The sequence below is a fragment of the Amorphus sp. MBR-141 genome (assembly GCF_053628695.1).
In genome coordinates, this window is record NZ_JBRJGW010000001.1 from 56,030 (window position 1) to 506,338 (window position 450,309).

A 450,309-nucleotide genomic window follows, 5' to 3' on the forward strand; every position below is an offset into this window, starting at 1 on the left:
GCCCTCCCCGATCGGGCCGGAATGATCGAGCAGGGAGCCCAGTTCGCCGACCGAAATGGAGAGGTCGGATCGGAACAGCTCCTCGCCGAAGAACTGGAAGAAGGCGCGACCGGCGATATGCTTCAGGAACGCGGTCCCGCCGGTGTGGCCAGGCGTGTGCCAGGAATATTCGTAGACACCGGCGAACTTCGTCAGCGCCTTGAACATCGGCGGAAGAACCGTTTGCCGGTAGCGGTCGATGGCGGCGACGATGCGCCCGCCGATGAACTCCGGCGTGTCTTCAAGCAGCCAGATGAAATCGTCGGCCTTGCCGAGCACGCTCACCGGCAGGTCCGACGCGGCCTCGCGCGAGGTGACCAGAAAGATGGGCAGATCGGCGTGGCGGGCGCGGATCTTCGTCAGAAGCGCTTCGGCCTGGGGTGTGCCATCTTCGCCGGCGATGTCCCAATCAAGCAGCACGCACTGGATCGCGGCATCGGAGACGATCAGCGCGTTGGCGTCCTCCGCCGAGGTCGCCTCGATGATGTCGACGTTGCGCTGGACAAGGTCTTCCGCGAGGGCACGGGCAGCGCGTCCCGCCGCGCTTGAAATCTCCAGATCGCCATGCGCGAACATGGCCCGCTTGCCGAGCCGTTCTTCCAGTGTCGGTCCCATACCCGCCTCCTGCTCGCTGCCGACACACCGCCCGGCAAGGGCTTAGACGACGGCGTTCCGGAGCGACCATGAGGCGGCGAATCAAAGGCCGCATTGATGCCGCGCAAAAGGCAGCTGGTGCGTTTGTTGGGTGCTGCGCGGCAGGAGGTGTTTGAGATATAAGCCTTTTCGCGCCTACCGCTCCGCCAGCGCCAGCTTCGCGCCCAGCCCGACGAAGGCGGCGGCGAAGGTGCGGCGCATCCAGGTCATGACGCGCGGGCGGGCGATGACGTGGGTGCGGAGTGCGGCGGCGAAGACGCCGTAGACGACGAACACCGCAAACGTCAGCCCCATGAAGACGCCGCTCATCTCCAGCATGCGGGCGAGCGCGTGCGGCTCGCCGGGCGTCACGAACTGGGGCAGGAAGGCGAAGAAGAAGATCGACAGCTTCGGGTTCAGCACGTTGATCAGGATCGCCTGCAGCACCGTGCGCCGGGCCGAGCGCGGCGCGACCTCGGTCTCGACCCTGAGTGCGCCGGTTTCCTTCAGCGTCTGCCACGCCATGAAAAGCAGATAGGCGACGCCGAGATATTTCAGCGTCTGGAAGGCGAGTGCGCTGGTGTGGAGGAGGGCGGCAAGTCCCGTGATCGCCGCCGCCATGTGGGGGAGGATTCCCAGCGTGCAGCCGAAGGCCGCGACGATGCTGGCCTTCGTGCCGCGCGACAGGCCGGCGGCGAGGGTGAACAGCACTCCGGTTCCGGGCGCGACGACGACGATCAGGGTGGTGATCAGGAAATCGAGGCTCATGGACCGGGCTCCGCATGCCTTCGGGAGGCGATCGGCCTCCCTGTCCCCGGATCATTCCACCCAGGGTCGCAGCCGTCCAGTGGCGCCGGAGCCTCTACCGATCGGGTGGAACCACCTGATCGACCGGGAATGGCCCCAACCGCACTATCTTGAGCAATTCCTTCCCGTCAGATCGCTTCGATCTGAACGGGAAATGCTCTCAGACGCAAAGCGGCGCCCCGGTGGAGGCCGGAGCGCCGCCTTGTCAGTGTACGAGATCCCGGTGGCCGGATCGGCGCGGGTTTCTTATCCCGCAACTCCGGACGGAAAGCCGGTTCTCCCTTTTCCCCGATTGCTCAGAGCTTCACGCAGACGTTCCGGAGTTCGGTGTAGAATTCCAGCGAGTGGACGCCGCCCTCGCGGCCGATGCCGGAGCTCTTGGAGCCGCCAAAGGCCGTGCGCAGGTCGCGCAGGAACCAGCAGTTCACCCAGGTGATGCCGGCGTCGACCTGCTTGGCGACCCGGTGGGCGCGCGACAGGTCCTGGGTCCAGATCGAGGTGGCCAGCCCGTAGGGGCTGGCGTTGGCGAGCGCGATCGCCTCCTCCTCGGTGTCGAACGGGGTCAGGTGGGCGCACGGGCCGAAGATCTCGTCGGTGATCACGGCGGAGGTCTCCGGCAGGCCGGTCCACACGGTCGGCTCGACCCAGTAGCCCTTCTCGAAGCCCGGAACGGTCGGCGCGCCGCCGCCGGCGAGCACCGTGGCGCCCTCGGCCCTGGCCTTCTCGTAGTAGGACAGCACCTTGCGCTGGTGCTCGGCCGAGATGGTCGGGCCCATGTTGGTGGTCTTGGCGAACGGATCGCCGAACGCGTAGCCCCTGGCCGTCTCGGCCAGCGCCTCGGCGACCCGGTCGAAGATGCCGCGCTGGACGTAGACACGCTCGGTGCCGAGGCAGACTTGGCCGGTGTTGGCGAAGCAGGAGCGGCCCAGGCCCTCGATGGTCTTGGCCAGGTCGGCGTCGTCGAAGACGAGGGCGGGGTTCTTGCCGCCGAGTTCCAGCGACACCGGGCGCACGCCCTTCGAGGCGGCCGCCATGATCGCCTCGCCGGTGCGCGTCTCGCCGGTGAAGGTGATGGCGTCGACGTCCGGATGGGTGGTCAGGAACTCGCCGGCGCTGCCCGGGCCGAAGCCGTGCACGACGTTGTAGACGCCTTCCGGAATGCCCACGGCGTTCATGACTTCGCCCAGAAGCGTGGCGGTCGACGGCGTTTCCTCCGACGGCTTCACCACTACCGTGTTGCCGCAGGCGAGCGCCGGGGCGACCTTCCAGGTCATCAGCAGCAGTGGCAGGTTCCACGGGCAGACGACGCCGATGACACCGCGCGGCAGGCGGATCGCGTAGTTGAGCGCGCCGGCGCCGTCGGGCGTCGACATCTCGAAGGTCTCGGTGCCGATGGTGGTGATCTGGTCGGCGAACACGGCGAAGTTGGCGGCGCCGCGCGGGATGTCCACGTGGCTCGCCAGCGAGGCCGGCTTGCCGGTGTCGCGGATCTCGGCGGCGAGGAACTCGTCGAAGCGGGCGGTGATGCCGTCGACGAGCTTGCGCAGCAGCGCCACGCGCTCCGGCACGCTCATGCGGCCCCAGGGCCCGTTGAGGGCCTTGCGGGCGGCGGTGACGGCGCGGTCGACGTCGTCGGCGGAGGCCTCGGTCACCAGCGAGACCACCTCGTCGCTGGCCGGATAGCGGTTCTCGTAGGTGCTCCCGCGGCCTTTGACGAACTGGCCGCCGATGAAGTTGGGCACGCGGGGCAGGCTGGCGGTCGCGGTTCCGGCGGCGGGGCGGGTCGCGTCGTTCATCAGATCAGCTCCGGGTCGGCGAAGGTGAGATGGTCCCACATGCGTTCGAAGATCAGGCCGGCCTTGGTGGCGCGGGCCTTGGCGGCCTCAAGCGTGATGGTGGGGGCGGTGTCGGCGAGCCCGGCCTTCAGGGCCTCCAGCTCGACGCGGCAGCAGTCTTCCAGGTACCAGGCGAGCACCACGGCCTCGATCAGGCTCTCGCCCGCGGTGACGGCGCCGTTGCCGCGCATCAGCACGCCGGCATTGGTGCCCATCGTCTCGACGACGCCCTTGGCCTTCTCGTCGTCGCGGATGAGCTGGATGTCGTTCCACAGCGGCGCCTCGGGCGCGAAGTAGGTGCCGAAGCCGTGCCTGGGCTTGGGCGAGCGGGCCAATGCCGCCAGCGCCATCACGTTCGGCCCCATGAAGCGCACGACGCCGCCGGCGTCCGGCCGGTTGCGGTAGATGTGCTGATGGATGCGCACCTCGCCGAGCACGCCGTCGGGCAGCGGGCCGTCGACCGGCACGCGGGTGCAGGCCTCGCCGACCTCGACGAGGCCCATCGGCCGGGCCGGGCAGACGAGGAAGCTGTCGGCGTCGAGCCGGGCCGAGCAGTGGCCGTAGGCGTGGACGAGGCCGTGCCGGCCCAGCGCGCGGGAAGCGACGCGGACGAGCCGGGCCGCTTCGGTTTCGGTTGTCATCGTGTGCTGTCTCACCTGTCGTTCGAAAATCAGTCGCCGAAGGCGGCGATGCGCGGCCTGGCGCCCCACTGGCAGAAGCCGACGGGCTCGAAGGCGAACTGCCGGTCGCGCCACATGGGCTCGTCGTGGATCTCGCAGACGCCGGTGGAATATTCGAAGGTCATGCCGTCCGGGCCGGAGAAGTAGAGGAACTGGGCCGACGAGGTCGGGTGCCGTCCGGGGCCGAAGGTGATGTTGATCTGGCGGTCGCGCAGCAGATTGAGCGAGCGCTGGATGTCGTCGGTCGCCTCGACCTGGTGGTTGATGTGCTGGATGCCCGGCTTGTGGAACGGGAACAGCGCGATCGAATGGTGGATCGCGCCCAGCCGCATCAGCGGCGCGTCGCCGATCCGGTCGGAGACGCGGGCGTTGCAGACGGTGGTCCAGAATTTCTCGTCGCGGGCGGCGTCGGTGGTGCACAGCCCGACGTGGCTGAAGCCGGTGATGCCGGCGTCGCGGGTGCCGTGATAGCGCTGGGCCGACTGGTCCGGGCGCACCACCAGCTCGATCCCGTTGCCGGTGGGATCGGTGAAGCGGATGAACGCGCGGACGTGGCGGACCGCGCATTCCTCCGGCGTGCCGGCATGCACCGGATGCCCGAGCCGCTCCAGCGTGGCGGCGGCGGCCTGCAGCTCCGACGTGCCCGCCACTTCGAAGGCGGTGACCTGCTCGTCGGGATCGCCGTCGAAGTAGCAGAGCGTATGGGAGCGGCTGTCCGACTTGAAGTGGACCGACCCGCGCTGGCGTTCGGCCACTTCGAGGCCGAGGATGTTCACGGCAAACCACTCCGCACCTTCGAGGTCGCGGGTGCCGAGGCGGCAGTAGACGACGTCCTTGAGCTCGATCATCGGAAATCCTCCTTGGATCTCTGCATCGGCCGCGCCCTCGGGGCTGCGGTTCGATCGGTTGCTTGCGTCCGGCGCTCCGCCGATGGCGGAGCCGTCCGGGCGGCGGACTTAAAGGTTGTCTCCCAGAAACTCCGGCTGGGTGGTCGGGGATCCCCAGGCGCAGTGCGAGGAGGGGGCGGCGGGAAACTGCCGGGGGACACGCCCGTCCAGCTCTGCGCCGCGATCCATCTCGGTTGAATATGAGAACAGAAGCCCGCGCGGGCCACGGGTGGTGACGAACTTCTTGCCCGAGGTCGGCTGGCGGCCGGGACCGTGGACGATCGGCAGCTGCAGGCCCTGGAGGAAGTAGAAGTTCTGCATGACGTTGTTCATGCCCTCCACGGCGAAGTCGACGCCGAGGAGGCCGTCCGTGCTGGACGGGTAGAGGACGATGCGGTGGTGGGCGTCGTCGAGGCGCAGGAACGCCGCGTCGCCGGCCCAGTCGGAGACGGCAAGCCCGACGGCGCCGGTCCAGAACGCCTCGTCGGCGGCGATGTCGCGGCAGGCGAGGGACACCGACGACAGCTCGACGATGCCGGCGTCGCGCGGACCGTGGTAGCGCCAGCCGGAGGTCAACGGCCGCCGCACGAACTCGACGACGAGCCCGTTCGGGGCGCGGGTGGCGATGCCGCGCTTGGTCTTGCGGGCGGCGCAGTCGGTGTCGTCGAGCGCCTGCACCGGGAAACCGGCGGCCTCGAGGCGTCCGGCGACGGCCGCAAGGTCTGCCTCGGCGGCAACGGTCAGGGCGATGGCGTCTTCGTCGCCGGCCTCGGTGAAGCAGACGGAGTAGCCGCGGGCATCGGAGCGGAAGTAGGCCCGGCCGTTGTCGGCGCCCGCCGGCTCGAGGCCGAGGGTATCGCGCGCGAAGGCGGCCGGCGCGGCCAGCCCGTCGACCGCGACGCGGACATAGCGCAGGTCCCGAAAAGTCACCGTCTCCGACATCCCTGTCCTCCCGAGGTTCCTTGGTGGTGGGCGGCCGCGCCGGATGCGCGACCGCCGGTTGCCGATCAGTTCTTGATCTTGTCCGCTTCCGCCTCGAGCTCGACGAGCATCGGCGACTTCTCGCGCCACGTCGCGTACCACTCGTCGATGGCCGGGCCGAAGAAGGCGCGGTCGACGGTGATCACCGGCACGTCGGTGCCCTTCAGCTTGGCCAGGTAATCCGCATCGATGCCTTCGTAAGAGGCGACCAGCTCGTCGAGGTAGGTGTCGAAGGCGGCTTCGATCTTGGCACGGTCACCGGCCTCGATCTGCTGCCAGCTGCGGCCCGAGGCCACTGCGATCATCGGGAACATCATGTGGTTGGATTCGATGATGGTACCAGCGTGATCGTAGTACTTGGAGTTCCAGGTGCCCTCGAAGTCGATCTGCATGCCGTCCACCTGGCCGTTGGCGAAGGCATCGTAGAGCGCCGGCAGCGGCATCGGCGTCGGCGCGGCGCCGATCTTCTTCCAGAAGTCGAGCTCGGGCGCGAACGGGATGGTGCGGATCTTCTTGCCGGCCAGGTCGTCGACCGTCTCGACCTTGTCGGCCATGACGATTTCGCGCATGCCGGCCATGCCGTAGCCGAGACCCACCAGGCCGAACTGGTCGACCTGGTCGAGGAGCTTGTTGGCGGTCTCGCCCTGCAGCAGCTTCCGCGCACCGGCGACGTCGTCGACGATGTAGGGCGCGAGGAAGATGCCGTAGTTCGGGTCGCGGTTGGCGAACTCGCCGAGCGTCAGGAAGGCGAAGTCGAGGGCGCCGGTCTGCATCTGCTGCAGCATCTGCGCCTCGTTGCCGAGCTGTCCGCTCGGGAAGATCAGGATGTTGACGCGGCCGTCGGTCTCTTCGTTGAGAGCCTTCGACATCTCCGTCGCGGTGATCGTCCACTGGTGCGACGGCGGGGTGATCAGGCCGAGGCGATAGTCCTTGGCGGCGGCCGGGCCGCCGGCGACCAGGAGCGCCGCCGCGGCTGCGACGACGGGCGCGAGGGTCAGACGTTTCATGAGGTTCCTCCAGCTGTGCAGGATCGCGAAGACGGATCCTTGTTGGTTTTCAGGCAGTCGATGAGGTCGAGCATGACGCGGTCGCGCTCGGCGCCGATGTCGGCGGGGCTGCGACCCGCGGCGACGTCCGCCATTCCCTCGATCAGGATCGCGCGGGTGCGGGCGTCGAGGCTGGGCGTGCCGAGGCTCGCCCACCAGCGCTCCACGTCGTCGCCCAGGTCGTCGAGAAATTTCGGCAGGCCGGCGGGACCGCCGGCGAGGTGGAAGATCGTTGTGGGGCCGACCACGGCCCAGCGCGCGCCGAGGCCCGCCGTGACTGCGCGTTCGACGTCCTCGACCGAGGCGATGCCCTCGCTGGCGATGTGGACGGCCTCGCGCCACAGCGCCGCCTGCAGCCGGTTGACGAGATGTCCGGGCGCCTCGCGGCGGACGGTGAGCACCACCTTGCCGAGGCTGTCGTAGAAGGCGGCGACCGCCGAAAGCACGTCCGGGCCGGTTCGATCGCCGGCGCAGATCTCCACCGTCGGCATCAGATAGGGCGGGTTGCAGGGGTGGCCGAGCACCATGCGCTCAGGATGGGCCATGCCCTGCTGAAGCTCGGAGACCGACAGGCCGGAGGAACTGGTGGCGATGATGGTGTCGGCCCCGATGCAGGCTTCCAGGTCGGCCAGGGCGGTGCGCTTGAGCGCGATCCGTTCCGGCAGCGCCTCCTGCACGAAGTCGGGCACAAACGGCAGCTCGGCGCAGGCCGCGACCCGGCTGGGCGCGGCGGAACCGGCGGCGTGCTGTCCGAGGCGGTCGAGCACCGGCAGGGCCGTGGTCCATGTCTCCGCGAGCCGCTCGGTCACCGCCGGGTCGGGATCGACCACCACGGTCCGGTGGCCGGCGGCCGCGAACAGCACGGCCCACCCGCAGCCGATGGTGCCGCCGCCGAGGACGGCGATGGAGCGGGTGCCGGTCATCCGAGCAGGGCCTTCAGCCCGATGGTGAGCGGGGGAAACAGCGACAGCAGGACGATGACGACCGCGGAGGCGAGGAAGAACGGGATGATCAGCCAGGCGATCCGTTCCGCCCGCACCCCGCCCATCAGCGCCGCGGTGAACAGCCCGGTGCCGACCGGCGGCGTCAGCAGCCCGAGGGTGAGGTTGAGGCAGACGATGACGCCGAACTGGAACGGGTCGATGCCGTAGGTGTCGATGGCGACCGGCAGCAGCACCGGCACCACCAGGATGATCGCCGGGATCGGGTCGGTGATCATGCCGAGCAGCAGCAGCAGCACGTTGAGGAGCAGCAGGAAGACCAGCGGCGACTGGGTGAGAGAGGCCAGCCAGGCGGCGACCAGCGCCGGCAGGTTCTCGAACGTGATGACCCAGGAGAACACCTGGGCGGCGGCGATCAGGAACAGCACGATCGCCGAACTGCGGGCGGCGCGTACGAAGCTCGGGAACAGGTCCTTCACGCTCATGTCGCGGTAGATGAACAGCCCGATCAGCATCGCCATCAGTGTGGCGATCGCGGCCGCCTCGGTGGGCGTCGCGATGCCGCCGAGGATGGTGCCGATGATGATTCCCGGGATCAGCAGCGCCGGAAGCGCGTCGCGCAGCGCCAGCACGCGCCCCTTCAGGCTCATGGCCTCGGTGGTCGGGAACGCGTGCTTGTGGCCGAGCCAGGCGATGACGACGATGAAGGCGCCGAACAGCAGGAAGCCCGGCACCACGCCGGCGATGAACAGGTCGCCGATCGGGATCTGGGCGATCACCCCGAAGATGATGAACATCATCGACGGCGGGATGATCGGCGCGAGCACGCTGCTGGCGGCGGTGATGGCGACCGAGACGTCGCGCGGGTAGCCGGCGCGCTCCATCTCCGGCACCGCCATCTTCGACATGATGGTGATCTGGGCGACGGCGGAGCCGAGAATCGACGCCATGAACATGTTGGCGACGAGGTTCACGTAGGCGAGGCCGCCCTTGATCCGGCCGAGGAGCGCCAGCGACAGCGCCATCAGTCGCCGGCCGATACCGCCCGAGTTCATGATCTCGCCGAGCAGGATGAACAGCGGCAGCGCCAGCAGGCCATAGTTCTCCAGCCCGCCGAACATCTGCTGGGCGTAGGACTGCAGCAGCACCGTGTTGCCGCTGGCCATGATGTAGATCATCGCGGTGGCGGCGAGCGCGAAGGCGATGGGGAAACCGATGCCGATGAGGGCGACGAAGGAGCCGGCGACGAACATCAGGCGGTCTCCTGCAGGACGGTGATGCTGTTGGCGAGGTTGCGCGCCGCGTGGATGAACAGCGTCACGCAGGCGTACGGCATCACCAGCCAGAACCAGACCTTGCGCATGCCGATCGTCGTCGTCGGCTCGGTGTAGATGAAGTTGAAGGTCGCCTTGGAGAAGTCGCGCAGCGTTTCCGACGCCATCACGGTCAGCGGGTCGAACCAGCGCCAGACGATGAAGCCGAGGGCGGCGACGAACACCAGCACCAGCGCATCCACGACGATCTGGAGGATGGCGCGGCGCCTTGGCGGGAGCGCATCCGGCAACAGGGTGACGGCGATGTGCTCGCGCCGCGGAAGCCCCGCCGAACTGCCGAGGAAGGCCGCCCAGATCATCGCGTAGATGGCGAGTTCGTCGATCCAGATCACCGGCGTGCCGAAGGCGCGGGTGCCGGCGTTGACGATCAGCAGGCAGAAGATCGCCGCGACCAGCAGGCCGGCCAGCCAGGAATCGATCGTGGCGATGGCGTCGCTGACCCGCGTGAGCCAGCCGGTCCGCACCGGCGCAAGCGTGGTCTTGTGGCCGGCGTCGATATCGCTCACAGCCGTCGCCATGCCGCCGCCCGCGCTGTCGTCGCGATCCCCATGCCGCATCCTCCCCGGTTCGTCTTGGCGTTCTTGTCGGCGGTTCTTCGTGAAAAATATCAAAATTTTCTGGATGTCAATTCGATTATCGAGATTGCAGGGGATCGAAGCTCTCTCTAGAAATGGCGTAGAATGCGAAGGCCCGCGCACGCCTGCTGCCCATTCCGGAGGCCAGGCACCGGGAGCTCCATTGCCGAGAGGCGGTTCCTGCAGGTGGCCGGACGGGTGGCGAGAACGGACGCAGAATGATCGACACGCTGGCCAACGGCCGCTACGACGGGCCTGAAAAGACGCTGGCCGAGCGGGCCTATCGGCGCATTCGCGAAGACATCGTGGCCGGCGACCTGCAGCCCGGCCTGAAGCTCAAGATCCAGATGCTGCAGGAGCGCTACGGCCTCGGCGCCGGCCCGTTGCGCGAAGCCCTGGCGAAGCTGTCGAGCGATCAGCTGGTCGAGCTGGAAGGCCAGCGCGGCTGCCGGGTCGCGATGATGTCGGTGAAGGACGCGCGCGAGATCGGCGACCTCCGGAAGGTGCTGGAGGCCCAGGCGCTGGCGCTGTCCATTCCGGCCGGCAACGAGGCGTGGGAAACCAACCTGATCACCGCCTACCACCGGCTCGAGCAGATCGAGCGCCGGCTGAACCAGGGCATCGACGAGCTTCCCGAATGGGAACTGCGGAACAACCAGTTCCACACCGCGCTGGTCGGGGCGTGCGACTCACGCTGGCTGCAATGGATGCGCCAGCTGATGTTCGACCAGCACGAGCGCTACCGGCGTCTGTCGCGGATGAAGACGATGATGACCCGGGACATCAACGAGGAGCACAAGGCGCTCTTCGAGGCGGCGATGGACCGGAACGTGGACACGGCGGTGGCGGTGATCGGCGTCCATGTCCAGCGCACCACCGACGCGGTCCTGAGGGCGCTGGCGGATCAGCCCGGGTGAGGGGAAGACCAGGTCGCCTCAGTCGAGGCAGCCTGTCCCTCGTGCACCATCCGGTTCGCTGCATCCGGCATGGCGCATTGGATGCGGTCAGACCGAGTGCAGGTCGACGGTTGCGTTCGCGTCCTGGCGCACGCCGAAGAGATCAGCGTCGATCTCCTCCTGGGTGATTTCGATCGTGATGTTGCCGAGTTCGGCCATCGCATTGCTGAAGGACGTGATCGCGTTCTTCACATGGGCGACGACGCCGCCTGTCAGGATCATGCCGGCCGTGTTGAGCAGCGACTTGTTGTCGAGCTTGGTGACGAACGCACCGCTCTTGACGAGAGCCATGGTCGACGCGCTCACGGCGTTCTTGGTCTCCTGGCCTCGGATCTTCATGCGCCAGCTCGAGAAGGACGGGTAGACACCGATCGGGATGTCGACGAGCGAGCCGAGGATGATGCTGTTCGATGTGCCGTTGGACTTTTCCTGGTTGCCCCAGATCTCCTCGAAGCCGGTCGAGATGTTCTTCTTGTAGCCTTCCGCCGGGCAGATGATGTTGACGTTGCCGGTGTCGGAGACGGCGTGAAACTCGAACGCGGTATCAAGCTTCGCCTGGCCGGCCGGAACGGCGGGAACCGCCGAGTTTGCATCGATCAGCTTGCCGGACTGAAGGTAAACACTCTTCGCCGTCACGCTGAGCGTCGACGCGGCCTCCATCGAGAACGCGCCGGCCTTGACGGCGATGTCGACGCTCTTGTCCGTCTCCACGTAGCCGTCCTTGGCAGAGGCGAGCGTGAAACCGCCGGTGGTCGTCATCAGCACGCCGTCGCTCTTCGTCTTGTCGCCGGTGAAGTTGCCCGGGAAGACCGTCTCGTCGGAAACGTAGGATCCAAGTCGAAGATAGCCCGCGGGCTTTCCCTGGCTGGCGGCAGCGCCGACGCGAAGCGTCTTACCCATTTTTCAATCCTCCCGGACGAGGCGCACGGGGCGTCCGTCGTCGTTGCCGCCTTGCACATTCCTGTCCAGCGCCCAGCGATCTGAACGGGGAAGAGGTGCGCAAGGCATCGAGTTCGAAGCCGTTTCCGGTCAGCACGTGATGCCACCGGGCCGGAGACGGCGCTACGCCACGTTCGAGACGCCCATGTTGGACGACACCGTGCTGGATTTCACGCCGGCCATGCGCAAGGCGAGCGACGAGCCCTTCGTTTTGTTGCCCAGGACCTTCTGCTTGCTCTTGGCCAGACTTTTCTTCTGGGCAGCCACACCGACGAACGCGGTGCAGCCAAGGAGAAAGGCCACCATCCCCTGGTTCTCACTCTTGTATCCGATGAACTCGTTCTTGCCGAGACAGTAGGAGAAGTCGTTTCCGGAGATCTTGCAGTCCAGTGGGCGGATCTGGATCCGTATCCCGACCATCGCCGACATGTAGAGTCCGGCAACGATCTTCGCCTGCATGCCGAACACGATCGAGTTGACGAAACCGAGGTTGAACTGGAGCGTGTTCGAGCCGTAGGTCGACTCGCTCTTGTTCTTGACCGACACGTTCACGCCGGCGGTGAATTTGCTCATGCCGTCCGAGTTGATGATGATCTTGTCCGCGGCATTGAGCATCAGCTTGCCGGCGGTGGCCGCCGCGGCGGTCGACGCGTCGGTGACGGCATTCAGCGCGACGCCCGACCCCTTGAGGGTGCCGGATTCGCCACTGTAGCTGGTCGACGAGTGGGAATAGCCATTCGCATCGGTGTAGGTGCTGGTCGTCGCATTTCCCTCAAGCACATCGATCTTCAGGTACTTGTCGGTGTCGGTGCTGAAATTGCCGATGTGAACGGTTGCGTCGCCTTGTATTTCGATGTCGATCGCTTTGTCGGTCTGCAGATACCAGTCGCCGGTCGTCGCCATGAGTACGCCGTCCGACTGGTTGAAGGTGCCGGCATATTGCGACGGCTTCAGCGCGTCTTCGTCGGGGAGGTACGTGCCGAGACGCAGATAGTTGGTCCTGTCGCTGCCGTCTGCGGTCCACTTGCGCATGCTGGTCATGATCGGTCTCCGTGCGGACGCGTCGGGCGGTCAGTTGGACGAGATGGGCGAGGATTCCACCGACACGACGTTGTTCTCGCTGACCACCCCGCTCTGGGAGGAACTCAGCACCGCCTGGTCGTTGGCCACCAGGTCCTCAGAGTTGTCGGCGACGACCGCTTCTGCCTCGGCGCCGCTGAACGGCAGCAGAAGCCCGGTCAGGAAGGCGCGCAGTCCGTAGTTCTCGGTTTTGTAGACTTCGCCAGTGCCCTTCACCAGCACCGCCGAAAAGTCGCCGAGGGCAAATTTCCAGTCGTAGATGCGCGGCTCCCAGCGCAGGAACCCGCTGATATCGGTGTTGTTGACCACGTAGAGACCCGTCTTGCCGCCCATAGTGAAGATGGTCTGGGTCGCGTAGTTGGATTCGGCCTTCGCCTCGGTGCTGATCTTGAGGTTCTGGTTCACGACGTAGACGAAGCGCTGGCAGGTCACCTCGATCCCGGTGCCCGCCTGCAGCGTCACGTCGCCGTTGGCGGCAAGGGTGATGTTGGTGTCGCCGGTCTGTGGCGACTTCGATGCGGCGATCCCGACGGTCATCGCGCGCAGGCTGGTCTCTCCGGCATCGGTGATGGTGATGGTCTTGCCGCCCTTCACCGACATCCCGTTGCCGGCTTCGATGTAGATCGCGCCCGCGACGTCGGTCACGTAGTTGGCCGACGTGGTCAGGTAGATCCCGTGGCCGGCCGCAAACGAGGTCACCTTCGCGCTGGCCTCGGCCGCCTGATAGGCGCCGAGACGAAGATAGCCGAGGCTTTTCGTCTCGGAGCCGGCCACGTTTGCGATGTAGGCAGGATCCGTCATCGGGTCATTCCCGTGGTCGTTGGGGGCGTCGGTTCCGGTCGCATCAGGTCACCGATTCCGGCGTACGGAAGGCCGTCTGCACGAGATGGGCGTCGTGCAGGTCCGTTCCGACGAGCCGGGCGAGCGAGAAGTCCGCCTGGTAGGCGTTGGCATTGCCCAGGCAGGCAAACGACAGGTTCGCCTTGCGGAACTGGGCCCCCATCAGGTTCGCGCCGGAAAAGTCGCTCTCGCGGAAGTCGGCGCGCATGAGCAGCGAGTCGCGCAGCGAGGCGAGCCGGAAATCGCTGTGCCGGACGTTGGACATCATGAAGTTGCAGGCATGCAGCTCGGCGCGCAGGAAGCAGCTGCGGAAGAGGTCGGCGGTCATCCAGCTCGACTTGGAGGCGTGGACGCCGAAGAAGCTGGCGTGCCGCATCGAGGGCTCGCCGATGAAGCCGCTCTGGCGGATCGTCGCCTTGTCGAAGACCGCCTCGTCGAGGGGCAGTTTGATGAAGCCGACCTTCTCCAGGTGGGCGCCCTTGAAGCGGACGCCGACGGCGCTGCCTTCCAGGAAGGCGGTCTTGAACAGGTGCGCCTTCTTGAAACGCGCCTTGTCGAAGATGCAGCGCATGAAGGTGCATTCGGACAGGTGGGCGCCGTTGAACGAGACGCCCGCAAAGCTCTGGTTGGCGACGGTCCAGCGGACGAGCGTGGCGCCTTCCAGGTCGACGTCGTCGAGCGTCGCCAGCATGAGGTTCGGGCGTTCGATCCGGGCTTTGGCAAAGTTGGCTCCGGTCATCCTGGCCGAGGCCAGATTCGCCTCGATCAGTTCGGCGCCATGGAAGTTCGCGCCCTTCAGGTTGGCGCCGGTGAACGCCGTGCGATGCGCCTTCACGCGGGCGAGCTTGGCGCCCTCGAGGTTGGCGGCATCGAGCATGGTTCCGGTGAGATCGGCACCGGAGAGGTCGGCACCAGACAGGTCGGCGCCTGCCAGATCGCGCCCGGCGAGGTTGTTGATGCCGATTTCGCCGAGGATCAGCCGCCCGAGGCGCTTGGCGCTGCGGGCATCGAGCGGGGGCTGCGGCTCGACCGGTTCCAGCGAGATCAGGCGCGCCTTGCGGTTCCCGTCGATGACCAGAGGCTCCATCAGATCGAACATCGCGGTGAACTCGCGCACCATCGCCTGCGGGTCGGCGGGCGCGCGCGCGGCGGCGTGTCCGGCGATGTCCGCCAGAAGCGCGTCGAAGCCTTCCCCCGGAACGTCGGACTTGAGGATTGGCAGAAGTTCGGCGAGCTTTGCTTCCGACGAGGCGAGCTGCCCGCGCGCAGCGCTCACCGTGGCGGGATCGATCCCCTCGTCCTCCATCCGGGCAAGCATCTCGGAAATCTTGTCGGGCGCGATGATGTCCCGGACTTCCGACAGCATCTCCGACAGGCCGGCGGTCTCCAGCCGTTCGGCGGCCTCGCCGATCTGTCGGCGCGCCTCGAAGAACGGCCTGGCCTCCGGCAGGTCGAGCGCCCGGGCCCGGGCCCGGGCAAACCGGTCCTCGGGAGGCCCGGCAAGCGCATCGGGATCGTCGAAGATCTTGCCGGTGATGAGGTCCTTGGCGGATGCCACCGCAGCATGGACTTCGGCCTGCTGCTCGGGGGACCGATCGGCCAGGGTCGGCATCTGCTCGATGAGCGCGTCGAGCTGTGCCATCGCCTCGGAGCGGTCGACCTCCTCGATGTGGATTTGGCCGAGCGCGCCCGCATAGGCCGGATCGGCCTTGATGTGCGGCGCGATGTCGGCGAGCGAGGGCAGGGCGTCGAGGGCCGCCATCCCGCTCTTGGCGATCATGTCGCGGCGGAGCTGTTCCATCTCCACCATCACCGTGTCGGCGAACTTCTTCTGCTCGGCGAGATCGTCGAGCAGCTCGGCGAAATCGGCCTCGCCCCGCTCGATCTCCTCCTTGGTCGGGACAGCGATCGGCGGGATCTTCGGCATCGGGATCGTCGGAAGCAGGGCCGTCGGCAGGCCGTGCTGCTCGTACTGCTTGCGGATCTGGAAGGCCTGGGCGTCGGAGAAAGCCTGCATCCGCCGCTCGAAGTCCTCCAGCTTTCGTTGCCGGCGGGCCTCCTTCACGGCCGGGTCGATCACCGGTGAAAGCTGGAAGTCCGAAAGAAGATGGGCTGCCTTGGTCTTGGGGTCGCGGCGCAGCGCATAGACTTCCGAGTAGTGCTCGGGGTCGCGCGGCGGATCGGTCATGCGCTCGTAGGCGATCATCACGTCGGCGACGTCGTCGCCTTCGATGTCCTCGACCTGGCAGGAGCCGCGGAAGGCGACGAGCCCCTTGTTCACCGACCCGAAGATCCACACCGTGTCGAGCTTCATCGGGAGCTCGTGCAGGCCGGCCGGCTCGGAGGTTCGCCGGATGAACGCGCGGGCGCGGATGCCGGGCAGCCGCGACTTCACCTTCGGATGGCTGGACGACATGCCCGAGACCCGGATCGGTTCGTCGCCCCGGAAATAGCCGTCGAGCTGCTGGTCCGCCGGTGCGGTCAAAAAATAGCGGGTGTCGAAGTCGGCCGGATATCCCGGGAAGTGCGTCTTCATGTACGCGCGGTTGTAGGTGCCGAGATACTTCTTCCGCCACGGGGCATCCGGCGGGTAGGGGCCGAACCAGGCCGGCGGAGGTGCGTCGTCGATGTCCAGGATCGGCCGCGCGGGGTCCTCCAGATTGGGCAGCGAGGCCTTGTGGCCGGCTTCGTAGAGCTGGCGCCCGCCCGCCCCGCGGCCGACCGGGTTCGCCTCGATGCCCTGGCCGCCGAAGGCCAGCTGCGGCACCAGGGGAATGGAATTGAACTTCAGCGGATCGCTGAACACGGGACCGTGGTCGCCGCGCACCCAGGCCCGGTTGCCGATCGCCATGATCGTCTTGCTGATCGGGCCGACGCTGACGCGGACCAGGAGCTTCTCGACCGGGTGCCCGCCCGGCGGAATGGCGCTGCCGCCGACGATGAGCTCGCCGTTCGGCTTGGGCGTTCCGAGATCGAGGACCGAGCCGGGCGGCAGCTGCTCGGCCGCGGTCGGCCAGAGGCCCATCTCCATCAGGAGATAGTCCGGTGCCAGGAGGTCGAAAAAGCCCAGGGCGGTGACCGTGAAGATCGCGCCGCCCTCATGGGGGGTGCACTTGGTCAGGATGCCGAGGCGCATCGGCTTGATGATGCCGGGCATCGTCTCAGGCCCGCGGCGCGGGAGCAAACGTCCGCCGTGCTGCCGGTGTGATCCGGAAGCCCGGCCGTTTCGCCTGATCCATTGTCGTGGCCCCTGATCGAAATTGCTTAGCCATGCCCCTATTCATAGTAGGTCGTGATCGGCGACAAACGAATGACATCGGACGCCGAAGATCACGGTTCCCGCGGGGTCGCAGGCCGCGATCGATCCGATCGGCGCCGCCGTCGCTCCCGCATGGGCGGGCGACTGTCGTCATTCCGAAGCAAGCGTCCTGCTAGAGAGCGCTGGGCGGGGCGATCGTGATGGTTCCGGCTCACGAACCCGGCGGCGGTCGTTGCGACCATTCGTTGAGCTTGTGTTCATCAATTTCACGTTTCAGCATTGATGGCTCTCGCATTGGCTCATGCGACGCCCTAGGACTGGGCCGAGGCTGGGAGGGAATGGATCAATGCACGTCTTGTACCCACGCGCAGCTGCCGGCCGCGCCCTTGCCGGCGTGGCCGCGATCGGTGCGGTGCTCCTGTCGGCGACGCCGTCGCTTGCCGACTGGTCGCTGGCTTCCGACGGCAACGGCGGCTATACGCTGACCGGGTCGGCCGAGCGTGCCGACAGCGTGCAGGCCCAGTGCGGGCCGGGCGGCAAGCTGTCCTTCTCCTATATCCAGCCTGGCAACTGGGAAGCCGTGCTCGGCACGATCCCGATGACGCTGTGGACGAGCACCGACAGCGGGCCGAAGCACACGATGAGCGTGACGGCGCGGCAGTTCGGCGAAAAGGGCGTCGCCTACACCAACGACAGCGACGTCGCGGCGATCTACGTGGCGCTCCAGGACATGCGCAACGCGCTCGTCACCATCCATCTGGGCGTCGATGCGCAGAGCTACGGGGTGTCCTGGACCGACACGGCGTCGGCCAAGGATTCCACCGTGACCACCCGGACGTTCGCCCGCAAATGCGGGATCGACATCGACAAGCCGCCCGCCGCGCCCAGTGCCGCGGCGCCGGCAGTATCCACTCCGGCCGGACCGAAGTTGCCGGCCCCGGATCTGTCGCCTGCAAACTTGCGCTGATGGTTTCGTAAATGAAAAGTTGCGCGTTCGATGCGTTTTCGAAGGTTACATTTCGCTAATTTGTCACGCCAGTCAGATTTAACGATACTTGTGTCGTACGGAGCTGCCGCCGGACCGGCTGGGCGGCAAGCTTGTTGGGGGAGCTGATCGTGTCTGCCTGGCGCGACCAATTTCAGGACCCGCGCGCCGCGATCGGCGGTGCGGCGATATCCGCCGACGCTCCTGCCGGAGCGCCGGTGCGGGGCGGGGATTCCTTTGCCACGCTCGAGGACGAGTTCCGCAAGCTGGAGACCGAGGGGCCGTCCGCGGTGCATTGGCCGGCGGTGCGCGACCGCGGGCTGGCGATCCTGCGCGAGCAGGGCAAGGATCTCCTGCCGGCCTGCTGGCTCGCCTACGCGCTCTTTCGCACCGAAGGGTTTTCCGGACTGGCGACGGGGCTCCTGATCCTCGACGGGATGTGCACGTCCTACTGGGACGAGATGCAGCCGCCACCGGCCCGTGCCCGTGGGCGCGCCGGCGTGTTCGACTGGCTGTCGGAACGCTTGGGACCGCTCGTCGAGAAGGAGACCCCCGGCCCGTCGGACGATCTCGCGGTGGTGACGGCGTTCGAGGCGGCGGAATCCGTCGCGGCGACGCTCGACGAGAAGCTCGACCTGGAGACGACGATCGCGGTTCTCGTCCGGTCGTTGCGCACGCCGGCAACGACGGCGCGCGGCAGGCTTGAGGCCGCTGCGGCCGAACGGGATCGCGCGATTGCGGCCGCCGAGCAGGCCGCCAGCGGCGACGCGCCCGGCGAAGGCGGCGCTGGCGCCGATGCGCTGCAGGGCGGGCAGCCCGACGGCAGCCAGTCCGGCCCGGCCGGCCAGCCGACGGCACCATCGTCGACGGCACAGCCGCAGGGCTCGGCCGCGCCGTCGAGCGCCGGCGGTGTCGCGATGCCATCCGTCGACCTCTCCTCCGGTGATGTCGGGCGCGCCGTCTCGCAGCTGGCCGATGCCATGCGTCAGGTCGCGCGGATGCTGCGCCAGGCCAATATCGCCGACGCGCGGTCCTATTCGCTGGCGCGCACCGCGATCTGGAGCCGGGTGTCGGAACTGCCCGAGATCGACAACGGCCGCACGGCGTTGCCGGCGCCCGACGGCGACACGATCGCCTTTCTCGAGCAGAGCTTCGCCGCCGGAGCCTATGCCGCCGTGGTGGAACAGGCCGAGGAGATGCAGGCCGACAGCCCGTTCTGGCTGACGGCAAGCCGCTGGTCGGCCAGCGCGCTGCGCAAGCTCGGTCCCGACCACGAGGCGGCCGCGGCGGCGGTGGAGGGGCAGACTGCGGTCTTCATGAGCCGGTTCGCCGATCTGTCTTCCATGAGTTTTGCCGACGGAACGCCGTTTGCGGACGCCGAGACGCTGAACTGGCTGCAGGCCACCCGGTCGGGCGGCGGCGGCGGCGCCGGCGATCCCACGGCCGAGGCCGCGGCGCGGGCGCGGGCGCTGCTCGCCGGCGGCAAGGGCGGCGAGGCGATGAGCCTCCTGGCGGGCGAGGCCAGCAAGGCCCCCTCCGGCCGAGACCGCTTCTCCTGGCAGCTCGCCCAGGCGACGCTGTGCCTGGACGCCGGGCGCATTGCGGATGCGGTCGCACTGACCGATCATCTGATCTCGCGGTCGCGCTCGGTGGATCTCGCCGACTGGGATCCGCGGCTGGTGGCGATGGCGGCCGAAACGCGCCTCAGGGCGCTTCAGCACGAGTCCGCCACGACGATCTTCGCCGAAGACGACCTCGCCCGGCGGAGGGGGCAGGCGCGCATCGATCTCGTTCAGGTCGATGCGGCCAGGGCTTTCGGGGTCGGAGTTTGAATTCGCCAGGACTTGAAGCAGGATAGCAGGATAGACAGACCGGGGAGCCGTGGCGCCCGGGCGAACAGGGGAAGCTCAGAATGTCTAAGGAATCTTCGGTTGCACCAAAGGAACGGGTCAACATCCGCTACAAGCCGGCGACCGGCAACGCCCGGGAGGAGGTCGAGCTGCCGCTCAAGCTCCTCATGCTCGGCGACTACACGCTGAAGGCTGACGAGACGGCGATCGAAGATCGCAAGCTGTCCGACATCAACAAGGACAACTTCAACGACGTCATGCGCAGCCATGACCTGAACATCGATATGAACGTCGACAACAAGCTCGAGGACGCCGCCGAGGGCGCCGAGCCGGAGCAGATGTCGGTCTCGCTCAAGTTCGAGACGCTGAAGGACTTCGAGCCCGAGAACGTCGCCCGCCAGGTGCCGGAGCTCAACCGCCTTTTGGAGCTGCGCGAGGCGCTGGTCGCGCTCAAGGGGCCGCTCGGAAACGTGCCGGCCTTCCGCAAGATGATCCAGGGCATGCTCGACGATTCCGACCAGCGCGAGAAGCTTCTGTCCGAGCTCACCGCGGTGACCGAGGCGAAGCGCGCGGACGGCGAGCCGCAGGCCTGAGTCCGCCGACCCGAGCGGCAGGTTCCGTGACCTGCCGCCCCGCCTGCCACGACGCGTCGCCGGCTGCTTGATGCCGGCTTGTGACTGATCGGACCCACGGTCCGCGACAAGAACCATCGCCCCGATGGGCGTAACCAGGTAATCGAGGGCTTCAAGCCATGGCCGAATCCGAACTCCAGAAGTCGCAGGGTGCGACAACCGAAGAGACGACCGATGGGTCCCTGCTGGATCAGATCCTGCAGGAAACGCGTATGGCGCCCGAGGACGACGGCTATGACGTCGCCAAGCAGGGCGTTGCGGCGCTCATCGCCGAGTTGATGAAGCCGAGCCGGGCCGACGAGAAGGTCAACAACTCCGCCGTCGACCAGATGATTGCGGAAATCGACCGCAAGATGTCCGCGCAGCTGAACGCCATCATGCATCAGGAGCACTTCCAGAAGCTGGAATCGGCCTGGCGCGGGCTGAAGTTCGTCGTCGACCGGACCGACTTCCGGCAGAACATCCGGATCGAGATGCTGAATGCCTCGAAGGACGATCTCCTCACCGACTTCGAGGATGCGCCCGAGACGGTGAAGGCCGGCCTCTACAAGCATGTCTACACCGCCGAATACGGCCAGTTCGGTGGCCAGCCGTTCGGCGCGGTCATCACCAACTACGATTTCGGTCCTGGTCCGCAGGACGTGAAGCTGATGCAGTACACCGCGGCCGTCGGCGCCATGGCGCATGCCCCGGTGATCGGCGCGGTGGCGCCGGAGATGTTCGGGGTCGAGAAGTTCGAGGAACTGCCGAACCTGAAGGACCTGGAATCGATCTTCGAGGGTCCGAAATACGCCAAGTGGAAGAGCTTCCGCGAATCCGAGGACTCGCGCTATTTCGGCCTGACCCTGCCGCGCTTCCTGCTGCGTCTTCCCTACGGCCGCGAGACGGTTCCGGTGAAGAGCTTCGACTTCGAGGAGGATCCGGCCGGCGAGACCGAGAACTACCTGTGGGGCAACACGTCCTACGCGTTCGCGACGCGCCTCACGGACTCCTTCGGCAAGTACCGCTGGTGCCCGAACATCATCGGCCCGCAGTCCGGTGGTGCCGTCGAGGATCTGCCGCTGCACAACTTCGAATCCATGGGGCAGCTGCAGACCAAGATCCCGACCGAGGTGCTGGTCTCCGACCGGCGTGAATACGAGCTCGCCGAGCAGGGCTTCATCTCGCTCACCATGCGCAAGGGCAGCGACAACGCCGCCTTCTTCTCCGCCAACTCGGTGCAGAAGCCGAAATATTTCGGCACCACGTCGGAGGGCCGCGATGCGGAGACCAACTACAAGCTCGGCACGCAGCTCCCCTACATGTTCGTCGTGTCGCGCCTTGCCCATTACGTGAAGGTGCTCCAGCGCGAGAACATCGGCAGCTGGAAGGACCGCAACGAACTGCAGCAGGAACTGTCGACGTGGCTCCGCCAGTACGTGTCGGACCAGGAAAATCCGTCGGCCGAAGTCCGCTCGCGGCGCCCGCTGAAGAAGGCGGACATCGTGGTCGAGGACGTCGAGGGCGAGCCCGGCTGGTACCGGGTGAACATGGCGATCCAGCCGCATTTCAAGTACATGGGCGCCGACTTCACCCTCTCGCTGCACGGCAAGCTCGACAAGAGCTGACCGATCGCCGGATCGGTCCGGAAGACGGCCTTGCCAGGCGCGTCTTCCGGGTCGACCCGGCGCATGACACCAGCGCCGTCGGGATGCCCCGGCGGCGCGCTTCGCCGGACGGGTCAGGGTAATGCGTTACGAACTCACCCTTCTTGAACGTTTGGACGCCGCCCAGGCAGGGCGGCCGGTCGCGCGCGGCAATCCCGACCCGTCGGGGGTGGCCGAAAGCGTGATGACGAACCTGCTGCGCGTGCTGAATGCCCGCGAGGGGTGCTGCGAGATCCGGCCGGACTACGGGGTTCCGGATTTCAACTCGTTCATCGGGCTCTATCCGGACGCGCTTCCCGCCATTGCGCGCACCGTGCGCGAGCAGATCGAGATGTTCGAACCGCGCCTGACCGACGTGGACGTCAATTTCGTGCCGAACCCGGATCAGCCGCTGGCGTTGAATTTCCACATCGAGGCACAGCTCGTCGTCGACGGTGCGCGGCGAAAGGTGTCGTTCGAAACGGTGTTCTCCGACGACGGCCGGGTGATGGTGCGCCGATGAGCTGGAGCCGCGTCCGATGAGCATCAATCGCTACTATGAGGACGAGCTGAGCTATCTGCGCGAGCTCGGGGAGCAGTTCGCGCGCGCCAACCCGAAGCTGGCGTCCTTCCTCGGCCGGGAATCCGACGATCCGGACGTCGAGCGGATGCTGGAGGCGTTCGCCTTCCTGACCGGGCGGCTGCGCCAGCGGCTCGACGACGAACTGCCGGAGCTCGCGACCAACCTGCTGCAGCTCGTCAATCCGCAGCTGCTCAAGCCGATCCCGCCGATGACGATGATCAGCTTCCGGGCCAAGGCCGGGGCCGGGACGGAGCGTCTCGAGGTGCCGCGCAACACGACGATCGCCTCCCAGTCGGTCAAGGGCAGCGAATGCCTGTTCACCACGCGCTATCCAGTATCGGTGGTGCCGCTGGAGGTGGAGGACGTCGCGCTGGAGAACCGGACCACGTCGGCGCGCCTGTCCGCGACGCTGCGGCTCACCGATGCGATCCCGGCCGAGGAGCTGGCCAGGGTGCCGCTGCGGCTGCATTTCGCCAGCGAGCGCGAGCCGATCGTCGGGCGCACGCTGCTTCTGTGGATGCTGCGCTATCTGCGCGAGGTCCGGGTGCAGGTCGGCAGCGGGGCGTCGGTGAAGCTGTCGCCGGACGTCGTGCGGCCGGTCGGGTTCGGGCAGGGCGATGATGTCATCCCCTATTCGCTGAACACCTTCTGGGGTTTCCGGGTGCTGCAGGAATATCTCCTGTTCCCCTCCAAGTTCCTGTTCGTCGACCTGGACTGGGCCGAGGCGCTGCCGGCGGCCTTCGCCGAAGGCACGGACCAGAAGATCAGCATCGTCTTCTCGTTCGCGCGTCCGCTGCCCGACCAGGTGCGGGTGAGCACCCGGCACATCGAGCTCAACGCCACCCCGGCGGTGAACCTCTTCCGCACCGATGCGATGCCGATCCTCGTCGATCCGCGGCGCACCGAGTACCGCGTGCGCGCCCCCCGTCCCGACCAGTCCGTCCACGGCATCTGCCAGGTGTCGGGCTATGTGCAGGGACAGAGCGGCCGGGTCACCTACTACCCCTTCGAGAGCTTTCGCCACGACCACGGCAACCGCGACGACTCCCGCTTCTACTACCGGGCGTTTCCGCAGCCCTCGACGCTTTCCAACGGGATCGATCTCAGCGTGTCGTTCGTCAACGGACGCGAAGAGTTCGTCAGTCCGAAGGCCGAGACCATCACGCTGCGCATCGACGCGACCAACGGCGGCGTCGCCCATCTCCTGCCGATCGGCTCCGTCACCCAGGCGACCGCCGATACGCCGGGCAGCGTCAGCTTCCGCAACATCTCCACCGTCACCCACGAGGTCGCGCCGCCGCTGACCGACGGCATCCAGTGGCGCCTGGTGTCCTCGCTCGCGCGCAACTTCGGGTCGCTGCTTTCGGTGGAAGCGCTGCGGGCGGTGATCGATGCCTACGATTTTCGCGCCGCCTACGACGTGGCGGAGCGCCAGCAACTCGACAACCTCCTCTCCGCCATCTCGGCGGTCGAAGTCGAACCGTTCGACCTGTTCCTCGACGGACGTCCGGTGCGCAGCCGGCGGATCGTTCTGAAGATCAGCGAGAACGCCATCGGCGGAGAAGGGGAACTGTTCCTGTTCGGATCGGTGATGAACGTGCTGTTCGCGGCCTACTCGGCGGTCAACAGCCATCACCTGCTCCGGATTGTCGGCATAGACAGCAACGCGGTGTACGAATGGGCGCCCAGGATCGGGGAAGCGAGTCCGCAGTGAGCGGCGCCGCTCTCGCGGCGCTGGCCAACTACGGGTTCAACAATGCTGTGTCCCGGCTGCAGTCGCAGCTGGACGTGGAAGGCATCGGCGGCGTCGCGCAGCGGCCCGACGCCGAGCGGTTGCGGTTCCGCGCCGCGCGCTCGCTCGGCTTTCCCGCCCGCGAGGTCGCGGAGGTGCGCGAGGCGCCCGATGGCAGCGGCCTCGTCGAGCTGCGGGTGAATTTCCTCGGCCTCTACGGGCCGTCGTCGCCGCTGCCGCCCATCTACACCGAGCGGATCCTGCAGTCCGACGTCGACGATTCGGTGCTGGAGGATTTCCTCGACTTCTTCAACCATCGCCTGATCTCGCTGTACCGCCGGATCTGGGCGCGCTGGCGCTATCATCTGCGCTATCGGCACGGTGGCGACGATCCGATCTCGGCGCGGCTGCTCAGCCTCTACGGCGCCCCCTCGGCGAAGGGCCAGCGCCGCGCGGATCCGGAATCCGCCCTGTTGCTGCCGCAGATCGGGCTGCTGGCGCTCTACAGCCGGTCGTCCGACGTTGTCGCGAGCATCCTGACGCATCATTTCAACGTGCCCATCGAGGTGCGCGAGTTTGCGACGCGCGAGGTGCGGATTTCCCCGGCTGACCGCGGCCGGCTTGGAGGATCCATGACGCTTGGCCGGAACATGATCATCGGCTCGTCCGTGCACGACAGCCTCGGCAAGTTCCGCGTGCGCGTCGGCCCGCTTTCGATGCCGCTGTTCAAGCAGTTCCTGCCGAGCGGCGAGAACCACGCGCGTCTGCGCCGTCTGATCGAGCTCACCCTCAAGGATCCGCTGGAGTGGGACGTCGAGCTCCTGCTCGAAGACAACCAGGCGTCCGGCTCCAGGCTCGGGCGCGCGCAGCTCGGATGGACCGGGTGGCTTGGCAGCGTCGAGGGGGCCCCCGAGCCCATTCGGGTGGCCGGCGAACATCGCCCGCTGGTGGCCGAAGAGCCCTCGCCCGGGACCGCCGCATCGCAGACCGGGAGGCAAGCCGCATGAAACTGACGCTCTCCATCCGGTCCGGCCAGGTCGGCGGTCTGAAGCGGGGTCTCGAACACACCTTCGACGAATCCGGCGGCGTGATCGGCCGCAACGCCTCGTGCGACTGGCAGATCGAGGATACGACCCGGACGCTGTCGGGCCGGCATGCGACGATCACCTTCCGCGACGGCCATTTCTACATCACCGACACGAGCACCAACGGGGTGTTCGTCGGGGGATCGTCCGAGCCGCTCGGGCGGGGCCGCTCGGCCGAGATCAGCCAGGGCATGCGCTTGAGCTTCGGCGACTACGGGGTGGTCGCCGCCCTGCAGGAAAGCGAGCGGTTCGCGGACACCCGCGCGGCGCCGCGCATGTCGATCGCACCGGAGGCGCCGTCGCGCGGCCTCAGTACGGATCCGCTCGACATGCTGGGCGCGGGAACCGACCACGAGGCGCTTTCGGTCGTGCCCGAACGCGCCCGCCCGGCGGCGCCCCAGCCGGCCCAGAGGCGATCGGGCGAGGGCGGCCGCAAGGGCAGGGACGACACGCTCGGCGCCTTCTTCGGATCGACGGCACCGCAGCGCAAGGACGATCCGTTCTCCGATCTCGGCACGTCGTCGACCAGCCTGCCGCGCGGCTCCGACGGCGGTCGGGTCGGGACGGATTGGCTGTCTGCGGACCCCGGCTACGGCGACGGCAACGCCACCACCCATGCGCCGCAGATCCCGCCCGAGGCCGCGCCGGTTCCCGTCAGGCCGACCGACCTCGGCACCCGCCTCAGCGACGCGCTGGCGACCGAACTCGGCGAGCCGTTCGCCGAGCCCGTTCGCCCGTCGGTCCGCCAGATCCCGCGCGATGCGACCGAGATCACCTCCTACGGCACCCAGACGACGTCGCGGTCTCCCGACGACGGCGGCGGCGGGGAGGCGGCGCTTCCCCACGACCTGTCCTGGGAGGACCTTCTCGGCGCAGGCGGTTCTGCCGCGGCGGCGCCCGGCAGCTTCATCGCCCCGATGAGCCCGCCCGCGTCCGGACAGGCGGCGGTCCCGCCGCTGCCGCCGATGGAGGAACTGCTCGGCGCCCCTCCGGCGCCCGGCGCGGCGACGTCGGTTCCGCCTCAGCCGGCGGGCCGCGATGCGACCTCGGTTTCGGCGACCGCCCGGACGGACGTGCCGCCGGCGCAGGACGCCAACCCGGCCCGGCGCCCGCGGCGCGCGCCGGGCAACAATCTGCTGTCCGACCTGGTGACGCCGGCGACCGGCGGCGGCGCCCGGCGCGAGACGCCGGCCGGCAACTCCCTCGACCCCGTGTCCGTCCTGCGCGAGCGGGCCAGCCACAGGGCGGCCGCCACCCAGTACGCCGCGGAAGCCCAGGCGCCTGCACCCGCCGCTTCGCCGATGCCTGCGCCGGCGGTGGCCGCGGTCGGCGGCGTCTCCTATGATACGGTGCTGACGGCGGCGGGGATCGATCCGGCAACGGTTCCGGAGGCCGATCGCGAGGCCGTGGCCTGCGAGATCGGCCGGACCGCGAAGGCGGCTGCCGCGGGGCTCGTCGACGTGCTGGCCGCCCGGCGCCTCTTCAAGGAGGAATTCAGGCTCGACCGCACCCGCATCCGTCCGGAGAAGAACAACCCGTTCAAGTTCTACAAGACGGGTGCCGAGGCGCTCAGAAAGGCCGTCGCCGGAAAGGCCGGCGACGATACCGAGACCGGGTTCCTTTCGGTCAGCGCGGGCATGAAGGAAGGGTTCAACGAGCTGAAGGCGCATGAGCTGGCGTCTGTCACGGCGATGCAGGAAGCGATCGCTACGGTGCTGGCGAAGCTCGACCCGGCATCGATCCAGGCCGAGGACGCCGCCGGCGGGTTCTTTGGACGCGGTGACGGAAAAGCGCTCTGGGAGCGTTATAAGGATCTTCACGCGGGCTTGGCCCAGGATCCGGAGGCCACGTCGCGCAAGATCGTTTCGGAGCAGTTCCTGCGCGCCTACGAAAAGACACTCGCCACCCTCCGAGCCAAGGATCGGCCCTGATGACTGAGACGTTTCGAGCCCGTTTTCGCCATTTCCCCTTCGCGGCGCTTGCCCTGGCGCTCGTCGTTGCGGGCTGCGGCGGAGGCGGTCTCTTCAAGAAGGCTCCGACCGCGCTCGACATTACGGTTTCCGCCAATGCGTCGCTCAATCCGAACGCCGACGACGAGTCCTCGCCGGTCGTCGTGCGGATCTACGAGCTGAAGGCGGTTTCGGGCTTCAACCAGGCGGAATTCTTCCAGCTCTACGACGACGACACCAAGACGATCGGTGCCGATCTCGTCGCCAAGGAGGAATATGAGATCGCGCCGGGCACGACCAAGAAGATCAAGAAGACAACGCCCGACGAAACCGCCTACATCGCCGTGCTGGCCGGGTTCCGCGACATCGATTCCGCGACCTGGCGCGCATCGGCGCCGCTGGTCAAGAACAAGGAAAACATCGTCACCATTGAGCTCACCAGCCTTGCCGTCACGCTGACGGCCAAGGAGAAGAAGGCGCTGGGCGTGTTCTGATGACCATGCGACCGCGCCCCTGGACGTCTGTGCCGGCTGTCCGCCGGGGCCGGCGTGTGCACCCACAAACCGTCGTACCCGACGAGGCATGCTGTTAGATGTCACTGACGAGCAGAACGCTTTGGTTCGAGGGGATGTTCATGTCCCCGCAGCACTTCCAGCAGCACGACCGCTGGGTGGAGCGGCTGGTGGACGAGCGCGCCTCCGGGCTCTCGCCCGCGGCCTGGGGCCTCCGCAGCATCGCGATCGACAAGCAGGCCCTCGCCATGGGCCGCATCGTCGTGACCAGCCTGCGGGCGATCCTGCCGGACGGCACCGCCCTGCGCGCGCCGGAAGACGTGGCGCTCCCGCCGGCCAAGAAGGTCTCGACGGGCGATGCGGGCATGCCGGTGAAGCTGGTGCTGCCGCTGCGCGCCGGTGACGGCGTCGAGCTCGGCCGATCGACCGAGTTCGAGCGGATGGTCGCGAGCGAGATCGAGACGCGTGATGCGACCGGTCCGGACCGTCCGGCGGTCCGCATCACCGTCGGTGTGCCCAACGTGCGGATCGCCATCGGCAGCGCCGCGGTGGAAGACTGCTGCGAGCTACCGGTGGGGCGCATCCACAGCGTCGAGCCCGGCGGGGCGGTCGAACTCGACCGGTCGTTCATGGGGCCGTGCCTCGACATCCATGCCGTGCCGGCGATCCTGGAGGTGACGCGCGAGACCCATCGCCTGCTGAGCCAGCGCGGAACCTATCTGGCGGAACGGGCCGGCCCGACGCAGAGCGACAGCGACACCGCCGGACTGCTCGACATCATCCTGCTGAGCGTGATCAACCGGCAGGAACTGCTGTTCCAGCATCTGTCGCAGATGCCGGGAACGCATCCCGAGGCGCTCTACCGCGCGATGATCGCGGTGGTGGCCGAGCTGACGGCCTTCCTGGGCCAGGTGCGGCGGCCGGACGAGATCCCGCCCTATATCCACGAAACGCCGGAGGCGGTGTTTCCGCCGCTCCTCGTCCGGGTGCAGCAGCTGCTCGCCAGCGTGACGGAACGCAAGGCGATCCGCATCCCGCTGGAGCAGAAGAATTACGGCATTTGGATCGGCCAGATCGCCGATCGGACGATCTTCACCGGCTGCCGGCTCATTCTCGTCGCCACGGCCAGCGTGCAGAGCGAGAACATGAGCCGGGAATTCCCGGTTCGCACCAAGGTCGGCCCGGTCGAGCAGATCCGCGACCTCGTCAACCTGCAGCTTCCGGGCATCTCGCTGCGGCCGGTCAACGTGGTCCCGCGCGAACTGCCGGTGCTGCGCAACGGCTTCTATTTCGAGCTCGACCAGTCCGCCGAACTCTGGGGCCGGCTGAAGAATTCGGCCGCTTTCGCCTTTCACGTGAGCGGCGACTATCCTGATCTGCACATGGAATTCTGGGCGGTGAGAACATCCTAGGGCCGATCCCCACCGGGAAATGGCACCAGAAACAATGCGTTGAGCACTTCCTTCCGGTCCGGATCGGGTCGATCTGAACAAGGGATGCTCTGGGACGGCGAGACGGAACGGGCGACGTACGAGGGGGGCGGCCGCGGCCTGACCCGGAAGGGAGAAGCCGCCAGGTTGCGGGAGCGATGACAGACACAAGCGACGACGATCCGACGATCCTCCAGCCGGGCGCCCGGGGCAGCGCGAAGGTGAGCCCGCGTGCGCGCACCAGCCTGAAGGACCTGGTCGACGGCGACGATGACGACGACGCGACGCTGCGCAGCGACCGCGCGGGCGACGAGTCGACCGTTGCCATGCCGCGTCCGCGCGAAACCGGTGCCGACGTGTCGTCCGGCACCGACGGATCGTCCGATGGCGCCGGCTACGACATGCTCCTTCGGCGCCAGCCGCAGCGCAGCGACGAGATCCTGCTCGTCTGCGCCGAACCGCTGCTGGTGCTGGCCGCCGAACTGAGGAACGCCGTCGAGTTCGCCGACATCGACGCCTTGCGGCGCCGCATCTCGGTGGAGATCACGCGGTTCGAGGAGCGCTCCGCCAAGGCCGGCGCCTCGGCGGGCGAGATCACCGCGGGGCGCTACGTCCTCTGTTCGCTGCTCGACGAAACGGTGCTGACCACGCCGTGGGGAAGCCGCTCGACCTGGAGCAAGCAGAGCCTGCTCAGCGAGTATCACGGCGAGACGTGGGGCGGCGAGAAGGTGTTCCAGCTGCTGGAGCGCATCCTCGATCAGCCGAAGAAGTACATTGCGGTGCTGCGCCTGATCGATGCCTGCCTGCTGCTCGGCTTCGAGGGGCGCTACCGGGTCATCGAAGGCGGCCGCGATCAGCTCGAGAACGTCCGCACCCGGCTCGGCCGGCAGTTGCGCGAGTACCTTCCGGCTCCGCCGTCCGAACTGGCGGCGACGGTGGAGGGGAAGAAGAAGAAGCGCTCGATCCGCTCGTTCGTGCCGCTCTGGGTCGCCTTCACGGCGAGCGGAGTGCTGCTCGTCATTCTCTATGTGTTTTTCCAGCTCCGCCTGCACGAGGATCTCGATCCGACGCTCAGTGCGATCCAGGCTTTGCAGAATTCGGTGAGGTAGGCTGCGATGCTGGGTGCGCTGGTACGCGAACTTTTCAAGCTGCGAACGCTCGTGTTCCTCTTCGGGCTGGTGGCGCTCGCGCTGGTCATCTGGTTCTTCGGGCCGGAATTCTCCCTGATGGGGGGCAATCCCCTTGCCTCGGCGAGCGCGCGCATCGGCCTGATCGTCGGGCTGATCGTCGTCCTGCTGCTGATCGCCTTCGTCCGGTTCCTGCTGATCCGCCGCGCCAATTCGCGGCTGATCAAGAACCTCATCGAGTCCGATGAACTGGCCTCGCTCGCCACCTCCGACCGCGATGAGGAACTGGAGATCATCCGCGAGCGCTTCCAGCACGCCCTTGAGGTGCTGAAGGAATCGACGATCGGCCGTCACAAGGGCGGCAGCTTCCTCTACGAACTGCCCTGGTACGTGCTGGTCGGCGCGCCGGGGACCGGCAAGACTACGATCCTGAGCAATTCCGGGCTGGAGTTCCCGCTGTCCGACCGGTTCGGATCGGAAGCGGTGCAGGGGTTCGGCGGCACCCGCCACTGCGACTGGTGGTTCACCGACAAGGCGGTGCTGATCGACACGGCCGGCCGCTACACCACCCAGGACGTCAACCGCGACACCGACCGGGCGGCCTGGCTCGGCTTTCTCGACATCCTCCGCTCGCACCGCCGCCGCCGGCCCATCAACGGCGCGCTGCTCCTGGTGAGCGCGGCCGACCTGCTCAACCGCAGCGACACCGACCGGCGGATGTTTGCCGACACCCTGCGGCGCCGCCTGCAGGAACTGGTCAAGGCGTTCGAGGTCAGCGTCCCCGTCTACCTGCTGATCACCAAGGCCGACTTGATCTCGGGCTTCACCGAGTTCTTCGAGGATTTCCGCGAGGACGAGCGCGAGCAGGTGTTCGGCGTGACGCTGCCGGCCGACACCTCGCCGGTTCAGGTGCCGCTGGAGATCGACCACCGCCTGAGCGAGCTGTTCGCCCGGGTGGAAGCGCTGGCGCCGGACCGGCTGCATTCCGAACGCGACGTGGAACGGCGCGCGCGGATCTTCCTGTTTCCGCGCGAACTGGCGGCATTCCAGGGCCTGATGACGTCGTTCGTGCGCGACGTCTTCCGCACCAGCCGGTACGAGAAGACCCCGCTTCTGCGCGGCGTCTACCTCACGAGCGGCACCCAGGAGGGCACGCCGATCGACCGGCTGCTCGGCGCCTTCAGCCGCCGCTTCGGCCTCGCGCCTGGCCAGATCGTTCCCTATTCCGGGCGCGGCAAGGCGTTCTTCATCCACCGCCTCCTGACCGACATCGTCTTTCAGGAGTCCGACCTGATCGGCACCAACCGCCGGCTCGAGACGTCGCTCGCCCTGCGCTACGGGTTCGGCTATGCCGCTGCGATCCTGCTGTTCGTCCTGTTCGCCGGCCTCTGGGCCAAGGTGGTGGACCACAGCAACGATCAGATCGCCGCGGTCGCCAACGAGCTGCAGACGACGGAGGCGGTGATCAAGGGGGTCGGGCCGAAGCCCACCTATGATCAGATCCTGCCCACGTTGAATTCGATCTCGCGGCTGGAGGACGCCGCGGAAGAGCCCGGTGCGCTGCCGATCGTCGGCGGCTTCGGCCTCGACGCGAATGCCACGCTCGGACCGGCCACCAGCCAGCTCTACGACACGGTTCTGTCCAAGTTTCTGCTCCCGGTGGTCGCCGACCGCCTGGCGGCGCGCGTCGCCATCCTGACCCAGAGCGAGAACGAGGCCGACATGCCGGCGCTGCGGCAGTCGCTGCAGGCCTACATGATGCTCAACGACCCGAAGCGGTTCGACGCGACCTACCTGATGGATACGCTGAAGACGGAGTCCCAGCGCCTCTATCCGCTGCAGCCCGACCAGCAGGCGGCGCTCAACGCGCAGTTCTCGGCGCTGGTGGCGGAGCTCCCGCAGCCGGTCACCTTCAACCAGGGCATCGTCAGCGCGGCCCAGCGCCGCCTCGCCACGGTGCCGCAGACCGACGAGATCTACGCCGCGCTGCTGCGCAAGGCGGATGCCGATCCGACGCTGCAGCCGGTGGTGCTCACCAGCATCATCGGCACCTCGGCATTGACGACGGACCCGGCCAGGATCAGGGCCAAGCAGCCGATCCTGCAGATCCCGGGGCTCTACACCCGCGACGGCTTCTACAAGTTCTTCCTCGCCCAGGCGCCGAACATCGTCAACGACTCGCTCAGCCAGGACTGGATCGCCGGCCGGGCGCAGCCCCAGAGCCCCACCTACCAGTCGGTGATGCAGAACCTGGTGAAGCAGTACGTCGCCAACTACATCTCGATCTGGCAGGACGCCATCGACCAGGTGGCCGTCGTCGACTTCGATTCCGTCCAGCGGGCCCAGCAGGTCCTGAAGGTGCTGGCGGCGCCGGATACGCCGCTCATCGCGCTGGCCAAGGCGGTGCAGACCAACACCCAGCTGCCGATCCCCGGGAGCTCCTCCAGTTCCGATAGCGCCGCGGGTGGCGCGGCCGGCGGAGGAGCGGCAGGCGCGGCGGGGGCTGCTGCCGGCGGGGCTGGCGGTGCGGGTGGTGCGGGTGGCGGGAATGCCGTCGCATCGGCCGCCAAGGGCGTCGCCGGCAAGGCGATCGGCGCGGCGGCGCAGCAGGCGTTCGGCAACATGGCCTGGCCCGGCGACCAGATCGCGTTGCCGTTCCAGCCGGTGGTGGCGCTGCTCGGCGCCCCCTCCGCAAGCGGTGCCCCGCCGGCCGCGCCGGCGGGCGGGACGACGCTTCCCCAGGTGCAGCAGCTCATCGGCTCGGTGTTCGGCGACATCGATTCCATTGCCGCGGCGCCGGACCCGGGTGCGGCCGCGCTTCAGTACGTGTCGAAGCGGGCGAGCAGCCCCTCCCAGGATGCGCTCAGCCAGCTCCGGACCACGTCGGCGACGCTGCCGTCGCCGTTCGGCTCGATCATGTCCGACATTTCGATCCACTCGTGGCGCGTGCTGATCGGGCTCGCCTATCAGAACGTCAACGCGAACTGGCAGCAGCAGGTGATCCCGTCCTGCAATTCGCTCCTCGACAACCTCTTCCCGATGACCAATTCGACGAACGAGGTCACCCTGGCCGACTTCACCGAGATGTTCCGGCAGGGCGGCACGATCGACCAGTTCTTCACCAAATACGTGCAGCCGTTCGTGAAGCAGCAGGGCACCCAGCTCGTCGCGGCGAGCTTCGACGGCCAGACGATGGGCTTCTCCGATCAGACGCTCAACATGTTCCAGCGCGCCGAGCAGATCCGGAACGCCTTCTTCAGCGGCGGAGCGACCCTCGGGGTGAAGTTCTCCATCACCCCGTCCTTCCTGTCCCCGGACACCCTGCGTTCGGTGTTCACCCTCGACGGCACCTCGGTCACCTACCGGCACGGACCACCCCGCACGACCGACCTGACCTGGCCGAACCGCGGAGACGCCAGCACCGCCTCGGTGATCATCACGCTGGTCGAAGGCGGCACGGTGAAGGAGGAGCGCTCGGGCGCCTGGGCGCTGTTCCGGCTGCTCTACACGACCGGCATGCAGCGCACCGGGTCGTCCGGCCAGTACACGTTCTCCGTCGCCAACAAGTCCGGCGCGCGGGCCGACTACACGGTTCAGGCGAGTTCGGTGGTCAATCCGCTCGCGCCGGGCGTCATTCAGGGGTTCCAGTGCCCGGGCCAACTATGACCGGCGGTATCTACGGAAAGATTCCGTCCGCCGCCGACTTCTGCCGTCAACGGCTGCCGAACACCTTCGTCGAGCCGTGGGACAAGTGGCTGCAGCAGTGTCTCGCCGGGTCGCGCGACAAGCTGGGCGACGCCTGGGCGCGGACCTATCTGTCGAGCCCGGTGTGGTGTTTCGCCATCGATCCCGGTGTCATCTCGGAAGTGGGCTGGACCGGCGTCATCGCCACGTCGGTGGATTCCACCGGGCGCTACTACCCGCTGACGCTGGCCGTCGCTGTCGAGCAGCTTCTGCCCTGCCAGACGCTGGCGCTGCATCTGCAGGTGCCGTTGCGCGAACTGGAGGCGACGGCGCTGTCGCTGATCGAGGGCGAGGCGTCGATCAACGATGCGGTGATGCTGATCGACCGGATCGCCGCCGGGCTCGCCGCGATCGACACGCTCGGGGAGGAGCCATCGGTGTTCCTGAACAGCTATGGCGGCGAACTCGGCACCATGCAGTCCAACCCGCTGTTCCCGCCGGTGAGCGAGCTGCGAAGGTCCGGCTTCAGCGGCTATTCGCCGGCGCCGCGCCCCGCCAATGCGAGCGTCTGGTGGCACTACGGATGGCCCGGCCGCCAGCCCGAGGCCGTCAAGGCACGGGGGTTGCCGTCGGCAGCCATGTTCGGCTCCTTCCTCGACGGGCGCTGGAAAGACCATGGCTGGAGCCGCTGACGCGTCCCCGGTACCGGTCCTGGCCGTCGCCGCGGCCAGCCGCTGTGGCGCGCGGAGCGACGTCAACGAGGATGCCTACCTCGTGCTGGCCGAGCGCGGCCTGTTCTGTGTCGCCGACGGCATGGGCGGCCATGCGGACGGTCAGCTGGCGAGCCTGTCCGTGGCCCGCATCCTCGAGCGGATGGTCGCGGCCGGATCGCTGGAGGACCGGGTGGCGACGGTCGAACGCAGCCTCCACCGCATCAACACGGCCTTGCGCAGCGAGGCCGCGAAAGGCGGCCTGGCGGCGATCATCGGCGCCACCGTCGTCGCCCTGGTGCTCGATGCGGACTACGCCGTCTGCGTGTGGGCGGGGGACTCGCGATGCTATCTCGTGCGCGACGGACACCTGTTCCAGATGACCCGCGACCACGGCGCGGCGCAGGCGCCGGATCAGCGGCGCACCAACGTGGTGACCCGGGCCATCGGCAGCGGCGAGACCCTCGAGCTGGACCGGGTGGTCGTCGAGGTCGAAGCCGGCGACAGCTTCCTGTTGTGTTCGGACGGGGTAAGCGACTATCTCAGCGCGGAAGACATCCTCGCCCACCTGGCGGGTTCGTTCCAGACCGCGGCGGACGACCTCGTCGCGGCGGCCGCCGCGGCAGGGTCGCGCGACGACGTGACGGCGGTGCTGGTGCGGGTGGACGGGGCGGTGTGATCGGATGGGGAAGTATGGCGGTCGACGATCCACGGCAGGGTGCCCGGGCGGCGCAGGCGAACGCCGGCCGCGATGACGCCGCGCGCGACGGCCTCGGGCAGACCAACGCGGCCCGTCGTCCGGGATGAGCGAACCGGTCCCCACCGCCAAGCCGCTGCCGCTGCCGCTCGGAACGATGCTGCGCGGGCGCTATGAGCTGATCTCCGTGCTCGGCCGTGGCGGCATGAGCACCGTCTACAGCGCGCTCGACCACTTCCGCCTGCGCGCCGCCTCCCAGGTGCCGCTGGTGGCCATCAAGCTCCTCAACGAGGATCCGACGATCAACGCGGAGATGCGCGAGCTGATGCACCGCGAGGCGCGGCGCATGCAGGAGTTCGTGCATCCGGCCATCGCCAGGGTCTACGACTGGGATGAGGACGCCGGCCGGTCGTTCATCATCATGGAGCAGCTCGAGGGCCAGACGCTCAGCCGCATGCTGCGCAAGCGCGGCACCGATCCGGTCTCCCGGGTGACCCGCAACCGCATCATCGCCGACATCGGCTCGGCGCTCGACTATGCCCATGAGCACGGCGTGGTCCACACCGACGTGAAGCCCGGCAACATCTTCGTGACGACCTCGGGGGCGGCAAAGCTCCTCGATTTCGGCGTGTCCTATGCCAACGAGGCGGTGGATCTCAGCGACGAGGACGATCGGCCGACCATCGCCTATTTCGGCCATGTCGGCGCGCTCACGCCGTCCTATGCATCGCTGGAGATGCTGCTGGGGATGGTGCCGGCCCCCGCCGACGATGTCTATTCGCTGGCCGTGGTCGCCTACATGCTGGTCGCGGGAAAGCACCCGTTCGACCACAAGTCGGTGCGCTGGGCGATCGCCAACGGCAAGGTCCCCGAGCGGCCAGCCGGCCTCGGCGCCGGGCCATGGCGGGCGCTCAGCCAGGCGCTGGCCTTCGAGCGCAACGAGCGGACGCCGGAGGTGCGGGAGTTCGTCGATGCGTTCACCGCCGTGAGTTGGTGGGAGAGGCTGCGCGGCTAACTGCGGCGTTTCGATCGGTTGCCTGAGGGGGCGCCGAGGCGGCTGACGGGTGTCTGGTCATCGGTGCCGCCATCGGGTCGATGCGGCGGGGGCGGAAAGTGCACGGGATGGGGTCGGCGATTGATCGCGGCTGTTTTCGCTGCTGTCATCCAAAACCGGTTACACTGCCGGACGATCGGGCCGGCCCGTGGCGAGGACAGCGAGAGACATGACGGACCTTACGGAGAGTCTCGGGCGGTTGCGGGAGCTCTCCCAGAAGGTCGCCCATGGCGACTACGACGTTTTTGAGGATATCGCTGCGCTGACGACGGCGGAGGCCGCGCCTGCGGTCCACGAACTCGCCGAAGCCTTCGGCATGATGGTGGTGCGCATCGAGGCGCGCGAGTTTCATCTGTCGGGCGTGATCGACGACCTGACCGAAGCGCGGCGGCGGCTCGAGGACGCCCGCCAGCGGCTGGAGCGGGAGAACGGCACGCTGCGGGCGGAAGTGAGCGAACTGCGGATCCACGTCGACCGCGACAAGAAGGATCGCGAAGTCGAAACCATCGCCGAAAGCGACTATTTCAAGGACCTCCAGAAGCGGGCGCGGTCGATGCGGGCCCGGCATTCGGACGTCTGACACCACCCGGGTTGCCGCATCCGGCCGCCGGCATGCGGCCGTCGGATGCGGGCCGCGCAGGGACCACAGGGGACAACGCAGACCGTGCACACGCGGACAGTCTCGATCCACTCCTATCGGGGTGGCACCGGAAAATCCAACATCACCGCCAACATCGCCGCCGGACTGGCGCGCCGTGGAAAGCGCGTCTGCATCGTCGACACCGACATCCAGTCGCCCGGCATCCATGCCCTCTTCAACGTCGACCCAAGGAACCTGCGCTACACCCTGAACGACTATCTCTGGGGGCGCTGCAAGGTCGAGGAGGCGGCGGTCGACGTCACCGACGCGATCAACGAGGAGGCCGAGATCGGCGGCCGGCCGCCGGTCTCCGGATCGGTCTATCTCATTCCCTCCAGCCTACGGGCCGGCGAGATCGCCCGCATCATCCGCGAGGGCTACGACGTCAATGCGCTGAACGACGGCTTCCGCGACATCTGCGGCGCGCTCGAGCTCGACTATCTGCTGATCGACACCCATCCGGGGGTGAACGAGGAGACGCTGCTCTCCATCGCGATTTCCGATTGCCTGTTCGTCGTGCTGCGGCCCGACGTGCAGGACTATCAGGGCACCGCGGTCGCCCTCGAACTGGCGCGCCGGCTGGAGGTGCCGCAGCTCTTCCTGGTGGTCAACAAGGCGATCTCGTCGCTCGATTTCACCGAAGTCGCGAACCGGGTGTTCGCGACCTACAAGTCCCCGGTGGCGGCCGTCCTGCCCCTGTCGGAGGATCTGATCCTGCTCGGCAGCGACGGCATCGTCTGCGAACGACACTCGCAGAGCGCGTTCTCGAAGGGGGTCGAAAGGATCGTCGACCGGATCGAGGAAATGGAGGCCGTCCGTTAGGGCCGGTCGCGGGCAGGGCGCCTCAGCGCCGGAACCAGCCGCGGCTGCCGCCGTCGAGGCGGTCGACGAAGTCCGGCACCGTCGCGATCCGCTCGGTCGGCTCGAAGGAGAGCGCCCGCAGGATCGTGTCCATCACCCGGCGTTCGACGTTGGGTATCGGCTGCGGCGTGCGGCCCTGGTCGCGCATGTCGAGCGCGGTGCCGTCATCGAAGGGATGGCTGCCGGCAAGCGCCTCGTAGAGCACGCAGGCCATCGAGAAGACGTCCGCCGAGGTCGAGCGGAGCAGCCGCTCCATCACTTCCGGGGCGGCATAGCGCCCCGTGAACGACGACAGCTGGTCGACGTCGAAGATCGGCAGGGTCGAGGCCGAGGCGATCCCGAAGTCCAGCAGCTTGGTGGTGCCGTCTTCGGTGACGAAGATGTTCGACGGTTTCACGTCGCAATGCAGGATGCTCTTCTCGTGGGCGAAGGCGAGCGCCGTGAACGCCCCGTCAAGCACCTTGCGGGCTTCCGGAAAGGCCATCGGGACCGGCCGGTCGCCGATCACCGCATCGAGGGCGCGGCCGCGCAACAGCTCCATGACGATGAAGGCGTCGGCCCCGTCGCGGTCGAAGTCGTGCACCTGGACGATGTTCGGATGGGCGAGTGTCTGTGCCTTCCGTGCCTCCGCCTCCAGGGTGCGGAACGCCCGGGAGTCCTGGCTGAAGCTGCGGTCCAGCACCTTGATGGCGACGTAGGGGCGTCCTTCGCCGGCTTCCAGGCGGCGGCGGTCGACGGCGGCGTAGACGGTGCCCATGGCGCCGCCGCCGATCTCGCGGTCCAGCACGAAGCGGTCCTTGAGAAGCGTGCCGACGACCGCACGGGCGCCGGCCGTGGTCGGAAACCTGCTGCCCCGGCCGGCGGGTTTGCCCCCGGTTTCGGACGCATAGGCCGTCCGGCGCATGCGCGCGCCGACGAAGGCGGACATGAAGTGATCGAGATCGGTGTCGTCCTTGCGCTTCTCCGAGGGGCCGCTTCCGCGCAGCGACTTGTATTCCTCGACGAGGGCCTGCAGGACGACGTCGTCCACCCTGTCGTCGATGGCGGTGCGCCCACCGGGCTGGCCGCGGACCAGCGTGTCGCGGCGCACCGTGCTCTCTTCGTCGCCGTCTTCCGCCTCGTCCCGATCCGCGGAACCGCCCTGGTTCGCGACCTCGTTCATGATCATCGAGACGAGGTCGTTGGGCAGGCGGCCGACGGCCTGATACTCGCCCAGCACGGCGCCGAGCGATGTCTGGTCGGCCTCCCCCGCCGCGATCGCCGACCGCAGGCCCGACACCAGGCGCGCGTAGGGAAGGCGTCCGGCGATGAAGGCGTCGACGTGCGTGCGATGCGAGCCGTCTTTTGCCTCGGTCATGTCCCTGCCGAACCCCGCCCGGTCGATGCCGGCACGATCGTGCCGCCCGTATAGATAGGCGTTTAGAAGGGCGAAGTCAGCTCGGCCTTCTGCGTCTCCTTGACGTAGATGCAAATCATCCGGTCGGTGCCGGCCTCGGCGGTGAGCGTGACGATCGCCGCCCCGTAGCTCTCCGATCCGAACGGATTGACCTCCACCGAGACCTCGCCGGCATCCTGGACGAGGGCGGTGCAGGCCTCGGAGACGTCGTTGCGGAACGTCTCCCAAGCATCGTCGCTCGATGCGAAGGCGGGCACCGCAGCGGTTGCGAGCGGAGCGATGGCGAGGAGGGCGATCAGGGTGCGCATGCGGGGTCTCCTGGTGTGTGACCGCCGGAGCCTGTCCCTCAGGGTGATCCACCCACCCGGAGGATACCCGTCTCCGGCATCATCCGGATGACCAACTCCCGTCCGTCCCGATCGGTTCGATCCGGAAACGGGGTTACGACCGCCCGCCGCCGGCGAAACGGCGCTTGAGCGCCATCACCCGCCCGTACGACGCCGCGATGGACTGCCGGAACGCCGGATCGTTCGCCGCTTCGGCCGCCACGGCCGCGGCGACCTTCTGCGGGAAGTCGGGACCGGTGGAGGAATCGCCGGACACGACGATCAGGTCGTTGTCGGCTCTGAGCGCGGCGATGACGGCGTCGCTCGCCGACATGCGGTTGCGGATCGCCTGCATGATCAGGTCGTCGGTCATCACCACGCCGTCGAAGCAGAGCTCCGACCGCAGCATCCCGTCGACGATCTCGGGCGAGATCGAGGCGGGCAGCGCGCTGCCGGTGCCGTGCCGGTCGAGGCGCAGGTGGCCGACCATGATGATGTCGACCAGCCCGGCGTCGATCAGCTCGCGGTAGGGGACGAGTTCGGCCTCGCTCCAGGTGCGCGTGATGTCGACCGCCCCGTCGTGGCTGTCGCCGGCCGACGAGCCGTGGCCGGGGAAATGCTTGAGGGTGGGGGCGACGCCGGCGGCGCGATGGGCGGTCACGAACGCCTTGTCGAACGCCGCGACCACCTGCGGATCGGAGGAATAGGCACGCCCCGCCTTGGCGATCACCGGGTTGTTCGGATTGACGGCCACGTCGGCGATCGGCGCCAGGTTGACGTTGAAGCCCCAGGCCTTCAGCCCTTGCGCCATCTTCGCGTAGATCGCCCGGGCCGCCTCGGGGCTGTTGGCGCGGGCGACCGCTTCGGCCGAGGGCGTCGCGGGAAAGCCGATCTTGGCGGTGAGCCGCGAGACGAGCCCGCCTTCCTGGTCGATCATCAGGAGTGGCGGCGGGGTGCCTGCCGCGGCGAAACCGGCTGTCAGGGCCTTCACGTCGGCGGCGGAGCCGATGTTGTGGCGCAGGAACAGCACGCCGCCCACCCGGCCTTCGGCGATCTCCTTGCGGACGGCCGTGGCCGATGCGCTGGAAGGCGTCTTGCCGGTGAAGCCGACCACCAGCAGCTGGCCGACCATCTCTTCGACCGAGACGCCTGCCGGCGCCGGCGTGACCTGGGGCGCGCAGCTCCGGGACGCGCCGCCGGCTGCCTGGACGGGGGCCGGCTCGCCGCTCGCGGCGACGCAGGCTGCGGTGGCAAGCGCGAACAGGCTCACGCAGGCGGAACGGAAAAACGGCATGAAGGCTCCCTGGCGAACGGGTCGGACCCAACGGAATCAACGCGTCCGCAGAGCAGGCGCTGCCCGTTCCTGCCCGTTTCGCCGGGCGGGATCAACTCGGTCCGGTCGCGACGACGACGGTCGGCCCCCGGCTCTGCGTCCGCATTCCGCGCTCGGATAGGCGTGCGGTCACGGTCGCCGGCTCCAGGTCGTCCGGAGCTGACGTCGGCGTGAGCCGGCACGGACGGCGACGGGATGTCCGCCGCCGGGTGTCCGGTCGCGCGCCCTATTCGGCCGCCTGCCGCTTCTCGGTCGTGTAGTCGTGCTTCGGCCGGGCCTTCAGCTTCAGTTCCTTCAATTCCTCGCGTTTGCGCTGCGCATTGCGCAGGTCCGCCTCGTAGCCGGGGAAATATTGCGGCGGGCAGAAGGTGCCGGTGAAGCCGTAGTCCGCCGACGCCTGCATGGCGATGGACGGATGGGTGAGGTGCGGGCGGCCAATGGCCACCAGGTCGGCGCGTCCGGCCGCCAGGATCGTGTTCACCTGGTCGGCCGAGGTGATGTTGCCGACGGCGATGGTCTTCACCTTCGCCTCGTTGCGGATCTGCTCGGCGAACGGCGTCTGGAACATGCGGCCGAAGATCGGCTTGGCGTCCGGCACCGTCTGGCCGGTGGAGACGTCCATCAGGTCGGCACCGTGCTCGCTGAAGGCCCGGGCGATCTCGACGGCATCGTCGCCGGTGATGCCGCCTTCCTTCCAGTCGGTGGCCGACAGGCGCACCGACATGGGCTTTTCGGCCGGCCAGACCTCGCGCACGGCGTCGAACACTTCCAGCGGATAGCGCAGCCGGTTTTCCAGCGAGCCGCCGTACTCGTCGGTGCGCGTGTTGGTCAGCGGCGACAGGAAGGTCGCCAGCAGGTAGCCGTGGGCGCAGTGCAGCTCCAGCATGTCGAAGCCGGCGCGGCTGACCCGTTCGGCCGCCGCCACGAACTGCGCCTTGATCGCGTCCATGTCGTCCCGCGTCATCTCGCGCGGGACGGGGCTGTGCTTGAAATAGGGAATCGCGGAGGGGGCGATGACGTCCCATCCGCCGTGTTCCAGCGGCTGGTCCATGCCTTCCCACATCAGCCGGGTCGAGCCCTTGCGGCCCGAGTGGCCGATCTGCATGGCGATCTTCGAGCCGGAGTTCTTGTGCACGAAGTCGACGATGCGGGCCCAGGCGGCCTCCTGCTCGTCGGTGTAGATGCCGGCGCACCCCGGCGTGATCCGGCCGGTGTCCGACACGCAGGTCATCTCGGTGTAGACGAGGCCGGCACCCCCCATGGCGCGCGCGCCGTAGTGGACCAGGTGGAAGTCCTGCGGCATGCCGTCGACGGCGGAGTAGGTGTCCATCGGCGAGACCACCAGCCGGTTCGGGACGACCATGTCGCGCACCTTGAGCGGGTGGAACATCGGGGCCGGCGGGTTGTCGAGGTCGACATCGAACCCTTCCGCCGCCACCTGTCCCGCGAACATCTTGTCGACGGCCCGGACGAACGCTTCCTCGCGCAGTTCCAGGTTGTCGTAGGTGATCGCCTTCGACCGCGTCATCAGTCCGAACGCGAACTGCACGGGGTCCATGTCCCAGAAGCGCTCCAGGTGCTCGAACCAGACGAGCGACACGTCGGCGGAGTGCTGGATCTTCTCGACGGCTTCGCGACGCCCGGTCTCGAACGCGGCGAGCGCCGCATCCACCGAGGTGTTCGCGCGGAACGCCTCGTAGAGCGCGACGGCATCCTCCATGGCGAGCTTGGTGCCCGAGCCGATGGAGAAGTGCGCGGTCGACTTGGCGTCGCCGACCAGGACGACGTTGTCCTTGGTCCACCGCTTGTTGCGGATCATCGGGAAGTTGCGCCACATGGAGCGGTTGATGATCAGCGGGTGCCCGTCCAGCGCCTTGGCGAACACGCCCTCCAGGAAGCGGGCCGACTGGGTTTCGTCCATCTTGTCGAGACCGGCGCGCACGAAGGTCTCCGGATCGGTCTCCATCACCCAGGTCGAGAGGCCCGGCTCGTACTGGTAGGCGTGGGCGATGAAGATGCCGGCGTCGGTCTCCTCGAAGAAGAAGGTGAACGCGTCGAGCGGCTTGGTGGACCCCATCCACGAGAACTTGTTCGGCCTGAGGTCGACCTCGGGCTGGAAGTGGTCGCGCCATTTCTCGCGGACGATCGAGTTGATGCCGTCGGCGGCGACCACCAGGTCCGACTCGCGCATCAGCGCCTCGAAGTCGGTCACCTCGGTCTGGAACAGGATCTCGACACCGAGTTCCTGGGCGCGTTCGTGCAGCAGCATCAGCAGCTGCTTGCGCGAACAGCCGCAGAAGCCGTTGCCGCCGATGGTGAACACCGTGCCCTTGAAGTGGGTCTCGATGTCGTCCCAGTAGGCGAAATGATCGGTGATCGAGCGGTAGCTCTCGAAATCGTATTTCTGGAAGGTCTGCAGCGTTTCGTCAGAAAAGACGACGCCGAAGCCGAACGTGTCGTCCGGCCTGTTGCGCTCGAAGACGGTGATCTGCGTCGACGGATCGGCCTTCTTCATCAGGATCGAAAAATAAAGGCCGGCGGGACCGCCGCCCATCACTGAAATCTTCATGTCTCAACTCCCGGACAGGGGTGGCGGGGGGCGCCCGACGCGTCCCTTGTGCGTCTCTGGGAGATATTTTAAGCTTGAAACAAATACCGCTGCAAGCGATGAAAACGACGCAGTCTCCTTGGCATTCCGGCCGCCGCACGGGCGGGTGGCGACAGACGGGCTGCGGAGAAAAGGACGAGGGCAGAGCGTGGACGAGGCTTCAGGCGGGCGGCACGTCATGATCACCGGCGGCGGGACGGGCATCGGCGCGGCCATCGCGTCGCTGCTGAAGGCCGAGGGTGCCCGCATCTCGTTGCTCGGCCGCCGTCGCGACGCGCTGGACGGGACCGCGGAGGCCATCGGCGGCGCCACCGTCGTTCCGGCGGACGTCACCGACCCGGATGCCGTGGACGCCGCCTTCGCCGCCGCGGCCGCGGCGAACGGCCCGGTCGACATCCTCGTCAATTCCGCCGGCATCGCCACGACGGCGCCCTTCCTGAAGACGGATCTCGACGTCCTGCGCAAGGTCTGGCGGGTCAACGTCGAGGGCGTCTTCACCTGCACGAAGGCGGCGCTTCCCGGCATGCTGGAGGCCGGCTTCGGCCGCATCGTCAACGTCGCCTCGACGGCCGGCCTCAAGGGCTATGCCTACACCTCCGCCTACACCATGTCGAAGCACGCGGTGATCGGGATGACCCGCTCGCTGGCGCTGGAGACGGCCGGCCGCGGCGTCACCGTCAACGCCGTGTGCCCGGGCTTCACCGACACCGACCTGACCTCCGAGAGTGTCGACAAGATCATGGCGAAGACCGGCCGCAGCGCCGACGAGGCGCGCGCCGCGCTGTCGAAAACCAATCCGCTGAAGCGGCTGATCCGCCCGGAGGAGGTCGCCGATGCCGTCCGCTGGCTGGTCGGGCCGGCGGCCAGCGCCATCACCGGCCAGTCCATCGTCGTCGCCGGCGGAGAGATCATGTGATGCCGGAGGGATCGACCATCGCCCTCGACGCCGAGACGCGCGCGCTGGAGCGCCCGCGCGACCACACCCGCGAGCTGCGGCTGTGGCTGCGCCTGCTCACCTGCACCAACATGATCGAGAGCGAGATCCGCCGCCGGCTGCGCGAGCGCTTCGACGTCACCCTGCCGCGCTTCGACCTGATGGCGCAGCTCGACAAGGCGCCCGACGGCCTCAGCCTCGGCGAGATCTCGCGCCGCATGATGGTCTCCAACGGCAACGTCACCGGTCTGGTCGAGCGCCTCGCCGAGGACGGTCTCGTCGAGCGCCGCGCCTCCGACACTGACCGCCGCTCGACGTTCGTCCGGCTGACCGACGCCGGCCACGCCGCCTTCGCGGAGATGGCCGCCGAACACGCCGAATGGATCGGCGACCTCTTCACCGACCTGTCGCCGGAGCACATCGAAGGGCTCCTGGACCACCTCGCCAGGACCAAGGCTTCGGTCGACAGCCATTCCAACAAGGGAGAGCCCAGCCGGTGAGCGACCGCTTCCAGATCACCCTGCCGCTGTCGGAGTTCACGCCGCAGCATTTCCTGCTGTCGGTGGCCGGGCCCGTCGCCACCATCACGCTCAACCGTCCGGAGCGGAAGAACCCGCTCACCTTCGAGAGCTACGCGGAGCTGCGCGACACCTTCCGCGCGCTCGCCCACGAGACCCAGGTGAAGACCGTCGTCGTCACCGGCGCCGGCGGCAACTTCTGCTCGGGCGGCGACGTGTTCGAGATCATCGAGCCGCTGCTCGCGCGCGACATGGTGGGCCTGCTCGACTTCACCCAGATGACCGGCGATCTGGTCAAGGCGATGCGCGCCTGTCCGCAGCCGATCGTGGCCGCGGTCGACGGCGTCTGCGTCGGCGCCGGCGCCATCATCGCCATGGCCTCCGACGTGCGCTTCGGCACCGAGGGCTCGAAGGTGGCGTTCCTGTTCACCAAGGTGGGGCTCGCCGGCTGCGACATGGGCGCATGCGGGATCCTGCCGCGCATCATCGGCTTCGGCCGCGCCGCCGAGCTGCTCTACACCGGCCGCGTCATGCGCGGGCCGGAGGGCGAGCGCTGGGGCTTCTTCAACCGCCTGGTCGCCTCCGAGGAGGTGCTCTCCGAGGCCCAGGCGTTCGCCGCCGAGCTCACCCGCGGCCCGACCTTCGCCCACGGCATCACCAAGAAGATGATGCACATGGAGTGGGACATGTCGGTCGACCAGGCGATCGATTCCGAGGCGATGGCCCAGGCCGTCTGCATGCAGACCGAGGACTACCGGCGCGCCTTCGAGGCCTTCGCGGCCAAGAAGACGCCCGTCTTCGAGGGGAACTAGCCGGTGGCCGACACCTCCTTTCTCGACTGGCCGTTCTTCGAGGATGCCCACCGCGCCTTCGCCGCCGAGCTCGACCGCTGGGCCGGCCAGCACGTCTCCGGTCTCGTCGACCACCACGACGTCGACGGCTCCTGCCAGCGGCTGGTGAAGGCGCTGGGCGAGGCGGGCTTCCTGCGCCACGTCATCGTCGCCCCCCATGGCGGGGCCGCCGACAGGATCGACGTCCGCACGCTCTGCATCGCCCGCGAGACCCTCGGCCGCCACCACGCGCTGGCCGATTTCGCCTTCGCCATGCAGGGGCTCGGCACCGGCTCGATCAGCCTGTTCGGCACCGAGGAGCAGAAGGCGCGCTTCCTGCCGAAGGTCGGCGCCGGCGAAGCCATCGCCGCCTTCGCGCTGACCGAGCCCGAGGCCGGCTCCGACGTGGCGTCGCTCGCCACCGTCGCCGAGCCGGACGGGGAGGGCAACTTCCGCCTGTCCGGCGAGAAGACCTGGATCTCCAACGGCGGCATCGCCGACCAGTACGTGGTGTTCGCCCGCACCGGCGAGGCGCCCGGCGCCCGCGGCCTGTCGGCCTTCGTGGTCGAGGCGGACCGGCCGGGCTTCTCCGTCGCCGAACGGATCGACGTGATCGCGCCGCATCCGCTCGGCCGTCTCGCCTTCGACAACGTCGTCGTGCCGGCCTCGCACCGGCTGGGCGCCGGCGGCGAGGGCTTCAAGATCGCCATGGCGACGCTGGACGTGTTCCGCTCCACCGTCGGCGCGGCCGCGCTCGGCTTCGCCCGCGCCGCCCTGGACGAAGGGCTGGACCGGGCCCGCAAGCGCCACCTGTTCGGGGCGCCGCTGTCGGAGCTGCAGATGACCCAGGGCGCGCTCGCCGACATGGCGCTCGACGTCGATGCCGCGGCGCTGCTCGTCTACCGGGCCGCCTGGACCAAGGACCGGGGGGCCGCGCGCATCACCCGCGAGGCGTCGATGGCGAAGCTCTACGCCACCGAGGCCGCCCAGCGGGTGATCGACGCCTCCGTGCAGATCCACGGCGGCGACGGCGTCCGGGTCGGCACGCGGGTCGAGGAGCTCTACCGCGACATCCGCGCGCTGCGCATCTACGAGGGCGCCAGCGAAGTCCAGAAAGTGATCATCGCCCGCCAGGCGCTGGCGGCCCGCGAGGCCGAGGAGGCCGCGGGCCTCGCCTGACGCCGGTCGGCCGGCACGTTTCAAGAGCGGCTGCAGATCGCTCGGATCAACAGGGAAACCAAGACCTTCAGACACAGAGGACTTGATCGATGGGTACCGAAACCGCGCACGTGGACACGTTTGCCGCCGACAATCTCCCGCCGCGCGACCTCTGGCCGGAGTTCCCGAACCTCGAGAATCTCGGCTATCCGGACCGGATGAACTGCGCCGTCGAGCTGATCGACCGGCACGTCACCGAGGGCCGGGGCGACCGCGTCGCCCTGATCGGCTCGGGCGTGACCTGGACCTACGCCGAGCTGCAGAAGGTGGTCGACAGGATCGCCCACGTGCTCGTCGACCGCTACGGCCTGGTGCCGGGCAACCGGGTGCTGCTGCGCTCGGCCAACAATCCGATGATGACCGCAGTCTATTTCGCGATCATCAAGGCCGGCGGCATCGTCGTCGCCTCCATGCCGCTGCTGCGCGCCAAGGAGCTCTCCTATCTGGTCGAGAAGCCGGAGCTGAGCCTGGCGATCTGCGACCGCAAGCTCTCCGACGAGATGGAGAAGACGCGCACGCTGGCGCCGCGCCTCACCGACATCGTCTATTTCGGCACCGACGCGCCGGATGGGCTGGAAGCGCAGATGGCCGCCTACGACGCACCGTTCGAGGCCTGCGACACCTCCACCGACGACGTCTGCCTGATCGGCTTCACCTCCGGCACGACGGGGCAGCCCAAGGGCACCATGCACTTCCACCGCGACATGCTCGCGATCTGCGACTGCTACTCGCGCGAGGTGCTGCGGCCGGAGCCGGACGATCGCTTCGTCGGGTCGCCGCCGCTCGCCTTCACCTTCGGCCTCGGCGGTCTGGTGCTGTTTCCGTTCCGCGTCGGGGCGGCGGCCATCCTGCTGGAGCGTGCCGGTCCCGACGACCTGCTGGAAGCGATCGCCAAGCACCGGGCGACCATCGTCTTCACCGCGCCGACCGCCTACCGGGTGATGCTGTCGAAGCTCGACGACGCCGACATCTCCAGCCTGCGCAAGTGCGTGTCGGCCGGCGAGGCGCTGCCGAAGCCGACCTGGGACGCCTGGTACGAGAAGACCGGCATCAAGATCCTCGACGGCATCGGCGGCACCGAGATGCTGCACATCTTCATCGCCGCCCGCGAGGAGGACATCCGTCCGGGCGCCACCGGCAAGCCGGTTCCGCTGTACGAAGCGATGGTCATCGACGATGCCGGCAACCCGTGTCCTCCGGGCGTCTCCGGCCGCCTGGCGGTGCGCGGCCCGACCGGCTGCCGCTACCTCGCCGACGACCGCCAGACCGTCTACGTCCAGAACGGCTGGAACATCACCGGCGATACCTACGAGGTCGATGAGGACGGTTACTTCTGGTACAAGGCGCGCTCCGACGACATGATCATCTCGGCCGGCTACAACATCGCCGGTCCCGAGGTGGAGAGCACGCTGCTCGCCCATCCGGCGGTCGCCGAATGCGGCGTGGTGGGCGCTCCGGATCCGGACCGCGGCCGCATCGTCAAGGCCTACGTGGTGCTGGCGCCCGGCGTCACCGGCGACGCCGCGCTGGTCAAGGAACTGCAGGACTACGTCAAGGCCGAGAACGCTCCCTACAAATATCCGAGGGCGATCGAATTCGTCGCCACCCTGCCGCGGACCGAAACGGGCAAGCTGCAGCGCTTCCAGCTGCGGCAGATCGCCGAAGCCGCTCCCACGTCCGCGACCACCTGAAGAGACGGAGGTTTTCCGTGAGTCATATCGATGTCGACGGCGACCGGCCGAAGACGCCGCCCGCCCGTCTGCCGTCGCCGCTTTCCGCCGTCCAGCCGCAGGGGTGGGCCGAGCCGCGCGGCTATGCCAACGGCATGGTCGGCGAGGGCAGGGTGCTGTTCGTCGGCGGTCAGATCGGCTGGGATCTGGACGGCAGCTTCCCGGAGGACTTCCTGGGGCAGGTTCGCCAGGCGCTGGCGAACATCGTCGCGGTGCTGGAGGCGGCCGGCGGAGGCCCGGAGCACGTCGGCCGGCTCACCTGGTACGTCACCGACATCGAGGCCTATCGCGCGTCGCTGAAGGAGCTCGGGCCGGTGTATCGTTCGGTCATGGGCAAGCACTTCCCGGCGATGGCCCTGGTGCAGGTGCTGTCGCTGGTCGAGGAGAAGGCCATGGTCGAGATCGAGGCCACCGCCATTCTCCCCACGGCACCCTGAGGCCGCCTGCGGGCCGGAGCGGCCACCCGATCGGGCGATCGCGGTGGTCGGGCGCATCCCCGGATCGCCGGGGTCGTCTGCCCGGACGGCCATCCTTCCGGGGCGCCGCACAAAAAAAGACCGCCCCCTCGGGGGCGGCTTGAAGGTGTCAGACTTGGAGGCGTCAAAAAACTAAGTGGTCGAGATCACTGTAACCCAGCGGACTGGATGTCGTTAGTTATCGTTTGTTAACCTTAACATAGCGTTAACGACACGCAACGTGTCAATCGCAACGGCGGGGGGAAGCCTTGGCAACCTATGTTCTGATCCATGGAGCCTGGCATACGGGCGATCTGTTCGAAGACATCGCGGCACCGATCCGAGCGGCGGGGCATGACGTCCACACGCCGACGATCGCCGGCAACCGTCCGGGCGACAGCAAGACCATCGGGCTTTCCGAGGCGATCGGCTCGATCGTCGCGTATCTGACCGAAAACGACCTGACGGACGTGATTCTCCTGGGCCATTCCTATGGCGGCATGGTCATCACCGGCGTCGCCGATGCGGTGCCGGAGCGCCTGCGCCGGCTGGTCTACTGGAACGCGTTCGTGCCCAACGACGGCGAGTGCCTCAACGACCTGGTGCCGCCCCACTACGTGGCGCTGTTCGATGCCGTCAGCGCCCAGAGCCCGGACAACAGCGTCATGCTGCCGTTCCCGATCTGGCGGGAGGCGTTCATCAACGATGCCGATGAGGCGCTGGCGAAGTCGTCCTATGCGCAGCTCAACCCGCATCCCTACGCGACCTTCACTGATCCGATCGCCCTGAAGACCAATCCGGCCGAGATGCAGGTGGCGAAGTCCTACATCAACTGCCTGGAGGACACCGCGCTTCCCCAGAGCCTCGGCTGGCATCCGCGCCTGTCGGAGAAGCTCGGCCTGTTCCGGCTGGTGCTGTCGCCGGGCAGCCACGAGCTGTGCTTCACCAACCCGGCGCTGCTGGCCGAGAAGATCATGATCGCCGGCCGCGACTGACCGGCCGCGTGCGCCGTTCGGCTCGCGTGGGCCGCCCGCCGGGAAAGCGGGCGAACGCCGGCCGGCGGCGGCGCTCAGCTCTTGAACAGGCTGTCGGCGGCCGCCCGGGTGGCGGTCTTGGCGGCGACCACCCGATCGATCCGCGCGATCTCCTCCTCCAGCGCCGCGCGCCGCTCGGCCAGGTCTTCCAGCGACTGGGCGGACAGATCCTCGCCCACCACGATGAGGGTGCTCGGCGTCAGGCGGTCGTCCTCGCTGCGGATTGCCATGGTTCGCCCCTTTCTGCGTCGGCGCCCAGCGGCGCCGGCGTGCCGCGCGACGTTCCGCGGCGGCCGGCGTCCTGCGGTCGGGCTGTGTCCCATCCGCGCGCAGGCTAGATCAAAATGATCGGTGGGGAAATCCTGCGCCTAGAAAACCGTGGCCGCACAAGGCGATGACGGTCCCTGGCATCCGGGCCCCGCGCGCCGCTGCAGGCGGGGCGCGGCCGCAGGCGCGTTGTCAGTGCCCCGCCCGAAGCGTATGGAACGGCGGTCCGCTGGCGCAACGGAGTCGAGCATGAGCATGAACGTTCCCGAGAGAATGACGGCGATCGCGATCCCGGAGCCGGGCGGGCCGGAGGTGCTGGTCCCCGAGATCGTTCCGGTGGTCGGGCCTGCCTCCGACGAGGTGCTGATCCGCGTCGAAGCCGCCGGCGTCAATCGGCCCGACGTGTTCCAGCGCATGGGCAACTACCCGCCGCCGAAGGGCGTGACCCCCATCCCGGGCCTCGAGGTCGCCGGCACCATCGCCGCGGTCGGACCGGAGGTGACCGGCCATGCGGTCGGCGACCGCGTCATGGCGCTGGTGCCCGGCGGCGGCTACGCCGAGTACTGTCTCGCCGCCGCCCCCAACGTCCTGCCGATCCCGGTGGGGCTGTCGATGGTCGAGGCCGGTGCCATTCCGGAAACCTACTTCACCGTCTGGTCGAACGTCTTCGACCGCGGCCGGCTGAAGTCCGGCGAACGCTTTCTCGTCCACGGCGGCACGTCCGGCATCGGCACCACGGCGATCCAGCTCGCCAAGGCCTTCGGCGCGTTCGTCATCACCACCGCCGGCTCCGACGAGAAGCTGGCAGCCTGTCGCGCGCTCGGCGCCGACGCGACGATCAACTACCGGACCACCGACTTCGTCACCGTCGTCAAGGAAGTCACCGACGGCCACGGCGTCGATCTCATCCTCGACATGGTCGGCGGCAGCTACGTGGAGCGCAACTGGGCGGCGGCGGCCGTCGAGGGCCGGATCGTCCAGATCGCGGTGCTGGAGGGGGCGAGCGAGCAGGTCGATTTCCGCCGCCTGATGATGAAGCGGCTCACCCACACCGGATCGACGCTGCGGGCCCGCGACGTGGCCTTCAAGGCCGACGTGGCGGCGTCGCTGCGGGCCAACGTCTGGCCGCTGCTGTCGGAGGGCAAGGCCAGGCCGGTGATCGATTCCACCTTCCCGCTGGCGGAGGCCTCCGCTGCGCATCGCCGGATGGAAAGCTCGGGCCATGTGGGCAAGATCGTGCTCACCGTCGGCGACGCCCACGCCGCGTAGGCGCCGCGCCACCGGAGGCACCGTCGGGCCGCATCCGTCCGCAGCCCGCCCACACGCACGGTTTGCGTTGGGCGGTCTTGCGGTCTATATCTCCGGATACACTCCCCTACATTCGGTGGAAGAGGGCTTTCGCGGCGCAGGCCGGGGGAGCGAACAGGAGGATATTATATGGCGTTCGGGCAAAATGCTCCGCTCATGCCCAAGGCGACCGCGGTCTGGCTGGTCGACAACACGTCGCTGTCCTTCGAGCAGATCGCCACATTCTGCAAGCTGCACCCGCTTGAAGTGAAGGCGATCGCCGACGGCGATGCGGCGCAGGGCATCAAGGGCCTCGATCCGGTCCAGACCGGCCAGCTCACGCGCGACGAGATCGAGCGCGCGGAGAAGGATCCGTCGCACAAGCTGGATCTCGCCATTTCGAAGGTGCGCGTCCCGGAGACGAAGAAGCGCGCGCCGCGCTACACGCCGGTGTCGAAGCGCCAGGATCGGCCGAACGCCATCCTCTGGCTGCTGCGCAACCATCCGGAAGTGAAGGATGCCCAGATCATCCGGCTGGTCGGCACGACCAAGTCGACCATCCAGGCGATTCGCGACCGCTCCCACTGGAATTCGCCGAACCTGCAGCCGGCCGATCCGGTGACGCTGGGCCTGTGCAGCCAGATCGAGCTGGACCTGGAAGTCGACAAGGCCTCCGTCGGGCTCGCGCCCGCGGCCGTCGACCAGGCCGAGCCGGCGACGCTGCTGTCGGTCGACGATTCGCTCGCCTCGTCGCCTTACGAGGCGGAACGCGCCGAGCGCGCCGAGAACGCCAGGGTCGACCCGGAATCGCTGTTCGCCGGTCTGCGTGCCTGGAAGAAGGGCGAGCGTCACGACGAAGACGAGGACGACGCGGTGCCGCCGGCCCCGCCGGCCGCCGAGCCGGTCCCGGAGACCGCCGCCGCCGAGGACACGCCGATCGTGGACGAGATCTTCGAGGACGTGCCCGAGGATGCGTCGGAGGACGACGATGCCCTCGATGCCTCCGATGAGGCCTCTGACGAGGCGACCGACGACGCCGACGAGACCGACGAAGACGCCGACAAGCGCTGAGCCCTCAGGCGCTGAGCCTTGAAGCCCTCTCCGGCCAGATGCACGCATCTGGCCGGAGAAGAAGTGCCGCCTGGCTCACCGTCTCGGGCGGCCGGGCTGCTTCGGTCTGACCGGTAAATGCCCCAGTGCGGCCGCGCTGGTCGCGCCGACAGCGGCCTCGGGCCGGGCCGCCCCCATTTCCATCCGCGATGTCAGAACGGGACGGGTCTAGTCGAACAGGCTGGAGACCGATTCCTCAAGCGCCGTCCGGCTGATCGCCTCGCCGATCAGCGGGGCGATCGACACGGCGCGGATGTTGCCGGCCGCCTTCACCGCCTCGGTCGGCTCGATGGAGTCGCTGATCACCAGTTCCTTCAGCTGCGATGCGGCGATCCGGGCCACGGCGCCCCCCGACAGCACGCCATGGGTGATGTAGGCGGCGACGCTGGTCGCGCCCTGGGCGAGCAGCGCATCGGCGGCGTTGCACAGCGTGCCGCCGGAATCGACGATGTCGTCGACGAGGATGCAGTCGCGCCCCTCCGGCGAGCCGATGACGTTCATCACCTCCGATTCGCCCGGCCGCTCGCGGCGCTTGTCGACGATGGCCAGCGGCGCGTCGATGCGCTTGGCCAGCGCGCGGGCGCGCACCACGCCGCCCACGTCCGGCGACACCACCATGATGTTGCCGAGCTCGTAGCGCTCCTTGATGTCGCGGGTCATCACCGGCGCGGCGAACAGGTTGTCCGTCGGAATGTCGAAGAAGCCCTGGATCTGCCCGGCGTGCAGGTCGAGGGTCAGAACCCGGTCGGCGCCGGCGTGGACGATCATGTTGGCGACCAGCTTGGCGGAGATCGGGGTGCGCGGCCCGGCCTTCCGGTCCTGGCGGGCATAGCCGTAATAGGGCAGCACCGCGGTGATCCGCCGGGCCGAGGCGCGGCGCAGCGCGTCGGTGAGGATCAGCAGTTCCATCAGATGGTCGTTGGCGGGATAGCTCGTCGACTGGATGACGAACACGTCCTCGCCCCGGACGTTTTCCTGGATCTCTACGAAGACTTCCTGATCGGCGAAGCGGCGGACCAGGCACTTGGTGAGGGGAACATCGAGGTAAACGCCTATCTGCTCGGCGAGCGAGCGATTCGAGTTCCCCGTCACGAGCTTCATGATGCCTGGCCCTTGTTGCGGTCGAGAATGCCGCCGGGTGTCTTGGTCGTCCGGCCCGCCGATCGATGGACTAACTAGCAATGCGGCCGGCGTGCGGCAACACGCCCGCGGCAGAGTTCGGTGCGTCGCTCACCGGTGGCGCATGAAGTGCGCCCCGTTTGCAACAGAAGGTGCGCGGGCGCCGTCCGGCCGGGCGGCCGGCGAGGCTCCGCTACTGGCCGCCGCCGCCCAGCCACACGTCCAGCTGGTAGATCACGTCGGTGGCGATCTGCGTCAGCTGCGCCGTGGCGATGCCCGACCACGGATCGCCGGAGGACACGCCCGCCTGGCGTTCGCCGGAGATGCGGTGCAGCCGCTTGCCCGACGCGTTGAAGACGTCGAACACGTAGACGACGTTGGCGCCGTTGTCGGAGCTGACGGCGGACAGGAAGCCCTTGACGCGATAGGTCGCCGGCGCGCCGACGCGCTGCACCAGCTTGATCCCGTTGACTTCGGCCTGGGTCGCAATCTCCTGGGCGAGGGCATCGGCGATGTTGCCGGGCATGCCGGTGAACGGCTCGAAGGCGACGGTGATGTCTGCCTTGGAAACCGGGGCGAGGCCGGTCTTGTTGGCACCGCCGAGATTGGCCACGCCGGACAGGCCCGAGGATCCGCAGGCCGCCAGCGCCAGGCCCAGCGCGGCGATCGCGCAGAACGTCAGCAGGCGAAAGCCTTTCGGGTGGGCGCGCGCGGGGTCTGCCATGGCCTGGGGCTCCTCGGTCGGCGGGGGCGTTGCCTGGAGCCGTCCCGGCCCGGATGGCGGGGGCGGCTCGGGGGATCTGACTGGCGCCCGTTCCCATAGCCGGATGAAGCGATCCGGCCGGGAAGGGTGCTCGGGTTGTCTAGCCGTGGTGTCGGCGGAGGTCCAGCGCCACGGCGCGGGTCGTGGGGCCGGGCCGCCCGGCGGCGGCCGGCGCCGCTATTTCGAGATCAGTTCGATGGGCATCTTGGAGAGGGGCTCGGGTGAGTCGTCGGTGGTGATGTAGCTGCGGCCCAGCGTCATCGCGGTGCCGGTCTCGCTGTCCATCAGGATCATGTGGGCGAACAGCACCATGTTGGGCCGGATGGCGGTCATGTTGCCGCGATAGAACATCGGCGGATCCATCCACGACGGCGCGAACTTGGCACCCAGCGAATAGCCGCAGGCGTTCATGCGCGCCGCCTGCAGGCCGGCGCCGTCGAGCACCTTGGCATGGGCGTCGAACACGTCGCTGAAGGTGCTGCCGGGCTGCATCGCGCCTTCCACCCGGGCCAGCGCCGCGGACGCCGCCTCGTAGAGCTCCCGGTGCCGGTCGGTGGGCGCGCCGATGGTCACGGTCGCCATCATCGCCGCGTGGTAGTGGCGGTAGGCGCCGGCGAATTCCAGCGTCAGCTGGTCGTGGTCGGAGAGCGTCCGGCGGCCGGACTTGTAGCGGCACAGCAGCGCGTCCTCGGCGGATCCGATGACGAAGCCGTTGCCCGGATAGTCGCCGCCGCCTTCCAGCACCGCCGACTGCATCGCCGCCAGGATCCGGCCCTCGTCGGCGCCGGGGCGGATCTCCGCCAGCCCCGCCTCCCAGGCGGCATCGGCGAGCTTCGCGGCGGTCCGCACATAGGCGATTTCGGCCGGGCTCTTCACCGAGCGCAGGGTCGGCACCAGGTCGGACACGTCCTGGGCCGAGGCGAACGACTGCAGCGCCTCGTCCAGCAGCTTGCCGTGGGCGGCGGTCAGGCCGTGGGTGTTGGTCTCCACGCCGATCTTCGAGCCCAGCAGGTCGAGGTCGAACAGGATCTCCTTCATCCGCTTGGTCCGGTTCACGCCGCTCTCGTCGGCCCAGACCCGGATGTCCTCGATCAGCGAGGTGTGCTGCGCCTGGCGCATGTCCGGCAGCCGCGTCAGCAGCACGAAGTCGCCGCCCTTGGTCAGCACGAGGCACTGGAAGAAGCAGAAGCCGAAGGTGTCGTAGCCCGTCAGCCAGTAGTGGCTCTCCGGCGCGAACAGCAGCAGCGCATCGAGGCCGCGCTGCTTCATCTCGGCGAGCACGCTGTCCTTGCGCCGGGCGTACTCTTCGCGGTCGAAGGCCAATGCCATGGGGTCTGTCCGTCGTTGTGGCGGGAAGGGTGGCAAACTCAGCGCGGAGCGATCGCGATGGCGGAAATCAGCCGGCCGTAGTCCGGCTCGTTGTGGTGCTGCGAGCGCCGGTACGAGTAGAAGCGCCGCGGGTCGCGATAGGTGCAGTGATCGAGCCGCGCCGCCGTCCCGACGCCGGCCGCCGCGAGGCGCTCCTCAATGTAGCGGGGAAGATCGAACATTGCATGTCCCGGCGTCGCCGACGGCTCGAAGTAGGTCCGGTTGTCGAGGTTGTCGTCGAGGAAACGCTCCACGAAGTCCGGCCCGACCTCGTAGGAGCGCTGCGAAATCGTCGGGCCGACGACGGCAACGATGCCGCCGCGCCGCGCGCCGAGCGCCTCCATGGCGTCCAGCGTCGCCTCCAGCACGCCGCCGAAGGCGCCCCGCCAGCCGGCATGGGTCGCGCCGATCACCTGCGCCTCCGGGTCGGCCAGCAGCACCGGTCCGCAGTCCGCCGTGGCGACGCCGATGGCCAGCCCCGGGGTGGCGGTGACCACCGCATCGCCCTTCGGACGCTGGTCCTCCGTCCACGGCGCGTCGACGGTCAGCGCCGTCGCCGAATGGATCTGGTAGGGCGTCACCAGCCGGTCGGCGTCGACGCCGAGCAGGTCCGCGACGCGCCTGCGGTTCTCCACCACGGCCGCGCGGTCGTCACGCGAGCCCAGGCCGACATTGAGGCCCGCATAGATGCCTTCCGACACGCCGCCCTCGCGGGTGAAGAAGCCGTGGCGGATGCCCTCGAGGTCTGCGAGTTCGCGCGCGGTGATCATGGGTGGCGGCTGTCCTCGGTGTGTCGCCCGGCCTCGGCGCGTCGCGCCGGAGCTCGCGGGCCGGGGGGCGATTTCGCAGCATATGCGGGGCCGCGTAAAGAGGCTTTGCGGTCGGCCGGGTCACGCGGAACCGAACGGCGGCGGCAGCAGCCCCGGCGGGGTAACCGCCAGCACCTTGAAGAGCGCGCCCATCTGGTCGACGCCGGCGAGTCGTGCGACGTCGGCCTCGATCGACCGGAACGCCGCCGCGTCCTTGCCCTCGGCCAGCCGGTGCGCCCGTTCGACGAGGCCGAGGCCGAGCAGGAAGGCGCCCTGGGTGATCGGTCCGTGGACCGCCGCGCCCGCCCGTCCGGCCGCCGCCGCAAGCGCGGAAAAGTTGACGTGGGCGGTCAGGTCCGCCGCCCCTGGCGCGGCGAGCACGTCGGCGAAGGCGTGGGCCCGCATCGCCTGCAGCGTGTCGCCGGTGCCCGGGCCGGCGTAGCCGTAGTCGATCGCCAGCAGCGCGCCGCCGTCCCGCGCGATGCGGCCGGCAAGGGTCGTCATGATCGCATCGCTGGCCGGTTGCACCTCCACGATGGTCCCATCCGGAACCGCCGGCAGGCCGGCGGCGGCCGCCGCCGGCAGCGCCCCGGGCCCGATGCCGAAGGCGAGGCTGCCGTCGGCGTCGAGGCCGACCATCCGCTCGCGCCAGCCCTCGCGGGTCCGCACGAACTGGCGGACCGGCAGGGCGTCGAAGAACTCGTTGGCGACGACCAGCATCGGCCCGTCCGGAATGCTGTCCACCCGGTCGTGCCAGGCGAGCGGGCAGGGGGCGCCGGCCAGCCGCTCGGCCTGCGCCGCGCGCAGCGCCGGGCTGGTCTCGACCAGGTCCACGCGGATCGCCGACAGGAACGCCGGCCGGAGCGCCGCGACCCTCAGGATGTCGGCCATCAGCGTGCCGCGACCCGGGCCGAGTTCGACGAGCCGCACCGGTTCGGGGGCGCCGGCCGCATCCCAGACCGCGAGCAGCCACGCCCCGATCAGCTCGCCGAAGATCTGCGAGACCTCGGGCGCGGTGACGAAATCGCCGGCGGCGCCGAACGGGATGCGGGTCGTATAGTAGCCGTCGTGCGGGTCGCCCAGGCAGCGCGCCATGTAGTCGGCCACCGTGATCGGGCCCGTTTCGGCGATCTCGGCGGCCAGCCGGGCGGCAAGCGGCGTGGTCATCGCGCCGTCGTGGGCGGCGCGTCGCCGAGGCGCGGCCGGGAGAGGGCCCGCCAGATCGCCCACGCGCCGACCAGGATCATCGGGATCGACAGCGCCATGCCCATGGTCAGGCCGCCGGGCAGGAAGCCGATCTGGGCATCGGGCATGCGGAACTGCTCGCCGACGGTGCGGGCGATGCCGTAGCCCACCGCGAACAGGCCGGCGTTGAGGCCCGGCCGCCGGAGCGAGCGGAACATCCAGGTCGCCACCAGCAGCACCAGGAACAGGACGATGCCCTCCAGGCACGCCTCGTAGAGCTGGCTCGGGTGGCGCGGTTCGGGGCCGGCGTTCGGAAACACCATGGCCCACGCCACGTCGGACGGGCGCCCCCACAGCTCGCCGTTGATGAAGTTGGCGATGCGGCCGAAGAACAGGCCGATCGGCGTGGCCGCGGCGACCACGTCGAACAGCGTCCAGATGGCAAGGCCGCGGCGCCACGCGAACAGCAGCATGGCGGCGACCACGCCGAGGAAGCCGCCGTGGAACGACATGCCGCCCTGCCAGATCTCGAAGATCTCGGCCGGGTGCGCGGCATAATAGGGGAAGTTGTAGAACAGCACGAAGCCGAGCCGGCCGCCCAGCACGATGCCGATCGTCGCCCACAGCACGAAGTCGTCGATGTCGACGGTCGTCGGCCGCGGCAGGGTCCCCCACAGCCGGTCGGCGGTTACCAGCCGCCGGATGTACCACCAGCCCAGCAGGATGCCGGCGATGTAGGCGAGCGCATACCAGCGCAGCGCGAACGGCCCGAACTCGATGAGGACCGGATCGATCGCCGGATACGGGATCACGAAGACGGGCATGACGGTCGTCCGTGTCGAGGGGCGTGAGGGGCGGGCGGCCGATCGGGCGCCGCCGGGGTCCGGGCGGACCTTGGCCAGAGGGCCGCGCGCGCGTCAAGACGGCGCTCCGACCTTGTTCCTTTTCGGTCCCGTCCCCATAGTCAGGGGACTCCAGACGCGTTTCAGGCAACAAGGTGCGCCATGACCCAGGGATCCAATCGGTTCTTCGACGACTTCTCCAAGCTGGCCACCGATGCGGGCGCCGTCGCCCAGTCCTTCCGGCGCGAAGCGGAAACCGCCGTGCGGGCCCAGGCGGAGCGGTTCCTCTCCGACATGGACATCGTCCAGCGTGACGAGCACGAGGCGGTGAAGCACATGGCGGCGGCGGCGCGCGACGAGGTCGACGCGCTGCACACGAAGATCGCGGCGCTGGAAGCCCGCATCGCCACGCTCGAGGCCAGATCCGGGTCCGCGGCGGCCACCACCGGGACCGGCGAGACCAATCCCTCCACACCTGACGCGTGAGCGGGTCGCCGCGCGGCGATTGCGTCGATATACTCGACTGCGAAAGAGATTCGCGTGTCGCGCGCTTGCGCCTGCAACGACGCGAGCTGACCGCACCGCCGCCGACGAACCCTGTTTGCGCCCCAGATCGGGAGGCTGCATCTGCCTTCGTCTCCCCCGCCACGGCACCCGCGAGGATCGGTCATGACGTTCATGGACATTGAGTTGGAGCGCGCAAGCAATCCGGTCGACCAGATCGAGCACATCGCCGTCTCCAACGACTGGCTGTTCGATCGCTCCGGCGACGACGAAATCACCATCTCCATCGCCGGTCACTGGTGCGACTACCACGTCTCCTTCACCTGGATGGACGAGTTCGAGGCGCTGCATCTCGCCGCCGCCTTCGACCTCAAGGTCAACGAGCCGCGCTACACCGAGGTCGTCCGGCTCCTGGCGCTGGTCAACGAGCGCATGTGGATGGGGCACTTCGACCTGTGGAGCAAGGAAGGCGTGGTGATCTTCCGCCACGCCCAGCTCTTGGCCGGCGACGCCATGCCGACGTCCGCCCAGATCGAGGGCCTGCTCGCCCACGCCATCGAGATGTGCGAGCGCCACTACCAGGCCTTCCAGTTCGTGGTGTGGGCCGGCAAGTCGGCCGGCGAAGCCCTCGACACGGCCCTGTTCGAGACCGCGGGCGAGGCATGACCGATCCTGAGGTGCGGCCGATCGTTCTGGTCGGCGCGGGCAAGATGGGCGGCGCGATGCTCGCCGGCTGGGCCCGCACGCCGCCTGCCGCCCCGGTCATCGTCATCGATCCGGCGGTCTCCGACGAGGTCGCCGCCATCACCGCCCAGATGGGCGCGACGCTTGCGTCGACGCCGCCGGCCGACACCCGCGCCGGCGTGCTCATCGTCGCGGTCAAGCCGCAGATGATGGGCGACGTCCTGCCCGCTCTGGCCGCCATGCGCGACGGCGACACCGCCGTCGTGTCGGTGGCTGCCGGCATCACCGTCGCGACGCTCGAAGCCGCCCTCGGCGCGGGCCCGGTGGTGCGCACCATCCCCAACACCCCCGCCCAGATCGGCCGCGGCGTCACCGTCGCGGTCGCCAATCCGTCCGTCACCGAAGCCCAGAAACAGGCGGCGACCGAGCTGCTCGGCGCCATCGGCATGGTCGAATGGGTCGACGACGAGGCGCTCATCGACGCCGCCACGGCGGTGTCCGGATCGGGACCGGCCTACGTCTTCCACGTGGTGGAGTGCATGGCGGAGGCCGGGCGCCGGGCTGGCCTGCCCGAGGATCTGGCGATGCGGATCGCCCGCGGCACCGTGGCGGGCGCCGGCGCGCTCCTCGATTCCACCGAGACCGACGCCGCCACCCTGCGGCAGAACGTCACCTCGCCGGGCGGCACCACGGCGGCGGCGCTCGGCGTGCTGATGGACGACGACGCCATGCAGACGCTGTTCGCAAATGCCATCGCGGCGGCCGCGAAACGCGCCCGGGAATTGGGGAGCTGAAGCGGGATGAGGAAAAGTGGGCACCGGTTTTCCGCCCGCATCCCGCGTCTGGACCCAGCGGGATGAGGAAAAGTGGATACCGGTTTTCCGCCCGCATCCCGCAGCCGGAGCACGGCCCTCTGCGCCGGTCCGCCTGAGGCCGGTTTGGAATTTCCGGCGGGCTCGCTTATGTCAGGAGAAGCGGCGCAACCCGTGCGCAGGCGTGTGCACCCGTCCCGTCGCCGCGATTGATCGGAGCCGTCTCATGGTCACCAAGCGCCAGCGTCAGTCCGTCATTTCCGCCTTCCTCGGCCTCCTGTCGGAAAAGAGTTTCGCCGAGATCGGCCTCGACGAGATCGCCACGCGCGCGTCGATGTCGCTCGCCGAGCTGCGGGCCGCGTTCGACAGCAAGCTCGCCATCTACGAGGCGTTCGTGCGCGACATCGACGAGGCGGTGCTCGCCGCCGACGTGTCGGACATGTCCGAGGAGCCGCCGCGCGAGCGCCTGTTCGACGTGCTGATGCGCCGGCTCGACGCGCTGGCCCCCCACCGCGCCGCGCTCCGCGGCATTGCCCGGTCGGCCCGCCAGGATCCGCTGTTCGCCGCCAGCCTCAACCGCACCGCGCTGATCTCCCAGCGCTGGATGCTGACCGCCGCCGGCATCCGCTTCGAGGGGCTGCTCGGCGCCGCCGTCACCCAGGGGCTGGTGGTCTCGTTCGCCCGGGTGCTGCGCGTCTTCCTCGACGAGGAAGACCCGGGCATGCCGCGCACCATGGCGGCGCTCGACCGCGAGCTGCGCCGCGCCCAGAGCTCGTTCGAGCGGCTGGAGCGCGTCGGCCGGCTGTTCCGCCGCCCGGCCCGCCGCGCTCCCGCGGAGCCGCGCGCGCCGGCCGATCCCGCCGGCGCCGCCGGGGAGGCGGCCTGACCCATCCCGGCCCCGTCGCCGGAACGATCGACCCACCGGAGGACTGCATGAGTGCTGCTGACGCCCCGGCCGAGACCATCGGCTTCGAGGATTTCCTGAAGGTCGACATCCGCGTCGGCACCATCGTCGAGGCCGGGCCGTTTCCCGAGGCGCGCAAGCCGGCGCTGAAGCTGATGATCGATTTCGGCGCCGAGATCGGCATCAGGAAGTCGTCGGCCCAGATCACCGAGCACTACGCGCCCGCCGACCTGGTCGGCCGGCAGGTGATGGCGGTGGTGAACTTCCCGCCCCGCCAGATCGGGCCGCTGCGCTCGGAGGTGCTGACGCTCGGCTTCCCCGATGAGGCGGGCTACGTGGTGCTCGCCGCCGTCGACAAGACCGTCCCCAACGGCAGCCGGCTGTTCTGACCCGCCCGCCGGCGCTCAGGCCGGCAGGTGCACGCGCGCCCGGAGCCCGCCCAGCGGCGCCTGGGTGAGCAGCAGGTCGCCGCCGTGGCCGCGGATGGCGTCGCGGGCGATCGACAGCCCCAGCCCGGTGCCGCCTAGGTCCTGGTTGCGCGCCGTGTCGAGGCGGAAGAACGGCCGGAACACCTCTTCGCGCGATTCGGGCGGGATGCCCGGCCCGTCGTCGTCGATGGTGATCGTTACCCAGCCTTCGTTGTTGCGGGTGGAGATCTCCACGGTCTTGCCGTAGCGCGCCGCGTTGACGATGAGGTTGTGCAGGCCGCGCCGCAGCGTGTTGGGCTTCGCCTCGATCTCCGGGTCGCCCTTGAAGGTGACGTCGGTGGCGGCGCCGCGGCGGCGGGCCTCGCCGGCCAGGTCCTCCATCAGGCGGGCGAGGTCGATGGTCTCCGACGCCTCCTCGATGTCGGTGCGGGCGAACGCCATGTAGTCCTCCAGCATCGCCTGCATCGCGTCGACGTCCTTCTTCAGCGCCTCGGTCTCCGGTCCCTCGTCGAAGAAGGCGAGTTCCAGCTTGAAGCGCGTGAGGATCGTGCGGAGGTCGTGGGAGACGCCGGCGAGCATCGCCGTGCGCTGCTCCATCTGCCGCTCGATGCGCCGCCGCATCTCGATGAAGGCGCGCGAGGCCTGCCGCACCTCCGTCGCCCCGCGCGGCCGGAAGCCCTCGATCGGCCGGCCGCGGCCGAAGCTCTCCGCGGCCTCGGCCAGCCGCTGGATCGGCCGGATCTGGTTGCGCAGGAACAGCGCCGCGATGGACAGCAGCACCACCGAGGTGCCGCCCATCCACACCAGCGTGATGTGGGAGTTGGTGGCGTAGGCCTGGCTGCGGCGCACGATCGCCTTGAACACGCCGGCGCTCAGCTTGATCTGGATCTCGACGAACTTCTCCTGGTCGACGATGTCGATGGCGAACGGCTTGCCGACCCGGTCGCGGATGGCGCTGGAGAGGGTGCGGTCGAGCAGCGAGAAGAACGGCTTCGGCATCGGCGGCGGCAGCTTGCCGTCGGGGTCGAGGGTGGCGGAGACGAACAGCGAGCGGGCGGCGGTCGCGACGATCGACTGGGCGTCGGCCGGCGTCGGGGCCCGGTCGATCAGCTGGACGATGGTGGCCACCTCCGCGGCGGTCGTTTCCGACAGCCGGTTCGTCACGTTCTGCCAGTGCCGGTCCATGAACACGAACGCCACCACCGACTGCAGCAGCACCATCGGGATGATGATGATCAGCAGCGAGCGCGGAAACAGCCGGCGCGGCATCTGGCGGCGCAGCCAGCGGCCGACCGGCGGCGGCAGGCCTCCGGATCGGATCACCTTCTGCCAGAGCGGGCGCTCCGGCGCCGGTGCGGTCTCGTCGAGGGTGGCCATGTCGGCGGTTCGGGGCTCCATGCGATCGACCTGCATCATGCGCAGCTAAAGTGGGCAAATTCAAAGCGCCGGCGGCGGCCCGGCAGGGCGGTCAGTCGCGGGGGTCCGCCATCAGCCGGTAGCCGATGCCGCGGATGGTCTGCAGGTAGCGCGGGTTGGCCGGGTCTTCCTCGATCTTGCGGCGCAGCCGGTTGATCTGCACGTCGACGGTGCGCTCGCTCATCTTGGTCTCGTCGGTGATCAGCAGGTGGCGGGCGATGGTCTCGCCGGGCTGTTCGGAAAACGTCTTGAGCAGCGTGCGTTCGCGGTCGGTGAGGCGCACCACGGCCGGCCCGTTGCGCAGCTCCTCGCGCTCGATGTCGAACACGAAGGTCCCGAACGAGACCGCCGAATGCCACTGGGTCTGGGTGCTGCCGCGCCGCTTCAGCGCCCGGGCGATGCGCAGCGCCAGCTCGCGCGGCTCGAACGGCTTGGTCAGATAGTCGTCGGCCCCGAGCTCGAAGCCGTTGATGCGGTCGTCGCTCTCGCCCCGCGCCGTCAGCATGATCACCGGCAGCTCGGTGGCGCCCAGCGTCGTGCGCATCAGGTCGAAGCCGGTCTCGCCCGGCATCATCACGTCCAGGATGACGAGGTCGAAGGCGAAGGTCTGCAGCTTGCGGCGCGCCTCGGCCGCGTCGGCCGCCTCGCTCACCCGGTAGCCTTCGCCGGCCAGGTAGCGGTGCAGCAGGCTGCGGATCCGGTTGTCGTCGTCGACGATCAGCAGATGCGCGGCGTCGTCCTTGGGCGTCACCTGGGTGCTCATCGGTCGCCTCTTTCCCCCGTCAGGCGCGCCACGGCGCTGCGCTCGTCGGCGTCGACGAGCCCGGTCAGGAACCGCCGGGCCAGGTCGGCGCCGTCGGGGCCCAGCTCCGCCAGCGCGCCGCGGATGCGCTGGCTCTGGAGCTCCGCCAGCCGGGTGGCGAGCGCCTGGCCCTTCTCGGTCGTGTAGAGCAGCCGCTGGCGCTTGTCGGCCGAGCCCTGGCGCTGCTCGATGAAGTCCTTGTCCACCAGCTCCTTCAGCACGCGCCCCAGGCTCTGCTTGGTGATCTTCAGGATGGCGAGCAGCTCGGCGACGCGGATGCCGGGATTGCGATCGACGAAGTGGACCACCCGGTGATGGGCGCGCCAGAAGCCGAACTCGGCCAGCACCGAGTCGGCCTCGCCCACGAAGTCGCGGTAGGCGAAGAACAGCAGCTCGATCAGCTCGTAGCGGATCTCGTCGGAGACGGGCGGGTCGTCGGCCGGAGCGGCCGCCCGGCCGGAGCGATCGAAGGGATGCGAAATTATGTCAGCCATATTGACATATCGGGTTTGCGATTGTTACGAGAAGAGGTGCCTTGACGAAACAATCCTTCGCACGTGCCGTCATTGCGGATGGACGCGCGAAGGCGTTCAATCCCGCCTGAGTGGCGGCGACCATAGCGAGGTTCGCTTCGTCAGGCAAAACCGACACATCTCGGCCCCTTTGTGGGCGAAGATACCGTGCCGGATGGCAAAAGAACCAGAAGCAAGAAGGAGATATCCGTCATGGCCGGCATCGCATTCGATCAGCGCGACGGACTCATCTGGTACAACGGCGAATTCATTCCTTGGGCCGACGCGAAGGTCCACGTGCTCACCCACGGCCTCCATTACGCCAGCTGCGTGTTCGAGGGCGTGCGCGCCTATGGCGGCGAGATCTTCCGGCTTGAGGACCACACGAACCGGCTGATCAAGTCGGGCGAGATGCTCGGCTTCACGATCCCCTATTCGGCCGAGCAGCTCAACGAGGCCCAGCGCGACATCCTCCGCCGGGAGAACCTCGTCGACGGCTATCTTCGGCCCGTCGCCTGGCGCGGCAGCGAGATGATGGGCGTGTCGGCCCAGTCCAACTCCATCAACGTGGCGATCGCCGCCTGGGAGTGGCCGAGCTACTTCGACCCGGCCGAGCGCCTGCGCGGCATCCGCCTCGACCACGCCATCTACCGCCGGCCCGATCCGCGGACGGCCCCGTCGAAGGCGAAGGCCGCCGGCCTCTACATGATCTGCACGCTGTCCAAGCACGCCGCCGAGGCCAAGGGCTACGCCGACGCGCTGATGCTCGACTGGCGCGGCCACGTCGCCGAGACGACCGGCGCCAACGTGTTCTTCGTCAAGGACGGCGTCATCCACACGCCGGATCCGGACTGCTTCCTTGCCGGCATCACCCGCGACACCGTCATCGGGCTTGCGAAGAAGCGCGGCATCGAGGTGGTGGAGCGGACGATCATGCCGGAGGAGCTGGACGGCTTCGAGCAGTGCTTCCTCACCGGCACGGCGGCCGAGGTGACCCCGGTCTCCGAGATCGGCGAGCACCGCTTCGTGGTCGGCGACATCACCCGCCAGCTGATGAACGATTATCTCGCCGAGGTGCAGCCGAAGGCCGCCGCGGCGCCGCTTGCCGCCGCCGGCTGATCATCGTGGGGTCGGCTGGCCTTGCCAGCCTCTGAAACACCAAAGCCCGCGGCCTTCCGGTCGCGGGCTTTTTCATGCGCTAGGCACCGGTCGTGTAGCTGATCGCCCGGTAGTACTGCTTGGCGTAGGTCGCGACGAGATCGGCGCGCTCAGTTCGATTGATGATCCGTCGGGCATCGCGCCAGTCGGCCTTGGTGGCGTTGAAATAGTCGGCCAGCTTCTTTCCGGTGAAGCTCCCCTCGCGCATTCCACGGAACATGATCTCCAGGGCGACCGACAGCTCCATGGCCCGCTCTGGATGCCCGACGAGATCGATGCCGGTCGCCTGCGCCATCCTCGCGTAGTTGCTCTTGTGGGTGATCTGGACGAAGCCGCGGCCGAGCCAGCTCTTGCCGTCCTCGTCGTAGTCCCAATAGGGACGCTTGACCCACGTAAGCTGGCCTTTCTGAAAACTCCTGTTCAGGATCTTGATGGCGCTGTCGTCGGAGCCGGCGAAGGTCTCGCGAACCGGCTGCATCGTCCGGCCGGTTTCATGGTGCGCGGTTCCCAGCATGTAGGCGAGCCAGCGGTCGTCTCCGGCGGCGCTTTCGGTTTCCCATTTGTCCAGGATGGCTTCGAGGCCCGTCACCTGGGAAGCCCTCAGCGATCCGTCGTAGAGATCTACCCGGACAGCATCGAAGAAGAACGTTCGGTTGATCGTCATGCCAGCCATCTCCCCAGAGCCGCAACATGGGGAAGATACACGCATAACGGGTTTTATGAAATGAATTAACTTATAACGCGCATCTGTCTGCAGCCTCAATCACCGGGCCGGCCGCGAAGGCGGCAGCAAAACAGGGGAGCCTGACGGAGGCTGGACAGAAAAAAGCCCGCGGCCATGCGGCGCGGGCTTTTGCGGCGGTGAACGGGATCGGGCTCTCGCCCGGATCGCCTGCGGCGTGTCAGCCCGCGATCACCGGCGGCTTGCCGGTGTCGAGGCGGCGAATGCCCGCCTTCGCCGATTCCATTCCCGGCTCGATGGTCAGCGCCCGGCTGAAGGCGGCGCGCGCCTTGTTGCGGTCGCCCTTGGCTTCCAGGGCAAGGCCCCGGTTGGACCACGCCTCGGCATAGTTGCGGTTGAGGGCAAGCGCCTGGTTGAAGTCGTCCAGCGCGGAGTCGACGTCGTTGACGGCGAGATAGGAGACGCCGCGGCCGTTGTAGGGTTCGGGGTTGTTGGGCCCCAGGCCGATGGCGGTGGCGAAGTCCTCGATGGCGCGCTGGTGCTGGCCCTGGGCCTGGTAGATCAGGCCGCGGTTGTGGAAGGCTCGGGCATCGGAGCTGTCGACGCGGATCGCGGTGTTGAAGTCCTGCAGCGCCCGGCCGTAGTTGCCGTTCTGGCGGAACAGGTTGCCGCGCCCGATCAGGGCGACGTCGTAGTTCGGTTCGATCGCCAGGGCGGAATCGTAGTCGGCCAGCGCGTTGTTCAGCTCGCCCATCCGCCGGTAGACCAGCGCCCGGTTGGCATAGGCCTGATAATAGCGCGGGTTCAGCTGGATCGCGGCGTTGAAGTCCTCCAGCGCGGCGCGGTTGTCGCCGGCCTGGCCGTGGGCGGTGCCGCGGATGTTGTAGGCGGTCGGGTCCTGCGGATTGGACTCGACGACCGTCGTCAGCGACTGGATGTTGACGGCCGATCCGGCGCGCGGATCGATGACGCCCGTCGAGCTGCCGCCGGCCGACTGGCAAGCCGCCAGTCCGAGGGTCGCGCCGGCCAGGATCAGTCCCCTCCGGGCGAGGTCGACACTCCTAAGAGTGCTCCTCAGAGTGGATGAGGCGGTACCGCGTCTCGTCCATCCCATTGCCGAACTGCCTTGTCACGTGAGAGGGCGGAGGCTGCCTCCGCCAGGTCCGGCCGTCGCTGAACAGCCGGGGGTCCCGAAAGGACTATCGCTTCGCGCCGGGAAGCAGGCCTTCGCGCTGGGCCTGCTTGCGGGCCAGCTTGCGGGAGCGGCGGATGGCTTCGGCCTTCTCGCGCGCACGTTTTTCCGACGGCTTTTCGTAGTGATCGCGCATCTTCATCTCGCGGAAGATGCCCTCGCGCTGCATCTTCTTCTTGAGAACCTTGAGCGCCTGTTCGACGTTGTTGTCACGAACGATAATCTGCACGTATCTGCCCTGTTTCCGTCTACGCTGACCGTCCCGCGTGGCCGTTCAGGCTGCTTGCGGGCGAGGTGATCGTCTTCCAAATACGTGAGCAACGGCCGCGCTGGAGCACGGATCTTGCTCTCGGGTCGGACGCATAGGCCCGTCCGCGGCCGCGTGCCCCGTTGCCAGGGCACAAAAAACAAGATCGCGAGCCCCGGATCGGAATCGCGACCGACGTCGGCGTCCAGCCGACAGGATGGGTTTGGTATCAGATCGGGGAACGGCTGTCCACGCTCACGGGTTGCCGCGAGACCCCTTTGGAGGGGCCTTCAGCCGGTTGACGTGACCCATTTTCCGGCCCGGCCGCACCTCGTGCTTCCCGTAGAGATGGAGCCGGGCACCGGGCTCGGCGAGAATGTCCGCCCAGCGGTCGGCATCGGCGCCGATCAGGTTCTCCATCTCCACGTCGGCGTGGCGGTGGGGCTCGGCAACCGGCCAGCCGGCGACGGCGCGCACGTGGTTGTCGAACTGCGAGGCGGCGGTGGCGTCCTCGCTCCAGTGGCCGGAATTGTGCACCCGCGGCGCGATCTCGTTGGCGATCAGCGTCTCGTCGGCGCCGTCGCCGACGACGAACAGCTCCACCGTCAGCACGCCGATATGATCGAGGGCCTCGGCGACGCGCAGCCCCAGCGCCCGGGCCGCCTCGGCGGTGGCGGCGGAAATCCCGGCCGGCACCCGGCTGAACTTCAGGATGTGGTTCTCGTGGGCGTTCTCGGCGATGTCGTAGGTCACCGCGTCGCCGGCCGCGCCGCGGGCGACGATCACCGAGCACTCGATGCGGAACGGCACCCGCGCCTCCAGCACCGCCGGGGCGCCGCCGATCTCCCGCCAGGCCCGCGCCGCGTCGCCGGCGTCGGCCACCGTGGTCTGGCCCTTGCCGTCGTAGCCGAAGCGGCGGGTCTTCAGGATCGCCGGGGCGCCGAGCTCGGCCAGCGCCGGCGCGATGTCGGCCTCCGCATCGATCCGGCGGAAGTCGGCGATCGGCACGCCCGCCTCGGCCAGGAACGTCTTCTCGCTCAGCCGGTCCTGGGAGACCGACAGCGACCGCGCCCCCGGCCGGATCGGCGCCAGCGGGGCCAGCACCGCCAGCGTCTCGGCCGGCACGTTCTCGAACTCGTAGGTGACCACGTCGACCGCCGCGCCGAACGCCTTCAGGGCTTCCGCGTCGGCGTAGTCGGCGATGGTCGCGGCCTTCGCCACCCGGAACGCCGGGCTGTCGGGGTCGGGGCAGAAGATGTGGCAGTCGAGGCCGAAGCGGGCGGCGGCGAGCGCGATCATCCGGCCGAGCTGACCGCCGCCCAGGATGCCGATGGTGTCGCCGGGGGCGAGGGTGCGCGCCGCGTTCGCCTCACTCATCGCGGGTCGGGACCTCGGCGACGGCGGCGCTCTGCCGGGCGCGCCAGTCTTCCAGGCGCGCGTCCAGCTCGGGGTCCGACAGCGCCAGCACCGAGGCGGCGAGCAGGGCGGCGTTGACCGCGCCCGCCCGGCCGATCGCCAGCGTGCCGACGGGAACGCCCGCCGGCATCTGCACGATCGACAGCAGGCTGTCCTCGCCCGACAGCGCCCGGCTTTCCACCGGCACGCCGAACACCGGCAGGGTGGTCAGCGCCGCCGTCATGCCCGGCAGATGCGCCGCGCCGCCGGCGCCGGCGATGATCACCTTCACGCCGCGTCCCTTGGCGTCGCGGGCGAACGCGAACATCCGCTCCGGCGTGCGGTGGGCGGAAACGATGCGCGCGTCGTAGTCGACGCCCAGCGCTTCCAGCGTCTCGACGCAATGGCGCATCGTGGCCCAGTCGGACTGACTGCCCATGATGATCGCGATCGGCGGCGTTGCGGGTGCCATGGAGGACGGGCTCCTCTGGTGTGGTCGAGCGGGCGGCGGAGGCGCCGTCACGAAAGCGCGCAGGCGCGGCATGCGCTGCGGGAAGCGCGCGATGTAACGAAGCCGGGCGTCATAAGCAAGGTTTTGGGGAGGCGGGTCGCGACGGACCGGCGGCGTGGCGCGCCGGGCCGGGTCGCCCCGGCCTCAGGCGATGATGTCGGGGTAGAGCATGTCTTCCAGCTGGTAGATCCGGTCCTTCAGCTGCAGCTTGCGCTTCTTCAGGCGCTGGGTCTGGATCTGGTCGCCGATGCCCTGCACGTTCATGGCCGCGATGGCCGCGTCGAGATCCTGATGCTCGACCTTCAGGAGCAGCAGTTCCTGACGCGCGGCCTCGGCCTCCTCGTCACTCATGGTCGACAAACTCCCGCCGACGGCCCTCACATCCAAACGCCCGTGCGGCAGAGGCCGCGCGGGCGTTGGCCCGCTTGTACCACGAAAATCCCCCGCCTTGGGAGCCGTCGCGTCGGCCGGCGGGAGGATCCATGTCAGAACGGAACGATTTCTTCTCCGGCTACCCTTTCATCGCCCCATTTGGTGCCCACCTCTAGGAGACAGGCTCGACATGCCTGTGTCACACTCCGACGGTCGACAACGCTCTTTCGGGAGGCAGACGATGACGATGGAATCGCATGTGGCCGAACTCGAACGCCGCCATGCCGCGCTGGAAGCCGAACTGCACACCGCAATGACGCAGCCCGCCACCGACGACCTCACCGTCGCATCCATCAAGCGTCGAAAACTCGCTCTCAAGGACGAGATCAACCGGCTCCGAGCGGGAGACGGTGCCGTCTACGCCCAGGCGTAGGCCGCCGCCCGTCCGGCCCGGGCGGGATCTTTGATCGCGCTCCCCGGGCCCGGTCGATCCGGTTCACCCATCATGACGCTGCGCGCAGCGGTGTCGCCGTCGATGGCGGCGGCATCGCCTTTCGTGCATGGCCCTTCGGGCGTGGGCGCGGCCTGCCGCGTGCGGTCAGGTCAGCCCGGTGATGCCGTCGGCCATCAGCTTCAGCCCGACCAGGAACACCACCACGTACAGGATGCGGTAGAACAGCTCCTGGGGCACGATCTTCACCAGCCAGACGCCGAGCAGCGTCGCCAGCACGGCCACCGGCAGCAGCGCCGCCGAGGTCGACAGGTTCGCCGCCGAGAACTGCCCGAGCAGGAAATAGGGCACCAGCTTCACGGTGTTGAGCGTGAAGAAGAAGATCACCCCGGTGCCCGCGAAGATGCGTTTTTCCAGCTGCAGCGGGATCGTGTACATCTGGTAGGGCGGCCCGCCGGCGTGGCTGATGAAGCTGGTGAAGCCGGCCACGAGCCCCCACACCGATCCCTTGGCGAAGCTGTGCCGCGCCTCCGCCGGCGGGGTGCGGGTCAGGTAGCGCTTGCGCCAGTGGTCGAGCGAGAACGCCACCGCCACCACGCCGATGATCAGCAGCACCAGCGCCTCGTCGACGCTGGTCGCCATCAGGTAGCCGAGCGCGAGCCCCGCCAGCGCCCCCGGCAGCGTCATCAGCAGCACCTTGCGGTCGTAGACGCCCCAGTAGGAGGCGACCGCGATCAGGTCCATCAGGATCAGGATCGGCAGCATGATCCCGGCCGCCTGGATCGGCGAGATCACCAGCGCCATCAGCGGCACGCCGAGGATGGCGATCGAGCCGCCGAAGCCGCCCTTCGAGATCCCGACCATGATGACGGCCGGGATCGCAGCGAGATAGAAGACGGGATCGGTGATCATCGGGCCTGGAACGCGGCGTGAGGGGACGGCGGGCCGGAAACGCCGCCGCGTTTGATCTGGGGCAAGGCGGACCGGCGGCGAACCGTGCCACCGGCATCTGGGGCGATCCGGAGCAACCGGCCATCGTCCGGAAGTCCTTGTCAGCGGGACAAGGTCTAACCCATTCTCGCAGGTCGCGGAAAGTTCCGGGGAGGAAAGCCATGACAAAAAGCGGCTATCGCGACGTCTATGCGGCCTGGCGCGCCGATCCGGACGGGTTCTGGCTGCGCGCCGCCGATGCCATCGACTGGATCCGGCCGCCCGAAACCGCCTTCGACGCGGCGCTCGGCACCTACGGCCGCTGGTTCCCCGACGGCACCTGCAACACCTGCTACAACTGCGTCGACCGCCACGTCACCCGCGGCCGTCCCGGCCAGGCGGCGATCATCCACGATTCCCCGGTCACCGGCACCAGGCAGACCATCACCTACGCCGAGTTGCTGCGCGCCGTCGAGGCGACCGCCGCCGTCCTGATGGACCAGGGCGTGGAGAAGGGCGACCGGGTCATCATCTACATGCCGATGATCCCGGAGGCGGTGGTGGCGATGCTCGCCTGCGCCCGCCTCGGCGCGGTCCATTCGGTGGTGTTCGGCGGCTTCGCCGCCCACGAGCTCGCCACCCGCATCGACGACTGCACGCCGAAGCTGATCGTCTGCGCCTCCTGCGGCCTCGAGCCGGGCCGGGTCATCGCCTACAAGCCGCTGGTCGACGCGGCGATCGCCGAGGCGCGCCACAAGCCCGAGCGCGTCCTCGTCCACCAGCGCGAGACCCATCGCGCCGACCTCGACCAGCCGTACGACCTCGACCTCACCGCGCTGGTCGAGGCGGCGGAAACCGCCGGGCGCACCGTCCCGTGCGTGCCGGTCGCCGCCACCGATCCGCTCTACATCCTCTACACCTCCGGCACCACCGGCCAGCCGAAGGGCGTCGTCCGCGACACCGGCGGCCACATGGTGGCGCTCGCCTGGTCGATGAAGCACATCTACGGCGTCGAGCCGGGCGAGGTGTACTGGGCCGCCTCCGACGTCGGCTGGGTGGTCGGCCATTCCTACATCGTCTACGCGCCGCTGCTGTACGGCTGCACCACGGTGATCTACGAGGGCAAGCCGGTCGGCACCCCGGATGCCGGCGCCTTCTGGCGGGTCGTCGCCGACCACCGGGTGGCGGTGCTGTTCACCGCGCCCACCGCGCTCAGGGCCATCAAGAAGGAGGACCCGGAGGCGAAGCTGGTGGCCGACTACGACCTGTCGGGCTTCCGCACCCTGTTCCTCGCCGGCGAGCGCGCCGACCCGGACACCATCGAGTGGGCCGCCCAGGCGCTCGGCGTGCCCGTCATCGACCACTGGTGGCAGACGGAAACCGGCTGGCCGGTGGCGGCCAATCCGATGGGCATCGAGCCGCTGCCGGTGAAGCTCGGCTCGCCGACGGTGGCGATGCCCGGCTACGAGGTGACCGTGGTCGACAGCGACGGCCAGCCGGTGCCGGCCGGCACCCTCGGCAACATCGTCGTCACGCTGCCGCTGCCGCCCGGCTGCCTGGTGGGGCTGTGGGGCGACGAGGCGCGCTTCCGGCGCGCCTATTTCGAGGCGTTCCCGGGCTTCTACCAGACCTCGGATGCCGGCTACGTCGACGCGGACGGCTACGTCTTCATCATGTCGCGCACCGACGACATCATCAACGTCGCCGGCCACCGCCTGTCGACGGGGGCGATGGAGGAGGTGCTGTCCGGCCATCCCGCCGTCGCCGAGTGCGCGGTCATCGGCGTCACCGACAGCCTGAAGGGCCAGGTGCCCTGCGGCTTCGTCGTGCTGAAGTCCGGGATCGACCAGGACCATGCCGAGATCGAGCGCGAGCTCGTCCAGCGGGTGCGCGACCGGATCGGCCCGGTCGCGGCCCTGAAGCTGGTCATCACGGTGGAGCGGCTGCCGAAAACGCGCTCGGGCAAGATCCTGCGCGCCACCATGCGCTCGCTCGCCGAGGGCGCCGACTACAAGCTGCCTGCCACCATCGACGATCCCGCCATCCTCGACGAGATCGAGGCGGCGATCCGCGGCCGCGGCGTCGGCGGGGTGCGCGGCGGCTGAGGCGCGGTCGGTCGGCCATTGAACCGGCCGCGGGCATCGGGCACCGTGCCGGTTCGATCGGCCACCCGGCGGAGGGAACCCGCGACGGGGCTGCCGGCTTGTTGCAATCGACCGGCTCGCCTGGTCGGCGCCGGATGTCCGGCGCCGGTGCGCCGGTCCTGCGCCAGCGCCATGTCCGGTCGGTCGTCTCCGGCCGACGCGACCGGCACCGGCCTCAACGGGGACGGCTCCAGCCATGCTGCTTGAGAAGAAGGTCGCGATCGTCACCGGCGGTGCCCGGGGGATCGGCTATGCCATCGTGCGCCGCTTTCTCGCCGAGGGCGCCCGGGTCGTCATCGCCGACGTCGACGACGCGGCGGCCGATGCCGCCGCCGCCGACCTCAAATCCCTGGGCGAGGTGCTGGCGGTCGCCTGCGACGTCGGCGAGCGCCTCGACGTGCGCAACCTCGTCGCCGAGACCCTCGACGCCTTCGGCCGGATCGACGTGCTGGTGAACAACGCCGGCGTGGTCTTCGGCGGCGATTTCCTGGAGATCGAGGAGGACGACTTCGACCGCGTGCTGCGCGTCAACCTGAAGGGCTCGTTCCTGGTCGCCCAGGCGGTGGCGCGGCAGATGGTCGAGCAGATCGAGGCGGGCGGCCCGCCGGGCGCGATCGTCAACATGTCGAGCATCAACGCCGTCGTCGCGCTGCCCGACCAGGTCCCCTATTCGATCTCCAAGGGCGGCATCAACCAGCTCACCAAGGTGGCCGCGCTGGCGCTGGCGCCCTACGGCATCCGCGTCAACGCCGTCGGTCCGGGCTCGATCATGACCGACATGCTGGAGAAGGTCGTCGACCAGGACGACGCCCGCGACCGCATCCTGTCGCGCACGCCGCTGGGACGCATCGGCGATCCGTCGGAGATCGCCGCCGTGGTCGCTTTCCTCGCCTCCGACCAGGCGAGCTACATGACCGGCCAGACCGTTTACGCCGACGGCGGCCGCCTCCCGCTCGCCTACACGGTGCCGACGGAGGACTGAACCGCCAGCCCGCTCCTCCGCCGGCCCGATTCTCCACCGGTTTGAGCTGATCGGGTCCCCCCCGCGCGGGCCCAGGTCTCCGCCGGGAACAGCTGATCGGGTACCACCGCGTGGGCCCATGTCTCTGCCGGGACCAGCTGATTGGGCACCACCGCGTGGGCCCAAATCCTCCGCTCATTCCGGCGGAGGCCGGAATCCAGTTGCGGCCCGTCCGCCCGCCCGCAGCGGGAGGATACGCGCCGCCGGTCCGAGCATTCCCCTGTGTTTCTGACCCCAGCCACCGATCGTGCGGAGGAATCTGCACCCCCGCATCCATCCGCCGGCACCTTGTCAGCCGATCCTCGGCAACTGGATTCCGGCCTCCGCCGGAATGAGTGGAGTGAAATTGTCACCGGGACCTATTGGTTCAGCGTCTCGTAGAGGTCCTCCCATTCGGGGTTCGCCTCTTCAATCAGCCGCAGCTTCCAGCCGCGGTGCCAGGTCTTCATCTGACGCTCCCGGGTGAAGGCCGCCTCCCGACTGTCATGCTGTTCGTACCAGACCAGGCGGTCCACGCCGTAGGCGGCCGAGAAGTCGCTTCGCGTCTTGACGCGGTGTTCGTGCACGCGCCTCGCGAGGTCGTCGGTCATGCCGAGATACAGGGTGCCGTTCCGGCCGCTCGCCAGAAGATAGACGCTGAACGCCATGGTGCCGGGCATTGCTCCCTGTCGTCCCAAGGATGCGCCAGGATAGGCCGGTCGCGCCGCCATCGCCACATCCTCCGCTCATTCCGGCGGAGGCCGGAATCCAGTTGCGGCCCGTCCGCCCGCCCGGAACGGGAGGACACGCGCCGCCGGTCCGAGCATTCCCCTATGTTTCTGACCCCAGCCACCGATCGTGCGGAGGAATCTGCACCCCCGCATCCATCCGCCGGCACCTTGTCAGCCGATCCTCGGCAACTGGATTCCGGCCTCCGCCGGAATGAGCGGAGTGAAATTGTCACCGGGACCTATTGGTTCAGCATCTCGTAGAGATCCTCCCATTCGGGGTTCGCCTCTTCGGCCCGCCGTCCCGCCTACTTCTTGTCGAGGTCGTGGATGCCGGTCCAGCCGGCGGGGGCGGGGTGCCCGCCATACTCGGCGAGCCGGCTGCGGTAGATCGCGGCGAGGGTGGCGAACGTGCCGGAGGCGTCGGCCGCCTCCAGGTCGGCCAGCGCCGCGGCCGCGTCGGCGAACGCGCCCGCCCGGTAGGCGTCCGTCAGCCGGTCGGCCGCCGCCTTCAGGCGTTGAAAGTCTGGCGCCCCCGCCGTCTCCGCGTCGCCGAGCAGCGCGAACAGGCTGAGCGGCACGGTCTTGCCCTTCACCCGCACCCGGTCGAACTCGATCAGCGCGAAATCGGGGACCGCGGCCGCCGTTCGCTCGCCGACGATGATCGGCACGCCGTAGGCCTTGGTCTGGCCCTCCAGCCGCGAGGCGACGTTCACGTCGTCGCCGATCACCGAATAGTCGAACCGTCGCTCCGAGCCGAGATTGCCGACGCAGCAGAGGCCGGTGTTGAGGCCGATGCCGATCGCCACCGGCGGATAGCCGTGATCCGCGGCGTTGAAGCCCTCGATCGCCTTCAGCATGGCCAGCGCCGCCCGGCAGGCGTGACGCGCGTGGTCGGCGTCGTCCAGCGGCGCGTTCCAGAACGCCATCACCGCATCGCCGATGTACTTATCGATGGTGCCCCGGTTGGCGAGGATGGTGTCGGTGAGCGGCGTCAGGAAGGCGTTGACGAACGCCGTCAGCCGCTCCGCGTCCATCCCCTCCGACACGGTGGTGAAGCCGCGCATGTCGGTGAACAGGATGGTCATGTCCTTGATCTCGCCGCCGAGCCGCAGCCGGCCGGGGTCGCGGGCGAGCTCCTCCACCAGGCCCGGCGCCACGTAGCGGCCGAAGGCCGAGCGGATCTCGCGGCGGCCGCGCTCCTCGCGGAAGGCGACATAGCCGACGGTGGCAAACAGCACCGCCGCCGCCGAGATCGCCGGGAAGGTCGGGTCGAGCAGCAGTCCGTCGCCGCGGAACGCCAGCCAGCTCGCGCCGCACCAGCCGGCGATCCCCAGCACGCCGATCGCCGAACTCGCCCGGACCGGCAGGTAGGCCGCCGACAGCGCGATGACGACCGCGAGCACCACGAACGCCACCGTCTCCAGCCCGCCCGCCCAGTCGGGCCGCTGCAGCAGCGTGCCGGACAGCATGTGCTCCAGCAGCTGGGCGTGGACCTCCACGCCGGGCACGGCCGCGTCGAGGGGCGTCGCGCGCAGGTCGAGCAGGCCGGGCGCGGTGGCGCCGACCAGCACGATGCGCCCCGCCACGGCTTCCGGATCGAAGCGGCCGTCGGCGATGGCCGCGGCCGACAGGTAGCGCGCCTCGGTCGACGGCGCATAGTGGATGCGGACCGCGCCGCCCGCGTCGGTGGGGACGGTGAGGGCGCCGATGCGCACCGCGTTGACGCCGGTCGCCTCGCCGAACGCCGTCTCGCCGCTGGCGTTGGAGGCGCGCACCACGTAGGTCGAGGCGCCCTGCGCCACCCGGAGCGCCTCGGCCGCCAGCCCCGGCACGACGGTCTCGCCCACCACGAACAGCAGCGGCACCGAGCGGATGATCTGGTCGCGGTCGGGGATCCAGTTCATCGCGCCGAGGCCGGGGGCGCTCGCCGCCAGCGCCGGCAGCGGCGCGGTGACGCCCGAAAAGTGCGGCAGGAACGGCTTCGGGTCGTCGCCGGCGCTGGCGAAGCCGCTCTTCGCCGGCACGCCGCCGTCGTCCGCGGCGCCATGGGTGAGGATGAGCCCCAGCACCGCCGGCACCCCGGCGAGCGTCTCCGCCAGCACCCGGTCGCTGTCGCCCTCGGCCGGCAGGCCCTGCAGCAGCCGGTCGCGCTCGGGGCTTGCCGGCATCTGCCGCAGCACCGTCGCGGCGCTGGTCCGGTCCGGCTCCGACAGCGCCAGGTCGAAGGCCACCGCCGCGGCGCCGGCCTCGGTCAGCCGCGCGGCGATCTCGGCCAGGCGCGCGCGCGGCCACGGCCACTGGCCGAGGGCGTCGAGCGATGCCTCGTCGATGGCGACGATGCGCACCGGCAGCGCCGGGTCGTAGAGGCGCGGCGCCAGCCGCTGGTATTCGTCGAAGGCGAGGTTGCGCAAATGGGAGAGCAGCGACGGGTCGGCGGCGCGCACCGCGAGCGCCCCCGCCACGATCGCCAGCGCCACCAGCGCGACCGCGATCCGCGCCCGCCGGTCGGTGCGCCTGAGCCGCCTGCGCCGGGGCGCCCCGTCCATGCGCTAGAACCGCCCGACCAGCCGGCCCATCACCAGGTGCGCATCGAACTCCCGTGCCGCGTCGTTGGACGTCTGCATCTGGTAGACGTAGTCGACCTGCAGGTCGACGCTGTCGGTCAGCAGGTTGGAGAAGGCGATGTTGGCGCCGGGCGCGAAGTAGGTGTCCTCGCGGTCGCTGCCGCCGGCCGTCGGCGCGTCGGCGAACCAGCGCTGGTACAGCCCCATGCCGATGCCCGCGGTTGCCCAGTCGGCCAGCGCCACCCGGTAGTCGATGCGGCCGCCGATCTCCCAGTAGCGGCCGGCCTCGAACTGGGTCGGCAGGAACGGCGTCGGCACCGAGCCGACATCCGACCAGCGCAGCCGCGGCCGCACGAACAGCGCGTCGGAGCCGAACAGCAGGGCCGGGAACGAGAAGCGGCCCTCCAGGTCCACCACCGGGCCGGTGTCCGACGACCAGTCCTCGCCGTAGTCGCGGTAGACGGCGGCCAGCCGGAGCGCCTGCACGGCGCCCTGGAATCGGCCCTCGATCTCCACGCCGCCGCCGATCTCGCCGTAGAGGTCGGTGCCGTCGAGCCAGCGGTAGCCGGCGATGGCGATCGGCCGCGCGGCGAAGCGCCCGGCCACCGGGATCAGCGGGCCGACGGAGCCCAGCACGTAGCCGGTGTTCATCGAGCTGGTGCGGTCGTAGAGCACGCCGCCGGCGGCGAATTCCGAGCGCCAGCGCCACCAGCCGAGCGGCCGCTCGTCGCGGAAGCGGGCGTCGATCAGGCCGAACACGCTGTCGGGCCGGGTCGCGGTGTCGGGCCGCTGCAGCGGGTTGGAATTATAGCCGACGCCCGTCGAAACGGTGACGTTGGTCCAGGACGGCTCGATCGCCCGGCGGATGCGGGAGAGCCCGTCGCGGGCCTCGCGGTTGCCGGGATCGTTCAGCAGCACGCGCTCGTAGGTGGCCAGCGCCTTGCGCTTCTCGCCGCGCCGTTCGGCGGCGCGCGCATAGGCGAGGTTGGCGTCGGTGTCGGTGGGGTCGGCGAGGATCTGCCGGAACAGCGCGCCCATCTCGTCGGCCGGCGCGTCCGCCAGCGCCGGCCCGGCGCCGAAGACCGCCAGCGCCAAAGCAACGCGGCCGACTATCTCACCAAATCGACGCTGCATCGGCGCTTCTGTTCCTCAATGACGAGACCGGCAAGATCGTCGTGTTTACGGAACGCGTTGAACGGCGCGAGATTACTGACTTTCGCGCGGCGGCACACCCCGCGATGACGCCGGCCGGGCAAAAAAAGACTCCGGGCGTGACGATAATCACACGACTTTCGCAGGCGCCGTGGCAATATTGGATGGATCGAGGCCGGTCGGGGCCGATGGCGACGGCGCGTGCGCGCATCCGTCCGGCCGGGACCCCGCCAGGACGAGGAGCGCCGCCGCGATGCCAGATCCCCGCCGACTGTCGGGACGGATGCCCGGATGCGCGCCGGCGCTGGCGGCATCGCTCGCCGCGGTGCTGGCGCTGGCGGGCCCGCCGGCGCGCGCCCAGGACGGCATCGGCGTCACCTCCACCGTGGTGCGCGAGGTCAGCGGCAACGCCGGCGGCCGCACCCGCACGCTGGCGGTGGGCGACGGCGTGTTCCGCGACGAGACCATCACCACGGGCACCAGGTCCAACACCCAGGTGCTGTTTCTCGACGAGACCAGCCTCAACATCGGCCCGGCATCGGCGGTCGTCCTCGACCGCTTCGTCTATGCCGGCGGCGGGCGGGCCAGCGAGGTCACCGTCGAGATCGCCCGCGGCGCGCTGCGCTTCGTCTCCGGCTCGTCGCGGCCGCAGTCCTATACGATCAAGACCCCCGTCGCGACGATCGGCGTGCGCGGCACCATCCTCGACATCTTCGTGCGGCCGCGCACCGTCGTGGTGCTGCTGGAAGAAGGCGCCAGCGACGTCTGTTCGGCGCGCGGCTGCGTCGGCATCGTGCGGCCGGGCACCTATCTGCTGATCCAGGCGGGCGGGCGCATCGACGGGCCGAAGCGCTGGGACGGCAGCCTGCGCCGCATCATCGGGCCGGTGTCGTTCCCGCTCTACGGCTGGCACCTGCAGCTCGACGACCTGCCGCGCTACGTCCGGGACCCGTCGCGCGACGACGTCGACCAGCTCAACCGGCGCGATCAGATCGAGGGCTACGAGCCGCCGCCGCCGCCCGCGCCCGAACCGGTGCCGCAGCCGACCCCCGAACCCACCCCGGAGCCGACCCCCGAGCCGGCCCCGACGCCGCCACCGGTGATCGACGTCCAGCCGGTGCCGGCCCCGACGCCCGAGCCCACGGTGCCGGAGGTGCCGCAAACGCCGAACACCCCGGGCACGGCGCCGAACTCGTTGGACACCGCGCCGCCGTCCAACGGCATCTGACGGACGGACCGGCCGCCGGTCCCGGCGTCCGCGCATCCGCGCATCCGCGCCGACCGGACGGATTGCTCTTTCGGCATCGCGGCGCCATGTTCTTGTCCGAACCTGCGCGCGCGCCGCGCTTCGCCGCATCGGCCGGACCGGTCGGGGCGGCGGCCGCGCGCGGAGATCGCAGACGCCGGCCCGCCCGGGCATGGCCGCAAAGTGAACAGGGAGCACCGCCATCCGGTCCGGGTCGGTCCGGCGGCAAAGGCTCGAGGAGCGTCGTACATGTGTTCAGCAATCGTGGGCTGGGCCCACTCGAAATTCGGCAGGCTCGAGGGCGAGACCGTCGAGAGCCTGGTGGTCCAGGTCGCCACCCAGGCGATGGCCGATGCCGGGGTCGAGCCCCGTGACGTCGACGAGATCGTGCTCGGCCACTTCAACGCCGGCTTCTCGCCCCAGGACTTCACCGCCTCGCTGGTGCTGCAGGCCCATCCCGACCTGCGCTTCAAGCCGACCACCCGCGTGGAAAACGCCTGCGCCACCGGCTCGGGCGCCGTCCACCAGGGGCTGAAGTCGATCGCCGCCAAGTCGGCGCGCATCGTCCTCGTCGTCGGCGTCGAGCAGATGACGAAGACGCCCGGCCCGGAGATCGGCCAGAACCTGCTGAAGGCCTCCTACCTGCCCGAGGACGGCGACACGCCGGCCGGCTTCGCCGGCGTCTTCGGCAAGATCGCCGACCTCTATTTCCAGCGCCACGGCGACCAGTCCGACGCGCTGGCGAAGATCGCCTCGAAGAACCACAAGAACGGCGTCGCCAACCCCTTCGCCCAGATGCGCAAGGACCTCGGCTACGACTTCTGCCGCGCCGAGAGCGAGAAGAACCCGTTCGTCGCCGGCCCCCTCAAGCGCACCGACTGCTCGCTGGTCTCCGACGGCGCGGCGGCGCTGGTGCTCGCCGACACCACCACGGCGCTCGGCATGCGGAAGGCCGTCGCCTTCCGCGGCGGCGCCCACGTGCAGGATTTCCTGCCGATGTCGAAGCGCGACATCGTCCGGTTCGAGGGCTGCGCGGAGGCCTGGAAGCGGGCGCTCGCCGGCGCCAACCTCTCCCTCGACGACCTCTCCTTCGTGGAGACCCACGACTGCTTCACCATCGCCGAGCTGATCGAGTACGAGGCGATGGGGCTGGCGCCGGAAGGCCAGGGCGCCCGCGTGCTGGAAGAGGGCACCACCTACATGGACGGCCGGCTGCCGGTGAACCCGTCGGGCGGCCTCAAGGCGAAGGGCCACCCGATCGGCGCCACCGGCGTGTCGATGCACGTGGTCTCCGCCATGCAGCTCGCCGGCGAGGCGGGCGACATGCAGGTGAAGGGCGCCGAGACCGCCGGCATCTTCAACATGGGCGGCGCCGCCGTCGCCAACTACGTGTCTATCCTTCAGGCCCTGAAGTAGGCGCCTCGGGCGCCTCGGGCTCCGTGGCCTCCGGGACCTCCGGGGGCCCGGCGGGGGCGGTCAGCCCCCGCGCCCGGTAGGCCTCCGGCAGCCGCGCCGCCAGCTCGGTGCGCGTCAGCGCGTGGTCGAGGCGCTGGCGCCAGTTCGGCCACTCCCGGTCGGTGCCGGGCACGTTGACCGGGTCGACCTCGGTGGCCAGATCGGTGGTCTGCAGCAGCACCAGGTCCGACGGGGACTGCGCCAGGAACGCATGCACCGCCGCCACCAGCGCCGCCAGCGTCGGCGCGTCCGGGTGGGCGTCGTCGGCGCCTGGCAGCTCCGCCGTGGCGATGCCGGCGTCGGCGAGCGCCGCCAGCAGCTGCTCCCGTTCGCCGTGCCGCCCGGCCCGCGCCGCCTCCGGGTCGGCGGTCCGGCCGAGCCGGGCGGCGATGTCGATGTCGCCGCCGCTCCACCAGCCGGCGATGGTCGGCAGGTCGTGGGTCGCCGCACAGGTCGCCGCCCGCGCCTTGTAGGTGGCAGGCGGGCTGAAGCCGCCGCCCATTTCGCGCTCGAAGAACACCACCCGCGTCGACAGCACGTCGGCTTCCGCCAGGCGCTCGCCCAGGCCCTCCTGCACCGTGCCCAGGTCTTCGCCGACGACGCCGCAGCGGTGCCGGTGGCTGGCCAGCGACAGCGCCGCCAGCTGCTCGTCGAGCGGGTAGCTCACATAGGTGCCGTCGGCGGCGGGGGCCCCCTCCGGCACGCAGTAGAGCCGCGACAACCCCATCACGTGGTCGAGGCGCAGCAGCCCGGCGTGCCGCATGTTCGCCGACAGCAGCGCCGAGAACGGCCGGTGGCCGATGTCGCGCATCCGGTAGGGGATCGGCGGCCGCGCCGCCCAGACCTGCCCCTCGGCAGCGAACGGATCCGGCGGCGCGCCGATCGACACCCGGTCGGCGAAATGGTCCTGCTCGGCCCAGGTCTCGGCGCCGTCGGGGGCGCTGCCGACGGCGAGGTCCCGGTAGATGCCGATGGAAAGCCCGGCGTCGGCCGCGTGCCGCGCGGCCGCCTCGAACTGCCGCTCCGCCTGCCACTGCAGCCAGCAGTGGAACAGCACACGGCCCGGATTGTGCGACTGGACCTCGCCGATGCCGGCGGCGTTGGGCCGGCGCAGGTGCGATGGCCAGCGCATCCACGGCACGCCGGGCCGGTCCTCGGCGATCACCTGGTAGGTGGCGAAGGCGATCAGCGGCCGGCCCCGCCGGGTCAGGAACGCTTCGAAGGCGCGCCGCGCGTCGTCGTCCGTCGGGCGGTGGCGGAAGCGGTCGAAGGCCGCCTCCAGCGCCGTGCGCTTGGCCTCCCAAACGGCCTTGTAGTCAATCAGCCGGGTCGCCGGGTGGCCGGGCCGTGCCGCCGCCGGCAGGTCGGCGAGGGCGTCGATGTCCAGGTAGATCGGGTCGAGGAACCGCCGGTCGGAGGGGTGGTAGGGGCTCGCCCGCTCGCGGTCGCCCGGGAACAGCATGTGCAGCGGATTGATGCCCACGGCCGCCGCCCCCAGCGCCCCGGCATCGGCGCCGAGCTGGGCCAGCGTGGCGAAGTCGCCGAGGCCCTGGTCGCTGTCGCGGCGCAGGCTGTAGAGGTTGGCCTGCAGCCCGAACCGGCGGCCTTCTTCCAGGGCCGGCGGCCGGTAGCAGGCGCGCGGCGTCACGATCAGCCGCGCGGTCGCTTCCCGCTCCTCGCGCTCGTCGAGGCGGATCCGGTGGTCGCCGAACGGCAGCTTCGGCAGCCGCACCAGCGTCCGCCGCACGGTGCCGCCGTCGGGCGCGGTGATCTCGTCCTGGGCGGCGTCGAGCGGAATCGGCACGATCTCCTCGGCGCCGTCCTCCAGCCGCAGGTGCAGCGCGCGCGGCGGCCGGCCGTTCGGCTCGCGCGGGATCGCGACGATCGCCCGCGTCCCCGGCTCGGCCACCACCAGCGGCGGCAGCGGGCGCCTCGCACCGGCCCGCGACAGCACGGCGAGGCTCGCGTGCGCCGCCTCGTTGGTCGTGGCCGGCAGGCCCATGGCCTCCAGCAGCGCCAGGCGCGTGTCCGGGTTGACCGGGTGGCGGTCGCCCAGCACGCCGACCCATTCCGGCGCGATGCCGGCGGCCTGCGACAGCCGGTCGAGCACCCGCGGTTCTGCCGCCCGGGCGCCGGAGGAGAGCGTGCGTCCGCCGCGTTCGGGGACTTCCGCGACGATCGCCGCGCTGCGGGCGCCGAGCGTGAGGGTGACGCCGTCGAGGTCGCGGCCGGCGATCCGGTCGGCGGCGAAGGTGTCGACCACGACGCGCCAGCCGTGGCCGTCGCGGGGCGGCGGCAGGGTCGCGGTCAGCGCTTCCGCGCCGGCGTTGAAGGCAACGGCGACCCGGTCGCCGCCGCTCGCGCCGCCGGTGGCCGCATAGACGATCGCCACCAGGCTGCGCGTCGCCGGATCGTCCCAGTCGGCCGCTTCCATGGCGTGTCCGGCGACGGTGCGCCACTCGATGTCGGGCAGGCCGCGCTCGTCGACCGCGTGGCCGGTGAGATAGGCGTCGGCGCGCAGCGCCGGATGCCGCCGGCGAAGGTCGGAGAGCCTGCCGACCAGGGCGATCCGCGCCGGGTCGGCGCTGGCCCAGTCGATCCAGGCGGTGGCGTTGTCCTGGGCGTAGACGTTGTTGTTGCCGCGCTGGGTCCGGCCCAGCTCGTCGCCCATCGACAGCATCGGCAGCCCGCGCGAGACGAACAGCGTCACCAGCAGATTGGCCACGTCCCGGTCGCGCGCCGCGATCACCTCCGGGTCGTCGCTCGGTCCCTCGATGCCGTGGTTCCACGAGTGGTTGGCGCCGTGGCCGTCCCGGTTGTTCTCGCCGTTGGCGTGGTTGTGGGTGTGCACATAGGAGACGATGTCGGCGACCGGAAAGCCGTCGTGGGCGGCGATGAAGTTGACGCTCGATGACGGTGGCCGCCGGGCACCGGCGAAGATGTCGGCCGACCCGGTCAGACGGGTCGCAAGGTCTCCCACCATGCCGTCGTCGCCGCGCCAGAAGCGGCGGATGGTGTCGCGGTAGCGGTCGTTCCACTCCGACCAGCGCGGCGGCATCGCACCGAGCCGATGGCCGTCCGGGCCGACGTCCCAGGGTTCCGCGATCATCTTCAGGCCGCGCAGGATCGGATCCTGCTCGATCGCCTGGAACAGCGGCGCCTCGGGGTCGTAGCCGCCGGCGCGGCGGCCGAGCGTGGTGGCAAGGTCGAAGCGGAAGCCGTCGACGCCCGCCGCGATCGCCCAGTAGCGCATGGCGTCCATGGCGAGCCTGAGCGTGTGCGGCCGGTCCAGCGCCACGGTGTTGCCGCACCCGGTGTCGTTGACGTAGAGCGCCCGGTCGTGCGGATCGAGCCGGTAGAAGCCGGCGTTGTCGAGGCCGCGGAACGACAGCGTCGCGCCCAGCTCGTCGCTCTCGCCGGTGTGGTTCAGCACGATGTCGAGGATCACCTCGATGCCGGCGCCGTGCAGCGCCGCCACCGCCTTGCGCACGTCGTCGATGCCGCCGGGCGCGATGCGCGGGTCCGGCGCCATGAACGCCATGGTGTTGTAGCCCCAGTAGTCGGTGAGCCCGAGCGCCGGCAGGTGGCGCTCGTCGATCCACGCCATGATCGGCATCAGCTCGACGGCGGTGACGCCGAGCCCGCTCAGGTGGTCGATCGCTGCTGGGTGGGCCAGCGCCGCGACGGTGCCGCGCAGCGCCTCCGGGATCGCCGGATGGGTCTGGCTGAAGCCCTTCACGTGCAGTTCGTAGACCAGCGGCGGCCGTTCCAGCCGGTTCACCGCGAACGGCCGCGGCGTGGCGCGGATCGGCGCGGTGGCGATCGCCTTCGGCACCAGGTCGGCGGTGTCGCGCAGGTCGCGGCTGCCGTCCTCGGCCGTGCCGCACAGCGACGGGTCGTGCACGAACGGCCGGTCGAGGGCGCGCGCGTAGGGGTCGACCAGCAGCTTTGCCGGATTGAAGCGCAGGCCCTGCTCGGGGGCGTACGGACCATAGGCCCTCAGACCGTAGCGGGTGCCGGCGCCGGGGCCCTTCAGGAAGCCGTGGTGGATGCCGGCCCGCCGCGCCGGCAGGATCGCCGAGCCCGTCTGCACCTGGCCGTCGGCGTCGAACAGCACGATCTCGATCGCCTCGGCGTCGGGCGCGACGACGGCGACGTTCAGCCCGCCGGGTTCGACGGTGACGCCGAGCGGCTCGGGCTTGCCGGGATGGACGGTGAAGGAAGCGGTCATGTGGATCGGGCTGCCGGGGAGGAAATGAGGGAGCGATAGAGGTCGGCATAGGCGCGTGCCGGCGCGCTCCAGCCCACATCGGTGCGGATGGCGTTCGACTGCATCCTGCGCCAGACCTGGGGCAGGCGGAACAGATCGCAAGTGCGCGCCAGCGCCTGCTCGAAGGTTTCGCGGCCGACCGGCGAGAACAGCACGCCGGTGCCGATGCCGGCCTGGCGCGCCATTTCGTTGGTGTCGATGATGGTGTCGCTCAGGCCGCCGACCCGCGCCGCCACCGGGATGGCGCCGTAGCGCAGCGCGCACAGCTGCGTCAGCCCGCATGGCTCGAAGCGCGAGGGGATCAGCAGCGCGTCGGCGCCGCCCTGGATCTCGTGGGCCAGCGCCTCGTCGTAGCCGAGCTGCACGCCGATGCGGTCGGGATGGCGGTCGGCCGCGGCGCGGAACGCCTGCTCGAGCGCCGGCTCGCCGGAGCCCAGCACGACGAGATCGGCGTCGAGCGCCAGCAGCGTCGGCAGCGCCTCGGCGAGCAGGTCGAGGCCCTTCTGCCAGGTCAGGCGGCTGACCACGCCGAACAGCGGCCGCCGGCTCGCCGGGTCGAGGCCGAAGCGCGCCAGCAGCGCCGGCTTGTTCGCCGCCCGCCGGCCCAGCGTCGTCCTGCCGAAGGGCGCGGCGAGGGCGGCGTCGGTGGACGGGTCCCACACCGTCAGGTCGATGCCGTTGAGGATGCCGGTGACGTCCCGGCCGCGCGCCTGGATCAGCCCTTCCAGCCCCATGCCGAACTCCGCCGTGCGGATCTCGCGGGCGTAGGTCGGCGACACCGTGGTGACCCGGTCGGCGAGCCGCACGGCCGACTTCAGGTAGCCGATCGACCCGTAGTACTCGACGCCCTCCACCGCGTAGGCCTCGGCCGGCAGCGCCAGCGCGCCGAGGATCTCGCGCGGCATCTGGCCCTGGAAGGCGATGTTGTGGATCGTCGCGACCGACGGCGGCGACGGTTGGTCGGAGAAGTGCAGGTAGGCCGGCACCAGCCCCGCCTGCCAGTCGTGGCAGTGGACGACGTCGGGCCGGTATCCGTCGATGGCGCCGTGGGCGATCAGCGCCGCCGCGCGGGCGAGCGCCCCGAAGCGCACGCCGTTGTCGGGCCAGTCGCCGCCGCCGGGCTGGCCGTAGGGGCCGCCGGGCCGGTCGAAGAATTGCGGCGCGTCGAGCACGAACAGGTCGAGGCCGGCGGCGGTGGCGGCAAGGACCCGGGCGCCCCCGCCGAACGTGGCGGAGAGATCCAGCACCTGCTCGGCCCCGCCGAGCGCCACCATCACGGCCGGGTAGCCGGGCACCAGGGTGCGCGTGGCGACGTGCTCCTGCTGCAGCGCGGCGGGCAGGGCGCCGACCACGTCGGCGAGCCCGCCGGTCTTCACCAGCGGAAAGATCTCCGAGGCCACCGCCAGCAGCCGCAGCGGCGGGCCGGCGGGGGCGTCCGGACGCGCGGCATCCGTGCCCGCGGCTGCCGGCGGCGCGGAGCGGCGGCGGGGTGCGGGCGGGCCCGGGCGGGGTGCCTTAGCTGCCAAGGGCGTCGATCATCGGCTGGGTGATCAGGCAGATGCCGCGCTCGGTGCGGCGGAAGCGACGGGCGTCGTCTTCCGGGTTCTCGCCGACGACGAGCCCCGCGGGGATCTTCACGCCGCGGTCGATGACGCAGCGGTCGATGCGGGCGCCCTGGCCGATGTCGACCTCCGGCAGCGCCACCGAGAACGACACGCTGGCGAACGAGTGGACGTGGCAGTGCGACGACAGCAGCGAGCGCTGCACCGAGCCGCCGGAGACGATGCAGCCGCCGGCCACCAGCGACGAGATCGCGTAGCCGCGCCGTTCGCCGGCGTCGTGCACGAACTTCGCCGGCGCGGTCAGCTCCGAATAGGTCCAGATCGGCCAGTCGCGGTCGAACAGGTCGAGCTCCGGGACGATCTCGGTCAGGTCGATGTTGGCTTCCCAGTAGGCGTCGATGGTGCCCACGTCGCGCCAGTAGGCGGAGCGCTCGGCGCCGGAGCGCACGCAGCTCGCCTCGAAGCGGTGCGCCCAGGTGTTGCCGTCGGCGACGAGCTTGGGGATGATGTCCTTGCCGAAGTCGTGGCCGGAGGTCGGGTCGGCCGCATCCGCCCGGAGCTGCTCGAACAGGAACTCGCGGCTGAACACGTAGATGCCCATCGAGGCCAGCGACCGGCCCGGCTGGCCGGGGATCTCCGGCGGGCTGGCCGGCTTCTCCACGAACGACACCACCCGGTCGCGGTCGTTCACGTGCATGATGCCGAACGCCGAGCCCTCCGAGCTCGGGATCTCGACGCAGCCGACGGTCACGTCGGCGCCGAGGTCGACGTGCTGGGCGAGCATCAGCTCGTAGTCCATCTTGTAGACGTGGTCGCCGGCCAGGATGATCAGGTAGTCCGGCTCGTAGGATTCGATGATGTCGAGGTTCTGGTAGACCGCGTCGGCGGTGCCGGCATACCAGCGGTCCTCGGCGACGCGCTGGCTGGCCGGCAGGATGTCGAAGCCCTCGTTACGCTCGGGCCGGAAGAAGTTCCAGCCGCGGTTCATGTGGCGGATCAGGCTGTGGGCCTTGTACTGGGTGGCCACCGCGATGCGGCGCACGCCGGAGTTCACCGCGTTCGACAGCGCAAAGTCGATGATCCGCGTCTTGCCGCCGAAATAGACCGCCGGCTTGGCCCGCCGGTCGGTGAGTTCCAGGAGGCGGCTGCCGCGGCCGCCGGCCAGCACGTATGCCATTGCCGAACGGGCGAGGGGCGCATTGTCGCGCTGAGAGGCCATGGTCCGGTCCTTCAAGACTGGCCGTCCGCAGGTCCGGCGCGGGCGGCGCGATTCGCGTGCATCCTCGCGCCGGCGGCGCGTCCCCGAAAGTAAAAATGATGGCAGCCCGGCAGCTTGCCGGCAATCGGCAGCCCGGGACCGGATCAAACCGGCCGGATGTGTCGTCGCGGTGACAGTGCGGGCCGCGCCGGCCGGCTCATTCGGGGACGACGGGCTTGGCGTTCCAGATCTCGCTGGCGTACTCGCGGATGGTGCGGTCGGCCGAGAACCAGGCCATGTGCGCGGTGTTCAGCACCGACTTGCGCCACCACAGCGCCGGGTCCTTCCACTCGTTGCCGACGTGCACCTGCATCGCCCGGTACGCCTCGAAGTCGGCGGTGACCATGAAGTAGTCGTGATGGGTCAGCGCGTTGACGAGGTCGCGGTAGCGGTCCGGCTGGTCGGGCGAGAACACCCCCATGGTGATCTGGTCGAGGGCCTCCGACAGGTGGCGCGAGGCGGCGATGGTCTCCACCATGCTCAGCCCCTGGGCGCGGCGCTCGGCCACTTCGTCGGCGGTCATGCCGAAGATGTAGATGTTCTCCGGCCCGACGCGGTCGCGGATCTCCACGTTGGCGCCGTCCAGCGTGCCGATGGTCAGCGCGCCGTTGAGGGCGAACTTCATGTTGCCGGTGCCCGACGCCTCCATGCCCGCCGTGGAGATCTGCTCGGAGAGGTCGGTGGCCGGGATGATCGTCTCCGCCAGGCTGACGTTGTAGTTCTCCAGGAACACGATCTTCAGCTTGCCGCGCACCGTCGGGTCGGCGTTGACCATCTTGGCGACGTCGCAGGCGAGCTTGATGATCAGCTTGGCGACGTCGTAGCTGGCCGCCGCCTTGCCGGCGAAGATCTTCACCCGCGGCCGCCAGTCGTGCATCGGGTTGGAGCGGATCGCGTCGTAGAGCGCCACCGCGTCGAGGATGTTCATCAGCTGGCGCTTGTATTCGTGGATGCGCTTGATGTGCACGTCGAACAGCGCGTCCGGGTCGAGGGTGATGCCGACGCGCTCCTTCACCAGCGCCGACAGCGCCACCTTGTTCTGCCGGCGAATGCGCGCCGCCTCCTCGCGGAAGCCGGCGTCGTCGGCGAACGGCGCCAGCTCGATCAGCGCCTCGTGGTCGTCGAGGAAGCGGTCGCCGATGGCGTCGCGGATCAGCCGGGTCAGCCCCGGGTTCGACTGGAACAGCCAGCGGCGGAAGGTGATGCCGTTGGTCTTGTTGACGATGCGGTCCGGATAGAGCCGGTTGAGGCCGCTGAAGATGGTCTTGCCGACCAGGTCGGTGTGCAGCGCCGACACGCCGTTGATCTTGTGGGAGCCGACGAAGGCGAGGTTGCCCATCCGCACGGCGCGCCCGTTGGCCTCGGAAATCAGCGACGCTTCGCCCAGCAGCGCGCCGTCGTCGCCGAAGGTCGCCCGGATGTGGTCGAGCTCGAAGGCGTTGATCAGGTAGATGATCTGCATGTGCCGCGGCAGCATGCGCTCCATCAGCGGCACCGGCCAGGTCTCCAGCGCCTCCGGCAGCAGCGTGTGGTTGGTGTAGGAGAGCGTCGCCCGTGTGACGTCCCAGGCCTTCGCCCACGGCACCTCGTGGACGTCGACCAGCAGCCGCATCAACTCCACCACGGCGATCGCCGGATGGGTGTCGTTCATCTGGATGGCGGCGTGGTCGGCCAGCTTCTCCAGCGGCAGGCCCTGCTGGACGTGGCGGCGGATGAGGTCCTGCAGCGAGGCGGAGGTGAAGAAGAACTCCTGGCGCAGCCGGAGCTCCTGGCCGGCCGGATTGGAGTCGGAGGGGTAGAGCACCTTGGAGATCGATTCGGCCTTGGCGCGCGCCGACAGGGCGCCCACGTGGTCGCCGCGGTTGAATTCCTCCAGGCTGATCGGGTCGACCGAGCGGGCTGCCCAAAGGCGCAGCGTGGCCACGTAGTCACCGCGCCAGCCGACGATCGGGTTGTCGTAGGCCACCGCGCGCACCGTCTCCCCGGGCTTCCAGGTGCGGGCGCCCAGATGGTGGGCGTCGTGGGGCGCCTCGACGGTGCCGCCGAAGCCGATCTCGTAGGCGACCTCGGGCCGCTTGAACTCCCACGGCGTGCCGTTGGCCAGCCAGTCCTCCGGCAGCTCGCGCTGGAAGCCGTCGGGAAGCGCCTGGCGGAACAGGCCGTGGTCGTAGCGGATGCCGTAGCCGAAGCCGGCGATGCCCAGCGACGCCATGCTTTCCACGAAGCAGGCGGCGAGGCGGCCGAGGCCGCCGTTGCCCAGCGCCGCGTCGGGTTCCAGCTTGCGGACGGTGTCGAGGTTGGTCCCCAGCGTCTCCAGCGCGCCGGCGATCGCGTCGGCGTAGCCGAGATTGTAGGCCGCCTCGTAGAGCTGCCGGCCGATCAGGAATTCCAGCGACAGGTAGTAGACCCGCTTCGCCGACTGCTTGTAGGTCGCCCGCGTCGCCGGGATCCAGCTGTCGACGATGCGGTCGCGCACGGCCAGCGCGGTGGCCATGTACCAGTCGTGCGGCTCGGCATGTTCCGGGTCCTTGCCGACCTGGTAGACGAGCTTGGCGATGATGCGGATCTGCCAGAACTCGGGGCGATGCGGGTCGTCGCCGGCGCGGCGCTGCGGCTGCGCTTCGGTCTCGTCACCCGGAGTGACGGGCTGGGCGGTCTCGGTCGAATGGTCTGTCATGGGGACTCGAATGATTGCGGCCGCGGGGGCGGCGTCTTCGAAGGTCAGGTCGGACGTGGCGGATTTCTGGCCCGTGCGTCGCGAAAGGGCAAGCCGCTCGCCCCCCCGCGAGCGGGTCTGTTTCGAAGGAATCCATTGTGGCCCCAAGCGGCGGAGGATGCTAGTTCGCCGGCTCGATTTCCGGGGGAGATGCATCCGGAATGGTACAGACCGCCAATCCGCCCGGCCGGCCGGTGCGTACCGTGGGCAGCCCGCGGTCCGGCACCGCGATGCCCCGCACCCCCGGCAAGGAGGATGATCATGAGCTTGCGCCCCTTCGCCCTGGCCTGCGCCATCCTCGTCGCGGTCACGGCCGCCGCCGCCGCCGCCGACGAGGCATGGACGGCCCTGCGCGACGGTGGGGTCGCGGTGATGCGCCATGCGCGGGCTCCGGGAACGGGTGATCCGCAGGACTTCCGGCTCGGCGACTGCGCGACCCAGCGCAATCTCTCCGCCGAGGGGCGCGCCCAGGCGGTGGCCATCGGCGCCCGCTTCCGGGCCGAGAACGTGGAGGTCGGCCAGGTCCTGCATTCGCGCTGGTGCCGGGCCCGCGACACCGCGCAGCTCGCCTTCCCGGATCTGGCCGAGCCGGAGCCGGCGCTCGATTCCTTCTTCCAGGACCGCGCCTCGCGGGATGCCCAGACCGCGGCGGTGCGCGAGATCGTGCGGCGATGGCGCGGCCCGGGCGCGCTGGTGCTGGTGTCGCACCAGGTGAACGTGACGGCGCTCACCGGCGTCTTCCCCCGCGAGGGCGAGGCCGTGGTGCTGAAGCCGGGTCCCGGCGGCGGCGAGGTGGTCGGCCGGCTCCGGCTGTGAAGCGCGTCCCACCACGGCTGGAGCTGGACCATCGGCGACAACATCGAGCTCACCGGCGCGCTCGTCGCCGGCCGCTTTATTGCGTTTGGCGGCGGCTGAGGGCGGAACGAATCGAAGGATCGCGATTTTAACGATCGGCGGTCGTGTTTTTGCCCGAAGCGCGCATTACCTGTTCGTAAGACGAACGTGGAGCTCGACACCGACGGGCCGCGACGGGACGCGGTCTGAACCCTTCAGGGAGGGACGTCATGGTGGACCATCTGCAGCAGGAAGCATCCGTCGGCGCCAGGGCGACCAACGCCTGGCCGGTAAAGGCAAGCTACCTTCGCGCGCTCACCGACCTCGGAATGTCGGACGTTCAGATCGCCCGTTACTTCAAGGTCTCGCCGGCGGCTGTGTCGACCCTTCGCTCTTCCGTGCAGGACGGATCCTGATCCCGGCGGTTTTCGGCCGTGTCCGGTTGTGGCTCGATCCGCTTCGGCCGGCGCGGGCGCGCCGGTGCTCGAATCTGTTCCGATCGGGCGGGCCCAGGGATCGATGCGAAATGGCGCCGGATTCAGTTCGGTCGCGCCGTTCCCTTTCCTCGGATCAGTTCGATCCGAACCGGAAATGGGACGGTGCTGAGAATCTGACGCCGGGTGCACGCATGGTCTGGGCGGGGGCGGCCTCGTGGTGGACAGGTCTCGACTCCGCGGGCAAGTTCGGAAGCTGCCGTTCTTTGCTGCATCCACGAACGCGGCTCGGATGAGCCCGCCCGGAGGTCTTGTGACGACCGAATTTCCCCATGGTACCGTCCACGAGGCAGGTGCGGACCTGCAGGCAGCCGTGCGATCGGATCCGAAGGTCCTGACGCTCTGGGAAAACCTGACTCCGCTCGGACGGAATGAGTTCATCTGCTGGGTCGATGACGCGAAACAGGCAAAGACGCGTCAACGTCGCATTGAGCGGACCCGTGAAGAGCTCCTGGAGGGAAAGAAGCGACCTTGCTGTTGGGCGGGCTGCATCCATCGCACCGACAAGGCGCCGGGCCGATGGCAGCAGGCAGTCCTGATCGACAAGCAGGGAAAGGCCCGCTCCTAGAGCCTTTTCCGATCAGGTGGACTTACCTGATCGATAAGAAACGGCTCCAGATTCGATCCCTTGAGCAGTTCCTTTTCGTCCGGATCGCTTCGATCTGAACGGGAAATGCTCTGGACGGCCCTGCACGTAAACGTCGCCGGTTCAGCTCACCCGCAACAGTCACCGCATCCCACCCGGGATGCGCTCTTCCATGCGGGCCAGGGCGTCGGATTCTGCCGCCAGGAAGCGCCGGCCTCTTGAACCTGATGCCATCGACCGGCGTCCGATATTTCGGCTTGATTTGGAAGTGTTCATTTCCTAATTGAGCGTCATGCACGTTGCTTCCACCCCCCACGCCCGCCGCGGTCCAGGCCGTCCCCGCGCGTTCGATGTCGACGCCGCGCTCGATGCCGCGCTGCTGGTCTTCCGCGAGCGCGGCTATCACGGCGCCTCGCTCGCCGAACTCGGCGAGGCGATGAAGCTCACGCCGGGCAGCATCTACAAGGCGTTCGCCGACAAGCGGGCGGTCTTCCTGGCCGCGTTCGACCGCTACAAGGCGGTGCGCGACGGCCAGATCCGCGCGGCGATTGCGGCGGAGGGGTCCGGATTTGCGAAAGTGCGGGGGCTGTTGCGCTCCTATGCCGACCTCTCCCACGACGAGGAAGGGCGGCGCGGCTGCCTGGTGACGGGCAGTGCCGTGGAGATTGCCGCGTTCGATCCGCAGATGGCCGAAAAGGTCGCTGCCGCCCTGGCGCGGATCGAGACGCTTCTGAGGGAACTCATCCGGGAAGGGGTCGCCGACGGGTCGATCGATCCTACCGTCGACGTGGACGCCGCCGCCGCACACCTTCTGTGCGTGCTGCAGGGGTTCCGGGTCGTCGGCAAGGTCGGCCGGGACCGCTCGTACATGATGGACGCGGCGGACCAGGCGTTGAAGGCGCTGCCCCGGCCCTGATCTGGCCGGCGGCGCGGTGCGCCGCGCCGGCTTCGTTCGCACCGTCTTCCCGAGACCGGAAGGCCGCCGCCTTCCGACTGGAGCTTCCCTTGGCACACGTCACGCGTTCGCCTGCCGATGTCCCGGACACCGCCGAGCTGCCGGGCTGGCTCATCGGCCTCCTTGCCGCCACCTGCGGGCTGGTCGCCGCCAACATCTACTATTCCCAGCCGCTGGTCGGCGTCATCAGCGCGTCGCTCGATCTGCCGCCGGCGCTGGCCGGCCTGATCGTGTCGCTCACCCAGATCGGCTACGGCGTCGGCCTGTTCTTCGTCGTGCCGCTGGCCGACCTGTTGGAAAACCGGCGGCTGGTGGTGACGCTGCTTTTGGCCGCCATCGTCGCCCTTCTCGCCGCCGCCCTGTCGACGGCCGCGGCCCCCTTCCTGGTCTCCGCGCTGCTGATCGGCATCGCCTCGGTCTCCGTTCAGGTGCTGGTGCCCTATGCCGCCCATCTGGCGCCGAAGGCCCAGCACGGGCGGGTCGTCGGCACGATCATGAGCGGGCTGATGTTCGGCATCATGCTCGCCCGGCCGGTCGCCAGCTTCATCACCAGCCTGATCTCCTGGCACGCGGTCTTCCTGTTCTCCGCGATCGTTCTGAGCATCCTCGTCGTCGTGCTGCGGATCGTCCTGCCGCCGCGCCACCCCCAGGCGAAGCTGGGCTACGGCCAGCTGCTGGCCTCCATGGGCGGCCTGATCCTGAGGACGCCCGATCTGCAGCGCCGGGCCTTCTACCAGGCCTGCATGTTCGGGGCGTTCAGCCTGTTCTGGACGACGGTGCCGCTGCTTTTGACCGATGTCTTTCACCTGACCCAGGCGGGCATCGCGCTGTTCGCGCTGGCTGGCGTCGCCGGCGTCTTCGCGGCGCCGATCGCCGGCCGGGTGGCCGACCACGGTCTCGTCCGGGGCGCCACCTGCGTGGCGCTGGTGCTCGGCGCGGCCGCCGCCGTCCTCGCCTATCTGGGCGCCACCCCCACGGCCGCCGGGCTTGCCGTGCTGGTCGCCGCCGCGATCCTCATCGATTTCGGCATGGCGGCGACCATGGTGCTCGGCCAGCGGGTGATCTTCTCGCTGCAGCCGGAGATCCGCGGACGCCTCAACGGGCTCTACATGACCGCCTTCTTCCTCAGCGGCGCCGTCTTCGCGGGGCTGGGGGCGTGGACCTATGCGGTCGGCGGCTGGGGGCTCGCCATGCTCGTCGCCGGCACCCTGCCGGTCGTCGCGCTGGCCGGACTGGCGCTGCTCGAAGGCCGGCCCGGCAGGGCGGCCGCCGATGTGACGGAGGCCTGCTGACCGGCTCCGCGCCCGCCGTCAGGCGCTACCGATCAGGATGCCGACCGCAAACACCAGCGCGCCGCCCAGCACGATCTGCATGGCGGCGCGCATGAACGGCGTCTCCATGAACTTCCAGCGGATCCAGGCGATCGCCCACAGCTCGAAGAACACCACGACGATGGCGATCGCCGTGGCGGTCCAGAAGTGGGGGATCAGATAGGGCAGGGCGTGACCCAGGCCGCCGAGGGTGGTCATCAGCCCGCAGGCGATGCCGCGCTTCAGCGGTGCGCCGCGCCCGGTGATCACCCCGTCGTCCGACAGCGCCTCGGTCAGCCCCATCGAGATCCCGGAGCCGAGCGCGGCGGCGAGGCCGACGAGGAAGGTCGAGTACGAACTCTGCGTCGCGAACGCCGCCGCGAACACCGGCGCCAGCGTCGACACCGAGCCGTCCATCAGCCCGGCCAGGCCCGGCTGCACGTAGGTCAGCACGAAGCGGCGATGCGAGACGGCGTCCTCGGCGTTGCGGGCCGACGGGGTGAGGTTCTTCTCCGCCAGCTGGCCGGCCCGGCTGACGTGCTCGGTCTCGGCGGCGGCAAGCTCGCTCAACAGCGCCTTCACGGCCGGGTCGGTGGCCCGCCCGGCGGCGGCCACGTAGAAGTTGCCGGCGTCCACCTCCATGATCTCGGCTTCGGCCCGCACCCGCTCCAGGCCGAGATTCTCGACCAGCCAGATCGGGCGCCGGGAATAGTAGCCGGCGACGTCGGAGCGGCGGATCGGCAGGATCACCTCGCCGAAGCGCCTGTGGTAGAGCTCGACGAGGCGCCGGTGGTGCTCCTTTTCCTCCTCCGCCATGCCGTCGAACACTGCGGCGGAGGCCGGAAATTCGCCGCGCAGGTGCTCGGCGAAGGTCTGGTAGATCTCCCGGTCCTCCACCTCGGAGGAAATGGCCAGCGCAAGGATCTCGCGCTCGGACAGCTCGCTGAAGCGGCGGCGGGTTGAAAAGCCGGGGATCATGGGCGCATCGGTCCTGTCTGGTGGTGAAACGGCGGGCCGTCAGACGCGCGTCCTCTGAGCCTGCCGGTCGGCGGGCGACAGCGGATCGGCGGGCCGACCGGGCAGCCCTCGGCGCTTCCGCCAATGTCCGCCCGCCGGATCGTGCCGGCGCCGAACGCGAAGACGACCCAGTCTGGAATAGTTCTTGATTATGAAGGTAGCGCAACGGCGGCCCCGCACAAGGCCCCGGCGGGCCCGGGCCGGCCGCGTCGTCGGGCCGCCGATGCGGGTCTAGCGCCGGGCGAGCGTGGTCGGGCGGTCGCGCCAGGGCGGCGACACGCGGTGGCCGAGCCACAGGATGGCGCAGTCGCCAGCCTTTTCCACCAGCCCGGATCCGGACACGATCGTATTGCCGTAGAAGCGGGCCTGGGCGTCCATGAAGTCGGTGGGCGAATAGGCGACCTTGGGCGTCGTCCCGCAGTAGCCGCCGATGAAGAAGCCGCTGTCCGATCCGGTGACCACGGCCTCGCAGCTGTCCTCGAACTGCCGGCACTCGGCCTGGGCGGCGGCGCGCGCCTCCGCCTCGGAGCGCGCCGCGATGATCCAGCTCCGCCCCTTCGGTCCGACGGCCATGGCGGCGTAGCCCCACGGCGCATCGTTCTGCACCTGATCGGGGGAGCCGGACGGGTACATGCCCCTTGGTTCGCTCAGCGCCGGATTCATCGAGTACTGCGCCGAGACGGTGTTCAACCCGCTGCCGAGGAGAAGGGCCGCGCCGACCATCGCCAATCGCTTCATGAGAAGTCCCCCAGTCTTTGCCGCCCCAAGGTCGGGACCGCCCTCTTGTTCGCGCGCCCCGTCCCGCGCGTCCGATCAGGGCTCGCGGGCGGCGAATATTAGCGATCCCTTAGCCGGCTCGGCAAGGAATCGTTAACGATTGCGGCCGGGGACGGGCGGTGGGGCCGACAGCTGCGCGCAGGCTGCGCACCAGAGCGCAGAAGAGGTGTGCTTTGGCTGCGCTTTCGGCGGAATCGCGCAGTTTGGTGCAGGTTTGGTGCGCTTTGGTGCGCAGCTGCGCACGCGCCTCACCTGTGCGCAGAAATCGTCGTTCTTTTCAGGTGCTTGCGCAGCGGAGCCAGCACCATGACCAGGCTCAGCAGCAGGATCCCGACGCAGATCGGCCGTTCCAGCAGGATCATCGGGCTGCCGTCGCCGAGGCTGAGCGTCTCGCGCAGCCGGTTCTCGATGATCGGGCCGATGACGACGCCCATCACCAGCGCCACCAGCGGCCAGCCGAGCCGCAGCAGCACGTAGCCGACCACGCCCGCCGCCAGCGCCACGCCGCAGTCGAAGAAGCGCGTGTTGACGGCGTAGATGCCGACCATGGAGAGGGCGATGACCCCCACCGCGATGATCTCCTTCGGCACCTTCACGATGAGGGCGAACGGCCTCAGCCAGATCGCCAGCACGGCGAAAGAAACGATGTTGATCAACAACATGGACCAGTAGAGGGTCGAGATCAGCACCGGTTCCTTGATGAGGAGGAGCGGGCCCGGGTAGATGCCGTTGAGGGTGAAGACGCCGAGCAGCAGGGCGCTCAGGGCCTCGCCGGGGATGCCGAGCGTCAGCAGCGGGATAAGGGCGCCGGCGGGCACGGCGTTGTTGCCGGCCTCCGCGGCGATGCAGCCCTCCGGCGTGCCCCGGCCGAACTCCTCCGGGTGCGGCGAGCGGCGCTTGGCGACGTCGTAGGCGACGAACGAGGCGAGCACCGAGCCGGGGCCCGGCAACAGGCCGATGAAGGTGCCGATCACCCCGGAGCGGATCAGCGTCCGCCAGTAGCGCAGAACCTTGATGATCTGGCTGAAGTCGAGGCTGCCGCGGCTGAGGTTGAGCCGGTCGGTCTTGAGGATGCCCTGTTCCAGCAGCAGCAGCGCCTGACCGATGCCGAACAGGCCGAGGACGACGGCGACGAGGTCGAGGCCGTTCTGCATCTCCCAGATGCCGAAGGTGAAGCGCGGGCTGAGGGTCGGGCCGTCGATGCCGACCGTCGACAGCCAGAAGCCCAGCCCGATCAGCAGCACCGCCTGGCCGAGCTTTTCCCGGAACGAGACGGCGACCAGCAGGATGCCGAACACGGCGACGGCCAGGAATTCCGGCGGGCCGAAGCTCGCCGCCACCTGGGACAGCAGCGGCGCCAGCGCCACCAGGATCACGATCGAGACCAGCCCGCCGCCCAGCGAGCCGACGAGGGCGGCGGACAGGGCGGTCTGCGCCTCGCCGCGCTCGGTCAGCGGGAAGCCGTCGAAACTGGTGACGATGGACGAGGGGACGCCGGGCACCCGGATCAGCACGGCCGGCACCGCGCCGCCGAAATAGCCGCCGCAGAACACGCCGAGCAGCAGCGACAGCGCCACGTCAGGGGCGAGCTGGAAGGTGAACGGCAGCAGCACCACCATGCCGACCAGCGGGCCGAGGCCGGGCAGCACGCCGACGATGATGCCGATGACCGAGCCGATCACCAGCGCGACGAGGTTGTCCGGCGTGAAGGCCGCCAGGAAGCCTGCGGAAATGATGTCCACGCCTCAGCCTCCGGCGATCGCCGACCACAGGGCCGGGGTCGGGAACCAGATGTCGAGGGCGGTCACGAAGGCGAGGTGGAGGACGACGGTCGTCCCGATCGCCGTGGCGACGGCGCGCAGCGGGCGCCTGGGATTGGTGACGAGCAGCCCCGCCAGCATGAACCCCAGCGTCGCCGCGTCGAGGCCGGCCCAGGCGATCGCCGGGGCGTAGAGGCAGGCGAGCGCGAACAGCGCGATGGCCCGCCCGGGCACGCCGCGGCCGTCGACGTGCCAGCTGCGCCCGTGGTCGGTGACGAGGCGGATCATCGCGGGCAGCGCGCCGGCGATGGCAATGGCCAGCGCGATCAGCGGAAAGATCAGCGGCCCCTTGTAGAACGGGTCGGGCCCCGAGCTGTCGACGAGGGAGGGGGCGGCCAGCAGCACCCCCGCCGCCGCAACGCCCACGGCAGCGGCAACCGCGTCGGAGGTGCGGGAGGGGCGCTCACGCGCCGCGTCCGCGTCCGTGTCGGCACTGTCGGTCATGGCTGCCGGTCTCGTGCGCTACTGGATGATGCCGAGGGTCTTCATGATCGCGCCGAACTCGGTGAGTTCCTGGTCCATGCGTGCGCGGGCCTCGTCCGGTCCGGTCTTGATCGGCACGACGCCGACGTTCTCGATCACCGTCTGCACCTCGGGGTTCTCCATGGCGGAGAAGAAGGCGTCGGAGAGCCTGGCGACGATCTCGGGGTCGGTCCCCTTCGGCACGAAGGCGCCGAACCAGATCGCGTAGGCGTCGCCGTAGCCCTGTTCGGCCACCGTCGGCACGTCCGGGTAGGCTGGGACGCGGTTCGGCAGCATGGCCGCCAGCAGCTTCATCTTGTCGGCCTCCACGTAATCGGTGAGGCCCGGCGTGGAGAAGGTGATGACGTCGGCGTCGCCCTGCACGACCAGCAGCGGGTTGAGCTTGTCGTAGGCCGTTTCCTTCCACTTGAAGCCGCCCACGTCGGCCGCCTTCATGGCGATCAGCGTCGGCACGGCACCGAGGCCCCAGTGGGCGAGGCGGACGTCGTGGTCCTTGGCGTATTCCGACAGCTCCTGGAGGTTGTCGTAGGGGGCGTCGGCGCGCGCGGCGAGGGTGAACGGGCTCGCCCAGACCAGGCCGAGGGGCTGCAGGTCCTGGTTCTTGTAGGGCGTCTTGCCGCGAATGACCTGGGTGATCATCGGGCCGATGGAGATGAGGCCGATGGTGTAGCCGTCGGGCCGCGAGCGGGCGAGTTCGGCGGTCGCCAGCACGGCGCCGCCGCCCGGCTTGTTGACGACTTTCACCGGCACGCCGAGCTCCTCCGACATCACCGGGGCGATGGCGGTGGCGACCAGCGTCGACGGGTCGTTCGGCGCCGGCCACGGGATCATGATCTGGATCGGTTTGTCGGGCCATTCGGCGGCGGCCGCGCCGGTCATCAGGGCAAGGGCGGCAAGCGCGCCCAGGACTGTTCTGGCTTTCATCGTCGGTTTCCTCCCGGTTGTCAGACGCCCGTCTTCGAGGGCTTTCGCTTTGCTGCCGTCGTGTCGCCGGCCTCGACGTCGGCGCGCTGCACCATGTGCGGCTGCAGCTTGTCGAGGAGGCGGATGAAGGTCTCGGTCTCGGCGGCGGACAGGGCGGCGAGGATCCGGTCGTTGCCCCTGAGCGCCTTGGCCAGCAGCACGCCGTGCAGGTCTCGTCCGGCCGGGGTGAGGCTGAGCCGGCTCACCCGCTGGTCGCCGGTGTCGACCCGGTTCTGCACGAAGCGGCGATCGACGAGGGCCTTCACGAGGCGGCTGAGCTGTCCCTTGTCGAGCTGCAGCTCGTGCACCACGTCGCCGAACTTCACCGGCTCGAGCGCGGCGATGATGCCGAGAACGCGCCATTCGCGCAGGCTCACCCCGTGCTCGGCCTTCATCCAGCTCTGGCCCACCCGGTCGTTGGCGGCGGCCAGCATGGCGACGCGGAAGGCGACGAGATCGCGGATGTCCGCGATCTCGGGATGTTTCCCCCCCGGCCGGGCCGGGCCCTTTGCGGCGGCGGCGTCCAACGCTATTCCTCTCCCGTCCCGAGGCTTCGAGGCACTCGCTTGTTGCAGCCATGCTTGACGAGCTTGTTGTCTTTGTCAACTAATCGGGAGAGATCGCCCTTTCCAGGAGGATGCATGACCGGTCGACGCAACGTGCTGTGGATCATGTGTGACCAGCTGCGCCACGACTACCTGGGCTGCGCCGGCCACCCGACCATCAAGACGCCCAACATCGACGCGCTGGCGGCGCGCGGGGTGCGGTTCGCCAACACCTTCGTGCAGTCGCCGATCTGCGGGCCGTCGCGGATGAGCTTCTACACCGGGCGCTACGTCCACTCGCACGGCGCGACCTGGAACGGCGTCCCGCTCAGGGCCGGCGAGCCGACGCTCGGCGATCACCTGCGCGCCGAGGGCGTGCGGACCGTGCTGGTCGGCAAGACCCACATGAAGGCCGACATCGAGGGGATGATGCGGCTCGGCATCGATCCAGAAACCGAGATCGGCGTGCGGATCTCCGAGTGCGGCTTCGAGCCCTACGAGCGCGACGACGGGCTGCACCCGTACGGCGGCTACGACAGCGGACCGCGCTACGACGATCATTTGCGGGAGAAGGGCTACGAGGGCGAGAACCCCTGGGAGGACTGGGCGAACTCGGCGGAAGACGCCGACGGCTCGATCCTGTCGGGCTGGCTGCTCTCCCATGCGGACAAGCCGGCGCGCATCGAGGAGCCGGATTCCGAGACGCCCTACATGACCGATCGGGCGATGGAGTTCATCCGCGACGCGAAGGCCGACGACCGGCCGTGGTGCCTGCACCTTTCCTACATCAAGCCGCACTGGCCCTACATCGCGCCGGCGCCCTACCACGACATGTACGGAGCCGATGACGTGGTGCCGCCGATCCGTTCGGAGGAGGAGCGCCGGGACCCGCATCCGGTCTACGGCTCGTACATGCAGGAGCGGGTGAGCAAGGCGTTTTCCCGCGACGAGGTCCGCGCGCGCGTCATCCCCGCCTACATGGGCCTGATCACCCAGATCGACGACCACGTCGGCCGGCTGATGGCCTTCCTTGACGAGGAGGGGCTGGCCGACGACACGCTGATCGTCTTCACCGCCGATCACGGCGACTATCTCGGCGACCACTGGCTCGGCGAGAAGGAGCTCTTCCACGACATGTCGGTGAAGATCCCGCTGATAGTGGTCGATCCGGCCGCCGAGGCGGATGCGACCCGGGGCACCGTCAGCGAGGCGATCGTCGAGGCCATCGACCTGGCGCCGACCTTCCTGGAGGTCTTCGGCGGCAAGCCGAAGCCGCACGTGCTCGAAGGCCGGTCGCTGCTGCCGCTCCTGCATGGCGAGACGCCTGCCTGGCGCAGCCACGCGATCAGCGAATGCGACTACGCGATGCGAAAGGCCCGGACCGACCACGGCCAGTCGGTCGCCGATTCGCGCATGTTCATGGTGTTCGATGGGCGCTGGAAATACGTCCATGCCGAAAACCTGCGTCCAATGCTGCACGACCTTGCGACGGACCCGGACGAGTTCGTCGACCTGGGCGCCGATCCGGCGTTCCAGGCCGAGCGGGACCGGCTGGAAGACGCCCTGGGCAAGTGGAGCCGGCGGCTGCACGGCCGCATCACGATGTCGGACGAGGCCATTGCCGCGCGCACGGGCGGCGAGCTCAGGGCCGGCATCCTGATCGGCTACTGGGACGAGGAAGAGGTGGCGGCCGCCCGGCACGAGCAGGGCGACGGGCCGCCGATGAGCTGAGCGGGGCGCTCAGAGCCTTTTCCGATCAGGTGGTGACACCTGATCGACAAGAAATGGCTCCAGATTCAATCCCTTGAGCAATTCCTTGTCGTTCAGATCGTTTCGATCTGAACGGGAAATGCTCAGTCGGGCCCGACCTTGCCCGAGCGCAGCTTCTTGACGGCGCCGCGCTTGGTCTTGGTGTCGACCCGGCGCCGTTTCGCGGCCTTCGACGGCTTGGTCTTCACCCGGAACGCCTGGCGCACCGAGGCTTCGCGCAGGAGCTCGACCAGCCGATCCACGGCATCGGCGCGGTTCAGCTCCTGGGTGCGGTGGCGCATGGCCTGGATGACGATGACGCCGTCCTTGGTGAGGCGGCTGCCGGCCAGCCGTTCGGCCTTCGCCCGCACATAGTCCGGCAGCGATGGCGAGTGGCGGATGTCGAAGCGCAGCTGGACGGCGCTCGACACCTTGTTGACGTTTTGGCCGCCGGGGCCAGCCGCGCGCACGAAGGCCACCTCGATTTCCGCCGGGTCGATGGCGATGTGGTCGGTGATGGCGATCATCGTGCCGATACGCTGTTGCGGGGGCGCTCGCCGCCGCGCGCGGCGAATGGCTTTCCAACGGCTATCAGCCCGGCGGCCGGGGTCAAGATACGCCAGTGCCGTTCGACGGACCGAGTGGTCCTGGTCCGAACGGTCGGACCGCCGACGGCGCGCCAGAATCCGGGCGAAACGCGAAAAAAAAGACCCGCCGGGGCAGTCCCCGGCGGGTCGCGTCGTCTGTCCGATCGTTCGTGTCTTATTCGGCGGCGCGGCTGTCCGGCAGGTCGCCGTCGCCGTCCGGAGCATCCGGACCGCGCGCCGGGTCGAGGAAGTCCGCGCCGATCGGACCGGCATCGTGCGCGTCGGTCCCGTCGGGCTCGGCCAGGCCGCTGTCCGCCAGGCTGGAGCCGGCGAGGCCGGAGTCGATCAGACCGGCATCCGCCGGCAACGCGGCCGGGACACCAAAAGTGATGACGAAGCCGGAGTCGGGCCCGACATCGATCGCCATGTGGTCGAGGTTCTCCTCGTCGGTCATCCGGTTGAGGATTTCCGTGGCGATCGCCGGCCTGAGCGTGCGGTTGATGATGTGGTCGATGTTGCGGGCGCCGGTCTCCACCTCGGTGCAGCGGGCGGCGATCAGGTTGGCCACCGCGTCGGTGTAGCTGAGGTCGATCTTCTGGCTCTCGCGCAGCTGGCGCACCAGCTTGTTGAGCTTGAGCCGGACGATGCCGACCAGCGGCGAGCCGACGAGCGGATAGAACGGCACGATCTGCATGCGGGCGAGCAGCGCCGGCTTGAAGTGGCGCGACAGCTCCGGCCGGATCGCCTCCACCAGTTCGTCCACCGAGGGCTTCACCTCCTCCAGGCCCATCTGGGTGAGGGTGTCGGTCGCCAGGTTCGAGGTCAGGATGACGATGGTGTTCTTGAAGTCGATGATGCGGCCTTCGCCGTCCGACAGGGTGCCCTTGTCGAACACCTGGTAGAACAGGTTCATCACCTCCAGATCCGCCTTCTCGACCTCGTCGAGGAGGACCACCGAGTACGGGCGCTGGCGCACCGCCTCGGTGAGGATGCCGCCTTCGCCGTAGCCGACGTAGCCGGGGGGCGAGCCGACCAGCTTCGACAGCGTGTGCTTCTCCTGGAACTCCGACATGTTGATGGAGGTGAGGAAGCGCTCGCCGCCGAACAGCACGTCGGCAACCGCGGTGGCGAGCTCGGTCTTGCCGACGCCCGACGGGCCGACCAGCAGGAACACGCCCATCGGCTGGCCGGGGTTGTTGAGGCCGGCCTTGGCGGCGCGGACGCCCTCGTCGATGGCGCCGATCGCCTGGTCCTGGCCGATGACGCGCTCCTTGAGGCGGTCGGCGAGGGTGAGGATCGCGGCGGACTCGTCGCGCACCATCCGGCCGACCGGGATGCCCGTCCAGTCGGAGATGACCTGGCCGACGACGTCCGGGGAGACCTCGTAGGTGAGCAGCGGGTCGTGGCCCTGGACGGCGGCGAGGTCGGCGATCCGCGCCTTCAGGCGCTCGATGTGCTCGCGGCGCTCGTCGGCGGTGAGCGGCGCGTCGGCGTCGTCCGGGGCGGCGGCGTCGGGCGCGGCCTCCGGCGGGGTGTCGCCGGTCGCCTCGGCCTTTGTCTCTTCCAGCAGCTTCTTCTCGGCCTCCTCGACGGAGCCGCCGATGCCGAGCGATTCGCGCAGCGACAGGATCTCCTCGATGAGGCCGCGCTCCTTGTCCCAGCGCTCGGTCAGCGCGGCCGCCTCGTCGCGCAAGCGCGCGATGTCGGCCTCGAGCTCGGGGATCAGGTCGGCGTCGGTGCCGATGTAGGAGGCCTCGTCGCGCTGCACGGCGGAAAGCGCGCGCGCCAGCTCCTCGATGCGCCGCTCGGTGCCGTCGAGGCGGGCGGGCTTGGAGGAGATCGACAGCTTCACCCGGGCCGACGCGGTGTCGAGCACGTCGACGGCCTTGTCGGGCAGCTGGCGGCCGGAGAGGTAGCGCGCCGACAGCCGGGCGGCGGCGACGACGGCGTCGTCGCGCACGTACACGCCGTGGCTCTTCTCGTAGATGTTGCGCAGGCCGCGGATGATGGTGACGGCCTGGTCGGGGGTCGGCTCGTCGAGCTTGACCAGCTGGAAGCGGCGGGCGAGGGCCGCGTCCTTCTCGAAGTATTTCTTGTACTCGCTCCAGGTGGTGGCGGCGATCGTCTTCAGCTCGCCGCGGGCCAGCGCCGGCTTCAGCAGGTTGGCCGCGTCGGAACCGCCGGCCGAGCCGCCGGCGCCGATCATCATGTGCGCCTCGTCGATGAACAGCACGATCGGCTTGGTGGAGGCCTTCACCTCGTCGATGATGCCCTTCAGGCGGTTCTCGAACTCGCCCTTCACGCCGGCGCCGGCCTGCAGCATGCCGAGGTCGAGGCCGACCAGCTCGACGTCCTTCAGGAAGGCGGGGACGTCGCCGTTGGCGATCTTCAGGGCGAGGCCCTCGACGACGGCGGTCTTGCCGACGCCGGGCTCGCCGACGCAGATCGGGTTGTTCTTCCGGCGGCGGCCGAGGATGTCGATCATCTGCTGGATCTCGCGATCGCGGCAGAAGACCGGGTCGATGCGGCCGGCGCGGGCCTGGTCGGTGAAGTTGATGGCGAAGCGGCCGAGGGCGCTGTCCTCGGAGATGCCGGATTTCGCGGCGGCGGCGGCGCTGGCCGGGGTGCTGCCGGGGGCGGAGGCCTGGGTCGACAGGCTGCCGGCGGTTTCCTCCGAGCCGTCGGTCAGCTCGTGGAAGCGGCGCTTGGCCTCGCGGGCGGCGATCGGCTCGATCAGCGGATACCAATCGGCGCCGCCGTAGCGGCCAGGGGTCTGCAGCAGCGCAATCAGCAGCGCGCCGGAGCGGATCTCACCCAGATTGAGCTCGACGGAGGACACCAGCCAGCCGTCGGTGAGCAGTTCGATCAGCAACGGCGCGAACACCGGGCGGCCAGAATTGCCGCTGCGCAGCTGTTCGACCGAGCGCTGCAGGGCGCGGCGCAGGGTGGCGGGATCGATGTCGAAGCCGCGCAGCATCGCCTGCACGTCGCGGTTCTGGTCGTCCACCATCACCAGCAACAGGTGATCGATGGTGACTTCGTAGTGGGAACTCGAAACGCACAGGCCGGAGGCCGTCTCGAGGCTGCGCTTCGTGTACGGGTTGAGCCGCGCGAAAAGCGCTTTCAGGTCGAGCTGCATCGTGATGGTCCTCCCCCGAAGGTCCGAAAGCCTAACATGAAAAACGCCCGCGCGATGACTCGCGCGGGCGGAATATCGTTTCGGTCACGTATGACCTCCAGAACCCGGGATCAGGAGCCCTGGTTCTTGTTGACGCTCGCCTGGACCGAGGACTTCAGGGCCTCGTGGTCGGCGGACTCGAAGGTGAACTGGATCACCATGATTTCCTGGACTTCACGCTGCATGCCCGGGGTCGTGCCGGTCATCAGGTCTTCCGGCGTGGAGCCGAACATGGACTTGAAGCCGGTGATGACGCCATTCTTGTAGGTGTGCTTGTAGTGGTTGTCCTTGCCGCCTTCCTTCTTGAGGCGGTAACGCTCGATGGTCACTTCGCTGAGCTGCTCGCCCGTGTCGAAGAGATCGCGGACCGAGGATTCCAGGGCGGTACCGCCGAGGACCGCGACTTCCACCGGGATGTAGACCGGGGTACCGGTCACCTGGCCCGACGTGCCACGCTCGATCTGGGCCTCTTCCTTGTACCACAGGACTGTCGCCTTGCCCTTGTAGGCATCGACGGCATGCGTCTCGTCGCTGTCCGAGGTGTTGGCCTTGCTCGTGACATCCCCCTTGGAGGAGCCCTTCATCGTCATGAAGAAATTCTGTTGCATTTTAGTTCTCCATTCCAACCATGATCGCCAGCAGGTGATCGTCACTTAGTATAGGAGATCGACTGTGACAACGCGCCAACAGCGCTTCAGATTCTTAAATTTTCGCAATGAACCTTCCTTAGAAGTGAACCTCATTACATAACCGTGTGCCGGGGCTGGCGCGGTGGGTGCTTTCGAACTCTCTAATGCACGCCGTATTCGTCCGGTTTTTCTGGCTCTTGCGACGTCGCGCGGGGGCAATTCGCAGGTAAGGAGGGGGCGATGAAATACGCCGTCACGGAAATGCAGCTCGACGTCAAAGGTCAGGAGCTCGCGGATCTTGAGATCTTATCTTTCACGGGCATGGAAAAGATTTCCGCGCCGTTCGAGTACACCATCCGCTTCCTGACAAGCACGGATACCATCAGCCAGACACTGGCCGGTAAGCAGGTGAGCTTCCAGTATGGCGTGGAGGGGCTGCTGCCCCGCATGGAGCTGGCCTACGTGCACGGCTTCATCAGCACGCACAACGTGCTCGGGCTCTCGCTGTCGCGCAAATACATCACCCAGATCGTTGTCGTTCCTCGGCTTTCGCGCCTCGGCTACAGCGGCCAGCGCCAGGTGTCGGGCACGACGGCGCCGATCAAGATGCACGAGCTCGCCAAGGCGATGCTCGATCCGGCGACCTTCAAGAAGGACACCTCGACCGCCGCCCAGTTCGCCGACGAGCAGCCGATCGATTGCGACGTGCCCGGTGACATCGTGTCGACGCAGCGCAACTTCGTGCTCCAGTATTACGAGAGCGACCTCGATTTTTTCCGCCGTATCCTGGAGCAGGAAGGCATCTTCTTCTTCATTACCAACGACGAGACGAAAGAGACGGTCAATTTCGGCGACAAAAACCAAGTCTTCAAGAAGATCGACGGCAAGATAAGCTACGTCCCGGACAACGTGGCCAACGCGCCGCAGACCGAGCACATCCGCAGCGTGACGACGATGTCCAGCTTCGTCGAGAAGGAGACGTACGCTCGCGACTACAACTACGACAAGGCGGACCAGAGCGCCCAGTTCCTGCGCAGTCACGCCGTCAATTCGAACGGAGGCGGGGCGACCGTCACCTACGATGATCACTTCGAGTCGACATCAGACGGCGACCGCTATGCGCAAATCCACGCCGAGAAGCTGCTGACCTATCAGATGCAGTACAATTGCTCGACGAACTCGACCCGGCTCCGGCCTGGCATGCTGTTCGACCTCGACACCGACGAGCGCAAGCTGTCCTCGCTCAACCAGCGCTACCTCGTGCTGAAGTCCAGCACGAACTTCTCGCAGGCCTCGGATGACGTGCCGGGTTCCTCGGCGGCGCCGTTCTCCAATGCGATCATCTGCGTCGCGCTGCCGGCCGACGCGACGACGTTCCGCCCCTACCCGTCGCAGCAGAAGCCGCGGGTGCAGGGCGTGCTGAATGCGATCATCGACAACGATACGAGCGGGACCGAGGCCAAGGTCGAGAGCAACGGCACCTACCGGATCCGGCTGATCGAGGAGGAAAGCACGACCACGCGCCTGCCCGCCGGCAAGGCGAGTGCCGACGTGCGACAGGCCCAGCCCTTCGGTGGCGCCGGCGGGACCGGTCTCCAGTTCCCGCTCTACAAGAGCACCGAAGTGCTGCTCGCGTTCATCGAGGGAGATCCCGACAGGCCGGTGATCGTCGGCACGGTCGCCAACTCCGAGAACAAGTCGGTGCTCGGGAGCATCGACAGTTCCCTGAGCATCAACAAGACCAACGTGATCCGCACGAGCTCCGGGATCTCGATCGAACTGATCGACGGATAGGCGGTATGCATTCCGGACGGGCCTGATCCCAGGCCCGTCCAGATGCGCCGCTCGGCCGGAGATCGGGCATCGCGCCGGATCCCGTCCGTCGAGACATGGTTTCGGGTCGGTTCGGTCCGGACCGAAATTCCTCTATCGTTACGGCCTTCCCCGTCCGGCAGGACGTCGCGGGGGAGAAAGCCGCAAGCAGGAAAGATCCGCCGATGGTGCAGTCCGTCTGGCATCCGCCGGAACACGAAACCGACGCGTTCACCGCGGCCGTCCTCGACGCCGTCCGCTACCGCCTTCCGCACCATTTCGCCGCGCGTTCGACCGAGGCGATCCAGCTTGGCGAGGACCGCAGCACGCTGCCGGACGGAACCCCGGTGGTGGTGCGGGCTGCGGCGCAATACTCCCAGGGCGACGAATGGCATGGCCGTCCGACGCTCCGCTACGAGATCGGCGGGAACGCGGCCCGGCGCGAGACGGCACGGGCCTTCACCGGACACGCCATCGTGGATGTGGAAACGCAGGCGTTTCTGGAGCTCACCATCCAGTTCATTTCCACCGGCGACGTGCGCCGGTAGGACGGGTGCGGCCGCAAGGCCGGTCCCCACGGCGGTCATTCCGCCCGTGAGCTTGCCACCGGACGAGGCTCCCAAGTGGCGCCGTCAGCCCGCTTCTGCTGGGCCGTCGGCGAGGGCTTCCACGGCCTCGGAGAGGGCCGCCTCGACGCGCTCCACGCACGCCTCCCACGGCGTGCCGGGCTCGCGTTCGACGGGACGGACCGATTTGTACCAGACGGCGGCGCCGGCCTCGTCGGTGCGCCAGTACCAGAGCTGCCGTTTCGGAACCACCGCGACCCCGGGCTTGCCGAGGGCGCCCGCCACATGGATCGGCAGTCCGTCGATGCCGATCACCGCGTCGAGCGCCGAGACCGCCGCGATGAGATCGTCGAGGCTCTGGATGTGCAGGCCGGCGTCGATCGCCTCGGGCATCAGCGACAGCTGCACACGGTTCTGATCCCAGACGAGCGAGACGGCGGTGCCGCCCGTCCGGCCGAGCAGGGCGCGCATATCCTCCACCCGGGGGCCTGGCTTGTAGGGCGCCCAGGCGAACCCGATCCAGGGCTTCGGCATCTCCGCGAGCGCCTGCCGCCACATGGCCACCTTGTCGTCCGACGGCACGAGGTAGGGCGATCCGTCGAGGAGTTCGGCGTCGGAAAGCCCGCACCGCGCCGGCAGCGACAGGAGCGGCACCTTCTCGGCCGCCTCAAGCCACGCCTTGCTGTCCAGTTGCGGCTCCGTGGCCTCGGTGTCGGTGCCGGTGGGATAGGCCACGCAGGAGGCCAGGGGAGCGAGGAAGGAGGGCGCCATCACGCGGATCGTCGCGCCGCGGGCGCGCCCGAGCGCGATGGCGCGCATCAGCGTCACCGCTTCCAGGACCGGCAGCGCATCGTTGAGCTGAACGAGAATGCGGGCCCCCGCGACGGCGGTCGCGTCGACGGGCGGCCAGACCTCGGCGTGGCGGCCGAGCATCATCAGGGCGTGCCGCTCGATCCGCGTGCCCTGGGGCGCGCCGGGCTGCGCGCGCAGGAATTCCCGGGCGGCCGCCAGGGCCTGCTCGGGCCGGCCGGCCCGGTGCAGGAGCTGGGTCATGGTCTCGAGAAGGGCGGGATCCTCGCGCCGGTCCTTCAGCAGGCGGGCGATACCGGCGAGGGCCTGATTGGCGGCTCCGCCGGCAAGCTCCAGCGAGGCGAGGCGGCAGCGCAGCACCACCATGTGCGGATGCATGACCAGGGCCCGGTTGACCAGGCTGAGGGCGCGCGCCGTCTCGCCGGTCTCCTCCAGAGCGCCGGCGAGCACGGCGACGAAGCCCGGATTGAGCGGCTCGGCGAGCAGCGCCCGCTCGGCGTGCTCCAGCGCCTCCTTCGGTCGCCCCGTGGTGCCGTAGAGCGTGGCGAGGTTTGCGTGGGCCTCAGGGGCCTCCGGCGCCAGCTCCACCGCGCGGTGATAGCAGGAGATCGCCTTCGGGAGATCGCCGCGCAGGGTCTGCAAACCGCCCAGCGCAACCAGCACGGCGACCGAGTCGGGCGCTATGCCGTGGGCCTTCTCGATCAGCGGCACGCTCTCTTCGTGCCGACCAAGCGCGATCAGCGTCTCGCCCATCGCAACGAGCGTGTCGACGCTGTCCGGCTCCAGCGTAAGCGCCGCTTCCAGGCAGGTGAGGGCGTTGGCCGGCTCTTCGCGGGCCCTGTAGACCACCGAGAGGTTGCGGTAGGGATCGGCGTTCTTCGGGTCGAGCGTCGTCGCCCGGCCGAGGATCTCGTAGGCTTCGTCGTACTGCCCGCGCAGGAGCAGCACCGCCCCAAGGCCGGCCATGGCCTTGGCATCGCGGGGGTCCTGCTGCAGCACGTCCCGATAGATCGACTCGGCCTCGTTCGGCCGGTTCTGGACGAGATGGCGGCTTGCGGCTGCGAGCCTTTCGTCGACCGTCGGCATCATGATGGTTCTTCCCGCCGCGGGCGATTCCCGATTGCGTGGTGCGGCTGACCGCGCGGCTCACTGAGTGTCTGAGGTGAGTGTCCCAGATCACGATGTAATCCGGTCAAAGCGACCTGATTCCAAAACCGTGATCAATTCTAATATCTTAGAGCGGGATGGGGGCGGAAAGGCGGTTTCCCCTGTTCCCCATCCCGCTCAAGGACGGCGTCCGGGGCAGGCAGAGGGTTGGGCTCCGCCCTATCCGACCGTCACGCGCTTGCCGTCCATGCGCAGGTCTTCCTCGGCGACCAGCACCGTGGTGTAGGACGACTGGGTGAGCACGCCGGTGACCTTCAGTGACATGGTGCCGACGAACTGGTTGTCGGTGTTGTCGATGATCTCGATCCGTTCGAGCGCCTTTGTGACGATGCGCTCGGCCATGGTTTCCTGGGAGCGCGTGTTGGTCTGGGTGCGGCCGTAGACCTGGCGCAGCGTCTCGCCGGTCATCGTCAGCGTCCCGGCCATGATGTCTGCGGTGGCCGACTGGATCGCGACGCTGCCGGCGGATACGGCATAGGGGCCGGGCGTTTCCACCGCGACGCTCTGGCCGCGCAGGCGCAGCGCGCCGTCGGGGTTCGACACCAGCACGTCGCGCGTCGCACCCTCGGCCCGCGACAGGATGTGCAGGATGGTGCCCCGGCCGTCTTCCTCGACGAGATAGAGCACCCGGTCGCCGGCCTGGGGCTCGACCAGGCAGCTCACCGCGCGCCTGGCGAGGATCGGCCCGCGGTCGGTCTCCAGCCGGAAGCGGGCCGTATGAACCTCGCCGACCTCGCCGTGCGCCATCACAGCCTCGCCGCGGGCCGCCTGGATTTCTGCCGTCGCTTCGCTGACTTCGGCGACGAGGGTGGTGCCGGGGCTGCTGGTCTGCATGTCTGTCTTCCTGAAGCCTGTGCCGTGTTCGCTCAAGTGCGCGTGACCCGCCTTATCGCGAATGCGTGACGGTGCGGCGTCTGCCGCCGGTGCCGTCCTACTCGGTGTTGATTTGCGGAGCAGCGTTGATCTCGTTCGCAACGCCGGTGAGATCCGACATGATGTCCTCCTCGGTGATGTCGATGGAGATGTTGCTGAAGTCGATGGCGAACGTGTCGGTGATGAGATTGCCGACGCGGGTCTTCAAGGCGCTCGCGCCCGTCTTGATGCCGTGCAGCTTCGTCTTGATCTGGTGCATCTCGAGCTCGGTGCCCGTCGAACTCGACGAGATGACCGCCGCCGTCGAGGCGTTTCCCGTAAAAACGGTCAGCGATCCCCGTATAAAGCAGTAATAGCTGTCATAGTTGAAGTTTAAGATCATCGGAATCTCGATGGTCTCCAGCGTCTTGATCGCCATTTCGGTCTGGCTTTCTTCTTTCTCGTCTCCATAGATCTCGTGCCAGCCGCCACGCATCGTGCACGAATAACCACCTTCTTCACAGTAGATCTTCACATCCGCGCCGTAAGAGTGGACCTGTACGTCGGCCGTCGTCGTCATCGTCGCGCCGGCGGATTCGACGTCCGGGACATCGGAGTTCGCGGTCACCGGCGAACCGGCCTGCAGGAAGAGCGAGTGCGAGGTGAGGGTGAAGTTGTTGGTCGCCTCCACGGTCAGGTTGCCGGAGGAGACGTTGATGTCCACCGTCTTCTGCGCCTGGGCGAACAACGGCTTGCCGGAGACGAGCGCGAACTCACCCTTGGTGGTCATCAGGACGCCGGTCGAGGTCGTCTTGTCGCCCGTATAGTTCAACGGAAACCCGTCGTCGCCGGACATGTAGGACCCCAGGCGCAGTTCCGCCTGCTGGGAAGCGGTCTGCCCCGGAACCGTCATGCGATAGGTGCTGGCCATTGCGCGTCTCCGATGACGATGGTGTCCGCGATCGCGGGCGACTACATGGTGTTGCTGACGCCGACGTTGGACGCGACCGAATTGGACTGGACGCCGACCATCTTGTTGACGAGCTTGCCGCCGGTGACGCCGTTTCGCAGGCTTTCCTGTTTGACCTCGGCGAGCTCCTCCTCCTGCATCAGGACGCCAATCAGACCGAACACGTTCTTCATGTACGCCCCGAAGCCCTTGTTCTCGTTCGCGGCAAAGGCGATTTCGTTCGTCATCAGGCTGTATCCGGTTTTCAGGATGGACGTTTCGGAGGTGTAGATCGCGACCGAAGACCTGATGCCGACCATCACGAAGATGTCGAAGCCCGCCGTGATGTCCAGGGACATGTACAGGACGATCGACTGGGACATGCCGTGGGTGATGGTCTTGCTCTGGGTCTGTGTGGTCGATTCCGTCTCGTTCGAGATGTAGACGTCGCCATCCGATTCAAACCTGGTGTCGCCACCGGAATAGATGGTGACCATCTCGCCGGCATAGAGCATGAGCTCTCCGTCGACCGGGGCCTGCGCCTCGTCCGCCTTCGCGACCGCGTTCAGGGCGACGCCCGCCCCCTTGAACGTCGCGTAGGCGCCGCTGCCGGTCACATCCATCTTGAGGTTGACGTCGGTGTCCTTGTCGAACGCGCCGATGACGATGGCCGCCGCGTCCTTCGGCTCGATCTGGATGGCCTGATCGGCGTTCAGATAGTGGTCGCCGGTCGTCGTCATGAAGAAGCCGGCCGAGGAGGAGAACGACCCCGGATACTGGGACGGCTTGAGCCCGGCCTCGGGCGGCTCATAGGCACCGAGCCGCAGGTGCGCGACGAGTTTGCCGTCGGTGTCGTAGGTTGTTGCGTTCCAGCTCGACATGGTGGCACCCGTCCTTCGCAGAATCCTCTGCAGCGGCTCCGGTCAAAAACTGCAGCTCATCGCGCGGGCACGGACCCGGACGGCGTTGGCGCGATTGACGGCGCCGTCCTCGTTGGCGTTGATGTCGGTATCGCTTGCGACGACGACCGCGTTCTGGTTCGAGGTCGCCTGCACGTTCGCCTTCGCCTCGGAGAACGGGACGAGGAGGCCGACGAGGAATGCGCGGATGCCGTGGTTCTCGTTCTTGAACAGCTCCCCCGTGAACTCGATGCCTGTGGCCTCGATGGAGAAGACCGCAAAGGTGTGGTCCGCGACGAGCGGCTCCAGCCCGACCGTTGCGATGTTGATGTCGGCCATCGCATTGATCTCGACGGTGCCGTGCATGATCAGGCTGATCTCGCCCTGGGCGATTTCGACGCCACCTTTTTCGGTTGCCGCGCTGAAGTGCTCGTGCACGACGTAGACGAGATTCTTGCAGTCGATCGAGAAGTCGCCGTCGGACTTCATCGTCACGTCACCGGGCGCCTGCAGATTGATCCCGTTGCCTGATGTGGTCGGCGTCTCCTGGGCGGCGAACGAAACCGTCGCGGCGCGCACGCTCGTCTCGCCCGCGTCGATGATCGAGATCGTCTTGCCGCCCTGGACGTTCATCCCGTCGCCGGCATGGATGTAGGTGCCGCCGTCGACGTTCGTGGTCGTGCAGGAGCTGGTCATCAAATAGATGCCGTCGCTCACCGGGATCGACTTGGAGATCCAGGCGTCTTCCAGCGCCTGATAGGCGCCAAGCCGCAGCGCGCCGGTCGCGCTCGTCGCATCGGCGGCGGTCGGCACGACGATCTGCAGCACCGATGGGGTCGAAGAGTCGGTCATCACGGTCTCGCGTGGGCCTGGGCTGGTGCCGTCAGAGCGGCATCAGCAGCATCTGTTTGATCTGGCCGGGCGCCAGCTCCGCGCCGATGCCGCTCGGCGGCGTGCCATTCGGCAGCGCGACGTTGAGCATCGAGTTGGCGGGCATGAAGTCGAGAAAATAGGTGACCTTGAAGGTCGCGTGCCGGTTCATCATCAGCATCTGGCCGTTGGTCACGCCGGGGCCGATGTCGCCGACGCTGATCGTCGTCGTGCCGAGTTCGTTCTTCGCCGGCATGCAACAGACGAAGTTGGTGACCTGGGTCGGCACGTCGGTCGCCGAGGTGCCGGTGTTCACGGTCGGCAACACGACGATGCCGACGAGATCGACGGACGCATTGATGTTCATGCCCGTCGGGCTGGTCGCGCAGGTGAAGATCATGTCTGGCCCCTCGTGCCCCGCCGCCGATGACTATTCGGCGAGCTTTACCTTAAACGGATTGTAGCGCTCGGCGACCGCGCGATGCGGATCCGTGCCCTTCGTCGTTCCCGTCGAGCCCGTGCTGAATGTGCTGTCGAGGTCGACCATGTGCAACGAAGTTTGCTGAAATTTAACCTGGCGCAGCGAGGCGCCCTCGACGCGTGCGTTGGCGAAATTGGCGTTGGAGAGATCGGCGCCGTCGAACGCGGCGGCGCGCATGTCCGCTCCCTCGAACTGGGCGATCGACAGGTGGCAGTCCTGGAACGACGTGCGGTGAAGGACTGCGCCGGAGAAGTTCGCCATCTCGAGCTTGCTGCCGGTGAAGTCCGCCTCGCGCAGGTCGGCGCCGTTGAAGATGGCCTTCGAGCCGTCGATGCTGCCGAGGTTGGCCTTGCGCAGGCTGGATTCCATGAAGATCGAGTTGGCGAGGTTGGCGCCGCGCAGATCCACGCCGTCCAGGTTGGCCTTCATGATCGTGCAGTTCTCCAGCGTCTGGCCGGCGAAGGAGTGGCCGCGGAAGTCGCCGTCGATGATCAGCACCTGCTGGAAGCGCGTGTGGGTCAGGTCGGCGGTGCGCAGGTCCGCCTCGGTGAGGAACACCATGTGCAGGACGGCGGTCTTGAAGACGACCTCCGACAGGTCCGACTGCAGCATCGCCACGGTTTCCAACTGGGCCGCCTCGAAGGTCGCGCCGGTGAGGGGCGAGCGGGCGAAGGCACAGCGCAGCATCTCCGTTTCGCTGAAATCGGCGCGCATGAAGGTCGACCCGGCGGCCTGGCAATCCGTCAGCGTCCCGCCGCTGAAATCGGCCTCGTTGGCGTCCGAACTCACCAGCGAAAACCGCGTCAGCTTCATGCCGCCGAAGCGGCTGCGCGGCGCATCGCACATGGTGAACGACGCCTCGTCGAGGGTGGCGTCGCGGAAATCCGCGTCGCTCAGGTCGCAGTCGACGAATTTCGCGCCGGTCAGATCCTGACCCGCGAAGACCGCGCCGCTCAGGTCCTTGGTGACAATCTGCAGGTCGTGCGCGAGATACTCGCGCATCTCCTCAAGCGACAGTTTCTGGCGCGCGAAAGGCGGTCTGGATGAGGTGGGCATGGTGGAGATCCGTTCCCAGGAGCTTGGCGAGGGAGAAGTCCGTGGCGTAGGCGTTGGTCTGCCGCAGGGATGCGAAGGACAGGTCGGCCTTGCGGAGCATCGCGCCGGTAAGGTCGGCGCCGAAGAAGTCGCACTCGCGAAAGTCGGCCCGCAACATCAACGTGTTATGAAGCACCGCGAGGCGGAAGTCGCAGCGCCGGGCGTCGGCCATCATCAGGTTGCATTCCTTCAGGCTGGCCTTGAGGAAACAGCTTTCCTGGATATCGGCGGCCATCCAGCTGGATTTCACCGCGGTGATGCCGGCGAAGCTCGACTTCTTCATCATGATGTCGCCGACGAAGCCGCTGCTCAGCAGCCTCGCGCCGTTGAACCTGACGCGATCGAGGGGCACCTTGATGAAGCCGGTCTTCTCCAGATCGGCTCCGTCGAAGTGCGCGCCGCGCGCCGAACCCTCGATGAAGACGCTCTTGAACAGCCGTGCACCGCGGAAGCTGGCACGGTCGAAATCGCAGCGGATGAACGTCGACTGGCTCACCGTCGACCGGTCGAGGACAACCCCGTGCAGCGAAATGTTGGCGATCGTCCAACGGACGAGCTCAGCGTCCGCGAGGACGACGCCCGCCAGCGACGCCTCCATCAGGTTGGGCTTTTCCACGCGCGCCTTGGTGAAGTCTGCGCCGTCGAGGACCGCTCCGCCGAAATTGGTGTCCTTGATGTCGGCACCGGCGAACCGCGTCCCCTTGAGGTTCGCGCCGGAAAGGGTGGTGCCATGGGCGCGGACGCCGGACAGGTTCGCGCCCTCGAGGTTCGCCCCGTCGAGCATGGTGCCACTGAGATCGATCCCGGACAGATCGGCACCCGCGAGGTCGGCACCGGCGAGGTCGCGTCCGGCGAGATCGGCGACGCCAATCTCCTCGAGAATGAATGTGCCGAGCCGCTTCGCCGTGGCCGGGTTCAGGGGCGGCATCGGTTCGATGACCTTCGGCAGGGCGAGCCGGGCCTTGCGCCCGCCCTCGATGACCATCGGCTCCATCAGGCTCAGGACCGCCTCGATCTTCTGGAGGATCTCCTTCGGGTCGCCGGCTGCCTGCTCGTTGGCGAATTCGGCCATGGAGGCGATGAGGGCATCGAAGCCCTCGCCGGGCGTATCGGTGGCCAGCGACGGCAGCATCTTGGCAAGCGCCTGCTCGGTGGCCGCAAGCTGCTCCTGCCCCGCGGCAGCCTCTGCCGGATCGATCACCTGGCTGTCGACGCCGTCAAGGGCGGTCGAGAGCTTGAGCGGACCGACAACCGCCTGTGCCTGGTCCAGAATCGCTGACAGCCCGGCCGCGTCCATCCGTTCGGCGGCATTCGCCAGCTGCCTGCGGGCTTCGGCGAATGGCTTCGCCTCGGGAAGGTCGAGGGCTCGCGCCCGCGCCTTCGCGAACTGCTCTTCGTCGGTGACGGACAGGAAAGAGAGATCGTCGAACGCCTCGCCGGACAGAAGCGCCTTGGCCTTGGAGACCGCGTCGCTGGAGGCCTGCTGCTTTTCGGGCGGGCTTCCGGCAGCCGCCGCCATTTCCGCGGGCAGCGCCTCGATCCTAGCCGCGATCGCGGCGCGGTCGATCGGCTGGACGCCGATCTGGCCGAGCGCCCCCGCGTAGGCCGGGTCCGCGACGATGTCCGGCTTGAAGTCGTAGATGGTGGGCAGCCCTTTTGGCGCCTTGAAGCCGCCGGCCGCCTCCTGTGCCTGCCGCAACTCTTCCAGCTCGACCAGCATCGTGTCGGCGAACTTCTTCTGTTCCTCCAGATCGTCGAGCATCTCGGCGAAGTCCGCCTCGCCCCGTTCGACCTCGTCCCTGGTCGGGATGGCGATCGGCGGAAGCTTCGGCATCTCGATCTTCGGAAGCAGCGCCGGCGGCAGGTCGTGGTCCTCGAACTGCTTGCGGATGCTGAACGCCTGCGTGGCCTCGAACTTCGCCAGCCGCGCCTTGTAGGCATCGACCTTGCTGGCGCGCCTCGACGCCTTCAGCGCCGGATCGATCTCCGGCGACAGCTGGTAGTCGGCGAGCAGGTACTTGATCTTCTCGTCCGGATCCCGGCGCAGCCGGTAGACCTCGGCGTAGTGGGCGGGGTCGCGCGGCGGATCCGACAGGCGCTCGTAGGCGATCATGACATAGGCGATGTCGTCGCCCTCGATGTCCTCGGACTGGATCGAGCCGCGAAATCCCACCAGGCCTTTGTTCACCGATCCGAAGATCCACACGGTGTCGAGATGCATGTGCAGCTCGTGGAAGCCCTCCGGCGCCGACTTGCGGTGGACGAAGGCGCGCGCGCGGATGCCCGGAAGGCGGGACTCCACGGTCGGGTGGCTGGAGGACATGCCCGACACGTGGATCGGTTCGTCGCCCTTGAAAAAGCCCTTGATCTGCTGGTCGGCCGGCGCGGCGAGGAAGTAGCGGGTGTCGAAGTCCGCCGGGTAGCCCGGGAAGTGCGTCTTCATGTAGTTGCGGTCGTAGGTGCCGATGAAGCGCTGCCGCCACGGGGCGTCGGGCGGGTAGGGGCCGAACCAGGCCGGGTGCGGCGTGTCGTCGATCTCCAGGATCGGGTGGGCGGGGTTTTCCAGGTTGGGAAGCGGTGCCTTGTAGCCGCCCTCGTAGAGACCGCGGGCGCCGATGCCGCGCCCGAGCGGATTCTCGGCGAAGCCCGCACCGCCGAAGGCGAGCTGCGGGACCAGCGGCATGTGGGTGAAGGGCACCGGATCGCTGTAGACCGGGCCATGATCTCCGCGCGTCCATACGCGGTTGCCGATCGCAAGAATGCGCTTGGCGACGGGACCGACCCGCACCTCGACGAGCTGTTTGTCGACGGGATGGCCGCCGGGTGGAATGGCGGAGCCGGCGACGATCACCTCGCCGTTCGGCTTGGGTGCTCCGAGGTCCAGGACCGAACCGGGCGGCAGCTGGTCGGCCGCGGTCGGCCAGAGGCCGGTTTCGATCAACAGATAGTCGGGGGCGAGGAGGTCGAAGAGGCCGAGCGCGGTGACCGTGAAGATTGATCCGCCGTCGTGCGGGGTGCACTTCGTCAGGATACCGAGCCGCATCGGCTTCATGATCCCGGGCATCTGGTCAGCTCCTCGAGGGGGACGGGCGGAGACGGTTCCGACCGACGTGTTCGCCAGACCGGCTCGGTAAGAGGTGGAGCCCCGGGCGCCGAGCCGTCGCACCGAGCCGCAGGCGTTGCGTCACTACAGCCTGCCATCTCGCCATTGACTTAGCCCGTTTTCAACTGGTTCAGGATGAAGGTTTGGACAGGTTGGCAGGCGGTGCGGTCGTCGCGCTGCCGCTGGCGCCCGTTCCGCCCGACGTCGACGCGCTGCCGGAGGTGCTCGTGGCGGCGGCTTTCGGGGCCGGACCGGTCGCCTGGGTGCCGTACTGGCCGGATTCCAGGCCCTGGATCGAGATCGGCGCACCGGTGGCGATGGGGGTGCCGTCGGCGTTCTTCGGGGCGGGCTTGGGAAGGCCGGGGCCGGTGGTGTCGGTCGCCACCGTCACCGGCAGTTTTCCGGCGACCATGAACTCCAGTACGATCGGGAACGTGCCGCCGTCCTTGAACGTCTCGCCGACCCTCTCGAACCTCAGGAAATAGCCGCTGGTGGACATCTCGACCGATCCGCCGGCGGGGATGTCGATACCCTGGACGGTCCGCTGGATCGGGTTGCCCTCGATCACGTAGGTCCGCTGCATCTGGACCGGGCCGGACTTGGGCGACGAGACGCGCAGCAGCCGGTCGGCGGTGCCACCCTTGTTGCGGATGCGCATCAGCGCGAGGGCCGTCCCGGAGCCCTTGGAACGCTTGGAACCCTTGGCCTGCTTGGCGTCCTTCGCGTTCTTGGAGGCCGTTGCCTCCGCGGCCTCGGGATAGATGTAGGGACGGTCGACCTCGATCGACGCCGGCTTGAAGCTGTCGGTCTTGCCCCCGCAGCCGGACAGGAGCAGCGCGGCCAGACAGGCCGCCGTGCCGGCCGTCATCGACTTGCGGTTCATCCTGCCCTCCCGTGCCGGCGACGCCGCCGTCCGCGGCCTGGGGCCACGGGCCGCGTCGGCGGCACCCTTGTTCGTCCGCATCCCTTCTACACGGCGGCGGGGCAGGCTCAACAGTCCGCAGTGCGGTTGAGCGGGTCGGCACGCCCAAAAAAACGTGCGCCCAGGAAAACCCGCAACCGCAGCGATGCAGATCGCGGCGTCATCCTCCGGGGGTGGCCGCCTCGATCTTCTTCGTGAGCGCGTCGCGCCATTCGATGGCGGTCTCGCGGCTCATCGCGAGGTCGACCAGGTTTCCCTTGCGGTCGGTGAGCTCCATGTGAACGGTGCCGGCCGGCGACGCGGCGGCGGCAACTGCTGCCACCTCGACCTTGCCGTCGAGGGAGGCGGGCACGCCGAAGGTCGCCCGCAGACCCTGGGATTCCAGCAGGGCGGCCTGCAGCAGGTTGGCCAGCGCGTCGACCTTGCCGGGTGTCATCATGAAGCCGTGCTGGGAGTCGTCCGACAGCTTGATGATGGCGACGAACCGCCCGTCGGGCGTATGGCCGCCGCCCAGGATGTCGGCGATCTCGAAGGCGTCGACGCTCATTTCTTCGTCTTCGGCCATGGTGTGCTCCCTCGTTTCCGGAATGATGTCGGCTGATGGTTGCCGGGTAGCAGGTTCGCCCGGGCGCGACGATAGGCCGGGTGTCCGACGCTCGTGTGACCCGTCGGCGACGATCGCGCCGATCGCCTCGGTCGTCGCCTCCATGTGGACGCGGCCGTCCGGGCCGAGCGTGCGATAGGTGCCGGGCCTGTCCGGGGTCGCCGTGACGGTCAGCGGCATGCCGGCAATGGCAGGCGACATCCCGCGATAGACGAAGGTTGCGGGCGGGCGGTCCAGTTCCGTCGCGGCGAAGTTCAGCAGCAGGGTCGCCTGGATCGGGCCGTGGACGACAAGGCCGTCATACCCCTCGACCCGGGTCGCATAGGGCAGGTCGTAGTGGATGCGGTGGCCGTTGAAGGTGATGGCGGAGTAGCGGAAGAGCAGCGTCGGCGAGGTTTCGACGGTCCAGGCCGGCGTCGGAGTGGACGGCGGTCGGGGCTGCACGGCCGGCCCCGGGGAGGGGGACCGGTCACCCAGGTAGACGATGTCGTGGCGCTCGCGCACGGCCAGGCCGCGGTCGGTCAGGTAGTCGTGGTCGACGGCCACGAACCAGAGCTCGCCGGAGCGGCCGTCCTTGCGGGTGACGTCGGCGATGGTGGTGACGCGGCGGACCCGGTCGCCGACGCGCAGGTGGTCGACGGTCTCGACCGTGCCGCCGGCCCACATGCGCCGGGGCTGCGGCACCGGCGGCAGGTCGCGCGACAGGGCCGGGTGCCCGTCGCGACCGAGGGCGTCCATCGACGCGATGGCGGGCGCCAGGCACCAGTGGATGCCGAGCGGCGCGGCGCCGTCCGGGACCGCGGCGAGGTGCGGCGCGAAGATGGCCCGGAAGCTTGCGTCGAGGCGCTCGGTGACGATGTCCTCGCGCTCGCTCGTCCGGCCGATCCAGTCGGTGAAGGGCGGGTCGTCGGAGCCGGTCACGCGGCACTCCGGGCGGCGCCGGCCGGGGTGGCGGCGAACAGGCCGAGCGAGCCGACCCGACGGTCCTCCGGCAGGGCGAGAACGGCCGCGATGAGCGCGTCTGATGCGGAAGGCTCCATGCCGCCGTCGATCATCAGCGATCGGGCCTTGGCGGCGACCGCTTCGGCGGGGAACGGATTGCCGGGATCGCCCAGAGCATCGTGGCGCACGGCCTGCAGGGTGCGGCCGTCGGCGGCCAGAACGCTGACATCGGCACCCCAGGCGTCGGGGTAAGCGGCGTCGATGTCGGGGGAGCGCGCGACGGTGACGGTTGCCCGGGTTGCCGCAAGCCGGTCGCGGGCCGCGCCGTCGAAGCTTGCCGGGGTGACGGCGCCGTCGGCGAGGGCGGCGGCGACGCAGTGCTGGAGGGAAAACCGGGCGGCGTAGGGATTCTGCGGATCCGGCCGGTCGCACACGTCGAGGGCCGCCTGGTAGGTGCGCACGGCGACCGACGCAGCGCTGGCGCCGCCCAGCTGCCCGCGAAGGGCCAGCGCGGCGTCGATGGCCGGATGGGTGTGCCGGCAGCAGGGCCACGGCTTGATGGAGGTTGCCGTCAATGCCCAGGGACGGTCGGGGGCGGCGGTGACGGCGCTGGGGATCGGGTCAGGGCACAGGCCGGCGAAGAAGCCTTTCTCGCCCTCCAGGATCGCCTCCGGCCCGGTGAAGCCCTCCTTGGCGAGCAGGGCGGCGAGGACGCCGGATTCGGCGGCACGGGCGGTGTGCAGATGCTTGCTCATGGCGCCGGTGGCGAGGAATTCCCACAGCCCGGACGACTGGGTGCCGGCGTTGCCGAGCGCCCAGACCATCTGGTCTTCGCTCAGATCGAGGAGCCGACCGGCGGCCATGGCGGCACCGAACGGGCCGCAGGTGGACGTGTTGTGCCAGACCCGGTAGTGGGCGCGGCCCACCGCCATGCCGACCCGGCAGCAGGCCTCGTAGCCGGCCAGCACGGCGGCGAGGAAGGCGCGGCCACCGAGGCCGTCGCGCTCGGCGATCGCCCACGCGGCGGGGATCACCACCGAGCCCGGATGGGTGACGGACTCGCGGTGGAGGTCGTCCATCTCGAGGATGTGGGCGAGGCCGCCGAAGTGGAAGGCGCGGCGCGCCGTGTCGGCATGGTCAGCCGGGGCGACGGCGGTGAGAATGCGGGCGGGCTCGGTGGTCCGCGCGCCGAGCGCACAGGCCGCGGTGTCGAGCACGAACAAGGCGCCGCAGGCGAGGTCGGCCTCGGTGACCGCCTTCGCATCGATCAGGCGCGCGAGATCGCGGGTGAGGCTCATGACGCATCCTTGGCCAGGCGGCGGGGTCGCTGGGCGCGATCCTCGCGCCTCGGGCGGCGGGCCGCAAGCCCCCGGGGCGTGTCGTTGTCGACCAGTCCGTCCCACCTGCAAGGAAGGGGAGCGAGCAGAGCCGCCGCATCCGGCGGGGCGGATCAGCGCTCGCCGTAATAGAGGCCGACGACGTGCTGGGCCTCGGCGAAGAACAGCCAGCGCGAGGCGGCGACGCCGACGAGGTGGGCGACGACGGCGACGAGCAGCAGCGGCCAGACCGCCGGTACGGCGAGCGACAGTGCCACGGCGCCGAGCGGCACGGCGAAGCCGAGGGCGAACGCCAGCTTGCGCAGCGCGTTGGCGCGCTTGCGGCCGATCCGGAACACCATCTCCTTCATCAGGTAGTTGGGCGAGGTGTGCGGCGCCTCCAGCAGGCGGACCCGGCCGATGCCGGGCAGGCCAATGGCGGTTTCCGGGGTGGAGCCGTCGGCGTCGAGCCGGGTGTCGCGCGCCTTGCGGCTCCAGACGAGCCACACCACCGCGGCGATCAGCACCGTGATGGCGGCCAGCCACACCGGCACCGGGCCGGTAGGCCCGGAGAGCGGCGCAAGGGCGGCGGCGACCAGCGCGCCGCCCGCCAGACCCACCGCCACGAACATCGGCGAGGTGGGCGGCTTCGACCAGCGCGGCACCGCCTTCAGCGAGCCGTAGATCATTGAGGTGCAGACGATGCAGACGACGGAGAGCACCGTCGCCGGGAGGCCGAGCCACGGCGTGCGGACGCCGAACACCACCCACAGCAGGGCGTAGAGACTGAAGACGGTCAGCGTCGCAATCGAGGCGACGCCTTCGCGCGACAGCCATGACGAGCGCCACTGGGAGAGCGCCCGCCAGGCGCGCTGGGGATTGCCGAGATGCCAGAGCGAGGCGACGAGGCCGACGCAGGCAAAGAAGAGCGCCAGGCCGCAGCCCATGAGCGCGAACCAGAAGCCGTCCGGGCCGATGCCGAGGCCGAGCCAGGCCATCAGCCCGAAGCCGATGCCGGACAGGGTGGTGAAGACGATGATGGAGGGGGCGGGATGCATCTAGTTCAGCCGCTCCAGCGCGCGGTCGAGCCAGCCGAGGAAGCCCTTGGTCTCCGGCTCGGCAAGCGCAATGAGATCGATGGACTCCGGCGCGTCGATGTCGGCCTTGGGGCGCGGCGGCAGATAGCGGTTGACCGGCCTGGTGCCCTGCTCGGGCATCAGCTCGACGCCGCCGCGCGCCGCCACCAGCAGCGACACGTCAGAGGCTGGATCGGCGAGGTCGCCGAAGTGGCGGGCGTTGGCCGGGCAGGTCCGCACGCAGGACGGCACCCGGTCGATCTCCGGGATGTTGTCGTTGTAGATGCGGTCGACGCAGAGCGTGCACTTCTTCATGACGCCTGCGTCGGCGTCCATCTCGCGGGCGCCGTAGGGGCACGCCCAGGCGCACAGGCCGCAGCCGATGCAGGCGTCCTCGTTGACCAGCACGATGCCGTCGGCGGCGCGCTTGTAGCTGGCGCCGGTCGGGCAGACCGTCACGCAAGGCGCGTCGTCGCAGTGGAGGCACGACTTCGGGAAATGCACGATCTGGGCATTCGCGGTGCCGCCACCATGCCCGCCGCAGCCGCGGCTTTCCGCCGGGGTCACCTCGAAGGTGTGGATGCGGTTGAGGAAGGTGCCCGAAGGGGACGCGCCGTAGGCGTCCTGGTCGGACAGCGCGGCGCCGTAGCCGCCGGTGTTCCACTCCTTGCAGGCGACCACGCAGGCGTGGCAGCCGACGCAGGTGTCCAGATCGATGACGAGGCCGAGCTTCTTCTCGGTGCTCTGCGGAAGCGTGGTCATGACCATTCCTCCCCGTAGGCGATGTCCTTGGGGCCGACGCCGACGGGCGACTCCTGGGCGGGCAGATGCGGCTCGGACCAGGGGCCGGGCTCGGCCTTCTCGATCTTCACGCGCAGGTCGTACCAGGCGGCCTGGCCGGTGATCGGATCGGAGTTCGACCAGCGCTGGCCGTCGCCGCGCGGCGGCAGCAGCTCGTGGATCAGGTGGTTGAGCAGGAAGCCCTTGGTCGCCTCGGGCGCGTCCTTGTCGAGGGCCCAGGCGCCGGAGCGCTTACCGATGGCGTTCCAGGTCCACACTGTGTGGGAATTGACCGCGTCCATGCGCATGACGGGCACCTTGATGCGGCCGTGGTGCGAGGTGAGCCACGCCCAGTCGCCGTCGTGGAGGTCGTGGGCCTCGCAGATCGGCCCGGGCACGTAGAGCGGATTGCGGCCGTGGATCTGCCGCAGCCAGGCGTTCTGGGAGCCCCAGGAGTGGTACATGGCCGCCGGCCGCTGGGTCAGCGCGTGGATCGGGAAGCCGTCCACCATCGATCCCTCGAACGGCGGATACCAGTGGGGCAGCGGATCGAAGGTCTCGCGGATTTGGGCGCGGAGGTGGTCGGGCGGCTGACGGTCGCCGAAGCCGTTGGCGGCAAGGCGGAACTTGGCGAGGGGCTCGGAATAGATCTGGAAGACGTAGGGCTGGGGCGCGTCGAACAGGCCCATGCCGACCGCCCACTCCTGGTAGGCCCTGTTGAACGGCTTGAAGAACTGCGCTTCCTCGGGGATGTGCGCCTTGTAGAAGCCGCCGTTCTCGATATAGCGCTCGAGCTGCTCCGGGTTGGGAGCGCCGCGGCCCGGCCGGTCGTCGTCCTTGCGCCAGCCTGCCAGCGGTCCGATGCCCGGGCGGCGCTGGTGATTGACGATGTAGTCGGCGTAATCGCGGTAGGCGGCGGTGCCGTCGTCCTTGACGAAGCCGGGCAGCTTGAGGCGCGCGCCGAGATCGATCAGCGCCGACTGGAAGCCACGCACGTCGCGGTCGGGCTCGACCACGGGCCAGCGGATGGCATCGGCGGCGGCGTCCGGCTCGGAGATCGGCCGGTCGAGCAGCGAGATGCAGTCGTGGCGCTCCAGATAGGTGGTGTCCGGCAGGATCAGGTCGGCATAGGCGACCATCTCGGAGGAGTAGGCGTCCGAGTAGATGATCTTCGGGATGACGTAGGAGCCATCGTCGTTCTGGGCCGACAGCATCTCCATGGTGCCGCGGGTGTTCATCGACGAGTTCCAGGCCATGTTGGCCATGTAGAGGAACAGGACGTCGATGCCGTAAGGATCGCGCGCGTGGGCGTTGGCGATCACCATGTGCATCATGCCGTGGGCCGACATCGGGGCGTCCCAGGTGAACGCCTTGTCGATGCGGATCGGGTTGCCGTCGTCGTCGATGGCCAGGTGTTCCGGCCCCATCGGATAGCCGAGATGCGGGCCGTCGAGGGGGGCGCCGGGGGTGACCTTGGAGTGCGGCTTGGGGTGGGATTCCACCGGCTTCGGGTAGGGCGGCTTGAAGCGGAACCCGCCGGGGGTCTCCACCGAGCCGATGATGAGCTGCAGGACGTGCAGCGCCCGGCAGGTCTGGAAGCCGTTGGAATGGGCCGAGATGCCGCGCATGGCGTGGAACGAGACCGGCCGGCCGATCATGGTCTCGTGGCGTTCGCCGCGCATGTCGGTCCACGGCTGGTCGATGACCACCTCTTCCTGGAACGCCGCGTGGGCGATCTCGGCGGCGAGCCGGCGGATGGTGTCGGCGGCGATGCCGCAGGCCTCGGCGACCGCGTCGGGCGCGCAGTCCGCGCTCATGGCCTTTTCGGCGAGCAGCTCGAACACCGGCCGGGCCGTGCGGCCGTCGGGGAGCGTGACCAGACCCTTCAGGGCGGGCGCCACGCCGGCGTCGCTGGAGGGGTGCACCGTGCCGGTCTTGCGGTCGAGGACGAGGGGCGTGCCGTCGGCGTCGCGGGCAAACAGGCCCTCGGTCTCGGTGCCCTTGTCGACGATCACCAGCCACGGGGCGTTGGTGTAGCGGATCAGGTAGTCGACATCGACGTTGCCGGTGCGGATCAGCTCGTGGGTCAGCGCCTGGATGAACAGGCCGTCGGTGCCGGGCGTGATGCCGACCCATTCGTCGGCGATGGCGTTGTAGCCGGTGCGGACCGGGTTCACGCCGACGATCTTGGCGCCGTTGCGCTTGAGCTCGGCGAGGCCGAGCTTGATGGGGTTGGAATCGTGGTCCTCGGCGACGCCGAAGATCATGAAATAGCGCGAGCGCTGCCAGTCCGGCGAGCCGAACTCCCAGAACGCGCCGCCCAGCGTGTAGATGCCGGCGGCCGCCATGTTGACGGAGCAGAAGCCGCCGTGGGCGGCGTAGTTCGGGGTGCCGAACTGCTGCGCCCACCAGGAGGTGAGCGACTGGCTCTGGTCGCGGCCGGTGAAGAAGGCGAGCTTCTTCGGATCGGTGTCGCGGATCGGGCCGAGCCACTCGACCGCCGTCGACATCGCCTCTTCCCAGGAGATTTCCTTGAACTGGCCGGAGCCGCGCGGGCCGGAGCGGATCATCGGGGCGCGCAGGCGGGCCGGCGAATAGTGCTGCATGATGCCGGCGGAGCCCTTGGCGCACAGCACGCCGCGGTTGACCGGATGGTCCCGGTTGCCCTCGATGTAGCGGACCTTGTCGTCGCGCATGTGCACGTTGATGCCGCACCGGCAGGCGCACATGTAGCAGGTGGTCTGGCGGATCTCGTCGGAGACCTTGGGCGACAGGGCAATCTTCGGTTCGACCGACATGGAACTCCATTCGGCTGGGCCGGCGGGGAGCGCCCGGAAGCGATCCCACGATGCGGCCAGCCACCTGATGACTCCGGCGCGTTCTAGAATATCTCCAGACAGAACCGTTCGATCCAACGCATAATCCTTGTCTGTTCGATCGATTTTGTTTCTATAGGATCATGACCCTCGACCAGCTGAAGATCTTCGTCGCCGTGGCCGAGCGCGGCCACGTGACCCGCGCGGCGGAGAGCCTGCGGATGACCCAGTCGGCCGTTTCGGCGGCGATCGCGGCGCTCGAGCGGCGCTACGGCACGGCGCTGTTCGACCGGCTGGGCCGGCGCATCGAACTCACCGAGGCGGGCAGCCGGTTCCTTCCCGAGGCGCGCGCGGTGCTGGAGCGGGCGGCGACGGCGCGGGCCGTGCTGGAGGATCTGTCCGGGCTGACGGTGGGCTCGCTGTCGGTGGCGGCGAGCCAGACCATCGCCACCCACTGGCTGCCGCGGCGGCTGGCGAGCTTCCACACGGCCTATCCGGGCGTGCGCCTCGACGTGCGGATCGGCAACACGCGGCAGGTGGAAACGGCGGTGGCGGAGGGGGCCGTCGACCTCGGCCTTGTGGAGGGCGAGACCCGCCACCGCACGCTGGTGCGGATGCCGGTGGACGTCGACCGGCTGGTGCTGGTGGTGGCGGCCGGGCAGCCGGCGCCGCCGCGGCTGGCCAACGGGCGGCTCGACCTGGAGGCGATCCCGTGGGTGATCCGCGAGGCGGGCTCCGGCACCCGCGAGATCTTCGAGGCGTTCGCCCGCGACGAGGGCTTCGACCCGGACCGGCTCAGGGTGTTCCTGGTGCTGCCGTCGAACGAGGCGGTGCGCGAGGCCGTGGAGGCCGGGGCGGGGGCGACGATCATCTCCGGCCACGTGGTCGCCCGCGACATCGCCGAAGGGCGGCTGACGGCGATCCCGGTCGACCTGCCGGCGCGCGAGTTCGCCCTGGTGCGCCACCGCGACCGCTACCAGAGCGCGGCCCAGTCAGCGCTGATCGCCGAGCTTTCGGCGGGCGAGGGGGAGGCGGCGGCCCCTACTGGAGCAGGCGCGGCAGGAACAGGGTGATTGCCGGGAAGGCGATCAGCAGCGCGATGCGGACGATCTCGGAGGCGAAGAACGGCATCACGCCCTTGAAGGTCTCGCGCATGGGCACCTCGCGGGCGAGCGAGTTGATGATGAACACGTTGAGCCCTACGGGCGGTGTTATCAGCCCCAGCTCCACCGTCACCAGGATGATGACGCCGAACCAGATCTTCGTCTCCTCGGGACCAAGCCCGAAGTCGAGGCCGGCGACGACCGGCCAGAAGAACGGGATCGCCAGGATGACCATCGAGAGCGAGTCCATCAGGCAGCCGAAGATCAGGAAGACGACGATGATCAGGAGCAGGATGGAAAGCGGCGCGAGGCCGCTGGTCTGAAGGAATTCCGCCGCCGCCTGGGGCACGCCGGCCCGCGCCATGAAGATCTTCAGGAGCTCGGCGCCGAGCAGGATCAGGAAGATCATGCCGCTCAGGCGCGCGGTTTCCAACAGCGAGGCGACGAAGCCCCGCCAGTTGAGCTTGCCGCGCGCGACGCCGTAGATCGCCACCAGGAACACGCCGATGGCGGCGGCGGGCGTCGGATTGTAGATGCCGGCGTAGATGCCGCCGATGACGATGCCGAAGATCACCAGCACCGGCAGCAGTCCGAGCGTCGCCGACCAGAGCTCGGCACGGCTGACGCGTTCGCCCTCCGGGCCGGCGTCGGGCACGAGGCGCACATAGACGGCGACGGTGAGGATGAACATCAGCATCGCCAGAATGCCCGGAATCAGGGCGGCGGCGAACATCGTGACGATGTTGGTCTCGACGATGATGGCGTAGACGATGAGCACCACCGACGGCGGGATCAGGATGCCGAGGGTGCCGCCGGCGGCGATGGTGCCGGTGGCGAGCGACGGCTTGTAGTTGTAGCGCTTGAGTTCGGGCAGGGCGACGGTGCCCATGGTCGACGCGGTCGCGGTGGACGAGCCACTGAGCGCGCCGAAGCCGGCGCAGGCGGCGATCGCCGACATGGCCACCCCGCCGCGGAAGCGGCCGAGCCAGGCGTTGGCGCCGCGGAACAGGTCGCGCGACAGCCCGGTGCGCCCGGCCAGCCCGCCCATCAGGATGAACATCGGCAGCACCGAGAGGTCGTAGTTGGAGAACTGCGAGTAGGCCAGATCCTTCAACTGGTTGAGAAGGATGGCAGGGCCGGACTGCATGATGATCCCGCCGATGCCCACCAGGATCATGGTGTAGGCGATCGGAACGCGGATCGCGATCAGGCCGAGGAGAACGACAAGGCCCAGGAGGCCGAGGGCAAGGCTGTCCATTGTCTCTCCGACGAGGCTACTCGGCCGTCTCCAGGGGGTGGGGCTCGACGAACTGCGGACGGCCGCGCATGACGCGGATGCCGTCGATCGTGGTCACGAGCGCGGCGAGGAAGAGCAGCCCAAGGGAGACGAGGATGGGCGGGAACGCGGTCCACAGCGGCAGCTTGAGGACCGGCGTTGTTTCCACGTAGCGCATGTAGCTGCCCATCCCGAGCCACATCTGGCGGAACAGGAGCACTGCGAAGGCAAGCGCGAACAAGGAGGAGAAGACGCTCATCGCGGCCTTCTTTCCCGCACTCATGCCTTCGGTGAAGATGTCGACCGTCACGTTGGCGCCGACCAGTTGGCAGTAGGGCAGGAACATGAAGATCACCACGGCGATGATGTGCTTCATCAACTCGTAGTCGGCCGGAAAGGGGACGCCGAGCAGAAGGCTCGAGAGCGCGCTGAACGCCGTCATCACCGCCAGCGCCGAGGCGATCAGGCCGCCGAGGACGGCCCAGAGGGTGATGAAACCCGCCAGCCCGCGCAGCGTCCGGGCGGCCGGCGTGTCGGGACGCGGCCCGGGGGCCGCGTCCATCTGGGGGCCGTGAGGGGTCAAGCGGCCGGGCTCACGACTTGTTCTTGGCCATCGAGGCACGGGCGGCCTCGACGAGCGCCTTGGAATCGAAGTCGGTGTGCTCGGCCGCCCACTGGTCGACCACCGGGCCGAGCGCGTCGTTGAACGTCGCCATCTGCTCTTCGGTGAGGACGATGTGCTCGTTGCCGGCGTCGACGGCGATCTGGATGCCCTTGTCGTCGGAGTTGCGCCAGATCTCGGCGACCTTCCTGAGCCAGGCCTCGTCGGAGTTCTTGTCGAACACCGCCTTGATGTCGTCGGGCAGCGACTCCCACTTGTCGCGGTTCATCGACACCTGGAAGGTCGTGGTGCCGAAGCGGTTCCTGTCCGGCCCCTCGATCTGGTACTTGGTCACGTCCTGCAGCTTAAGCGCCGGGATGATCTCCCACGGGATCAGCGCGCCGTCGACGGCGCTGGTGGCGAGCGCCTGGGGCAGGTCGGGCACCGGCATGGTCACCGGGGTGGCCCCCATCGCCTTGACGACGGCGTTGCCGGTCGGGCCGGGCACGCGGAGCTTCTTGCCCTGGGTGTCGGCGACCGAGTGCACCGGGTCGTTGGCCATGTGGATCGCCTGGCCGGCGTGCACGTGGTTGAACAGCACGTGCACCGGCTCGTACTCGGGCGCCAGATACTCATCGAACATCTCGCGCATGGCGAGGTTCGTGGCGGCGATGTCGTTGGTGAAGATGGTCGGCAGCTCGAACACCTCCGAGCGCGGGAAGAGGCCCGGCGTGTAGCCGTTCACCGTCCAGACGATGTCGACGACGCCGTCGGCGACCTGGCGGAACAGCTGGGGCGGCGCGCCGCCCAGCGACATCGACGGGTAGATCTCGATCTTCACCCGGCCGCCGGAATCCGTCTCGATGGCCTGCGCCCACGGCTCCAGCATCTGGGTCTGGGCCGGCGATTTCGGGCCGAGGAAGTGGTGCAGCTTCAAGGTGTACTCGGCGTCGGCCGCAAAGGCGGTGCCGCGCAGCACGGCCGGAGCGGCCAGGACGCCCGCCGAAGCGAGCAGAAACTCACGTCTTCCGATGGTCATTGTCGCGTTCCTCCGTGGCGTCGCCCCGCGTCGTTGTCGGGACCGGTGCCGGCGCGTTGCAGGCCCGCCGGCGGTTGTCTGATGCTGTCGGCCCGATCCTAGGCATTCTGCCGGACGAGGTCCAGACTGGTTTTAGTCCCAACGAGTTTGTCGTTCGCTCCCTGTCCGGCGAGAGCCGCCGGACAGGGAGGAGTGTGCGCCGTTTCGATCAGAACGGGTAGTGCTGGCCGGCGTCCTCGACGGTGATCCAGCGCAGCTCGGTGAACTCGGCGACGCCTGCCTTGCCGCCGAAGCGGCCGTAGCCGCTGGCCTTGACGCCGCCGAACGGCATCTGCGCCTCGTCGCCGACAGTCGGGCCGTTGACGTGGCAGATGCCGGACTCGATGCGCCGGGCGACGCCCATGGCGCGCTGGACGTCCTTGCCGAACACCGCGGCCGACAAGCCGTACTCGGTGTCGTTGGCGACCTTCACCGCTTCGTCGACGCCGCTCACCCGGATCACGCAGACCACCGGGCCGAACGACTCCTCGCTGTAGAGGCGCATGTCGGGGGTGACCTTGTCGACGACGGTCGCCGGCATGATGGTGCTGTCCGTCGCGCCGCCGGTGACGACCTTGGCGCCCTTGGCCACTGCGTCCTTGATCAGCGCGTCGACCTTCTCGATGGTCTCGCGGTTGACCACCGAGCCGAGCACCACGTGGCCGCTCGGATCGCCGTAGGGCAGCGCGCCGGCCTTGGCGGCGAAGCGCTGGACGAAGTCGTCGGCGACCTTCTCGTCGACGACGATCTTCTCGGTCGACATGCAGATCTGGCCCTGGTTCATGAACGCGCCGAAGGCGGCCGCGTTGACCGCGCCCTCGATGTCGGCGTCGTCGAGGATGACCAGCGGCGCCTTGCCGCCGAGCTCCAGCAGCACCGGCTTCAGGTACTTGGCGGCCTCGCCGGCGATGATCTTGCCGACGCGGGTGGAGCCCGTGAAGTTGATGCGCTTCACCTTCGGGTGGCCGATCAGCGCGGAGACCACTTCCGGCGCGTCCTCGGCGGAATGGGTGACGACGTTCACCACGCCCTTCGGCAGGCCGGAGTCGGTGAGGACCTTGCCGATCAGCCGGTGGGTGGCCGGGCACATCTCCGACGCCTTCAGCACGACGGTGTTGCCGCAGGCGATCGGCAGCGCCAGCGCGCGCACGGCCAGGATCACCGGGGCGTTCCAGGGCGCCATGCCGACCAGCACGCCGACCGGCTGGCGGATCGCCATGGAGAGCGTGCCGGGCTTGTCGGAGGGGATGATCTCGCCGGTGACCTGGGTGGTCATCGACGCCGCCTCGCGCAGCATGTTGGCCGCGAGCATGACGTTGAAGCCGATCCACGGGCCAGTGGCGCCGGTCTCCGCCATGGCGACCTTGATGAACTCCTCGGTGTGGGCGTCCATCGCGTCGGCCGCCTTGTTGAGGATCTTGCGGCGCGCGCCCGGACCCATCTCCGACCACTCGGGGAAGGCGGCGGCGGCGGCCTCGACGGCCTTGTCGACGTCGGCCGGCTTGGCGGCCGGCGCGCGGGTCGCGACGTCGCCGGACACGGGGTTGCGGCGCTCGAACAGGGCGTCGTCGGTGGCGGGCGTGTCGGCGCCGCCGATGAGCATGGTGATGTCCATGGGGTCTACTCCTTCTTGAACGATGCGCCTGTGCCCGGCGCGGGAGTGGGTGGTGTCTGTGGGTGCGGGCGGGGCGCGGGATCAGGACGCGGGGACGATTGGTCGTCCGCCCGGCCTTCGCGCTCGCGCCAGGGGACTAGGCGCTCATGCGGGCATCGACCTTCAGCACCAAACCGGTCGTGACGCTCGACGGATCCCAGGCGCGGCAAGGGAGGGAACGGGTCACTTCCTCGGCCGTTCCATGGCTCTCTGCTCCGCCGGTGATCAGGCAGACCCTGTCGGTCAGCAGTGGCACGATGGTCGATCCTCCCAACGTCACCCGGGGACCGTTCAACCGGTCCTCCGGCAGGCGCGCCACTGCGGTCGAGGGCGCCGAATTCTAGTTTGCACTCAAACATTATCCGGGCATAAACTCAAGGTCGAAAGCGGGCCCGACGCTGCCCGCCCCGAACGGCGGGCCGGTAGATGGCGCGCCCGGAATGCAAGGAAATGCCGCCGGCCTCGGCGCCCTGCGCGGCGAGCAGGGCGCGCCCTGCGCCTTGCATCGCCGGCCCGGCTGCGGGGGCGACCGCGGCCGTGTCTGCTTCGACGGATCGCCGGGGGAGCCGAAGGCGGACGAGCAGCTTCTCGAAGATGCCTGCCTGACCTGGTCGGATCGGCCTGACACCCTTTCGCCGCACGCGCATGCGTGAGAAAGGCATGGAGCCGCTCCGCCGACGCGCGTCGCGTCCGGGGCCGGCCTCGTCGTGCAAAGGGAAGGGTCGTTCAGTGATCGGATCGAAAACCAGGGCGCGTCGGCGATGCGCGAACGCGCGGGCGGCGCTGGCGTGCGCCGTGCTGGTCGGCTTCGCGTCGTCCGCCGCCGCGCAGGACCAGGAGCGCGGCTTCCTCGGGCGCTACACGCTGGAGCCCGACTGCGGTGGCGAGGCGGTCCGCATCCAGGACGACCGGCTGGTGGTGGCCGACCTGGTCTGCAAGGTGGAGGACATCGACATCGAGACCAACGGCACCTTCGAGCTGTCGCTGTCGGGCTGCACCCAGGACGGCACGCCGAGCAAGGACAACTCGGTGTTCGGCTACCAGCAGGGCGGCGACGCCGTCGCCCTGTCGTTCTGGGGACCGATCATCCCGGTCTTCCGCTGCGAGCGGTAGAGCGCTTCCCGTTCAGATCGACGCGGCCTGAACGGCGCGATTGCTCAAGCCAGGACGGGAGCGCTCCGGACGGCTGACCGACCGGAGGCCCGGCGGGCCGCCTCAGACGGGCGCGAGCCAGACGTCCAGCACCGCTGAGCGCTTCTCGTCGCGCACCACGGCGAGGGCCTCGGCGACGGCGGCATCGAGGTCTTCCGGGCGCTCCACCTTGCGCGCCCAGGCGCCGCCCGAGGCGGCGGCGATGTCGGCATAGGCCGGTGGCGGATCGAACGACAGGTCGAGGTCGTTGGCCCTCGACACGTAACCGTCCGGATGGACGGAGAGCGCGGAGAAGCGCGGCGCCTTCCAGCCCCCGTTGTTGTAGACGACCTGCAGGAACGGCGTCTGGTACTTGCCGGCCATCCAGTGGACCGTCGAGGGGATGGAGAACATGTAGGAGCCGTCGCCGGACAGGGCGACGACGGTCTTCTCCGGCGCGGCGAGCTTGGTGCCGATCGCAGCGCCGCCATTCCAGCCCAGCGAGCCGCCGCCGCTGGCGAAATAGGAGCCCGGCCGCGTCATCCGCATGTGGTTGGCGATCACCGTGTAGTTGGTGATGCCCTCCGAGAGCACGATGGTGTTGTCCGGGTCGATGTGACGGCGCACCGTCGCCGTCAGGAATTCCGGCGTGATCAGGCCTTCCGACTGGACCTCGAGCGCCGCGATCCCGGCCCGGCGCTTCTCGCTGGCCGCCGCATAGTGCTTGCTGCGCGCCTTGACCACTTTCGCGTCCGGTGCGCGCGCGTCGAGCGCGGCGTTCAGCTGGGCGAACGCCGTCTGCGCGTCGGCGCGCACCGACTCTTCCGCGCCGATGTACCAGAGCGGCATGTTGTCCTTCAGCGGATCCACGTCGATGTGGACCACCGGCGTGCCATGGGTCGGCTTGTTGTGGGACGGGATCCAGGGCACGTCGCTGTCGACCACCAGCACAAAGTCGGCCTCGGCGAGCGCCTCGTCCTGGTACGGCTCGTTCCACTGGTTACCCAGATAGAGCGGGTGGTCGTGCGGGATGTTGAGGGCGCTCGGCACGGATTCGTGCACGCCCATGCCGACGCGCTCGCAGAAGCGCACCAGTTCGGCGACCGCGTCCGGGTTGCGTCCGGCATAGGAGGTGACGAGCAGCGGCCGCTTGGCCTTTTCGACGTGGTCGAGGATCCGGTCGATCGCACCCGCGGTGAGGGCGCCCGGATCGACCGGGCGCCAGTGCCGGGGATCGATGGTCACCGGATTGGCGATGTCGGCCTCCATCACCTCGCGGGCGCCCATCAGGTAGACCGGGCCCTTCGGGTCGGTGGAGGTGAACTGCAGGGCGCGGTGCACGACCTGTTTGATGTTCTCGCCGGTGCGGATCTCGGCGTCGTACTTGGTGTAGCCGCGGATGATGCCGCGCTGGTCATGGACATCCTGGATCCACTGGATGAACTCGTTGCGGCTGCCCCTCATCTCGCCGTCTTGGGTAAAGGGCGAGGCGCCGGCGAAGATCAGCATCGGCACGTGGCCGCGCGCGGCGTTGTGGACGGCGCCGGCCAGCGCCTGGGTGCCGCATTCGACATGGACCAGGACGAGCTGCGGCTGACCGGTCACCTGGGCGAAGCCATGGGCGGCACTCATGCCGACCATCTCGTTCGGGGCGGTGACCACCGCCGGGATCTTCCGGCCGCTCGCGCGCGCCTCGGCGATCGCCTCCAGCAGCGCCGGATGGTCGCTGCCGAAGTTCGCGAAGATATAGGAGATCCCGGCCTCGTTCAGGGCCTCGAGGAAGGCTGTGCTGGTCGTGTACATGATGAAATCCGGCGTTCCTCAGTCGAGCACGGTTACGATCCGGCGCAACAGCCAGATGAGCTCGTCTTTCTTGTCCCCGACGATGGCGTCGAGTTCCGCGTCATGGGCGGCCGCGCAAACGGCCAGATGCGTCAGGCGTTCCTCGCCCTCCTCCGTCAGGAACAGGGCGTAGCTGCGCTTGTCGGTCGGGATGGTTCCGCGCCGGATGAGCCCGTCGCGCAGCAGGTCGCGAAGCACCGGCGTGATGGTCGACTTGTCGCGTCCGCAGCCGCGGCTGAGCGCGATCGGCGTGATTCCGGGATTGTGGTGGATGATGTTCAGCACCGCATACCAGCCCGGCCGCAGGTCGGCCTCGCCGGTGTGGCGCTTGAACGCCTTGAACGAGGCGTTCTGGGCGAGCCGCAGATGAAATCCGATGGCCTGGTCGAGGGGGCCGAGGTGCGGGCGGTCGTCGACGCCGACCCCGGGCTTGGTCCCAAAGTTCGGCTTTGACTTGGCTCGGTCTTCCATCGTCTTTTCGTTTCTCCCGAGCGCCGTTTGCAAACCGTCTGCGGCATCCGTGATGCGCCCCGAGGGCTTCTTCAAGCTATAGGCCAACGTCCCCGGGGTCGCAACTAGTTTTGCATCAAACTATTGCAATGCCACGCCTTCTGTCTATCCGTCCGGGCACGCTGGCCCAAGCTTCCGGACATATGCTCTGGCCGATCGGCCCAGATCCGGCCATCGAATTGTGATGTGTGCTTGGCGTTCGACATGCGCGGGCAGGGACCGGCCCGTCCATGCGTCGGCGCGCGGCCGCCAGTGCCGACGCCGGGGGAGGCGAGTGTATGCGGTTTTCGTTTTCGACCCTTCCGCGAGAGGCGGCAGGCGACTTCCTCATGATGGCGGAGCGGGCCGAGGCAGCAGGGATCGACGCCCTGTGGATCCCCGATGACGCGCTGACGCCGGACCCGTTCGTGCTGACCGGTGCGATCGCGGCGGCGACCTCGCGGATCGGGATAGGGATCGGGGTCGCGGATCCGGCCGTCCGCAATCCCCTGCACATCGCCCGCGGGGCGGCGGCTCTCGCCGATCTGCGTCAGGACGGCGTCGTGGTCGGTCTCGGGTCGGGGTCGTCGCGGGCCAGGTCGGCCATCGGAGCCTCGGACGTCGATCCCGCCCGCACCATGCGCAGCGCGGTGCTGGCGATCAAGGCGCTCGCTGCCGGCGAGACGGTCAGCATGGATGCCCCGGCGTTCAGCCTCGACCGCGCGCGCCTGCGCCGCCTGCCGCCGCATCCCGTGGACGTCCTCGTCGCCGCCGGGGACACGGACATGCTCCGGCTCGCGGGAGATGTCGCCGACGGGGTCATCGTCAACGGGGCGGCCACGCCCGATGCGATCGCCGGCATCCGGGCACGTCTGGCGGACGGGCGCCCGGCAGGCGCGCCACCGGCCCGCATCGTTGCCTGGACCCTGGTCGTGTGCACGGACGATCCGCGCACCGCCTACGCCTCGCTCCGCCGCAACATCGGACGCACCATCGCGGATCTCAGCGACGGCTTCGCGGGCCTGCACGGTCTCGATCTCGAGCTGGTCGGTGCCATCCGGAGCGCCGCGGAGGCGGATGATCAGGCGCGGATGTCCGCGCTTCTGACGGAGGCGGTGATCGATCGGGTGGTCATCGTCGGCGAGCCCCAGGGCTGCGCCGAGCGGATTCTCCACCTTGAGGCGGCCGGCCTCGACATGCTCGCCGTTCGCCCGTGTCTCGACATGGCGGCGTGGCTGGACTTTGATCAGATGGTGCACGTGCTCTGGCAGGCGCTCTCCGACCGCCGACGGGCTTCCGGGCCGGCGGTATAGAGCCTTCACTGGCGATGAGGAGGGCGCTCCGCCGTCCGCTGTCCGGCCGGCAGCCGGGAGCCCTTCCCGATCCGATCGACCTATCGGATCGAGAAACTCATCGGGACGGTGAAGGACATGCTGTTCGATCCGACCTCCCTGGGGATCGGTGGCACCCGCGCCCGCCTGACCGCATCCATCGCCGCCTGATCTAGGGCCTGATTGCCGGAGCTGCGGGCAAGCCGCGCGCCGGTGATCGCGCCGGAGGCGGCGATGGTGAAGCTGACCCGCACGGTGCCCTCGGCCGGACGGGCCCGCGCCGGATAGCGCTTCTGGCGTTCGATCGCGCGCCGGACCTGGACGTTGTAGCTGTTGGTCGCCGCGGCGGCGGCCGCACGTGATGCGGCCTGGCGCGCCTGGGGCGCTGGTTTGCCCTTTCGGCTTTCGGTCGGCCGAGCCGTCTCCTGCCGCTCCGCCATCCGCCGCTCCGCGCGCCGGCGCGCCTGTTCCTTCTGCCGCTCTTCGGCCTGCCGGCGTGCTTCGGCGCGCTGCGCCTCGGCGCGCCGCTCTGCCTGCCGCTCCGCCTCGGCGATCCGCGCCCGCTCCTGCTCGAGGACCGCGCGCATCTCTTCCGTGGGTTCGGGCCGGGCCGTCGGAAGCTCGAACGCCTGGGCCTGCTTGAGTTCGAACACTTCGGTGCTGGCCAGCGGCTCCGGCGGGGGCTTCGGCGTCGGCAGGGGCGGACCGGTGGCGACCACGGTGTCGCTGGGCTCATCGGCCGGCGCGGCCTCGATCGGCGCCTCCGGGGCGGCGGCCTCCTCGGTGATCTCGGGCTCCACCTCGGGCTCGACGACCGGCTGCGTCGGAACCTCGGCCACTTCGGGGTTTGCGGGTTCAGGGGCCTCGACGACCTCGGGCTCCTCAGGCTCGGGCAGGGGCTCGACAACCTGCTGTTCGACCGGAGGTTCCTCGGTCGGCTCCTCGATGGCCTCGGGTTCGACGGGCTCAGGGGCTTCGGCGATTTCCGGCTCGGGCTCGACGATCGGGTCCGGCAGGTCCTCGACGACTTCGGGCTCTTGCGGCTCGGGTGTCTGCTCCGGGTCTGCGATTTCTTCCGGGATTGGTTCCGGTTCGGGCAGGGGTTCGTCAATTTCCTCCTCGACGGGGTCCTCGATGACTTCGGGCTCCGGCGCCGCGACGGTTTCCTCCGCCTGCGGTTCGGGCTCTGCCTCGACCGGCGGTTCGACGGCCATTTCCTCCTCGACCGCTTCTTCCGCGCCCGGCTCCTCGATCGTCTCCGGCGGGACCTCGATCGGCGTCGACGCGGAGGCGCCGGCCGTCGAGACGACGTCGGAGGCATCGGAGGTGGGCTCGTCGAGGGATTCGATCGGCGGCAGATCGACGAGGATCGCCGGTTCCATCGCGGCCACTTCCGGCGTGTCGGCACGGTTCGTCAACGCGGCGAGCGCAAGCGCCGACGTGGCCGTCAGGACGACCACGAAGCAGGCGAGCCAGCCAAAGGCGCGGCCGACGCTGCCGGCGCCGGTTTCGTGCGGCGAAGGCGGGAGAGGGTCGGCTTTCGCCATGTCATTCGTGTCCGGTGGCCGCCGGTTGGGCGCTGCCCGGCTTGTCGCCCGGTTCGATGGAATCAAGACCGACCAGCGCGATCTTGAGATAGCCGGCGCTCCGCAGCGTGTTCATGGCGCCGATCACGTCCTCATAGCGCAGCATCCTGTCGGCCCGGAGGAAGATCCGGGTCTCCCGGTCTCCGTCGGTGGCGGCGTCGAGGCGGGCGGACAGCGCCTCGGTCGAGACCGGATCGTTGCCGAGATAGAGCGACTGGTCCTCGCGCATGGTGAGGATGACCGGCGTGTCCGGGCGCGGCGTCTTTTCGGCGTTCGAGGTGGGCAGATCGACGCCGACGTCGACAGTGGAGAGCGGCGCGGCGACCATGAAGATGATGAGCAGCACCAGCATCACGTCGATGAACGGCGTGACGTTGATCTCGTGGGTTTCCTGGAGGTCGTCGCCGTCGGTCGGGCGGATCGCCATGGTGTGGCCCTCCCTATTCGGCTGCGACGGCGAACATCGTGGAGGGCGCGCGGTCGAGGTCGCGGCCGAGCAGCCGGAGGATCGCCGCCGACGAATCGCCCAGAAGGGCGCGATAGGCCGCGATCCGGCGTGAGAAATGATTGTAGATCACCACCGCGGGGATGGCCGCCACCAGGCCGAGCGCGGTGGCCAGCAGCGCTTCGGCAATCCCGGGCGCGACGACGGCGAGGTTCGTCGTCTGCGCCTCCGAGATGCCGATGAAGGCATTCATGATGCCCCACACGGTGCCGAACAGGCCGACGAACGGGGCGGTCGCGCCGATGGTCGCCAGCACGCCCGTGCCCTGGGTGATCCGGCGGGCGGCGGCAGCCTCGAGGCGGACGAGCCGGCTTTCCGTGCGCTCCTTGATGCCCGCGGGCGCCAGACCTTCCGACTGGTCGAGCTCTTCTTCAGCCGCGGCCAGCAGGCGGGCCACGGCGCCACGCTCGCCGACCCGGTCGCTGGCATCGGCCAGCGTGCGGGCGGAGGAGACGTGCGCCAGCGCCCGGCGGGTGCGCGAGAGGGCGCCGGCCAGCTCGAGGGTCTTGAACAGCCACACCGTCCACGTGACGAGGAAGGCGATCACCAGACCGATCATCACGGCCTTCACCACGATGTCGGCAGCCATGAACATGCCGAGGGGGCTGAGATCGTGCGGCAGGTCTCCGCCCGAAATCAGCCCCTCCGCCTGAGAAAGCAGTATCGCGTCCATGAGCCTTCAGACCTTGTACGTGTCAAAACCGGAGCTCGCGGGGCCTCGCGCCAAGCGCGTCGGGCCCCGAGCCCGTTGAACCATTTCAAAAGCGGCGCCGGCGGAGGGTCAGGGTCTCCGCCGGCACACGTCTGCCTCGCCGGCCCGGATCGTGGAGGAGATCCCGCAATCGGCGAAAGCAAGTCGGTTGAGACGGTCAGACGCCGACGCGCGGCGTCACCGTCTGCAGGACCTCGAACCCCTCGAACTCGGGGTGCCCGACATAGAGAGACTTCCGGTCGCCGGCGGTCTTGTGCGCGTCCCGGAAGGACTGGGACCGGGTCCACGCTTCGAAGGCCTCGCGGGACTCCCAGATCGTATGCGAGGAGTAGAGCACGTGATCGTCGCGCTCCGGTCCCTTGAGGAGATGGAACTCCACGAAGCCCGGTTCCTGATCGAGATGAATTTCGCGTCCGAGCCAGACCTGCTCGAAGGCATCCGCCTCCTCCGGAAGGACCTTGAAGCGATTCATTGCGATAAACACGATTTAAGAATCCTTCTAATAAGTCGCGGACGACTTGTTGAGGTTGCCGCCCAGGCGCAAGTCAAGGGTAAGCTTAGCGTTGAACCCCGGCGCAGCTTCCGCATCCAGGAAGGGCTGATAATACGTATCGAACACGTTGTCGATATTGAGGCCGACCGACAGCCGGTCGTCCACATCGTATTTGGCGTAGAGGTCGAGGACGGCGTAGGCGTCGGATTCCAGGCCGGGCGAGACGTCTTCCTGATCCGAGACGAGGCTGAGACGTCCTCCCGCGGTCAACTTCTGGGAGAAGGCGCGGAAGCCACCCGACAGGATCAGACGATCCGGCGGGATCGTGTCGAGATCGTTGCCGGTCTCGGCGTCGGTGCCGCGGGAGATGGTGCCGGAGAGGCCTGCAAACCAGCGGCCTGCGTCGTAGTCGACGCCGGCCTCGAAGCCCCAGAGATTGGCCTGGCTGATGTTCTCGTACTGGTAGCAGAAAGGCGGGCTGGAGCAGGCGGCGCCCGGCCGGCGCGAATAGGGCACCACCACCGTGCCGATGTAGTCGTCGACCTGGTTGTAGTAGCCGAGCACCCGGGCACGGACACGATCGCCTTCCCGGATGATGTCGTCGAAGCGGAAGTTCACGCCGCCTTCGATGTTGTGCGCCGTCTCAGGGCGGAGGTCGGCATTCGGCAGGAACTCGAACGGCGGGGCGCCGCCGACGGGCGGGTGGGTGCCGGTCCAGGTGGTCTCGGTGAGGGACGGGGCACGGTAGGCTTCGGCGAACGTTCCGAAGACGGTGACCCACTCGACCGGGGTGAGGCCGACCGTGATGCGCGGCGAGAGATGGTCGCCGGAGCTGGTGGTGCCCTGTCCGTCGAGGTCGTAGGCGTCGTAGCGCAGCGCCCCGATGATATCGAGGATGCCGACGGTCATCTGGTCCTGGATGTAGGTGCCGTAGACGTTGCGTGTCCCCGGCGGGGTGAACTCGTCGCCGCTGGAGAACGGATCGGGGTCGCTGGTCTTCACCTGGTCGCGGAAGGCGTCGGCGCCGTAGGTGATGGCGTGATGGGTCTGGCCGAGCATGACCCGCGAGGTGTTGAAGACGTCGACGCCGGTCGTCTCGATCTTGAACTCGCGCTCCGACCCGAGGCTCGGCCGCGGGAAGTAGTTGGCCACGTCGATGATGGTCTGGTCGGTCTTGGTCGACGTGTAATAGACCTGCGCGGACAGGTCGAAGAGCCGGTCCTCGGGCCGCTGGTAGCGGTACTTCAGCCGGTAGGTCTCGGTCGTCGTGTCGGTGTCGTAGACCGTGTCTTCGCCCTGATCGTAGGTGGCGTTGTAGAGGATGCCGGTGGCGGTGATCTCATGGCCGTCGGCGGGCCGGGCGCGCGCCTCGAAGAGGCCGCTCTTGAGGTCGTAGCCGGAGTTGACGATCTCGTTGCCGGCGCCGTCGGTGTAGTCGCCGTAGCTCGCCCATGTGCCGGCGGCGACGGCGTCGAAGGCCTGGCCGACGCGGGCGGCCACCTCGGCATGGCCGTTCACGCCGGTGCTGTTGGTCTCGTAGCGGCCCTTCAGCCGGCCGGCGACGGTTTCGCCCGGCTTAAGGACGTCGTCGGCGGTGAGGGTGCGGAAGTCGACGACGCCGCCGATGGCGCCCGACCCGTAGATGGTCGAGGTCGGGCCGCGGGTCACGTCGACCGCCCGGATCATTTCGGGGTCGATGTAGAACATGCCGTTGGCGTTGTGGCCGGAGCGCTGGAAGTTCTGCCGGGCCCCGTCGATCATGACGTTGACGCGGCCGAAGTCCTGCAGACCGCGGATGTTGATGGCGGTCGCCGGATCGTCGGCGTTCTCGTCGGTCCACACGCCCGGCAGCGTGTCGAGGACATCGGAGATGCGGCTCGGCGCGAAGTCGGTCTCAAGCGTATCCCGGTCGACCACGGTCGAGCCGGACAGCGCGTCATAGGGCGCCGATTCGGTCCTGGTCGCCGTCGTCGTGGTGACAGTGATCCTATCCAGGACGATCGCGTCCTGCGCGTGCGCCATGCCCGTCATCACGAGTGCGGATGCGGAGGCGAGGAGCGCGCCCCTCGTAAGCCCGAGTGCCATCGGCCAGCCCTTCTGCTGAAGTGGTCTTCTTTGTCCGGCTGGCTGGCTTGAGCGCTGGTTCGCGATTGCTGGCTTGCCCGTCTGCAGTTGCAAATCGTTCCGAACTGCAACGCGTTGCGGACCGTATGAATATGGACTAAGTGAGTCAACAATTGAGCGGCGCACCGAATGCGGTTGCGCCAAAATGTGTCGAAGAAGCAACAACTTGGAAGGATTCCACAGTGCCCGATCGGCGAGCGAGCGAGAGCGGCGGCGAGGGGGAGACCCCCACGGCCGGGTCCACGCCGCCGACGGGACGGGGAAGGCCTCCAAGATGGCAGGTCGAGGAGATCTGCGGAGAGGGTGGCGAGGCGCTCATCGAGCTCGATGGCGATCTCTACCGGCTGCGGATCACGGCGCGCCGGCGCCTGATCCTGACCAAGTGAAGCGTACGGTGAAGCAATGACGGACCGATCGAGACTTGCAGGGGTGACGGCGGCGCGAAGGGGAACCGCGCGGGCGGGGGGCGTCGTTTCCGGTGCCTTGATCGGGCTGGCAGCCCTGGCGGTGGTCGCGGCAGGGCTGCCGGCCCGCGCCGCAGAGGTGACGACGCTTCCCGACTGCTCGTCGGGCGGCCAGAGCGCGCTCGACACCAGTCGGATCGTGTCCATCGGCGGGGCGATCACCGAGATCCTCTACGACCTCGGCATGGACGGGAAGATCGTCGCCCTCGACACCACGAGCGTCTATCCGCCGGCCGCCCTCGCCGAGAAGCCGAACGTCGGCTACATGCGGGCGCTGTCGGCCGAGGGCGTCCTGTCGATGTCGCCGACCCTCCTGCTCGTCTCCGAGGCCGCCGGCCCGCCGGATGCGACCGACGTGCTCAAGCGGTCGTCGGTGCCGTTCATCTCGGTGTCGGACGAGACGACGCCGGCCGCCGTCTCCGAACGCATCCGGTTTCTCGGACAGGTCGTCTGCCGCGAAGAGGCTGCGGCCCGCCTGGTCGCCTCCGTCGACGCGGGATTTGCCGACCTGGCCCGGCTGAGGGCAGGGGTGGAGGCGCCGAAGCGCGTGCTGTTCGTGATGTCGATGCAGAGCGGCCGCCCGCTGGTGGCCGGCACCGGGACGGCGGCGGATGCCATCATCGCGCTGGCCGGGGCCGAGAATGCCGCCGCCGCGATGGAAGGCTACAAGCCGATCAGCGACGAAGCGGTCATGGAAGCGGCCCCCGATGCCGTCCTCATGATGGAGAGCACGGCCGGGCATTCCGGGGACGTTCTTGCCGAGCCGGCCTTCCGCCTGACGCCGGCCGCGACCGGCGATCATCTGATCAAGATGGAGGGCCAGCTGCTGCTGGGCTTCGGGCCGCGCACGCCTTCTGCCGCAATGGCGCTGGTGCGGGCACTCTATCCGGACCTGGCAACCGATGAGGCGGGCCCGCGGCCGTGACGGCGGTGGCGTCGCAAGGACCGTCGGCCGCAGGGGCGGGCCGCCGGCGGCCGGCCGGCATGCTGGTGATCGGCGGTGCGGCGCTGGTGCTGGCCGCCACCGTGGTGCTGTCCCTCTCGCTGGGCGCCACCGGGATTTCGCTGGATGCCCTGCCGCGGGTGCTCGCCGCGGTCTGGAACGGGCAGGATGCGGCGACGCCTGCCGAAATCCGCGAACGGCTGGTGCTGCTGGAAATCCGGCTGCCGCGCACCGTGCTGGGCCTGCTCGTCGGCGGGGCGCTGGCGGTGTCGGGGGCGGTGATGCAGGGGCTGTTCCGCAATCCGCTCGCCGATCCCGGCCTGATCGGCGTCTCCAGTGCAGCGGCGCTGGCGGCGGTCTCGGTGATCGCACTGGGCGACGGGATCCTGTCGCCCGTCGTAGCCTTGCTGGGCGATTTCGCGGTTCCCGCCAGCGCCTTCGTCGGCGGTCTGCTGGCGACCGTGGTGCTCTACCGGCTGGCGACGCGCGGCGGGTACACGTCGATCGCAACGCTGCTTCTCGCCGGTATCGCGGTCGGCGCCCTGACCCAGGCCTTCGTCGGCATCATCATCTTCGGCAGCGACGACCGCGAGCTGCGCGACCTGAACTTCTGGATGCTCGGCAGCATCAGCGGAGCGTCGTGGCCGAAAATCGCCGCCACGCTGCCTTTCCTGCTGGCGACCATCGTGGCTATCCCCTACCTGTCGCGCATCCTGAACGCCTTCCTGCTCGGCGAGGAGGAGGCGGGTCACCTCGGCGTCTCGACCGAGGTCGCGAAACGGATCGCCATGTTCGCGGTCGCCTGCGCGGTCGGGGCGGCGGTGGCCGTCTCGGGGGTGATCGGTTTCGTGGGCATCGTGGTGCCCCACATCATTCGCCTCGTGATCGGGCCGGATCACCGCTACGTGCTGCCGGGGAGCGCGCTGCTGGGCGGCGCGCTGCTGCTGGTCGCCGATTCGGTGGCACGGGTCATCGTGGCGCCGGCGGAGCTGCCGATCGGCATCCTGACCGCCCTTCTCGGCGCCCCCTTCTTCATCTGGCTGCTGGTGCGCCGGCGCGGCGGGCTGGGGTGAGGCGATGCTGACCGCAGAGACAATCGGTGTGTGGCGCGGCGGCCGCTGGCTGGTCGAAGGGATTTCGCTGGACGTTGCCCCGGGCGCCCGGATTGCCATCCTCGGTCCGAACGGGGCGGGCAAGTCGACGCTCCTGAAGGTGCTGGTCGGCGAGACTCCGCCCGACACTGGCCGGGTCTTGCTCGATGGCACGGATCTCCAGAGGATGCCGAGGTCGGTGCTGGCACGCCGGCGGGCGGTGCTGCCGCAGGCGTCGGTGCTGACGTTTCCGTTCACCGTGCGCGAGGTTGCCGCGCTCGGCGTCACCGTGCCGGCCTTTCCGATCGACCGGACGACGCAGCTGCGGCTCGTCGAGCGTGCGCTGGCGGCGGTCGGGCTCGCCGCCCTGTCCGAGGCGACCTTCGACACGCTGTCAGGAGGCGAGAAGCAGCGGGCTCAGCTGGCCAGGGTCCTGTGCCAGTTGTGGGCATGCGAAGCGCAGGGGCCGATGCCGCTGCTGTTCCTCGACGAACCGACGGCGAGCCAGGATCTCGCTCAGCAGCTGGCGATTCTCCAGGTGGCGTCCGAGCACGCGCGTCGGGGCGGCGCGGTGGTCGCGATCCTGCACGACATCAATCTTGCGGCCGCGTGGGCGGACCGGCTTCTGGTGCTGAGCAAGGGGCGCCTCTACGCCGACGGCCGGCCGCAAAACGTCGTGACGCAGGCGATGCTGGCGGACGTGTTCAGGGTCGGGCTGTCGCCGGGTGCGCTGCCCGACGGGTCGGTGCCGTTCGTGCTGCCTCAGACGGCGGTGCGTTTGGACGAGACGGACGCCGTTCCGTCGGTGTTCTGAGGCTGGACCAGCGAGACCGACTGTCCGTCGATGAAGTCGGTGAGCAGGTGGCTGTCGAGGTGCGTCAGGAAGGCCTCCCACGCACCGTCCATCAGCGGCATGATTCCATCGGTGGTGTCGTCGCGCGTCTCGAACGATTCGAGTGCGCGCACGGCGCCGCCGATCGAGATTTCGGCCGGTTCGCACGCCAGGCGCACGCCGCCGCTGCGCCCGCGCACCGTGGCGACGAGGTTGGTTTTCGTCAAAAGATTCACTAGCTTGAAGGCATAGGCCTCGGGGATCCCGGCGAGCCTTGCGATCTCGGTGATTGGCGTCAGGTCTGGATGATGGCGGCCGCACCAGACAAGAATGCGAATGGCGTTGTTGGTCTGTTGTGAAAGTCGCATGGGGGCCTTCGCGCGTGTCGCAGACGTGACTCTAGTCGATGTCGTGCGTCCGGTCGACAACGCAGCCCAAAGACTTTGCATTCGCCCCCGGATTGGCCGTCGCGGCCGACCAGGTCGCGACGGGCAGTCGGTCCGGGAGGGGACGGCTATGCGCGTCAGCCTTCCAGCGTCGCGTCGAGGCTGATGTCGGCCTTGATGACCTTTGAGAGGGGGCAATTTTCCTTGGCGGCGGTCGCGAGCTTCTGGAAGGTCGCATCGTCGGTGCCGGGGATCTTCGCCTTGAGCGTCAGCTGCACCGCGGTGATCGAGAAGCCGCCATCGACCTGATCGAGCGACACTTTGGCGGTCGTCTGCATCTCGTCGGCGGTCAGGCCGGCTTCGCCGAGAATCAGCGACAGCGCCATCGTGAAGCAGCCGGCATGAGCGGCGCCGAGAAGCTCTTCCGGGTTGGTGCCCGGCTCGCCCTCGAAGCGTGCCTTGAAGCCGTAGGGCTGATCCTTCAGCGCGCCGCTCTGGGTGGAGATCGATCCGCGGCCGTCCTTGAGGCCGCCGGACCACTTGGCAGAAGCAGTGCGATTGATCGTCATGGAGATACCTTTCTGATCGGGGAGCAGAACTGCCGCCCACTGTCGCTAAATGTCCTCTGCCGCGCTGCCTTCAATGGGCAATCACGCGGCTCCCCTCGTCTCATCGCATCTCCAGATCGTAGTGAAAGCCATCGGTGGCGCACAGGCTCATGCGCCATTCGACCGGGTCACCGATCACCGAAAAGGCCGTTCGCTCGATGGCGAGCACCGGAGCCCCCTCGGCCAGTTGCAGCCGTGCCGCCGCGTCGCTGTCGGCCGAGACGGCTTTCAGGCGTTCCGACGCCCGGGCGATGCTCACCCCGTAGTCATGGGCGAACAGGCCGTAGAGGTTGTTCGGCAGGTCCTTGCGCGCCTCCAGGCCCGGGAAGCGGGCGGCCGGCAGGCTGAGGCGCTCGGCGATCACCGGCCGCCCGCCGAGGCTGCGCGTGCGCTGGATCCGGACGACCCGGTCGCCCGCTGCAAGGGCCAGCCGGTCGGCCTCGTCGCGGCTTGCCTCTTCCAGGCGGACCGACTCCACCTCGCTCTCTGGAAACACGTGGCTGCCGTCGTCGCCGGTCAGCCGAAAGAAGTGGAACAGCACGCGCTCGTCGTCCTGCCGGGCAACGAAGGTGCCACGGCCCTGGCGACGCACGATGAGGTTCTCCGCCGCCATGGCATCGAGAGCCTTGCGGACGGTGCCCTGGCTGACGGCCAGCGAGCTGGCCAGTTCCTGTTCGCTGGGCAGCATGGCGCCGGGCGCCCAGACGCCCTCGGAGAGGCGGCGTGTCAGGATATCGCGCACCTGCTTGTAGAGCGGGCGGAAGCCCGGCGGGTCTTCGGCGTCCGGGATGTCCGAGACGGCAGTGCCGGCCTTCCCAGCCCCTTTCATCAATCTCTCTCCCGGCGCCATTGACAATCGATCTCGTATCTTATGTCTTATATAAGACCTGTCGGAGCAGGCTATACCAATTTACGGGGAGTTGAAACGGGATGAGCGTTCCGCACCTCCTGGTGCATGACAAGGCCGACAATGTCGGCGTCGTGGTCATCGAGGATCTCAAAGCCGGGACCGACATGCTCTGTGTCGTGACCGAAGACAATTCGGATTTCCACCTTACGGCGAAACACGACGTGCCGATCGGCCACAAGATCGCTCTCAAGGCGCTGAAGGCCGGCGACACGGCGACCAAGTACGGTCAGGACATCGGCAAGATCGTGCAGGACGTCGAAGAGGGCGGCCACGTCCACGTGCACAATCTGAAGACGAAGCGCTGGTAGGGAGGCGAATTCGATGGCAACCGCATACGACGAGCTTACCGTTCAGGGCTACCGCCGCGAGAACGGCCGCGTCGGCGTCCGCAATCACGTGGTCATCCTGCCGGTGGACGACATCTCGAACGCCGCCTGCGAGGCGGTGGCGAACAACATCAAGGGCACGCTGGCCCTGCCGCACGCCTACGGACGGCTGCAGTTCGGCGAGGACCTCGACCTGCATTTCCGCACGATGATCGGCACCGGCGCCAACCCGAACGTGGCCGCCGTGGTGGTCATCGGCATCGAGCCGGGCTGGACGCAGGTGATCGCCGACGGCATCGCCAAGACCGGCAAGCCGGTGGCGGCGTTCTCGATCGAGCAGAACGGCGATCTGAAGACGATCATGAACGCCTCCCGCGCGGCGAAGGACTTCGTCCACTGGGCGACCGAGCTCCAGCGCGAGAGCTGCCCGGTCTCCGATCTGTGGATCTCCACCAAGTGCGGCGAGTCCGACACCACGACCGGTCTCGGCTCGTGCCCGACCGTCGGCAACATGTACGACAAGCTGATGCCGCACGGCATCTACGGCTGCTTCGGCGAGACCTCTGAGCTGACCGGCGCGGAGCATCTCTGCGAGGCGCGCGCGGCCAACCCGGAGGCGGCGAAGAAGTTCAAGGCCACCTGGCAGGCCTACATGGACGACGTGATCGAGCCGTTCAAGACGAGCGATCTGTCGGAATCCCAGCCGACCAAGGGCAACATCGAGGGCGGCCTGACCACCATCGAGGAGAAGGCGCTCGGCAACCTGGAGAAGATCGGCCGGGAGTGCAGCTACATCGACGTCCTGGAGCCGGCCGAGGCGCCGGCCAAGGGCCCGGGCCTCTACTTCATGGACACCTCCTCGGCGGCCGCCGAGTGCGTGACCCTGATGGGGGCTGCCGGCTACGTCGTGCACACCTTCCCGACCGGGCAGGGCAACGTCATCGGCAACCCGATCGTGCCGGTGATCAAGATCACCGCGAACCCGCGCACCATCCGCACCATGTCCGAGCACGTCGATGTCGACGTGTCGGGGGTGCTCCGCCGCGAGATGACCATCTCCGACGCCGGCGACTCGCTCATCGACATGGTCGTGCGGACCGCCAATGGACGCTCGACGGCGGCGGAGGCCCTCGGCCACCGCGAGTTCGTGATGACGAAGCTCTATCGGAGCGCCTGATCGACTGTCGCGCCCGGGTCGGTAACGGCCCGGGCGTTTTGCTGTTGCCGTCCGGCAAACCTATTGCCACCCTAGCGGGTGTTGGACGAACGAATATTCCCCATCAAGGGGCAACAAAGGCACACCCTTCGGCGAACCGTCACAAGGGCCGCGCTAAGAACACGTCGACATCCATTCTCTCTGGGAGGAGCTATCATGAAGAACACACGTCGTCTGATCGGGGCCGGTCTTGCGCTGGCCTTTTTCGCCGGTGCCGCGGGCATGGCCCAGGCCCAGGATTTCCCCGACAAAGCCGTCGACTACGTCATCCCGTTCGGCCCGGGCGGTGAATCCGACATTTCCGCGCGACTGCAGCAGCCCTATTTCAAGCAGATGTTCGGTGAGGACCTCGTCGTGTCCTACAAGCCGGGCGGTGGTGGCGCCGTGGGCTGGTCGCAGCTCAACTCCTACAACGGGGACGGCTACACGATCATGGGCATCAACCTGCCGCATATCGTGATCCAGCCCGCCCAGAAGGATGTGGGCTATACCACCGACGACATCGTCGGCATCTACTGGTTCCACTACACGCCGGACGCGATCGTCGTGCCCGCCGACAGCGACTTCAAGACGCTGCAGGACCTGATCGACTACGCCAAGGAGAACCCTGGCCAGGTCACCTTCTCCGGATCCGGCAAGGGCACCGCGAACCATCTCGCGTCCGTGCGCTTCGACGACATGGCGGGTATCAAGACCACCTACGTGCCGTTCAAGGGCACCGGCGCGGCCGTGACGGCGATGCTCGGCGACCAGGTCAAGGCCGAATGGGGCTACACCACAGTGGGCGCCCAGCAGGGCGACAAGGTGCGCATGCTCGCGGTCGCCATGGACGAGCGCCACCCGTCGTTCCCGGACGTGCCGACCTTCAAGGAGCTCGGCTTCGACCTCGTCGGCGGCGCCTATCGCGGCATCGCCGTGCCGAAGTCCACGCCCGAAGAGCTGCGCCAGAAGTGGTCGGACATGATCGGCGAGATCAACGCCGATCCGAAGTTCCAGAAGCAGATGCTCGACGGTGGCTTCGCCCTGATGGACGTGCCCTACAAGGACGTGCCCGCCTTCATGAAGGCGCGCGAGGACGAGTACGTGAAGGCCGGCAAGTCGGCCGGCATTCTGAAGTAAGGACCCTCTCGATCCTGTGAGGTCCCTCCCGGCGGCGGCCTGCCGCTGCCGGGAGGATCCGGACCCCAAACCGGCGGTTCGCACGATCGGGGCGGGCATTCGTGCCCCCGCCCAAACGCTTCCGCTTATCAGATCGATCATCGTCGCCGCGCCGGGCATCGTCCGCAGCAGAGGCACGATCCAGGAACGAGGCCGCGATGCTCGGAGAGCACCTGGCGCAGGCTCTGACGCTGACCAACGTGCTGCTGGCACTGGGCGGCGTCGCAGCCGGGACGATCATCGGATCGATCCCGGGACTGACCGCGACGATGGCGGTGGCGGTTCTGGTCCCGCTGACGTTCACCATGCCTCCCGCATCCGCACTCATTCTGCTGGGCGCGATCTACACCGGCGCCATCTACGGCGGCGCCTATTCGGCGATCCTGCTCAACACCCCCGGCACGCCGTCGGCGATCGGCACCACCTTCGACGGCTACCCGATGGCCAAGCGCGGCGACGGCGACCTGGCGGTCACCCTCGCATGTCTCGCCAGCGTGGTCGGCGGCCTCGTCGGCGCGCTGTTCCTGCTGACGCTGTCGCCGCCGCTTTCCGAGGTCGCGCTGGCCTTCGGGCCGGTGGAATATTTCTGGCTGGCGATCTTCGGGCTGTCGCTGATCGCGGCGCTGTCGGAGGGGGCGCTGGCCAAGGGGCTCATCGGCGCCTGTTTCGGGCTGCTGCTCTCTTGCGTCGGCGTTGCCGAGATCAGCGCCGACGTGCGGCTTACCTTCGGCAGTCAGACCATGATCGGCGGCATCGAGGTGGTCTCGGCGCTGATCGGTCTCTACTGCATTCCCGTGCTGATCGATCTCGTCGCCACGCCCGACCGCCATCTGAAGGTCGAGGCCGAGCAGCGCGGCTTCCGGCTCGCGGAGGCCCTGCCGGTCGTCTGGCGCGAAAAGATCAATCTGGTCCGCAGCTCCATCATCGGCACCGTCGTCGGCATCCTTCCCGGCGCTGGCGGATCGGTCGCGGGCCTGGTCGCCTATGCCGAGGCCCGGCGGGCGGCGCGGCCGGGCCAGAAATACGGCAGCGGCGAGCCGGGCGGCATCATCGCGACGGAATCGGCCAACAACGCCACCGTCGGCGGCGGTCTGATCCCGACCCTGGTTCTGGGCATTCCCGGCACGCCGCCGGACGCGGTGATCCTCGGCGCGCTGCTGGTGCAGGGCGTGCGCACCGGACCGCAACTCTTCGAGACCCAGAGCTCGATCGTCTATACCTTCATCTACGGGCTGTTCCTGGCGACGCTGCTGATGCTGCCCGTCGGCCTGCTGATCGGCCGTTACGCCTACAAGACCGTGGTCACGCTGCCGAAGGCGCTGCTGGTGCCGTCGGTTGCCTTCATGACGATCATCGGCTCCTACGCGATCCGCAACTCCGTCTCCGACGTGATCGTCATGATCTCGCTCGGTACGGTCGGCTGGGTGCTGGGCCGGGTGGGCATCGCCGCCTCGCCGATCGTGCTCGGCATCATCCTGGGGCCGATCGCGGAGCAGGGCTTCGTGCAGGCCTGGACCATCGGGTCGGCGACCGGCGACCTTTGGAGCATGTTCTTCGGCCGGCCGATCTCGCTCGGCATCATCCTGTTCACGCTGGTCTCGCTGTTCCTGCCGCTGCTGCAGGCCCGGGCCGCGCGCCGGAGGGCGAACAATGCAGACTGACGCACCCCAGACCAATGCCCGCGACATCGGCGGCATGGCCGCCGCGGCGGTGTTCATCGTGGTCGGTGCCATCGCGCTCTACGACACCACGACGTATGCCGACATCGATTCCGCCGTCTTCCCGAGGGCAGTCTCCATCGGCCTGGTGCTCTCGTCGCTCGGCTATCTGATCTACGCGCTGCTGCCGGGACCGCGCACCCTGCGGGAGAAGGGGGGCTCCACCCCGCGCCGGGTGGCGCTCGTCGCCGTCATGCTCCTTTCGGTGATCGCCATGCCGTGGATCGGCTTCCTGGCATCGGGGATCATCGCCTTTCTCTGCCTGATCGTCGTCGCCATGCACGATCCGTGGACGCCGCGGAACATGCTCCTCTATCCGGTCATCGGCATCGTCATCGTCGGCGGCTTCTTCGCGCTCTTCCGTTACGGCCTGCAGGTGCCGCTGCCGGAAGCCCGCCTCTTCTGAACCAGCAAATCATCGGGCAGGACTATGCGTATTGTGGACATCCGCGAGCGGACGGCGTCGATCGAATCGGCGATCTCCAACGCGTACATCAGCTTCGACAAGATGACCGTCAGCGTGGTCGCGGTGATCACCGACCAGGTGCTGGACGGCAAGCCGCTGGTGGGCTTCGGATTCTCCTCCAACGGCCGCTACGCCCAGGGCGGCATCCTGCGCGAGCGGTTCATTCCGCGGATCATGGAGGCGGCGCCGGAGAGCCTGCTCGACGAGAGTGGCGCCAACCTGGATGCGCTCAAGGTCTCCTGCACCGCGCTGACCAACGAGAAGCCCGGCGGCCACGGCGACCGGGCGGTTGCGGCCGGCGCACTCGACATGGCGGTGTGGGACGTGGTGGCCAAGCAGGCGGGGCAGCCGCTGTGGCGCCTGCTCGCCGACCGCTACTCCGGAGGAACCGCCGACGAGACGGTGATGGTCTACCCGGGCGGCGGTTACTACTACCCGGGCAAGGGTCTCGACGCGCTGCAGGACGAGATGCGCGGCTACCAGGATGCCGGCTATTCGATCGTCAAGATGAAGATCGGCGGGGCGCCGCTCGCCGACGACCTGAAGCGCATCGAGGCGGTGCTCGACGTGGTCGGCGGCGGCCACAACCTGGCGGTCGATGCCAACGGCCGGTTCGACCTGGAGACGGCGCTCGCCTACGGCAGGGGCGTCGCCCCCTACGGCCTGTTCTGGTACGAGGAGGCCGGCGATCCTCTCGACTATGCTTTGAATGCCGCGCTTTCAGAGCACTATCCGGGTCCCATCGCCACCGGCGAGAACCTGTTCTCCCATCAGGACCTGCGCAACCTGCTGCGCTACGGCGGGATGCGGCCGGACCGGGACTGGATCCAGCTCGACCCGGCGCTCTCCTACGGCCTGTCGGAATATCTGAACGTGCTCGACGTGGTCGACCAGATGGGCTGGTCGCGGCGGCGTTTCATCCCCCATGGCGGCCACCAGTTCGCTCTCAACATGGCCGCCGGCCTCGGGCTCGGCGGGTCGGAATCCTATCCCGGCGTGTTCCATCCGTTCGGCGGCTTTGCCGACGACAGCGAGATCCGCGACGGCCGCGCCACCCTGCACGACACGCCGGGCATCGGCATCGAGCTGAAGCGCGTCCTCCACGACCATCTGCGCGACATCCTGGAGATCGACTGACCATGGCCGACGTCGTCATCACCGAATTCATGGACACGCCTGCCGTCGACCTCCTGCGCAAGCGTGTCTCCGTCCATCACGATCCGTCGCTCGCCGACCGTCCGGCGGAGATCCCCGCGCTGCTGGCCGAGGCGCGGGCGATCATCGTGCGCAACCGCACCCAGGTGACGGCGGAGATGCTCGCCGCGGCGCCGAAGCTGGAGGCGGTGGGCCGCCTTGGCGTCGGCCTCGACAACATCGATGTGGCGGCCTGCAAGGTGCGCGGCGTGAAGGTGTTCCCGGCGACCGGGGCCAACGCGGTCGCGGTGGCGGAATACGTGATGGCCGCAGCGCTGGTGCTGGTGCGCGGCTCCTACACCTCCACCGAGCGCCTCGTCGCCGGGGAATGGCCACGCGCCGAGCTCGTCGGCGGCGAACTCTACGGCCGGACCATGGGCCTCGTCGGATTCGGCGGGATCGCCCGCGAGGTCGCCGTGCGTGCCAAGGCGTTCGGCATGATCGTTGCCGCCTACGACCCGTTCGTGGCGGACGGCGACCCTGCCTGGCAGGGCACCGAGCGGGTGGCGGCGCTGGACGAACTGGCCGCGCGCGCCGACGTCGTCAGCCTGCACATCCCGCTCTCCGATGCGACGCGCAACCTGTTCGGGGAGACGACCATCACGGCGATGAAGGACACGGCGATCCTGATCAACACCGCCCGCGGCGGCGTCGTCGACGAACCGGCCCTGGCCGCCGCCCTGAAGGACGGCCGGCTTGCCGGCGCGGCGCTGGACGTGTTTGCCGGCGAGCCGCTCGATGCGGCCAAGGGCGGTGTCTTCGCCGGCTGTCCCAACCTGATCCTCACGCCGCACATCGCCGGAGTTACCGACGAGGCAAATGTCCGGGTAAGCTGGATGACCGCCGAGAGCATTCTGACCGCGCTGGAGACCGGCCGATGAGCGACACCACCGTCAGCCTCGAAGTTGCCCGCGCCTACGTCGCCCGCGTTCTCGAGGGGCATCGCACCAGCGCGGACAACGCCGCCCTGGTGGCCGATGCGCTGGTGCTGGCCGAAGCCGACGGGCTGAAGGGCCACGGCCTGTCGCGCCTCGACAGCTATTCCGCCCAGGCGGCATCCGGCAAGGTCGACGGCCAGGCCACGCCGACCGTCGATCACCGGGCGGCCGCGGCGATCGCCGTCGACGGCGCCAACGGCTTCGCCTATCCGGCGATCGACGTGGCGCTCACCGAGCTCGAGGCGCTGACGCCGAAGACTGGTGTGGCGGCGGCAGGCATTCGCCGCTCGCACCACTGCGGCGCGGCGGGGCACCACGTGGAGCGGCTCGCCCGCTACGGGCTGGTCGGGCTGATGTTCGCCAACACGCCCGAGGCGATCGCGCCGTGGGGCGGCTCGAAGGCGGTGTTCGGCACCAACCCGATCGCGTTTGCGGTGCCGGTCGAGGGCGCCGAGCCGCTGGTGGTCGATCTGTCGCTCTCGAAGGTGGCGCGCGGCAACATCATGAAGGCGAAGCAGGAGGGCAAGCCGATCCCCGAAGGCTGGGCGCTCGGCCCGGACGGCGCGCCGACCACCGATCCGGAAGCGGCGCTCAAGGGCACCATGGTCGCCATGGGGGACGCCAAGGGCGCGGCGCTGGCGCTGGTGGTCGAGATCCTGGCCGCCGGCCTCACCGGGGCCAACTTCGCCCCGGAGGCAACCAACTTCTTCGATGCGGATGGCGCGCCTCCCGGCACCGGGCAGCTGATCCTGGCATTCTCGCCGCCGGCGTTCGGCGGCGACGGGTTCGCCGCGCGGATGGCGGTGCTCGCGGGGCTGATCGAAGGACAGGACGGGGCCCGGCTTCCCGGCCGCCGCCGCTTCGACAACCGCGAGAGGGCCCGGCGGGAGGGGATCGTGCTGCCGGCCGCGATGATCGCGAAGTTCGGCGCCGTTTGAGACGGCACGGCTGCGTCGATCGCCCCGGCCGGCGGACTCTGGTGTGAATCTCGTCGCGGTCCGATCAGGTGCCTCACCCGATCGGACGGGCGTTCAGTGCGCCATGAACACGGGCATGGGCGATTCGGCGATCAGATAGCGCGTGGCGCCGCCGAAGATCATCTGCCGCAGCCGGCTCTGGGTGTAGGCGCCTTTCACCAGCAGATCGCAGCCAAAGCTCTTCGCTTCGGCGAGGATTGTCTCGCCGGAGCGGATCTTGCCGTCCGGCAGCAGCTTCAGCTCGGAGGCGATGCCGTTCTCCGCGAGCCGCCGCTGAATCTGCGCGCCGCCGGGGCGGTGGCCGAGCCCGCCATCGTCGGCAAAGACCACCGCGCGGCTGGCGAGGCGCATCAGCGGCTTGGCAAAGGCGATGGTCCGGGCGGTCTCGCTCGATCCATTCCAGACGATGCCGACGGTCGCCCCGAAGGCCTCGACCGGTACCTGCGGGCCCACCAGGATCGGTCCGCCGCTGTCGAACAGCGCTGCCTCCAGCGAGGTGATGGAGCTGCCGGCTGCCTTCACGCTCGGCTGGCCGACGAGGGTCAGGTCGAACGACCGGCCGAAACAGCCGAGAAACTCGTCCCCGCTGGCCGGTTCCGTGTGCCAGCGGAAGCGCGCTCCGCTGCCGACCGGAGCGCCCGGCATTTCGGCCCGGGCGAGGCCGGCTTCGGTCATGATCCGATCGAACAGCGCATGGGCATCTGCCTCGGAACGCTGATCGTCCCAGTCGGGATCCGTGACGATCGCGACGCTCGCCGGGTCCCAGCCGATTGCGGCGATGTGCGGCCGTCGCAGCGCGAAGCCGGTGACCACCGCATCGAACTTGCCCGCGAGCTTTGCGGCAAGCGAGAGGAGCCGCCCGCTGGAATCGTGCGACTCGACGGGCACCAGGATCGTTTTCATGCGTCCTCCCCGGAACGGAACATCCGATTGGAGCATTTCGAACCCGAATGGACCTGCGGGACGTTCCCAATTGGCGGAATCGTCATAGAGTTGGACCCGCCTCGGGTCGCGCGGTGGAACATGGCGTTCCGCCCGTGCTCTAAAATGCTTCTCTCCTTCGATTCTGCGTGCATTTTTCCCTCAGAAATTTTTGAAAGTCCCGCCTGCGATGTCCACGTCCGAGCCCGAATCCCCCTCCGAATCCGGACCTGAACAGCGTAGCGGTTTTCTGACCGTCTTTCCCTCGATCATTCTGCCGATCTTTCTGGCCGTGGTCGATCAGACAATCGTCGCCACCGCGCTTCCGGCGATCGCAACCACCTTCGGCGAGGTCGACCGGCTTTCCTGGGTGGTGGTTTCCTATCTGGTGGCGGCGACGATCGCGGCGCCGGTCTATGGCCGGCTCGGCGATGTCCTCGGCCGCAGACGGCTGATGTTCGTCGCGCTGGCGGTCTACATCGTCGCTTCGGTCGTCTGCGCGCTCTCCATTTCCATCGAGATGCTGACCTTCGGCCGCATCCTGCAGGGGATCGGAGGCGGCGGCCTCATGACCCTCTCGCAGGCGCTGGTGGGAGAGACCGTCACGCCGCGCGAACGCGCCCGGTACCAGGGCTACATCGCCACCGTGGCCGTGACGTCCAGCACCTTCGGACCGGTCGCCGGCGGCATCCTCACCCAGCATTTCGGCTGGCAGTCGGTGTTCCTCATCAACCTGCCGCTCGGCGCCCTTGCCGTCCTGCTGGCCCTCAAGCTGCCGAAGCGCCCGGGCTCCGGCGAATCGTTCCGCTTCGACGGAATGGGGCTGTTCTGGTTCGCCGCCTTCATCAGCTGCGTGCTGATCATGCTCGAGCAGGTGCAGGACGTGTTCCTCGGCAACTGGTTCTGGCAGACGGTGCTGCTGATCGCCGCAATCGCCTCGGTCGTCTTGCTGTTCCGGCGCGAGCGGCGCGCGCCGTCGCCGCTGCTGCCGCTGCCGCTGATGGGCAATCCGGCCGTCTGGCGCTGCGATGCGCTGGCGGCCTGCCACGGCGGCATGCTGGTCTCCCTCATCACCTACCTGCCGTTCTTCTACCGGGTCGCCCACGGCGCGTCGGCGGCCGAAACGGGCCTGTTGCTGCTGCCGCTGACGGCCGGCATCGGCCTGGGGTCGCTGGTCACCGGCCGGATCGTCGGTCGCACCGGCATGACGGCCATCTTCCCGTCGTGGGGGCTGACGTCGGCGGTCACGATCCTCGTCTTCATCGCGTTCGCCGCTCCCCATCTCGGCACGAACCAGATCGCCGGCGTGTTCGGGCTGCTCGCGCTGAGCATGGGAACGGTGATGGGCGTGGTGCAGCTGACCGTCCAGCTCGGTGCCGGCGCCAAGCAGCTAGGAGCGGGGGCGGCGACGGTGCAGTTCTCGCGTTCGCTGGGCGCGGCCGTGGGAACGGCCTTGGTGGGCGTCGTCTTGTTTTCCTCTCTCGCGCTGACGAATCCGGAGGCGGCCGCGGCGTTCGCGAGCCTCGTCCAGGCGGGGCCGGAAGCGCTGGCAAACCTGCCGGCCGAGCAGCAGGCGGCGATCCGCGACGGGTTGGACCTGGCCTTCCGCAATGCCTTCCTGTGCATCGCCTGCTTCGGAACGATCGCGATGTATCTCGCCTGGACGCTGCCGCTGCGCCGGATCTGAGGCGCGCCCCGGACCGGGGGCTGCCGAGCAGGCCTATCCACGACCGAGGCGGAAGACCCGGCGCGCCAGCGACCGGAGCGCCTGCCCATGCAGGCCGTGGGCGCGCTGGACGGCGGGGCGGTGCCGTGGATCGTGAAGCCAGAAATAGCCCAGCATGACCGCCTCCGGCGGGTCGTCCGTGGACGTCGCTACCCCGAGTGGCGCTCGAAGCGCTGGATCGGCCGCGTGCCGGTCCACGGATCCGGATCGGTTTCGGAGACGAGGCGGAAGCCGTGCCGCTCATAGAGGGCGCGCGCGGCGTCCAGCCCGGCGAAGGTGGTCAGATAGGTCCGGGCGTAGCCGCGGTCGTCGACGAAGCGCATCGCACGCTCCATCAGCCGTTTGCCGATGCCGCGGCCGCGCGCCCGGGACGCGATGACGAACCACCGCACCCGTGCCCCGTCGCCGGCGGCGTCCAGTCCGTCCACGGTGATCGTGCCGATGAGCGTTCCCGAGGCGTCGAAAGCGGTGAGGAAGAGGTCGCGGCCGGCGTCGAACCGGGCGATGAACGCGCCGAGCTCGCAGGCAAGAGTCGCCTCGAACGGGGCCCCGAAGGTCCAGTGCGGGCCGTAATAGTCCATGTGGAGGGCGAGGGTGGCGCCGATCGCCCCCGGACGATAGCCATCGAAAACGACCGCGTCGGTCATGTCGGATCCCCCGGACGCGGATCGGCCTCTGCCGCCGCGATCGCGATGGCCGCGAGCCTGCCGGCAAAGGCGTCGGACAGACTGTCGGGGTTCATCAGCAGCCGCTTCCAGACCAGCGCGACAACGATCTCGTTCGCGACCGCAGCGGAGCCTCGGATCTCGCCGGCCGCCACGGCGGCGTCGACGATCGTTCCCACGAGGTCGGCGCGCCCGATCACGAGGCCCTCGGCGACGGCAGCGCGCGTCGTCGGATCGGCGGGCGAGGCGCCCACCAGGCCGGCGAGGATCGCGCCCGCAGGCGTCTCCCGATAGAGCCGGAAGAGCCGGCGCAGCATCGCCGACAGTCGTTCGACCGCCGGCCCCTCGCCAGGCGCGGCAAGCGCCTGCCGGCTGACAATCTCCGTATAGACCTCGACGTAGAGTGCCGCCTTGGTGGGCCACCAGCGATAGATCGTCTGCTTGCCCGCTCCCGCCTCGGCCGCCACGGCTTCGATCGTCACTGCCGCGTATCCATCGCGGATGACGCATGTTCTGGCGGCATCGAGAATGGTGCGGTGTCTTGCCGTCGAGCGGCGCGGGTTGGAGGCACGGGTCATATTCATTCTGATGAATTTAAACGAAACGAGACGTATCGTCTAGATTGACTGCGAGCCAGCGACCGGGTGCTGAAATGGTGGTGTGGTGACACTCCGCGCCGAGGCCGGTGCGCGCCCTCGTTTACCGTCGACGATCTCATCTGCGCCGTGCACGTGCCCAGGGGCCGTTCATGCGGGAACCTGAGCGACGAAGGCCGGTCGTCGGTGGAGGGCAGGTTGCCATCCGAAGGTGGTCCGGCGACGGGCGCATCGCAGGAATTCCTGATTCCAGCCTTTGAAGCCGCGCGTTTTGTTGCGAATGTGCGACCCATGACGGAGAAACAGACTGAACAGGTGACCTCGACCGGCCGGGCTCGGCGGGCCCTGATCTGGACGGTGATCGCATGGCCCGTGGCGGTCGGCCTGATGGTGCTGGCCGATCAGGGCGCCGACTGGAACAATCCGGTCGTACGCGTGGTGGCGATCCTGGCGCTCCCCGGCATCTTCCTGCTGCGGCTGTGCATTGATCCGCTGCTCCGCAAGCGGGAGCCGGAGCCGCCGGACAACGGCCTTCCGCCGGCCGATCCTCCCCTCTGATGCGTCCGTCCGCTTGTGGCCCGTCGCCATGGGCAGCGCTGGAGGCGGCAGAGATTGCGCCAGTGAATTTCGAAATATCGAACCGGATTCCGCAACGATCGTTCGGCGGATGCGATCGGCTCCACGGCCCGTCCGGGTGGCAGGGCCGCCTCCAAATGGCTCAACCTCTGTCTAGTTTTCGGGCTTGGTGCCCCAAGCTTTGCGCAGCGCCCTGATTCCCGAGGGGCCTCAAACGAATTTCCGTTGCAATATCGAAATTCGCTGACCTATCCTCCCGCCCTGATCTATCGATGTGTGCGGACTTGAGAGGGAGACGGACATGGCGAGACTTGCTGCGACGCTTTTGGCTACGGTGCTGCTCGCCGGGACCGCGGCCGCTGCCGAGCCCCTGAAGCTTGGCTTCGTGGCGCCGATGTCGGGCGCCCAGGCCGAGTATGGCCTGCAGATGATGAACGGGATGAAGACCTACATGGCGCAGCACGGCGACACGGTCGCCGGTCGCCCGGTCGAGATCGTCGTCAAGGACAGCGGCGGCCCCAACCCGGACGTCGCCAAGCGCCTGACCCAGGAGCTCATCGTCCGCGACAAGGTCGACTTCCTCGTCGGCTACGGTTTCAGCCCGAACGCCTTCGCCGCGGCGCCGCTGGCGACGGAATCGAAGACGCCGATGATCATCTTCAACGCGGCGACCTCGAGCATTCCGACCAAGTCGCCCTACATCGCGCGCGTCTCCATGACCCTCGCGCAACACGCGTTCGGCATCGCCAAGTGGGCGAACCAGCAGGACATCAAGACCGTCTACACCCTCTACGCCGACTACGCGCCGGGCCGCGACGCCAACACCCAGTTCACCAAGATCTTCAAGGCCGGCGGCGGCGAGATCGTCGGCGAGATCGCCGTGCCGCTCTCCAGCCCGGACTTCGGGCCCTACATGCAGCGCATCAAGGACGCCAAGCCGGACGCCATCTTCATGTGGTTCCCGTCGGGCGAACTGGCCAACACGATGCTGAAGGCCTACCGGGCCCGCGGCCTCGACACCGACGGCATCAAGGCGCTGGGCACCAGCGATCTGGTCGACGACAATTCTCTCGACTCCATGGGCGACGCCGCCGTCGGCCTGATCACCTCGGCGCATTATTCCGCCGCCCACGACAGCGAGCTGAACAAGAAGTTCATCGCGTCCTACGCCGAAGTCTCCGGCGGCTCGCCGCGGCCGAACTTCATGGCGGTGGCGGCCTATGACGGCCTCGCCGCGATCTACAAGGCGACCGAGGAGTTGGGCGGCGACGTCTCCGACGGGGAGAAGGTGATGAAGCTCCTGACCGGCATGACGTTCGAAAGCCCGCGCGGGCCGATCGAGATCAGCGCCGAGGACCGCGACATCGTCCAGAACATCTACATCCGCGAGACCAAGGCCACGCCCGACGGGCTCTACAACATCGAGTTCGAGACGATGCCGATGGTGGTCGACCCCGGCAAGGAATAGGCGAGGGGAGGGTGCGGGCCGTTGGTCTGCGGAGCGACGGCCCGCATCGCTCGATCTGCGAAGAAGAAGCGCGACACCGAAGCGGCTATGCTGGGCCGCCTCGAACGGCTCGGATCTGAGAAAGGCCGCATGTAATGGGAATTGTCGTCTTTGACGGCCTGGCATTCGGCGCGCTCCTGTTCCTGATCAGCGTCGGCCTGTCGGTGACGATGGGCCTGATGAACTTCGTCAATCTCGCCCACGGCACCTTCGCGATGGTGGGCGGCTACGCGGCCGCCGTGGTGATGAACACCTACGGCTTCGGGTTTCCGGCGGGCCTCGCAGTGGGCTTTCTCGCCGGGGCTGCGACCGGTGCGGTGATCGAGTTCCTGTTCGTGCGGCGGCTCTATCGGGCGCACCCGCTGGAGCAGGTGCTGTTCACCATCGGGCTCGTCTTCGCCTCGATCGCGGCCACGACCTACGTCTTCGGCCCGACGATGCAGGCCTTCCAGATGCCGGACTATCTCGCCGGCAACTTCACCGCCTTCGGCGCCGAGCTCAGCCGCTACCGGCTGTTCCTGATCGTCGTGGGCGGCATCGTCGTCCTCGGGCTGGTGGCCGGGCTGAACCGCACCCGCTTCGGCGCGATGATCCGCGCCGCGGTGGACAACCAGCGGGTCGCCCAGGGCAGCGGCATCAACGTGGACCGCCTGTTCCTGCTGACCTTCACGCTCGGCTGCGGACTGGCCGGCTTCGGCGGCGCGCTCAGCCTCGGCATGCTGACGCTCAACCCGGTGTTTCCGCTGAAATACATGGTCTACTTCCTGATGGTCGTCTGCGTCGGCGGCGCCGGCACCATCACCGGTCCGTTCCTGGCGGCCCTGCTGGTCGGGGTCGGCGACGTGGCGGGCAAGTACTACGTGCCCCAGACCGGCGGCTTCCTCATCTACCTGTTGATGCTGGCGCTGCTGCTCGCGCGCCCGAACGGCATCATCGCGAAGAAGGGCGCGCGCTGATGGCCCTCCATCTTCCCCGCCGAGGTCTCCTCGCGCTCGAAGTCCTGTTCTGGCTGGCGCTGGCGGCGTCGTTCTTCGTGTTTCCCGACCGCCTCTATCTGCTGACCCAGATCCTCATCGCCGCGCTGTTCGCGCTCTCGCTCGACATCGCGCTCGGCTACGCCGGCATTCTCACGCTTGGGCACGCCGTCTTCTTCGGAATGGGCGCCTATGGGGCGGGCATCCTCGCCAAGTCCGGCTGGGCCGAGCCGGTCAGCGGGCTGGCGCTGGCGTTCGTCGTGTGCGGCCTCGTCGCCTACGTGCTGAGCTACCTGATCGTGCGCGCGGCGGAGCTGACCCAGCTGATGGTGACCATCGCGGTCGGTGCGATCTTCGCGGAGGTGGCCAACCAGGCGACCTCCATCACCGGGGGCTCCGACGGCCTGCAGGGAATCTCCATGTGGCCGATTTTCGGCGTGTTCCAGTTCGATCTCTGGGGCAAGACGGCGTTCGTGTACGCCTTTGCGGTGGTGCTGCTGCTGTTCCTGGTCGTGCGGCGGCTGCTGCAGTCGCCCTACGGGCTGGCGCTGAAGGGCATCCACGGCAACCGCAAGCGCATGTACGCGCTCGGCTCGCCGGTCGAGGGGCGGCTGCGGTTCGCCTACGCGGCCTCCGCGGCGCTGGCCGGCGTCGCCGGCGCGCTGCTCACCCAGACCACCGAGTTCGTCGGTCTCGACACCCTGAGCATCGACCGCTCCGCCATGGTGCTCATCATCCTGGTGCTGGGCGGCACCGGCCGGCTCTACGGTGGCATCGTGGGCGCGCTGGTCTACATGGTCGTCCACGACTTCTTCGCCGACCTCAGCCCCGCCTACTGGATGTTCTGGCTCGGCCTGTTCCTGATGGCCGTCGTCATGACCGGCGCGGGCGGCATCCTCGGCGGCCTGTCGCGCCTCGTTCGGACGGACCGGTCATGAGCAGCGTTCCGGCCCTTTCCGTTTCCGGCCTCACCGTCGCCTTCGGCGGCATCGTCGCGGTCAACGGCGTGACGCTCGACCTGCCGGTCGGCGCCCGCCATGCGCTGATCGGCCCGAACGGCGCCGGCAAGACGACCTTCGTCAATCTGCTGACGGGCACCCTGAAGCCGACCGCCGGGACGATCCGCATCGGCGCGAAGGACGTGACCCGGCTCGACACGCGGGCCCGCACGAAGCTCGGGCTGACGCGCACCTTCCAGATCAACACGCTGTTTCCCCACCTGACGCCGCTGGAGGCCGTGTCGCTGGCGATCGCCGAGCGCGACGACCTCGCCGGCATCTGGTGGAAGCGGCTCGGCGGTTTTGGTGCGGTGCGCGACGAGGCGGAGGCGCTGCTCGCCAGCCTGCGCCTCATCGAGCATGCGCGGGTGCCGACCGGCGAGCTTGCCTACGGCAAGCAGCGCCTGCTGGAGATCGCGCTGGCGCTGGCCGCCAAGCCGCGCATCCTGCTGCTCGACGAACCGGCGGCGGGCATTCCGGCCGGCGAGAGCCGCGAAGTGTTCGAGGTGGTGGATGCGCTGCCGGACGACATCAGCGTGCTGTTCATCGAGCACGACATGCAGCTGGTGTTCCGCTTCGCCCGTCGCATCGTGGTGCTGACCTCCGGGGCGGTGCTCGCCGAGGGCACGCCCGACGAGATCCGCCGCAACGACGACGTGCGCGCCGCCTATCTGGGGAGCACCCATGTCTGATCTCCTGCGCCTCGACGGCGTGACCGCCGGCTACGGCGAGGGCATCGTCCTCGACGATGTCTCCATGTCGGTGCGGCCGGGCGAGAGCCTTGCCGTGCTCGGCCGCAACGGTGTCGGCAAGTCGACGCTGCTCGAGACCATCATGGGCAACACGCGCCTGCGCGGCGGCAGCCTGTACCTCGACGGCGTGGACATCACGCGCCTGCCGCCGCACGCCCGCGTACGCGCCGGCCTCGGCTGGGTGCCCCAGGAGCGCGAGGTGTTTCCGTCGCTGACGGTGGAAGAGCACATGACGGTGATCGCCACACCCGGCCCGTGGACGCTCAAGCGGGTCTACGAGCTGTTTCCGCGCCTCCAGGAGCGCCGGCGCAACTACGGCAACCAGCTCTCCGGTGGCGAGCAGCAGATGCTGGCGATCGCCCGGGCGCTGATGACCAATCCGCGCCTCCTGCTCCTCGACGAGCCGATGGAGGGTCTGGCGCCGATCGTGGTCGAGGAACTCTCCGAGCGTGTCGTGGCGCTGTCGAAGGACGAGGGCCTCACCTGCGTGGTGGTCGAGCAGCACCCGATCGTCGCGCTGGCGCTGAGCCACGACGCGGTCATCCTCGAACGCGGGCAGATCGTCCACACGGCGCTGTCGCGCGATCTCGCCGAAGATCACGACACGCTCGACCGGTTGCTTGGCGTCGGCGACGAGCCGGCCGAACCGCGGCCGGTCGATGGAGCCGGTGCCGCCGCAGCAACCTGATTGATTTCACCGGCCGCGGCAGTCGCGCGTACGGCATCTGAAGACGACACCTGAGGGGAAGAGGAAGCAGCAATGAAACGCATGAGGAAACTGGTCGCCACCACGGCCGCCATGGTGCTTCTCGGTACCGGCGCAGGCTTCGCCGCAGACACCGTCAAGGTGGGCCTGGTCGGCGAGATGTCCGGCCCGTTCGCCGAGTTCGGCGCCCAGTTCAAGGGCGGCGTGGAGGCCTTCCAGGCGATCAACGGCACCGAGGCCGGCGGCAAGCAGGTCGAGGTCATCATCAAGGACGTCGGCGGCCCGAACCCGGACGTCGCCAAGCGCATCGCCCAGGAGTTCGTGGTTCGCGACAAGATCAACGTGCTCACCGGCTTCGGCTTCACGCCCAACGCCGCCGCCGTCGCCCCGATCGCCACCGAGGCGAAGGTGCCGATGGTCGTGATGAACGCCGCCGCCGGCGGCCTCACCAAGGCATCGGACTACATGGTGCGGGTGTCCTTCAGCCTGCCCACCCTGGTGCCGCCGATGGCCCAGTGGCTCGTCGACAACGGCTACAAGAAGGCCTACGTCGTCGTCGGCGACTACCGGCCGGGCCACGACACCGAGGCGGCCTTCCTCGAGGCGTTCCCGAAGGCCGGCGGCGAGGTGGTCGGCAGCGTCCGCACGCCGCTGATGACGGTCGACTTCGCCCCCTACATGCAGAAGATCAAGGACGCCAAGCCGGACGTCATCTTCGCCTTCGTCAACGCCGGCGACGTGATGGCCGGTCTCATGAAGGCGTACCGGGAGAAGGGGCTGGAGGAAGCCGGCATCAAGCTCGTCGGCACCGGCGACATCACCTTCGAGCCGTCGATGCCGGCGGTCGGCAGCGCGGCGGACGGTGTGGTGACGTCCTATGCCTATTCGATGGAGCACCCGTCGGACCTCAACAAGGAGTTCGTCGCGGCCTTCAAGAAGGCGGCCGGCGCCGATGCCATGCCGTCGATCATGGCCGTCAGCGGCTACGACGCGATGGCGCTGATCTACGCCGCCCTCGACAAGACCGGCGGCGACGCCGACGGCACGGCGCTGGTGGACGCCATGAAGGGGATGGCCTGGGAAAGCCCGCGCGGACCGATCTCGATCGATCCGGAAACCCGCGACATCGTCCAGAACATCTATCTCCGCAAGGTGGAGAAGGTCGGCGACCACTACGGCAACGTCGAGTTCGAGACCTTCGAGCCGGCGAAATAACGCAGTCCCCATCCCAAGCGACGGCCCGGGTGCGTTTGCGCCCGGGCACGGAGGAAGAGATGCCCAAAGAGATCATCCAGTCGAAGAACGCGCCGGTCACCGGCTTCACCGACCAGACCAAACCGTCGCCGCTCGCCCAGGCGATCAAGGCGGGCGATTTCCTCTACGTTTCAGGCCAGGGTCCGCTCGATCCGGAGACCAAGCAGGTCGTCTCCGACGACATCCGCGAGCAGACGCTCCGCACGCTCCAGAACCTGACGAACGTGCTCGACGCCGGCGGGGCGACCATGGAGCATGTCATCAACATGCGCGTCTGCCTGCGCGACGTCGCCGACTTCCCCGTCTTCAACGAAGTCTTCCGCGACTTCATGGATGGCGAGAAGGTGACCCGGACCTGCATCGGCGGCACGCCGCATCGCACCGGGGTCAACGTCGAGATCGACTGCGTCGCCTATCTGGGCTGACGCGCCTGAGTGGCGGTCCGGAGAGGCCGGCCGCAAGAGGAAAGGGAGAACCATGTACTACCAGCGCTCATTGTCCGTCGCGCCGGTCGTCCAGCTCGAGGACGCCGTCAAGGAGCTGTCGGAAACCGGCAAGCGCGTGAAGGTGCTGTGGCAGGAGCCCGATGCGCTCACCTTCGTCGCCCGCGGCCGCGAATACCGCAGCGAGTTCCACATCAATCCGTCCGACGAGATCATGTACATGATCCGAGGCCAGATGAACCTGCACATCCGCAAGGAGGACGGCAGCGAGGAGATCGTGTTGGTGCCGGAGGGCGGGCTGAACTTCACCCCGGCCGGCATGCCGCACTCGCCCCGCTTTCCGCCGGACGCCTTCCTGCTGGTCTCCGAGCGCATCCGCCGCGAGGGCGAGGCCGACCGCTTCCAGTGGTACTGCCCGAGCTGCGACGCGCTCCTGCATGAGGAGACCTTCACCGTCTCCGACTACCGCGCCGATCCCGTGTCGAAGGCCTATGCGAACTTCTTCGACAGCGAGGAGAACCGCACCTGCGACAAGTGCGGTAACACCATGCCGCGCCCTGACGGCGTCTGAGCTGTTCTCTTGCCGCGTTTCCGGACGGCGAACCGGTCATCCCTTCGCCGGGAAACGCGTTAGCCGCGGCGCCGGCGGACGGCGCCGTGGACCCTGTTTTCCTGCGTTTCAAGCCGAGGCCATCGATGCGCCAGTCCGGACCGTTCGAACCCGACCGGATCCTCCACAACGCGAAGATCGTGACGGCCGATGCCGACTTCTCCGTCGTCTCGGCGCTCGCCATCAAGGGTGAGCTCATCGTCGCCACTGGGGCGGATGACGAGGTGCTGGCGCTGGCCGGGCCGGAGACCGTCGTCGAGGATCTCGGCGGCGCCACCGTGCTGCCCGGCCTCATCGACACCCATGTCCACGTGGAGGAGGCCGGCCTCCTCAAGCACACAGTGAACTTCAGGGGCGTGCGCACCGTCGACGAGGCGCTGGCGCGGCTGAAGGCGTTCGTCGATGGCCGCGCGCCCGGCGAGTGGGTGATGGGCCAGCTCTGGCATCCCCCGTCGCAGCTCGCCGAGAAGCGGTTCCTGACCCGCGCCGAGCTCGATGGCGTCGCCCCCGACAACCCGCTCTATCTGCCGGTCGGCCACTTCTCGATGCTTAACTCGCGGTCGCTGGCCGCCGCCGGCGTCACCCGCGACACGCCCGATCCCGAAGGCGGCACCATCCACCGCGACGCCGACGGCGAGCCGTCCGGGGTGCTGGAGGAGGCGGCCGAGCGCATGGTGATCGCCGCCTTCCCGGGATGGAGCCCGGAGGCGCGCCGCCAGCAGCTGGTCGACGCCCAGGCGCATCTCAACTCCTTCGGCCTGACGTCGGCCATCAGCGCCGCCGTCAATCCGCAGGACGTGCGCCACTACAATGCCATCCGGCTCGCCGGCGAGCAGACGCTGCGCCTCAGCCTGATGTTCGCGCCCACCGGCGACCTCAACCCCGCCATGACGGCGGAGGAGTGGGAGCGTTTCTTCGCGCTCACCGGTGCGACGTCGGATTTCGGCGACGAATGGCTCAGCCTCTCCGGCGTCAAGCTGCAGGTCGACGGCGGCATGACGCTGCGCACCGCGGCCATGCGCGATCCCTATCCCGACGACCCGAACTATCACGGCACCTGGGTGATCGAGCCGCGCCGGCTCGACCATCTGGTGGCCGTCGCCAACCGCAACGACTGGCGGGTCGGCATCCACGCGGTGGGCGACGCGGCCATCGACGCGGTGCTCGACGCCTACGAGGCGGCCGATGCCGAGCGCTCGATCCGAGAGCGCCGCTTCATCGTCATCCACGGCAGCCTGATGCGGGCCGACCAGATGGACCGGGCGAAGCGGCTCGGCGTGCGCGTCGATGCCCAGCCGACCTTCCTGTGGACCAAGGCCGCCGCCGTCGCCCGCTTCCTGGGCAAGGAGACGGCCGACCGGGCGGTGCCGATGCGCACGCTGATCGACCGGATGGGGCTGGATCTGCTGGGCGCCGGCACCGACTACGGCATCAACGACCTCGACCCGTTCATCAACATCGCCTTCATGGTGACCCGGCGCGACGCCAGCGGCGATGTCTACGGGGCAGGGGAGGCGATCACCCGCGAGGAGGCGATCCGGCTCTACACGAGCGCCGCCGCCCGCTACGCCTTCCAGGAGCACCGCACCGGCTCCATCGAGCCGGGCAAGCTCGCCGATCTCGTGGTGCTCTCCGACGACATCCTGACGGTGCCGGACGCGGCGCTGTACACGGTCCGCGCCGTGCGGACGGTCGTCGGCGGGCGGACGGTGTTCGAGGCCTGAGGCCGGCCGCCGAAGCGCGCTCCACCGGCCGGCGGCTCCGTCAGGCCTGCCTGGGCGCCAGCACGAAGTCGGCCTCGATCTCCCAGAACTCGTCGCCCCGGAACGCGTACTCCTTGGCGCGCTCCGGATCGTGGACGCGCTGGAAGTCGGCGAGCAGGCTCTGCTTCACCCCGAACACCGCATCGGATTCGATGTACTGGTCGTCGGGATCGAAGATGTGGGTGGTCAGCGTCTGGAAGCCGTCGGCCTTGATGATGTAGTGCAGGTGCGCCGGCCGGTAGGGGTGGCGGCCGAGTGCGCCGAGCAGCTGGCCCACCGGACCGTCGTCCGGGATCGGGTAGTAGCGGGGCTTCACCGCCCGGAACCAGTAGCGGCCGTCGGCGCTGGTGCGGAACACCCCGCGCAGGTTGAAGTCGGGCTGCAGGCCCTTCTGCTGGACGTCATAGAAGCCTTCGTCATTAGCCTGCCAGACGTCGAGCACGGCACCCTCGACCGGTTTGCCGTCGAGGTCGACGATGCGGCCGGAGACCACCATGTCCTCGCCCTTGGCGTCGAGGCAGATGTTGGCGCCCATCGGCAACTGGGGCGCGTCGGCGACGTGGAACGGCCCGAGCACGGTGCTTTCGGACGCCCCCGACGGCTTGCGGTTGTCGATGGCGTCGACCAGCATCGACACGCCGAGCACGTCGGACAGCAGGATGAACTCCTGCCGCCACTCGTTGCACATCTGACCGGTGCGGGTGAGGAACATGATCGCCTCGAACCACTCCTCCTGGGTCGGCTCGATCTCCTTGACCGCCTCGTGCAGCTTGCGCGTGACGACCTCCATGATCTCCTTCAGCCGCGCGTCCTTGGCGTTGGCGTTGCGGCCGGTCACGACCTCGACGGAATCCTCTTCCGTGAAGAAGCCCTTCTCGTGTGCGTCCATGTCGGTTTCTCCCGAAGTCATCTTGTTGTTCAGGTCTGCGGACGGGCGCCTTCCCAGGCATCCTGCAACAGCGCGCGGATGGACCGGCGGTCGATAGGCCGCGGGTTCCAGTAGGCGTTGCGGACGGCGATGTCGGCGGCGCGGTCGAGATCGGCCTCGCTGAGCCCGAGATCGCGCAGCGCCATCGGCGCGCCGATCGTCTTGGCGAAGTCGTAGAGCGCCGGGCCGGGCGGGCCGCCGAAGACCTCGCCCACCGGCGCCAGCAGCTCAGGCACGGCGGCGGCGTTGAAGCCCACCGTGTGCGGCAGCATGATCGCGTGGGTGGCGGCGTGCGGCGTATCGAAGGAGCCGCCGAGGGTGTGGCAGATCTTGTGGTGCAGCGCCATGCCGACGGCGCCGAGCACGGTGCCGCACAGCCAGGCGCCGTAGAGCGCATCGCCGCGCGCTCCGACGTCTTCGGGCGCGCGCACCACCACCGGGAGCGCGGCCTGCATCGCGCGCAGGCCCTCCGCCGCCATCAGCGAGGTGATCGGGTTGCGGTCGCGGGCGTAAAGGCCCTCCGCCGCGTGCGCCATCGCGTTGAGAGCGCTGGTGACGCTCATCTCCACCGGCAGGCCGAGCGTCAGCAGCGGATCGTAGATCACCACCTCCGGCAGCACGCGCGGATCCTTCAGGGTGGTCTTCTCGCCGTGGTCGGTCTGGCCGAGGATCGGCGTCACCTCGGAGCCGGCGTAGGTGGTCGGCACGACGATCTGCGGCAGGTCGGTGCGGTAGGCGATCGCCTTGCCGAGCCCGGTGGTGGAGCCGCCGCCCAGCGCCACGAGACAGTCGGCGCCGACGTCCGCCACGGCCGCGAGCGCCCGCTCGGTCACCTCCACCGGGGTGTGCATCGCCGCGCCGTCGAACACGCCGGCAGCCCGGTCGCCGAGGCGCTCGGCCAGCGCCGCGCCGTCGGCCGCCTGGGCCGGCGTCACCAGCACCAGCGCACGATTGCAGCCGAGCGTCTCGATCCAGTCGCCGACGGTGGTGCTCTCACCCGCGCCGAAGACGATCCGGTTGGGCGTGCCGGTGTACTGAAAACGGTGGGTCACGGTCGCTCCTCGGTCGCTCGAACGCGCGGCAGACATCGGCGGGATCGGCCAGCCGCCCGGGCGGCGGGCGCCAGTCTGCTCTGGCCGCCGGCCGCGCCGTCGGACACTGGCATGGAAGGCGTCATCCTAACAGGCGCTGTCTTTCAATTGATGATTTCGGCGCGGAACAATATACCGGATCGTTATGAAACTCGACGAACGGCATCTGGTGCAGCTGGCGGCGGTGATCCAGGCGGGCGGCGTGACCGAAGGGGCAGCGCTGCTCGGCCTGTCCCAGCCGGCGGTCTCGCGCACCCTGTCGATGCTGGAGAAGCGCATCGGCGAGCCGCTGTTCGTGAAGGGGCGGCGGCCGTTGCTGCCGACGCCGCTCGGCCGCGCGCTGGCCGAGCACGGCCAGACCATGCTGACGGCGTCGCGCAAGGCGTCGGAGATGGTGGAGAGCTTCCGTCGCGGCGGTTCGGGGGTGGTGCGCGTCGCCGGCACGCCGTTCTTCATGGACGGCCTGATCTCCGGCATGATCGCGTTCTTCCAGAACGCCCATCCGGACGTGCGCATCGACCAGACCTACGGCTATTTCCCGGCGCTCAGGGCGGCCCTCTCGGCGGATCGAATCGACCTCGCCATCTGCCCCATCGACCTCCTCGACGAGGGATCGGGGCTGGCGTTCGGCGCGCTGCTGCCGGGCCGCAACGTGGTGGCCTGCGGCGCCACGCATCCGCTTCTCATGAAGCGCAAGCCGGACCCGCGCGCGCTCCTCGATTTTCCCTGGATCGCGCCGCCGCCCGACAGCCCGCTGCTCGCCGACCTCACCAGCCTGATCCTGTCGCTGGGCGCCACCGAACCGAAGATCCGCTACACCGGCGGGTCGCTGATCGGCGTCCTCAACGTGATGAAGGCGACGAACGCCCTGACGATCCTGCCCGAGAGCGTCGTGTTCGCGCTTCGCGCCGAGCGCGCAGTGACGGCGCTGCCATTCACAGTGCCGCATCCAGAGCGCGCGCTCGGGCTGCTGCGCGGGGCAGGGGCGGCGTCCTCGCCGGCGGTCGAGCGCTTCGCCCGCCACATCCACGCCCGCACCGCCGCCCTCAGGACCGAAATGGAGCGCCACGCCCAGGCGGCCGCGCGGGGAAGGGATGATGCGGCCGCCAGAGACTTCTAGACGCCCCATCCCCGCCCCAATATCTTGGCGCGCACCGCAGCTTTCGATTCAACCGCTTCGGTTGCGATGGCGAGAGGCGCCGCTTTTGCCGAGATGAGGGCTCATGGCTTCAGTTGATAGTATCGGACAGCTGTGGGGCATCCACATTCCCGCCATCGTCGGGTCGGAACCGATCGACCAGGGCTTCGTGGGGCTCGGCTGGAGCAGGATGGGCGACATCACCCAGATTCCGCCGAGCCGGGAGGCCTTCAAGCACAGGGTGCAGTCGGCCTATCCGGAGGCGAAGCCAGGCGCCATTCCCGTCTGGGCGGGGGTGCTCTACCGATTCGTTCACGAGATCTCGGTGGGAGACGGCGTGGTCTATCCGTCCAAGACGGACAGGATGATCAACCTCGGCGTGGTCACCGGCCCGTGCGAGTACCATCCCGAGGCTGCACACGAACAAACCTTGTGCCGCCGGCCTGTCGAATGGCGGGCCCATCTGCCCCGCGCCTCATTCTCCCAGTCGGCGCTCTATGAGATCGGGTCGGCGCTCACCCTCTTTCAGGTGGCCAACAACGCGGACGAGTTCCTGGGGGCGTTTTCCGGCCAAGCGCCGCAGGAGATGGTCGTCGACGACGCCGGCGCCGAGGTGGTCTCGGAGCAGGTTGCCGAGAACAGCGACGACTATGTGCTGAAGCGCCTCAAGACGGCGATGACGGACGAGGAGTTCGAGCACTTCGTTGCGGGGCTGCTGACCGCCATGGGCTATTTCGCCCGGGTGACCCGAAAGTCCGGTGACGGGGGCGTCGACGTCATTGCCCACAAGGACGAGCTCGGCTTCGAGCCGCCCATCATCAAGGTGCAATGCAAGCAGATCCTGACCTCGATCGGGCGGCCGGACGTGCAGCGCCTCGATGGGGCCGTCCAGCACGGCGAGTTCGGGCTGTTCGTGACGCTTGGAGCGTACTCGAACGACGCGCTCACCTATGAGGCGATGAAGCCGAATCTCCGGCTGATCAGCGGACGCGAACTCGCCGAGCTCGTCTATCGCCACTACCACCTGTTTCCGCCGTCCATGCAGCGGCAGGTCCCGCTGCGGCGGATCTACGTGCCGGGGCCGTCGGGGAGCGAATAGGGATTCGCGCGCGACACACGCGGCGCCGCCACGGCGGCGGACCGCTCCATTTTCGGGTCCGTTGGATTTCTGAAGGAAACGTCCGGAGAAAATGGAGCGGGCGATGGGATTCGAACCCACGACCCCAACCTTGGCAAGGTTGTGCTCTACCCCTGAGCTACGCCCGCAAACGCCGCCGGCCCGAAGGCGTCGGCGTCACTGAGGCTGTCGATATGGCGGATTGGGCCGGGGAATGCAACACCCTTTCAACCGCCTGTGGGAAAATCGCCGGGGAGAATCCCGACGCCGCGCGCGGGCGCCCGCCGGCGGGACCGCCTTCCCCCGGACCACCCCGAATTCGGGGGGTAGGCAGGGATTTCACCGTGTTGTTATCTGGCGATGGCAACAAAACCTCCGGTCGCGCCACGGTGAAGCGCGGTGGTGCGCCGGGGGCCGTGCGCGCCGCCGCCTTTCGGCGGCGACAGCGAGGTCGGGGGAGGGGAAGCGGCATGGGCGTGCGGGGGATGGCGTTGTCACGCGGGGCGCTTGGCGGAGTGCTCCTCGTCGCTTGGGCCAGTGGCGCGGCGCTCGCCCAGGGCAGCACGTCGGAGGGCGGCTTCTTCGGCTGCGGCAAGCACGCCAATCCATGCGCGTACAAACACCTTCTTTCGGAGTTCATCGCCTACAAGAACGGCCCCGTCTCGCAGGGCAGCGTCCTCCAGGAGAACCTCAGCCTCGTCGAAAGCGTCTACGCCTCGCCGAGCTTCGGCGCCGTCACGACCACGATGACGGCGGCCGACATGCGCACCATCGCGGCCATCAACTCGCAGCTGCAGGACGGCCCGGCGGTGCCGGGAACGGCGAACACGAACCCGGACTATCCCTACGTCCCGGTGTTCAACGTCTGGAAGATGGCCGACTGGACCATCTCGACCACCGCCGGCGGCGGCACCCCGAGCGACGGTTTCAGCGTCGGCGACCTGGTCACGCCCGGGACAGGGGCCGCGCCAGACAGCTTCTATGAGCTCATCATGGGCCTGGGGGGCGCGAGTGCCGGCCAGGCGAAGGACTATTATTCGGCGGTGTCGAACGCCTACATCAACTACCCGAACCCGGCCGGCGGGGCCTACCCGCCGGGGGTGGCGGACCCGCGTCCCTTCCTGACCTCCGCCTCGATTGGTGGGACGCCGTGGACCGCGCTGACCGGTGCCAGCCAGCTGCCTGCGTCATACGCCATCTCGATCCAGCAGGACGCCAACCCGAGCTTCGCCGACACCTCGGCCCCGCACGGCACGCTGCAGGCGCAGGACTGGGGCGGCTACGTCGATAGCGCGTCGTTTCCGAGCGGTCACAGCACCTACGGGATGGAGATTGGACTCACTTCGGCGATCGTCGCGCCCCGGTACTACAAGGACCTGGTGATGGCCGGCGCCGAGTTCGGCCGCAGCCGCAACATCTTCGGCATTCACTACCCGCTCGACGTGATCGGCGGCCGCATGCTCGGAACCTTCAACGTCGCCTATACCATCGCCCTGATGAATGCGGAGGCCGGCACGGGCGGGGCGGGATCGATCGGGCTCGCGGCGCTTCCGGCGCTCTTCCAGCAGGCGAACGCCGATCTGGGCGTGGCGCTCGGCGGGGATGCCGGCTTTCTGAACGAATCCCCCTACGCGGACGTCTGCGCCGCCAACGGCCTCGCCGCCTGCATCGCCTCCGGCGCCATCCCGTCGGCCCAGGCCTTCCGGAACCTGCGCACCCAGTACGTCAACCTCGCCACCTACGGCGACGTGGCCAACGGCAACGGCGGCACCGGGTTCACGCCCGGCGCGTCCGCCGGCCGCGTGATGGGGTCGACGGCCACCGAGCAGGCGACACTGGCCGCGGCCGCACCGCTGCTCGCCAGCCGCTTCCCCTATCTGGATGCCGACCAGCGGGCGGAAGTGCTGCGCACCACGGCGCTCGCCTCCGGCGGACCGCTGGACAACGGCTCCGGCTGGGATCGGCTCAACCTCTTCGCCGCCGCCGACGGCTATGGCAGCTTCGCCTCCAACGTCGCCGTGACGATGAATGCTGCCCAGGGCGGCTACAGCGCCTTCGACGTCTGGGCGAACGACATCTCCGGCGCCGGCGGCCTGACCCTTGGCGGCACCGGCACACTCGTCCTCGCCGGCGACAATTCCTATTCCGGCGGCACCACGGTTGCGGGCGGCACGCTCGGCCTGTCCGGCAGCCTCGCCGGCGCCGTCACCGTCGCGCCCGGCGCCACCTTCTACAACGCCGGAACCGTGACGGCGCTCGCCAGCTCGCAGGTCTCCAACGCCGGAACGCTGACCAACGACGGCACCATCACCAGCGCCGTCGTCAATGCCGGCCTGCTCGGCGGCAACGGGACGATCAACGGCACGCTCACCAACTCCGGCACGCTGTCGCCGGGGAATTCGGTCGGGACGGTCCGGGTCAACGGCGCGGTGACCTTCCTGCCCGGCTCCACCTACGCGGCCGAGATGGAGCCCGGCGGCGTCAGCGATCTGGTCGCCGCGACCGGGACGGTGACGATTTCCGGCGGCACGCTGCAGCTTCTCGCCGCGCCGGGGCTCGCCTTCGGCTTCGACACCATGACGCTGCTGACGGCGGGTGGCGGGCTGAGCGGCAGCTTCGACGCAGTTTCCGATCCCTTCGCCGACGAATATCCCTACCTCGACGTGACGCTGGTCTACACGCCCTCGGGCGTCATGGTGGAGAGCGTGCGCAGCAGCGTCGATTTCCGGACCTACGCGACCACGCCCAATCAGCTCGCCGTCGCCACCGCCCTGGATTCACTGCCGGCGACGGCGCCGATCGTGGAAGAGGTCGCCGCCCTCAACGCAGCGACCACGCCCGGCGCGCTCGACCAGCTCTCCGGCGAGGCCTACGCCACGACGGCGACGTCGATGGTCGAGGACAGCAAGTTCGTCCGCGACGCGGCACTCGCCCGGATCCGCGGCGCCTTCGGGCGCGTCTCCGCGCCGGCCATGAGCGTGCTGGCCTATGGCGAGACCGGCGCCGCACCGATCGCCGCCGCGGCGGCGACGCCGTTCGCGGCGTGGGGCCAGGGCTACGGCTCGTGGGCGAATTATGATGGCGACGGCAACGTCGCGTCGGCCGACCGGACCATCGGCGGCTTCGCGGTCGGCATCGACCACACCATCGGCGATGCCGTTCGCCTCGGCGTGCTCGCCGGCTATGCCCAGTCGAGCGTCGACGTCGACGCGCGCAATTCCTCTGCCGACGTGGAAACCGCCTCAGTGGGCGCCTATGGCGCGACCCGGCTGGGGGGCTTCACCCTGTCGGGCGGCGGCGCCTACGCCTGGCACACGACCGACATGGACCGCTCGGTCGCCTTCACCGGCTTCAGCGATTCGCTGTCGGCCGACACCGATGCCCACAGCGTCCAGCTGTTCGCCGAGGCGGCCTACGGTTTTGGGCTTGGCCGGGCCCGCCTCGAACCGTTCGCCGGCATCGCGTTCGTCCATCTCGACACCGACGGCTTCACCGAGACCGGCGGTGCGGCGGCGCTGACCAGCCCGGGCTGGACCGACGACACCACCTTCACCACCCTCGGCCTGCGCGCCGCGACCGATGTGCGGATCGCCTCGATGAACGCGCGGCTGTCCGGCGGCGTCGGCTGGCGCCACGCGTTCGGCGACGTCGACACGCCGGCGCCGATGGCGTTCGCGAGCGGCGGGTCCGTCTTCGGCGTCGCCGGGCAGGCGATCGCCGAGGATGCGCTGATGCTCGACGCGGGTCTGGATGTCGCGCTCGGCACGCGGGCGACCCTCGGCCTCAGCTACGCGGGCCAGATCGCCGATGGCGCCAGCGACCAGGGGCTGCGCGGCAATTTCACGCTGCGTTTTTGACGCGCCTGCCGAGCTGGCCGCTGTGGAGCCTTTTCCGATCGGGTGGGCCGACCCGATCGATGAGCAATCGCTCCAACTGTCTGTCTTGACGCGTTTGCGAACGGAGAACCGGGATCCACTTCACCGGGAAGCGCTCTAGACGGGCTTGAACCGGCGGCCCTGCAGCGACATGGCGAACCGCGTCGGCGTCCGCGAGAAGGCCGCCAGGCCCTCCAGCGCCGGGCGGTCGTGGGTGACCAGCGACGTCGGGATCGTCTTCATGATGGCCTCGTGGGGCGCCTTCGCCTCGAACGCCCTGCGGAAGTGGCCGTCGGACAGGAAGCGGGTGATCTTCGGGCCGATGCCGCCGGCGATGTAGACGCCGCCGTGGGCGAGGAAGATCAGCGCCAGATCGCCGGAGAACCGCCCGAGATAGGTGCAGAACAGCCGCATCGCCTGCAGCGCTGCAGCGTCGCCCGCCATGGCGAGCTCGCTCACGTGCTCGGGCGTCGCGGGTTCGGCCGACAGCCCTCCCATCGCGCAGATGCCCCGGTAAAGGCGCACGATGCCGGCGCCGGAGAGCAGCGTCTCCGTGGTGATGCGTCCGTGGAAGCGCTCCAGGTGCGGCCACAGTGCGAAGTCCTCGTCGGTCTCGGGTCCGAGCGCCACGTGGCCGCCCTCGCCGGGGATCGGCGTCAGCCGTCCGGCGGCCGACACCAGCGAGGCGACGCCGAGCCCGGTGCCCGGGCCGATCACCACCCTGGGTGCGTTCTCCCGCGCCTCGCCGCCACCCATCTGGACCAGGTCGGTCTCCTCCAGGGAGGGGAGGGCGAGCGCCAGCGCCTCGAAATCGTTGATGACGACGACGTCGCGAAAGCCAAACGTCTCGATCAATGCCTCGGGCTCGATTGTCCACTCGGCATTGGTGAGCTTGATCGGCGGCAGGTCGACCGGTCCGGCGATGGCCATCACGATGGACTTCGGGAGCAGCGAGGTGTGGGCGAGAACGGCCTGCTCGATCGCCGCCACCGGGGTCGGAAAGTCGGCGGTCGTCACCGTCGGGAAGTGCTTGAGAGCCCCGTAGGCGTCAGAAATCAGCGCGAAGCGGGCGTTCGTTCCGCCGATGTCGGCAATCAGGATGGGGAAGGCGAGCGGCTCGTTGTCACCGTGCTGTCGCGCCATGTGCATTCCTTGAAGCTGCTCGGATCAATCGTAGGGGACAACGCACGAAGTCCAGACAGGATCGCACGGAAAATGGAGATTTCGCCGCCATCGCGACGCACGAGCTGCGGTTGTCCCCATTTGGCCGTGCCCGGGCGCTTCGGTCAACGTGCTTGACCGAAAGAGAAGTTTTGCAATGGCAACGCGCGGCGGTCGGCACGATATGTCACGGACGGCAATCGTCCCAGGAATGTGCAGTCCATCATGGCCATCCCCTTGAACCGCGCCTCCCACATCCGGCTCACCTCTCACCCCGGCGCCGGCGCGCCCGTGCGCTTTCCGATTCGGTGGGGCGCGGCGACGGCCTCCGAGCGCGGCCCGGTCATCGGCTCGGTCACGCGGCCGTCCGACCGCAACGTGATCGGCACCCACGGCGGCGCCTATTCCCTCTACCGGGCGCTGGCGGTCACGGCCGGCGCCCTCAACCCGATCCAGCGGCCGGATCTGGCCAACACCTCGCCCGTGGTCGACATTCCGGCCACCGATGCCTGGCGCGATCCGGCCGCGATCGTGGCACTCGACCCGTGGGGGCACCTGGTGGGCGAGGCCTTCGGCGACCTGATCGCGGAAGGGGTCGACATCCGCCCGACGATCGCCGTCACCCGGTCGCGGCTGCACATGGCGGAAATCGCCAACGCCATCTCCGAGGGCCGGCTCTCGCCCGACGGAACGGTCCTGAGGGCCGGCGGGGAGGTGGCCGTCACCAAGATCGCCATCGATCCGGTCTGGTATCTGCCGGGCATCGCGTCCCGCTTCGACGTCGCCGAAAGCGCGCTCCGCCGGGTGCTGTTCGAGCAGACCGGCGGCATGTATCCGGAACTGGTGACGCGGCCCGACATGCACGTCTTCCTGCCGCCGATCGGCGGGGCGACGGTCTATATCTTCGGCGATCCGGCCGGCCTCGCCGATCCGGCGCGCGCCGTCACCTGCCGGGTGCACGATGAGTGCAACGGCTCCGACGTGTTCGGCTCCGACATCTGCACCTGCCGCCCCTACCTCCTCCACGGCATCGAGGAATGCATCCAGGGCGCCCAGGCCGGCGGGACGGGCCTCGTCGTCTACAACCGGAAAGAGGGCCGGGCGCTTGGCGAGGTCACCAAGTTCCTCGTCTACAACGCCCGCAAGCGCACCGGCGACACCGCCGAGGCCTACTTCGAGCGGACCGAATGCGTCGCCGGCGTCCAGGACGCGCGCTTCCAGGAACTGATGCCTGACGTTTTCCACTGGCTGGGGGTGTCGCGCATCGACCGGTTCGTCTCGATGTCGAATATGAAGTACGACGCGATGATCAAGGCCGGCGTGGCGATCGGCGAGCGCGTGCCCATCCCGGAGGACAGGGTGCCCGCCGATGCCCACGTCGAGATCGAGGCGAAGAAGGCGGCCGGCTACTACACCCCGGAGCCCGCCAAGGCGGACGGCGGGCTCGCCACGGTCCGCGGACGGAGGATGGATGACGTCTGAACGAGAGGCCTACGCCGCGCTGATGCGCGCCGATGCGGTGCGCGCCGGGGCGGCCCGCATCTTCGCGCTGGCCGAAGGCGGTGCGCTTCCCGGCCTCACCCTGCACCTGGACCGGCTCGACGACGCGGCCGACCGGGTGGTGGCGGTGACGAAGGCGCGCTATCCGGATCTCTCCGTGCCGCTGCATTCCCGCTGGCGCCATTTCGAGACCGGTGGCCTCGACCGCTGGGGCATGCTGGCGGCTGCCCGCGAATTTTCCGATCCACGGCAGGCGGCGCGCGCGGCCGGCGATCTGGCGGTGGTGAGCGTGCTCCTCGATGCGGGCGCCGGGCCCGACTGGCGCTACCGGGAAGAGCTCACCGGGGAGTCTCATGCCCGCTCGGAAGGCCTCGCCATCGCCTCGCTGGCGATGTTCGCCGCGGGCCTCTTCTCCGGCGTGCCGGCCGATCCGCTGCGCGCCGACGCCGTCGTGCTGGCGCGCCTGACCGAGGCAGAACTCGCCGGCGGCATGCAGGCCGGGCCGGACAATCCCGTCGTCGGACTCGCCGGCCGCACCCAGCTTCTGGCGCGGCTGGCCCACGTCATGGAGAACCGCCGCGATGTCTTCGCCCTGGAGGACGACCCCCGGCCCGGCGGCCTGATCGACGCGCTGGTCGCCGAGGCGCGCGACGAGATGCTGCCGGCCGCGACCATCCTCGACGTCATCCTCGATGCGCTGACGCCGGTGTTTCCCGGCCGGCTCGAGCTCCTGGGGATGCCGCTCGGAGACGCCTGGCCGCACCCGTCGCTCGCCGGAGAGGATCCCTGGACGGGCCTCGTCGCCTTCCACAAGCTCTCCACCTGGCTGGCGCTGTCGCTGATCGAACCGCTCGACCTCGCCGGCGTCACGGTGACCGACCTCGACGGGCTTCCCGGCTTGGCGGAATACCGCAACGGCGGCCTGTTTCTCGACAGCGGCGTGCTGCAGCTGGAGGACCCGGCCGACGCGGCGCGGGAGCACGCCGTCGACAGCCCGCTCGTCGTCGGATGGCGCGGCATGACCGTGGCGCTGCTGGACCGGCTGGCGGATGCGGTCCGCCAGCGACTCGACATCAGCCCGGCGGCGTTTCCGCTTGCCTGCGTTCTGGAGGGCGGAAGCTGGGCCGCCGGCCGTGCACTCGCCTACGAGCGCCGCGCCGACGGCAGTCCGCCGCTGCGGATCGTCAGCGACGGTACCGTCTTCTGAACACGTTCCATGGCGCAGGCGAGATAGGACGGCACATGCAGGGCGTGACGGTGGTCGACCATCCGCTGGTTCGACACAAGCTGACCCTTCTGCGCAGGAAGGACACCTCGACGGCGAGCTTTCGGCAGCTGGTGCGCGAGCTGGCCGTGCTGCTCTGCTACGAGACCACCCGCGACCTGCCGATCGAGGATGTGGAGATCGAGACTCCCGTCGCGACGATGATGTCGCCGGTGCTGTCGGGAAAGAAGCTGGTGTTCGCGCCGATCCTGCGCGCCGGGACCGGGATGCTCGATGGCATGCTCGACCTCGTGCCGTCGGCGCGCGTTGCCCACATCGGGCTCTACCGGGACCCCGACACCCGGCAGGCGGTCGAGTACTACTTCAAGGCGCCGGAGGGGCTGAACGAGCGCCTCGCCATCGTCGTCGATCCGATGCTCGCGACCGGTCATTCCGCCATCGCTGCGGTCGACCGGCTGAAGGAAGCGGGCGCCGGCGAGATCCGCTTCGTCTGCCTGCTGGCGGCGCCGGAGGGGCTTTCCAATCTGCGCGACCATCACCCCGACGTGCCGATCTTCACCGCGGCGATCGACGACCGGCTGGACGAGAAGGCCTTCATCATGCCGGGTCTCGGCGATGCGGGCGACCGGCTGTTCGGAACGAAGTAGGCTGCCCTCGACTTCCACGTCGCGGACCAAGCCGCTGCGGGCGCCGCTATTTCGCCTGCAATCGAGTTTTCAACGCCGGTACGGTGCGCTACGAGAAGCCACCGAACAAAGACGGACCCGGACCGAGGATCTGCCCCATGTTTCCCACGCCGAAGCCGCAGCTGACGCCGAACACCTACGCCTACGAATCCGAGCCGATGGTCAAGGCGACCGGCTTTCGCGAGTACGATGCCCGTTGGATCTTCGGTGAGGAGATCAACGTCATGGGCATCCAGGCGCTCGGCATGGGCATCGGCACGCTCCTGAAGGAGATGGGCAAACCCCAGGAGATCGTCACCGGACACGATTTCCGCTCCTATTCCTCCTCCATCAAGATGGCGCTGGTCTCCGGCCTGATGGCGTCCGGCTGCAAGGTCCACGACATCGGCCTCGCCGTCACCCCGATGGCCTATTTCGCCCAGTTCGAGCTCGACGTGCCGGCAGTCGCCATGGTGACCGCCTCCCACAACGAGAACGGCTGGACCGGCGTGAAGATGGGCGCCGATCGTCCGCGCACCTTCGGCCCCGACGAGATGGGGCGCCTGAAGGAGATCGTGCTCGCCGCCGCGTTCGACCTGTCCGGCGGCGGATCCTACGAATTTGTCGAAGGCTTCGCCCAGCGCTACATGGACGACCTCGTCCAGAACCGGAAGATCAAGCGTCCGCTGAAGGTGGTCGCGGCCTGCGGCAACGGCACCGCCGGCGCCTTCGCGCCGGACGTCCTCGCGCGCCTCGGCGTGGAGGTGGTCCCGCTCGACACCGAGCTCGACTTCACCTTCCCGAAGTACAACCCGAACCCGGAAGACCTGGAGATGCTCCATGCGATCCGCGATGCGGTGCTGGAGCACAAGGCCGATGTCGGCTTTGGCTTCGACGGGGACGGCGACCGCTGCGGCGTGATCGACGAGAAGGGCCAGGAGATCTATGCCGACGTGGTCGGCGTGATGCTCGCGCGCGACCTCTCCAAGCTGCACCCGAACGCGACCTTCGTGGCCGACGTGAAGTCGACCGGCCTCTATCAGACCGATCCGGTGCTGAAGGAGAACGGCGCCCACATCGACTACTGGAAGACCGGCCACTCGCACATCAAGCGCCGCGTCACCGAGCTGAAGGCCATCGCCGGCTTCGAGAAGTCCGGCCACTTCTTCTTCAATCCGCCGGTCGGGCGCGGCTACGACGACGGCCTGATCTCGGCCATCGCCATCATGGAGATGCTCGACCGCAATCCGTCGAAGTCGATGTCGGACCTGCGTGGCGAACTGCAGAAGACCTGGCAGACGCCGACCATGTCGCCCCACTGCGACGACGAGACCAAGTACGGCGTCGTCGACAAGGTGGTGCAGCGCTTCCAGGACATGAAGGCGGCGGGCGAGACCGTTGCCGGGCACGCGATCGAGGACCTGATCACGGTCAACGGCGTGCGCGTCGTGTCCGACGACGGCACCTGGGGCCTGGTGCGGGCCTCTTCCAACAAGCCGGAACTCGTGGTCGTCATCGAGAGCCCGGTGTCCGAGGCGCGGATGCGCGAGATGTTCAAGGCCGTCGACGCCGTGCTGCGCGAGAACCCGGAAGTCGGCGCCTACAACCAGACGATCTGACCACGGAAAGGCGAGGTGCCGGGCAGGGGTGCCCGGTGCTTCAAGCCCACATCTGGCCGCGTGGAGGCATGTGCCGGTTCGGGTTTTTGAGCCGGGCTTGCCTCTACGGGGCAGTGCGTCAGCCGGTCGGCCGACTGGCAATCAGGTAGCGATACGCATAGTCGGCGACGATCACGCCGTTCTGGTTGCGGATGCGGCAGTTGAGCCGGGCGAATCCGCGCTCAGGCTTCGAGGCGGAGCGCTTCAGATCGCTCCACCAGGCATCGATGGTGAGGCGGTCCCCGGCCATCACCGGGTTCGAGAACGAGACCGAATCGAGCCCCAGTCCCGACACCACCACCAGACCCTTCTGCCCGTCCACCACCAGCCGCGTGCAGGCCGCCAGCGTGTGGATGCCCGAGGCGACGAGGCCGCCGAAGATCGAATCCTTGGCGTCGTCGGGATCGACGTGGAAGGGCTGCGGGTCGTAGGCCGTGCCGAAGTCGATGATGTCGGCCTCGCTGAGCGTCACCGACAGGGACGGCAGGTGTTCGCCCTCTTCGAGATCCTCGAAGTAGCGCCGGGCGGCCCGGTCACGCTTCGGTGCGCCGTCCAAACGTGTGGACGCTTCGCCTGCCGCCATCTGGGACTCCCTGTACACGTTTGTCGCCCGCGACCGGAATACGGCGGGTGGTTCATCAAGTCGTAGCATTTCCGGCAAAAGGCGATCCACTCTTTCGTCGGATGGGATCGCAAGAGCGTGGGATCGTTCGCCTTTCCGACGCCGGAATGCGGCGGGGGCGCTGGGAGATCTGCCGCATCGAACGGATGCGGCCCCGCGCCCGGTTTCTCGGGCGGCGGGGCCGCAGGACGTTTCAGAGGCATCCTGAACGACGAACGGCACGGCTCCGGGAGGAGCCGTGCCTTTCGGTCATCTGTCAGGGACGAGCCACGAGCCACTGCCAGGCACCACGCGTGGCGCTGACGATACGGCTGGGGGACTTCGATCCCTCGTCTTTCGGCGACCGGACATAGAGTGCGCGGCCGAGGATGAGTTCGTTCAACATGGGGGCCTCCGTTTTTCTCTGTTGTGCCTGGACCCTAATATGCACCCCGTGCGCCTAATTTCAAGAAAAAAGTGCAACGGGTGCGTTTTTATCCATGGGATGGCGGAATTCCGCGCAAAATTAGAGCAACCAGTGCGCTTTCGCTCTCCGGGAGAGAAGGAATGCGGACCCCATTCAAGCGTGTGGCACGTGGCGCACGGCGTCGCGGTTCTCTCACGCCGGGCTGGCGCCAGCCTGACCTCCCGATAATTCGCCGCAATTCGCTTAGAAGAAATTAACCCTGGAGCCTGATTCGCCGGGGTTCGATGCAGTCCAGGCGGGCCGGTTAACGCTTGCGCAAGGGGCCGATCCCCATGGTCCTGCTTGTGAGGCAGTCGTCACGAGTGAGCCAGAAGAAGATCGGCGTGGCGGAATACAAGCGAACAAGCGGGAGTAGGGTCATGCGGACCCAAGTCAAACAGTTGAACCCGATGGGACGGGTTGGAAGTTCAGGCGAGCTTGGGCTCGTCGCGGCACTTCTCGCCTCGGCCATCGCCGTCGCCCTGATGGCGGTTGGCGGCCCAATCGTGGGTCTGGTGGGCTGGATATTCGGGGCGGGAATCTGATCGCTCCATGACAGAAGACGGCGGCGGGCCGCCCGCCGCCGTTCGTGGAAGGGCTCTCCCTTTCAGTCGTCCGACAAGCTGCTAAAAGGACTCCGGACCGTTCGCCGCCCGCACCGGGCGCGCGAGGCGTGCCCGGATCGCCAGGGAGTGCAGAAGTTGGACGCGTGTCTCGTCGAGACCTCGGCTGAAGCCGGGGCTATCCCCATCTACGCCGCCACCGCCGCCAATGCCGCCAGCGTCGTCGAGGGCCTTGCCCCGCCGATGGCGGACTGGGCGCGTGTCAACGGCTTTGCCGGCAAGGCCGGCAGCGTGCTGGCGCTTCCCGGCCCGGACGGGGGAATCGGCGCAGCTCTTCTCGGCCTTGGGAACGGAGATTCGGATCCGTTTGCCGCCGCCGCCCTCCAGAAACTCCCGGCCGGCACCTACCGCCTCGAGAGCGGCTTCGACGATCCGACCCAGGCCGTGCTCGGCTTCGCGCTCTCGGCCTATCGTTACGAGCGCTATGTCGCCTCGAAGGACAAGGCCGTCCGCCTCGTCGTGCCGGCGTCGGTTGACGGGGCCGATGTGGACCGCATGGTCGCCGCGGCCCGGCTGACCCGCGACCTGGTCAACACGCCGGCCAACGAACTCGGACCGGCCGAGGTCGCCGCGGCGGTGCGCCGGGTGGGCGAACGCTACGGCGCCACCGTGACCGTCATCGAGGGCGAGGCGCTTGAGGAGGGGTTCCCGCTCATCCATGCCGTGGGCGCCGCGAGCCCGCGCGCGCCGCGCCTCGTCGACCTCAAATGGGGGCCGGAGGACGCACCGAAGGTGACACTCGTCGGCAAGGGCGTGGTGTTCGACACCGGCGGCCTCGACATCAAGCCACCGAGCGCCATGCTGCTGATGAAGAAGGACATGGGCGGGGCTGCCCACGCCCTGGGGCTGGCCCAGATGATCATGGACGCAGCCCTGCCGGTGCGGCTTCGGCTGCTCGTCCCGACCGTCGAAAACGCCATCGCCGGCAATGCCTTCCGGCCGGGCGACGTGTTCAAGAGCCGCAAGGGACTCTCGGTCGAGATCGGCAACACCGACGCCGAGGGCCGCCTGATCCTCGCCGATGCGCTGGCGCTCGCCGACGAGGAGGCGCCCGAGCTGATGATCGATTTCGCCACGCTCACCGGCGCCGCGCGCGTGGCGCTCGGACCCGAGCTGCCGGCGCTGTTCACCGCCGACGATGCGCTCGCCGAGGCGATCGCCCGCCACGGCATGGCGGTCAACGACCCGAGCTGGCGGCTGCCGCTGTGGCCCGGCTACCGGGCCTGGCTGAAGTCTGACATCGCCGACATCAACCACATCACCACGCAGCCGCTCGCCGGCGCGATCACCGCCGCACTGTTCCTCGAGCGCTTCGTCGAAAAGGCCGGCGCGTGGGTCCATCTCGACCTCTACGCCTGGTCGCAGAGCGACCGGCCCGGCCATCCGAAGGGCGCGGCCGCGCAGGCGATCCGTGGTCTTTATGCCCTGCTCAAGGAGCGCGCGGGAGCGACCCGATGAGCGCGGAAACCCTGGATCGCCGCGTGCACGCCACCCGTCCCGATCTCGCCGATGCCCGTCTCAAGGACCGGGTGAGTGCCGACCGGTTCGTGGAGGGCACGCTGCGCCGGGTGATCGCGGCGGTCGCCCCGATGCGGCGGGAACCCCGCGCCGACGGTCCGCTCGACACCGAGGCGCTCGTCGGCGATCTCGTGCGCGTCTTCGAGGAGACGGCCGAGGGCTGGGCGTGGTGCCAGCGCGAGGAGGACGGCTACGTCGGCTACATGCCGGGCGAGGATCTGGGGGCCTCCTATCCCGCGCCGACCCACCGGGTCACCGTGCCGGCAACCTTCCTGTTTCCGGGTCCGGACCTGAAGCTGCCGCCGCTTGCCACGCTGCCGATGGGCGCGTCGGTCGCCGTCGGCGGCCCCGAAATCCGCGGCGGCCTGGCCTACGCCAAGCTCGCCACCGGTGGTGCGGTCGTCGCCAAGCATCTGGCGCCGCTGGGCGAGACCGCGCCGGACTGGGTCGCCGTCGCCGAGACGTTCCTCGGAACGCCCTACCTTTGGGGCGGCACGACGCGTGCCGGCATCGACTGTTCGGGGCTGGTGCAGATCGCCTGCCGGATGGCCGGCATCGCCGCGCCCCGGGATTCCGACATGCAGGAGGCGGCGCTCGGAACGGCGGTGGAGGACAAGGGCCTGGCGCGCGGCGACCTGCTGTTCTGGCCGGGCCATGTCGGCGTGATGATCGACGACGGCCAGCTGCTGCACGCCAACGGCTTCCACATGATGACGGTCATCGAACCGGTGGCCGAAGCGCGCGAGCGCATCGCCGCCAGCGCGGGGCCGGTGCGCACCGTCCGGCGGATCCTGTCCTCGGCTCAATAGCCCCGGGTGCGATCCACGACGTTCTGGAGCGGGTCCCCGCGCTCGAACGCGGCGATCTGGGCCACGATGCCCCGGCAGATGGCGGGCGGGTTGCTCTCGGCTGCCACGTGGGGCGTGATCACCACCTCCGGCCGGTCCCAGAGAGGGCTCGTCGCCGGAAGCGGCTCGGTCTCAAACACGTCGAGGGAGGCGCCCTTCAGGGTGCCTGCTTCCAGCGCGGCGACGATGTCGGCCTCAATCTGCAGGCCGCCGCGCCCGGCGTTGATCAGCATCGGTCCGCCGAGCGCCCCGTCGCGGGCGAGCCGAGCAAACAGCGAGGCGTCGAGAAGGCCGCGCGTTTCCGGCGTCAGCGGCAGCAGCACCACCAGGATGTCGGTGCGCGCCAGGAAGCCGTCGAGCGCCGCGGCGCCGGAGACGACCTCGATCCCCTCGACGGTCTTCGCGGAGCGGTTCCAGCCGGTGACCCGGTAGCCGAGCCGCTGCAGCATGGCGGCGGCGTCGGATCCGAGCACCCCCATCCCCATCACGCCGACCCGGACCTCGTGCGCAGCCGGAAAGCTCTCGGAGACCCATTCGCGGGCCCGCTGCCGCGCCTGGAAGCGGAGTGCGCCGCGATGGTGGGTCAGGACCTGCAGCACGATCCACTCGGTCATGCGGCCGGTCATGTCGGGATCGACGACGCGCACGATCGGCCGAGCCGGCAGCGAGGTGTCCGCCAGCAGCGCGTCCACGCCGGCGCCGAGGTTGAAGATGACGTCGAGATTGGGGAGTTCGGCGAGCAGGTTGCGCGGCGGCTGCCAGACGACCGCGTAGCGGATGTCCGACGGGTCGTAGGCGTCGATGCCGTCGACGACGACCCGGCGACCGTCCGCGACGGCTTCCAGGTGGCGGCGCCACGGCTCGGGCGTGAAGCCCCGGGCGGCGAAGAGAATGCTCATGGCGATCAGGTGCCCGACGCGGGCGCCGAGATCAAGCGCGACGGCGGTTGGGACGTCATGCCTCGCCGGCCGCGCGGACCGGTGCGGCCGGCCCCTGGTCGTCCGGCTCGATGTCGAGAGCCTCGATCCGGCCGCCGCGCTTGGCGACCTTCTCCGCTGAGATGACGATCTGCTCGACGTCCCGCTGGGCCTGGCCGAAATGCTGCTGCAGCTTCATCACGCGCTCGGTCATCCGGTCCACGTCGTCCATCAGGTGGCCGACCTCGGCGCGGATGACGTGTGCCTCCTCGCGGATGCGGGCGTCGCGGATGACGGTGACGACCACCTGGATCGCGAGCTGCAGCAGCGTCGGAGAGAGGATCACCACCCGGGCCCGGTAAGCGCGCTGGACCACGTCGGGAAACCGGTCGTGGATCTGGCCGAACAGCGATTCCGACGGCACGAACACGAAGGCGAGGTCCTGAGTCTCCCCCGGGACGAGATATTTCTTCCGCACGTCGTCGACGTGCTTGATGAGGTCGCGACGCGCCGCCTGCTGCGCCTCCTTGAGGGCAGCGTCGGTGTCGGCCGCCTCGATGCGGGCGAAGGCCTCCAGCGGGAATTTGGCGTCGATGCACAGGACGGGGGCGCCGTTCGGCAGCCGGATCGTGCAGTCCGGACGCGCGCCGGTCGACAACGTCGGCTGGAAGGAGAAGGCGCCCTCCGGCAGCCCGTCGCGGATGATCGCCTCCATCCGCGCCTGGCCGAACGCGCCACGGCTCTGCTTGTCGGCGAAGATCCTCTCCAGCTGCGACACTTGGTCGGAGAGCCCCGACATGGTGCGTTGCGCACGGTCGATGACGGCGAGCCGTTCGTGCAACTGGCGCAGCGTCTCGTGGGTGGCGTTCGAGGCCTGCGACATCGACGAACCCAGCCGGTGGCCCATTCCGTCGAGGCGCTCCGACACCGCCTTTGTCAGCTCCGACTGGCGGCTGCCGAACACCTCCGCCACCGTCTGCAGCCGGCCGGACGTCTCCGCCTGCATGCGCAGGATCTGGGCCATCTGGACCTCCATCGCGCGCACCGTGTCGGCGTTGCCTGCGCCATTTCGGCCGGCCGCGAGCCGCAGCGTCACCAGCAGCAGGATGACGATCACCGCCATCGCGACGCCGAGCAGCGCCTCGATCTGGGTCACCGCGTGGCCTTGAAACACGAAGATCGGATCCGACATGGGCGGAGGATAGCTGATTCGCGGTTTGTTCCGCCCGTATGCGCGTGCTTCGCACCTGCGGGCGGGGAATGCGGGCCTGCGACCGGCCGATCCGTTGACCGAAAGCGTCGCAGCCAATAAATCGGCATGATGTCCAAACGATCGATCCTTCTGATACCGGACCCTACGCTCCGCAAGGTCGCCGCTCCGGTCGGCGCGGTGGATGACGGCGTGCGCGCCCTCATCGACGACATGCTGGAGACCATGTACGCGGCACCTGGCATCGGTCTGGCCGCGCCGCAGATCGGCGTCCTCGACCGCGTCATCGTCTGCGACGTGGGAGGCGAGGACGAGGAAGAGCGGCGGCCGATGGCGCTGGTGAACCCGGAGGTCATCTGGAGCTCAGAGGAACTGCGTATCCACCAGGAGGGCTGCCTCTCCATTCCCGAATACTATGAAGACGTCGAACGGCCGGCCGAGGTCGGCGTGCGGTTCCTCGACCGCCACGGAGAGGTTCGGGAGATCAAGGCCGGCGGCATCCTCGCCACCTGTCTTCAGCACGAGATCGACCATTTGAACGGCGTCCTGTTCATCGACTATCTGTCGCGGCTCAAGCGCGACCGGATTACCAAGAAGTTCGCCAAGCAGGCGCGGCAGGCCGCGACCGAAAAAGCCTGATCCTTGCTGCCGCGCAAAGCGGCGGCGATCACAGCACGGGACATCCGATGCCGCTCAGGCTCGTCTTTATGGGCACGCCCGATTTCGCCGTGCCGGCGCTCACCGAGATCGTCGGCCAAGGCCACGACGTCGCCGCTGTCTACACGCGCGCGCCAGCTCGTGCCGGGCGGGGCATGGAGGCGCGCAAGTCACCCGTCCACGAGGCGGCCGAACGCTTCGGCCTGCCGGTGCTCACGCCGTCGACCTTGAAGGGCGATGAGGCGGCCGCCGCCTTCGCAAGCCACGGCGCCGATGCGGCCATCGTCATTGCCTACGGCATGATCCTGCCGCGCTCGATCCTGGAGATCCCCGAGGCCGGGTGCTTCAACGTCCATGCTTCGATCCTGCCGCGCTGGCGCGGTGCCGCCCCCATCCAGCGCGCGATCATGGCCGGCGACCGGGAGACCGGCGTTGCGGTCATGCGGATGGAGGCGGGCCTCGACACCGGCCCGGTCTGCATGATCGAGAAGGTGGCGATCGGCGACGAGATGACCGCCTCCGACCTGCACGACGTGCTGGCCCGCCTGGGCGCGGACCTGATGGTGCGGGCGCTGGGCGCCATCGAGCGCGGGACGCTCGACGCCGTGCCCCAGAGCGACGAGGGCGTCACCTACGCCGAAAAGATCTCCAAGGCCGAGGCGCGCATCGACTGGTCGCGGCCGGCATCCGTGGTCCACGATCAGATCCGCGGCCTGTCGCCGTTTCCGGGCGCCTGGTGCGAGATCGACACGGGCGGGAAGACCGAACGCATGAAGGTCCTTCGCAGCCGCCGCGAGGAGGGGGCTGGTGCCCCCGGGGCGGTGCTCGATGGCGAGGGACTGGTGGCCTGCGGCGAGGGCGCGGTGCGGCTGGTGCAGGTGCAGCGTGCCGGCAAGGCGCCGATGGCCGCCGACGAGGTCTTCCGCGGCCTGCGGCTGGCGCCCGGGGCCGCGCTTCTCTGAGCAAGGTCGGGGCGCAGGTTGCGGTTGTCCGGCCAAAACCGGATCGCAGGAATGGCCGGATCTTGCCGCTTCCGGCAGGCCCGGCTCATTGCCCGGGAGGGGCGGCGCTCGCCGTTCGCCCGCAGTTGAAAGCACGTGTCGGATGCCCCGCTACAAGCTGACCATCGAATATGACGGCTGGCCGTTCGTCGGCTGGCAGCGCCAGGCCGAGGGGCTGTCCGTGCAGGGCCGGCTGGAGGAGGCGATCAGCGCGTTCGCCAGCGAGACGGTCACCATCGGCGGGGCGGGGCGCACCGATTCCGGCGTCCATGCCCTCGGCCAGGTCGCCCACGTCGACCTCGCCCGGGAATGGCCCGACGACACCGTCCGCGACGCCACCAACGCGCATTTGCGCCCGGATCCGGTGGCGGTGATCGCGGCGGAGCGGGTGGCCGACGGTTTCGATGCGCGCTTCTCCGCCACGGCGCGGCACTATCTCTACCGGATCGTCAACCGCCGGGCGCCGCTCACTTTGGAGGCGGGTCTCGCCTGGCAGGTATCGGCTCCCCTCGATGCCGGGGCCATGCACGCCGGTGCGCAGCGGCTTCTCGGCCACCACGACTTCACCACCTTCCGCTCGACCCACTGCCAGTCGGCGAGCCCGGTGAAGACGCTGGACCGGCTGGACGTCATGCGCGCCGCCGACGAGATCACCGTGATGGCCTCGGCCCGGTCGTTCCTGCACAATCAGGTGCGCTCGCTGGTGGGCTCGCTCGTGCAGGTGGGCACCGGAAAATGGCGCCCCGCCGATCTGGAAGCCGCCCTCAAGGCCGCCGACCGCACCCGCTGCGGCCCCGTCGCACCGCCCGACGGGCTCTATCTGCTGCGCGTCGACTACTGAACGCACGTCGCGCTCGCGCGCAGCCGGTCTGATGCCGGAGCCCTTCCCACTGTCCTTGTCAGGGGTTGGAAACCGTCCTATCCGGTCGAGAAGGAGTCGGGCCATGTCATGCGCTGCCCGCAACGCCCCGGTCCGGGGTGACCAGGCAGGAGGAACAGCCCCCAATGTCCGACTACGAGAAGCCCGCGCTGTGCGACCTGGTGCGCACGATCCCCGATTATCCGAAGCCCGGGATCCAGTTTCGCGACATCACCACGCTGATCGCCGATCCGGTCGGGCTGAGGACGGCCGTCGATGGCCTGCTCTGGCCCTATCTCAGGAAACCGGTCGACATCGTCGTCGGCATCGAGGCGCGTGGGTTCATCCTGGGCGGTGCGGTCGCCCACGAACTCGGCCGCGGTTTCGTGCCGATCCGCAAGAAGGGCAAGCTGCCGGGCAAGACCATCGGTCAGGACTACACGCTGGAATACGGTGTCGACACGATCGAGATCCATGCCGACGCGATCGAACCGGGGCAGCGGGTGCTGGTGATCGACGACCTGATCGCCACCGGCGGCACGGCGGACGCGGCGATCGAACTGCTGCGCCGCTCCGGCGCGGACATCGTCGGTGCGGCCTTCGTCATCGATCTGCCGGCGCTCGGCGGGTCGCGGAAGCTGCGCGAGAAGGGGCTGGTCGTCCACACTTTGATGTCGTTCGACGGAGACTGAAGCGCCGGCCGCCGGCATGTCGGCGGCCGGAGAGGGGGCGGCCGGCACGGCCCCCCAGCCTTGTGTGCCGGCCGCCGGCCCCGCAGCGGGCCCTGATGCCGGACGAGCCGGCATCCGTCGCGCGGGACGCGGTGCATCTCCGGCAAGACCGACCGACAGCATGGCTGGGCCCGCGCCTCGGAGGTTGCTGGATGCCCGACTTTAGCCTCGGGGCCCGGAAAGGTAGACCCCCGGAAAGTCGGAGGATGCGCACCAGCGCCACTTCCGCCCAAGCGGCCCCACCTCGGCGCTTCTGCTGGCAAGGGCGTCTGATTCGCACCGTTGCGCACGGTCACCTCGGACCGATCGCTTCGATCCGACCGGGAAAGCGCCGGCGGCCGCTCAGGTCGCCAGGTGGTGCAGCACGATCCCCGATGTCGTTGCCACGTTGAGTGAATCGAAGCGTTTCGACATCGGGATGCGCACGGTGGTCATGCGGGTCAGAACGTCGGCAGGCAGGCCGGGGCCTTCGGCGCCGAGAAACACTGCGGCGCGCCCCGGCGGCGGCATCGCGGACAGCGTCTGCGTGCCGGCGGGGGTCAGTGCCAGCGGTTCGATCTGCGCCTCTCTCAGGCCGTCCACCAGTTCCGACGTGTCGGAAAACCGCGCGAACGGCACCATCAGGCTGCCGCCGACGGAGACCCGGATCGCCTTGCGGTAGAACGGGTCGCAGGAGGTGGGGTCGAGCAGGACGGCGTCGGCGCCGAACGCGGCCGCGTTGCGGAAGATGCCGCCGACGTTGTCGTGGTTGGCAAGCCCGATCAGTACGGCGATCCGCGCCGGCCGACCGGCTGCCGGCAGCAAGTCGCGCCAGTCGGGCAGGGGGCCTCGATGGCCGTGGGCGAGCATCCCCCGATGCAGCGGAAAGCCGGCAACGGCGTCCATCACGCTTCGGCTCGCCGCATAGACGGGAAAGTCGGGCGTGGTGCCGGCAAGCAGCCGCTGCGCCGCCTCGATCCGGTTCTCCGCCACCAGCATCGAACGGGGACGGTACGGCGAGCGCTTCAAGAGGACGTCCAGCACCACCGCGCCCTCCGCGATGAAGCTCTCCTCGCGTCCGACGAGATCGCGCTCGCGGATGTCGCGATAGGCCGCGATCCGCGGGTCCTCCGGATCGTCGATCGATACGAAGAACGGGGTGCCGCCCCCCTGTGCCGCCGCGTCGGTCATCAGCGTGCCGTTTCGAGTTCTTCCTTCAGGATTTCCAGTTCAAGCCAGCGTTCCTCGGCCGCATTGCGTTCTGCCGCCTTGGCCGCCAGCTGATCCGTCGCCTTCTGGAAGGCGTCGGGATTCTGTGTGAACAGCGACGGATCGGCGAGCGTCGCCTGCAGCGCCGCCATCTCGGCGTCCAGCGCCTCGATCTTGCCCGGCAGCGTCTCCAGATCGTGCTTGTCGCGGAAGGAGAGCTTCCGCCGCTGATCGGCGCGGCCGCCCTTGCCGCTTCCCGAGCCGCCGCGCTTCCCGTCCGACATGCCGGCGTTCGTCGCATCGCCCGGCCGCGCCCCGCGCTGGGACAGCATGTCGGAGTAGCCACCGGCATACTCGATCCAGTTTCCGTCGCCCTCCGACGCCAGCACCGAGGTCACCGTGCGGTCGAGGAAGTCGCGGTCATGGCTGACCAGCAGCACGGTGCCGGAATAGTCCGCGATCAGCTCGGCAAGCAGATCGAGGGTCTCCAGGTCGAGGTCGTTGGTCGGCTCGTCGAGGATCATGACGTTCGACGGCCGGGCAAAGGCGAGCGCCAGCATCAGGCGGCCCCGCTCTCCCCCGGACAGCGCAGAGACCGGCGAGCGCGCCTGTTCGGGCAGGAACAGGAAGTCCTTCAGGTAGCCGGCCACATGGCGCGGCGTGCCGCCCACCATGATCGTGTCACTCGAGCCGCCGGTCAGCGTCTTCCACAGCGTCTCGGTGGGGTCGAGCGCCGCCCTGCGCTGGTCCAGCGAGACGAGTTCGATCTGGGTGCCGATGCGCACCTCGCCGGCATCGGGGGCGAGGCTGCCGGTGAGCAGGTTGATCAGCGTGGTCTTGCCGGCGCCGTTCGGGCCGACGATGCCGAGCCGGTCGCCGCGGTTGATCTTGATGGTGAGGTCGCTGACGATCGGCCGGCCGTCATAGGATTTGGAGATAGCCTCGGCCGCAACCACGCGCTTGCCGGACGATCCTGCCTCGCTGGCCACCATGGCCACGTTTCCGGTCGCGCGGCGCAGGTTCTGCCGCTCCTCGCGCATGGAATGCAGTGCACGCAGCCGGCCCATGTTGCGCTTGCGCCGGGCGGTGACGCCGTAGCGCAGCCACTCGTTTTCCTGGGCGATCCGCTGGTCCAGGCGGGAGCGTTCCTTCTCCTCCGCGGCGATCACCTCGTCGCGCCAGTCCTCGAAATGGGCGAAGCCCCGGTCGAGATGACGGGTCGTGCCGCGGTCGAGCCAGGTGGTCGAGCCCGACAGCGCTTCCAGAAACCGTCGGTCATGGCTGATCAGCACCAGCGCGCCGCGGCGCGCCTTCAGGGTTGCCTCCAGCCATTCGATCGCCGGCAGGTCCAGGTGGTTGGTGGGCTCGTCGAGAAGCAGCACGTCGGGTTCGGGCGCGAGTGCGCGGGCGAGCGCGGCGCGGCGCGCCTCGCCGCCGGACAGGCGACCCGGCTCCTCGTCGGCGGTGAGCCCCAGCGATTCCAGCAGGATCTGACCGGAGTGACTCGCGTCTCCCGGCGCCAGTCCGTCGTCGACATAGTCGCGCACGGTGGCGAAGCCGGTGAGGTCCGGCTCCTGCACGAGATAGCGGATGGTCGCGCCTGGCTGCACGAAGCGGCGGCCCGAATCGGCTTCCACGATGCCCGCCGCGATCTTCAGAAGCGTCGACTTGCCGGACCCGTTGCGGCCGACCAGGCAAAGGCGCTCCTGCGGCCCGAGCGTCATTTCGGCGCCGTCCAGCAAGGTCGTGCGGCCGAACGTGAGGTGGATGTCCTGAAGCGTCAGGATCGGGGGCTGGGCCATAGGTCTGGAACTCGGGAGCTGACGGCGTGGTTCGGGTGGCAGAGATAGACGCCGGGCAGGCGGGAAACAACGGGGGGTGCCGAAATGAGCCTCTGTCGCCATCCGCCGCAAAGACGCCGCCGCGCCGGCCATCGTCGCTCCGGTTAACCCGACATTAACCACGTTGGCGCGACCCTGTCGGTCGAGTTGAGCCGGATCCCGGGTCGGTGCCGGGGAACAACTGGAGGGACGGGGCATGACGGTCTACGCGGTCTACTACGGATCGAATGCGGCGCGCTCGAGCGCCTTCGACGCCGAGCTTGGCGAGCGCTTCGGCGACACCTACCGGGTCAGCGACGACTTCTGGCTCATCGACACTGCGCGCGAATCCGACACCATCTATGGCAGCCTGCGCGCCTCGGTCGGCCAGGGCGACCGGCTGTTCATCGCCGAGATCACCCGCGATTTCTTCCCCTGGCTGTCCCAGAGCGCGCTCGGCTGGCTGTTCTCGCCCCAGCGCTCATGGAAAGGCCGCTTCGTCGCCCGCGACGTCGCCGAGCGGATCTACGCCGCCGCCGCCTGAAGGCGCACCTTGGCTCCACGACCCCACGTCGCTTGAACGGCCCTGGCGGATCCCGCCGGGGCCGTTTGCGTTCGGACGCGACGCGGACGGGGTGAGCGGTTACGTTGCGGCACGAACAAGCAGAACACGGGGAGGAGCAAGCATGGCCGGACTGGTGATGAGCCTGATCGAGACCACGCTCGACGAAGCCGGCGGCGAAGCGGTGCTGCCCGCCGTCGCGCACCGCATGATCTACGTCGCCGCGGGGGATGTGACCGCCACAGACCGTCGCGACATCCGCCGTCTGGGCGAGAATGCGGGTGCCTATGCCCAGGGTGAGCTGACGCTGCGTGCCGATGTGCCGTCCCGGGTCTGGTCCTGGCAGTTGTCGCCGCAGGCGGCCGATCCTTCCGCGCTCGCCGGCTCCCATCTGAAGCTCGAGCGTCCGCTGGACGACATCGCGGTGCCTGGGCGCTACGTCATGCGCCTCGACCGCGTCGACTTCCCGCCGGGCGCGGTGGCCCACACCCATGTCCATCCCGGCCCGGGCATCCGCGTCGTGAAGAGCGGCGAAATCGAGATCCGCCAGACCGGCGAGACCCACCGCTACGGGGCCGACGAGGCCTGGTTCGAGCGCGGGCCCGATCCCGTCCTTGCTCCGACGACCGAGCGCGAGCCGACCACCTTCATCCGCTGCATGGTGCTGCCCACCGAGTGGCGGGGGCGCAACACCATCACCTATGTCGATCCCGCCGATGCGGACCGCCCCAAGCTGCAGCGCTACTTCCGCTTCATCGACACCCTGATCGAGGTCTGAGCAAAGCCGGAGAGCGAGGCTCTCCGGTTCAGGCCGCCGGGAAATAGGAGGCGAAGCGCGGGTCGGTGGCAATCTGCGCCAGGTAGTCGATGATGACGCTCGATTCCACCAGCACCCGGCCGTCGTGGACGAGGGTCGGCACCACGCCAGCTGGGTTGAGCTTCAGATAGTCCGGCTCCAGCTGCTCGCCGCGCACGAGGTCGAGCTCGACCGACGTCCAGGGCAGTCCCGTCTCGTGCATGACGAGACGGGCCTTGATCGAACAGACCGAGGTGCCTGCATGGTAAAGCGTCAGCATGGCGGCATCCCGGTGGTTTGCGGATGCGAAGGTTCGGAGGTTCAGAAGTCGACCCGGTCGCCGCCCTTCAGCGCCAGCATCTCGCGGGCTTCGTCCGGCGTCGCGATCTCGTGGCCGAGGTCCTCGATGATGCGGCGGATCTTGGTCACCTGCTCGGCGTTGGAAGCGGCCAACTGACCACGCCCAAGGAACAGCGAGTCCTCCAGGCCGACGCGGACGTTGCCGCCAAGCTGCACGGCGGTTGTCGCCAGCGGCATCTGCGCCGCCCCCGCGCCCAGCACGGACCACTGGTAATTGTCGCCGAACAGCCGGTCGGCGGTCCGCTTCATGAAGACGAGATTGTCCACCTCCGCGCCGATGCCGCCGAGGATCCCGAGCACGAACTGCAGGAAGATCGGCGCCTGGAACAGCCCCGTGTCCATGCCGAACTTCAGATTGTAGAGGTGGCCGACGTCGTAGCACTCGTGCTCGAACTTGATGCCCTTCGGTCCGAGCGTGTTCGCCACCTGGGCGATGTCGCGGAAGGTGTTGCGGAAGATGTAGGTGTCGGATTCGGCGACGTAGTCCTTCTCCCAGTCGAACTTCCAGCTGTCGTAGCGCTTGGCCAGCGGATGGAAGGAGAAGTTGATCGAGCCCATGTTGAGCGAGCACATCTCCGGCGAGAACCGGTTGGCCGGCGCGATGCGCTCCTCGATCGTGGTCTTCAGGCTGCCACCGGTGGAGATGTTGATGACCGCGTCGGTGGACTGCTTGATGACCGGCAGGAAGCGCTCGAAGTCTTCGGTGCTGATGGAGACCGCGCCGTTCGCCGGGTTGCGGGCGTGCAGATGCAGGATCGCCGCACCGGCCTCCGCCGCATCGATCGCCTGGCGGGCGATGTCCTCGGCGGTGTAGGGCAGGGCGTCCGACATGGTGGGCGTGTGGATCGCGCCGGTGATGGCGCAGGTGATGATCGTCTTCGGGCGCCCGCGGGCCATGGAAGTCTCCTGGGTTACGATGGTCTGGTGGTGACGCGGCGCCGGAGCGGGAAGATCTCCAGGCCGAAGCGGTCCGCGAGATAGCCCCACACGCCGCGCCGTGCGAACAGCATGATGAGAATGGCGAGAGCGCCGAGAGCGATCAGGTAGACCGCACCATAGTCGGCGAGCGTCTCGCGCAAAACGAAGAAGATGAGCGTGCCGACGATCGGCCCTTCGATGCGGCCGACCCCGCCGATGACCGCGATGAAGATGACGAACGCCGTCCAGTCGTTCACCGAGAACGCGGCCTCGGGCGAGATCCTGAGCTTGGTCAGGAAGATGAGCGCGCCGATCATCGCGGCCCCGGCCGCCGCGATCACGTAGACCAGCAGCTTCACCCGCCCGATGCGCACGCCGAGGCTCTCGGAGGCCCTTTCGCTGTCGCGGATGGCGGTGAGTGCCAGGCCGAGCCGCGAGCGCAGCAGGAGGTAAATCCCTCCGACGATCGCAGTGACGAGGGCCAGGGCCGCCCAGTAGGTGACGGCCTCGCGGGCGTCGCGGCCGTCGGCGATCGAGCGCACCACGTCGACGGGCAGCGATGAGCCCGATCCGCCGCCGAGCGCGGATATCTGGGCGAAGCCGAGGCGGGCCACCTCGGCCAGCACCCACGAACCGATGGCGAAATAGGCGCCGCGCAGCCGGAACAGCAGCAGGGCGGCCGGCACCGCGGCAAGGGCCGCGACGACGCCCGCGAGCGGGATCGCAAACAGCGGGTTGATGCCGACGAAGATCGCCAGTGCGAACAGCACGTAGCCTCCCAGTCCCACGAACGCGTGCTGGCCCACCGACACCAGCCCCGCATAGCCCGCCAGCAGGTTCCACAGGCTGGCAAGCCCGATATAGGCGAAGATCTCGATCATCAGCCGCAGATCGGCGCGTCCGGCCCACCACGGGGCGGCCGCCAGCACGGCGAGCACCAGCAGAAGGACGAGGCCGGCGCCCTGGCTGAAGGGGCTGGCGCGCTGGACGGTGATCGCCATGTCAGTCGTCCATCCGCGGCATCAGGCCCTGGGGCCGCAGCGCCAGGATCACGAGGAAGGTGAGATGGCCGGCGAGCAGCTGCCAGCCGGGATCGATCTGGGCGCCGATGGTCTGGGCGACGCCGAGGATGATGCCGCCCAGCAGCGTGCCCCAGATGTTGCCGAGCCCGCCGATGATCACCGCCTCGAAGCCGTAGATCAGCCGCGCCGGGCCGCTCGCCGGATCGAAGTTCGCCCGCATCGCCAGGAACACGCCGGCGATCGCCACCACGGCCAGCGACAGCGCCATGGCGCCGGCGTAGACCTTGCGGTTGTCGAGCCCCATCACCTGGGCAATCTCGGCGTCGTCGGAGACGGCCCGGAAGGCCCGGCCGAGCGCCGTGCGGTAGAAGACAACCTGCAGCCCGCCCACGGCAGCCACGGCGGTTGCGAACATCAGCAGCGGCAGCACGCCCAGCGAGATGTCCGGCGTGAGGTGGATCGATGCGGTCTCCAGGGCACCGGCATAGAGCTTACGGCTGTCGGCCGAATAGACGGTCAGCAGCACGTTCTGGAGGATCACCGACAGGCCAAAGGTGACCATAAGCGGCGGAAGGATGTCGCGGCCGAGCGTGCGGTTGAGCACGTAGCGCTGCAGGACGTAGCCGAACGCCGCCATCAGCGGGATGGTGACCACGAGGCTCAGCAGCGGGTGGATGCCCAGCAGATCCACCACGCTCAGCGCGAGGAACGCCGCCAGCACGATCAGGTCGCCGTGGGCGATGTTGACGAGGCGCATGACGCCGAAGATCAGGCTCAGCCCCGCCGCGAACAGGCCGTAGAGCCCGCCCAGCATGATGCCCTGGAGAATGGCGTTGGCCCACTCCATCAGGCCGTCTCCAGCCCGAAGTAGGCGGCGTTGATCGCCTCGCGCCCGAGGTCCCCCGGGGCGCCTTCCAGCGCCACGCGGCCTTCCTGCAGGCAGTAGACCCGGTCGGCGACGGCCATGGCCTGGGAGATGTCCTGTTCCACCAGAATGATTGCGGTCTCGGCCTCCCGCACGGCCCCGAGGCTCTGGTAGATGTCCTTGACGATCACGGGCGCGAGGCCCAGCGATGCCTCGTCGATCAGCAGGATGTCGGGGTTGGCCATCAGCGCGCGGCCGATCGCCACCATCTGGCGCTGGCCGCCGGAGAGCTGTTCTGCCGGGTTCGAGCGGCGCTCCTTCAGCACCGGAAACAGGGCGTAGACGGTGTCGAGCGTCCAGCGCCCCGGCCGCTTCAGCCGGCCGCCGATGACCAGATTCTCCTCCACCGACAGCGAGCGGAACAGACGGCGCCCCTCCGGAACCAGCACGACGCCCTGCGCCGCCATCTCGTAGGCCGGCCGGTCGCCAACGGCCATGCCGCTTAGCCGGATCGCATCGGCGCGGTTCGGCATCAGGCCCATGATCGACTTCATCAGGGTCGACTTGCCGGCCCCGTTGGCGCCGATGATGGCCACGGTCTCGCCGACGGCGAGCCGGAAATCGACGCCGAACAGCGCCTGGAAGTCGCCGTAGAACGCGTCGAGCGCATGGGTCTCCAGGAGCTCAGGCATCGGGGTCGGCGCCCATGTAGATCTCCTGCACCGTCTTCGACGCCATCACCGCGCGCGGTTCGCCCTCGCCGACCAGCCGCCCCTGATCGAGGACGATCAGCCGGTCGACGACGGCCAGCAGCGCGTGCACCACATGCTCGATCCAGACGATGGAGACGCCCGAGGCGCGGATCTCGCCGATGGCCGCGATCAGCGCCCGGCACTCGCCTTCGGTCAGCCCGCCGGCGATCTCGTCGAGCAGCAGCAGCCGCGGCTTGGCGGCCAGCGCCCGGGCCAGTTCCAGCCGCTTGCGTTCCAACAGCGTCAGCGATCCGGCGAGCGCGTTGACCTTGGCGTCGAGACCCGCGAGGACGAGCGCCTCCCAGGCTTGGCTCTCCGGATCGGCGCTGGCCGTCTCCGACCCGAAGAAGGCGCCGACCAGCAGGTTTTCGAACACCGTCATGCCCTCGAAGGGCTGCGGCACCTGGAACGTGCGCACGATGCCTCGCCGGCAGCGTGCGGTCGCCGGCAGGGCGGTGACGTCCCGGCCCTCGAAGGAGACCCGTCCGCCATCCGCCCGGAGCGCGCCGGCGACCAGGTTGAACATGGTCGTCTTGCCGGCGCCGTTGGGTCCGATCACGCCCAGCGCCTCCCCGTCGGCGACCTCGAACGTCAGGTCGTCGGCGACGACGAGCGCGCCGAAGCGCTTGGATACGCCCTGAACCTCGAGAAGCGCCATGGACCTATGCCTTTGCCGACGCCGCCCTTACGACAGGAGCTTCAGCTTCCCCCCGACCGGGATCTCCGGCGCGGTCTCGTTGGTGGTGATGACGAGGTCGGCCTGGTCGCCGTCCTTGCGCCACTGACCGGCGACCAGCGGCGTCTTGGAGACGTTCCTGACCGGCTGGCCGCTCCAGTTCACCGGGCCGACGATGGTGGCGAGGTCGGTCGAGGTGATCGCTTCCAGGATGGCATCCGGGGAAATGTCCTCGGACCGCTTCAGCACGTCGAAGGCCACCTCGAACAGCGCGTGCTTGAAGCCGATCGGCTGGGTCCAGGGCCGGCCGGTGCCGTCGGTATAGGCGGTGCAAAGCTGGCCGGCGGTCTGGTTCGTGAGCGAGGAGGAGAACGGGTGGTGGGGCGACCACCAGATCTCCGAAGACAGTCCGTCGCCGCGCGCGCCGAGGCTGTCGATGACCGAGGGAAACAGCAGTGCCTTGCCGACGGTGACGACCTTCGGCTGGAAGCCCTGCTGGGCGGCCTGGGACCAGAAGGTGGCGAAGTCCGGCGGGATCATGTTGCCGGTGACGATCTGGCAGCCTGCCTCCTTGAAGGCGGAGATCTGGGCGGTGAAGTCGTCGGACAACGGCTGGTAGCGGCCGGGATCGGTGAGGGTGTAGCCGGCCTCCTTCAGCGCCGGCGGAAAGCCGAACACCGGGTCGGCCCAGGCGTTGCCGTCGGCGTCGTTGGGGAACAGCCCGCCGATGGTCTTCTCCACCCCCGAGCCGTTCCACAGGTCGAGGAAGGCGGCGATGACGTCCTCCAGCCCCCAGAAGAAGTGATAGGTCCAGTCGAATCCGGTCTTCGGGTCGCCGTTGCGGCCGAAGAAGTACGGCTGCCAGGGGCAGTCAGTGGTGATGCAGGGGACCTCGTTGATCTCCGCCTGGTCGGCCACCGGATTGGTGGTGTCCGGCGTCGAGGCGGCCATGATCAGGTCGACCTCGTCGGAGAGGATCAGGTCGGCCGCCACCTCCGCCGCCCGGTTCGGGTTCGACTGGCTGTCCTTGACGATGATCTCGATGGCGACCTTCTCGCCGCCCCGGTCGAGCATGCCGCCGGTCGCCTTCTGGATGCCGTCGAGCACGAACTGGTCGGCCTCGGCGAACGCGGCGAGGGGGCCGGTCTGCGGGCTGACGAGACCGATCTTGATCGGCCGGCCGGCGGCAAAGGCGCGCCCGGGGCGCCAGATCGCCGGCATGGCGAGCGCCGAGGCGCCCGCGCCGATGAAGTGGCGGCGATTGAGCTGGATCTTGCGGGTCATGGCGTTCCTCCCTTGGGGGCCGCGGCGTCTTGGTGCGCCTGTCGGCCGATGGATCAGTCCGGATCGAGGATCGTGTCGAGCCTCTTCAGATGGGTGGCGACGCGGGCGCGCACGGAGTCCGCCTCCTCCTTCGTCCAGCGGCGGAAGCCTTCGCCGGACTTCATGCCGAGCTTGCCCTCGGCCACGAGCCTTTCCAGGTAGGGCGACGGCCCGGGCCGGCTGTCGATGTCCGGCAGCACGATCTCGTGGACGGCGAGCGCCAGGTCGGTGCCGACGAGGTCGGCGTTCTCCAGCGGCCCGAGCACCGCGAGCCTCCGACCGAAGCTCTCCTTGATCACCGTGTCGACCGCCTCGGCGTCGCAGATGCCGTTTTCGACGAGGCTGACCGCCTCGCGCCACAGCGCGTGCTGCAGCCGGTTGCCGATAAAGCCCGCCACGTCCTTCTCGACCCGCACCGGCCGCTTGCCGACCTCGGTGAGGAGATCGAACACCGCGTCCATCGCCGCGTCATCGGTCCATTCGGTGCGGATCACCTCCACCAGCGGGATCATGTGCGGTGGGTTCCACCAGTGGGTCCCGAGCGCGCGGCCCTTGCGGTCGAGCCCTCCCATGATGGTGGTGATCGGGATCACCGAGGTGTTGGAGCAGAACAGGCAGTCCGGCCGGGCGGCTGCCTCGACGGCGGCGAAGATCGCCTGCTTCAGGGCAGGCTTCTCCGGCGCGGCTTCAAACACGCAGTCGGCCTCAAACACGGCCTCGGCGAGGTCGGCGGCCGCGCTGAGGCGCGGCAGCGTGGCCTCGATCTCGCTCTCCGTGCAGCCGAGTGCGGTCATCGAGGCGCGCACCCGCTCGGGCAGGCTGTCCCGCGTCGCCGCGTCGGGGTCCTGGACGACGACGCTTCGTCCCGACCTCGCAAAGGTCAGCGCGATGCCGTGGCCCATGAGGCCGGCGCCGATGACCGCGATCCTGTCCAGCATCTCGCTATCCCGCCGTGTAGCCGCCGTCGGCGTAGAGGATGTGCCCGGTATAGAAGTCGGACGCCTTCGAGGCCAGGAACAGCAGCGGCCCGGCCAGATCCTCCGGCTCGCCGAGCCGGCCCTTCGGCACCCGGCTGAGGAAGCCGCTGCGCACCGTCTCGGCGGCAGGCGTGTCCTCGAACATCCAGGCCGTCAGCGGCGAGCGGAAGACCGTCGGGGCGATCGCGTTCACGGTGATGCCCGTCGGGCCGAGCTCGCAGCCGAGCGCCTTGGTCATGCCGTCGACCGCCGCCTTGGAGGCGCAGTAGGCGGTGTAGCCGGCCGGATGGCCGAGCAGGCCGCGCGCCGAGGACACCAGCACGATCTTGCCGCCGCCGCCCTGCGCCTTCATCTGCTTGGTCGCCGCGCGTGCCAGCAGCCACGACTGGGTGACGTTGGCGTCCATCACTTGCGCAAACGTCGACGGGTCCATCTCGTCGATCTTGGCGACCTTGTTCATGCCCGACGCCACCACGAGGATGTCGAGAGACCCGTGTGCGCCCACCGCCGACTTCACCATCGCTTCGGCCGCGGCCTCGTCGCTTGGCCGGGCATTCGCGGTGGCAACATCGGCGCCGAGGTCGCGGCAGACGCCGGCGATCTCGTCGAGCGCCTCGGCGTTGCCCGCCGCGAGCGTCAGCTTACAGCCGGCGCCGGCCAGCACCCGCGCCGCCACCTGGCCGAAGGCGCCGGAGGCGCCCGCGATCAGGGCCGACTTGCCGGCGATGTCGAAGAGGGACAGCGGCGTGTCGATGGCGCTCATCGGTTGCCCCCGGGGTAGGGCATCACCACCAGCATGGTGCAGGTATCGTTGGAGTTGTTGACGATGCGCCGCTCCACGTTCGGACCGATGGTGATGGAATCCATGGGTCCGAGGACCACCGTTTCGCCCTCGGCCTCGACGGTCATCTCACCGTCCAGCACCACGTAGACCTTCTCCAGCGGGGTGGCGTCCGGTCCGGCGCCGCCGCCGGGCAGGAAGTGCGAGCAGCCCACCCAGAAATTCTCCGGACCGCCGTCCTCGAAGCCCTGCAGCCGCAGCCCGCGCATGTCGAAATGGTTCGGGGCCTCGTAGGGCTTGGCGTCGTCGAAGCGCTTGACGAGCATCAGAAACTCTCCCCGGCTTCGATGCGGTAGCCCTGGCCCTTGTCGATCATCGCCACCAGGCGGATGATGCAGCCGTCGCCGCGGTCCCAGTTCCACGGGAAGAAGGCGAAGGTCACGCGCTTGCCGGTGACGGCGTCGAGGTCGCCGCCGACATTCTCGATGCCCAGGATGCCGGCCCGGAACAGCTTGCCGTGCACCGGCTCCCACTCCGGGAAGGCCTCGTCCCAGGCGATGCCGCCGGACCATTCCTTGTACTCTTCGGCGAGGTGCGGCAGCAGCGGGCCGTTGCGGTGCGGGCCGATGGCGGTCGCCAGCGGATGGTCGTTGGCCTGGGTGTCGTGGCCCACCACCTTCACGCCCTTCTCGATCATCCAGTCGGCGGCGGATGGCACGAGGCCCGGGCAATAGGCAAAGTAGTCGCCGTCCTCGTAGACCTTGTGCCAGCCGGTGTTGATGATCAGCACGTCGTTCTTGCGGATGGCGTGGCCGCAGGCCTTCTCCAGGTCGTCGGCAGTGATCTGCTCCCACTTCTTCTTCGGGATCGAGACCACCAGGCCCGAGCCGAAGAAGTGCGGCAGCGGCACCTCGTCGATGAACGGCGTGCCCTGCACCACGTGGGCGGGCGCATCGATGTGGGTGGTGACGTGCATGGTGGTCGTCAGCGTCTGGGAGAGGACGCCGGACTTGGCCATGTAGTGCATCCGCTCGATCTGGACGTCGCGGAAATAGGGCCAGTTGGGGCACTGGAACCCGTAGCGGTGGCTGAGGTTGTAGAACTCCAGCCCCATGTCGTTGTCGGTGTTCGCCTGGAACTCGATTCCGCGCACGGTGATCGACATGGACAACCCTCCCTATATGTATCGTTATCTGAGACAGGAGGGTGCGTCTGGCAATCGAGAGTGTCAACAAGATCCACGGCTCGCTCGGCGCGAGCCAGGGTGCCTTTAACTAACCATTTGAAAAGACTAAAGTGAGAGCGCGGCAGATCGCCGGATGGCGGCTTCCCTGCGTCCGACAGTTGCGTTTTTGCTGTATTGAATGACGATACAGAGGTGCCCGGTGCTTGATCCCGATACCCCGTCTTCCCCCCGCGAGGCGGGCATCCAATCCATCGCCCGGGCAGCCGCCGTGCTGCGCGCGCTGGAGCGCTCGCCGTCGGGCATGAGCCTCGGCGAGATCGCCACGGCGCTCGACCTTCCGCGCTCGACCATCCAGCGCATCGTCGACGCCCTGAAGGACGAGGGATTTCTCATCCGGGCCTCGCCGCGCGGCGGCGTCCGGCTGGGTCCGATGCTGCTGCGCCTCGCGGGCCTCGCCGAGCACGCCTCGGCCAAGCGCATCCGCCCGCTGATCGCCGACCTTTCCCACCGGCTGCGCGAGACGGTCGACGTCTCGACGCTGCAGGGCGGGGCGGCGGTGTTCGTCGACCAGGCCACCGGCCGCCAGCGCCTCGTCGCCCAGTCGGCCATCGGCGAGCGCTTTCCGCTGTCGGTGACCGCGCCGGGCAAGGCGCTGCTGGCGCTTCTCGATCCGGCCCATGCCCGCGCCGCCCTGACGCGCAGCCTGAAGGAATTTCCCGCCTGGCCGCTTGATGACACCGGGGCCTTCTGGGCGGAGATCGAGGCTTGCCGCGTCCGCGGCTATGCCTTCGACGAGGAAAGCCATTCGCCCGGCATTGCGGCGGTGGGCGTCGCCTTCATGGACCCGGACGGGCTGCCGCTGATGATCTCGGTGCCCAGCCCCGCTCAGCGCTTCCGCAACAACCGCGAACGCTTCGCCCGCGACCTTCTGCGCACCAAGCGCGAGGCCGAGCGGCTGTTGAAGCGCGACCGGGACGGGTAGCGCGAGGTCGGTCCGGATACGTCCCTCCGCCGACAGGAAAATCGCTCGGAGGGGCCTGCTGCCTCCGGCCGGTGCATCCGGCCTTCCCCAAAAAGCGCAGGAAAGCAGAGGACATCCGCACGAGGCAGCCCTGCCTGAAAAAGGGCTTGCGCGTCTTACAAAACGATATATCTTTCGATGTATCAAAAGGAGTAGTCTTATGAATAGATATTACGATGTTGACGATGGTTGCGGCTGGGGTCCCGGCTGGGCCCGCGGCATGGGCGGAGGGCGCGGGCATGGCGACCGGGAAGCGCGGCGCGGTCCGCGCGGGCGGCACGTCTCCGACGAGGACCGTGGATTCTTCGGCCGCGGCCCGGGCCGGGGCGGTCGCGGCGGCGGCAGGGTGTTCGGTCCGGGCGAGCTGCGGCTGGTGCTTCTTGCTCTCCTCGCCAAGACGCCGACCAACGGCTACGGGCTCATCTCGGAGATCGAGGGCCGGTTCGGCGGCGCCTACGCGCCGAGCCCTGGGGCGGTCTATCCGACCCTCACGCTGCTGGAGGAGAGCGGCCAGATCCGTGCCGTCGACGAGGTCGGCCAGAAGCGGCTGTACGAAGTCACCGAGGAGGGCATGGCCTACCTGGAGGAGAACCGGGACACCGTCGACGCGGTGATGACCCGCATGGCGGTGGCGGCCCGGGCGATGGCCGGCGGCAAGGCGCCGCGGTCGGTGCACGAGGCATTCCACACGCTGATGGCTGCCGTCCGCTTCCACAGCCGCGGCTGGGACGAGGCCGAGGCGGAGCGGGTCCGCCTGATCATCGAGAAGGCCGCGAAGGACGTCAGCGAAGGCGGGGGCTGACCCGGCTTCGGCGCGTCAGTTGACGGATGATCCGGCCGTCTCCGTGCGGCGGTCGGAGTGCCGGTTCTCCTCTCGGGCGAGGATGGCCTCGGCCTCCAGACCGGCGATGCTTTCCGACAGCGCACGGGGGATGTCGCCGGTGGCCATCAGGCTGTGATAGCGCGCGCAGCACACCCGCAGGAACGAGGTGAAATTGCCGACGTCGTGATCGGCGTCCATCGCCTCGTGGTAGAGCTTGGTGATCAGCTGGTTCGACGTCATGTCGTCGCGCGCGGCAATCTCGTCCAGCGTGTCCCAGAAGAAGGTCTCCATCCGGATGCTGGTGGCGACTCCGTCGATGCGGAGCGACTTGGCGCGGCTTTCCCAGAGTTCGCTGCGGGCGCCGATGAAAAGCCGGCACATGTGCTCTCTCCCATTGCAAGCCGGACCGGGACGGGGAGCCGGATCCCTGTCCCGTCCACTGTGCACGAACGCTACAGGATCGCCATGAACTGCGACAGCCATGCCGGATGGGCGGGCCAGGCCGGTGCGGTCACCAGATTTCCGTCTGTGACGGCATCGGTCACGGCGATGTCGGCGAAACGGCCTCCGGCGAGCGTGACTTCCGGCGCGCAGGCCGGGTAGGCCGAGCACGTCCGTCCCTTCAGGACGCCGGCGGCGGCGAGCAGCTGTGCGCCGTGGCAGATCGCGGCCACCGGCTTGCCGGCGTCGAAGAAATGGCGGACGGCGTCGAGCACCGCTCCGTTGAGGCGCAGATATTCCGGCGCGCGACCGCCGGGGATCACCAGCGCGTCGTAGGCGGCGGGATTGATGTCGTCGAAGGTGGCATTGAGCGCGAAGTTGTGGCCGCGCTTCTCCGAGTAAGTCTGGTCGCCCTCGAAGTCGTGGATCGCGGTCGGCACCGTGTCGCCGGCGGACTTGCCCGGGCAGACGGCGTCGACCGAGTGGCCGCACGCCAGCAATGTCTGGAACGGCACCATCGTCTCGTAGTCTTCGGTGAAATCACCGGTGATCAGCAGAATCTTTGCCATTGTTTCCTCCCTTGTCGCAGGAGATGACGCTAGCATCGGGGTTCGAACGGCCGGTGGTAGGCGGGTACTACGTCGCCAGCTGGCTCATCCCGCGACCAGGGTCTGCACCGCCAGGATCCATCCGGCGGTGACGAGGACCGAGATGATCCCGATCGGCAGCACGGCCTTCGTGAACTCGGTGAAGGTGATCGTCGGGCCGCCGAGCCGGTCCGCTTGCTGCACGACGATGACGTTGCTCGCGGCGGAAATGACGAACACGTTGCCGGCAAGCGTGGCGATCGCCGCCAGCATCATCAGGGTCGCCGGCTCGTCGCTCGGCGAGAGCTTCAGGTACATGTCGACCAGCGGCACGTTGGAAAAGAGCTGACTGCCGACGAAGCTCACGGCCGCGGCGACCAGCGGTTCGCCCATGTGGTCGCGCACTCCGCCGAGGAGGGTCTGTAGCGAGCCGGACGCCACCAGCGCCCCCGTCACCACGAACATCGACACGAAGAAGACGAGGGTTGGCCAGTCGGTGTTCCTCAGCACTGCGAGCCGGTGCCGGCTGAACAGATAGGTCGGCACGGCCGCCACGCAGGCGATCAGCCCCAGCGGTACCGAGGGGCCGGCACCAAGCGCCTCTGCGAGGCTGCCGATCACCACGAGCACCGCCAGCAGCGCCGTCGAGGCGACCGCCGGCCACGTCCGCTCGCCGGTCTCGACCCGCCGTGCGGCAATGGCGACGGTGTTTCCGGCTGCCGGCCTGACGGCGCGTGCGAGCCACCAGACCGAAAGCGCAAGCAGCGCCAGTGTCGGCACCAGTAGCCAGCCCAGAAACGTCCACAGCGGCGTCTCGAGCCGTCCGCTCGTCGCCACCAGCAGGTTCTGCGGGTTGCCGATGGGCGTCGCCATGGAGCCGATGGTGACGGCGACGCACAGTCCGATCAGGAGCGGCTTGGCGTCGATGCGCGCATGAGCGGCGAGCACGAAGGCGATGGGTGTCCCGATGATCGCGGCGGCGTCGTTGGTCAGCACCATCGAGATGCCGGCGAAGGTGAAGACGAATGCCGCCAGCAGCCCGGTGGGCGAGCGCGGGCGGGCGAGCCGGTCGGCGATCGCGTGCGAGACGCCGGAATGATAGAGCGCCGAGCCGATGGAGAAGACCGCGAACAGATAGGCGATGACGTTCCAGTCGACGGCCGCGAGCGCGTCGTTCGAGCCGATCTCGCCGGTCGCAAGCAGAACCAGGGCCCCGGCCAGCATGACGTGCCAGATCTTCAGCCAGGCGGGCAGCCATTCGCGCGCCGCGATCAGCGCGAAGATGGCAGCGGATACGGGAAGGCTGAGCGACATGCGGGGCTCGAATGACGGGTCGGACCGGGGGGGCGGGGCGGGAGTGTGCGGCGGCGAGCGTCGCATCCTCGCCGAATGAAGCGAAACTGTCACACGGTGTTGCTAGGCAGTGTCTTTCCCCCGTGACCGAACCGGAACCGACCGTCATGAAGAAGCTCATCCTCGCGGCCGCCCTCCTGGCCGTCGTTGCCGGCCCCGCGCTCGCCCAGGACGTCTCCGGCAAGCTCGTGCTGTACACGTCGCAGCCGAACGAAGACGCCCAGGCCACCGTCGACGCCTTCAAGGCGAAGTATCCCGACGTTGAGGTCGAGTGGTTCCGCGACGGCACCACCAAGGTGATGGCCAAGCTCGCCGCCGAATTCGAGGCCGGCCAGCCGCAGCCCGACCTGCTGCTCATCGCCGACACGGTGACCATGGAAAGCCTGAAGCAGGAAGACCGCCTGCTGGCCGCCCCGGGGATCGACGTCTCCGCCTACGACCCGGCGATCATGGATCCCGACCACACCTACTTCTCCACCAAGCTGATCACCACCGGCATCGTCTACAACACCGGTGCGCCGATGAAGCCTCAGTCCTGGAAGGACCTGCTCAAGCCGGAGGCGAAGGACAAGATCGCCATGCCGTCGCCGCTCACCTCGGGCGCCGCGACCATCCACATGGTGGCGCTCACCGGCAATCCGGATCTCGGCTGGGACTACTATCGCGGCCTCGCCGAGCAGGGCGCCAACCCCCAGGGCGGCAATGGCGGCGTCTACAAGGCGGTCGCCGGCGGCGAGAAGCTCTACGGCTTCGTGGTTGACTACCTGCCCATCCGCGCCAAGAAGGACGGCGCACCGGTCGAGTTCGTGTTCCCGACCGAGGGCGTGTCCGCGGTGACCGAGCCGGTGGCCATCCTCAAGACGGCGAAGAACCCGGAAGCGGCCAAGGCGTTCGTGGCGTTCCTGCTGTCGGAAGAGGGCCAGGAACTCGCCGCAAAGCAGGGCTACCTGCCGGCGCTCGCCACCGTGGAGGCTCCGGAAGGCTTCCCGTCGCGCGACGCCATCAAGCTGATGGAATTCGACCCGGCCGCCGCGCTCAAGGACGACACGGCGAACAAGATGAAGTTCGAGGAAATCTTCGGAGGCTGACCGCGTCTTGACGTTCGCACGCGCCAACCGCTTCCGGAGCGGCGAGGGGACGACCCTCGCCGCTCTGGCGTTTCTGGTCACCGTGGTCTGCGGCGTGCCGATGCTTCTGCTGTTCAAGGTGGGGCTCGCGCCCGAAGGCGCGCCGTCGCTGGCGCCGCTCGTCGAGGCGCTTCAAAGCCGCTCCGTCCTCTCCGCGCTGTGGAACTCGCTGGAATCGAGCCTTCTGTCGGCGGCGCTCGCCACCGTCGTCGGCACCGGCCTGGCGCTGGTCATCGGCCTCACCAACGTCCGCCGCAAGGGGCCGCTGGTCTTCCTCATCCTGCTGCCGATGATGATCCCGCCCCACGTGACCGCCATCGCGTGGATCCAGGCGCTCGGGCCGGCAAGCCCGGTGCTGCGCTGGATCGGGCTGGCGCCGGAGATCGGTTCCACCCATCCGATCTATTCGCGCGGCGGGCTCGTCTCGCTGCTGGCGATCCAGCACATGCCGCTGGTGTTCCTGGTGGTGCGCGCCAGCCTCAGGAGCTTCCCGCGCGAGCTCTCCGATGCGGCCCGCATCTGCGGTGCGGGCGCGATCCGGCTGCTGGCACGCATCACCCTGCCTCTGCTCGCGCCCGCGCTGGTCGCCGGCTTCTCGCTCGCCTTCGTGGCGGCGCTCGGCAACTTCGGCATCAATGCGCTGATCGGCATCCCGGCCCGCTACACCACGCTGCCGGTGCTGATCTGGCGGCGGCTGTCGAGCTACGGGCCGGACGTGCTGGGGAGCGTTGCCGTCATCGCGGTCATCCTCGCGGGCGTGGCGCTTGCCGTCGGCGGGCTGCAGCTCTTCGTCCAGCGCCGGATGCGCGCGGCGCTCGTCGGTCCGCCGCAGGCGCCGCTGGCGATCGATCTCGGCCGCGGCCGCCTGGCCGTCGAAGCCGGCCTGTGGGCGGTGGTTGCGGCGACGCTGGTGCTGCCGTCGCTGTCGCTGGTCGCCACAGCGCTGGTGAAGACCTACGGGCTGCCGCTGTCGGCCGCCACCGTCACCCTCGACAATTTCGCGGAGGTCCTGCTGCGCCAGGAGGTGACGCTCCGGGCGTTCGCCAACTCCACCAGCATCGCCACGGTGGCAGCGCTTCTGATCGCGGCCACCGCGATCGGCCTCGGCTATTTTCTGGCGCTGCGCCGAGGCGGGGCGCGCCGGGTTGCGGGCGTCCTCGCCGGTCAGGCGAACATTGCCTTCGCCGTGCCGGGCCTGGTCATCTCGATCGCCTTCATCCTGGCCTTCATCCGGCCGATCCCGGGCACCGGCGTCAGCCTCTACGGCACCTTGTGGATCATCCTGATCGCCTATCTCGCGGCGTTCCTGGCGATCGGGCTCAATCCGGTGGCAGCCGCCTACGGCCAGATCGACGGCAGCCTCGACGATGCCGCCCGGGTCAGCGGGGCGCGCTTCGGCCGGCGCCTGGCGACCATCTTCGCGCCGCTGGTGGCGCCGGCCGCCGCGTCGGGCGCGATCCTGGTCTTCCTCACGGCCTACAACGAGGTGACGGTGTCGGCGCTGCTCTGGTCGGCCGGCCACGAGACCATCGGCACCGTCATCTTCAACTACGAGGACGGCGGCTACACGACGCTTGCCGCCGCCATGGCGACCATCACCGTCATCGCGACGATCCTCATCATGACGGCGATGAACGCGCTGGGCCGCTTCGCCCCGCGCGGCACGATTCCCTGGCGGGATTAAGCTGCCAGACGCCCCTCAGCGCCGGCCGCCGGCAGCAGCCAGGCATTGGCGATGCGCACATGGATGCGCTCGCCGGGTGCTGCCTTGTCGGGCAGGTTGAGGATCAGCGGCTCGCCGAGGCCTTCCACTGCCGCGTGGGTTTCCCAGAAGCCACCGCGATAGGTGGCACGCTCCACCGTCGCCGCCATCCCGTCGTCGGCGGGGGCGGCCACGGCGTCATCCGGGCGCACCATCAGCCGCGCCGGCCCCTCGACGGTGCCCGTTGCTGCCGGGATTTCAAGCGTCCGGCCGGCGATCTCGACGTGCGCCCGCCCGCCGGAAACCGCCGTCACCGTCGCATCGACGATGGCGCTGCGGCCGATGAAGCGGGCGACCCGCTCGTCGGCCGGCTGCCGGTACACGGTCTCCGGGCTCGCCGCCTGCAGGATGCGGCCCTGCCACATGATCGCGACCCGGTCGGCCAGCGCCATCGCCTCGCGCTGGTCGTGGGTGATGTAGAGGGTGGTTGCGTCGCTGGAGGCGTGAAAGCGGGCGAGCTCCTCCTCCATCGCGTGGCGCAGATGGGGATCGAGGTTGGCCAGCGGCTCGTCCATCAGGATGGTGTCGGCACGCTGGGCGAGGCAGCGGGCAAGCGCCACCCGCTGGCGCTGGCCACCGGACAGTTCCGCCGGCCTGCGGTCGGCATAGGGCAGCAGTTCCACGGTCGCCAGGCACGCTTCGGTCCGGCGTTCGCGGGTCGTCCGGTCGACACCCTCGGTGCGAATCGGGAAGGCGACGTTCTCGGCGACGCTCATGTGCGGCCAAAGGGCGTAGGACTGGAACACGACGCCAACTCGGCGGTCCTCCGGGGCGAGGTTCAACCCAGGGCCGGCAACGGGCCGCCCCGCGATGGCGACCTCGCCTGCATCGAGGGTCTCCAGTCCGGCGATGAGCCGCAGCAGCGTCGATTTTCCGCAGCCGGACGGTCCCAGCACCACGAAGAACTCGCCCGGCGCGATGTCCAGGCTGACGCCGGCAACCGCCGCGTCGGCGCCGAAGGATTTGCGGATGTCTTTGAGCGTGATGGACATGAGCGGGACACAGCCCGGACGGGGCCCGTTCGTCAAGCGCCAAGATGGGTCCGGACGCGCTGCGCCGCCGCCGCCCGGACCATGCGCCAGAGGCTAGAGGATCTGGCCCAGATTGGCCTCCACCGCCTTCGGGTCGGCGGCCAGCCCCGCCGCGATCTCCTTGGCGAAGTCGCCCGGATAGAGGTCGTCGGCCTCGCCGGTCTCCACCGCGTCGAGGATCTCCTTCACCGCATCGGTGGGCGCCATCTTGGGCGGCGGGAAGTCGGCGGTCATGCGGGTGTCGATGGCGCCGGGCATGACGGCGACGACGCGGGTGCCCTGACCTTTCAGCTCGGCGCGCAGCGCCTGGGTCAGCGACAGCGCCGCCGCCTTGGAGGCGCACAGCGAGCCCATCAGCGGCAGGCTCACGCGCGAGAGGATCGACAGCATGTTGACCATCGTGCCGCCGCCGTTGGCGGCCAGCACGGGCGCGAAGGCGCGCGCCACGGACAGCGTGCCGAAATAGTTCACCTCCATCTCCTCGCGGGCGATGACCAGATCGGGCGCCCGGAAATAGGACGTGTTGTGGTTCACGCCGGCGTTGTTGATGAGGAGCGTCACGTCGCCGGCCTCTTTCGCCGCCGCCGCCACGGCCGCCGGGTCGGTCACGTCGAGGGCGAGCGGCACGACCGGACCTTCGAAGGCCGGCAGGGCGCCGGGATCGCGCGCCGCGGCGTAGACCTTCGCCGCGCCCCGGGCCACCAGTTCGCGCACGTAGTGGGTACCGATGCCCCCGGTCGCGCCGGTGACGAGGGCGACCTGTCCCTTGATCGAAGTGCTCATCAGTAGGTCCTCTTTCTGTGGGTCCGCAGGTGTGTCGGCGGCATTGTCCGCCCCGCTGGCGGCCGTGCCCAGCCAGTCGGGGTCGATCTCGGGCAGCGGCACGGCGTCGAGGAGGGCGCGGGTGTAGTCCGCCTTGGGGTTCGCGAAGACGTCGGCGCACGGGCCGTCCTCGACGACCCGACCCCGGTAGAGCACCACCAGCCGGTCGCAGAGCGCCCGCACCACCGACAGGTCGTGGCTGATGAACACCAGCGTCAGCCCCATCCGGGCGCGAAGCTCGCGCAGCAGGATGAGGATCTGCGCCTGGGTCGACACGTCGAGGCCCGACACGATCTCGTCGGCGACGATGAAGTCGGGCTCAAGCGCGATCGCCCGGGCGATGCCGACGCGCTGGCGCTGGCCGCCGGACAGTTCGTGCGGATAGCGGTCGACGAATGCCTGGGGCAGGCCGACGAGGTCGAGCAGCTTCGCCGCCGTATCGCGGCGGGTCGGCTCGGGGAACGGCACGCCGAACGCCTCGAACGGCCGCGTCAGGATGGTGGCGAGCCGGAGCCGCGGATTGAGCGACGACATCGGATCCTGGAAGATCATCTGCATCTTCGGCCTGAGCGGCCGCAACGTGTCTTCGCCGGCCCGGGCGATGTCGGTGCCGGCGAACGTGAGCGTTCCCCCCGTCACCGGCAGCAGCCGGATCAGGGCGCGCCCCAGCGTCGTCTTCCCGGAGCCGGATTCGCCCACCAGCCCGACGGCGGCGCCTGTGGCCACGTCGAGGTCGACGCCGTCGACGATTGTGGTGGTCGGCGGCGGGCCGAACACCTTTGAGCGCGAGCGGTCGGGCAGCGCGACGGTGAGGCCGCGCGCGGCGAGAAGCGGTGGGGTGTGCAGCGGGGTGACGGTCATCGCACACCTTCCGCCTGTCGCGCGTCCCATGCGGCCGCCTCCTGCCACAGCGATCCGGCCAGCTCCGCCGGCACCGGCGACAGCACGTCGGCCGGCCGGTCGAAGCGCGGTGTCGCCGCAAGCAATGCCTGGGTGTAGGGGTGGGACGGTCGCTCGATCACGTCGGCGCAGCTGCCCTGTTCCAGAACGCGTCCGGCGTGCAGCACGCTCACCCGGTCGCAGATCTTGGCGACGACGCCGAGATCGTGGGTGACGAACAGCACGGCGGCCCTGTGCCGGGTCTGCAGGTCGCGCAGCAGCGCCAGGATCTGCCGCTGCACGGTCACGTCGAGGGCGGTGGTCGGCTCGTCGGCGATGATGAGCCGCGGCGTCGTGGAGAACGCCATGGCGATCAGCACGCGCTGGCGCATGCCGCCGGAGAGCTCGTGCGGATAGCGCTCCAGGACGGCGGCCGCATCGTGGATCGCGACCTCCTCCAGCCCTTCGAGCGCGCGGGCGCGGGCCTCTTTCCTGGAGAGACCCAGATGACGCGTCAGCGGCGCCGTCATCTGCACGCCGATCCGCCGGACCGGGTTCAGCGCCGTCATCGGATCCTGGGGGATCAGCGCGATCTTCTCCGCCAGCAGCCGACGGCGCTGCGCCTCCGCCATGGTCGGCAGGTCGACGCCGTCGAACATCACGTAGCCGCGATCGATCCGCGCGGCGCGGGGCAGGAGACCCAGCACGGCCTTGCCGATGGTCGACTTGCCGGCGCCGGATTCGCCGACCAGCCCGTGCACCTCGCCGGCCGCCACCGTCAGCGACACGTCGCGTAGCACCGGCTGCCGGGCGATGGTGACGACCAGGTGTTCGACCCTGAGAAGCGGCGCGCTCATCGCCGGTGCACCGGGTCGAGGGCGTGGCGCAGACCGTCGCCCAACAGGTTGAAGCCCAGCACCGCCACGACGATGCAGCCGATTGGCACGCCCAGCAGCCACGGGGTCTGGTAGACCACCTGCCGGCCCTCGGCGATCATGCCGCCCCAGGTCGGGAAGTCGGTCGAGACCGACAGCCCGACGAACGACAGGATCGCCTCGACCACGATGGCGATGCCCATCTCCACCGAGAGCAGCGTGATGATCAGCGGCATCACGTTCGGCAGCACCTCCTTCCACAGGATGAAGGGCCCCGAAAGGCCGAGCGTCTTCGCCGAGGCGACGTACTCCATCTCGCGCTCGACCATGGTCTCGGACCGCACCACCCGGGCGAACCGCGTCCAGTCGACGACTACGATGGCGACGATCACCGAGGAGAGCCCAGCCCCCAGCACTGCCGCCAGCACGATCGCCAGCAGCACCGGCGGAAACGCCATCCACACCTCGATGAGGCGCGACACCAGCTGGTCGACCCAGCCGCCGAAATAGCCCGCGAGCAGGCCCAGCAGCGAGCCGATCGCGGCGGCGAGCAGAGCGGCAACGAAGGCGACGGTGAGCGCGATCCGCGTGGCGTAGATCAACCGCGAGAGGATGTCGCGGCCGAGGCTGTCGGTGCCCAGCAGGTAGCCGGGTTCGCCGCCGCTGAGCCACGAGGGCGGCAGCATCGAGAGCATCAGGTCCTGCTCGAGCGGGTTGTGAGGGGCCAGCAGCGGCGCGAACACGGCCACGAGGATCAGCGCGGCAATGACGACCGCCCCGACCACCAGCCGGGGGTCGAGCGGATGGGACGGCCGGCGCTCTGCGGCGCCGGCGGCGGGGTTTGCCGGATCAGCCACGACGCAGCCTCGGGTTCAGGAAGGTGACGAGGATGTCGATCGCGAGATTGATCGCGATGAACAGGACGGCGAACGTCAGCACAATGCCCTGGATGAGCGGCAGGTCGCGGTTGATCACCGCGTCGACGGCCATGTTGCCGATCCCCTCGTAGGAGAAGATCCGCTCGATGAGCACGGTACCGCCGACCAGGAAGGTGAACTGCACGCCGGTCAGCGTGACGGTGGGGATCGCGGCGTTGGGCAGCGCCTCGTCGAGCAGCACGGTGCGCCGGGAGAAGCCGCGCGCCCGCGCCATCTGGGCGTAGTCGGCGCTTTCGGCGACCGCCAGCGAGGCCTTCAGCACTCGCGCGATGATCGCCGCCAGCGGCAGCGCCAGCGCCACCGCCGGCATCAGCATGTGGGACAGGAGCCCGCCGGCGATGGTGAACTGGCCGGTGACGAGCGCCTCGACCAGGTAGAACTGGGTGGCGAAATCGGTCGACAGGCGTGGGTCGATGCGCCCCGAGATCGGCAGCACCGGATAGACGACGCCGAGCAGCAGGATGAAGATCAGCCCCCACAGGAAGTCGGGGATCGCGACCACCACGCCGATGATCCCGTCGACGATCCATTCGCCCGGGCCGCGCCGGTAGAAGGCGCCGGTGAGCGCCAGCGCGGCACCGAGCGCGACGGCGATCACGGTGGCCAGCGCCACCAGCTCCAGCGTTGCTGGCAGCCGCCCCAGGATCAGCGATCCGACGTTCTGGCGCAGGCTGATCGAGGTGCCCAGGTGGCCGGTCACGAGGTCGCCGAACCAGGCCACGAGCTGCACGAAGATCGACTTGTCGAGGCCGTAGGCGGCGCGCAGGCGGTCGATGTCGTCGGCGCTGGCGCCCGGCGGGATCATCATAGCGATCGGGTCGCCCGGCACCACGCGCAGCAGTACGAACACGACGATGGCGACACCGATGAGGGTCGGCGGCACCAGGATGAGGCGGCGAAGAAGGGCGGTACTGCCCATGCGTCAGGAACCCCCAGACGTGCGAATGGAGCCTATCGCGATCGGGTGCGCCATGCCGAGGGAGATGGCCGGCTGGCGGGATGTGCTGGCCCCGGCACGGCTCCGCAGGGTGCGTGCCGCCCGATCCCGATGGGGGTGATCGCGCAGTGAAGACCGGCCGCCTGCGCTTTGCGCGCGCCGGCGGCCGACCGGTCGCCTCGGCCCCGTCAGCCTTCCGGCGTCATCTTCTGGGGTAGCAGCATGCCGTTTGCCTGGGGAACGACCGCCACCGTGTCGACGTGGATGATCGGCTGCACGTACTGCAGGAGCGGGATCACCGCGCCGATGTCGGCGATCAGCCTGTCGACCTTCTTCCAGCCCTCGATGCGCTTTTCCTCGTCCTTTTCCGCCCACAGCGGCGCGATGGCGTCGAACACCTCCTGGCCGTCCCAGACCGAATGCGGCGAGGGGCCGAACATGGCGTGGCCGGTCGAGGTGGCCGGGTCGCCGATCGCATTCCCCCAGTTGTAGAAGGCGGCTTCGGCCAGCTCGTCGCGCGCCCGCAACTCGTAGTGCTTGGCGATCTCGTAGACCTCGATGGTCGCCTCGATGCCGACCTTGCGCCACATGCCGACGATCGCCTGGACCATCTCGTAGTCCTTCGGCTTGAAGCCGCGGGTCGTCTGGATGGTGAAGGTGACCGGCTTGTCCGGGGAGTAGCCGCTCTTGGCCAGCAGTTCCTTGGCCTGCTCCGGGTCGTACTGCACCTTGATGGAGGGGTCGTAGGCGTCGTACTCGGGCGTCTGCAGCGTGTCGAGCGGGACGCCATAGCCGCGCAGCAGCCGGTCGACGATCGCCTTCTTGTCGATCGACATGGCGGCGGCCCGGCGCACGTTCTCGTCCTTCATGACGCCGATATCGTTGATGAAGATCATCGCGATGTCGGAGACCGGAATGGTCTCGCCGACGATCCCGGGCTTGTCCTTCAGCCGGTCGAACTCCTCGTAGGGGATCTCCAGCGTCACGTCGGCCGCCCCGGATTCGATCTCCGCCACACGGCTGGTGGCGTCCGGCACGAACTTGAAGATGACCGTCTCGAAGGCCGGCTTGCCGCCCCAGTAGTCGGGGTTCGCCTTGAGGCGCAGGAAGGCGTTGCGCTCGAAGGTGTCGACCATGTAGGGGCCGGAGCCGACCGGCTTCGCCTCGAAACCTTCCGGTCCAACTTCCTCGAAGTATTTCTTCGGCAGCACGTAGCCGGTCAGGAACGCCATCCACTTGAACAGGTCCGGCTGATACTCCGTCACGTCGCCGGTGATGACGTTTCCGTCGACCTGGAAGTTGCCGATCTTCGACCAGACGAACTGGATCGGGTTGCCGCTTTCCGGATTGGCGGCGCGCTCGAGCGACCAGACCACGTCCTCAGGCGTGACCTTGTCGCCGGTGTGCCAGACGGCGTCGTCGCGCACCGTCAGCATGATCTTCGTCTTGTCGTCGTTGTAGTCCCACTTCGTCAGCAGGCCTGGCTCGAAGGCGAGGTCGGGGGCCTGGGCGATGTAGGGATCGAACACCGCCTGGTAGATGGTCTGGATCGTCGGGTTCACCGCCGAGGCGCCGACGGTCGGGTCGAACGACGGCAGGTTGACGTTGTAGGCGATGGTGACGGTCTTGCCGGCCTCCTGGGCGACCACCCGGGCGATGCCGTGCGGCAGGACGAGGGTGGCGGCGCCGGCCCCCGTCAGTTGCAGGAGGGTGCGGCGGGAGAAGGATGGTCCGTTCATGGCGGCCTCGCATCGATGGCGGCGATCTGGATGGATATTGTTGGCAGTCCGGATGCGGTCGTTGCCGCATGAGGTTATGTCGAAGCGCCGGCGTTCCCCGTGCCGGCGCGCAGTCGTCGCGGGTCTACCGAGGTGCGCTCGTCGCCCAGTTCTTCATGAGGGTGTTGGACGGCAGGCTCTCGTCGACCAGCTTGTCGGCGGTCTCCCTGCCGGCCACCGGCAGCCCGGTCGGATCGAGCACGCCGATCTGCACCAGCACCGAGGCCTGGTCCCAGTAGATGTGCTCGTTGTAGAGCTTGTCGCCGCGGAAGCGGATGATCCCGACCAGCGGGATCTCCACGTACTTCCCCGTCGGCGGAATGCCCGGCAGCATCCAGTCGATCTCGATGTCGTGGGTGAAGCAGAACAGCATCTCGTCCACGACCCGGTCGGCGCCGACGGTGCGCGAGATCGGGATCAGCTTGGTATCGGCCGGCGTCTTCGGGATGAAGTGGTTCTTGTAGAAGCGGTGCAGGTCCTTGTAGCCGACGCCGCCGGTCATCGTCGGGATGTGGTTGACGTAGGGCTCGGCCACCATCGTCGCCATCGTCAGGTCGACGTCGCGGGTCGCGAACTCGTATTCGGTGTGCTTGTCCCACAGGGTCGACAGGTCGTAGTGCGGACCCATCACCTTGCGGAACAGCGCGATCGAGCGCGAGTGCGCCATCAGCGAGGCCGGCTTGTCGAACGACTCCCGCTCCACCGCGGCGAACGCGTGGTCGCAACCCGGATAGACGTAGAGCTCCACGTCGTCGCGGTCGGCGAAGGCGGCCATGATCTGGTTGCGGGCTTCCTCCGGCGCGAACTTGTCGAGTTCGGCGAAGTGGAACACCATCGGGCAGGTGGCGGCCTTCGCCTCGTCCAGCGCCTGCTCGAGGCCAACGCCGTAGTAGCAGACGGCGCAGTCGACATCGGTGCGCGCCGCCGTCAGGTAGGCGAGCTTGCCGCCGAGGCAGAAGCCCAGCGCGCCGACCTTGCCGGCCTGCTCGGGCCGGGCGCGCAGCACCTTCAGCGCGTCGGCGGTGTCGCGGATCGACTGGTCGACGTCGAACTTCTGGAAGTAGCCGAAGGCCTTGCCGAAATCCTCTTCGCCGTAGCCGAGCTCGATGTGCGGCTCGAAGCGCCAGAACAGGTCGGGGACGAGGACCGCATAGCCTTCCTCGGCGTAGTAGTCGGCGACGTCGCGCATGGTGCCGTTGACGCCGAAAATCTCCTGCAGAAGGATGATCCCCGGGCCGAAACCGGCCTCGGGCACGGCAAGATAACCCTGAAAGCTCTTCCCATCCGAAGACGGAATGTCGATCCACTTGCCGGCCATGTTTCCCCTCGATGTCTGGCGGTTCGGGCCCCGGCGCGCTCGGCGCGGGACTTTTGATCGATTTCAAAATAGAATTTGCCGTTAAAATTCACATATGGCAATGGGTGAGACGCGTCGGAGTTGCACAATGGTCGCTAAGCGAAAGATTGCCGGGGGGCATGAGACTGCAGGCGGCGAGCCCGAGGGCTGGCATCTCGCCCGCACGCCTGAGGAACGGCGCCTCGCCGACCTCGAGTTCGCGCTCGAGCGGGTGGCCCAGGCCTATTATCGCTGGAAGGGCGTGTGCTTTTCCGAGGTCGCGGAGCTCGCCATCTCCGGCGACGATGTGGCCGTTCTGAACATGGTGCGCTTCGAGGATCGCCCGAAGCGGCTGTCGGAGATCGGCCGGCTGCTCAACCGGACCGACGTTCCCAATCTCCAGTACGCCATGCGCAAGTTCGTGAAGGCGGAGCTGGTCGAGGCCATCGGCGGCGGTTCCCGGCGCGACATGCGCTACCAGGTGACCGACGCCGGCCGCGAGGTGACGGAGGCCTACGCGGCACTGCGCCGCGACGTGCTGTTGCCGCTGGTGGGCGATCTGGGCGCGAACGGGCAGGGCTCCGCCGCCGTCGCCGGCGCCCTCGACACCCTCGCGCTCACGTACGGCAACGCCGCCCAGCTCGCCCCGATCAAGAAGTAGCCGGCCGACACAGATTTCCGGCAGCGCAACGGGTTGCCACGGGCGCGCCGCCGTCGGCGCAAACGGTGCGGGGGCGTGCGATGGAATCCCTGAGGCATGCGATGGAAAGCGACGTTCTGATCAGGGTCCGCGAAGCGCTCGCCAGGCGGGCTCCAGGGCCGTTCCACTTCTCCGACGTCTACGGCCCCGGCTGGGACCGGCTCTATGTCGGCGACAAGGTGAAGCTGGGCAACGCCTTTCAGCGCGCCGTCGGCAAGGGACATTTTCCCGGCGTCGTCGACACCGGTCGCAAGACGGGGGGCGGCCGGCTCTATCTTCTGACCGGTGATGAGCGCGCTAGTAGGCGATCTCCGGAAGCATGAGTGCCAGGGACGGGAACAGCCACACCGCCACCAGGGCCAGGAGCTGCAGGATCACGAACGGCACGATGCCGCGGTAGATCTGCATGGTGGTGACGTCCTCCGGGGCGGCGCTCTTGACGTAGAAGAGGGCCATGCCGACCGGCGGCGTCAGGAACGACGTCTGCAGGCAGATCGCGATCAGGATCGCCACCCAGACCGGGTCGAAGCCGAGCCCCACCACCACCGGCACCGTCAGCGGCGCGATGATCAGCACGATCTCCATCCAGTCGAGGACGAAACCCAGCAGGAAGACGACCAGCAGGACCATGCCGAGCACCGCTTGCGGCGGAAACGGCAGGCCGGTGATCGCGCCCTCGATGACGTCGTCGCCGCCATAGCCGCGCAGCACGACGGAAAAGCAGCTGGCGCCGAAGATCAGCGCGAACAGAAAGGCCGTCGTCTTGCCGGTGCCGTGGCAGACCTCCTTCAGGGTCTGCCAATTGAGGCGGCGGTCGGTTGCGGCGAGGATCGTCGCGCCCAGCGCGCCAACGCCGGAGGCCTCGGTGGGCGAGGCGATGCCGAAGAAGATCGAGCCGAGCACCGCCGTCATCAGGAGGATCGGCGGCACCAGCGCCCGCACGAGCTCCAGGACGGGGCTGCCGTCGTCCTCGATCTCCTCGGGTGGCCGCTTCGGTGCCAGGTCTGGCCGCACGGCGCACAGGATGACGATGTAGAGCGCATACATCAGCGCCAGCAACGCTCCCGGCACCACCGCGGCCATGAACAGGTCGCCGACCGAAAGCCGCAGCTGGTCGCCCATGACGATCAGCATGATCGACGGCGGAATCAGGATGCCGAGGGTGCCGGAGGCGGCCACCGCGCCGAGGCTCAGCGGCACGTCGTAACCGGCTCGGCGCAGCGCCGGCAGTGCGACGGTGGCCAGCAGCACCACCGATGCGCCAATGATGCCGGTGGATGCGGCGAGCACCAGCCCGATCAGGACGACCGAGAGCCCGAGTCCGCCGGGAACGCGCCGCAGGACACGCTCCATGGCCACCAGCAGGCGGCCCGCGACTCCGGACCGCTCGAGCATCAGCCCCATGAACACGAACATGGCGATGGGCACGAGGCTGTAGTTCGACAGCGTCCCGAAGATGCGATCCGACGAGAAGCCGATGAAGTTGGTGCCGGCCATCACCTTGATGCCGATCGTCGGCAAAACCTCGCCCAGCACGGCGAAGAGGACGCCGGTGCCGCCCAGCACGAAGGCCACCGGAAATCCGGCGAACAGTCCGCCCGCGAAGACGGCGAACATGAGGGCGACGAAAATGGCCTCTTGGGTCACCGCAGCACCTGTCCGCCGGAGCCTTCCGTGTTGCCGCGCAGCGTCAGCACCGCGCGGCAGATCTGGGCAATGCCCTGCAGTCCGAGCAGGAGGAAGCCGGCGAACATGAGAAACTTGATGACGTAGCGGGCGGGAAGCCCGCTGGGCATGGGCGAGCCTTCGCCGATCGAGAACGAGTAGGCGAAAGTGCCCCATGCGAACCAGCAGATGCCGACGACGAACGGCATCAGCAGCAGAAGGCCGCCGAAGAACTCGAAGAGGGCCTTGCGGCGGGTCGAGAAGCGCGCGTGGAGGACGTCCACGCGAACGTGGGCGTCGTCACGGTAGGCAAAGGCCAGGCAGCCGAGAATCACGACCGCATTGATGTGCCACTGCAGCTCCTCCATCTCCACCAGCCCCAGCCCGAACCCGTAGCGCAAGGCGACGTTGGCGATGATCACCAGCACGAGAACCGGGAGGAGGAGCGAGGCGGCGTGCCCCACGGCACCGGAGATGCGGTCGATGGCTGCGGCGGTGCCGCGGAGCAGGGTGTTCATGGTGCGATGACGATCGTCGCTGGAGCCGGTCCGATGCACAGTCCTTTTCGGTCAGGCGTCGCCACCCGACCGAAAAGGTCCCGCGGCTGGCGTCAGTTGCTGTTGAGGCTGGTCCAGTCGGCGACGCTTGCCCGGTATGCCTCAAGGGAGTCCCAGACGCGCTTGAAGTTTGCGTCCTTGGCGGCCTGTTCATCCATCACTTCGACCGTCTTCTCCCGGAAGGCCTCCAGCAGCTCCGGCGAGAATTCGCGGATCTCCACGCCGTTCTCCTTGAATGATTTCACGGCGGCGGCGTTTTCCGCGAGGGTTGAGGTGACGCCCCACAGCATGGTTTCGCGGCAGGTGAGTTCGATAAGCGTGCGCTGCGCCTCGCTCATGGAATCCCACTTCGCCTTGTTGATGATCAGCTCGTTGATGGCGGCCGGCTGGTGCCAGCCGGGCAGGTAGTAGTTCTTCGCGATGTCGTCGAACCCGATGATGCTGTCGATGGCGGGCATGGAGAATTCCGTGCCGTCGATCACCCCGCGCTCGAGGTTGGGAAAGATGTCGCCGCCCGCCAGGAGCACGACCGAGGCGCCCATCTTCTTCATCACCTCGCCGGCGAGGCCGGCAAAGCGCAGCTTGAGCCCTTCGATGTCGGCCTGGGTCTCGATCGGCTTCTTGTACCAGCCGCCGGCTTCCGCCTCCATCAGACCGCAGGGAACGGTCATCACGCCCTGCTCGGCGTAGATCTCGCGCCAGATATCGAGGCCGCCGCCGTTGTAGATCCAGCCGAGATACTCGAACGCGTCAGGGCCGAACGGCACGCCGCCGAACAGCTGCAGCGCCGGGAACTTGCCGGCGACGTAGAGGGGGGTGGTGTAGCCGGCGTCGAGGGTGCCGCGCTGGACCGCGTCGAAGATCTCCAGCGAGGGAACGAGCTTGCCGGCGCCGTAGAGCTCGATCTCGACCGAGCCGCCGGAGGCCGCGTTGATCGCATCGGAAAAGTGCTGCGCGTCGCGACCGCTGGCGGGGAGCGTGAGCGGCCAGGCGCTCTGCACGCTGAGCGAAACGGAGTCCTGGGCCTGCAGCGGGGCGCCCCAGGTGAATGCCGTCAGTGTCATGGCGGCCAGGCCGGCCACGCGGATAGTACGGATCATGTGTCCCTGTCCTCTGCTCGGTGCGTGTTCCGGCGCTGTCTCCTCACAGCCCCGTCACGATTTTATCCACCACGGTACCCACTATCTCATATCGTAATTTAGCTTTTGACAAGCTCATTTTGTCCGGTAATTTTTCAAAACCCGCTCGGCATGGTGTCTCGGTGGGGCGTGATCGGAGTTGCTGCGGTGCAGGCATTGGAAAACCGGGTGGCCCTCGTCACCGGCGCCGCAGGCGGCATCGGCCGGGCCTGTGCCCTGGTGCTGGCCAAGGCAGGCCTGCGCGTGGCGGTCACCGATGTCGACGTGGCGCCGCTGGACGGTCTCGCGTCCGAAATCCGGGCCACCGGTCGCGACGTGATGGCCTGTCGGCTCGACGTCACCGACGAGGCTTCGGTCGCCTCGGCCTTCGAGCGAGCCGGTGCTGGTCTCGGTCCGGTGGCGGTGCTCATCACCTGTGCGGGGATCATGTCGGAGGGGGGCGGCGCCGCGGCGGACCTCGCCGATATCGCCGTGGACGAGTGGGATCGTATCCAGTCGGTCAACACGCGCGGCACCTTCCTGTGCATCCGTGAGTATTTGCGCCGGCATCGGGAGGCGCCGGTGACCGGCGGGCGCATCGTCACCCTGTCGTCGGCGGCGGCCCAGCTCGGCGGCTATCGCGGCGATCCCTGCTACGTGGCGTCGAAGGCTGCGATCCTGGGGCTGACGAAGATCGCCGCGCGGCAGGCGGCCGCGGCCGGCATCACCGTGAACTGCGTCGCCGCGGGCCCGGTGAGGACCGGGATGTTCGAGCGCGCCATGGATCCGGCCGGCGTGCCCGGACTCCTGGACAAGATCCCGATGGGGCGTATCGGCGAGGCTGCCGATGTCGCCGCTGCCGTAGCCTACCTGGTTGGCGAAGGAGGCGCCTGGGTGACCGGGTCGACCCTCGACGTCAACGGCGGCTACCGGATGCAGTGAGCGGGCAATGTCACGGTTGACGGTTCATGATGAGATCGCCCGACTGGTCGTAGATGCCGATCATCACGTGCATCTGCAGGATCAGCGTGTCCAGGTCGTCGGGATCGGATGCAACCTGCTGGAACAGCCGCAGGAGCACCTTGCGCCGCTGTTCCAGATAGGCGCCGATGATCGCGTCGCCGCGCGCGGAAACCGCGTAGGTCATGTTCTTGCGCGAGTTGCCCCGCTTCTCGATGAGCCCGAGCTGACCGAGCTTCTTCAGCCCATACTGGATGTTCGTCATGTCGTCGCGGTGCAGCAGGCGGCCGATGTCCACCAGACCCTTGTCGGTGCCGTTCATGTGGACCGCATGCAGGATCGACGCCTCGGTGCTGCTGAGGCTGACGTTGGACACGGAGCCAAGGCAGTCGCGGCGCCAGCGCGCGAACGCGGCGCCCAGATGCCAGATCGCATACTCGAACTCGGCGAACTTCGTCTCGTAGTCGCCGCTCGATGCCTTGCCCTCGCCGGTCTGCTTTGGCTGCGCCGTCTTTTTGGCCGTCATTCCGGATTCAACCTTTCAGCATGTCGCGCGAACCAGGTCAGATGACAGCGGAACAAGTCGCAATACCGCAAGAAAGTCAACGCGCTGGCGTCGGCAGCGTCTACGGTCTTCTGCGCGCCCAGGCGGAGCGGTTTCCGGCGAACGACCTGTTCGTCCTGCCCGCAGCGGTGCAGGCGCTCTGGTCCACCGGACGCGCGGGCTGGACCTACGCGGAGACCCTCGACGAGGTCGACACGCTGGCCGCGCGCTACCGCGCCGCCGGCTACGGCCCCGGCCACCGCGTCGCGCTGCTCATGGAGAACCGGCCGGCCCACTTTTTCCACTGGCTGGCGCTGAATGCCATCGGCGTCTGCGCCGTGCCGGTCAATCCGGACTACACCGCCGACGAACTCCGCTACCTGCTGGACCATAGCGACAGCTGCCTCTTCGTCCACCTGCCGTCCCGCGCCGCCCAGGCGGGGGAGGGCGCCGCCGGCCTCGCCGTGCGGCTCGTTGCCAGCGACGCGGCCTCGCTGCCGCCGGCCTCCAGTCCGGCGCGGCATCCGCCGGAGGACGCAACTCAGGCGGAATGCGCGCTCATCTACACCTCCGGCACCACGGGGCGGCCGAAGGGCTGCCTGCTGTCGAACGCCTATTTTCACGGCTGGTCGGAATGGTACTGCGCGCAGGCGGGCCGCATCTCACTGCGCGAGGGGCAGGAGCGGCTGATGACGCCGCTGCCGACCTTCCACGTGAACGCCATGGGCAACTCCTTCATGGGGATGCTCGCCTCGGGCGGCGCGCAGATCATCATCGATCGCTTTCACCCGCGCTCCTGGTGGGAGGTGGCGCGCGAGACCCGGGCAACCTGCTTCCACTATCTCGGCGTCATGCCCGCCATCCTTCTCGCGCTGCCCGAAGCCGAGGGTGAGCGCGACCATGGCCTGCGCTTCGGCATGGGCGGCGGCGTCCATCCCGATCATCACGCGACTTTCGAGGCGCGCTTCGGCGTGCCGCTGCTGGAAGGCTGGGCGATGACGGAGACCGGCGGTGCCGGCATCCTGTGCGCGGCCGAGGAGCCGCGCCACGTCGGCGCGCGGTGCGTCGGCCGGCCCGACCGTCCCGGCCCGCCCCTCGAGATGCGGCTGGTCGGCGATGACGGTTCCGATGTCGCTCCCGGCGCGCCCGGCGAACTGCTGCTGCGCGCCAGCGGCCCCGATCCGCGCCACCGCTTCTTCTCCGGCTATCTCAAGAACGAGGCGGCCACCGAGGAGGTCTGGGCCGGCGGCTGGCTGCATACCGGCGACATCATGCGCCGCGGTGACGATGGCAGCCTGTTCTTCGTCGACCGCAAGAAGAACATCATCCGCCGGTCCGGCGAGAACATCGCCGCCGTCGAGGTCGAGGCGGCCATCGGTACCCATCCGGACGTTGCCCAGGTGGCCGTGGTGGCGGTGCTCGATCCGCTGCGCGGCGAGGAGGTGCTCGCCGTCGTCGTGCCGCGCGCGCCAGGCGACGGCAAGGCGCTGGCCGACAGCATCTTCGCGCACTGCGCCGAGCGCCTCGCCTACTACAAATTGCCAGGCTACGTCGCGTTGCGGGACGCGCTGCCCACCACCTCGACCCAGAAGGTGCGCAAGGCCGATCTCGGTGACCTGGTCGAGACGCTGGCCGACGATCCCGCCTGCCACGATCTGCGCGCCCGCAAGCAGAGCATGCGAAAGGCGGCCCCATGACGCGCCGCCGGCTCGGCTACGACGGCGTCGTTCTCGCCACCCCCGTCACGGTCCCATACGAGCGCTTTTCCACGCGCGGTGCACACTGGTTTCTCGGCCGTGCGATGCGCGCACTTATGCGCACCTCGGGGGTGCCGAAAGCCTGCATCGACGGGTTGTGCGCAACCAGCTTCTCGCTGGCGCCCGACACGGCCGTCGGCGTGACCGAGCATCTCGGCCTGTCGCCGCGCTGGCTCGACTTCGTGCCGCTCGGCGGCGCCAGCGGCATGGTCGCCCTGCGCCGCGCGGCGCGGGCGGTGCAGGTGGGCGACGCTGAGATCGTGGCGTGTGTGGCTGGCGACACCAACCAGACGGACTCGTTCCGCCGCTCGACCGCCGCCTTCAGCCAGTTCGCGCAGGATGCGGTCTACCCGTATGGCTCGGGCGGGCCGAATGCGAGCTTCGCCCTGCTGACCGATCACTACATGCGCCGCTTCGGCGCCCGGCCGGAGGATTTCGGCAAGGTGTGTGTCGCCCAGCGGCAGAACGCGCTGGAGTTTCCCCACGCCATGTTCGGCTCCGCGTTGACGCTCGACCAGTATCTGGACAGCCCGATGGTGGCCGATCCGATCCGGCTCTACGACTGCGTCATGCCCTGCGCCGGGGCCGAGGCGTTCCTGGTCATGCGGGAGGAAACCGCCCGTGAACACGGGTTGCCTCACGTGCACCTGCTCGGCGCCATCGAGCGGCACAACGCGTTCGCCGACGACCCGATCCAGGAACGCGGCGGCTGGGCGGCTGACCGGGACGACCTGTTCGCCCAGGCCGGCATCACCCATGACCAGATCGACTTCTTCGAGGCCTACGACGACTATCCGGTGATCATCTTCCTGCAGCTGGAAGACCTCGGCTTCTGCGGCAAGGGCGAGGCCCGGGACTTCGTTCAGGACAACGACCTGACCAACGCCGGCTCGTTCCCCGTCAACACGTCCGGCGGCCAGTTGTCCGTCGGCCAGGCGGGGGCCGCCGGCGGCTACCTCGGCCTTGTCGAAGCGATCCGGCAACTGAGCGGGCAGGCGCTCGGCGGGCAGGTGAGGGACGCTCGGTACGGGCTCGTCAGCGGGTTCGGGATGATCAACTACGATCGCGGTCTTTCGACTGGCGCGGCGGTGCTGGCGGCATGACCATGAGCGACCGCGAGACCGCACCCAGGCGCCGCAATCCGGTTCTTCCGCCGAAACGGCCGACGCTGCCGCCGGTGGCGCGCAGCCGCCATGCCCTCGGGCTGAGCGCGGCCGCCGCCGTCGGCGACTTCGCCCTGCAGGTGTGCCGCGACTGCGGCGCGGTGCAGTATCCGCCGCGTGAGGCCTGTCGCGTCTGCCTGTCCGATCGGCTCGACTGGCGGCCGGACGACGGCGGCGGCGCCCTGCTGGCCACCACCATCGTGCGCCGCCCCTACGAGCTCTACTTTCGCGATCAGCCGCCGTTCCGGACGGGCCTCGTCCGCCTCGACTGCGGCGTCAGCGTCGTCGCCTTTCTCCATGGAGCCTGCCCGGAGGTCCCGGGCAGGGTTCGCGTGCGTGCGTATCTCGACAGGGCGGGACGGGCCGTGCTCGTCGCCCTTCCCGAACAGGACGTTCCCGACATGACCCCCGATTTGACCAATGACCCGCTGCTGAAGGTGTTCGGCAATTCGCCGAAGGGACGCAACGTGCTGGTCACCGACGGCCGCTCGGAGATCGGTCAGGCGATGGCGCTGGCGGCGGCGAAGGCCGGGGCGGAGACCGTCTGGGTCGGCGTGACCGAGCCCTGGAAGGCGCCGCAGGGCTTCCAGACGCTGGAGGCGAACCCAGGGGTCACCGTCCTGCCGCTCGACGTCACCGAAGTGCAGTCGGTCGATACCCTCGCCGGACAGATCGGCGGCAAGGTCGATATCCTGATCAACACGGCCGAGTTCCACCGGACGCACTCGGCCCTGTCGCGGCGCGGCGTGGAGACGGCGCGGGCGGAGATGGAGGTGAACTATCTGGGTCTGCTGCGGCTTGCCCAGGCCTTCGGCCCCGCCATGTGTTCCCGGGCGGCGGAGAAGCCAAAAAACGCGGTGGCGTGGGTCAACATCCTGTCGGTCTTCGCGCTCGCCAACTACCCGCAGCAGGGGACCTTTTCCGCGTCAAAGGCGGCGGCCCTGTCGCTCGCCCAATGCCTGCGTTCGGAGTTCCGCTCCGCCGGCCTGCGCGTCCTCAACGTGTTTCCGGGCCCTGTCGACGAAGACTGGAACCAGCTGGAGCTGCCGCCGAAGCTGGCGCCCGAAAAGCTCGCCGCGGCGATCGTGCGGGCCCTGGAGGACGGGATCGAGGATCTCTACCCCGACCCGGTTGCCCGCGACTGGCACGACCGCTGGCGAGCCGATCCGAAGGTCCTCGAAATGGAGCTGACGGCATGACCGCGCCTGCGGACGGCTCCCTCGCAACGCTCGTCGCGGATCTGGCGTCCGGCCGCGTCGCGGTCGTCGACCTGACCCACACCCTGTCTCCCGATTTCCCGCAGATCGCGTTGCCGCCGGAGTTCGGCCAGTGCGCGCCGTTCCGCATCGAGGAGATCTCGCGCTATGACGAGCGCGGGGCGTCCTGGTACTGGAACAACTTCTCCTGCGGCGAGCACACCGGCACCCACTTCGACGCGCCGATCCACTGGGTGTCCGGCCGCAATCTGCCCGACAACACCACCGACACCATCCCGGCCCAGAGTTTCGTCGGCCCGGTCTGCGTCATCGACTGCGTGGCGGAATCGGACGCCGACGCGGACTTCCTGCTGACCGTCGATTTCGTGAAGCGGTGGGAGGAGAGCCACGGCCCGATCCCGCCACGCGCCTGGGTGCTGATGCGCACCGACTGGTCGAAGCGTACCGATCCGGCGGCCTTCCAGAACTACGACGCGGTCGGCCAGCACACGCCGGGCCCGGATCCGGAGTGTGTGCGGTTTCTCGTCGACGAGCGCGACATCGTCGGCTTCGGCACCGAGACCATCGGCACGGATGCGGGCCAGGCGGCGCACCTGAAGCCGCCCTATCCGGCGCACTTCTACCTGCACGGCGCCAACCGCTACGGGCTGCAGTGCCTCAGGAACCTCGACCAGCTGCCGCCCACCGGGGCGGTGCTGATCTGCCCGCCGCTGAAGATCCGCAAGGGCAGCGGCAGTCCGCTGCGGGTCCTGGCGCTGGTGCCCGCCGGCGCCGGATGAAGCGGCGGGGAAGCCGTCGGCCGGCCTTGGTCCCCCGCTCGCACGGGACGGTCGTTTCCGACCTTGGCGCACCAGCGCCCGATCCCTGTCAGTCCGCGCGCGCGCTGGCGGCGCTCTTTCCGACGATGTAGCCGAAGGTCAGCGCCGGGCCGAGGGTGATGCCGGCGCCGGGATAGGACCCGGCCATGATCGAGTTCATGTCGTTGCCGCAGGCGTAGAGCCCCGGTATGGGCCCGCCGTCGGTCGACAGAACCCGGCCCTGCGGGTCGGTGGCGAGACCCATGGTCGTGCCGATGTCGCCGGGAAACAGCTGGATGGCATGATAGGGAGCCTGGTCGAGCGGCCGCAGGCACGGGTTCGGCTGGTTGTCGGGATCGCCCAGATAGGCCTGGTAGGCGGTCGAACCCTTGCCGAATTCGGCGTCGGTTCCGGTGGCGGCGTCGCGGTTGAACCGTCCGATCGTCTCCGCGAAGGCCGTCTCCGGCACGCCGATCGCCCGGGCGAGGGCTTCCGGCGTGCGTGCGGTCTTCAGGTAGCCGGAGCGGACGTGCGCCTTGAACGGCGCTGGAAACGGCCGCACCGCACCGAGACCGTAGCGTCTGAGCGCGCGGTGATCGCAGATCAGCCAGACGGTCTTGAGGTCGCCCGCGATCATCGCCGAGACGAAGTCGTGGTACGACACCGCCTCGCTGGTGAACCGCTTTCCCTCCGGCGTCACCGCGATCACGCCGGGCTTGGCGCGGTCGAGGAACAGGTGCGGGAACGGGCGGGGCGCCGCCGTCCCCGGGATAAGGGAGACGGGCGCCCAGAAGCCCGCATTCTTGTTGGCAGTCTCGAACCTGGCGCCGATCGCCTGGGCCGCAGCGATGGCGCTGCCGGTGGCGGGCTCCGGCGACATGGAGTAGTGCGCCGAGCCGTTCGCCACGTGTGGCATGACCTCCTGGCGCAGGCGTGCGTTGGCCGGAAAGCCGCCGGTGGCCAGCACGACGCCGACCCGCGCGCTGACCTGGCGCCCGTCGCCAAGGACCGCGCCGACGACGCGGCCGTCCTGCTTGCACAGCCGCTCCAGCGGACTGGAGGTGAAGATCGGAATGCCCGCGTCGATCGCCGAGGCGGCCATCCGCCCGGCGATCGCCTGCCCGAGCACCAGCCGCGTGCCGCGGTCGTAGGACAGCCGGTCGCGCAGGTGGCGCGCCAGCAGCCGTGCCGCATGGAGCGCCGACTTCGGGCTTCGGGTCATCTTCATGAAGTGGCCGATGTCGAAGCGGTTCAGCATCATGCCGCCGAAGACGGTGAACTCGGGGATCGGCCGCTTGAGGCGCGCGAACTCCGGCCCGAGCTCGTCCCCGTCGAACGTCAGGGCGTCGAGCACGCGCCCGCCCATGGCGGCACCAGGCTGGTCCGAATGATAGTCGGGCGAATAGGCCCGGTGCTCGAACTGGAGCTGCGTGTTGGCCTCCATGAACGACACCATCTCCGGGCCTGCGCCGAGGAAGGCTTCCACGAGGTCCACGTTGAGAAGATTGCCGGTTTCGCCGGCGATGTAGCGCAGCGCCTCTTCCCGGCTGTCTTCCATGCCGGCTTCGCGCATCTTCGGATTGTCGGGAATCCAGATCGCGCCGCCGGAGACCGCCGTCGATCCACCGAAATGGCTGTCCTTCTCGAAGATCGCCACCGACAGGCCGGCGTGCTGTGCGGTCAGCGCAGCCGCCATGCCGGCGGCGCCGGAGCCGAAGACGATCAGGTCGTAGGTGGGGTCGGGCTGACTGGCAGGGGATGTCACAGCGAGGCCTCCTCGCGCGGATAGCGGCCCATGCCCCAGCCGCCGTCGATGCGCAGTGTCTCGCCGGTGATGAAGCCGGCCTCGTCGCTGGCCAGGAAGGCGATGGCGCGGGCCACGTCCTCGGGCTTGCCGACACGGCGCAGCGGCGACTGTTCGATGAAGATCTGGTGCCGCCATCGCTCCGTCCGGATCCGCTCGGCGGTGAGTGGCGTCTCGATCAGGCCCGGCGCCACTGCGTTCACGCGGATGCCGCAGGGGCCGTAGTCGGTTGCCAGCTGGCGGGTGAGCGAGGCGACGGCGCCCTTGGAGGCCGAATAGCCGGGGCTCTTGGTCGCCCCGATCTCGGCGAAGATCGACGCCACGTTGACGATCGCCCCGCCGGTGGTCCGCATTCGCTCGACCGCGAGACGGGAGAGCCGGAACAGCGAGACCACGTTGATCTCGAAGAACCGCCGCAGCGTTTCGTCGTCGGTCCGCTCGATGAAGTCGCCGCCGCCCACGCCGGCGTTGTTCACGAGCACGTCGAGGCCCAGACCGCGGTCGTCGAGGAAGCCGGAAACGGACGCCTCGATGCCGGCATCGGTCACGTCCTGGACGAGGGTGAGCACGTCTCCGGCGGCATCGCCGGCGAGACGCGCCAGACCGTCGCCGTCCCGGTCGATCGCCACGACGCGCGCCCCGCGTTCGGCCAGCAGCAGGGCGGTCGCCCGGCCGATGCCGGACGCGGCGCCGGTCACCAGCGCAGTCTTGTCTTGCACGGTCATTGGGTTTTCAGATTCCGAGTGAGCCGCCAAGGGATCGCCCGCCGTCGACGAGGAGCACCTGGCCGGTGACGAAGCGGGCCTTGTCGGAAGCGAGGAAGCCGACGGCCTCGGCGATGTCCTCCGGCGTGCCCAGGGTGCCGCCGGGCTGCATGGACCGGAGGGCGTCGAGATTGGTGTCGGAGCGGGCGCGCAGCATCTCCGTCTCGATCACGCCCGGCGCGACCGCGTTGACCGTGATGCCGCGGTCCGCAAGCTCCAGCGCGAGGGACCTGGTGAAGCCGGCAACGGCCGCCTTCGACGCGGCGTAGTGGATGTACTGCTTGGCGCCCAGCATGGCGCGCGAGGCGATGTTGACGATCGCGCCACCCGGCTGCATGCGCCCGGCGGCGAGCTGGCAGAGCCGGAACATGGCGACGAGGTTGACCTCGTACATGCGGCGGAAGTCGTCGGCGGTCAGCGCGTCGAACGGCTTCACGTCGAAGATGCCGGCGTTGTTGACGAGGCGGCGGATCGTGGGCGTGCCCTCGACCAGCGCGGCCACGGCAGCATCGTCGGTGATGTCGACCACCGCTGGTTCGGCGCTGCCGCCGGCGTCGCGGACCACCGCAGCCGTCTCCTGCGCACGCTCGGCCGACAGGTCAACGACGACCACATGGTCGCCGTGCCGTGCCAGGCACTGGCAGATGGCGCGGCCGATGCCGGCGCCGCCGCCGGTGACGATCGAAAGGGGGGCGTCGGTCATGGAGGGGCTCGCAGTAGGGGAGGGGGCGGCGCGCCGCCCCCTCGGGATGACGATCAGTTGCCGAAGCTCGCGAGATCGAGCTTGCCGTAGATGTCGGTGCGGATGAGCTCGGCCACGGCTTCCGGATCGGTCCGGTCGATCTTGGAGAGCTTCTCCTTCCAGGCCTTCTGGGAGGCGAGGAAGGCATCGATCACCGCGCTCGGATCCTTGATGCCGCGGGTCTCGACCGACTTCTCCGGCAGATCCCCGATGAAGTTCGACTGGAACGTCTCCAGTGCCTTGGACAACTCCGGCGACGGCTCGATGATCTCCAGTCCGCGCTCGCGCGAGCCCTTGATGGCGGCGTCCACGTCCGCGGCATAGGTGACCTGGCCGCGGGCAATTCCGACGGCCATGTGGTCGAGCAGCGTCTGGCGCCGCTCTTCAGAGAGGCCCTGCCAGAAACTCGGGTTCATGACGTAGGTGGCGCCCATCACGACGCCCATCGGCAGCGTGGTGACGCTCTTGGCCACTTCCCAGAACTTGTTGCCCTTATCGAGATTGGTCGGGTCGGACATGGTGCAGTCGAGCGAGCCGCGGCTCAGGCCCGAATAGACGTCTCCGATCGGCACGGAGACGGGGACGCCGCCCAGGCTTTCGACCCATTGGGTCTGGGCGCCACCGGCGGTGCGGATCTTCTTGCCCTTGGCGTCTTCCGGCACACGGATCGGCTGCATGCAGATGAAGTTGTAAACCGGCGTGGCGTAACCGCCGATGAAGATGCCGCCGTTCTCGTTCCATTCGCCATGGACCGCCTCGTTCTCGATCCCGATTTCGGTGTAGGCCAGCGCCGCGGCGAGCGCGTCGTCGGAGGTGAAGACGAGGTCGTTGAGGACGTTGTTGAGCGGCAGTTCCGATGGCGAGTAGCCGGGATAGACGATGCCGAGCTGGGCGACGTTGTCGCGGATACCCTGCATGGTCGACTTGGCCGGCACCAGCGAGCCGCTCGAGTAGACTTCGAAGGCGATGTCGCCGTTGGTGTCCTTGGCGATGTCCTCGGCGAAGCGCTGATAGGGCTGCTCGTTGATGATGTGCACCGGCGTGAGCCAGTTGGTGGCGATGAAGGTCTCCGCCGCCGCCGGGGCGATGGTCAGGCTGGTCAGGGCCAGCCCTGTGAGAAGTCGTTTCATTTCAAATCCTCCCTTTGTTTTTTCCGCCGGTTCCCGACGGATTTTTGGCGGCTGCTAGTTGGTGATGCTGGGCAGCCAGAGCGTGATCAGCGGAAAGGCGACCAGAAGAGTGATGGTGAAGGCGTCGGCGAGGATGAACCACGCGACGCCGCGGAAGATGGTGCCGAGCGGCATGCTGGGGCCGAGGCTGGAGCGGATGACGTAGACGTTCATGCCCACCGGCGGGGTGATCAGCCCGGTCTCCAGCAGCTTGATCGCCAGCACGCCGAACCAGATCAGGTTGATGTTCAGCTCGTGCAGCAGCGGCGACAGGACCGGCATGGTCAGCAGAATGATGGAGATGCTCTCCAGGAAGCAGCCGAGCACGATGAAGAGCAGGCAGATCAGGATGATCACCCAGGTCGTATCCAGACCGGCGAGCTGCCCGGTGATCCAGACCGGCAGCGTCGACAGCGCGATGAAGCGCGAGAACAGTGCTGCGGACACGACGATGATGAAGATCGCGGAGGTGCTGATCGCCGTGTCGATCAGCGCGGCGCGTAGCATCCGGACGCTCAGCGTGCGGCGCGCGAGCGCGATGATGCAGGCGAGAAACGCGCCCACCGCGCCGGCTTCGGTTGCCGTGAAGATGCCGGAGAAGATGCCGCCCAGGACGCCTGCGATGAGGATCGGAAGCGGCCAGGTCTTCTTGAGCAGCTCGAGCTTCTCGCGCCCGCTCGTCTTGGTGGTGTCGGTCGGGGCAAGCGCGGGATTGAGCGTACAGCGCACCGTGATCATCAGGGCGAAGACGATGCCGGACAGAATGCCGGGAATGAGGGCGGCGATGAACAGCGTGTTGATCGACTCGTCCATCATCAGGCCATAGATGATCAGCAGGACGCTGGGCGGAATGAGCGAGCCCAGGGTGCCTGCGGCGGCCACCGAGCCCGACGCGAGCGAGGGCGCGTAGCCCGCCTTCAGCATCTCCGGGATGGCGATCCGCGAGAACGCGGCAGCCGTGGCCACGCTTGACCCGCTGGCCGAGGCGAACAGCGCACTCGAGGCGACGGTGGCCGTGGCAAGACCCCCGGGCAGGCGGTTGAGGAACACGCGCGCCGCGTTGAACAGGCCGGAGCTCAACCCCGCGCCCGAGGCGATGTAGCCCATCAGCAGGAACATCGGCACGGCGGACAGATTCCAGTCGCCGATCATCTCGTAGGGGATGGCCTTGGCGATGCCGATCGCCGGCATCGCGCCCATCATCAGGTAAATGCCGGCAAAGGACGTGAGGCCCATGGCGATGCCGATGGGAATGCGGAAGCCGATCGCCACCAGGGTCACGACGATCCCGACCATGCCGATATCGAGACGGTCCATGGTGCGCTCCTCAGGCCGGATCGGAGGAGACGTCGGCCGGGGCGTAGGTGCCCCTGACGATCTCGATGAGACGAAGCACCATCACCACGCAGGCCAGGGCCAGCCCGATGGGCAGGAGGAATTTCGTCGGCCAGACGACGACCCGCCACGTGCCTTCCACCACCTCGCCGATCTGCCAGGCCTTCACCGCCGGCGCCCACGACAGCCATGCCAGGCCGCCGTAGAAAACGGCGGACAACACCGTCGCAAGGAAGAGGCAGATCCGGCGGCCCAGCCCCGGCAGCAGGTCGTAGAGGATCTCGACCATGATCGAGCCTTCGCGGATCTCCACCCAGGCGAGCGGCAGGAAGACGGCGGAGACCATGTAGTAGCTGGCGACGACTTCGGCGGTGCCGGGGATGGGGCTGTTGAAGGCGTACTTGCCGACCACGTCGGCGGTAACGTGCAGCATCATCAGCCCCAGCGCGAGGGCGGCGAGGACGGCCAGCAGATGCGAGACGTGCTGCGTGAACCGGCTCATCACTGCATCCTGTAGCCGCCGTTGACGTCGATGACGGCGCCGGTGACGTAGGCGCTGTCCGGCCCGGCGAGGTACGAGACCGCGCCGGCCACGTCCTCCGGCGTGCCGATCCGGGCCAGCGGGATCGACTTGGCGATCTCTCCGTCCTGGGCGGGATCCAGCGACATCCGCAGCATCGGAGCGTCGATGAGCCCCGGCGCCACCGCATTGACCGCCACGCCGAGCGACGCGCCTTCGCGCGCGGCGGCCTTGGTCAGGCCGAGGATGGCGCTCTTGCTGGCGATGTAGGCCGAGCTTGAGCGATAGCCGCCGAGCTGGGCGGCCACCGATCCGAACGTGATGAAGCGGGCACCGGGAAGCGGGGCCCGCTGGCGGGCGCGGAGATATTCGCGGATGAGGAGGAACGTGCCGGTGCTGTTGACCCGCTGGGTGGTCTCCCACTCGTGCGCCGACGTCTCGGTGATGGGCCGGCGGGCCCCGTTTTCGTCGAGGATGAGCACGCCTGCGGCAGCCACCACGACGGCGATTGGCCCGTGCTCGGCTTCGATCGCCTGAAAGACAGAGGCAACGGCGGCTTCGTCGGCAACGTCGAGCGCCATGAACGCGTGCGGCCCACCGTCCAGACCTGCGGTGACGGCGGCGGTCGTATCGGCGGAAAGATCGGTGGCGACGACCCTGAAGCCATCGCGGGCAAGCCGTTCGCAGACCGCCCTGCCGATGCCGCCTCCGGCACCGGTTACGAGCGCAAGCTTGGACGTCATCCATTCCCCCAAATTTTGTTCTTATCCAAAATTTGGATCCATTGTCGGCATCATGTCAACTGGATTTCGTTGAATAGAGGCATTATGGATCCATTATCTGCCGGCGGCGCTTGCGCAGGGGGCTGCCCGCGGGCATGGTTGGCATTGAGTGGCGGGGGAGGAGGCGATGGCAGAGAAGTGCGGGACCGTCGCGGAATCGGCGACAGCGATGCTGCGCGAGATGATCCGGTCCGGCGAGCTGCGCCCGGGCGCGCGCGTCCATCAGGATCAACTTTCGGAGCTGCTTGGCCTGTCGCGCACGCCGCTGCGCACCGCCATGGCCACGCTCGCCCGCGACGGCCTGCTCGACTACGAGACCAACCGCGGCTACCGCGTGAAGCAGTTCTCGGTCGAAAGCATCCGCAGCGTCTTCGAGATCCGTTCGGTGCTGGAAGCGCAGGGGTGCCGGGCCGCGGCGCGCAACGGAATACCGCCGCGCCTGCTCGAACGGATGGACACGCTGGTGCGCCAGGGCGACGACCTGCTGTCGGTCGGCCGCCTGGAGCCGGAGCGCCTGCCGCCCTACCGGAAGATGAACGTCGACTTCCACAACTGCATTCTGGAGGCGGCGACGAACCCGTTTCTCAAGGACTTCGTCGATCGCACCCACAACGTGCCGATGGTCTCCGACCGGGTGATCCTGTGGGACGACTTCGAGGTCATCCACCGCTCCCACGACGACCACCACCGCATCGCGCGCGCCCTCAGGCGCGGCGACGGCGAGCGCGCCGCGCTGGTGATGTACGAGCATGTCGCCCATGCGGGGGATCTGCTCATCGCGCGCCTCGAGGCCGATCCCGATGCGGCCTTCAAGCTGCTCGCGGCCGGCGCGCCGACGCCGCCATGAGGCCTGGCGGCCGCGTTCCGCTGGACCGCGCGGTCGCGCCGGCCCTTCACGCCACCCGCATGACCGATAAGAGGAAACGCCCATGACGCTGCGCCTGTATTTCTCCCCCGCTTCGCCGTTCGTCCGCAAGGTGATGGTCTGCGCCCACGAGAAGAAGGTCGCGGACCGGGTCGAGAAGCTGCCGTCGCAGGCCTGGCCGGTGAAGCGCGACCAGACCATCGTGCGCGACAATCCGTCGGGCCAGGTCCCGACCGCGCTGCTGGACGACGGAACGCCGCTGTTCGACAGCCGCGTCATCTGCGCCTACGTCGACACGATGTCGGAGGAGGGGTGCCTCTATCCCGCCTCCGGGGACGAGCGCTTCCGCGTCCTGACCCTCGAGGCGCTTGCGGACTCCATCCTCGGCGCGGCGCTGCTCTGCCGCTACGAGACCGTGCTCAGGCCCGAGGAGCTGCGCTGGCAGCTCTGGTCCGACAGCCAGATGGAAAAGATCGACAGCGGCCTGGACGACCTGGAGGCGCGCCGCATCGACCAGCTCGCGACCGGCGCGGCAGACGCCGGCAGCATCGCAGTCGCCTGCGCGCTCGGCTATCTCGACTTTCGCTTCGCCGACAAGGACTGGCGGTCCGGACACCCCCGCCTCGCGGCCTGGTTCGCCGAGTTCGCGGAGCGACCGTCGATGCGGGACACCATGCCGAGCTGAGATCGGCCCGGGGACGCCGCGGCGCCGGTCGCCGTCACGCGGACAGCGCCTCTTGCACGAAACACACCGAGGTGGTGGCGCTGCCGCCGATGTTGAGGGTGGCGGCGCGGCGCGCACCGGCCACCTGGCAGGCGCCGGCGTCGCCGGTCACCTGCCGGTGGGCGTCGAGCAGCATCCGCACGCCGGTCGCGCCGACCGGGTGGCCGAGCCCGATCAGCCCGCCGCTCGGGTTGACCGGCAGCGATCCCGTCGCCGCGATGGTGCCGTCCTCGACCGCGCGCCACGCCTCGCCCGGCGCGGTGATCCCGAAATGGTCGATCGCCATGTACTCGGTGATCGTGAAGCAGTCGTGGGTCTCGATGACGTCCAGCTCCTCCGGCGCGGAAATGCCGGCGCGCCGGTAGGCATCCTCGATCGTCGCGCGCAGATGCGGAAAGACATGGCTCCCGCCGTTCGCCTCGGCGAGCTTGTCCTGAAGCCGCATGGTCGCCGTTCGGTGCCCCCAGCCGGCGATGCGCGACAGGGCGCCGTCGCCGCCGCCGGTTCGCCTGGCGTGGGCCTCCGCGGCGCGGCGCGAGGCGAGGAACACCACCGCGGCGCCATCGCTCACCTGCCCGCAGTCCTGGCGCCGGACCGGTCCCTCGATGACCGGATTCTCCTGGTCGTCGGCGCGGAACGCGTTCTCGCCGAACCGCCAGTTGCGCGTCTGCGCGTCCGGGTTGCGGCTGGCGTTGGCGTAGTTGATCTCGGCGATCCGCATCAGGTGGGCATAGTCGAGGCCGTAGCGCTCGGCGTAAGTGTCCATCAGCCGGCCGAACATGTGGGGCCAGACGAAGCGGGCGCCTTCCGCCTCGCGGCCGCGCCAGCAGGCCGCGCCCAGGTGGCCGGCCGCGTCGTCGCCGGGCACGTTGCGCATGCACTCGACGCCGACCACGCAGGCGATGTCGTAGCGCCCGGCCTCGATCTCGGCGGCGGCGGCCAGCAGCGCGATGCTGCCCGACGCGCAGGCGGCTTCGTGGCGGGAGGCGGGAAGGCCGGAGAACGCCGGGTCGAGGGACGCGAAGATGCCGCCGAGCTGGCCCTGGCCGCAGAAGAGCTCGGCCGCGAAGTTGCCGATATGGGCGGTGTCCACCATGTCGGGCGCGAGCTCGGTGCGCTCCAGCGCGCCGCCCACGGCCTGCCCCATCATGTCGGCGATGCCCAGGCCTTCCCGCGACCAGTTGCGTGCGAAGTCGGTCTGGTAGCCACCCAGAACATAGACGTCGCTCGAACCCATGGTGACCTCCCTTTGTGCCGTCAGGCGGTCCGTTGCGTCTGTTTGCCGAGTTCCGCCTCCACCACCTCGCGCAGGACGGCGCGCTGCACCTTGGCGAGCGGGTTGCGGGGCAGCGCATCCACGATGACGAGCCGCTCCGGCCACTTGAACGCCGCGAGCCCCTCGCGCTCGCAGTGCGCCACGATCGAGGCGAGCGTCACCGTCCGGCCGAGCATCGGGACCACGACGGCGCAGACGCGTTCGCCGAGCCGGTCGTCGAAGTAGGCGGTGGCCGCTCCTTCGGCGACGTCCGGGTGGGCGGCCAGGAGGGCATCGATCTCCGCCGGGGCGATCTTCATCCCGCCCCGCACGATCAGTTCCTTGGAGCGGCCCACGAAGCGGATGTAGCGGGCGTCCGCCCCGTCGCCGACGATCTCGAAGAGGTCGCCCGTCCGGAAGAAGCCGTCCGCGTCGAACATCGACCGGTCGTAGCCGTCCGGCGAATAGTAGCCCGGAAACACCGATGGGCCGGCGATCCGCATCTCGCCGGCCTTGCCCGCCACGGTGACGGGCTCGCCCGTTTCCGGGTCCACCAGCTTGAAACGGCAGCCGTTGGCGCTGCGTTCGTGGTCGTTCCAGGACGTGTCGCCGCTGCGGGGAAACAGCCGGGAACGGATCACCGGATCGGGGACTGCGGCCCGGCTGGATGCCAGCTGGATGCCTTCGTTGGACCCGAAGATGTTGGTCACCGAGATGTCGAAGCGCTGCTCGAACGCGGCCACGTGGGAGGGGTCCGGCGGCGCCGAGCCGGTGCCGACCGCGCGCACCAGCGCCAGCGCCCGGGCGACGCGGTCGTCGGTGTCGCGCTGGAGGATGCTGGCGAGCAGCGCCGGCGCGACGATGGTGTAGCGGACCTGCTCGGCGACGATCTGGTCGAGAAAGACCTCGAAATCGAACGGATGGTGCAGCACCAGCGTGCCGCCGATGCGGATCCACGGCATCATCAGGCCGCCGATCGAGGCGGCGTTGACGAAGGGGAAGGGCACCAGAAGCGCATCGCCCTCTTCGAGCCTGGACGCCTCGGATGCGCTCCACGAACTGCACAGCCAGTTGCTGTGGGTCTTCGGAACCGCCTTCGGCTGACCCTCGGTGCCGGATGTCCAGCAGATCGAGAAGAGGCTGTCGGGGTCGGCGTTGCGCGTGCCCGGGGCGCGATCGGCGGGCGCGGCGATGGCGGCGGCCAGGTCCTTTGCGCCGTCCGGCAGGCCGCTTCCGGTCGCATACAGGACGCCGTCGAAGTCGGTACCGGCGAGGAACTGCTCGGCCAGGCGGGTCTTGCCGAACCGCGTCACCGTGCAGAAGGCGCGCGGCGCGACCAGTCTCACGATCGCCGCCAGCTCGCGCGAGCGGTACTGGACGGGAACCGGGCTGACGATCGCGCCGATGCTCGCCGCCGCCAGATAGACGATCGTCAGCTCGTGGATGTTGGGCATCTGCACGAGCACGATGTCGCCGTGGCCGATGCCGTCGGCCCGGAACGTTGCCGCCAGCCCATCCACCGCGCGCAGCATTTCCGCGTAGGTCAGCCGTTGCGGCGGCCCGTCGGTGAGCGCCGTGCGGTTGGCCGGATCGACGACGGCGGTCCGGTCCGGCGTCGCCACCGCGTTCCGCTCGAACAGCACCGGGATTGAGTCGGCACCCCACAGGCCAGCCTTGCGATAGTCCGAGATGGTTTGCGCGGAATAAGGCCCCATCAGCCGGCGCTCGCGGCGGCCGCGCCGGCGAAGTGGGCGGTGCGGATGGTGTCCTGGTATTCCCTCGAAAGCCGGTCGACGACGGCGGCGGTGGGTTCGATGGCCGAGATCGAGCCGATGCCCTGGCCCGCCGCCCAGATGCCCTTCCACGGCTTCACCTCCGCGCCTTCCAGGCCGGTGAAGTTCATGCGGGCGGTCTGGGTGGCGATCACCTCCGGGTCGAGGCCCTGGGCGACGATGCTGGGTTTCAGCATGCTGGCGCGGGCGCCGGTGAAGGCCTTGGTCACCATGAGGTCGGCGGCGGTGGAGGCGACGATCATCTGCTGGTGGCCGGCGTCGGCGCGGCTCTCGGTGGTCGGGATGAAGCGGGTGCCGATGTAGGCGAAGTCGGCGCCCATGACCTCGGCGGCGGCCACGGCCCGACCGGTGCCGATGCCGCCGGCCAGCGCGATGTAGCCGTCGAAGAAGCTGCGAACCTCCTCGACGAAGACGTAGTTGCACAGCTCGCCGGTGTGGCCGCCGGCGCCGGCACAGACCAGCACGAGGCCGTCGGCGCCGGCGGCCGCCGCCTTGCGGGCGTAGAACAGGTTGTTGACGTCGGCGAACACCAGTCCGCCGTAGGAGTGCACGACCTCGACGGCCGGGGCCGGGCTGCCGAGCGCGGTGATGACGATCGGCGGCCGGTACTTCTCCACCAGTGCAAGGTCCAGCGGCAGCCGCGGGTTGGTGCTGTGGGTGACGAGGTTGAGGGCCCAGGGTGCGACCGGCCACTCGCCGTCCGAAGATGCATTGCCGAGCGCCGCGGTGATCGTGGCGAGCCAGTCGTCGAGCTCCTCGACGGTGCGCACGTTCGGCGCCGGAAACGAGCCGACGATGCCGGCACGGCAGGCGGCAATCACCAGCTCTGGTCCGGAGACGAGAAACATGGGAGCGGCGAAGACCGGAAGCCGCAGGCTGCGCAGCCGCGTGCGGGTTTCAGTGTCGCTCAGCATGGGCTTTCTCTCCGTCGCGGGCGCCAGACCCTTTCCGATCACGGGGTGACACCGGACCGGCGGGACGTGGCTTCAAATTCTTCCGTTTCTCGAGCCGACGCGGCGGCGAGGATCGTCGAGATCGCCTCGGCCAGCACGGCGGGCGCCTCGAGCGGCAGCATGTGGCCGGCACCGGGGGCGAGGACGAGACGCGCATCGGGGATTTCTTCCGCCAGCGCGCGCGCCTTGTCCGGCGGGGTGACCCGGTCGGCCTCGCCGGCCACCACCGCAGTCGGACAGGCGATGGCCGCAAGCCGGTCGCGGCCGTCTGGCCGCGCGGCGGTGGCTGTCTGATGCAGAACGAACGTCTCCAGTCCGATCCGCTCCGCCATCGTGACAAGGATGGCCTGGATGGCGGGGTCCTCGCTCGCGGCCGGGCCGAGGAGATAGCCCGCAAGCCCCTTGGCGAAGCGGGTCATCCCTGCGGCGCGGGCCTGTTCGACCGCAACCTGGCGGCCGGCCTTCTGCCGGTCGGTGTCGGGTGCGGCGGTGGTGGAGGCGAGGACCAGTCCGGCGACGCGCTCGGGGGCGGTGCGCAGGATTTCCAGCGCCACGTAGCCTCCCATGGACAGCCCCACCAGGACGAACCGCTCGGGCAGGTCGGCAAGCAGGCGGGCGGCAATCCGCTCGATGCTGTCGAAGGCGGGAAGCTCCGGCGCCACCACGGGAGCCGGGACAAGCGGCCTCACCGGCGCCCAGACGTCCGGGGTGCACAGCAGGCCGGGAAGGCAAACCAGGCCGACGGTCATCGGGTCTCCTTGGGCGTTGTCGCCGCGCCGCGCAGGCCCGTGGCGTCGCCCGGCAATTATTGTTGCTAAACTAGACCAACTCAAAATCGGCTTCAAGCCAGCCTGCGGACTCTCGGGGGACTTTGATCTAAGTCAATGAATTATAACACAAGGCCTCTGGGAGAATGTGACCTTCCCGCACCTTCCGGGGGATGCAACCAGGCGCCCTGCACGTCTGAGCTGGGGCGCCGTGACCGGTGGAAAAGGGCAAGCCGAGGCGCGTCTGGCCCCCATTTGGCACGGTTGCGACCAAATATGCCGATTGACACCCGCGTCAAACGAATTAAGTCTAGTTACGAAACTTATGGAGGCGGGAATGCTGAAGGGTGAATGGGCTCACGAGGGGCACGACAATCACGATCTCCCGATCTCGAAGCTGAACGTGCGGCTGATGGCGCCCGATGGCGCGCCGCCGCCCGATGCGCCGGACTGGATCTGGACCTACGACCACCCGTATCTTCACGGCCTGTTCGCGCCGACGGATCGCGAGTACGACGCCGACGATCTGGAGGTGGAAGGCGAGCTGCCGGCCGATCTCTACGGTGCCTACGTCATGAACGGCCCGTCGCAGCGCTTCACGCCGGCCAACCGCTACCACTACTATGACGGCGACGCGCAGCTGCGCGCGATCTACTTCCGCGACGGCAAGGCCTCGTTCCGCCAGCGCTACATCCGCAACGAGGCGTTCGTCGTCGAGGACATCGCCGGCAAGGCGATCTGGCCCGGCATTGCCGGTCCCTACAATTTCAAGCTCCCCGGCTCGCCCATCAAGGATGTGTCGAACACCGACGTGATCTTCTACGCGGGCCGCCTGCTGTCGCTCTGGCACATGGCCGGCGACCCCTACGAGATCGATCCGCTGTCGCTGGAAACCCGCGGCAAGGAGACCTTCGGCGGCCAGCTCGCCCACACGCTGTCGGCCCATTCCAAGGTCGATCCCTGGACCGGCGAGCTCTACTTCTTCAGCTACGGCGACAAGCCGCCCTACATGCGCTACGGCGTCGGCGACCGGCAGGGCAACGTGGTCCACGACGTGGCGATCGACATTCCCGGTCCGCGCTCGCCCCACGACCTGGGCCTGACCGAGCACTACGCGATCCTGCACGACCTGCCGTTCTTCCACGACGTCGAGATCCTGCGGCAGCACGGCAAGCGGATGGTCCGCTTCCATCCGGACATCCCGGCGCGCTTCGGCATCATTCCCCGCCGGGGGCAGCCGTCGGAGATCCGCTGGTTCGAGGCGGAGCCCTGCTACATCCTGCATCTGGTCAACTGCTGGGAAGAGGGCGAGTGGGTGCATCAGGTCGGCTGCCGCCAGGCCGATCCCGGCTACGAGCGCGACCAGAAGGACGGCAAGCTCGGCTCCATGATGGCCCAGCGCCGGCGCATCCACGTCCTCTATCGCTGGTCGTTCAACATGCGCACCGGCGAGGTGCGCGAGGGGCCGATAGACGATCTCAACACCGAGTTCCCGACAGCGAACCACAACTTCCTGGGGCGTAAGTCGCGCATCTCCTTCAACCAGGTCATCCCGCTCGCGCGGGATGGATCGACGGTCGGCCAGTGCCAGACCTTCGACGGCATCGTCCGCTACGATCTGGAGACCGGCGCCAGCCAGCGCTTCGACTACGGCGATGGCGTCTACGGCAACGAGGCGCCGATCGCGCCGCGTAAGGGCGCCACGAAGGACACCCCGGAGGAGGCGGCCTACGCGGTCACCTTCACCACCGACACCAACGACTGGAGCTCCGAGTGCCTGGTCTTCGACGCCGCCGACATCGGCGACGGGCCCATCGCGCGGGTGAAGATCCCGCACCGGATCTCCGCCGGCTTCCACACGACCTGGGTGCCGGGCGAAGACATCTTCGAGTGACGGTGACCGGGGCTGACGATCGGCGCGGGGAGCCGGCCGGCGGGCCGCTTGCCGGCATCCGGGTGCTCGATTTCGGGCAGTTCATCGCCGGGCCGCTGTGCGCGGCGATGCTCGGCGATCTCGGCGCCGATGTCGTCCGCATCGAGCGGCCGCAGGGATCGGCCGATCGCACGGTGCAGCCGCTGGCGGCCGATCTGCCGGGCGGTGCGGTCTATCTCCACGTCAACCGCAACAAGCGCTCGCTGGCGCTCGATCCGTTCGACCCGGCATCCCGTCCCGCGCTCGATGCGCTGATCGCCGAGGCCGACGTGGTGGTGGCCAACTTGCCGCCGCCGACGCGCGCCGCGATGGGGCTCGACTTCGAGCGCCTGAAGGCCCTCAATCCGCGCCTGGTGCTGGTCACCTGCTCCGCGTTCGGAACCGGCTCCGGGCTCGCCGATCTGCCGGGCTTCGACGGCATCGGGCAGGCCGTCTCCGGCGCCATGCACATGAGCGGCGAGGACGGTAACCCCCGGAAATCCTACGTACATTTCGTCGATCACATGACCGCGGCGATGTCGGCCTTTTCAACGCTGGCGGCGCTGCGGGAGCGCGACCGGACGGGAGAGGGCACCCATGTGGAAACGTCGCTTGCCGGCAACGCGCTGTTCATGATGGCGGGCAATCTCATCGAGGAATCCCACCTGGCGCTGGGCCGGGAAGGGACCGGAAACCGGGCCCAGCTGGCCGCGCCCGCCAACACCTACGCCACTCTTGACGGCCACATCCTGGTGCAGGTGATCGGCAACGGGATGTTCCGCCGTTCCGCCCGCCTGCTGGGGCGCGAGGAGTGGATCGCCGACCCGCGCTACGGCAGCGACGAGGCGCGCGGCGATGCCTATCCCGAGCTCGATGCGGCGATGGCCGACTGGTGCGCGGCGCGCACGACGGCCGCGTGCGTCGACCTCCTGCGCGCAGCGCTGATCCCCGTGGCGCCTGTGCTTTCGCCCCGCCAGGCGCTGGAAAGCGCAGACATCGCGGGCGAGTGCGTCTGGGGTGCGCACGACTGCGCGAATCTGCGCGATTCTGCGCTTTCCAGCCTGCAGCAGCCGGTCACCTACTCCGGCCGCCCCGTTCAGGTGCGCAGCGCCGCGCCGCGGCTCGGAGCGCACAGCATCGTGGTGCTGGAAGAGGCCGGTCTTGATCGCGGGACGATCGACCGGCTATTGAGCGACGGCCTGCTCTTCGACGGTTCCGCCGAAGCCGGCTGAGGAGATACGGCAACAGGCGATGAGCGACAGCGGTCAGATCCAGGCAAGCTCGCTGGTCCGCGCGCTCAACGTCGTTGGCGATGCCTGGACGGTGCTTCTCCTGAAGGAGGCGTTCCTCGGCGTCCGGCGCTTCAACGAGTTCCAGGAGAGCCTTGGCATTCCGCGCCAGACCCTGGCGCTTCGGCTGGCGGCGCTTGCCGACCACCACATCCTCTACAAGAAGCCGGTGCTGCACCGGACCATCGTCCAGGAATACCGGCTGACCCCGAAGGGGCTGGATCTCTACGACTTCATCATTTCCGTCTGGGCCTGGCACAAGCGCTGGGACATCGGCACCCATTTCCTGCCCGGCGACCTGCTGCACAAGCCCTGCGGACACCTGCTGGACGTGCGGCTGGTGTGCCGCGAGTGCGGAGATCCGGTCGTGCGGGCCGAGATTCGTTTGGAGCCGGGCGAGGGCAGCGGCTTCGACCCGAAGCCTGCGGCCCGCCATTCGCGGATGAACGATGCGGCGTTCTCCAAGTCGACGGGGGTGGAGCCCTCCCGCATGGTGGCCACCACCGTCATCGGCGACCGCTGGAGCAACCTGGTGCTCGACGCGATCTTCCGGGGCGTCAACTCGTTTCAGGCGATCAAGAACGAGCTGGAGATCGCCTCCAACATCCTGTCGTCGCGCCTGAAGAAGCTGACCGAGCTGGGCCTGATCGATTCCGCCAGCGAGGGCCGGCGGATCGACTACCACGTCACGGAACGGGGCGAGGGGCTGTTCGACGTCTTCCTCAGCCTGACCGGCTGGGGCGACCGGTGGCTGTCGGGAAGCAGCGGCGTGCCGCAGGTGCTGGTCCACCGCTGCGAGAACGTGCTGGACGCCCGCTACGTCTGCGCCCATTGCGGCATGACGGTGCGCGCCTGGGAGGTCGATCTGCCCAAAAAGGCCGGCGGTGAGCCGCTGGCCTGAGGGGCGTGTGCCCCGCCATCACCGGCGGGGCGAATTCACCCGGTCAGGACGCCGCCTTGAGGGCCTTGGCGGGGGTGGAGGTCGCCCGGTATTCGTCGGCCGGCATCAGCGTGCGGCCGAGGGCCTCGGCCATCTGGCGCACGGTGCGGAACGTCTCGGCGTTGCTCTCGATGAGGTCGTCGCGGTGCGGCCACTTCCACACCGTGTCCTCCATGCCGACGCGCACGTGCAGCCCCATGATCAGCGCCAGGTTGGCGAGGTAGAGCCCGGCGCGGCCGCCGGTGCAGACGACGATCCGGGCGCTTGGGTCGACGTGGCGGATGAGGCGGACCATGCGCTGCAGGCCGTCGATCATCGTCTCGGTGCTCCACATGGGCGAGCAGCCCGGGAGGCCCGGCAGCACCAGCCACGTCAGGCCGCCGCCGAGCAGGCCCGGCTCGATCAGGAAGCGGCGGGCGTTGTCCACGTCCCCGTCCGTGTAGACGGCGAGCTGCGGCGTCATGCCGGCCTCCAGCACCAGCCGGGTCTTCTCGATGATGGCGTGCGGCGGCTTGACGAACAGGTTGTCGCCGAGGATCACGGCGGTGGTGTTCACCGGCACCGCATCGACGAGCTTCGTCTTCAGCATCGCCTCCAGCTCCGCGCTCTCGGCGTCGTTCACGGCGACCAGGCAGGCGTCGAAGGCGACCTGCGGGTGGCGGCCGCGCAGCTCGCCGAGGATCTCGGTGAACAGCCCGGTGTCGAGCACGTTGAAGCCGCGCTGGTCGCGGGCGTGGACATGGATGATCTGGGCGCCCTCGGCGATGCACTCCTCGGCGGAGGCGATGATCTCCTCGGCGGTGATCGGCTGGGCGGGGTTCTCCGCCTTGGTGAAGAAGGCGCCGTTGATGGCGGTGGAGACGATCGCCTTTTCCGGCACGTCCCAACGTGGCATCTGCCGGGCGGAGGTGAACGCCGACCGGTCGGCGCTCATCACCTGGGGGAAGCCGTAGGGCCGCCAGTAGGTGTTGAGCTTCTCCCGCTCGGTCCACTTGGCCACGCGGTCCATGTTGATGCCGGACGTGTCGCTCTTGGGCATGGTTTCACCTCTGGTTCGCGCGCCAATGACAGGGGGAAAGCCGTTCCCGACGGCCGGTCCGGAGCCTAGCATCGGCGCATTGGTTTCACAACTAGACTATCTATGGCGAGCGATCACGCTCACACGGTTTCCAAGGTCTTGCCGGGCGTTTGGACCGCTGAGCGTGGCTCTCGTGGGTATGATGGCCGGCCGCCCGTAGCCTGGGCGCCGTTCAGCGTTGCCCAATCGAACCGCTCCAGGTTTCGAGGCCGGTGCTGGCCGATCGGGCGGTCTGCCGGATCGGCGGCCGCGTCAGCGCGCCAGGTCGAGCATGTTGGGCAGCCACAGCGCGATGATCGGAAACAGGATCAGGATCATCAGCCGGACCAGGTCGGCGGCGAGGAACGGCATGATGCCGCGGAAGATCGTCGACAGGCTGACGTTCGGCACCATCGCCTTCATGACGAAGACGTTCATGCCGATCGGCGGGGTGATCATGCCGATCTCGATGACCATGACGTTGATGACGCCCCACCAGATCGGGTCGTAGCCGAGGCTGAGGATCAGCGGGAAGACGAACGGCAGGGTGATGATCATCGACGAGATGGTGTCGAAGATGGAGCCGAGGATCAGGTAGAGGACCATCAGCAGCAGGATGATCATCAGGGGCGAGAGGCCGGATCCGCTGATGCTGGAGACCAGCAGTTCCGGCAGCTGCGACAGCGTGATGGCGTAGGTGAAGATCGAGGCGCCGATGACGATGATGTAGATCATCGAGGTGGTGGCGGCGGTCTCGCTGAGGACGTTCCAGAACTCCCGCCAGCTCAGCCTGCGCCGTCCGAGCGCGATGGCGAAGGCGAGCGCCGCGCCTACGGCGGCCGACTCGGTGACCGAGAAGACGCCGGCGTAGATGCCGCCGGTGACGGTGACCATCAGGGCGATCGCCGCCCAGCCGTCCAGGACGATCTTCAGCCGGTCGCGCATGCTGGTGCGCTCGCCCGCCGGGCCGGCTTCGGGATAGACGAGCACGTAGAGGCGCACGGCCACCGCGTGCAGCGCCACGGCCAGCACGGCCGGTAGCAGCGCCGCCACGAACAGGGTGAGCACGAACTGCTCGGTGAGCACCGCGTAGAGCACGAAGATGATCGACGGCGGGATCAGCATGCCGAGCGTGCCGCCGGCGGCGATCGAGCCGGTCGCCAGCGTTTCGGCGTAGCGGCGCTGGATCATCTCGCCGAGCGCGACCCGGGTCATCGTCGCGGTGGTGGCGACCGACGATCCGCAGATGGCGCCGAAGCCGGCGCATCCGCCGATGGTGGCCATGGCGAGCCCGCCGCGCACGTGGCCGACGAAGGCGTAGGCGATCCGGTAGAGATCCGCCGACAGGCCGCCCGCCGTGGCGAACCCTCCCATCAGCAGGAACAGCGGCACGATGGCGAGATCGGCGCTGGCGAGCTTGCCCACGGTCTCGGTGCCGAACAGGGAGACGGCGGCGCCGAAGTTGCGCAGCAGCCCGAAGGTGACGAGCCCGGACAGGGCCATGGACACGCCGATCGGCACGTGCACGGCGATCAGGACGAACATCAGGCCGAGGCCGAGCAGCCCGATCACTTCGCTATCCATGATCGCGGCCCTGGCTGGTGGGGCGGGCGGCACCCGACGGGATGCGGGCGATGTCGCTGAGGGCGACGACGGCCTGGAGGGGCACGCAGAGCCCGAAGAAGATGGTGGCGGCCCACCAGATCGGGCCGACCGGGATGCGCAGCAGGAAGGTGGTCTCGCCGGACTGGGTCACCTCGCCGGCGTAGACGCCCATCTGCCAGGTGATCAGCACGAACATCAGCGTGGTCGCCAGCGCCGCGAAGGCGTCCAGCACCGCCGAGGCATGGCGGCCGAGGAGGGCGCCGAGAAAGCGGATCTGGATCTGCCGGCGCTCGAACAGGCCGGCCGAGAAGCAGGCGGAAATCACCACGATGATGGCGAGCTTGGTGACGTCGTCGATGCCGGCGAGCGGCGCCCCGAGGAGCCAGCGGGCCAGGATGTCGGCAACCGTCAGGACCGCGACCAGCAGCAGCCCGCCGATCCCGACGATGCCGCTGGCCCTCGAGACGCGCGACAGCCGACTTTCAATCTCATCGAACATGAAGGGCCGATGCTCTGGATCACCGCGAGATCAGGTCGCCGCGACCTGATCTCATGAAACGTGATCGATTCGAAAACCGCGGAGCGGGATGCGGGCGGAAACCGCGCCAGCGTGGCGCGATTCCGGCCGGTTGCCAGGCGCGCGTCAGTTGGCGCGCATCTTCTCGAGCAGGGCCTCGTAGGCCTCCAGCCCGTCCGGACCGTTCTTGGCGACGATCTCGTCGCGCACCGGCCTGGTGCGGGCGCGGATCTCGGCGATGTCCGCGTCGCTCGGCTCGACGACGGTCTGGCCGGCCTCGGCCTTCGTGCGGGCGATGGCCTCCGCCTCGAATTTGGCGAAGCTGTCGCCCTGCAGCTTGACCAGCCGCTCGCCGCTCTCGTCGATGGCCTTCTTCGCCTCCGGCGGGAGCGTCTCGTAGACGTCCTTGTTGATGGCGACGACGAACGGCAGCACGCCGAGACGGGCGTTGTAGTGGTTGTCGGTGACTTCCATGACCTTGAAGGAATCGGCGACGGACCAGTCGGCCACCGCCCCATCGAGCAGGCCGCGGTTGATGTTTTCCGCCATTTCGGTCGGGCTCATCGCCTGGGGCACGGCGCCGAGCGAGGTGAGGACGGCGGTCTGCACCGGGCCGGCGGCGCGGATCTTCAGGCCCTTCAGGTCGTCCACCGTCTTCACGTCGGCGGTGGAGTGCACCGCGTAGGGGGCGGAGGTGTAGATCGACACCACCTTGAAATCGTCGAGGCCCTCGATCTTGCCGTCCTGGAAGAGCTGCCAGGCGGCGCCGCTCGCCTCGGCGGAGCTGCGCGCGAGGCCCGGCAGCTCGAACATGTCGAAGTCCGGATAGACGCCCGGATAGTAGCTGGGGACCATGATCGTCAGGTCGGCGACGCCGTCCTTCAGGAGCTTCGGCTGGGCGGCCGGGCTGCGGCCGAGGGTGCCGCCGGCGTAGAGCTTGATGGTGGTGTCGCCGCCGGCGTTCTGATTGAACCATTCGATCCACGGCTCGAGCACTTCCTTGACCGTGGTCGAGGTCGGCGAGACGAAGGTCGCGAAGGCGAGCTCCTTGGCGTCGGCCGCGGCGGTGCTGCAGGCGAGCGCCAGGGCGACGAAGGCGGTGTGCCGAAGTTTCATATGGGGTCTCCCTCCCGAGCTTTGGCCGCCTGTTGATCGGGGCGCGAGGCGCTCCGGCGCGGCATTCGTTTTATAATCAGACCTTAGATGTGGCCGTCTAGTTATGCAAGTGTATGTCGCGCCCGGCGGCGGGCGAGGCGGGCGGCGCCGGCGCGGCCGGGGCATCTTCGGCTGCGCGCAGGGTGCCGGGTCCCGTCTGCGCTGCCAAATCCCTGATGCCGGCTTGACGGTTTGCGGCCGCATTCCTAATATCGGAAAAAACCGATAATCGGAATGCGTGGGGGAAATGCCGGAACCCAAGAACCAGCTTCAGACGCTGCAGCGTGCCTTCGACGTCGTCCGGGCCGTCTCGGATGCCGGCCGCCCGCTGTCGACGTCGGAGATCGCCGAGGCGATCGGCACCGGCACCACGATCGCCCACCGGATCGTGCGCTCGCTGGAGGCGAACGGCTACCTCGAGCGCGATGCCGAGAAGCGCTACCGGCGGCCGTTGAGCGGCGGGATGACCCGGACGCTCCACGAGGGATTGCGCCTGCTGCAGGAGGTGTCCGCCGCCGGCGCCGGCGGCATGGGGGCGGCGGCGCTGGCCGCCCGGATGGACCTCACCGACGGGCAGGTGGTTTCGGCGCTCACCCAGCTCGCCGACGCGGGCATGGTCGAGGCGCGCAGCGACGGCGCCTGGGCGATCTCGCCGGGCATCCTCGCCTATGCGCGCCCGGTGCTCAGCCAGAACGCCCAGCTCGCCGCGCTCAGGCCGCTGATGCGCGACCTGGCCGACCATTACGAGGAGACGGTGACCTGGTTTCGGCGGTCCGGCTGGAACCAGGTGGTGGTCGACGTGCTGCCCTGTCCGCGCCCGGTGCGCTACGTGCTCGATGCCGGCACCCGGTTTCCCCTCTATGTCGGCGCGGCCGGCAAGGCGCAACTGGCGCAACTGCCCGGCGACGAGGTCGACGCCTACCTCACCACCCTCTCGCCGAAGCTGTTCACCCGCTTCGAGGTCGACGTGGATGCGCTTCGCCAGGAGCTCGTTGCCATCCGATCGCGCGGCTATGCGGTCTCGATCGGCGAGCGCGTGGAGGGGGCCGCCGCGGTGGCGGTTCCCGTCTTCACGCTGGAGGGCGAGGTGGCCGGCGTGCTGGGCGTGATGATGCCGATCTTCCGCACCTCGCCGGCGCAGCTGGCCGCCATCGGCGACGACCTGGTCGCCCGCACGCGCGGCATCCTCTCCGGCGGCGACACCCCTTCTATGACAGGCAGGACGGCATGATCCGCGACACCGAGAAACTCGACGCGCTGCTGGCCGAGGTGCACGCCTGGGTGCGCGAGGTGGCCCATCCGAACGAGGACCGGGTCGCGCAAGACGACCGGATTCCGGACGAGATCGTCGCCGACATGGCGGCGCGCGGCTTCTTCGGCTGGTCGATCCCGGAGGAATATGGCGGCCTCGGCCTGACCACCGAGGAGCTGATTCTCGGCGCGCTCGAGCTGTCCCAGTGCGCGGTCGCGTTCCGGGCCCGCGTCGGCACCAACACCGGCATCGGATCCGAGGCGCTGGTGGCCGACGGCACCGACGAGCAGAAGCGCCGCTTCCTGCCGCGGCTGGCGAACGGCGCGGCGACCGGCTGCCTGGCGCTGACGGAGCCGAACGCCGGCTCCGACGCCACCGCCATCGAGACCACGGCGCGCCGCGACGGCGACGCCTACGTGCTCGACGGCATGAAGTGCTACATCACCAACGCGCCGATCGCCGACCTCTTCACCGTGTTCGCCCGCACCGATCCGGAGACCTCCGGCGCCCGCGGCGTCAGCGCCTTCATCGTCGAGCGCGGCACCCCGGGGCTTTCCACCAGCGACGGCTACCGGATGATGGGCCAGTCGGGTTCGCCGGTGGGCGAGGTGACGTTCGAGGGCTGCCGGGTGCCGGCGGAGAACCTGATCGGCGGGGTCGAGGGGCTCGGCTTCAAGACCGCCATGAAGGTGCTGAACAAGCAGCGCATCCACCTGGCGGCGCTCTGCACCGGACCGGCGATCCGCATGTTCGACCTGGCGATGGCGCATGCCCGGACGCGCCAGCAGTCGGGTAAGCCGATCATCGATTTCCAGCTCGTCAGCGCGCTGCTTGCCGACTGCCAGACCGAGATCCATGCGGCCCGCGCGCTGATCCTGGAGACCGCCCGGGCCCGGGACGAAGGCCGCGACATCGCGCTGGAAGCGTCGATCTGCAAATATTTCGCCTCGGAGATGTGCGGCCGGGTCGCCGACCGCGCCGTCCAGGTGTTCGGCGGCGCCGGCTATGTGGCCGACCACAGCCCCATCGAGCGCTACTACCGCGACGTGCGGCTGTTCCGGATCTACGAGGGCACCAGCCAGATCCATCAGATGAACATCGTCAAGCAGACGCTGCGGCGGGCCGGCGCATGAGCGCGGAGGCGGTGGTCATGGACGCGGACGCGGGAGCCGGCGCGGAGCGGGGCTTCGATCTCGACCTTCTGTTCCGGCCGCGCGCCATCGCGGTGGTGGGCGCCACGGAAACGCCGGGCGCCGTCGGCAGCCAGGTGATCGAGAACCTGATCCACCACGGCTATGGCGGCACCGTGCTGCCCATCAACCCGAAATACGACCGCGTGCACGGCTTCGCCTGCTTCCCCGACATCGCGGCGCTGCCGGAAGTGCCGGATCTCGTGGCGATCGCGGTGCCGGCGGCCCACGTGGCGCGCGTCGTCGCGGCGGCGGGGCGCAAGGGGATCCCGTTCGCGGTGGTGTTCGCCTCCGGGTTCGCGGAGACGGGGGAGGCGGGCATCGCGCTGCAGGCGGAGCTGGCTGCTGCGGCGCGCGACGCCGGCGTGCGGCTGATCGGGCCGAACTGCCAGGGCATCATGAACGTCGCCGAGCGCATCCATGTCGGCTTCGGTCCGCCCTACCGGCTCACCTACAAGCCCGGCTCCGTCGGCGTCGTCTCCCAGTCCGGCGCGTTCGGCAACTCGCTGGTGATGGGCATGAGCGACGAGGGCATCGGCATGCGCCGCTATGCCTCGACGGGCAACGAGGTGGACACCAACGCCCTCGATCTGATCGACGGCATGCTCGACGATCCCGAGATCGGCGTCATCGCCGGCTACATCGAGGGCTTCCGGGACGCGGTGCCGCTGCGCCGGATCGCCGCCAAGGCGGTGGCGCGCAACGTGCCGGTCGTGCTGTGGAAGGTCGGGAACTCCAAGGCTGGCGCCCACGCGGCCGCCTCCCACACCGCCAACCTCGCCGGTGACCCGCGCTTCTACCGCGCCGCCTTCGACCAGCTCGGCATCATCAGTGCCGGCGACGTGGGCGACATGGCCGACTGCATCCGCGCGCTGGCGCCGAAGCGCTGGGCGGGCGGGCCGCGCGTCGGCATCGTGACGATCTCCGGTGGGGCCGGCGTCGCCATGGCCGACCGGGCGGAGGAGCTCGGGCTGTCGATCGAGCCGTTCGCGGATGCGACGCTCGCCGACCTGCGCACGCGGCTGCCGGCCTTCGCCTCGATCGCCAATCCCCTCGACGTCACCGCCGGCGCGCTCACCGATCCGGAGTCGCTGCGCGAGGCGCTGGAGGCGGTGGTGGCCGATCCGAACGTCGACATGCTGGCGGTGGCGCTGGCCGCGACGGCGGGCGCGGCGGCGGTGACGATGACGGCGGCGCTGGCGGCGCTCGCCACGCGCGTGGCGACGCCGATCGTCGTCGCCTGGAACGCCGCGCAGGCCGACAACCGGGCCGCCTTCGACACGCTGGCGGCGGCCGGCATCCCGGTGTTCGCGACGCCCGGACGGGCGATCCGCGGGCTGTCGGCGATCGCCCGCTTCGGTGCGGCGGTGGCGGCCGCGGGGCCGGCGCTGGCGCTGCCGGAGGGGCCGCGTGGTCCGGCCGGGCCGGTGCGCACCCTCAACGAGATGGACTCCAAGGGTCAGCTTGCGGGGACCGGCATCGTCGCGCCGGGGGAGGCGGTGGCGGACACCGCCGACGCCGCCGTCGCGGCGGCCGGCGCGCTCGGCTTTCCCGTCGTGATGAAACTCCTGTCGGAGACCATCGTCCACAAGTCCGACATCGGCGGCGTGCGGCTGAACCTTTGCTCCGACGCCGAGGTCCGCGACGCCTTCGCGGCGATCGCCGAGGCGGGCGGCAAGGCCGAGCCGGGCGTGGCAACCCGGGTGCTGGTGCAGCAGCAGGTCGCCGGCGGGGTCGAGGTGATCCTCGGCGCGCGGGTCGACGACGTCTTCGGGCCGATGGTGATGGTCGGGGCCGGCGGCATCCTCGCCGAGGTGATCTCCGACGTGGCGTTCCGGCTCGCGCCGATCGACGCGGACGAGGCGCGCCGGATGATCGCCGAGACGAAGGTGGCGCGCATTCTCGCCGGCATTCGCGGGCGCCCGCGCTGCGACGTCGACGCGCTTGCCGAGGCCATCGCCGGGCTGTCGCGCAAGATCGCCTCCGCCGATGGACCTCTTCGCGAGATCGAGATCAACCCGCTCTTCGTCCAGACGGACGGGGCGGGGGTGGTGGCCGGCGACTGCGTGGCCCATGTGGCCGCGCCGGAGCCGGTGCCGGCGGCTGGCCGGGCCTGACGCCCGGACAGCCAAGCAAGCCTGAAGAAGGCGGGACGACAACCCGCCGGACACAACGAGACCTGAAATGGGAAGGAGACACCCCGTGAAGCATCTTTCGAGCCGCCTTGCCGCCGTCGTCCTGTCGGCGACCATCCTCGCTCCGGCCGCCGTGGTCGCGGCCGACTACCCGGCGCGTCCGGTCACCGTCATCGTGCCGTTCCCGGCCGGCGGCAGCACCGACACCATGGCCCGCGCCGCCGCCCGCGAGTTCGAGGAGATCCTCGGCACCAACATGCCGGTGACCAACGTCGGCGGTGGCGCCGGCACGGTGGGCACGGCCCAGCTCGCCCGCTCGCGCCCCGACGGCTACACCATCGGCGTGGTCCCGGCGGCGCCGCTGATCAACCAGCCGCACATGCGCGAGACGCCCTATTCGATCGAGGACTTCGATTACATCTGCCAGCTGTTCTACAGCCCGCAGGCGCTGGCGGTGAAGCCGGACTCGCCGTTCAAGAGCCTGAAGGACGTGGTCGACTACGCCCGCGCCCATCCGGGCGAGCTCAGCTACGGCTCGCCGGGACCGGGCTCGCTGCCGCACCTGGCGATGGAGAAGTTCCTCCAGGACACCGACATCCAGATCAAGCACGTGCCCTTCCAGGGTGACGGCCCGGGCGTGACGGCGCTGCTGGGCGGCCACGTCGACCTCTACATGGCGATCATCTCCAACGTCTCGAAGAACGACCTCGATGCCGTCGCCGTGTTCGCCGACGAGCGCGTCGATGCCGCGCCGGACGTGCCGACCTCGGTCGAGCAGGGCTTCCCGACCACCGCCTCCTGGTGGGGCGGCGTCTTCGCGCCGAAGGGCATCCCGACGGACGCCAAGGCGAAGCTGGTCGACGCCTGCAAGCAGACGTCCGAGAAGGAGCGCTTCATCGAGACGCTCGCCAGCCTCGGCACCCTCGTGCAGTTCCGCGACAGCGAAGGCGTCAAGCAGGCCGTCGAGGAGGGCAGCGCCACCAACGGCGAGATCATCCAGCGGGTCCTGAAGTAGCGGCCCGCCGGCGAGGATGAAGCCCATGCCCATGCCACGGTGCATGTCGGATCTGGTTGGCGGAGGCGTCCTTCTCGGCGCCTCCGCCGTCCTCTACGCCCAGACCGTGGGCAAGGGCTTCGCGCACGCCGAAATCGCCCGCGATCCCGTCTGGTATCCGCGGCTGATCCTGGTCCTGCTGGCGGCGGCCTCGATCGGGCTGATCGTGCGGGGGCTGGCCGGGCGCGCGGACAACGGAGGGAGCACCCCCGTCTGGGGGCGCTTCCTGGCGGTCGCGGCGGTGGTGTCGGCCTATTTCCTGCTGTTCGACGTGGCGGGGTTCCTGATCGCCAGCGTCGTCTTCCTGCCGGCGATGACGGTGCTGCTCGGCTACCGGCGCCCGCTGGTGACGGGCCTGGTCACCGTCATCTTCGTCGCGCTGGTCTGGTATTGTTTCGCGGAGATCTTCGTCATCCGGCCGCCCGGTTTCGGCCTCGACGAACTCTTCGCCTGGTTGTGAGGCGGGCCTGACATGGACAGCATCCTCCAGGCGCTGCAGACCATCGCCACCCCGTCGATCCTGTTCTTCATGATCGCCGGCACCGGCGCCGGCATCATCATCGGCGCCATGCCGGGCCTCGGCTCGGTGCTGGCGATCACGCTGGCGCTGCCGCTCACCTTCGTGCTCGGGCCCGAGGCGAGCATCATGCTGCTGCTCGGCCTCTACGTCGGGTCGGTCTACGGCGGCTCGATCTCGGCGATCCTGATCAACACGCCGGGCACGCCCCAGGCGGCGGCGACGCTGTTCGACGGCTACCCGATGATGAAGAAGGGCAAGGGCGGCCTTGCTCTCGGCTGGTCGACCACCGCCTCCCTCATCGGCGGACTGCTGTCGACGCTGGTGCTGATCGCGGCCGCCCCGCTGCTGGCGCGCCTCGGCCTGAAGTTCGGTCCGGTGGAGTATTTCGCCCTCGGCCTGTTCGCGCTCACCTGCGTCATCTCGGTCGCCAACGAGGATCTGCTGCGGGGCGGGGCGGCCTGCTTCCTCGGCCTGCTGGCCGCCACCATCGGCCAGGATCCGCTGACCGGCGACCTGCGCCTGCATTTCTCGTCGTTCGAGCTGTCCGCCGGCATCGGGCTGGTGCCGTTCCTGGTCGGGCTGTTCGCGCTCTCGGAGGTGTTCTGGCGGGTGTCGGAGCGCCACGCCGCGGTGGCGGCCGACGTGCCGCGCAGCGGCTTCGAGTTCCCGGCGATCCGCGAGCTCGGCCGGCGCTGGAAGGTGCTGTTCAAGTCGTCGATGATCGGCACCTGGACCGGGATCCTGCCCGGCATCGGTGCCACGGCGGCCTCGATGATCAGCTACGCCGAGGCCAAGCGCACCTCGCCGAACCGCGACAAGTTCGGAACCGGCGAGCCCGACGGCGTCATCGCCTCGGAGGCCGCCAACAACGCCGTCACCTCCGGTGCCCTCGTGCCGACCCTGTCGCTGGGCATTCCCGGCGACCCGATCACCGCCGTGATGCTCGGCGCGCTGGTCATCCAGGGTGTCACGCCGGGACCGCGGCTGTTCGTCGAGAACGCTGACCTGGTCACCTTCATCTTCGTGGCGCTGTTCTTCGTGAACATCGCCATGTACGTGCTCGGCGTGCTGCTCTGCCCGGTGTTCTCGCGCATCCTGCGCATGCCGGAGCCGCTGCTCCTGTCGGCGGTGGTGGTGCTGATCGCCATCGGCACCTTCACGGTCAACTACAACCCATTCGACCTGGTGGTGGCGCTGGCGGCTGGCCTGGCCGGCTTCCTGCTGCGGCTCGGGCGGTTTCCGCTCGCCCCCATCGTCATCGGCTTCGTGCTGGGGCCGATGATCGAGCAGAGCTTCCGCCAGGGCATGATCCTGCAGGACGGCAACTTCCTGTCCTTCTTCTCCCAGCCGATCGCGCTCGTGCTGTTCGTCATGACCGCGCTGTTCGTCGGCTGGCCGATCTATCGCGGCCTGCGCGAGCGGCGGGCGCGCCCCAACCACGGATGAAAGCCATGAAGGCATACCGGATCGAGGAAACGGCCGAGGGGCCGTGCGGCAGCATCGTCGACCTGTCGCTTGACGACATCGACCAGGGCGACGTGGTCATCCGCACCCGCTTCGCCGGCGTCAACTACAAGGACGCGCTGGCCGGCACCGGCAAGGCGCCGATCATCCGCCGCTATCCGTGCGTCGGCGGCATCGAGGCTGTCGGTCAGGTCGAGACCAGCGCCAATCCGGCTTATCAGCCGGGCGACTGGGTGATCGCCCACGGGCGCGGCATCGGCGTCAGCCACGACGGCGGCTTCGCGGAGCGAGTGCGGGTGCCGGCCGACTGGCTGGTGCGCCTGCCGGAAGGGCTGTCGCCCCGCGAGGCGGCGGTGCTGGGCGTCGCCGGGCATTCGGCAGCCCTCGCCGTCCACAAGATGGAGGCCGCCGGCCTGACGCCCGATCTCGGCCCGGTCGCGGTGACCGGGGCCACCGGCGGGGTCGGCTCGCTCGCGGTCGCGATGCTGGCGAAGCGCGGCTTCACCGTTAGCGCCGTCACCTCCAAGACCGACCAGGAGGGCTTCCTGCGCGGCCTCGGCGCCTCCGACGTCCGCTCGCCACCGCGCGAGCCGAGCCGCAAGCCGCTGGAGGGGGCCGAATGGGCCGGCGCCGTCGACACCGCCGGCGGGCCGCAGCTGGAATGGCTGCTGCGCACGGCTGCGGTGCAGGGCATCGTCACCAGCATCGGCAACGCCGCCGGCATCGCGCTCAACACCACCGTGCTGCCGTTCATCCTGCGCGGCGTGACCCTGATCGGCATCAATTCCGACACGCCGATGCCGCTGCGCCAGACGATCTGGGACCGGCTTGCCGGCGACCTGAAGCCGGCGGACCTCGATGGTCTCGGCCGCGAGATCGTGCTGGAGGAGCTGCCGGCCTACATGGGCGAGATGATCGCGTCGCGCATCCACGGGCGCACGCTCGTCGCCTTCCCGGAGTAGGCGGGTGCGCCCGACCTCTCTCCCGGCAGACGGCACCGACAGCCCGGTGGTGCGCCGCGAGCGACGCGGCGGCATCCTCGTCGTGACGCTCGACGATGCCGGCTCCCGAAACGCCATCGGGCCGGACGTCAATCCGACCCTCACGCATGTCCTCGCCCGGGCCGGGAACGACCCGGCGGTGCGGGTCGTCGTGCTCACCGGCGCCAACGGCTATTTCTCGGCCGGCGGCAACATGCGGGCGCTCAGGCGCACGGTGGAGATGAGCCCGGCGGAGCGGGTCGAGGTGACCGACCGGCTGGCGGCGATGATCCGCACCGTCGTGGGGCTGCCGAAGCCGGTCATCGCGGCGGTGGAGGGCGGGGCGGCCGGCATCGGCTTCGCGCTGGCACTCGCCTGCGACCTGGTCGTCGCGGCCCGGGACGCCCGCTTCGCCGCCGCCCAGGTCCGCATCGGCCTGACGCCGGACGGCGGCATCACGCGGTTCCTGCACGACGCGATGCCGCGCCAGCTGGCGAACGAAATCTGCATGCTGGGCCAGCCGATCGCGGCGGAGCGGCTGCACGCCTTCGGCCTCGTCACCCGGCTGGTCGATGGCGGCGAGGCGCTGGCCACCGCCTTCGACATGGCGGAAACGCTGGCGGCCGGGCCGACCCGGACGATCGGACGGATCAAGCGGCTCCTGACCGCGACCGCATCGGCGGGCCTGGAGGACTGCCTGGAGCTGGAGGCGGACGCCATCAACGCCGCGCGGGCCGATCCCGAGGCAGCCGAAGGCATCGCCGCCTTCCTGGACAAGCGCCGGCCGGAGTTCTGAGCTTGGGTCGGGCGGGGCGGTCGAAAGCCACGGCGCGGATCGCGTCCCGGCGCGCGTCGTGTTAGCGAAGTGGTCGCCGCCTTCCGGCGCTCGCGCAGCATCCGACGACATCCGGCAGTCATGACGGCCACCACAGAACGTCCGAACGCAGATTTCGACATCCTCGTCATCGGGGGTGGGATCAACGGGTGCGGCATCGCCCGCGACGCCGCCGGGCGCGGCTGGAAGGTGCTCCTGTGCGAGATGAACGACCTCGCCAGCGGGACCTCGTCGTGGTCGACCAAGCTGATCCACGGCGGGCTGCGCTACCTCGAATATTTCGAGTTCCGGCTGGTGCGCGAGGCGCTGATGGAGCGCGAGGTGCTGTGGTCGATGGCGCCGCACATCATCCGGCCGCTGCGCTTCGTGCTGCCGCACCACGACGGCCTGCGGCCCGACTGGCTGCTGCGCCTCGGCCTGTTCCTCTACGACCACATGGGCGGGCGGAAGAAGCTGCCGGCGACCCGGACGCTCAACCTGCGCCAGGATCCGGCCGGCCGGCCGCTGAAGGGCGACTACGCCAAGGGCTTCGAGTATTCCGACTGCTGGGTGGACGATGCCCGCCTGGTGGTGCTGAACGCGCGCTCGGCGCAGGAGAAGGGGGCCGAGATCCGCACCCGGACGAAGGTGGTCGGGCTGGAACGGCGGGACGGCGTCTGGGCCGTCGATCTGGTGAACGCCGACGGCCGGGAGGAAACCGTCACTGCGCGGCTGGTGGTCAACGCCGGCGGGCCGTGGGTCGACCGGGTGATCGCCTCGGCCTCCCATGCCGAGTCCCACAACGTCCGGCTCGTGCAGGGCAGCCACATCGTCGTGCCGAAGCTCTACGACCACGACCGCTGCTACATCTTCCAGAACGCCGACGGGCGGATCATCTTCGCCATTCCCTATGAGGGGGAGTTCACGCTGATCGGCACCACCGACCGCGACTATTCGGGCGATCCGGCGAAGGTGGCGATCACCGCCGAGGAGACCGCCTATCTGTGCGCGGCGGCGAACGAATACTTCACCCGCACGGTCACGCCGGACGACGTGGCGTGGGCCTATTCCGGCGTGCGGCCGCTCTACGACGACGGGGCGAGCGCGGCGCAGGCGGCGACCCGCGACTACGTGCTGAAGATCGACGGCGGTGACGGCACCCCGCCGCTGATCAACGTGTTCGGCGGCAAGATCACCACCTACCGCCGGCTGGCGGAAACCGCGCTGGAGAAGATCGGCGCAGCCCTGGGGGAGACGCGCGGCAGGCCGTGGACGGCGGGCGCCACCCTGCCGGGCGGCGATTTCCCGGTCGACGGCACCGAGGCGCTGGTCGACGCGATCCACGGCGCCCATGCGGCGCTGCCGCGTCCGCTGGTGGCCCGGCTGGTCCGCGCCTACGGCACCGAGACCCGCAGGATCCTTGAGGGCGTGCAGACGCCGGCCGACCTCGGCCGCGACTTCGGCGCCGGCCTGAGCGAGCGCGAGGTCGCCTGGCTGCGCGCCAACGAGTGGGCCGTCACCGCCGACGACATCGCGTGGCGGCGCTCCAAGCTCGGGCTGCACATGACGGCGGACGAGCTGGCCGGGCTCCGGGCCGCACTCGGCGACGCCGAACCCGTGCGCACCCTCTCCGCCCCCTGAGCCGGCGCACGGCCGCCGACCGGTGCGCCAATGCGCGGCTCCGAGCGGGCGCGGACCGAGGCTCGCGCGGGGTGCTTCTGTCCGGACCGGATTTGCTTTAGTCACGGAGACGGCGGCGACCGTGCCGCCCCCGACCAGCCGGCGCGCGGGCTCACGCGAGATCCGCAGAAGACCGGCGGCGGGGATCCGGGAGGACCTGCATGGATTTCACGATTCCGTCCGACGTCGAGGAGCTCAGGCGCCGCATCGCCGCCTTCGTGGCCGACGAGCTGCTGCCGCTGGAGGCGCAGCCCGACGCCTACGACGGCCACGGCAACATCGCCCACGGGCCGCTGGAGGCGTGCCGGGCGAAGGCGCGCGCCGCCGGGCTGTGGACGCTGCAGCTCAGCCGGGAGGAGGGCGGCCACGGCCTCAACCGGCAGGCGATGGCGGTCTGCTACGAGGAGATGAACCGGTCGATCTTCGGCCCCGTGGTATTCAACTCCGCCGCCCCCGACGACGGCAACATGATGATGCTGGACATGCTCGGCACCCCCGAGCAGAAGGCGACATGGCTGCGGCCGATCGCCGACGGATCGGTGCGCTCGGCCTTCGCCATGACGGAGCCGCACCCGGGCGGCGGCTCGGACCCGTCGATGATCCGCACCCGCGCCGAACGCGTCGGCGACCGCTACGTGGTGACCGGCCGCAAGTGGTTCATCACCGGGGCCGAGGAGGCCGCCCACTTCACCCTGATCGCGCGGACATCCGACGATCCGCGCCACGGCCTGACGGCGTTCCTGTTCCACCGCGACCAGCCGGGCTGGCACATCGTCCGCCGCATTCCGATCATGGGGCCGGAGGAGCACGGGGGCCATTGCGAGATCGTGTTCGACGGGCTGGAGATCGCGCCGGAGAACGTGCTGGTCGGCGAGGGCAGGGGCCTGAAGGTGACGCAGACGCGGCTCGGCCCGGCGCGGCTCACCCACTGCATGCGCTGGCTCGGCCTGTCGAAGCGCTGCGTCGAGATCGCCCGGGAGTATGCCGGCCGGCGCGAGGGGTTCGGGGTGCGGCTCGCCGACCGGGAATCGGTGCAGCTGATGCTCGGCGACCTGGCCATGCAGATCGAGATCGGCCGGCTCTTGGTGATGAAGGCCGCCTGGGAGCTCGACCAGGGGCGCTTTGCCCGCAAGGAGATCTCGATGGCCAAGGTCCACGTCGCCAACCTGCTGCACAAGGCGGCCGACACGGGCATCCAGATCAACGGCGCGCGCGGCTACTCCACCGACACGCCGCTGGAATGGATCTACCGCTACGCCCGCCAGGCGCGCCTCGTCGACGGCGCCGACGAGGTCCACAAGATGGTCCTGAACCGCACCCTCGACGCCGAGGAGACCGGCTTCTGGGCGTGGGACGTGCAGGGATGACGCGACCACCGACGGCACCGGCGGACGGCGCGCCGGAGGTCGCCGCGGCGGTGCTGAAGCCGTTCCTCGACGCCGAGCTCGGCCCGGCCGACACGATGCGGCTGGAGCGGATCGGCGGCGGCCAGTCCAACCCCACCTTCTTCCTCGACCACGGTGCGCGGCGGATGGTGCTGCGCAAGAAGCCGGCCGGCGAGATCCTCAAGGGCGCCCACGCCATCGAGCGCGAGTACCGGGTGCTGCGGGCGCTGTTTCCGACCGGCGTGCCGGTTCCCGAGCCGATCCTCATCCACGAGGACCCGGACCTCATCGGCACGCCGTTCTATCTGATGGCGCGGGTCGACGGCCGGGTGTTCTCCGACTGCGCGCTGCCGGGGCTGGAGCCGGCCGAGCGCTGGGCGATCTACATGGCGATGGCGGACACCATGGCCCGCATGCACGCCGTCGATCCTGACGCCGTGGGGCTCGGCGACTACGGCCGGCCGGGCACCTATTTCGCCCGCCAGGTGTCGCGCTGGACGCGCCAGCTCGACGGGTCGGGGTCGAAGAGCCCGGAGTTCGAACGGCTGGCAAAGTGGCTCGCCGACCACATGCCGGTCGATGACGGCCGCGCGGCGCTGGCGCATGGCGATTATCGCCTGGGCAACCTGCTGTTCCACGCGACCGAGCCGCGCGTCGTCGCCATCCTCGACTGGGAGCTGTCGACCATCGGCCATCCGCTCGCCGATCTCGGCTTCTGCTGCATCCCGTGGGTGACGGCGCCGGACGAGTACGGCGGGCTGCTCGACCTCGACATTGCCTCCCTCGGCATCCCGTCGATGGACGCGTTCGTCGGCCGCTACATGGAGGCGGCCGGCGACGTGGCGCCGCTGGCGCCGTTCCACGTGGCGTTCGCGCTGTTCCGCTTCGGGGTGATCTTCGCCGGCATCGCCGACCGGGCCCGCGCCGGCAATGCGGCCGGGGACAATGCCTCGGAGCTGGGGCCGCTCGCCCAGCGCTTCGCCGTGCGCGCGCTGGAGGTCATCGACCGGCCCGGCTGACCGGTCCCTCAGCCGGGCTGGCGGGCGAAGGCGGACCAGGCGCGCTCCAGCCGGTCGAGGTTGTCGGCGGTGTAGGCGCCGAAGTCGAAGTCCACCTCCGAGCGCAGCTCCGACACCATGCTCCACAGCGTCTCGCGCAGCAGCGAGGCGGTCTTCATGGCGGCGAAGCGGTGGCGCAGGCCGTCGTCCGGCGCGGCGTCGAAATAGAGCCCCAGCAGGTCGTCGTCCCGGTCGTCGTCGAAGGCGCTGTTGGAGGACAGCCCGCCGAGATCGAACAGCGGCGTGTTGAAGCCGGCGTAGTCCCAGTCGATCAGCCACAGGCGGTCGCCGTCGTCGATGAAGTTCGCCGGCAGAAGGTCGTTGTGGCCGAAGCCCATCTCGATCGCGCCGGTGGCGGCCTCGAGCGCGTCGGCGCGTGCCATCAGCACCGGGAGCAGGGCCGCGTGGCGGCTGCCACCGTCGGCGAGCACCCGGGCGTAGTGCCGGCAGATGTGGAACACCCAGAACACCAGCGCTGGCGCGGACACCGTGCGCGCCATGTCGCGGTGGCACCGCCGCAAGAGCGGCACGATCCGGCGCAGCGTGCGGGGGTCGCGGACGTCGGCCTCGCCGAGCGTGCGGCCCTCGATGAACTCGAGCACCAGCACGCCGGGCTCGGCATGCACCACCGGCGGCGAGATGCCCAGCTCGGCGGCGGCCCGCGAGGCGGCCAGCTCGTTGAAGCGCATGACGCCGTGGACGGGGATGTCCTCGCCGACGCGCACGAAGCAGCGGCGGCCGCCGTCCTCGACCAGGAAGTTGGTGTTGGTGATCCCGCCGGTCACCGGCTGAGGGTCGACGGGCCCGCTCCAGATGTCGAGACGGGCGGCGCGTTCCGAGGCGCGCGCGGCGTCAGCCATGGGTCCTCCTCACTCGATCTGAAGCTGGCGCTTGCGCTCTTCCGCCCAGGCGCTGATCAGCCGGTCGGCGATCATCGCGATGAAGGCGACGCACAGGCCCGCCACCACGCCTTGCCCGATATCGGCGCGGGTCAGCGCGATGTAGACCTCCTGGCCGAGATCGTTGGTGCCGACGAGGGCGGTGATCACCAGCATCGACAGCGCCATCATGATGGTCTGGTTGAGCCCCAGCATGAGCTCCGGCATGGCCAGCGGCAGCTGCACCTTCCAGAGCAGCTGGGAGGGCTTGCAGCCGGCCATGGTGCCGGCCTCGATGATGCTGGGGCGCACCTTGCGGATGCCGTGGTCGGCGTAGCGCACGGCGGGCGCCAGCGCATAGAGCACGATGGCGATCATCGCCGAGAAGTCGCCGACGGCGAACAGCATCACCACCGGGATCAGGTAGACGAAGCTCGGCAGCGTCTGCAGGGTGTCGATGGTGGTGCGGACGATCCGCCGGATGCCGGGATGGCGGGCCGACAGGATGCCGACCGGGATGCCGATGGCGCTGGCGATGATCACCGACAGGCCGCAGAGATAGACGGAGATCATCGCCTTCTCCCAGTTGCCGGTAAGGGCGATGAAGGCGGCCATCAGGGCGACGGTGACGGCGAGGCGCAGCCCACCGAGCCGCATGCCCGCGACCGCCAGCACCGCCATGACGCCGAGCCAGGGCGCATCGACCATGAAGCGCTTCAGCGGCACCAGAACGTAGATCAGCAGGAACGACTTGATGGCGTCCAGATAGTCGTAGAGGTGGACGTTGATCAGCCGCACCAGCTCGTCCCAGAAGGGGCCGGTGTCGATCACCATCGACTGGGGATAGAGCGCGATCGACGGCGCCAGCGCGGCGGTCAGGAAGCCGGCGAAGACCAGCGCGAAGAAGACGACCGCGGTGGCGTGGCGGGCCAGGAAGCTCTTGTCCATCTCCACGTGCAGCGGCTGCTTCTGCCGGGTGACGAAGGCCTGGCTCAGCCGGTCGAGGGTGATCGCCAGCAGGGTGATGGCAAGGCCCGCCTCCAGCCCGTCGCCGATGGCGAGCCGGCGCAGCGACGTCAGCACGTCGCGGCCAAGGCCGCCGGCGCCGATCATCGAGGCGATGATCACCATGTTGAGCGAGAGCATGATGACCTGGTTGACGCCGACCATCAGGCTGGGGCGCGCCGTCGGCAGCAGGATCCGCCACAGCATCTGCCGCGCGGTGCAGCCGGTCATGTTGCCGAACTCGACGATCTCCGGCGCCACGCCGCGCAGCGCCAGCATGGTCACGCGGACCATCGGCGGCATTGCATAGATGATCGTGGCGATCATCGCCGAGACCGGCCCAAAGCCGAACAGGAACAGCACCGGCACCAGGTAGGCGAACACCGGCACCGTCTGCATCAGGTCGAGAACCGGACGGATGACGCGGGCGAAGCCCTCGTGGCGGTGGGCGAGGATGCCCAGCGCCGTGCCGACCACGACGCCGACCGGCACCGCGACCAGAATCGACGACAGGGTGATCATCGCGCTCGCCCACTGGCCGAACACGGCGAGGTAGAGGAAGCACAGGAAAGAGAGGATCGCGAGGCCGCGGCCGCCGAAGCGCCAGCCGAGCCACGTCACCGCGGCCACGACGGCGAACCACGGCACCGGGGGGAACAGGATGGTGCCGTCGCCGATCGGCAGATGCCAGCCCTTCGACAGCACCGCGATGCAGGCCTGCAGCGGCAAGCCGAGGACCCAGGCGATCCCCCGGGTCAGCTCCTTGAAGGTGAACAGGCCGAAGGAGAGATCGTTGACCAGCCAGTCCATGGCCGCCGAGATCCAGCCCTTCAGCGGCAGCACGAAGACGTCGGCCGGGTCGCCCAGCCAGGCGACATGGGGGGCGGCGATCCACAGGCCGACCAGCACGGCGAGCGCCCCGGCCCAGACCAGCCAGCCCGGCAGCCCAGTTGCCGCCGGCGGATTTTCGGCGGTTGCCAGGCTCATGCCGATTCCGCCAGCAGCGTGATGACGGCGTCGCGGTCCACCTGGCCCACCGTCTGCCCGCGCCGGTTGACCACGGCGAACGGCCTGTCGGCCTCGATCAGCCGGGCGGCGAAGCTGGAGATGCGGTCGCCGGGCAGGACCTGGCCGGCGTAGTCGGCGCCGTCGGCCGGGGCCGCCATGATGGCGCGGGCCGAGAGCACCTTGGAGCGCGCCACGTCGCGGGTGAACTCCTCGACATACGGCGTCGCCGGCCGCACGACGATGTCCTCGGGCGTGCCCACCTGGACGATTTCGCCGTGGTTCATGATGGCGATGCGGTCGGCGAGGCGGATGGCCTCGTCGAAGTCGTGGGTGATGAAGACGATGGACTTGTGGAGCAGGCGCTGCAGCCGCAGGAACTCGTCCTGCATCTCGCGCCGGATCAGCGGATCCAGGGCCGAGAAGGGCTCGTCCAGGAACCACAGCTCCGGCTCGGTGGCGAGCGAGCGGGCGATGCCGACGCGCTGCTGCTGGCCGCCGGACAGGCCGCGGGGGAAGTCCAGCTCGCGGCCGCCGAGGCCGACCAGCTCGATGACCTCCATCGCGCGCTTCTCGCGCGTCGCCCGGTCGATGCCCTGGATCTCCAGCGGGAAGGTGACGTTGCCGAGCACGCTGAGGTGCGGCAGCAGCGCGAAGTGCTGGAACACCATCCCCATCTTGTGGCGGCGGATGTCGATCAGCTCCTTCTGGGAGCAGGCGAGCAGGTCCTGGCCCTCGAACACGAGTTCACCGGCCGTCGGCTGCAACAGCAGCGACAGGCAGCGGATGATCGTCGACTTGCCCGAGCCGGACAGCCCCATGATGACGAAGATCTCGCCGTCGTGGACGTCGATGGAGGCGTCGCGCACGGCGGGCGTCAGGCCGGCCTCGTCCAGGTCCCTGGTGGTGGGCCGTCCGCCCGTCCGTTCGAGAAGCCGCCTGCCCTCCCGGGTGCCGTCCTCGCCGAAGATCTTCCACAGCCCCCGGCAGGAGAGCTTGACGCTGCGCTCGTCGTCGGAATCCGGCGAGATCGGCGGCGGCGCGGAACTGGCGGGCGGGGTGACGGTGGCTTCGGACATAGATCCTGACGGAGGTTGTGGACGGGAAATCCGATGGGCAGGGCCCAAACGCCGGGCGCGAAGCGATGGCGGTACCCGGCGAGATACGTCAGATCAGGCCGCCGGCGTCGTGCCCGGGCCTGATCTGGAAACGCTCTGGCGGGCGGGGCGCGCTGCGTCCCGCCCGGCGGAAGAGGATCAGCTCTTCGGGATCCAGCTCTTCCAGGTGTCCTGATGGGCGTCGAGCCACTCGTCGACCACCGTCTGGATCGGCATCCCGTCGACGTCGACCTTGCCGATCATCGCACCCATGTCGTCGTTGGTCATGTCGAAGTTGCGGATGGCCTCGTAGGCGGCCGGCCACTTCTCCTCGCCACCGGCCCAGCCGACGGCCTTGATCCAGCCGTACGGCTTGCCGCAGTCGTAGGCCATGTCCGGGTTCTCGCCCCAGCTCGGATCGTCGTAGCAGGCGTCCTCGTATTCCGGGAACTTGACCCACTCGCCCTCGAACTGGATCGGCGCCCAGTGCGGCGCGTAGATCCACGCGAGAACCGGCTTCTTGCGCTGGTAGGCGGACTGGACCTCGGCGAGCAGCGCGGCGTCGGTGCCGGCGTGGATCACCTCGTAGTCCAGGCCGAGCGCTTCGATGCGCTCCTCGTCATGGCCGCCCCAGGTGACCGGCCCGCCGAGATAGCGGCCCTTCGGGCTGGTTTCCGGCGAGGCAAACAGCTCGGCGCAGTCGTTCAGCGCCTTCCAGTCGGGCAGGCCCGGGCAGTCTTCCTTGACGTAGGCCGGGTACCACCACTCTTCCTTGGCTTCCATTCCGGTCTCGCCGAGATCGACGGTGTTGCCGGTCTTCAGCGACTTCTCGAGCGCGTCCTTGCCCGTCGTCTCCCAGATCTCCATGGCGACGTCGAGGTCGCCGCTTTCCAGGCCGGCGAACTGGGCGAGGTAGTCGGCCTGAACGTAGTCGACGGTGTAGCCCATCTCTTCCAGCACACCGCCCATGACCCGGGTGGTGATTTCCTGTCCGGTCCAATCGTTGATGGTCATCTTGATCGGGTCGTCGGACTCCGGAACGCCCTGGGCGAAGGCGCTGCCCGCGGCGGTGGCGAGCATCGTCGCGCCGAGCAGGAGGCGGGCGCTGGTCTTGGTGATCGACTGTCGGCTGGTCATCGCATGTTTCCCCTTGCGGTGTGGTGTCCAGGACGGCCGCCGGGGCGAGGGCACCGGCGTCCTTGGGCGCTCCACGGCCACCGCCGGATGCGTGCGGGACGGCCAGAAACGAACCCGAGGCGCGTTCGGACAGGCCCCCGTCAGGACCTGCCCGTACCCGCCAGCTTCGAAATTCCCAAACATATTGCGGCACAAAAACCACAACTGTCAACCGAAAGGCCACAAAAAGCCACAAATCCACCGTTCATGGAGGATGGGGCCATGACACGTGCCGGGGGTTGACCGATGTCTGAACATGCGGTGGAGGAAGCGTTCGGGCCGGGGGCCCGGGAGAGCCAGGCGAGGAGCAGATCGTTGCACAAGACGGCCCGCTACAGCGCGATCATGCGCGCGCTCGAGCGTTCGGGATCCTGCAGCGTCGCGGATCTGACGCGGGCGCTCGGGGTGTCCGACGAGACCGTGCGGCGCGACATCAAGGCGCTCGCCGCGCGCGGCCTGGTGGAACGCGTTCACGGCGCGGTGCTGCTGCCCGAGCGCAGCGGCGAGGCGGAGTTCGAGAAGCGCATGGCGCTGAACGCCGCCGCCAAGACGGCGATCGCCCAGCGCGTGCTGGACGAGATCCAGGACGGCGACGCGCTGATGATCGACAACGGCGCCACGACGGCCTACGTCGCCCGCGCGCTGCTCGCCCGCCGCGATCTCTTCGTCGTCACCAACGGCACCGACATCGCCCGCACGCTGGTGCGCCAGACGGGCAACCGCGTGCACCTCGCCGGCGGCGAGATCCGCGCCAGCGACAACGCGGCGTTCGGCGAGACCACCATCCAGTTCATCCGCAATTTCCGCGCCCGCTACGCGATCCTGTCGATCGGCGCCATCCACCCGGAGGGCGGGTTCATGGATTTCCATCTGCAGGAGGCGGAACTGGCGCGGGCGATGATCGCCCAGTCGTCCCAGTCGATGGTGGTGGCCGACCACACCAAGTTCCGCAACCAGGCGCCGGTGAGCGTCTGCGGCCTCGACGGCATCGGCACGCTGGTCTGCGACCGGCCGCCCCCCGAGCCGCTGGCCCAGGCGCTGGCGCATCACGAGACCCGCGTCCTCACCGCCGTCTCCGACGGGGGCGAGGCGCCGGATCGGCAGGAGATGGCGGGCGCGTCGCACCCCTGAACACGGCGGGATCGTTGGGACCGGACCGCTCCGGGCGGGGATGGGCCGGCCAACGGGGGCGCGACTGGCGGGCGGCCGCTCAGCCCTTGCGGACCGCGTCCAGGTGGCGGGCGAAGGCGTCGCTCGCCATCAGCGCCTTGCAGCGGTCGAAGCGGCCGACGGAATAGGCCCAGAAATCCTCGGCCGGGTTGTCGTCGGCATGCTGGATCAGCCCCCACAGGGTCCACAGCAGGTCGCACATGGCCTTGTAGACCACCATCCGGCCGAAGGTCGCCGCATCGACCGGGCCGCCGCAGTAGGCTTCCATCATCTCCCGGTCGTGCTCCGGCCCGAAGCCCGCCTCCACCGAGAGGTCGCCCAGGTCCCACAGCGGATCGTTCATGCCGGAATATTCCCAGTCGACGATCCACATGCGTTCGCCGGTGTCGAGGAAGTTCTCGCACAGCGGATCGCAGTGGCAGGGGGCGAGGGCGGCCGGATGGGCGTCCAGCGCCGTGCGCACCGCCTCGGCCTCCTTCACCACGTCGTGGTAGCCGTCGGGCAGCGCGGCGTTCTTCTCGTCGAGGATCTTCAGGTAGCCGTCGATCATCGAGAACAGCTCGAAGCGGAACTCGAAGGTCTGGCCGCTCTCGTGCAGTTGCCGGAAGGCCTGCGCGGCCCGCGCCGGCGCCCCCGGCGTGGCGACGAAGCGCTCCGGCGACATGGTCGGCGCGTCGATGTAGTCGGCGAGCATCAGCCCGCTGTCGGCGTCGAAGTGGACGACCTCCGGCGACACGCCGGCGCGCGCCGCCGCGACGGCGTTATGGGCCTCCACCTTGCGGTCGATGTAGCTCTCGGTGCCGGCCCCGGGGATGCGCAGCAGGTAGGTCGCGTCGCCGCGCGTCACCTTGAAGACGACGTTGGTCAGGCCGCCGAGGCGCTCGATGGCGACGTCGCCGGCGGCAACGGTCTCGAAGCCCGGGATCTGCCTAAGGCGGGCAAGGGCGGTCTCGGTGTCCATTCGCGCATCTCCGTTCTGGCCGGCCGGCGGGCGCCGGTGCCGGCGTCATCAGGCTGTTGGAATTGGTTGGATATCTAGCTAAAAGAACGCAGATATCCGTCAAACTTCCAAAAATACCCACAAAGAGGTATCATCGCCGTCACCCACCTTTCAAGCGCACGTCCGGCGCCGTGGTTGCGCGGACGCCGACTGCGCCCCATCCGGAGCGCCAAGAAGAGAGATTTCATGAGCACCGATCCCGCCAAGAGCCTCGACGTCGTCTATTCCGCCGAAAGCACCGCCGACGTAGCGAAGAAGTACGACGACTGGGCCCAGCGCTACGACACCGAGATGGCGACGCTGGGCTATCGCCACCCCAACATCTGCCTGGCCATGCTGACCCGCCACCTGCCGCGCGGCGAGGGGCCGGTGCTCGACGCCGGCGCCGGCACCGGCCTGCTCGGCGAGTGGATGGACATCGTCGGCTACAAGCAGGCCGAGGCCCTCGACATCTCCGAGGGCATGCTGGAGGTGGCGCGCGCCAAGAACGTCTATTCGGCGTTCCATGTCGCCGCCCTGGGCGAAACCCTGCCGATGGCCGACGACACCTACGCGGCGATCGTCGCGGCCGGCGTGTTCACCGTCGGCCACGTCGGCGAGGAGGGTTTTGGCGAGCTCATCCGCATCACCCGGCCCGGAGGGCTGATCATCGTGACCATCAAGGACACGCTCTACAATGAGGGCCTGGGCGACTACCTGAAGGCGCAGCAGTCGAAGGGCGTCTGGACGATCGTCGAGGAGACGCCGTCCTACGTGTCCATGCCGGGGCGTCCGGACACGGTGCCGAGCCGCGCGGTGGTGCTGAAGGTTCTCTGAGCGGTCCGCGCGCCGCTTTCTTGCCAAGTCTGCCGATGAGCATCCCGGGACGGCCGCCGCGTCGTCCCGGGATTTTTTGCGTCCGGCTCATGGCTCAAGAGCCTGAACCGGAAGCCATATCTGATCGATCAGGTGTTTCCACCTGACGCGTTGGGCCAGGCATCGAGCCGATCGAGCAGGGCTTCGAGCCGGTCGATGCCGCCGATCACGTGATCGGCCTCGGCGGCGAGTTCCGCCTCGCTCGCCGTGCCGGTGAGCACGCCGACGCACAGGCCGCAGCCGGTGGCCCGTCCCATCCGGATGTCGTGCAGGTTGTCGCCCACGACCGCGACCTCGGCCGGGTCCAGCCCGGCACGCGCGCAGAAGGCCAGCACCATGCCCGGCTGCGGCTTGCCGCCGTGGCCGCTGTCGTAGCCGGCGACGAAGAAGTCCTGTCCGCCGAGGCCGACCGACTGCAGTGTCGCCCGCGCGCCGGCGGCGCTGTCGCTGGTGGCGACGCCCAGCGTCAGCCCGCGCGCCACCAGCCGGGCGAACAGCGCGGCGAGGTCGGTCACCGCGACGGAGCCTTCCGCGCCTTCCGTGAAGATCGCGTCGAGGGCGGTCACCAGCCCCGGATGGTCGTGCGGCGCGCCGGCGCCCACCCACGCCTCGGCGATCTCGCCGGTGTGGCCGGCCGCGAGCAGGCTGCCGCCACCCACCACGTTGGCGTCGGGGTCGTGCCCGGCGAGGGCGAGAAGCCGCCGCGCCAGCTCCGGGTCGCCGGCCGCGGCGTACTCGGCGGCGCGGATGTTGATGGGCACCCAGGTGCGGGCATAGTCGATGAGCGTGCCGTCCTTGTCGAAGACGATTCCCTTGATCTGCACGGTTCTCCTCGCGGTTGCGGCGACCCGGGAGCGAGCCGCCGCCCCGGGGTTTGGGCCGGGCGGCGCTTCGTTGCAAGCGCCGGCAGCACCTCTTTCACGGCGCGGGCGGATGATCGGTGCCGATCGGTCCGCGTCCCGCGTCAGGTCGGGCCGGGGCGCGCGTGCACGGAATGGGGCACCTGGTACTGGGCGCGGAAATAGTCGCGGAACAGCCGCATCGCCGGCGTCAGCTGGGCGCCCTTGCGCCACGCCAGGCCGACGTCCATCGACGGCACCGGCTGGTTCGGGATGATCGTCTCGATGCGCTTTCCCTCCAGCGACCACGGCCGGTAGACCATGTCGGAGAGGATGGCGATGCCCTGGCCGTTGCCGACGATCGAGCGCACCGCCTCGATCGACGAGGTGCGCAGGCGGATCTGCGGCTGGTGCTCGGTGGCGCTCCAGTATCGCAGCGCCGTGTGCGCCGCCTCGTCGACGGTGAGCATGATGTAGGATTCCTCGGCGATCTCCCGGAAGCCGACCGTCTCCATCTGCAGGAAGCGGTGCCCGGACGGCACCCACAGCCGGCGCTGCGAGCTGATCAGCTGCTCCGTCGCGAGCTCCGGATTGTCGACGTTGGAGGTCAGCAGCACCGCCATGTCGAAGCGGTTGGTGATCAGCCCGTCCTCGACCATCTCCCGGGTCAGCTCGTAGAGGCGGATGGTCAGGTTCGGGTAGCGCCGCTCCAGCCGCTCCATGTGCTGGGGCAGGAAGTAGCCGATCACCGTGTAGGTGGCGGCGACCGAGATCGTGCCGGAGATCTCCTCGTTCTCGCTGCCCGAATGCAGCGCCTCCTCGACGGTGGCGAGCAGCCGGTAGGCGGCGTCCAGGAAGCGCCGGCCGGCCTGGGTCAGCTCCATGCCCTGGGCGGTGCGCACGAACAGGCGGGTGTCCATCTCCGCCTCGAGCTCCTTGATCGCCGTGGTGATGGTCGACTGGGAGATCGACAGCTCCATCGCGGCCCGCGACACCTGACCGAGCTCGGCCGTCGCCACGAAATACTTCACCTGCCGAAAATTCATGCGTGCCTGCCGACCCTTCAATCATCAGATAAAGCAAAATCGTAAATTCAGATAATGCTCGTCTCCTGTGGAGGGGAGCAACACGGGCATTCTGGAAGTTTCGGTCGGCCACCGCAACGATTGCGCAGCGCAAAAATCGAATATGCAGATCCCCGTCTTTCGAAAAAACGAATTTGATAACGGCTTCGGCATGCGAAACCATTGGGCAATCGTTCAAAGGCCAGACCGGTCCTCATGGGCGGGAGCAGGGAGGCTCAGACGTGCCACGAAGTGTCGTCGACCTGAATTGCGATCTCGGTGAGTCCTTCGGCCAGTGGGCCAACACGGAGGCCTCCGACGAAGAGCTGATGGACCTCATCACGTCGGCGAACATCGCCACGGGGTTCCACGCCGGTGATCCCACCATCATGAACGCCGTGGTCCAGGGCGCCGTCGCCCGCGGCATCGGCATCGGAGCACACCCGGCCTATCGCGACCTGCAGGGCTTCGGCCGGCGGCGCATCGACGCCAAGCCGGAGGAACTCGTCAACGACGTGCTCTACCAGATGGGGGCGCTGCGCGAGTTCACCCGCCGCCACGGCGGCAGCCTGCAGCACGTGAAGCCGCACGGCGCGCTCTACATGGAGGCCGCCCGCAACGCCGAGCTGTCGGGCCTGCTGGTCGAGGCGCTGCGCCGCTCCAGCCCCAACACCGCGATCTTCTGCATGGGCGCCGCGGAGACCTACCGGGTCGCCAAGGCGGCCGGCCACCCCGTCATCCGCGAGTTCTATTCCGACCGCGACTACGACGAGACCGGCACCATCGTGTTCACCCGCCGCATGCGCGTCCTCGACCCGCAGGAAGTGGCCGAGCGCTGCATCCGCGCCTGCCAGACCGGCAAGGTGAAGACGGCGTCGGGCACCGACATCGACATCGAGTTCGAGTCCATCTGCTTCCATTCCGACACGCCGGGCGCGCTGGCCATCGGCACCGCGATCCGCGACGCCCTCATCGACAACGGCATCCGCATCATGCCGGCCGCGCAGGTTATGGCCGCCGCCGCCTGATCCGTGCCCCGTCGCAACCCTTCCGGAGGATCTTCCATGGCTGAAATTCGCTCTCCCATTCCCGGCACCTTCTACCGCCGCCCGTCGCCCGACGAGCCGGTCTACAAGGAGGTCGGCGACACGGTTGCGGTGGGCGACGTGGTCGGCCTCGTGGAGGTGATGAAGTCCTTCATCGAGGTGAAGGCGGAAGCGGCCGGCACGATCACCGCCTTCAAGGTCGAAAACGAAGAGCCGATCACGGCCGGGGCCGTGGTGGCCGAGCTGGACGGCTGATCCGATGGCCATCCGCCGCCTGTTCGTTGCCAATCGCGGCGAGATCGCGGTCCGCATCGTGCGCGCCGCGCAGGCACTCGGCATCGAGGCCGTCCAGGCCTATTCCGAGGCCGACGCCGACATGCTGGCGGTGCGGCTCGCCGACGACGCCGTCTGTGTCGGCCCACCCCAGGCAGCGAAATCCTACCTCAACGGCGAGGCGCTCATCGCCGCCGCGAAGGAGGCCGGCTGCGACGCCGTCCATCCGGGCTACGGGTTCCTCTCCGAGAACGCCGCCTTCGCCGATGCCGTCGAGGCGGCCGGGCTGATCTTCGTCGGGCCCTCCGGCAAGACGATCGCGCGGATGGGCGACAAGGCGGCGGCGCGCGAGGCCGCGAAGGCGGCGGGCGTGCCGGTGGTGCCGGGCTCCGACGGGCTCGTCGCCGACGAGGCGGCGGCGCTCGCGGCGGCCGAGACGGTCGGCTACCCGGTGATGGTCAAGGCCGCGGCCGGCGGTGGCGGACGCGGCATCCGCATCGCCGCCGACGCGGACGAGCTCAAGCGCATCGCGCCCCAGGCGCGGGCGGAAGCCAAGGCCGCGTTCGGCGACGGCAGCCTCTATCTGGAGCGCGTCGTCACCGCGCCGCGCCACATCGAGGTGCAGATCCTCGGCGACGGCACCAGCGCGGTGCACTGCTTCGAGCGCGAATGCTCGCTCCAGCGCCGCCGTCAGAAGGTGTGGGAGGAGGCGCCCGCCGCCTGTCTCGACGCGGAAACCCGCGAACGCATCTGCTCGTCCGCCGCCGATCTCGCCCGCAGCGTCGGCTACCGGGGCGCAGGCACCGTGGAGTTCCTCTACGACGAGGCGGCCGGCGAGTTCTTCTTCATCGAGATGAACACCCGCATCCAGGTCGAGCACCCCGTCACCGAGATGGTCACCGGCCTCGATCTGGTCGCCTGGATGCTCCGGATCGCCGGCGGCGAGAAGCTGACGCTCGCCCAGGACGACATCGGGCTCGACGGCCACGCCATCGAGGTGCGCATCAACGCCGAGGATCCGGCGATGCAGTTCATGCCGTCGCCGGGGGTGGTGGAGACGCTCCAGGTGCCGGCGTCCGACGCGGTGCGCTTCGACACCATGCTCTACGAGGGCTACGCGATCCCGCCCTTCTACGACTCGCTGCTCGGCAAGCTGATCGTCCACGCGCCGACGCGCGACGCCGCGATCGACGCCATGGCGGCCGCCCTCGACGAGCTGACCATCGTCGGACCGAAGACCACCATCGCCCTGCACAAGGCGCTGGCGCGGGACCCGGAGGTGCGGGCGGGCAAGGTGCACACCCAGTTCCTCGAGCCCTGGCTCGAAGCCGCGCCGCTTGCGGCCGAATGACCGAGACGCACGTGGAGGACCTATGAAGACACGCTATTCGTTTGGAGGGGACGAGCACATCTTCGTCGAAATGGACGAGGAAATGTCGCTCGCGGCCTTCTTCATGGCCCTGTCGATCTGCAACGCGGTCCGCGATGCCGACATTGACGGCGTCACCGAGATCTGTCCGGCCAACGCCGGCTTCCAGGTCAAGTTCGACCCGGACCGCATCAAGCCCGAAGCGATGATGGCGGAGATCAAGGCGCTGGAATCCCACGCGGAATCGACGGAAAAGCGGATCGCCACGCGCATCGTCGAGTTCCCGGTCTACTACCAGGATCCGTGGACCCACGAAACGCTGATGCGCTTCCGCGACCGGCACCAGGACCCGTCGGGCACCGATCTCGACTACGCCGCGCGCATCAACGGCTTCGACAGCGTCGAGGCCTTCATCAAGGCGCATCACGCCGCGCCCTGGTTCGTAACCATGGTCGGCTTCGTGTCGGGCCTGCCGTTCCTCTACCAGCTGGTGGAGCGCGACAAGCAGCTCGAGGTGCCGAAGTACGTGCGGCCACGGACCGACACGCCGAAGCAGACGGTGGGCTACGGCGGCTGCTTCTCCGCCATCTACTCGGTCCGCGGCGCCGGCGGTTACCAGATGTTCGGCATCACCCCGGTGACGATCTTCGATCCGAAGCAGGAGACCAGCTACCTCAAGGACTTCATGGTCTTCTTCAAGCCGGGCGACATCGTGAAGTTCACCCCGATCGGCCGCGAGGAATACGACAGCATCCTGGCCGAGGTGGAGGCGAACCGCTTCACCCCGAAGATCCGCGAGGTCGAGTTCGATCTCGCCGCGTTCGAGGCCGACCCCGAAGGGACCAACGCCAAGCTGATGGGGGCGCTCAATGTCGGTTAAAGTCGTCAACCCGGGCCTGTTCACCACCATCCAGGATCTCGGCCGGCCGGGCTATTTCCACCTCGGCATCCCGATCTCCGGCGGCATGGACCGCTACGCGCTCAGCGCCGCCAACCTGCTGGTCGGCAACGACGAGGGCGCGGCGGTGCTGGAGAGCGCCTTCATGGGCCCGACGCTGGAGTTCGAGTCCGATGCCACCGTCGCCGTCACCGGCGGCGAGATCCCGCCGAAGGTCGACGGCGAGGAGCGCGACTGCTGGACCGCCTTCAAGGTGAAGGCCGGGCAAGTGGTCTCCTTCGACTATCTGCGCCGGGGCGCGCGCGCCTACATCGCGATTTCCGGCGGCATCGCCACGCCGACCTACCTGGGCAGCCGCTCCACCTACCTGATCGGGGCGCTCGGCGGCGTCGACGGCCGCGCCGTGGGCATCGGCGACATGCTGCCGCTGGGCGAGGGGGCAAGCGTCGCCGAAGGCCGCACGGTGCCCGAGCACCTGCGCCGGCTGCCGGGCAATCCCGCCGAACTCCGCGCGCTGCCGGGTCTCTACTGGCGGCTGATCACCGAGGAGGCCGGCCGCAACTTCTTCGAGGACGAGTGGAAGGTCGCACCCGAGGCCGACCGCATGGGCGTGCGCTTCCGTGGCGGCCGTCCGCTCTCGTTCGTGGAGCGCGAGCAGCCGTTCGGGGCCGGGTCCGACCCCTCCAACATCGTCGACGGCTGCTACAGCTACGGCTCCATCCAGGTGCCCGGCGGCACCGAGCCGATCGTGCTGCACCGGGACGCCGTCTCGGGTGGCGGCTACTTCACCCTCGGTGCGGTGATCTCGGCCGACATGGACCTGATCGGCCAGCTGCAGCCGCACACCCCGACGCGCTTCGTCAGCGTAACCATGGACGAAGCCCTGGCGGCGCGCGCCGATCGCGCCCGTCTGTACCAGGAGCTGAAAAGCCAGCTCGCCTGACCCCCAAAAGAAAACCAATCAAGCCGACCGGAGAACCGAAATGATGATCAAACGGATGACTTCCGTCCTGGTGCTCGGGGCCGCCTTCGCGGTGCCGGCCCATGCCGCGGACAGCTGGTCTCCCTACGACGCCCAGGAGGTCGTGCCGGCCTTCTCGACGGACGGGGAGACCAAGGACGTGACCTACGAGGCGCTCGACAAGGCCGAGAAGCCCTGGAACATCTGCGTCTCCTTCCCGCACATGAAGGATGCCTACTGGCTCGGCGTCGACTACGGCGTGGTCGAAGAGGCCAAGCGGCTGGGCGTGAAGCTCAACGTGGTGGAAGCCGGCGGCTACACCGAGCTCAACAACCAGATCAACCAGATCGAGGACTGCGCGTCCGGCGGGGCCCAGGCGGTCATCATCGGCGCCATCTCCTACGACGGCCTCAACAACGTCGTCAGCGAGCTGAAGGGCAAGGACATCCCGGTCGTCGACGTGATCAACGGCATGTCGTCGCCGGACTTGGCCGCCAAGTCGCTGGTGTCGTTCTACACGATGGGCTCGGAGGCCGGTAAGTACCTGGCCGCCAAGCACCCGGCGGGCGGCGAGCCGGCCCAGGTCGGCTGGTTCCCCGGACCGGCGGGCGCCGGCTGGGTGGAAGCCGCGAACACCGGCTTCATGGAAGCCGTGAAGGGCTCGGCGCTGGAGGTTCTGGAGCCGCGCTACGGCGACACCGGCAAGGAAGCCCAGCAGCGCCTCGTCGAGGACGTCCTGCAGGCCAACCCGGACGTGAAGTACGTCGCCGGCACGGCGGTCACCGCCGAAGCGGCCCAGGGGCTCCTGCGCGAGCGCGGCCTGATGGACAAGGTCGGCATCGTCTCCTTCTACATGACCCCGGGCGTCTACGAGGGCATCAAGCGCGGCTTCATCGAGGCGGCCCCGGCCGACTCCATGGTCATCCAGGGCCGCATCGCCGTCGACCAGGCGGTCCGCATCCTCGAGGGCAAGGACTACATCAAGCACGTGGGCCCGAAGATCTTCGTGGTCGACCAGAAGAACATCGGCGACGTGCCGCGGGAGAACATCCTGCCGCCCGAGGGCTTCAGCCCGGTGTTCTCGGTCAACTAGCACCGACCGCATCCGGCCGGGGGCGGCGCGTCGCCCCCGGCCTCTCTCGACAGCCTTTCTGGACCGGCCTCCCTCTCAGCGGGATCGTGCGACGATGACCGAGGCTTCCGACGGGATTCTGATCCGCGCGCGCGGGCTGACCAAGCGCTACCCCGGCGTGGTCGCCCTCGACGCGGTCGACTTCGAGCTGCGCGCCGGCGAGTGCCACGTCCTGTTCGGCGAGAACGGCGCCGGCAAGTCCACCCTGATCTCGATGATCGCCGGGGCCTCGACGCCGAGCGACGGCGTACTTGAGGTGCGCGGCGCGCCGGTGCAGTTCCGCAGCGTCGCCGACGCCCGCAAGAAGGGCATCTCGGCCGTCTTCCAGGAATTCTCCCTGGTGCCCACCATGACGGTGGCGGAAAACATCTTCCTCGGCGACGAACCCGGCCGCGGCCCGTTCACCGACCGCAGCGCCATGCGCCGGCGCGCCGCCGAGATCTTCGCCGACCTCGACTTCCAGATCGATCCGCGCGCCATGGTGGCGCTGCTCAGCCGCGCCCAGCAGCAGATGGTGGAGATCGCCAAGGCGGTCCATTCCGACCTGTCGATCCTGATCCTCGACGAGCCGACCGCCTCGCTCACCAATCACGAGGTCGACCACCTGTTCCGGGTGATCGCCCGGATGAAGGCGCGCGGCGTCGGCATCGTCTACATCTCCCACCGCGTCCAGGAGTTCGCCCGCATCGCCGAGCGGGTCACCGTGCTGCGCGACGGCGCGAAGATCGGCACCGTCGACATCGCGGAGTCCAGCGAGGCCCAGCTGGTGGAGATGATGACCGGCCGCGCCATCGCCGAGATCTATCCGGTCATCCCCCACCGGCCGGCCGCCCCCGTGCTGCAGGTGCGCGACCTGCGCGCCATCGGCCTCGACGGCGTCAGCTTCGACGTCCGCCCGGGCGAGGTGCTGGGGGTTGCCGGCCTTGTCGGCTCGGGCAAGTCGCGCTGCTTCCGCGCGCTGATGGGGCTGGCGTCCGTGCTCGGCGGTTCGGTCCATCTCAACGGCGCGGACGTGACCGGCCACAGCACCCGCCGGATGATGCGCGCGGGCGTCTACTACCTGACGGCCGACCGCAAGGCCGAGGGCCTGCAGATGGCGTTCACGGTGCGCAACAACCTCGCCGAGGGCGTGCTGCCGGGCACCCGCTCCGCCTTCGGGCTGCTGCCGTGGGGGCGGATCGGCAAGCGGGTGGAGACGATCGCCGACCAGGTCGGGCTGCCCGACGCCTATCGCGGCCGGCTCGCCGCCCAGCTCTCCGGCGGCAACCAGCAGAAGACGCTGTTCGGCCGTGGCCTCGGCCAGGACTACGACATCTACATTCTCGATGAGCCGACGGTCGGCGTCGACATGGGCGCGCGCTCGGAGATCTACCGGCTGGTGCGCGACCTCGCCGCCGCCGGCAAGGCCGTCATCGCCATTTCGTCCGACCTGCCGGAAGCCATGAACCTCGCCCACCGCCTGCTGGTCTTCTCCAAGGGACGGATCGCGGCGGAGCTGAGCGGCGACGCCATCAACGAAGCGAGCGTGCTCGCGCACTTCTTCGACGACGAGGGGAAAGCCGCATGAGCGAGACCGTGTCCGCGGACAGCCGCGACAAGCGTGGGGCCGGGGTCATGGCGATCCTCCGGTCGGTGTTCCTGCGGCTGGGCGTGCTGCCCTTCTTCCTGGTCATCGCCATCGTGACCTTCTCGCTGCTGTCGGACCGCTTCCTGGCGGTCGGCAACTTCATGAACGTGTTCCGCCAGTCGGTGTATCTGCTGCTGGTCTCCATGGGGCAGATGCTGGCGCTGCTGACCGGCGGCTTCGATCTCTCCGTCGGCGCGGTGATCGCGCTCACCTCGGTCACCGCGGCGCTGGTGATGGTGGCAGCCGCCGGCATGTTCCCCGACGCGGTCTGGCTGGTGATCCTGATCGGCTGCCTGGCGGGGTTCGCGGCGGCCGGCGTCGTCGGGCTGGTCAACGGCATCGGCGTCGCCCACTTCGGCGTGTCGCCGTTCATCATGACGCTGGGCGTCGGCTCGGTGGTGACCGGCATCTCGCTGTTCCTCACCGGCGGCGTGCCGGTCTCCGGCATCCCCTACGCCTTCGGCAACTTCTTCGGCTTCGGCCGCGTGTTCGGCATCCCGGTGCCGGTGCTCGTCGCAATCGTCGTCATCGCCGCCATGTGGGTGCTGATGGCCCGCACCCGGCTCGGCGCCCACATCTACGCCGTCGGCGGCAACGAGAAGGCGGCGACCCTGTCGGCGATCAACACCCGCCGCACGCTGATCATGGCCTACGGCATGTGCGCGCTGATCGCCTCGCTCACCGGCCTCCTGCTGACGGCACGGGTGGAGAGCGGCGAGGCCAATCTCGGCGGCTCGGTGGCGCTGGAATCCATCGCCGCCTGCGTCATCGCCGGCGTGTCGCTGCGCGGCGGCATCGGCCGGGTGGAGAACGTCGTGCTCGGCGCGATCTTCATCACGCTCGCCCAGAACGGCATGAACCTCGCCCAGGTCAGCTCCTACATGCAGATGGTGCTGCTCGGCGGCGTGCTGATCCTGGCGGTCGTTTTCGACCAGATCCGCTACCGGATGATGATGGGGCGGGCATGACGGTCGCCCTCGACGACGTCCGCCTGCACGTCGCGACCTCGCTCTCCGACGCGGTCGCGGTGCTGGCCGAACACGGCGCGGATGCGGTGCCGATGGCGGGGGCCACCTGGATCATGCGGGCGCCGCTGCGCGCCGAGGCGTTCCGGCCGCTCTACGTGGCGCTCGGTCGGGTGGAGGAGATGCGCGGCGTGGCGGTCCGGCCCGCCGAGATCGCGATTGGCGCCTGCGTCACCCACGCCGAGCTGGCGGCGGCGCTCGCCCCGCTCGCCGACTGCCGGGGGCTGGCGGCCGCCGCCGGAACCTCCGCCAATCCCGCCGTGCGGGCCGTCGCCACCGTCGGCGGCAACCTGGCCTCGTCCGACTTCGCCGCCGCCGACCTGGTGCCGGCGCTGCTCGCCGCCGATGCCGCCGTCGAGATTGCCGGCCCGTCCGGCACGGAGAGCCTGCCGCTGGACCGTTATCTGGCAAGGCGCTCCGCGCTTGAGCCCGGCCGCATTCTCTCCCGTGTCCTCGTGCCGCGGCAGGGCCGCGTCAGCGCCCACGCGCGCCTCCCGTTGCGGGTGGCGGGCGACTATCCGGTCGCCATCGTCAGCCTGTCGGTGGCGCTGGGCGCGGACGGCACCATCGCCGAGGCCCGCGTGGCGGTCGGCTCGGTGGAGCCGGTCGCCCGCCGCTGGCCCGAGCTGGAGGCAGCGCTCGCCGGCCAGCCGCTCGATGCCGAGGCCGCGTCGCGCGCGGCCGCCGGCTGCGCCCACGTCTTCCAGGGCCGCGACGGCGTCGAGGCGTCCGGCGCCTACCGCGTCCGCGTGCTGCCGGCACTGGTGCGCCGGGCCGTCGCGGCGCTTGCCGAACCGATCTGAGCCCCCCCTCGCAAACGGAGCCAGGCCCGTGCGTATCGTCGTCAATGGAGAGGAACGGGCGGTCACCGTACCGCCGCTGACCCCGCTCGCCGAAGTCCTCAGGGACACCTTCTTCCTGACCGGCGCCAAGGTCGCCTGCGGCGAGGGCTTCTGCGGTGCCTGCACGGTGCTCGTCGACGACGCGCCGACGGTCTCCTGCCTCGTGCCCGTCGGGCTGATGGAGGGGCGGTCGATCCGCACGGTGGAATCGCTCGCCGGGCCGGCCGGCGACCTCTCGCCGCTGCAGGCCGCGATGGAGCGCCACGACGCCGTCCAGTGCGGCATGTGCTTCCCGGGCATCCTGATGAGCCTCACCGGCCTCTTCGAGGCGCGGCCCGGCGCCTCGCGCGACGAGATCCGCGCGGCGCTTTCCGGCAACATCTGCCGCTGCACCGGCTACGAGCGCATCGTCGAGGCGGCGCTGTCGGTGGTCCAGGCACCGGCCGGCGAAGCGGAGGCGGTTCGATGAACGCCCCCGTCATCGGATCCGACCTGCCGCGCCGCGACGCCGGCGACAAGCTGCGCGGCCGCACCCGCTACACCATCGACCGGGCCGCCGCCGGCATGCTGCACGCCGCCGTGCGCCGCGCCGATGTGGCCTCCGCCCGCATCGTCGCGATCGATACCCAGGTGGCGCGGGCCATGCCCGGCGTCCGGGCCGTGGTCACCGCCGCCGACGCCCCCGGCCGCTACGGCCTCGGCATCGCCGACCATCCGCTGTTCGCCGTCGATCGGGTGCGCTTTCACGGCGAGCCGCTGGCCGCCGTGGCCGCCGACACCCTGGCCCAGGCGCGCGCCGCGGCAGCCGCCATCGTGGTGGAGCTGGAGGAGCTTCCGGCGGCGATCACCATGGCGGCGGCGCTCGCCCCCGGCGCGCCCGAGGTCCACCCGGACTGGCGCGACTACGAGATCCTGTTTCCCGGCGGCAAGCGCGCCGGCAACGTCGCCTGGGAGGCGACCGTGGTGCGCGGCGACACCGATGCGGCGTTCGCCCGCGACGATGTCACCGTGGTGGAAAGCACCTTCCGCATCGGCCGGCAGAACCAGACGCCGCTGGAGCCACGCGCCTGCGTCGCCTCGTTCGAGGATGGCCGGTTCCACATCGAGACGTCGACCCAGGTGCCGTGGGCGGTGCGCGACACCACCGCCCGCCTGCTCGGCATCCGCCCGTCCGACGTGCGGGTGACGGTGCCGGCCGTCGGCGGCGGCTTCGGGCTGAAGTTCGAGTTCGCGCTGGAGCCGTTCGCGGCGCTGCTCAGCCGGGCGGCCGGTCGCCCGGTCCGTCTCGTCAACACCCGGCAGGAGGAGATGCAGACCGCACTCTGCCGGGAGAACGCCGAGATCCTGATCCGCTCGGCCATCACCCGCGAGGGCGAGATCGCCGGCCGCGAGGCCGTCGTGCTGATGGATTGCGGCGCCTATGGCGGCGAGACGCCATTCCTCACCACGATGACCGCCCACACGCTGGGCGGCAACTACCGGCTCGGCTCGGTGAAACTGCTGAGCACGGCGGTCTACACCAACACCGCGCCCACCGGCGCCTTCCGCGCCTGCAACGGCACCTACAACACGTTTGCGCTGGAGCGCCACACCGACGAGATCTGCGCCGCCATCGGCATGGATCCGATGGAATTCCGCCGTCTCAACGTCATCGGCGACCGCTCGCTGGGCTCGACCGGCCAGGTGTTCGAGGGCGACGTGTTGGCTCCGATGCTCGACCGGATGGCGGAGCTGAAGGCCTCGAAGCCGTCGCACATCGAAGCGGCGGACGGCCGCCTCTACGGCCGCGCCACGGTGGTCGGCACCTGGTTCGTCTTCGTCGGCCCGTCGGCGGCGACCGTCAACCTCAACCCCGACGGCACCGCGACGCTGGTCACCTCCGGCGTCGAGATCGGCTCCGGCTCGATGATGCAGTCGCTGCCCCAGATCATCGCGGACCAGCTCGGGCTGCAGCCCGGCGACGTCACCATCCGCGCCGCCGACACCGATGCGGCCGGCTACGACGTGGGCGTCGGTGGCGGTCGCCAGACGGTTTCGCTCGGCGTTGCCGGCACGAACGCCAGCGTCGAGGTGAAAAAGAAGATGCTGCAGGTCGCCGCGGACATGCTGGAGGCGGACCCGTCCGACCTGGAGCTTGCCGACGGTCACGTCTCTATCGTCGGCGTGCCCGATCAGAAGGTCACCATCGCCGCCGTCGCGGCGCGGGCCCAGGTGACCACCGGACCGATTTCCGGCAGCGGGGCGTTCACCAGCCCGGGTACCGCCGCAATGCCCGGCTGCGCCGCCGGCCACATGATCGAAGCGCTGGATATGCCGGTGTTCGCCGTCCACGACTGCGAGCTCGCCGTCGATCCCGACACCGGCCATGTGGAGATCCTCAGCTACACGGTGGTCCAGGACGTCGGAAAGGCGATCAATCCGCGCGCCATCTTCGGCCAGATCCAGGGCGGCGTGGTGCAGGGGCTGGGCTACGCGCTCCACGAGGACGTCACGATCGATGCCGACGGGCGGATCCTCCAGCAGGGCTTCGAGACCTACCGGGTGCCGCTCGCCCAGGACGTGGTGCCGGTGGACATCTGCCTGCACGAGGGCGCGCCGTCCATCGGTCCGCTGGGCGCCAAGGGGGCCGGCGAGGTGCCGATCCTCAACGTCGCCGCCGCCGTTGCCTGCGCCGTGGCCAACGCGACCGGGCGCACCGTCCGGCAAATCCCCTTGACGCCGCCGCGGGTGATCGACCTGATCGACGGGGTGGAGGCGTCCGGACCGCCTCTCGATCACATCAAGCGGCGCTGGTCGGACAACCTGCTGGCGTAATGGGGACAGCGTCCCGGTTCCCGCCGGCTCGAGCAGGTTGCGGAAACGGCCGACGGTCCGCGGCGCGGTTCGATTTGACGTGACCTCGATCTACAGCGCGGCTTCGCAGGCCGCCACGCGCGGCAGGGCAGCCGCCTTGACGCTGGCGTGAATCGCAGCCGGAAAATCCCCAGGCAGCTCGGCCTCGATGCGCTCGAACGCACGGGCGCCGGTGTCGAGCACATGGACGAGGGTGTCTCTCACGAGGCCTGCAGGCATGCCGGCTGCGGCCGCCGTCTCTGCGAAATGGCGCGGATGGATCCGGTCGATCCGGTAGTGGCGGGAGTTGCCGGCACACATCGCCAGCCTCATCTGGCTGCGGCGGATCTGGCGTGCGTCCAGGCTCGGCTGCGCCGTCAGCACATCGTAGACGGGCGTCAGACGGAAGCCGCCGCCCGGCTCCAGGAAGATGCTGAAGTTCTTCGCGTGGCCGTCGGTCGCGCCGATGATCCAGAAGAAGATCTGCGCGAGGAGGAAGGTCCTCCGGTCTTCGGCCGGGATGTCGCTGCCTTTCAGGAGATCGAGGATGGCTCCCATGCCTGGACCCCCTTCGGACTGGTATTTCCGGGTGGGCGGAACCGACAGCGCCTGGCAGCAATCTTCCTGCGGCAGGCGCAGGAGCGTGCCCGAGCGGCCGGTCATCCGGTCGAAACGTTCGACGACGAGGGCCTTGGCGTTGCCGAACCGGGCGATCCGGGCTTCGGCCGCGGGAAGTCCGAAGGCTTGCGCCAGCTTCAGACAGTAAAACTCGTTCTCGACGCTGTTGGAAAGGTCGATTCCGTTCGGAAGGGTGCCGATTGGTGGCTTGAGGATGTGCGTCGTCGGCGTCGTGCCGTGCGGCTTCAGCCAGCGTCCGTCATGGCGGAGCAAGGCTGTTTTCTCCTGGGCGCCGGCGACGGAGATGCGGAAATCGTCGTCGCGGCCGAGCCCGAGCGGCGCCTGGGCCAGGTTGGCCAGAAGCGCCTCGATCTCCAGGTCGTCCACGACATCGCCGGTGATCCCGTCGGCCCGTCGGATCTCGTCGTCGCCCGGAATGAACTGCAGGGCGCCGACGCAGTCATGGCCGATGCGGGCGAGCATGCTGTAGGCATCGATGCCGGCGGCGCCGACCCGCTCGGCCACGCGCCGGCGCAACCCGTCGGAATCGGGGAGCAGGTTTTCGAAGACGGCGGCCACGGGCTCGCCGCGGTAGGCGTCGTCGCGCAGCGGCAGGGAGAGCGAGACCGGCAGCGCCTGCTCGCGCGCCAGCCAGCTTTCGTCGTAGCGGAACGCGATCGCCCCGCTCGGCTCCTTCAGGAGATGGCCGACCAGACGGGCGTTCATGTAGACCCTGAGCGGGGGATGGGTGCGCCGCCGCGCCATCAGCCGAACAGGTCCTCGATGTCCTGATGGTGCGACGTGGCTTGCGAGCGGGCTGCGATCCTGAATTCCAGCTCGAGCGTGGCAAGCAGGGCGAGCAGCGTGTCGATCCGGGCGGCCGGATTGCCCGTCTCGACGAGGGAGACCGTGGCCTGCCGCAGGCCGGCCTTCTCCCCAAGCTGGGATTGGCTCAGCCCCAGTCGCTTCCGCTGCCGGCGGATCGCATTTCCGATCTGCCCCGGCGTTCTTGCAAGCTCGCTCACTTTGCGTCCTCCTGACGGCAGTATGCGTCCATCCGTATAAAATTCAAATATACGAATTGCCGTTTAGATCGAAAATATACGCTGATTATGATAAATCGGACTTACTCGAATTGGCGTATGAGTTTGGCGAGCTTGATCGTCTGTTCGATGGCGGTCCGCCTTGCTGCGGTCGGCGGGCGGGGGTAGCTGGAGGCGTGGGGGCCGGCGACGGAGGAGGCACGATGGACGATGTTCGGACCGCGAATTCGGAGCTGGCGCCGTCCGGCCGGTTGCGGGCGGCGATCAACTTCGGCAATCCGGTGCTGGCCCGGCGGGACGCGGGAACCGGTGAGGCCGGGGGCGTCTCCGTGGCGCTGGCCCGGGACCTGGCGCGGCAGCTGGACCTGCCGCTGGACCTCGTGCCGTTCGAGCGGGCGGGCGAGGTGGCGGATGCGGCGACGGCCGGCCAATGGGACGTGTGCTTCCTGGCCATCGACCCGAAGCGGGCGGCCACCATTTCCTTCACCGCGCCCTACGTGATCATCGAGGGGGCCTATCTGGTCCCCGAGACGTCCCCCTTCCGGAAGGTCGACGAGGTCGACCGCGACGGCGTCCGGGTGCTCGTCGGCGCGGACAGCGCCTACGATCTGTTCCTGACGCGCAGCCTCGAGCGCGCGACGATCGTGCGCGAGGTCGGCCAGGAGGCGCTGGTGGCGGCCTTCGAGCGGGGCGCGGCGGAGGTGCTGGCCGGCATCCGCCAGCCGCTGGAGCTGATCGCGGCAGGATCGTCGGGCGTCCGGATGCTGCCCGGCCGTTTCATGGCGATCGAGCAGGCGATGGGCACGCCGGCCGGGCGACCGGCCGCCGCCGCCTTCCTGCGCGCCTTCGTGCGCGAGGCGATCGGCTCGGGCTTCGTCGCCCGCGCCCTGGTGGACAGCGGCAGGGCCGATGTGACCGTGGCTCCGGTCCCTGATCCGGACCCGGCAGGCTGAGGACGTCCTCCGCATCCGGATCGGGTCGGCCCGACCGGGACGGCGGTGTCCGGGCTCAATCCAGGCGGACGACGCTGAGCCGGTAGCAGGGATGCTGGTAGTCGTGCTTCGGCCGGACCTGCCGATGGCGGGCGAGCTCCGACAGGAAGGTGGCTCCCGCCTCCGCGCCGGTCAGTTGGGTGTCAGTCTGGCCGTGCCAGTTCACCACCACGCAATCGCCGCCGGCCACGGTGTCGCGGGCGACGAACGCCGCCAGCTCCGCGATTTCCTCCGCCGACAGGAAGTAGAGGATCTCCGACAGCACGACGAGATCGTAGCGGCCCACCGGCCATTCCTCGGGCACTTCGCCGACGACGGCAGTGGCCCAGGGCAGGCCGGCCAGCCGGTCCGATGCGGTCTCCACGGCGGTCGGCGACACGTCGAGGCCGAGATAGCGGGTGGCGCGGCCGGCCAGCTTCTCGCCGAGCACCGCGATCGAGCAGCCGATCTCGACGGCGCTGCGATAGCGCTCGCGCGGCAGCGCGGCCAGCGTCATGCGGTACTTGTCCTGCTCGTAGAAGCTGGTCTCGTAGTCCCAGGGATCGAGATTGGAGCGGTAGAGCGTCTCGAAGACGTCGGCGCGTTCGCTCATCGTGGCCTTTCCCGGATGAAGATCTCCGCTGCGTCGATGAAATGGTGCTGCAGGTCCAGGGCGAGGGTGAAGCCGTCGGGATCGTCGCCGATGAGGTCGGTCATCTGCGAGCGATGCGCGGCGACGGCCTCGGCTTTCACCGGACGCTGCGCCGTGGTGTCGAGGCGGATCAGGTCGGCCGGGGCCGGCAGTCCCTCGGCGGGAACCGCTGCAAACCGGCCCCAGATCGGATAGCTGAACAGCGCGGCCGCCGGGCGCGCCGCAGCCAGCGCCCGGGCGATCCGCGCCGTCGCGGCGTGGTCGCAATGGGGGTCGTGCTCCCACGCCGCCCAGATCGCGGTGGCGCCGATGGCGTCGACGATCCCGGCCAGCCGGTCGACCAGCGCGGCGGCCTCCGGACCCTCGGCCGGCAGGCCGCAGTCGGGCACGCCGAGCCAGATCATCGCGTCGGCCGCGCCGGTGAGGAGCTCGACGCTGGCGGCGGCCTCGTCGCGGCGCAGCGCGGCGAGACGCTCGGGCCCGTAGGATGGCGAATTCGGGTGCGAGCGCCGGCCGTCGGTCATCACCGCGACGGCGACCTCGTGCCCGGCGGTGCGGGCCCGCTGGATCGCGCCGCCGCAGCCGAGCGCCTCGTCGTCCGGATGCGGCGCCAGCACCAGCACTGCGCCGGGGCCGGTGAGGTCGGCGACGGCGCCCCAGGGCGCCGCGGCGGCGAGGTCGAGGAGGGGGCCGCGCACCACCGTCACCACAGCTCTCCGAGCGGCTTCTCGCTGGCCGCGATCGCCTGGGCCGCCCTGGCGCGCTTGCCGTCCAGGTTGGCCTGGCGGAGGAAGAAGGACAGGTCGCGCCGGATCCGCTCGGCCGGATGGCCGTCGAAGAAGGAGGCGGCGCCGATCAGCCGGTCGACGGTCTCGATGACCGACAGGCAGGCCCGCTCGACGGCCTCACGGGCGAGCAGCACGTAAGCCACCTCGGCCTCGCCGGCGCCCGCGGCCTCGACGCGGGAGGCGGCGGCCTCGACCCACAGCCGGCCGGTTTCGCAGGCAATCGCCAGGTCGGCCAGGCGGGCGGCGGTCAGCGGATCGTCGGCGAAGCCGCCGTCCACGGCGTGCCGGCGGGCGGCCTCGGCAAGCGCCTCCATGCCGCCGACATGCAGCGCCGCATAGCGCCAGACGCCGCCTTCGAAGTGCGGCTCGCGGACGTAGTCGCCGGGACGGCCGAGGCGGGCGTCGGCATCGACGACCATGCCGTCGAAGTCGAATGTCCCCGACGCGGTCGCCTTCATGCCGCTGGTCGCCCAGGCTGCGCGATCCATGCGCTTTGCGCAAAACAGCGCACTTACAAGCAGCAATTGCGCACCTTGGTGCGTGCGCACGGACACCACTGCGCGCGACACCAGCCCGAGCCCGGAGGCGAACCGCTTGCTGCCGCTCAGGACAAGGCTATTCCCTTGTTCCGTATAGGAAAATGGCGGGTTTCCGTCGGCGCCCCAGACGCCGAGGAGCGCGCCGGCGGCAATCTCCGCCTCGACCTTTGCGCGCTGGGCGGGCGTTCCGTAGAGCGCAACCAGCCGGTGCGCATTGAGGTGGCCTTCCACCAGCCGGCCGACGGAGAGGTTCGCCCGGCCGATCCGGCGCAGCAGCGTCACGGCGTCCGCGACCACCCGGGCGTCCGCAACGGGGGCGGCGTAGGCCGACAGCACGGCGAACAGCCCGGCTTGCCGCAGCGCCGCCAGCGACGGGCCGAGATCCTCGGTGCCGGCGTCGGCGGCGGCGGCGCGCCGGGCGACCTCGGCCAGCGCGGCGGCGAGGGCGGCGTCGTCCATGCGGGGCGGGGCGGCGGCGCGGTTGATCAGCGGGATCGGATCACCCATCGGTCGGCTCCCTGGCGCTGGTGCGGGCGATCCAGCGCTCGGCATCGGCAGCCGTCAGCGGGGGTTCGCCACCGGCGCGCAGCGAGCCCACCAGAGCGTGCAGGGCCGGCAGTTCGGCGGCGACGCGCGCCAGGCTGAGGCGCCGGCGGACGAGGCGCGGGCTCCGCGCCTCGACGATCGACCACGCCTCGCCGAAGAACGGCGTGGCAGCGAACGGGTCGTCGGCAGGGTCGAGGCCGAGGGCGGAGAGGATGCCGGCGCGCAGGTGTGCGGGACCGCCGGCGACGGCGCGCAGCCGACCCCGGGCCCAGGCGCGCCATGCCGCGGTGGCGGCGGGCTCGACCACATCGTCGCAGGGCGCATCGTCGCCGCGCAGCCGCTCGGCCAGGGTTTCCGCCATGCCGCCGCTCGCCCGACCGGTCAGCCGGAATGCGGTGGTGACGCGGGCGGCGGCTGAATAGACGATGCGGCAGTCCCGGGCCTCGGCGGTGGCGACGAAGGCGCGATCCTCGCCCGAGGCGAGCGGCGGAATGCCGCCGGTGTCGCGGTAGACCGTGTGCCGGACGGCCAGGCTGGCGCCGCCGGCGCAGCGGTGCGGTGGGAACGGATCGTGGGGCAGCGGGTCGAGCAGGGCGCCCAGCGCGATGGTCTGGGCGACGTAGTCGGCCTCCGACAGGTAGCCAGGCCCCATCCGCGCCAGGATGGGGGCGGCTTCCTCCGGATCGACGTCGATGGCGCCGCAGACCACGTCGGCGCCTCGATCGAGGGCGGCGAGGCTGGCGCCGATCCAGTCGCGGCCGACGATCGTGTCGGCGTCGGTGGTGAGCAGCGCCCCCAGCGGATCGACGTGGGCGGCCGCGACGTCGAGGGCGAGGCGCCGGGCGGTGCCGGCGTTGGCCATGGCATCGGGCAGCGCGACGTCGAGCACGAGGTGGGCGGCGCCGCTGTCGGCCAGCAGCGCGGCGGCGCGGGCGGCGGTCGCGTCGGTGGTGTTGTTGACCAGCAGGACGATGCCGCCGGGTCGGCCGCTGGCGTGCATGGAGGCGAGCACGGAAGACAGGCAGGCGCCGATCCGCCGTTCTTCCTGCCGGGCCGGGATGGCAACGGCGTAGGCGCAGCGCCCGGGCCACGCCGAGACCGCCGGCGAGACGATGCCGTGCGATCCGGCGAACAGCAGGTCGTCGAGGAGGGCAGTTGCCTCCGCAGGCGAGGTGGGACGGCAGACCGCGTTCATGCGGGGCGGCACCGGCAATGGACGGGAGGCGCAAAGGCGGGCCGGAGCGCGCGCGGCCGGAGCGGTACGCGCCGGCCAGGTGCCGCGGCGTGAGACCGGCGGGTCACGGCTGGGCCGGGATGGCCGAGTTCGGGTCGGGTGGAAAGCGACATGCGCGATCAGGTGTCCGCCGGGGGGATGAGGTCCTGCCATCCGGGCGCGAGACGCGGCACGGCGGCGGGCATTGCGGCGATACAACTTCGGCTGGGTCGCTTTGTTCCGGAGCGCGCAAGGGGTCCAGGAAACCGGTCCGCTCAGAACAGCGAGAAATACTCCGTCTGCTCCCATTCGGAGACGGTCATCAGGTAGCGGTCCCACTCGGCGCGCTTGATGGTGGCGAGATAGCGGACGACGTCGTCGCCCAGCACGTCGCGGTAGAAGGCGCTCGCCTCGAACCGCTCGATGGCGGCGATCAGGCTCTTGGGCAGCGCGCGGGCCTCGCTGGTGTAGGGATTTTCGACCGGGGCCGGCGCGGCGAGCCCGTTCGTCACCCCGTCGAGACCGCACAGGATCTGGGAGGCGAAGAAGAGGTAGGGGTTGGCGGCCGGCTCGGCGACGCGGTTCTCGATGCGGCTCGCCTTGTCGCCGGGCGCCATCAGCGCGCGTATCATCGCGCCCTTGTTGTCGCGGCCCCACTGCACCCGGTCCGGCGCCAGGAGATTCGGCTGGTAGCGCTTGTAGCCGTTCACCGTCGGCGTGGTCAGCAGGCAGCTTTCCTCGGCATGGGCGAGAAGGCCGGCGATCCAGCCGCTGGCGGTGGGCGACAGGCTGCCGTCGTCGGAGGGGACAAACAAATTGTCGCCGGTCGTGGTGTCGACCACGGACTGGTGGAGATGCCAGCCGCTGGGCACGGCGTTGTCGAGCTTCGGCCGGCACATGAAGGTCGCGTGCAGTCCCTTGCGGCGGCAAACCTCCTTCACCATCGAGCGGAACATCACCATGGCGTCGGCATGGGCCAGCGGCGCAGCCGGCTCGAAGGTGAACTCGAACTGGCTCGGCCCGAACTCCGCCTCCATGGAGCGCACCGGCAGGCCCAGCCCCTGGGCGGCGCGGCGAAGGTCGTCCATGACGTCCTCGAGGATGTCGTAGCGGGATTCCGTCAGGTACTGGTAGCCGTGGGAAAGCAGGCTGGTGGACGGCGGGGCGGCCGGGATGCCGCTGTCGGCGTGGGCGAGGCGCTGGTCCTCGACCCTGAGGACGTAGAACTCCACCTCGAGCCCGCAGACGAGGGCCTTGCCGGTCTCCGCCAGCTTCGCCACCGCCCGCTTGAGGATCGAACGGGTGCAGAAGGGCAGCGGCGAGCCGTCCTTGTGGACCACGTCGCAGAGGATCGAGGCGGAGTGGGGCGACCACGGCAGCACCCGGAAGGTGGTGGGGTCGGGCACCATGGTCACGTCGCCGGCGCCGGTGAGCGTGCCGGTGCCGAAGCCGATGTCGTCGGCCCACACCGGAAACACCGTGCGGTGGGAGGTGTCCTTCAGGAGCAGGGTCGAGGTGATCGGCACGCCGTTGCGGAACGCCGAGGCAAGACCCGACGCGACGATCGCCTTGCCCCGCAGCACGCCGTGCTGGTCGACGAAGGCGAAGCGGATGGTTTCCAGCCCGCGCCGCTCGACCTCGTCGAGCACGGTGCGCGCGGCGTCGAAGCCGGCCGCGTCGAGGAGGCCGCATCGTCCCACCAGTCCGTCTTCCAGCGTCACCTTGCCGGAGCTCGACATGCGCATTCCTCAATGATTGGCAGTGGGCGGGGATTGGCCGTGAGCGGGGCGCACCCGCAGCCGGGGAGAACCGGGGAAAACCGGTCCCCCATCCGGACCTGCGCGATCGCGCGCCCTAAAGCGCGGCGCTCCAGTCGCAGCCGGCACGGCGGCCGGCTTCGGCCTGCAGCCACACTTCCTCCCACTCGTCGGTGAGGCCGATCGCGTCGATGGAGGCCGGGCCGCGGATCGCCTCGATGTCGCCCTCGCCGTACATGGGCAGACCGGACAACTCGCCCGCCTTCACCTTCTTGATGGCGTCGAGGAGGCGGCGCCGGTTGCGGCTGATGCCGACGTCCGTGCGGCCGAGATGCTCCTGGGTGCGGTCCTGCAGGCGGCCCATGGATTCCACCGCCCACTGGTCGTGGACGTTGATGTCGAGGCCCATGCCCGTATAGGTCAGGCTCTCCTGCTCGTCCGGGTTGTAGCCGTAGTTGTTGCGCTTGTTCTTCAGCGGCGCGTAGTCCGGCAGCCGGTGCTCCTTGAGCCGCTGCTCGCGCATCAGGTGCTTGTCCACCGGCTTTCCGAAGCTGGTGAACATGGCGTACCAGTAGCAGGTCTCGTCGTCGATCGGCACGTGCCACTGGGTGATGGTCATCTCGTTCGACATCGGGATGCAGATCGTCTCGGGGAAGATCTGGTTGGTCACCCGCACGTGGCTGCGGCCGCCGTCCATGTGGCGCAGCGCGATCAGCCGCAGACCGAACTCGGTCTCCTCCACCTTGATCTCCGGGCGCGGATATTCGCGCAGGAGCTGGGTCATCGGGATGTCGGTGTTGGCCGCCTTGTCGCGGAACTGCTTGCCGTAGCCTTCGTTCGGATCCTCGTCCTGCAGGAAGCGGTGCAGGAAGGAGGCGTGGGCCGGATCGATGCCGACCTCCATCGCCTGCAGCCAGTTGCACTCCCACAGGCCCTTGAAGGCGAAGACGTGGGTATCGGGGGCGGCGAAGCAGTCGAACTGCGGGAACGCCGGCGGCTCGCCTTCGCCCATGAAGGCGAAGATGATGCCGTTCTTCTCCACCACCGGGTAGGAGACGGTGCGGATGTTCTTGTACATCTGGCTGCCTTCCGGCTCGCCCGGCTGTTCCACGCACTGGCCGCTCGTGTCGAAGTGCCAGCCATGGAACGGGCAGCGCAGCCCGTTGTCCTCGCGCCGTCCGAAGCACAGGTCGACGCCCCGGTGCGGGCAGCGGCGGCCGATCAGGCCGAGCGCGCCGGAGTTGTCGCGGAACAGCACCAGCTCCTCGCCGAGCAGCGTCACCGGCACCACCGGGCGCGCGGAGACCAGCTCCTCGGCCAGCGCCGCCGGCTGCCAGTACTGCCGCAGCACCGCGCCCGCACCGGTGCCGGGACCGATCTGGCTCAGCAACTCGTTCTGCTCTTGGCTCATCATGGCGCGGCACTCCCTTTCAACGCGTAGCACGGCCCGGCGCGTGGCCGGGTGCAATCCTCGATCCCAGTATGGCACGGACGGCCAGTCGCGCCCGGTCCAGTCTGGGAACATTCCGAAGAATGCAAATTACGCCGGGATGCAGGGTGGGCGAAACCGATTTTCGAAGAGATCCGCGATTTTTCTCCCGCGCGCCGCGGCGGCGGGGCGTGTCAGAAAGGCGTTTGCCCGCAACGGCTTGCCGACGATCTGGCGCGAAGACCGGCACGGCCTGCCTGCAAGTTCAGCGGCGCCACGAGATGCAGATAAGGCGTTTGCAGCTTCCATAGGACAGTCCGGACGACGGCGAACCGGTCTCTAATCCCGAAACGCAGCCCGGATGGCCGCCTTCATCGCGCGGACCGGGGCGGTGTTCTCCGCGGAGCCGGCCGCGAGCACGAGCCGGGAGGGCGGAGGGGGGCCGAAGCCGTCTTCCTCGCCAAGCACCGCCAGGCCTTCGCCAACGGACGAGCGCCCCAGCAATCCGACACCGACGCCCGCTTCGACCGCCGCCAGAACGCCGGCGACGCTGTGGCTGGAGAAGACGATGCGGAACGGTAGGCCTCGCTCCCGAAGGGATGCCAGCGCCACATCCCGCCACCAGCAGGCATGGTCGAACAGGGCGACTGGCAACGGATCCATGCCGACCCAATTCCGGTGGGTCGATGCTGCCCAGACCGTCGGCTCTTCGGCCAGGAGTTCCTCTCCTGCCCTCGCTGTTTCGACCTCGTACACCGCGAGATCGAGGCGCCCCTTCGCCAGATCCTCCGGAAAGGACGTGCTGAGCGCGCACGTGACCTCCAGTTCGAGCTGCGGATGAGACCGGGCCATCGTGGCGATGATGCGGGCGAGCCGCGTGCGTCCACGGTCGTCGGGGATTCCCAGCCGAAGACGACCGCGCAGATCGCCGGGGGCGAGATCGCGCAGGGCGCCCTCGAGCCGGGCGGTCACGTCCCGTGCGACGGGAAGGAGGCGGCTGCCGGCTTCGGTGAGGGTGACGCCCCGGCCGTGCCGCTCGAACAGGGGGCGTCCCACCGTGGCCTCGAGCCTCTTGATCTGCAGGCTCGCGGCCGATTGGGACCTGAAGACCTGCGCGGCGCCTTCGGTGACGCTGCCGGCCTCGGCCACCGCCAGGAAGGTGCGCAGGAGATCACTCTCCAGATGAGCCATTGGGTTTTTCAATGCTTTCTATTCAAATTATCCGTTTCGATCATGACTCGGCGACGCCTATCCTTCAACCGACGAAGGAGACAAGGATGACCGACCGGCCCGGCCAGACGGCCGCCTCCAACTGGCGTTGCCGCGGTCTGCTCGTGCTGGCGGCGGGAGTGACGGGGATGGCCGTTGTCTGGCCGGACCACGCGTTGGGCGCGATGATTTTCGCGGTCGCGGGGGTGGTCGAGGTCGCTCCGCTGATCGTTCCGGGCATCCTGCTGGCCGCCTGGATCATCGCCAGCGGGGCCGATTCACGCATCGCCGGAGTGCTGGAGGGCAGAACGCTGTGGTCGGTGCTTGCCGCCTCGGCGGTGGGCGCGGTCACTCCGGTCTGCGGCGTGACTGTGCTGCCGCTGATGGCAGGTCTCCTGGCGGCCGGGGTCCCGCTTGCTCCGATCATGGCGTTCTGGCTCGCCTCGCCGATCACCGATCCGGCGATGCTGGCCGCGACGGCAGCCACGCTGGGGGTTGCCTTCGCCGTCGGGAAGACATTGGCGGCCATCGGGCTGGGCGTAGTCGGCGGTTTGACGACGGCGGTCTTTCGGGACCGGTCGTGGGCCAGGCGTCCGCTGCGCGACACTCGCCTGGCGCTCGCACTGAGCGCGTCGCGCTGCGCGGACGCCCGGCCGTTCGAGGCGCGCGTCTGGCGCGATGCCGATCGGCGCCGATCCTTCCGCGATCAGGCGATCGCGACCGGGAGGCTGATCCTGGTCTGTCTGATCCCCGCCTTCGCCGCTGAATATGTCCTCAACGCCGCTCTCGCTCCCGGGGCCTTGGCCGCCTATCTGGGCGCGGATCGCTGGTGGGCAATCCCGGCCGCCGTGTTCGTGGGCGCGCCCGCCTACCTCGACGGATATGCGGCCCTGCCGCTGGTTCGGGCGCTGCTCGACAGCGGCATGTCCAAAGGGGCAGCCATGGCGTTTCTGGTATCCGGGGGTGTGGTCAGCATCTGGGGCGCGATGGCCATCGTGCCGGTCCTGAAGACCACGCCGTTCCTGGTGTACCTTGCCCTCGCCGTGGCCGGCTCCCTCGCCGCCGGATACCTGTTCCAGTGGATCGGCTGACGGGGCACGCCGGTCCTACAGTTCGCCCCAGACGTCGCGGGCGACGGCGACGATGGTTTCCAGTTTGCGCCACTGGTCGTCCTCGGTGAGCACGTTGCCCTCCTCGGTGGAGGAGAAGCCGCACTGGGGGCTGAGGGCGAGCTGGTCGAGGGGCACGTGCTGCGCGGCTTCGTCGATCCGCCGCTTCAGGGCGTCGGGGGATTCCATGTCGCCGGTCTTCGACGTCACCAGCCCGAGCACGATGGTCTTGCCCTTCGGCGTGTGCCGCAGCGGCTCGAAGCCCCCGGCGCGGTCGGTGTCGTACTCCATGAAGTAGCCGTCGACGCCGATGCGGTTGAGGAGAACCTCGGCCACCGGCTCGTAGCCGCCGCTGGCGACGAAGGTGGAGCGGAAGTTGCCGCGGCAGAGGTGCATGGTGACGGTCATGTCGGACGGCCGGTCGGCGATCGCGCCGTTGATGAGGTCGGCGTAGACCTCGGGCAGCGCGTCGGGGTCCTCGCCGCGGGCGCGCACCTGGTCGCGCAGCGCCGGATCGCAGAGATAGGCGAGGTTGACCTCGTCGAGCTGCAGATAGCGGCAGCCGGCTTCGTAGAAGGCGGCGACCATCGCCGCGTAGGCGGCCGCGAGATCGCGGTAGAAGTCGGCCATGTCGGGATAGGCTTCGGCGGAGATCGCCTCGCGGCCGTAGCGGAAGTGCAGCGAGCTGGGGCTCGGGATGGTCATCTTCGGGGTGACGGTGGTCGTTTGCTTCAGAAAGCGGAAGTGGTCGAGCATCGGGTGGTCGAGCGCCGGGCCGATCCGGCCCACCGTGCGCAGCAGCACGGGCTTGGGCTGCGGGCCCTGGAACTTCACCTTGCGCTCGCCCTCGTAGGATTCCACGCCTTCGAGCTGCTCCAGGAAGTCGATCTGCCAGAAGGCGCGGCGGAATTCGCCGTCGGTGGCGGCCTTCAGGCCGATCGCCTCCTGTCTGGCGACGACCGACCGGATCGCCTCGTCCTCGACGGCGCGCAGCTCGTCGGCGCCGATCGCGCCGGCCGCGCGCCGGGCCCGCGCCTCCTTCACCGCCTGCGGCCGCAGCAGGCTGCCGACGTGGTCGGCGCGAAACGGCGGGGTCGATCCTGGCATCTGGCGTTCTCCCTTGGGTGTCCCGTCCAGGGCCGGTGGGCGGCCCGGCGGAACCCTCTCGCTGTCGGTCTTGCGGGCCGCGCGGCCGGTGGGGCCGGCGGACCGTCTTTCTGTGTAGCTTCATCGGAGCGGGGCCGTCAGCCGGCCGGAGCAACCGATTTTCGATGGCAGCGCGAGAGGAATTGTTCGCCTCGCGAGCGTCCAGAGCGCGCGCCCGCCGGTGGCTCCCAAGCCTACGCTTTGACTGCCATACCGCTTTTGTCTTGGACCCTCGCCCGCCGGGATCCCTAGCATCCGACATCGCTTCGAACGGCCTGACGCGAAAACCAACAACAGCGGCCGCTCGGGATCAGGGGAGGAGACGACCATCGTGCCGCTGCATTGCCGCAGAGCGCCGGACCGTGCCGGCCGGGCCGCCCACCGGCGGAACCGGGCGACCGCATGAGCGATCCGGCACGGGCAGGGGAGGCCGCCGTCCTGACGGTCGAGGGCGTCGGCAAGGCGTTTCCGACGGCCGACGGCACGCTGAGGGCGGTCGAGGAGATGTCGTTCTCCGTCGGCAAGGGCGAGTTCGTCACGGTGATCGGCCCGTCGGGCTGCGGAAAGTCGACGCTGTTCGCGATGATCGGCGGGCTGACCGAGCCGAGCGAGGGGACGGTGTCGATCGGCGGCGAGCGGGTGAGCGGCCCGCATCCGGCGATCAGCATGGTGTTCCAGGAGGAATCGACCTTTCCCTGGCGGACGGTCACCGACAACGTGGCGTTTCCCCTCGAGATCGCCGGCAAGCCGAAGGCCGAGCGCCACCAGATGGCGCAGCGCTTCATCCGGCTCGTCGGGCTCGCCGGCTTCGAGAGGAGCTATCCCGCGCAACTCTCCGGCGGCATGCGCCAGCGCGTGGCGATCGCCCGGGCGCTCGCCTCCGAGCCGCGGCTCCTGCTGATGGACGAGCCGTTCGCGGCGCTGGACGAGCAGACCCGGCTGCTGCTCGGCGACAAGGTGCTGCAGGTGCAGCAGGAGCTCGGCCAGACGATCCTGCTGATCACCCACAACATCACCGAGGCGGTGCAACTTTCCGACCGGATCTTGGTGATGAGCTACCGGCCAGGCCGCATCAAGCGGGTGATCGACATCGACCTGCCGCGCCCGCGCACCTCCGAGATCGTCTCCAGCGACGCGTTCGGCCGCTACGTCGCCTCGATCTGGAGCGACCTGCGCGAGGAGGCGAGCCGCGGCATGGAGGCGGAAGACCATCCGGGCGGTGCCGGATGAGCGCGTTCGCGATGTCCCGGTATCTGCCGGCGCTGGTCCGGATCGGGGTGGTGGTCGCGTTCTTCGCCGGCGTGGAGGCGGCCATCGAGGCGGGCTGGATCAGCCGCTACGTGGTGCCGCTGCCGTCGGAGATCTTCCTGGCGCTCTACCGGGTCGTGGCGGAGGAAAACGTGCTGACCTATTTCGCGATCACCGTGGCGGAATCGCTCGCGGCCTTCGCCGGGCTGGTGCTGATCGGCGTCCCGTTCGGCGTGCTGCTGGCGCGGCGGCCGGTGCTGCGCGCGGCGTGGGGCGACTGGGTGGCGGGGCTGGCCGCGGCGCCGATGGTGCTGCTCTATCCGCTGTTCCTGGTGATCTTCGGCCGCAGCCCGGTGACCATCGTGATGATCGGCCTGGTCACCGGCCTGCCGCCGGTGGTGATGAAGACGGTGGAGGGGCTCGGCGGCGTGCGCCGGGTGCTGCTCGACGTCGGCCGCAGCTTCAACCTCTCCGAATGGCAGCAGTTCTGGAAGATCGCGCTGCCGGCGGCGCTGCCGTCGATCTTCCTGGGGCTCCGGCTCGGCCTGATCTACGCGATGATCACCGTGGTGGCGGTGGAGTATCTGATCAATCTCGGCGGGCTCGGCAACCTCGTCGGCGAACTCGCCGAGCGCTACGACCTGGCGGCCACCTACGCGGCGGTGTGCTTCGTCATCGCGGTCAGCGTCCTGATCTTCGCAGCGGTGGAAAGGCTCGAGAGATGGCTCAGGCTGTCGGTGTGACGCGGCGCCCCGCCGCCGACCGGATCGACCGGGTCACGCTCGTGCGGGTGGCGACCATCGTCGTGCTGCTGGTGCTGTGGGAGGCGCTGGCGCGCTCGGGGCTGCTCTACAAGGACGTGGTGCCGACGGTGGGCGCCATCGCCGGCGGTATCTGGGGGATCGTCAGCGACCCGCGCTTTTACGCCAACCTGCAGGTGACGCTGTTCGAGATCGTCGCCTCGGTTCTGCTCGGAACGGTCCTCGGCGTGGTCTGCGGCATCGCCATCGGCGGCAGCGAGTTCGTCGGCCGGGTGTTCGAGCCGCTGGTTCACTATCTGGCACCGACGCCGAAGATCATCTTCTTTCCGCTGCTGATCATGTGGTTCGGCATCGGCGAGGGCTCGAAGATCGGCATGGGCACGATCTCGTCGTTCTTTCCCATCGTGCTGTCGGTGGCGTCCGGCATGCGCCACATCGATCCGGTGCTGGTGCGGGTGGGGCGCAGCTTCCGCGCCAATCCGCTGCAGATGGCCACCAAGATCTACCTGCCGGCGATGCGCGATCCGATGATCAACGGCATCCGGCTGGCCTTCGGCGTCTCGGTGATCGGCGTGCTGCTGGCCGAGACGAAGTTCGCCCGCGACGGGCTCGGCTTCATGATCACGCGCTTCTACCAGCAGTTCGACATGCCGGCCATGTACGGGCTGGTCATCATCATCTTCGCCTTCGCCATCGCGGTGAATTCGCTGCTTGGCCGGCTGAGCCGCAGCCCGGCCCCGTGACGGCGCAGAGGCGCAGACCTTACCGGCGGACGGCACCGCCGGATCGCAACCCCGGCGCAACGATGCCGGGGACCATCTGAGGGAGGATCACATGACGACACCCGTGAAGGCCGCGCTCGTCGCGGCGCTCATGCTCGGCGGCATCGGCGCCGCCGGCGCGCAGGACCTGGAGAAGGTCACCGTCGCCATCGGACAGGGCGGCAAGTGGGACGCATCGCTGCCCCAGCTCGGGCTCGACCAGGGCATCTTCAAGAAGCACGGCCTGGATCTGGACATCCTCTACACCCAGGGCGGCGGCGAGACCCAGCAGATCGTCATCTCCGGCTCCGCCGACATCGGCATCGCCGTGGGCACCCAGGGCGCCTTGGGCGCCTACGGCAAGGGCGCTCCGATCCGCATCATCGGCTCGGCGGCGAACGGCGACGACGCGTTCTACTACGTGAAGGCCGACAGCCCGATCAACTCCATGCAGGACCTGGACGGCGAGACGCTGGCCTATTCGCGCAACGGCTCGTCGACCCACTCGTTCGCGCTGGGCTTCGTCAACCTGCTCGACGTGAAGGCCGAGCCGGTGGCCACCGGCGGTCCGCCGTCGACGCTCACCTCGGTGATGTCCGACCAGGTTGACGTCGGCTGGTCGGCGCCGCCGTTCGGTCTGAAGCAGCTCAACGAGGGGCAGATCAAGATCATCGCCACCTCGGCCGACCTGCCGAGCGTCAAGGACCACACGGTCCGGCTGATCATCACCAACCTGCAGACGCTGGAAGAGCGCCCGGAGGTGGTCGAGAAGTTCATGCAGGGCTACCGGGACACGGTGGAGTGGGCCTATTCCGGCGACGAGGCGCTGGAGGCCTACGCCAAGCTCGCCGACGTCGACCTCGCCGTGGCACGGCGGGTGCGCGACGAGTTCGACACCCGCGAGTACATCGACCCAGACGTGATGCTGGGCGTCGACGACCTGATGAAGGAAGCGGTCGAGTTCAAGTATCTCGACAAGCCGCTGACCGACGAGCAACTGAACGAGCTGATCATGATCAAGGGCTGGAAGAAATAGGCTGATCCTACCAGTCGGACCAGACGAGAGACCCGCGACCGGCACCCCGGTCGCGGGTTTTTTTTGTCTGGAGGCGGGCTCAGTCCTTGCTGTCGAGCGCCGCCTGGAAGGCGGGCGTGTAGCCGGTCGCCACGTGCACGTCGACGACGGCGACGCCGCCGGCCTTCGTCGCCGCCGCCGCCGAGGCGAGGCTTTCCTTCAGCTCCGCCATGGTGCGGACCGGGCCGAAGGCCTCGGCGCCCTGGGCGGCGGCGAGGGCCGCCAGGTCGAGGTCGGGATCGCTCATGCGCTGGCCGATCCACTTGTTCTCCGGAGGGCGTCCGCGCTGGTTGGCGACGCGCTCCTGGTGGACCTCGTCGTTGTAAAAGGAGCGGTTGTTGACGACCACGATGAGCAGCGGCAGCCGGTAGTGGCAGGCCGTCCAGATCGACGTCAGCCCCATCAGGAAATCGCCGTCGCCGCAGATGCCGACGACCAACGTGTCGGCGTCCTTCAGCGCCAGGGCGGCGCCCACCGTCACGCCGGGGCCGGCACCGACGCCGCCGCCGCCGTCGGAGCCGAGGAAGTCGAGCGGATGGCGGAGCGGCCAGTAGGCGCCGTCCCAGGAGAGCGGCAGGTGGGAGAGGCTGACACGCTCGCCGGCCAGCGCCTGCCGGAGCGCTGCCGCCACATGGGCGACGGTGGGCTCGTCGACGGCCTCGGGCAGGGGCTCGCCTGGCTCGACCGGCGGCTGGGGAAGCGGACCGGCGGCGGGGAGCGCGATGCCGAGGGCGGCGCAGAGGTCCGGCACCACGGTGTCGGGGCCGGCGGCGATCATCAGGTCGGCCGGCGGCAGCGCCTGGTAGTCCATGCTCCAGCCGTTGTGGACCTGATGATCGGGCGAGATCTGGATGATCTTCGCGGCCGGCCGCTCGGCCTCAAAGATCTTGGCGAAGGTGCCGTCGAGGTCGGTCCAGTCGAAGCTGACGATCAGGTCGGCGTCGCGGACGACGCGGGCCGCGTCGGCGGACGGATAGACCCCCGGCGCACCGGCGTGCAGCGGATGGTCGGTGGGGAACGCCGCGCCGACCTTGAGGTCGGTGAGGACGCGGGCGCCGAGCGCTTCGGCGAGCGCCACCCGCGCCCGCCACGCGTCGGGGTCGCGGGTCACCCGTCCCATCAGGAAGACGGGAGAGGTTGCGGCCTTCAGAAGCGCGGCGGCATCGGCGATCGCCCGGGTGCCGGCGCCGGTCGCGGTCGCCGGCATCAGCCGCGCGAAGTCCGGGAGGACGATGGGCGCGTCGAGCACGCTCTCCTGCATGCCGGCCTCGAGGTTCACGTAGACCGGTCCCTGGGGAACGGTTTCGGCCAGCCATTTGGCGCGGGCAAACGATTCAGGCACCGCCGCTGGCGAGGCCGGCTGGTCGTCCCATTTGGTGTAGTCGCGCACCAGCGCGCCCTGGTCGCGGGCGGTGTGGATCCATTCGATCCACGGCCGGCGGCGGGTCGCGTCGAGCGGCCCGGTCGCCCCGATGACCAGCACCGGCATGCGGTCGCACCAGGCGTTGAAGATGGCCATCGTCGCGTGCATGAGGCCGACGTTGGAATGCACGGCCGCCGCCATCGCCTTGCCGGTGACCTTGGCGTAGCCATGAGCGATCGCAACGGCATGCTCCTCGTGCAGGCACAGGAGCATGCGCGGCGCCCGGTTGCCGAGGAAGTTGACGAGACTGTCGTGGAAGCCGCGGTAGCTCGCCCCGGGATTGAGGGCGATGTAGGGGATGTCGAGGGCGTTGAGGCAGAGGGCGGCGACGTCGGAGCCGAACTGGACACGGTTGGGCCGGTCGCCGACGGGCGTCTCGATCGCGTCCATCGGGTCGCGCGCGTCGTCGTCTTGTGCCATCTCGTCTCCGCTTCCGCCGGAGCCGACTGCGCCCCGGCGGGCGCGGACGTCCGGCGTCTGTTTGGGCGTTCGCTGAGGCTGATTATCGCCCCCGGGCGAGCCGGGCTTCATCCATTTTCGCTATCGCTTGCCAAAGACGATCATTTTGGACCGCGGACGCGCCCGGTCCCTACGATCCGGGCATCCTTGGCGGCGGTGTCCTTCGGCCGCCGAATGCAGCTCCTTCCACGAGGCGGATGGGTATGACGGTGCCGACCACGCTCCCTGGGACTTCGGCCCCATCGGCCGCCGCCCTCGCGGCCTTCCCAGAATGACGGACCTGCGCCTGTCCGTGGCGGTCGGCGACTACGACCGCGTGCGGCCGCTGTTCGACGGCGACGTCCAGATCGACGGCGTCGATCCCGTCTACCTGCGGCTGGAGCCGGAGGAGATCTTCTTCCGCGCCTTCCGTCACACCGAGTTCGACATCTGCGAGCTGTCGCTGAGTTCCTTCACCGTGAAGACGGCGCTGGGCGACAGCGCCTACGTGGGCATGCCGGTGTTCCCCTCGCGCGCCTTCCGCCACTCCTCGATCTACGTGCGCACCGACCGGGGGATCGACACGCCGGCCGACCTGAAGGGCCGCCGGATCGGGCTGGCGGAATACCAGCTCACCGCCAACGTCTGGGCGCGCGCGCTGCTGGAGGACGAGTACGGGGTGGCGCCGCGCGACATCGAGTGGGTGCGCGGCGGCATCGAGCAGCCGGGCCGCACCGAGAAGATCGTGCTCGACCTGCCGGACGACGTGCGGGTTTCGCCGATCGGCGAAGGGGAGACGCTGTCGGGCCTGCTCGCGCGCGGCGAGATCGACGGGCTGATCGGGCCGCGTGTGCCGTCCTGTTTCGGGCCGAAGAACAATGTCGGCTGGCTGTTTCAAAGCCCCCGCGCGGCGGCCACGGACTACTATCGCCGCACCGGAATCTTTCCGGTGATGCATCTGCTCGGCATCCGCCGGGAGCTGGTCGAGCGGCACCCCTGGCTGCCCGCCACCGTCATGAAGGCGTTCGAGGCGGCGAAGCGGGTGTGCACGGCGCGGCTCGCCGACACTTCGGCGACGAAGGTGATGCTGCCCTTCGTGGAGGAGGCGCTGCAGGACGCCCGCGGCCTGATGGGCGAGGACTTCTGGTCGTACGGATTCGCCCCGAACCGGGTGATGCTGGAGACCTTCCTGACCCACCATCACGCCCAGGGGCTGTCGCCACGCCTGGTCGTGCCGGAAGAGCTGTTTCACCCAAGCGCACTGGAGGCGGTGCGGATCTGAGCTTTCCGGGTCGCGCGGCTGTGCAGCAAGCACATCGGCGCTATCGGCGGGCCATGGAACACGATAGCGTGGGTGCAAACGCGCGGGAGATACCGCGCATAAATTGCGCGCGGACGTCTCCGTGCCGACCATGGCGGAATTCATGAAAATCAGATCGACTTCCCGGCCGGCCTCCCGGACGCGTCGCAGCACCCTCGCCGTGATTGGCCTGAGCGCCACCTGCCTGACGCCGGTTGCTCACGCCGCCGATGTGATCGTCTCGCTGCCGACGTCCTTCCAGACGCTCAATTTCGGCACCACCGGCACGTTCCTCACCGGCATCCGCGGCGACAACGTCGTCGGCAACTACACCATTCCGTCGAGCGGCCAGACCGGCGGTCTCCTGTACAACATGACCAGCCAGACCTGGTCGGCCTTCCCGGAAGCGACGGCCAACGGCTCGAACTTTCCCGGCGCCATCGGCTCCTCTCCGTACGGGCCGAACTTCGGCAATCCGGGCGGCATCCTGCGGGCGGTCGGCAGCTACAAGACGGCGGCCTCCAACCCCTACGATCTGAGCTACCTGTATGACGGCGCATCGGCGCCGGGACAGGAACTCACGACGCTGGTCTATCCCGGCTCCGACACGCTCTTCACCATCGCCCACTCGACGTTCGGCAATCAGCTCGTCGGCAACTACGACACCCGGCTCGCGACCGGCAACGCCTTCATCTACAACATCGATACCGGCACCTACACCACCAACAACATTCCCGGCGCCGTCAGCACGACGGCCTACGGCATCTACGGCGACAAGATCGCCGGCGGCTACGGCGAGTTGAAGGTCGACGGCGTCATCCACGCCGAGCACGGCTACATCTACGACCAGACCACCGGCACCTACACGACCTATGACCACCCGGGCGCCGTCGCGACCCACTTCGAGGGCATCACCGGCGCCGGCCGCTCCGGCGAGTACAACCTGGTCGCCAACTGGGTGACCGCCGACGGCAAGGTGCATCCGGCGGTGATGCATGTCGACGCGCTGGGCATCGCGACCTGGTACGAGATCAACATTCCGGGCGCGGTGGTGTCGTCCAACTCCGCCTACGGCGACAACGTCGTCGGCATCTATGTCGACTCCACCGGCATCAACGGCTACCTCGCCACCATCCCGGGCATCTACAACCCGATCCGCAACGCCGCCACGCTGACCTCAAGCGCCGTCGATTCGGCGATCCTCAGCGGCCGCAAGGGCGACGACATCATCAACACCGGTACCGTTCAGGCGAGCGGCAACGGCGGCATCGGCATGCGCGGCGAGACCTACGGCGTGCTGACCAACAGGGGCACCGTCACGGCCACCGGCGTTGCCGGCGCCGCGGTGGACATGCACGGCCTCTACGGCACGCTGCTGAACTACGGCACCCTGCAGGCGCCCGCCGTCGCCGATGCCCTGCGCACCGGTGCCGATGCCGTCGGCACGGTGATCGTCAACATGGGCGTCATCGACGGCCGGATCGCGGCCACGGCCGGCCCGGGCAAGCGGTTCGAGAACAGCGGCTGGCTCGGGGTCAGCGGGACGGGCGTTCCGATCACCCATCTCTTCAGCGGCAAGTTCGTGCAGACTTCGGTCGGCACGTACGCGATGCGGGTGACGGATCAGGGCAACGATGCGTTCGAGATCACCGGCACGGCCCGCCTTGCCGGTACGCTGTCGGCCTCCTTCCAGACCTCGAACATTGCTCCGAACTACACCGTCATCAAGGCGACGCAGGGAGTTACCGGCGCGTTCGACACGCTCGCCGTCAGCGGTCTGCCGGCCCTCTACAGCACGACGCTCACCTATGCGCCGACCGAAGTGAGCCTGAAAGTCGCCGCCAACCTCGCGGGACAGTCGGGCACCACGTCGAACCAGCAGGCGGTCGGTGCCGTCATCGACAGTGTCATCAACTCGACCAGCGGTCCCTATCTGGCGAGCCTGCCTTCGGACCTGTCCGCGTTCTACAACCTGACCTCCGGCGAGCTCTCCGGTGCGCTCAACGCGCTGACCGGTGAGGCCCATGCCAGTGCCCAGACGGTGATGATCGGCGACAGCCAGTACAGCCGTCAGGCCCTGCTCGGACGCCTGCGCCAGGGCGAATACGTCAACCGGGCGGATCCGACCTCCGCGCTCGGCTATGGCGGCCCGGCGCTTGCCTACGGCACCCCGGCCGATGCCTCGGCCGCCCCCTTCCCGACCGACACGCCGGCGCCGGCCCCTTCGGCTTTCAACGGGACGGTCTGGGCGCAGGCCTATGGCGGCTGGGCCACCTATGACGGTGGCTCGACCAATGCCAACGTCGATTCCAACATCGCCGGCTTCATCGCCGGCGTGGACATGAAGGTCGCCAACTGGATGTTCGGTGCGGCGGGTGGCTACAGCCAGTCGAACTCCGACATCGATACGCTGGCGAGCTCGGCCGACATCGACAGCGCGCTTATTGCGCTTTATGGCGGCACCAGCGCCGGGCCGGTGAACCTGCGCTTCGGCGCCAGCTACGCCTTCAACCAGATCGAGACCTCGCGCTCGCTCGCCTTCCGCGGCCACTCCGGCCAGGCGGAGGCCGACTACAACGGCGGCACCGCCCAGGTGTTCGCCGAGGCGGGCTACGGCTTCGCCATGCAGCAGGTGGCGTTCGAACCCTTCGTCGGACTCTCCTACGTGCATCTGAACACCGACAGCTTCACCGAAACCGGTGCCGCCAACGGCCTGTCGGGCGCCTCCAGCTCGGCCGGTGTCGGCTACACGTCGGTCGGTGTCCGGGTGGCAACGACGATGGCGCTCTCCGGCGGCATGTCGCTGAAGCCGCACGCTTCGGTCGCCTGGCAGTATGCCTTCGGCGACACCACACCGGAGACGCAGATGGCGCTTCTGAGCGTTCCGAGCGCCAACTTCACGGTGTCCGGCGTGCCGGTGGCGGAAAACACCGCTCTGATCGAAATCGGTACCGATCTCGCCATCAACGAGCGGGCGAGCCTCGGCGCGTCCTACGTCGGCCAGTTCGGCGACAGCGTGGCCGTGAACGCCGTGCAGGCGAAGTTCACCTGGCGCTTCTGAGCGATCCCCGCCGCCTGCCGTATCGGCGGGCGGCGGATTTTCAGCCCTCGGCGCGTTCGGCGAGGTGCTCCAGATCGACGGCGAGCTGCTTCACCACCGAGCGCATCAGCTTCATGATGCCGTCCTCGTTGAGGAACGCGGCGCGGCCGAGGGGGCGCGCCAGGTAGAGGGTGCGCTTCAGCACCGGATCGCTGATCCGCCGGGCGGCGAGCAGGCCCGAGGCAATCTCCTCGGCGACGGTGCCGTAGGGCAGGATGCTGGCCGCAAGCCCCTCCTGCACCACCTGCCGGGTCGCCTGCAGGGACTGCACCTCGTAGTCGACCTTCACCGACAGCCCGCGCTCCAGGGCGGCACGCTCGACCAGCCGGCGAATCGGGTCGCGCCCGTGCGCCAGCACCAGCTCCATGGCGGTCACGTCGGCGAACGCGACGGTCTTGGCCGCCGGCGCCTGGTCCGGCCGGGTCACCAGCAGCAGTTCCTCCACCATCACCGGCGTGCCGGTGACCGACGGCAGGTCGGGGGAGAGCTCGTAGGTGAAGGCGAGATCGATCTCGCCGCGCTGCAGGCCGCCCTCCAGCACGATGCTGGGCTCCTCGACGAGGCTGAGGAACACGCCCGGGAGGTCGCGGCGGGCGGCGGTCAGGATGGCCGATCCGACGAGGCGCATGATGGAGTGGGTGACGCCGACCGTCAGCGTTTCGCGCCGGTCCTGGCCGAAGGTCTTCAGCTCCGCCTCGGCCTCTTCCATCAGCCGCAGGACGACGCCGGCGCGGTCGTAGAGCAGCTGCCCGGCCGGGGTGACCGAGACGCCGCGCGAATGGCGCTCGAACAGCGGCGTGCCGAGCAGGTCCTCCAGCTGGCGGATCTGGATGCCGAGCGCCGGCTGGGCGACGTGCAGCAGCGCCGCGGCCTTGGTCATGTTGCCGACCTCGACCACTTTGACGAAATAGCGCAGCTGACGGTCGTTGATGGGCATCGGCGGGTTCGGCTCCGGCGGAGGTCCGGCACGTGGCGCGGAGATCGGGAGAGGGTACGGCGTCGGCGGCGGCTTGCGAAGGGCGGTGGGCGGATGGGGACCCGCTCAGTGCAGGCGCACCAGCTGGTTGCCGCGCGCCGAGGCGACCATCGCCTCGATGACCGCGACGCCGTTCAGCGCCTGGGCGTTGCTCACCGGATACGACCCGCCGGCGACGAAATCCGCAAACGCCTCCAGCTCGGCGCGCTCCATGTCGGTGCGCTCCAGCGGGATCCTCTCGGGCTCGCCCTCCAGGGTGCAGACGGTCAGGTCGGAGGGGCCGCGCATCTCCATCCAGCCCTTGCTGCCGGTGACGGCGACCCGCCAGATCTCGGCGGTGGCCTGGTGGGCGGCGATGTAGCCGGTGACGCCGCTGCCGAAGCGCAGCAGCGCCGAGGTGACGTCGTCGACGTCGACGGCGATCTCGCGGTGCTCGCTGTAGGCGAACACCGAGATCACCGGCCCGGCCATGGAGATCAGGCTGTCGAGGGCGTGGATGCCGCGCGGCGTCATGGCGCCGGCGGGGCATTCGTCGCGGTCGGCGCGCCAGGCACCCGGCTTCAGCCGATAGCCGGACGGCCCGGAGAACTGCCCCTCGACGTGCAGCAGCTCGCCGATCTCGATTTCGTGGACCCGCCGCAGCATCTCCAGGTAGGCCGGGGCGAAGCGCCGGTTGAAGCCGTGGGCGAGCTTGACGCCGGCCGTGCGGCAGGCGGCGACGATCGCCTGGGCGTCTTCCTTGGTGGTGGCGAGCGGCTTTTCGACCAGCACGTGCTTGCCGGCTTCGGCGGCGGCGATGGCGTGCGGGCGGTGCTGGCGGTGCGGCGTGGCGATCACCACCGCTTCGATGGCGGGATCGGCGAGGATGGCGTCGTAGGTGGTGACGGGCAGGCCGAAGCGGTCGCCGAAGTCGGCATGCCGGTCCGGATCCTGGCTGCCGGCCGCGACGAAGCGCAGGCGGCTGCTCTTGCCCTGGACGGAGTCCACCAGACGGGCGGCCCACCTGCCGGGCCCGAGGATCGCCGTAGTCAGCATCGCTGCTCCTCCGCGGTATCGAATCCGGAGCCATGATGGATCGACCAGGGGAGTCCACCGGTCGGAAGGGGCTCTGGAACCGGTCGCGAGAGAAGCCGAATCCGACCGGCCCGTCCAAGACTTTCGCCCAAGCGCTGCGCCCGGATTTCCGTCTGCGTCGCCTTCAGGCGTTGCCGGCCGGCGCCCCGGGCTCGAAGAAGCCCGCCACCCGGGACGAGGTGGCGTCGGGATCTGCGGCGACGGCACGGTAGAGCTCGGCGACGGCGTCGTAGATGGCGGTGCCGGCCTCTGCATCGCCGGTGAACGCCCCGATCTCCTGCATCTCGGCATCCCACCGATAGGCCTTGGGCGGCATTTTGGGCACCTGGCGGGCGAGCCAGGCGAGCAGCTCGGGCTGGCTGGCGGCGAGTTCGGCCTGCAGGGTGCCGGCAACGCCGCCGCGCCCGGCGGCCAGGATCATCGCGGTGCCGATGGCGGTCAGCCCCTTGGTGATGCCGGCATAGGACATCTTCATGGCCGAGGCGGTGCCGATGCCGCCGTCCATGGGCGAGATGCGCAGGCCGAAGTCGGCGAGCCGGGCGAATGCCTCGACGTCTGCCGGCGTGCCGGAGGCATAGAACACCGGACCCTTGCCGTCGGGCTTCGGCGGCGCGCCGATGATGCCGGCATCGACGACGCGGCCACCGGCCGCCGTCACGATCGCGGCGATCTCGGCCATGGTGGCGGGCGACACGGCGTTGCAGTCGACGAACACCGGCCTGCGCGGGCCGGCGTCGAGGGAGGGGGCGAGGGCGCGGGCAAGCGCCACGGCGTCGCCCGGCGGGAGGATCGACAGCACGAGGTCGGCCTCGGCGAGCGCGTCGAAGGCGACCGGGGTCATGCCGGCGGTTTCGGCCCGCCTGACGGTCGCCTCGGAGCGGCCCTCGAGGCACGTGGTCACGCGGGCGCCGTTGTCGACGAGCCGGCGCGCGACGCCGCTGCCCATCATGCCTGGCGCGACGATGGCGATGTCGGGAGCGGTCATGGTCACCTCCTCGGTTTGGGGCACGCGTCCGGCTATGACCGGTTGCGGCGGGCATCCAGGCAGGGGTCTAGCATATCCGGACGCATTCGGCCGCCGCCAGATCGGGACCGCCCCAGGGCGTTGCCTCAGCCTGCCCGCGCGGCCTGCAGGCGGTCGCGTTCGATGTCGGGGAGCAGGGCGGCAAGGATGCCGATCGCCGGCAGGAAGGCGCAGACCTCATAGACGAACTGGATGCTGGTGCGGTCGGCCAGCAGGCCCATCAGGGCGGCGCCGATGCCGCCGATGCCGAAGGCGAGGCCGAAGAACAGGCCCGACACCATGCCGACCCTGCCGGGCATCAGCTCCTGGGCATAGACGACCATGGCGGAGAAGGCCGAGGCGATCACCACGCCGATGACGACGCTGAGGCCGATGGTGAGCGGCAGCCCCGCATACGGCAGGACCAGGGTGAACGGCAGCACGCCGAAGATCGACACCCGGATGACCGTCTTGCGGCCGATCCGGTCGCCGACCGGGCCGCCGATCAGGGTGCCGATGGCAACGGCGGCGAGGAAGACGAACAGGTAGATCTGCGCCTGTCCCTCCTCGAGCCGGAAGCGTTGCATGAGGAAGAAGACGTAGTAGCTGGTGAAGCTCGCCAGATAGAACCATTTCGACACCAGCAGGCTGATCAGGATCGCCATCGCGCGGCGCACCTCGCGCGGCGGCAGGTGGCTCCGGTCGACCGGCGTGCCGCGGGGCCGCGGCCGCGCGTGACCGGTGCGGGAATACCAGCGTCCGAGGCCGGTGAGCACCACCATGCCGGCAAGTGCGGCCAGGGCGAACCAGGCGATGCTGCGCTGGCCGTGGGGCAGCACGAAGAAGGCGACCATCAGCGGCCCCAGCGACGTGCCGACGTTGCCGCCGACCTGGAACAGCGACTGGGCGAGGCCGTGGGCGCCGCCCGAGGCGAGGCGGGCCAGGCGCGAGGCCTCCGGGTGGAAGATCGACGAACCCACGCCGAGCAGCACCGCGCCGCCGAGCAGCATCGCATAGGAGTGGGCGTAGGCCAGCATCATCAGGCCGGCGAACGACGAGCCCATGCCGAACGGCAGCGAATAGGGAAGCGGCCGGCGGTCGGTGTAGAGGCCGACCAGCGGCTGCAGCATCGATCCGGTCGCCTGGTAGGTCAGCGTCAGCAGGCCGATCTGTCCGAAGCTGAGGTCGAAATTGCCCTTGAAGATGGGATAGGCAGCCAGAAACACCGACTGCATCATGTCGTTGAGCATGTGGCAGAAGCCGGCGGCGCTCAGGACGGAAAAGGCCGTCGGCGTGGCCTTCGGCCGCTCGATGGTGATGTCGCTCATGAGAGGTCGCTTCTTCCCTGTCGCGCAGGCGTTGGCCGCCGCTTCGAGCCACGTCCCGTTCAGATCGGAGCGATCGGACCGAACAGGATCGGCTCTGGTCGTGAACCCGGGGCCGCTTTCGAGGGTCCAGATGGGTCCATCCGGCCGGAGTGGGCTCTGGCTGACCCCATCATGCGGACTGGACGACGGCCCGCCACCCGCATAGGGTCAATCTCTTACGCGAGTGGGCCATGATGATCCGCGGCGAGCTGCGCCAGTCCTATCGGGAAGTGCCGCGACCCGTGGTGGCCCTGGGCGGCGACTATCCGGACGGCCACCTTGTTGACGCTCATTATCATCACCGCGACCAGCTCCTGTACGGGTCGACCGGCGCGGTGATGGTGGCGACGCCCGAAGGTGCGTGGATGATGCCGCCCCAGCGCGGCATGTGGATCCCGGCCGGCACCGTCCACGAGGTGCAGATGCTGGGTGACGTGCGCATGCGCAGCCTCTATCTGGAGCCCGGCGCCGTCGCCGGCATGCCGGACCGCTGCCAGGTGGTGGGCATCTCGGCGCTGATGCGCGGGCTGCTGGCCGATGCGGTGACGGTCCCGGCCACCTACGACGTGGAGGGCCGCGACGGCGCGCTGATGGCGCTGATCCTGCACGAGATCCGCCTGCTGCCGCCGCTGCCGCTGTCGTTGCCGCTGCCGCTGGACGGCGCGCTGGCGCGCCGCTGCCGGGCGTTCCTGGCCGATCCGACGCCCCACGACACCATCGACGACTGGAGCGGCGCGCTCGGCGTCTCGCGCCGCACGTTCACCCGGCAGTTCCGGCGCGAGACGGGGCTGAGCTTCGTCGCCTGGCGCCAGCAGGCCTGCCTGATGGCGGCGCTGCCGAGGCTGGCGGCGGGCCAGCCGGTGACCACCGTGGCGCTCGACCTCGGCTACGACAACCCGGCCGCCTTCACCGCCATGTTCCGGCGCATGCTGGGCGCGTCGCCGAGGGCCTATTTCGAACGTCGCTGATCGGGAGAACGGGTTGTGAGGTCGGGGGGAGGAAGGTCTTGAGGATCGCGGTGATTGCCGACATCCACGGCAACCGGCCGGCGCTGGAGGCCGTGCAGGCCGATCTGGCGGCGCGGGGCGGGGCGGACCTCCTCGTCAACCTCGGCGACTGCACCTCCGGTCCGCTGTGGCCGCGCGAGACGATCGAGCTCCTCGCCACCCTCGACGCGGTCACGGTGCGCGGCAACCACGACCGTCAGGTGGCGACGCTCTCGCCGGAGCGCATGAACGCCTCCGACCGGTTCACCGTCGAGGCGATCTCGCCGGCGCAGCGGTCCTGGCTCGGGGCGCTGCCGTTCGATGCGAGGGTGGCGGACGGGATCGTCGCGATGCACGCGTCTCCCGCCTCGGACACGCGCTATCTCATGGATCGCATTCAGGACGGGGAGCTGGTGCGCGACCGCCACGAGGCGATCGCGGCGCGTCTGGGCGATCGGGTGGAGGCCGGCGTCGTGCTGACCGGTCACAGCCATCGCGCGGACATGGTGCGCCTCGACAGCGGGGTGACGATCATCAATCCGGGCTCGGTCGGCTGCCCGGCCTACGACGACGACGACCCGCCACACGTCTCGGACTCCGGCTCTCCGCACGCCCGGTACGCCATCGTCACGCCGGACCCCGACGGCCTGCCGGCGGTGCTGTTCGTCGCGGTTGCCTACGATCACGAGGCGGCGGCGCGGCGCGCCGATGCCTGCGGGCGGCCAAACTGGGCGGCCGCCTTGCGGACCGGGTTCGCCGTGCGGCCGGGCTGAGACGGTCGCGGTCAGATCCCGCCGTCGCTGACCCGCCGTGCCGTCGCCATCGGGCAGCGCACGAACTCCGTGCCGGACCGGGACAGAAGCGACCCGATCGGCGGCGGCAGCTCGGCCTCGCAGAAGACGGTGGTGACCTGGTCGATGCGGCCGCCGTGGACGTGCGCGGCCCGGCCGAACTTGGAGGCATCGAGGACCAGGAACGACCGGCGGCAGCTTTCCAGCATCGCCTGGCGCGCCCGCACCTCGTCCTGGGTGAAGTCCAGGAGGGACCCGTCGTCATCGACGCCGCCGACGCCGAACACCGCGATGTCGACCTTGTAGGCGGCAAAGAACGTCTCCGAGCCGCCGCATACGTCCAGGTCGTTGGTCCGCACGGTGCCGCCGGCGATCGCCACCTCGAAGTTGGTGTTGCGGGCCACCGTGAGCGCGATCGGCAGGTTGTTGGTGATGATCTTCATGCGCTGGCGGGTCAGCAGCGCCTCCGCCACCATCTGCGGCGTCGTGCCGATGCCGAACGAGATCGAGCTGCCGTCGGGAATGTGGCGGGCGACCTCGCGGGCAATCGCGAGCTTGGCCTCCCGGTTCTGCACCTGGCGATCGTGGAAGGTGGCATTGCCCCTGAGGGTGGCCGGAACGACGCCGCCGTGGCGCCGGCGCGCGGCGCCCTGCTCGCACAGGCCGTTGATGTCCCGGCGGATCGTCTGGGTGGTGACGTCGAAGCGGACGGCCAGCTCCTCGACGCTCACGAAGTCCCGTTCCTTCAGCATCTCGGTGATCGCTGACTGCCGGGATTCGGCGTTGCCGGTCATGCTCATACGAAAATTGCCCTCGTTCTCAGAAGCGGCAATAGCGCCGAGATATGACACTTGAGCGACACGCCATACATGGCCATGCGGCGCCCGGGCGGGTATCGTGCTTCGGTGCTCAGCATTTCGCAAAATGAAAATGCAGGGCCGAGGGAGGCGACATGAATGTTCATATGAACGTCATGCAGACGACACGAGACCGTTACTGAACGCCTCTACTCAGCCGGCTGTTGGAGAGGAGGCGTCGATGACGCGCGAGCGGGACGAGCGGATCTTGTTGACGGCGAGGCAGGGCGCGGCGACGCCGTCCGCCGATACCGCGGGTCCGCGTGCCGACGCCGGTGGGCCTGCGGATGGGCGGGCATGACGGCGCCCACACCGTTCATCCGTCTGACCGGGCTCACCCGCGCCTTCACCGCCAAGTCGGGCGTGCACGACGTGAGCGTCGACATCGCCAAGGGGGCGTTCGTCGTGCTGCTCGGGCCGTCGGGCTGCGGCAAGTCGACGACGCTTCGGCTGATCGCCGGTCTGGAGGCGCCGGACGCCGGCCGCGTCGAGATCGACGGCCGCGACGTCACCGACCTGCCGCCGTCCGAGCGCGGCCTGTCGATGGTGTTCCAGTCCTACGCGCTGTTTCCCCATCTTACCGTCGCCGAGAACATCGTCTTCGGCCTGAAGGTGCGCGGAGTCTCCAGGCGAGATCGCGCCGTCCAGCTCGCCGAGGCGCTGCGCCTCACCGGGCTTGAGGGCCTGGAGGACCGCAAGCCGTCGCGGCTGTCCGGCGGCCAGCGCCAGCGCGTGGCGCTCGCCCGCGCCGTCGTCGCCGGCCATCCGCTGTGCCTGATGGACGAGCCGCTCTCCAACCTCGACGCCAAGCTGCGCCACTCGGTGCGCCAGGAGATCCGCGAGCTCCAGCAGCGGCTCGGCATCACCGTCGTCTACGTCACCCACGACCAGACCGAGGCCATGAGCATGGCCGACGTGGTGATCCTGATGCGCGACGGGCAGATCGAGCAGATGGCGAGCCCGGCGGAGATTTATGCGCGTCCGGCCACCGCGTTCACCGCGAGCTTCGTCGGTTCGCCGCCGATGTCGGTCCTGCCGCTGGACATCCTGCCCGAGGCGCAACGCCCCGAGGCCCACCGCCGCGGCGACGCGATGTTCGGCGTGCGCGGCGAGGACATCGCGTTCGTGGCGCCCGGCGAGGGGCGCCTCGACGCCGAGGTGGTGTCCCACGAATTCCTCGGGGCCGAGACGTTCGTGACGGTCCGCACCCGGGCCGGCGACGCGCTCACCGCCCGCATTCCCCGGCGCTGCGAGCTGGCGGCCGGCACCCCCGTCGGCCTCAGCTGGCCGGCCGAGGCCCTGCACTGTTTCGACCGCGCGTCCGGCCGACGGCTCGCCGACGCGCGTCCCCCAGATCGTCCGGCACCGACGCCGACCGCCGGTCGAGACCGCCTGCCATCCCCTCACGGAGACCCTTCCCGATGAACAAGCTCCTGACCAGTCTCATGGTCGCCACCGCGCTCACCGCCTCCGCCTTTCCGGCGTCGGCCGAGCAGACCAAGCTGACCATGTACTATCCGATCGCCGTGGGCGGTGCGCTCACCGAGGTCGTCGACGGCATGATCGAGGGATTCGAGGCCGAAAACCCCGACATCGACGTCGAGGCGATCTATGCCGGCAACTACGACGACACCCGCATCCGCGCGCTGTCGGCGATCAACAGCGGCGAGGCCCCGCAGCTCTCGGTGCTGTTCTCCATCGACGCCTACGACCTGATCGAACAGGACCTGATCGTGCCGTTCGACGACGTGGTGAAGGGCGAAGAGGGCCAGAAGTGGCTCAACAGCTTCTACCCGGCGCTGATGAAGAACGGCCAGATCGACGGCAAGACCTGGGGCATCCCGTTCCAGCGCTCGACCATCGTGATGTTCTACAACAAGGACATGTTCAAGGAGGCCGGCCTCGACCCGAACGCGCCGCCGACCACCTGGGAAGAGATGGTCACCGACGCCAAGGCGCTGACCAAGGACGGCCGCTGGGGCCTGATGGTGCCGTCGACCGGCTACCCGTACTGGATGTTCCAGTGCTTCGCGATCCAGAACGGCAAGGAGCTGATGAACTCCGCCGGCACCGAGACCTACTTCACCGATCCGAAGGTGGTCGAGGCGCTGGAATTCTGGCGCGGGCTCGCCACCGACGCCAAGGTGATGCCGGAAGGCACCGTCGAGTGGGGCACGCTGCGCCAGGCCTTCCTGCAGGGCCAGACGGCGATGATGTGGCACACGACCGGCAACCTCAGCGCCGTGAAGAAGGACGCCACCTTCGACTTCGGCGTCGCCATGCTGCCGGCCAACGTGCAGCCGGGCTCGCCGACGGGCGGCGGCAACTTCTACCTGTTCAAGGGCTCCGACGAGGCCGAGCAGCAGGCTGCCCTGAAGCTGGTGCAGTACATGACCGCGCCGGAGCGTGCTGCCGAATGGTCGATCGCCACCGGCTACGTCGGCGTCAGCCCGGCCGCCTACGAGACCAAGGCGCTGCAGGACTACGCCAAGGACTTCCCGCAGGCGCTGGTCGCCCGCGATCAGCTGGAAGTCGCGATCCCGGAGTTCTCGACCTATGAGACCGCCCGGGTGCGCGAGTCGCTGAACAACGCCATCCAGGCGACCCTGACCGGTTCGAAGAGCGCCGAAGAGGCCCTCGGCGAGGCGCAGGCGACGTCCGACCGGCTGCTGAAGCCCTTCCAGTAAGGCCTCCGCAGGACCACCCGACAGCACCGGCCGGGGGCGGCGACCGCTCCCCGGCCGGCCTTTTCCGTTTCAACAGCCCGGCGGATTGCGACCATGGCGAGCGACGAACGACGGCGGATATCGCTGTATGCGCTGATGCTGCTGTCGCCGGCGCTCATCCTGTTGACGATGTTCGCCTTCGCGCCGACGGTGATGACGCTCTGGGCGAGCCTGTTCTCGCGCGGCACGTCGCGGCGGCCGTCGGTGTTCGTCGACGTCCAGAACTACGCCGACCTCGCCGCCGACCCGGTGTTCTGGCAGGTGGTCGGCAACAATCTCCTCTACGCCGGCGTCACCGTTCCGCTGTCGATCGCCATCGCGCTGGGCATGGCGCTGTGGGCCGATGCGAAGATGCCGGCCCGTGGCTTCGTGCGCGTCGCCTATTTCACCCCGACCATGCTGCCGATGATCGCCGCCGCCAATCTGTGGCTGTTCTTCTACACGCCGGGCTTCGGCCTGCTGGACCGAATCGGCGGACTGTTCGGCGCCGGCTCGGTCAACTGGCTCGGACAGCCGGAAACCGCGCTGTGGGCGATCATGGCGGTGACCGTCTGGAAGGAGGCGGGCTTCTTCATGATCTTCTACCTGGCCGCCCTGCAGACCATCCCGCCGGAGCTGAAGGAGGCCGCCCGCATCGAGGGCGCCGGCCGTTGGACCTACACGAGGCGCATCGTGCTGCCGCTCCTGATGCCGACGACGCTGTTCGTGCTGGTCAACGCGCTGATCAACTCGGTGCGCCTCATCGACCACCTGTTCATCCTCACCAAGGGCGGGCCCGACAACGCCTCCAAGCTGATCCTCTACTGGATCTGGGAGATGGCGTTCTCCTATTTCGACGCGCCCCACGCCGCCGCGATGACCGTGCTTGTGCTGGTTGTGCTGGGTATCGTCGCATCGATCCAGTTCGGCGTGATCGACCGCAAGGCGCACTACCGATGAGGACCTGGCCGCAGAAGGCGGACTTCGGCGCCGCCATGCCGGGCGGCGCCGATCATCGGTTCGGTTCGACGGGCTCAGTCGGAGCCGAACGCCACGAAGGAGAAGCCGGCGTCCGAGGTGTTGCCGTGCACGTCGGTGATCAGCACCTCGCACATGTTCTCGGCCATGATGTTGAGGCCGATCGTGTGGCCCGCTCCCCACGGTGTCGCCTGGGCGCCGGAGCCCGCCGCGAATCCGTCGGCGTAGTGGACCACGTACATCCCCTTTGCCTTGTGCTCGCAGCTCTTGATGTTGTGTGCACCGTTCAGCGATCCGTTCTCCGCAACCGTTGCGGACGCGATTGCCAGTCCCATGGTGATCTCCTTTCGATCCAACCGATTGCCAGGGGAAATGTCGAACGCCAGCGACGCAACTCGTACGATAGTCCAATTTCCAATATTCAATTAATAATCGCAACAGCGATGATGCAGACCGACCGGAAATTGCGGGACCGGAAGGGAGCCGGCCGATGACCGCGTCCGCCCACGCAGCACCTCCCGCCGTTGCCCGGCGGGGCCGGACGCGGCCCCGTTTCAGCCTCGACGCCGTCGGCGCCATCCTGCTGGCCGTGGTCTGGATCTCGCCGCTGCTGTTCGCCGCCTGGGCGGCGTTTCATTCCGCCACCGCCGCCGTCTCCCTCGATCCGTGGGCGCCGTGGACGCTGGAGAACGTCCGGACGGTCTGGGCGGGCGCGCCGTGGCTCGGCTACTTCCTCAACACGGTGCAGCTGGTGAGCCTGGTGCTGGCCGGGCAGTTCCTGCTGTGCACGCTGGCCGGCTTCGCCTTCGCCCGGTTCGCGTTCCCCGGCCGCGACATCCTGTTCGTGCTGGTGCTGCTGCAGTTGTTCATCCTGCCGGAGGTGCTGATCGTCGAGAACTACGCCATCGTCTCCAGCCTGGGGCTGTTCGACACGACGCTCGGCATGGGGCTGCCCTACATGGCGAGCGCCTTCGGCATCTTCCTGCTGCGCCAGGCGTTCAAGTCGGTGCCGCGCGAGCTGGAGGACGCGGCCCGGGTGGAGGGATGCTCGTGGATGGGCGTCCTGTGGCGGGTCTACGTGCCGGTGGCGCGGCCCACCTATCTCGCCTACGGGCTGGTCTCGGTGGCGACCCACTGGAACAACTTCCTGTGGCCGCTGATCATCACCAATTCCGCCGAGGTCCGGCCGCTGACGGTGGGGCTGTCGCTGTTCGGCGCGCCGGAGAGCGGCGTCGACATCTCCGTCATCAGCGCCGCGACGCTGATGGTGATCGCGCCACTGCTGGTGGCGTTCCTGATCTTCCAGCGCCAGTTCCTGCAGGCGTTCCTCACCGCCGGCATCAAGTGATGCCGGGCCGGTTCGGGCCCGCCTAGCGCTTGCTGAACCGGTAGAGGACGCAGGGCTGGCGCAGCTCGAAGCCGCCGTCGACGGCGGTGGAGACGCGGGCGAAACGCTCGGCCACGGCCGCCACGACCTCGGGCCGCGCGGCGCGCTCGGCACGGGCGGCGTCGACCTCCACCGCATCGCGGATCATCGCCTCGTGGGAGGCATGGATGCGGGCGATCTCGTAGGCGGCGGTGTCTTCCAGCACGAATGGCGCCGGCGGCGCGGCGAGCAGCGCCTGGGCCGTGGTGCGCACCACCGTCTCGTCCTCGATCGGTGCCAGCACCTCGCTCATCGGCCCGGTCGGCAGGGGCTCGATGGCGACGAGCGTGCCGTCCGGCGTGAGCACGCGGGCGGCCTCGGCCAGCACCGTGCGCTGCATGTGCGCCGGCACGTGGTGGAAGGAGAACACGAAGCAGGCGCAGTCGAAGGAGGCATCGGCGAAGGGCAGGGCGCTGCCGTCGCCGAGCGCGATCCGCTCCCGCTCGATGCCGGCGGCGACGGCGCGCTCGAGCGTCTCCTCGGCGACCTCGAAGCCGCGGGCGTCGGCGCCGCCCTTCAGGAGCTCCTTCATGAAACCGCCCGAGCCGCAGCCGATGTCCAGCACGCGCTTGCCCGCGACCGGCACCCGGGCCGAGAGCATCGCGAAATGGGTCTGCGGCGGCGTCGGCGTGGCGGTGGCGGTGTCCATCTGGTGTCTCCGTGCGTGACCGGCCCTGGCGTCCGCCCGTTTGTGACCGATGGCGCCCGCGCCGGCAATGGCCCGCGCGCCTGACCGGATGACGAACCGGCCGCGTTGCGTCATGCTTGCGTCCGGGCGGCCCTGCCGCCGCAACCCCGACGCAGAAGCAGGGCGAGGCGAATGGATTTTTCCTACAGCGAGGAACAGGCGGCGATCCGCGAGATGGCGGCGGGCTTTGCCGCCGAGGAACTCGCGCCGCACGCCGTCGACTGGGACCGGGAGAAGATCTTTCCGGTCGACACGCTGCGCAAGGCCGCCGCCCTCGGCATGGGCGGGATCTACGTGGGCGAGGACGTCGGCGGGTCCGGGCTGTCGCGGCTCGAGGCGGCGCTGATCTTCGAGGCGCTGTCGACCGGCTGTCCGTCGGTGGTGGCCTATCTGTCGATCCACAACATGTCGGCGTGGATGATCGACCGCTTCGGATCGGAGGCCCAGCGCGCGGCCTTCCTGCCCGATCTCTGCGCCATGACCACCATGGCGAGCTACTGCCTGACCGAGCCGGGTGCCGGCTCCGACGCGGCCGCCCTCAGGACGAAAGCGGTACGCGACGGCGACGCCTACGTGCTCGACGGCCAGAAGCAGTTCATCTCCGGGGCGGGGGCGAGCGACGTCTACGTGGTGATGGTGCGCACCGGTGCTGACGGGCCGAAAGGCATTTCCACCCTGATCGTTCCGCGCGACACGCCGGGCATGAGCTTCGGCGCCAACGAGGCGAAGATGGGCTGGAACGCCCAGCCGACGCGCGCGGTGATCTTCGAGGGGGCGCGGGTGCCGGTGGACAACCGCCTCGGCGCGGAGGGAGACGGCTTCAGGATCGCCATGGCCGGCCTCGACGGCGGCCGGCTCAACATCGCCGCCTGCTCGCTGGGCGGGGCCCAGTCGGCGCTGGACAGGACGGTCGCCTACATGGCCGAGCGCTCGGCGTTCGGCCGGGAGCTCAGGGAATTCCAGGCGCTGCAGTTCAAGGTGGCCGACATGGCGACCGAACTGGAGGCGGCCCGCACCTTCCTGTGGCGGGCCGCAAGCGCGCTCGACGCCAAGGCGCCCGACGCCACGCGGCTCTGCGCCATGGCCAAGCGCTTCGTCACCGACGTCGGCTTCGAGGTGGCCAACGAGGCTCTGCAGCTTCACGGCGGCTACGGCTACCTGGCGGAATACGGGCTTGAGAAGATCGTCCGCGACCTGCGCGTCCACCAGATCCTGGAAGGCACCAACGAGATCATGCGGATGATCGTCGCCCGCGACCTCCTCGGGGTGAGGTGACCCGATTGGCACGTGCGCGCGGGACGCCGCCTCAGAGCGTGAGGTCGGCGGTCGCCGTCATCTCGATCCGCATGCCCGGCGCGACCAGCCCGGCGACGACGAGGCTGGCGCGATTGGGGTAGGGCGGCGCGAAGAAGCGCGCGTATACCCGGTCGACGGGCGCCATGTCGGCCACATCCAGCAGGAAGATCTGCACCTGGACCACCTGGTCGAGCCGGCCGCCGACCTCCGTGAGCGTCTTCTGAAGATTGGCGATGGTGAGCTCCGCCTGCTCCTCGATCGAGCCTAGGAGAATGGTGCCATCGTCCTGCACCGGGCCGTGGGTGGCGTAGAGCATGTCGCGGGCGCGGATTGCCCAGGAGAACGGCTGGCCGGGGGGCGGCAGTCCGCCGGTCACGTGCTGCTTCATCGCGTTTCCTCCCTCATCCGGGCGAGATCCCGGTACCAGCCGTGCGCCGGATCGGTGAGCGCCAGGTGGGTGCCGAAGTGGTTGGCGTCTTCGAGACGGGTCCGGTGCGGGAGCCTCGGGCCTCAGGTCGAGGATGCCGCTGATCGGCACGCAGCCATGAAATGCGCTCTTCGCAACGTGCGCGATCAAAGACGCGAGTGGCCCCGGGGCTGTTTCACAACATGCAAGTAGGGCGTGAGGGAGATCTGCCGCCCAGGTTGCAGGACCGCGCCTGAAGTCACCGCGCCCGCGAAATCATTGGGTGCGGGTGCGCAGCAGCATGGCGGCAAGCTCGGTGCGGTTGCGGGCACCGGCGCGGCGGCACAGGTTGGTGACGTGTTCCTTCACCGTCTGGTCGGAGATGCCCATTTCCCGGGCGATCGTCTTGTTGGTCTGTCCCATGCACAGGAGCCGCGCCACCTGCGCCGAGCGCGGCGGCAGATCCATGGAGAGACAGGTGTCGCGGCACACGGCCGGCAGCGCGCCCGACGCGTAGGTGCGCGGCGCGGACCGATCGTCGGTGGCGACCGGATGGTCGTCGAGGTCGCCGCTGCGCACCAGCGCGGTCAGCGCGATCGAGGAGGCCCGACACAGGAGCGCCATCTGCTGCTTCATGCGGTCGGAGTAGGGGCCGTCCCGGTCGCCGTTCGCCGTGTAGAAGACGCCGACGATGGCATCCTCGCAGCGCAGCGGCCCGCACATGTTGTGGCCGAACCCCCAGGAATGCAGGAGCTCGTACGACGCGCTTCTCGACCAGGACAGCGGCCCGAAGAACGAGGCGCCGTCCACGACCTGGCCCGTGCTGCGAATGCAGTCGATGATGGGATCCGACTTCGCCATGCCGCGGCTGTAGTCGTCCAGGAAGCCCCTTGGGGTGTGGTAGCTGTAGAGCAGCCGGGGCTCTTCGGCGACCAGATAAAGCCCGATCGTGGGGGAGCCGCTCAAGCGCACGATCGCGCGCCGGCACGCCTCGCCCAGCCCCCCCAGGGAGCGGCTTTCGGCGATCGTCATGAGGCTGTCCGCGAGCAGGCCCGCAGTCGCCGTGTCACGATAGTCTCGAACCCCCGGCATCATCCCCTCCCGAGTACCAGTTCGAACAGGCCAGGCCTCCCCTCGCTCCCCAGCGCCCAGCGGGCGTAAGTCCGAGTTGAGCGTCCCCCGGAAGGTTTCTTGGATCAGGCGGCGACACCTGATCGACAATCGATGCGCCGGAAGAACTCCATCCTGCGGCCGACATGAAAGTCTGGCCAAGCGTTCTTTGCGGTCGAGCCCGAATTGTTCGCAGACCTAGCTCATGGAATGAACTGGGCACAGTTCCCGTCAGACTAGTCGGCTTTCCGCAAGCGCCGCAGCCCCCCATGCGGGGGGATTGCCGATCAGGGCGCGGCGGCCCGAGCATTCCCGTCACTGGAGACCTGGAAAGCGCCGCCCCCTTACTTGGCGGCGGCGCCAGACAGGCAGGCAAAAAACAGCGCGCCGCGCCGGATCGCACCGTTTTTCCGCCTTCTGAGCCGCGCGCGGCCTCGCCGATAGCGCGGTCGGCGGACGATCCGATTGTTCTGGAGGACCCCAAACGATGAGTTTGTCCCTGGCCACCGCCATTCCGCACGCAGCGCCCGATGCGGCCGAGCTCCACGCGCGCCTCGACGCTCTGTTGCCGCTGATCGAGGCCAAGGCCGAGGAGGCGGAAAAGCTCGGCCACATGACCGACGAGGTGGTCGCGGCGCTGCGCGAGGCCGGCATCTACACGATGCTGTTCCCGAAGGAGGTTGGCGGTTCCGAGCTCTCCCATTTCGAGGCGATGAAGCTCGTCGAGCGGCTCTCCTATGCCCATGCCTCCGCCGGGTGGTGCTCCATCGTCAACAACATGGAGGGCACCACCATGGCTCTCTACATCGAGGACGCGGGGATCGCCGAGGTCTTCAAGGACGGGGTGGACATCACCATCGCCGGCAACGGCGTGCCGCGCGGGTTCGCCCGCCCGGTCGATGGCGGCTACATGATCAAGGGCAAGTGGGCCTACGCCAGCGCGGTCCAGCACGCCGAATGGATCCACACCGGCTGCTTCATCACCGACGATGCCGGCGCCATGGTGATGCAGTCCAACGGCCAGCCGAAGATCGTCATCTGTCACCATCCGCGCTCGACGATCGAGCTGCTGGGCAACTGGGACGTGCTCGGGCTCCGGGCGACCGGCAGCTACGACTACAAGCCGGCCGACGCCGAAGAGATCTTCGTGCCGACGCACATGACCTACGACTTCGACATCGGTGCGCCCCGCCGCGGCGGGTCGCAGGGGGTGCTCGGGCTCGCAGGCTACAGCGCCTGGGCGCACACGAGCTGGGCGATCGGAGTGGGCCGGCGCGTTCTCGACGAGCTGGTGAAGGTGATCGTCCAGCGCTCCGATCCGTTCGGCAAGTCGGCCTAGAGCGCCAGCTTCAAGTTCCAGTTCGCCCAGGCCGAGGCCCGTTTCCGGGCGGCGCGCGCGCTCACCTACGAGACGTGGCGCGGCATTTCGGAGACCTGCGCGGGAGGCGAGGCTCCCTCCCAGGAACAGATGACCATGGCGAAGCTGACGCTGCGTCACGTCCACGACGTGATCTCCGAGGTCGGTACATTCGCCCATCGCGCGGCGCGCGGCGCGTCACTGCACAACACGCCGATGCAGCGCTTCTACCGCGACATCCATGCCGGCACGCAGCACATCCTGCTGGCCGACCAGATCGTCGAAGAATGCGGCCGTGCACTGATGGGCCTCCCGGATCCGGACGCCCAGTGGACCGTGTTCGGCGTCGCCGGATGATCGCGGCGGCCGGGCACGATCAGGCCTCAGGGGGCGGCTCGGGTCGGGTCGTCGCATTCTGCGGAACGAGCTGGCGGCCGGCCAAGGCGCGGCTGCTGGTCGAGGCGGTGGCGCGCGACCTTTACCACCGCCACGGCCTCGAAGCGGAGATACTCGATCTGGTCGATGCAGGACCGGGCATCGCCGCCTTCACCCGCGCAGCCCTGGGCGCAGAGGCGCTCAGGGTCGTGGAGGCCATCGAGCAGGCCGACGCGCTGATCATCGGCAGCCCGGTCTTCCAGGGCTCCTATCCAGGCCTCTTCAAGCACGTGTTCGACCTCATCGCGCCGGGCGCGCTCAAGAACTGTCCGGTGTTGCTCACCGCATGCGGCGGCGGGCTCCGCCACTCGCTGATGGTCGAGCACCAGCTGCGCCCGCTGTTCGGCTTCTTCGAGGCCTCGACCGTGTCGACCGCCGTCTACGCCGGCGCGGTCGACTTCGTCGACGGGCGGCTGGAGACGCCGGCCATGCATGCGCGCATCGCCGATGCCGTCGACCAGTTCGCCGCGCTTCTGACCCGCCGCCACGCGGCGGCTGCCTGAGCCGGGCGCGGCACCCGCCGCGGCCGCAGCCATCACCGGACCGATCCACGACAGGGGGACTTTCCAGGCATGACCGCCAGCGCAACCCGACCCGGCCTCGACCTGACCGGCTTCACCCAGGCCGAGCACGACATCAACGGTGTCAGGACGGTGGTCCTGTCGATCGGCGAGGGACCGGCGCTGGTCTTTCTCCACGGCACCGGCACCTTCACCGGCTTCGAGGCCGCGCGGGACTGGGCGGCCTCGCACACGGTGCTGATTCCCTTCCATCCCGGTTTCGGGCTTTCCGGTGACGGCGAGGGCATCGACACCATCGAGGACTACGTCCTGCACTACATGGACCTGTTCGACCGGCTGGGCCTCGCCACGCTCGATCTGGCGGGCTTCTCTCTGGGCGCCTGGATCGCGGCCGAGTTCGCCATCCGCCAGCCGGAGCGGGTGCGACGCCTCGTGCTGATCGGCCCGGCCGGTCTGGTCGACGAGGAGGTGCCGGCGCCGGACCTGTTCCAGATCGCGCCGCCGGAACTGCCGTCCTATCTCGCCCACGATCCGGCGGCGGCACTGCGCTATTTCCCGTCCGAGCCGGACCCCGACTTCGATGCCGCCCTCGGCCGCGAGATCGGGTCGCTCGCCAAGCTTGTGGCCGCCAATCCCCAGGGCAACCCGAAGCTCGCCCGCTGGATCCACCGCATCTCGATGCCGACGCTGCTGCTGTGGGGAGCCGCGGACAGGTTGCGGCCCACCGGTCAGAGCCGGACGTGGCTGCGGCTTCTCCCCGACGCCCGCCTCGAGCTCGTCGAGGCAACGGGCCACCTCGTCCTGGAAGAGACACCCGCCTCCGCCCGCATCGTCACCGATTTCCTGGCCGGCTGATCCGGCCTGCTTGCTCAGAGGACAATGCACAATGATCGACATGCCACCCGGCATCACGGACGCAGCGAACGCCTACGACCAGGCTGTCTGGGACATCCTCGGCCAGACCTACACGCTCAAGCAGGTCTCCACGGCATCGATGGCCTGGCACGCCAAGTTCCCGCCGGGCACCTTCGTGCCGCCGCACGTGCACCCGACCCAGGACGGGTTCGTCTACGTGCTGGGCGGTCGCTACGATTTCTGGCTCGACGGCAAGGATTTCACCGCGACCGCAGGGGACCTCGTGCGCATGCCGATGGGCATCCCGCACGGGATCTTCAACAAGTCCGACGCCGACGCGACCAGCCTGTTCTGGGTCGCTCCGACCCGCTCGCTGCGCGAGCTCTTCGAGCGCATCCACAACGTGCCAGATCCGGCCGAGGTGGTTCGGATTGCCGCCGAGCACGAGGTGGACTTCCTTCCGCCGCCAGCGTGAGCCGCCGGCGGGAGACGGACGACCAACAGACAAAACGAGGGGTCAGAGGATGAACTGGGAAAGTCTTTCCGCGGTCGACAAGGCGCGGGTCAAGCGGTGGCAGGTCGGGATGCTCGTTCTCGCCCTCGTCTGCGAGATATTCCTCGCGGCGGATTGGTACGCCTTCGCCGCCGTTGTGCCGTTCATTTCCGAATCGCTGGGGCTGAACCCGGCGCAGGCCGGGCTTGCCCAGGGCATCTTTGCGCTCACCTACGGCATCGGAATGGTGGTCTGGGCCCCCTTCAGCCGCAAGGTGTCGGCCCGCACGCTCCTGCTGATCGGCCTCGCCGGAACCGGCCTTGGAATGGTGCTGCAGGTGTTTGTCGAGAACTACACGCAGCTGCTCATTCTGCGCCTGGTCATCGGCTTCTTCGACGCAGCGATCTTTCTCGGCAACATGAAGCTGATCTTCGACTGGTTCCCGCAGCGCCGGCGCGGCGCCATCATCGGGATGATCCTTGCGGCCTACAGCCTCGCCATCACCCTCGACTTCGCCCTCGGCATTCCGCTCACCATCGCGGTGGGCTGGCGCACCTTCTTCGCGGTGCTGGCGATCGGCACGCTCATCGTGGCGGTGATCGACATGGTCGCGGTGAGGGCGGGCCCGGCAGGCATCGGCTACACCGGATTCCGCTGGGAAGACGAACCGCTGGCGGCCCATCTGCCCGTGGCGGAGGTGTTCCGCTCCAAGTGGATCGCCGTCGGCGGTTTCGGCATCGCGGCCTGCACCTTCGCCATCGCGGGCACCGCGACGTGGGTCGTGCCGACCTTCATCGCAGTGCAGAACATGCCCGTGCAGTCGGCGGCGCTGATCGGCACCCTGATGGGGCTGTCACAGGTGGTCTTTCTGGTGATCGGCGGCTACATGGCGGACAATCTCGGCAAGACGTTCATGATCAAGCTGACGGCGTTCCTGGCGCTGCTGGTGGCCGTCATGTTCCTGTCGAGCGCGGTCTATCCGCTGCCGTTCAGCGCGCTGGTGCTCTACGCGGTCCTGAGCGGGGTGGCGGTTCTCGGCGGCGGGGCGATTTTCTCGCTCCTCAGTGAGAAGTACCACGACAGCCTGGCAACGGCCGCGGTGGGGTATGCGGAAGTATTCGGCATCCTGTCGAGCTTCGCATCGCCCTGGCTGATGGGCGCGATCATCAACAGCTCGGGCGGCTTCGCCGGCGCCTTCGTCGCGTTTGCGATCATCGAGGCGCTGTTCCTGGTCGTGCTGCTGGTGCTCGCCCGGGAGACCCGTCCGAGCGGAATGGCGGCGCAGCCCGCCGAATAGCCCGTCGGCTCGGCCGTCGCTGCGACACCGTCACGCCCCGGCGCACCTCGCACCGGGGCGTGACGTCGTTTCCTCATGGTGTGCAAGCGGGATAGGAAGGGAAGCTGCCAGCCGACCGCAGCGATCGAACGGACGAAGGCACCTTGCGATGATCGCCTCGCTTCTCTCCCTGTTCGGGTTCTCCGCGAAGGCGACGGGGGCCTCGGGCGTCGACGGGGTCGTCGGAACCTGGGTGGTGACGGCCCCGGAGGCGCCGTTCCCGCACCACATGTTCGTCTTCAACGCGGACGGGACGATGCAGCAGTCGAACCCCGATGCCGGCAATGCCACCACCAGCGACAGCGACGGCAAGGGCATCTGGATGCGCAGGGAGGGGCGGGTCATCGGCAAGTTCGTGGAGTTCACCGCGGACCGCCAGACCCACAGGCTGGTCAGCCGCGGCGAGGTCTCCTTCGAGATCGAGGTGTCCGGCGACCGGCTGGCGGGAACCGCGTCGGCGCGGTTCTACGATGTCGACGACAGGCTGCTGCGGGGCCCGTTGCCGACGCCGCTTGCGGGCAGGCGCGTGACGCTCCCCTGACGGGTGGGCCGTCGGCGCGCCGCCGTCACGCCTCGAGTGCCAGCACCGTCTTGCCGCGGGCGTGGCCCGCTTCGGAGTGGAGCTGCGCGGCGACGAAGTCGGTGAACGGCATGACCTGCTCCACTACGGTCCGGATCCGGCCGTCGGCGACGCGGGCGACGAGGGCGGCAAGGGCCTCCGGGTCGGGCTGCACCATCGCCTTGACGACGCGCACGCCGAAATCCGCGCCGCGATCCTCGTAGGGCTCGGCGCTCAGGCAGACCAGGGTGCCGCCCTTCTTCAGGACCGAATAGCTGCGGCGGTGGACGTCGCCGCCCACCGTGTCGAAGACGACGTCGATGTCGGCGAGCTGGTCTTCGAAGCGTTGCCGGTCGTAGGCGATCACCTCTGACGCGCCGAGGGCGCGCACGAAGTCGACGTTGCGGGTCGAACAGGTGGCCGCCACCCAGGCGCCGCGCTCGCGGGCGATCTGGACGCCGAGCGTTCCGACGCCGCCGGCGGCGGCGTGCACCAGCACCCGCATGCCCGGTCCGACCGCTGCATCGTCGACCAGCGGGATCCAGGCGCTCAGCCCCGCGAGCGGCAGCGACGCGGCGTCCACGAACGACAGGGCATCCGGGATCGGCACCGCAATGTCCGCCGGCAGCACGATCTGTTCCGCCCAGGTGCCGACGCCGCGGCTGGCCAGGAAGCAGACGCGCTGGCCGATGCGCCCGGCATCGACGCCGTCGCCGACGCCGGCGATCACGCCGGCCCCGTCCCGCCCGGTCCCGGCGGGAAACGCGAGGGGCATCGCGGCCCGCAGCGCGCCGGAACGGATCTTCCAGTCGACCGGATTGACGCTGGCGGCCCGCACCTCGACCAGGACCTCGCCCGGGCCCGGCGTGGGGGCTTCGATCCGGTCGGCGGTCAGCACGTCGGCGGCGCCGTACGCGGCGTAGCGGATGGCGGTGATCTCGGTCATCGGTGTCGCGTCCATTCGTTGCGGCGAGGGGTGTTGAAGGCGGGCGGCGGAGCGTCCGTCACCCGGTGGCGGAGGCCCGCAGGTGCGTGATCAGCGCCTGCACGGCGATGGGGTAGCCTTCCGGCCCCAGCCCGATCACGCACCCCGTCACGGCGGCGGCGAGTGGCGCGTGATGGCGGAAGGCCTCGCGCTTGAAGACGTTGCTGACGTGGACCTGGATCGCCGGTCGGCCGACGGCGACCAGCGCATCGAGGATGCCGATGGAGGTGTAGGAGAGGCTGCCGGCATTGATGACGATGCCGTCGGCCGTCGTCCGCGCCTCCTGGATCCAGTCGATCAGCGCGCCTTCGTGGTTGGACTGGTGGAAGACGAGGCTGGCGCCGAGGTCCGCGGCCCTCTCCCGGCAGCGGTCGGCGATGTCGGCAAGGGTGAGCGTGCCGTAGGGGCCGCCGGGGTCGAGCCCGTAGAGATTGGTGTTGGGGCCGTTGAGAACGGTGATGCGCAGCGGCGGCCGTGACTCCATCGGCTTTCTTTCGGGGGCGGGCGCGCTCATGCGGCCCGCTCGAACGGGCGGGTGGCGGCCATGGACAGGCGTTCGTCGAAGGCGGAGAACCAGTCGGCCGCGCGCGGCCGGCCGCCGCGCCAGGTCAGGTCGGGGTAGCGGAAGTCCAGGTAGCCGAGCGCGCAGCCGATGGTGATGGAGCCGATGCTCGGCGTCTCCGGCAGGACCGGCACGAGCGCCTCGATGCGGTCGAGCGCGCCACGGATCTTCGCGAGCTGGGCATCCGTCCAGCCCGTCCAGCGCGTCTCCTCCGGCCGCATGAGCATCTCGTAGCGCGCCGCGATGGCGGCATCGAGCAGCCCGTCGCCGAGCGCCTGCTGGGTCAGCGCCGCCCAGCGGGCATCGCCGGCCGGAAACAGGCCGGGCGCGCTGCCGCGGGCGGCGAGGTACTCGCAGATCACCCGGCTGTCGTAGAGCACGGTGCCGTCGTCGAGAATGAGCGCCGGGATCTTGCCGAGCGGGTTGTGATCGACCAGCGCGGGATCGCGCTGCAGCGGGCTCGCCGCGTTGAATTCGATCTCGATGCGGCCCTGGAGGCCCGCCTCGTAGGCGACGGCCATGACCTTGCGGACGAACGGGGAGGTGGGCGCGTGCAGGAGTCTCATGGCTGCTGGTCCTTTGCGCCGATGGCGGCGAGCCCGGCGCGGGCGACTTCGACGTCCTGGGCCCCGGTGCCTGACCCGACGCCGATGCCGCCGACGCAGACGCCGTCGAGGACGATCGGCAGCCCGCCTTCCAGGTTGGTCAGGCGCTGGCCGGCGGCCAGCGACAGCTTCACCTCGTCGGCCGGGTTGAGCCGGGACGTCGGCTGGCTGTGGGAGGCGGCGGTCACCGCCTTCGACATCGAGGTTTCGCGCGACAGCAGCCGGGCGCCGTCCATGCGGACGAACGCCAGGAGGTTGCCGCCGTCGTCGACGATGGAGACGTTCTGCGGCACGCCGAGTTCCTCGGCCTTGGCGACGGCCCCGGCGAGCATCTGCAGCGCGCCGGCATGGGTGAGCTTCAGCGAGGGACGGGAAACGGACATGGCCTGCCTCATGCGTCGCCGGGCACGCCGTAGGACGGCGCCGTGGAGGGGTCGAGCGCGCGGGTGACGTAGGCGTCCATCTGGTGCTTCCACAGGGTCCAGAGCGCCTCCAGGTCCGCCATGACGTCGCCCTCCGACCAGTCGATCCTGAGGTCCGTCACCGGCCAGGCGACGGTGTCGACGATCAGCATGCCGACCGAGTGGACCGGTCCTTCCTCGCCGCCGGCGGCGACGGCCGCCTGCATCGCCGCGACGAGCCGGTCACCGAGGTGGGCGTCGGGCAGGGCGAGAAAGCGGTCGACCATCGCCTGGGGCACGGCTTCGGAGGCGAGGAGATTGCCGGCTGCCGCCACGTCGGGGGCGGCGACGATGCGGTGGACGCCGAGGGTCTTCGCACCGGAGTGGTGCGCGGTGCGGCCGTCGGGCCCGAGCACCACCACCTGGCGGTAGTCGAAATGCGGGGCCTCGGAGGCGAACCGGGCGATCACGGCGTCGGGCGCAAGGCCCGCTTCCATGAGGTCGAGCCCCTTCGGCCCGAGGCTCGGGTCGGTGATGTTCTGGGTCGCCACCACGCCGACGCCGGCGCGGGCGTGGGCGCAGCGCGCGGCGACCGCCGGGGACGACGAGGACACGGCGATGCCGAACATGCCGGTGCGCGCGCAGCGGGCGGAGATGGAAAAGGTCACGTCGGCCTCCCGGTCATCTGGCGTCGGGGATGACGGCGGTCACCTCGATCTCGACGACCCATTCGGGGCGGGCAAGGGCGGTGACGACGAGCCCCGTAGAGCATGGAAACACACCCGCCAGCCACTTGCCCATCTCCTGGTAGACGGCCTCGCGGTAGCGGATGTCGGTGAGGTAGACGACGATGCGGCAGACGTGGCCGAGCTCGCTGCCCGCCTCTTCCAGCAGCATCTTGATGTTGGCCATCGCCTTGGCGGTCTGCTTGCCGGCGTCGTCGGGATGGAGGCTTTCGCGGGTGTCGAGATCCTGCGCCACCTGACCGCGCAGGAACACCGTGGTGCCCCGTGCGACGACACCCTGGGAGAGGTCGTTGTTCAGCTTCTGCTCCGGATAGGTGTCCTTCGTGTTGAAGGGTCGGATGCGCGTGTGCGTCGGCATGGAAGACGTCTCTCCTGGGGGCGGATGGATCAGTTTGCGGGCAGCGGGTCAGCCAGACGGGCGGCAAGGCGGGTCAGCATCGCTCCGGCGTCGGCCAGCTCGTCGAGCCCGATCCATTCGTCGGCCTTGTGGGCGCGGGCGATGTCGCCCGGGCCGCAGACGACGGTCGCAATGCCGGCTGCGGAATAGAGGCCGGCCTCGGTGCCGAACGACAGCGTGACCGGGGTTTCGGCGGTGCCGCAGAGCTCCGAGACCAGCTGCACGGCGGGGCTGTCGGCAGGCGTGTCGAGCCCCGGATAGCGGCTGAGGCGGTCGACCGCGATGCCGGTGCCTTCGGTGTTGGCGGCGAGCGCCGACCGCGCCTGGGCGATGAGGTCCTCGAGGCGCGCGTCGAGGCCGGCTACATCGGTTCCGGGCAGGATGCGGGCCTCGAACTCCATCACGGCGTGGTCGGGCACGAAGTTGAGGGCGCCGCCGCCATGGATCGAGCCGACATGGATGCTCGTCCAGGGCGGCGTGAACGCGTCGTCGGTGATGGCGCGCAGCTCGCGGCCGAGGGCGGAGAGGGCGGCTGCGAGGTCGGCGGCCGACTGCACCGCATTCGCCGCCAGATGGGGCAGGGCGGAATGCCCGCCGCGTCCGGTGAATGTCAGCCGCTGGGCGAGCTTGCCCTTGTGCGACCGTGCCACGCGCAGGCCCGTCGGCTCGCCGACGATGCAGAGCGCTGGTGGCACCGGCAGGGCGGCCGTTGCGGCGACGAGATCGGGCGCGCCGAGACAGCCGAGCTCCTCGTCATAGGACAGGCAGATGTGGACGGGGGTGGCCGATGCGGAGGCCTTGAACAGCGGCACGTGGGCCAGCACGGCGGCGACGAAGCCCTTCATGTCGGTGGCGCCGCGGCCGTAGATCCGGCCGTCGCGCACGTCGGCGCGGAACGGGTCGCTCGACCAGGCCTGGCCGTCGACCGGCACGACGTCGGTGTGGGCGGACAGCGCGATGCCCGGCCGGTCCGCGGGACCGATGGTGGCCAGGATGGATGCCTTGTCGCCGGCCGCGTTGAAGATGCGCCGGGCCGCGACGCCCTCCGCCTCGAGAAGCCCGGCGATGTGGTCGACGATGTCGAGGTTCGACTGCGCGCTGACGGTCGGAAAGGCGATGAGGTTGCGCAGGATGGAGACTGTGCGGACCGCCTGCGGTGCGCCGTCGGCCTCGGCAGCCCGGGAATTCGTCGTCGCGGCTGGACTGCGCACCGTCATTGCGTCACGCGACCTCCAGCCGGCGATAGTCGCCGTCCGAATAGAGGAGGGGATCCCCGCCTTCGAGTTCCACCGCGACCACCTCGCCGGCGATGATGCGATGCGAGCCGAAATCGAACACGTCGGCGAGCCGGCAGTCGAAGCAGCACAGAGCGCCGGCAAGGAACGGTGCGCCGGTGACCAGGGAAGTCCACTCGCCGGCGGCGAAGCGATCCTCGCGCAGTTCCGGGATCAGCCCGGCGAAGCTGCTGGCCACCCGCTGCTGGCCGTGGGCCAGGATGTTGGCCGCAAACACGCCGTTGGCGGTCAGGGCGGGCAGGGACCGGTTTTCCCGATGCAGGCAGAACAGCACCGACGGCGGCTCCAGCGACAGCGAGCACAGGCTGGAGACGGTGACGCCGACGCGGCCGTGCGCGCCGTCGCTGGTCACCACGGTGACGCCGGAGGCGATCCGGCGCATCGCCCCGCGAAACCGGTCCGGGTCGACGGTGCTCATCCGGCCGACCCCGCCACCCTGTCGGAGAGGCCGGCCACCTTGCGCACGAAGTCGAGCGGGCCGTTGAAGTCGAAGGCGTTGTAGACCGCATTCAGGTGGTTGAAGTGGGGGGCCTGGGCGAACTGCACGAAGGTGAGCCGGTGGCCGGCATAGTCGGAGTTCAGCAGGTCGCGGGCGAACGCCAGCAGCTTGCGGCGGTCCTCCGCCTCCCACTCCTTGTTGAGCGAGTAGAACTTCTCGAGCCAGGGGCCCGTCTCCTTGCCCTCGAACGAGGCGGCGTTCGGCGTTACGCAGATCTGGCCGCCGCACAGCTCGCGGGCAATGTGCATCATCGCCGGCAGGTTGGCGCAGGCGTGAACGCGGCCGGCGTAGAGCAGCGACTGGTTCGGCATCAGCAGCCCGCCCGGGCTGGTCTCGGCGGTGGCGATCGAGGCGGTCAGGTGGGCGTTGATGCCCTCCCGGTAGCAGACCAGGTCGGCGAGCTTCTCGCGCACCGCCTGCAGCTTGTCGAGGCCGGTCTGGCGGGCGTTCCACATGGCCGCCCCGATCATCATGTCGGCGACGTAGAGCAGCCGGTGGACGTAGGGGAAGGCGGAGTAGCGGTGCAGCGTGGCGCGCACGTACTGGGCCGCCTTGGTGTGCTGGTAGAAGAACACGTTCTCCCAAGGGATCAGCACGTTGTCGAAGATGACCAGGGATTCGATCTCGTCGAAGCGGTTGGCGAGCGGATAGTCCCGGGGATCGGTGCGCCCGGCGAAGGAGGAGCGGCAGATCTGCTTCACGCCCGGCGCGCCCATGTCGACGATGCCGCCGACGGCATAGTCGGAGAGCTTCTCGTTGGTCCAGGCGCCCACCGTCGGCTTCAGGAAGGCCTGGTCGGCGTAGGCGGCGGCCGTCTCGTACTTGGCGCCGCGGATGACGATGCCGGCATCGGTCTCCTTCACGACATGCACCATCATGTCGGGATCCTGGTCCTGGGGCGGAAGCGAGCGGTCGCCCTTCGGATCGGTGTTGGCCGAGATGTGGAAGATGTCGTTGTCGAGGATCGACTGGACGTGCCGGTCGACGTTTTCGGCAAAGCGCGGGTCGAACTCGGCCAGCACGTCGCGCCCGTCGATGAGCGACCAGACCTCGCCGATGGTCTCGTCGCCGACGCGCGTCACCACGCCGCCGATGTCCTTCATCACCAGGTCGATGGCGTCGACCTTGTCGGTCCAGTCGCGTTTTTCCCGCGGCGGCTTGTGGAAGATCGTGTTCCGCCGGTTTTCCTCGAGATAGGTCAGCTGGTCCTGGTAACGCGCCTCGTGGGCCATGTCGTACATGCGTGCGCGGATGTCGACGATCGGCTTGAAGGCCGGGTGCGTGGTGACGTCCTTCACCCGCTCGCCGTCCATCCAGATCTCGCGACCGTCCTGAAGTCCATCTCGATACTGTTCGCCCGTGCGGATCATGCGCCTACCTCTTCGCTGTCCGCTGATATTGCGTTGCGAAGATGGATCGTTAAAACATTTTCATACGTTCCTTTGGACCAGGATTTCCGATGCACATCTCGCTCCGCACCCTGCGCTACGTCGTGGCCGCGGCCGACTTCGGAAATCAGACCGAGGCGGCCAAGCACCTCAACGTGTCGCAGTCGTCGATCTCGGCGGCGATCGCGCAGTTCGAGGAGGAGTGCGGGGTGCAGGTGTTCGTGCGCCATCACGCCAAGGGTGTGTCGACGACGATCGCCGGGACGCGCATCGTCAACGAAGCGCGGATGCTGCTCAGCCATGCGCGCAATTTCGGACAGAACGCCCGGGCCATGGCGGACGAGGTGCGGGGCGAAATCGCCGTCGGCTGCTTCTGGACGATCGCCACCCATTTCATGCCCAGCCTTCTGTCGACCTTCGCCGAGTCCCATCCCGGCGTCACGGTGGGGCTCGACGAGGGCGATCACCAGCAGATTCTCGACGGGATCATCTCCGGGCGCACCGAGCTTGCGATCTCCTACGAACTGTCGCGGCCGGAGGAGATCGTGGCGGAGCCGCTGGCGGAGCTGCCGCCGTGCGCGGTGCTGCACTGCGACCATCCGCTGGCCCAGCGCGACAGCATCAGCCTGTCGGAGTTGCGCCACGAGCCCTTCATCCTGCTCGACCTGCCGCATTCCCGGGACTACTTCATGCGCCTGTTCCGATCGGTGGGGGTGACGCCGCACATCGCCTACCGCTCCAAGGCGTATGAGCTGACCCGCGGCCTGGTCGGGCACGGACGCGGCTACACGATCCAGAACATCCAGCCGAAGACCCAGATCACCCATGACGGCGGCCGCGTCGCGGTGCTGCCGATCACCGACGTGCTCGAACCCGTGCGCGTCGTCAGCCTGAAGCTCCGCCGGCAGGCGCCGCGGCCGGTGGTGGACGGCTTCGAGCGCCATCTGAAGGCGTGCTTCTCGGAAGGCGGCATTCTCGCGCCCGGCACGCTCTCGCCGAGCGCCCCCCTGCGCTGATCAGCCGGAAGTCGCCGGGCGCACCGGCTGCGAATGTCGGATGTGCCCGGAGCGAGGGGCGTTTGGCTGCATCGGAAAGCCCGATGCTACACGCCAGTTAAAACTATTTTTCCTGTCGACGACACTCATGCCAAATTTTGGGTCATGGGCATTATTTCATCACGCGTTTATGGCATGGTGCATCGCACAATGGTGGCGGCGACGGGAGACTGTGCCGGGTTCGCCAGCCTTTCTGCGAGGACCGGCGCGCGATGAGCGAAGATGCGCTCGTATTCTACAGCCTTGTCGACGATGCGGAAGCCTGGCGCGAAGCGCTGCACAACGAGCTTCCCGACCTCGACATCCGCGTCGACCCCGACGTGGGCGACCCGAGCGAGATCGGCTACGCGCTGGTGTGGCTGCCGCCGCAGGGGTTCTTCCAGCGCTTTCCCAATCTGAAGCTCGTGACCAACCTCGGCGCCGGCGTCGACGCGCTGGTCGGACGGGATGATCTCGTTCCGGTGAAATTTTCCCGGCTGTCCGACACCGGCATGGTCCAGATGATGACCAGCTACGTCGTCTATGCGGTCACCCGCTACGCCCGCGACATGCACGTCTTCGAGCGCGCCAAGCGACGGGGCGAATGGGAATACGTGCATCCGCGCCCGCTGTCGGAGATCAGGGTCGGCGTTCTCGGCCTCGGCGAACTCGGCGCGCCTTCAGCCGCCGCGCTGGCCCGGATGGGCTATCGGGTTTCGGGCTGGTCGCGCACGGAGAAGTCGATCGACGGCGTGCGCTCGCTCACCGGCCGGACGGGCCTGGAGGCGATCCTTTCCGAGAGCGAGATCCTGGTCTGCCTGCTGCCGCTGACGGCCAGCTCGCGCGCCCTGCTGGGGGCTGCCGAACTGGCGCTGATGCCGAAGGGCGCGAAGTTCATCAACGCCTCGCGCGCGGCGGTCGTCGACGAGGGCGCGCTGATCGCGGCGCTCGCCAGCGGCGCCATCGCGGAGGCGACGCTGGACGTCTTCAACGTCGAACCGCTGCCCTCAGACCATCCGTTCTGGACGATGGGCAACTTGTTCATCACGCCGCACATGGCCAGCATCACGGTTCCGGCCCTTGCCGCGCACGACGTCGCCGAAAGCATCCGGCGCGTCCGCGACGGAGGGGCCCCGCTGCACGAGATCGATCCCGCCCGCGGCTACTGACGCGGGCCGGAAGACGAGGACCGGGCGGTGGTGGGCCGTCCGGAAGAGGAGGTGGACTCATGAACAAGTTGGCATTCGCGATCGGCGCCCTGGCGCTGATGGCAACGACGGCGCACGCCCAGGATCCCCTGGTCATCAGCACCTGGGGCGGCAACTGGAAGGAAGGGGTGAAGATCGTCGGTGACGAATTCACCAAGCGGACCGGGGTGGAGGTCGAGTACATCACCGGCGGCACGCTGGACCGTCTGGCCAAGGCCAAGGTGGCGCGGGACAATCCTGAATCCGACCTGATCAACACCACGGCCCACGTCGGCTACCTCTATTACGCCGACGGTCTGATGGAGAAGCTGGACTACGACAAGATCCCGAACGCCGCCGCCCTCTATCCGATGGCCAAGCGCTCCGACTACACGGTCGCCGACTACGTCTACGTCTACACCCCGGCGTTCCGGACCGACGTGATGCCCGAGGACTTCAAGATCGATTCCTGGGAAGTGCTCTGGGACGAATCCATGAAGGGCAAGCTCGGCCTTCCCGATTTCGATCCCAGCCACATCATCATCGCGGCCACCAAGCTCGCCGGCGTGAAGCCGGAGGAGTGGGACAAGGTGAAGGACAAGCTGATCGCCCTGAAGCCGAACATCAAGGCGTTCTACCAGTCCGACGCCACCAGCCAGAACCTGATGCGCACCGGCGAGACCCCGGTCCAGGTGCTCCTCAACATCAACGGCTACCACCTGGAGAAGCTCGGTGTCCCGGTGAAGATCGTGGTGCCGAAGGAAGGCGCCGTGGTCGGCATCGACGTGTGGGGCATCAATGCCGGCTCCAAGAAGAAGGAGCTCGCGCAACAGTTCCTCGACATCGCCCTGGAGCCGGAAATGCTGGCCAAGCTGTGCAACTTCCACAAGTGCTCGCCGATGAGCCCGGACGCCAAGCTCGATCCGGAAATCGCAAGCCTGCCCGGCATCTTCACCAGCGCCGACCAGATCGAGAAGGAGGCCATCGTTCTCGACGACAAGACCTACGCCACGCTGCTTCCGCAGTGGAAGGTGTGGTTCACCGAGAACATGATGAACTAGACGGCACTTACCGCCCAAACTCCCGGCCGGCCGCGCGCCCTGCGCGCCGGCCGGCCTTGCGAAGAGACCGATGACCAGCACGCGACGCCCCTTCTTCGTCACCTTTCTCGCACCCGCGGTGCTGACGGCCGTCATCCTGGTCGCGGCGCTGTTCGAGGTGATGCAGTACAGCGTCCGCGAATACATTCCCGGCTCGCTGAACGTCGGCGGGCTGACGCTCGACAATTTCGTGCGCATCAACAAGCCGATCTACTGGGGCGCGCTGTTCAACACCTTCTACATGAGCCTGCTGACGGCGCTTTACTCGCTTGTGCTGAGCTATCCGGTCGCCTTCGCACTGGTGCGCACCGAGCGGGACTGGGTGCGCTCGATCCTGATCGCGCTGTCCATCACGCCGCTGTTCACCGGCGAAATCGTGCGGACCTACTCGTGGATGCTGATGCTCGGCTCCGACGGCTTCGTGAACAGCCTGCTGCAGGGGTTGTCGCTGACCGATGCGCCGCTGCAGATCATGTACACGCGCTTCGGCGTGGTCATTGCGCTGGTCCAGTTCTCCATGCCGGTGATGATCATCCTGCTCGCCACCGCGATCTCCCATGTCGACCGCGACCTGGAGAAGGCCGCGGCCAACCTCGGCGCCGCCCCGCTGATGGTGTTCTGGAAGGTGACGCTGCCGCTGACGGCCCCGGGCATCCTGTCGGGCGTGGTGGTCGTCTTCGCCTGGACGATGAGCGCCTTCTCCACGCCGCAGTTCATCGGCGGCGGCAAGATCCTGATGATCTCCAACCTCGCGTACCTGCAGGGGTTTTCGACGCTCAACCTGCCGTTTGCCGCCACCCTCAGCCTGATCGCGCTGGTGGCGGCGCTCGGCAGCCTGGCGCTGGTGAAATCCATGACCGGGCGGCTGGAAAAGCGCCTCGCGCTCAACTGAGAGGGTCCCCATGAGATCGTTCGCCTTCTGGAGCCTGGTCGTCGCGATCCTCGTCTACATGACGCTGCCGACGCTCGTGGTGCTGATGACCTCGGTGAACCCGACCCAGATCCTCGCCTTTCCGCCGGAGGGCATCTCCTTCCGCTGGTACGAGAAGGCGCTGACCTACCGGGACTTCCAGCTGGCGTTCAAGAACGGGCTGATCGTCACCAGCTGCGCGTCGACGCTCGCGCTGGTGGTCGGCTCGGCCTTCGCGTGGCTCGTGCATCGCTACAATTTCAGCGGCCGCGGGCTGCTCGAGGCGGTGCTGTGGTCGCCGCTGATCATCCCGCACTTCACGCTCGGCTTCGGCTTCCTGCTGCTCGGCGGGGTGCTCGGGCTCACCCAGGGCTACGTGATGATCGTGCTCGCCCACATGATGCTGGTGATGCCGTTCGTCACCCGTGCGGTCTATGTGAGCCTGGCCAACGTCGATCCGAACCTCGGCCGCGCCGCCGCCAGCCTCGGGGCGTCGCCGTTCAAGGTGCTGACGCGCATCGAGCTGCCGCTGGTGGTGCCGGGCATGGCGGGGGGATGGCTGATCGCCGCGGTGATCTCGCTGACCGAGTTCACCGCGTCGCTGTACGTGACGGGCAGCCGGACGCAGACGCTTCCGGTGGCGATGTACAACTACATCCGCGAGTACGCCGATCCGACGGTGTCGGCGATCTCGGCGATGCTGATCATCGCCACCACCCTGATCATGTTCTTCGCCGACAGGGTGTTCGGCCTGCGCCGGGTCCTGGCGATCGACAGCCACTGAGGCTGAGACCGATGCCGCCGCTTTCCCATTCCAGCCCCATTCGCCGCGAGCCATGATGTCGCAAGATCTGCCGGACACTCCGACCACCCCGCGCGAGCCGCATGCCGTCCAGCTCTACCGCGTGCGCAAGGACTATGGCGGCGCGATCGGCGTCCACGACCTGTCGCTGACCATCGAGCAGGGCGAGTTCGTGACGCTGCTCGGTCCGTCCGGCTGCGGCAAGTCCACCTTGCTCGGGATGATCGCCGGCTTCATCCCGCCCACCGCCGGCAAGATCGTCGTCGGCGGTGTCGATCTGACCGAGGTGGAGCCCTACAAGCGCGACATCGGCATGGTGTTCCAGAGCTATGCCCTGTTCCCGCACGTCAACGTCTTCGACAACATCGCCTTCGGCCTGCGCATGCGCAAGCTGCCGAAGGCGGAGATCGAGAAGCGGACCCGGCGCGGCATCGAGATGATGAAGCTGGATGGGCTGGAGCATCGGCGGGTGCGGGAACTTTCCGGCGGCCAGCAGCAGCGCGTGGCGCTCGCCCGCGCGGTGGTGATCCAGCCGAAGGTGCTGCTGCTCGACGAGCCGCTGTCGGCCCTCGACGAGAACCTCCGCGCCCAGATGCAGATCGAGCTGTCGGAGCTGCACCGCAACACCGGTCTCACCACGATCTTCGTCACCCACGACCAGGGCGAGGCGCTCAGCCTGTCGGACCGCATCGTGGTGATGAACAAGGGCGAGGTGCAGCAGGTGGCCGCGCCGATCGAGCTCTACAACACGCCGGCGAACGGTTTCGTGGCCTCGTTCATCGGCGAGATCAACGCGCTGCCGGATGCGCGCTACGAGATCGACGGCGGCGATGCGGTGCTGACGTTTCCGGGCATCGGCCGGTTCGGCGTGCGGCGCCGTCCCGAATGGGACTTCGCCCACGGCGCCACGGTGCGCACCTTCCTGCGGCCGGAACAGGTCCTGCCGGTCACGGCTGCGACCCCGGCGGGCAACCGGGTCGAGGGGATCGTGGCGAACCACATCTACCAGGGCTCGCACACCATCACCCGGGTCGAGGTCGCCGGCGTCGGGCTGGTGCAGACCCGCGTCGCCGGTTCGCAGATCGTCTCCGACCATCCCGTCGGCGCGCCGATCGCCCTCCACTTCGACCTCGGCGAGGCGATCCTGCTGCCCGTCGGCTGAGGCGGGCGCGAGGCGCTCCGCCCGGGCCCAGCCCCATGCGTCCGCCGCGCCACCTCGCAAGGCGGATTGCGCGCCACCGGGCAACCTCGGCCGGGCCTGCGGAGGCCGTCGGCACCTTCCCTATGCCTATTTTGTCTACACTGACAACAAACTCGTGACGCTGTACAACCATATCGTCCCGCCACCACTTGGGGGTAGGATGACGGATTCGAGCTGAAACGAGGGGCTTCACAGCATGGACGATTCGCGCCCGAAGGACGGAATCGGCGGTGTCGACGGGGATATCCGCGATCTCTTCTCCTACAATCTCCAGCGGCTCGCGGGTGTGTCGACACGCATCGCCCTTCTGGCGATCAAGCCCCAGTTCGGCCTCACCATGCACGACTGGCGGGCGATCGCCGTGCTGGATTTCCTGGGCGCCGCGCCGCTGCAGGTGCTCGCCCAGCGTGCCGGCGTCCAGAAGAGCCAGATGAGCCGCACGGCGACCGCGCTGGAGGGGCGAGGGCTGATCACCCGCAAGGACAATCCGAAGGACAAGCGCTCGTCGCTTCTGACGCTGACCGAAGACGGCAAGCGGGTCGCCTCGGAAGTCCTCGCCGTCTCTCACGAGCGCAACCGCAGGATGCTCGCCTATCTGGATCAGGCGGAGCGCGAGCAACTGATGGCGCTGATGGAGAAGGTCACGCTGGGGTCGCTGGAGTTCCTGTCCGAGCTCAAGGGATGGACGGACGACGACCAGACCCCCGAACCGCGAACCCTGTTCGAAACCGAGATGCTCTGAGCGCCCGGCCGGCAGCCGCTTTCCTGGCTCCGGCACGGAACCGAGCGATGCCGTCATGCTCGCGCGCATTCCTGCTTCCTGTGCGCTCGCCTCGGCGATGTCCCGACCTCCTTGACCGACCGGCCCCACGGGGTGCCCCCGCCGCGGGCAAAGCGCCGTCGCGGCTGCGCGAATTTGTCACGATCGATACGACATCGTTGACTATGTGAACTAAGATCTGCATAGCTGCAACCAACGAGCGCCGGCCCGCGTGCGGCGCCGAGCCAGGACGGACCAGGGGAGAGGACATGGGCCCGGACGTGATCCTGTGCGAATGCTTCGCCCGCGATGGCCTGCAGCACGAGACCGTGTTCGTGCCGACGGCGGAGAAGGTCGCGCTGATCGAGGGCTTCGCCGAGGCGGGCTTTCCGCGCGTCGAGGCCACCAGCTACAGCCACCCCGAGCGCGTCCCCGCCTTCCGCGACGCGAGCGAGGTGCTGGCCCGGCTCACCCGCAGGCAAGGCGTCTGGTACAAGGCGACCTGCCCGAACGAGCGGGCCGTGGGGCGCGCCGCCGCCGACTTCGACGCCGGGCGCGGGGCCAACGAGGTCAGCCTGCTGGTCTCGGCCACCGAATCCCACACCCAGCGCAACCTGCGCGCCAGCCGCGACGAACAGTGGCGCCGCGTCGCGGCGATGGTCGCCGCCGCCGGCGACCGGTTCCGGCTGGTCGGCGTCATCTCGGTGGCGCTCGGCTGCCCGTTCGAGGGGCCGGTCGATCCCGGCCGGGTGGCCGAGGACGCCGCCCGCTTCCGGGCGCTGGGCGTCCGGCTGATCACCGTCGGCGACACCATCGGGACGGGCACGCCGAGGACGACCCGGCGGCTCTTCGACCGCCTCGTCTCCGAGTTTCCCGACATGATCTTCGTCGGTCATTTCCACAACACCCGCGGCACGGCGCTCCTCAACTGCATGGCGGCGCTGGAGGCGGGCGCAACCCATCTCGACAGCGCCATCGGCGGCGTCGGCGGGCACCCGGCGGAGATCGAGTACGGCACCGGCATCACCGGCAACGTCGCGACGGAAGACCTGGTCGCGCTCCTGGAGGCCGAGGGGGTGCCGACCGGCATCGACCTCGACCGGATGATGCGGCTTTCGGAGCGCTGCGAAGCGCTGCTCGGACGCCGGCTCTACAGCATGGTGGCACGGGCCGGCCTGGAAGCCGCTCCGCAGGAAAAGGTGGTGAATGTCTGACGCCCACGCCGACGAACTCGTCCTGGTCGAGGACCGCGGCGCCGTCCGCATCCTGACGCTCAACCGGCCGGACAAGCTGAACGCGCTGAACACCGCGCTGACCCAGGCGCTGGTCGACGCGTTTCATGCGGCCGACGCGGACGAAAGCGTGCGGGCGATCGTGCTGGCCGGGGCGGGCCGGGGCTTCTGCGCCGGCGCCGACCTCGCCGAGTTCAAGGACCTGACGCCCGCCAACCAGCACCTGGTGCTGAAGCGCGCCGACCTCACCTGCCGCCTGCAGTCGATGATGCAGGGGCTCGGCAAGCCGGTGGTGTCCGCCGCGCAGGGGGCGGCGGTTGGCGGCGGCGCCGGCCTTGCCATCGGCTGCGACATGATGGTGGCGGGCGAGACGCTGAAGTTCGGCTACCCGGAGCTCAAGCACTCCATCGTGCCGGCGCTGGTGATGACGGGCCTGCAGCGCAGCCTCGGCCGCAAGGCGGCGTTCGAGATGGTGAGCCTCGGCCGGCTGATCGGCGCGCAGGAGGCGGTCGCCCTGGGCCTCGCCAACCGCGTCGCCGCCGATCCGCTGGCCGCCGCGCTGGAGATCGCCGAGGCCTGGGCGAAGGCGAGCCCGCTGGCCATGGCGGCGGTGAAGCAGCTCTTCTACCGCGTGTCGGACCTGCCCACCGACGCGGCGATGGCGGCGGGCCGCGACGTCAACGCGATCATGCGCGGCTTCCGGGAGGCGCCGGAATGAAGCCGCTGGCGGGCACCCGCATCCTCGACTTCTCCCGCGTCCTCGCCGGGCCGATGGCGACCCAGATCCTCGCCGAGCTCGGCGCCGAGGTGATCAAGGTCGAGCGGCCGGGCTCGGGCGACGAGAGCCGCTCCTACGAGCCGAAGTTTCCGGGCGGCGAGAGCGGCTACTACTTCGCCTTCAACCGCGCCAAGCGGTCGATCACCCTCGACCTGAAGAACGCCCGGGGCCGCGACATCGCGCGGAGGCTGGCCGGCAGGGCCGACGTGCTGGTGGAAAATTTCCTGCCGGGCGCGATGGACCGGATGGGGCTCGGCTACGCGGCGCTGTCGGCCGACAATCCGCGGCTCGTCTACGTCTCGAACACCGGCTTCGGCCAGTCCGGCCCGTACCGGGACCGCAACGGCTACGACACCATCTTCCAGGCGCTCTCCGGCGTGATGGACCTGACCGGCCATCCCGACGGGCCGCCGGCCAAGGTCGGGGTCCCCTTCGCCGACCTGACCTCGGGGCTGTGGATCGCGATGGCCGCGATGACCGGGCTGCTCGGCCGGGCGAACACCGGCAAGGGCGCCCACGTCGACGTCGCCATGATGGATGTGCAGGTGAGCCTGCTCACCATCGCCGCCGCGCGCTACTTCGCGCTCGGCGAGACGCCGCACCGCACCGGCACCGAGCATCCCGGGCGGGTGCCGAGCGCGGCGTTCCAGTGCCGCGACGGCGGCTGGCTGCACATTTCCGGCAGCGACCAGCACTGGGCGCGCATCTGCAAGGTGCTCGGTCTCGACGACCTCGCGACCGACCGGGCGCTCGACGACAACGCCGAACGCGTCGCCCAGCGCGAGCGGGTGATGGCCGCCATGCGCTCCGCCGTGGCCGCCCAGGACAGGGCCCCGCTCGCCGAGGCGCTGCGCGCGGCGGGCGTGCCGGCCGGCGAGGTGAACTCGGTGTCGGACAGCATCGAGGACCCGCACATCCAGGCGCGCGGCGTGGTGGGCAGTTTCGACCATCCGGTGGAGGGCAGCGTGCGGGCGCTGCGCACGCCGCTGCGCTTCGAGGGGTTCGACGATCCCGAGATCGGGACGCCGCCCGGCCTCGGCGCCGACACCGACGCGATCCTCAGCGAAGAGCTCGGCCTCGACGCCGGCGAGATTGCCGAACTCCGGCAAGCGGGAGCGATCTGATGGCCGACAGCACCTTCGTTCGCGTCGAGCGCGACGGCGCCGTCGCAAGCGTCGTCCTCGCCCGTGCCGAGGCGCGCAACGCGCTCAACCTCGCCATGTGCCACGGCCTGACCGAAGCCTTCGAGGCGCTGTCCGCCGATCCCGACGTGCGCGTCGTGCTGATGCGGGCGGACGGACCGGTGTTCTGCGCCGGCGCCGACCTGAAGGAGCGCACCGGCCGCGACGAGGCCTGGGTGCTGAGCCGGCGGCAGGCGTCCTTCCACGCCTACGCGACGATCGGGCGCTGCGCCAAGCCGGTGGTGGCCGTGGTGCAGGGCCCCGTCGTCGGATCGGGCGGGGAGATCGCCATGAGCTGCGATTTCGTCGTGGCCTCGACCGCCGCGACGTTCCGGTTTCCCGAACCGCAGTGGGGCACCGTCGGCGCGACCCAGCGCCTGCAGCGGGTGATCGGCCGAAGCCGTGCCAAGGAACTCCTGTTCACCGGGCGCACCATGGGCGTCGACGAGGCGTACGGGCTCGGCCTGGTGGCGCGGGTGGTCGAGCCGGACGCGCTGGACGCGACGGCCGAAGAAATCGCGGCGCAGATTGCGGCCGCGCCGCCGCTCGCGATGGCGCTGACCAAGGAGTGCGTGGATCTCGGATCGGAAACCGACCTGGAGAGCGGCATCCGGATCGAGCTCAAGGCCATCGAGCGCAACCTCGCCGAGAGCGACTGGCGGAGCGGCGTGGCCGACTTCGCCGACCGCATCGGCACGAAGGCGGCCGGGGAGTAGGGCGATGGACATCGACCGCGCCTGTCCCACCACCGTTGCCGCCGCGCTGGCCCGCGCCGCCGCGATCGTGCCGGACGTCGAGGCAATCGTCGCGCCGGACGGCCGGATGACCTACCGCGACCTCGCCGACGAGGTGGTGCGGCTGCGCACGGCCGTCGTCGGGCTCGGCATCCGCAAGGGCGACCATGTCGGCCTGTGCCTCGGCAACAGCTGCCGCTGGGTCTCGATCTTCCTGGCCCTCGGCTCGGTCGGGGCCGTCACCGTGCCGGTCAACACCCGCTTCCGGACGCCGGAGATGGCCTACGCGCTGAAGCAGTCGCGGGTTTCCACGCTCATCCTGGCGGACCGCTTCCTGAAGATCGACTTCGTCGACATGCTGCGCGAGATCGAGCCGGCGGTCGACAGCGCGTTGCCGGGGACCAGTCTCCCCGATCTTCGGAACATCGTCGTCATCGGCGACGACGTTCCGGCCGCCGCGCTGGGCTTCGAGGCCTTTCGCGCGCTGCGAGGCGAGGAGCCGCAGGCTCCCGTGACCCCCGACGATATGCTCCTGATCCAGTACACCTCGGGCACCACCTCCTTCCCCAAGGGCGTGATGCTCACCCACCGCAACATGCTGGGGAACGCGTTCATCTCCGGCGGCCGTATGGGCTTCCGGCTCGCCGACCGCTTCCACAGCGCCCGGCCGTTCTTCCACGTCGCCGGGTCCACGCTGTCGGTGCTCTCGGCGCTCCAGCACGGCGTCACCCTCGTCTCGATGGAGCGGTTCGAGCCGGCCGAGGCGCTGAGGCTCATGGAGGAGGAGCGCTGCACGCACTTCTCCGGCAACGACACCATGGCGCTGATGCTGCTCAACCATCCGGACCGCCGGCAGCGCAGGCTGGGGCTGCGCGGCGCCTGGGTGGCGGCCTCGGCCGAGATCGTCCGCCGGGTGATCTCCGAGCTGGGGGCGAGCGAGGCGGTGGTTGGGTACGGCCTGTCGGAGGCGTCGCCCAACATCGCCCAGTCGTGCTGGTGGGAGAGCGAGGAGATACGCGCGTCGGGCCGGATGCGCCCGCAGCCCGGCCTGGAGGTCGAGATCCGCGACCCGGAGACGGGCGAGACCCTGCCGGCGAACATGCGGGGCGAGATCCGGGTGCGCGGCTGGAGCGTCATGCGCGGCTATTTCGACAAGCCCGACGAGACGGCGGCGGCGCTTGGCGCCGACGGCTGGCTCGCGACCGGCGATCTCGGCCGCATCGGCGCCGACGGGCGGTTGGAGTTCCTCGGACGGGTCAAGGACATCATCCGCGTCGGCGGCGAGAACGTCTCGCCGGCGGAGGTCGAGGATATCCTGCACAAGCACCCGAAGGTGCGCCTCGCCCAGGTGGTAGGCGTCGCCGACCCGCGGCTGATCGAGGTGCCGGTGGCCTTCCTGGTCGCCAACGAGGGCTGCGAGATCGACGAAGGCGAGATGATCGCCTGGGCGCGCGGCGAGATGGCCGGCTTCAAGGTGCCCCGCCGGATCTGGGTGGTGCCGGATTTCGAGGCGATCGGCATGACGGCGAGCTCCAAGGTTCAGAAGTCGAAGCTGGCGCAGCACGCCGCAGGCCTGCTTCAGGCAGAGCAGGCGGTGGCGTCATGAGGATCGAAACGGCCCTGACGCGCCGCCTCGGGATCGACCTGCCCATCGTCCAGGCCGGCATGTCCTGGGCTTCGTCCTGCGCGGCCCTGCCGCTGGCCGTCTCCAAGGCCGGCGGCCTCGGCGTGATCGCCGCCGGGCCCATGTACGAGGACGCCCTCGTCCGGGCGATCGACGACGTCCGCGCCGGGACCGACCGCCCGTTCGCCGTGAACATGCCGCTCTATCGACAGGGCGCGGAGCGGGTGCTCGACCTCCTCGCCGAGGCGCGGGTGCCGGTGCTGGTGGCCTCCCAGGGTGGCCCGAAGAAATATCTCGATCGCTTCAAGTCGCTCGGCACGGTGTGCATCCACGTGGTCGCCAGCGTCGAGCACGCCGTCAAGGCGGCGGACGCCGGGGTCGACGCCCTGGTGGTCGTCGGCGGCGAGGCGGGCGGGCATCCACCGCCGGATCTCGTGTCGACCCTGGTGTTGGTGCGCGCCGTGGTGAAGGCCGTCGGCGACGTGCCGGTGATCGCCTCCGGCGGGTTCGCCGATGGCGCCGGGCTTGCCGCCGCGCTGTCGCTTGGGGCAGGCGCCGCCAACTTCGGCACCCGCTTCATCGCCACGCCGGAGGCGACGGTCAGCGACGCCTACAAGCGGATGATCGTCGAAGCCGGCCCGTCGGCGACCCGCACCGTCGGCCGCGACGTCGGCATGATCCGGGCGCTCGCCAACGAGTTCACCGACGCCATGCAGGCCCTGGAGCTCTCCGGCGCGGACGTCGCCGCCCGCAAGGACCGCTTCCAGCAAAGTTCGCTGAAGATGGCCGCCCTCGATGGCGACGTCGCCACCGGCAAGGTCGAGGCGGGCCAGTCGGCCGGGCTGGTCGACGAGATCGCACCGGCGGCGGAGGTCGTGCGGCGGATCGCCGAGGAATACCTCGCCGTCGTCCGCCGCCTGCCGCTGCCCGTGGGCGCGCACGTGTGAGTTTGCGCCGGACGGCTCGCTCCGCCCGGCGAACTGCGGTGACCCCGGCCCACCCCCAGAATCGGCCGGGCCCAGAAAATCCGTCGGGAGGAGACACAATGAAGCTTGATCGCAGAACGTTCCTCGGGGCGTCCGCAGCGCTCGCGGGCACCTCGATCGCCCCGTTCCGGGCCTTTGCAGATGTGCCGAAAACCATGCAGTGGACGGCCGCCGACGTCGGCTCGAGCGGCTACATCGAGGCGACGGCCATCGCCAACGCGCTGATCGAGAAGTTCGGCACCCGCATCCGCATCGTGCCGTCGGGAACCTCGATCGGCCGGATGATGCAGCTCAAGCAGGGCCGCGTGAACATGGGCTTCCTCGCCAACGAGTGCTTCTTTGCGACCGAGGCGATGTACGACTTCTCGACGCGCGAATGGGGCCCGCAGGACCTGCGCGCGCTGATGGGGCGTGAGGCGCTGTTCGGCATCGTCACCGCCAAGGACGCCGGCATCAAGACCATCGCCGACCTGAAGGGCCGCCGCGTCGCCAGGATCCAGGCGCACCCCTCCACCAACTTCAAGATCGAGGGCGAGCTCGCCTTCGCCGGCCTGACCTGGGACGACGTCGACGCGATCGAGGTGCCCGGCTACAGCGCCGGCATCCAGGCGGTGATCGACGGCAACGTGGATGCCGCCGGTGCGGTGGTGGGCGCGAGCCTGCTGCGCGAGCTGGAGGCGAGCCCGCGCGGCATCTACTGGCCGCCGGTGCCGGCCGACGACGCCGAGGGCTGGGACCGGATGAACGCGGTCGCCCCGCTGTTCGCGCCGTCGACCATGACCAACGGGCCCGGCGCCTCGCCGGAAAATCCGGTGCCGATGGTCGCCTACCGCTACCCGATCCTGTCGGTCTACGCCGACCGCAGCGCCGACGAGGTCTACGAGCTGACGAAGGCGATCGCCTCGGCCTACGACCTCTACAAGAAGTCCGCGCCGGTGATGGCGGGATACGACGTCAACCAGGCGGGTCACCCGCCCTTCGACGCGCCGGTCCACGAGGGCGCCCGGCGCTACTATGAGGAAATCGGCATCTGGACCGACAAGGACGAGGCCTGGAACGCCAAGCGCCTCGCCCGCCTGGAGAAGGTCCAGGAGGCGTGGACGGCGGCTACCGAAGAGGCCGACGAGAAGAACGTCCCCGATGCCAAGTGGCCGGCCTTCTGGGAGGACTACCGGAAAGCGAACCTCGGCTGACCCTCCGACCGGGCGGCCGTCCACGCCCTCGCGTGCCGTCCGCCCGTGCTCCTGCCGTCCCGCCCCCGCGCGCCCGCCCCGAAGCCGGCCCGCGGGGGTTCACCCCTGTCGCGGAACGCGTGTCATGACCGGCGCTGCCGAAACGGAACCCGTATCCACCGCCAACCGCGGCCGCATCGCCCGGGCAGCGGTCGTGCTGCTGACGCTCGCCTCGCTGGTGCTGGTGGTGAACCAGGTCTTCCTGCTGCGGCTCTTCGGCTTCCAGCTGATCTCGACGGGATACTACTACGCCCTGATCGGGGCGTTCCTGTGCATCGTGTTCCTGCTGTTTCCGGCGCGCGAGGCGGATGCGAACCGGATGCCCGCCTACGACGTGGTGCTGGCGATCGCGGTTCTCGTCTGCGGGCTCTATTTCGCCAGCCAGGCGGAATCGATCATCAGCCGGGGCTGGGACTTCATCGCGCCGCCGCTGCCGACCGCCATGGCCTGCGCGCTGTTCATCCTCGTGCTGGAGGCCCTGCGGCGCACCAGCGGGCTGACGCTGTTCATCCTGTGCACCTTCTTCGGCGTCTTCCCGATCTTTGCCGACCACATGCCCGGCATCCTCTGGGGCACCCAGTATTCGGTGCTGGAGGCGGTCCGCGCCCACGTGATGGGCGTGGGCTCCATCGTCGGCATTCCGATCGGCGTCGTCAGCGACCTGCTCATCGGCTACCTGGTGTTCGGCGCGACGCTGATGGCGACCGGCGGCGGACGCTTCTTCATGGATTTCGCCAGCGCGCTGCTCGGCGGCGCGCGCGGCGGCCCGGCGAAGGTGTCGATCATCTCCTCGGCGCTGTTCGGCAGCCTGTCGGGCAGCGTGATCTCGAACGTCATCTCGACGGGATCGTTCACGATCCCGACCATGCGCCGCTGCGGCTATCCGGCGTCCTATGCCGCTGCGATCGAAAGCTGCGCCTCGACCGGGGGGACGATCATGCCGCCGGTGATGGGCGCGGCCGGCTTCATCATGGCGTCGTTCCTGAACATCCCCTACGCCACGGTCGTCTCGGCGGCGCTGGTCCCGGCCGTTCTGTTCTACGCGGCGCTGCTCCTGCAGGTGGACGCCTATGCCGCCAAGAAAGGTCTCGCCGGGCTGCCGAAGGACCAGCTGCCCTCGCTCTGGCCGACGCTCCGGGACGGCTGGCCGCACCTGGGCGGGCTCATCCTGCTGGTGGTGCTGATCCTGTTCTTCCACATGGAGCGCACCGCGCCGTTCATTTCGGCCGGGCTGATGGCGCTGGTGGCGATCGCCAAGGAGCCGCGCCAGGTGCTGTCCATCGTCGAGCGGATCGTCTTCGAGAGCGGGCGCAGCGCCGCCTACCTGTTCGGCATCCTCGCCGGCATCGGGCTGATCGTCGGCGCACTCTCGATCACCGGCGTCGGCTCGTCGGTCTCCCGCGAGCTGATCTTCCACGCGGGCGGAAACACCGCCCTGCTGCTGATCTTCGGGGCGATCACCAGCTTCATCCTGGGCATGGGGATGACGGCGTCGGCCTGCTACATCTTCCTGGCGATCATCCTCGGCCCGGCGCTGACCGGGCAGGGGCTCGACGAGATCGGCAGCCACCTGTTCATCCTCTACTGGGGGATGCTCTCCTACATCACCCCGCCGGTGGCGCTCGCCGCGGTGACGGCCGCGGTCATCGCCGGCTCCAACAGCCTGGAGACCGGCATCAAGGCGATGCGGCTGGGCAGCGTCCTCTTCGTGCTGCCGTTCGCCTTCGTCCTGAACCCGGCGCTGATCCTGCGCGGCGAGCCGGTGGAGGTCGTGCTGGCGGTCGCCACGGCCACCGCGGCGATCTGGCTGATCTCCTGCGCCTTCGAGGGATACCTGCACTATTTCGGCAGCTTAAGCCGGGTGCTGCGCATTGCCGTCGGCATCGCCGGAGCGCTAATGCTGATCCCGGAGGGCCGCAGCGACGTGATCGGCCTCGCGATCGCGCTGGCGGTGTTCGCATACGGCTACGGGTTCAAGGCCGCGCCGCGCCTGGCCGGGCAGGCGGGGCCGGAATGAGGATCACCGCCTGGTCTGTCGAACCATCGGCGTTCGACAACCTCGATCCGGACTGGCGCTACGGCACCACCCACGTTCCCCGCCTCGAGGGGGTGTTCGTCGCCCTCCAGGCGGAGGACGGCACGGTGGGAGAAGGCTATTCGCCTGTCCTCGGTCATCTCGGCCTCGATCGCGACGGGCTGGCTGCGGCTTGCGGCCGGATCGCATCGCTCTGTCTCGGCGGCGACGCCACGGCCTACCGCGTGACCGCCACCCAGGCCGCGCGCCAGAGCGGCCTTTCCGGTCCGGCGCTCGCGGCGGTGGACATGGCACTCGTCGATCTCGCCGCCCGCATCCATGGCCTGTCCGTTTCCGTGCTGCTGGGAGGCCGGTTTCGCGACCGCGTTCCCGTGGTCCGCATCGTGCCGATCAAGGCGCCCGAGGCGATGGCGGATGCGGCCCGCGCGCTGGTCGACGACGGCTACCGGGCGGTCAAGCTGAAGGCGACCGGAACGCTCGACGAGGACGTCGCCCGGGTGTCGGCCGTGCGTGCGGCGGTTGGCGCGGCCGTCGAGATCTACGTCGATCCCAACCAGGCCTACGCGCTCGACGGGGCCATCCGGTTCTGTGAGGCGGCGGCCGAGCTCGGCGTCGCGCGGGTCGAGCAGCCGGTGCCGGCAACCGATCGGGACATGATGGCCCGGCTGGTGGCTGCGGTGCGACTGCCGGTGGTGGAGGCGGACGAGAAGCTGTTCGAGCTGCCGGATCTTGTGGACGTGCTGGAGCGTCGGGCCGCCCACGGCATCTGCCTGAAGTTCGCGCGCTCGGGCGGGATCCTACCGACGCTGGCGATGGCGGAGCTGGCGCGCGCCCACGGGGTTGCGGTGCGGATGGGCACGGCTTTCGGCGGGCCACTGATCTCGCTTGCCGGCGCGCAGGTCGCCGCCGCCCTCGCCAACGCCGATGGCTTTGCTGAGGTCGCCGAGTTCGCGCATTTCTCAGATGCCACGCACGCGCCGCCCCGCATCGAGGGCGGGTGTCTGGTGCTGGATGATACCCCCGGCTTCGGACAGGTGCGGCAGGCGCCCTGGCAGGCGGACTGGCTGTCCGCCTGAGCCGCGCAGCAGGCCGGAGAACCGGCGGCGCGCTCTGCCGGGCTGGACGGCTCGGGCGGTGGCCGGTCCCTGCCGGCGGGGCGGGTCACGGCGGCACTGGAAAACGGGACGTCAAAACTCTAAAGTTCGGTTGAACGACCTTTTGTCCGGCCGACCCCTCCGGTGGTCGGGGCCTTGCGGGAGAAATCATGTCGCTTACGGACGCAGTGCGCCACGATGGCCTGACGTTTCATTGCAGAGTGGACGGTGACGCCGGGGAGTGGATCGTCTTCTCCAATTCGATCGTCACCGATTTCTCGATCTGGGACAGCCAGGTCGAGGCGCTGCAGGACCGGTACCGGATCCTGCGCTACGACCAGCGCGGCCATGGCGGCACCGACGTGCCGCCGGCGCCGTGCACCTTCGACCAGCTCGGCGGCGACGCGCGCGCGCTGATGGACCATTTCGGCGTCGATCGCTGCACCTTCGTCGGGCTGTCGATGGGTGTGCCGACGACGCTCAGCGTCTATGCCAGCCAGCCGGAGCGCATCCGGCGCCTCGTCCTCTGCGACGGCCAGGCGGCGACGGCCGCGACGGGCGCGGCGACCTGGGAAGAGCGGATCGTCCACGCCGAGACCGAGGGCATGGAAGCCGTGGCCGACGCCACCGAGGCGCGCTGGTTCGCCCCGGCCTTCGCCGAGAAGGGCGGCGCGGACCGCGTCCGGCGCGGCATCGCGGCGATGCAGGCGGCGGGCTTCGCAGCCTGCGCCCGCGCGCTGCAGAACTATCAGTTCGCCCATGTGCTGGAGACGATCGCGGTGCCGACGCTGTTGATCGCCGGCGCCAATGATGGGGGGATGCCGGCCGGGATGCGGAAGCTTTCGGAGCGGATCGCGGGGTCGCGGTTCGTGGAGATCCCGGATGCCGGGCACATCCCGAACGTCGAGAACGCCGCCGCCTTCAACCGCGCGCTGACGGCGTTTCTGGCAGAGACGGCGGACGCGAAATAGGCGCCCGAACGCACGAGGCGGTTTGCAAAGGTTATTAGTCTAGCCTATAAGCGGAAATGGCCGGAAAGAAGGGACCCGAACATCCCCGACGGTCGAACGACGTACCGGCGAATGGCGGAAGCCGACCGGCTCCGTCGAAGGAGGAAACACCATGAGACGTTTTGCAGCCGTGGCCGTCGGGCTGGCCCTTGCCGGCTCCGTGGGGGCCGCACACGCCCAGGCCTTCCCGGACCATCCGATCACCATCGTGAACCCGTACTCCGCCGGCGGTCCGGCGGATCTGATCGCGCGCACCGTGGGCGAGAAGGTGTCGCAGATCCTCGGCCAGCCGGTGGTGGTGGAGAACCGCCCGGGCGCCGCCACGGCGATCGCCGCCAGCACCGTCGCCCAGGCTGACCCGGACGGCTACACGCTGCTGATCGCCGGCTCGCCGACCCATGTCGTGACCCCGGCGATTCAGAAGGTGAACTACAAGGGTATCGAGGACTTCGAGCCCGTCGCCATGGTGGCGATCGTCCCCAACGTTCTCGTCGTCTCCTCCAAGTCCGACACAAAGACCCTCGACGATCTCGTCACCAAGGCGAAGAGCGGCGAGGGCGTCGTGAGCTTCGCCTCGGTCGGCGTCGGCAGCCTGCCGCATCTGGCGGCCGTCTTCTTCCAGCAGTCCAGCGACGCGACGCTGACGCACATTCCCTACGGCGGTGCGGCGCCCGCCGTCGTCGACGTGCTGGCCGGCAACGTCGACATGGCGTTCCTGAACGCGCCGCCGCTGATGCCCTACATCGAGGATGGTGAGCTGATTCCGCTGGGCGTCGCCTCCGGCAAGCGCAGCGCCAAGCTGCCCGACGTGCCGACGATGGAGGAGCAGGGCTTCCAGGGCTTCGAGATGAGCACCTGGTACGGCATCTCCGCTCCCAAGGGCACACCGAAGGACGTGGTCGCCAAGCTCGACGCGGCCATCAAGGAAGCCGTCACCGCGCCCGACGTGGCCGAGAAGCTGACGAGCCGGGGCGCGGAGGTCTTCTACATGCCGTCCGACGAGTTCGCGGCCTATCTCGCCAAGGACTCCGAGCGCATGCTGGGCCTGATCGACAAGGCCGGCCTCAAGTCGAACTGAGTGTCCGTGCGCGGCGCTCACCTGTGGCGCCGCGCCACCCTCCCTTTGCAGGACAGTCCGCCATGAAGCAGACGATCGCGCAGAAGATCGTCGCGCGCGCCGCCGGCCGCGACAGCGTCGAGCCGGGCGAGTACGTCGACGTCACCCCCGACTGCACCGTCTGCCAGGAGATCGCCTGGCCCGCCCGCAAGGCGGTGATCGACAGGTCCGGCGCCACCAGCCTGGCCCGACCCGACAAGGTCGTGATGGTGGTGGACCACACCACGTCGGCCGGGATGGGAACGGCCTACTACAAGACGCACCGCGAAATGCGCGACTTCGCCGAGGCGCACGGCGCGCACTTCTTCGGGCCGGGCAGCGGGCTGCGCCATCAGGTGCTCATCGAGAACGGGTTCGCGCGGCCCGGCACGCTCGTGTTCTCCGACGAGCCGAACATCGCCTCGATCGGCGTGGTGGGCGCCCTCAACATCCCGATGTCTTCGGAGGTGGTGGTCACCCAGATCTTCGAGACGAACTGGATGATGGTGCCGCGTTCGGTGCGGTTCACGCTGACCGGGCGGCTCCGCGACGGGGTGCTCGCCCGCGATCTCGCCCAGACGATCATCCGCGACTTCGCCGAAACCGACACGCTGACCCAGTCGTGCATCGAATACACGGGCGACGGCGCCACCAGCCTCTCCCTCGACGAGCGCCAGTCGATCCTCGCCTGCTCGTACCATGCGGGCGCCGACACGGCGCTGATGCCCGTCGATGCGCTCGCCCTGGAGTACGCCCGGGGCCGGGCCAACGGACAGCCGTTCGAGGTCTTCGAGAGCGACGCGGGCGCCGAATACGCCTTCGAGGCGCATTACGATCTCAGCGCGCTGTCGCCGATGGTCACCCTACCGCCGGAGCTGCACAACGCCGTGCCGGTGGAGGACGCCGCCGGCGTGAAGGTCGACCAGGCGGCGATCGGCTCCTGCGCCAGCGGCCGTCTCGACGACCTGCGGGCCGCGGCGTCGCTGCTGCGCGGCCACAAGATCGCATCCCACGTGACCTTCTACATCACCCCCGGCAGCCGGGAGATCTATGCGGCGGCGGCGCGCGAAGGGCTGCTGGAGATCTTCGCGGAAGCGGGGGCAACGGTGCTGGCGCCCGGCTGCACCACCTGCTGGGGCTACGAGGGCTTCCTCAACCCCGGCGAGGTCCAGATCTCGACGCACCAGATGAACTATCGCGGTCGCAACGGCAGCCGGGAGTCGTCCTCCTACCTCTCCAGCGCCTACGTGGTGACCGCCTCGGCGCTCGCCGGGCGCATTGCCGATCCACGGCCGATGCTGGCGGAGATGGCGGCATGAGCCGGATCGAGGGACGCGTCTGGACGTTCGGCGACAACATCAGCGCCGACGACGGGATCATCCAGTATTCGCAGGTCCCGGACCTCGGCACGTTCGACATCCCGGCGCTGAAGGCCATGTGCTTCACGACGCTGATGCCGGACTTCCCCGCCCTCGTGCGCCCCGGCGACGTGATCGTCGCGGGCCGCAACTTCGGCCATCACAGCCATCCGCACGCCTGCGTGGCCATGCGCGAATCCGGCATCGCCGCCGTGCTGGTGGAAAGCACCGACTCCGCCCTTATCCGCAAGGCGCTGAACGTCGGCCTGCCGCTGATCACCTGCCCGGGCGTGAGCGGCCTTGCTGCGACCGGCGACCGAGTGGAGGCCGACCTGACCGCGGGCACGGTCAGGAACGTCGGCACCGGCGAGACGCTTGCCTTCCGGCCCTGGGCGCCGCGCATGCTCGATGTCTGGCGTGCCGGCGGACTGGGTCCCGCGCTGAAGGCACGGCTGCACACGGAGGCTTCGGCGTGAAGGTCGGTGACGTCGATGCGAGCGTCCGGACCAATGTGCTGGAGACGGTCTTCGTCGTCGCCATGTTCGCGCTCGGGGCCTACATGGCGCTGGAAGGCCTGCAGTACGGGGTCGGGGCCATCAACCGCATGGGCCCCGGCTTCTTCCCGGCGGCGCTCGGCGTTCTCCTGATGGCGTTCGCGGTCCTGCTGGCGCCGGAGGCGCTGCGCGCCGGCACCCGCCCGATTTCCTTTCCCATGCGGCCGCTCGTCATGATCGGCCTCGGCCTCGTCGCCTTCGCGGGCCTCGTCGTGCCGGTGGGGCTGGTTCCGGCAACCCTCGTTCTCGTGTTCGTCAGCGCTTTCGCCGAGGTCGGCATGCGGCCGCGCCGGGCACTGCTGACGGCGCTCGGCGCCGCGATCATCGGCTATCTCGTCTTCATCGTCGGCCTCCGGCTGACCATCGACCCGTTCTGGTGGTGACCCCGTGGATTTCTTCTCCAACGTCGTTCTCGGTTTCGAACGGGCGGTGTCGCTGGACGCGCTGTTCTTCTGCTTCGTCGGGGTGACCATCGGCACCTTCGTCGGCGTGCTGCCGGGCGTTGGCGCCATCGCGGCGGTGGCGCTGTGCCTGCCGATGACCTTCTACCTCGACCCGACGGTGGCGCTGATCATGCTCGCCGGCATCTTCTACGGCGCCCAGTACGGCAGCTCGACGGCGTCGATCCTGCTCAACGTGCCGGGCACGGTGACCGCTGCGGTCACCTGCCTCGACGGCTACCCGATGACCAAGCAGGGCCGGGCGGGCGTCGCGCTGTTCGTCACCACCATCACCTCGTTCGTCGGCGGCTCGCTGGCGATCATCGGGATGATGCTGTTCACCCCGGTGATCGCGCAGTTCGCGCTGCGCTTTTCCTCCGCCGAGTACTTCATGATCATGCTGCTGGGGCTGATCGTGGCGTCGACGATCTCGCGCGGCTCGCCGCTCAAGGGGCTGGCGATGGTGGTGGTCGGGCTCGGCCTCGGCATGATCGGCACCGACATCAACACCGGCACCTACCGCTTCACCTTCGGCAGCCTGGAGTTGGCCGACGGGCTGAGCCTGGTCGCCGTCGCCATGGGGCTGTTCGGCGTGGCCGAGATCCTCGGCAGCGTGAACGGCCGCCCCGCCCAGCATTTCGACCCGAAGAGTGTCAGCCTGCGCTCCATGATCCCGACGCGCCAGGACATGAAGGCCATCGTCATGCCGACCCTGCGCGGCACCTCGATCGGCGCGGTCATCGGCGCGTTGCCGGGTTCCGGCGCGACGATCGCGACGTTCATGTCCTATGCGGTGGAGAAGCGCGTCGCCAAGGATCCCTCGCGCTTCGGCAAGGGCGCCATCGAGGGCATCGCCGCGCCGGAGGCCGCCAACAACGCCGCCGTGCAGGCCGCCTTCATCCCGACGCTCAGCCTCGGCATTCCCGGCGACGCGCTGATGGCCTTCCTGCTCGGCGCCATGATGATCCACGGCATCGTGCCGGGCCCGCGCTTCATCATCGAGCAGCCGGAGATGTTCTGGGGGCTGATCGCCAGCTTCTGGATCGGCAACATCATGCTGCTGGTCCTCAACATCCCGCTGATCGGCGTCTGGGTGCGCCTGCTGGCGATCCCCTACAACGTGCTCTATCCGCTGATGCTGTTCTTCGTCTGCATCGGCGTCTACTCGATCAGCTACAAGATCCTCGACGTCTACACGGTCATCGTCTTCGGCTTCGTCGGCTACGTGATGCAGCGCCTGTCCTATCCGGCGGCGCCGCTGCTGCTCGGCTTCATCCTGGGGCCGATGATGGAGCAGCATTTCAAGCGCGCGCTGCTGATGTCGCGCGGCAGCTTCTCGATCTTCTGGGAGCGGCCGATCAGCGCCGTGCTGCTGGCGATCACGGTGGCCGTGCTGATCCTTTCGATCCGCGTGATCGTCCGCGAAATGCGGGCGGCTCCCGCCATTCAGGACGACGCGACATGAGCAAGCCATCGGTCCTCGTCGTCGCGCCGATCCCGCCGGAGCTGGAGCGGCGCCTCTCGGAAAGCTTCACGCTTGATCGCGCCGACGGCACGGCAGACCGGAACCACCGGGTCGCGGTGACCACCAGCGTCGCCGGCGCCGATGCCGCGCTGATGGCCTCGCTGCCCAACCTGCAGCTGATCGCCTGCAACGGCGCCGGGCTGGAGCAGATCGACGTGGAGGAGGCGGCGCGCCGCGGGATCCAGGTGTGCAACACCCCCGACGCGGTGACCGAAGACACCGCCGACTTCGCGCTCGGCCTCATGTACGCGACCTCGCGCCGGATCGCCGAGGGCGACCGGTTCGTGCGGGCCGGCCGCTGGGGCAAGGAGCGGATGTCGCCGTCGAGGCGGCTCTACTCGCGCCGGCTCGGCATCGTCGGGCTCGGCCGCATCGGCTCGGCGATCGCCCGGCGGGCGGCGGCGATCGGCATGGACGTCTCCTACACCGCCACGGGCCCGAAGGATGTGCCCTACGCCTTCGCACCGACGGTGAAGGCGCTCGCCTCCCGGGTGGACGTGCTGGTGCTGAGCTGCAGCGGCGGGCCGTCCACCTACCGGATCGTCAACCGCGAGGTGCTCGCGGCACTGGGTCCCGACGGCATCCTGATCAACGTCTCGCGCGGCAGCGTCGTCGACGAGGCGGCGCTGCTGGACGCGCTCGCCGCCGGCACCATCGCGTCGGCCGGCCTCGACGTCTTCGAGACCGAGCCGGCGATCGATGCCCGCTTGCTGGAGCTGGCGAACGTGGTGCTGCAGCCGCACTACGCGGCGGTGACCCGGGAAACCCGCGAGGACATCGCCACCACGCTCCACGACGCGATCGTGCGCGTCTTCGAGCGGCGGTGACCACCGCCGCGTGGCAAGGCGGCTCAGCCCGGCAGGCCGAGCACCGCCTTGGCGACGACGTTGCGCATGATCTCGCTGGATCCGCCGAAGATCGTCGTCGGCCGCGCCATGATGTAGGTGCCGGCCGCATGCAGCCGCGGATCGCCGTCCAGCGGGTCGATGTCGCCGGACGTCTCGGCGGCGATCTCCAGCATCTCCTCGGAGATCCGCTGGTAGAGCTCGCTCTGGAAGATCTTCATCACCGACACGTCTGCGCCGATCTCCTCGCCGCGCCGGAGCTTGTCGACGTAGGTCTCGAACAGCGCGGTGAGGTCGCGCAGGTCGAGCGCGAGCCGCGTGTAGCGGTCACGGAAGGCGGCATCCTCCCAGACCCCCATGCGCTCGGCCAGCAGCCGCAGGCGGGTGAGGGCATTGCCGGAGAGGCGGGGCGCGCCGATGAACACGCGCTCGTGGCCGAGCAGCGCCTTGGCGAGCGTCCAGCCGCCGTTCACCTCGCCGACCAGATGGTCCTTCGGGACGCGCACGTCGTCGAAGAAGACCTCGCTGAACTCGTCGTGGCGGTCGAGGTTCTCGATGGGGCGAACGGACACGCCCTTCGCGTCCATCGGCACCAGCAGGAACGAGATGCCGGCCTGCTTCTTCACCGTCCTGTCGGTGCGGGCGAGGATGAAGATCCAGTTGGCGTCGCCGCCCAGCGTGGTCCAGGTCTTCTGGCCGTTGATCACCCAGTCGTCGCCGTCGAGCACCGCCTCGGTGCGCACCGCGGCCAGGTCGGAGCCGGCGTTGGGCTCGCTGTAGCCCTGCGCCCAGATGTGCTCGCCGGAGAGGATCTTCGGCAGGAAGAAGGCCTTCTGCGCGTCGCTGCCGTAGCGGATGAGCAGCGGACCCAGCATGGCGATGCCGAGATCGTTGACCCGCGCGCAGCCGAAACGCTCGAACTCCTCGATCATGATCAGCTGCTTCGTCGCCGACAGCCCGAGCCCGCCGTAGGCGCGCGGCCAGGCGGGGCACAGCCAGCCCTTCTTCGACAGGGCGAGGTACCAGGGCTTGCTCTCGACGAAGTGCAGGCGGCGCTGGGAATAGCGCGGGATGTCGGGGTAGCTCTCCTCCGCGAACGCCCGCACCCGGGCGCGGAAGGCCTCGTCGGAGAGCAGGTTCAGGTCCTCGTGCTCGGCCGGTTCGATGAAGGCGTCCATGGTGCGTCCCTCCCGTCCTCAGCTGGTCGCGGGCAGGGTGGTCGCCGCGAAGCGGGTCCGGTGCAGCGCGGCGGAGCCGAAGAGGTTGCCGGCCGTCATCGCCTTGCGAACGTAGAGGCTGACGTCGCTCTCGTCGGTGTAGCCGATGGCGCCGTGCATCTGGACGGCCTCCTTGGCGGCGAGGAAGGCCGTATCCGTGGTGCGGGCCTTGGCGGCCGAGACGGCGGCCGCCCGTGCGTCGGCGTCGGCGCCGCCGTCGATGGCGGCGGCCGCCGCCGCGACGGAGGCGCGGGCGAGCTCGATCTGGATCTTCAGGTCGACGGCGCGGTGCTGCAGCGCCTGGAAGCTGCCGATCGGCTTGTCGAACTGCTTGCGGATCTTCAGGTAGTCGACGGTCATCGCGAACACCCGCTCGGCCAGGCCGAAGAGATAGGCGGCGCTGGCGAGACAGGCCTCGTCGAGCGCGGCATCGACGTCCGGGTGGGCTGCCGACTCCGCAGGCACGCCGTCGAGATGCAGGGTGCCGATGGTCCCGCCGTCCTGGCTCCGGCGCGTCTCGACCCGGACGCCGTCGGCCCGGGCATCGACGAGGCAGACGCCCTGCGCCGTGGCCACCGCAAAGAGGTCGGCGCCGGCGGCGCCCACCACGAAGCGCTTGCAGCCCGACAGCCGGCCATCGGTCAGGGTGACGCCGGCCTGCCAGGCGAGGCTCGCGGGCGCGTCCTGCCATGCCGCGAGCAGCAGCCGCTCCCCGGACGCGACGTCGTCGGGCAGGGCCCCTCCGAGGAGCCGCCAGCCGAGCGCTGCCGGGATCAGCGGTTCCGGCACCAGGCCGGCGCCGAGGGTTTCGGCCAGCGCGCAGTAATCCGCCATTCCAAGTCCGAGCCCGCCCGCATCGTCCGGCAGGCGCAGGGCGAGCCACCCCATCTCGACCATGGTCGCGTAGACCGGCCTTTCGAACCCCGGGCCGTCGAAACGGGCGCGCCGGATTCGCGTCAGCGAGCCGTCGTCGGGCACGACCGCGCCGGCGCTTTCGCGGATCATCCGGATGGTGTCGGAGAGAGTGTCCAAGGGGTCGCTCGACTTGATAAAATCAAAAGGCTAGACTAATGGTGAAAGGCCGCTTGTCAATCGGCGCTGGGCTGGTCTGAAGGGGCGGCCCGTCGTTCACAGGGACACGCCCGCGCGCCAGCGCTCAAGCAAGACACGGGAACAGGGGGAAGCGCAGCCCATGGCTCTGACCGTCGAGAAAAGCGATCGGATCGCCCGCCTCACCCTGGACCGCCCGCCGGTCAACGCCATCACGCTCGATATCTACGCCGAGATCGGCGACGTCTTCGAGAGCGCGGCCGAGTGGGACGACGTGAACTGCATCGTGTTCACCGGCGCCGGCAGCCGGGCCTTCTGCGCCGGTCTCGACCTGCATGAATTCCTCGCCGCGACCGTCGACGAGGACCCGAAACGGGCTGCCGTCATCCGGCGCACCTTCACCGCCGTGCGCACCGCAGCCATGCCGGTGATCGCTGCCGTCAACGGGCCCGCACTCGGCGCCGGCTGCGTGCTCGCCTCGCTCTGCGACATTCGCATCGCCGCCGAAAACGCCACCTTCGGGCTGCCGGAAATCAACGTCGGCCGGTGCGGGGGTGCGGCCCATCTCGGCCGGCTCATTCCCCAGGGCGCGCTCCGGCGCATGTTCTTCACCGGCAAGCCGATCGATGCGGCCGAGGCCTACCGGATCGGCCTCGTCGACGAGGTCGTTCCTCTGGACGGCTTGATGGCGGCCGCGGACCGCATGGCGGGCGTGATTGCTGCCAAGGCGCCGCTCGGCCTGCGTCTCGGCAAGCAGGCGATCAACGAGGTCGAGTACATGGCTGTCGACGACGGCTACGCGCGCGAGCAGCAGTACAGCACCCGGCTGATGGCCACCGAGGATGCCCGCGAGGCCACGCGCGCCGTGGTCGAGAAGCGTCCGCCGGTCTTCCAGGGGCGCTGACGCGGATTGGGCGGCCGATGTGGCCGATAGCGGGCGGGACCGGGCATGAGCGCCGATACAAGCCTTTCCTGGACTGAGCCCCCGAAGAAGCGGTCGGTCTTCTCCGGCCTTCGGCGGGATGCGCGGACGCCGCTGGCGCTCGCCGTGCTCGCCATCCTGCTGGTGCTGGTGCTGCCGCCGATCGTCATGCTGGCACGCAGCTCGATCGCCGAGCTGGGGCCGGGCGGCGTGGTGACCGGCTGGACGCTCGACCATTTCCAGAAGCTGCTGGCGGACCGTCACCTCGCGGCCTCGTTCCTCAACTCCGTCGTGTTCGCGGCCGGCAGCGCCGTCGTATCGTTCCTGGTCGGCGGCGTCATCGCCTGGGTGGTGGAGCGGACCAACGCGCCGTGCAAGATGCTCGCCTACGTGACGGCGATCGTCTCCATGGGGACCCCGTACATTCTCTACGTGGTGGCGTGGCTGTTCCTGCTCGGCAACGTCGGGCCGTTCAACACGCTCTACCGGCAGCTCACCGGCGCGGCGGAGCCGCTGATCAACGCCAACTCGATGGTCGGCATGGTGCTGATCGAGGGGTTCCTCTGGTCGCCGCTGGTCTTCCTGATGCTCTCGTCGACGTTCCGCGCGGCCAACGCCGACATGGAGGAGGCGGCCCGGATGAGCGGGGCGAGCGTCTTCCAGACGGTGCGGCGGGTGTCGCTGCCGCTCGCCATGCCGGCGGTGCTGGCGCTCGGGATGTTCGTCTTCATCCGCGCCATCGAGGCCTTCGAGGTGCCGCTGCTGGTCGGCATGCCGGGCGGGATCGACGTGCTCACCACCGACGTCTACGAGAGCACCCAGCAGATGCCGCCGGACCTCGGTCACTCGTCGTCGTTTGCGATGATCCTGCTGGTGCTGGTGGCGATCCTGTTCACCTTCTACGGACGGCTTGCCCGCAACGCCGACCGCTACCAGAGCATCACCGGCAAGGCGTATCGCCCGCGGCTGTTCGATCTCGGCGCCTACAAGTATCTGGCCGGCGCGCTCATCGTGGCGGAGTTCGTGATCGTGCTGCTGCTGCCGATCCTGGCGCTGGTCTGGCTGTCGCTGCTCCCCTACATGAGCGGCATCGCGCTGCGCATGGTGCCGTTCCTCAACCTCGACAACTACCGGCTTGTCCTGAGCGAATCCTACTATCTCGACCTGGCCCTCAACACGGTGCTCGTCTCCGGCGGGGCTGCGACCGGCGTGGTGCTGCTGAGCGCGCTGTCGGGATGGATCGCGGCGCGGCGCGGCCCGTTCTCCTGGGCGATCGACCAGCTGTCGACGATCCCGCTGATCTTTCCCGGCATCGTCATGAGCGTCGCGATGATGCAGATCTATCTGCGTCTGCCGATCCCGATCTACGGATCGCTGTGGGCCATCATGATCGCCTATCTGATCCGCTACATGCCGTACGGCATGCGCTACTCCTATTCCGGCGTGCTGCAGATCCACCGCGAGCTCGAGGAGGCGGCGACCGTCTCCGGCGCGCCGCTGTCGGCGGTGCTGCGCCGGGTGATCGCCCCGCTGCTGTCGCCGGCGCTTCTGTCGGCCTGGATCTTCATCTTCCTCATCTGCTCCAAGGAGCTGTCGGTCGCGGTGCTGTTGGCCGGGCCGCGCTCGCAGGTGATCGCGGTCGCCATGCTCGACCTCTGGGTCAACGGGCAGGGCGGGGAACTCGCCGCATTCGGACTGGTCTGGACCCTGGTCATGATGACGGTGGCCTTCGGCTTCTTCCTGCTTGCCCGCAACCGCGGGGCCGAGGCTTTCGGATGAGCGGGCGAGTACCTATCATGTCGGCGAACGATCACGACCGGAGAACGGAAAGCGACAGCCCCTGATGGATGCCCAGGACAAGAAATCGGCCGTCGACTTCAGCCGGAGTGCGATCTCCCGCTACATTCAGCTGGCGACCCTGTTCCGCCGCCGGATCGAATCCGGGCAATGGCCGCTGGGCAGCCAGATTCCGACCGTCGAGGAGCTGGCGGCGGAGTGCGGTGTCGCCCGGGCGACCATCCGCCAGGCGCTCGACATTCTGCAGGACGAGCGGCTGATCGAGCGTTTCCGCGCCAAGGGGACGTTCGTGCGGGCGCGGCCCCAGGAGGAACTCTGGTGCGCCGTCGGCACCGACTGGTCGGGCCTGCTGCGGCCGAGCCAGGGTGCGACGATCGAGGTGCTGTTCGATCGCCCGGACATCGTCCTCAACAACGTCGCCTACCAGCTGGGCGAGCTCGCACCCAGCTATCGGCAGCTGCATCGCCGCCACTGGCGCCACGACAGCCCGTTCCTGCTCACCGACGTCTACATCGACGAGCGCCTGCGCGACCGGATCACCCAGGAAGACATCGAGACCAAGACCGCGCTGCGGCTCATCCACGACGTGATGGGAACCGGCATTGCCGATGCACAGCAGACGCTGACCATCGGCACCGCCGACGTGGAGACCGCGCACACCCTGAGGATGCCGCTCAACGCGCCGGTCGCCTTCGTGCACCGCCGGGCGGTGGATGCCAACGGCACGCTGGTGTTCGTCGCCGAGGGCATCTACCGCGGCGACGTCGTCCGCTTCGACATCAAGCTCAAGTAATCCGGACAAACTCGAGTGAGGGGGGACGGCAGGCCCCGCAGGGGGCCTGCGCCAGGGTCGCTCCGGAGCCCGTCCGGCCCCGCGCCGGTCTCCGCTCAGTTCGCGAGCGTTGCCGCCCAGTCGGCAATCGCGTCGGCGACCTCTGCCGGCTTCTCCGCCGGCAGCGCGTGGCTCGCCCCGTCGATGACCACCACGGTCACCCGGTCGCCGAACTCGTCCTGCAGCTCGGTCCTCGAGGCCGCCGGGCGGAACGGATCCTGCCCCGCCTGGAGGTCGAGGATCGGCTTGCCGCCGGCATCCCACCAGTCGCTCTGCTCCGTCAGCTTGCGGGCGGCCCGCTGGCTTCGGGTCACGTCCGCGTGCCAGCCGTCCAGCCACGGCCGCGGATCGCTCCCCGGGGCGAAGAACGCCGTCTTCAGCCCCTGCAGCCGCTGCTCCTCGGTCGAGGAGGGGTCGTTGATCATGGTGATGGCGTCGGAGAGTTCCTTCGGCCATTTCCGGGCCCCGGCGGCGACCAGGACCACGCCCCGCACCTTCTCGGGGTGGTCGGCCGCGATGGTCCGGGCGATCCAGTTGCCGTAGGCATGGCCGGCGACGATGGCCGGGCCACCGCCCTCGTTGTCGATGACGGCGGCGAAGTCGTCGCCGAAGTCGTGGAAGCTGACGTCGTCCATCGGTCCGGCGCTTGCGCCGATGCCGCGCGGCTCCGGCCGCAGCACGCGGAAGCCGCGGCCGGCGAGGTCTGACGCGAGCGCTCCGAACTCCTCGGTGCCGCGTCCCGTCGAGGCGATGAACAGCACGAGAGGCCCTTCGCCCTCGGCATGGTAGCTGATGGTGGCGTCGCCGTTGGTCGCCGTCTTGAGCGCGACATCGTCGGCGAGTGCGCACGGAGCGCTGACGCTAAAGGTGCAAATAGCGCAAAATAGCGCAGTTACGGCCCGTTGAATCGTCATGTTGCGTCCTCCCTGTTCACTGCGCACTGCGATGGATAGTATGGATTATTGGCCTTTTGCGGCATTGCCGGTGCGCAGGCAGCGGCTCACACGACAGAGCCGCCTCATTAGGCAATAGAACTAGGTTATAGACATTTAGGGGTGTGGCGGCTAGTGTTTCGGTCGCCATCCAGCCGCCCGGAGATGTCTGCGGATCATGAGACTCCACTGGTCGCCCCGCTCGCCCTTCGTCCGTAAGGTCATGATCGTCCTGCACGAAACCGGCCTGGCGGACCGCGTCGAGTGCGTGCGCAACGTGGTCGCCTTCTCGGCCCCGCCGAACGAGGAGGTCCTCAAGGACAACCCGCTCGGCAAGATCCCGACGCTGGTCCTGGACGACGGATCGGCGCTCTTCGATTCCCGGGTGATCTGCGAATATCTCGACACGCTCCACGACGGCGCCAGGCTGTTTCCGCCGTCCGGCCCGGAGCGTTTCCGGCAGCTCCGCTGGCTGTCGCTCGGCGACGGGCTGACCGACGTCCTGCTGCTGTCGCGCACCGAACGCACCCGGCCGGACGGGCCGTGGGAGGTGCATCTCTCCGCCTTCGAGCGCAAGATCCGCGCGTGTTTTGCCCAGCTGGAAACGGAGGCGGACGCGCTCGCGACCGTCCCGCTCGGCATCGGCCAGATCGCGGTGGCCTGCGCGCTCGGCCAGATGGACTTCCGCTACCGGGGCAGCGGCTGGGAGGCCGCGCATCCGAAGCTTGCCGCCTGGCACACGACGATGCTGGCGCGTCCGTCGGTGGCCGAGACCGCCGTCCGCGACGACCCGAACCCGGTGCCGGGTTTCGGCGCCGACGATCATTCGGACTCGCCGTTCGCATTCGGGGGCGCGTGATGGCTGGACCGCTTTCCCACGTCCGCGTGCTCGACCTCTCCCGCATCATGGCGGGCCCGTGGTCGGGGCAGATCCTGGCCGACCTCGGCGCCGACGTCATCAAGGTGGAGCGCACCGGCGCGGGTGACGACACGCGCGGCTGGGGCCCCCCCTATCTGAAGGCTGCGGACGGCTCCGATACCGCGGAGTCCGGCTACTATCTCTCGGTCAACCGCGGCAAGCGCTCGATCGAACTCGACCTCTCGTCGCCGGAAGGCCAGGCGGTGGTCCGCGACATCGCGGCGCGCTCGGACATCGTGCTGGAGAACTTCAAGGCCGGCACGCTCGCCCGCTACGGACTGGCCCACGAGGATCTGAAAGCCGTCAATCCGGGCATCATCTACTGCTCGATCACCGGCTTCGGCGCCACCGGGCCGCGCCGCGATCAGGCCGCCTACGACTTCATGATCCAGGCCATGGGCGGGCTGATGAGCGTCACCGGCGAGCGCGACGACGCGCCGGGCGGCGGGCCGCAGAAGGTGGGCGTGCCGATCGTCGACATCATGACCGGCATGTATGCGACGATCGCCGTGCTGGCGGCGCTGGCGCGCCGGAACGAGACCGGCGAAGGCGAGCAGATCGACATCGCCATGCTCGACGTCTCCGTCGGCTTCCTGGCCAACCAGGCGATGAACTACCTGGTGTCCGGCGCGACGCCGACGCGCAAGGGCAACAAGCACCCGAACATCCAGCCCCAGGACGTCTTCCCGGTAAAGGACGGACACCTCGTGCTCGCCGTCGGCAACGACGATCAGTTCCGTCGGTTCTGCGAGGCAATCGGTCGGACCGACTGGGCTGACGATCCGCGCTTCGCCACGAACAAGGAGCGTGTGCGCAACCTCGACACGCTGCACCCGCTGATCGGCGAACGGCTCGCGGACGAAGACCTCGACCACTGGATCGACGCGTTCGGCAGCCGTGGCGTGCCCTGCGGGCCGATCAACACGATTCCCCGGGTTCTCGACGATCCGCAGGTGAAGCACCGCGAGATGCTCCGCATGCTGCCGCATCCGCTCGCCGGCGAGGTGCCACAGGTCGTGAGCCCGATGAAATTTGCGACGGCGACGCTCGCCTTCGATCGGGCACCGCCGCTTCTCGGTGAACACACCGCGGCGATCCTTGCCGAACTCTACGGACCCGACGCCGCCGGATCCTCCGATGCGTAGAGGCGATGCCGGACCCGAGACGATGAACGGATGGAGACCTGACCGGTGAGCACGGCGCGTATCCCGTTTCCCACACCCGAAAGCATGTCGGACGCCCAGCGCGCGGTCTTCGACGCGGTCGTCAGCGGCCCGCGCGGCACCGTCGTCGGTCCGTTGCGCGCGGCCCTGCACAGCCCGGAGCTCGCCGACCGTTGGTCGAAACTCGGCGAATTCATCCGCTACAAGACGATGCTGCCGGCCAAGCTCAACGAACTCGCGATCCTGGTGACGGCCCGCCGCTGGAACAGCGAGCTGGAGTGGGTCGTTCACTCCGAAGCGGCTCGGAGCGCCGGCCTCGAGGAAGCGCTGATCCAGGATCTCCTGCACGGGCGCACGCCGCGCATCACGGACGGCGACACGGCGGCAATCTACGAGTTCGCCCGCCAGATCCAGCTCAACGGCCAGGTCGACGACGCCGCATACGAGGCGGTCCGATCGCGCTGGCAGGAACGCGGCGTGGTCGAACTGACCGCGGTGATCGGCTACTACACGATGGTGTCGATGACGCTCAACGCCCATCGGATCCCGCTGCCCGACGGCATGGAGCCGGACCTTTATGCCGACGGGCAGGCCATCGAGACGCTCACGACGATCCCCGCCGCGGAGGCGGAGGGCGTCCAGTAGCGGATACGTGCCGGTCGGCGCTCGCGCGGGCCATACCGACAGCCGGAAACGTCCAGGCGGACGGGAGACGAAGCTTTTGCACTACGATCCAAGGACCGGCGAGCACGGTCTAGCCCACAACCCGTTTACCTCGCTCGTCGTACCGCGGCCGATCGGCTGGATCTCCACCGTCAGCCGCAAGGGCGTGGTGAACATCGCGCCCTACAGCTTCTTCAACGCGGTATCGGGCAAGCCGCCGATGATCATGTTCTCCAGCGACTCCCGCAAGCATTCGCAGACCAATGCCGAGGAAACCGGAGAATTCGTCTACAATCTGGCCACCTACGATCTGCGCGCCGAGGTGAATCAGACGTCCGCGGTGGTGCCGGAGGATGTCAGCGAGGCCGATCTCGCCGGCCTCGAGCTTGCCGAGTCCGTGGCCGTCAGGCCGCCGCGGGTGAAGCGGTCGCCGGTGGCGCTCGAGTGCAAGTACGTCCAGACGATCCGTCTCAAGGGGGTCGATGGCGAGGAGTTTCCAGGCTCGATGGTGCTCGGCCAGGTGGTGAGCATCTACATCGATGACGCCGTGCTCAAGGACGGCATGGTCGACATCACCCGTATCCGTCCGCTCGCCCGCATGGGCTATCTCGACTACGCCTATGTCGACGACGTGTTCGCGATGCGGCGTCCCGGCTGAACTAGACCGTGGGGGCTGGCAGGTGTTTGGGAGGCACTGGCCATGACCATTGATCACGAGCAGATCAGCCGGCTGAGCCGGGATCTCTATTCGTGGGCGCTGCGCAAGGTTCCGGACGACACCAAAGCCGCGCTGGAGCGGGCGCGGGCCGCGGAGACCGAGGACACGCCGCGGCAGACGCTCGGCCTGATGCTGGCGAGCGCCCGCAAGGCGGAGTCGGGCGACACGTTCGTCTGCTCCGATTCCGGCGTGCCGGTCTATTTCGTGCGGATCGGCACCAAGGCCGACTGGGACGTCGACATCAAGGCGGCGATCCGCGAAGGGTTCGACATCCTCGTCGACACCATCGATCCGCCGCTCCTCAAGCACGTCACCAATCCGCTGACGCTGGAGCGCGGCTACGCCGGCAAGGACATGCCGATCGTCACCTTCGACCTGATCGGCGGGGCGGACTACATCGAGATCGTCTGCTCGCCGAAGGCGCTCGGCTCCGGGCGCTGGGCGGCAATGGAGCTGTTCACGCTGCCGACGCTGGAGACGATCGAGGAGTACATCCTCGACGTGGCGATCAAGGCCGGATCCCAGCACTGCCCGCCGGTGGTGATGGGCGTGGGCATCGGCGGCACCTTCGACTACTGCGCCAAGATGGCCAAGGAGGCGACGCTCCGCTCCATCGGGTCGGTGAACCCGGACCCGGCGCTCGCCGCCATGGAGGAGCGTCTGCGCGATGCCGTCAACGCGCTCGGCTTCGGACCGATGGGGACGGGCGGCGACACGACGGTGCTGGCGGTGCACGCCAACTACGCCGCCGGCCACGGCTTCACGCCGGTCGCGGTCTGCTTCAACTGCTGGATCAACCGGCGCAGCCGGGCCCGCATCTACAGCGACGGCACCGTCGAGAGGCTCGAATAGGGGAGGCGGGCGATGGCGTCGCCGAAGGCCTACCGACTGCCGCTGAGTGCCGAAGACGCGCTGTCGCTCAAGCTCGGCGACATGATCACGCTGGATGGGCAGATCGTGGTGACCGCCGGCCTGCCCACCCACCACCGGATCCTGGAGACGATCCGCGCGGGACGCGAGCCGCCGGCCGACATGCACGAGGCCGCTTTCTTCCATCTCGGAAGCTACAGTCGGGAGACCGCGGACGGGTTCGAGATCCTCTACATGAACCCGACCACCAGCACCCGCTTCAGCCCGATCATGCCGGAGATCATCCGGCACTTCCGCCTGCGCTGCGTCGGCGGCAAGGGCGGCCTGGACGCAGCGTGCGCGCAGGCGCTGAAGGATGTCGGCGGGGTCTACCTGTCGTTCCTGGGCGGCGGCGCGCCGCTGATTTCCCAGGCGGTCGGCCGGGTGGTGTCGGTCGGCTGGGGCGACCTGATCTCGCACTACCGGCTGGTGACGCTGGAGGTCACTGCGCTCGGACCGCTCACCGTCGCGATCGATGCCCACGGAAACAGCCTCTACGACACGCTGGCAGACACCGCCGCATCGCGGAGGGCCGGGATTCTCGAGCAATTGGCGAAGGCGCGAAAGGCGGCGGCGGACACCGGCACCTAGGAGGGGAGTCCGCAGCTCCCCTCGATTGACACGCCGAATAAAAGGATAATAAGCTAGTTTATAAGTTCAAAACCATAGAACAAGCCCGGCACGCGACCGTGAGCGGGTGACGAAACTCGGGGAGGAACATCACCATGCGATTTGCACCCATCGTGCGCGCCGCCGTCGTCGGCGCAGCCCTCGGTCTGGTCTCCACGCAGGCGTTTGCGGTCGACCCTTCGGTCGTCGAGGCGGCGAAGAAGGAGGGCGAGGTCGTCTGGTACTCGGGCATGATCGTGAACCAGATCGTGCGCCCGATTTCCGAGGCGTTCGAGAAGAAATATCCGGGCATCAAGGTCAACGCCGCGCGGCACGTTCCGTCCGAGGTCGTCCTCAAGGTCCAGAGCGAGGCCCAGGCGGGACGGGCGCAGGCCGACGTCTTCGACGGCTCGACGGCGGTCTTTCCGCTGATGGAGGCGGGGCTGGTGGAGCCCTACAAACCCGAGGCCGCAGCTGGCTTTTCCGACGAGAACAAGGACCCGGACGGCTACTGGACGGCGGCCAACCTGTATTTCCTCGTCCCCGCGGTGAACACCACGCTGGTCGACGCGGCCGACTATCCGGATAGCCTGGAGAAGCTTCTCGACCCGCGCTGGAAGGGCAAGATCGCCTGGACGTCGGATCCGACCATGCTGGGCGCGCCCGGCTTCATCTACATGGTGCTGCAGACCATGGGTGAGGAGAAGGGCAGGGCCTATCTGGAAAAGCTCGCCGGGCAGAACATCGTCAACGTGCCGGCCAGCCAGCGCGTCGTGCTCGACAAGGTCATCTCGGGCGAGTTCCCGATCGGGCTGATGACGTTCAACCACCACAGCGTCATCAGCCAGAAGAAGGGCGCGCCCGTCGAATGGGTGAAGCTCGAGCCGGTGATCGAGGCGATCAATCCCCTCGGCATCGTCAAGGACGCGCCCCACCCGAACGCCGCCAAGCTGCTCGTCGAGTTCATCCTCTCCGAGGAGGGGCAGAAGGTGATGCAGGAGGCCCTCTACATCCCGGCAAATCCGAAGGTGACGGCGGCCGAGCCGACGCTGAAGCCGGAGCAGGGCGGGTTCAAGGCCTTCGTGATCTCCCCGAGCGCCACGGCCCGGGACCTGAAGCCCATGGTCGCGATCTACGACGAACTGTTCAAGTAGCACCTCTTCCCGGCCCGCGCCGATGACGGCGCGGGCTTCGTTTCCCGACCGGCGGGACCGCCCGATGTCAGACTCCACCGCACTGCGCATCGACGCCCTCACGAAGGTGTTCGCGGAAACCCATGGCGGCCCAGCCGGCGGCATCCGCGATGCGACGTTCGATCTGCCGGACGGGACGTTCTTCACCCTTCTCGGGCCCAGCGGCTGCGGAAAGACGACGACGCTGCGCTGCATCGCGGGGCTGGAATTTCCCGACTCCGGCTCGATCCGGGTGGGCGAACGCACCTTCTACGATTCCGCTGCCGGTACCTGGCTGCCGATGAACCGCCGCGCCATCGGCATGGTTTTTCAGTCGTACGCGATCTGGCCGCATATGACGGTCTTCGAGAACGTGGCATTCCCGTTGCGCGTGTCGAAGGACCGGAGGTTTTCCCGCCGCGAGATCGAGGACATGGTGCTGGCCGCGCTCAGGACGGTGAGCCTCGACGGGTTCTCCTCGCGGCCGGCGACCCGGCTCTCCGGCGGCCAGCAGCAGCGCGTGGCGCTGGCTCGCGCCATCGTGCGCCGGCCGCGCCTTCTCCTGCTCGACGAGCCGCTGAGCAATCTCGACGCGTCGCTGCGCGAGGAGATGCGCAACGAGCTGAAGAACCTGCAGCAGCAGATCGGCGTGACCACGATTTACGTGACCCACGATCAGACCGAAGCGCTCGAGATGTCCGATCAGATCGCGATCATCGACAAGGGGCGGGTGGTGCAGATGGGCGACCCGCGGGAAATCTACTTCCGCCCGAAGAACGCCTTCGTGGCCGGCTTCGTCGGGTCCACCAACCTGCTCGAGGGAACGCTGGTGGCAGCGGAGGCCGGGGGAGCGGCGGTCGCCGTGCGCATCCAGAGCGGCGAGACGATCCACTGCGCACCGGACACAGCGCTTCGATCCGGAGGCCCGATCGCCGTGTCGGTGCGGCCGGAGATCATCGTGCTCAAGCCGGCCGCCGCACCCATGCCGGACGGCTACAATCGCATCACCGGCGCGGTGGCCGTCTCCGGCTTCCTCGGAAGCCTCAACCGCTACACCATCCAGGCCGGCGACGCGAAGCTGCAGGCGAGCACCAGCCCCGACGTCCAATTCCCCATCGGGGCGGCGGTGGCGCTGGACTTTCCCATCGAGGGCACGCTCGCGATTCCCGCCTGATTGCCCGACCCCCAAGGAGCGCCTCATGCAGGGCTGTCTTTCGCATGTCCGCGTCCTCGACCTGAGCCGCGTGTTCGCCGGCCCCTGGGCGACCCAGATCCTCGCCGACTTCGGCGCCGAGGTGATCAAGGTCGAGCACCCCGCCACCGGCGACGACATCCGGCAGATGGGGCTGCATCGCACCGATGCCGCCGGCAACGATACCGGCGAGACGTCTTCCTTCCTGGCGATGAACCGCGGCAAGCGGTCGGTGGCGATCGACTTCAAGTCGCCGGCCGGCCAGGACCTGATCCGCCGCCTCGCCACCGAGGCCGACGTGTTCGTGGAGAACTTCAAGACCGGAACCCTCGAGCGCTACGGCCTCGGCTACGCGGACCTGAAGGCGGTCAACCCCGACCTCGTCTACTGCTCCATCACCGGCTTCGGGCAGACCGGACCGCGCAAGGAGCTGCCGGGCTACGATCCGCTCTTCCAGGCGATGAGCGGCCTGATGAGCATCACCGGCGTTGCCGACGGCGAGCCGGGCGCCGGCCCGAACCTCGTCGGCTTCAGCGTCTCCGACATCATCGCGGGATTTTACGCGACGATTGCCATCCTGGGCGCGCTGGCCCACCGCGACCACGGCGGCGAGGGGCAGCATATCGACCTCGCGCTGTTCGATGCTCAGGTCGCGGCCCTCTCTCACGTCGGGATGAACTACCTCGTATCGGGTAAGATGCCGATCCGCGCCGGTGCCGCTTCCCAGGTTACCTGCCCCTGGCAGGCGTTTGGCTGCGCCGACATGGACCTGATGATCGCGGTGGGCAACGACCGCCAGTTCGCCAAGCTGTGCGACGCGCTGGGGCTCGACGGGATCGCGGAGGACCCGCGCTTCCGCACCAACCGCGACCGGATGGCCCACAAGTCCGAACTCATTCCCATGCTGGCCGAGCGGTTCGCGTCGAGAACCGCGGCGGAGTGGGAAGCGCTTCTCACCCAAGCCGGCATTCCCAACGCGCCGATCAACAACTTCGAGCAGGCGCTCGCCGATCCGCAGCTCCGACATCGGGAGATGCTGGTCGAAATGGACCATCCGCGCACCGGGTCGGTGACGCTGTTCGCGAACCCGATCAAGTTCTCCGAAACGCCGGTTTCCTATCGGCGGATTCCGCCGCACCTGGGCGCCGACACGGCAGAGGTGCTGGAGACGGTGCTCGGGATGACGCGCGCGGAGATCGACGGCCTCGCCCGGGACAACGTCCTGAAGGTCGCGCAGCGGGACGCGGCGTCGGGCCCCGGCTGAGCGGCCCGGAGCGTCCGCCGCGATCGCCACGGCACGCCTTTGGCGGGGGGCCATCGAGCATGTCGGAAGCCGATGCATCTCGACATCCCGGCCCGGAAGGACGCTAGATCACGTCGGCTGCGGGTCGAATCGACCTGGAGCCATGAAATGTGATCAGGTCCGAAGCTCGAGAGCGCGACGCCTCCCCGTTGCGCCGCCCGGACAAGGGACAGCGAGGTCGACATGGCCGATATCGACTCCCCACCCACCCTGCTGCTGACGGGAGCGAGCCGCGGGATCGGGCATGCCACGGTGCAGTATTTCTCCATGCGCGGCTGGCGGGTCATCACCTGCTCGCGCCACCCCTTCCCGGAGGGCTGCCCATGGCCCGGCGGTCGCGAGAACCACATCCAGCTCGACCTCGCCGATCCGAAGAGCACGATCGCGGCGGTGGCGCAGATCCGCGAACAACTGGCCGACGGAAAGCTGCAGGCGCTCGTCAACAATGCGGGAATCTCGCCGAAGGGGCCGTCGGGTGAGCGCCTGAACACGTTCAGCACCGATCTCGCCGACTGGGGACGGGTGTTCCACGTCAACTTCTTCGCGACCGTGGTGCTGGCCCGCGAGCTGAAGGACGAGCTCATCGCCGCGAAGGGCTCGATCGTCAACGTCACGTCGATCGCCGGAAGCCGCGTGCATCCCTTCGCCGGCGCCGCCTACGCGACCTCCAAGGCGGCGCTCGCAGCGCTCACCCGCGAACTTGCCCACGACTTCGGGCCGTACGGCGTGCGCGTGAATGCGATCGCGCCCGGCGAGGTGGAGACCGGCATCCTCAGCCCCGGCACCGACAAGATCGTCGAGACGTTGCCCATGCGGCGGCTCGGGTTGCCGAAGGAGGTCGCGTCGACGATCTACTTCCTCTGCTCGGGCGAAAGCAGCTACGTGACGGGCACCGAAATCGAGATCAACGGCGGCCAGCACGTGTAGAGGCCGTCCGATCGGGCCGGTCTGTAGCGCCGCAGCCGTGAAGAGGCAGGCGAAAGAGGAGACGGACGGTTGCTCGCACTGGTGATCGGCGGTGGGGTGGTCGGGCTCGCGGTGGCCCGAGCCCTTGCCTTGCGCGGACACGAGGTGCTCGTCGCCGAAGCGACGGGGGGTATCGGCAACGGCATCTCCTCGCGCAACAGCGAAGTCGTGCACGGCGGCATGTACTATCCCGAAGGCTCGCTCAAGGCGGTCCACTGCGTGCGCGGCCGCGGCCTTCTCGAGGCCTATTGCGACGACCGCCGGCTCCCGTATGCCCGTCTCGGCAAGCTGATCGTCGCCAGCCGGCAGGCCGAGGTCCAGCGGCTCGAGGCATTGCGCGACCTGGGGACGCGCAACGGTGTCACCGGGTTGCGCCTGCTGTCCGGGGCGGAGGCGCGCGCCCTGGAACCCGAGCTTGCCGGCGAAGCGGCGCTCATGTCGCCGGAGACGGGAATTCTCGACACCCACGCGCTGATGCTGTCCTTCCTGGGCGACATCGAGGACACCGGCGGATCGATCGCCTACGGGACGGTGGTCGAGCATCTCGAGCCGGATCCGGCCGGCGGCTGGCGCGTCGGGCTCGCTGCGGACCCCGACGACCCGCTCACGTTCGACGCCGTGGTGAACGCGGCCGGGCTGGGCGCGGTCGCCCTGGCCGGTGCGGCGGCCGGCTATCCGCCGGAGCGGGTGCCGAAACTGCGCTACGCCAAGGGCAGCTATTTCTCGTATCCCGGCCGGCCGGTGTTCTCCCGGCTGATCTATCCGGTGCCCGTCGACGGTGGGCTCGGCATCCACCTGACCCTCGATCTGGCCGGGCGGATGCGGTTCGGGCCCGACGTCGAATGGGTGGAGCGACCCGCATACGACGTGGATCCGACGCGCGCCGCCAGCTTCTGCGCCTCGATCCGTCAGTATTGGCCGGGACTGCCGGACGACGCGCTGGTCCCGGACTATGCGGGCATCCGGCCGAAGCTCGCGGGACCGGGGGAGGGCTTCAGCGACTTTTTGATCGATGGACCGGCCGAGCACGGCATGCGCGGCCTCGTCCATCTGTTCGGCATCGAGAGCCCCGGCATCACCGCGTCGATGTCACTCGCCGAGGACGTCTCGGACCGGCTCGAAGCCGGTACCTGACCGCTGGAGCCTCGAGGCGAGGTGGGCAAGAGACCGGGTGCCGTCGTGCCGCTGTCGAATCTGATCGACGAAAATTAGTCTTGGCAATTTTTATCGATGGAATGTTGACAGCTGCCGGCCAAGGTTTGACACTCCCCGAAAATCGGGGAGGAAAAACATGCATAAGCTTCTGTCGTCTGCCTTAGTCGCCGTAGCCCTCGTGGCGGGTGCGCTGGCCCAGCCCGTTCAAGCCCAGGAAGAACTGCGTGTCGGCACCGCCAGCCTGGGCGGCGCCTTCTATCCGGTTGGACAGGGGATCGCGAACCTCGTCACGGAACATGTCGATGGCGTGTCCATGGTACCGGTCGTCACCCAGGGCGCGGTGGAGAACCCGCGTCTGGTGGCCAACGGCGAAACCGACATCGGCATCACCAACGCCAACCTGCTGTATCTCGCCACCAAGGGGGAGGCGCCCTACCGAGAGGCGCTCGAGATCGCGCCTCTCGGCGCCCTGCATCCCAGCATCCTGCACATCGTGACCCTCGACGGATCGCCGATCGAGACGTTTGCCGACCTGAAGGGCAAGCGGCTTGCCGTCGGACCGGCCGGAGGCGGCACGCTCAGCTTCCTCACCCGGCTGCTGGAAGTCTACGGAATGTCGCCCGGCGACATCACGCCGAGCTTCCTGTCCTATGCGGACGGGTTCAGCCAGCTCTCCGACGGCAATGTCGATGCGGCGCTCGCCCTCTCCGGCTATCCGACCTCGGCCGTCATGCAGACCCAGGCGACGAACAAGCTGAAGTTCGTCAAGATCGCCGACGACAAGCTCGCTGAGATGCTCGAAAAATACCCGTACTACTCGAAGGTCGATCTGCCGAAGGAGGTCTACGGCCTCGACGAAGATGCCGTGGTGCTCGGGGTGAACAACGTGCTCATCGCCCCGCTGTCGATGGACGACGACCGGGCCTACGCCATCACCAAGGCGGTCTACGGCCATCTCGACGCGTTCGGCGAGGAGAACGCCAACGCCAAGCAGATCAAGGCTGCGGACTCCCTGGAACTGGCCGTGCCTCTGCATCCCGGTGCGCAGCGCTTCTTCGACGAGAGCAAGTAGTCACCTCCGGCATCGGGGTCTTCGATGGGGTCTGCGTTCCTGCGTGCGAACGCCACGGCAGTCCGATGGGTCGCCATCGGACTGGGCGTCTTCCACCTGCTCAATGTCGGCGGAGTCCTCGTGCTGTCGACGATGCAGATCCGTCTCGTGCACCTCGGTGCCGTGCTGGTGCTGCTCTATGCCACCACACCGGCCGTCGCTCCGCGGGACGTCCGATCCCGCGGGATAGGTGCCTGGCTCGATGCCGCGCTCCGAGCGCTGTTCGTCGCCGCCGCGATCGGCTGCAGCGCCTACCTGCTGTCGCGCTGGGAGGCGATCGCGTTTTCCGGCGGCATGACGACGACCCTCGACGCCTGGGTCGGTCTCGCCGTCATCCTTCTGGTTCTCGAGGGCGCGCGGCGGCGGGTCGGTCTGGCGCTGGCGCTGATCACGCTCGTCTTCTTCGTCTATCCGTTCGTGTGCCCCTATCTGCCGGGGCTGCTTCATGGCCGAGGCTACGGCGTCGAACGGGTGGCCACGTTCCTGACGACGACGACGGAAGGGGTCTACGGAATCCCGCTCGGTGTCTCGGCCACCTACATCGTGATGTTCACGATATTCGGGGCGTTTCTGTCCGTTTTCGGCGCGGGGGACTTCTTCTTCGCTCTGTCGCACCGCTTCACCCGGTCGATGCGGGCGGCATCGGCCAAGACCGCGGTCATCTTTTCCGCACTGCTCGGGATGATCTCCGGGTCGGCCGCCGGCAACGTCGCCGTCACCGGCACCCTGACCATCCCGATGATGAAGCGTGAGGGCTATCTCCCCCATCAGGCCGGTGCGATCGAGGCGGTCGTCTCCACCGGCGGTCAGATCATGCCGCCGGTGATGGGGGCGGCGGCCTTCATCATGGCCGAGATCATCGGCAGGCCGTATTCCGACGTGATGCAGGCAGCCCTCATCCCGGCGCTTCTGTTCTTCCTGTCGATTCTGCTCATCGTGCACCTCCAGGCGATGAAGCTGGGCATCGGGCGTGCCTCCGAGGGGACCGGCGAGGTGCCGGCGGAAACAGGGAAATCGCTGTTCGTTTCGGGCATTCCCTACGTGGTGCCGTTCGCAACCCTGGTCGGGCTGATGGTCAACGGCTATTCGCCGTTCAAGGCGTCCTTTGCCGCCCTCGGCCTGCTGCTGGTGCTCTGCGCCGTCATGCACCGGCCGGCGCCGCTCGATTTTCTGCGGCGCACCCTGAACGCGCTCGAGCAGGGCGTCATGGCCGTCGTCCCGATCGCCGTGGCTTGTGCCGCGGCCGGCATCATCTCCGGCACGCTGGCCATGTCGGGTCTTGGGTCGAAGATCTCGTCGCTGATCGTCGCCGCCTCGGCGGGCGTCCCGGTGCTCGCGCTGGTGCTGACCATGCTCGTCGCGGTGGTGCTGGGCATGGGGCTGCCGACGACGGCCGCGTACCTGATCCTGGCGACGGTGGTTGCACCGGCCCTCGTCAAGATGGGCGTGCCGCTGCTGACGGCGCACATGTTCGTCTTCTTCTACGGCTGCATCTCGACGATCACGCCACCGGTGGCGCTCGCCTCCTACGTCGCCGCGAGCATCGCGAACTCGAGTATCTCGAAGGTGAGCTGGACGGCCTTCCGCTACGGCCTGACCAGCTACATCCTGCCGTTCATGTTCTTCTTTGGCCCGGCCTTGCTGATGCAGGGCACGACGAGTGAAATCGCGATGGCCGTGGCGAGCGGCATCGTCAGCGTGTTCTGCTTCGCCGCCGGCATCGTCGGATGGCTGAGACGTCCGCTTGGCGTGCTATCGCGCGGGCTGCTGATCCTGGCGGGACTGCTGCTGCTCTACCAGACGCTGGCGACCGATCTCGTCGGCCTTGCGATGCTCGCCGCCATCTGGATCGCTCTTCGCCCGGCTCAGGCGACCGCCCGGACGGTCTGAACGGCGGCCAGCCCGGTCGTGGTGCGATGGGCGGAGCGTGCGCCGCGCCGATCCGCTATTCCGCGGGGGGCAGGCGGTCGCGGACGTAGTTGGCCGTCGAGGCGTAGTGTTCGTGCAGCAGCCGCACCGCGTTGTCGGTGTCGCGGGCGAGCGCCGCCTTGGCGATGGCGTCGTGCTCGTCGCCGACGTTGCGGCCGGGGTAGGCGAAGGGCCCGGCGATGTTTCGATAGCGGATGTTCTGGTCGTAGAGCTGGTCGCAGATGCGGATGGCGATGGGCGACTGGCACCCCTGGATCAGCGCCATGTGGAAGAGCTTGTGCTTCTCCTCCCACTCCACGTTCGGCTCGAAGCTGTCCGCGCGGGTCGAGCGGGCCGACTGGCCGAGCCGGAAGTTGGTGCTCAGCACCGCGTCCTCCCAGGCCGGGTCGGCGATGGCGATCGATTCCGCCAGGGCGCGGCCCTCGACCCACAGGCGCACGCGCAGGAGGTCGAGAAACTCCTCCCGGCTGACGCGCGACACCCGGAAGCCGCGGCCTTCGATCCGGTTGACCAGCCGGTCCGAGGCAAGATGGCTCAGCGCCTCGCGGATCGGGCTGGCGCCCGTGTTGTAGGCCTTGGTGAGCTCCTGGATCTTGAGCTTCAGTCCCGGCGGCAACGTGCCTTCGATGATGTCCTGCCGCAGCTGCGCATAGGCCCGCCGGGTCAGGGATTCGGCGGCTGAGTCCACTTGCACCATCACGTCTCTCCGTTGGTCGAACTCGGACCGCCATCCTAGAGCATCGGGCGACCGGGGAGGGAGCTTCGCACGACGGGCCACGCCGTGCGGTAGGTCGTCCGCGCCGCGCGGACGGCCGATACCGCCTTCCGGCCGGGTGCTCGACCCGGCCGTGAAAGGATCTAGCCGTGCTTCGCCACCGCATCCACCAGGATGAAGGCGATCATGCAGGTCTCGGTGCCGCGGTTGGACCAGGCGTGGTTGGTGCCGCGCTGGATCAGCACGTCGCCCGCCTTCAGATGCACCTCGCCTTCGTCGAGCAGCATCGTGATCTCGCCGGAAAGAATGATGGCGTAGTCGACCGAGTCGGTGCGATGCATGAACGGGTGGCGGGCGTTCTCCACGATGTTGTGGGAAGCTCCCATTTCGCCGAAGGCGGCGCGGCCGTCGAGGGTCTTCAGGACCTCCGGGTCCTCGGGCTCGAAGACGCCGATCCGGCAGATGGTGCCGTTCTTCGGCGGATGCAGGACGAAATTGCCGGTCAGCGATTCCGCGGCGCCGTCGTACTCGGCCGGCGCGCCGTCGGTCTGCCAGAGGTTGACGAGGGCGACCCCCGGGCGGTTCGGCCGCTGCAGGATTTCGGTTGCCTCCTGGTCGGAGATCACCACCGCCTTGCCGTCCCGGTCGTGACCCGTAACGACCCGCCTAATGCCCTTCATGCCATTCCTCCAGGGTGTCTTGTTCGCATGCGTTCGTGATTGACGGCAGGGCTTCACCCCGGCGCCAATCAATTCTGTCGATAAAATCGGACGGGTCAATATTACGTCGATTGACGCGCCGCCAATCGCAACTTTATCGTTCGAGGCGAGAATTTGCCACGCCGGAAGGGACGCGCGCGCATGCGATGGACGGTTATCAGGAAACGGAACGGAGAAGCGGGAGTGGCCGTGGTGGACGGCGGCGCGATCGTCGATCTGTCGGCCGCGGATCCGATGTTCGCGGGCGATCTCATGCCCGTCATCGAGGCCGGCGCATCGGCGGTGACGGCGGCGCGCGCGGCCATGGACGGCGCACCGCGTCTGTCGCCCGGTGACGTCGAGCGCGCCCTGCCGGTGGCGCATCCGCCGAAGATCTTCTGCCTTGGCCTCAACTACGTCGACCATGCCAAAGAGGGCGGCTACGACGTGCCGGACTATCCCGCGCTGTTCATGCGCACGATCGGCTCGCTCGTACCGCACGGCGTTCCGCTGGTGCGCCCCCTGTGCTCGGAGCGTTTCGACTACGAAGCCGAGTTCATGGCGGTGATCGGCACCGGGGGCCGCCACATCGCCGAGGCCGACGCCCTCGACCACGTGTTCGGCTACGCGCTGTTCAACGATGGCTCCATCCGCGACTACCAGCGCAAGACGACCCAGTGGACGCCGGGAAAGAACTTCGACAAGTCGGGCTCGATGGGGCCGGACGTGGTGACGCCAGACGCGCTTCCGGCCGGCTGTGCCGGACTGCGCATCCAGTCGCGGTTGAACGGCCGGATCCTGCAGGACGCCAACACCGACGACATGATCTTCAGCGTCGCCCAGACGATCGCGGCCATCTCGGAATTCTCCGTGCTCGAACCCGGCGACCTGATCGCGATGGGAACGCCGCCGGGCGTCGGCCATGCTCGCACCCCGCCCGTCTGGATGAAGCAGGGCGACACCATCGAAATCGAGGTGGAGCACCTCGGCGTGCTCTCCAACGCAATCGTCGACGAAACGCGGTGACGACCGGATCGCGCAAAGCTTCTTGCCCGCCAACTAAGGAGGTTTTCCATCGGAGTTCCGGCAGGAAGAGCAGGTCGGAAAGGCCGCCTGCCACCCAGGCATTCCGGCTTCACCGGCAGGCGGGCAGCAATGGGCATCCAACGTCGGCGCAAATAAAAAACTGTACGTCCGGATTTATATAAAGCAATGTCTCCGGCGCAAGCGAGACGGGAGACAATGCCATGAATGCGGCCACGCGGTTCGACGCGATCGTCATCGGAGCGGGGGCGGGAGGGTGCCATGCGGCGGCGCGGCTGGCCGCGGCCGGCAAAAGGACGCTGCTCATCGATGACCACGACTATCTCGGCGGGCGCGCCGGGACCGAGATCATCGACGGCCACAAGGTCAACATCGGCGCGATCGCGCTCGAACCCGGCGGCGTCTTCGAGGAGACCTTCACGCTTTGCGGAGCGGAGCTTGCGATTCGCGAGCCCCATCCTGCGGCGGTGTTCTTCCTCGACCGCAAGGTGGTGAACGTCCAGAAGGGCGGGCTCGGGCTGTTGCTCGGCGGGCTGACGAAGCATGCCTCGCGGGTTCTCGACCAGTTCGCCAAGGCCAGGGTCGGGGATCTGCCGGATGGGCGCCAGTCGACCGAGGACTGGCTCAACGGTTACACCCGGAACGAGACCGTGCATGCGATCTTCCGAAATCTCTGTGCGGCGATCTTCGCCATGAACGCCGACGAGATCCCGGCGCGTGCGTTTCTGACCTATTTCACGTCCAAGGGCGCCTTCAAGCGCTTCGGATTCCACCCGGACGGGACCATGGGGGCCTGGCAGGCGCTCGCCGATGCCGTGGTGCGGCTCGGTGGCGAGGTCTGGCTCTCCTCGCCGGCGGAACGGATCGAGGTCGAGAACCGCCGGGCGGTCGCCGTCCACATCCGCAAGGACGGCGGCGAAAGCGTCCGGGTCGCGGCCGACACGGTGATCTGCAACGGCGGCCCGAAATCGGTGGTCAAGCTCGCCGGGGAAGCGAACCTCTCTGCGGACTACGTTCGTCAGACCGAGGAGCTTCTGAAGCCGGCGGCCAACATCGTCTACAACTTCGCCTCCCGTGAGGAGATCATGCCGGCGCCGGGCATCATGACGTTCGGCAAGACGCGGCGCCTGTGCAACATGGCGAACCTGACGGCGACCTGTCCGGAGCTCGCTCCTGAAGGTTGGCATCAATACGTGGCCTATGCGGTGCCGAGGCCTGCGATCGGCGCGTTCGACAGCGACGCCGAGGTGTCACTCGGGCTGGAGGACCTGCGCGAACAGTTCCCGGGCTTCGACGACAAGGTGAAGATGCTGTCGATCCGGGTGATGCGCGACGACTGGCCGGCCCAACGCAGCGGTGCAGGCTACGACATGGACCAGGCGACGGGGATCGACGGTTTGTGGTGCGTCGGCGATGCCGTGAAGCTATACGGCAACGGCGGGACGCAGGCGTGCGCGGAAACCGCCAAGGTCGTCGTCGACAAGATCCTCGCTGGCGCTCCTGCAACCGTCACCGCGTAGGCCGGACGTCTTCCGCACAGGCATCGAGGCGGCCATGTCCCGCGCAGGGGGCCGGCGCGTCCGTCTGTCCGCCAAGAACCGACCCTTTCCCGAGGCCGCGATCTGCGGCGCGACCCGCATTGCCAAACCGTCAGGACACCGATGGAGAACAAAGGACCCCTTCACGGGATCAGGATCGTCGAGATGGCGGGGCTCGGCCCGGCACCGCTGGCGGCCCAGCTTCTGGCCGACCTCGGCGCGGACGTCATCGTGGTGGACCGGTCGTCCGCTCCGGCCGATCCGACCGACCTCAACCGGCGCAACAAGCGCTCGATCGTACTGAACCTGAAGGACCCGGGGGCCACGCTGGCCTGCCGGCGCCTGATCGACGGCAGCGACGTTTTGATCGAGGGGTTCCGGCCCGGCGTGATGGAGCGGCTCGGGCTCGGCCCGGAGGCGTGCCTTCAGTCCAACCCCCGGCTCGTCTACGGCCGCATGACCGGTTGGGGGCAGAGCGGGCCGTGGGCCCGTACCGCCGGCCACGACATCAACTACATCTCGATTTCGGGCGCGCTCAATGCCGTGGGTCACCGCGACCGGCCGCCGGTGCCACCCCTGAATCTCTTCGGCGACTATGGCGGCGGCACGATGTTCCTGATCTTCGGCGTGCTGGCGGCCCTCGTGGAGAGGGGAATGTCAGGCCAGGGGCAGGTGGTCGACGCCGCAATGGTCGACGGCCTCTCGGCGATGATGTCGGTCTTCTACATGTTTCAGGCACGCGGCGCCTGGTCGGAAGAGCGGGAGGCAAACATGCTCGACGGCGGCGCGCATTTCTATCGCTGCTACGAGACCCGGGACGGCAAGGCGGTCTCCGTGGGGGCGATCGAGCCACAGTTCTACGCCGAGCTTTGCGAGAGGGCCGGCCTGCCCCACGACCCGCCCGCGGTCCAGCACGACAAGGATGCGTGGCCGGACCTCACCGAGAAGTTCGCCGCCGTGTTTCGCCAGAAGTCGCGGGACGAATGGGCGGCAATCTTCGAGGGAAGTGATGCCTGCGTCGCACCGGTCCTGACCATCGCGGAATCGGAGGGGCATCCGCACCTTCGAGCGCGTGAGGCGCTGTTCCGCGGCGAGGGCAACGTTCTTCAGGCCGCACCAGCGCCCCGCTTCAGTCGTACCCGAGCGCCCGCGGTGAAACCTCCCCGCGGCAAGGGCGCCGACAGCACCGACATCCTGGCGGAAGTGGGCTACTCCGAGTCCGACATCGCGGAGCTGAGCGCGCGCGGAGCGGTGAGCTGACGGCGCGCTACCTGCCTCGAAACGTTGGCGGCCGTTTGGCGATGAACGCGGCAATCCCCTCGGCGACGTCGTCCGACCGGCTTGCCTCGATGATGGCTTCCCGCTCGCCGTTGAGCTGGCCGGCGAGGCTGGTTTCGTAGGTCTGGCGCAGCAGGCGGCGCATGTGCCCGAAGGCAAGGGTGGGACCGGCGGCGAGAGCCGCCGCCACCTTCGCCGCCTCGCCATCGAGGGCGCCGTCCGGCACGACGCGGGCGACGAGCCCCATCTCGACCGCTTCCCGGGCGTCCAGGCGCCGGTTCAGGAGAAACAGCTCCTTCGCCCGCTGCATGCCGACGAGGCGCGGCAGAAACCACGTGTTGCCGCCGTCGGCGGTGAGCCCGAGCCGGCCGTAGCCGAGGGCGAACTGGGCAGTGTCGGAGGCAAGCACGATGTCGGAGACGTAGAGCAGTCCGAGCCCGCCGCCGCCGACCCCGCCGCGTACGGCGGCGACGATCGGGGCGTCCTGGGCGGTCAGCCGCTCGATGGCGAGATGGAACCGATCGATCATGCGCCGGAGCCGGTTCGGCAGCTCTTCCTGAGGGGTATTGGCGAAGAGCCCGACGTCACCGCCGACGGTGAAGTTCGGTCCGTCGCCGACGATCAGGATCGCCCGGACATCGTCCCGCTCGGCGATCTCGGTGGCGGCGTCGAGAAGTTCGTACGCCATCGTCTCGTCGATCGCGTTGCCCTTTTTCGGCCGATTGAGGCGCAGGGTTGCGACCCCGTCGGTGACCGCGAGGCGGACGGTGCGGCGCGGCGCGGCGTCTCGCCACCGGGCGGTGTCCGTGTACTGGGCAAGCGCCGTGATCCGTCCGTCCTTGATTGCGATCACATGGGCAAACGCCGCGTCCAGCTCGCCGCCGTCGTATCGACCCTTGCCCCGGTAGCGGCCGGCCACCAGGAGCCGACCGTCGGCGAGCGGGGTCACTTCCTCCGGCTCGGCGCGCGCCTCAAAGTTCCGGGCGATGACGCCCCAGAATCCGCGGCGCATGGCGTCGGCGCCCTCGTGCACGCCGCCGATGTCGAATGGCATTCCCTCGGCTGCACGGCCAACGAAATCGGGATCGAGGAGGGCGTCGAGCCCGTCGCGATCGCCAGCTGCCAGCGCGGCGTAGAAGGCGCGGGCGATGTCGGTTTCCGTCGTCTCGTTCATCGGATCGTCTCCTCCTGGACCATCGTTGCCCTCGGATCCGGGGCCGATGATCGTTTTCTCGAAGTCGGCTGCCTGCGGCGCCACAGCGCTCAGTCGCGCCAAGTCGCGATCTCGTCGATGTCCGCACGGCGGGTGCGGAATGCGTTGGCGGGATGCGCCTCGTCGGCATGGCCGAAGGTGATCGCGCAGATGACATGGCGGTCGTCGGCGAGGCCGAGCGCGTCCTTCAGAACCTCGGGGTAGGTGGCGACGGCGGCCTGGGCAATGGCGTCCACCCCAAGGCTGCGCGCAGCCAGCAGGAAGGTCGCGATGAAGGCGCCACAGTCGACCGCACCGTAGGGACCGAGCTCAGTGTGCGAGGTCAGGATCGCCGTGTGCGGCGCTCCGAAGAAGCGGAAGTTCTCCAGCGCCTGAAGCCGCGCGGCCTCCCGGTCTCCTCGGGTGATGCCGACGCTGTCGTAGAGCTGATAGCCGCACTCCCGCCGACGTGCCTGCCGGGGGCCGGAATAGCCGGCCGGGAAGGCAAAGTCCGGGCTGGAGGGGTCGTTCGCCCGGGCATGGGCATAGAGGCGCGCGCTCAGGATCTCGAGCCGTTCGCCCTCCACGATGGTCACATGCCATGGCTGGACGTTGCACCACGACGCGCTCCGTCCGGCCATCTCGATCATGCGGACAATAATGTCGCGCGGCACGGGATCGGGTCGGAAGCGGCGGCAGCTGTAGCGTTCCCGCAGCAGTCGATCGAGTATGACGGCCGCGTCGGCGTCAGGGGTGGGATCGGCAGTGGCCGGATGCGTCATCTTAGCCTCGTGGATGGGCGATCAGGAGTAGCTGGCCGCCATCGTTTTGTGGCCGGCAGTGTCCTCCACCCAGACCTCGCCATCGGCGTTTTTCAGGTGGAACGGCTGGCTTTCGAAAAGAGGCGACAGCCCACGATAGCCGAAGAGCGCCGGCGTGGAGCCCTTCAGCCTGGCCGCGTGGTTCATCAGGAGCGTCGCCTGCAGCGGTCCGTGGACGACGAGGCCGGGATAGAATTCCTGGGTCGTGGCGTAGTCGCGATCGTAATGGATGCGGTGGCCGTTGAAGGTGATCGCCGAATAGCGGAACAGGAGGACCGGATCGGCGACCAGTGCGCCGGACGGGTGGTCCCATGCGGCTGGCAGGGCGGCGGCGGCCGTCCGATCCTTGTAGACGAGGTTCTGGATGTCGGTGATCGCGAGCCGCTCGCCGACGCGGTGCTGGTGCTCGACCGTGACGAAGACGAGCGGTCCGTTGCGTCCCGATTTCAGGGCCACGTCTGCGATGTTGGAGGTGCGTCGGACCGTGTCGCCAGCGACGAGGGGAGCGTGAAAGCGGATCTCGCCTCCCGCCCACATCCGGGATGGCAGGGGAACGGGCGGCAGAAAGCTGCCGCGTTCGGGATGACCGTCGGGAGCGAGTTCTTCCGGGGGCACGATCTCGGGCGACAGGCACCAGTGAATGCCGAGCGGGGCCGCACCGTCCGACGGCGCAAGCCTGGCGCCGAATGTTGCCTGGAACTTGGAGACGAGGGCATCTGTGATGACGTCGGTCGTCTCCCTGCTGCGTCCGATCCACCCCTTGAATCGATCGATGTCGATTTCGGTCATCGAAGCGCCTCGATCCGAGCGAGTACGTCGCGGGCACGGGCCAGCACCGGCGCATCGACCATCTGGCCATCGATGGAGCGTGCGGTCCCGTCGGAGGCGGCAGCGACCACACGCCGGGCCCACTCCACAAGGTCGGCGTCTGGCGCGTAGCCGCGCCTGGCTGGCCGGAGCTGGGACGGATGGATCAGCAGCTTGCCCGTAAAGCCAAGTCCGGCACCGTAGGCGGCGTCGGACTCCGTGAGCGCCGGGTCGGAGATGCTTGTGGTCACGCCGTCGATCGGGCCGGCCTGGCCGGCAAGCCGGGCGGCCAGCACCATTTCTGAGCGCGCGGAAAGCAGCGGCTCGCGCGCGTGGGCGCAGCCGAGATCGGCGGCGAGATCGATGGAGCCGAAGGCGGTCCGGTCGGAGTGCCGCGCCACCTCTCGTGCGTTGGCGACGCCCGCCGCCGTCTCCACCAGCGCGATCAGCCCCGTGCCGGCGGGCAGGGCGGCGCGCACGCCGTCCAGGGCGGCTGCGTCCTCCGCCTTCGGCAGGACCACGCCTGCGATCTCCAGGTTCGCCACGGCTGCCAGGTCCGCCGCGTACCAGGGCGTTCCGATCCCGTTGATCCGCACGAAAACCGGTACGCCGCTCCCGGGACCGGGAAGGGCCGAGACGAGCGCCTCGCGGGCGGCATCCTTGTCGTCCGCCGCGACGGCATCTTCCAGGTCGACGATCACCAGATCGGTGCCGGCAGCCCTCGCCTTGGCGTACCGCTCCGGCCGGTTGCCGGGCACGAAGAGCGGGAAGGAGAACCGCGCGAACGTGGCCATGGTCTCAGAACGAGCGCGGCATCTCGAGCACATGCTCGGCGATATAGGACAGGATCAGGTTGGTGGAGATGGGGGCCACCTGGTAGAGGCGGGTCTCGCGGAACTTGCGCTCGATGTCGTATTCCTCGGCGAAGCCGAAGCCGCCGTGGATCTGCAGGCAGGCATTCGCGGCCTCCCACGACGCATCGGCGGCAAGCAGCTTGGTCATGTTCGCCTGCGCGCCGCACTCTTCGTGGGCATCGAACCGCCGGCACGCCTCGAAGCGCATGAGGTTGGCAGCTTCGACGTTGACGTAGGCGCGGGCAAGGGGGAACTGCACGCCTTGGTTCTGGCCGATGGGCCGGTCGAAGACGATCCTCTCCTTTCCGTAGGCCGCCGCCTTCTCCAGGAACCAGTAGCCGTCGCCGATGCACTCGGCGCCGATCAGCACGCGCTCGGCATTGAGCCCGGAGAGGATGCAGCGGAAGCCGCGCCCTTCCTCGCCGATGAGGTTCTCTTCGGGGATTTCGAGGTCGTCTAAGAAGACCTCGTAGGTCTCGTGCCCGACCATGTTGCGGATCGGCTTGATGTCCATCCCCTTCCCGAGGGCGTGCTCGAGCTCGACGATGAAGACGGAAAGTCCGTCGGACTTTTTTCGAACGTCTGAAAGCGGGGTCGTGCGGGCGAGCAGGATCATCAGGTCGGAGTGCTCGATGCGGCTGATCCAGACCTTCTGCCCGTTGACCACGTAGCGGTCGCCGGTCTTCACGGCGGTGGTCTTGAGCTTGGTGGTGTCGGTGCCGGTGGTGGGCTCGGTGACCGCCATCGACTGCAGCCGCAGCTTGCCGGCGGCGATCTGCGGCAGATACTTCTGCTTCTGCGCCTCCGAGCCGTGCCGCAACACGGTGCCCATGTTGTACATCTGGCCATGGCAGTGGCCGGCATTGCCGCCGCCGCGGTTGATCTCCTCCATCACGATCGACGCTTCGGTGAGGCCGAGGCCGGAGCCGCCATACGCCTCGGGGATCATGGCGGCGAGCCATCCCGCGTTGGTCAGCGCGTCGACGAATTCCTCCGGGTAGGATTCCTTCGCGCCGTGTGCGCGATGGTACTCGGGCGGGAACTGGGCGCACAGATCCCGCAGGGCTTCACGGAGGTCGTCGTGGGATGACGGGGCGCTGGTCTTCACGTTGCGGATCCTTGAACTGAAGTTGTGCGTGCCGGTCAGACCGGGTCCCAGCTGAAGACGTCAGCGGAGACCTCCAGATCGTAGAAGCTGGCCCGCAGGGCCGGGATCGCATGGTCGGCGACCGTTTCGGCGGTCCAGCCCTCGCCGCGATGGACCGAGCGCAGCGGGCGCGGCTGGCTGAACACGAAGATCTCGTTGTTGCGCACCGAGAAGATTTGTCCGTTCACGCCCTCGGACCGGTCCGACGCCAGGTACACGACCAACGGTGCGATCTTCGCCGCCTTCATCTCCTTCAGCCGGCGCACGCGCGCCTCCTGCTCGGGGCTGTCGACCTTGATCGAGGAGGTCATGCGGCTCCAGGCGAACGGAGCCACGCAGTTCGACCGCACGCCCCAGCGGGCGAGATCGAGGGCGATCGACTTGGAAAGGGCGAGCATCCCCATCTTGGCGGCCGAATAGTTGGCCTGGGCGAGATTGCCGATCATGCCGGAGGTGGACGTCATGTGGATGCAGGAGCCGGAGCCCTGCCTGCGGAAGACATCGGCAGCTGCGCGGGAGACGTTGAAGGCTCCGTAGAGATGCACCTTCAGGACCGCGTCGAAGTCGCTTTCCTCCATCTTGTGGAAGAAGCCATCGCGGGTGATCCCGGCGTTGTTCACGACGGCGTCGAGGCTGCCGAAGGTGTCGACGGCCTCGGCCACGGTGGCACGGACGGCGTCGGCATCGGTGACGCTTGCGGTGCTGGCGATCGCCCGGCCGCCCTTCTCGACGATCTCGTCGACGACCGCCTGGGCCGCACCGTGGTTCTCCGCCTCGCCGCTCAGCGTCACCCCGACATCGTTCACCACGATGGCTGCGCCGGCGTCGGCGCAGGCGAGAGCCAGGTCGCGGCCGATGCCGTTTCCGGCGCCGGTGATCAGCACCACTTTTCCGTCCAGCATGCGTATGAGGTCCTCCGCTTGCGCCACTACTCGTCCTTGAAGACTGGTGGTCGCTTTTCCTGGAATGCGGTCCGCCCCTCCCGGGCATCCGCGCTCAACAGCAGTTCCGGCTGTACCAGCCGTTCGTAGTCCAGCGCCGCCGTGATCGCCGGCGCGTAGTAGTCCTTGATCGCGCGCAGCGCGCGCGGTGCGAGGCCGGAAACCGTCTCGGCGAGTTCGAGTGCTCTGGCCAAGGTCCGGCCTGGTTCGGTGAGTTCGTCCACCACGCCGAGCTCGCAGGCTTCCGGTCCTTTGACGGTGCGCGCGTAGAGAAGGATCTGCTTGGCCCTGGCGAGGCCGATGCGCCGCGGCAGCGTCTCCAGGAGGCCGTAGTCAGGGATCAGCCCGACCTTCGGAAAGGCCGGAAGGAAGCCGGCCTCCCGCGAGGCGACCACGGTGTCACCGAGGAGCGCGATGCCGAAGCCTGCGCCAGCCGCCCAACCTTCCACGGCGGTGATCACCGGCACCGATGCGCCGGCGATCTGCAGCGCGAGCTTGCGCGAGATGTCGAACTGGACGCGCTTGGCGCCCCGTCCGAGATCCATGGCCCCGAGGTCGCCACCGGAGCAGAAATGGCCTCCGGCGCCGGTCAGCACGACCGCCCGGATATCGGGATCCTCTTCCTGGGCGGCGAAGCCTTCTTCGAGGCCCTTCACCATCTGGGGGTTGAGCGCGTTGCGTCGCGATGGGTTGTTGAGGGTGAGGATCAGGGTCGACCCGCGGCGTTCCGTCAGGATCTGGGGGGCGCTTGACTGCGACACGCGTCCTCTCTCCCTAGCCGGCCGGCATGAGGGTGACGGTTCCGGCCAGGACGTCGGTGCCGTCGGCGCGCGTCGCGGCGACCTCATAACGGCCGCTCTCCGGATCGGCGAGGACGGCTCGCGTGACCAGGCGGTTCGGAACCGGGGTCGGCGCGATGAAACGAACCTGGACGTCGCGGATCTTCAGAGCCGGGGCGGCCGACCGTTCGATCGCCGCGAGCAACAAGTTGAGAGCCATCGTTCCGTGGGCGATCGGGCGACCGTACGGCGTGGTGGCGGCGAAGTCAGCGTCCACGTGCAGTGGATTGTGGTCGTTCGTCAGCGCGGCGTAGCTCAAGGTGGTGTCAGACGAGCAATCCAGGGCCACCTCTGGCAAGGCCGCGGGATAGGTCAAAGCGGACATGAGAGCCTCGTTCGGTTCGGGCCGGATCGCTCGACTGGGGGACATCTAGGCCGCCCAAATCGCGCGGATCTCGCCGGTCATCACCAGCTCGGAGCCGGTGCGCGCGGAGACAAGAAACGTGATCCACCGGCGCTCACGCTTCAGTTCCTTGCCGCCGACGCTGAAGTCGAATTGCAGGAGATCACCCCAAGCAGGGGTTCGGCGGGTGAAGGAGAGCGTCTGCATCGCGTGGACGTTTCCGGGCGGACGCGGCTGAATGACCTTCACGTAAGCGTCCATCATCAGCGCGACCGTGAGCCCTTGCGGAACGACGCTCCCGGCCGGCCCGACGCTGTCGCCGTAGACCTGGTCCCAGGAGGAACGGCGTCCCGCGTCAAGCGCGAGCGCGATCGTTCCCAGCGGGGATCCGGGTTCGAAATCGGCAAAGGTCCAGACGGCGTCTTCCGCCTTCTTTGTCTTGGTCATGACGCTCGGTTTCGGCTCTGAGGAACGGCCAGGCGCCGATGTGGCGGGTGCGGCTCGTTCCCCGGGCGGGTTGGGCGTTCGTTTCCTCTGCCCTGCGCGCTACCGATAAGACTGAGCGCGCACTCGGCCATCGATGAATAAACCGGACAGCCGTCTTAAGTAAAGGCCTCGGCCGCGTGATTGTGAACAATCTCGTGGCCGGGTCCGGGCCGGTCTGTCTAGAAGTGCGTGGCCTAGGATCGATCCAGCGTCTCGCGCAGATCGGGATGCGCGATCGTGATCAGCGCCCTGCGGCGCTGGGCATCGGTCATGCCTCGAAGGTCGGCGGCGCCGTATTCGGTGACGATGACGCCGGCGTCGGCGCGTCCGATGCTGGTCGGGCCCGAGAGACGCGGGACGATCCGGCTGATCCGGCGGCCGTCCCTGGTCTCGACGGACGAGGGGAGGGCGATGATGGGAAGCCCGCCATCCGAGGCGGCCGCACCGCGAAGGAAGTCGGTCGCGCCGCCGACCGCACCTACATAGCGTCCCCCCGCCACCTCGGCGTTGATCTGTCCGGTGAGGTCCACCTCGATCGCCGAGTTGATCGCCGTGAAGCGGTGGAGCCGGCCGAGCACCCTTTGGCTGTGGGTGTAGCTCGTCGGCGCGAGCTTGATCGCCGGGTTGCCGTGGCTGGCTTGGAAGGTGTCGGCGCCGCCGGCGATCAGCCCGGCAACCGAAGCGGCCTCGGCGCCATCCGCCTGGCCCATGTGGATGTTCGTGACGGCGCCGGCCGTCATCAGGCGCACGAGGGACGGGTTGAGCAGGCCGGAATGGATGCCGAGATCCCGATGCCCGCAAAGAGCATCGACGACCGCGGCGGGCATGCCTCCGAGGCCGACCTGCAAGGTGGCGCCGTCGGGAATGAGATCGGCGACGTTGGCTGCGATCGCCGGGTCGAGAGGTCCGGGCGGCGTCTCCGGCGCGAACACGGGAGGTCGCGAGGTGCGCACGACTATGTCGATGTCGTCCGCACCGATCGTCCAGTCGGACCGGGTCGCGGGCACGCAGTCGTTGACCTCCGCGATGACTGTCCGGGCGCGCGCGATCGCGGGATGGAGATAGTCGCAGGCGAGCCCGAAGCTGAAACGTCCCGCATCGCCGGTCGGGGCGAGCTGGAGAAGCAGCACATCGACCGTCGCGCCGAGTTGGCGGCTCATCGCCGAATAGTGGCTCGGCAGGATGTCGAGGACGCCCGCCGCGGCAAGGTGGCGGTTGGTTCCGGTCGCGCAATAAGAGCGGATGTCGATGATGTCGGTGTGCTCCGGCCGGAGCGTGTCCGCAAAACCGATCCCGACAAATGCCGTGAACCGTCCGCCGATCGCATGCCGTTCGGCGACGAGCGCTTCGGTGAGCGAGGCCGGCTCCGCGCAGGCCTGGCCCCATGCCACTAGATCGCCGGGACGGACATGGTCGCTCGGTCGAAACGCGTCCGCGGAGATCTCGCGGGTCATGCCGCCTCGAAGATCGCCGCCATGCCCTGACCGCCGCCGACGCACATCGTCTCCAGTCCGTAGCGTGCGCCGCGGCGCTTCATCTCCCGCACCAGCGTGGTCATGATGCGCACGCCCGTCGCCCCGATCGGATGGCCGAGCGAGATGCCGGAGCCGTTGACGTTGACGCGCGCGTCCCCTTCGATCCCCCACGACTTGAGGACCGCGAGCACCTGGCAGGCGAACGCCTCGTTCACCTCGATCAGATCCATGTCGGCGAGGCTCATGCCGGCGCGCTTCAGTGCCTTGGCCGTGGAGGGCACAGGCCCGAGGCCCATGCGGGACGGATCGCATCCTGCCGCAGCCCAGCCGCGCAGGAAGGCGAGCGGCGTGAGGCCGAGTTCGGCGAGCCGGTCTTCGGCCACCACCAGGCAGGCGGCGGCCGCGTCGTTCTGCTGGCTTGCGTTGCCGGCGGTCACGATGCCGTCCTTCATGATCGGGCGGAGCCTGGCGAGGCTCTCAGGCGTGGTGTCTGCCCGGATGCCTTCGTCGCGGTCCACGACGAGAGGATCGCCCTTCTTCTGCGGCATCACGATGGGAACGACCTCATCGTCGAACTTGCCGGCGTCCCAAGCGGCGGCGGCCTTCTGCTGGCTTCCGGCGGCGAAGGCATCGGCGGCCTCCCGGCTGATCTGGAAGTCCGTGGCGAGGTTCTCCGCGGTCTCAACCATGCCGGAAATGGGGCCGAACCGATGTTCGGGCTGCGACCGCTCGCGTCCACGGTCGAGCCGGTCGTACATCGTGAAGTTGCCAGCGCGCTTTCCCCAGCGGGCGTCGGTCGAATAGTACTCTATGTTGCTCATGCTCTCGACACCGCCGGCGAGCACGACGTCGCAGACGCCGGTCTCGACCATCATTGCCGCCGTCGCGATCGCCTGCAGCCCGCCGCCGCAGCGTCGGTCGAGCTGCATGCCGGGAACATCGATCGGAAGCCCCATTTCCAGAGCGACCCAGCGGCCGACGCAGGGCGTCTCCGAGTTTGCGTAGGACTGGGCGAATACGACGTCCTCGACGAGCGCCGGGTCCAGCCCTGTCGCGGCGAGGACGGCGCTGGTCACGGTCGCGCCGAGGCGCTCGACCGGAACCGGGCGAAGGGCGCCGCCGAAGCGTCCGATCGGGCTCCTCAGCGGTGCCACGATGGCAGCACGTCTCATGAACTGTCTCCGTCTGGAGGATTGGTTTCCGCGCTTCAGAGGCGCTTTGCGACCTCTTCGAGCATCACTTCCGTCGCGCCGCCGCCGATGCGGAGGATGCGGGCATCCCGGGTCATGCGTTCGATCGGCGTGCCCCGCATGTACCCTGTCCCGCCGTGGAGCTGGAGGCATCCGTGCACGACCTCGTGCAGGACCTCGGGGGCGGTGGACTTGATCATCGCCGTCTCGAGACTGGTGTTGCGGCCACCGTCGTATGCGGCCGCCGTCTGGTAGGTCATTGCGCGTATCATCGCGACCTGGGAGGCGAGATTGGCGAGCCGCAGCCGGGTTGCCTGCTGATCCCAGAGCGTCTTGCCGAAGGCCTTGCGGGTGCGCACGTAGTCGAGCGTGAGCTCGATCGCCTTGGATGCCTCGCCCGCGCAGATCGCGCCGACCATGAGACGCTCGTGTTCGAAGCCGCGCATGATGGCATAGAAGCCCTGGTTCTCGCCGCCGAGCAGATTGTCGTCCGGGACGCGGACATCGTCGAAATAGAGCTCGGCCGTGTCCGAGCTGAGCCAGCCGTGCTTGTCCAGCTTGCTCGCCACGGTCACCCCAGGGGTGGTCCTCGGCACGATGAACAGCGACAGCCCCCGGCTTCCCTTGGCGTTCGGGTCGGTCCGCGCAGCCACGATGACGATGTCACCGTAGACGCCGTTGGTGATGAACATCTTCGAGCCGTTGATGATCCAGTCGCCACCGTCGCGGCGCGCATGGGTCTTCAGTCCGGCGACATCGGAACCTGCCCCGGCTTCGGTCACGGCAATCGCGCAGACCGTTTCCCCGGTGCACATCTGCGGCAGCCATCGCGCCTTCTGCTCGGGGGTGCCGGCGCGGGAGATGTGGCTTGCCGACATGTCGGTGTGAACGGTCACGCTCGCCGTGACCCCGCCGTAAGAGCTGCGCGCGAGTTCCTCGCCGAACACCACCGACGCCAGCACGCCCATCTCGGTGCCGCCATAGGCCGCCTCGTGCCGCATGCCGAGGAGGCCGAGGGCACCGAGCTTGCGGAACACATCTCGCGGTATCTCTCCCGCCGTTTCCCAGGCGTCCCCGTGCGGGACGATTTCCGCTTCCACGAATCGGCGGACCTGATCGCGCAGCATCTGCATCTCTTCCGGCACGAAGTCCGGGTCGGGAAGCCGAAAGCCTTGAGTGAGGGCGCCATTCTGGCCGGAGATGGGAGCGTTCAAGGCCATTCCTCCTGGTCTTTCCGTTCAACGCCGAGCGGTCCACCGGACAGGTCCGCCGGCCAAGTCAGCGCTTTGTATATAAACCGGTTGTTCATCCGGTTATTTGTTTCTGTGTTATGGCGTGGCGCGCCGGGCGTCAAGGCCGATCAAGGGAGGGGCGTCTCCCGTCAGGTGAAAGGCGCCGATTTGTGGGAGGTCGGCCTTGGGTAGGCGGATTCGCGGCGGCATCTGCCAAGCAATACGAGATGATCCAGGGGTCGCCTGCGCGGCGGGCCTTCGGCAGCGAAGGGGAGCATCGGCGCCAAGCCGGGATGCTGGATCCGTCCATCGGCAGAGCGTCGGTGCCTGCCAATCGCAACGCCGATGCTTGATCTTCCAGAGAGGGGCGGTTAGAAAATAAACCGTACAACCGGCTTAAATATTTCGAAGCTGCCGGTGGAAGCGGGTGAAATCAGCCGCAGGCATCCGGCGCTGCGGCGCGCGGGGCCGGGCGCGGCCTGATCGAGTGAGAAGCCGGGGAGGGCCGAATTGCTGGTCGAGCACGATCTTCGTGAGCAGGTGAGCGCATTCATCTATCGGGAGGCCCGCCTGCAGGACACCCATGCCTATGACGACTGGGAGGCCCTGTGGACCGACGACGCGGTCTACTGGATCCCGGCGAATGGCGACGACCCGGATCCCGAGAAGGAAATGTCGATCATTTATGACAACCGCTCGCGGATCGCGCTCAGGATCAAGCAGCTTCACACCGGAAAGCGCCACACCCAGACGCCACGCTCCAGGCTGGGGCGCATCGTGTCGAACATCGAGATCGCGAAGTGCGAGGGCACCGAGATCCACGTTCGGGCCAATGCAATGGTGTTCGAATCGAACCTGCGGGGCGACACCGTCTGGGCGACGCGGAACGAGTATCTCCTGCGCAAGGCGGATGGCGCGCTGCGGATGGCGCGCAAGAAGGTGATCCTCGTGAACAATGACAAGCCGCTCTACACGCTGTCGTTTCTCATCTGAGGAAGCGGCAGGACAGACGTAGCCATAAAGGCGGCGCGGAGGGATGAACGTGAGCAAGGAAGCCGAAAGCGAAAGCATCGTTGCGAGTGGACCGGTGCTTCTCGACCGGGTCGGGGCGGTTGCCCACATCCGCCTCAACCGGCCGACCGCGTCGAATGGGATCAGCATCGATCTCCTCAAGCAGTTTCGCGAGGTCGTCATGCTGTGCCATGGCGACTCGCGGATCCGCGCGGTGCTTCTGACCGGCGAGGGGCCGAATTTCTGCGCCGGCGGTGACGTGCGGGAGTTCGCCTCGAAGGGGGAAACGCTGCCGGATTTCCTGCGGGAGGCCACGGCCTATCTGCAGATGTGCGCTGCCGGCCTGATCCATCTGGATGCGCCGGTCGTTGCGGCGGTTCAGGGCTATGCTGCGGGCGGCGGCGGCCTGGGGCTCGTTTGCGCTGCAGACATCGTGATCGCCGCGGAGAGTTCGAAATATCTGGCCGGTGCGACGCGGGTCGGCATGGCTCCGGATGCCGGCTCGTCGGTGGTTCTGCCGCGGCTCGTCGGGTTCCGCCGGGCGATGGACATGCTCCTGACCAACCGGGTCGTGGACGCCAGGGAGGCGCTGGAGATCGGACTGGTCACTCGGGTGGTGCCGGATGAGGACCTGCAGGGCGAGGCGCTCGCCGCGGCGCGGGCGATCGCCGCTGGCGCTCCGAGGGCGATGGCGGCCACGAAGCGGTTGCTTTGGAGCGGCATCGGCCTCTCGGTCGATGCCTGCCTGCCGGAGGAGGCCCGCACCGTTTCGGAACTGTCCGGAACCGAGGACGCGCGCGAAGGTCTTGCCGCCGTCATCGAGCGGCGTGCCGCCTCGTTCACTGGACGCTGACCGAAGATGGCGGAAAGCGGACTTGCCGACCGACTTGCGGGATGTCGAGCCATCGTGACGGGAGGCGCCAACGGAATTGGGGCGGCGAGCGTGCGCCGCCTGTGCGCGGAGGGGGCATCCGTCCTGATCTGCGATCGCGACGCGGCGGCAGGGCGTGCGCTGGCCGGCGACGTCGGCGCGGACCTTGCGGTCCTCGACGTGGGCGATGTGGGGGCCATCGACGAGGCGGTCGCCGCGCATGGTCCGTTCGATATCCTCGTCAACAATGTCGGTGTCGACCAGCATGCCTTCCTGACCGAGACCAGTCCGGAAGAGTGGCGACGTCTGCTGGTGGTCAACCTCGAATCCGCCTTCGCGTTTACCCGCGCGGTCCTGCCGGCCATGCAGGCGGCGCGCTATGGGCGGATCGTGACGGTGTCATCGGAAGCAGGCCGCCTCGGTTCGAAAGGAGCGGTCGTTTACGCCGCTGCAAAGGGCGGACTGATTGCATTTGCGAAATCCGTTGCCCGAGAGAACGCACGTTTTGCCATCACGTCGAACGTTGTGCTGCCGGGCCCGGTCCGCACACCCCTGTTCGAACAGGCGGTCGCCGGCGGTCGCGACGCGATCCTGGACGCGATGAAGAACGCGACGCTTCTGGGTCGCATCGGCGAGCCGGAAGAGGTGGCGGCTGCCGTCGCTTTCCTCGCCTCCCGGGAGGCGGGCTTCATCACCGGGGAGATCCTCGGTGTTTCCGGCGGGATGGGGTGCGGCTGACCAGAATTGCTGCGTCAGCGCCACTTCTCGCGGAGGAAAGCGCCGATTTCCGCCATTGATCGCCGTGTCGCGTTCAGGTCCGGGAAGACCTGAAAGTGGTGGATCATTTCCTCGAACACGGAGACGGTGACGGAGACATCGGCTGCTCTCGCGCGCGCAGCGAACACGCGGCTGTCGTCGAGGATCGTCTCGTGATCGCCAACGTGGATGAGCATCGGTGGCAGTCCGGCAAGGTCGGCGTGCACCGGCGAGGCGAGAGGGTCTCGATGGTCGCCGGCCCGGCCGAGATAGGTGCGTGCCATCAGAAGGATCTTGTCACGCTGGGTCATCGGATCGACCGCGGCGCGGCTCTCGTAGGTCTCGCCGGTCGCCTCCATGTCGAGCCAGGGTGACAGCAGAACTGTGGCGCCGGGCATTGGAAGGCCGGCGCTACGGGCGGAGAGTAGGGTCGCCACCGCCAGCCCCCCTCCCGCTGAATCGCCGGCGAAGGCGATCGCGCTCGCGGGAAGCCCGGTATCGATGAGCCATCGGTAGGCCGCGACACCGTCCTCGACGGCCGCCGGAAACCGGTGCTCGGGCGCGAGCCGGTAGTCGAACCCGACGACCTCGGCTGTGGACGCCTCCGACAAGCGGATCATTAGATCGCGATGCGACAGCCTGGAGCCCATCTGATAGCCGCCGCCGTGGAAATAGAGGACCGCGCGGTCACGGGTCGCGCCATCGGCGATAATCCGGTCGGCCGAAATCGCGCCGATCTGGACCGGCTCGATCGAAGCGGTCCGCTCACTGGCGAGCATCCGATCGAAGTCCGATCGCATTTCGGCGAGTGTGGTCTCCCGTGTCCAGCCACCGAACACATCGCGGATGCGGTTCTTGGCGGCCTGAAGCCGCGCGGACTCTTCGTTGGTGATGGGCATGGCGGGCTGCCTCCGGATCTTTGGCACAGGCACTCTTCGGCTCACGAGAATGCCTCGAAATAAGACAATCGTCCGGATTATTTAAATGGTCTGAGGGATCTCGACTAGCCCCTAGGAGAGGGGTGCGCGTGGGAGAAACGGACGTCCCGCAGGCAGGGCCTTCCGAAGGGACGGCCGCCCGATCAGTCTCCGGTGAGGCCGCGCACAAACAGTTCCGAGGTCATTGCGGCGTATTCGTCGGGACCAACCGGCCCCTTCGGGTCGTACCAGGCGAAGGTGTAGTTGATGATGCCGAACAGCATCATCGCGTAGATCTTCTTCGTACGGGTTGTCAGCCGATGGCGCGAGTCGATCCGGATCAGGATGTCGCCGACGGTCTCGGTTATCTGCCGCTGGACGGCGACGATGTCGCGCTGCTGCTCGGTGCTGAGCTCGCCGAGCTCGTTCAGGAGAACAACCTGTTCGTTCTGCGAATCCGCGTTGATGGTCACCATAGTCTCGATCACCGCGCGGCACTGATCGAGGGGCTCCGTCTTCGATTGGACTGCCGCCTGGATCTGATCGAACAGGAGGCGAACGTGCTCGTCGAGGATGTGAAAGAGGATGTCCTCTTTCGAGCCGAAATAGTGATAGAGCGCGCCGCGCGACGACTCGCAAGCCTCGGCCAGGTCGATGATCGTCGTTCCGGCATAACCCTTGTCGGCGAAGAGGCGGGCCGCCTGCTTGAGGATGTTCTGGCGGATTTCGGAGTAGCGTTCGGACTGCGTGCGGGCCAAGCTGGACCCTCCATTTCTAACTTCCTGTCGCGGCTCCATTGCCGACAGGCAGCGGTGCCGCAGCGATCTGCCTGCCCTCGCGAAGAACGCTCCGAGGGCGTGGACCGAGGACACCGCGGCCGGCAGGGTTGTGCGCGTCGATTGTCGCACCTCTATCGATACCCGCACGATTGTTCAACTTATTGCCGGCGTTCGGTCCGAGGGGGGCGATGCCGTATCCCCTGAAAATGGCGGCCTCTGCAGGGCATACTCATCCCACCAGAAATTAATTGATCGGTTATCCGGATTATATTAGTCTGTACCCGTTACAAGAACGGCGCTCGACAAAGAGCGCGTCTCTGCCGGTTCCGATGGGCCGAAGAGATCGGGGGAATGCCAGTTGGAAGTCGCATTTGATCCGCATGCCATCCTTGCCGTCACCGCCGTGCCGGCCGCTCGCCGTGACCGCGGAAGACATGCCGTGAGCGCGCCGGCCGCTCGAATCCGGTCGGCGGCGTGATGAATGTCGTCAGCTTCAGCACCATGACATCGAATGCTCCGGGGGCCGATCAGCGGCCGCTTCTCGACATCAACAACCTCCAGATCATCTACGACGATGCGATCGAGGCTGTCCGGGACGTGTCGCTTTCCGTGCCGGAAGGCTCGATCGTCGCACTGCTGGGGTCCAATGGCGCCGGCAAGTCGACGGTGCTGAAAGCGCTGTCCGGCATCCTCGAGGTCGAGGAGGGCGAGATCGAAAAGGGCAGCATCACTTTTCGCGGCGAGCGGCTCGACGGACTCTCGGCGGAAGCGATCGTCCGCAGGGGGATCGTCCAGGTGCCGGAGGGGCGCCGCCTCTTCATCAATCTCTCCGTCGAGGAGAACCTGATGATGGGCGGCTATCTGCAGTCCCATGCCGAGCTGCGGAGCCGCCGCGACGCGGTCTTCGAGCTGTTTCCGCGGGTGGCGGAGAAGCGCAGCCAGATCGCCGGCTACCTGTCCGGCGGCGAACAGCAGATGGTGGCGATCGGCCGGGCATTGATGGCGTCGCCGAAGCTGCTTGCGCTCGATGAGCCCTCGCTCGGGCTCGCGCCCCTCGTCATCGAGGCGATCTACGAGGCGATCGTGCGATTGCGCGGCGAGATGGGCGTCACGATCCTCCTCGTCGAGCAGAGTGCGGCCCAGGCGCTGTCCGTCGCGGATTACGGCTACATCCTCGAGAACGGTCGGGTCGTGCTCGATGGTGATGCGCCTTCCCTCGAGCGCAATGCCGAGGTCCAGGAATTCTATCTGGGCTATGCCGGCGGAGGTGAGCGCAAGAGTTTCCGAGAGGTGAAGCACTACAAGCGGCGCAAGAGGTGGCTGTCATGACCGCGCCGCTTCTCGCTCTCAACGCGGTGAGCAAGTCGTTTGGCGGCATCACCGCGGTGCACCAGGTTTCCCTGGAGGTTTTCCCCGAACAGATCTTCTCGGTGATCGGTCCGAACGGTGCGGGCAAGACGACGCTTTTCAACCTGGTGTCCGGGGTCCTTCCCGTCACTGGCGGAACGATCAGCTTCGAAGGCAGGGATCTCGCGAAGGTTCGGCCCTGGAACTACACGACGCTCGGCATCAGCCGGACCTTCCAGAACCTCGCGCTCTTCAAGCACGGCACCGTCGTGGAAAACATCTTGGTCGGCCTTCATCGCCACATGAAGACGAGCGTGGTCGAGGCGGTCTTCCACTACGGCCGTTGCCGCCGCGAGGAGATCGCCGCACGGCAGCGCGTCGAGGAGATCATCGAGTTTCTGGAGATCGAGAGTATCCGCGACAAGGTCGTCGGTTCGCTCTCCTACGGTCAGCAGAAGCGGGTGGAACTCGGCAGGGCGCTGGCATCCGGTCCGAAGCTCTTGCTCCTCGACGAGATCGTCGCCGGCATGAACCGGGAGGAGACCGAGGACATGGCCCGGTTCATCCTCGACATCCGGGATGAGCTCGGCGTCGCCATCCTCCTGATCGAGCATGACATGCACCTCGTCATGGATATCTCCGACCGGGTCCATGTCCTCAACTTCGGCCGCACCATCACGGAAGGCATTCCCGCCGAGGTTCAGGTCCACCCGGAAGTCGCGGAGGCCTATCTCGGCAAGAAGCAGGCTCAGGCGGCGGAGCGTCTGGCCGGAGTGGAGGAGCTCGTTCGCCCATGACCGTATCCTCCGTGGTCAGGATCGATCCCAAGGCCGCGCTGCTTGCTTCCGAGCGGAGCTCGCTGCCCGCGCATCACGATCCGCTCCGACAGGACATCCTGATCGGTGGCGCAACGACACTGCCGCGAATTCTGCGCGCCCGGGCCGGACGCCACGGTGCGAAGCTCGCGCTCCGCGAGAAGGAGCACGGCATCTGGAAGCGCTACGACTGGGCGCACTACGAGCGACAGGCGCGACGGTTCGCGCTGGCGCTGATGTCGCTGGGGCTGACGCGCGGCGATCGCATCGTGATCGCCAGCGAGAACTCGCCGGAATGGTACTACGCCGATCTCGGGGCCGAGATGCTGGGCGTTGTTCCGGTCGGCATCTATCCGACCAATCCGTGGCCGGAGCTTCAGTACATCGTTCGCCACTGCGGTGCGCGCCTCGCCGTCACCGGCGATCAGGAGCAGACCGACAAGGTGCTCGACGCCCAGAAGTTCGATGGTGGGCTCCCGGACATGGAGACGATCGTCTGCGTCGACATGAAGGGGATGCGCCTCTACGGCGATCCGGGCCTGCTGTCGTTTGAAGATTTCCTCGCACGCGGCGACGCCTACCTGGAGATGCGTCCGGATGCTTCCGCCGAGCTCGCCCGAGCGGTTGACGAGGCTGTCCCCGACGATGTCGCCCTGATGGTCTACACCTCGGGGACCACCGGGCCACCGAAGGGAGCGATGCTCACACATCGCAACCTGATCTCCTCCACCACCGCCTATGCTCGCGCGGTGGGCATGGAGGGGCACCGCTTCGAGGCGGTCGGCTACCTGCCCCTCTGCCATGCCGCCGAGCGCTGCTACTCCATGTGCATGCAATTGGTGCTTGGCGGGGTCGTCAACTTCGCCGAGAGCATCGACACGGTGGCGATCAACGTGCGTGAGATCGCACCGACGGTCTTCATCGGGGTTCCCCGGATCTGGGAGAAGCTGAAAGAGGGATTCGAATTCCGGATCACCGAAAGTGGGCCGATCCGGCGTGCATTGGTCGACCGTCTCTTTGCCGTCGGCCGCAGGCTGGACGACAAGCGGGCCAGCGGAACGCTCACTTCGTTCGACAGGGCAATCCGCGCGGCCTGCGATGTCCTCATCTTCCGCGATGTGCGCAAGCATCTCGGCCTTGACCGGACCGTCCATCGCCTCTGCGCCGGCGCGTCGGTCTCGCCGGAGACGCTGCGCTTCTTTTCGGTGATCGGCATTCCCGTCAGCCAAGGTTACGGCATGACGGAGTCGGCCGGCTGCGTCTTCATTCAGGACGACGCGCACCGCGCGCTCGGCGGCTGCGGCGTGCCGATCGACGGGGCGGAATACCGGCTCGCAGAGGACGGCGAGATCGAGCTTGCCGGCCCCACTGTGTTCAAGGGCTATTTCCGCGATCCCGCCGCGACCGCCGACACCATGGATGGGCGCTGGCTCAAGTCCGGCGACGTCGTCCGGGTGATGGAAAACGGCGAGATCACCGTCGTCGACCGCAAGAAGGCGATCATCATCACGTCCGGAGGCAAGAATATCGCGCCGTCGGAGGTGGAGAACGCGCTCAAGGACAGCCCATTCATCAAGGAGGTCATCGTCGTCGGCGACGGCCGCAAGTTCCTGGCTGCGCTGATCCAGATCGACTTCGACAACGTCGGCCGCTGGGCCAGCGACGAGGCACTCGCCTACACCACCTACAGGTCGCTCACCGAGCTGCCGGAGGTGCGTGTTCTCGTCCAGGGTGTCGTCGATGATGTGAACAAGCGCTTCGCCCGCGTGGAGAACATCCGCAAGTTCCTGATCCTCGAAAAAGAGCTCGACCACGATGACGGCGAGCTGACGGCAACCCAGAAGGTGCGTCGCTCCATCATCGACAAGAAGTTCGCCAAGGAACTGGCGACGATCTACGGCGGGGAGGGGAAGCGATGACCTATCTGATCGAGCTCTCGGTCTCCGGTCTCGCGATTGGGGCGATCTACGGCCTCATCGCCATGAGCTTCGCGATCATCTTCAAGGCGACCGGCATCGTGAACTTCGCCCAGGGCGAGATCTCGATGATCATCGCCTACGTCGCCTGGACCATCTCGGCCTATGTCGACGGCAACCCGCTCCTCGTGGCGCTTGGCGCGATCGTCTTCGCGATCGCCTTCGGGCTCCTGATTGAGCGGATCGTCATTCGGCCGATGATCGGCGAGCCCCTGTTCGCGACCATCATGGTGACCATCGGGCTGGCGGTGATCCTGCGCTCCTCGGTCGTCTTCCTCTGGGACGCCTATCCGCACTCCCTCGACATCGGGCTCGGGCGGGGGATCGTCGAGGTCGCGGGCGCCCGCATGCGGACGGGACAGATCGCGGTGCTCGTCCTCCTGATCCTGACCATGATCGGCTTCTTCGTGTTCTTCCGCTACTCGCGGTTCGGCGTGGCGATGCGCGCGGTGGCGAGCGACGACCGGACCGCGCTTCTGATGGGCGTGAGCGCGGCCCGTGTACAGTCGGTCGCCTGGGCGGCATCTGCGGTGATCTCAGGGATTGCGGGGGTCATGTTCGCGATCGTCTACGAGCTGTCGCCCTCGATGTTCGCGCTCGGCCTCAAGGCCTTCCCCGCCACCATCGTCGGCGGCCTCGATTCCGTGATCGGATCGGCCTTCGGCGGCCTCGTCATCGGCGGCATCGAGAACCTCGCCGGCGGCTATATCAGCCCCGGGATCAAGGAGGTCGCCGGTTTCGTCATCATCATCGTCATCCTGATGGTCCGCCCCTTCGGACTGTTCGGTGAGAAGCGGATCGAGAGAGTCTGATGCGGTCAGGCGCCTTCAAAGAAACCATCGGCGAGCAGATCAATCTCACCGACTCCTGGCATGTCCGCGGCTGGTCGATCGCGCTCGTCCTCGCGCTGATCGTACTGCCGTTCTACCTCAACGCCTTCTATCTCTCGCTGCTCACCCTCATGGCGATCACCATGGTCGGAGCGTTGGGACTGAACGTGCTGACCGGATGGACCGGTCTGATCTCGCTCGGCCAGGCCGGCTTCATGGTCCTCGGTGCCTACGCCTATGCCATCCCGACGGCACTCTACGGATGGGATTCGCTGGTGGGCCTTCTCCTGGCGGGGCTCGTGCCAGCCCTTGCCAGTCTCGTCGTCGGCATTCCCTCGCTGCGATTGACCGGCCTCTACCTGGCGATCACGACGCTGGCATTCGCCTTTATCATCAATCACCTCGTCCTGGACTTCGAAGGGCTGACGCGCGGCGCGCGCGGTATCTTCGTCAATCGGCCGGAGATCCTGGGGATCTCGTTTCAGAACGACGCCGCCTTCGCGCTCCTGTGTCTCGGGTTCGCCGCGGCCGCCCTGCTCGCCACGTTGAACATCCGGCGCAGCCGCATCGGCCGCGCCTTCGTGGCCGTTCGCGACAACGATACGGCGGCGCGGGTGATGGGCGTCAATCTGCACGCCTACAAGCTGTTCGCCTTCGTCACGAGCTCGTTCATCGTCGGCCTCGCCGGAGCGCTCTACGGCATGTTCCTGAGCTTTGTCACCGTGGAAGGATTTCCGTTCCTGCTGTCGATCGAGGCGCTGGCGATCCTGATCGTCGGCGGGGTCGGCACGGCGCTCGGCGCGGTCCTCGGCACCATCTTCGTGGTGCTCGTCCCCGAGTTCGCCAGCATGCTCTTCGGCCTGCTCGGCGACGAGTTCGCGCGGTCCCTTTCGACCGGCGCCCATGAGTTGAAGAGCATGCTCTACGGCGTCGTCATCATCGCCTTTCTCCGGTTCCAGCCGCACGGACTCGTCGGGCTCTGGCGAGACGTGAAGCGGGCTTGGGTGAACTGGCCACTTCGTTACTAGGCGATTGAAAAACAATGAGAAAATGGGGAGAAGAAACGACCATGAACACGAGATCCATCAAGGCGGTCGCGGCCGCTATTCTGCTCGCCGCATCGTCGCAAGCCGCGCTCGCCCAGGATCAGGGCGTCACCGACACCGAGATCGTCCTCGGTGAGGTCGAGCCGCTGTCCGGACCTCCGGGGCTGCTTGGCATCGCCCACAACATCGGCGTCCGGTTGGCGCTGGAGGAGAAGAACGCCGAGGGCGGCATCGCCGGACGCAAGCTGCGCCTGATCGCGGAGGACGACGGCTACGTGTCCTCGCGCACCATCCAGGCGCTCCGGAAGCTGATCTCGGTCGACAAGGTGTTTGCGCTGACGGCGCTGTCGGGTTCCGGCCAGGCGATCGCCGCGGTGCCGGTGGTGGAGCAGTCGGGTATCCCGACCATGGTCCCGATCGGTCCGGTGCCGCCGCTCTACAACCCTCCGAGGAAGAACGTCTTCGTCATCGGACAGTCCTACGACGAGGGCATGCGGCAGCTCGCGCTCTTCCTTGCCGAAAAGTTCCCCGGCAAGAAATGGGGCGTCGTGACCCAGGACGACGACTATGGCGTGGCGCTGCGCGAGGGCCTGGCGGCGGCGAAGGCGGAGAAGGACTTCAACGTGGTCTTCGAGACCATCTACAAGCGTGGCCAGACCGACTTCTCCTCGGAGATCCTGCGGGCCAAGGACGCCGGCGTTGAAGTGCTGATCGCCGGCGGCATCATCAGCGAGAACGTCGCGATGGTGAAGGAGCTGGAGAAGCTCGGCATCAAGCCCGAGGTCGGGATCTTCTGGCCTGGCCGTGTGCCGGTGGTGCTGAAGCTGATCGGCCCGGCGAGCGACGACATCTACGCGGTCGACTATGTCGTGCCGTTCGACAGCCCGGCCGGCAAGACGTTCGCGGAGCTCGCGGCGAAGTTCCTGACCCAGGACGAACTCTCGAAGATGAACCGCTACACGATGACCGGCTACGCCTCGACGCGCGTGCTGCTTGCGGCGATCGAGAGCTGTGCCGACGACCTGACCTGGGACTGCACCAATGCCGCGCTCGCCGCGACGAAGGATTTCGACGTCGGGGTGATGGCGCCGATCTCGTTCGCCGACGGATCCACCTTCTCCAATCAGGCGGTGCAGATCATGCAGGCCGACTACGAGGCCTTGAGCTTCAAGTCGGTCGACTGACACGCGACGGCGCGGCCGGGATCCTTTCACGCCGCGCCGTCCGCACTTTTGGGAATCATCGACGACATGCTGTCCATTCTTTCCGCCGGCGCCTACGTGCCGCGCTACCGGATTGCCCGCGAGGAGATCGTCGAGGCGAACCGCTGGTTCGCCGGCGGGATGAGCGCGCTTGCCACCGGCGCCCGGGCCTATGCGAACTGGGATGAGGATGCCGTCACCATGGCGGTTGCCGCCGGCAGGATCGCCCTTGCGGGAAGCGGAACGCCCAGCGGCGTCTGGCTCGCGTCGACCACCGCTCCCTTCGCCGATCGCCAGAATGCGGGGCTCGTCGCAGCTGCCCTCGGTTGCGAGGAGGAGGTGGCGACCCTGGACATTGGAGGTTCGGCGCGCTGCGGCACCTCCGGCCTGATCACCGCGGTTCGCTCGTCCCTCGACGGCGACCGCGGCATTCTGCTGGCCGCGGCGGAGCGCAGCCTCGCGCGCACCGGGAGCACGGCCGAGCTGACTTCCGCCGATGCCGCGGCCGCGTTCGTTCTGGGGAACGGAAAGGGGATAGCGACGGTCCTCGGCATCGCACAGCGTTCGGTCGACTTCGTCGATCACTATCGGGCGGCAGACCACGCCTTCAACTACGGCTGGGAAGAGCGCTGGATCCGTGACGAAGGCTACGGCAAGCTCGTGCCTCCGGTGGTGGCCGAGGCGCTTTCGGCGGCGGGCGTTGCGGCAGCGGATATCGACTGTTTCATTCTGCCGGGCCCGACGCCGGCAATCGCCGCCAACCTCGCCAAGCGGATCGGTATCCGCGAGGAGGCGGTAGCCGACGGCCTCTTTGCTGAGGTCGGCTTCAGCGGGGCCGCCCATCCCCTCGTGATGCTGGCGAAGGCGCTGGAGGATGCGACCGGCGGTGAGCGGATCCTCGTCGTCGGTTTCGGCCAGGGCGTGGATGCCATCGTTCTGGAGACCGCCGCGGAGGTGGCGGACCACCGGCCGGTGCCGACGATCGCCCACCAGATCGCGGGTGGTGTGTCGACCGGCGGCTACATGCGCTTTCTCGCCTTCAACAAGCTCGTCGAACAGGAGCATGGCATTCGCGCCGAGCTCGACCTGCAGACGGCGCCAACGATCCTCTACCGCAACCGGCGCATGCTGTTCGGCTTCGTCGGCGGGAAATGCGAGCGCTGCGGCGCGGTGCAGTTCCCGAAGACGCCCATCTGCGTCAACCCGAACTGCGGCGCGATCGACAGCCAGCAGGATCACCGTTTCGCCGACACGACCGGGTCCCTGCAGAGCTTCACCGCCGACCGCCTGACCTATTGCCCCGATCCGCCCGCGCTCTATGGCATGGTCCGGTTCGAGGAGGGCGGTTGTCTGATGATGGACATCACCGACGCCCTTCCCGAAGAGATCGCGACCGGCAAGCCGCTCTCGATGGTGTTCCGCATCAAGGCCGAGGACGAGCGCCGCGGCATCAAGCGCTATTTCTGGAAAGCGACGCCGACGGCGGATCGCTGAGGAGGCCGTCATGGCAAAAGGCATCAGGGACAAGGTCGCCGTCCTCGGGATGGGCTGCTCGAAGTTCGGCGAACGGTGGGACGCCGAGGCGACCGATCTCATGATCGAGGCCTACGCCGAGTGCATGGCGGATGCCGGCATCGACAAAAGCCAGATCGACGCCGCCTGGTTCTCGACCGCCATCGAGGAACAGCACGTCGGCAAGTCGGCGGTTCCGATGGGAGTGGCGCTGCGTCTGCCGATGATTCCGATCACGCGGGTAGAAAATTTCTGCGCGTCGGGGACGGAAGCCTTCCGCGGCGCTGTCTACGCGGTTGCCAGCGGGGCGGCGGATATCGCGCTCGCCCTTGGAGTGGAGAAGCTGAAGGACACCGGCTACGGCGGTCTGCCCCAGCGCTCCCGCGGCGCGCTCAACGACATGTATTTCGCCAACATCTCGGCGCCCGGCAGCTTCGCCCAGCTCGCGAGCGCCTACCGGGCCAAGCATGGCGTCGAGGCATCCGATCTGAAGCGGGCGATGGCCCAGGTCAGCGTCAAGAGCCATGACAACGGCTCCAAGAACCCGAAGGCGCACCTGCGCAACCGGATCGACATCGACAAGGCGATGAACGCGCCCATCGTCGCCGAGCCGCTCGGCCTGTTCGACTGTTGCGGCGTTTCGGACGGGGCGGCTGCAGCGGTGGTTACAACTCCAGAGATCGCCCGGTCTCTCGGCAAGACCGATCTCGTCTCGGTGAAGGCGCTGCAGCTCGCCGTCTCCAACGGCACAGAGGCGAGCTACGGCAGCTGGGATGGCAGCTACTTCATGACCACGCGCCACGCCGCCCGCCGCGCCTACGAAGAGGCCGGCATCGAGCGGCCGCGCGACGAGGTGACCATGCTGGAGGTGCACGACTGCTTCTCCATCACAGAGCTGGTCACCATGGAGGATCTGTTTCTCTCCGACGAGGGGGCGGGATGGCGAGACGTCCTCGACGGCGCCTACAACGCCGACGGCCGCACGCCCTGCCAGATCGACGGCGGTCTGAAGTGCTTCGGCCACCCCGTCGGGGCGTCGGGTCTGAGGATGCTCTACGAGATGTATCTGCAGCTTCTCGGCCGGGCAGGGGAGCGCCAGCTTCCCGATCCCCGGATTGGGCTTACCCACAATCTCGGAGGGTGGCCGCATCAGAACGTCTGCTCGATCGCCATCGTCGGCCGGCACGACGGCTGACCGGGTGGTAATGCCGGCAGAGGCCTCCTTGAGGGCGCCCGGCGTCCGCGCTTGTTGACCGGAGCCGTGGCCTTCTATATATAAGACGGACGTTCGGTTTATATTTTGTCTTCTTGGACCCGGTGCGGCTGGTGTCGGGCCCGCTCGGATGGGCGGCGAGCGCTGAGGCGCGCCGGATCCGGGAGCCATCAACGGCGGCGAGGTGAACGCGTGTCCACCGCGATGATCATCGGAGCGGGGCAGGCCGGTGTGCAGTGCGCGCTCAGCCTGCGTCAGCACGGCTGGCCGGGACCGGTGATCCTCATGGGAGCCGAGGAGTCCGAACCCTATCAGCGGCCGCCGCTTTCCAAAGCTTATCTCTCCGGCGAGATGCCGGCCGAGCGGCTGATATTTCGCGACCGGCGATCCTACGAAGCGGAGGGGATCGAACTCCGGCTCGGCGAATCCGCGACCGCGATCGACCGGCGCGACAACTACGTCATCACCAGCGAGGGCGAGGCGCTCGCATATGACAAGCTCGTCATCGCCACCGGTACCCGGCCGCGGCGTCTGCCGGTCCCCGGCATCGCCCTCGACGGGGTCGGCTATCTGCGCGAGCGCGCCGATGTCGATCGGATCAGGGACGGCTTTCGCGCGGCCGAACGGGTTCTCGTGGTGGGTGGGGGCTACATCGGGCTGGAAGTCGCCGCCGTCGCGGCGAAGCTCGGCAAGACCGTGACCGTCGTGGAGGCGGCCGACCGGGTCCTCGCCCGGGTTACGTGTCCGCTGGTGTCGTCCTTTTACGAGGACTTCCATCGCCGCAGAGGTGTGGAGATCCGCACCGGGGTGGGGCTCCTGGAATTCAAGGGCGCGGCGAGACTCGAAGCCGCGGTGCTCACCGACGGCAGCGAAATCGATTGTGACCTTGCGGTGATCGGCGTCGGCGTGGTTCCGAACGAGGAAGTCGCCATGTATGCCGGCCTCGAGATCACCCTCGGCGACGGCATCGACGTCGACCACGAGATGCGCACCAGCGATCCCGATGTCTTCGCGATCGGCGACTGCGCGCGGGCGCCAAACATCTTCGCCGGGCGCACGATCCGGATCGAATCCGTTGCCAACGCCATCGAGCAGGCAAAGATCGCTGCAGCCGTCGCCTGCGGAAAGACCCCGCCGGCGCCGACGGTCCCGTGGTTCTGGTCGGACCAGTACGATCTGAAGCTCCAGACGGCGGGCATCGTGCCCCGTGCCGGCTGCGAACAGATCGTTCGCGGTGGTCCGGAGACGAGCCGGTTCTCTGTGTTCTACGTCGCCGATGGGCGGCTGCTGGCCGTCGACGCGATCAACAGCGCGGTCGAGTTCAACGTCGCCAAGCGGATCATCGGTCGCGATGGCGTGCGCATCGACGTCGGCCAGATCGCGGATCCAGCGTTCGACCTGCGTGGTCTCCTTGCCGCAGCCGCGGCATGATCTAAATCAAATATAAGACGAATAGCCGGTTTATAATTAGGCAGTGACCACCGTTCTGAGGTGGGTCGAGACAGACGGGGTATCACGAGATGAACATCGCCACGCCGAACCTGAGCTGGTCCAACCTGATCGAGCCAGGCCGTGTCCACGGGTCCCTCTATGCCGATCCGGAGATTTTCAAGGCCGAGCTGGAAAAGATCTGGTTTCGCACCTGGGTGTATGTCGGCCATATCAGCGAGATCCCCGAGCGCAACGACTTCGTGATGAAGTCGATTGGCCCGCTTCCCGTCATCATGGTGCGGGATCGGCAGGGGGAGGTTCGACTTCTGCAGAACCGCTGCCCGCATCGCGGCAACACGGTCTGCGTCACGGAAAAGGGCAACCGCTCCTCGTTCACCTGTCCGTACCACTCGTGGACCTTCGCCAACGATGGCCGCCTGATGGGCTTTGCCTTCCCCGAGGGCTATCAGGATGCCGACAAATCGCAGCTTGGCCTCGGCCAGGTTCCGCGGGTGGCGATCTACAAGGGCTTCGTGTTTGGCCGTATGGCCCCCGAGGGGCCGTCGCTGGAGGAGCACCTCGGCGGCGCGGCCGCGGCGATCGACCGGCTGTGCGAGAATTCGCCGGACGGCGAGATCGAGGTCACCGCCGGCTTCCTCCACCACCGCACCAAGGCCAACTGGAAGTTCATCCTGGAGAACGAGTGCGACGGCTATCATCCGGGCTTCGTGCACGCTTCGATCTTCTCTGTCGCCGACAGCAAGATCGGTGAGCTTTATGGACCGGATTCGACGGCGGTGACGCGCGACTTCGGGAACGGGCACACGGAAGTCGACCTGCGCCCGGAGTTCCGCAAGCGCGACGAGGTCCTGAGCTGGTTCGGGACGACGCCGCAGCGGCTTTCGGACTACGCCGCTCGGATGGAAGCGGCCTACGGCGCCGACAAGGCGCGGCAGATCATGATCGACGGCACCCCGCACATCATGATCTTCCCAAACCTCTTCATCGCCGAGATCCAGCTGTTCGTCATCCAGCCGATCGCCGTCGACGAGACGATCCAGCACGTCACCGCGTTGCAGTTCAAGGGTGCGCCGGACTTCAACCGGCGCCTGCGCCAGCAGACCATGGGCTCCGTCGGACCGGCCGGCTTCCTGCTCGCCGACGACACGGAGATGTACGAGCGGAACCAGCGTGGCCTGGCGATGAACGATCCCGAGTGGCTGTTCCTCGAACGCGGCATGCACCGGGAAAGCCACGACGCGGACGGCTACACCATTGCCCATTCGACGGACGACCTGCCGTCGCGTGGCATTTGGCGCCATTACAAGTCGATGATGGAGGCCGTGTGATGCTGGCTTCGGGTGACACGCTCCGGGACGTCAGTCAGTTCATCTACCGCGAGGCACGGCTGCAGGACACGCACGCCTACGATGACTGGGAAGCGCTGTGGGACGACGAGGCGATCTACTGGGTTCCCGCCAACGGCGCGCATCCCGATCCGGACCAGGAGATGTCGTTCATCTACGACAACCGGTCACGGATCGCGCTCCGGATCAAGCAGCTGAAGACCGGCAAGCGATACACCCAGACGCCACCGTCGCAGCTCGCACGGGTGGTCTCCAACATCGAGCTGCTCGATGACGACGGAGAGAAGATCAGGGTCGCCAGCAACGCGATCGTCTATGAATACTGCGGCCGCGGCGAGACCATCTGGGCCACCCGGAACGAGTACGCGCTCAGGCGTGTCGGCAATGAGTTCAGGATGAACAGCAAGAAGGTCGTGCTTGCGAACAATGACAAGCCGATCTTCACGCTCTCCTTCCTGATCTGACGGCGGTTTCGGCTGGCCTCGGGAGCGGGGGCCCTGTCCTCAGCGTCGCAGCCACGTGGCGTGATCGCATCGGGTGATCCGGTCTGAATGCCTGCACATGGTGTCTGCTGGTGCCAAGGTTCGGGTGGGAGAGCACACTCCATCCACGGCAGGACGACGCTTCTCCGTCTCTTTCAGGCGTCTCCGCCAGAACGGCCGGTTGGAAAAGCGCGTCTCGTGCCGATAGACGCCGGGACGGGCCAGAAGGAAGCGCTGGACCCGGTCGGCCACCTTCGAAGCGTATGCTGCCGGTGCGGACGGGATCCGCGAAAGCGCGCCGGCGACGGCGTCTCCCCCGGCTGCGGCCGTCGACAAAGCGGCGGTCATTTCGTGGAACGACAGAGGATCGAACGAGGCCGCGGTATCGCCGACCGGGAGCCAGCGCGCACCCGCGGCCGGCGCCATCCAGCCCGTCGAGGCGCTGGCGATCCGGGGCGGGGCGGCGAACCGGAGGGACGCCTCTTCGATCCAGCGGCGGACGTGCGTCGTTTCGAATATGCAGGTCTACAACTCACAAGGTCTGCCCGATCTTCCATACTCGGCGGCGGTACGGACTGACGATATGCTCGATGTGTCGGGCGTGACCGGGCACAATCCTGGATGCGTCGAACCGGTCGAGGGCGGATCGATGCCGAGGCGGAGCAGGCGTTCACCTGCGCCAGACAGACCATGGAAATGGCCGCGACGAGTGGGATGAGCTGCCGCTATCGTGTCACGCAGAGCAGAAGAAGATGGAGATGCCCGTGACCGGAAGTAAGGTGAGCGCCGCCCTCTTCGATTGATCCGATATGGATGGGGGACCCGCCCCTAATTGTGTCGGAGAACCAAGACGGTAGGGAGAATTCAGATGACCGGATTTGTCACGTGTCTGTGGTTCGACCACGGGGAAGCGAGGAACGCGGCGGAGTTCTACGCCGCCACTTTTCCAAACAGTCACGTCGATCGGCGGAACGCGGCTGCAGCCGACTATCCTGGCGGGCAGGAAGGCGATGAATTGACCGTCGAGTTCACGGTGCTCGGCCGGTCCTTCCTGGGCCTGAACGGCGGCCCGAACTTCAAGCCGAACGAAGCCGTCAGCTTCATGGTGTTGACCGAAAACCAGGAAGAGACGGACCGCTACTGGGACGCGATCGTAGGAAATGGCGGCAGCGAGAGCGCCTGCGGCTGGTGCAAGGACCGCTGGGGCTACTCCTGGCAGATCACGCCGCGTCTCCTCATGGAGTTGACGACCGGAAGCGACCGCGACAAGGCCCGACGCGCAATGCAAGCCATGATGACGATGAAGAAGATCGACATTGCCATGCTCGAAGCGGCCACGAGAGACGCCTGAGCGAACGTCGGCGAGACGCTTGGCGGGGAGGAGAGAGGATATGCCGTATATCGATGGTTTCGTGATCGCGGTTCCGACTGCCAACAAGCAGAAATTCATCGACCATGCGAACAGCGCAAATGGCGTATTCGTCGAGCTTGGCGCTGTCCGCATCCTTGAATGCTGGGGCGACGACGTGCCCGCCGGCAATGTCACCGATTTCCGCAAGGCAGTGCAGGCCAACGACGATGAGACGGTCGTCTTCTCCTGGATTGAATGGCCCGACAAGACGACACGCGACGCGGCGATGACGAAAATGAAAGAGATGATGGTGGACCCATCGAAGGTCGACCCCCGTATGGACCCGGACCAGAACCCGATGCCGTTTGATGGCAGGCGGCTGATCTTTGGCGGCTTCACCCCGGTCGTCGAGCTTTAGGCCGGTCCGGCACCGGGGGCGGTCATGCGGCACGGGTCGCGGCCGGCCACCGGTTGCGGGCCCGTGTGAAGCCTCGTTTCTTTCTGTTCGCCGATCAGCCCCGAATAGAACAACAGGTGAGTTGGACCGTTCCACGATCGGGCGACGGGCCGGTCGTGCCTTCGGGTTCGCGAGTGGCGATTTTCGGTCCAGTGGCTGCACGGATTCGTGGAATTCGTGACCGCGATTGAGAGGCTGCTGGCAACCGCCGCCCTGGCATCGGTTGCCACATGACTCCTCGTTCGAAGCTTCCGGGCGACGGGCCTCCGGATGACGAAGCGGCTTGTGAGTTCCATCGATGCTCAGAAGCGGTAGGACAGCCGCAGCTGGCCGCCGACGCTCAGGAAATCGTCGCCGGCCCGCAGCTGGGTCTCGCCGCGCACGTCCCATCCCCTGTCCTGATAGAGCTGTAGCCCCGCCGTCAGCGTGCCGACGACCGCCGGCGTCTCGATTTCGGTGGAGAAGCGGTCCGGCGTGCCGGCCAGCACCAGCGACGCGTCGATGACGCGGTCCGGCGTCGGCGTGGCGGAGGCGCCGATGCTGAAGAAGCCCCTCAGGATCGTCTGCGCGTCGACGTCGCGGCGGAAGCCCACCTCGACGGCGGGCGACACCGTCACGCCGGTGTGGTGGCTTGCGTCGACGCTGAGCGCGAACGCCGACGCGCCCTCCTCCGCGTAGCCGGGCGTGTAGAGGTGATAGACGTCGAGGTCTATCATCGGCCGGACGTAGAACCGCTCGAACGCCACGTCGTAGGCGGCCCGGGCGCGGACGCCGATGAGATAGGACGTCGATTCGCTGGAGACGGTGAGGCCGTCCGTCTCGACGTGGCGGTCGATCTCGGAGGTGCCGACCGCGCCGGCCACGCCGAGCGCCAGCGTCCACGGGCCGTCGACCCGCTTGAGCGCGAGGCTGCCGTAGTAGCTGGTGCCGGTGCCCGACACGCTGCCGCCGGAGGCGCGCGACACATCGGTGCCGAGCATGCCGCCGACGGCCCAGCCGCCGCCGACTTCCTTCTGGCCGCCGGCGCCCGTCGCCCAACTGGAGACGCTGCCGCCGGTATCGTAGCGGTTGATGACGCCGCCGCCGCCCTTTGCCCAGACGCAGGTTCCCTCGCCGATCAGCGTTGAGGTGCCTTCGAACGCCGGGCAGCTCATGGCTGCCCCGAGAATGGATCCTGAGACATCGGAAAGCTGGGTCGCGAACGTCTCGGAGCCGGCCGGCGACATGTCGTCGAGCATGGTCTGGTAGGCGGCCTGGGTGTCGATGCCGGAATAGAGCGCGGCGAAGAAGCCGGCGAGATTGGGGTTGGCGGCGTTCCACTGGCCCTGGAGGTAGGCCGCGGCCGACTGCTCGTTGGCGTCGAGGCCGCCGGCTGCCGATGCGAAGGTCGCGAACGGCGTCATGTAGAAGGTGCCGAACGGCTCCGGCTGGGCGTAGTTCCAGCCGAAGATCGGCGTCGACGGCGTGGCGGCGTAGTAGTTGTAGACGGCGGCGCCCGGGCCGGGCGCGATCACCGCGTTGGCGATCGGAAGCAGCCAGCCGGAGACGATCGGCCTGACCGTCCCGTAGAGATTGGTGTCGTACTGGACGGTCAGCCGCGGCAACGTGCTCGTCCCGAAATTGAAGGTGAGCGTGCCGGCCGTGTCCTGGGTGAAGTATCCCTCGACGCTCGACGCGTCGCCGACGTTGTAGGTGCCGTAGTTGGTGAACGTGCTGCCGTCGATGAGGACGCTGCCGGTCACCGAGCCGTAGTTGCCCACGACGAGTTCTCCGCCGCCGGTGTAGAAGATGGCGGTGTTGGATGCGGCGCTGACCGATCCGGATGAGCCGACCACGACGGCGTTGTTCAGCCCGCCGTCGACCCAGATGCCCTTGCCATTGTTGCTGCCGCCGACGATGGCCCCGTTGACCGTGATGTCGATGGTGTTCGGTATGTCCCCTTCGGTCGACTGGGCGAAGATCGCCACCGAATCCGCTCCCGTCGTCTGGACGGAGCCGGCCTGGGTGACGATGATCTCGCCACCCCCTTGACCGGAATTTCCGGCCGAGCCCGCGTACAGGGTGCCGTTGCGGGCAATCAGCCCGCCGCCGCCGCCGATGGATTGCGCGAGGATGCCGTAGGCCCCCGCGCCGGTGGTGACGATGCCGGCATCGACGTCGATGGTCACCTTGCCGCCGGTGCCGAGCTGGTTGGAGCTGACCTCTCCAAGGACACTCCACAGCAGGAGCGTTGAATTCGAGGCGTAGCCGGCGATGCCGCCGCCGCCGCCGATCGATTGCGCGACGATGGCATGGGCGCGGTCGCCGCTGGTCGAGATCGAGGATCCCGCCGCGAGCTCCAGCCCGACGGCGCCGCCATCGGAGGGGAGCTGGTAGGTGGGGCTGTCATAGATCGATCCGATCGATGTCTGGGTAAGCGACGCGTTCTGCGCGAAGGCGAGGCCGCCGCCGCCGCCGATGGACTGGGCGAGGATGCCGTATGCGTCGGCGCCACCGGTCTGGATCGTCAGAATGGAGTCCAGTCCGATCGCCCCGCCGTTGCCCTGCATGTATTCCGTCTGCGGATTGAGCGACAGGCTCACCGCGTTGGTGGCGGCCGGGCTGTCGGCGGTGAGGCTGCTGCCCTGGCCGCCAACGCCGCCGCCCATGCCGATCGACTGCAGCAGCACCGCGTGGGCGGTGTCGCCGATGGTGGTCACGGTCGCATTGCCGCCCACGAGGACGGGGCCGCCGCTGCCATAGTTGTTGCCGCCGACGGCAATCGAACCCGTGGTAAGGGTGCCGGCGGCGCTGTTTTCGCTGGCAATGCCGCCTCCACCGCCGATCGACTGGGCAACGATGCCGTAGGCGGAATAGCCGGTGCGCTGCAGATAGCCGGGCGTCGGGGTGCCTGTCCCGGTGGAAATTTCGGCGGCTGGGCCCGACGTCGGCAGGCTGATCATCACTTCGCCGCCGTCGCCGTAGGCATAGTTGCCGAAGGTCCCGTAAGAGGGCGTTCGGGCGACCCCGATGGTCGTGGCGACGGTCACGGACTCGGTGGTGTAGGCCGACGCCATGCCGCCGCCGCCGCCGATCGACTGGGCGACGATGCCGTGCGACCAGTCGCCGTGGGTGACGATCGCGCCGGAGTGGGTGACCTTGGCAAGGGCGGCCGGATTGGCGGGCTGGCCGTACGTGGCGGCATCCTCGTAGGCGGTCCCGCCGACAAGCAGAGTGTGGGTCGCGGTTCCCGCCTGTCCGCCGCCGATGGTCGCGAAGGAATCGTCGCCGGCGCTGGCGATGCCGCCGCCGCCGCCGATGGACTGGGCAACGATCGCCGGCGCGTCCCGGCCCATCGTCATTATGCCGGCGCCGGTGGCGTTCACCACGTTCGCGACTCCACCGGAGTAGCCCGTTCCGGGATTGGCATAGCTGAGCTGATCGCCGAGCGTCACGGTGAGATCGCTGTCGACGCTTCCGTCGGCGCCGATGCCACCGCTGCCGCCGATCGCGTGCGCCACAAGCCCCGCCGCGCCGTAGCCGCCGGTCGTCACGACGCCGTCGTTAGTGATGGTCGCGGCGCCGCCATTGCCGGCCGACCCCGCCCCGCCCCCGACAATGACGTTGGCGGTATAGGTGCCGCTGCTGCCGAGGATGACGCGCGGCGCCGAGCGCGACGAGGCCGTGGACGCCGCGCCAGTTCCGCCGCCGCCGCCGACCGACTGGGCGAGGATGCCGTAGGAGCGGCTTCCGGAGGTCGCGATGCCGGGGGTCCACGTCTGCCCGGCGATCGATCCCGCGGAGTTGGTGACCGATGCCGATCCGCCGTCGCCCCCGGTGCCCCCGGTGCCGCCCACGGAGACGTCGGCATTGTAGCTGTTGCTCATCGACAGCAGGGCTGCGACCGACGAATTGATGGTGTCGTACCATTTCGCCGCACCGGCGGAGGCGTCCGCCGTCCCGGCCGAACCGCCGCCGCCGCCGATCGACTGGGCGATGATGCCGTGCGACGAGCCGGCGGCCGTCTGGATCAGGCCGGCGTTCTCCACCTGCACGACGCTGCCGCTGCCACCGCCGGCGCCGGAGCCGCCGACCGAGACGTCGATGTCCATCTGACCGCCGCTGCCCGTGGCCGAACCGCCGCCGCCCGCGCCGCCGCCGCTGCCGATGGACTGCGCCAGGATGCCCGGCGCGGTGGATCCGAAGGTCCGTATCGAGCTGCCGGGATAGTTCGAGACGAACACCGACCCGCCCTGGCCGCCGGCGCCGCCGGAGCCGCCGACGGAAATGGCGAACTTGTTGGCGGAACCGGCTTCGGTGTGCAGGGTCGGGGTGGACAGGCTGGCGGTGCCAATGCCGCCGACGCCGCCTCCGCCGCCGATCGACTGGGCCATCATGCCGGCGGAGTACTGGCCGTAGGTGGCGATCGTGCCGGCTTCGCTGCCGTCGCTTGCCCCGTTGAAGGCCGTCACGGTGGCCCCGGAGCCGGCCACGCCGCCGCTGCCGCCGAGACCGACGCTGACCTGCACGTCGAACCCCGCCGACTGGATGGCCAGGGACGAGGCCGTGCCATCGCCGCCGCTGCCGCCGCCGCCGCCGATTGACTGAGCAAGAACGCCGCGCGCGCTGTCGGCGAACGTGGTGATGGTGGCATAATTGCCGGCCGTCACGCCGCCCCCGTTGCCGCCCGGGCCTCCGGAGCCGCCGACGGCATAGGAAATGCCGACGGTGGGGATCGCGATGCCCAGGCGCCGCACTCCCGGCAGTGGCAGAACCAGCGACTTGGCGGCGGCCGCCCCGCCCTTGCCGCCACCGCCGCCGATCGACTGGACGACCATGCCGTCGGAATCGGCGCCGTTGGGATTGGGAGAATTGGTGGGAACGACGAACTCCGTGCCGACGATGAGGCCGCTCACCAGCGAGGCCGAACTGTCGGTGGCGACGGCCTGGTAAATGCCGGCACCCGACAGCGTCACGGAGTAGGGGGTGCTGGAGTTCTGGGTGGTCCCGCTGAGGGTGTTGCCGGAGAGGCTGACGTTGCTGACCACCGAACCGTCGCTCCGCGTGATGGACTGGAGGGTGCCGAAGGGAACGCCGCCGGAAATGCCGCCGCTGGTGAAATAGACGGCGATATCTGTGCCGTCGGGCAGGGTGGCGAACAGCGTGCCGGTGTTGGCGACGAAGGCGACGTTCGCCAAGGCACTTGCCGCAACACCCGTCGACAGGCTGCCGTGGTTGATGCCGGTCACCAGGCCTCCGGCGCCGCCGCCGCCTCCGGCCCCGCCCATGGCCCCGGCCACGGTGAAGAACACCCCGGCGCTGTAGGAGGTCGCGGCGCCGCCGGTGCCGCCCCCGCCGCCCACCGAGTGGACCAGCATCGCCGGCCCCTGATTGCCGACCGTCGTGATCGCGCTGCCCGCGTTGTTGTAGGCCCCCGCCGTGCCGCCCCCGCCGCCGCTGCCCCCGATACCGCCGACGGCCTTGTCGTAGAAAATACCGGCGGAGTCCGCCATCCCGCCATTGCCGCCGCCGCCACCGAGGGACTGGACCAAGACGCCCGCCGCGTAGTTGCCGAGGGTGGTCACCGCGATACGCCCCCCGGCGGAGGGGGTCGAAGTGAAGGTCGCGGTGTTGCCCCAGCCACCCGACCCGCCACTTCCGCCCACCGCGACGAAGGCGGCGGAGCTGTTCGCCCCGTTGCCGCCGCCGCCACCGATCGACTGGACGAGCACGCCGTGGGCATTCTTGTCCCGGCTCTCGACGCTAGCAGAGCCCTGCAGGGTGACGGTGACGGGGCCGCCGCTGCCGCCGCCGCCGGAGCTGTCGCCGAGATATTGCAGCGCCTGGCTGCCGCCCACCGTGCCGCCGCTGCCGCCGATCGACTGGGCCAGGATGCCGAAGGCGGCATCGCCGCCGCCCGCGCCGTTCCCCGTCGCGATCGATCCGGAGTGGGTGACGGTGACGGCGCCCGCGCTGGTGGGAGGCGTGTCGCTGTCGGTCGCGGCGCCCAGGCTGGTGCCGGCGGTCCACGCAGACCCGGACACGGTGGCGACAGCCTCGTTCCGGACCACACCGCCGCCCCCGGCGCTGATCGCCACAATGCCGTAGGCGCTGTCGCCCTCGGTGGAAATCGTGCCGGTGTTGGTGACCTGGACGGTGCCGCCGAAGACAGGTTGCGTCGCTCCGGAGTTGCCGACGTTGTTGGTGCCGCTCTGGGCGGTGGCGACGAGCGGGGCGCCGCCGATGGCGATCGCCGCCATGCCGGCGCTTAGCTCGCCGGACGTGCTGATCTGGCCGGCATTGGAAAGGGTCACGGAACCCGCCGACCCTGAGCCCTGCCCGCTGCCCTCGCCGATCAGCGGGTCGCTGACCAGCGACTGGCCCGCGCTGACGGCCAGGATGCCGAAGGCGAACGGGGCAGAGGTCGCCCCGGCCGATCCGGTCACCGTGACGGAGGAACCCTGGTCGAGGGTGACCGATACCGCTCCACCGAGCGGCGAGACGAAGGCGCCCGTCGGAGTCCAGTCGCCCGCCCGGCTGAAGGCGAACACGCCGATGCCCGCCTGGTCGAGGAGGACCGAGCCTCCCGCCTGCAGCGTGACGGTGACCGCCTGCCCGTTCGCCGGGGCGGGGTTCGGCGTCGCGCCCTCGGCGGTCGGCTCGGGGACGCCGCCGCTGATGTTGCCGTTGCCGCCGATGGAGAGGGCATAGATGCCGGTTCCCGCCGGGGCGTTCACCTCGATGCGCCCGGCATGGGTGACGGTGACGGCGCCGGCGGCCCCGGCCGAGCCGGAGACATAGTGGTCCTCCGTCGTGATGAGGTTCCCGGCGGCGGCATTACCGCCGCGCGATACGGCGCTGAGGCCGACCGCGTTGCTGCCCGCGCCCGCCTGGGTGACGGTGATGGACGTGCCGGCCACCGTCGCGACGGCGACCGTGCCGGCGGCGCCACCGTTGCCGGGATAGGGCGTCGGGCTTTGGTCCACGCCGGTGGTGTAGAAGCCGATGGTCCCGTCGCCGCCGAGGGAGGCGGCCGACACGCCGACGAGAGTGGGCGTCAGCAGGTCCGTCTGAGCGCCCGTGCCGCTGCCGGAGACGGAAATCGTCGTGCCGGCACCGAGCATCAGGCCCACCGCGCCGCCGGACGTTCCGCTGAAGGTGGTGGTGGAATAGGTGCCGCTGGCGGCCAGCTCGGTGGTGTAGACGCCGTCGGTGATCGTGGCGCTCGATCCGTGAAACCCGTCCGCGCCTTGTGACACCGCCGACAGCCCGGCGGGGGCATCGGAGCTGCCGGGCTGCCCGCTCAGCGTGACGGTGCTCGCGGCCGACGTGCCGGTCGCGACGGTGACCGATCCCGCGCCGGCCGTGACGGTCGAGGTGGTGTCGATCGCGCTGGCGCCGATGGCATTGAAGTCGACCAGCGCATTGGGGGCGGGACTGGTGGTGGGAAGCCCGGTCGTCGCGACCTGCGTGCCGGTGAGCGTGACGCTGGCGCCGTCGCCGCTGGCATCGATGGACCAGCCGCCGGTCGTCTGCAGGAAGATCGGCACCGTCCCGTCGAAGCCGGTGACGTTCACCGTGCCGGGGGAGGAGCCGGTGGTCGTGACGGCGACGCCCTGCGACTGCGAGACCTGCGCCATGCCGGGTGCGGGGACCACGACAAGCAAAGCGGCTAGGGCCGTTGCCAGGCGAGAGCGAACACAACGACGGGCAATCTCGACCATGGAAACGCCTTTGCTGTGACGGGTCAGGCTCTCGCGGTCGGACAGAGTCGCATGTCGCGCAGCGCCAGCTGGCGCAGGCAGAGCTTCTCCAGCAAGTCGGCCTTGCGGGCCGATGCCTCGGAGGCGTCCCAGAGGTTGGCCATCTCGTCCGGGTCCTCGGCGAAATGGTAGAGCTCGCCGCGCCCCGGCGCCTGCTCGAACAGGCTGAGCCGCCAGCCGTCGTGCACCACCGACAGGATCGCCGAGCGCGCGTCGGCATCGGCGAACACCGAGATGCCCGGATCCTCCACCACCACCGGCAGGTTCGCCGCATCGGCCGCGAAAAGGTCGCGCCCCTGCATCCCCACCGGCACCTTCAGGCCCGCCCGCTGCAGCAGCGTCGGCGCGAAGTCGATGGCGCTCGCCTGGATGGCGGTGGTGGCTGCGCCGCCCTCGGCGTGCGGATCGTGCCAGAGGAACGGCACCCGGATGACGCTCTGATAGTGCAGGCCCATCTTCAGCACGGTGCCGTGGTCGCCCATGTAGTCGCCGTGATCCGACATGAAGCAGACCACCGTGTCGCGGTCGAGCCCGCGTGCCTTGAGCACCGCGATTACCCGCGCCAGCTCGTCGTCGATGAACGAGATCGAGCCGTAGTTCAGCGCCAGGATGCGGCGCATTCCGGCGGCGTCGACGTGGTACGGCCAGTGGGAGTTCGGGTCGGTGTCGCCCATCCGGTAGGCTTCCAGCACCGCTTCCGGCAGGTCGTTGCGGTCGCGCACGGGGCTCGCGAACGAGGCCGGCAGGTCGAGGCCCGCCGGGTCGTACATGTCGAAGTAGCGGCCGGGCGGCGTGAACGGATGGTGCGGATCCGGGAACGACATCACCAGCAGGAACGGGTCGTCGGCCGTCTGGGCCTCCAGGAAGGGGCAGGCCTCCTCGGCCACGTAGCGGGTCGGATGCAGCGCCTCGGGCACCGCCGTCCGCCAGCACTGGGCGGTCCGCTCGCTCTCGCGGTCGAGCGCGTTCTCCGGCCCGCGCAGGCTGTCGGGGTCTGGATGGCGCTCGCGCAGCCAGCCGGTGTAGTGGCCGTCCACCTGGTCGCCGTGGCCGATGCACAGGCGCACGTGCTCGAAGCCGTAATAGGGCTCCGGCAGCGACGAGTTGGGATCGGCGTGCCAGCGGCTGCGCGCCTCCAGCCCGTAGCCCGCGCCGGTGCGCTGGGTCCGCCAGGACCGGTGCACGTCGGCGGCGATCTCGTCGCCGCTTCCGCCGGATTTCCGCGGCGGCGCCGGGATGTTGGTGACGTTCTGGAAGTGTGCCTTGCCGACCAGCGCGGTGCGGTAGCCGGCCGACCGCAACACGTCGGCATAGGTGACGCTCTCCGGCGACAGCGGGATGCCGTTCTGGCGGCAGCCGTTGACGGTGGAGATCTGTCCCGTAGCCAGGCAGGCGCGGTTCGGCTGGCAGATCGGGTTGGAGACGTAGAAGCGGTCGAAGCGCGTGCCGCCCCGGGCGATCGCGTCGATGGTTGGCGTGCGAACCTGGGTGTTGCCGTAGCAGCCGAGGTGGTCCCACCGCTGCTGGTCGGTCATGATGACGAGGAAGTTCGGACGGCGGGTCATGCGGATTCCACGATTGGGTCGGCGGCCGGGGCGGGCGACCGTGCGGCCAGCGCCGTGCGGAGGTTCCACAGCGCCAGCAGGGCGCCCAGGGCGGCGCCGGCAAGGTCGGTCCACAGCGGCAGCGTGTCGGTGTGCGGGATGAGGAGGAGCAGGCCGGCCACCGCCAGCAGCAGCCGTTGCACGGGGGCCACCCGGGCGAACAGCCGGCCGACCACGGCGGCGGAGACGAGCCACACGCCGGCGAGCGCCGTGGCGGTGGCAAGCACCACGTTGCCCGGATCGCCGATCAGCAGGAGGGCGGGCGAGCAGACGAAGATGAACGGGATCGCATAGGCCGACCAGCCGAACGCCATCGCCGACCATCCGGTGCGCATCGGCCCGGCGCCGCTGATGCTCGCCGCCGCAAACGCCGCGATGGCCACCGGCGGCGTGATCATCGACATCATGCCGAAATAGAGCACGAACAGGTGGGCGGCGATCGGCTGGATGCCCACCTCCACCAGCGCCGGGGCGATCAGCGTGGCTAGCAGCAGGTAGACGCCCAGCGTCGGCATGCCCATGCCCAGCACGATGCTGGCGACCGCCGCGATGATCAGCAGGGCCGGCAGGTTGCCGGCGCCGAGCCCGACCAGCGACAGGGTGATGGCGAACCCCAGCGCCGAGACGTTCATCACGCCGATGACGATGCCGGCGGCCGCGCCGATCATCACGATGTCGGTGACCGCGAGCCCCGTGGAGGCGAGCACGCCCGGCAGAGCCCGAAGCGACAGGCCCATGCCGCCGGGTCCGTTGCGCAGCCGCAGGCCGAGGCCGATGACCACCACCGTCGCCGCGGCGAGAACGGCGGCGTATTCCGGCTGCTGGTTGAGGCTGAACAGCGCGTAGATCAGCACCGCGAACGGCAGCGCGAAAATGCCGCCGGAGGCCAGCACCGCGCGCATCCGCGGGAGGGTCTTCGGGTCGGCGGCGACCAGCCCGTCGCGGGCGGCGAGCAGGTCCACCTGGATGAACAGCGCGGCGTAGTAGAGCAGCGCCGGCACCAGCGCCGCCAGCACCACGTCGGCGTAGGAAATCTGCAGCAGCTCCGCCATCAGGAAGGCGGCGGCGCCCATCACCGGCGGCATCAGCTGCCCGCCGGTGGAGGCTACGGCCTCGATGGCGCCGGCCTGGTGCGGCCGGTACCCGGCCTTCTTCATCAGCGGGATGGTGATCACCCCGGTGGAGGCGACGTTGGCCACCGCGCTGCCCGAGACCGAGCCGAACAGCGCCGAGGCGGTCACCGCCACCTTCGCCGGGCCGCCGCGATAACGCCCCATCAGCGACATGGCGAGGTCGGTGAAGAAGGCACCGCCGCCGGCCTGATTCAGCAGGTTGCCGAACAGCACGAAGGACACCACGACGGTGGCGACGATCAGCAGCGGCAGGCCCAGCAGCGCGCCGCTGTCGTTGCTCAGGTAGACGACCAGCCGTTCGGGCGAGACGTGGCGGCCCTGCAGGGCGCCGGGCACCAGGTGGCCGAGCAACGCGAACCCGATGCTCGCCAGCACCAGCACCAGCATCGCCAGCCCCGCCGCCCGGCGCAGTCCCTCCAGTGTCAGCACCAGCAGCACGGCGCCGACGACGAGGGCGTCGGTCGGCCGCATCCACAGCCGCTCCAGCAGCGACGGGTAGTAGAGCGCCACATAGCCGGCCGCTACCAGCGCGGCGGCGGCGGCGATCGCGTCGTACCAGGGCAGCCGGCCGCGCTCTCCGCCGGAAAGCGGCCGCGACAGGTAGACGACGGCCAGCGCGATGCCCAGGAAGGCCGCGACGAACTGCTCGTTGTAGAAGGCGACGCCGAGGAGGCGCGGCACGTCGATCGCCCAGGCGACCGACAGTGCCGGGATCAGTCCGGCCAACGTCGCGGTGATCGCCCCGGTCAGGCGCCCGCCGGGCAGGCGGGCGGCGCCGGTCTCGATGCCGTCGGCCGGCAGCTCAGTTGTGGTCGACATGTCCGGCCCCTCGCCGCGATGCGCTGCCCGCCGCCGTGGCGGCGGTTCACCCGATCGGAAACGGCGCTACTTGCCGCCGATGCCGGCCTGCGTGAAGTAGGCCTCGGCCGCCGGCTGGAACGGCACGTCGGCGACCGGCTGGGTCACCAGGGCGCCGGTCATCTCGCGAAAGCCCGGGAAGATGCCGACCAGCGCCTCGCGCTTCTCCCAGATCGCCTGCGCCACCTTGGCCACCACCTCGTCGCTGACCTCCGGTCCGGCGAACAGCACGAAGGTGCCGGACATCATCGGCGTCGGTCCCTCGATGCCCGGCCGGTTCGGCCGCGGCGCGACGGTGGCGACATAGGCGCCGGGCGTCAGCTTGCGGATGGTCGCGTCGGCCTCCTTGGTGTCGGGCACCGGCAGAAAGCGCACGCCGCCCACCGATGCGTCGGCCTGGGAGACGATGCCGGAGCCGGGCGAGAAGATCGCCGCATCGACGCTGCCGCTCATGAACGCCTCGACGCCGCGGATGCCGTTCGGTACCGGCACGACGGTCACGTCGTCCATGCTCATGCCGACGGTCGCGAGCGTCGACGCCTCGTAGTTGGCGAGCACGCGCTGCTGCGGAAACTGGCCGGCGACGCGCTTGCCCTTCAGGTCCGCGAGCGCCTTGATGTCGCTGTCGGCCTTGACGACGAAGCCCGACGAGAACGGCAGCAGGTTCGCCACTACCCGGAGCCCGTCCATCTTGTGGCCGGAGAACTGGTCGGCGCCGGCATAGGCCGCGGCGACCATGTCGCTGGAGGCGATGGAGAACTCCAGGTCGCCCATCTGCACCTGGGGGATGGTGGCGTCCGGTCCGCCGGCAGGCACGATCCGCATCTGCAGGCCCGTCGCCTCGGTGACGACCCGCGCCACCGCCGCTCCCACGGTGTAGGCGAGCGATCCCTGCGGCAGCGTGCCGATGCTGTAGGTCTGCGCGGCGGCCGGTCCGGCCGCCAGCGTCACGGCGAACGCCGCCATTGCCATCCGTTTCATGCCAGGTCTCCCGTTCCCCTTGGATTTGCGGAAAAGGCTAGCATGCCTCGGATATGTGCATTTTATGAAAAATCTACTTTGAGATATGCCGGATCTGCATATCGCTAGGCGCCAGCCCCATCTGGCTGCAGGTGGTCTCCAGAAGCCGGACGAAATACAGCTCCAGCGCCCGGCGCTGGGCGCCCTCGCGCCAGAACAGGCCGACCTCCTCCACCACCTCGTCGATGCCCAGGGCAAGCTGCACCAGCGCTTCGGTCTCCTCCTCGCGGCGGAAGGTGCCGACGGGCAGGAACATCACGGCGTCGGATTCCAGCAGCAGCGTTCGGGCGATCCCCAGCGCGCTGATCTCCATGCGGTCGCGGGGCAGCGGCAGGCCGCGCCGGTAGAACACGCTCTCGATCATCGATCTCACCGGGGCGCTGGCGGCCGGCAGGATCCACGGTGCGTCGAGAAGGTCGGCGAGGGTAGCGGCTCCGGCCAGCTGGGCGGGATGTCTGGCGCGAGCGAACACTCCCCAGCGCTGGCGGTAGAGCGGCTGGGTCGTCAAGCCGTCGCCGCCGTCGGTGGGCCGCAGCCGGCCGATGACGAAGTCCAGATCGCCGGAGCGCAGGCTTGCCGCCATCTGCTGGTAGAGGCCTTCGACCACGGTGACCATCAGCCCCGGCCGTTCCCGGCGCGCCTCGATCAGCGCCTGGGGCAGCGGGCCGCCCGCCCCGTTGGGCAGCGTGCCGATGGTCAGCCGGCCGGCATGGCCGCGCTGCAGGTCGTCGATCTCCTGGGCCGCCACCCGCATGGAGGAGAGGGCTGCGCGGGCATGGGAGACGAACACCTCGCCGGCGGGCGTCGGGCTGACGCCGCGCGGCGAGCGGACGAACAGCGGCTGGCCGACGATCCGCTCGATCTCCATCACCGCCCGCGACACCGCCGGCTGGGTCATGTTCATGCTGCGGGTGGCGTGCAGGATGCTGCCATGCTCGGCGACCGTGGAGAGGATCTGGAGCTGCCGCAGCGACAGGCGCGACAGGAGCAGGGTCCTCTCGTCTCGATCGGCCATCCGTCCCTCCCCAGCGCGTGCCCGTCGCCGGTGGACAGGAGCCCGGATGATTTCGTGGCCGCGACCGATCCGTCAATGGTGATTTGGCGGAGATGCACCGCATCGGTCGCCGCATGTCGTGGTCAACGCCGCTGGTCTCGGGGCCCCGGCGATCGCAAGCGTCACCGAAGGCTACCGCGAGGCGCGGGTGCCTCAGCTTCACTACGTCAAGCGGAACTATTTCTCCTATCCGGGCCGTCCCGCCGTTTCCCAGCTGATCTACCCTGTCCCGGTCGACGGCGGCCTCGGAACGAGCGCCCGCGGCGGCAATGGCCGACACCCGGGCGATCGCCTTCCGGCTCGCGAAGCTCGAGGTCAGCAGAATGTCGCGGATGCCGGCGTTCGCGAAGACTTCCGCCTCGCCCGGCGTTGCCGCGCAGATCCCGGCCGTCCCGGCCGCGATCAGCCGCGCGGCGAGGGGGAACACTCATGCGGCTTGCTTGGGCAGAGCGTCAGTCGCGTTTGATCTCGTGGCGCTCGATGAAGTTGGTCCACTTTTCCGGCCTTATGTATCAAGCGCACCAAGGGTGCGGGGATGATCAGGGCGGGTCTGTTCGCGTTGGCGATGGTGGTGGGGCTAGGTGCTGCGGTTGTTTCGCTTGCAGAGATTGAACCAAGCCACGCTGTCGCCGCTTCGCTCCGGAATCAAGACGTGCCTAAAAATGACCCTCCGGCGAATCCCAAATATGTCCCGATATCGAACTACGCCAAATGCCACGAATTGGCATTTCCCGCTCATGATGGCGTCGTAGACTTCTTCGGTAAGGGTCGGGATCTGTGTGGCTTGAGTGGTTGTGGCGTTGGTTGGCAAATCGGCCATCGGCCCACTGATCTGAAGGTTGATAGACCTAAGCCTTTCCGCATCTTCGACCAGCCGCCAACTGGAGCTGTGAGAGTAGCGAGAAGCAGGGGTCTGGCCGAAATTCTTTCCAGTGAAACTGAGGATGGGGTCTTTGCCAACTCTGAAATCGTCGATTTTGACGTCACCAACCTGGACGTAGGCTCTCAGCTGCCTCAGCGCCGTTTGCAGCCAACCATGGCAAGGGCCAGGGAGGCGTAGATGGATCCCTCCGACAGCGACAGCAGCGAGGCGGCGAACTTCAGCGCCAGGTTCGACTGCACGGCGACGGCGATCACCAGCCCAATCGCGGCGATTGGCACCGCCACTTCGGCGGCTTGACGCGGCGCGTTGCACAGGCCGTCGATGATCCTATCACGCCCGACCCAGGTGCTCCGTGCCGGACGACATCTCCCTCGTCGGCTACAACGACATCCCGCTGGTCAGTCGTCTGCCGACGCCCCTGACGTCGGTGCGCGTTCCGTTCGACCAGATCGCAACGTCCGCGCTCGAGCTACTGGAGCTGGGCGCGGACCGGCGCGGAGACCGCCTTAGGATCGCGACGCCTTCGCTCATTCCCGGCAGGTCGGCCAGTCCGCTGAAGCCCGCGTTCCCTCTCTCGCTCGTGGTGTCGCGGCCACGCGCGATGGAGTTGCTCGATGCGCTCGTCGGCAAGCCGGCTCTTCTCCAACATCCGATCATTGAGGCGGTCGAAGGCCGGTCCGCCCGCAGTGGCTGAATCGCCACCAGTTGCTGGACAGGGACGCCGGCTGACGATGTTGCATCGGGGACAGTCTTGCTCATAAGATGCATTTGATGTGCATCTTTGGGAGGCGACATGCGCCTAACGACGTTCTCCGACTACTCACTGCGTGTGCTGATGTACGCGGCCAGCGTCGATGGGCGCCTGATCACCATCGAGGAGGCCGCGACCACCTATGGCATCTCGCGAGCGCATCTCATGAAGGTGGTCCAAAAATTGGTGCGGACGGGGTTCCTAAAGGGCGTGCGGGGCCGATCAGGAGGCTTCGCCTTGGCTAAACCACCCGCGGAGATCAATCTCGGCGCAGTCGTCCGCGCCACGGAGCCCGACTTTGCGTTGGTGGAATGTTTCGCTACCGGCAGCCAGTGCGTCATCACCAACTGCTGCCGTCTACCGAACGTCCTCAATCAGGCACTGCGATCCTTCATCGAGACGCTCGATCGCTATTCGTTGGGCGACATCATGCTGCGCGAGCGCGACTTCCTGGCCGACATCCCCGTCGCGGCCCAGGTGCGCGGCCCGGCAATCACAGCCGACCATCCGGCCTCCTGAGGTCGGAACCAAGAGGACGGACATCGTGGAGAGACGGATGGATCAAAGTGAGCGCCGTGCTGAGGTCACGACCGAGATCGTTCGCCGAACCGGCATCGACGACGCGATGATCGAGAGGGTTGTCCGCACCTTTTATGGAAAGGTGCGCGGGGACACGCTGCTTGGCCCCGTCTTCTCCAAGCGCATCGCTGACTGGGAGGCACATCTTCAGCGCCTGTGTGACTTCTGGTCGTCAGTCGCCCTCCTGACCGGACGCTACAGCGGCAGGCCGATGGAGAAGCATATGCCCCTCCCGGTCGATGCACAGCATTTCGATCGCTGGATCACGCTGTTCGAGGAGACGGTGCGGCAGATCTGCGAGCCCGTGGCGGCCGAGCATTTCATGGAGAGGGCCAGGCGCATCGCCGAGAGCCTCGAGCTCGGTGTCGCCGGGCACAACGGAGTCATCCTGATGAAAGGGGAGCGTTTCAGGCCATCGTCGCCCGGCCCGATCAGAGACGAGTTGAAGATATCGGAGGACATGGCCGATGAGCGGTTCTGACGATGAGGAGTGTTCCTGCTTCGCGTCGCCGCCCTGTTTCATGCACGAGATCGATCCGGCCTACGCCGGGATGACGGCCGACCGGCAGCAGGAAATAGACGTTGGACGCTGGCGAAAGGCGGAGCGCACGCGCCTTATTGCCAAGCGTCTCGCGATCAGCCGGGCGGTCAAGTGTGCCCATGGAGCGGCTATCGCAGGTTGGCTGAAGGAGGCGATTGGCGATCCCGCTGGGCTGACCGTCAGTGCCTATTGGCCGTTCCGAGGTGAGCCGGATCTGCGAGACCTGATGCAATGGGTGGTCTCGCGGGGTGGCAGGACGGCGCTGCCGGTCGTTGTAGAGAAGACGAAGCCACTCATCTTCCGGGCCTGGTCGCCGGGCGAGCCGCTCGCACGGGGCATCTGGAACATTCCGATCCCCGCCGCCGGGCCGGCCATTGTCCCCGATATTGTGATCTCGCCGGTGGTGGGGTTCGATCCGAACTGCTATCGGCTCGGCTATGGCGGCGGATTCTTTGACCGAACGCTCGCGAGCTGGGATCCCAAGCCTCGCATTCTCGGCGTCGGCTATGCCTTGCAGGCGGTTCCCACGATCCATCCTCAGCCGCACGACATTCCCATGGACTGCATTGCCACAGAGAAAGGCATGGTGACGCCCGCCGGGTCCGGCGAAGGCAGCGGTTACGTTCGTCGCTAGCGTGGCGGCGTGAGAGCCGCTCGATGTACGAGGCCCGTCAGAGCAACAAGCTTTGGCGAATTGCTGCATTGCACTCTGACTGAGCATGCGCAAGATTGCGGCATGGCCGACACATCCTTTCGAGTCCTGGTGATCGACGACAACGCCGTTCGCGCCTCGATCATCGAGGACGGCCTGCGCGAGGCCGGCCACGGCGACGTGACCGTCGTCACCGAGATGCGCGGCTTGCTGCGCCAGATCGTCGAGGTGGATCCGGACGTCGTCTTCATCGATCTGGAGAACCCGAACCGCGACGTTCTGGAGCAGATGTTCCAGGTCTCGCGGACGGTCCGTCGTCCCGTTGCGATGTTCGTCGACCGCTCCGATACCGCCTCGATCGAGGCGGCGATCGATGCCGGCGTGTCGGCCTATGTCGTCAACGGGCTGCGCAAGGAACGTGTCAAGCCCATCCTCGACATGGCGATCAGTCGCTTCAATGCCTTCAACCGGCTTCGCGATGAACTGGACCGGACGAAGCAGGCGCTCGAGGACAGGAAGGTCATCGACAAGGCGAAGGGGATCCTGATGAAGACGCGGGGGATCGGGGAGCAGGAGGCGTACGCGCTGCTGCGCAAGACGGCCATGAACGAAAGCCGCAGGGTCGCCGACATCGCCCAGGGACTGGTGACCGCGTCGAAGCTGCTTGGATGAAAATGATGGCCCCTACCGCCCACATGGCCCTGGACGGCAACTGCGGCGACGACAGCCGCACGGTGACGATCGGCTTCATCCCGCTGGTCGACTGCGCCATCGTGGTGGCGGCGGCCGAACGAGGCTTTGCCGAAGCGGAAGGCCTCCGCCTCTCCCTGGTCCGCGAAACCTCCTGGGCCAACATCCGCGACCGGGCCATGCTCGGCCACTTCGACGCCGCGCACATGCTCGCGCCGCTGCCGATCGCCTCCACGCTCGGTGCCGGCGGCCACCTCCAGGTGCCGATGGTGGCGCCGTTCTCGCTGGGGCTCGGCGGCAACGCCATCACGCTGTCGGAGCGGCTCTGGTCGGCGCTCGAAGCCGGGGGCGCCGACATCGACGCCGATCCCGCGACGATGGTCGGTCATCTCGCCCGCCACGTCGCGCGGCGCCGGGCCGACGGCGCGCCGCCGCTCACGCTCGCCACCGTCTATCCGTTCTCCGGCCACAACTACGAGCTTCGCTACTGGCTGGCCTCGGCCGGGATCGATCCGGATGCCGACGTCCGGCTGGTGGTCCTCCCGCCGCCTTACATGGTCGATGCGCTTGCCGAAGGGCAGGTGGACGGCTTCTGTGTGGGCGAACCGTGGAACTCGACCGCCGTGGACCGCGGCGTGGGCGTTATCGTCGCGTCCAAGTCGGCGCTCTGGCGCCAGGGCCCCGACAAGGTGCTCGGGCTTCGAAAGCAATTCGCCGACGACCACCCGGAGCGCCTCGGCGCGCTGCTTCGGGCGCTCCACCGGGCCGCGCGATGGGCCGCCGATCCGGCGAACCACGCAGACCTTGCCGGCATCCTCGCCCAGCCCGCCTACGTGGGCGGCGATGCCGAGCTCCTGCTGCGCGCCCTGCAGGGGCGGATCGTGCGCCGGCGCGGCGCAGCGGCGGTCGAGGTGCCAGACTTTCTCGTCCTGCACGACCACGCCGCCAACTTCCCCTGGCAGAGCCACGCCCTATGGTTCTGGTCGCAGATGGTGCGCTGGGGCCAGATCCCGTATCGGCGCGACGACGCCGACGCCGTGCGCATGGTCTACCGGCCGGACATCTACCGGGCTGCGCTCAGCGCGATCGCGGCAGATCTGCCCAATGCGAGTGCGAAGGTCGAGGGCGCGCTCCGGGCGGCGACGCCGGTCGCCTCGAGCTCGGGCCGCATGGTGCTCGGGCCGGACGGCTTTTTCGACGGCCGGCTCTTCGACCCGGACGACGTCGAAGCCTACCTGAGGTCGCTGGGCGTGGATATCTGACCGGCTTGGGGCTTCCCGGCGCTTGCACGCGACGTCGGTCTTGCACGGCCTTGCATGTGGTCGGCCCCGCACTGCAAAAACTCTGAGCGCAGGTGCACAAAGCTTAGCCTTGCCGCCCCGATGCGCTGTTTGTAACCTTTGGAAATTAGACGGCGTGGACAATCCCGCCGCAGCAACGGGCGCTTCCGGGTCAACGAAGGCCTCGCCCGAGTTCAACGTCCCTCACGACACATAGCTGGCGACCTCACCGTTGGGGCGCCATTGGCACCGCCGCCGATCGTCCGTTCTCGCGTCAAGGGAGAATTGCGACTGGTCGGGCGGCTTTTTTGGTTTGTGCGCGCTCTCCAAGCGTGCCGGAAGCGAGGAGCGAAGTGATGAGCGGGACCCGGACAACGACGGGCTTCGGGCGCATGGCCGCAGCCGCGGTCGCGGCCTTCTTCGGGCTGCACGTCGGCGCCGCATCGGCCGAGATGCTGCTGCCGGAGAAGGACGAACTCACCTTCGGGTTCATCAAGCTGACCGACATGGCGCCGCTCGCCATCGCCTATGAGAAGCACTTCTTCGAGGACGAGGGGCTCTACGTGACCCTCGAGCCCCAGGCAAACTGGAAGGTGCTGCTCGACCGGGTGATCACCGGCGAACTCGACGGGGCCCACATGCTGGCCGGCCAGCCGCTTGCCGCGACGATCGGCTATGGCACCGAGGCGCACATCATCACGCCGTTCTCCATGGACCTGAACGGCAACGCGATCACCGTCTCCAACGATGTCTGGGAGATGATGAGGCCGAACGTTCCGACCGGTGCGGACGGCAAGCCGCAGCATCCGATCTCCGCGGCGGCGCTCAAGCCGGTGGTCGACGCGTTCAAGCAGCAGGGCAAGCCCTTCAAGATGGGCATGGTCTTCCCGGTCTCCACCCACAACTACGAACTGCGCTACTGGCTCGCCGCCGGAGGGATCCATCCGGGCTACTACGGTGAGAACGACACCACCGGCCAGATCCAGGGCGACGCGCTGCTGTCCGTGACGCCGCCGCCGCAGATGCCGTCGACCCTCGAGGCCGGCACGATCCACGGCTACTGCGTCGGCGAGCCGTGGAACCAGCAGGCCGTGTTCATGGAAATCGGCGTGCCGGTGATCACCGACTACGAAATCTGGAAGAACAATCCGGAGAAGGTCTTCGGCATCACCGCCGAGTTTGCCGAGAAGAACCCGCAGACCGCGCTCGCCGTGACGAAGGCGCTGATCCGCGCCGCGATCTGGCTCGACGAGAACGACAACGCCAACCGCGCGGAAGCCGTCGAGATCCTGTCGAAGCCGGACTATGTCGGTGCGGACGCGGCGGTCATCGCCAATTCCATGACCGGGACCTTCGAATACGAGAAGGGCGACAAGCGGCCGGTTCCGGACTTCAACGTCTTCTTCCGCCACAACGCGACCTATCCCTTCTATTCCGACGCGGTCTGGTACCTGACGCAGATGCGGCGCTGGGGCCAGATCCCCGAGGCCAAGCCCGACAGCTGGTACGACGAGGCCGCCAAGAAGGTCTATCGCCCGGACATCTACCTGAAGGCGGCGCGGCTGCTGGTCGAGGAAGGCCTGGCCGACGAGGCGGACTTCCCCTGGGACACCGACGGCTACCGCGCGCCGACGGATGCCTTCCTGGACGGCGTGGAATACGACGGCCGCAAGCCCAACGACTACATCGACGGGCTGTCTGTCGGGCTGAAGGGCTCGGAGAAGATCAAGGGCACCGAGGTGGTCGGGGGCTGATGTCCGCCTCGCGCCCGATCCCGTTCGCCCTCCCGCACGTTCCAGCTATCGAGAACCTGACGCCATGACCATCGCCGACGACTTTGTCGATGCCGCACCGAAGGCTCGTTCGACCCAGCGCCGAACCGCACGCCTTGCCACCGTCGATCGCATCTCGCGGCCGATGTCCAGCTTCGGGTTCGGATGGCTCGTCCCGTTCGTCCGTATCGCGGCCGGCGACCGCTCGCCGAGCCAGTTCAAGGCGGTCGGAAGCCAGTTCCTGCTGCCGCTGATCGGCATTCTCGCCTTCCTCGCGGCCTGGGCGGTGTTCGCGCCGCAGGTGAAGACCTCGCTCGGCGCCATCCCCGGCCCGGCAGCGGTGTGGCACCAGGCCCAGGCTCTCTACGGCGAACACGTCGCCGAACGCCAGGAAGCCCAGACCTTCTACGAGCGCCAGGAAGCGCGCAACGCCAAGCTGGTCGAGGCCGGCCACGGCGACCGCGTCAAATGGCGCGACTACACCGGGCGGCCCACCTATTTCGACCAGATCCTGACCAGCCTGAAGACCGTGGCGATCGGCTTCCTGGTTGCGACGCTCATCGCCGTGCCGCTCGGGATCGCCTGCGGGCTGTGGCCGACGGTCAATGGCGCGGTCAATCCGCTGATTCAGATCTTCAAGCCGGTGTCGCCGCTGGCCTGGCTTCCGATCGTGACGATGGTGGTCTCTGCGCTCTACGTGAACGCCGTCGACGCGCTGCCCAAGTCGCTTGTCGTCTCGGCCATCACGGTCACCCTGTGCTCCCTGTGGCCAACGCTGATTAACACCGCGCTCGGCGTCTCCTCGATCGACAAGGACCTTCTCAACGTCAGCCGGGTGCTCAACCTGTCGCCGCTGAAGAAGCTGACCAAGCTGGTGCTGCCGTCGGCGCTGCCGCTGATCTTCACCGGTCTGCGCCTGTCGCTCGGCGTCGGTTGGATGGTGCTGATCGCCGCCGAGATGCTCGCCCAGAACCCGGGGCTCGGAAAGTTCGTCTGGGACGAGTTCCAGAACGGCTCCTCCGACTCGCTGGCCCGCATCATGGTCGCCGTGCTGACCATCGGCATCATCGGCTTCCTGCTCGACCGTCTGATGCAGGCGCTGCAGGTCGCCTTCACCCACTCCGCGACCCGCTGAGGACGGCGAGATCATGGCCCTTCTCGAGCTGAAATCCGTGACCAAGGCCTACGGCACCGAGCCCGATCGCAACCCGGTCCTCGGCGGCATCGACCTTGCCGTCGAAGAAGGCGAGTTCGTCGCGATCGTCGGCTGTTCCGGCTCCGGCAAGACCACGCTGGTGTCGACGATTGCCGGTCTGGTGCGGCCTGACTCCGGCGAGGTCCTCTTCCGCGGGAAGCCGGTCACAGGTCCGTCCCCCGACCGCGGCGTCGTGTTCCAGTCCTATTCGCTGATGCCGTGGCTGACGGTGGTCGGCAACGTCGAGCTGGCGGTGGACGCGATCTTCGCGAAGAAGAGCGCCGCGGACCGGCAGGCGCTGGTCGACACCTATGTCGAGATGGTCGGGCTGTCCCATGCCCGCGACCGGCGTCCGGCCGAGTTGTCCGGCGGCATGCGGCAGCGGGTTGCCGTGGCGCGGGCGCTGGCGATGCAGCCGGATCTGCTGCTGCTCGACGAGCCGCTCTCGGCTCTGGACGCGCTGACCCGCTCCAAGCTCCAGGACGAGCTGACCGAGATCTGCGCCCGGGAGCGGCGAACGTTCGTCCTGATCACCAACGACGTCGACGAGGCGATCCTTCTCGCCGACCGGGTGATCCCGCTCAATCCCGGCCCCGACGCGACGCTGGGTCCGGCCTTCAAGGTCGATCTGCCGCGCCCGCGGGATCGGGCCGAGCTCAACCACGATCCGGAGTTCCGGCGGCTGCGCGTCGACATCATCCGGTATCTCGATGCGGCCGGGGCCGGCGCCGATGCCGTTGCCGAGCCGGAGGTGCCGAAGGTCGTCTCGCTCGCCGCGGCCGGCGGGCCGCCGAAGGCCTATCGCGACGCAGCGGCGTCGCCGATCGAAAGCCGCTTCCTCGAATTTTCCGCCGTCACCAAGACGTTTCCGACCCGCGACGGGCCGCTCACCGTCGTCGACGGCTTCGATCTGAAGATGCGCAAGGGCGAGTTCGTCTCGCTGATCGGCCACTCCGGCTGTGGCAAGTCGACGGTGCTGAACATGGCCGCCGGCCTCGCCGAGGTCACCGGCGGCGGCATCGTGCTCGACGGCCGTGAGGTCGACGGCGCCGGGCCCGAACGGGCGGTCGTGTTTCAATCGCCGTCGCTGTTTCCCTGGCTGACGGCCCGCGAAAACGTCGCGATGGGCGTCGATCGGGTCTATCCGAAAGCCAGTCCGGCGGAGCGGCGCGAGGTGGTCGAGTACTACCTCACCCGGGTCGGCCTGGCCGACGCCATGGACCGGCGGGCCGTCGATCTGTCCAACGGCATGAAGCAACGGGTCGGCATCGCGCGCGCCTTTGCGCTGTCGCCGAAGCTGCTCTTGCTCGACGAGCCGTTCGGCATGCTCGACAGCCTGACCCGCTGGGAGCTTCAGGACGTCCTCACCGACGTGTGGAAACGCTCCAGCGTGACGGCGGTCTGCGTCACCCACGACGTCGACGAGGCCATCCTGCTTGCCGACCGGGTGGTGATGATGACCAACGGGCCGCATGCCCGGGTCGGCAAGATCATGGACATCGACCTGCCGCGCCCGCGCGACCGCAAGGTGCTGATCGAACACCCCGATTTCTACGCCTACCGGGAGGAGCTTCTGGAGTTCCTGGAGGCCTACGAGGGGGGTGCCAACCCGACGCCCGAGCATCTGGACCGAATTCACGCCAAGCGCTCCGCCCGCCGACCGGCGGTGGCGGTGGCGGCGGCGGAATAGGAGGGGGCGATGACCGATGTCCCACGCGCATCTCTCGAACGCCGCGATCGCGGCGCCCTGCAACGAACCTGCGGCAGCGGAGTGAGCAAGATGACCGAAAAGCTCGTGGTCGTCGGCAATGGAATGGCCGCCGGCCGACTTCTCGAACACCTGATGGAAACCCAGCCAGACCGCTACGACGTCACCCTGTTCGGCGCCGAGCCCCGGGTGAACTACAACCGGATCATGCTTTCGCCGGTGCTTGCCGGCGAGAAGCGCTTCGAAGACATCCTGATCCACGACGAGGACTGGTACAGCGCCCATCGGGTCGCCCTCGTGTCGGGCCGGAAGATCGTCGGCATCGACCGGGCGGCAAAGACCGTCACCGCCGACGACGGGGCCGTAACCCCCTACGACAAGCTGGTGCTGGCCACCGGCTCGGACCCCGTGATGATCCCGCTTCCGGGGCACGACCTGCCGGAGGTGATCGCGTTCCGCGACCTCGACGATGTGGAAAGCATGACCGCCGCCGCCGCGAAGGGCGGCAAGGCCGTCGTCATCGGCGGCGGTCTGCTCGGGCTGGAAGCGGCCGCCGGCCTCAAGGGGCGAGGCATGGACGTGACGGTCCTGCATCTCGCCCCCACGCTGATGGAACGACAGCTCGATCCGTCGGCGGGCTATCTCTTGCAGAAGGAGCTGGAAGGCCGCGGCATCCGGGTGATCACCCGGGCCAACACCAAGGCGATCCGGGGCGGCCGCCACGTGGAAGGCGTGCTGCTCGACGACGACACCGAGCTCGAAGCCGACCTTGTCGTGATGGCCGTCGGCATCCGCCCGAACGCCGCGCTCGCCAGGTCCGCCGGACTGGAGGTCAACCGCGGCGTGGTCGTCGACGACCACATGCAGACCTCGGATCCGGCCATCCTGGCCGTCGGCGAATGCGTTGAGCACCGCGGCACCTGCTATGGGCTGGTGGCCCCGCTCTACGAGATGGCCAGGATCGCCGCCGCCCGCCTCTGCGACGATCGCAAGGCCGCTTTTGTGGGTGCGGTCACGTCGACCAAGCTCAAGGTGACCGGTATCGACCTGTTCTCCGCCGGTGACTTCGCGGAGGGCGAGGACCGCGAGGAGATCGTTCTGCGCGACGCGTCGCGCTCCATCTACAAGCGCCTGGTCATCGAGGGCGACCGGATCGTCGGCGCCGTGCTCTACGGCGATACGGCCGACGGCGCCTGGTTCTTCGACCTCCTCAAGGAGAGCACCGACGTCTCCGATCTCCGCGAGACGCTGATCTTCGGCCGCGCCTTTGCCGGAGGGACCCCCCTGGACCCTATGGAGGCCGTTGCAGCCTTGCCGGATAGCGCGGAGATCTGCGGTTGCAACGGCGTGTGCAAGGGCCTCATCGTCTCCGCGATCGCCGACAAGGGGCTCGCCTCGCTGGAGGAGGTCCGCAGCCACACCAAGGCGTCCAACAGCTGCGGCTCGTGCACCGGCCTCGTCGAGCAACTGCTGTCGCTCTCGCTCGGCGGCGCCTACGACCCGGCTGCGGTCAAGCCGATGTGCGGCTGCACCGGGCTCGGTCATGGCGAGGTTCGCCGGCTGATCGTCGCGACGGGGCTGAAATCGATCCCGGCGGTCATGCAGGAGCTGGAGTGGGAAACCGCGAACGGCTGCGCCAAGTGCCGTCCGGCCCTCAACTACTACCTGATGGCGACCTGGCCGGGCGACTACGTCGACGACCAGCAATCCCGTTTCATCAACGAGCGCGTGCACGCCAACATCCAGCGCGACGGCACCT

At 68.7% G+C, this 450,309-nt stretch carries 407 protein-coding genes, 1 tRNA gene and 4 pseudogenes (2 of these 412 only partly in view); 218 read left to right on the plus strand and 194 right to left on the minus strand.

Features of this window, described 5'->3' with window-relative positions:
• The 10 genes from ACSSVZ_RS00250 to ACSSVZ_RS00295 all read right to left on the minus strand — a co-directional run.
• Positions 1-654: the beginning of an Orn/Lys/Arg family decarboxylase gene (locus tag ACSSVZ_RS00250; RefSeq protein ID WP_453967590.1), read on the minus strand. 1,653 nt of this gene lie to the left of the window's left edge; only the first 654 of its 2,307 coding nucleotides appear in the window; its start codon is at positions 652-654; its stop codon lies beyond the left edge, outside the window.
• 174 nt (positions 655-828) lie between these two features.
• Positions 829-1,440: a LysE family translocator gene (locus tag ACSSVZ_RS00255; RefSeq protein WP_453967591.1), complete on the minus strand. Its 612-nt coding sequence runs from the start codon at positions 1,438-1,440 to the stop codon at positions 829-831.
• Positions 1,441-1,775: 335 nt separating this feature from the next.
• The gene (locus ACSSVZ_RS00260) at positions 1,776-3,275 is read right to left on the minus strand and encodes a 2-hydroxymuconic semialdehyde dehydrogenase (protein WP_453967592.1); all 1,500 of its coding nucleotides are present in this window, start codon (positions 3,273-3,275) and stop codon (positions 1,776-1,778) included.
• Positions 3,275-3,955: a class II aldolase/adducin family protein gene (locus ACSSVZ_RS00265; protein ID WP_453967593.1), complete on the minus strand. Its 681-nt coding sequence runs from the start codon at positions 3,953-3,955 to the stop codon at positions 3,275-3,277. Before ACSSVZ_RS00265 ends, ACSSVZ_RS00260 begins: the two co-directional genes overlap by 1 nt.
• Before the next feature lie 29 nt (positions 3,956-3,984).
• On the minus strand, positions 3,985-4,842 hold the full coding sequence (locus ACSSVZ_RS00270) for a VOC family protein (protein WP_453967594.1): 858 nt from the start codon (positions 4,840-4,842) through the stop codon (positions 3,985-3,987).
• Positions 4,843-4,950: 108 nt separating this feature from the next.
• On the minus strand, positions 4,951-5,823 hold the full coding sequence (locus ACSSVZ_RS00275) for a VOC family protein (protein WP_453967595.1): 873 nt from the start codon (positions 5,821-5,823) through the stop codon (positions 4,951-4,953).
• A 65-nt stretch (positions 5,824-5,888) separates the two neighbouring features.
• Entirely contained in the window at positions 5,889-6,869 is a 981-nt protein-coding gene (locus ACSSVZ_RS00280) for a TRAP transporter substrate-binding protein (protein WP_453967596.1), read from the minus strand.
• A complete protein-coding gene (locus ACSSVZ_RS00285) occupies positions 6,866-7,831 on the minus strand; it encodes a 3-hydroxyacyl-CoA dehydrogenase family protein (RefSeq protein WP_453967597.1) in 966 nt (321 codons plus the stop codon). The genes ACSSVZ_RS00280 and ACSSVZ_RS00285 overlap by 4 nt, the downstream gene beginning before the upstream one ends.
• A complete protein-coding gene (locus ACSSVZ_RS00290; RefSeq protein ID WP_453967598.1) occupies positions 7,828-9,102 on the minus strand; it encodes a TRAP transporter large permease in 1,275 nt (424 codons plus the stop codon). Before ACSSVZ_RS00290 ends, ACSSVZ_RS00285 begins: the two co-directional genes overlap by 4 nt.
• Positions 9,102-9,689 carry a TRAP transporter small permease gene (locus ACSSVZ_RS00295; RefSeq protein ID WP_453967599.1) on the minus strand — a complete coding sequence of 196 codons (588 nt, stop codon included), beginning with the start codon at positions 9,687-9,689 and terminating at the stop codon, positions 9,102-9,104. Before ACSSVZ_RS00295 ends, ACSSVZ_RS00290 begins: the two co-directional genes overlap by 1 nt.
• Positions 9,690-9,976: 287 nt before the next feature.
• On the opposite strand from ACSSVZ_RS00295, the gene ACSSVZ_RS00300 reads away from it, so the two are divergent.
• Complete coding sequence (locus ACSSVZ_RS00300) at positions 9,977-10,675, plus strand: GntR family transcriptional regulator (protein WP_453967600.1); 699 nt, start codon at positions 9,977-9,979, stop codon at positions 10,673-10,675.
• An 87-nt stretch (positions 10,676-10,762) separates the two neighbouring features.
• Here ACSSVZ_RS00300 and ACSSVZ_RS00305 read toward each other — a convergent pair whose 3' ends face one another.
• From ACSSVZ_RS00305 to ACSSVZ_RS00320, 4 genes are all read right to left on the minus strand, one after another.
• Positions 10,763-11,614, minus strand: a complete 852-nt coding sequence (locus tag ACSSVZ_RS00305) for a hypothetical protein (protein WP_453967601.1) — start codon at positions 11,612-11,614, stop codon at positions 10,763-10,765.
• Between the two features lie 162 nt (positions 11,615-11,776).
• Positions 11,777-12,694, minus strand: a complete 918-nt coding sequence (locus ACSSVZ_RS00310) for a hypothetical protein (protein WP_453967602.1) — start codon at positions 12,692-12,694, stop codon at positions 11,777-11,779.
• Positions 12,695-12,724: 30 nt separating this feature from the next.
• Complete coding sequence (locus ACSSVZ_RS00315; RefSeq protein ID WP_453967603.1) at positions 12,725-13,534, minus strand: hypothetical protein; 810 nt, start codon at positions 13,532-13,534, stop codon at positions 12,725-12,727.
• Between the two features lie 43 nt (positions 13,535-13,577).
• Positions 13,578-16,730, minus strand: coding sequence for a DUF2169 domain-containing protein (locus ACSSVZ_RS00320; RefSeq protein WP_453967604.1), 3,153 nt, complete (start codon positions 16,728-16,730; stop codon positions 13,578-13,580).
• A 448-nt stretch (positions 16,731-17,178) separates the two neighbouring features.
• On the opposite strand from ACSSVZ_RS00320, the gene ACSSVZ_RS00325 reads away from it, so the two are divergent.
• From ACSSVZ_RS00325 to ACSSVZ_RS00405, 17 genes are all read left to right on the plus strand, one after another.
• Positions 17,179-17,799, plus strand: a complete 621-nt coding sequence (locus tag ACSSVZ_RS00325; RefSeq protein ID WP_453967605.1) for a hypothetical protein — start codon at positions 17,179-17,181, stop codon at positions 17,797-17,799.
• 149 nt (positions 17,800-17,948) lie between these two features.
• Positions 17,949-19,649 carry a type VI secretion system protein TssA gene (gene tssA, locus ACSSVZ_RS00330; protein WP_453967606.1) on the plus strand — a complete coding sequence of 567 codons (1,701 nt, stop codon included), beginning with the start codon at positions 17,949-17,951 and terminating at the stop codon, positions 19,647-19,649.
• Between the two features lie 80 nt (positions 19,650-19,729).
• Positions 19,730-20,260, plus strand: a complete 531-nt coding sequence (tssB, locus tag ACSSVZ_RS00335; protein WP_453967607.1) for a type VI secretion system contractile sheath small subunit — start codon at positions 19,730-19,732, stop codon at positions 20,258-20,260.
• A 158-nt stretch (positions 20,261-20,418) separates the two neighbouring features.
• Entirely contained in the window at positions 20,419-21,906 is a 1,488-nt protein-coding gene (gene tssC, locus ACSSVZ_RS00340) for a type VI secretion system contractile sheath large subunit (RefSeq protein WP_453967608.1), read from the plus strand.
• A gap of 121 nt (positions 21,907-22,027) precedes the next feature.
• Positions 22,028-22,447, plus strand: a complete 420-nt coding sequence (tssE, locus tag ACSSVZ_RS00345; protein ID WP_453967609.1) for a type VI secretion system baseplate subunit TssE — start codon at positions 22,028-22,030, stop codon at positions 22,445-22,447.
• Positions 22,448-22,463: 16 nt separating this feature from the next.
• Positions 22,464-24,221, plus strand: coding sequence for a type VI secretion system baseplate subunit TssF (gene tssF, locus ACSSVZ_RS00350; RefSeq protein WP_453967610.1), 1,758 nt, complete (start codon positions 22,464-22,466; stop codon positions 24,219-24,221).
• A complete protein-coding gene (tssG, locus tag ACSSVZ_RS00355) occupies positions 24,218-25,246 on the plus strand; it encodes a type VI secretion system baseplate subunit TssG (RefSeq protein ID WP_453967611.1) in 1,029 nt (342 codons plus the stop codon). Before tssF ends, tssG begins: the two co-directional genes overlap by 4 nt.
• Positions 25,243-27,255: a type VI secretion system-associated FHA domain protein TagH gene (gene tagH, locus ACSSVZ_RS00360; protein WP_453967612.1), complete on the plus strand. Its 2,013-nt coding sequence runs from the start codon at positions 25,243-25,245 to the stop codon at positions 27,253-27,255. Before tssG ends, tagH begins: the two co-directional genes overlap by 4 nt.
• Entirely contained in the window at positions 27,255-27,767 is a 513-nt protein-coding gene (gene tssJ, locus ACSSVZ_RS00365) for a type VI secretion system lipoprotein TssJ (RefSeq protein WP_453967613.1), read from the plus strand. Before tagH ends, tssJ begins: the two co-directional genes overlap by 1 nt.
• Positions 27,768-27,865: 98 nt before the next feature.
• On the plus strand, positions 27,866-29,197 hold the full coding sequence (tssK, locus tag ACSSVZ_RS00370; RefSeq protein WP_453967614.1) for a type VI secretion system baseplate subunit TssK: 1,332 nt from the start codon (positions 27,866-27,868) through the stop codon (positions 29,195-29,197).
• 176 nt (positions 29,198-29,373) lie between these two features.
• On the plus strand, positions 29,374-30,324 hold the full coding sequence (gene icmH / locus ACSSVZ_RS00375; protein WP_453967615.1) for a type IVB secretion system protein IcmH/DotU: 951 nt from the start codon (positions 29,374-29,376) through the stop codon (positions 30,322-30,324).
• A 6-nt stretch (positions 30,325-30,330) separates the two neighbouring features.
• Positions 30,331-34,008 (plus strand): type VI secretion system membrane subunit TssM, encoded by a 3,678-nt coding sequence (tssM, locus tag ACSSVZ_RS00380; RefSeq protein ID WP_453967616.1) that lies wholly within the window; start codon positions 30,331-30,333, stop codon positions 34,006-34,008.
• On the plus strand, positions 34,005-34,718 hold the full coding sequence (gene tagF / locus ACSSVZ_RS00385; protein ID WP_453967617.1) for a type VI secretion system-associated protein TagF: 714 nt from the start codon (positions 34,005-34,007) through the stop codon (positions 34,716-34,718). Before tssM ends, tagF begins: the two co-directional genes overlap by 4 nt.
• Entirely contained in the window at positions 34,702-35,415 is a 714-nt protein-coding gene (locus tag ACSSVZ_RS00390) for a PP2C family protein-serine/threonine phosphatase (RefSeq protein WP_453967618.1), read from the plus strand. Before tagF ends, ACSSVZ_RS00390 begins: the two co-directional genes overlap by 17 nt.
• Before the next feature lie 124 nt (positions 35,416-35,539).
• Positions 35,540-36,448 (plus strand): serine/threonine-protein kinase, encoded by a 909-nt coding sequence (locus ACSSVZ_RS00395; RefSeq protein WP_453967619.1) that lies wholly within the window; start codon positions 35,540-35,542, stop codon positions 36,446-36,448.
• 208 nt (positions 36,449-36,656) lie between these two features.
• The gene (locus ACSSVZ_RS00400) at positions 36,657-37,067 is read left to right on the plus strand and encodes a hypothetical protein (protein ID WP_453967620.1); all 411 of its coding nucleotides are present in this window, start codon (positions 36,657-36,659) and stop codon (positions 37,065-37,067) included.
• An 84-nt stretch (positions 37,068-37,151) separates the two neighbouring features.
• Entirely contained in the window at positions 37,152-37,949 is a 798-nt protein-coding gene (locus ACSSVZ_RS00405; protein WP_453967621.1) for a MinD/ParA family ATP-binding protein, read from the plus strand.
• Between the two features lie 22 nt (positions 37,950-37,971).
• Here the strand turns inward: ACSSVZ_RS00405 and ACSSVZ_RS00410 are convergent, their stop codons facing one another.
• The 4 genes from ACSSVZ_RS00410 to ACSSVZ_RS00425 all read right to left on the minus strand — a co-directional run bounded on the left by ACSSVZ_RS00410 (position 37,972) and on the right by ACSSVZ_RS00425 (position 43,612).
• Positions 37,972-39,345, minus strand: coding sequence for a serine/threonine-protein kinase (locus ACSSVZ_RS00410; RefSeq protein ID WP_453967622.1), 1,374 nt, complete (start codon positions 39,343-39,345; stop codon positions 37,972-37,974).
• A gap of 62 nt (positions 39,346-39,407) precedes the next feature.
• Positions 39,408-39,692, minus strand: coding sequence for a hypothetical protein (locus tag ACSSVZ_RS00415; RefSeq protein ID WP_453967623.1), 285 nt, complete (start codon positions 39,690-39,692; stop codon positions 39,408-39,410).
• A gap of 133 nt (positions 39,693-39,825) precedes the next feature.
• Positions 39,826-41,004, minus strand: a complete 1,179-nt coding sequence (locus ACSSVZ_RS00420) for a glycoside hydrolase family 3 protein (protein WP_453967624.1) — start codon at positions 41,002-41,004, stop codon at positions 39,826-39,828.
• A gap of 265 nt (positions 41,005-41,269) precedes the next feature.
• A complete protein-coding gene (locus tag ACSSVZ_RS00425) occupies positions 41,270-43,612 on the minus strand; it encodes a bifunctional salicylyl-CoA 5-hydroxylase/oxidoreductase (protein ID WP_453967625.1) in 2,343 nt (780 codons plus the stop codon).
• Between the two features lie 217 nt (positions 43,613-43,829).
• Here ACSSVZ_RS00425 and ACSSVZ_RS00430 point away from each other — a divergent pair, with 217 nt between their 5' ends.
• From ACSSVZ_RS00430 to ACSSVZ_RS00460, 7 genes are all read left to right on the plus strand, one after another.
• The gene (locus ACSSVZ_RS00430; protein ID WP_453968015.1) at positions 43,830-44,567 is read left to right on the plus strand and encodes an SDR family NAD(P)-dependent oxidoreductase; all 738 of its coding nucleotides are present in this window, start codon (positions 43,830-43,832) and stop codon (positions 44,565-44,567) included.
• On the plus strand, positions 44,567-45,085 hold the full coding sequence (locus ACSSVZ_RS00435) for a MarR family winged helix-turn-helix transcriptional regulator (protein WP_453967626.1): 519 nt from the start codon (positions 44,567-44,569) through the stop codon (positions 45,083-45,085). The genes ACSSVZ_RS00430 and ACSSVZ_RS00435 overlap by 1 nt, the downstream gene beginning before the upstream one ends.
• Positions 45,082-45,915 carry an enoyl-CoA hydratase family protein gene (locus ACSSVZ_RS00440; protein WP_453967627.1) on the plus strand — a complete coding sequence of 278 codons (834 nt, stop codon included), beginning with the start codon at positions 45,082-45,084 and terminating at the stop codon, positions 45,913-45,915. Before ACSSVZ_RS00435 ends, ACSSVZ_RS00440 begins: the two co-directional genes overlap by 4 nt.
• A 3-nt stretch (positions 45,916-45,918) precedes the next feature.
• On the plus strand, positions 45,919-47,112 hold the full coding sequence (locus tag ACSSVZ_RS00445) for an acyl-CoA dehydrogenase family protein (RefSeq protein ID WP_453967628.1): 1,194 nt from the start codon (positions 45,919-45,921) through the stop codon (positions 47,110-47,112).
• Between the two features lie 89 nt (positions 47,113-47,201).
• Entirely contained in the window at positions 47,202-48,842 is a 1,641-nt protein-coding gene (locus tag ACSSVZ_RS00450; protein ID WP_453967629.1) for a benzoate-CoA ligase family protein, read from the plus strand.
• 17 nt (positions 48,843-48,859) lie between these two features.
• A complete protein-coding gene (locus ACSSVZ_RS00455) occupies positions 48,860-49,318 on the plus strand; it encodes a RidA family protein (protein ID WP_453967630.1) in 459 nt (152 codons plus the stop codon).
• Positions 49,319-49,605: 287 nt separating this feature from the next.
• Positions 49,606-50,331 carry an alpha/beta fold hydrolase gene (locus ACSSVZ_RS00460; RefSeq protein WP_453967631.1) on the plus strand — a complete coding sequence of 242 codons (726 nt, stop codon included), beginning with the start codon at positions 49,606-49,608 and terminating at the stop codon, positions 50,329-50,331.
• Positions 50,332-50,405: 74 nt separating this feature from the next.
• Here the strand turns inward: ACSSVZ_RS00460 and ACSSVZ_RS00465 are convergent, their stop codons facing one another.
• Positions 50,406-50,600 (minus strand): DUF1192 family protein, encoded by a 195-nt coding sequence (locus ACSSVZ_RS00465; RefSeq protein ID WP_453967632.1) that lies wholly within the window; start codon positions 50,598-50,600, stop codon positions 50,406-50,408.
• A 286-nt stretch (positions 50,601-50,886) separates the two neighbouring features.
• Between ACSSVZ_RS00465 and ACSSVZ_RS00470 the strand changes: the two genes are divergently transcribed.
• The gene (locus ACSSVZ_RS00470; protein WP_453967633.1) at positions 50,887-51,906 is read left to right on the plus strand and encodes an NAD(P)H-quinone oxidoreductase; all 1,020 of its coding nucleotides are present in this window, start codon (positions 50,887-50,889) and stop codon (positions 51,904-51,906) included.
• A gap of 168 nt (positions 51,907-52,074) precedes the next feature.
• Positions 52,075-52,794: pseudogene (locus tag ACSSVZ_RS00475) on the plus strand (DUF1013 domain-containing protein); the annotation flags it as partial.
• A 408-nt stretch (positions 52,795-53,202) separates the two neighbouring features.
• On the opposite strand, the gene ACSSVZ_RS00480 reads toward ACSSVZ_RS00475, so the two are convergent.
• From ACSSVZ_RS00480 to lgt, 6 genes are all read right to left on the minus strand, one after another.
• On the minus strand, positions 53,203-54,135 hold the full coding sequence (locus ACSSVZ_RS00480; RefSeq protein WP_453967634.1) for a ribose-phosphate pyrophosphokinase: 933 nt from the start codon (positions 54,133-54,135) through the stop codon (positions 53,203-53,205).
• 211 nt (positions 54,136-54,346) lie between these two features.
• On the minus strand, positions 54,347-54,877 hold the full coding sequence (locus ACSSVZ_RS00485) for a hypothetical protein (RefSeq protein WP_453967635.1): 531 nt from the start codon (positions 54,875-54,877) through the stop codon (positions 54,347-54,349).
• A gap of 216 nt (positions 54,878-55,093) precedes the next feature.
• Positions 55,094-56,245, minus strand: coding sequence for a M24 family metallopeptidase (locus tag ACSSVZ_RS00490; protein WP_453967636.1), 1,152 nt, complete (start codon positions 56,243-56,245; stop codon positions 55,094-55,096).
• A gap of 38 nt (positions 56,246-56,283) precedes the next feature.
• Positions 56,284-57,054 carry a peptidoglycan editing factor PgeF gene (gene pgeF, locus ACSSVZ_RS00495; protein WP_453967637.1) on the minus strand — a complete coding sequence of 257 codons (771 nt, stop codon included), beginning with the start codon at positions 57,052-57,054 and terminating at the stop codon, positions 56,284-56,286.
• Between the two features lie 120 nt (positions 57,055-57,174).
• Positions 57,175-58,260: a class I SAM-dependent methyltransferase gene (locus ACSSVZ_RS00500; RefSeq protein WP_453967638.1), complete on the minus strand. Its 1,086-nt coding sequence runs from the start codon at positions 58,258-58,260 to the stop codon at positions 57,175-57,177.
• The gene (gene lgt / locus ACSSVZ_RS00505; protein ID WP_453967639.1) at positions 58,257-59,102 is read right to left on the minus strand and encodes a prolipoprotein diacylglyceryl transferase; all 846 of its coding nucleotides are present in this window, start codon (positions 59,100-59,102) and stop codon (positions 58,257-58,259) included. Before lgt ends, ACSSVZ_RS00500 begins: the two co-directional genes overlap by 4 nt.
• Positions 59,103-59,282: 180 nt before the next feature.
• Here lgt and ACSSVZ_RS00510 point away from each other — a divergent pair, with 180 nt between their 5' ends.
• From ACSSVZ_RS00510 to ACSSVZ_RS00530, 5 genes are all read left to right on the plus strand, one after another.
• The gene (locus tag ACSSVZ_RS00510; RefSeq protein WP_453967640.1) at positions 59,283-59,606 is read left to right on the plus strand and encodes an accessory factor UbiK family protein; all 324 of its coding nucleotides are present in this window, start codon (positions 59,283-59,285) and stop codon (positions 59,604-59,606) included.
• A 183-nt stretch (positions 59,607-59,789) separates the two neighbouring features.
• The gene (locus tag ACSSVZ_RS00515; RefSeq protein WP_453961824.1) at positions 59,790-60,290 is read left to right on the plus strand and encodes a YbjN domain-containing protein; all 501 of its coding nucleotides are present in this window, start codon (positions 59,790-59,792) and stop codon (positions 60,288-60,290) included.
• Positions 60,287-61,102, plus strand: coding sequence for a pyrroline-5-carboxylate reductase (proC, locus tag ACSSVZ_RS00520; RefSeq protein ID WP_453967641.1), 816 nt, complete (start codon positions 60,287-60,289; stop codon positions 61,100-61,102). The genes ACSSVZ_RS00515 and proC overlap by 4 nt, the downstream gene beginning before the upstream one ends.
• A 244-nt stretch (positions 61,103-61,346) precedes the next feature.
• Complete coding sequence (locus tag ACSSVZ_RS00525) at positions 61,347-62,006, plus strand: TetR/AcrR family transcriptional regulator (protein ID WP_453967642.1); 660 nt, start codon at positions 61,347-61,349, stop codon at positions 62,004-62,006.
• A gap of 47 nt (positions 62,007-62,053) precedes the next feature.
• On the plus strand, positions 62,054-62,413 hold the full coding sequence (locus tag ACSSVZ_RS00530; RefSeq protein ID WP_453967643.1) for a tRNA-binding protein: 360 nt from the start codon (positions 62,054-62,056) through the stop codon (positions 62,411-62,413).
• Positions 62,414-62,428: 15 nt separating this feature from the next.
• On the opposite strand, the gene ACSSVZ_RS00535 is transcribed toward ACSSVZ_RS00530, so the two are convergent.
• From ACSSVZ_RS00535 to ACSSVZ_RS00545, 3 genes are all read right to left on the minus strand, one after another.
• Positions 62,429-63,829 (minus strand): ATP-binding protein, encoded by a 1,401-nt coding sequence (locus ACSSVZ_RS00535; protein ID WP_453968016.1) that lies wholly within the window; start codon positions 63,827-63,829, stop codon positions 62,429-62,431.
• Between the two features lie 91 nt (positions 63,830-63,920).
• Entirely contained in the window at positions 63,921-64,631 is a 711-nt protein-coding gene (locus ACSSVZ_RS00540) for a response regulator (protein ID WP_453967644.1), read from the minus strand.
• Complete coding sequence (locus tag ACSSVZ_RS00545) at positions 64,628-65,164, minus strand: MarR family winged helix-turn-helix transcriptional regulator (RefSeq protein ID WP_453967645.1); 537 nt, start codon at positions 65,162-65,164, stop codon at positions 64,628-64,630. The genes ACSSVZ_RS00540 and ACSSVZ_RS00545 overlap by 4 nt, the downstream gene beginning before the upstream one ends.
• A 231-nt stretch (positions 65,165-65,395) precedes the next feature.
• On the opposite strand from ACSSVZ_RS00545, the gene ACSSVZ_RS00550 reads away from it, so the two are divergent.
• A complete protein-coding gene (locus ACSSVZ_RS00550; RefSeq protein WP_453967646.1) occupies positions 65,396-66,301 on the plus strand; it encodes a branched-chain amino acid aminotransferase in 906 nt (301 codons plus the stop codon).
• 79 nt (positions 66,302-66,380) lie between these two features.
• Here the strand turns inward: ACSSVZ_RS00550 and ACSSVZ_RS00555 are convergent, their stop codons facing one another.
• The 6 genes from ACSSVZ_RS00555 to ACSSVZ_RS00580 form a co-directional block, all read right to left on the minus strand.
• The gene (locus ACSSVZ_RS00555) at positions 66,381-67,004 is read right to left on the minus strand and encodes a glycoside hydrolase family 19 protein (RefSeq protein ID WP_453967647.1); all 624 of its coding nucleotides are present in this window, start codon (positions 67,002-67,004) and stop codon (positions 66,381-66,383) included.
• A gap of 238 nt (positions 67,005-67,242) precedes the next feature.
• The gene (locus ACSSVZ_RS00560; RefSeq protein WP_453967648.1) at positions 67,243-68,136 is read right to left on the minus strand and encodes a tetratricopeptide repeat protein; all 894 of its coding nucleotides are present in this window, start codon (positions 68,134-68,136) and stop codon (positions 67,243-67,245) included.
• An 85-nt stretch (positions 68,137-68,221) separates the two neighbouring features.
• Complete coding sequence (gene rpsU / locus ACSSVZ_RS00565; protein WP_453961834.1) at positions 68,222-68,443, minus strand: 30S ribosomal protein S21; 222 nt, start codon at positions 68,441-68,443, stop codon at positions 68,222-68,224.
• A 273-nt stretch (positions 68,444-68,716) separates the two neighbouring features.
• Entirely contained in the window at positions 68,717-69,838 is a 1,122-nt protein-coding gene (locus ACSSVZ_RS00570) for a 5-(carboxyamino)imidazole ribonucleotide synthase (protein WP_453967649.1), read from the minus strand.
• Complete coding sequence (purE, locus tag ACSSVZ_RS00575; RefSeq protein WP_453967650.1) at positions 69,831-70,328, minus strand: 5-(carboxyamino)imidazole ribonucleotide mutase; 498 nt, start codon at positions 70,326-70,328, stop codon at positions 69,831-69,833. Before purE ends, ACSSVZ_RS00570 begins: the two co-directional genes overlap by 8 nt.
• A gap of 183 nt (positions 70,329-70,511) precedes the next feature.
• The gene (locus tag ACSSVZ_RS00580; RefSeq protein WP_453967651.1) at positions 70,512-70,718 is read right to left on the minus strand and encodes a YdcH family protein; all 207 of its coding nucleotides are present in this window, start codon (positions 70,716-70,718) and stop codon (positions 70,512-70,514) included.
• A gap of 262 nt (positions 70,719-70,980) precedes the next feature.
• On the opposite strand from ACSSVZ_RS00580, the gene ACSSVZ_RS00585 reads away from it, so the two are divergent.
• On the plus strand, positions 70,981-71,172 hold the full coding sequence (locus tag ACSSVZ_RS00585) for a YdcH family protein (RefSeq protein ID WP_453967652.1): 192 nt from the start codon (positions 70,981-70,983) through the stop codon (positions 71,170-71,172).
• 165 nt (positions 71,173-71,337) lie between these two features.
• On the opposite strand, the gene ACSSVZ_RS00590 is transcribed toward ACSSVZ_RS00585, so the two are convergent.
• On the minus strand, positions 71,338-72,102 hold the full coding sequence (locus tag ACSSVZ_RS00590; protein ID WP_453967653.1) for a sulfite exporter TauE/SafE family protein: 765 nt from the start codon (positions 72,100-72,102) through the stop codon (positions 71,338-71,340).
• A 200-nt stretch (positions 72,103-72,302) separates the two neighbouring features.
• On the opposite strand from ACSSVZ_RS00590, the gene ACSSVZ_RS00595 reads away from it, so the two are divergent.
• Positions 72,303-74,225 carry a propionyl-CoA synthetase gene (locus ACSSVZ_RS00595; RefSeq protein WP_453967654.1) on the plus strand — a complete coding sequence of 641 codons (1,923 nt, stop codon included), beginning with the start codon at positions 72,303-72,305 and terminating at the stop codon, positions 74,223-74,225.
• 235 nt (positions 74,226-74,460) lie between these two features.
• Positions 74,461-75,246, plus strand: coding sequence for an SDR family NAD(P)-dependent oxidoreductase (locus tag ACSSVZ_RS00600; RefSeq protein WP_453967655.1), 786 nt, complete (start codon positions 74,461-74,463; stop codon positions 75,244-75,246).
• A gap of 398 nt (positions 75,247-75,644) precedes the next feature.
• Here ACSSVZ_RS00600 and ACSSVZ_RS00605 read toward each other — a convergent pair whose 3' ends face one another.
• From ACSSVZ_RS00605 to ACSSVZ_RS00615, 3 genes are all read right to left on the minus strand, one after another.
• On the minus strand, positions 75,645-75,932 hold the full coding sequence (locus ACSSVZ_RS00605) for a GIY-YIG nuclease family protein (protein WP_453968017.1): 288 nt from the start codon (positions 75,930-75,932) through the stop codon (positions 75,645-75,647).
• Between the two features lie 368 nt (positions 75,933-76,300).
• A complete protein-coding gene (locus ACSSVZ_RS00610) occupies positions 76,301-78,541 on the minus strand; it encodes a CHASE2 domain-containing protein (protein WP_453967656.1) in 2,241 nt (746 codons plus the stop codon).
• A gap of 3 nt (positions 78,542-78,544) precedes the next feature.
• Complete coding sequence (locus ACSSVZ_RS00615) at positions 78,545-79,693, minus strand: tetratricopeptide repeat protein (protein ID WP_453967657.1); 1,149 nt, start codon at positions 79,691-79,693, stop codon at positions 78,545-78,547.
• A gap of 271 nt (positions 79,694-79,964) precedes the next feature.
• Here ACSSVZ_RS00615 and ACSSVZ_RS00620 point away from each other — a divergent pair, with 271 nt between their 5' ends.
• Both ACSSVZ_RS00620 and ACSSVZ_RS00625 read left to right on the plus strand, forming a co-directional pair.
• Complete coding sequence (locus ACSSVZ_RS00620) at positions 79,965-80,939, plus strand: FecR family protein (RefSeq protein WP_453967658.1); 975 nt, start codon at positions 79,965-79,967, stop codon at positions 80,937-80,939.
• A gap of 267 nt (positions 80,940-81,206) precedes the next feature.
• A complete protein-coding gene (locus tag ACSSVZ_RS00625; protein WP_453967659.1) occupies positions 81,207-82,373 on the plus strand; it encodes an acetyl-CoA acetyltransferase in 1,167 nt (388 codons plus the stop codon).
• On the opposite strand, the gene glgX is transcribed toward ACSSVZ_RS00625, so the two are convergent.
• The 4 genes from glgX to ACSSVZ_RS00645 form a co-directional block, all read right to left on the minus strand.
• Entirely contained in the window at positions 82,351-86,643 is a 4,293-nt protein-coding gene (glgX, locus tag ACSSVZ_RS00630) for a glycogen debranching protein GlgX (protein ID WP_453967660.1), read from the minus strand. The genes ACSSVZ_RS00625 and glgX overlap by 23 nt on opposite strands.
• A complete protein-coding gene (glgA, locus tag ACSSVZ_RS00635) occupies positions 86,640-88,097 on the minus strand; it encodes a glycogen synthase GlgA (protein WP_453968019.1) in 1,458 nt (485 codons plus the stop codon). Before glgA ends, glgX begins: the two co-directional genes overlap by 4 nt.
• A gap of 100 nt (positions 88,098-88,197) precedes the next feature.
• The gene (glgC, locus tag ACSSVZ_RS00640; protein WP_453967661.1) at positions 88,198-89,463 is read right to left on the minus strand and encodes a glucose-1-phosphate adenylyltransferase; all 1,266 of its coding nucleotides are present in this window, start codon (positions 89,461-89,463) and stop codon (positions 88,198-88,200) included.
• A gap of 196 nt (positions 89,464-89,659) precedes the next feature.
• Positions 89,660-92,179, minus strand: a complete 2,520-nt coding sequence (locus ACSSVZ_RS00645) for a glycogen/starch/alpha-glucan phosphorylase (protein WP_453967662.1) — start codon at positions 92,177-92,179, stop codon at positions 89,660-89,662.
• 300 nt (positions 92,180-92,479) lie between these two features.
• Here ACSSVZ_RS00645 and ACSSVZ_RS00650 point away from each other — a divergent pair, with 300 nt between their 5' ends.
• From ACSSVZ_RS00650 to ACSSVZ_RS00670, 5 genes are all read left to right on the plus strand, one after another.
• Entirely contained in the window at positions 92,480-93,034 is a 555-nt protein-coding gene (locus ACSSVZ_RS00650) for a histidine phosphatase family protein (RefSeq protein ID WP_453967663.1), read from the plus strand.
• Between the two features lie 248 nt (positions 93,035-93,282).
• A complete protein-coding gene (locus tag ACSSVZ_RS00655; protein ID WP_453967664.1) occupies positions 93,283-93,468 on the plus strand; it encodes a hypothetical protein in 186 nt (61 codons plus the stop codon).
• Between the two features lie 331 nt (positions 93,469-93,799).
• Positions 93,800-94,114, plus strand: coding sequence for a YdeI/OmpD-associated family protein (locus tag ACSSVZ_RS00660; RefSeq protein WP_453967665.1), 315 nt, complete (start codon positions 93,800-93,802; stop codon positions 94,112-94,114).
• 310 nt (positions 94,115-94,424) lie between these two features.
• Entirely contained in the window at positions 94,425-95,048 is a 624-nt protein-coding gene (locus ACSSVZ_RS00665) for a TetR/AcrR family transcriptional regulator (RefSeq protein ID WP_453967666.1), read from the plus strand.
• 89 nt (positions 95,049-95,137) lie between these two features.
• On the plus strand, positions 95,138-96,379 hold the full coding sequence (locus ACSSVZ_RS00670) for an MFS transporter (protein WP_453967667.1): 1,242 nt from the start codon (positions 95,138-95,140) through the stop codon (positions 96,377-96,379).
• An 18-nt stretch (positions 96,380-96,397) separates the two neighbouring features.
• Here ACSSVZ_RS00670 and mbfA read toward each other — a convergent pair whose 3' ends face one another.
• The 6 genes from mbfA to ACSSVZ_RS00700 form a co-directional block, all read right to left on the minus strand.
• Positions 96,398-97,375, minus strand: coding sequence for an iron exporter MbfA (gene mbfA, locus ACSSVZ_RS00675; protein ID WP_453967668.1), 978 nt, complete (start codon positions 97,373-97,375; stop codon positions 96,398-96,400).
• Positions 97,376-97,645: 270 nt separating this feature from the next.
• Positions 97,646-98,152 carry a hypothetical protein gene (locus ACSSVZ_RS00680; RefSeq protein WP_453967669.1) on the minus strand — a complete coding sequence of 169 codons (507 nt, stop codon included), beginning with the start codon at positions 98,150-98,152 and terminating at the stop codon, positions 97,646-97,648.
• A gap of 287 nt (positions 98,153-98,439) precedes the next feature.
• Positions 98,440-99,933: a tripartite tricarboxylate transporter permease gene (locus tag ACSSVZ_RS00685; RefSeq protein ID WP_453967670.1), complete on the minus strand. Its 1,494-nt coding sequence runs from the start codon at positions 99,931-99,933 to the stop codon at positions 98,440-98,442.
• Between the two features lie 3 nt (positions 99,934-99,936).
• Positions 99,937-100,455, minus strand: a complete 519-nt coding sequence (locus tag ACSSVZ_RS00690; RefSeq protein ID WP_453967671.1) for a tripartite tricarboxylate transporter TctB family protein — start codon at positions 100,453-100,455, stop codon at positions 99,937-99,939.
• Between the two features lie 18 nt (positions 100,456-100,473).
• Positions 100,474-101,418: a tripartite tricarboxylate transporter substrate binding protein gene (locus ACSSVZ_RS00695; RefSeq protein WP_453967672.1), complete on the minus strand. Its 945-nt coding sequence runs from the start codon at positions 101,416-101,418 to the stop codon at positions 100,474-100,476.
• Between the two features lie 20 nt (positions 101,419-101,438).
• The gene (locus ACSSVZ_RS00700) at positions 101,439-101,984 is read right to left on the minus strand and encodes a MarR family winged helix-turn-helix transcriptional regulator (RefSeq protein ID WP_453967673.1); all 546 of its coding nucleotides are present in this window, start codon (positions 101,982-101,984) and stop codon (positions 101,439-101,441) included.
• Positions 101,985-102,098: 114 nt separating this feature from the next.
• Here ACSSVZ_RS00700 and ACSSVZ_RS00705 point away from each other — a divergent pair, with 114 nt between their 5' ends.
• Complete coding sequence (locus tag ACSSVZ_RS00705; RefSeq protein WP_453967674.1) at positions 102,099-103,733, plus strand: alkaline phosphatase family protein; 1,635 nt, start codon at positions 102,099-102,101, stop codon at positions 103,731-103,733.
• Between the two features lie 122 nt (positions 103,734-103,855).
• Here the strand turns inward: ACSSVZ_RS00705 and arfB are convergent, their stop codons facing one another.
• From arfB to ACSSVZ_RS00720, 3 genes are all read right to left on the minus strand, one after another.
• Positions 103,856-104,278, minus strand: a complete 423-nt coding sequence (gene arfB, locus ACSSVZ_RS00710; RefSeq protein ID WP_453967675.1) for an alternative ribosome rescue aminoacyl-tRNA hydrolase ArfB — start codon at positions 104,276-104,278, stop codon at positions 103,856-103,858.
• A gap of 235 nt (positions 104,279-104,513) precedes the next feature.
• Positions 104,514-107,477: a type VI secretion system ATPase TssH gene (gene tssH / locus ACSSVZ_RS00715; protein ID WP_453967676.1), complete on the minus strand. Its 2,964-nt coding sequence runs from the start codon at positions 107,475-107,477 to the stop codon at positions 104,514-104,516.
• A gap of 110 nt (positions 107,478-107,587) precedes the next feature.
• Positions 107,588-108,124 carry a hypothetical protein gene (locus tag ACSSVZ_RS00720; protein WP_453967677.1) on the minus strand — a complete coding sequence of 179 codons (537 nt, stop codon included), beginning with the start codon at positions 108,122-108,124 and terminating at the stop codon, positions 107,588-107,590.
• A 261-nt stretch (positions 108,125-108,385) separates the two neighbouring features.
• On the opposite strand from ACSSVZ_RS00720, the gene ACSSVZ_RS00725 reads away from it, so the two are divergent.
• Complete coding sequence (locus ACSSVZ_RS00725) at positions 108,386-109,939, plus strand: type VI secretion system Vgr family protein (RefSeq protein WP_453967678.1); 1,554 nt, start codon at positions 108,386-108,388, stop codon at positions 109,937-109,939.
• A gap of 203 nt (positions 109,940-110,142) precedes the next feature.
• The gene (locus ACSSVZ_RS00730; RefSeq protein WP_453967679.1) at positions 110,143-110,505 is read left to right on the plus strand and encodes a hypothetical protein; all 363 of its coding nucleotides are present in this window, start codon (positions 110,143-110,145) and stop codon (positions 110,503-110,505) included.
• A gap of 84 nt (positions 110,506-110,589) precedes the next feature.
• Here ACSSVZ_RS00730 and ACSSVZ_RS00735 read toward each other — a convergent pair whose 3' ends face one another.
• The 14 genes from ACSSVZ_RS00735 to ACSSVZ_RS00800 all read right to left on the minus strand — a co-directional run bounded on the left by ACSSVZ_RS00735 (position 110,590) and on the right by ACSSVZ_RS00800 (position 129,187).
• Complete coding sequence (locus ACSSVZ_RS00735; protein WP_453967680.1) at positions 110,590-112,422, minus strand: tetratricopeptide repeat protein; 1,833 nt, start codon at positions 112,420-112,422, stop codon at positions 110,590-110,592.
• Between the two features lie 237 nt (positions 112,423-112,659).
• Positions 112,660-113,334 (minus strand): DUF3540 domain-containing protein, encoded by a 675-nt coding sequence (locus tag ACSSVZ_RS00740; protein WP_453967681.1) that lies wholly within the window; start codon positions 113,332-113,334, stop codon positions 112,660-112,662.
• Positions 113,335-113,431: 97 nt separating this feature from the next.
• Positions 113,432-114,283 (minus strand): hypothetical protein, encoded by an 852-nt coding sequence (locus ACSSVZ_RS00745; RefSeq protein ID WP_453967682.1) that lies wholly within the window; start codon positions 114,281-114,283, stop codon positions 113,432-113,434.
• A gap of 41 nt (positions 114,284-114,324) precedes the next feature.
• Positions 114,325-115,182, minus strand: coding sequence for a hypothetical protein (locus ACSSVZ_RS00750; RefSeq protein ID WP_453967683.1), 858 nt, complete (start codon positions 115,180-115,182; stop codon positions 114,325-114,327).
• Positions 115,183-115,224: 42 nt separating this feature from the next.
• Positions 115,225-116,052 (minus strand): hypothetical protein, encoded by an 828-nt coding sequence (locus ACSSVZ_RS00755; RefSeq protein WP_453967684.1) that lies wholly within the window; start codon positions 116,050-116,052, stop codon positions 115,225-115,227.
• Between the two features lie 31 nt (positions 116,053-116,083).
• Entirely contained in the window at positions 116,084-116,470 is a 387-nt protein-coding gene (locus tag ACSSVZ_RS00760) for a hypothetical protein (RefSeq protein ID WP_453967685.1), read from the minus strand.
• 30 nt (positions 116,471-116,500) lie between these two features.
• On the minus strand, positions 116,501-117,607 hold the full coding sequence (locus ACSSVZ_RS00765) for a pentapeptide repeat-containing protein (RefSeq protein ID WP_453967686.1): 1,107 nt from the start codon (positions 117,605-117,607) through the stop codon (positions 116,501-116,503).
• A complete protein-coding gene (locus ACSSVZ_RS00770; RefSeq protein ID WP_453967687.1) occupies positions 117,558-120,710 on the minus strand; it encodes a DUF2169 family type VI secretion system accessory protein in 3,153 nt (1,050 codons plus the stop codon). The genes ACSSVZ_RS00765 and ACSSVZ_RS00770 overlap by 50 nt, the downstream gene beginning before the upstream one ends.
• A 169-nt stretch (positions 120,711-120,879) precedes the next feature.
• The gene (locus ACSSVZ_RS00775; RefSeq protein WP_453967688.1) at positions 120,880-121,632 is read right to left on the minus strand and encodes a copper chaperone PCu(A)C; all 753 of its coding nucleotides are present in this window, start codon (positions 121,630-121,632) and stop codon (positions 120,880-120,882) included.
• Between the two features lie 199 nt (positions 121,633-121,831).
• Positions 121,832-123,196, minus strand: coding sequence for an FAS1-like dehydratase domain-containing protein (locus ACSSVZ_RS00780; RefSeq protein WP_453967689.1), 1,365 nt, complete (start codon positions 123,194-123,196; stop codon positions 121,832-121,834).
• Complete coding sequence (locus ACSSVZ_RS00785; RefSeq protein WP_453967690.1) at positions 123,193-124,515, minus strand: MmgE/PrpD family protein; 1,323 nt, start codon at positions 124,513-124,515, stop codon at positions 123,193-123,195. The genes ACSSVZ_RS00780 and ACSSVZ_RS00785 overlap by 4 nt, the downstream gene beginning before the upstream one ends.
• Before the next feature lie 152 nt (positions 124,516-124,667).
• A complete protein-coding gene (locus tag ACSSVZ_RS00790) occupies positions 124,668-125,591 on the minus strand; it encodes a dimethyl sulfoxide reductase anchor subunit family protein (RefSeq protein ID WP_453967691.1) in 924 nt (307 codons plus the stop codon).
• Positions 125,592-126,371 carry a 4Fe-4S dicluster domain-containing protein gene (locus ACSSVZ_RS00795; protein ID WP_453967692.1) on the minus strand — a complete coding sequence of 260 codons (780 nt, stop codon included), beginning with the start codon at positions 126,369-126,371 and terminating at the stop codon, positions 125,592-125,594. It abuts the gene before it with no gap.
• Positions 126,368-129,187 carry a molybdopterin oxidoreductase family protein gene (locus ACSSVZ_RS00800; RefSeq protein WP_453967693.1) on the minus strand — a complete coding sequence of 940 codons (2,820 nt, stop codon included), beginning with the start codon at positions 129,185-129,187 and terminating at the stop codon, positions 126,368-126,370. Before ACSSVZ_RS00800 ends, ACSSVZ_RS00795 begins: the two co-directional genes overlap by 4 nt.
• A 161-nt stretch (positions 129,188-129,348) precedes the next feature.
• Between ACSSVZ_RS00800 and ACSSVZ_RS00805 the strand changes: the two genes are divergently transcribed.
• Complete coding sequence (locus ACSSVZ_RS00805; RefSeq protein WP_453967694.1) at positions 129,349-130,278, plus strand: LysR substrate-binding domain-containing protein; 930 nt, start codon at positions 129,349-129,351, stop codon at positions 130,276-130,278.
• Here ACSSVZ_RS00805 and ACSSVZ_RS00810 read toward each other — a convergent pair.
• The 5 genes from ACSSVZ_RS00810 to ACSSVZ_RS00830 form a co-directional block, all read right to left on the minus strand.
• On the minus strand, positions 130,247-131,566 hold the full coding sequence (locus ACSSVZ_RS00810) for a TRAP transporter large permease (protein ID WP_453967695.1): 1,320 nt from the start codon (positions 131,564-131,566) through the stop codon (positions 130,247-130,249). The two genes, ACSSVZ_RS00805 and ACSSVZ_RS00810, sit on opposite strands and share 32 nt — an antisense overlap.
• Before the next feature lie 16 nt (positions 131,567-131,582).
• Complete coding sequence (locus ACSSVZ_RS00815; protein WP_453967696.1) at positions 131,583-132,146, minus strand: TRAP transporter small permease; 564 nt, start codon at positions 132,144-132,146, stop codon at positions 131,583-131,585.
• A 31-nt stretch (positions 132,147-132,177) separates the two neighbouring features.
• Entirely contained in the window at positions 132,178-133,224 is a 1,047-nt protein-coding gene (locus tag ACSSVZ_RS00820) for a TRAP transporter substrate-binding protein (protein ID WP_453967697.1), read from the minus strand.
• Between the two features lie 208 nt (positions 133,225-133,432).
• On the minus strand, positions 133,433-134,878 hold the full coding sequence (locus tag ACSSVZ_RS00825; RefSeq protein ID WP_453967698.1) for an aldehyde dehydrogenase: 1,446 nt from the start codon (positions 134,876-134,878) through the stop codon (positions 133,433-133,435).
• Positions 134,879-135,014: 136 nt separating this feature from the next.
• The gene (locus tag ACSSVZ_RS00830; protein ID WP_453967699.1) at positions 135,015-135,173 is read right to left on the minus strand and encodes a hypothetical protein; all 159 of its coding nucleotides are present in this window, start codon (positions 135,171-135,173) and stop codon (positions 135,015-135,017) included.
• Between the two features lie 473 nt (positions 135,174-135,646).
• Between ACSSVZ_RS00830 and ACSSVZ_RS00835 the strand changes: the two genes are divergently transcribed.
• Positions 135,647-136,030 (plus strand): hypothetical protein, encoded by a 384-nt coding sequence (locus tag ACSSVZ_RS00835; protein WP_453967700.1) that lies wholly within the window; start codon positions 135,647-135,649, stop codon positions 136,028-136,030.
• Positions 136,031-136,132: 102 nt separating this feature from the next.
• Here ACSSVZ_RS00835 and ACSSVZ_RS00840 read toward each other — a convergent pair whose 3' ends face one another.
• Both ACSSVZ_RS00840 and ACSSVZ_RS00845 read right to left on the minus strand, forming a co-directional pair.
• Positions 136,133-137,851, minus strand: a complete 1,719-nt coding sequence (locus ACSSVZ_RS00840) for a thiamine pyrophosphate-requiring protein (protein ID WP_453967701.1) — start codon at positions 137,849-137,851, stop codon at positions 136,133-136,135.
• Positions 137,852-137,869: 18 nt separating this feature from the next.
• Positions 137,870-138,361 (minus strand): MarR family winged helix-turn-helix transcriptional regulator, encoded by a 492-nt coding sequence (locus ACSSVZ_RS00845; protein WP_453967702.1) that lies wholly within the window; start codon positions 138,359-138,361, stop codon positions 137,870-137,872.
• 317 nt (positions 138,362-138,678) lie between these two features.
• On the opposite strand from ACSSVZ_RS00845, the gene ACSSVZ_RS00850 reads away from it, so the two are divergent.
• Positions 138,679-139,692 carry an LLM class flavin-dependent oxidoreductase gene (locus ACSSVZ_RS00850; RefSeq protein ID WP_453967703.1) on the plus strand — a complete coding sequence of 338 codons (1,014 nt, stop codon included), beginning with the start codon at positions 138,679-138,681 and terminating at the stop codon, positions 139,690-139,692.
• An 80-nt stretch (positions 139,693-139,772) separates the two neighbouring features.
• Here ACSSVZ_RS00850 and tolA read toward each other — a convergent pair whose 3' ends face one another.
• The 5 genes from tolA to ACSSVZ_RS00875 form a co-directional block, all read right to left on the minus strand.
• Positions 139,773-141,257, minus strand: coding sequence for a cell envelope integrity protein TolA (gene tolA, locus ACSSVZ_RS00855; protein ID WP_453967704.1), 1,485 nt, complete (start codon positions 141,255-141,257; stop codon positions 139,773-139,775).
• 1 nt (position 141,258) lies between these two features.
• Complete coding sequence (gene exbD / locus ACSSVZ_RS00860) at positions 141,259-141,723, minus strand: TonB system transport protein ExbD (protein ID WP_453967705.1); 465 nt, start codon at positions 141,721-141,723, stop codon at positions 141,259-141,261.
• A gap of 13 nt (positions 141,724-141,736) precedes the next feature.
• On the minus strand, positions 141,737-142,474 hold the full coding sequence (gene exbB / locus ACSSVZ_RS00865) for a tonB-system energizer ExbB (protein ID WP_453967706.1): 738 nt from the start codon (positions 142,472-142,474) through the stop codon (positions 141,737-141,739).
• A gap of 196 nt (positions 142,475-142,670) precedes the next feature.
• On the minus strand, positions 142,671-142,997 hold the full coding sequence (locus ACSSVZ_RS00870) for an antibiotic biosynthesis monooxygenase family protein (protein WP_453967707.1): 327 nt from the start codon (positions 142,995-142,997) through the stop codon (positions 142,671-142,673).
• A gap of 15 nt (positions 142,998-143,012) precedes the next feature.
• Complete coding sequence (locus ACSSVZ_RS00875; protein WP_453967708.1) at positions 143,013-145,091, minus strand: TonB-dependent hemoglobin/transferrin/lactoferrin family receptor; 2,079 nt, start codon at positions 145,089-145,091, stop codon at positions 143,013-143,015.
• A gap of 221 nt (positions 145,092-145,312) precedes the next feature.
• Between ACSSVZ_RS00875 and hemP the strand changes: the two genes are divergently transcribed.
• From hemP to ACSSVZ_RS00895, 4 genes are read left to right on the plus strand one after another with little or no spacing between them, the layout of a single operon-like run.
• Entirely contained in the window at positions 145,313-145,516 is a 204-nt protein-coding gene (gene hemP, locus ACSSVZ_RS00880; protein ID WP_453967709.1) for a hemin uptake protein HemP, read from the plus strand.
• A 16-nt stretch (positions 145,517-145,532) separates the two neighbouring features.
• Entirely contained in the window at positions 145,533-146,519 is a 987-nt protein-coding gene (locus ACSSVZ_RS00885; protein ID WP_453967710.1) for a heme/hemin ABC transporter substrate-binding protein, read from the plus strand.
• A gap of 59 nt (positions 146,520-146,578) precedes the next feature.
• The gene (locus tag ACSSVZ_RS00890; protein ID WP_453967711.1) at positions 146,579-147,610 is read left to right on the plus strand and encodes a FecCD family ABC transporter permease; all 1,032 of its coding nucleotides are present in this window, start codon (positions 146,579-146,581) and stop codon (positions 147,608-147,610) included.
• 4 nt (positions 147,611-147,614) lie between these two features.
• Positions 147,615-148,442 carry a heme ABC transporter ATP-binding protein gene (locus tag ACSSVZ_RS00895; RefSeq protein ID WP_453967712.1) on the plus strand — a complete coding sequence of 276 codons (828 nt, stop codon included), beginning with the start codon at positions 147,615-147,617 and terminating at the stop codon, positions 148,440-148,442.
• Here the strand turns inward: ACSSVZ_RS00895 and ACSSVZ_RS00900 are convergent.
• From ACSSVZ_RS00900 to ACSSVZ_RS00910, 3 genes are all read right to left on the minus strand, one after another.
• Positions 148,391-148,828, minus strand: coding sequence for an RrF2 family transcriptional regulator (locus ACSSVZ_RS00900; RefSeq protein WP_453967713.1), 438 nt, complete (start codon positions 148,826-148,828; stop codon positions 148,391-148,393). The genes ACSSVZ_RS00895 and ACSSVZ_RS00900 overlap by 52 nt on opposite strands.
• A gap of 155 nt (positions 148,829-148,983) precedes the next feature.
• Entirely contained in the window at positions 148,984-149,415 is a 432-nt protein-coding gene (locus tag ACSSVZ_RS00905; RefSeq protein ID WP_453967714.1) for an OsmC family protein, read from the minus strand.
• A gap of 100 nt (positions 149,416-149,515) precedes the next feature.
• Positions 149,516-150,283 (minus strand): GntR family transcriptional regulator, encoded by a 768-nt coding sequence (locus ACSSVZ_RS00910; RefSeq protein ID WP_453967715.1) that lies wholly within the window; start codon positions 150,281-150,283, stop codon positions 149,516-149,518.
• Positions 150,284-150,384: 101 nt separating this feature from the next.
• Between ACSSVZ_RS00910 and ACSSVZ_RS00915 the strand changes: the two genes are divergently transcribed.
• The 8 genes from ACSSVZ_RS00915 to ACSSVZ_RS00950 all read left to right on the plus strand — a co-directional run bounded on the left by ACSSVZ_RS00915 (position 150,385) and on the right by ACSSVZ_RS00950 (position 158,318).
• The gene (locus ACSSVZ_RS00915) at positions 150,385-150,672 is read left to right on the plus strand and encodes a UxaA family hydrolase (protein ID WP_453961901.1); all 288 of its coding nucleotides are present in this window, start codon (positions 150,385-150,387) and stop codon (positions 150,670-150,672) included.
• Positions 150,673-150,685: 13 nt separating this feature from the next.
• Positions 150,686-151,867 carry a UxaA family hydrolase gene (locus tag ACSSVZ_RS00920; RefSeq protein ID WP_453967716.1) on the plus strand — a complete coding sequence of 394 codons (1,182 nt, stop codon included), beginning with the start codon at positions 150,686-150,688 and terminating at the stop codon, positions 151,865-151,867.
• Between the two features lie 195 nt (positions 151,868-152,062).
• Positions 152,063-153,025, plus strand: coding sequence for a tripartite tricarboxylate transporter substrate binding protein (locus tag ACSSVZ_RS00925; protein WP_453967717.1), 963 nt, complete (start codon positions 152,063-152,065; stop codon positions 153,023-153,025).
• 197 nt (positions 153,026-153,222) lie between these two features.
• A complete protein-coding gene (locus tag ACSSVZ_RS00930) occupies positions 153,223-154,725 on the plus strand; it encodes a tripartite tricarboxylate transporter permease (protein WP_453967718.1) in 1,503 nt (500 codons plus the stop codon).
• Positions 154,715-155,188 (plus strand): tripartite tricarboxylate transporter TctB family protein, encoded by a 474-nt coding sequence (locus ACSSVZ_RS00935; RefSeq protein WP_453967719.1) that lies wholly within the window; start codon positions 154,715-154,717, stop codon positions 155,186-155,188. Before ACSSVZ_RS00930 ends, ACSSVZ_RS00935 begins: the two co-directional genes overlap by 11 nt.
• Positions 155,189-155,212: 24 nt before the next feature.
• Positions 155,213-156,385 (plus strand): mandelate racemase/muconate lactonizing enzyme family protein, encoded by a 1,173-nt coding sequence (locus ACSSVZ_RS00940; protein ID WP_453967720.1) that lies wholly within the window; start codon positions 155,213-155,215, stop codon positions 156,383-156,385.
• Between the two features lie 2 nt (positions 156,386-156,387).
• Positions 156,388-157,323, plus strand: coding sequence for a hydroxyacid dehydrogenase (locus ACSSVZ_RS00945; RefSeq protein ID WP_453967721.1), 936 nt, complete (start codon positions 156,388-156,390; stop codon positions 157,321-157,323).
• A complete protein-coding gene (locus tag ACSSVZ_RS00950; RefSeq protein ID WP_453967722.1) occupies positions 157,320-158,318 on the plus strand; it encodes an Ldh family oxidoreductase in 999 nt (332 codons plus the stop codon). The genes ACSSVZ_RS00945 and ACSSVZ_RS00950 overlap by 4 nt, the downstream gene beginning before the upstream one ends.
• 93 nt (positions 158,319-158,411) lie before the next feature.
• Here the strand turns inward: ACSSVZ_RS00950 and ACSSVZ_RS00955 are convergent, their stop codons facing one another.
• Positions 158,412-159,260: a universal stress protein gene (locus ACSSVZ_RS00955; RefSeq protein WP_453967723.1), complete on the minus strand. Its 849-nt coding sequence runs from the start codon at positions 159,258-159,260 to the stop codon at positions 158,412-158,414.
• A 310-nt stretch (positions 159,261-159,570) separates the two neighbouring features.
• On the opposite strand from ACSSVZ_RS00955, the gene ACSSVZ_RS00960 reads away from it, so the two are divergent.
• Positions 159,571-160,965 carry an MFS transporter gene (locus ACSSVZ_RS00960; RefSeq protein ID WP_453967724.1) on the plus strand — a complete coding sequence of 465 codons (1,395 nt, stop codon included), beginning with the start codon at positions 159,571-159,573 and terminating at the stop codon, positions 160,963-160,965.
• A gap of 188 nt (positions 160,966-161,153) precedes the next feature.
• Here the strand turns inward: ACSSVZ_RS00960 and ACSSVZ_RS00965 are convergent, their stop codons facing one another.
• Together ACSSVZ_RS00965 and ACSSVZ_RS00970 are read right to left on the minus strand one after the other, a co-directional pair.
• A complete protein-coding gene (locus ACSSVZ_RS00965) occupies positions 161,154-161,651 on the minus strand; it encodes a GNAT family N-acetyltransferase (RefSeq protein WP_453967725.1) in 498 nt (165 codons plus the stop codon).
• Entirely contained in the window at positions 161,648-162,253 is a 606-nt protein-coding gene (locus ACSSVZ_RS00970) for a TetR/AcrR family transcriptional regulator C-terminal ligand-binding domain-containing protein (RefSeq protein WP_453967726.1), read from the minus strand. The genes ACSSVZ_RS00965 and ACSSVZ_RS00970 overlap by 4 nt, the downstream gene beginning before the upstream one ends.
• Before the next feature lie 210 nt (positions 162,254-162,463).
• Between ACSSVZ_RS00970 and ACSSVZ_RS00975 the strand changes: the two genes are divergently transcribed.
• From ACSSVZ_RS00975 to ACSSVZ_RS01020, 10 genes are all read left to right on the plus strand, one after another.
• The gene (locus ACSSVZ_RS00975) at positions 162,464-162,823 is read left to right on the plus strand and encodes a hypothetical protein (RefSeq protein ID WP_453967727.1); all 360 of its coding nucleotides are present in this window, start codon (positions 162,464-162,466) and stop codon (positions 162,821-162,823) included.
• A 319-nt stretch (positions 162,824-163,142) separates the two neighbouring features.
• Positions 163,143-164,309 (plus strand): ABC transporter substrate-binding protein, encoded by a 1,167-nt coding sequence (locus ACSSVZ_RS00980; RefSeq protein ID WP_453967728.1) that lies wholly within the window; start codon positions 163,143-163,145, stop codon positions 164,307-164,309.
• A gap of 134 nt (positions 164,310-164,443) precedes the next feature.
• Positions 164,444-165,304: a branched-chain amino acid ABC transporter permease gene (locus ACSSVZ_RS00985; protein WP_453967729.1), complete on the plus strand. Its 861-nt coding sequence runs from the start codon at positions 164,444-164,446 to the stop codon at positions 165,302-165,304.
• On the plus strand, positions 165,304-166,260 hold the full coding sequence (locus ACSSVZ_RS00990; RefSeq protein WP_453967730.1) for a branched-chain amino acid ABC transporter permease: 957 nt from the start codon (positions 165,304-165,306) through the stop codon (positions 166,258-166,260). Before ACSSVZ_RS00985 ends, ACSSVZ_RS00990 begins: the two co-directional genes overlap by 1 nt.
• Positions 166,257-167,012, plus strand: a complete 756-nt coding sequence (locus ACSSVZ_RS00995; RefSeq protein ID WP_453967731.1) for an ABC transporter ATP-binding protein — start codon at positions 166,257-166,259, stop codon at positions 167,010-167,012. The genes ACSSVZ_RS00990 and ACSSVZ_RS00995 overlap by 4 nt, the downstream gene beginning before the upstream one ends.
• Positions 167,005-167,760 carry an ABC transporter ATP-binding protein gene (locus ACSSVZ_RS01000; RefSeq protein ID WP_453967732.1) on the plus strand — a complete coding sequence of 252 codons (756 nt, stop codon included), beginning with the start codon at positions 167,005-167,007 and terminating at the stop codon, positions 167,758-167,760. The genes ACSSVZ_RS00995 and ACSSVZ_RS01000 overlap by 8 nt, the downstream gene beginning before the upstream one ends.
• A 72-nt stretch (positions 167,761-167,832) precedes the next feature.
• Positions 167,833-168,993 (plus strand): ABC transporter substrate-binding protein, encoded by a 1,161-nt coding sequence (locus ACSSVZ_RS01005; protein WP_453967733.1) that lies wholly within the window; start codon positions 167,833-167,835, stop codon positions 168,991-168,993.
• Between the two features lie 59 nt (positions 168,994-169,052).
• Positions 169,053-169,457 (plus strand): RidA family protein, encoded by a 405-nt coding sequence (locus ACSSVZ_RS01010; RefSeq protein WP_453967734.1) that lies wholly within the window; start codon positions 169,053-169,055, stop codon positions 169,455-169,457.
• A 52-nt stretch (positions 169,458-169,509) separates the two neighbouring features.
• Positions 169,510-170,046, plus strand: coding sequence for a 3-hydroxyanthranilate 3,4-dioxygenase (locus ACSSVZ_RS01015; protein WP_453967735.1), 537 nt, complete (start codon positions 169,510-169,512; stop codon positions 170,044-170,046).
• A 125-nt stretch (positions 170,047-170,171) separates the two neighbouring features.
• On the plus strand, positions 170,172-171,809 hold the full coding sequence (locus ACSSVZ_RS01020; protein ID WP_453967736.1) for an amidohydrolase: 1,638 nt from the start codon (positions 170,172-170,174) through the stop codon (positions 171,807-171,809).
• A gap of 40 nt (positions 171,810-171,849) precedes the next feature.
• Here ACSSVZ_RS01020 and ACSSVZ_RS01025 read toward each other — a convergent pair whose 3' ends face one another.
• Positions 171,850-172,737, minus strand: a complete 888-nt coding sequence (locus ACSSVZ_RS01025) for an intradiol ring-cleavage dioxygenase (RefSeq protein ID WP_453967737.1) — start codon at positions 172,735-172,737, stop codon at positions 171,850-171,852.
• Positions 172,738-172,766: 29 nt separating this feature from the next.
• Positions 172,767-173,828 carry a maleylacetate reductase gene (locus tag ACSSVZ_RS01030; protein ID WP_453967738.1) on the minus strand — a complete coding sequence of 354 codons (1,062 nt, stop codon included), beginning with the start codon at positions 173,826-173,828 and terminating at the stop codon, positions 172,767-172,769.
• 184 nt (positions 173,829-174,012) lie between these two features.
• On the opposite strand from ACSSVZ_RS01030, the gene ACSSVZ_RS01035 reads away from it, so the two are divergent.
• Together ACSSVZ_RS01035 and ACSSVZ_RS01040 are read left to right on the plus strand one after the other, a co-directional pair.
• Complete coding sequence (locus ACSSVZ_RS01035; RefSeq protein WP_453967739.1) at positions 174,013-174,987, plus strand: LysR family transcriptional regulator; 975 nt, start codon at positions 174,013-174,015, stop codon at positions 174,985-174,987.
• Positions 174,988-175,090: 103 nt separating this feature from the next.
• Positions 175,091-176,104, plus strand: coding sequence for a restriction endonuclease (locus ACSSVZ_RS01040; protein WP_453967740.1), 1,014 nt, complete (start codon positions 175,091-175,093; stop codon positions 176,102-176,104).
• A gap of 92 nt (positions 176,105-176,196) precedes the next feature.
• Here the strand turns inward: ACSSVZ_RS01040 and ACSSVZ_RS01045 are convergent.
• Positions 176,197-176,271, minus strand: a tRNA-Gly gene (locus ACSSVZ_RS01045).
• A 321-nt stretch (positions 176,272-176,592) separates the two neighbouring features.
• On the opposite strand from ACSSVZ_RS01045, the gene ACSSVZ_RS01050 reads away from it, so the two are divergent.
• Complete coding sequence (locus tag ACSSVZ_RS01050; protein WP_453967741.1) at positions 176,593-179,979, plus strand: autotransporter outer membrane beta-barrel domain-containing protein; 3,387 nt, start codon at positions 176,593-176,595, stop codon at positions 179,977-179,979.
• 135 nt (positions 179,980-180,114) lie between these two features.
• On the opposite strand, the gene glk is transcribed toward ACSSVZ_RS01050, so the two are convergent.
• Positions 180,115-181,140 carry a glucokinase gene (gene glk / locus ACSSVZ_RS01055; RefSeq protein WP_453967742.1) on the minus strand — a complete coding sequence of 342 codons (1,026 nt, stop codon included), beginning with the start codon at positions 181,138-181,140 and terminating at the stop codon, positions 180,115-180,117.
• A 243-nt stretch (positions 181,141-181,383) separates the two neighbouring features.
• On the opposite strand from glk, the gene ACSSVZ_RS01060 reads away from it, so the two are divergent.
• From ACSSVZ_RS01060 to ACSSVZ_RS01075, 4 genes are all read left to right on the plus strand, one after another.
• On the plus strand, positions 181,384-182,640 hold the full coding sequence (locus ACSSVZ_RS01060) for a GTP cyclohydrolase II (protein ID WP_453967743.1): 1,257 nt from the start codon (positions 181,384-181,386) through the stop codon (positions 182,638-182,640).
• The gene (locus ACSSVZ_RS01065) at positions 182,630-183,865 is read left to right on the plus strand and encodes a DUF1688 family protein (RefSeq protein WP_453967744.1); all 1,236 of its coding nucleotides are present in this window, start codon (positions 182,630-182,632) and stop codon (positions 183,863-183,865) included. The genes ACSSVZ_RS01060 and ACSSVZ_RS01065 overlap by 11 nt, the downstream gene beginning before the upstream one ends.
• A gap of 35 nt (positions 183,866-183,900) precedes the next feature.
• The gene (upp, locus tag ACSSVZ_RS01070; protein WP_453967745.1) at positions 183,901-184,530 is read left to right on the plus strand and encodes a uracil phosphoribosyltransferase; all 630 of its coding nucleotides are present in this window, start codon (positions 183,901-183,903) and stop codon (positions 184,528-184,530) included.
• 137 nt (positions 184,531-184,667) lie between these two features.
• Positions 184,668-186,167 carry a phosphomannomutase/phosphoglucomutase gene (locus ACSSVZ_RS01075; RefSeq protein ID WP_453967746.1) on the plus strand — a complete coding sequence of 500 codons (1,500 nt, stop codon included), beginning with the start codon at positions 184,668-184,670 and terminating at the stop codon, positions 186,165-186,167.
• A gap of 118 nt (positions 186,168-186,285) precedes the next feature.
• Here ACSSVZ_RS01075 and ACSSVZ_RS01080 read toward each other — a convergent pair whose 3' ends face one another.
• Positions 186,286-186,789, minus strand: a complete 504-nt coding sequence (locus tag ACSSVZ_RS01080) for a MaoC/PaaZ C-terminal domain-containing protein (RefSeq protein WP_453967747.1) — start codon at positions 186,787-186,789, stop codon at positions 186,286-186,288.
• Positions 186,790-187,653: 864 nt separating this feature from the next.
• On the opposite strand from ACSSVZ_RS01080, the gene ACSSVZ_RS01085 reads away from it, so the two are divergent.
• The 3 genes from ACSSVZ_RS01085 (at position 187,654) to ACSSVZ_RS01095 (ending at position 190,223) form a co-directional block, all read left to right on the plus strand.
• Positions 187,654-187,818, plus strand: coding sequence for a hypothetical protein (locus ACSSVZ_RS01085; protein WP_453961934.1), 165 nt, complete (start codon positions 187,654-187,656; stop codon positions 187,816-187,818).
• A 156-nt stretch (positions 187,819-187,974) separates the two neighbouring features.
• Positions 187,975-189,354 (plus strand): leucyl aminopeptidase family protein, encoded by a 1,380-nt coding sequence (locus tag ACSSVZ_RS01090; RefSeq protein ID WP_453968020.1) that lies wholly within the window; start codon positions 187,975-187,977, stop codon positions 189,352-189,354.
• Positions 189,351-190,223, plus strand: a complete 873-nt coding sequence (locus ACSSVZ_RS01095; protein WP_453967748.1) for a C40 family peptidase — start codon at positions 189,351-189,353, stop codon at positions 190,221-190,223. Before ACSSVZ_RS01090 ends, ACSSVZ_RS01095 begins: the two co-directional genes overlap by 4 nt.
• On the opposite strand, the gene ACSSVZ_RS01100 is transcribed toward ACSSVZ_RS01095, so the two are convergent.
• Together ACSSVZ_RS01100 and ACSSVZ_RS01105 are read right to left on the minus strand one after the other, a co-directional pair.
• The gene (locus ACSSVZ_RS01100) at positions 190,217-191,161 is read right to left on the minus strand and encodes a 2-hydroxyacid dehydrogenase (RefSeq protein ID WP_453967749.1); all 945 of its coding nucleotides are present in this window, start codon (positions 191,159-191,161) and stop codon (positions 190,217-190,219) included. The genes ACSSVZ_RS01095 and ACSSVZ_RS01100 overlap by 7 nt on opposite strands.
• A 55-nt stretch (positions 191,162-191,216) precedes the next feature.
• Entirely contained in the window at positions 191,217-192,371 is a 1,155-nt protein-coding gene (locus tag ACSSVZ_RS01105; protein ID WP_453967750.1) for a DNA recombination protein RmuC, read from the minus strand.
• A gap of 129 nt (positions 192,372-192,500) precedes the next feature.
• Between ACSSVZ_RS01105 and def the strand changes: the two genes are divergently transcribed.
• From def to ACSSVZ_RS01125, 4 genes are all read left to right on the plus strand, one after another.
• Positions 192,501-193,028: a peptide deformylase gene (def, locus tag ACSSVZ_RS01110; protein ID WP_453968021.1), complete on the plus strand. Its 528-nt coding sequence runs from the start codon at positions 192,501-192,503 to the stop codon at positions 193,026-193,028.
• A 47-nt stretch (positions 193,029-193,075) separates the two neighbouring features.
• On the plus strand, positions 193,076-194,008 hold the full coding sequence (gene fmt / locus ACSSVZ_RS01115) for a methionyl-tRNA formyltransferase (protein ID WP_453967751.1): 933 nt from the start codon (positions 193,076-193,078) through the stop codon (positions 194,006-194,008).
• A gap of 142 nt (positions 194,009-194,150) precedes the next feature.
• Positions 194,151-194,888: a tRNA pseudouridine(38-40) synthase TruA gene (truA, locus tag ACSSVZ_RS01120; protein WP_453967752.1), complete on the plus strand. Its 738-nt coding sequence runs from the start codon at positions 194,151-194,153 to the stop codon at positions 194,886-194,888.
• A 164-nt stretch (positions 194,889-195,052) separates the two neighbouring features.
• A complete protein-coding gene (locus ACSSVZ_RS01125) occupies positions 195,053-195,598 on the plus strand; it encodes an adenine phosphoribosyltransferase (protein WP_453967753.1) in 546 nt (181 codons plus the stop codon).
• A gap of 381 nt (positions 195,599-195,979) precedes the next feature.
• Here the strand turns inward: ACSSVZ_RS01125 and ACSSVZ_RS01130 are convergent, their stop codons facing one another.
• Both ACSSVZ_RS01130 and ACSSVZ_RS01135 read right to left on the minus strand, forming a co-directional pair.
• Complete coding sequence (locus ACSSVZ_RS01130; protein WP_453967754.1) at positions 195,980-196,807, minus strand: TrmH family RNA methyltransferase; 828 nt, start codon at positions 196,805-196,807, stop codon at positions 195,980-195,982.
• Positions 196,807-198,627, minus strand: a complete 1,821-nt coding sequence (locus ACSSVZ_RS01135; RefSeq protein WP_453967755.1) for an ABC-F family ATP-binding cassette domain-containing protein — start codon at positions 198,625-198,627, stop codon at positions 196,807-196,809. Before ACSSVZ_RS01135 ends, ACSSVZ_RS01130 begins: the two co-directional genes overlap by 1 nt.
• Before the next feature lie 235 nt (positions 198,628-198,862).
• Here ACSSVZ_RS01135 and ACSSVZ_RS01140 point away from each other — a divergent pair, with 235 nt between their 5' ends.
• Both ACSSVZ_RS01140 and ACSSVZ_RS01145 read left to right on the plus strand, forming a co-directional pair.
• Positions 198,863-199,189: a hypothetical protein gene (locus ACSSVZ_RS01140; protein WP_453967756.1), complete on the plus strand. Its 327-nt coding sequence runs from the start codon at positions 198,863-198,865 to the stop codon at positions 199,187-199,189.
• A gap of 142 nt (positions 199,190-199,331) precedes the next feature.
• Complete coding sequence (locus ACSSVZ_RS01145) at positions 199,332-199,985, plus strand: hypothetical protein (protein WP_453967757.1); 654 nt, start codon at positions 199,332-199,334, stop codon at positions 199,983-199,985.
• Between the two features lie 28 nt (positions 199,986-200,013).
• Here the strand turns inward: ACSSVZ_RS01145 and ACSSVZ_RS01150 are convergent, their stop codons facing one another.
• The 11 genes from ACSSVZ_RS01150 to ACSSVZ_RS01200 are packed head-to-tail and all read right to left on the minus strand — an operon-like array spanning position 200,014 to position 208,842.
• Positions 200,014-200,283 (minus strand): glutathione S-transferase family protein, encoded by a 270-nt coding sequence (locus ACSSVZ_RS01150; protein WP_453967758.1) that lies wholly within the window; start codon positions 200,281-200,283, stop codon positions 200,014-200,016.
• A gap of 41 nt (positions 200,284-200,324) precedes the next feature.
• Entirely contained in the window at positions 200,325-201,260 is a 936-nt protein-coding gene (locus ACSSVZ_RS01155; protein ID WP_453967759.1) for a 3-keto-5-aminohexanoate cleavage protein, read from the minus strand.
• Between the two features lie 14 nt (positions 201,261-201,274).
• Positions 201,275-202,282, minus strand: coding sequence for a branched-chain amino acid ABC transporter permease (locus ACSSVZ_RS01160; RefSeq protein ID WP_453967760.1), 1,008 nt, complete (start codon positions 202,280-202,282; stop codon positions 201,275-201,277).
• A 1-nt stretch (position 202,283) separates the two neighbouring features.
• On the minus strand, positions 202,284-203,150 hold the full coding sequence (locus ACSSVZ_RS01165) for a branched-chain amino acid ABC transporter permease (protein WP_453967761.1): 867 nt from the start codon (positions 203,148-203,150) through the stop codon (positions 202,284-202,286).
• Positions 203,150-203,860 (minus strand): ABC transporter ATP-binding protein, encoded by a 711-nt coding sequence (locus ACSSVZ_RS01170; RefSeq protein ID WP_453967762.1) that lies wholly within the window; start codon positions 203,858-203,860, stop codon positions 203,150-203,152. Before ACSSVZ_RS01170 ends, ACSSVZ_RS01165 begins: the two co-directional genes overlap by 1 nt.
• Complete coding sequence (locus ACSSVZ_RS01175; protein ID WP_453967763.1) at positions 203,853-204,578, minus strand: ABC transporter ATP-binding protein; 726 nt, start codon at positions 204,576-204,578, stop codon at positions 203,853-203,855. The genes ACSSVZ_RS01170 and ACSSVZ_RS01175 overlap by 8 nt, the downstream gene beginning before the upstream one ends.
• Before the next feature lie 27 nt (positions 204,579-204,605).
• Complete coding sequence (locus ACSSVZ_RS01180; protein ID WP_453967764.1) at positions 204,606-205,880, minus strand: ABC transporter substrate-binding protein; 1,275 nt, start codon at positions 205,878-205,880, stop codon at positions 204,606-204,608.
• 53 nt (positions 205,881-205,933) lie between these two features.
• On the minus strand, positions 205,934-206,857 hold the full coding sequence (locus ACSSVZ_RS01185) for a 3-hydroxyacyl-CoA dehydrogenase family protein (protein WP_453967765.1): 924 nt from the start codon (positions 206,855-206,857) through the stop codon (positions 205,934-205,936).
• Between the two features lie 4 nt (positions 206,858-206,861).
• On the minus strand, positions 206,862-207,659 hold the full coding sequence (locus ACSSVZ_RS01190; RefSeq protein WP_453967766.1) for an SDR family NAD(P)-dependent oxidoreductase: 798 nt from the start codon (positions 207,657-207,659) through the stop codon (positions 206,862-206,864).
• Positions 207,656-208,003 (minus strand): cupin domain-containing protein, encoded by a 348-nt coding sequence (locus ACSSVZ_RS01195; protein ID WP_453967767.1) that lies wholly within the window; start codon positions 208,001-208,003, stop codon positions 207,656-207,658. The genes ACSSVZ_RS01190 and ACSSVZ_RS01195 overlap by 4 nt, the downstream gene beginning before the upstream one ends.
• Complete coding sequence (locus ACSSVZ_RS01200; RefSeq protein ID WP_453961957.1) at positions 208,003-208,842, minus strand: cyclase family protein; 840 nt, start codon at positions 208,840-208,842, stop codon at positions 208,003-208,005. Before ACSSVZ_RS01200 ends, ACSSVZ_RS01195 begins: the two co-directional genes overlap by 1 nt.
• Before the next feature lie 220 nt (positions 208,843-209,062).
• On the opposite strand from ACSSVZ_RS01200, the gene ACSSVZ_RS01205 reads away from it, so the two are divergent.
• Both ACSSVZ_RS01205 and ACSSVZ_RS01210 read left to right on the plus strand, forming a co-directional pair.
• Complete coding sequence (locus ACSSVZ_RS01205; protein ID WP_453967768.1) at positions 209,063-209,845, plus strand: IclR family transcriptional regulator; 783 nt, start codon at positions 209,063-209,065, stop codon at positions 209,843-209,845.
• Between the two features lie 199 nt (positions 209,846-210,044).
• On the plus strand, positions 210,045-210,686 hold the full coding sequence (locus tag ACSSVZ_RS01210; RefSeq protein WP_453967769.1) for a PadR family transcriptional regulator: 642 nt from the start codon (positions 210,045-210,047) through the stop codon (positions 210,684-210,686).
• A 15-nt stretch (positions 210,687-210,701) separates the two neighbouring features.
• Here ACSSVZ_RS01210 and ACSSVZ_RS01215 read toward each other — a convergent pair whose 3' ends face one another.
• The 3 genes from ACSSVZ_RS01215 to ACSSVZ_RS01225 form a co-directional block, all read right to left on the minus strand.
• Positions 210,702-211,088, minus strand: coding sequence for a ribbon-helix-helix domain-containing protein (locus ACSSVZ_RS01215; RefSeq protein ID WP_453967770.1), 387 nt, complete (start codon positions 211,086-211,088; stop codon positions 210,702-210,704).
• Positions 211,089-211,159: 71 nt separating this feature from the next.
• Positions 211,160-211,717 (minus strand): DJ-1/PfpI family protein, encoded by a 558-nt coding sequence (locus ACSSVZ_RS01220; protein ID WP_453967771.1) that lies wholly within the window; start codon positions 211,715-211,717, stop codon positions 211,160-211,162.
• Positions 211,718-211,801: 84 nt separating this feature from the next.
• Positions 211,802-213,049, minus strand: coding sequence for an SLC13 family permease (locus ACSSVZ_RS01225; protein WP_453967772.1), 1,248 nt, complete (start codon positions 213,047-213,049; stop codon positions 211,802-211,804).
• A gap of 146 nt (positions 213,050-213,195) precedes the next feature.
• Here ACSSVZ_RS01225 and ACSSVZ_RS01230 point away from each other — a divergent pair, with 146 nt between their 5' ends.
• Both ACSSVZ_RS01230 and ACSSVZ_RS01235 read left to right on the plus strand, forming a co-directional pair.
• Entirely contained in the window at positions 213,196-214,176 is a 981-nt protein-coding gene (locus ACSSVZ_RS01230) for an ABC transporter substrate-binding protein (protein ID WP_453967773.1), read from the plus strand.
• A gap of 7 nt (positions 214,177-214,183) precedes the next feature.
• A complete protein-coding gene (locus ACSSVZ_RS01235; protein WP_453967774.1) occupies positions 214,184-215,899 on the plus strand; it encodes an ABC transporter permease in 1,716 nt (571 codons plus the stop codon).
• Here the strand turns inward: ACSSVZ_RS01235 and ACSSVZ_RS01240 are convergent.
• The 8 genes and pseudogenes from ACSSVZ_RS01240 to ACSSVZ_RS01275 form a co-directional block, all read right to left on the minus strand.
• Positions 215,896-216,969, minus strand: coding sequence for an ABC transporter ATP-binding protein (locus ACSSVZ_RS01240; RefSeq protein WP_453967775.1), 1,074 nt, complete (start codon positions 216,967-216,969; stop codon positions 215,896-215,898). The genes ACSSVZ_RS01235 and ACSSVZ_RS01240 overlap by 4 nt on opposite strands.
• A gap of 93 nt (positions 216,970-217,062) precedes the next feature.
• Positions 217,063-217,791: an SDR family oxidoreductase gene (locus ACSSVZ_RS01245; RefSeq protein ID WP_453968022.1), complete on the minus strand. Its 729-nt coding sequence runs from the start codon at positions 217,789-217,791 to the stop codon at positions 217,063-217,065.
• Positions 217,792-217,860: 69 nt separating this feature from the next.
• Positions 217,861-218,691 (minus strand): annotated as a pseudogene (locus tag ACSSVZ_RS01250) (ATP-binding cassette domain-containing protein); the annotation flags it as partial.
• Entirely contained in the window at positions 218,688-219,566 is an 879-nt protein-coding gene (locus tag ACSSVZ_RS01255) for an ABC transporter ATP-binding protein (protein WP_453967776.1), read from the minus strand. The gene ACSSVZ_RS01255 and the pseudogene ACSSVZ_RS01250, both read right to left, overlap by 4 nt.
• Positions 219,563-220,441 carry an ABC transporter permease gene (locus ACSSVZ_RS01260; RefSeq protein ID WP_453967777.1) on the minus strand — a complete coding sequence of 293 codons (879 nt, stop codon included), beginning with the start codon at positions 220,439-220,441 and terminating at the stop codon, positions 219,563-219,565. The genes ACSSVZ_RS01255 and ACSSVZ_RS01260 overlap by 4 nt, the downstream gene beginning before the upstream one ends.
• Positions 220,434-221,441: an ABC transporter permease gene (locus tag ACSSVZ_RS01265; RefSeq protein WP_453967778.1), complete on the minus strand. Its 1,008-nt coding sequence runs from the start codon at positions 221,439-221,441 to the stop codon at positions 220,434-220,436. Before ACSSVZ_RS01265 ends, ACSSVZ_RS01260 begins: the two co-directional genes overlap by 8 nt.
• A 206-nt stretch (positions 221,442-221,647) precedes the next feature.
• Positions 221,648-223,198, minus strand: coding sequence for an ABC transporter substrate-binding protein (locus ACSSVZ_RS01270; RefSeq protein WP_453967779.1), 1,551 nt, complete (start codon positions 223,196-223,198; stop codon positions 221,648-221,650).
• Positions 223,199-223,322: 124 nt separating this feature from the next.
• Positions 223,323-224,555 carry a dienelactone hydrolase family protein gene (locus ACSSVZ_RS01275; protein ID WP_453967780.1) on the minus strand — a complete coding sequence of 411 codons (1,233 nt, stop codon included), beginning with the start codon at positions 224,553-224,555 and terminating at the stop codon, positions 223,323-223,325.
• Between the two features lie 127 nt (positions 224,556-224,682).
• On the opposite strand from ACSSVZ_RS01275, the gene ACSSVZ_RS01280 reads away from it, so the two are divergent.
• A complete protein-coding gene (locus ACSSVZ_RS01280) occupies positions 224,683-225,234 on the plus strand; it encodes a winged helix DNA-binding protein (protein ID WP_453967781.1) in 552 nt (183 codons plus the stop codon).
• A gap of 80 nt (positions 225,235-225,314) precedes the next feature.
• A complete protein-coding gene (locus tag ACSSVZ_RS01285; protein ID WP_453967782.1) occupies positions 225,315-225,596 on the plus strand; it encodes a DUF1413 domain-containing protein in 282 nt (93 codons plus the stop codon).
• Here the strand turns inward: ACSSVZ_RS01285 and ACSSVZ_RS01290 are convergent.
• From ACSSVZ_RS01290 to ACSSVZ_RS01300, 3 genes are all read right to left on the minus strand, one after another.
• Positions 225,571-226,920: a TRAP transporter large permease gene (locus ACSSVZ_RS01290; RefSeq protein ID WP_453967783.1), complete on the minus strand. Its 1,350-nt coding sequence runs from the start codon at positions 226,918-226,920 to the stop codon at positions 225,571-225,573. The two genes, ACSSVZ_RS01285 and ACSSVZ_RS01290, sit on opposite strands and share 26 nt — an antisense overlap.
• The gene (locus ACSSVZ_RS01295) at positions 226,917-227,456 is read right to left on the minus strand and encodes a TRAP transporter small permease subunit (RefSeq protein WP_453967784.1); all 540 of its coding nucleotides are present in this window, start codon (positions 227,454-227,456) and stop codon (positions 226,917-226,919) included. Before ACSSVZ_RS01295 ends, ACSSVZ_RS01290 begins: the two co-directional genes overlap by 4 nt.
• Positions 227,457-227,548: 92 nt before the next feature.
• The gene (locus ACSSVZ_RS01300; protein ID WP_453967785.1) at positions 227,549-228,595 is read right to left on the minus strand and encodes a TRAP transporter substrate-binding protein; all 1,047 of its coding nucleotides are present in this window, start codon (positions 228,593-228,595) and stop codon (positions 227,549-227,551) included.
• A 186-nt stretch (positions 228,596-228,781) separates the two neighbouring features.
• Between ACSSVZ_RS01300 and ACSSVZ_RS01305 the strand changes: the two genes are divergently transcribed.
• Complete coding sequence (locus ACSSVZ_RS01305; RefSeq protein ID WP_453967786.1) at positions 228,782-229,555, plus strand: SDR family NAD(P)-dependent oxidoreductase; 774 nt, start codon at positions 228,782-228,784, stop codon at positions 229,553-229,555.
• Between the two features lie 10 nt (positions 229,556-229,565).
• On the opposite strand, the gene ACSSVZ_RS01310 is transcribed toward ACSSVZ_RS01305, so the two are convergent.
• Positions 229,566-230,099, minus strand: coding sequence for a winged helix DNA-binding protein (locus ACSSVZ_RS01310; RefSeq protein ID WP_453967787.1), 534 nt, complete (start codon positions 230,097-230,099; stop codon positions 229,566-229,568).
• Positions 230,100-230,140: 41 nt separating this feature from the next.
• On the opposite strand from ACSSVZ_RS01310, the gene ACSSVZ_RS01315 reads away from it, so the two are divergent.
• Genes ACSSVZ_RS01315 through ACSSVZ_RS01330 form a run of 4 tightly spaced genes read left to right on the plus strand, consistent with a single transcriptional unit; the run spans position 230,141 to position 235,033 of the window.
• Positions 230,141-231,814 carry an AMP-binding protein gene (locus tag ACSSVZ_RS01315; RefSeq protein WP_453967788.1) on the plus strand — a complete coding sequence of 558 codons (1,674 nt, stop codon included), beginning with the start codon at positions 230,141-230,143 and terminating at the stop codon, positions 231,812-231,814.
• Positions 231,811-232,977 carry a thiolase family protein gene (locus tag ACSSVZ_RS01320; RefSeq protein ID WP_453967789.1) on the plus strand — a complete coding sequence of 389 codons (1,167 nt, stop codon included), beginning with the start codon at positions 231,811-231,813 and terminating at the stop codon, positions 232,975-232,977. Before ACSSVZ_RS01315 ends, ACSSVZ_RS01320 begins: the two co-directional genes overlap by 4 nt.
• Complete coding sequence (locus ACSSVZ_RS01325; protein WP_453967790.1) at positions 232,974-234,236, plus strand: SDR family NAD(P)-dependent oxidoreductase; 1,263 nt, start codon at positions 232,974-232,976, stop codon at positions 234,234-234,236. Before ACSSVZ_RS01320 ends, ACSSVZ_RS01325 begins: the two co-directional genes overlap by 4 nt.
• Entirely contained in the window at positions 234,233-235,033 is an 801-nt protein-coding gene (locus tag ACSSVZ_RS01330; protein WP_453967791.1) for a cyclase family protein, read from the plus strand. The genes ACSSVZ_RS01325 and ACSSVZ_RS01330 overlap by 4 nt, the downstream gene beginning before the upstream one ends.
• Positions 235,034-235,121: 88 nt before the next feature.
• Here the strand turns inward: ACSSVZ_RS01330 and ACSSVZ_RS01335 are convergent, their stop codons facing one another.
• The 7 genes from ACSSVZ_RS01335 to ACSSVZ_RS01365 are packed head-to-tail and all read right to left on the minus strand — an operon-like array spanning position 235,122 to position 242,128.
• Positions 235,122-236,816, minus strand: a complete 1,695-nt coding sequence (locus ACSSVZ_RS01335; RefSeq protein ID WP_453967792.1) for an FAD-dependent oxidoreductase — start codon at positions 236,814-236,816, stop codon at positions 235,122-235,124.
• Positions 236,813-237,580 carry an SDR family NAD(P)-dependent oxidoreductase gene (locus ACSSVZ_RS01340; protein ID WP_453967793.1) on the minus strand — a complete coding sequence of 256 codons (768 nt, stop codon included), beginning with the start codon at positions 237,578-237,580 and terminating at the stop codon, positions 236,813-236,815. Before ACSSVZ_RS01340 ends, ACSSVZ_RS01335 begins: the two co-directional genes overlap by 4 nt.
• A 7-nt stretch (positions 237,581-237,587) precedes the next feature.
• Complete coding sequence (locus ACSSVZ_RS01345; RefSeq protein WP_453967794.1) at positions 237,588-238,322, minus strand: SDR family NAD(P)-dependent oxidoreductase; 735 nt, start codon at positions 238,320-238,322, stop codon at positions 237,588-237,590.
• Positions 238,323-238,375: 53 nt separating this feature from the next.
• The gene (locus ACSSVZ_RS01350; RefSeq protein WP_453967795.1) at positions 238,376-239,491 is read right to left on the minus strand and encodes a C4-dicarboxylate TRAP transporter substrate-binding protein; all 1,116 of its coding nucleotides are present in this window, start codon (positions 239,489-239,491) and stop codon (positions 238,376-238,378) included.
• Positions 239,492-239,545: 54 nt separating this feature from the next.
• On the minus strand, positions 239,546-240,847 hold the full coding sequence (locus tag ACSSVZ_RS01355; protein WP_453967796.1) for a TRAP transporter large permease: 1,302 nt from the start codon (positions 240,845-240,847) through the stop codon (positions 239,546-239,548).
• A gap of 10 nt (positions 240,848-240,857) precedes the next feature.
• Entirely contained in the window at positions 240,858-241,367 is a 510-nt protein-coding gene (locus ACSSVZ_RS01360) for a TRAP transporter small permease subunit (RefSeq protein WP_453967797.1), read from the minus strand.
• Positions 241,367-242,128 (minus strand): SDR family NAD(P)-dependent oxidoreductase, encoded by a 762-nt coding sequence (locus ACSSVZ_RS01365; RefSeq protein WP_453967798.1) that lies wholly within the window; start codon positions 242,126-242,128, stop codon positions 241,367-241,369. The genes ACSSVZ_RS01360 and ACSSVZ_RS01365 overlap by 1 nt, the downstream gene beginning before the upstream one ends.
• 166 nt (positions 242,129-242,294) lie before the next feature.
• Between ACSSVZ_RS01365 and ACSSVZ_RS01370 the strand changes: the two genes are divergently transcribed.
• The gene (locus tag ACSSVZ_RS01370; RefSeq protein ID WP_453967799.1) at positions 242,295-243,014 is read left to right on the plus strand and encodes a GntR family transcriptional regulator; all 720 of its coding nucleotides are present in this window, start codon (positions 242,295-242,297) and stop codon (positions 243,012-243,014) included.
• Between the two features lie 88 nt (positions 243,015-243,102).
• Positions 243,103-243,717, plus strand: a complete 615-nt coding sequence (locus ACSSVZ_RS01375; protein ID WP_453968023.1) for a glutathione S-transferase — start codon at positions 243,103-243,105, stop codon at positions 243,715-243,717.
• A 34-nt stretch (positions 243,718-243,751) separates the two neighbouring features.
• On the opposite strand, the gene ACSSVZ_RS01380 is transcribed toward ACSSVZ_RS01375, so the two are convergent.
• Genes ACSSVZ_RS01380 through ACSSVZ_RS01395 form a run of 4 tightly spaced genes read right to left on the minus strand, consistent with a single transcriptional unit; the run spans position 243,752 to position 248,506 of the window.
• Complete coding sequence (locus ACSSVZ_RS01380) at positions 243,752-244,993, minus strand: acetyl-CoA acetyltransferase (RefSeq protein ID WP_453967800.1); 1,242 nt, start codon at positions 244,991-244,993, stop codon at positions 243,752-243,754.
• 20 nt (positions 244,994-245,013) lie between these two features.
• Positions 245,014-246,726, minus strand: coding sequence for a class I adenylate-forming enzyme family protein (locus tag ACSSVZ_RS01385; RefSeq protein WP_453967801.1), 1,713 nt, complete (start codon positions 246,724-246,726; stop codon positions 245,014-245,016).
• Positions 246,726-247,718: an NAD(P)H-dependent flavin oxidoreductase gene (locus ACSSVZ_RS01390; protein ID WP_453967802.1), complete on the minus strand. Its 993-nt coding sequence runs from the start codon at positions 247,716-247,718 to the stop codon at positions 246,726-246,728. Before ACSSVZ_RS01390 ends, ACSSVZ_RS01385 begins: the two co-directional genes overlap by 1 nt.
• Before the next feature lie 38 nt (positions 247,719-247,756).
• The gene (locus ACSSVZ_RS01395) at positions 247,757-248,506 is read right to left on the minus strand and encodes an alpha/beta fold hydrolase (protein ID WP_453967803.1); all 750 of its coding nucleotides are present in this window, start codon (positions 248,504-248,506) and stop codon (positions 247,757-247,759) included.
• A gap of 355 nt (positions 248,507-248,861) precedes the next feature.
• On the opposite strand from ACSSVZ_RS01395, the gene ACSSVZ_RS01400 reads away from it, so the two are divergent.
• From ACSSVZ_RS01400 to ACSSVZ_RS01410, 3 genes are read left to right on the plus strand one after another with little or no spacing between them, the layout of a single operon-like run.
• A complete protein-coding gene (locus ACSSVZ_RS01400) occupies positions 248,862-250,418 on the plus strand; it encodes a carotenoid oxygenase family protein (protein ID WP_453967804.1) in 1,557 nt (518 codons plus the stop codon).
• Between the two features lie 2 nt (positions 250,419-250,420).
• Positions 250,421-251,668: a CaiB/BaiF CoA transferase family protein gene (locus ACSSVZ_RS01405; RefSeq protein WP_453967805.1), complete on the plus strand. Its 1,248-nt coding sequence runs from the start codon at positions 250,421-250,423 to the stop codon at positions 251,666-251,668.
• A gap of 19 nt (positions 251,669-251,687) precedes the next feature.
• Positions 251,688-252,626: a winged helix-turn-helix transcriptional regulator gene (locus ACSSVZ_RS01410; RefSeq protein WP_453967806.1), complete on the plus strand. Its 939-nt coding sequence runs from the start codon at positions 251,688-251,690 to the stop codon at positions 252,624-252,626.
• A gap of 43 nt (positions 252,627-252,669) precedes the next feature.
• Here the strand turns inward: ACSSVZ_RS01410 and ACSSVZ_RS01415 are convergent, their stop codons facing one another.
• The 4 genes from ACSSVZ_RS01415 to ACSSVZ_RS01430 form a co-directional block, all read right to left on the minus strand.
• Positions 252,670-253,704, minus strand: coding sequence for a 3-keto-5-aminohexanoate cleavage protein (locus tag ACSSVZ_RS01415; protein WP_453967807.1), 1,035 nt, complete (start codon positions 253,702-253,704; stop codon positions 252,670-252,672).
• A gap of 291 nt (positions 253,705-253,995) precedes the next feature.
• The gene (locus tag ACSSVZ_RS01420) at positions 253,996-255,306 is read right to left on the minus strand and encodes a TRAP transporter large permease (protein ID WP_453967808.1); all 1,311 of its coding nucleotides are present in this window, start codon (positions 255,304-255,306) and stop codon (positions 253,996-253,998) included.
• Entirely contained in the window at positions 255,299-255,826 is a 528-nt protein-coding gene (locus tag ACSSVZ_RS01425) for a TRAP transporter small permease (protein ID WP_453967809.1), read from the minus strand. Before ACSSVZ_RS01425 ends, ACSSVZ_RS01420 begins: the two co-directional genes overlap by 8 nt.
• Before the next feature lie 144 nt (positions 255,827-255,970).
• On the minus strand, positions 255,971-256,960 hold the full coding sequence (locus ACSSVZ_RS01430) for a TRAP transporter substrate-binding protein (protein ID WP_453967810.1): 990 nt from the start codon (positions 256,958-256,960) through the stop codon (positions 255,971-255,973).
• Positions 256,961-257,246: 286 nt separating this feature from the next.
• On the opposite strand from ACSSVZ_RS01430, the gene ACSSVZ_RS01435 reads away from it, so the two are divergent.
• The 11 genes from ACSSVZ_RS01435 (at position 257,247) to ACSSVZ_RS01485 (ending at position 270,492) form a co-directional block, all read left to right on the plus strand.
• Positions 257,247-258,230: an IclR family transcriptional regulator gene (locus ACSSVZ_RS01435; RefSeq protein ID WP_453967811.1), complete on the plus strand. Its 984-nt coding sequence runs from the start codon at positions 257,247-257,249 to the stop codon at positions 258,228-258,230.
• Positions 258,227-259,384, plus strand: coding sequence for an acyl-CoA dehydrogenase family protein (locus tag ACSSVZ_RS01440; RefSeq protein ID WP_453967812.1), 1,158 nt, complete (start codon positions 258,227-258,229; stop codon positions 259,382-259,384). Before ACSSVZ_RS01435 ends, ACSSVZ_RS01440 begins: the two co-directional genes overlap by 4 nt.
• On the plus strand, positions 259,381-261,558 hold the full coding sequence (locus ACSSVZ_RS01445) for an acetate--CoA ligase family protein (RefSeq protein WP_453967813.1): 2,178 nt from the start codon (positions 259,381-259,383) through the stop codon (positions 261,556-261,558). The genes ACSSVZ_RS01440 and ACSSVZ_RS01445 overlap by 4 nt, the downstream gene beginning before the upstream one ends.
• 85 nt (positions 261,559-261,643) lie before the next feature.
• Entirely contained in the window at positions 261,644-262,591 is a 948-nt protein-coding gene (locus tag ACSSVZ_RS01450; RefSeq protein WP_453967814.1) for a Bug family tripartite tricarboxylate transporter substrate binding protein, read from the plus strand.
• Between the two features lie 25 nt (positions 262,592-262,616).
• Positions 262,617-263,090 (plus strand): tripartite tricarboxylate transporter TctB family protein, encoded by a 474-nt coding sequence (locus tag ACSSVZ_RS01455; RefSeq protein WP_453967815.1) that lies wholly within the window; start codon positions 262,617-262,619, stop codon positions 263,088-263,090.
• A gap of 12 nt (positions 263,091-263,102) precedes the next feature.
• Positions 263,103-264,596: a tripartite tricarboxylate transporter permease gene (locus ACSSVZ_RS01460; protein WP_453967816.1), complete on the plus strand. Its 1,494-nt coding sequence runs from the start codon at positions 263,103-263,105 to the stop codon at positions 264,594-264,596.
• Between the two features lie 5 nt (positions 264,597-264,601).
• Positions 264,602-265,576 carry a YhdH/YhfP family quinone oxidoreductase gene (locus ACSSVZ_RS01465; protein ID WP_453967817.1) on the plus strand — a complete coding sequence of 325 codons (975 nt, stop codon included), beginning with the start codon at positions 264,602-264,604 and terminating at the stop codon, positions 265,574-265,576.
• Positions 265,577-265,580: 4 nt separating this feature from the next.
• Positions 265,581-266,390, plus strand: coding sequence for an oxepin-CoA hydrolase, alternative type (locus ACSSVZ_RS01470; protein WP_453967818.1), 810 nt, complete (start codon positions 265,581-265,583; stop codon positions 266,388-266,390).
• Between the two features lie 120 nt (positions 266,391-266,510).
• A complete protein-coding gene (glpD, locus tag ACSSVZ_RS01475; protein WP_453967819.1) occupies positions 266,511-268,049 on the plus strand; it encodes a glycerol-3-phosphate dehydrogenase in 1,539 nt (512 codons plus the stop codon).
• A gap of 200 nt (positions 268,050-268,249) precedes the next feature.
• Complete coding sequence (locus ACSSVZ_RS01480) at positions 268,250-269,455, plus strand: acyl-CoA dehydrogenase family protein (protein WP_453967820.1); 1,206 nt, start codon at positions 268,250-268,252, stop codon at positions 269,453-269,455.
• Positions 269,452-270,492 carry a phosphotransferase family protein gene (locus ACSSVZ_RS01485; RefSeq protein ID WP_453967821.1) on the plus strand — a complete coding sequence of 347 codons (1,041 nt, stop codon included), beginning with the start codon at positions 269,452-269,454 and terminating at the stop codon, positions 270,490-270,492. Before ACSSVZ_RS01480 ends, ACSSVZ_RS01485 begins: the two co-directional genes overlap by 4 nt.
• A gap of 8 nt (positions 270,493-270,500) precedes the next feature.
• Here ACSSVZ_RS01485 and ACSSVZ_RS01490 read toward each other — a convergent pair whose 3' ends face one another.
• The 4 genes from ACSSVZ_RS01490 to ACSSVZ_RS01505 all read right to left on the minus strand — a co-directional run bounded on the left by ACSSVZ_RS01490 (position 270,501) and on the right by ACSSVZ_RS01505 (position 275,653).
• On the minus strand, positions 270,501-271,391 hold the full coding sequence (locus ACSSVZ_RS01490) for a phosphotransferase (RefSeq protein ID WP_453967822.1): 891 nt from the start codon (positions 271,389-271,391) through the stop codon (positions 270,501-270,503).
• A 9-nt stretch (positions 271,392-271,400) separates the two neighbouring features.
• Positions 271,401-273,401: an ABC transporter permease gene (locus tag ACSSVZ_RS01495; protein ID WP_453967823.1), complete on the minus strand. Its 2,001-nt coding sequence runs from the start codon at positions 273,399-273,401 to the stop codon at positions 271,401-271,403.
• Positions 273,398-274,498 carry a quaternary amine ABC transporter ATP-binding protein gene (locus tag ACSSVZ_RS01500; protein WP_453967824.1) on the minus strand — a complete coding sequence of 367 codons (1,101 nt, stop codon included), beginning with the start codon at positions 274,496-274,498 and terminating at the stop codon, positions 273,398-273,400. Before ACSSVZ_RS01500 ends, ACSSVZ_RS01495 begins: the two co-directional genes overlap by 4 nt.
• Positions 274,499-274,675: 177 nt before the next feature.
• Positions 274,676-275,653 (minus strand): ABC transporter substrate-binding protein, encoded by a 978-nt coding sequence (locus tag ACSSVZ_RS01505; RefSeq protein WP_453967825.1) that lies wholly within the window; start codon positions 275,651-275,653, stop codon positions 274,676-274,678.
• 354 nt (positions 275,654-276,007) lie between these two features.
• Here ACSSVZ_RS01505 and ACSSVZ_RS01510 point away from each other — a divergent pair, with 354 nt between their 5' ends.
• Complete coding sequence (locus tag ACSSVZ_RS01510) at positions 276,008-276,823, plus strand: DeoR/GlpR family DNA-binding transcription regulator (protein WP_453967826.1); 816 nt, start codon at positions 276,008-276,010, stop codon at positions 276,821-276,823.
• Between the two features lie 79 nt (positions 276,824-276,902).
• Here ACSSVZ_RS01510 and ACSSVZ_RS01515 read toward each other — a convergent pair whose 3' ends face one another.
• The gene (locus ACSSVZ_RS01515; RefSeq protein WP_453967827.1) at positions 276,903-277,823 is read right to left on the minus strand and encodes a choline/ethanolamine kinase family protein; all 921 of its coding nucleotides are present in this window, start codon (positions 277,821-277,823) and stop codon (positions 276,903-276,905) included.
• Between the two features lie 225 nt (positions 277,824-278,048).
• Between ACSSVZ_RS01515 and ACSSVZ_RS01520 the strand changes: the two genes are divergently transcribed.
• The gene (locus ACSSVZ_RS01520; protein ID WP_453967828.1) at positions 278,049-278,678 is read left to right on the plus strand and encodes a class I SAM-dependent DNA methyltransferase; all 630 of its coding nucleotides are present in this window, start codon (positions 278,049-278,051) and stop codon (positions 278,676-278,678) included.
• Positions 278,679-278,806: 128 nt separating this feature from the next.
• Here ACSSVZ_RS01520 and ACSSVZ_RS01525 read toward each other — a convergent pair whose 3' ends face one another.
• Positions 278,807-279,541: an HAD family hydrolase gene (locus tag ACSSVZ_RS01525; protein ID WP_453967829.1), complete on the minus strand. Its 735-nt coding sequence runs from the start codon at positions 279,539-279,541 to the stop codon at positions 278,807-278,809.
• 140 nt (positions 279,542-279,681) lie between these two features.
• Entirely contained in the window at positions 279,682-280,602 is a 921-nt protein-coding gene (locus ACSSVZ_RS01530) for a LysR family transcriptional regulator (RefSeq protein ID WP_453967830.1), read from the minus strand.
• Between the two features lie 260 nt (positions 280,603-280,862).
• Here ACSSVZ_RS01530 and ACSSVZ_RS01535 point away from each other — a divergent pair, with 260 nt between their 5' ends.
• From ACSSVZ_RS01535 to ACSSVZ_RS01585, 11 genes are all read left to right on the plus strand, one after another.
• Positions 280,863-281,648, plus strand: a complete 786-nt coding sequence (locus ACSSVZ_RS01535; protein WP_453967831.1) for a 5-oxoprolinase subunit PxpA — start codon at positions 280,863-280,865, stop codon at positions 281,646-281,648.
• Between the two features lie 36 nt (positions 281,649-281,684).
• Positions 281,685-281,921, plus strand: a complete 237-nt coding sequence (locus tag ACSSVZ_RS01540; RefSeq protein WP_453967832.1) for an acetyl-CoA carboxylase — start codon at positions 281,685-281,687, stop codon at positions 281,919-281,921.
• Between the two features lie 4 nt (positions 281,922-281,925).
• Complete coding sequence (locus ACSSVZ_RS01545; RefSeq protein ID WP_453967833.1) at positions 281,926-283,290, plus strand: acetyl-CoA carboxylase biotin carboxylase subunit; 1,365 nt, start codon at positions 281,926-281,928, stop codon at positions 283,288-283,290.
• Between the two features lie 22 nt (positions 283,291-283,312).
• Complete coding sequence (locus ACSSVZ_RS01550; protein WP_453967834.1) at positions 283,313-284,188, plus strand: 5-oxoprolinase subunit B family protein; 876 nt, start codon at positions 283,313-283,315, stop codon at positions 284,186-284,188.
• Positions 284,178-285,149: a 5-oxoprolinase subunit C family protein gene (locus tag ACSSVZ_RS01555; protein ID WP_453967835.1), complete on the plus strand. Its 972-nt coding sequence runs from the start codon at positions 284,178-284,180 to the stop codon at positions 285,147-285,149. The genes ACSSVZ_RS01550 and ACSSVZ_RS01555 overlap by 11 nt, the downstream gene beginning before the upstream one ends.
• 46 nt (positions 285,150-285,195) lie before the next feature.
• On the plus strand, positions 285,196-286,260 hold the full coding sequence (gene torT, locus ACSSVZ_RS01560) for a TMAO reductase system periplasmic protein TorT (protein WP_453968024.1): 1,065 nt from the start codon (positions 285,196-285,198) through the stop codon (positions 286,258-286,260).
• 94 nt (positions 286,261-286,354) lie between these two features.
• Positions 286,355-287,866 (plus strand): sugar ABC transporter ATP-binding protein, encoded by a 1,512-nt coding sequence (locus ACSSVZ_RS01565; protein ID WP_453967836.1) that lies wholly within the window; start codon positions 286,355-286,357, stop codon positions 287,864-287,866.
• Entirely contained in the window at positions 287,863-288,894 is a 1,032-nt protein-coding gene (locus tag ACSSVZ_RS01570; protein ID WP_453967837.1) for an ABC transporter permease, read from the plus strand. Before ACSSVZ_RS01565 ends, ACSSVZ_RS01570 begins: the two co-directional genes overlap by 4 nt.
• Entirely contained in the window at positions 288,891-289,754 is an 864-nt protein-coding gene (locus ACSSVZ_RS01575) for an FAD binding domain-containing protein (RefSeq protein WP_453967838.1), read from the plus strand. The genes ACSSVZ_RS01570 and ACSSVZ_RS01575 overlap by 4 nt, the downstream gene beginning before the upstream one ends.
• A 28-nt stretch (positions 289,755-289,782) precedes the next feature.
• Positions 289,783-290,262, plus strand: a complete 480-nt coding sequence (locus ACSSVZ_RS01580) for a (2Fe-2S)-binding protein (protein ID WP_453967839.1) — start codon at positions 289,783-289,785, stop codon at positions 290,260-290,262.
• Entirely contained in the window at positions 290,259-292,607 is a 2,349-nt protein-coding gene (locus ACSSVZ_RS01585) for a xanthine dehydrogenase family protein molybdopterin-binding subunit (protein WP_453967840.1), read from the plus strand. Before ACSSVZ_RS01580 ends, ACSSVZ_RS01585 begins: the two co-directional genes overlap by 4 nt.
• 90 nt (positions 292,608-292,697) lie before the next feature.
• On the opposite strand, the gene ACSSVZ_RS01590 is transcribed toward ACSSVZ_RS01585, so the two are convergent.
• Positions 292,698-294,008: a type II toxin-antitoxin system HipA family toxin gene (locus tag ACSSVZ_RS01590; RefSeq protein ID WP_453967841.1), complete on the minus strand. Its 1,311-nt coding sequence runs from the start codon at positions 294,006-294,008 to the stop codon at positions 292,698-292,700.
• Positions 294,008-294,268: a helix-turn-helix transcriptional regulator gene (locus ACSSVZ_RS01595; RefSeq protein WP_453967842.1), complete on the minus strand. Its 261-nt coding sequence runs from the start codon at positions 294,266-294,268 to the stop codon at positions 294,008-294,010. Before ACSSVZ_RS01595 ends, ACSSVZ_RS01590 begins: the two co-directional genes overlap by 1 nt.
• A 221-nt stretch (positions 294,269-294,489) precedes the next feature.
• On the opposite strand from ACSSVZ_RS01595, the gene ACSSVZ_RS01600 reads away from it, so the two are divergent.
• Positions 294,490-295,239 carry a transporter substrate-binding domain-containing protein gene (locus ACSSVZ_RS01600; RefSeq protein ID WP_453967843.1) on the plus strand — a complete coding sequence of 250 codons (750 nt, stop codon included), beginning with the start codon at positions 294,490-294,492 and terminating at the stop codon, positions 295,237-295,239.
• Positions 295,240-295,294: 55 nt separating this feature from the next.
• On the opposite strand, the gene ACSSVZ_RS01605 is transcribed toward ACSSVZ_RS01600, so the two are convergent.
• The 7 genes from ACSSVZ_RS01605 to ACSSVZ_RS01635 form a co-directional block, all read right to left on the minus strand.
• On the minus strand, positions 295,295-295,870 hold the full coding sequence (locus ACSSVZ_RS01605; protein WP_453967844.1) for a class I SAM-dependent DNA methyltransferase: 576 nt from the start codon (positions 295,868-295,870) through the stop codon (positions 295,295-295,297).
• Positions 295,867-296,616, minus strand: coding sequence for a PIG-L deacetylase family protein (locus ACSSVZ_RS01610; RefSeq protein WP_453967845.1), 750 nt, complete (start codon positions 296,614-296,616; stop codon positions 295,867-295,869). The genes ACSSVZ_RS01605 and ACSSVZ_RS01610 overlap by 4 nt, the downstream gene beginning before the upstream one ends.
• Positions 296,613-297,743 (minus strand): acyl-CoA dehydrogenase family protein, encoded by a 1,131-nt coding sequence (locus ACSSVZ_RS01615; protein WP_453967846.1) that lies wholly within the window; start codon positions 297,741-297,743, stop codon positions 296,613-296,615. Before ACSSVZ_RS01615 ends, ACSSVZ_RS01610 begins: the two co-directional genes overlap by 4 nt.
• Positions 297,736-298,977 (minus strand): glycosyltransferase, encoded by a 1,242-nt coding sequence (locus ACSSVZ_RS01620; protein WP_453967847.1) that lies wholly within the window; start codon positions 298,975-298,977, stop codon positions 297,736-297,738. Before ACSSVZ_RS01620 ends, ACSSVZ_RS01615 begins: the two co-directional genes overlap by 8 nt.
• Before the next feature lie 293 nt (positions 298,978-299,270).
• Positions 299,271-300,734: a glutamine synthetase family protein gene (locus ACSSVZ_RS01625; protein ID WP_453967848.1), complete on the minus strand. Its 1,464-nt coding sequence runs from the start codon at positions 300,732-300,734 to the stop codon at positions 299,271-299,273.
• A 115-nt stretch (positions 300,735-300,849) separates the two neighbouring features.
• On the minus strand, positions 300,850-302,166 hold the full coding sequence (locus tag ACSSVZ_RS01630) for a Rieske 2Fe-2S domain-containing protein (RefSeq protein WP_453967849.1): 1,317 nt from the start codon (positions 302,164-302,166) through the stop codon (positions 300,850-300,852).
• A gap of 354 nt (positions 302,167-302,520) precedes the next feature.
• Positions 302,521-303,372 (minus strand): LysR substrate-binding domain-containing protein, encoded by an 852-nt coding sequence (locus tag ACSSVZ_RS01635; RefSeq protein ID WP_453967850.1) that lies wholly within the window; start codon positions 303,370-303,372, stop codon positions 302,521-302,523.
• A gap of 86 nt (positions 303,373-303,458) precedes the next feature.
• Between ACSSVZ_RS01635 and ACSSVZ_RS01640 the strand changes: the two genes are divergently transcribed.
• A complete protein-coding gene (locus tag ACSSVZ_RS01640; protein WP_453967851.1) occupies positions 303,459-304,481 on the plus strand; it encodes a permease in 1,023 nt (340 codons plus the stop codon).
• A gap of 15 nt (positions 304,482-304,496) precedes the next feature.
• Here the strand turns inward: ACSSVZ_RS01640 and ACSSVZ_RS01645 are convergent, their stop codons facing one another.
• Complete coding sequence (locus tag ACSSVZ_RS01645; protein ID WP_453967852.1) at positions 304,497-305,606, minus strand: 5-methyltetrahydropteroyltriglutamate--homocysteine S-methyltransferase; 1,110 nt, start codon at positions 305,604-305,606, stop codon at positions 304,497-304,499.
• A gap of 441 nt (positions 305,607-306,047) precedes the next feature.
• Here ACSSVZ_RS01645 and ACSSVZ_RS01650 point away from each other — a divergent pair, with 441 nt between their 5' ends.
• The 4 genes from ACSSVZ_RS01650 (at position 306,048) to ACSSVZ_RS01665 (ending at position 309,451) form a co-directional block, all read left to right on the plus strand.
• On the plus strand, positions 306,048-306,875 hold the full coding sequence (locus ACSSVZ_RS01650) for an ABC transporter ATP-binding protein (protein ID WP_453967853.1): 828 nt from the start codon (positions 306,048-306,050) through the stop codon (positions 306,873-306,875).
• On the plus strand, positions 306,872-307,636 hold the full coding sequence (locus ACSSVZ_RS01655) for an ABC transporter permease (protein WP_453967854.1): 765 nt from the start codon (positions 306,872-306,874) through the stop codon (positions 307,634-307,636). Before ACSSVZ_RS01650 ends, ACSSVZ_RS01655 begins: the two co-directional genes overlap by 4 nt.
• Positions 307,615-308,397 carry an ABC transporter permease gene (locus tag ACSSVZ_RS01660; RefSeq protein WP_453967855.1) on the plus strand — a complete coding sequence of 261 codons (783 nt, stop codon included), beginning with the start codon at positions 307,615-307,617 and terminating at the stop codon, positions 308,395-308,397. The genes ACSSVZ_RS01655 and ACSSVZ_RS01660 overlap by 22 nt, the downstream gene beginning before the upstream one ends.
• Before the next feature lie 91 nt (positions 308,398-308,488).
• A complete protein-coding gene (locus ACSSVZ_RS01665) occupies positions 308,489-309,451 on the plus strand; it encodes an ABC transporter substrate-binding protein (RefSeq protein WP_453967856.1) in 963 nt (320 codons plus the stop codon).
• A 79-nt stretch (positions 309,452-309,530) separates the two neighbouring features.
• Here the strand turns inward: ACSSVZ_RS01665 and ACSSVZ_RS01670 are convergent, their stop codons facing one another.
• A complete protein-coding gene (locus ACSSVZ_RS01670; protein WP_453967857.1) occupies positions 309,531-311,333 on the minus strand; it encodes a thiamine pyrophosphate-binding protein in 1,803 nt (600 codons plus the stop codon).
• A gap of 310 nt (positions 311,334-311,643) precedes the next feature.
• On the opposite strand from ACSSVZ_RS01670, the gene ACSSVZ_RS01675 reads away from it, so the two are divergent.
• Entirely contained in the window at positions 311,644-312,633 is a 990-nt protein-coding gene (locus ACSSVZ_RS01675) for an ABC transporter substrate-binding protein (protein ID WP_453967858.1), read from the plus strand.
• A 199-nt stretch (positions 312,634-312,832) separates the two neighbouring features.
• The gene (locus ACSSVZ_RS01680) at positions 312,833-315,712 is read left to right on the plus strand and encodes an autotransporter outer membrane beta-barrel domain-containing protein (RefSeq protein WP_453967859.1); all 2,880 of its coding nucleotides are present in this window, start codon (positions 312,833-312,835) and stop codon (positions 315,710-315,712) included.
• Positions 315,713-315,752: 40 nt separating this feature from the next.
• Here ACSSVZ_RS01680 and ACSSVZ_RS01685 read toward each other — a convergent pair whose 3' ends face one another.
• The 4 genes from ACSSVZ_RS01685 to ACSSVZ_RS01700 all read right to left on the minus strand — a co-directional run bounded on the left by ACSSVZ_RS01685 (position 315,753) and on the right by ACSSVZ_RS01700 (position 320,132).
• Positions 315,753-316,688 (minus strand): LysR family transcriptional regulator, encoded by a 936-nt coding sequence (locus ACSSVZ_RS01685; protein ID WP_453967860.1) that lies wholly within the window; start codon positions 316,686-316,688, stop codon positions 315,753-315,755.
• A gap of 105 nt (positions 316,689-316,793) precedes the next feature.
• Positions 316,794-317,762 (minus strand): Gfo/Idh/MocA family protein, encoded by a 969-nt coding sequence (locus ACSSVZ_RS01690; protein WP_453967861.1) that lies wholly within the window; start codon positions 317,760-317,762, stop codon positions 316,794-316,796.
• 163 nt (positions 317,763-317,925) lie between these two features.
• The gene (locus ACSSVZ_RS01695) at positions 317,926-318,786 is read right to left on the minus strand and encodes a DUF1932 domain-containing protein (RefSeq protein WP_453967862.1); all 861 of its coding nucleotides are present in this window, start codon (positions 318,784-318,786) and stop codon (positions 317,926-317,928) included.
• Between the two features lie 125 nt (positions 318,787-318,911).
• Positions 318,912-320,132, minus strand: a complete 1,221-nt coding sequence (locus ACSSVZ_RS01700; protein WP_453967863.1) for an MFS transporter — start codon at positions 320,130-320,132, stop codon at positions 318,912-318,914.
• A gap of 230 nt (positions 320,133-320,362) precedes the next feature.
• Between ACSSVZ_RS01700 and ACSSVZ_RS01705 the strand changes: the two genes are divergently transcribed.
• Together ACSSVZ_RS01705 and ACSSVZ_RS01710 are read left to right on the plus strand one after the other, a co-directional pair.
• Positions 320,363-321,139 (plus strand): AraC family transcriptional regulator, encoded by a 777-nt coding sequence (locus tag ACSSVZ_RS01705; RefSeq protein ID WP_453967864.1) that lies wholly within the window; start codon positions 320,363-320,365, stop codon positions 321,137-321,139.
• Between the two features lie 38 nt (positions 321,140-321,177).
• Entirely contained in the window at positions 321,178-321,930 is a 753-nt protein-coding gene (locus ACSSVZ_RS01710; protein ID WP_453967865.1) for a metallophosphoesterase family protein, read from the plus strand.
• A gap of 11 nt (positions 321,931-321,941) precedes the next feature.
• Here ACSSVZ_RS01710 and ACSSVZ_RS01715 read toward each other — a convergent pair whose 3' ends face one another.
• On the minus strand, positions 321,942-322,748 hold the full coding sequence (locus ACSSVZ_RS01715; RefSeq protein WP_453967866.1) for a DeoR/GlpR family DNA-binding transcription regulator: 807 nt from the start codon (positions 322,746-322,748) through the stop codon (positions 321,942-321,944).
• 354 nt (positions 322,749-323,102) lie between these two features.
• On the opposite strand from ACSSVZ_RS01715, the gene ACSSVZ_RS01720 reads away from it, so the two are divergent.
• The 3 genes from ACSSVZ_RS01720 (at position 323,103) to ACSSVZ_RS01730 (ending at position 326,470) form a co-directional block, all read left to right on the plus strand.
• Positions 323,103-324,230 carry an ABC transporter ATP-binding protein gene (locus ACSSVZ_RS01720; RefSeq protein WP_453967867.1) on the plus strand — a complete coding sequence of 376 codons (1,128 nt, stop codon included), beginning with the start codon at positions 323,103-323,105 and terminating at the stop codon, positions 324,228-324,230.
• A complete protein-coding gene (locus ACSSVZ_RS01725) occupies positions 324,227-325,492 on the plus strand; it encodes an ABC transporter substrate-binding protein (protein WP_453967868.1) in 1,266 nt (421 codons plus the stop codon). The genes ACSSVZ_RS01720 and ACSSVZ_RS01725 overlap by 4 nt, the downstream gene beginning before the upstream one ends.
• A 93-nt stretch (positions 325,493-325,585) precedes the next feature.
• Positions 325,586-326,470 (plus strand): carbohydrate ABC transporter permease, encoded by an 885-nt coding sequence (locus tag ACSSVZ_RS01730; RefSeq protein ID WP_453967869.1) that lies wholly within the window; start codon positions 325,586-325,588, stop codon positions 326,468-326,470.
• Between the two features lie 74 nt (positions 326,471-326,544).
• Here the strand turns inward: ACSSVZ_RS01730 and ACSSVZ_RS01735 are convergent, their stop codons facing one another.
• A complete protein-coding gene (locus tag ACSSVZ_RS01735) occupies positions 326,545-326,823 on the minus strand; it encodes a hypothetical protein (protein ID WP_453967870.1) in 279 nt (92 codons plus the stop codon).
• Between the two features lie 155 nt (positions 326,824-326,978).
• Between ACSSVZ_RS01735 and ACSSVZ_RS01740 the strand changes: the two genes are divergently transcribed.
• Complete coding sequence (locus tag ACSSVZ_RS01740; RefSeq protein ID WP_453967871.1) at positions 326,979-327,836, plus strand: carbohydrate ABC transporter permease; 858 nt, start codon at positions 326,979-326,981, stop codon at positions 327,834-327,836.
• 22 nt (positions 327,837-327,858) lie between these two features.
• On the opposite strand, the gene ACSSVZ_RS01745 is transcribed toward ACSSVZ_RS01740, so the two are convergent.
• Positions 327,859-328,563, minus strand: a complete 705-nt coding sequence (locus ACSSVZ_RS01745) for a class I SAM-dependent methyltransferase (protein WP_453967872.1) — start codon at positions 328,561-328,563, stop codon at positions 327,859-327,861.
• A 171-nt stretch (positions 328,564-328,734) separates the two neighbouring features.
• On the opposite strand from ACSSVZ_RS01745, the gene ACSSVZ_RS01750 reads away from it, so the two are divergent.
• The gene (locus ACSSVZ_RS01750) at positions 328,735-329,877 is read left to right on the plus strand and encodes an isobutyryl-CoA dehydrogenase (protein ID WP_453967873.1); all 1,143 of its coding nucleotides are present in this window, start codon (positions 328,735-328,737) and stop codon (positions 329,875-329,877) included.
• Positions 329,878-329,908: 31 nt separating this feature from the next.
• On the opposite strand, the gene ACSSVZ_RS01755 is transcribed toward ACSSVZ_RS01750, so the two are convergent.
• Both ACSSVZ_RS01755 and ACSSVZ_RS01760 read right to left on the minus strand, forming a co-directional pair.
• Positions 329,909-330,286, minus strand: a complete 378-nt coding sequence (locus ACSSVZ_RS01755; RefSeq protein ID WP_453967874.1) for a RidA family protein — start codon at positions 330,284-330,286, stop codon at positions 329,909-329,911.
• Between the two features lie 294 nt (positions 330,287-330,580).
• A complete protein-coding gene (locus tag ACSSVZ_RS01760; RefSeq protein ID WP_453967876.1) occupies positions 330,581-331,336 on the minus strand; it encodes a LuxR C-terminal-related transcriptional regulator in 756 nt (251 codons plus the stop codon).
• Positions 331,337-331,901: 565 nt separating this feature from the next.
• Between ACSSVZ_RS01760 and ACSSVZ_RS01765 the strand changes: the two genes are divergently transcribed.
• From ACSSVZ_RS01765 to ACSSVZ_RS01795, 7 genes and pseudogenes are all read left to right on the plus strand, one after another.
• Complete coding sequence (locus ACSSVZ_RS01765; protein ID WP_453967877.1) at positions 331,902-332,753, plus strand: acyl-CoA dehydrogenase family protein; 852 nt, start codon at positions 331,902-331,904, stop codon at positions 332,751-332,753.
• A gap of 18 nt (positions 332,754-332,771) precedes the next feature.
• Positions 332,772-333,128: pseudogene (locus tag ACSSVZ_RS01770) on the plus strand (acyl-CoA dehydrogenase family protein); the annotation flags it as partial.
• The gene (locus ACSSVZ_RS01775) at positions 333,125-333,709 is read left to right on the plus strand and encodes an NAD(P)H-dependent oxidoreductase (protein ID WP_453967878.1); all 585 of its coding nucleotides are present in this window, start codon (positions 333,125-333,127) and stop codon (positions 333,707-333,709) included. The pseudogene ACSSVZ_RS01770 and the gene ACSSVZ_RS01775, both read left to right, overlap by 4 nt.
• Before the next feature lie 69 nt (positions 333,710-333,778).
• Positions 333,779-334,582: an alpha/beta fold hydrolase gene (locus tag ACSSVZ_RS01780; RefSeq protein ID WP_453967879.1), complete on the plus strand. Its 804-nt coding sequence runs from the start codon at positions 333,779-333,781 to the stop codon at positions 334,580-334,582.
• 31 nt (positions 334,583-334,613) lie between these two features.
• Complete coding sequence (locus ACSSVZ_RS01785; protein ID WP_453967880.1) at positions 334,614-335,057, plus strand: cupin domain-containing protein; 444 nt, start codon at positions 334,614-334,616, stop codon at positions 335,055-335,057.
• A 49-nt stretch (positions 335,058-335,106) separates the two neighbouring features.
• Positions 335,107-336,372, plus strand: a complete 1,266-nt coding sequence (locus ACSSVZ_RS01790) for an MFS transporter (protein WP_453967881.1) — start codon at positions 335,107-335,109, stop codon at positions 336,370-336,372.
• 148 nt (positions 336,373-336,520) lie between these two features.
• Positions 336,521-336,952, plus strand: coding sequence for a hypothetical protein (locus tag ACSSVZ_RS01795; RefSeq protein WP_453967882.1), 432 nt, complete (start codon positions 336,521-336,523; stop codon positions 336,950-336,952).
• A gap of 25 nt (positions 336,953-336,977) precedes the next feature.
• Here the strand turns inward: ACSSVZ_RS01795 and ACSSVZ_RS01800 are convergent, their stop codons facing one another.
• From ACSSVZ_RS01800 to ACSSVZ_RS01840, 9 genes are read right to left on the minus strand one after another with little or no spacing between them, the layout of a single operon-like run.
• Positions 336,978-337,916 carry an NADP-dependent oxidoreductase gene (locus tag ACSSVZ_RS01800; RefSeq protein WP_453967883.1) on the minus strand — a complete coding sequence of 313 codons (939 nt, stop codon included), beginning with the start codon at positions 337,914-337,916 and terminating at the stop codon, positions 336,978-336,980.
• A gap of 58 nt (positions 337,917-337,974) precedes the next feature.
• Positions 337,975-338,439, minus strand: a complete 465-nt coding sequence (locus ACSSVZ_RS01805; RefSeq protein WP_453967884.1) for a type II 3-dehydroquinate dehydratase — start codon at positions 338,437-338,439, stop codon at positions 337,975-337,977.
• Positions 338,440-338,465: 26 nt separating this feature from the next.
• Positions 338,466-339,083 carry a glutathione S-transferase gene (locus tag ACSSVZ_RS01810; protein ID WP_453967885.1) on the minus strand — a complete coding sequence of 206 codons (618 nt, stop codon included), beginning with the start codon at positions 339,081-339,083 and terminating at the stop codon, positions 338,466-338,468.
• A complete protein-coding gene (locus tag ACSSVZ_RS01815; RefSeq protein ID WP_453967886.1) occupies positions 339,080-339,505 on the minus strand; it encodes a GlcG/HbpS family heme-binding protein in 426 nt (141 codons plus the stop codon). The genes ACSSVZ_RS01810 and ACSSVZ_RS01815 overlap by 4 nt, the downstream gene beginning before the upstream one ends.
• Positions 339,506-339,513: 8 nt before the next feature.
• Positions 339,514-340,191 (minus strand): DUF1028 domain-containing protein, encoded by a 678-nt coding sequence (locus ACSSVZ_RS01820; RefSeq protein ID WP_453967887.1) that lies wholly within the window; start codon positions 340,189-340,191, stop codon positions 339,514-339,516.
• 13 nt (positions 340,192-340,204) lie between these two features.
• Positions 340,205-340,627: a RidA family protein gene (locus ACSSVZ_RS01825; protein ID WP_453967888.1), complete on the minus strand. Its 423-nt coding sequence runs from the start codon at positions 340,625-340,627 to the stop codon at positions 340,205-340,207.
• A gap of 29 nt (positions 340,628-340,656) precedes the next feature.
• The gene (argE, locus tag ACSSVZ_RS01830; protein ID WP_453967889.1) at positions 340,657-341,883 is read right to left on the minus strand and encodes an acetylornithine deacetylase; all 1,227 of its coding nucleotides are present in this window, start codon (positions 341,881-341,883) and stop codon (positions 340,657-340,659) included.
• A gap of 4 nt (positions 341,884-341,887) precedes the next feature.
• Complete coding sequence (locus tag ACSSVZ_RS01835) at positions 341,888-342,379, minus strand: flavin reductase family protein (protein WP_453967890.1); 492 nt, start codon at positions 342,377-342,379, stop codon at positions 341,888-341,890.
• On the minus strand, positions 342,376-343,830 hold the full coding sequence (locus ACSSVZ_RS01840; RefSeq protein ID WP_453967891.1) for a 4-hydroxyphenylacetate 3-hydroxylase family protein: 1,455 nt from the start codon (positions 343,828-343,830) through the stop codon (positions 342,376-342,378). The genes ACSSVZ_RS01835 and ACSSVZ_RS01840 overlap by 4 nt, the downstream gene beginning before the upstream one ends.
• An 89-nt stretch (positions 343,831-343,919) precedes the next feature.
• Here ACSSVZ_RS01840 and ACSSVZ_RS01845 point away from each other — a divergent pair, with 89 nt between their 5' ends.
• The 23 genes from ACSSVZ_RS01845 to ACSSVZ_RS01955 all read left to right on the plus strand — a co-directional run bounded on the left by ACSSVZ_RS01845 (position 343,920) and on the right by ACSSVZ_RS01955 (position 368,548).
• A complete protein-coding gene (locus tag ACSSVZ_RS01845) occupies positions 343,920-344,864 on the plus strand; it encodes a LysR family transcriptional regulator (RefSeq protein ID WP_453967892.1) in 945 nt (314 codons plus the stop codon).
• Positions 344,865-345,115: 251 nt separating this feature from the next.
• Positions 345,116-346,051 carry a 2-hydroxyacid dehydrogenase gene (locus ACSSVZ_RS01850; RefSeq protein ID WP_453967894.1) on the plus strand — a complete coding sequence of 312 codons (936 nt, stop codon included), beginning with the start codon at positions 345,116-345,118 and terminating at the stop codon, positions 346,049-346,051.
• 59 nt (positions 346,052-346,110) lie between these two features.
• Positions 346,111-347,130, plus strand: coding sequence for an ABC transporter substrate-binding protein (locus tag ACSSVZ_RS01855; RefSeq protein ID WP_453967895.1), 1,020 nt, complete (start codon positions 346,111-346,113; stop codon positions 347,128-347,130).
• A gap of 70 nt (positions 347,131-347,200) precedes the next feature.
• Positions 347,201-348,061, plus strand: a complete 861-nt coding sequence (locus ACSSVZ_RS01860) for an ABC transporter permease (protein ID WP_453967896.1) — start codon at positions 347,201-347,203, stop codon at positions 348,059-348,061.
• 10 nt (positions 348,062-348,071) lie between these two features.
• Entirely contained in the window at positions 348,072-348,863 is a 792-nt protein-coding gene (locus tag ACSSVZ_RS01865) for an ABC transporter permease (RefSeq protein WP_453967898.1), read from the plus strand.
• A 55-nt stretch (positions 348,864-348,918) separates the two neighbouring features.
• Positions 348,919-350,043 carry an ABC transporter ATP-binding protein gene (locus ACSSVZ_RS01870; protein WP_453967899.1) on the plus strand — a complete coding sequence of 375 codons (1,125 nt, stop codon included), beginning with the start codon at positions 348,919-348,921 and terminating at the stop codon, positions 350,041-350,043.
• A 235-nt stretch (positions 350,044-350,278) separates the two neighbouring features.
• Positions 350,279-350,824 carry a MarR family winged helix-turn-helix transcriptional regulator gene (locus ACSSVZ_RS01875; protein ID WP_453967900.1) on the plus strand — a complete coding sequence of 182 codons (546 nt, stop codon included), beginning with the start codon at positions 350,279-350,281 and terminating at the stop codon, positions 350,822-350,824.
• A 287-nt stretch (positions 350,825-351,111) separates the two neighbouring features.
• Positions 351,112-352,056, plus strand: coding sequence for a hydroxymethylglutaryl-CoA lyase (locus tag ACSSVZ_RS01880; RefSeq protein ID WP_453967901.1), 945 nt, complete (start codon positions 351,112-351,114; stop codon positions 352,054-352,056).
• Entirely contained in the window at positions 352,049-352,792 is a 744-nt protein-coding gene (locus tag ACSSVZ_RS01885; protein ID WP_453967902.1) for an enoyl-CoA hydratase/isomerase family protein, read from the plus strand. Before ACSSVZ_RS01880 ends, ACSSVZ_RS01885 begins: the two co-directional genes overlap by 8 nt.
• Positions 352,789-353,976: a CaiB/BaiF CoA transferase family protein gene (locus ACSSVZ_RS01890; RefSeq protein WP_453967903.1), complete on the plus strand. Its 1,188-nt coding sequence runs from the start codon at positions 352,789-352,791 to the stop codon at positions 353,974-353,976. Before ACSSVZ_RS01885 ends, ACSSVZ_RS01890 begins: the two co-directional genes overlap by 4 nt.
• Positions 353,976-354,749, plus strand: coding sequence for an enoyl-CoA hydratase/isomerase family protein (locus ACSSVZ_RS01895; protein ID WP_453967904.1), 774 nt, complete (start codon positions 353,976-353,978; stop codon positions 354,747-354,749). The genes ACSSVZ_RS01890 and ACSSVZ_RS01895 overlap by 1 nt, the downstream gene beginning before the upstream one ends.
• 4 nt (positions 354,750-354,753) lie before the next feature.
• The gene (locus tag ACSSVZ_RS01900) at positions 354,754-356,373 is read left to right on the plus strand and encodes an AMP-binding protein (RefSeq protein ID WP_453967905.1); all 1,620 of its coding nucleotides are present in this window, start codon (positions 354,754-354,756) and stop codon (positions 356,371-356,373) included.
• Positions 356,370-357,338: an NAD(P)H-dependent flavin oxidoreductase gene (locus ACSSVZ_RS01905; RefSeq protein ID WP_453967907.1), complete on the plus strand. Its 969-nt coding sequence runs from the start codon at positions 356,370-356,372 to the stop codon at positions 357,336-357,338. The genes ACSSVZ_RS01900 and ACSSVZ_RS01905 overlap by 4 nt, the downstream gene beginning before the upstream one ends.
• A 98-nt stretch (positions 357,339-357,436) precedes the next feature.
• Positions 357,437-358,570, plus strand: a complete 1,134-nt coding sequence (locus ACSSVZ_RS01910; RefSeq protein WP_453967908.1) for a TAXI family TRAP transporter solute-binding subunit — start codon at positions 357,437-357,439, stop codon at positions 358,568-358,570.
• Positions 358,571-358,694: 124 nt separating this feature from the next.
• Complete coding sequence (locus tag ACSSVZ_RS01915; protein ID WP_453967909.1) at positions 358,695-360,626, plus strand: TRAP transporter permease; 1,932 nt, start codon at positions 358,695-358,697, stop codon at positions 360,624-360,626.
• Positions 360,623-361,720, plus strand: a complete 1,098-nt coding sequence (locus ACSSVZ_RS01920) for a mandelate racemase/muconate lactonizing enzyme family protein (protein ID WP_453967910.1) — start codon at positions 360,623-360,625, stop codon at positions 361,718-361,720. Before ACSSVZ_RS01915 ends, ACSSVZ_RS01920 begins: the two co-directional genes overlap by 4 nt.
• Positions 361,721-361,908: 188 nt before the next feature.
• Complete coding sequence (locus ACSSVZ_RS01925; RefSeq protein WP_453967911.1) at positions 361,909-362,709, plus strand: alpha/beta fold hydrolase; 801 nt, start codon at positions 361,909-361,911, stop codon at positions 362,707-362,709.
• Between the two features lie 151 nt (positions 362,710-362,860).
• The gene (locus tag ACSSVZ_RS01930; RefSeq protein ID WP_453967912.1) at positions 362,861-363,826 is read left to right on the plus strand and encodes a Bug family tripartite tricarboxylate transporter substrate binding protein; all 966 of its coding nucleotides are present in this window, start codon (positions 362,861-362,863) and stop codon (positions 363,824-363,826) included.
• Between the two features lie 62 nt (positions 363,827-363,888).
• Positions 363,889-365,163 carry a 3-isopropylmalate dehydratase large subunit gene (locus ACSSVZ_RS01935; RefSeq protein ID WP_453967913.1) on the plus strand — a complete coding sequence of 425 codons (1,275 nt, stop codon included), beginning with the start codon at positions 363,889-363,891 and terminating at the stop codon, positions 365,161-365,163.
• A complete protein-coding gene (locus tag ACSSVZ_RS01940) occupies positions 365,160-365,678 on the plus strand; it encodes a LeuD/DmdB family oxidoreductase small subunit (RefSeq protein WP_453967914.1) in 519 nt (172 codons plus the stop codon). Before ACSSVZ_RS01935 ends, ACSSVZ_RS01940 begins: the two co-directional genes overlap by 4 nt.
• Positions 365,675-366,139, plus strand: coding sequence for a tripartite tricarboxylate transporter TctB family protein (locus tag ACSSVZ_RS01945; protein WP_453967915.1), 465 nt, complete (start codon positions 365,675-365,677; stop codon positions 366,137-366,139). The genes ACSSVZ_RS01940 and ACSSVZ_RS01945 overlap by 4 nt, the downstream gene beginning before the upstream one ends.
• A gap of 4 nt (positions 366,140-366,143) precedes the next feature.
• Positions 366,144-367,661, plus strand: a complete 1,518-nt coding sequence (locus ACSSVZ_RS01950) for a tripartite tricarboxylate transporter permease (RefSeq protein WP_453967916.1) — start codon at positions 366,144-366,146, stop codon at positions 367,659-367,661.
• Complete coding sequence (locus ACSSVZ_RS01955) at positions 367,658-368,548, plus strand: 2-hydroxyacid dehydrogenase (protein WP_453967917.1); 891 nt, start codon at positions 367,658-367,660, stop codon at positions 368,546-368,548. Before ACSSVZ_RS01950 ends, ACSSVZ_RS01955 begins: the two co-directional genes overlap by 4 nt.
• Positions 368,549-368,571: 23 nt before the next feature.
• On the opposite strand, the gene ACSSVZ_RS01960 is transcribed toward ACSSVZ_RS01955, so the two are convergent.
• Positions 368,572-369,744 carry an acyl-CoA dehydrogenase family protein gene (locus ACSSVZ_RS01960; RefSeq protein WP_453967918.1) on the minus strand — a complete coding sequence of 391 codons (1,173 nt, stop codon included), beginning with the start codon at positions 369,742-369,744 and terminating at the stop codon, positions 368,572-368,574.
• A gap of 18 nt (positions 369,745-369,762) precedes the next feature.
• The gene (locus ACSSVZ_RS01965) at positions 369,763-370,815 is read right to left on the minus strand and encodes an acyl-CoA dehydrogenase family protein (RefSeq protein ID WP_453967919.1); all 1,053 of its coding nucleotides are present in this window, start codon (positions 370,813-370,815) and stop codon (positions 369,763-369,765) included.
• Between the two features lie 160 nt (positions 370,816-370,975).
• Between ACSSVZ_RS01965 and ACSSVZ_RS01970 the strand changes: the two genes are divergently transcribed.
• The 3 genes from ACSSVZ_RS01970 (at position 370,976) to ACSSVZ_RS01980 (ending at position 374,345) form a co-directional block, all read left to right on the plus strand.
• Positions 370,976-371,737 (plus strand): enoyl-CoA hydratase-related protein, encoded by a 762-nt coding sequence (locus ACSSVZ_RS01970; RefSeq protein ID WP_453967920.1) that lies wholly within the window; start codon positions 370,976-370,978, stop codon positions 371,735-371,737.
• A 45-nt stretch (positions 371,738-371,782) separates the two neighbouring features.
• On the plus strand, positions 371,783-373,534 hold the full coding sequence (locus ACSSVZ_RS01975) for an ABC transporter permease (RefSeq protein WP_453967921.1): 1,752 nt from the start codon (positions 371,783-371,785) through the stop codon (positions 373,532-373,534).
• Positions 373,535-373,598: 64 nt separating this feature from the next.
• Positions 373,599-374,345 carry a GntR family transcriptional regulator gene (locus ACSSVZ_RS01980; RefSeq protein ID WP_453967922.1) on the plus strand — a complete coding sequence of 249 codons (747 nt, stop codon included), beginning with the start codon at positions 373,599-373,601 and terminating at the stop codon, positions 374,343-374,345.
• A gap of 95 nt (positions 374,346-374,440) precedes the next feature.
• Here ACSSVZ_RS01980 and ACSSVZ_RS01985 read toward each other — a convergent pair whose 3' ends face one another.
• Positions 374,441-375,298 (minus strand): alpha/beta fold hydrolase, encoded by an 858-nt coding sequence (locus ACSSVZ_RS01985; RefSeq protein WP_453967923.1) that lies wholly within the window; start codon positions 375,296-375,298, stop codon positions 374,441-374,443.
• Between the two features lie 196 nt (positions 375,299-375,494).
• Here ACSSVZ_RS01985 and ACSSVZ_RS01990 point away from each other — a divergent pair, with 196 nt between their 5' ends.
• The 13 genes from ACSSVZ_RS01990 (at position 375,495) to ACSSVZ_RS02050 (ending at position 389,086) form a co-directional block, all read left to right on the plus strand.
• Positions 375,495-376,175 carry a glutathione S-transferase family protein gene (locus tag ACSSVZ_RS01990; RefSeq protein WP_453967924.1) on the plus strand — a complete coding sequence of 227 codons (681 nt, stop codon included), beginning with the start codon at positions 375,495-375,497 and terminating at the stop codon, positions 376,173-376,175.
• Positions 376,175-377,380 (plus strand): CaiB/BaiF CoA transferase family protein, encoded by a 1,206-nt coding sequence (locus ACSSVZ_RS01995; RefSeq protein WP_453967926.1) that lies wholly within the window; start codon positions 376,175-376,177, stop codon positions 377,378-377,380. The genes ACSSVZ_RS01990 and ACSSVZ_RS01995 overlap by 1 nt, the downstream gene beginning before the upstream one ends.
• A 45-nt stretch (positions 377,381-377,425) precedes the next feature.
• Positions 377,426-378,043 carry a carboxymuconolactone decarboxylase family protein gene (locus ACSSVZ_RS02000; protein ID WP_453967927.1) on the plus strand — a complete coding sequence of 206 codons (618 nt, stop codon included), beginning with the start codon at positions 377,426-377,428 and terminating at the stop codon, positions 378,041-378,043.
• A 76-nt stretch (positions 378,044-378,119) separates the two neighbouring features.
• Positions 378,120-378,719, plus strand: a complete 600-nt coding sequence (locus ACSSVZ_RS02005; protein WP_453967928.1) for a flavin reductase family protein — start codon at positions 378,120-378,122, stop codon at positions 378,717-378,719.
• Between the two features lie 42 nt (positions 378,720-378,761).
• Complete coding sequence (locus ACSSVZ_RS02010) at positions 378,762-379,631, plus strand: fumarate hydratase (RefSeq protein WP_453967929.1); 870 nt, start codon at positions 378,762-378,764, stop codon at positions 379,629-379,631.
• A 12-nt stretch (positions 379,632-379,643) separates the two neighbouring features.
• Positions 379,644-380,279, plus strand: a complete 636-nt coding sequence (locus tag ACSSVZ_RS02015; RefSeq protein WP_453967930.1) for a fumarate hydratase C-terminal domain-containing protein — start codon at positions 379,644-379,646, stop codon at positions 380,277-380,279.
• 134 nt (positions 380,280-380,413) lie between these two features.
• Positions 380,414-381,451, plus strand: coding sequence for an extracellular solute-binding protein (locus ACSSVZ_RS02020; protein ID WP_453967931.1), 1,038 nt, complete (start codon positions 380,414-380,416; stop codon positions 381,449-381,451).
• Between the two features lie 64 nt (positions 381,452-381,515).
• Positions 381,516-382,643: an ABC transporter ATP-binding protein gene (locus ACSSVZ_RS02025; protein ID WP_453967932.1), complete on the plus strand. Its 1,128-nt coding sequence runs from the start codon at positions 381,516-381,518 to the stop codon at positions 382,641-382,643.
• Between the two features lie 25 nt (positions 382,644-382,668).
• A complete protein-coding gene (locus ACSSVZ_RS02030; protein ID WP_453967934.1) occupies positions 382,669-383,925 on the plus strand; it encodes a CaiB/BaiF CoA transferase family protein in 1,257 nt (418 codons plus the stop codon).
• A gap of 222 nt (positions 383,926-384,147) precedes the next feature.
• Positions 384,148-384,891 carry an SDR family NAD(P)-dependent oxidoreductase gene (locus ACSSVZ_RS02035; RefSeq protein WP_453967935.1) on the plus strand — a complete coding sequence of 248 codons (744 nt, stop codon included), beginning with the start codon at positions 384,148-384,150 and terminating at the stop codon, positions 384,889-384,891.
• Between the two features lie 69 nt (positions 384,892-384,960).
• Positions 384,961-386,064, plus strand: coding sequence for an NAD(P)/FAD-dependent oxidoreductase (locus ACSSVZ_RS02040; RefSeq protein WP_453967936.1), 1,104 nt, complete (start codon positions 384,961-384,963; stop codon positions 386,062-386,064).
• A gap of 157 nt (positions 386,065-386,221) precedes the next feature.
• The gene (locus tag ACSSVZ_RS02045; protein ID WP_453967937.1) at positions 386,222-387,157 is read left to right on the plus strand and encodes a TAXI family TRAP transporter solute-binding subunit; all 936 of its coding nucleotides are present in this window, start codon (positions 386,222-386,224) and stop codon (positions 387,155-387,157) included.
• Positions 387,158-387,181: 24 nt separating this feature from the next.
• Positions 387,182-389,086 (plus strand): TRAP transporter permease, encoded by a 1,905-nt coding sequence (locus ACSSVZ_RS02050; RefSeq protein ID WP_453967938.1) that lies wholly within the window; start codon positions 387,182-387,184, stop codon positions 389,084-389,086.
• 55 nt (positions 389,087-389,141) lie between these two features.
• Here the strand turns inward: ACSSVZ_RS02050 and ACSSVZ_RS02055 are convergent, their stop codons facing one another.
• A complete protein-coding gene (locus tag ACSSVZ_RS02055; protein WP_453967939.1) occupies positions 389,142-389,822 on the minus strand; it encodes a GntR family transcriptional regulator in 681 nt (226 codons plus the stop codon).
• 161 nt (positions 389,823-389,983) lie between these two features.
• Entirely contained in the window at positions 389,984-390,520 is a 537-nt protein-coding gene (locus tag ACSSVZ_RS02060) for a cupin domain-containing protein (protein WP_453967940.1), read from the minus strand.
• A gap of 222 nt (positions 390,521-390,742) precedes the next feature.
• On the opposite strand from ACSSVZ_RS02060, the gene ACSSVZ_RS02065 reads away from it, so the two are divergent.
• The 3 genes from ACSSVZ_RS02065 (at position 390,743) to ACSSVZ_RS02075 (ending at position 394,380) form a co-directional block, all read left to right on the plus strand.
• A complete protein-coding gene (locus ACSSVZ_RS02065) occupies positions 390,743-391,564 on the plus strand; it encodes a fumarylacetoacetate hydrolase family protein (RefSeq protein WP_453967941.1) in 822 nt (273 codons plus the stop codon).
• A 221-nt stretch (positions 391,565-391,785) separates the two neighbouring features.
• On the plus strand, positions 391,786-393,102 hold the full coding sequence (locus ACSSVZ_RS02070) for a phytoene desaturase family protein (protein ID WP_453967942.1): 1,317 nt from the start codon (positions 391,786-391,788) through the stop codon (positions 393,100-393,102).
• Positions 393,103-393,243: 141 nt separating this feature from the next.
• Entirely contained in the window at positions 393,244-394,380 is a 1,137-nt protein-coding gene (locus ACSSVZ_RS02075) for a CaiB/BaiF CoA transferase family protein (protein WP_453967943.1), read from the plus strand.
• Between the two features lie 7 nt (positions 394,381-394,387).
• Here ACSSVZ_RS02075 and ACSSVZ_RS02080 read toward each other — a convergent pair whose 3' ends face one another.
• The 12 genes from ACSSVZ_RS02080 to ACSSVZ_RS02135 all read right to left on the minus strand — a co-directional run bounded on the left by ACSSVZ_RS02080 (position 394,388) and on the right by ACSSVZ_RS02135 (position 405,707).
• Positions 394,388-395,572 carry an enoyl-CoA hydratase-related protein gene (locus ACSSVZ_RS02080; RefSeq protein WP_453967944.1) on the minus strand — a complete coding sequence of 395 codons (1,185 nt, stop codon included), beginning with the start codon at positions 395,570-395,572 and terminating at the stop codon, positions 394,388-394,390.
• Positions 395,573-395,661: 89 nt separating this feature from the next.
• Positions 395,662-396,372, minus strand: coding sequence for a nitroreductase (locus ACSSVZ_RS02085; protein WP_453967945.1), 711 nt, complete (start codon positions 396,370-396,372; stop codon positions 395,662-395,664).
• Between the two features lie 21 nt (positions 396,373-396,393).
• Positions 396,394-397,200: an FAS1-like dehydratase domain-containing protein gene (locus ACSSVZ_RS02090; RefSeq protein WP_453967947.1), complete on the minus strand. Its 807-nt coding sequence runs from the start codon at positions 397,198-397,200 to the stop codon at positions 396,394-396,396.
• Positions 397,197-398,012 (minus strand): HpcH/HpaI aldolase/citrate lyase family protein, encoded by an 816-nt coding sequence (locus ACSSVZ_RS02095; protein WP_453967948.1) that lies wholly within the window; start codon positions 398,010-398,012, stop codon positions 397,197-397,199. Before ACSSVZ_RS02095 ends, ACSSVZ_RS02090 begins: the two co-directional genes overlap by 4 nt.
• Before the next feature lie 4 nt (positions 398,013-398,016).
• Complete coding sequence (locus tag ACSSVZ_RS02100) at positions 398,017-399,180, minus strand: acyl-CoA dehydrogenase family protein (RefSeq protein WP_453967949.1); 1,164 nt, start codon at positions 399,178-399,180, stop codon at positions 398,017-398,019.
• A 35-nt stretch (positions 399,181-399,215) separates the two neighbouring features.
• Positions 399,216-400,121 (minus strand): SDR family NAD(P)-dependent oxidoreductase, encoded by a 906-nt coding sequence (locus ACSSVZ_RS02105; protein ID WP_453967950.1) that lies wholly within the window; start codon positions 400,119-400,121, stop codon positions 399,216-399,218.
• Positions 400,122-400,147: 26 nt separating this feature from the next.
• Positions 400,148-400,921: an enoyl-CoA hydratase/isomerase family protein gene (locus tag ACSSVZ_RS02110; protein WP_453967952.1), complete on the minus strand. Its 774-nt coding sequence runs from the start codon at positions 400,919-400,921 to the stop codon at positions 400,148-400,150.
• Between the two features lie 13 nt (positions 400,922-400,934).
• Entirely contained in the window at positions 400,935-401,324 is a 390-nt protein-coding gene (locus ACSSVZ_RS02115) for a MaoC family dehydratase (RefSeq protein WP_453967953.1), read from the minus strand.
• A gap of 45 nt (positions 401,325-401,369) precedes the next feature.
• The gene (locus ACSSVZ_RS02120) at positions 401,370-401,789 is read right to left on the minus strand and encodes a hypothetical protein (protein WP_453967954.1); all 420 of its coding nucleotides are present in this window, start codon (positions 401,787-401,789) and stop codon (positions 401,370-401,372) included.
• 233 nt (positions 401,790-402,022) lie between these two features.
• Positions 402,023-403,282, minus strand: coding sequence for an acetyl-CoA hydrolase/transferase family protein (locus tag ACSSVZ_RS02125; protein WP_453967955.1), 1,260 nt, complete (start codon positions 403,280-403,282; stop codon positions 402,023-402,025).
• Positions 403,279-404,475: an acetyl-CoA C-acetyltransferase gene (locus ACSSVZ_RS02130; protein WP_453967957.1), complete on the minus strand. Its 1,197-nt coding sequence runs from the start codon at positions 404,473-404,475 to the stop codon at positions 403,279-403,281. Before ACSSVZ_RS02130 ends, ACSSVZ_RS02125 begins: the two co-directional genes overlap by 4 nt.
• A gap of 35 nt (positions 404,476-404,510) precedes the next feature.
• Positions 404,511-405,707: an acyl-CoA dehydrogenase family protein gene (locus ACSSVZ_RS02135; protein ID WP_453967958.1), complete on the minus strand. Its 1,197-nt coding sequence runs from the start codon at positions 405,705-405,707 to the stop codon at positions 404,511-404,513.
• 528 nt (positions 405,708-406,235) lie between these two features.
• Here ACSSVZ_RS02135 and ACSSVZ_RS02140 point away from each other — a divergent pair.
• From ACSSVZ_RS02140 to ACSSVZ_RS02150, 3 genes are read left to right on the plus strand one after another with little or no spacing between them, the layout of a single operon-like run.
• Complete coding sequence (locus ACSSVZ_RS02140) at positions 406,236-406,718, plus strand: aromatic-ring-hydroxylating dioxygenase subunit beta (RefSeq protein WP_453967959.1); 483 nt, start codon at positions 406,236-406,238, stop codon at positions 406,716-406,718.
• Positions 406,719-406,767: 49 nt separating this feature from the next.
• Entirely contained in the window at positions 406,768-407,589 is an 822-nt protein-coding gene (locus tag ACSSVZ_RS02145; protein ID WP_453967961.1) for an enoyl-CoA hydratase/isomerase family protein, read from the plus strand.
• Between the two features lie 54 nt (positions 407,590-407,643).
• Positions 407,644-408,345, plus strand: a complete 702-nt coding sequence (locus tag ACSSVZ_RS02150) for an SDR family NAD(P)-dependent oxidoreductase (protein ID WP_453967962.1) — start codon at positions 407,644-407,646, stop codon at positions 408,343-408,345.
• 14 nt (positions 408,346-408,359) lie between these two features.
• On the opposite strand, the gene ACSSVZ_RS02155 is transcribed toward ACSSVZ_RS02150, so the two are convergent.
• Both ACSSVZ_RS02155 and ACSSVZ_RS02160 read right to left on the minus strand, forming a co-directional pair.
• Positions 408,360-409,262, minus strand: a complete 903-nt coding sequence (locus tag ACSSVZ_RS02155) for an alpha/beta hydrolase (protein ID WP_453967963.1) — start codon at positions 409,260-409,262, stop codon at positions 408,360-408,362.
• A 182-nt stretch (positions 409,263-409,444) separates the two neighbouring features.
• On the minus strand, positions 409,445-410,038 hold the full coding sequence (locus tag ACSSVZ_RS02160; RefSeq protein WP_453967964.1) for a TetR/AcrR family transcriptional regulator: 594 nt from the start codon (positions 410,036-410,038) through the stop codon (positions 409,445-409,447).
• Between the two features lie 522 nt (positions 410,039-410,560).
• Here ACSSVZ_RS02160 and ACSSVZ_RS02165 point away from each other — a divergent pair.
• From ACSSVZ_RS02165 to ACSSVZ_RS02225, 13 genes are all read left to right on the plus strand, one after another.
• Positions 410,561-411,388, plus strand: a complete 828-nt coding sequence (locus ACSSVZ_RS02165; protein WP_453967965.1) for an ABC transporter ATP-binding protein — start codon at positions 410,561-410,563, stop codon at positions 411,386-411,388.
• On the plus strand, positions 411,385-412,203 hold the full coding sequence (locus ACSSVZ_RS02170; RefSeq protein ID WP_453967966.1) for an ABC transporter ATP-binding protein: 819 nt from the start codon (positions 411,385-411,387) through the stop codon (positions 412,201-412,203). The genes ACSSVZ_RS02165 and ACSSVZ_RS02170 overlap by 4 nt, the downstream gene beginning before the upstream one ends.
• A complete protein-coding gene (locus tag ACSSVZ_RS02175; RefSeq protein WP_453967967.1) occupies positions 412,200-414,140 on the plus strand; it encodes an AMP-dependent synthetase/ligase in 1,941 nt (646 codons plus the stop codon). The genes ACSSVZ_RS02170 and ACSSVZ_RS02175 overlap by 4 nt, the downstream gene beginning before the upstream one ends.
• A complete protein-coding gene (locus ACSSVZ_RS02180; protein ID WP_453967968.1) occupies positions 414,137-415,009 on the plus strand; it encodes a branched-chain amino acid ABC transporter permease in 873 nt (290 codons plus the stop codon). Before ACSSVZ_RS02175 ends, ACSSVZ_RS02180 begins: the two co-directional genes overlap by 4 nt.
• Positions 415,009-416,055, plus strand: a complete 1,047-nt coding sequence (locus tag ACSSVZ_RS02185) for a branched-chain amino acid ABC transporter permease (protein WP_453967969.1) — start codon at positions 415,009-415,011, stop codon at positions 416,053-416,055. Before ACSSVZ_RS02180 ends, ACSSVZ_RS02185 begins: the two co-directional genes overlap by 1 nt.
• Positions 416,056-416,096: 41 nt before the next feature.
• Positions 416,097-417,257 (plus strand): ABC transporter substrate-binding protein, encoded by a 1,161-nt coding sequence (locus ACSSVZ_RS02190; RefSeq protein WP_453967970.1) that lies wholly within the window; start codon positions 416,097-416,099, stop codon positions 417,255-417,257.
• A gap of 66 nt (positions 417,258-417,323) precedes the next feature.
• Entirely contained in the window at positions 417,324-418,769 is a 1,446-nt protein-coding gene (locus ACSSVZ_RS02195; RefSeq protein WP_453967971.1) for a 3-oxoacyl-[acyl-carrier-protein] synthase III C-terminal domain-containing protein, read from the plus strand.
• A 10-nt stretch (positions 418,770-418,779) separates the two neighbouring features.
• The gene (locus ACSSVZ_RS02200) at positions 418,780-419,982 is read left to right on the plus strand and encodes an acetyl-CoA acetyltransferase (protein WP_453967972.1); all 1,203 of its coding nucleotides are present in this window, start codon (positions 418,780-418,782) and stop codon (positions 419,980-419,982) included.
• 210 nt (positions 419,983-420,192) lie between these two features.
• Positions 420,193-421,431 (plus strand): NAD(P)/FAD-dependent oxidoreductase, encoded by a 1,239-nt coding sequence (locus ACSSVZ_RS02205; RefSeq protein ID WP_453967974.1) that lies wholly within the window; start codon positions 420,193-420,195, stop codon positions 421,429-421,431.
• Positions 421,432-421,520: 89 nt separating this feature from the next.
• A complete protein-coding gene (locus ACSSVZ_RS02210; protein WP_453967975.1) occupies positions 421,521-422,780 on the plus strand; it encodes an aromatic ring-hydroxylating oxygenase subunit alpha in 1,260 nt (419 codons plus the stop codon).
• Positions 422,780-423,262 carry an aromatic-ring-hydroxylating dioxygenase subunit beta gene (locus ACSSVZ_RS02215; protein WP_453967976.1) on the plus strand — a complete coding sequence of 161 codons (483 nt, stop codon included), beginning with the start codon at positions 422,780-422,782 and terminating at the stop codon, positions 423,260-423,262. The genes ACSSVZ_RS02210 and ACSSVZ_RS02215 overlap by 1 nt, the downstream gene beginning before the upstream one ends.
• 886 nt (positions 423,263-424,148) lie before the next feature.
• Entirely contained in the window at positions 424,149-424,631 is a 483-nt protein-coding gene (locus tag ACSSVZ_RS02220; protein ID WP_453967977.1) for a VOC family protein, read from the plus strand.
• 40 nt (positions 424,632-424,671) lie between these two features.
• Positions 424,672-425,049 (plus strand): DUF1428 domain-containing protein, encoded by a 378-nt coding sequence (locus ACSSVZ_RS02225; RefSeq protein ID WP_453967978.1) that lies wholly within the window; start codon positions 424,672-424,674, stop codon positions 425,047-425,049.
• Between the two features lie 341 nt (positions 425,050-425,390).
• On the opposite strand, the gene ACSSVZ_RS02230 is transcribed toward ACSSVZ_RS02225, so the two are convergent.
• The 6 genes from ACSSVZ_RS02230 to ACSSVZ_RS02255 form a co-directional block, all read right to left on the minus strand.
• A complete protein-coding gene (locus ACSSVZ_RS02230) occupies positions 425,391-432,707 on the minus strand; it encodes a hypothetical protein (protein WP_453967979.1) in 7,317 nt (2,438 codons plus the stop codon).
• A 107-nt stretch (positions 432,708-432,814) separates the two neighbouring features.
• Positions 432,815-434,395 (minus strand): sulfatase family protein, encoded by a 1,581-nt coding sequence (locus ACSSVZ_RS02235; RefSeq protein ID WP_453967980.1) that lies wholly within the window; start codon positions 434,393-434,395, stop codon positions 432,815-432,817.
• Positions 434,392-436,386: a TRAP transporter permease gene (locus tag ACSSVZ_RS02240; protein ID WP_453967981.1), complete on the minus strand. Its 1,995-nt coding sequence runs from the start codon at positions 436,384-436,386 to the stop codon at positions 434,392-434,394. The genes ACSSVZ_RS02235 and ACSSVZ_RS02240 overlap by 4 nt, the downstream gene beginning before the upstream one ends.
• 66 nt (positions 436,387-436,452) lie before the next feature.
• Positions 436,453-437,406: a TAXI family TRAP transporter solute-binding subunit gene (locus ACSSVZ_RS02245; protein WP_453967982.1), complete on the minus strand. Its 954-nt coding sequence runs from the start codon at positions 437,404-437,406 to the stop codon at positions 436,453-436,455.
• Between the two features lie 73 nt (positions 437,407-437,479).
• Positions 437,480-438,460: a LysR family transcriptional regulator gene (locus ACSSVZ_RS02250; RefSeq protein WP_453967983.1), complete on the minus strand. Its 981-nt coding sequence runs from the start codon at positions 438,458-438,460 to the stop codon at positions 437,480-437,482.
• Between the two features lie 1,053 nt (positions 438,461-439,513).
• Complete coding sequence (locus ACSSVZ_RS02255; RefSeq protein WP_453967984.1) at positions 439,514-439,660, minus strand: hypothetical protein; 147 nt, start codon at positions 439,658-439,660, stop codon at positions 439,514-439,516.
• 71 nt (positions 439,661-439,731) lie between these two features.
• On the opposite strand from ACSSVZ_RS02255, the pseudogene ACSSVZ_RS02260 reads away from it, so the two are divergent.
• The 10 genes and pseudogenes from ACSSVZ_RS02260 to nirB form a co-directional block, all read left to right on the plus strand.
• A pseudogene (locus ACSSVZ_RS02260) lies at positions 439,732-439,941 on the plus strand (substrate-binding domain-containing protein); the annotation flags it as partial.
• 234 nt (positions 439,942-440,175) lie between these two features.
• The gene (locus tag ACSSVZ_RS02265; protein WP_453967986.1) at positions 440,176-440,652 is read left to right on the plus strand and encodes an RrF2 family transcriptional regulator; all 477 of its coding nucleotides are present in this window, start codon (positions 440,176-440,178) and stop codon (positions 440,650-440,652) included.
• A 37-nt stretch (positions 440,653-440,689) separates the two neighbouring features.
• Positions 440,690-441,193, plus strand: coding sequence for a group III truncated hemoglobin (locus ACSSVZ_RS02270; protein ID WP_453967988.1), 504 nt, complete (start codon positions 440,690-440,692; stop codon positions 441,191-441,193).
• The gene (locus ACSSVZ_RS02275) at positions 441,180-441,887 is read left to right on the plus strand and encodes a 5-formyltetrahydrofolate cyclo-ligase (RefSeq protein ID WP_453967990.1); all 708 of its coding nucleotides are present in this window, start codon (positions 441,180-441,182) and stop codon (positions 441,885-441,887) included. Before ACSSVZ_RS02270 ends, ACSSVZ_RS02275 begins: the two co-directional genes overlap by 14 nt.
• Before the next feature lie 102 nt (positions 441,888-441,989).
• Positions 441,990-442,577, plus strand: a complete 588-nt coding sequence (locus tag ACSSVZ_RS02280) for an ANTAR domain-containing response regulator (protein ID WP_453967991.1) — start codon at positions 441,990-441,992, stop codon at positions 442,575-442,577.
• Entirely contained in the window at positions 442,574-443,857 is a 1,284-nt protein-coding gene (locus tag ACSSVZ_RS02285; protein ID WP_453967993.1) for a CmpA/NrtA family ABC transporter substrate-binding protein, read from the plus strand. The genes ACSSVZ_RS02280 and ACSSVZ_RS02285 overlap by 4 nt, the downstream gene beginning before the upstream one ends.
• Before the next feature lie 410 nt (positions 443,858-444,267).
• Entirely contained in the window at positions 444,268-445,629 is a 1,362-nt protein-coding gene (locus tag ACSSVZ_RS02290) for a CmpA/NrtA family ABC transporter substrate-binding protein (RefSeq protein ID WP_453968026.1), read from the plus strand.
• Positions 445,630-445,693: 64 nt separating this feature from the next.
• Positions 445,694-446,782 carry an ABC transporter permease gene (locus tag ACSSVZ_RS02295; RefSeq protein ID WP_453967994.1) on the plus strand — a complete coding sequence of 363 codons (1,089 nt, stop codon included), beginning with the start codon at positions 445,694-445,696 and terminating at the stop codon, positions 446,780-446,782.
• A gap of 13 nt (positions 446,783-446,795) precedes the next feature.
• Positions 446,796-448,532: an ABC transporter ATP-binding protein gene (locus tag ACSSVZ_RS02300; RefSeq protein ID WP_453967996.1), complete on the plus strand. Its 1,737-nt coding sequence runs from the start codon at positions 446,796-446,798 to the stop codon at positions 448,530-448,532.
• A gap of 90 nt (positions 448,533-448,622) precedes the next feature.
• Positions 448,623-450,309, plus strand: partial view of a nitrite reductase large subunit NirB gene (gene nirB, locus ACSSVZ_RS02305; RefSeq protein ID WP_453967997.1) — the 5' portion only. 764 nt of this gene lie beyond the right edge of the window; 1,687 of the gene's 2,451 nt are visible here — the first part of the coding sequence; its start codon is at positions 448,623-448,625; the stop codon falls past the right edge of the window.

Coding starts and splice junctions, on each gene's coding strand:
- ACSSVZ_RS01655 (WP_453967854.1), top strand. CDS start 306,872: ATGAGCGCGTTCGCGATGTCCCGGTATCTGCCGGCGCTGGTCCGGATC.
- ACSSVZ_RS00970 (WP_453967726.1), bottom strand. CDS start 162,253: ATGAATATGACCCGTGCCTCCAACCCGCGCCGCTCGACGGCAAGACAC.
- ACSSVZ_RS02105 (WP_453967950.1), bottom strand. CDS start 400,121: ATGCTGGACGGAAAAGTGGTGCTGATCACCGGCGCCGGAAACGGCATC.
- ACSSVZ_RS01245 (WP_453968022.1), bottom strand. CDS start 217,791: ATGAGCACTTCGATCAAGGGACAGGTCGCCCTCGTCACCGGCGCGACC.
- ACSSVZ_RS00845 (WP_453967702.1), bottom strand. CDS start 138,361: ATGGAAGACCGAGCCAAGTCAAAGCCGAACTTTGGGACCAAGCCCGGG.
- ACSSVZ_RS01360 (WP_453967797.1), bottom strand. CDS start 241,367: ATGAGCCGGTTCACGCAGCACGTCTCGCATCTGCTGGCCGTCCTCGCC.
- ACSSVZ_RS02270 (WP_453967988.1), top strand. CDS start 440,690: ATGGATCAAAGTGAGCGCCGTGCTGAGGTCACGACCGAGATCGTTCGC.
- ACSSVZ_RS01615 (WP_453967846.1), bottom strand. CDS start 297,743: ATGGGTGATCCGATCCCGCTGATCAACCGCGCCGCCGCCCCGCCCCGC.
- ACSSVZ_RS01625 (WP_453967848.1), bottom strand. CDS start 300,734: ATGTCGAGCTCCGGCAAGGTGACGCTGGAAGACGGACTGGTGGGACGA.
- ACSSVZ_RS01885 (WP_453967902.1), top strand. CDS start 352,049: ATGTCTGACGCCCACGCCGACGAACTCGTCCTGGTCGAGGACCGCGGC.
- ACSSVZ_RS01130 (WP_453967754.1), bottom strand. CDS start 196,807: ATGACCGACGCGGCGGCACAGGGGGGCGGCACCCCGTTCTTCGTATCG.
- tssF (WP_453967610.1), top strand. CDS start 22,464: ATGAGCATCAATCGCTACTATGAGGACGAGCTGAGCTATCTGCGCGAG.
- ACSSVZ_RS02220 (WP_453967977.1), top strand. CDS start 424,149: ATGACCGGATTTGTCACGTGTCTGTGGTTCGACCACGGGGAAGCGAGG.
- ACSSVZ_RS00430 (WP_453968015.1), top strand. CDS start 43,830: ATGATCACCGGCGGCGGGACGGGCATCGGCGCGGCCATCGCGTCGCTG.
- ACSSVZ_RS00815 (WP_453967696.1), bottom strand. CDS start 132,146: ATGGACGCGGCCCCCGGGCCGCGTCCCGACACGCCGGCCGCCCGGACG.
- ACSSVZ_RS00875 (WP_453967708.1), bottom strand. CDS start 145,091: ATGGCACTCGGGCTTACGAGGGGCGCGCTCCTCGCCTCCGCATCCGCA.
- ACSSVZ_RS02025 (WP_453967932.1), top strand. CDS start 381,516: ATGTCAGACTCCACCGCACTGCGCATCGACGCCCTCACGAAGGTGTTC.
- ACSSVZ_RS00300 (WP_453967600.1), top strand. CDS start 9,977: ATGATCGACACGCTGGCCAACGGCCGCTACGACGGGCCTGAAAAGACG.
- ACSSVZ_RS00410 (WP_453967622.1), bottom strand. CDS start 39,345: ATGACCGAGGCAAAAGACGGCTCGCATCGCACGCACGTCGACGCCTTC.
- ACSSVZ_RS00425 (WP_453967625.1), bottom strand. CDS start 43,612: ATGAAGATTTCAGTGATGGGCGGCGGTCCCGCCGGCCTTTATTTTTCG.
- ACSSVZ_RS01780 (WP_453967879.1), top strand. CDS start 333,779: ATGACCGCCAGCGCAACCCGACCCGGCCTCGACCTGACCGGCTTCACC.
- ACSSVZ_RS01935 (WP_453967913.1), top strand. CDS start 363,889: ATGAAGCAGACGATCGCGCAGAAGATCGTCGCGCGCGCCGCCGGCCGC.
- ACSSVZ_RS00800 (WP_453967693.1), bottom strand. CDS start 129,187: ATGTCGGTCGAACCGAAGATTGCCCTGTCGCCCAAGGTCTCCGACGAG.
- ACSSVZ_RS00395 (WP_453967619.1), top strand. CDS start 35,540: ATGAGCGAACCGGTCCCCACCGCCAAGCCGCTGCCGCTGCCGCTCGGA.
- ACSSVZ_RS01690 (WP_453967861.1), bottom strand. CDS start 317,762: ATGCTGACTACGGCGATCCTCGGGCCCGGCAGGTGGGCCGCCCGTCTG.
- ACSSVZ_RS01155 (WP_453967759.1), bottom strand. CDS start 201,260: ATGGCCCGCGGGCGCCCGAAGACGATCATCACCTGCGCCATCACCGGC.
- upp (WP_453967745.1), top strand. CDS start 183,901: ATGCAGGGCGTGACGGTGGTCGACCATCCGCTGGTTCGACACAAGCTG.
- ACSSVZ_RS00625 (WP_453967659.1), top strand. CDS start 81,207: ATGTGTTCAGCAATCGTGGGCTGGGCCCACTCGAAATTCGGCAGGCTC.
- ACSSVZ_RS01665 (WP_453967856.1), top strand. CDS start 308,489: ATGACGACACCCGTGAAGGCCGCGCTCGTCGCGGCGCTCATGCTCGGC.
- ACSSVZ_RS00900 (WP_453967713.1), bottom strand. CDS start 148,828: ATGCGACTTTCACAACAGACCAACAACGCCATTCGCATTCTTGTCTGG.
- ACSSVZ_RS01790 (WP_453967881.1), top strand. CDS start 335,107: ATGAACTGGGAAAGTCTTTCCGCGGTCGACAAGGCGCGGGTCAAGCGG.
- ACSSVZ_RS01395 (WP_453967803.1), bottom strand. CDS start 248,506: ATGACCGTCGGCCTGGTTTGCCTTCCCGGCCTGCTGTGCACCCCGGAC.
- purE (WP_453967650.1), bottom strand. CDS start 70,328: ATGGCACCCGCAACGCCGCCGATCGCGATCATCATGGGCAGTCAGTCC.
- mbfA (WP_453967668.1), bottom strand. CDS start 97,375: ATGATCCCCGGCTTTTCAACCCGCCGCCGCTTCAGCGAGCTGTCCGAG.
- ACSSVZ_RS01800 (WP_453967883.1), bottom strand. CDS start 337,916: ATGACCGAGATCACCGCCATCCGCTACGCCGCGTACGGCGCCGCCGAC.
- ACSSVZ_RS02265 (WP_453967986.1), top strand. CDS start 440,176: ATGCGCCTAACGACGTTCTCCGACTACTCACTGCGTGTGCTGATGTAC.
- ACSSVZ_RS01765 (WP_453967877.1), top strand. CDS start 331,902: ATGAGTTTGTCCCTGGCCACCGCCATTCCGCACGCAGCGCCCGATGCG.
- ACSSVZ_RS01860 (WP_453967896.1), top strand. CDS start 347,201: ATGACCAGCACGCGACGCCCCTTCTTCGTCACCTTTCTCGCACCCGCG.
- ACSSVZ_RS00315 (WP_453967603.1), bottom strand. CDS start 13,534: ATGACGGATCCTGCCTACATCGCAAACGTGGCCGGCTCCGAGACGAAA.
- ACSSVZ_RS00510 (WP_453967640.1), top strand. CDS start 59,283: ATGACCCAGGGATCCAATCGGTTCTTCGACGACTTCTCCAAGCTGGCC.
- ACSSVZ_RS01145 (WP_453967757.1), top strand. CDS start 199,332: ATGGCCGGACTGGTGATGAGCCTGATCGAGACCACGCTCGACGAAGCC.
- ACSSVZ_RS00930 (WP_453967718.1), top strand. CDS start 153,223: ATGCTCGGAGAGCACCTGGCGCAGGCTCTGACGCTGACCAACGTGCTG.
- fmt (WP_453967751.1), top strand. CDS start 193,076: ATGCCGCTCAGGCTCGTCTTTATGGGCACGCCCGATTTCGCCGTGCCG.
- ACSSVZ_RS01785 (WP_453967880.1), top strand. CDS start 334,614: ATGATCGACATGCCACCCGGCATCACGGACGCAGCGAACGCCTACGAC.
- ACSSVZ_RS01855 (WP_453967895.1), top strand. CDS start 346,111: ATGAACAAGTTGGCATTCGCGATCGGCGCCCTGGCGCTGATGGCAACG.
- ACSSVZ_RS01875 (WP_453967900.1), top strand. CDS start 350,279: ATGGACGATTCGCGCCCGAAGGACGGAATCGGCGGTGTCGACGGGGAT.
- ACSSVZ_RS01140 (WP_453967756.1), top strand. CDS start 198,863: ATGACGGTCTACGCGGTCTACTACGGATCGAATGCGGCGCGCTCGAGC.
- ACSSVZ_RS01930 (WP_453967912.1), top strand. CDS start 362,861: ATGAGACGTTTTGCAGCCGTGGCCGTCGGGCTGGCCCTTGCCGGCTCC.
- ACSSVZ_RS01530 (WP_453967830.1), bottom strand. CDS start 280,602: ATGAATTTTCGGCAGGTGAAGTATTTCGTGGCGACGGCCGAGCTCGGT.
- ACSSVZ_RS00435 (WP_453967626.1), top strand. CDS start 44,567: ATGCCGGAGGGATCGACCATCGCCCTCGACGCCGAGACGCGCGCGCTG.
- ACSSVZ_RS00850 (WP_453967703.1), top strand. CDS start 138,679: ATGCGGTTTTCGTTTTCGACCCTTCCGCGAGAGGCGGCAGGCGACTTC.
- ACSSVZ_RS02050 (WP_453967938.1), top strand. CDS start 387,182: ATGGGGTCTGCGTTCCTGCGTGCGAACGCCACGGCAGTCCGATGGGTC.
- ACSSVZ_RS00290 (WP_453967598.1), bottom strand. CDS start 9,102: ATGTTCGTCGCCGGCTCCTTCGTCGCCCTCATCGGCATCGGTTTCCCC.
- ACSSVZ_RS00770 (WP_453967687.1), bottom strand. CDS start 120,710: ATGCCCGGGATCATGAAGCCGATGCGGCTCGGTATCCTGACGAAGTGC.
- glk (WP_453967742.1), bottom strand. CDS start 181,140: ATGGCGCGACAGCACGGTGACAACGAGCCGCTCGCCTTCCCCATCCTG.
- ACSSVZ_RS02235 (WP_453967980.1), bottom strand. CDS start 434,395: ATGACCCGCCGTCCGAACTTCCTCGTCATCATGACCGACCAGCAGCGG.
- ACSSVZ_RS01515 (WP_453967827.1), bottom strand. CDS start 277,823: ATGGACACCGAGACCGCCCTTGCCCGCCTTAGGCAGATCCCGGGCTTC.
- ACSSVZ_RS02130 (WP_453967957.1), bottom strand. CDS start 404,475: ATGAGACGTGCTGCCATCGTGGCACCGCTGAGGAGCCCGATCGGACGC.
- tagH (WP_453967612.1), top strand. CDS start 25,243: ATGAAACTGACGCTCTCCATCCGGTCCGGCCAGGTCGGCGGTCTGAAG.
- ACSSVZ_RS00820 (WP_453967697.1), bottom strand. CDS start 133,224: ATGACCATCGGAAGACGTGAGTTTCTGCTCGCTTCGGCGGGCGTCCTG.
- ACSSVZ_RS01725 (WP_453967868.1), top strand. CDS start 324,227: ATGAACAAGCTCCTGACCAGTCTCATGGTCGCCACCGCGCTCACCGCC.
- ACSSVZ_RS01505 (WP_453967825.1), bottom strand. CDS start 275,653: ATGACCAGCCGACAGTCGATCACCAAGACCAGCGCCCGCCTCCTGCTC.
- ACSSVZ_RS02245 (WP_453967982.1), bottom strand. CDS start 437,406: ATGAAACGGATGGCAATGGCGGCGTTCGCCGTGACGCTGGCGGCCGGA.
- ACSSVZ_RS00600 (WP_453967655.1), top strand. CDS start 74,461: ATGCTGCTTGAGAAGAAGGTCGCGATCGTCACCGGCGGTGCCCGGGGG.
- ACSSVZ_RS00890 (WP_453967711.1), top strand. CDS start 146,579: ATGCTGGTGATCGGCGGTGCGGCGCTGGTGCTGGCCGCCACCGTGGTG.
- ACSSVZ_RS01640 (WP_453967851.1), top strand. CDS start 303,459: ATGACCGACCGGCCCGGCCAGACGGCCGCCTCCAACTGGCGTTGCCGC.
- ACSSVZ_RS01400 (WP_453967804.1), top strand. CDS start 248,862: ATGCTGAAGGGTGAATGGGCTCACGAGGGGCACGACAATCACGATCTC.
- ACSSVZ_RS01480 (WP_453967820.1), top strand. CDS start 268,250: ATGGATTTCACGATTCCGTCCGACGTCGAGGAGCTCAGGCGCCGCATC.
- ACSSVZ_RS01980 (WP_453967922.1), top strand. CDS start 373,599: ATGGATGCCCAGGACAAGAAATCGGCCGTCGACTTCAGCCGGAGTGCG.
- ACSSVZ_RS00525 (WP_453967642.1), top strand. CDS start 61,347: ATGGTCACCAAGCGCCAGCGTCAGTCCGTCATTTCCGCCTTCCTCGGC.
- ACSSVZ_RS02115 (WP_453967953.1), bottom strand. CDS start 401,324: ATGTCCGCTTTGACCTATCCCGCGGCCTTGCCAGAGGTGGCCCTGGAT.
- ACSSVZ_RS01340 (WP_453967793.1), bottom strand. CDS start 237,580: ATGACCGTGCAAGACAAGACTGCGCTGGTGACCGGCGCCGCGTCCGGC.
- ACSSVZ_RS00275 (WP_453967595.1), bottom strand. CDS start 5,823: ATGTCGGAGACGGTGACTTTTCGGGACCTGCGCTATGTCCGCGTCGCG.
- ACSSVZ_RS02045 (WP_453967937.1), top strand. CDS start 386,222: ATGCATAAGCTTCTGTCGTCTGCCTTAGTCGCCGTAGCCCTCGTGGCG.
- tssH (WP_453967676.1), bottom strand. CDS start 107,477: ATGCAGCTCGACCTGAAAGCGCTTTTCGCGCGGCTCAACCCGTACACG.
- ACSSVZ_RS01160 (WP_453967760.1), bottom strand. CDS start 202,282: ATGGCGATCACCGTCCAGCGCGCCAGCCCCTTCAGCCAGGGCGCCGGC.
- ACSSVZ_RS00805 (WP_453967694.1), top strand. CDS start 129,349: ATGACCCTCGACCAGCTGAAGATCTTCGTCGCCGTGGCCGAGCGCGGC.
- ACSSVZ_RS01195 (WP_453967767.1), bottom strand. CDS start 208,003: ATGCTCGTCAAGCGCTTCGACGACGCCAAGCCCTACGAGGCCCCGAAC.
- ACSSVZ_RS00905 (WP_453967714.1), bottom strand. CDS start 149,415: ATGACGATCAATCGCACTGCTTCTGCCAAGTGGTCCGGCGGCCTCAAG.
- ACSSVZ_RS01240 (WP_453967775.1), bottom strand. CDS start 216,969: ATGTCCATCACGCTCAAAGACATCCGCAAATCCTTCGGCGCCGACGCG.
- ACSSVZ_RS00535 (WP_453968016.1), bottom strand. CDS start 63,829: ATGGCCACCCTCGACGAGACCGCACCGGCGCCGGAGCGCCCGCTCTGG.
- ACSSVZ_RS00420 (WP_453967624.1), bottom strand. CDS start 41,004: ATGCCGTTTTTCCGTTCCGCCTGCGTGAGCCTGTTCGCGCTTGCCACC.
- ACSSVZ_RS01635 (WP_453967850.1), bottom strand. CDS start 303,372: ATGGCTCATCTGGAGAGTGATCTCCTGCGCACCTTCCTGGCGGTGGCC.
- tssK (WP_453967614.1), top strand. CDS start 27,866: ATGTCACTGACGAGCAGAACGCTTTGGTTCGAGGGGATGTTCATGTCC.
- ACSSVZ_RS00585 (WP_453967652.1), top strand. CDS start 70,981: ATGACGATGGAATCGCATGTGGCCGAACTCGAACGCCGCCATGCCGCG.
- ACSSVZ_RS01730 (WP_453967869.1), top strand. CDS start 325,586: ATGGCGAGCGACGAACGACGGCGGATATCGCTGTATGCGCTGATGCTG.
- ACSSVZ_RS02015 (WP_453967930.1), top strand. CDS start 379,644: ATGGCGTCGCCGAAGGCCTACCGACTGCCGCTGAGTGCCGAAGACGCG.
- ACSSVZ_RS00645 (WP_453967662.1), bottom strand. CDS start 92,179: ATGACAGACCATTCGACCGAGACCGCCCAGCCCGTCACTCCGGGTGAC.
- ACSSVZ_RS00680 (WP_453967669.1), bottom strand. CDS start 98,152: ATGAAGCGATTGGCGATGGTCGGCGCGGCCCTTCTCCTCGGCAGCGGG.
- tssM (WP_453967616.1), top strand. CDS start 30,331: ATGCTGGGTGCGCTGGTACGCGAACTTTTCAAGCTGCGAACGCTCGTG.
- ACSSVZ_RS01445 (WP_453967813.1), top strand. CDS start 259,381: ATGAGCGCGGAGGCGGTGGTCATGGACGCGGACGCGGGAGCCGGCGCG.
- ACSSVZ_RS01700 (WP_453967863.1), bottom strand. CDS start 320,132: ATGAGCGACATCACCATCGAGCGGCCGAAGGCCACGCCGACGGCCTTT.
- ACSSVZ_RS02085 (WP_453967945.1), bottom strand. CDS start 396,372: ATGACGCATCCGGCCACTGCCGATCCCACCCCTGACGCCGACGCGGCC.
- ACSSVZ_RS00580 (WP_453967651.1), bottom strand. CDS start 70,718: ATGAGTGACGAGGAGGCCGAGGCCGCGCGTCAGGAACTGCTGCTCCTG.
- ACSSVZ_RS01050 (WP_453967741.1), top strand. CDS start 176,593: ATGGGCGTGCGGGGGATGGCGTTGTCACGCGGGGCGCTTGGCGGAGTG.
- ACSSVZ_RS01540 (WP_453967832.1), top strand. CDS start 281,685: ATGGCTGAAATTCGCTCTCCCATTCCCGGCACCTTCTACCGCCGCCCG.
- proC (WP_453967641.1), top strand. CDS start 60,287: ATGACCGATCCTGAGGTGCGGCCGATCGTTCTGGTCGGCGCGGGCAAG.
- ACSSVZ_RS01620 (WP_453967847.1), bottom strand. CDS start 298,977: ATGAACGCGGTCTGCCGTCCCACCTCGCCTGCGGAGGCAACTGCCCTC.
- ACSSVZ_RS01075 (WP_453967746.1), top strand. CDS start 184,668: ATGTTTCCCACGCCGAAGCCGCAGCTGACGCCGAACACCTACGCCTAC.
- ACSSVZ_RS01020 (WP_453967736.1), top strand. CDS start 170,172: ATGCGCCAGTCCGGACCGTTCGAACCCGACCGGATCCTCCACAACGCG.
- ACSSVZ_RS01645 (WP_453967852.1), bottom strand. CDS start 305,606: ATGCCAGGATCGACCCCGCCGTTTCGCGCCGACCACGTCGGCAGCCTG.
- ACSSVZ_RS00945 (WP_453967721.1), top strand. CDS start 156,388: ATGGCCGACGTCGTCATCACCGAATTCATGGACACGCCTGCCGTCGAC.
- ACSSVZ_RS00610 (WP_453967656.1), bottom strand. CDS start 78,541: ATGGACGGGGCGCCCCGGCGCAGGCGGCTCAGGCGCACCGACCGGCGG.
- ACSSVZ_RS01285 (WP_453967782.1), top strand. CDS start 225,315: ATGGAATCCCTGAGGCATGCGATGGAAAGCGACGTTCTGATCAGGGTC.
- ACSSVZ_RS00615 (WP_453967657.1), bottom strand. CDS start 79,693: ATGCAGCGTCGATTTGGTGAGATAGTCGGCCGCGTTGCTTTGGCGCTG.
- ACSSVZ_RS01010 (WP_453967734.1), top strand. CDS start 169,053: ATGCCCAAAGAGATCATCCAGTCGAAGAACGCGCCGGTCACCGGCTTC.
- ACSSVZ_RS00265 (WP_453967593.1), bottom strand. CDS start 3,955: ATGACAACCGAAACCGAAGCGGCCCGGCTCGTCCGCGTCGCTTCCCGC.
- ACSSVZ_RS01845 (WP_453967892.1), top strand. CDS start 343,920: ATGCACATCTCGCTCCGCACCCTGCGCTACGTCGTGGCCGCGGCCGAC.
- arfB (WP_453967675.1), bottom strand. CDS start 104,278: ATGATCGCCATCACCGACCACATCGCCATCGACCCGGCGGAAATCGAG.
- ACSSVZ_RS01270 (WP_453967779.1), bottom strand. CDS start 223,198: ATGAACGGACCATCCTTCTCCCGCCGCACCCTCCTGCAACTGACGGGG.
- truA (WP_453967752.1), top strand. CDS start 194,151: ATGCCCCGCTACAAGCTGACCATCGAATATGACGGCTGGCCGTTCGTC.
- tssE (WP_453967609.1), top strand. CDS start 22,028: ATGCGTTACGAACTCACCCTTCTTGAACGTTTGGACGCCGCCCAGGCA.
- ACSSVZ_RS01460 (WP_453967816.1), top strand. CDS start 263,103: ATGGACAGCATCCTCCAGGCGCTGCAGACCATCGCCACCCCGTCGATC.
- ACSSVZ_RS01660 (WP_453967855.1), top strand. CDS start 307,615: ATGGCTCAGGCTGTCGGTGTGACGCGGCGCCCCGCCGCCGACCGGATC.
- tagF (WP_453967617.1), top strand. CDS start 34,005: ATGACCGGCGGTATCTACGGAAAGATTCCGTCCGCCGCCGACTTCTGC.
- ACSSVZ_RS00450 (WP_453967629.1), top strand. CDS start 47,202: ATGGGTACCGAAACCGCGCACGTGGACACGTTTGCCGCCGACAATCTC.
- ACSSVZ_RS01585 (WP_453967840.1), top strand. CDS start 290,259: ATGAACGCCCCCGTCATCGGATCCGACCTGCCGCGCCGCGACGCCGGC.
- ACSSVZ_RS00695 (WP_453967672.1), bottom strand. CDS start 101,418: ATGAAAGCCAGAACAGTCCTGGGCGCGCTTGCCGCCCTTGCCCTGATG.
- ACSSVZ_RS02070 (WP_453967942.1), top strand. CDS start 391,786: ATGAATGCGGCCACGCGGTTCGACGCGATCGTCATCGGAGCGGGGGCG.
- icmH (WP_453967615.1), top strand. CDS start 29,374: ATGACAGACACAAGCGACGACGATCCGACGATCCTCCAGCCGGGCGCC.
- ACSSVZ_RS01575 (WP_453967838.1), top strand. CDS start 288,891: ATGACGGTCGCCCTCGACGACGTCCGCCTGCACGTCGCGACCTCGCTC.
- ACSSVZ_RS00470 (WP_453967633.1), top strand. CDS start 50,887: ATGAGCATGAACGTTCCCGAGAGAATGACGGCGATCGCGATCCCGGAG.
- ACSSVZ_RS01650 (WP_453967853.1), top strand. CDS start 306,048: ATGAGCGATCCGGCACGGGCAGGGGAGGCCGCCGTCCTGACGGTCGAG.
- ACSSVZ_RS01000 (WP_453967732.1), top strand. CDS start 167,005: ATGTCTGATCTCCTGCGCCTCGACGGCGTGACCGCCGGCTACGGCGAG.
- ACSSVZ_RS00775 (WP_453967688.1), bottom strand. CDS start 121,632: ATGAACCGCAAGTCGATGACGGCCGGCACGGCGGCCTGTCTGGCCGCG.
- ACSSVZ_RS01275 (WP_453967780.1), bottom strand. CDS start 224,555: ATGGCCGGCAAGTGGATCGACATTCCGTCTTCGGATGGGAAGAGCTTT.
- ACSSVZ_RS01905 (WP_453967907.1), top strand. CDS start 356,370: ATGAGGATCGAAACGGCCCTGACGCGCCGCCTCGGGATCGACCTGCCC.
- ACSSVZ_RS00950 (WP_453967722.1), top strand. CDS start 157,320: ATGAGCGACACCACCGTCAGCCTCGAAGTTGCCCGCGCCTACGTCGCC.
- ACSSVZ_RS01185 (WP_453967765.1), bottom strand. CDS start 206,857: ATGCTGGACAGGATCGCGGTCATCGGCGCCGGCCTCATGGGCCACGGC.
- glgX (WP_453967660.1), bottom strand. CDS start 86,643: ATGACCGCTTCCTTCACCGTCCATCCCGGCAAGCCCGAGCCGCTCGGC.
- ACSSVZ_RS00560 (WP_453967648.1), bottom strand. CDS start 68,136: ATGGGATGGACGAGACGCGGTACCGCCTCATCCACTCTGAGGAGCACT.
- ACSSVZ_RS01760 (WP_453967876.1), bottom strand. CDS start 331,336: ATGACGATCGCCGAAAGCCGCTCCCTGGGGGGGCTGGGCGAGGCGTGC.
- ACSSVZ_RS01565 (WP_453967836.1), top strand. CDS start 286,355: ATGACCGAGGCTTCCGACGGGATTCTGATCCGCGCGCGCGGGCTGACC.
- ACSSVZ_RS01135 (WP_453967755.1), bottom strand. CDS start 198,627: ATGGCCCAGCCCCCGATCCTGACGCTTCAGGACATCCACCTCACGTTC.
- ACSSVZ_RS01440 (WP_453967812.1), top strand. CDS start 258,227: ATGATCCGCGACACCGAGAAACTCGACGCGCTGCTGGCCGAGGTGCAC.
- ACSSVZ_RS01225 (WP_453967772.1), bottom strand. CDS start 213,049: ATGTCGCTCAGCCTTCCCGTATCCGCTGCCATCTTCGCGCTGATCGCG.
- ACSSVZ_RS02275 (WP_453967990.1), top strand. CDS start 441,180: ATGAGCGGTTCTGACGATGAGGAGTGTTCCTGCTTCGCGTCGCCGCCC.
- ACSSVZ_RS02095 (WP_453967948.1), bottom strand. CDS start 398,012: ATGGCCACGTTCGCGCGGTTCTCCTTCCCGCTCTTCGTGCCCGGCAAC.
- ACSSVZ_RS01915 (WP_453967909.1), top strand. CDS start 358,695: ATGACCGGCGCTGCCGAAACGGAACCCGTATCCACCGCCAACCGCGGC.
- exbD (WP_453967705.1), bottom strand. CDS start 141,723: ATGGCGATCCGCCCGACCGACGGCGACGACCTCCAGGAAACCCACGAG.
- ACSSVZ_RS01990 (WP_453967924.1), top strand. CDS start 375,495: ATGAGACTCCACTGGTCGCCCCGCTCGCCCTTCGTCCGTAAGGTCATG.
- ACSSVZ_RS01955 (WP_453967917.1), top strand. CDS start 367,658: ATGAGCAAGCCATCGGTCCTCGTCGTCGCGCCGATCCCGCCGGAGCTG.
- ACSSVZ_RS02200 (WP_453967972.1), top strand. CDS start 418,780: ATGGCAAAAGGCATCAGGGACAAGGTCGCCGTCCTCGGGATGGGCTGC.
- ACSSVZ_RS01775 (WP_453967878.1), top strand. CDS start 333,125: ATGATCGCGGCGGCCGGGCACGATCAGGCCTCAGGGGGCGGCTCGGGT.
- ACSSVZ_RS01230 (WP_453967773.1), top strand. CDS start 213,196: ATGAAGAAGCTCATCCTCGCGGCCGCCCTCCTGGCCGTCGTTGCCGGC.
- ACSSVZ_RS01600 (WP_453967843.1), top strand. CDS start 294,490: ATGGACGATGTTCGGACCGCGAATTCGGAGCTGGCGCCGTCCGGCCGG.
- ACSSVZ_RS01015 (WP_453967735.1), top strand. CDS start 169,510: ATGTACTACCAGCGCTCATTGTCCGTCGCGCCGGTCGTCCAGCTCGAG.
- ACSSVZ_RS01520 (WP_453967828.1), top strand. CDS start 278,049: ATGAGCACCGATCCCGCCAAGAGCCTCGACGTCGTCTATTCCGCCGAA.
- ACSSVZ_RS00965 (WP_453967725.1), bottom strand. CDS start 161,651: ATGACCGACGCGGTCGTTTTCGATGGCTATCGTCCGGGGGCGATCGGC.
- ACSSVZ_RS01190 (WP_453967766.1), bottom strand. CDS start 207,659: ATGAGCGCCATCGACACGCCGCTGTCCCTCTTCGACATCGCCGGCAAG.
- tssB (WP_453967607.1), top strand. CDS start 19,730: ATGTCTAAGGAATCTTCGGTTGCACCAAAGGAACGGGTCAACATCCGC.
- ACSSVZ_RS02165 (WP_453967965.1), top strand. CDS start 410,561: ATGACATCGAATGCTCCGGGGGCCGATCAGCGGCCGCTTCTCGACATC.
- ACSSVZ_RS02290 (WP_453968026.1), top strand. CDS start 444,268: ATGGCCGCAGCCGCGGTCGCGGCCTTCTTCGGGCTGCACGTCGGCGCC.
- ACSSVZ_RS01720 (WP_453967867.1), top strand. CDS start 323,103: ATGACGGCGCCCACACCGTTCATCCGTCTGACCGGGCTCACCCGCGCC.
- ACSSVZ_RS00530 (WP_453967643.1), top strand. CDS start 62,054: ATGAGTGCTGCTGACGCCCCGGCCGAGACCATCGGCTTCGAGGATTTC.
- ACSSVZ_RS02125 (WP_453967955.1), bottom strand. CDS start 403,282: ATGACCCGCGAGATCTCCGCGGACGCGTTTCGACCGAGCGACCATGTC.
- ACSSVZ_RS01995 (WP_453967926.1), top strand. CDS start 376,175: ATGGCTGGACCGCTTTCCCACGTCCGCGTGCTCGACCTCTCCCGCATC.
- tssC (WP_453967608.1), top strand. CDS start 20,419: ATGGCCGAATCCGAACTCCAGAAGTCGCAGGGTGCGACAACCGAAGAG.
- ACSSVZ_RS01550 (WP_453967834.1), top strand. CDS start 283,313: ATGAAGACACGCTATTCGTTTGGAGGGGACGAGCACATCTTCGTCGAA.
- ACSSVZ_RS01040 (WP_453967740.1), top strand. CDS start 175,091: ATGGCTTCAGTTGATAGTATCGGACAGCTGTGGGGCATCCACATTCCC.
- ACSSVZ_RS00540 (WP_453967644.1), bottom strand. CDS start 64,631: ATGAGCACCCAGGTGACGCCCAAGGACGACGCCGCGCATCTGCTGATC.
- ACSSVZ_RS02195 (WP_453967971.1), top strand. CDS start 417,324: ATGCTGTCCATTCTTTCCGCCGGCGCCTACGTGCCGCGCTACCGGATT.
- ACSSVZ_RS00285 (WP_453967597.1), bottom strand. CDS start 7,831: ATGACCGGCACCCGCTCCATCGCCGTCCTCGGCGGCGGCACCATCGGC.
- ACSSVZ_RS02180 (WP_453967968.1), top strand. CDS start 414,137: ATGACCTATCTGATCGAGCTCTCGGTCTCCGGTCTCGCGATTGGGGCG.
- ACSSVZ_RS01370 (WP_453967799.1), top strand. CDS start 242,295: ATGGCAGAGAAGTGCGGGACCGTCGCGGAATCGGCGACAGCGATGCTG.
- ACSSVZ_RS01165 (WP_453967761.1), bottom strand. CDS start 203,150: ATGGAGTGGGCCAACGCCATTCTCCAGGGCATCATGCTGGGCGGGCTC.
- ACSSVZ_RS00545 (WP_453967645.1), bottom strand. CDS start 65,164: ATGGCTGACATAATTTCGCATCCCTTCGATCGCTCCGGCCGGGCGGCC.
- ACSSVZ_RS00465 (WP_453967632.1), bottom strand. CDS start 50,600: ATGGCAATCCGCAGCGAGGACGACCGCCTGACGCCGAGCACCCTCATC.
- ACSSVZ_RS01425 (WP_453967809.1), bottom strand. CDS start 255,826: ATGTTCGATGAGATTGAAAGTCGGCTGTCGCGCGTCTCGAGGGCCAGC.
- ACSSVZ_RS01895 (WP_453967904.1), top strand. CDS start 353,976: ATGGCCGACAGCACCTTCGTTCGCGTCGAGCGCGACGGCGCCGTCGCA.
- ACSSVZ_RS00260 (WP_453967592.1), bottom strand. CDS start 3,275: ATGAACGACGCGACCCGCCCCGCCGCCGGAACCGCGACCGCCAGCCTG.
- ACSSVZ_RS00935 (WP_453967719.1), top strand. CDS start 154,715: ATGCAGACTGACGCACCCCAGACCAATGCCCGCGACATCGGCGGCATG.
- ACSSVZ_RS01545 (WP_453967833.1), top strand. CDS start 281,926: ATGGCCATCCGCCGCCTGTTCGTTGCCAATCGCGGCGAGATCGCGGTC.
- ACSSVZ_RS00785 (WP_453967690.1), bottom strand. CDS start 124,515: ATGAGCCTCACCCGCGATCTCGCGCGCCTGATCGATGCGAAGGCGGTC.
- ACSSVZ_RS00555 (WP_453967647.1), bottom strand. CDS start 67,004: ATGACGATCAACCGAACGTTCTTCTTCGATGCTGTCCGGGTAGATCTC.
- ACSSVZ_RS01170 (WP_453967762.1), bottom strand. CDS start 203,860: ATGCCTGAGCTCCTGGAGACCCATGCGCTCGACGCGTTCTACGGCGAC.
- ACSSVZ_RS01415 (WP_453967807.1), bottom strand. CDS start 253,704: ATGCCCAAGAGCGACACGTCCGGCATCAACATGGACCGCGTGGCCAAG.
- ACSSVZ_RS00500 (WP_453967638.1), bottom strand. CDS start 58,260: ATGACCACGCCGCTTGCCGCCCGGCTGGCCGCCGAGATCGCCGAAACG.
- ACSSVZ_RS01970 (WP_453967920.1), top strand. CDS start 370,976: ATGGCTCTGACCGTCGAGAAAAGCGATCGGATCGCCCGCCTCACCCTG.
- ACSSVZ_RS01215 (WP_453967770.1), bottom strand. CDS start 211,088: ATGTGCCGGCTTTTCATCGGCGCCCGCAGCGAACTCTGGGAAAGCCGC.
- ACSSVZ_RS01210 (WP_453967769.1), top strand. CDS start 210,045: ATGAATAGATATTACGATGTTGACGATGGTTGCGGCTGGGGTCCCGGC.
- ACSSVZ_RS00720 (WP_453967677.1), bottom strand. CDS start 108,124: ATGCAACAGAATTTCTTCATGACGATGAAGGGCTCCTCCAAGGGGGAT.
- ACSSVZ_RS02080 (WP_453967944.1), bottom strand. CDS start 395,572: ATGAACGAGACGACGGAAACCGACATCGCCCGCGCCTTCTACGCCGCG.
- ACSSVZ_RS00745 (WP_453967682.1), bottom strand. CDS start 114,283: ATGGCCAGCACCTATCGCATGACGGTTCCGGGGCAGACCGCTTCCCAG.
- ACSSVZ_RS01570 (WP_453967837.1), top strand. CDS start 287,863: ATGAGCGAGACCGTGTCCGCGGACAGCCGCGACAAGCGTGGGGCCGGG.
- ACSSVZ_RS00995 (WP_453967731.1), top strand. CDS start 166,257: ATGAGCAGCGTTCCGGCCCTTTCCGTTTCCGGCCTCACCGTCGCCTTC.
- def (WP_453968021.1), top strand. CDS start 192,501: ATGTCCAAACGATCGATCCTTCTGATACCGGACCCTACGCTCCGCAAG.
- lgt (WP_453967639.1), bottom strand. CDS start 59,102: ATGCCCGTCTTCGTGATCCCGTATCCGGCGATCGATCCGGTCCTCATC.
- ACSSVZ_RS01345 (WP_453967794.1), bottom strand. CDS start 238,322: ATGACCGACGCCCCCCTTTCGATCGTCACCGGCGGCGGCGCCGGCATC.
- ACSSVZ_RS01060 (WP_453967743.1), top strand. CDS start 181,384: ATGGCCATCCCCTTGAACCGCGCCTCCCACATCCGGCTCACCTCTCAC.
- ACSSVZ_RS01315 (WP_453967788.1), top strand. CDS start 230,141: ATGACAGCGGAACAAGTCGCAATACCGCAAGAAAGTCAACGCGCTGGC.
- ACSSVZ_RS00895 (WP_453967712.1), top strand. CDS start 147,615: ATGCTGACCGCAGAGACAATCGGTGTGTGGCGCGGCGGCCGCTGGCTG.
- ACSSVZ_RS00485 (WP_453967635.1), bottom strand. CDS start 54,877: ATGGCAGACCCCGCGCGCGCCCACCCGAAAGGCTTTCGCCTGCTGACG.
- ACSSVZ_RS00255 (WP_453967591.1), bottom strand. CDS start 1,440: ATGAGCCTCGATTTCCTGATCACCACCCTGATCGTCGTCGTCGCGCCC.
- ACSSVZ_RS00980 (WP_453967728.1), top strand. CDS start 163,143: ATGGCGAGACTTGCTGCGACGCTTTTGGCTACGGTGCTGCTCGCCGGG.
- ACSSVZ_RS00280 (WP_453967596.1), bottom strand. CDS start 6,869: ATGAAACGTCTGACCCTCGCGCCCGTCGTCGCAGCCGCGGCGGCGCTC.
- ACSSVZ_RS00690 (WP_453967671.1), bottom strand. CDS start 100,455: ATGACCGACAGTGCCGACACGGACGCGGACGCGGCGCGTGAGCGCCCC.
- ACSSVZ_RS01740 (WP_453967871.1), top strand. CDS start 326,979: ATGACCGCGTCCGCCCACGCAGCACCTCCCGCCGTTGCCCGGCGGGGC.
- ACSSVZ_RS00550 (WP_453967646.1), top strand. CDS start 65,396: ATGGCCGGCATCGCATTCGATCAGCGCGACGGACTCATCTGGTACAAC.
- ACSSVZ_RS01150 (WP_453967758.1), bottom strand. CDS start 200,283: ATGCTGACGCTTTACCATGCAGGCACCTCGGTCTGTTCGATCAAGGCC.
- ACSSVZ_RS01985 (WP_453967923.1), bottom strand. CDS start 375,298: ATGACGATTCAACGGGCCGTAACTGCGCTATTTTGCGCTATTTGCACC.
- ACSSVZ_RS02225 (WP_453967978.1), top strand. CDS start 424,672: ATGCCGTATATCGATGGTTTCGTGATCGCGGTTCCGACTGCCAACAAG.
- ACSSVZ_RS01900 (WP_453967905.1), top strand. CDS start 354,754: ATGGACATCGACCGCGCCTGTCCCACCACCGTTGCCGCCGCGCTGGCC.
- ACSSVZ_RS00915 (WP_453961901.1), top strand. CDS start 150,385: ATGAGCGTTCCGCACCTCCTGGTGCATGACAAGGCCGACAATGTCGGC.
- ACSSVZ_RS00955 (WP_453967723.1), bottom strand. CDS start 159,260: ATGAAAACGATCCTGGTGCCCGTCGAGTCGCACGATTCCAGCGGGCGG.
- ACSSVZ_RS02185 (WP_453967969.1), top strand. CDS start 415,009: ATGCGGTCAGGCGCCTTCAAAGAAACCATCGGCGAGCAGATCAATCTC.
- exbB (WP_453967706.1), bottom strand. CDS start 142,474: ATGGACGCGATACTGCTTTCTCAGGCGGAGGGGCTGATTTCGGGCGGA.
- ACSSVZ_RS00885 (WP_453967710.1), top strand. CDS start 145,533: ATGACGGACCGATCGAGACTTGCAGGGGTGACGGCGGCGCGAAGGGGA.
- ACSSVZ_RS01365 (WP_453967798.1), bottom strand. CDS start 242,128: ATGACGTCCAAGCTTGCGCTCGTAACCGGTGCCGGAGGCGGCATCGGC.
- tssJ (WP_453967613.1), top strand. CDS start 27,255: ATGACTGAGACGTTTCGAGCCCGTTTTCGCCATTTCCCCTTCGCGGCG.
- ACSSVZ_RS01810 (WP_453967885.1), bottom strand. CDS start 339,083: ATGAGACTCCTGCACGCGCCCACCTCCCCGTTCGTCCGCAAGGTCATG.
- pgeF (WP_453967637.1), bottom strand. CDS start 57,054: ATGATCACCGCGCGCGAACTCGCAGACCTCGAGGGCATCCGCCACGGC.
- ACSSVZ_RS01910 (WP_453967908.1), top strand. CDS start 357,437: ATGAAGCTTGATCGCAGAACGTTCCTCGGGGCGTCCGCAGCGCTCGCG.
- ACSSVZ_RS01325 (WP_453967790.1), top strand. CDS start 232,974: ATGACCATGAGCGACCGCGAGACCGCACCCAGGCGCCGCAATCCGGTT.
- ACSSVZ_RS01495 (WP_453967823.1), bottom strand. CDS start 273,401: ATGAGCCTGGCAACCGCCGAAAATCCGCCGGCGGCAACTGGGCTGCCG.
- ACSSVZ_RS02055 (WP_453967939.1), bottom strand. CDS start 389,822: ATGGTGCAAGTGGACTCAGCCGCCGAATCCCTGACCCGGCGGGCCTAT.
- ACSSVZ_RS01295 (WP_453967784.1), bottom strand. CDS start 227,456: ATGAACACCCTGCTCCGCGGCACCGCCGCAGCCATCGACCGCATCTCC.
- ACSSVZ_RS01300 (WP_453967785.1), bottom strand. CDS start 228,595: ATGATCCGTACTATCCGCGTGGCCGGCCTGGCCGCCATGACACTGACG.
- ACSSVZ_RS00490 (WP_453967636.1), bottom strand. CDS start 56,245: ATGGCATTGGCCTTCGACCGCGAAGAGTACGCCCGGCGCAAGGACAGC.
- ACSSVZ_RS01380 (WP_453967800.1), bottom strand. CDS start 244,993: ATGGGTTCGAGCGACGTCTATGTTCTGGGTGGCTACCAGACCGACTTC.
- ACSSVZ_RS01420 (WP_453967808.1), bottom strand. CDS start 255,306: ATGGATAGCGAAGTGATCGGGCTGCTCGGCCTCGGCCTGATGTTCGTC.
- ACSSVZ_RS01670 (WP_453967857.1), bottom strand. CDS start 311,333: ATGGCACAAGACGACGACGCGCGCGACCCGATGGACGCGATCGAGACG.
- ACSSVZ_RS00570 (WP_453967649.1), bottom strand. CDS start 69,838: ATGAGTGAGGCGAACGCGGCGCGCACCCTCGCCCCCGGCGACACCATC.
- ACSSVZ_RS01795 (WP_453967882.1), top strand. CDS start 336,521: ATGATCGCCTCGCTTCTCTCCCTGTTCGGGTTCTCCGCGAAGGCGACG.
- ACSSVZ_RS00605 (WP_453968017.1), bottom strand. CDS start 75,932: ATGGCGTTCAGCGTCTATCTTCTGGCGAGCGGCCGGAACGGCACCCTG.
- ACSSVZ_RS01975 (WP_453967921.1), top strand. CDS start 371,783: ATGAGCGCCGATACAAGCCTTTCCTGGACTGAGCCCCCGAAGAAGCGG.
- ACSSVZ_RS02060 (WP_453967940.1), bottom strand. CDS start 390,520: ATGAAGGGCATTAGGCGGGTCGTTACGGGTCACGACCGGGACGGCAAG.
- ACSSVZ_RS01435 (WP_453967811.1), top strand. CDS start 257,247: ATGCCGGAACCCAAGAACCAGCTTCAGACGCTGCAGCGTGCCTTCGAC.
- ACSSVZ_RS00310 (WP_453967602.1), bottom strand. CDS start 12,694: ATGACCAGCATGCGCAAGTGGACCGCAGACGGCAGCGACAGGACCAAC.
- ACSSVZ_RS01675 (WP_453967858.1), top strand. CDS start 311,644: ATGACGGACCTGCGCCTGTCCGTGGCGGTCGGCGACTACGACCGCGTG.
- ACSSVZ_RS01920 (WP_453967910.1), top strand. CDS start 360,623: ATGAGGATCACCGCCTGGTCTGTCGAACCATCGGCGTTCGACAACCTC.
- ACSSVZ_RS02020 (WP_453967931.1), top strand. CDS start 380,414: ATGCGATTTGCACCCATCGTGCGCGCCGCCGTCGTCGGCGCAGCCCTC.
- ACSSVZ_RS01555 (WP_453967835.1), top strand. CDS start 284,178: ATGTCGGTTAAAGTCGTCAACCCGGGCCTGTTCACCACCATCCAGGAT.
- ACSSVZ_RS01825 (WP_453967888.1), bottom strand. CDS start 340,627: ATGCCGACGCACACGCGCATCCGACCCTTCAACACGAAGGACACCTAT.
- ACSSVZ_RS01605 (WP_453967844.1), bottom strand. CDS start 295,870: ATGAGCGAACGCGCCGACGTCTTCGAGACGCTCTACCGCTCCAATCTC.
- ACSSVZ_RS01100 (WP_453967749.1), bottom strand. CDS start 191,161: ATGAGCATTCTCTTCGCCGCCCGGGGCTTCACGCCCGAGCCGTGGCGC.
- ACSSVZ_RS01220 (WP_453967771.1), bottom strand. CDS start 211,717: ATGGCAAAGATTCTGCTGATCACCGGTGATTTCACCGAAGACTACGAG.
- ACSSVZ_RS00655 (WP_453967664.1), top strand. CDS start 93,283: ATGGTGGACCATCTGCAGCAGGAAGCATCCGTCGGCGCCAGGGCGACC.
- ACSSVZ_RS00390 (WP_453967618.1), top strand. CDS start 34,702: ATGGCTGGAGCCGCTGACGCGTCCCCGGTACCGGTCCTGGCCGTCGCC.
- ACSSVZ_RS00480 (WP_453967634.1), bottom strand. CDS start 54,135: ATGAAGCTCGTGACGGGGAACTCGAATCGCTCGCTCGCCGAGCAGATA.
- ACSSVZ_RS00325 (WP_453967605.1), top strand. CDS start 17,179: ATGCACGTCTTGTACCCACGCGCAGCTGCCGGCCGCGCCCTTGCCGGC.
- ACSSVZ_RS01695 (WP_453967862.1), bottom strand. CDS start 318,786: ATGACCGCTCCCGACATCGCCATCGTCGCGCCAGGCATGATGGGCAGC.
- ACSSVZ_RS01940 (WP_453967914.1), top strand. CDS start 365,160: ATGAGCCGGATCGAGGGACGCGTCTGGACGTTCGGCGACAACATCAGC.
- ACSSVZ_RS00725 (WP_453967678.1), top strand. CDS start 108,386: ATGAAATACGCCGTCACGGAAATGCAGCTCGACGTCAAAGGTCAGGAG.
- ACSSVZ_RS00840 (WP_453967701.1), bottom strand. CDS start 137,851: ATGTACACGACCAGCACAGCCTTCCTCGAGGCCCTGAACGAGGCCGGG.
- ACSSVZ_RS01685 (WP_453967860.1), bottom strand. CDS start 316,688: ATGCCCATCAACGACCGTCAGCTGCGCTATTTCGTCAAAGTGGTCGAG.
- ACSSVZ_RS01865 (WP_453967898.1), top strand. CDS start 348,072: ATGAGATCGTTCGCCTTCTGGAGCCTGGTCGTCGCGATCCTCGTCTAC.
- ACSSVZ_RS00925 (WP_453967717.1), top strand. CDS start 152,063: ATGAAGAACACACGTCGTCTGATCGGGGCCGGTCTTGCGCTGGCCTTT.
- ACSSVZ_RS01880 (WP_453967901.1), top strand. CDS start 351,112: ATGGGCCCGGACGTGATCCTGTGCGAATGCTTCGCCCGCGATGGCCTG.
- ACSSVZ_RS01280 (WP_453967781.1), top strand. CDS start 224,683: ATGGTCGCTAAGCGAAAGATTGCCGGGGGGCATGAGACTGCAGGCGGC.
- ACSSVZ_RS00620 (WP_453967658.1), top strand. CDS start 79,965: ATGCCAGATCCCCGCCGACTGTCGGGACGGATGCCCGGATGCGCGCCG.
- ACSSVZ_RS00740 (WP_453967681.1), bottom strand. CDS start 113,334: ATGCAGACCAGCAGCCCCGGCACCACCCTCGTCGCCGAAGTCAGCGAA.
- ACSSVZ_RS00270 (WP_453967594.1), bottom strand. CDS start 4,842: ATGATCGAGCTCAAGGACGTCGTCTACTGCCGCCTCGGCACCCGCGAC.
- ACSSVZ_RS02230 (WP_453967979.1), bottom strand. CDS start 432,707: ATGGCGCAGGTCTCGCAGTCGCAGGGCGTCGCCGTCACGACCACCGGC.
- ACSSVZ_RS00990 (WP_453967730.1), top strand. CDS start 165,304: ATGGCCCTCCATCTTCCCCGCCGAGGTCTCCTCGCGCTCGAAGTCCTG.
- ACSSVZ_RS00400 (WP_453967620.1), top strand. CDS start 36,657: ATGACGGACCTTACGGAGAGTCTCGGGCGGTTGCGGGAGCTCTCCCAG.
- ACSSVZ_RS01430 (WP_453967810.1), bottom strand. CDS start 256,960: ATGAAACTTCGGCACACCGCCTTCGTCGCCCTGGCGCTCGCCTGCAGC.
- ACSSVZ_RS02035 (WP_453967935.1), top strand. CDS start 384,148: ATGGCCGATATCGACTCCCCACCCACCCTGCTGCTGACGGGAGCGAGC.
- ACSSVZ_RS01755 (WP_453967874.1), bottom strand. CDS start 330,286: ATGAAGCAGCACGTGACCGGCGGACTGCCGCCCCCCGGCCAGCCGTTC.
- ACSSVZ_RS01175 (WP_453967763.1), bottom strand. CDS start 204,578: ATGGCGCTTCTCGAGGTTCAGGGCGTATCCAAGCGCTTCGGCGCGCTC.
- ACSSVZ_RS00985 (WP_453967729.1), top strand. CDS start 164,444: ATGGGAATTGTCGTCTTTGACGGCCTGGCATTCGGCGCGCTCCTGTTC.
- tolA (WP_453967704.1), bottom strand. CDS start 141,257: ATGGCGAAAGCCGACCCTCTCCCGCCTTCGCCGCACGAAACCGGCGCC.
- ACSSVZ_RS01805 (WP_453967884.1), bottom strand. CDS start 338,439: ATGGAGTCACGGCCGCCGCTGCGCATCACCGTTCTCAACGGCCCCAAC.
- ACSSVZ_RS02250 (WP_453967983.1), bottom strand. CDS start 438,460: ATGGCCGATCGAGACGAGAGGACCCTGCTCCTGTCGCGCCTGTCGCTG.
- ACSSVZ_RS01705 (WP_453967864.1), top strand. CDS start 320,363: ATGATGATCCGCGGCGAGCTGCGCCAGTCCTATCGGGAAGTGCCGCGA.
- ACSSVZ_RS01745 (WP_453967872.1), bottom strand. CDS start 328,563: ATGGACACCGCCACCGCCACGCCGACGCCGCCGCAGACCCATTTCGCG.
- ACSSVZ_RS00305 (WP_453967601.1), bottom strand. CDS start 11,614: ATGGGTAAGACGCTTCGCGTCGGCGCTGCCGCCAGCCAGGGAAAGCCC.
- ACSSVZ_RS00795 (WP_453967692.1), bottom strand. CDS start 126,371: ATGACCACGCTTCCGCAGAGCACCGAGAAGAAGCTCGGCCTCGTCATC.
- ACSSVZ_RS00910 (WP_453967715.1), bottom strand. CDS start 150,283: ATGAAAGGGGCTGGGAAGGCCGGCACTGCCGTCTCGGACATCCCGGAC.
- ACSSVZ_RS01180 (WP_453967764.1), bottom strand. CDS start 205,880: ATGACCCGCAAGATCCAGCTCAATCGCCGCCACTTCATCGGCGCGGGC.
- ACSSVZ_RS01455 (WP_453967815.1), top strand. CDS start 262,617: ATGCCCATGCCACGGTGCATGTCGGATCTGGTTGGCGGAGGCGTCCTT.
- ACSSVZ_RS00750 (WP_453967683.1), bottom strand. CDS start 115,182: ATGTCGAGCTGGAACGCAACAACCTACGACACCGACGGCAAACTCGTC.
- ACSSVZ_RS01465 (WP_453967817.1), top strand. CDS start 264,602: ATGAAGGCATACCGGATCGAGGAAACGGCCGAGGGGCCGTGCGGCAGC.
- ACSSVZ_RS02010 (WP_453967929.1), top strand. CDS start 378,762: ATGACCATTGATCACGAGCAGATCAGCCGGCTGAGCCGGGATCTCTAT.
- ACSSVZ_RS02170 (WP_453967966.1), top strand. CDS start 411,385: ATGACCGCGCCGCTTCTCGCTCTCAACGCGGTGAGCAAGTCGTTTGGC.
- ACSSVZ_RS00595 (WP_453967654.1), top strand. CDS start 72,303: ATGACAAAAAGCGGCTATCGCGACGTCTATGCGGCCTGGCGCGCCGAT.
- ACSSVZ_RS01490 (WP_453967822.1), bottom strand. CDS start 271,391: ATGGCTGACGCCGCGCGCGCCTCGGAACGCGCCGCCCGTCTCGACATC.
- ACSSVZ_RS01330 (WP_453967791.1), top strand. CDS start 234,233: ATGACCGCGCCTGCGGACGGCTCCCTCGCAACGCTCGTCGCGGATCTG.
- ACSSVZ_RS02240 (WP_453967981.1), bottom strand. CDS start 436,386: ATGTCGACCACAACTGAGCTGCCGGCCGACGGCATCGAGACCGGCGCC.
- ACSSVZ_RS00705 (WP_453967674.1), top strand. CDS start 102,099: ATGACCGGTCGACGCAACGTGCTGTGGATCATGTGTGACCAGCTGCGC.
- ACSSVZ_RS00730 (WP_453967679.1), top strand. CDS start 110,143: ATGGTGCAGTCCGTCTGGCATCCGCCGGAACACGAAACCGACGCGTTC.
- ACSSVZ_RS02030 (WP_453967934.1), top strand. CDS start 382,669: ATGCAGGGCTGTCTTTCGCATGTCCGCGTCCTCGACCTGAGCCGCGTG.
- ACSSVZ_RS01355 (WP_453967796.1), bottom strand. CDS start 240,847: ATGGACCGTCTCGATATCGGCATGGTCGGGATCGTCGTGACCCTGGTG.
- ACSSVZ_RS01390 (WP_453967802.1), bottom strand. CDS start 247,718: ATGCTGAGCGACACTGAAACCCGCACGCGGCTGCGCAGCCTGCGGCTT.
- ACSSVZ_RS01005 (WP_453967733.1), top strand. CDS start 167,833: ATGAAACGCATGAGGAAACTGGTCGCCACCACGGCCGCCATGGTGCTT.
- ACSSVZ_RS01025 (WP_453967737.1), bottom strand. CDS start 172,737: ATGGACGCACACGAGAAGGGCTTCTTCACGGAAGAGGATTCCGTCGAG.
- ACSSVZ_RS01125 (WP_453967753.1), top strand. CDS start 195,053: ATGTCCGACTACGAGAAGCCCGCGCTGTGCGACCTGGTGCGCACGATC.
- ACSSVZ_RS01035 (WP_453967739.1), top strand. CDS start 174,013: ATGAAACTCGACGAACGGCATCTGGTGCAGCTGGCGGCGGTGATCCAG.
- ACSSVZ_RS01065 (WP_453967744.1), top strand. CDS start 182,630: ATGACGTCTGAACGAGAGGCCTACGCCGCGCTGATGCGCGCCGATGCG.
- glpD (WP_453967819.1), top strand. CDS start 266,511: ATGACGGCCACCACAGAACGTCCGAACGCAGATTTCGACATCCTCGTC.
- ACSSVZ_RS00735 (WP_453967680.1), bottom strand. CDS start 112,422: ATGATGCCGACGGTCGACGAAAGGCTCGCAGCCGCAAGCCGCCATCTC.
- ACSSVZ_RS01850 (WP_453967894.1), top strand. CDS start 345,116: ATGAGCGAAGATGCGCTCGTATTCTACAGCCTTGTCGACGATGCGGAA.
- ACSSVZ_RS01200 (WP_453961957.1), bottom strand. CDS start 208,842: ATGTCGATCACCGTGCGCGGAATCGAGTTCCAGGCGAACACCGACAAC.
- glgC (WP_453967661.1), bottom strand. CDS start 89,463: ATGGCCTCTCAGCGCGACAATGCGCCCCTCGCCCGTTCGGCAATGGCA.
- ACSSVZ_RS01715 (WP_453967866.1), bottom strand. CDS start 322,748: ATGAGCATGACCGGCAACGCCGAATCCCGGCAGTCAGCGATCACCGAG.
- ACSSVZ_RS01815 (WP_453967886.1), bottom strand. CDS start 339,505: ATGTCCGTTTCCCGTCCCTCGCTGAAGCTCACCCATGCCGGCGCGCTG.
- ACSSVZ_RS02295 (WP_453967994.1), top strand. CDS start 445,694: ATGACCATCGCCGACGACTTTGTCGATGCCGCACCGAAGGCTCGTTCG.
- ACSSVZ_RS02215 (WP_453967976.1), top strand. CDS start 422,780: ATGCTGGCTTCGGGTGACACGCTCCGGGACGTCAGTCAGTTCATCTAC.
- ACSSVZ_RS00650 (WP_453967663.1), top strand. CDS start 92,480: ATGAGCTTGCGCCCCTTCGCCCTGGCCTGCGCCATCCTCGTCGCGGTC.
- ACSSVZ_RS01590 (WP_453967841.1), bottom strand. CDS start 294,008: ATGGCGCGGCGGCGCACCCATCCCCCGCTCAGGGTCTACATGAACGCC.
- ACSSVZ_RS01500 (WP_453967824.1), bottom strand. CDS start 274,498: ATGTCCGAAGCCACCGTCACCCCGCCCGCCAGTTCCGCGCCGCCGCCG.
- ACSSVZ_RS00515 (WP_453961824.1), top strand. CDS start 59,790: ATGACGTTCATGGACATTGAGTTGGAGCGCGCAAGCAATCCGGTCGAC.
- ACSSVZ_RS01385 (WP_453967801.1), bottom strand. CDS start 246,726: ATGGGGCCTTATTCCGCGCAAACCATCTCGGACTATCGCAAGGCTGGC.
- ACSSVZ_RS01485 (WP_453967821.1), top strand. CDS start 269,452: ATGACGCGACCACCGACGGCACCGGCGGACGGCGCGCCGGAGGTCGCC.
- ACSSVZ_RS01870 (WP_453967899.1), top strand. CDS start 348,919: ATGTCGCAAGATCTGCCGGACACTCCGACCACCCCGCGCGAGCCGCAT.
- ACSSVZ_RS02120 (WP_453967954.1), bottom strand. CDS start 401,789: ATGACCAAGACAAAGAAGGCGGAAGACGCCGTCTGGACCTTTGCCGAT.
- ACSSVZ_RS02210 (WP_453967975.1), top strand. CDS start 421,521: ATGAACATCGCCACGCCGAACCTGAGCTGGTCCAACCTGATCGAGCCA.
- ACSSVZ_RS00825 (WP_453967698.1), bottom strand. CDS start 134,878: ATGGACATCACCATGCTCATCGGCGGCGCCGACACGCCCGCCACCGAC.
- ACSSVZ_RS02285 (WP_453967993.1), top strand. CDS start 442,574: ATGAAAATGATGGCCCCTACCGCCCACATGGCCCTGGACGGCAACTGC.
- ACSSVZ_RS01630 (WP_453967849.1), bottom strand. CDS start 302,166: ATGATGAGCCAAGAGCAGAACGAGTTGCTGAGCCAGATCGGTCCCGGC.
- ACSSVZ_RS00415 (WP_453967623.1), bottom strand. CDS start 39,692: ATGCGCACCCTGATCGCCCTCCTCGCCATCGCTCCGCTCGCAACCGCT.
- ACSSVZ_RS02175 (WP_453967967.1), top strand. CDS start 412,200: ATGACCGTATCCTCCGTGGTCAGGATCGATCCCAAGGCCGCGCTGCTT.
- ACSSVZ_RS01255 (WP_453967776.1), bottom strand. CDS start 219,566: ATGAGCGCGCCGCTTCTCAGGGTCGAACACCTGGTCGTCACCATCGCC.
- ACSSVZ_RS01890 (WP_453967903.1), top strand. CDS start 352,789: ATGAAGCCGCTGGCGGGCACCCGCATCCTCGACTTCTCCCGCGTCCTC.
- ACSSVZ_RS01095 (WP_453967748.1), top strand. CDS start 189,351: ATGAGCGCGGAAACCCTGGATCGCCGCGTGCACGCCACCCGTCCCGAT.
- ACSSVZ_RS00760 (WP_453967685.1), bottom strand. CDS start 116,470: ATGATCTTCACCTGCGCGACCAGCCCGACGGGCATGAACATCAATGCG.
- ACSSVZ_RS01265 (WP_453967778.1), bottom strand. CDS start 221,441: ATGGGCAGTACCGCCCTTCTTCGCCGCCTCATCCTGGTGCCGCCGACC.
- ACSSVZ_RS00665 (WP_453967666.1), top strand. CDS start 94,425: ATGCACGTTGCTTCCACCCCCCACGCCCGCCGCGGTCCAGGCCGTCCC.
- ACSSVZ_RS01750 (WP_453967873.1), top strand. CDS start 328,735: ATGGATTTTTCCTACAGCGAGGAACAGGCGGCGATCCGCGAGATGGCG.
- ACSSVZ_RS02190 (WP_453967970.1), top strand. CDS start 416,097: ATGAACACGAGATCCATCAAGGCGGTCGCGGCCGCTATTCTGCTCGCC.
- ACSSVZ_RS02090 (WP_453967947.1), bottom strand. CDS start 397,200: ATGACCGAAATCGACATCGATCGATTCAAGGGGTGGATCGGACGCAGC.
- ACSSVZ_RS01085 (WP_453961934.1), top strand. CDS start 187,654: ATGCGGACCCAAGTCAAACAGTTGAACCCGATGGGACGGGTTGGAAGT.
- ACSSVZ_RS01350 (WP_453967795.1), bottom strand. CDS start 239,491: ATGAAACGACTTCTCACAGGGCTGGCCCTGACCAGCCTGACCATCGCC.
- ACSSVZ_RS02280 (WP_453967991.1), top strand. CDS start 441,990: ATGGCCGACACATCCTTTCGAGTCCTGGTGATCGACGACAACGCCGTT.
- ACSSVZ_RS01735 (WP_453967870.1), bottom strand. CDS start 326,823: ATGGGACTGGCAATCGCGTCCGCAACGGTTGCGGAGAACGGATCGCTG.
- ACSSVZ_RS01840 (WP_453967891.1), bottom strand. CDS start 343,830: ATGATCCGCACGGGCGAACAGTATCGAGATGGACTTCAGGACGGTCGC.
- ACSSVZ_RS02075 (WP_453967943.1), top strand. CDS start 393,244: ATGGAGAACAAAGGACCCCTTCACGGGATCAGGATCGTCGAGATGGCG.
- ACSSVZ_RS00790 (WP_453967691.1), bottom strand. CDS start 125,591: ATGCATCCCGCCCCCTCCATCATCGTCTTCACCACCCTGTCCGGCATC.
- ACSSVZ_RS01080 (WP_453967747.1), bottom strand. CDS start 186,789: ATGGCGGCAGGCGAAGCGTCCACACGTTTGGACGGCGCACCGAAGCGT.
- ACSSVZ_RS00320 (WP_453967604.1), bottom strand. CDS start 16,730: ATGCCCGGCATCATCAAGCCGATGCGCCTCGGCATCCTGACCAAGTGC.
- ACSSVZ_RS01310 (WP_453967787.1), bottom strand. CDS start 230,099: ATGACGGCCAAAAAGACGGCGCAGCCAAAGCAGACCGGCGAGGGCAAG.
- ACSSVZ_RS00755 (WP_453967684.1), bottom strand. CDS start 116,052: ATGACCGACTCTTCGACCCCATCGGTGCTGCAGATCGTCGTGCCGACC.
- ACSSVZ_RS00940 (WP_453967720.1), top strand. CDS start 155,213: ATGCGTATTGTGGACATCCGCGAGCGGACGGCGTCGATCGAATCGGCG.
- ACSSVZ_RS01925 (WP_453967911.1), top strand. CDS start 361,909: ATGTCGCTTACGGACGCAGTGCGCCACGATGGCCTGACGTTTCATTGC.
- ACSSVZ_RS00920 (WP_453967716.1), top strand. CDS start 150,686: ATGGCAACCGCATACGACGAGCTTACCGTTCAGGGCTACCGCCGCGAG.
- ACSSVZ_RS02300 (WP_453967996.1), top strand. CDS start 446,796: ATGGCCCTTCTCGAGCTGAAATCCGTGACCAAGGCCTACGGCACCGAG.
- ACSSVZ_RS00810 (WP_453967695.1), bottom strand. CDS start 131,566: ATGGACAGCCTTGCCCTCGGCCTCCTGGGCCTTGTCGTTCTCCTCGGC.
- ACSSVZ_RS02155 (WP_453967963.1), bottom strand. CDS start 409,262: ATGCCCATCACCAACGAAGAGTCCGCGCGGCTTCAGGCCGCCAAGAAC.
- ACSSVZ_RS01105 (WP_453967750.1), bottom strand. CDS start 192,371: ATGTCGGATCCGATCTTCGTGTTTCAAGGCCACGCGGTGACCCAGATC.
- ACSSVZ_RS01410 (WP_453967806.1), top strand. CDS start 251,688: ATGAGCGACAGCGGTCAGATCCAGGCAAGCTCGCTGGTCCGCGCGCTC.
- argE (WP_453967889.1), bottom strand. CDS start 341,883: ATGACGGTGCGCAGTCCAGCCGCGACGACGAATTCCCGGGCTGCCGAG.
- ACSSVZ_RS00590 (WP_453967653.1), bottom strand. CDS start 72,102: ATGATCACCGATCCCGTCTTCTATCTCGCTGCGATCCCGGCCGTCATC.
- ACSSVZ_RS01835 (WP_453967890.1), bottom strand. CDS start 342,379: ATGAGCACCGTCGACCCGGACCGGTTTCGCGGGGCGATGCGCCGGATC.
- ACSSVZ_RS01320 (WP_453967789.1), top strand. CDS start 231,811: ATGACGCGCCGCCGGCTCGGCTACGACGGCGTCGTTCTCGCCACCCCC.
- ACSSVZ_RS00765 (WP_453967686.1), bottom strand. CDS start 117,607: ATGCCCACCTCATCCAGACCGCCTTTCGCGCGCCAGAAACTGTCGCTT.
- ACSSVZ_RS01960 (WP_453967918.1), bottom strand. CDS start 369,744: ATGGACGCCTTCATCGAACCGGCCGAGCACGAGGACCTGAACCTGCTC.